The organism is Pseudonocardia sp. Cha107L01 (assembly GCF_052566575.1).
Map to the genome: position 1 here is coordinate 8,655,821 of NZ_CP199579.1, position 460,076 is coordinate 9,115,896.

Annotated in this window: 404 protein-coding genes, 5 tRNA genes, 8 pseudogenes and 3 riboswitches (1 of these 420 cut by a window edge); of the genes and pseudogenes, 179 read left to right on the forward strand and 238 right to left on the reverse strand. The window is 71.6% G+C overall.

Annotated features, from left to right (window positions below):
- From ligA to ACTXG6_RS40885, 3 genes are all read right to left on the reverse strand, one after another.
- A protein-coding gene (gene ligA / locus ACTXG6_RS40875; RefSeq protein WP_445184661.1) for an NAD-dependent DNA ligase LigA crosses the window boundary here: on the reverse strand, nt 1-1,732 show its 5' portion. The gene continues 545 nt to the left of window position 1, outside the view; only the first 1,732 of its 2,277 coding nucleotides appear in the window; the start codon lies at nt 1,730-1,732; the stop codon falls past the left edge of the window.
- Nucleotides 1,733-1,819: 87 nt separating this feature from the next.
- Nucleotides 1,820-2,233, reverse strand: a complete 414-nt coding sequence (locus ACTXG6_RS40880; protein WP_445184662.1) for a YccF domain-containing protein — start codon at nt 2,231-2,233, stop codon at nt 1,820-1,822.
- A gap of 200 nt (nt 2,234-2,433) precedes the next feature.
- Nucleotides 2,434-3,534, reverse strand: a complete 1,101-nt coding sequence (locus tag ACTXG6_RS40885; protein WP_445184663.1) for a pyridoxal-phosphate-dependent aminotransferase family protein — start codon at nt 3,532-3,534, stop codon at nt 2,434-2,436.
- 111 nt (nt 3,535-3,645) lie between these two features.
- On the opposite strand from ACTXG6_RS40885, the gene ACTXG6_RS40890 reads away from it, so the two are divergent.
- From ACTXG6_RS40890 to ACTXG6_RS40900, 3 genes are all read left to right on the forward strand, one after another.
- Nucleotides 3,646-5,331 carry a circularly permuted type 2 ATP-grasp protein gene (locus ACTXG6_RS40890; RefSeq protein WP_445184664.1) on the forward strand — a complete coding sequence of 562 codons (1,686 nt, stop codon included), beginning with the start codon at nt 3,646-3,648 and terminating at the stop codon, nt 5,329-5,331.
- The gene (locus tag ACTXG6_RS40895; RefSeq protein ID WP_445184665.1) at nt 5,331-6,275 is read left to right on the forward strand and encodes an alpha-E domain-containing protein; all 945 of its coding nucleotides are present in this window, start codon (nt 5,331-5,333) and stop codon (nt 6,273-6,275) included. Before ACTXG6_RS40890 ends, ACTXG6_RS40895 begins: the two co-directional genes overlap by 1 nt.
- A gap of 185 nt (nt 6,276-6,460) precedes the next feature.
- Nucleotides 6,461-7,285, forward strand: coding sequence for a transglutaminase family protein (locus ACTXG6_RS40900; RefSeq protein ID WP_445184666.1), 825 nt, complete (start codon nt 6,461-6,463; stop codon nt 7,283-7,285).
- A gap of 17 nt (nt 7,286-7,302) precedes the next feature.
- Here the strand turns inward: ACTXG6_RS40900 and ACTXG6_RS40905 are convergent, their stop codons facing one another.
- From ACTXG6_RS40905 to ACTXG6_RS40945, 9 genes are all read right to left on the reverse strand, one after another.
- Nucleotides 7,303-8,328, reverse strand: a complete 1,026-nt coding sequence (locus tag ACTXG6_RS40905) for a methionine synthase (RefSeq protein ID WP_445184667.1) — start codon at nt 8,326-8,328, stop codon at nt 7,303-7,305.
- 117 nt (nt 8,329-8,445) lie between these two features.
- Nucleotides 8,446-9,231: a hypothetical protein gene (locus tag ACTXG6_RS40910; RefSeq protein WP_445184668.1), complete on the reverse strand. Its 786-nt coding sequence runs from the start codon at nt 9,229-9,231 to the stop codon at nt 8,446-8,448.
- 161 nt (nt 9,232-9,392) lie between these two features.
- On the reverse strand, nt 9,393-11,132 hold the full coding sequence (locus ACTXG6_RS40915) for an AMP-binding protein (protein WP_445184669.1): 1,740 nt from the start codon (nt 11,130-11,132) through the stop codon (nt 9,393-9,395).
- A gap of 7 nt (nt 11,133-11,139) precedes the next feature.
- A complete protein-coding gene (gene mnmA, locus ACTXG6_RS40920) occupies nt 11,140-12,222 on the reverse strand; it encodes a tRNA 2-thiouridine(34) synthase MnmA (protein ID WP_445184670.1) in 1,083 nt (360 codons plus the stop codon).
- A gap of 6 nt (nt 12,223-12,228) precedes the next feature.
- Nucleotides 12,229-13,458 carry a cysteine desulfurase family protein gene (locus ACTXG6_RS40925; protein ID WP_445184671.1) on the reverse strand — a complete coding sequence of 410 codons (1,230 nt, stop codon included), beginning with the start codon at nt 13,456-13,458 and terminating at the stop codon, nt 12,229-12,231.
- An 87-nt stretch (nt 13,459-13,545) separates the two neighbouring features.
- Nucleotides 13,546-14,769 (reverse strand): lysophospholipid acyltransferase family protein, encoded by a 1,224-nt coding sequence (locus tag ACTXG6_RS40930; protein ID WP_445184672.1) that lies wholly within the window; start codon nt 14,767-14,769, stop codon nt 13,546-13,548.
- A complete protein-coding gene (locus ACTXG6_RS40935; protein WP_445184673.1) occupies nt 14,766-15,542 on the reverse strand; it encodes a GNAT family N-acetyltransferase in 777 nt (258 codons plus the stop codon). Before ACTXG6_RS40935 ends, ACTXG6_RS40930 begins: the two co-directional genes overlap by 4 nt.
- 512 nt (nt 15,543-16,054) lie before the next feature.
- Nucleotides 16,055-17,011, reverse strand: a complete 957-nt coding sequence (locus ACTXG6_RS40940; RefSeq protein ID WP_445184674.1) for an electron transfer flavoprotein subunit alpha/FixB family protein — start codon at nt 17,009-17,011, stop codon at nt 16,055-16,057.
- Nucleotides 17,012-17,039: 28 nt separating this feature from the next.
- Nucleotides 17,040-17,822 carry an electron transfer flavoprotein subunit beta/FixA family protein gene (locus ACTXG6_RS40945; RefSeq protein ID WP_445184675.1) on the reverse strand — a complete coding sequence of 261 codons (783 nt, stop codon included), beginning with the start codon at nt 17,820-17,822 and terminating at the stop codon, nt 17,040-17,042.
- A 323-nt stretch (nt 17,823-18,145) separates the two neighbouring features.
- Here ACTXG6_RS40945 and ACTXG6_RS40950 point away from each other — a divergent pair, with 323 nt between their 5' ends.
- From ACTXG6_RS40950 to ACTXG6_RS40960, 3 genes are read left to right on the forward strand one after another with little or no spacing between them, the layout of a single operon-like run.
- Nucleotides 18,146-18,922, forward strand: coding sequence for a class I SAM-dependent methyltransferase (locus tag ACTXG6_RS40950; RefSeq protein ID WP_445184676.1), 777 nt, complete (start codon nt 18,146-18,148; stop codon nt 18,920-18,922).
- A complete protein-coding gene (locus ACTXG6_RS40955; protein WP_445184677.1) occupies nt 18,919-20,469 on the forward strand; it encodes a 1,4-alpha-glucan branching protein domain-containing protein in 1,551 nt (516 codons plus the stop codon). The genes ACTXG6_RS40950 and ACTXG6_RS40955 overlap by 4 nt, the downstream gene beginning before the upstream one ends.
- Nucleotides 20,470-20,479: 10 nt before the next feature.
- Nucleotides 20,480-21,739: a glycosyltransferase family 4 protein gene (locus ACTXG6_RS40960; RefSeq protein ID WP_445184678.1), complete on the forward strand. Its 1,260-nt coding sequence runs from the start codon at nt 20,480-20,482 to the stop codon at nt 21,737-21,739.
- 17 nt (nt 21,740-21,756) lie between these two features.
- On the opposite strand, the gene ACTXG6_RS40965 is transcribed toward ACTXG6_RS40960, so the two are convergent.
- The 3 genes from ACTXG6_RS40965 to ACTXG6_RS40975 all read right to left on the reverse strand — a co-directional run bounded on the left by ACTXG6_RS40965 (nt 21,757) and on the right by ACTXG6_RS40975 (nt 23,823).
- Nucleotides 21,757-22,674 (reverse strand): IS982 family transposase, encoded by a 918-nt coding sequence (locus tag ACTXG6_RS40965; protein ID WP_445184679.1) that lies wholly within the window; start codon nt 22,672-22,674, stop codon nt 21,757-21,759.
- Nucleotides 22,675-22,805: 131 nt separating this feature from the next.
- Entirely contained in the window at nt 22,806-23,567 is a 762-nt protein-coding gene (locus tag ACTXG6_RS40970; RefSeq protein ID WP_445184680.1) for an acyltransferase, read from the reverse strand.
- A gap of 88 nt (nt 23,568-23,655) precedes the next feature.
- Nucleotides 23,656-23,823, reverse strand: coding sequence for a hypothetical protein (locus ACTXG6_RS40975; protein ID WP_445184681.1), 168 nt, complete (start codon nt 23,821-23,823; stop codon nt 23,656-23,658).
- 231 nt (nt 23,824-24,054) lie between these two features.
- Between ACTXG6_RS40975 and ACTXG6_RS40980 the strand changes: the two genes are divergently transcribed.
- The gene (locus ACTXG6_RS40980; protein WP_445184682.1) at nt 24,055-25,035 is read left to right on the forward strand and encodes a nucleoside hydrolase; all 981 of its coding nucleotides are present in this window, start codon (nt 24,055-24,057) and stop codon (nt 25,033-25,035) included.
- Nucleotides 25,036-25,066: 31 nt separating this feature from the next.
- On the opposite strand, the gene ACTXG6_RS40985 is transcribed toward ACTXG6_RS40980, so the two are convergent.
- From ACTXG6_RS40985 to ACTXG6_RS41005, 5 genes are all read right to left on the reverse strand, one after another.
- On the reverse strand, nt 25,067-25,762 hold the full coding sequence (locus tag ACTXG6_RS40985) for a response regulator (RefSeq protein ID WP_445184683.1): 696 nt from the start codon (nt 25,760-25,762) through the stop codon (nt 25,067-25,069).
- Nucleotides 25,763-25,890: 128 nt separating this feature from the next.
- Nucleotides 25,891-27,168: a MacS family sensor histidine kinase gene (gene macS / locus ACTXG6_RS40990; RefSeq protein WP_445184684.1), complete on the reverse strand. Its 1,278-nt coding sequence runs from the start codon at nt 27,166-27,168 to the stop codon at nt 25,891-25,893.
- A 6-nt stretch (nt 27,169-27,174) separates the two neighbouring features.
- Nucleotides 27,175-27,846, reverse strand: coding sequence for a response regulator (locus tag ACTXG6_RS40995; RefSeq protein ID WP_445184685.1), 672 nt, complete (start codon nt 27,844-27,846; stop codon nt 27,175-27,177).
- Nucleotides 27,847-28,106: 260 nt separating this feature from the next.
- Entirely contained in the window at nt 28,107-29,075 is a 969-nt protein-coding gene (locus ACTXG6_RS41000) for a class I SAM-dependent methyltransferase (protein ID WP_445184686.1), read from the reverse strand.
- A gap of 123 nt (nt 29,076-29,198) precedes the next feature.
- Nucleotides 29,199-29,963, reverse strand: a complete 765-nt coding sequence (locus ACTXG6_RS41005; protein WP_445190258.1) for an ABC transporter ATP-binding protein — start codon at nt 29,961-29,963, stop codon at nt 29,199-29,201.
- Nucleotides 29,964-30,076: 113 nt separating this feature from the next.
- Here ACTXG6_RS41005 and glgX point away from each other — a divergent pair, with 113 nt between their 5' ends.
- Nucleotides 30,077-32,131 carry a glycogen debranching protein GlgX gene (glgX, locus tag ACTXG6_RS41010; RefSeq protein WP_445184687.1) on the forward strand — a complete coding sequence of 685 codons (2,055 nt, stop codon included), beginning with the start codon at nt 30,077-30,079 and terminating at the stop codon, nt 32,129-32,131.
- A gap of 70 nt (nt 32,132-32,201) precedes the next feature.
- Here glgX and ACTXG6_RS41015 read toward each other — a convergent pair whose 3' ends face one another.
- Both ACTXG6_RS41015 and ACTXG6_RS41020 read right to left on the reverse strand, forming a co-directional pair.
- Nucleotides 32,202-32,705, reverse strand: coding sequence for an SRPBCC family protein (locus tag ACTXG6_RS41015; protein WP_445184688.1), 504 nt, complete (start codon nt 32,703-32,705; stop codon nt 32,202-32,204).
- Entirely contained in the window at nt 32,702-33,040 is a 339-nt protein-coding gene (locus ACTXG6_RS41020) for an ArsR/SmtB family transcription factor (RefSeq protein ID WP_445190259.1), read from the reverse strand. Before ACTXG6_RS41020 ends, ACTXG6_RS41015 begins: the two co-directional genes overlap by 4 nt.
- 303 nt (nt 33,041-33,343) lie before the next feature.
- Here ACTXG6_RS41020 and ACTXG6_RS41025 point away from each other — a divergent pair, with 303 nt between their 5' ends.
- Nucleotides 33,344-33,841 (forward strand): PH domain-containing protein, encoded by a 498-nt coding sequence (locus ACTXG6_RS41025; protein WP_445184689.1) that lies wholly within the window; start codon nt 33,344-33,346, stop codon nt 33,839-33,841.
- Nucleotides 33,841-35,442 (forward strand): PH domain-containing protein, encoded by a 1,602-nt coding sequence (locus ACTXG6_RS41030; protein WP_445184690.1) that lies wholly within the window; start codon nt 33,841-33,843, stop codon nt 35,440-35,442. The genes ACTXG6_RS41025 and ACTXG6_RS41030 overlap by 1 nt, the downstream gene beginning before the upstream one ends.
- 24 nt (nt 35,443-35,466) lie before the next feature.
- On the opposite strand, the gene ACTXG6_RS41035 is transcribed toward ACTXG6_RS41030, so the two are convergent.
- Complete coding sequence (locus ACTXG6_RS41035; protein ID WP_445184691.1) at nt 35,467-37,032, reverse strand: helicase HerA-like domain-containing protein; 1,566 nt, start codon at nt 37,030-37,032, stop codon at nt 35,467-35,469.
- A 224-nt stretch (nt 37,033-37,256) separates the two neighbouring features.
- Here ACTXG6_RS41035 and orn point away from each other — a divergent pair, with 224 nt between their 5' ends.
- Entirely contained in the window at nt 37,257-37,877 is a 621-nt protein-coding gene (gene orn / locus ACTXG6_RS41040; protein ID WP_445184692.1) for an oligoribonuclease, read from the forward strand.
- A gap of 75 nt (nt 37,878-37,952) precedes the next feature.
- Nucleotides 37,953-38,028: transfer RNA gene (locus ACTXG6_RS41045), tRNA-His, on the forward strand.
- Nucleotides 38,029-38,152: 124 nt separating this feature from the next.
- Here the strand turns inward: ACTXG6_RS41045 and ACTXG6_RS41050 are convergent.
- A complete protein-coding gene (locus tag ACTXG6_RS41050; protein WP_445184693.1) occupies nt 38,153-39,280 on the reverse strand; it encodes an Ig-like domain-containing protein in 1,128 nt (375 codons plus the stop codon).
- A gap of 226 nt (nt 39,281-39,506) precedes the next feature.
- Here ACTXG6_RS41050 and ACTXG6_RS41055 point away from each other — a divergent pair.
- Nucleotides 39,507-39,582, forward strand: a tRNA-Lys gene (locus ACTXG6_RS41055).
- A 361-nt stretch (nt 39,583-39,943) separates the two neighbouring features.
- Here the strand turns inward: ACTXG6_RS41055 and ACTXG6_RS41060 are convergent.
- Nucleotides 39,944-40,141 (reverse strand): annotated as a pseudogene (locus ACTXG6_RS41060) (VOC family protein); the annotation flags it as partial.
- Between the two features lie 172 nt (nt 40,142-40,313).
- On the reverse strand, nt 40,314-41,927 hold the full coding sequence (locus ACTXG6_RS41065) for an efflux RND transporter periplasmic adaptor subunit (RefSeq protein ID WP_445184694.1): 1,614 nt from the start codon (nt 41,925-41,927) through the stop codon (nt 40,314-40,316).
- Nucleotides 41,928-42,497: 570 nt separating this feature from the next.
- Between ACTXG6_RS41065 and ACTXG6_RS41070 the strand changes: the two genes are divergently transcribed.
- Nucleotides 42,498-42,659, forward strand: a complete 162-nt coding sequence (locus tag ACTXG6_RS41070) for a hypothetical protein (RefSeq protein WP_445184695.1) — start codon at nt 42,498-42,500, stop codon at nt 42,657-42,659.
- Nucleotides 42,660-42,689: 30 nt separating this feature from the next.
- Here the strand turns inward: ACTXG6_RS41070 and ACTXG6_RS41075 are convergent, their stop codons facing one another.
- Nucleotides 42,690-43,508 carry a helix-turn-helix transcriptional regulator gene (locus ACTXG6_RS41075; protein WP_445184696.1) on the reverse strand — a complete coding sequence of 273 codons (819 nt, stop codon included), beginning with the start codon at nt 43,506-43,508 and terminating at the stop codon, nt 42,690-42,692.
- Nucleotides 43,509-43,809: 301 nt separating this feature from the next.
- On the opposite strand from ACTXG6_RS41075, the gene ACTXG6_RS41080 reads away from it, so the two are divergent.
- Nucleotides 43,810-44,823 (forward strand): aldo/keto reductase, encoded by a 1,014-nt coding sequence (locus ACTXG6_RS41080; RefSeq protein ID WP_445184697.1) that lies wholly within the window; start codon nt 43,810-43,812, stop codon nt 44,821-44,823.
- A 62-nt stretch (nt 44,824-44,885) separates the two neighbouring features.
- Here ACTXG6_RS41080 and ACTXG6_RS41085 read toward each other — a convergent pair whose 3' ends face one another.
- Nucleotides 44,886-45,503 carry a hypothetical protein gene (locus ACTXG6_RS41085; RefSeq protein ID WP_445184698.1) on the reverse strand — a complete coding sequence of 206 codons (618 nt, stop codon included), beginning with the start codon at nt 45,501-45,503 and terminating at the stop codon, nt 44,886-44,888.
- Between the two features lie 636 nt (nt 45,504-46,139).
- Nucleotides 46,140-46,868 (reverse strand): TetR/AcrR family transcriptional regulator, encoded by a 729-nt coding sequence (locus tag ACTXG6_RS41090; RefSeq protein ID WP_445184699.1) that lies wholly within the window; start codon nt 46,866-46,868, stop codon nt 46,140-46,142.
- Nucleotides 46,869-47,074: 206 nt separating this feature from the next.
- Here ACTXG6_RS41090 and groL point away from each other — a divergent pair, with 206 nt between their 5' ends.
- Both groL and ACTXG6_RS41100 read left to right on the forward strand, forming a co-directional pair.
- Nucleotides 47,075-48,706 carry a chaperonin GroEL gene (groL, locus tag ACTXG6_RS41095; protein ID WP_445184700.1) on the forward strand — a complete coding sequence of 544 codons (1,632 nt, stop codon included), beginning with the start codon at nt 47,075-47,077 and terminating at the stop codon, nt 48,704-48,706.
- Between the two features lie 114 nt (nt 48,707-48,820).
- Entirely contained in the window at nt 48,821-49,447 is a 627-nt protein-coding gene (locus ACTXG6_RS41100) for a TetR/AcrR family transcriptional regulator (RefSeq protein ID WP_445184701.1), read from the forward strand.
- A gap of 42 nt (nt 49,448-49,489) precedes the next feature.
- On the opposite strand, the gene ACTXG6_RS41105 is transcribed toward ACTXG6_RS41100, so the two are convergent.
- The 4 genes from ACTXG6_RS41105 to ACTXG6_RS41120 all read right to left on the reverse strand — a co-directional run bounded on the left by ACTXG6_RS41105 (nt 49,490) and on the right by ACTXG6_RS41120 (nt 51,644).
- Nucleotides 49,490-50,641, reverse strand: a complete 1,152-nt coding sequence (locus tag ACTXG6_RS41105; protein WP_445184702.1) for an acetyl-CoA C-acetyltransferase — start codon at nt 50,639-50,641, stop codon at nt 49,490-49,492.
- Nucleotides 50,642-50,761: 120 nt separating this feature from the next.
- Nucleotides 50,762-51,118, reverse strand: coding sequence for a nuclear transport factor 2 family protein (locus tag ACTXG6_RS41110; RefSeq protein WP_445184703.1), 357 nt, complete (start codon nt 51,116-51,118; stop codon nt 50,762-50,764).
- A gap of 20 nt (nt 51,119-51,138) precedes the next feature.
- The gene (locus tag ACTXG6_RS41115) at nt 51,139-51,261 is read right to left on the reverse strand and encodes a hypothetical protein (RefSeq protein WP_445184704.1); all 123 of its coding nucleotides are present in this window, start codon (nt 51,259-51,261) and stop codon (nt 51,139-51,141) included.
- Nucleotides 51,262-51,308: 47 nt separating this feature from the next.
- Complete coding sequence (locus tag ACTXG6_RS41120) at nt 51,309-51,644, reverse strand: cupin domain-containing protein (RefSeq protein WP_445184705.1); 336 nt, start codon at nt 51,642-51,644, stop codon at nt 51,309-51,311.
- A gap of 148 nt (nt 51,645-51,792) precedes the next feature.
- Here ACTXG6_RS41120 and ACTXG6_RS41125 point away from each other — a divergent pair, with 148 nt between their 5' ends.
- From ACTXG6_RS41125 to ACTXG6_RS41150, 6 genes are all read left to right on the forward strand, one after another.
- Nucleotides 51,793-52,848, forward strand: a complete 1,056-nt coding sequence (locus ACTXG6_RS41125; RefSeq protein ID WP_445184706.1) for a response regulator transcription factor — start codon at nt 51,793-51,795, stop codon at nt 52,846-52,848.
- A gap of 73 nt (nt 52,849-52,921) precedes the next feature.
- A complete protein-coding gene (locus ACTXG6_RS41130; RefSeq protein WP_445184707.1) occupies nt 52,922-53,722 on the forward strand; it encodes an alpha/beta fold hydrolase in 801 nt (266 codons plus the stop codon).
- 71 nt (nt 53,723-53,793) lie between these two features.
- Nucleotides 53,794-54,963, forward strand: a complete 1,170-nt coding sequence (locus ACTXG6_RS41135) for a PP2C family protein-serine/threonine phosphatase (protein WP_445184708.1) — start codon at nt 53,794-53,796, stop codon at nt 54,961-54,963.
- 109 nt (nt 54,964-55,072) lie between these two features.
- Nucleotides 55,073-55,486 (forward strand): ATP-binding protein, encoded by a 414-nt coding sequence (locus tag ACTXG6_RS41140; protein WP_445184709.1) that lies wholly within the window; start codon nt 55,073-55,075, stop codon nt 55,484-55,486.
- A gap of 417 nt (nt 55,487-55,903) precedes the next feature.
- Nucleotides 55,904-60,490 (forward strand): glutamate synthase large subunit, encoded by a 4,587-nt coding sequence (gene gltB / locus ACTXG6_RS41145; RefSeq protein WP_445184710.1) that lies wholly within the window; start codon nt 55,904-55,906, stop codon nt 60,488-60,490.
- Nucleotides 60,483-61,934 carry a glutamate synthase subunit beta gene (locus ACTXG6_RS41150; RefSeq protein WP_445184711.1) on the forward strand — a complete coding sequence of 484 codons (1,452 nt, stop codon included), beginning with the start codon at nt 60,483-60,485 and terminating at the stop codon, nt 61,932-61,934. The genes gltB and ACTXG6_RS41150 overlap by 8 nt, the downstream gene beginning before the upstream one ends.
- 48 nt (nt 61,935-61,982) lie before the next feature.
- Here the strand turns inward: ACTXG6_RS41150 and ACTXG6_RS41155 are convergent, their stop codons facing one another.
- Entirely contained in the window at nt 61,983-63,086 is a 1,104-nt protein-coding gene (locus tag ACTXG6_RS41155; protein ID WP_445184712.1) for a ribonucleotide-diphosphate reductase subunit beta, read from the reverse strand.
- Nucleotides 63,083-66,067, reverse strand: coding sequence for a ribonucleoside-diphosphate reductase subunit alpha (locus ACTXG6_RS41160; protein WP_445184713.1), 2,985 nt, complete (start codon nt 66,065-66,067; stop codon nt 63,083-63,085). Before ACTXG6_RS41160 ends, ACTXG6_RS41155 begins: the two co-directional genes overlap by 4 nt.
- Nucleotides 66,068-66,211: 144 nt before the next feature.
- Nucleotides 66,212-66,440, reverse strand: a riboswitch (cobalamin riboswitch).
- 243 nt (nt 66,441-66,683) lie between these two features.
- Here ACTXG6_RS41160 and ACTXG6_RS41165 point away from each other — a divergent pair.
- The 3 genes from ACTXG6_RS41165 to ACTXG6_RS41175 all read left to right on the forward strand — a co-directional run bounded on the left by ACTXG6_RS41165 (nt 66,684) and on the right by ACTXG6_RS41175 (nt 69,319).
- A complete protein-coding gene (locus ACTXG6_RS41165; RefSeq protein ID WP_445184714.1) occupies nt 66,684-67,676 on the forward strand; it encodes a polysaccharide lyase family 7 protein in 993 nt (330 codons plus the stop codon).
- A 108-nt stretch (nt 67,677-67,784) separates the two neighbouring features.
- Nucleotides 67,785-68,351, forward strand: coding sequence for a FadR/GntR family transcriptional regulator (locus ACTXG6_RS41170; protein WP_445184715.1), 567 nt, complete (start codon nt 67,785-67,787; stop codon nt 68,349-68,351).
- Between the two features lie 32 nt (nt 68,352-68,383).
- Entirely contained in the window at nt 68,384-69,319 is a 936-nt protein-coding gene (locus tag ACTXG6_RS41175) for an acetamidase/formamidase family protein (RefSeq protein WP_445184716.1), read from the forward strand.
- Nucleotides 69,320-69,344: 25 nt separating this feature from the next.
- Here the strand turns inward: ACTXG6_RS41175 and ACTXG6_RS41180 are convergent, their stop codons facing one another.
- The 3 genes from ACTXG6_RS41180 to ACTXG6_RS41190 form a co-directional block, all read right to left on the reverse strand.
- Nucleotides 69,345-72,332 (reverse strand): AMP-binding protein, encoded by a 2,988-nt coding sequence (locus tag ACTXG6_RS41180; protein ID WP_445184717.1) that lies wholly within the window; start codon nt 72,330-72,332, stop codon nt 69,345-69,347.
- Between the two features lie 78 nt (nt 72,333-72,410).
- On the reverse strand, nt 72,411-73,076 hold the full coding sequence (locus ACTXG6_RS41185; protein ID WP_445184718.1) for an NAD(P)-dependent oxidoreductase: 666 nt from the start codon (nt 73,074-73,076) through the stop codon (nt 72,411-72,413).
- Nucleotides 73,077-73,126: 50 nt separating this feature from the next.
- Nucleotides 73,127-73,969, reverse strand: coding sequence for an NAD(P)H-binding protein (locus tag ACTXG6_RS41190; protein WP_445184719.1), 843 nt, complete (start codon nt 73,967-73,969; stop codon nt 73,127-73,129).
- A gap of 79 nt (nt 73,970-74,048) precedes the next feature.
- Between ACTXG6_RS41190 and ACTXG6_RS41195 the strand changes: the two genes are divergently transcribed.
- Complete coding sequence (locus tag ACTXG6_RS41195) at nt 74,049-74,540, forward strand: MarR family transcriptional regulator (RefSeq protein ID WP_445184720.1); 492 nt, start codon at nt 74,049-74,051, stop codon at nt 74,538-74,540.
- Between the two features lie 6 nt (nt 74,541-74,546).
- On the opposite strand, the gene ACTXG6_RS41200 is transcribed toward ACTXG6_RS41195, so the two are convergent.
- A complete protein-coding gene (locus ACTXG6_RS41200; RefSeq protein WP_445184721.1) occupies nt 74,547-74,750 on the reverse strand; it encodes a hypothetical protein in 204 nt (67 codons plus the stop codon).
- Between the two features lie 195 nt (nt 74,751-74,945).
- Here ACTXG6_RS41200 and ACTXG6_RS41205 point away from each other — a divergent pair, with 195 nt between their 5' ends.
- From ACTXG6_RS41205 to ACTXG6_RS41240, 8 genes and pseudogenes are all read left to right on the forward strand, one after another.
- Nucleotides 74,946-75,788: a DUF5134 domain-containing protein gene (locus ACTXG6_RS41205; protein WP_445184722.1), complete on the forward strand. Its 843-nt coding sequence runs from the start codon at nt 74,946-74,948 to the stop codon at nt 75,786-75,788.
- 221 nt (nt 75,789-76,009) lie between these two features.
- Nucleotides 76,010-77,325: pseudogene (locus ACTXG6_RS41210) on the forward strand (PepSY-associated TM helix domain-containing protein).
- A 114-nt stretch (nt 77,326-77,439) separates the two neighbouring features.
- Nucleotides 77,440-77,994, forward strand: a complete 555-nt coding sequence (locus tag ACTXG6_RS41215) for a sigma-70 family RNA polymerase sigma factor (protein ID WP_445190260.1) — start codon at nt 77,440-77,442, stop codon at nt 77,992-77,994.
- Between the two features lie 30 nt (nt 77,995-78,024).
- Nucleotides 78,025-78,885 (forward strand): zf-HC2 domain-containing protein, encoded by an 861-nt coding sequence (locus tag ACTXG6_RS41220; RefSeq protein WP_445184723.1) that lies wholly within the window; start codon nt 78,025-78,027, stop codon nt 78,883-78,885.
- A 186-nt stretch (nt 78,886-79,071) separates the two neighbouring features.
- A complete protein-coding gene (locus ACTXG6_RS41225) occupies nt 79,072-80,136 on the forward strand; it encodes a FecCD family ABC transporter permease (RefSeq protein ID WP_445184724.1) in 1,065 nt (354 codons plus the stop codon).
- Nucleotides 80,133-81,257, forward strand: coding sequence for a FecCD family ABC transporter permease (locus ACTXG6_RS41230; RefSeq protein ID WP_445184725.1), 1,125 nt, complete (start codon nt 80,133-80,135; stop codon nt 81,255-81,257). Before ACTXG6_RS41225 ends, ACTXG6_RS41230 begins: the two co-directional genes overlap by 4 nt.
- The gene (locus tag ACTXG6_RS41235) at nt 81,254-82,156 is read left to right on the forward strand and encodes an ABC transporter ATP-binding protein (protein WP_445184726.1); all 903 of its coding nucleotides are present in this window, start codon (nt 81,254-81,256) and stop codon (nt 82,154-82,156) included. The genes ACTXG6_RS41230 and ACTXG6_RS41235 overlap by 4 nt, the downstream gene beginning before the upstream one ends.
- A gap of 96 nt (nt 82,157-82,252) precedes the next feature.
- Nucleotides 82,253-82,366: riboswitch (SAM riboswitch) on the forward strand.
- 38 nt (nt 82,367-82,404) lie between these two features.
- Nucleotides 82,405-83,808 (forward strand): aminotransferase class V-fold PLP-dependent enzyme, encoded by a 1,404-nt coding sequence (locus ACTXG6_RS41240; protein WP_445184727.1) that lies wholly within the window; start codon nt 82,405-82,407, stop codon nt 83,806-83,808.
- 1,098 nt (nt 83,809-84,906) lie between these two features.
- Here the strand turns inward: ACTXG6_RS41240 and ACTXG6_RS41245 are convergent.
- Together ACTXG6_RS41245 and ACTXG6_RS41250 are read right to left on the reverse strand one after the other, a co-directional pair.
- Nucleotides 84,907-85,926, reverse strand: a complete 1,020-nt coding sequence (locus tag ACTXG6_RS41245; protein WP_445184728.1) for a patatin-like phospholipase family protein — start codon at nt 85,924-85,926, stop codon at nt 84,907-84,909.
- Between the two features lie 54 nt (nt 85,927-85,980).
- Nucleotides 85,981-88,308, reverse strand: a complete 2,328-nt coding sequence (locus ACTXG6_RS41250) for a transketolase-like TK C-terminal-containing protein (RefSeq protein ID WP_445184729.1) — start codon at nt 88,306-88,308, stop codon at nt 85,981-85,983.
- Nucleotides 88,309-88,564: 256 nt separating this feature from the next.
- On the opposite strand from ACTXG6_RS41250, the gene ACTXG6_RS41255 reads away from it, so the two are divergent.
- Nucleotides 88,565-89,041, forward strand: coding sequence for an Lrp/AsnC family transcriptional regulator (locus ACTXG6_RS41255; RefSeq protein WP_445184730.1), 477 nt, complete (start codon nt 88,565-88,567; stop codon nt 89,039-89,041).
- Here ACTXG6_RS41255 and ACTXG6_RS41260 read toward each other — a convergent pair.
- A complete protein-coding gene (locus ACTXG6_RS41260) occupies nt 89,031-90,470 on the reverse strand; it encodes a CynX/NimT family MFS transporter (protein WP_445184731.1) in 1,440 nt (479 codons plus the stop codon). The genes ACTXG6_RS41255 and ACTXG6_RS41260 overlap by 11 nt on opposite strands.
- A 182-nt stretch (nt 90,471-90,652) precedes the next feature.
- On the opposite strand from ACTXG6_RS41260, the gene ACTXG6_RS41265 reads away from it, so the two are divergent.
- The gene (locus tag ACTXG6_RS41265; RefSeq protein WP_445184732.1) at nt 90,653-91,108 is read left to right on the forward strand and encodes an RrF2 family transcriptional regulator; all 456 of its coding nucleotides are present in this window, start codon (nt 90,653-90,655) and stop codon (nt 91,106-91,108) included.
- Nucleotides 91,109-91,164: 56 nt separating this feature from the next.
- Here the strand turns inward: ACTXG6_RS41265 and ACTXG6_RS41270 are convergent, their stop codons facing one another.
- From ACTXG6_RS41270 to ACTXG6_RS41300, 7 genes are all read right to left on the reverse strand, one after another.
- Nucleotides 91,165-91,419: a hypothetical protein gene (locus ACTXG6_RS41270; protein WP_445184733.1), complete on the reverse strand. Its 255-nt coding sequence runs from the start codon at nt 91,417-91,419 to the stop codon at nt 91,165-91,167.
- A gap of 48 nt (nt 91,420-91,467) precedes the next feature.
- Entirely contained in the window at nt 91,468-92,754 is a 1,287-nt protein-coding gene (locus tag ACTXG6_RS41275; RefSeq protein ID WP_445184734.1) for a YeeE/YedE family protein, read from the reverse strand.
- Between the two features lie 21 nt (nt 92,755-92,775).
- Nucleotides 92,776-94,836: a hypothetical protein gene (locus ACTXG6_RS41280; protein WP_445184735.1), complete on the reverse strand. Its 2,061-nt coding sequence runs from the start codon at nt 94,834-94,836 to the stop codon at nt 92,776-92,778.
- 43 nt (nt 94,837-94,879) lie between these two features.
- Nucleotides 94,880-96,724 (reverse strand): hypothetical protein, encoded by a 1,845-nt coding sequence (locus ACTXG6_RS41285; protein WP_445184736.1) that lies wholly within the window; start codon nt 96,722-96,724, stop codon nt 94,880-94,882.
- The gene (locus ACTXG6_RS41290; protein WP_445184737.1) at nt 96,724-96,981 is read right to left on the reverse strand and encodes a hypothetical protein; all 258 of its coding nucleotides are present in this window, start codon (nt 96,979-96,981) and stop codon (nt 96,724-96,726) included. Before ACTXG6_RS41290 ends, ACTXG6_RS41285 begins: the two co-directional genes overlap by 1 nt.
- 315 nt (nt 96,982-97,296) lie before the next feature.
- Nucleotides 97,297-97,386: a putative leader peptide gene (locus ACTXG6_RS41295; protein WP_445184738.1), complete on the reverse strand. Its 90-nt coding sequence runs from the start codon at nt 97,384-97,386 to the stop codon at nt 97,297-97,299.
- A 555-nt stretch (nt 97,387-97,941) separates the two neighbouring features.
- A complete protein-coding gene (locus tag ACTXG6_RS41300) occupies nt 97,942-99,324 on the reverse strand; it encodes an aminotransferase class V-fold PLP-dependent enzyme (protein ID WP_445184739.1) in 1,383 nt (460 codons plus the stop codon).
- Nucleotides 99,325-99,578: 254 nt separating this feature from the next.
- Here ACTXG6_RS41300 and ACTXG6_RS41305 point away from each other — a divergent pair, with 254 nt between their 5' ends.
- Nucleotides 99,579-100,523 (forward strand): hypothetical protein, encoded by a 945-nt coding sequence (locus ACTXG6_RS41305; protein WP_445184740.1) that lies wholly within the window; start codon nt 99,579-99,581, stop codon nt 100,521-100,523.
- A gap of 12 nt (nt 100,524-100,535) precedes the next feature.
- On the opposite strand, the gene ACTXG6_RS41310 is transcribed toward ACTXG6_RS41305, so the two are convergent.
- The 8 genes from ACTXG6_RS41310 to ACTXG6_RS41345 form a co-directional block, all read right to left on the reverse strand.
- Nucleotides 100,536-101,117, reverse strand: a complete 582-nt coding sequence (locus tag ACTXG6_RS41310) for a hypothetical protein (RefSeq protein ID WP_445184741.1) — start codon at nt 101,115-101,117, stop codon at nt 100,536-100,538.
- Nucleotides 101,114-102,382 (reverse strand): DUF58 domain-containing protein, encoded by a 1,269-nt coding sequence (locus ACTXG6_RS41315; RefSeq protein WP_445184742.1) that lies wholly within the window; start codon nt 102,380-102,382, stop codon nt 101,114-101,116. Before ACTXG6_RS41315 ends, ACTXG6_RS41310 begins: the two co-directional genes overlap by 4 nt.
- Nucleotides 102,379-103,413 (reverse strand): AAA family ATPase, encoded by a 1,035-nt coding sequence (locus ACTXG6_RS41320; protein ID WP_445184743.1) that lies wholly within the window; start codon nt 103,411-103,413, stop codon nt 102,379-102,381. The genes ACTXG6_RS41315 and ACTXG6_RS41320 overlap by 4 nt, the downstream gene beginning before the upstream one ends.
- Entirely contained in the window at nt 103,410-103,880 is a 471-nt protein-coding gene (locus tag ACTXG6_RS41325; protein ID WP_445184744.1) for a hypothetical protein, read from the reverse strand. Before ACTXG6_RS41325 ends, ACTXG6_RS41320 begins: the two co-directional genes overlap by 4 nt.
- The gene (locus ACTXG6_RS41330) at nt 103,877-104,839 is read right to left on the reverse strand and encodes a DUF4129 domain-containing protein (protein ID WP_445184745.1); all 963 of its coding nucleotides are present in this window, start codon (nt 104,837-104,839) and stop codon (nt 103,877-103,879) included. The genes ACTXG6_RS41325 and ACTXG6_RS41330 overlap by 4 nt, the downstream gene beginning before the upstream one ends.
- A 177-nt stretch (nt 104,840-105,016) precedes the next feature.
- Nucleotides 105,017-105,583, reverse strand: a complete 567-nt coding sequence (locus ACTXG6_RS41335; protein WP_445184746.1) for a GNAT family N-acetyltransferase — start codon at nt 105,581-105,583, stop codon at nt 105,017-105,019.
- Nucleotides 105,584-105,621: 38 nt separating this feature from the next.
- A complete protein-coding gene (locus ACTXG6_RS41340) occupies nt 105,622-107,193 on the reverse strand; it encodes a dynamin family protein (protein WP_445184747.1) in 1,572 nt (523 codons plus the stop codon).
- A complete protein-coding gene (locus tag ACTXG6_RS41345) occupies nt 107,190-108,875 on the reverse strand; it encodes a EutP/PduV family microcompartment system protein (RefSeq protein ID WP_445190261.1) in 1,686 nt (561 codons plus the stop codon). Before ACTXG6_RS41345 ends, ACTXG6_RS41340 begins: the two co-directional genes overlap by 4 nt.
- 32 nt (nt 108,876-108,907) lie before the next feature.
- Here ACTXG6_RS41345 and ACTXG6_RS41350 point away from each other — a divergent pair, with 32 nt between their 5' ends.
- From ACTXG6_RS41350 to ACTXG6_RS41365, 4 genes are all read left to right on the forward strand, one after another.
- Complete coding sequence (locus ACTXG6_RS41350) at nt 108,908-110,227, forward strand: hypothetical protein (protein ID WP_445184748.1); 1,320 nt, start codon at nt 108,908-108,910, stop codon at nt 110,225-110,227.
- Nucleotides 110,203-111,234 carry a hypothetical protein gene (locus ACTXG6_RS41355; protein WP_445184749.1) on the forward strand — a complete coding sequence of 344 codons (1,032 nt, stop codon included), beginning with the start codon at nt 110,203-110,205 and terminating at the stop codon, nt 111,232-111,234. The genes ACTXG6_RS41350 and ACTXG6_RS41355 overlap by 25 nt, the downstream gene beginning before the upstream one ends.
- A gap of 322 nt (nt 111,235-111,556) precedes the next feature.
- Nucleotides 111,557-112,456 carry an Hsp70 family protein gene (locus ACTXG6_RS41360; RefSeq protein WP_445190262.1) on the forward strand — a complete coding sequence of 300 codons (900 nt, stop codon included), beginning with the start codon at nt 111,557-111,559 and terminating at the stop codon, nt 112,454-112,456.
- Nucleotides 112,457-112,550: 94 nt separating this feature from the next.
- Nucleotides 112,551-113,618: an NAD(P)H-dependent flavin oxidoreductase gene (locus tag ACTXG6_RS41365; protein ID WP_445184750.1), complete on the forward strand. Its 1,068-nt coding sequence runs from the start codon at nt 112,551-112,553 to the stop codon at nt 113,616-113,618.
- 62 nt (nt 113,619-113,680) lie between these two features.
- On the opposite strand, the gene ACTXG6_RS41370 is transcribed toward ACTXG6_RS41365, so the two are convergent.
- Both ACTXG6_RS41370 and ACTXG6_RS41375 read right to left on the reverse strand, forming a co-directional pair.
- Nucleotides 113,681-113,860, reverse strand: coding sequence for a hypothetical protein (locus tag ACTXG6_RS41370; protein ID WP_445184751.1), 180 nt, complete (start codon nt 113,858-113,860; stop codon nt 113,681-113,683).
- Between the two features lie 177 nt (nt 113,861-114,037).
- On the reverse strand, nt 114,038-114,397 hold the full coding sequence (locus tag ACTXG6_RS41375) for a hypothetical protein (RefSeq protein ID WP_445184752.1): 360 nt from the start codon (nt 114,395-114,397) through the stop codon (nt 114,038-114,040).
- Nucleotides 114,398-114,561: 164 nt separating this feature from the next.
- On the opposite strand from ACTXG6_RS41375, the gene ACTXG6_RS41380 reads away from it, so the two are divergent.
- The 3 genes from ACTXG6_RS41380 to ACTXG6_RS41390 are packed head-to-tail and all read left to right on the forward strand — an operon-like array spanning nt 114,562 to nt 116,662.
- The gene (locus ACTXG6_RS41380; protein ID WP_445184753.1) at nt 114,562-115,029 is read left to right on the forward strand and encodes a MarR family winged helix-turn-helix transcriptional regulator; all 468 of its coding nucleotides are present in this window, start codon (nt 114,562-114,564) and stop codon (nt 115,027-115,029) included.
- Between the two features lie 11 nt (nt 115,030-115,040).
- Nucleotides 115,041-115,844, forward strand: a complete 804-nt coding sequence (locus tag ACTXG6_RS41385; protein ID WP_445190263.1) for an ABC transporter ATP-binding protein — start codon at nt 115,041-115,043, stop codon at nt 115,842-115,844.
- Nucleotides 115,841-116,662, forward strand: coding sequence for an ABC transporter permease (locus ACTXG6_RS41390; protein ID WP_445184754.1), 822 nt, complete (start codon nt 115,841-115,843; stop codon nt 116,660-116,662). Before ACTXG6_RS41385 ends, ACTXG6_RS41390 begins: the two co-directional genes overlap by 4 nt.
- Here ACTXG6_RS41390 and ACTXG6_RS41395 read toward each other — a convergent pair.
- Complete coding sequence (locus ACTXG6_RS41395) at nt 116,636-116,965, reverse strand: helix-turn-helix domain-containing protein (RefSeq protein WP_445184755.1); 330 nt, start codon at nt 116,963-116,965, stop codon at nt 116,636-116,638. The genes ACTXG6_RS41390 and ACTXG6_RS41395 overlap by 27 nt on opposite strands.
- Here ACTXG6_RS41395 and ACTXG6_RS41400 point away from each other — a divergent pair.
- The 4 genes from ACTXG6_RS41400 to ACTXG6_RS41415 all read left to right on the forward strand — a co-directional run bounded on the left by ACTXG6_RS41400 (nt 116,964) and on the right by ACTXG6_RS41415 (nt 120,271).
- Nucleotides 116,964-117,086, forward strand: a complete 123-nt coding sequence (locus tag ACTXG6_RS41400) for a hypothetical protein (RefSeq protein WP_445190346.1) — start codon at nt 116,964-116,966, stop codon at nt 117,084-117,086. The two genes, ACTXG6_RS41395 and ACTXG6_RS41400, sit on opposite strands and share 2 nt — an antisense overlap.
- A gap of 80 nt (nt 117,087-117,166) precedes the next feature.
- Nucleotides 117,167-117,700: a DUF4345 domain-containing protein gene (locus ACTXG6_RS41405; protein ID WP_445184756.1), complete on the forward strand. Its 534-nt coding sequence runs from the start codon at nt 117,167-117,169 to the stop codon at nt 117,698-117,700.
- Between the two features lie 59 nt (nt 117,701-117,759).
- On the forward strand, nt 117,760-118,749 hold the full coding sequence (gene add, locus ACTXG6_RS41410; protein ID WP_445184757.1) for an adenosine deaminase: 990 nt from the start codon (nt 117,760-117,762) through the stop codon (nt 118,747-118,749).
- Between the two features lie 256 nt (nt 118,750-119,005).
- On the forward strand, nt 119,006-120,271 hold the full coding sequence (locus tag ACTXG6_RS41415) for an ABC transporter permease (protein ID WP_445184758.1): 1,266 nt from the start codon (nt 119,006-119,008) through the stop codon (nt 120,269-120,271).
- A 16-nt stretch (nt 120,272-120,287) separates the two neighbouring features.
- On the opposite strand, the gene ACTXG6_RS41420 is transcribed toward ACTXG6_RS41415, so the two are convergent.
- Both ACTXG6_RS41420 and ACTXG6_RS41425 read right to left on the reverse strand, forming a co-directional pair.
- Nucleotides 120,288-120,995 carry an ABC transporter ATP-binding protein gene (locus tag ACTXG6_RS41420; protein WP_445184759.1) on the reverse strand — a complete coding sequence of 236 codons (708 nt, stop codon included), beginning with the start codon at nt 120,993-120,995 and terminating at the stop codon, nt 120,288-120,290.
- Between the two features lie 56 nt (nt 120,996-121,051).
- Entirely contained in the window at nt 121,052-121,744 is a 693-nt protein-coding gene (locus ACTXG6_RS41425) for an ABC transporter ATP-binding protein (protein ID WP_445184760.1), read from the reverse strand.
- 328 nt (nt 121,745-122,072) lie between these two features.
- Here ACTXG6_RS41425 and cobM point away from each other — a divergent pair, with 328 nt between their 5' ends.
- The 7 genes from cobM (at nt 122,073) to ACTXG6_RS41460 (ending at nt 129,682) form a co-directional block, all read left to right on the forward strand.
- Nucleotides 122,073-122,819: a precorrin-4 C(11)-methyltransferase gene (gene cobM / locus ACTXG6_RS41430; RefSeq protein WP_445184761.1), complete on the forward strand. Its 747-nt coding sequence runs from the start codon at nt 122,073-122,075 to the stop codon at nt 122,817-122,819.
- Between the two features lie 98 nt (nt 122,820-122,917).
- Nucleotides 122,918-123,331, forward strand: coding sequence for a hypothetical protein (locus ACTXG6_RS41435; protein ID WP_445184762.1), 414 nt, complete (start codon nt 122,918-122,920; stop codon nt 123,329-123,331).
- A 48-nt stretch (nt 123,332-123,379) separates the two neighbouring features.
- Complete coding sequence (locus ACTXG6_RS41440; RefSeq protein WP_445184763.1) at nt 123,380-125,392, forward strand: CocE/NonD family hydrolase; 2,013 nt, start codon at nt 123,380-123,382, stop codon at nt 125,390-125,392.
- A 189-nt stretch (nt 125,393-125,581) separates the two neighbouring features.
- A complete protein-coding gene (locus ACTXG6_RS41445; protein WP_445184764.1) occupies nt 125,582-126,634 on the forward strand; it encodes an ATP-grasp domain-containing protein in 1,053 nt (350 codons plus the stop codon).
- A gap of 85 nt (nt 126,635-126,719) precedes the next feature.
- On the forward strand, nt 126,720-127,274 hold the full coding sequence (locus tag ACTXG6_RS41450; RefSeq protein ID WP_445184765.1) for an NADPH-dependent FMN reductase: 555 nt from the start codon (nt 126,720-126,722) through the stop codon (nt 127,272-127,274).
- A gap of 431 nt (nt 127,275-127,705) precedes the next feature.
- Nucleotides 127,706-129,178 carry a GDSL-type esterase/lipase family protein gene (locus ACTXG6_RS41455; RefSeq protein WP_445184766.1) on the forward strand — a complete coding sequence of 491 codons (1,473 nt, stop codon included), beginning with the start codon at nt 127,706-127,708 and terminating at the stop codon, nt 129,176-129,178.
- Between the two features lie 27 nt (nt 129,179-129,205).
- On the forward strand, nt 129,206-129,682 hold the full coding sequence (locus ACTXG6_RS41460; protein WP_445184767.1) for an NUDIX domain-containing protein: 477 nt from the start codon (nt 129,206-129,208) through the stop codon (nt 129,680-129,682).
- Nucleotides 129,683-129,689: 7 nt separating this feature from the next.
- Here ACTXG6_RS41460 and ACTXG6_RS41465 read toward each other — a convergent pair whose 3' ends face one another.
- Nucleotides 129,690-130,094, reverse strand: a complete 405-nt coding sequence (locus tag ACTXG6_RS41465; RefSeq protein WP_445184768.1) for a RidA family protein — start codon at nt 130,092-130,094, stop codon at nt 129,690-129,692.
- Between the two features lie 95 nt (nt 130,095-130,189).
- Here ACTXG6_RS41465 and ACTXG6_RS41470 point away from each other — a divergent pair, with 95 nt between their 5' ends.
- A complete protein-coding gene (locus ACTXG6_RS41470) occupies nt 130,190-130,534 on the forward strand; it encodes a winged helix-turn-helix transcriptional regulator (protein WP_445184769.1) in 345 nt (114 codons plus the stop codon).
- Here ACTXG6_RS41470 and ACTXG6_RS41475 read toward each other — a convergent pair.
- Nucleotides 130,531-132,081 carry a precorrin-2 C(20)-methyltransferase gene (locus tag ACTXG6_RS41475; RefSeq protein ID WP_445184770.1) on the reverse strand — a complete coding sequence of 517 codons (1,551 nt, stop codon included), beginning with the start codon at nt 132,079-132,081 and terminating at the stop codon, nt 130,531-130,533. The genes ACTXG6_RS41470 and ACTXG6_RS41475 overlap by 4 nt on opposite strands.
- A gap of 77 nt (nt 132,082-132,158) precedes the next feature.
- A complete protein-coding gene (gene cobG, locus ACTXG6_RS41480; RefSeq protein WP_445184771.1) occupies nt 132,159-133,457 on the reverse strand; it encodes a precorrin-3B synthase in 1,299 nt (432 codons plus the stop codon).
- A gap of 232 nt (nt 133,458-133,689) precedes the next feature.
- Here cobG and ACTXG6_RS41485 point away from each other — a divergent pair, with 232 nt between their 5' ends.
- On the forward strand, nt 133,690-137,457 hold the full coding sequence (locus ACTXG6_RS41485) for a cobaltochelatase subunit CobN (RefSeq protein ID WP_445184772.1): 3,768 nt from the start codon (nt 133,690-133,692) through the stop codon (nt 137,455-137,457).
- A gap of 104 nt (nt 137,458-137,561) precedes the next feature.
- Entirely contained in the window at nt 137,562-138,602 is a 1,041-nt protein-coding gene (tsaD, locus tag ACTXG6_RS41490; protein ID WP_445184773.1) for a tRNA (adenosine(37)-N6)-threonylcarbamoyltransferase complex transferase subunit TsaD, read from the forward strand.
- A gap of 98 nt (nt 138,603-138,700) precedes the next feature.
- On the opposite strand, the gene ACTXG6_RS41495 is transcribed toward tsaD, so the two are convergent.
- The 4 genes from ACTXG6_RS41495 to ACTXG6_RS41510 all read right to left on the reverse strand — a co-directional run bounded on the left by ACTXG6_RS41495 (nt 138,701) and on the right by ACTXG6_RS41510 (nt 143,538).
- Nucleotides 138,701-140,770, reverse strand: a complete 2,070-nt coding sequence (locus ACTXG6_RS41495) for an MDR family MFS transporter (protein WP_445184774.1) — start codon at nt 140,768-140,770, stop codon at nt 138,701-138,703.
- Nucleotides 140,771-140,934: 164 nt separating this feature from the next.
- Nucleotides 140,935-141,909 (reverse strand): aldo/keto reductase, encoded by a 975-nt coding sequence (locus ACTXG6_RS41500; protein ID WP_445184775.1) that lies wholly within the window; start codon nt 141,907-141,909, stop codon nt 140,935-140,937.
- Complete coding sequence (locus ACTXG6_RS41505; protein WP_445184776.1) at nt 141,906-142,307, reverse strand: pyridoxamine 5'-phosphate oxidase family protein; 402 nt, start codon at nt 142,305-142,307, stop codon at nt 141,906-141,908. The genes ACTXG6_RS41500 and ACTXG6_RS41505 overlap by 4 nt, the downstream gene beginning before the upstream one ends.
- Nucleotides 142,308-142,344: 37 nt before the next feature.
- A complete protein-coding gene (locus tag ACTXG6_RS41510; protein ID WP_445184777.1) occupies nt 142,345-143,538 on the reverse strand; it encodes a cytochrome P450 in 1,194 nt (397 codons plus the stop codon).
- A 138-nt stretch (nt 143,539-143,676) separates the two neighbouring features.
- On the opposite strand from ACTXG6_RS41510, the gene ACTXG6_RS41515 reads away from it, so the two are divergent.
- Nucleotides 143,677-144,789, forward strand: coding sequence for a bifunctional helix-turn-helix transcriptional regulator/GNAT family N-acetyltransferase (locus ACTXG6_RS41515; RefSeq protein WP_445184778.1), 1,113 nt, complete (start codon nt 143,677-143,679; stop codon nt 144,787-144,789).
- Here the strand turns inward: ACTXG6_RS41515 and ACTXG6_RS41520 are convergent.
- Nucleotides 144,740-146,065, reverse strand: a complete 1,326-nt coding sequence (locus ACTXG6_RS41520; RefSeq protein WP_445184779.1) for an MFS transporter — start codon at nt 146,063-146,065, stop codon at nt 144,740-144,742. The genes ACTXG6_RS41515 and ACTXG6_RS41520 overlap by 50 nt on opposite strands.
- Before the next feature lie 207 nt (nt 146,066-146,272).
- On the opposite strand from ACTXG6_RS41520, the gene fabG reads away from it, so the two are divergent.
- Both fabG and ACTXG6_RS41530 read left to right on the forward strand, forming a co-directional pair.
- On the forward strand, nt 146,273-147,013 hold the full coding sequence (gene fabG / locus ACTXG6_RS41525; protein WP_445184780.1) for a 3-oxoacyl-ACP reductase FabG: 741 nt from the start codon (nt 146,273-146,275) through the stop codon (nt 147,011-147,013).
- 34 nt (nt 147,014-147,047) lie between these two features.
- Nucleotides 147,048-147,845 carry an SDR family NAD(P)-dependent oxidoreductase gene (locus tag ACTXG6_RS41530; RefSeq protein ID WP_445184781.1) on the forward strand — a complete coding sequence of 266 codons (798 nt, stop codon included), beginning with the start codon at nt 147,048-147,050 and terminating at the stop codon, nt 147,843-147,845.
- Between the two features lie 80 nt (nt 147,846-147,925).
- On the opposite strand, the gene ACTXG6_RS41535 is transcribed toward ACTXG6_RS41530, so the two are convergent.
- The 5 genes from ACTXG6_RS41535 to ACTXG6_RS41555 form a co-directional block, all read right to left on the reverse strand.
- Entirely contained in the window at nt 147,926-149,116 is a 1,191-nt protein-coding gene (locus ACTXG6_RS41535) for a cation:proton antiporter (RefSeq protein WP_445184782.1), read from the reverse strand.
- An 8-nt stretch (nt 149,117-149,124) separates the two neighbouring features.
- Nucleotides 149,125-149,607, reverse strand: a complete 483-nt coding sequence (locus ACTXG6_RS41540) for a cation:proton antiporter regulatory subunit (protein WP_445184783.1) — start codon at nt 149,605-149,607, stop codon at nt 149,125-149,127.
- A gap of 45 nt (nt 149,608-149,652) precedes the next feature.
- Nucleotides 149,653-150,876, reverse strand: coding sequence for an ABC transporter permease (locus ACTXG6_RS41545; RefSeq protein WP_445184784.1), 1,224 nt, complete (start codon nt 150,874-150,876; stop codon nt 149,653-149,655).
- A 327-nt stretch (nt 150,877-151,203) separates the two neighbouring features.
- Complete coding sequence (locus tag ACTXG6_RS41550; RefSeq protein ID WP_445184785.1) at nt 151,204-153,906, reverse strand: Tex family protein; 2,703 nt, start codon at nt 153,904-153,906, stop codon at nt 151,204-151,206.
- Between the two features lie 167 nt (nt 153,907-154,073).
- On the reverse strand, nt 154,074-155,306 hold the full coding sequence (locus ACTXG6_RS41555; RefSeq protein ID WP_445184786.1) for a DUF222 domain-containing protein: 1,233 nt from the start codon (nt 155,304-155,306) through the stop codon (nt 154,074-154,076).
- A gap of 498 nt (nt 155,307-155,804) precedes the next feature.
- Between ACTXG6_RS41555 and ppc the strand changes: the two genes are divergently transcribed.
- From ppc to ACTXG6_RS41585, 6 genes are all read left to right on the forward strand, one after another.
- Nucleotides 155,805-158,708 (forward strand): phosphoenolpyruvate carboxylase, encoded by a 2,904-nt coding sequence (gene ppc / locus ACTXG6_RS41560; RefSeq protein WP_445184787.1) that lies wholly within the window; start codon nt 155,805-155,807, stop codon nt 158,706-158,708.
- Nucleotides 158,709-158,730: 22 nt separating this feature from the next.
- Nucleotides 158,731-160,128 (forward strand): ATP-dependent 6-phosphofructokinase, encoded by a 1,398-nt coding sequence (locus tag ACTXG6_RS41565; protein WP_445184788.1) that lies wholly within the window; start codon nt 158,731-158,733, stop codon nt 160,126-160,128.
- A gap of 5 nt (nt 160,129-160,133) precedes the next feature.
- Complete coding sequence (locus tag ACTXG6_RS41570; RefSeq protein ID WP_445184789.1) at nt 160,134-160,829, forward strand: HAD family hydrolase; 696 nt, start codon at nt 160,134-160,136, stop codon at nt 160,827-160,829.
- A gap of 167 nt (nt 160,830-160,996) precedes the next feature.
- Nucleotides 160,997-162,121 carry an acyl-CoA dehydrogenase family protein gene (locus ACTXG6_RS41575; protein WP_445184790.1) on the forward strand — a complete coding sequence of 375 codons (1,125 nt, stop codon included), beginning with the start codon at nt 160,997-160,999 and terminating at the stop codon, nt 162,119-162,121.
- Nucleotides 162,118-163,320: an acyl-CoA dehydrogenase family protein gene (locus ACTXG6_RS41580; RefSeq protein ID WP_445184791.1), complete on the forward strand. Its 1,203-nt coding sequence runs from the start codon at nt 162,118-162,120 to the stop codon at nt 163,318-163,320. Before ACTXG6_RS41575 ends, ACTXG6_RS41580 begins: the two co-directional genes overlap by 4 nt.
- 131 nt (nt 163,321-163,451) lie before the next feature.
- Complete coding sequence (locus ACTXG6_RS41585) at nt 163,452-164,648, forward strand: flavin reductase (protein WP_445184792.1); 1,197 nt, start codon at nt 163,452-163,454, stop codon at nt 164,646-164,648.
- Nucleotides 164,649-164,705: 57 nt separating this feature from the next.
- Here the strand turns inward: ACTXG6_RS41585 and ACTXG6_RS41590 are convergent, their stop codons facing one another.
- A complete protein-coding gene (locus tag ACTXG6_RS41590; protein WP_445184793.1) occupies nt 164,706-165,344 on the reverse strand; it encodes a VOC family protein in 639 nt (212 codons plus the stop codon).
- Between the two features lie 24 nt (nt 165,345-165,368).
- Between ACTXG6_RS41590 and ACTXG6_RS41595 the strand changes: the two genes are divergently transcribed.
- Nucleotides 165,369-166,181 (forward strand): alpha/beta fold hydrolase, encoded by an 813-nt coding sequence (locus ACTXG6_RS41595; RefSeq protein ID WP_445184794.1) that lies wholly within the window; start codon nt 165,369-165,371, stop codon nt 166,179-166,181.
- A 646-nt stretch (nt 166,182-166,827) separates the two neighbouring features.
- On the opposite strand, the gene ACTXG6_RS41600 is transcribed toward ACTXG6_RS41595, so the two are convergent.
- Nucleotides 166,828-167,682: an oxygenase MpaB family protein gene (locus ACTXG6_RS41600; RefSeq protein ID WP_445184795.1), complete on the reverse strand. Its 855-nt coding sequence runs from the start codon at nt 167,680-167,682 to the stop codon at nt 166,828-166,830.
- A gap of 114 nt (nt 167,683-167,796) precedes the next feature.
- Between ACTXG6_RS41600 and ACTXG6_RS41605 the strand changes: the two genes are divergently transcribed.
- Nucleotides 167,797-168,465, forward strand: a complete 669-nt coding sequence (locus ACTXG6_RS41605) for a TetR/AcrR family transcriptional regulator (RefSeq protein WP_445184796.1) — start codon at nt 167,797-167,799, stop codon at nt 168,463-168,465.
- A 381-nt stretch (nt 168,466-168,846) separates the two neighbouring features.
- Here the strand turns inward: ACTXG6_RS41605 and ACTXG6_RS41610 are convergent, their stop codons facing one another.
- Nucleotides 168,847-170,274 carry an acyl-CoA synthetase gene (locus ACTXG6_RS41610; protein ID WP_445184797.1) on the reverse strand — a complete coding sequence of 476 codons (1,428 nt, stop codon included), beginning with the start codon at nt 170,272-170,274 and terminating at the stop codon, nt 168,847-168,849.
- Between the two features lie 84 nt (nt 170,275-170,358).
- On the opposite strand from ACTXG6_RS41610, the gene ACTXG6_RS41615 reads away from it, so the two are divergent.
- Entirely contained in the window at nt 170,359-171,681 is a 1,323-nt protein-coding gene (locus tag ACTXG6_RS41615) for a phytoene desaturase family protein (protein WP_445184798.1), read from the forward strand.
- On the opposite strand, the gene ACTXG6_RS41620 is transcribed toward ACTXG6_RS41615, so the two are convergent.
- Entirely contained in the window at nt 171,657-172,934 is a 1,278-nt protein-coding gene (locus ACTXG6_RS41620; protein ID WP_445184799.1) for an amino acid permease, read from the reverse strand. The two genes, ACTXG6_RS41615 and ACTXG6_RS41620, sit on opposite strands and share 25 nt — an antisense overlap.
- A 105-nt stretch (nt 172,935-173,039) precedes the next feature.
- Here ACTXG6_RS41620 and ACTXG6_RS41625 point away from each other — a divergent pair, with 105 nt between their 5' ends.
- Both ACTXG6_RS41625 and ACTXG6_RS41630 read left to right on the forward strand, forming a co-directional pair.
- On the forward strand, nt 173,040-173,528 hold the full coding sequence (locus tag ACTXG6_RS41625; protein WP_445184800.1) for an Lrp/AsnC family transcriptional regulator: 489 nt from the start codon (nt 173,040-173,042) through the stop codon (nt 173,526-173,528).
- A gap of 459 nt (nt 173,529-173,987) precedes the next feature.
- A complete protein-coding gene (locus ACTXG6_RS41630) occupies nt 173,988-175,760 on the forward strand; it encodes a DUF6777 domain-containing protein (RefSeq protein WP_445184801.1) in 1,773 nt (590 codons plus the stop codon).
- Here ACTXG6_RS41630 and ACTXG6_RS41635 read toward each other — a convergent pair.
- Nucleotides 175,757-180,382 (reverse strand): NAD-glutamate dehydrogenase, encoded by a 4,626-nt coding sequence (locus ACTXG6_RS41635; RefSeq protein ID WP_445184802.1) that lies wholly within the window; start codon nt 180,380-180,382, stop codon nt 175,757-175,759. The genes ACTXG6_RS41630 and ACTXG6_RS41635 overlap by 4 nt on opposite strands.
- Nucleotides 180,383-180,471: 89 nt before the next feature.
- Nucleotides 180,472-181,731, reverse strand: a complete 1,260-nt coding sequence (locus tag ACTXG6_RS41640; RefSeq protein ID WP_445184803.1) for a cytochrome P450 — start codon at nt 181,729-181,731, stop codon at nt 180,472-180,474.
- Between the two features lie 107 nt (nt 181,732-181,838).
- Here ACTXG6_RS41640 and ACTXG6_RS41645 point away from each other — a divergent pair, with 107 nt between their 5' ends.
- Entirely contained in the window at nt 181,839-182,483 is a 645-nt protein-coding gene (locus ACTXG6_RS41645; RefSeq protein WP_445184804.1) for a TetR family transcriptional regulator, read from the forward strand.
- A 10-nt stretch (nt 182,484-182,493) separates the two neighbouring features.
- Here ACTXG6_RS41645 and ACTXG6_RS41650 read toward each other — a convergent pair whose 3' ends face one another.
- Together ACTXG6_RS41650 and ACTXG6_RS41655 are read right to left on the reverse strand one after the other, a co-directional pair.
- Entirely contained in the window at nt 182,494-183,390 is an 897-nt protein-coding gene (locus ACTXG6_RS41650; RefSeq protein ID WP_445184805.1) for an alpha/beta fold hydrolase, read from the reverse strand.
- A gap of 286 nt (nt 183,391-183,676) precedes the next feature.
- Complete coding sequence (locus ACTXG6_RS41655) at nt 183,677-185,230, reverse strand: acyl-CoA synthetase (RefSeq protein ID WP_445184806.1); 1,554 nt, start codon at nt 185,228-185,230, stop codon at nt 183,677-183,679.
- Between the two features lie 98 nt (nt 185,231-185,328).
- On the opposite strand from ACTXG6_RS41655, the gene ACTXG6_RS41660 reads away from it, so the two are divergent.
- Nucleotides 185,329-186,099 (forward strand): SDR family NAD(P)-dependent oxidoreductase, encoded by a 771-nt coding sequence (locus tag ACTXG6_RS41660; protein WP_445184807.1) that lies wholly within the window; start codon nt 185,329-185,331, stop codon nt 186,097-186,099.
- 127 nt (nt 186,100-186,226) lie between these two features.
- Nucleotides 186,227-187,666, forward strand: a complete 1,440-nt coding sequence (locus tag ACTXG6_RS41665; protein WP_445184808.1) for an aldehyde dehydrogenase family protein — start codon at nt 186,227-186,229, stop codon at nt 187,664-187,666.
- 45 nt (nt 187,667-187,711) lie between these two features.
- On the opposite strand, the gene ACTXG6_RS41670 is transcribed toward ACTXG6_RS41665, so the two are convergent.
- Nucleotides 187,712-188,551, reverse strand: coding sequence for a DUF1932 domain-containing protein (locus ACTXG6_RS41670; protein ID WP_445184809.1), 840 nt, complete (start codon nt 188,549-188,551; stop codon nt 187,712-187,714).
- Between the two features lie 202 nt (nt 188,552-188,753).
- On the opposite strand from ACTXG6_RS41670, the gene ACTXG6_RS41675 reads away from it, so the two are divergent.
- On the forward strand, nt 188,754-190,079 hold the full coding sequence (locus tag ACTXG6_RS41675) for an MFS transporter (protein ID WP_445184810.1): 1,326 nt from the start codon (nt 188,754-188,756) through the stop codon (nt 190,077-190,079).
- On the opposite strand, the gene ACTXG6_RS41680 is transcribed toward ACTXG6_RS41675, so the two are convergent.
- Nucleotides 190,069-191,847 carry a chloride channel protein gene (locus ACTXG6_RS41680; RefSeq protein WP_445184811.1) on the reverse strand — a complete coding sequence of 593 codons (1,779 nt, stop codon included), beginning with the start codon at nt 191,845-191,847 and terminating at the stop codon, nt 190,069-190,071. The genes ACTXG6_RS41675 and ACTXG6_RS41680 overlap by 11 nt on opposite strands.
- A gap of 80 nt (nt 191,848-191,927) precedes the next feature.
- Here ACTXG6_RS41680 and ACTXG6_RS41685 point away from each other — a divergent pair, with 80 nt between their 5' ends.
- Nucleotides 191,928-192,440, forward strand: a complete 513-nt coding sequence (locus ACTXG6_RS41685; RefSeq protein WP_445184812.1) for a MarR family winged helix-turn-helix transcriptional regulator — start codon at nt 191,928-191,930, stop codon at nt 192,438-192,440.
- A gap of 15 nt (nt 192,441-192,455) precedes the next feature.
- Here ACTXG6_RS41685 and ACTXG6_RS41690 read toward each other — a convergent pair whose 3' ends face one another.
- Nucleotides 192,456-193,454: an LLM class F420-dependent oxidoreductase gene (locus tag ACTXG6_RS41690; RefSeq protein ID WP_445184813.1), complete on the reverse strand. Its 999-nt coding sequence runs from the start codon at nt 193,452-193,454 to the stop codon at nt 192,456-192,458.
- A gap of 132 nt (nt 193,455-193,586) precedes the next feature.
- On the opposite strand from ACTXG6_RS41690, the gene ACTXG6_RS41695 reads away from it, so the two are divergent.
- The 8 genes from ACTXG6_RS41695 (at nt 193,587) to ACTXG6_RS41730 (ending at nt 202,234) form a co-directional block, all read left to right on the forward strand.
- Entirely contained in the window at nt 193,587-194,966 is a 1,380-nt protein-coding gene (locus tag ACTXG6_RS41695) for a phosphotransferase family protein (RefSeq protein WP_445184814.1), read from the forward strand.
- Between the two features lie 6 nt (nt 194,967-194,972).
- A complete protein-coding gene (locus tag ACTXG6_RS41700; RefSeq protein WP_445184815.1) occupies nt 194,973-196,253 on the forward strand; it encodes a DUF3141 domain-containing protein in 1,281 nt (426 codons plus the stop codon).
- A 146-nt stretch (nt 196,254-196,399) separates the two neighbouring features.
- Complete coding sequence (locus ACTXG6_RS41705; RefSeq protein ID WP_445184816.1) at nt 196,400-197,098, forward strand: GntR family transcriptional regulator; 699 nt, start codon at nt 196,400-196,402, stop codon at nt 197,096-197,098.
- Nucleotides 197,095-197,979, forward strand: coding sequence for a crotonase/enoyl-CoA hydratase family protein (locus ACTXG6_RS41710; RefSeq protein ID WP_445184817.1), 885 nt, complete (start codon nt 197,095-197,097; stop codon nt 197,977-197,979). Before ACTXG6_RS41705 ends, ACTXG6_RS41710 begins: the two co-directional genes overlap by 4 nt.
- 52 nt (nt 197,980-198,031) lie before the next feature.
- Complete coding sequence (locus ACTXG6_RS41715; protein WP_445184818.1) at nt 198,032-199,177, forward strand: thiolase family protein; 1,146 nt, start codon at nt 198,032-198,034, stop codon at nt 199,175-199,177.
- Between the two features lie 79 nt (nt 199,178-199,256).
- Nucleotides 199,257-199,721, forward strand: coding sequence for a hypothetical protein (locus ACTXG6_RS41720; RefSeq protein ID WP_445184819.1), 465 nt, complete (start codon nt 199,257-199,259; stop codon nt 199,719-199,721).
- Between the two features lie 229 nt (nt 199,722-199,950).
- Nucleotides 199,951-201,195: a hypothetical protein gene (locus tag ACTXG6_RS41725; RefSeq protein ID WP_445184820.1), complete on the forward strand. Its 1,245-nt coding sequence runs from the start codon at nt 199,951-199,953 to the stop codon at nt 201,193-201,195.
- A 1-nt stretch (nt 201,196) separates the two neighbouring features.
- A complete protein-coding gene (locus ACTXG6_RS41730; protein ID WP_445184821.1) occupies nt 201,197-202,234 on the forward strand; it encodes an Abi-alpha family protein in 1,038 nt (345 codons plus the stop codon).
- 89 nt (nt 202,235-202,323) lie between these two features.
- On the opposite strand, the gene ACTXG6_RS41735 is transcribed toward ACTXG6_RS41730, so the two are convergent.
- The 5 genes from ACTXG6_RS41735 to ACTXG6_RS41755 all read right to left on the reverse strand — a co-directional run bounded on the left by ACTXG6_RS41735 (nt 202,324) and on the right by ACTXG6_RS41755 (nt 207,115).
- Entirely contained in the window at nt 202,324-203,103 is a 780-nt protein-coding gene (locus tag ACTXG6_RS41735) for an SDR family NAD(P)-dependent oxidoreductase (protein WP_445184822.1), read from the reverse strand.
- A 15-nt stretch (nt 203,104-203,118) separates the two neighbouring features.
- Nucleotides 203,119-204,267, reverse strand: a complete 1,149-nt coding sequence (locus ACTXG6_RS41740; protein ID WP_445184823.1) for an acyl-CoA dehydrogenase family protein — start codon at nt 204,265-204,267, stop codon at nt 203,119-203,121.
- 516 nt (nt 204,268-204,783) lie between these two features.
- Entirely contained in the window at nt 204,784-205,233 is a 450-nt protein-coding gene (locus ACTXG6_RS41745) for a hypothetical protein (RefSeq protein WP_445184824.1), read from the reverse strand.
- A gap of 225 nt (nt 205,234-205,458) precedes the next feature.
- The gene (locus ACTXG6_RS41750; RefSeq protein WP_445184825.1) at nt 205,459-205,857 is read right to left on the reverse strand and encodes a hypothetical protein; all 399 of its coding nucleotides are present in this window, start codon (nt 205,855-205,857) and stop codon (nt 205,459-205,461) included.
- A gap of 343 nt (nt 205,858-206,200) precedes the next feature.
- A complete protein-coding gene (locus ACTXG6_RS41755; protein WP_445184826.1) occupies nt 206,201-207,115 on the reverse strand; it encodes a PaaI family thioesterase in 915 nt (304 codons plus the stop codon).
- Nucleotides 207,116-207,325: 210 nt separating this feature from the next.
- Between ACTXG6_RS41755 and ACTXG6_RS41760 the strand changes: the two genes are divergently transcribed.
- Nucleotides 207,326-208,465 carry an MBL fold metallo-hydrolase gene (locus ACTXG6_RS41760; protein WP_445184827.1) on the forward strand — a complete coding sequence of 380 codons (1,140 nt, stop codon included), beginning with the start codon at nt 207,326-207,328 and terminating at the stop codon, nt 208,463-208,465.
- A 4-nt stretch (nt 208,466-208,469) separates the two neighbouring features.
- Here ACTXG6_RS41760 and ACTXG6_RS41765 read toward each other — a convergent pair whose 3' ends face one another.
- The gene (locus ACTXG6_RS41765) at nt 208,470-210,086 is read right to left on the reverse strand and encodes an AMP-binding protein (RefSeq protein WP_445184828.1); all 1,617 of its coding nucleotides are present in this window, start codon (nt 210,084-210,086) and stop codon (nt 208,470-208,472) included.
- A 156-nt stretch (nt 210,087-210,242) separates the two neighbouring features.
- On the opposite strand from ACTXG6_RS41765, the gene ACTXG6_RS41770 reads away from it, so the two are divergent.
- On the forward strand, nt 210,243-211,850 hold the full coding sequence (locus ACTXG6_RS41770; RefSeq protein ID WP_445184829.1) for a S1C family serine protease: 1,608 nt from the start codon (nt 210,243-210,245) through the stop codon (nt 211,848-211,850).
- A 124-nt stretch (nt 211,851-211,974) separates the two neighbouring features.
- Nucleotides 211,975-212,898, forward strand: coding sequence for a TIGR03854 family LLM class F420-dependent oxidoreductase (locus tag ACTXG6_RS41775; protein ID WP_445184830.1), 924 nt, complete (start codon nt 211,975-211,977; stop codon nt 212,896-212,898).
- 125 nt (nt 212,899-213,023) lie between these two features.
- On the opposite strand, the gene ACTXG6_RS41780 is transcribed toward ACTXG6_RS41775, so the two are convergent.
- Together ACTXG6_RS41780 and ACTXG6_RS41785 are read right to left on the reverse strand one after the other, a co-directional pair.
- Complete coding sequence (locus ACTXG6_RS41780) at nt 213,024-214,460, reverse strand: ATP-binding protein (RefSeq protein ID WP_445184831.1); 1,437 nt, start codon at nt 214,458-214,460, stop codon at nt 213,024-213,026.
- A 2-nt stretch (nt 214,461-214,462) separates the two neighbouring features.
- Nucleotides 214,463-216,121 carry an FAD-dependent oxidoreductase gene (locus ACTXG6_RS41785; RefSeq protein WP_445184832.1) on the reverse strand — a complete coding sequence of 553 codons (1,659 nt, stop codon included), beginning with the start codon at nt 216,119-216,121 and terminating at the stop codon, nt 214,463-214,465.
- Nucleotides 216,122-216,294: 173 nt separating this feature from the next.
- On the opposite strand from ACTXG6_RS41785, the gene tatA reads away from it, so the two are divergent.
- Nucleotides 216,295-216,483 (forward strand): Sec-independent protein translocase subunit TatA, encoded by a 189-nt coding sequence (tatA, locus tag ACTXG6_RS41790; RefSeq protein WP_445184833.1) that lies wholly within the window; start codon nt 216,295-216,297, stop codon nt 216,481-216,483.
- Nucleotides 216,484-216,546: 63 nt separating this feature from the next.
- On the opposite strand, the gene ACTXG6_RS41795 is transcribed toward tatA, so the two are convergent.
- Nucleotides 216,547-216,846: a hypothetical protein gene (locus ACTXG6_RS41795; protein WP_445184834.1), complete on the reverse strand. Its 300-nt coding sequence runs from the start codon at nt 216,844-216,846 to the stop codon at nt 216,547-216,549.
- Between the two features lie 30 nt (nt 216,847-216,876).
- On the opposite strand from ACTXG6_RS41795, the gene ACTXG6_RS41800 reads away from it, so the two are divergent.
- From ACTXG6_RS41800 to ACTXG6_RS41810, 3 genes are read left to right on the forward strand one after another with little or no spacing between them, the layout of a single operon-like run.
- A complete protein-coding gene (locus ACTXG6_RS41800) occupies nt 216,877-217,305 on the forward strand; it encodes an ATP-binding protein (protein ID WP_445184835.1) in 429 nt (142 codons plus the stop codon).
- Between the two features lies 1 nt (nt 217,306).
- Entirely contained in the window at nt 217,307-218,338 is a 1,032-nt protein-coding gene (locus ACTXG6_RS41805; protein WP_445184836.1) for an FAD-dependent monooxygenase, read from the forward strand.
- Nucleotides 218,329-218,679 carry a VOC family protein gene (locus tag ACTXG6_RS41810; RefSeq protein WP_445184837.1) on the forward strand — a complete coding sequence of 117 codons (351 nt, stop codon included), beginning with the start codon at nt 218,329-218,331 and terminating at the stop codon, nt 218,677-218,679. Before ACTXG6_RS41805 ends, ACTXG6_RS41810 begins: the two co-directional genes overlap by 10 nt.
- A 27-nt stretch (nt 218,680-218,706) precedes the next feature.
- Here ACTXG6_RS41810 and ACTXG6_RS41815 read toward each other — a convergent pair whose 3' ends face one another.
- From ACTXG6_RS41815 to ACTXG6_RS41835, 5 genes are all read right to left on the reverse strand, one after another.
- Nucleotides 218,707-219,045 (reverse strand): DUF202 domain-containing protein, encoded by a 339-nt coding sequence (locus ACTXG6_RS41815; RefSeq protein ID WP_445184838.1) that lies wholly within the window; start codon nt 219,043-219,045, stop codon nt 218,707-218,709.
- Nucleotide 219,046: 1 nt separating this feature from the next.
- On the reverse strand, nt 219,047-219,433 hold the full coding sequence (locus ACTXG6_RS41820; RefSeq protein WP_445184839.1) for a YidH family protein: 387 nt from the start codon (nt 219,431-219,433) through the stop codon (nt 219,047-219,049).
- Nucleotides 219,430-220,617 (reverse strand): sulfite oxidase, encoded by a 1,188-nt coding sequence (locus ACTXG6_RS41825; protein ID WP_445184840.1) that lies wholly within the window; start codon nt 220,615-220,617, stop codon nt 219,430-219,432. The genes ACTXG6_RS41820 and ACTXG6_RS41825 overlap by 4 nt, the downstream gene beginning before the upstream one ends.
- A 177-nt stretch (nt 220,618-220,794) precedes the next feature.
- The gene (locus tag ACTXG6_RS41830) at nt 220,795-221,709 is read right to left on the reverse strand and encodes a LysR family transcriptional regulator (RefSeq protein WP_445184841.1); all 915 of its coding nucleotides are present in this window, start codon (nt 221,707-221,709) and stop codon (nt 220,795-220,797) included.
- Between the two features lie 167 nt (nt 221,710-221,876).
- Nucleotides 221,877-221,952, reverse strand: a tRNA-Asn gene (locus tag ACTXG6_RS41835).
- 154 nt (nt 221,953-222,106) lie between these two features.
- Here ACTXG6_RS41835 and ACTXG6_RS41840 point away from each other — a divergent pair.
- Nucleotides 222,107-222,337 (forward strand): hypothetical protein, encoded by a 231-nt coding sequence (locus tag ACTXG6_RS41840; RefSeq protein ID WP_445184842.1) that lies wholly within the window; start codon nt 222,107-222,109, stop codon nt 222,335-222,337.
- Nucleotides 222,338-222,365: 28 nt separating this feature from the next.
- Here the strand turns inward: ACTXG6_RS41840 and ACTXG6_RS41845 are convergent, their stop codons facing one another.
- Genes ACTXG6_RS41845 through ACTXG6_RS41860 form a run of 4 tightly spaced genes read right to left on the reverse strand, consistent with a single transcriptional unit; the run spans nt 222,366 to nt 226,023 of the window.
- Nucleotides 222,366-223,127, reverse strand: coding sequence for a trans-aconitate 2-methyltransferase (locus tag ACTXG6_RS41845; RefSeq protein ID WP_445184843.1), 762 nt, complete (start codon nt 223,125-223,127; stop codon nt 222,366-222,368).
- 39 nt (nt 223,128-223,166) lie between these two features.
- Nucleotides 223,167-223,691 carry a hypothetical protein gene (locus ACTXG6_RS41850; RefSeq protein WP_445184844.1) on the reverse strand — a complete coding sequence of 175 codons (525 nt, stop codon included), beginning with the start codon at nt 223,689-223,691 and terminating at the stop codon, nt 223,167-223,169.
- The gene (gene dnaG, locus ACTXG6_RS41855) at nt 223,688-225,604 is read right to left on the reverse strand and encodes a DNA primase (protein WP_445184845.1); all 1,917 of its coding nucleotides are present in this window, start codon (nt 225,602-225,604) and stop codon (nt 223,688-223,690) included. The genes ACTXG6_RS41850 and dnaG overlap by 4 nt, the downstream gene beginning before the upstream one ends.
- Nucleotides 225,605-225,648: 44 nt before the next feature.
- The gene (locus ACTXG6_RS41860) at nt 225,649-226,023 is read right to left on the reverse strand and encodes a VOC family protein (RefSeq protein ID WP_445184846.1); all 375 of its coding nucleotides are present in this window, start codon (nt 226,021-226,023) and stop codon (nt 225,649-225,651) included.
- Between the two features lie 193 nt (nt 226,024-226,216).
- Here ACTXG6_RS41860 and sigJ point away from each other — a divergent pair, with 193 nt between their 5' ends.
- A complete protein-coding gene (gene sigJ / locus ACTXG6_RS41865) occupies nt 226,217-227,116 on the forward strand; it encodes an RNA polymerase sigma factor SigJ (protein WP_445184847.1) in 900 nt (299 codons plus the stop codon).
- Nucleotides 227,117-227,708: 592 nt separating this feature from the next.
- Here sigJ and ACTXG6_RS41870 read toward each other — a convergent pair.
- Complete coding sequence (locus ACTXG6_RS41870; RefSeq protein ID WP_445184848.1) at nt 227,709-228,314, reverse strand: carboxymuconolactone decarboxylase family protein; 606 nt, start codon at nt 228,312-228,314, stop codon at nt 227,709-227,711.
- A gap of 340 nt (nt 228,315-228,654) precedes the next feature.
- Here ACTXG6_RS41870 and ACTXG6_RS41875 point away from each other — a divergent pair, with 340 nt between their 5' ends.
- Nucleotides 228,655-229,506, forward strand: coding sequence for an arylamine N-acetyltransferase family protein (locus ACTXG6_RS41875; RefSeq protein ID WP_445184849.1), 852 nt, complete (start codon nt 228,655-228,657; stop codon nt 229,504-229,506).
- A 39-nt stretch (nt 229,507-229,545) separates the two neighbouring features.
- On the opposite strand, the gene ACTXG6_RS41880 is transcribed toward ACTXG6_RS41875, so the two are convergent.
- The 6 genes from ACTXG6_RS41880 to ACTXG6_RS41905 form a co-directional block, all read right to left on the reverse strand.
- Entirely contained in the window at nt 229,546-230,556 is a 1,011-nt protein-coding gene (locus ACTXG6_RS41880) for an amidohydrolase family protein (RefSeq protein WP_445184850.1), read from the reverse strand.
- Nucleotides 230,557-230,576: 20 nt separating this feature from the next.
- Nucleotides 230,577-231,101: a 3-hydroxyanthranilate 3,4-dioxygenase gene (locus ACTXG6_RS41885; RefSeq protein ID WP_445184851.1), complete on the reverse strand. Its 525-nt coding sequence runs from the start codon at nt 231,099-231,101 to the stop codon at nt 230,577-230,579.
- Nucleotides 231,098-231,553 (reverse strand): RidA family protein, encoded by a 456-nt coding sequence (locus tag ACTXG6_RS41890; protein WP_445184852.1) that lies wholly within the window; start codon nt 231,551-231,553, stop codon nt 231,098-231,100. Before ACTXG6_RS41890 ends, ACTXG6_RS41885 begins: the two co-directional genes overlap by 4 nt.
- 86 nt (nt 231,554-231,639) lie before the next feature.
- Nucleotides 231,640-232,596, reverse strand: coding sequence for a LysR substrate-binding domain-containing protein (locus tag ACTXG6_RS41895; RefSeq protein ID WP_445184853.1), 957 nt, complete (start codon nt 232,594-232,596; stop codon nt 231,640-231,642).
- 99 nt (nt 232,597-232,695) lie between these two features.
- A complete protein-coding gene (locus tag ACTXG6_RS41900) occupies nt 232,696-233,361 on the reverse strand; it encodes a type 1 glutamine amidotransferase (protein WP_445184854.1) in 666 nt (221 codons plus the stop codon).
- A gap of 54 nt (nt 233,362-233,415) precedes the next feature.
- Nucleotides 233,416-234,831, reverse strand: coding sequence for an NAD(P)/FAD-dependent oxidoreductase (locus tag ACTXG6_RS41905; protein ID WP_445184855.1), 1,416 nt, complete (start codon nt 234,829-234,831; stop codon nt 233,416-233,418).
- 39 nt (nt 234,832-234,870) lie between these two features.
- Between ACTXG6_RS41905 and ACTXG6_RS41910 the strand changes: the two genes are divergently transcribed.
- The gene (locus ACTXG6_RS41910; protein ID WP_445184856.1) at nt 234,871-235,623 is read left to right on the forward strand and encodes an IclR family transcriptional regulator; all 753 of its coding nucleotides are present in this window, start codon (nt 234,871-234,873) and stop codon (nt 235,621-235,623) included.
- Nucleotides 235,624-235,736: 113 nt separating this feature from the next.
- Here ACTXG6_RS41910 and ACTXG6_RS41915 read toward each other — a convergent pair whose 3' ends face one another.
- From ACTXG6_RS41915 to ACTXG6_RS41965, 11 genes are all read right to left on the reverse strand, one after another.
- Nucleotides 235,737-237,071 (reverse strand): NAD(P)-binding domain-containing protein, encoded by a 1,335-nt coding sequence (locus ACTXG6_RS41915; RefSeq protein WP_445184857.1) that lies wholly within the window; start codon nt 237,069-237,071, stop codon nt 235,737-235,739.
- Between the two features lie 30 nt (nt 237,072-237,101).
- Nucleotides 237,102-239,426, reverse strand: a complete 2,325-nt coding sequence (locus ACTXG6_RS41920; RefSeq protein ID WP_445184858.1) for a DUF1989 domain-containing protein — start codon at nt 239,424-239,426, stop codon at nt 237,102-237,104.
- Nucleotides 239,423-240,850, reverse strand: a complete 1,428-nt coding sequence (locus tag ACTXG6_RS41925; RefSeq protein WP_445184859.1) for an acyl-CoA dehydrogenase family protein — start codon at nt 240,848-240,850, stop codon at nt 239,423-239,425. Before ACTXG6_RS41925 ends, ACTXG6_RS41920 begins: the two co-directional genes overlap by 4 nt.
- A 10-nt stretch (nt 240,851-240,860) precedes the next feature.
- On the reverse strand, nt 240,861-241,349 hold the full coding sequence (locus tag ACTXG6_RS41930; protein ID WP_445184860.1) for a hypothetical protein: 489 nt from the start codon (nt 241,347-241,349) through the stop codon (nt 240,861-240,863).
- Between the two features lie 3 nt (nt 241,350-241,352).
- Nucleotides 241,353-242,846, reverse strand: coding sequence for an APC family permease (locus ACTXG6_RS41935; RefSeq protein WP_445184861.1), 1,494 nt, complete (start codon nt 242,844-242,846; stop codon nt 241,353-241,355).
- 288 nt (nt 242,847-243,134) lie between these two features.
- Nucleotides 243,135-243,923, reverse strand: coding sequence for a cyclodeaminase/cyclohydrolase family protein (locus tag ACTXG6_RS41940; protein WP_445184862.1), 789 nt, complete (start codon nt 243,921-243,923; stop codon nt 243,135-243,137).
- Between the two features lie 196 nt (nt 243,924-244,119).
- Nucleotides 244,120-245,817 carry a formate--tetrahydrofolate ligase gene (locus ACTXG6_RS41945; RefSeq protein WP_445184863.1) on the reverse strand — a complete coding sequence of 566 codons (1,698 nt, stop codon included), beginning with the start codon at nt 245,815-245,817 and terminating at the stop codon, nt 244,120-244,122.
- Between the two features lie 12 nt (nt 245,818-245,829).
- Nucleotides 245,830-249,384 carry a 2Fe-2S iron-sulfur cluster-binding protein gene (locus tag ACTXG6_RS41950; protein WP_445184864.1) on the reverse strand — a complete coding sequence of 1,185 codons (3,555 nt, stop codon included), beginning with the start codon at nt 249,382-249,384 and terminating at the stop codon, nt 245,830-245,832.
- Complete coding sequence (locus tag ACTXG6_RS41955; protein WP_445184865.1) at nt 249,377-249,634, reverse strand: sarcosine oxidase subunit delta; 258 nt, start codon at nt 249,632-249,634, stop codon at nt 249,377-249,379. The genes ACTXG6_RS41950 and ACTXG6_RS41955 overlap by 8 nt, the downstream gene beginning before the upstream one ends.
- Before the next feature lie 67 nt (nt 249,635-249,701).
- A complete protein-coding gene (locus tag ACTXG6_RS41960) occupies nt 249,702-251,093 on the reverse strand; it encodes an FAD-dependent oxidoreductase (RefSeq protein ID WP_445184866.1) in 1,392 nt (463 codons plus the stop codon).
- A gap of 318 nt (nt 251,094-251,411) precedes the next feature.
- Complete coding sequence (locus tag ACTXG6_RS41965) at nt 251,412-252,062, reverse strand: helix-turn-helix domain-containing protein (RefSeq protein WP_445184867.1); 651 nt, start codon at nt 252,060-252,062, stop codon at nt 251,412-251,414.
- 116 nt (nt 252,063-252,178) lie between these two features.
- Here ACTXG6_RS41965 and ACTXG6_RS41970 point away from each other — a divergent pair, with 116 nt between their 5' ends.
- Genes ACTXG6_RS41970 through ACTXG6_RS41995 form a run of 6 tightly spaced genes read left to right on the forward strand, consistent with a single transcriptional unit; the run spans nt 252,179 to nt 259,147 of the window.
- Nucleotides 252,179-253,588: a glutamine synthetase family protein gene (locus tag ACTXG6_RS41970; RefSeq protein WP_445184868.1), complete on the forward strand. Its 1,410-nt coding sequence runs from the start codon at nt 252,179-252,181 to the stop codon at nt 253,586-253,588.
- A gap of 57 nt (nt 253,589-253,645) precedes the next feature.
- Nucleotides 253,646-254,575: a class II glutamine amidotransferase gene (locus tag ACTXG6_RS41975; RefSeq protein ID WP_445184869.1), complete on the forward strand. Its 930-nt coding sequence runs from the start codon at nt 253,646-253,648 to the stop codon at nt 254,573-254,575.
- Entirely contained in the window at nt 254,572-255,384 is an 813-nt protein-coding gene (locus ACTXG6_RS41980; protein WP_445184870.1) for a hypothetical protein, read from the forward strand. Before ACTXG6_RS41975 ends, ACTXG6_RS41980 begins: the two co-directional genes overlap by 4 nt.
- 38 nt (nt 255,385-255,422) lie before the next feature.
- The gene (locus tag ACTXG6_RS41985) at nt 255,423-256,841 is read left to right on the forward strand and encodes an FMN-binding glutamate synthase family protein (protein WP_445184871.1); all 1,419 of its coding nucleotides are present in this window, start codon (nt 255,423-255,425) and stop codon (nt 256,839-256,841) included.
- A complete protein-coding gene (locus ACTXG6_RS41990) occupies nt 256,834-257,427 on the forward strand; it encodes a hypothetical protein (protein WP_445184872.1) in 594 nt (197 codons plus the stop codon). Before ACTXG6_RS41985 ends, ACTXG6_RS41990 begins: the two co-directional genes overlap by 8 nt.
- A gap of 34 nt (nt 257,428-257,461) precedes the next feature.
- The gene (locus tag ACTXG6_RS41995; protein ID WP_445184873.1) at nt 257,462-259,147 is read left to right on the forward strand and encodes an APC family permease; all 1,686 of its coding nucleotides are present in this window, start codon (nt 257,462-257,464) and stop codon (nt 259,145-259,147) included.
- Nucleotides 259,148-259,187: 40 nt separating this feature from the next.
- Here the strand turns inward: ACTXG6_RS41995 and ACTXG6_RS42000 are convergent, their stop codons facing one another.
- The 3 genes from ACTXG6_RS42000 to ACTXG6_RS42010 are packed head-to-tail and all read right to left on the reverse strand — an operon-like array spanning nt 259,188 to nt 262,343.
- Nucleotides 259,188-260,579: a deoxyguanosinetriphosphate triphosphohydrolase gene (locus ACTXG6_RS42000; RefSeq protein ID WP_445184874.1), complete on the reverse strand. Its 1,392-nt coding sequence runs from the start codon at nt 260,577-260,579 to the stop codon at nt 259,188-259,190.
- On the reverse strand, nt 260,576-261,313 hold the full coding sequence (locus ACTXG6_RS42005) for a YdcF family protein (RefSeq protein WP_445184875.1): 738 nt from the start codon (nt 261,311-261,313) through the stop codon (nt 260,576-260,578). The genes ACTXG6_RS42000 and ACTXG6_RS42005 overlap by 4 nt, the downstream gene beginning before the upstream one ends.
- Before the next feature lie 13 nt (nt 261,314-261,326).
- On the reverse strand, nt 261,327-262,343 hold the full coding sequence (locus ACTXG6_RS42010; protein ID WP_445184876.1) for an XdhC family protein: 1,017 nt from the start codon (nt 262,341-262,343) through the stop codon (nt 261,327-261,329).
- Nucleotides 262,344-262,445: 102 nt separating this feature from the next.
- On the opposite strand from ACTXG6_RS42010, the gene ACTXG6_RS42015 reads away from it, so the two are divergent.
- Nucleotides 262,446-263,873, forward strand: coding sequence for an MFS transporter (locus tag ACTXG6_RS42015; protein WP_445184877.1), 1,428 nt, complete (start codon nt 262,446-262,448; stop codon nt 263,871-263,873).
- 102 nt (nt 263,874-263,975) lie between these two features.
- Here ACTXG6_RS42015 and ACTXG6_RS42020 read toward each other — a convergent pair whose 3' ends face one another.
- Nucleotides 263,976-265,373 carry a glycine--tRNA ligase gene (locus tag ACTXG6_RS42020; protein ID WP_445184878.1) on the reverse strand — a complete coding sequence of 466 codons (1,398 nt, stop codon included), beginning with the start codon at nt 265,371-265,373 and terminating at the stop codon, nt 263,976-263,978.
- Nucleotides 265,374-265,699: 326 nt separating this feature from the next.
- Between ACTXG6_RS42020 and ACTXG6_RS42025 the strand changes: the two genes are divergently transcribed.
- Entirely contained in the window at nt 265,700-266,443 is a 744-nt protein-coding gene (locus ACTXG6_RS42025; RefSeq protein WP_445190264.1) for a HugZ family pyridoxamine 5'-phosphate oxidase, read from the forward strand.
- Here the strand turns inward: ACTXG6_RS42025 and ACTXG6_RS42030 are convergent.
- Nucleotides 266,440-266,793, reverse strand: coding sequence for an antibiotic biosynthesis monooxygenase family protein (locus ACTXG6_RS42030; RefSeq protein WP_445184879.1), 354 nt, complete (start codon nt 266,791-266,793; stop codon nt 266,440-266,442). The two genes, ACTXG6_RS42025 and ACTXG6_RS42030, sit on opposite strands and share 4 nt — an antisense overlap.
- Nucleotides 266,794-266,885: 92 nt before the next feature.
- On the opposite strand from ACTXG6_RS42030, the gene ACTXG6_RS42035 reads away from it, so the two are divergent.
- The 3 genes from ACTXG6_RS42035 to ACTXG6_RS42045 are packed head-to-tail and all read left to right on the forward strand — an operon-like array spanning nt 266,886 to nt 268,386.
- Nucleotides 266,886-267,314 carry an ArsR/SmtB family transcription factor gene (locus ACTXG6_RS42035; protein WP_445184880.1) on the forward strand — a complete coding sequence of 143 codons (429 nt, stop codon included), beginning with the start codon at nt 266,886-266,888 and terminating at the stop codon, nt 267,312-267,314.
- Complete coding sequence (locus ACTXG6_RS42040) at nt 267,311-267,739, forward strand: Fur family transcriptional regulator (protein ID WP_445184881.1); 429 nt, start codon at nt 267,311-267,313, stop codon at nt 267,737-267,739. Before ACTXG6_RS42035 ends, ACTXG6_RS42040 begins: the two co-directional genes overlap by 4 nt.
- Nucleotides 267,740-267,789: 50 nt before the next feature.
- Nucleotides 267,790-268,386: a hypothetical protein gene (locus ACTXG6_RS42045; protein ID WP_445184882.1), complete on the forward strand. Its 597-nt coding sequence runs from the start codon at nt 267,790-267,792 to the stop codon at nt 268,384-268,386.
- Between the two features lie 2 nt (nt 268,387-268,388).
- Here the strand turns inward: ACTXG6_RS42045 and ACTXG6_RS42050 are convergent, their stop codons facing one another.
- Complete coding sequence (locus ACTXG6_RS42050) at nt 268,389-268,814, reverse strand: hypothetical protein (RefSeq protein WP_445184883.1); 426 nt, start codon at nt 268,812-268,814, stop codon at nt 268,389-268,391.
- Nucleotides 268,811-269,608 (reverse strand): isoprenyl transferase, encoded by a 798-nt coding sequence (locus ACTXG6_RS42055; RefSeq protein WP_445184884.1) that lies wholly within the window; start codon nt 269,606-269,608, stop codon nt 268,811-268,813. Before ACTXG6_RS42055 ends, ACTXG6_RS42050 begins: the two co-directional genes overlap by 4 nt.
- 242 nt (nt 269,609-269,850) lie before the next feature.
- On the opposite strand from ACTXG6_RS42055, the gene ACTXG6_RS42060 reads away from it, so the two are divergent.
- On the forward strand, nt 269,851-270,780 hold the full coding sequence (locus ACTXG6_RS42060; protein ID WP_445184885.1) for an EamA family transporter: 930 nt from the start codon (nt 269,851-269,853) through the stop codon (nt 270,778-270,780).
- A 92-nt stretch (nt 270,781-270,872) separates the two neighbouring features.
- Here the strand turns inward: ACTXG6_RS42060 and ACTXG6_RS42065 are convergent, their stop codons facing one another.
- The gene (locus ACTXG6_RS42065; RefSeq protein ID WP_445184886.1) at nt 270,873-271,154 is read right to left on the reverse strand and encodes a SelT/SelW/SelH family protein; all 282 of its coding nucleotides are present in this window, start codon (nt 271,152-271,154) and stop codon (nt 270,873-270,875) included.
- Between the two features lie 24 nt (nt 271,155-271,178).
- Nucleotides 271,179-271,910: a DNA repair protein RecO gene (recO, locus tag ACTXG6_RS42070; protein WP_445184887.1), complete on the reverse strand. Its 732-nt coding sequence runs from the start codon at nt 271,908-271,910 to the stop codon at nt 271,179-271,181.
- Nucleotides 271,911-272,163: 253 nt separating this feature from the next.
- Between recO and ACTXG6_RS42075 the strand changes: the two genes are divergently transcribed.
- Nucleotides 272,164-272,775, forward strand: coding sequence for an antibiotic biosynthesis monooxygenase (locus tag ACTXG6_RS42075; protein WP_445184888.1), 612 nt, complete (start codon nt 272,164-272,166; stop codon nt 272,773-272,775).
- A gap of 106 nt (nt 272,776-272,881) precedes the next feature.
- Here the strand turns inward: ACTXG6_RS42075 and era are convergent, their stop codons facing one another.
- The 9 genes from era to hrcA form a co-directional block, all read right to left on the reverse strand.
- Nucleotides 272,882-273,871, reverse strand: a complete 990-nt coding sequence (era, locus tag ACTXG6_RS42080) for a GTPase Era (RefSeq protein ID WP_445184889.1) — start codon at nt 273,869-273,871, stop codon at nt 272,882-272,884.
- Entirely contained in the window at nt 273,868-275,142 is a 1,275-nt protein-coding gene (lhgO, locus tag ACTXG6_RS42085; RefSeq protein ID WP_445184890.1) for an L-2-hydroxyglutarate oxidase, read from the reverse strand. Before lhgO ends, era begins: the two co-directional genes overlap by 4 nt.
- Nucleotides 275,139-275,522 (reverse strand): cytidine deaminase, encoded by a 384-nt coding sequence (locus ACTXG6_RS42090; RefSeq protein WP_445184891.1) that lies wholly within the window; start codon nt 275,520-275,522, stop codon nt 275,139-275,141. Before ACTXG6_RS42090 ends, lhgO begins: the two co-directional genes overlap by 4 nt.
- The gene (locus tag ACTXG6_RS42095) at nt 275,509-276,858 is read right to left on the reverse strand and encodes a hemolysin family protein (RefSeq protein ID WP_445184892.1); all 1,350 of its coding nucleotides are present in this window, start codon (nt 276,856-276,858) and stop codon (nt 275,509-275,511) included. The genes ACTXG6_RS42090 and ACTXG6_RS42095 overlap by 14 nt, the downstream gene beginning before the upstream one ends.
- 24 nt (nt 276,859-276,882) lie before the next feature.
- Nucleotides 276,883-277,431 (reverse strand): rRNA maturation RNase YbeY, encoded by a 549-nt coding sequence (gene ybeY / locus ACTXG6_RS42100; protein WP_445184893.1) that lies wholly within the window; start codon nt 277,429-277,431, stop codon nt 276,883-276,885.
- Nucleotides 277,432-277,478: 47 nt separating this feature from the next.
- Entirely contained in the window at nt 277,479-278,543 is a 1,065-nt protein-coding gene (locus ACTXG6_RS42105) for a PhoH family protein (protein ID WP_445184894.1), read from the reverse strand.
- A 387-nt stretch (nt 278,544-278,930) separates the two neighbouring features.
- Nucleotides 278,931-279,725 (reverse strand): 16S rRNA (uracil(1498)-N(3))-methyltransferase, encoded by a 795-nt coding sequence (locus ACTXG6_RS42110; RefSeq protein ID WP_445190265.1) that lies wholly within the window; start codon nt 279,723-279,725, stop codon nt 278,931-278,933.
- A complete protein-coding gene (gene dnaJ / locus ACTXG6_RS42115) occupies nt 279,722-280,897 on the reverse strand; it encodes a molecular chaperone DnaJ (RefSeq protein WP_445190266.1) in 1,176 nt (391 codons plus the stop codon). Before dnaJ ends, ACTXG6_RS42110 begins: the two co-directional genes overlap by 4 nt.
- Before the next feature lie 78 nt (nt 280,898-280,975).
- Entirely contained in the window at nt 280,976-281,998 is a 1,023-nt protein-coding gene (gene hrcA / locus ACTXG6_RS42120) for a heat-inducible transcriptional repressor HrcA (protein ID WP_445184895.1), read from the reverse strand.
- Nucleotides 281,999-282,217: 219 nt separating this feature from the next.
- Between hrcA and ACTXG6_RS42125 the strand changes: the two genes are divergently transcribed.
- On the forward strand, nt 282,218-283,063 hold the full coding sequence (locus ACTXG6_RS42125) for an NAD-dependent protein deacetylase (RefSeq protein WP_445190267.1): 846 nt from the start codon (nt 282,218-282,220) through the stop codon (nt 283,061-283,063).
- 43 nt (nt 283,064-283,106) lie between these two features.
- Here the strand turns inward: ACTXG6_RS42125 and ACTXG6_RS42130 are convergent, their stop codons facing one another.
- Nucleotides 283,107-284,309, reverse strand: a complete 1,203-nt coding sequence (locus ACTXG6_RS42130; protein ID WP_445184896.1) for a JmjC domain-containing protein — start codon at nt 284,307-284,309, stop codon at nt 283,107-283,109.
- Nucleotides 284,310-284,681: 372 nt separating this feature from the next.
- Here ACTXG6_RS42130 and ACTXG6_RS42135 point away from each other — a divergent pair, with 372 nt between their 5' ends.
- Nucleotides 284,682-285,596, forward strand: a complete 915-nt coding sequence (locus ACTXG6_RS42135) for a sucrase ferredoxin (protein WP_445184897.1) — start codon at nt 284,682-284,684, stop codon at nt 285,594-285,596.
- An 86-nt stretch (nt 285,597-285,682) separates the two neighbouring features.
- The gene (locus ACTXG6_RS42140) at nt 285,683-287,185 is read left to right on the forward strand and encodes a hypothetical protein (RefSeq protein ID WP_445184898.1); all 1,503 of its coding nucleotides are present in this window, start codon (nt 285,683-285,685) and stop codon (nt 287,183-287,185) included.
- A gap of 64 nt (nt 287,186-287,249) precedes the next feature.
- Here the strand turns inward: ACTXG6_RS42140 and ACTXG6_RS42145 are convergent, their stop codons facing one another.
- The 3 genes from ACTXG6_RS42145 to hemW form a co-directional block, all read right to left on the reverse strand.
- Nucleotides 287,250-288,086: an alpha/beta fold hydrolase gene (locus ACTXG6_RS42145; protein ID WP_445184899.1), complete on the reverse strand. Its 837-nt coding sequence runs from the start codon at nt 288,084-288,086 to the stop codon at nt 287,250-287,252.
- Nucleotides 288,087-288,188: 102 nt separating this feature from the next.
- Nucleotides 288,189-289,139, reverse strand: coding sequence for an aldose 1-epimerase family protein (locus ACTXG6_RS42150; protein WP_445184900.1), 951 nt, complete (start codon nt 289,137-289,139; stop codon nt 288,189-288,191).
- Between the two features lie 421 nt (nt 289,140-289,560).
- Nucleotides 289,561-290,778 carry a radical SAM family heme chaperone HemW gene (gene hemW / locus ACTXG6_RS42155; protein ID WP_445184901.1) on the reverse strand — a complete coding sequence of 406 codons (1,218 nt, stop codon included), beginning with the start codon at nt 290,776-290,778 and terminating at the stop codon, nt 289,561-289,563.
- A 142-nt stretch (nt 290,779-290,920) separates the two neighbouring features.
- Here hemW and ACTXG6_RS42160 point away from each other — a divergent pair, with 142 nt between their 5' ends.
- The 6 genes from ACTXG6_RS42160 (at nt 290,921) to ACTXG6_RS42185 (ending at nt 296,991) form a co-directional block, all read left to right on the forward strand.
- Nucleotides 290,921-290,992 (forward strand): putative leader peptide, encoded by a 72-nt coding sequence (locus tag ACTXG6_RS42160; RefSeq protein WP_445190268.1) that lies wholly within the window; start codon nt 290,921-290,923, stop codon nt 290,990-290,992.
- A gap of 110 nt (nt 290,993-291,102) precedes the next feature.
- Nucleotides 291,103-292,824: a nitrite/sulfite reductase gene (locus ACTXG6_RS42165; RefSeq protein ID WP_445184902.1), complete on the forward strand. Its 1,722-nt coding sequence runs from the start codon at nt 291,103-291,105 to the stop codon at nt 292,822-292,824.
- Nucleotides 292,825-293,064: 240 nt separating this feature from the next.
- Entirely contained in the window at nt 293,065-293,832 is a 768-nt protein-coding gene (locus tag ACTXG6_RS42170) for a phosphoadenylyl-sulfate reductase (protein ID WP_445184903.1), read from the forward strand.
- An 11-nt stretch (nt 293,833-293,843) separates the two neighbouring features.
- On the forward strand, nt 293,844-294,752 hold the full coding sequence (gene cysD, locus ACTXG6_RS42175; RefSeq protein ID WP_445190269.1) for a sulfate adenylyltransferase subunit CysD: 909 nt from the start codon (nt 293,844-293,846) through the stop codon (nt 294,750-294,752).
- Entirely contained in the window at nt 294,752-296,038 is a 1,287-nt protein-coding gene (locus ACTXG6_RS42180; RefSeq protein ID WP_445184904.1) for a sulfate adenylyltransferase subunit 1, read from the forward strand. Before cysD ends, ACTXG6_RS42180 begins: the two co-directional genes overlap by 1 nt.
- Entirely contained in the window at nt 296,038-296,991 is a 954-nt protein-coding gene (locus ACTXG6_RS42185) for a sirohydrochlorin chelatase (protein ID WP_445184905.1), read from the forward strand. The genes ACTXG6_RS42180 and ACTXG6_RS42185 overlap by 1 nt, the downstream gene beginning before the upstream one ends.
- Here ACTXG6_RS42185 and ACTXG6_RS42190 read toward each other — a convergent pair.
- Nucleotides 296,970-297,305: pseudogene (locus ACTXG6_RS42190) on the reverse strand (RrF2 family transcriptional regulator); the annotation flags it as partial. The gene ACTXG6_RS42185 and the pseudogene ACTXG6_RS42190 sit on opposite strands and share 22 nt — an antisense overlap.
- 268 nt (nt 297,306-297,573) lie before the next feature.
- Here ACTXG6_RS42190 and ACTXG6_RS42195 point away from each other — a divergent pair.
- The 4 genes from ACTXG6_RS42195 to ACTXG6_RS42210 all read left to right on the forward strand — a co-directional run bounded on the left by ACTXG6_RS42195 (nt 297,574) and on the right by ACTXG6_RS42210 (nt 301,375).
- Nucleotides 297,574-298,506 (forward strand): sulfite exporter TauE/SafE family protein, encoded by a 933-nt coding sequence (locus tag ACTXG6_RS42195; protein ID WP_445184906.1) that lies wholly within the window; start codon nt 297,574-297,576, stop codon nt 298,504-298,506.
- A 68-nt stretch (nt 298,507-298,574) separates the two neighbouring features.
- The gene (locus ACTXG6_RS42200) at nt 298,575-299,654 is read left to right on the forward strand and encodes an ABC transporter substrate-binding protein (RefSeq protein ID WP_445184907.1); all 1,080 of its coding nucleotides are present in this window, start codon (nt 298,575-298,577) and stop codon (nt 299,652-299,654) included.
- Between the two features lie 7 nt (nt 299,655-299,661).
- The gene (locus ACTXG6_RS42205) at nt 299,662-300,468 is read left to right on the forward strand and encodes an ABC transporter ATP-binding protein (protein ID WP_445184908.1); all 807 of its coding nucleotides are present in this window, start codon (nt 299,662-299,664) and stop codon (nt 300,466-300,468) included.
- Nucleotides 300,458-301,375 carry an ABC transporter permease gene (locus ACTXG6_RS42210; RefSeq protein WP_445184909.1) on the forward strand — a complete coding sequence of 306 codons (918 nt, stop codon included), beginning with the start codon at nt 300,458-300,460 and terminating at the stop codon, nt 301,373-301,375. The genes ACTXG6_RS42205 and ACTXG6_RS42210 overlap by 11 nt, the downstream gene beginning before the upstream one ends.
- A 97-nt stretch (nt 301,376-301,472) precedes the next feature.
- Here the strand turns inward: ACTXG6_RS42210 and ACTXG6_RS42215 are convergent, their stop codons facing one another.
- On the reverse strand, nt 301,473-302,681 hold the full coding sequence (locus ACTXG6_RS42215; RefSeq protein ID WP_445184910.1) for an MFS transporter: 1,209 nt from the start codon (nt 302,679-302,681) through the stop codon (nt 301,473-301,475).
- Between the two features lie 144 nt (nt 302,682-302,825).
- Here ACTXG6_RS42215 and ACTXG6_RS42220 point away from each other — a divergent pair, with 144 nt between their 5' ends.
- A complete protein-coding gene (locus ACTXG6_RS42220; RefSeq protein ID WP_445184911.1) occupies nt 302,826-303,896 on the forward strand; it encodes a LacI family DNA-binding transcriptional regulator in 1,071 nt (356 codons plus the stop codon).
- Nucleotides 303,893-304,660: an enoyl-CoA hydratase-related protein gene (locus ACTXG6_RS42225; protein ID WP_445184912.1), complete on the forward strand. Its 768-nt coding sequence runs from the start codon at nt 303,893-303,895 to the stop codon at nt 304,658-304,660. The genes ACTXG6_RS42220 and ACTXG6_RS42225 overlap by 4 nt, the downstream gene beginning before the upstream one ends.
- An 8-nt stretch (nt 304,661-304,668) precedes the next feature.
- Here ACTXG6_RS42225 and ACTXG6_RS42230 read toward each other — a convergent pair whose 3' ends face one another.
- The 10 genes from ACTXG6_RS42230 to ACTXG6_RS42275 form a co-directional block, all read right to left on the reverse strand.
- The gene (locus tag ACTXG6_RS42230; protein ID WP_445184913.1) at nt 304,669-304,977 is read right to left on the reverse strand and encodes an ArsR/SmtB family transcription factor; all 309 of its coding nucleotides are present in this window, start codon (nt 304,975-304,977) and stop codon (nt 304,669-304,671) included.
- A 48-nt stretch (nt 304,978-305,025) separates the two neighbouring features.
- Nucleotides 305,026-307,233: a thiamine pyrophosphate-dependent enzyme gene (locus ACTXG6_RS42235; protein WP_445184914.1), complete on the reverse strand. Its 2,208-nt coding sequence runs from the start codon at nt 307,231-307,233 to the stop codon at nt 305,026-305,028.
- A gap of 164 nt (nt 307,234-307,397) precedes the next feature.
- Nucleotides 307,398-308,300, reverse strand: a complete 903-nt coding sequence (locus ACTXG6_RS42240; protein ID WP_445184915.1) for a LysR family transcriptional regulator — start codon at nt 308,298-308,300, stop codon at nt 307,398-307,400.
- A gap of 72 nt (nt 308,301-308,372) precedes the next feature.
- A complete protein-coding gene (locus ACTXG6_RS42245) occupies nt 308,373-309,746 on the reverse strand; it encodes a permease prefix domain 1-containing protein (RefSeq protein ID WP_445184916.1) in 1,374 nt (457 codons plus the stop codon).
- The gene (locus ACTXG6_RS42250; RefSeq protein WP_445184917.1) at nt 309,743-310,117 is read right to left on the reverse strand and encodes a PadR family transcriptional regulator; all 375 of its coding nucleotides are present in this window, start codon (nt 310,115-310,117) and stop codon (nt 309,743-309,745) included. The genes ACTXG6_RS42245 and ACTXG6_RS42250 overlap by 4 nt, the downstream gene beginning before the upstream one ends.
- Before the next feature lie 82 nt (nt 310,118-310,199).
- Nucleotides 310,200-311,357, reverse strand: coding sequence for a Glu/Leu/Phe/Val family dehydrogenase (locus ACTXG6_RS42255; protein ID WP_445184918.1), 1,158 nt, complete (start codon nt 311,355-311,357; stop codon nt 310,200-310,202).
- A gap of 38 nt (nt 311,358-311,395) precedes the next feature.
- A complete protein-coding gene (locus ACTXG6_RS42260; RefSeq protein ID WP_445184919.1) occupies nt 311,396-312,550 on the reverse strand; it encodes an NAD(P)/FAD-dependent oxidoreductase in 1,155 nt (384 codons plus the stop codon).
- Between the two features lie 2 nt (nt 312,551-312,552).
- Nucleotides 312,553-314,124, reverse strand: a complete 1,572-nt coding sequence (locus tag ACTXG6_RS42265; RefSeq protein ID WP_445184920.1) for an aldehyde dehydrogenase family protein — start codon at nt 314,122-314,124, stop codon at nt 312,553-312,555.
- Nucleotides 314,125-314,352: 228 nt separating this feature from the next.
- A complete protein-coding gene (locus ACTXG6_RS42270; protein WP_445184921.1) occupies nt 314,353-314,862 on the reverse strand; it encodes a ribonuclease domain-containing protein in 510 nt (169 codons plus the stop codon).
- A 5-nt stretch (nt 314,863-314,867) separates the two neighbouring features.
- On the reverse strand, nt 314,868-315,071 hold the full coding sequence (locus tag ACTXG6_RS42275; RefSeq protein WP_445184922.1) for a hypothetical protein: 204 nt from the start codon (nt 315,069-315,071) through the stop codon (nt 314,868-314,870).
- Nucleotides 315,072-315,115: 44 nt separating this feature from the next.
- On the opposite strand from ACTXG6_RS42275, the gene ACTXG6_RS42280 reads away from it, so the two are divergent.
- Together ACTXG6_RS42280 and ACTXG6_RS42285 are read left to right on the forward strand one after the other, a co-directional pair.
- Nucleotides 315,116-316,093 carry a zinc-binding dehydrogenase gene (locus tag ACTXG6_RS42280; RefSeq protein WP_445184923.1) on the forward strand — a complete coding sequence of 326 codons (978 nt, stop codon included), beginning with the start codon at nt 315,116-315,118 and terminating at the stop codon, nt 316,091-316,093.
- A 141-nt stretch (nt 316,094-316,234) separates the two neighbouring features.
- Complete coding sequence (locus ACTXG6_RS42285) at nt 316,235-316,642, forward strand: MarR family winged helix-turn-helix transcriptional regulator (RefSeq protein WP_445184924.1); 408 nt, start codon at nt 316,235-316,237, stop codon at nt 316,640-316,642.
- Between the two features lie 106 nt (nt 316,643-316,748).
- Here ACTXG6_RS42285 and lepA read toward each other — a convergent pair whose 3' ends face one another.
- Together lepA and ACTXG6_RS42295 are read right to left on the reverse strand one after the other, a co-directional pair.
- Nucleotides 316,749-318,596, reverse strand: coding sequence for a translation elongation factor 4 (gene lepA, locus ACTXG6_RS42290; RefSeq protein WP_445184925.1), 1,848 nt, complete (start codon nt 318,594-318,596; stop codon nt 316,749-316,751).
- A 173-nt stretch (nt 318,597-318,769) separates the two neighbouring features.
- Entirely contained in the window at nt 318,770-320,368 is a 1,599-nt protein-coding gene (locus ACTXG6_RS42295; RefSeq protein ID WP_445184926.1) for an MFS transporter, read from the reverse strand.
- Nucleotides 320,369-320,587: 219 nt separating this feature from the next.
- On the opposite strand from ACTXG6_RS42295, the gene cynS reads away from it, so the two are divergent.
- Nucleotides 320,588-321,052 carry a cyanase gene (cynS, locus tag ACTXG6_RS42300; RefSeq protein WP_445184927.1) on the forward strand — a complete coding sequence of 155 codons (465 nt, stop codon included), beginning with the start codon at nt 320,588-320,590 and terminating at the stop codon, nt 321,050-321,052.
- Here cynS and ACTXG6_RS42305 read toward each other — a convergent pair.
- Nucleotides 321,006-321,359, reverse strand: a complete 354-nt coding sequence (locus tag ACTXG6_RS42305; RefSeq protein WP_445184928.1) for a WhiB family transcriptional regulator — start codon at nt 321,357-321,359, stop codon at nt 321,006-321,008. The genes cynS and ACTXG6_RS42305 overlap by 47 nt on opposite strands.
- Nucleotides 321,360-321,558: 199 nt before the next feature.
- Here ACTXG6_RS42305 and rpsT point away from each other — a divergent pair, with 199 nt between their 5' ends.
- On the forward strand, nt 321,559-321,819 hold the full coding sequence (gene rpsT, locus ACTXG6_RS42310) for a 30S ribosomal protein S20 (RefSeq protein ID WP_445184929.1): 261 nt from the start codon (nt 321,559-321,561) through the stop codon (nt 321,817-321,819).
- Nucleotides 321,820-322,080: 261 nt separating this feature from the next.
- On the opposite strand, the gene holA is transcribed toward rpsT, so the two are convergent.
- Nucleotides 322,081-323,085 (reverse strand): DNA polymerase III subunit delta, encoded by a 1,005-nt coding sequence (gene holA, locus ACTXG6_RS42315; protein WP_445184930.1) that lies wholly within the window; start codon nt 323,083-323,085, stop codon nt 322,081-322,083.
- 247 nt (nt 323,086-323,332) lie between these two features.
- Nucleotides 323,333-323,490, forward strand: a riboswitch (SAM riboswitch).
- Nucleotides 323,491-323,499: 9 nt separating this feature from the next.
- On the opposite strand from holA, the gene thrC reads away from it, so the two are divergent.
- Nucleotides 323,500-324,762 carry a threonine synthase gene (gene thrC / locus ACTXG6_RS42320; RefSeq protein WP_445184931.1) on the forward strand — a complete coding sequence of 421 codons (1,263 nt, stop codon included), beginning with the start codon at nt 323,500-323,502 and terminating at the stop codon, nt 324,760-324,762.
- Nucleotides 324,763-324,907: 145 nt separating this feature from the next.
- Here thrC and ACTXG6_RS42325 read toward each other — a convergent pair whose 3' ends face one another.
- From ACTXG6_RS42325 to nadD, 9 genes are all read right to left on the reverse strand, one after another.
- The gene (locus ACTXG6_RS42325; RefSeq protein ID WP_445184932.1) at nt 324,908-327,349 is read right to left on the reverse strand and encodes a DNA internalization-related competence protein ComEC/Rec2; all 2,442 of its coding nucleotides are present in this window, start codon (nt 327,347-327,349) and stop codon (nt 324,908-324,910) included.
- Nucleotides 327,346-328,194, reverse strand: coding sequence for a helix-hairpin-helix domain-containing protein (locus ACTXG6_RS42330; protein WP_445184933.1), 849 nt, complete (start codon nt 328,192-328,194; stop codon nt 327,346-327,348). Before ACTXG6_RS42330 ends, ACTXG6_RS42325 begins: the two co-directional genes overlap by 4 nt.
- Nucleotides 328,195-329,246: 1,052 nt before the next feature.
- Entirely contained in the window at nt 329,247-330,095 is an 849-nt protein-coding gene (locus ACTXG6_RS42335) for a DegV family protein (RefSeq protein ID WP_445184934.1), read from the reverse strand.
- Between the two features lie 16 nt (nt 330,096-330,111).
- Nucleotides 330,112-330,738: a DedA family protein gene (locus ACTXG6_RS42340; RefSeq protein ID WP_445184935.1), complete on the reverse strand. Its 627-nt coding sequence runs from the start codon at nt 330,736-330,738 to the stop codon at nt 330,112-330,114.
- Nucleotides 330,739-330,745: 7 nt separating this feature from the next.
- The gene (gene octT / locus ACTXG6_RS42345) at nt 330,746-331,498 is read right to left on the reverse strand and encodes a diglucosylglycerate octanoyltransferase (RefSeq protein ID WP_445190270.1); all 753 of its coding nucleotides are present in this window, start codon (nt 331,496-331,498) and stop codon (nt 330,746-330,748) included.
- 132 nt (nt 331,499-331,630) lie between these two features.
- A complete protein-coding gene (locus ACTXG6_RS42350; protein ID WP_445184936.1) occupies nt 331,631-332,257 on the reverse strand; it encodes a histidine phosphatase family protein in 627 nt (208 codons plus the stop codon).
- Nucleotides 332,254-332,667, reverse strand: a complete 414-nt coding sequence (gene rsfS / locus ACTXG6_RS42355) for a ribosome silencing factor (protein WP_445184937.1) — start codon at nt 332,665-332,667, stop codon at nt 332,254-332,256. The genes ACTXG6_RS42350 and rsfS overlap by 4 nt, the downstream gene beginning before the upstream one ends.
- A 196-nt stretch (nt 332,668-332,863) precedes the next feature.
- Nucleotides 332,864-333,073 (reverse strand): hypothetical protein, encoded by a 210-nt coding sequence (locus ACTXG6_RS42360; RefSeq protein WP_445184938.1) that lies wholly within the window; start codon nt 333,071-333,073, stop codon nt 332,864-332,866.
- A gap of 349 nt (nt 333,074-333,422) precedes the next feature.
- Entirely contained in the window at nt 333,423-334,025 is a 603-nt protein-coding gene (gene nadD / locus ACTXG6_RS42365; protein ID WP_445184939.1) for a nicotinate-nucleotide adenylyltransferase, read from the reverse strand.
- A gap of 248 nt (nt 334,026-334,273) precedes the next feature.
- Here nadD and ACTXG6_RS42370 point away from each other — a divergent pair, with 248 nt between their 5' ends.
- Nucleotides 334,274-335,671, forward strand: a complete 1,398-nt coding sequence (locus ACTXG6_RS42370; RefSeq protein ID WP_445184940.1) for an FAD-binding oxidoreductase — start codon at nt 334,274-334,276, stop codon at nt 335,669-335,671.
- Between the two features lie 16 nt (nt 335,672-335,687).
- Here the strand turns inward: ACTXG6_RS42370 and ACTXG6_RS42375 are convergent, their stop codons facing one another.
- From ACTXG6_RS42375 to ACTXG6_RS42400, 6 genes are all read right to left on the reverse strand, one after another.
- Entirely contained in the window at nt 335,688-337,112 is a 1,425-nt protein-coding gene (locus ACTXG6_RS42375; protein WP_445184941.1) for a vWA domain-containing protein, read from the reverse strand.
- A gap of 17 nt (nt 337,113-337,129) precedes the next feature.
- The gene (locus ACTXG6_RS42380) at nt 337,130-337,960 is read right to left on the reverse strand and encodes an AAA family ATPase (protein ID WP_445190271.1); all 831 of its coding nucleotides are present in this window, start codon (nt 337,958-337,960) and stop codon (nt 337,130-337,132) included.
- 95 nt (nt 337,961-338,055) lie between these two features.
- Nucleotides 338,056-338,973 (reverse strand): hypothetical protein, encoded by a 918-nt coding sequence (locus ACTXG6_RS42385; protein WP_445184942.1) that lies wholly within the window; start codon nt 338,971-338,973, stop codon nt 338,056-338,058.
- 147 nt (nt 338,974-339,120) lie between these two features.
- A complete protein-coding gene (locus ACTXG6_RS42390) occupies nt 339,121-340,449 on the reverse strand; it encodes a glutamate-5-semialdehyde dehydrogenase (RefSeq protein ID WP_445184943.1) in 1,329 nt (442 codons plus the stop codon).
- 56 nt (nt 340,450-340,505) lie between these two features.
- Nucleotides 340,506-341,741 (reverse strand): methyltransferase, FxLD system, encoded by a 1,236-nt coding sequence (fxlM, locus tag ACTXG6_RS42395; RefSeq protein ID WP_445184944.1) that lies wholly within the window; start codon nt 341,739-341,741, stop codon nt 340,506-340,508.
- Between the two features lie 84 nt (nt 341,742-341,825).
- A complete protein-coding gene (locus ACTXG6_RS42400; protein ID WP_445184945.1) occupies nt 341,826-342,506 on the reverse strand; it encodes a class I SAM-dependent methyltransferase in 681 nt (226 codons plus the stop codon).
- A gap of 125 nt (nt 342,507-342,631) precedes the next feature.
- Between ACTXG6_RS42400 and ACTXG6_RS42405 the strand changes: the two genes are divergently transcribed.
- Complete coding sequence (locus tag ACTXG6_RS42405; protein WP_445184946.1) at nt 342,632-343,597, forward strand: helix-turn-helix transcriptional regulator; 966 nt, start codon at nt 342,632-342,634, stop codon at nt 343,595-343,597.
- Nucleotides 343,598-343,809: 212 nt separating this feature from the next.
- Nucleotides 343,810-346,686 carry a glycoside hydrolase family 2 TIM barrel-domain containing protein gene (locus tag ACTXG6_RS42410; protein ID WP_445184947.1) on the forward strand — a complete coding sequence of 959 codons (2,877 nt, stop codon included), beginning with the start codon at nt 343,810-343,812 and terminating at the stop codon, nt 346,684-346,686.
- Between the two features lie 67 nt (nt 346,687-346,753).
- On the opposite strand, the gene ACTXG6_RS42415 is transcribed toward ACTXG6_RS42410, so the two are convergent.
- The 5 genes from ACTXG6_RS42415 to ACTXG6_RS42435 all read right to left on the reverse strand — a co-directional run bounded on the left by ACTXG6_RS42415 (nt 346,754) and on the right by ACTXG6_RS42435 (nt 352,675).
- Nucleotides 346,754-347,758: a sugar phosphate isomerase/epimerase family protein gene (locus ACTXG6_RS42415; protein WP_445184948.1), complete on the reverse strand. Its 1,005-nt coding sequence runs from the start codon at nt 347,756-347,758 to the stop codon at nt 346,754-346,756.
- A gap of 15 nt (nt 347,759-347,773) precedes the next feature.
- On the reverse strand, nt 347,774-348,961 hold the full coding sequence (locus tag ACTXG6_RS42420) for a Gfo/Idh/MocA family protein (RefSeq protein WP_445184949.1): 1,188 nt from the start codon (nt 348,959-348,961) through the stop codon (nt 347,774-347,776).
- Nucleotides 348,961-350,016, reverse strand: coding sequence for a substrate-binding domain-containing protein (locus ACTXG6_RS42425; protein ID WP_445190272.1), 1,056 nt, complete (start codon nt 350,014-350,016; stop codon nt 348,961-348,963). The genes ACTXG6_RS42420 and ACTXG6_RS42425 overlap by 1 nt, the downstream gene beginning before the upstream one ends.
- Nucleotides 350,017-350,076: 60 nt before the next feature.
- On the reverse strand, nt 350,077-351,009 hold the full coding sequence (locus ACTXG6_RS42430; protein WP_445190273.1) for an ABC transporter permease: 933 nt from the start codon (nt 351,007-351,009) through the stop codon (nt 350,077-350,079).
- A gap of 139 nt (nt 351,010-351,148) precedes the next feature.
- The gene (locus ACTXG6_RS42435) at nt 351,149-352,675 is read right to left on the reverse strand and encodes a sugar ABC transporter ATP-binding protein (protein ID WP_445184950.1); all 1,527 of its coding nucleotides are present in this window, start codon (nt 352,673-352,675) and stop codon (nt 351,149-351,151) included.
- Nucleotides 352,676-352,825: 150 nt separating this feature from the next.
- Between ACTXG6_RS42435 and ACTXG6_RS42440 the strand changes: the two genes are divergently transcribed.
- Entirely contained in the window at nt 352,826-354,088 is a 1,263-nt protein-coding gene (locus tag ACTXG6_RS42440) for an ROK family protein (RefSeq protein ID WP_445184951.1), read from the forward strand.
- A gap of 42 nt (nt 354,089-354,130) precedes the next feature.
- On the opposite strand, the gene proB is transcribed toward ACTXG6_RS42440, so the two are convergent.
- The 8 genes from proB to ACTXG6_RS42480 form a co-directional block, all read right to left on the reverse strand.
- Nucleotides 354,131-355,249 (reverse strand): glutamate 5-kinase, encoded by a 1,119-nt coding sequence (proB, locus tag ACTXG6_RS42445; RefSeq protein ID WP_445184952.1) that lies wholly within the window; start codon nt 355,247-355,249, stop codon nt 354,131-354,133.
- A complete protein-coding gene (gene obgE, locus ACTXG6_RS42450; protein ID WP_445184953.1) occupies nt 355,246-356,742 on the reverse strand; it encodes a GTPase ObgE in 1,497 nt (498 codons plus the stop codon). The genes proB and obgE overlap by 4 nt, the downstream gene beginning before the upstream one ends.
- Nucleotides 356,743-356,838: 96 nt before the next feature.
- Nucleotides 356,839-357,096, reverse strand: coding sequence for a 50S ribosomal protein L27 (rpmA, locus tag ACTXG6_RS42455; RefSeq protein WP_445184954.1), 258 nt, complete (start codon nt 357,094-357,096; stop codon nt 356,839-356,841).
- Nucleotides 357,097-357,115: 19 nt separating this feature from the next.
- Nucleotides 357,116-357,424: a 50S ribosomal protein L21 gene (gene rplU, locus ACTXG6_RS42460; RefSeq protein ID WP_445184955.1), complete on the reverse strand. Its 309-nt coding sequence runs from the start codon at nt 357,422-357,424 to the stop codon at nt 357,116-357,118.
- A gap of 143 nt (nt 357,425-357,567) precedes the next feature.
- On the reverse strand, nt 357,568-360,795 hold the full coding sequence (locus ACTXG6_RS42465) for an Rne/Rng family ribonuclease (protein ID WP_445184956.1): 3,228 nt from the start codon (nt 360,793-360,795) through the stop codon (nt 357,568-357,570).
- A gap of 225 nt (nt 360,796-361,020) precedes the next feature.
- Nucleotides 361,021-361,815, reverse strand: coding sequence for a TIGR03936 family radical SAM-associated protein (locus ACTXG6_RS42470; protein ID WP_445184957.1), 795 nt, complete (start codon nt 361,813-361,815; stop codon nt 361,021-361,023).
- Entirely contained in the window at nt 361,815-362,309 is a 495-nt protein-coding gene (locus tag ACTXG6_RS42475; RefSeq protein ID WP_445184958.1) for a GNAT family N-acetyltransferase, read from the reverse strand. The genes ACTXG6_RS42470 and ACTXG6_RS42475 overlap by 1 nt, the downstream gene beginning before the upstream one ends.
- Before the next feature lie 25 nt (nt 362,310-362,334).
- Nucleotides 362,335-364,269 carry a TIGR03960 family B12-binding radical SAM protein gene (locus tag ACTXG6_RS42480; RefSeq protein ID WP_445184959.1) on the reverse strand — a complete coding sequence of 645 codons (1,935 nt, stop codon included), beginning with the start codon at nt 364,267-364,269 and terminating at the stop codon, nt 362,335-362,337.
- Nucleotides 364,270-364,307: 38 nt separating this feature from the next.
- On the opposite strand from ACTXG6_RS42480, the gene ACTXG6_RS42485 reads away from it, so the two are divergent.
- The gene (locus ACTXG6_RS42485) at nt 364,308-364,805 is read left to right on the forward strand and encodes a hypothetical protein (RefSeq protein WP_445184960.1); all 498 of its coding nucleotides are present in this window, start codon (nt 364,308-364,310) and stop codon (nt 364,803-364,805) included.
- 366 nt (nt 364,806-365,171) lie between these two features.
- Here the strand turns inward: ACTXG6_RS42485 and ACTXG6_RS42490 are convergent, their stop codons facing one another.
- Genes ACTXG6_RS42490 through ACTXG6_RS42500 form a run of 3 tightly spaced genes read right to left on the reverse strand, consistent with a single transcriptional unit; the run spans nt 365,172 to nt 367,746 of the window.
- On the reverse strand, nt 365,172-365,999 hold the full coding sequence (locus ACTXG6_RS42490; RefSeq protein WP_445184961.1) for an ABC transporter permease: 828 nt from the start codon (nt 365,997-365,999) through the stop codon (nt 365,172-365,174).
- Nucleotides 365,996-366,823: an ABC transporter permease gene (locus ACTXG6_RS42495; RefSeq protein ID WP_445184962.1), complete on the reverse strand. Its 828-nt coding sequence runs from the start codon at nt 366,821-366,823 to the stop codon at nt 365,996-365,998. The genes ACTXG6_RS42490 and ACTXG6_RS42495 overlap by 4 nt, the downstream gene beginning before the upstream one ends.
- Nucleotides 366,820-367,746 (reverse strand): ABC transporter ATP-binding protein, encoded by a 927-nt coding sequence (locus tag ACTXG6_RS42500; protein ID WP_445184963.1) that lies wholly within the window; start codon nt 367,744-367,746, stop codon nt 366,820-366,822. The genes ACTXG6_RS42495 and ACTXG6_RS42500 overlap by 4 nt, the downstream gene beginning before the upstream one ends.
- A 137-nt stretch (nt 367,747-367,883) precedes the next feature.
- Here ACTXG6_RS42500 and ACTXG6_RS42505 point away from each other — a divergent pair, with 137 nt between their 5' ends.
- The 3 genes from ACTXG6_RS42505 to ACTXG6_RS42515 are packed head-to-tail and all read left to right on the forward strand — an operon-like array spanning nt 367,884 to nt 371,330.
- Entirely contained in the window at nt 367,884-368,570 is a 687-nt protein-coding gene (locus ACTXG6_RS42505; RefSeq protein ID WP_445184964.1) for an LppX_LprAFG lipoprotein, read from the forward strand.
- A gap of 8 nt (nt 368,571-368,578) precedes the next feature.
- Nucleotides 368,579-370,207, forward strand: a complete 1,629-nt coding sequence (locus tag ACTXG6_RS42510) for an MFS transporter (protein ID WP_445184965.1) — start codon at nt 368,579-368,581, stop codon at nt 370,205-370,207.
- Nucleotides 370,208-370,262: 55 nt separating this feature from the next.
- Nucleotides 370,263-371,330, forward strand: coding sequence for an MBL fold metallo-hydrolase (locus ACTXG6_RS42515; RefSeq protein WP_445184966.1), 1,068 nt, complete (start codon nt 370,263-370,265; stop codon nt 371,328-371,330).
- Here ACTXG6_RS42515 and ndk read toward each other — a convergent pair.
- A complete protein-coding gene (gene ndk, locus ACTXG6_RS42520; protein WP_445184967.1) occupies nt 371,305-371,715 on the reverse strand; it encodes a nucleoside-diphosphate kinase in 411 nt (136 codons plus the stop codon). The two genes, ACTXG6_RS42515 and ndk, sit on opposite strands and share 26 nt — an antisense overlap.
- Before the next feature lie 213 nt (nt 371,716-371,928).
- On the opposite strand from ndk, the pseudogene ACTXG6_RS42525 reads away from it, so the two are divergent.
- Nucleotides 371,929-372,242, forward strand: a pseudogene (locus ACTXG6_RS42525) (alcohol dehydrogenase catalytic domain-containing protein); the annotation flags it as partial.
- A 78-nt stretch (nt 372,243-372,320) separates the two neighbouring features.
- On the opposite strand, the gene ACTXG6_RS42530 reads toward ACTXG6_RS42525, so the two are convergent.
- The 7 genes from ACTXG6_RS42530 to ACTXG6_RS42560 all read right to left on the reverse strand — a co-directional run bounded on the left by ACTXG6_RS42530 (nt 372,321) and on the right by ACTXG6_RS42560 (nt 379,741).
- Nucleotides 372,321-372,695, reverse strand: a complete 375-nt coding sequence (locus ACTXG6_RS42530) for a DUF4233 domain-containing protein (protein WP_445184968.1) — start codon at nt 372,693-372,695, stop codon at nt 372,321-372,323.
- A 176-nt stretch (nt 372,696-372,871) separates the two neighbouring features.
- Nucleotides 372,872-374,293 carry a bifunctional tetrahydrofolate synthase/dihydrofolate synthase gene (gene folC, locus ACTXG6_RS42535; protein WP_445184969.1) on the reverse strand — a complete coding sequence of 474 codons (1,422 nt, stop codon included), beginning with the start codon at nt 374,291-374,293 and terminating at the stop codon, nt 372,872-372,874.
- Between the two features lie 6 nt (nt 374,294-374,299).
- Nucleotides 374,300-376,954 (reverse strand): valine--tRNA ligase, encoded by a 2,655-nt coding sequence (locus ACTXG6_RS42540; protein WP_445184970.1) that lies wholly within the window; start codon nt 376,952-376,954, stop codon nt 374,300-374,302.
- Nucleotides 376,955-377,040: 86 nt separating this feature from the next.
- Nucleotides 377,041-377,898 (reverse strand): hypothetical protein, encoded by an 858-nt coding sequence (locus ACTXG6_RS42545; protein ID WP_445184971.1) that lies wholly within the window; start codon nt 377,896-377,898, stop codon nt 377,041-377,043.
- A complete protein-coding gene (locus ACTXG6_RS42550) occupies nt 377,895-378,167 on the reverse strand; it encodes a DUF6457 domain-containing protein (protein ID WP_445184972.1) in 273 nt (90 codons plus the stop codon). The genes ACTXG6_RS42545 and ACTXG6_RS42550 overlap by 4 nt, the downstream gene beginning before the upstream one ends.
- 32 nt (nt 378,168-378,199) lie before the next feature.
- On the reverse strand, nt 378,200-378,346 hold the full coding sequence (locus ACTXG6_RS42555; protein WP_445184973.1) for an MFS transporter small subunit: 147 nt from the start codon (nt 378,344-378,346) through the stop codon (nt 378,200-378,202).
- 3 nt (nt 378,347-378,349) lie between these two features.
- Nucleotides 378,350-379,741 (reverse strand): OFA family MFS transporter, encoded by a 1,392-nt coding sequence (locus tag ACTXG6_RS42560; protein WP_445184974.1) that lies wholly within the window; start codon nt 379,739-379,741, stop codon nt 378,350-378,352.
- A gap of 154 nt (nt 379,742-379,895) precedes the next feature.
- Here ACTXG6_RS42560 and fdhD point away from each other — a divergent pair, with 154 nt between their 5' ends.
- Nucleotides 379,896-380,783 carry a formate dehydrogenase accessory sulfurtransferase FdhD gene (fdhD, locus tag ACTXG6_RS42565; RefSeq protein ID WP_445184975.1) on the forward strand — a complete coding sequence of 296 codons (888 nt, stop codon included), beginning with the start codon at nt 379,896-379,898 and terminating at the stop codon, nt 380,781-380,783.
- A gap of 54 nt (nt 380,784-380,837) precedes the next feature.
- Here fdhD and argJ read toward each other — a convergent pair whose 3' ends face one another.
- From argJ to ACTXG6_RS42600, 7 genes are all read right to left on the reverse strand, one after another.
- Nucleotides 380,838-381,998 carry a bifunctional glutamate N-acetyltransferase/amino-acid acetyltransferase ArgJ gene (gene argJ, locus ACTXG6_RS42570; RefSeq protein WP_445184976.1) on the reverse strand — a complete coding sequence of 387 codons (1,161 nt, stop codon included), beginning with the start codon at nt 381,996-381,998 and terminating at the stop codon, nt 380,838-380,840.
- Between the two features lie 128 nt (nt 381,999-382,126).
- Entirely contained in the window at nt 382,127-383,407 is a 1,281-nt protein-coding gene (gene clpX / locus ACTXG6_RS42575) for an ATP-dependent Clp protease ATP-binding subunit ClpX (RefSeq protein WP_445184977.1), read from the reverse strand.
- A 179-nt stretch (nt 383,408-383,586) separates the two neighbouring features.
- A complete protein-coding gene (locus ACTXG6_RS42580) occupies nt 383,587-384,243 on the reverse strand; it encodes an ATP-dependent Clp protease proteolytic subunit (RefSeq protein ID WP_445184978.1) in 657 nt (218 codons plus the stop codon).
- Between the two features lie 11 nt (nt 384,244-384,254).
- A complete protein-coding gene (locus tag ACTXG6_RS42585) occupies nt 384,255-384,839 on the reverse strand; it encodes an ATP-dependent Clp protease proteolytic subunit (RefSeq protein ID WP_445184979.1) in 585 nt (194 codons plus the stop codon).
- A gap of 167 nt (nt 384,840-385,006) precedes the next feature.
- Entirely contained in the window at nt 385,007-386,485 is a 1,479-nt protein-coding gene (gene tig / locus ACTXG6_RS42590; RefSeq protein ID WP_445184980.1) for a trigger factor, read from the reverse strand.
- Between the two features lie 196 nt (nt 386,486-386,681).
- Entirely contained in the window at nt 386,682-387,410 is a 729-nt protein-coding gene (locus tag ACTXG6_RS42595) for a (2Fe-2S)-binding protein (RefSeq protein ID WP_445184981.1), read from the reverse strand.
- 80 nt (nt 387,411-387,490) lie between these two features.
- Complete coding sequence (locus ACTXG6_RS42600) at nt 387,491-388,603, reverse strand: copper resistance D family protein (protein WP_445184982.1); 1,113 nt, start codon at nt 388,601-388,603, stop codon at nt 387,491-387,493.
- Nucleotides 388,604-388,898: 295 nt separating this feature from the next.
- On the opposite strand from ACTXG6_RS42600, the gene ACTXG6_RS42605 reads away from it, so the two are divergent.
- The gene (locus ACTXG6_RS42605) at nt 388,899-389,117 is read left to right on the forward strand and encodes a hypothetical protein (RefSeq protein WP_445184983.1); all 219 of its coding nucleotides are present in this window, start codon (nt 388,899-388,901) and stop codon (nt 389,115-389,117) included.
- A gap of 294 nt (nt 389,118-389,411) precedes the next feature.
- Nucleotides 389,412-390,092 (forward strand): GntR family transcriptional regulator, encoded by a 681-nt coding sequence (locus ACTXG6_RS42610; RefSeq protein ID WP_445184984.1) that lies wholly within the window; start codon nt 389,412-389,414, stop codon nt 390,090-390,092.
- A gap of 16 nt (nt 390,093-390,108) precedes the next feature.
- Here the strand turns inward: ACTXG6_RS42610 and ACTXG6_RS42615 are convergent, their stop codons facing one another.
- Nucleotides 390,109-390,687, reverse strand: a complete 579-nt coding sequence (locus ACTXG6_RS42615; RefSeq protein ID WP_445184985.1) for a GNAT family N-acetyltransferase — start codon at nt 390,685-390,687, stop codon at nt 390,109-390,111.
- Nucleotides 390,688-390,891: 204 nt separating this feature from the next.
- Here ACTXG6_RS42615 and ACTXG6_RS42620 point away from each other — a divergent pair, with 204 nt between their 5' ends.
- Together ACTXG6_RS42620 and tnpB are read left to right on the forward strand one after the other, a co-directional pair.
- The gene (locus tag ACTXG6_RS42620) at nt 390,892-391,473 is read left to right on the forward strand and encodes an IS607 family transposase (protein ID WP_445184986.1); all 582 of its coding nucleotides are present in this window, start codon (nt 390,892-390,894) and stop codon (nt 391,471-391,473) included.
- Complete coding sequence (tnpB, locus tag ACTXG6_RS42625; RefSeq protein ID WP_445184987.1) at nt 391,470-392,786, forward strand: IS607 family element RNA-guided endonuclease TnpB; 1,317 nt, start codon at nt 391,470-391,472, stop codon at nt 392,784-392,786. Before ACTXG6_RS42620 ends, tnpB begins: the two co-directional genes overlap by 4 nt.
- 85 nt (nt 392,787-392,871) lie before the next feature.
- Here tnpB and ACTXG6_RS42630 read toward each other — a convergent pair whose 3' ends face one another.
- From ACTXG6_RS42630 to ACTXG6_RS42655, 6 genes and pseudogenes are all read right to left on the reverse strand, one after another.
- Nucleotides 392,872-393,510: an MFS transporter gene (locus ACTXG6_RS42630; protein WP_445184988.1), complete on the reverse strand. Its 639-nt coding sequence runs from the start codon at nt 393,508-393,510 to the stop codon at nt 392,872-392,874.
- Nucleotides 393,510-393,692 carry a hypothetical protein gene (locus tag ACTXG6_RS42635; RefSeq protein ID WP_445184989.1) on the reverse strand — a complete coding sequence of 61 codons (183 nt, stop codon included), beginning with the start codon at nt 393,690-393,692 and terminating at the stop codon, nt 393,510-393,512. Before ACTXG6_RS42635 ends, ACTXG6_RS42630 begins: the two co-directional genes overlap by 1 nt.
- A 180-nt stretch (nt 393,693-393,872) precedes the next feature.
- Nucleotides 393,873-394,370 (reverse strand): GNAT family N-acetyltransferase, encoded by a 498-nt coding sequence (locus ACTXG6_RS42640; RefSeq protein ID WP_445184990.1) that lies wholly within the window; start codon nt 394,368-394,370, stop codon nt 393,873-393,875.
- 381 nt (nt 394,371-394,751) lie between these two features.
- Nucleotides 394,752-394,946: pseudogene (locus tag ACTXG6_RS42645) on the reverse strand (short-chain dehydrogenase); the annotation flags it as partial.
- Nucleotides 394,947-395,033: 87 nt separating this feature from the next.
- Nucleotides 395,034-396,755, reverse strand: coding sequence for a PEP-utilizing enzyme (locus ACTXG6_RS42650; protein WP_445190274.1), 1,722 nt, complete (start codon nt 396,753-396,755; stop codon nt 395,034-395,036).
- A 12-nt stretch (nt 396,756-396,767) separates the two neighbouring features.
- Nucleotides 396,768-398,579: a DUF3556 domain-containing protein gene (locus ACTXG6_RS42655; protein WP_445184991.1), complete on the reverse strand. Its 1,812-nt coding sequence runs from the start codon at nt 398,577-398,579 to the stop codon at nt 396,768-396,770.
- Between the two features lie 405 nt (nt 398,580-398,984).
- Between ACTXG6_RS42655 and ACTXG6_RS42660 the strand changes: the two genes are divergently transcribed.
- Together ACTXG6_RS42660 and ACTXG6_RS42665 are read left to right on the forward strand one after the other, a co-directional pair.
- Nucleotides 398,985-400,214: a PucR family transcriptional regulator gene (locus ACTXG6_RS42660; RefSeq protein WP_445184992.1), complete on the forward strand. Its 1,230-nt coding sequence runs from the start codon at nt 398,985-398,987 to the stop codon at nt 400,212-400,214.
- 46 nt (nt 400,215-400,260) lie between these two features.
- Entirely contained in the window at nt 400,261-401,097 is an 837-nt protein-coding gene (locus ACTXG6_RS42665) for a nuclear transport factor 2 family protein (RefSeq protein ID WP_445184993.1), read from the forward strand.
- Between the two features lie 29 nt (nt 401,098-401,126).
- Here the strand turns inward: ACTXG6_RS42665 and ACTXG6_RS42670 are convergent, their stop codons facing one another.
- The 6 genes from ACTXG6_RS42670 to ACTXG6_RS42695 all read right to left on the reverse strand — a co-directional run bounded on the left by ACTXG6_RS42670 (nt 401,127) and on the right by ACTXG6_RS42695 (nt 406,718).
- Entirely contained in the window at nt 401,127-401,360 is a 234-nt protein-coding gene (locus ACTXG6_RS42670) for a hypothetical protein (protein WP_445184994.1), read from the reverse strand.
- A gap of 211 nt (nt 401,361-401,571) precedes the next feature.
- On the reverse strand, nt 401,572-402,300 hold the full coding sequence (locus ACTXG6_RS42675) for a hypothetical protein (protein WP_445184995.1): 729 nt from the start codon (nt 402,298-402,300) through the stop codon (nt 401,572-401,574).
- Between the two features lie 131 nt (nt 402,301-402,431).
- Nucleotides 402,432-403,931 carry an acyl-CoA synthetase gene (locus ACTXG6_RS42680; protein WP_445184996.1) on the reverse strand — a complete coding sequence of 500 codons (1,500 nt, stop codon included), beginning with the start codon at nt 403,929-403,931 and terminating at the stop codon, nt 402,432-402,434.
- A gap of 2 nt (nt 403,932-403,933) precedes the next feature.
- The gene (locus tag ACTXG6_RS42685) at nt 403,934-405,295 is read right to left on the reverse strand and encodes an MFS transporter (RefSeq protein WP_445184997.1); all 1,362 of its coding nucleotides are present in this window, start codon (nt 405,293-405,295) and stop codon (nt 403,934-403,936) included.
- A 35-nt stretch (nt 405,296-405,330) separates the two neighbouring features.
- The gene (locus tag ACTXG6_RS42690) at nt 405,331-405,801 is read right to left on the reverse strand and encodes a MaoC family dehydratase (protein ID WP_445184998.1); all 471 of its coding nucleotides are present in this window, start codon (nt 405,799-405,801) and stop codon (nt 405,331-405,333) included.
- Nucleotides 405,798-406,718: an SDR family NAD(P)-dependent oxidoreductase gene (locus ACTXG6_RS42695; RefSeq protein ID WP_445184999.1), complete on the reverse strand. Its 921-nt coding sequence runs from the start codon at nt 406,716-406,718 to the stop codon at nt 405,798-405,800. Before ACTXG6_RS42695 ends, ACTXG6_RS42690 begins: the two co-directional genes overlap by 4 nt.
- Nucleotides 406,719-406,814: 96 nt before the next feature.
- Here ACTXG6_RS42695 and ACTXG6_RS42700 point away from each other — a divergent pair, with 96 nt between their 5' ends.
- On the forward strand, nt 406,815-407,696 hold the full coding sequence (locus ACTXG6_RS42700; RefSeq protein WP_445185000.1) for a PaaX family transcriptional regulator: 882 nt from the start codon (nt 406,815-406,817) through the stop codon (nt 407,694-407,696).
- Nucleotides 407,697-407,722: 26 nt separating this feature from the next.
- On the opposite strand, the gene ACTXG6_RS42705 is transcribed toward ACTXG6_RS42700, so the two are convergent.
- Both ACTXG6_RS42705 and fucP read right to left on the reverse strand, forming a co-directional pair.
- Nucleotides 407,723-409,009 carry an ABC transporter substrate-binding protein gene (locus ACTXG6_RS42705; protein WP_445185001.1) on the reverse strand — a complete coding sequence of 429 codons (1,287 nt, stop codon included), beginning with the start codon at nt 409,007-409,009 and terminating at the stop codon, nt 407,723-407,725.
- Nucleotides 409,006-410,343 (reverse strand): L-fucose:H+ symporter permease, encoded by a 1,338-nt coding sequence (fucP, locus tag ACTXG6_RS42710; protein WP_445185002.1) that lies wholly within the window; start codon nt 410,341-410,343, stop codon nt 409,006-409,008. Before fucP ends, ACTXG6_RS42705 begins: the two co-directional genes overlap by 4 nt.
- 153 nt (nt 410,344-410,496) lie before the next feature.
- Here fucP and ACTXG6_RS42715 point away from each other — a divergent pair, with 153 nt between their 5' ends.
- Nucleotides 410,497-411,039, forward strand: coding sequence for an FKBP-type peptidyl-prolyl cis-trans isomerase (locus tag ACTXG6_RS42715; protein ID WP_445185003.1), 543 nt, complete (start codon nt 410,497-410,499; stop codon nt 411,037-411,039).
- A 137-nt stretch (nt 411,040-411,176) separates the two neighbouring features.
- Nucleotides 411,177-411,719 carry a dihydrofolate reductase family protein gene (locus tag ACTXG6_RS42720; protein WP_445185004.1) on the forward strand — a complete coding sequence of 181 codons (543 nt, stop codon included), beginning with the start codon at nt 411,177-411,179 and terminating at the stop codon, nt 411,717-411,719.
- 70 nt (nt 411,720-411,789) lie between these two features.
- Here the strand turns inward: ACTXG6_RS42720 and ACTXG6_RS42725 are convergent.
- Nucleotides 411,790-411,863, reverse strand: a tRNA-Gly gene (locus tag ACTXG6_RS42725).
- A 59-nt stretch (nt 411,864-411,922) separates the two neighbouring features.
- Between ACTXG6_RS42725 and ACTXG6_RS42730 the strand changes: the two genes are divergently transcribed.
- Nucleotides 411,923-412,453: a carboxymuconolactone decarboxylase family protein gene (locus ACTXG6_RS42730; protein ID WP_445185005.1), complete on the forward strand. Its 531-nt coding sequence runs from the start codon at nt 411,923-411,925 to the stop codon at nt 412,451-412,453.
- 44 nt (nt 412,454-412,497) lie between these two features.
- Nucleotides 412,498-412,574 (forward strand) — tRNA-Pro (locus ACTXG6_RS42735).
- Nucleotides 412,575-412,612: 38 nt separating this feature from the next.
- Here the strand turns inward: ACTXG6_RS42735 and ACTXG6_RS42740 are convergent.
- The 3 genes from ACTXG6_RS42740 to ACTXG6_RS42750 all read right to left on the reverse strand — a co-directional run bounded on the left by ACTXG6_RS42740 (nt 412,613) and on the right by ACTXG6_RS42750 (nt 414,738).
- Entirely contained in the window at nt 412,613-413,470 is an 858-nt protein-coding gene (locus tag ACTXG6_RS42740) for a metallophosphoesterase family protein (RefSeq protein ID WP_445185006.1), read from the reverse strand.
- A gap of 77 nt (nt 413,471-413,547) precedes the next feature.
- Nucleotides 413,548-413,781 carry a three-helix bundle dimerization domain-containing protein gene (locus tag ACTXG6_RS42745; RefSeq protein ID WP_445185007.1) on the reverse strand — a complete coding sequence of 78 codons (234 nt, stop codon included), beginning with the start codon at nt 413,779-413,781 and terminating at the stop codon, nt 413,548-413,550.
- 210 nt (nt 413,782-413,991) lie between these two features.
- Nucleotides 413,992-414,738, reverse strand: coding sequence for a DUF899 domain-containing protein (locus ACTXG6_RS42750; RefSeq protein WP_445185008.1), 747 nt, complete (start codon nt 414,736-414,738; stop codon nt 413,992-413,994).
- Between the two features lie 82 nt (nt 414,739-414,820).
- Between ACTXG6_RS42750 and ACTXG6_RS42755 the strand changes: the two genes are divergently transcribed.
- Nucleotides 414,821-415,489, forward strand: coding sequence for a TetR/AcrR family transcriptional regulator (locus tag ACTXG6_RS42755; protein ID WP_445185009.1), 669 nt, complete (start codon nt 414,821-414,823; stop codon nt 415,487-415,489).
- On the opposite strand, the gene ACTXG6_RS42760 is transcribed toward ACTXG6_RS42755, so the two are convergent.
- Complete coding sequence (locus ACTXG6_RS42760) at nt 415,486-415,746, reverse strand: MarR family winged helix-turn-helix transcriptional regulator (RefSeq protein WP_445185010.1); 261 nt, start codon at nt 415,744-415,746, stop codon at nt 415,486-415,488. The genes ACTXG6_RS42755 and ACTXG6_RS42760 overlap by 4 nt on opposite strands.
- Before the next feature lie 135 nt (nt 415,747-415,881).
- Here ACTXG6_RS42760 and ACTXG6_RS42765 point away from each other — a divergent pair, with 135 nt between their 5' ends.
- A complete protein-coding gene (locus ACTXG6_RS42765) occupies nt 415,882-416,721 on the forward strand; it encodes a hypothetical protein (protein ID WP_445185011.1) in 840 nt (279 codons plus the stop codon).
- 5 nt (nt 416,722-416,726) lie between these two features.
- On the opposite strand, the gene ACTXG6_RS42770 is transcribed toward ACTXG6_RS42765, so the two are convergent.
- Nucleotides 416,727-417,542: an Fpg/Nei family DNA glycosylase gene (locus ACTXG6_RS42770; protein ID WP_445185012.1), complete on the reverse strand. Its 816-nt coding sequence runs from the start codon at nt 417,540-417,542 to the stop codon at nt 416,727-416,729.
- A gap of 13 nt (nt 417,543-417,555) precedes the next feature.
- Complete coding sequence (locus tag ACTXG6_RS42775) at nt 417,556-418,029, reverse strand: ribose-5-phosphate isomerase (RefSeq protein WP_445185013.1); 474 nt, start codon at nt 418,027-418,029, stop codon at nt 417,556-417,558.
- 645 nt (nt 418,030-418,674) lie between these two features.
- Between ACTXG6_RS42775 and ACTXG6_RS42780 the strand changes: the two genes are divergently transcribed.
- Both ACTXG6_RS42780 and ACTXG6_RS42785 read left to right on the forward strand, forming a co-directional pair.
- Nucleotides 418,675-421,236 carry a glutamate--cysteine ligase gene (locus ACTXG6_RS42780; RefSeq protein WP_445185014.1) on the forward strand — a complete coding sequence of 854 codons (2,562 nt, stop codon included), beginning with the start codon at nt 418,675-418,677 and terminating at the stop codon, nt 421,234-421,236.
- A 291-nt stretch (nt 421,237-421,527) separates the two neighbouring features.
- Nucleotides 421,528-422,514 (forward strand): hypothetical protein, encoded by a 987-nt coding sequence (locus tag ACTXG6_RS42785; RefSeq protein WP_445185015.1) that lies wholly within the window; start codon nt 421,528-421,530, stop codon nt 422,512-422,514.
- On the opposite strand, the gene ACTXG6_RS42790 is transcribed toward ACTXG6_RS42785, so the two are convergent.
- On the reverse strand, nt 422,504-423,697 hold the full coding sequence (locus tag ACTXG6_RS42790) for a carboxylesterase/lipase family protein (protein WP_445185016.1): 1,194 nt from the start codon (nt 423,695-423,697) through the stop codon (nt 422,504-422,506). The genes ACTXG6_RS42785 and ACTXG6_RS42790 overlap by 11 nt on opposite strands.
- On the reverse strand, nt 423,694-424,587 hold the full coding sequence (locus tag ACTXG6_RS42795) for an MBL fold metallo-hydrolase (RefSeq protein ID WP_445185017.1): 894 nt from the start codon (nt 424,585-424,587) through the stop codon (nt 423,694-423,696). Before ACTXG6_RS42795 ends, ACTXG6_RS42790 begins: the two co-directional genes overlap by 4 nt.
- A gap of 138 nt (nt 424,588-424,725) precedes the next feature.
- Between ACTXG6_RS42795 and ACTXG6_RS42800 the strand changes: the two genes are divergently transcribed.
- Nucleotides 424,726-426,510 carry an N-acetylglutaminylglutamine amidotransferase gene (locus ACTXG6_RS42800; RefSeq protein ID WP_445185018.1) on the forward strand — a complete coding sequence of 595 codons (1,785 nt, stop codon included), beginning with the start codon at nt 424,726-424,728 and terminating at the stop codon, nt 426,508-426,510.
- On the forward strand, nt 426,507-428,510 hold the full coding sequence (locus tag ACTXG6_RS42805) for a S9 family peptidase (protein ID WP_445185019.1): 2,004 nt from the start codon (nt 426,507-426,509) through the stop codon (nt 428,508-428,510). Before ACTXG6_RS42800 ends, ACTXG6_RS42805 begins: the two co-directional genes overlap by 4 nt.
- 22 nt (nt 428,511-428,532) lie before the next feature.
- Here the strand turns inward: ACTXG6_RS42805 and ACTXG6_RS42810 are convergent, their stop codons facing one another.
- Nucleotides 428,533-430,251: a serine/threonine-protein kinase gene (locus ACTXG6_RS42810; RefSeq protein ID WP_445185020.1), complete on the reverse strand. Its 1,719-nt coding sequence runs from the start codon at nt 430,249-430,251 to the stop codon at nt 428,533-428,535.
- Nucleotides 430,252-430,401: 150 nt separating this feature from the next.
- Nucleotides 430,402-431,031 carry a mycothiol-dependent nitroreductase Rv2466c family protein gene (locus ACTXG6_RS42815; RefSeq protein ID WP_445185021.1) on the reverse strand — a complete coding sequence of 210 codons (630 nt, stop codon included), beginning with the start codon at nt 431,029-431,031 and terminating at the stop codon, nt 430,402-430,404.
- Nucleotides 431,032-431,214: 183 nt separating this feature from the next.
- Between ACTXG6_RS42815 and pepN the strand changes: the two genes are divergently transcribed.
- Complete coding sequence (gene pepN / locus ACTXG6_RS42820) at nt 431,215-433,812, forward strand: aminopeptidase N (RefSeq protein WP_445185022.1); 2,598 nt, start codon at nt 431,215-431,217, stop codon at nt 433,810-433,812.
- 73 nt (nt 433,813-433,885) lie between these two features.
- Here the strand turns inward: pepN and ACTXG6_RS42825 are convergent, their stop codons facing one another.
- Both ACTXG6_RS42825 and ACTXG6_RS42830 read right to left on the reverse strand, forming a co-directional pair.
- Nucleotides 433,886-434,071 (reverse strand): hypothetical protein, encoded by a 186-nt coding sequence (locus tag ACTXG6_RS42825; RefSeq protein ID WP_445185023.1) that lies wholly within the window; start codon nt 434,069-434,071, stop codon nt 433,886-433,888.
- A gap of 106 nt (nt 434,072-434,177) precedes the next feature.
- Nucleotides 434,178-434,279, reverse strand: a pseudogene (locus ACTXG6_RS42830) (DUF5130 family protein); the annotation flags it as partial.
- Nucleotides 434,280-434,446: 167 nt separating this feature from the next.
- Here ACTXG6_RS42830 and ACTXG6_RS42835 point away from each other — a divergent pair.
- The 6 genes from ACTXG6_RS42835 (at nt 434,447) to ACTXG6_RS42860 (ending at nt 438,634) form a co-directional block, all read left to right on the forward strand.
- Complete coding sequence (locus ACTXG6_RS42835) at nt 434,447-435,298, forward strand: hypothetical protein (RefSeq protein WP_445185024.1); 852 nt, start codon at nt 434,447-434,449, stop codon at nt 435,296-435,298.
- A complete protein-coding gene (locus ACTXG6_RS42840; RefSeq protein ID WP_445190275.1) occupies nt 435,180-435,470 on the forward strand; it encodes an endonuclease/exonuclease/phosphatase family protein in 291 nt (96 codons plus the stop codon). Before ACTXG6_RS42835 ends, ACTXG6_RS42840 begins: the two co-directional genes overlap by 119 nt.
- A gap of 258 nt (nt 435,471-435,728) precedes the next feature.
- A complete protein-coding gene (locus ACTXG6_RS42845; protein ID WP_445185025.1) occupies nt 435,729-435,980 on the forward strand; it encodes a PqqD family protein in 252 nt (83 codons plus the stop codon).
- A gap of 170 nt (nt 435,981-436,150) precedes the next feature.
- Nucleotides 436,151-437,194 (forward strand): asparagine synthase-related protein, encoded by a 1,044-nt coding sequence (locus ACTXG6_RS42850; RefSeq protein WP_445185026.1) that lies wholly within the window; start codon nt 436,151-436,153, stop codon nt 437,192-437,194.
- Entirely contained in the window at nt 437,191-437,616 is a 426-nt protein-coding gene (locus tag ACTXG6_RS42855) for a lasso peptide biosynthesis B2 protein (RefSeq protein WP_445185027.1), read from the forward strand. The genes ACTXG6_RS42850 and ACTXG6_RS42855 overlap by 4 nt, the downstream gene beginning before the upstream one ends.
- 130 nt (nt 437,617-437,746) lie before the next feature.
- On the forward strand, nt 437,747-438,634 hold the full coding sequence (locus ACTXG6_RS42860; protein ID WP_445185028.1) for a hypothetical protein: 888 nt from the start codon (nt 437,747-437,749) through the stop codon (nt 438,632-438,634).
- Here the strand turns inward: ACTXG6_RS42860 and ACTXG6_RS42865 are convergent.
- A complete protein-coding gene (locus tag ACTXG6_RS42865; protein ID WP_445185029.1) occupies nt 438,625-440,397 on the reverse strand; it encodes an ABC transporter ATP-binding protein in 1,773 nt (590 codons plus the stop codon). The two genes, ACTXG6_RS42860 and ACTXG6_RS42865, sit on opposite strands and share 10 nt — an antisense overlap.
- 163 nt (nt 440,398-440,560) lie before the next feature.
- Here ACTXG6_RS42865 and ACTXG6_RS42870 point away from each other — a divergent pair, with 163 nt between their 5' ends.
- Nucleotides 440,561-440,692: a lasso RiPP family leader peptide-containing protein gene (locus ACTXG6_RS42870; RefSeq protein WP_445185030.1), complete on the forward strand. Its 132-nt coding sequence runs from the start codon at nt 440,561-440,563 to the stop codon at nt 440,690-440,692.
- Between the two features lie 101 nt (nt 440,693-440,793).
- Here the strand turns inward: ACTXG6_RS42870 and ACTXG6_RS42875 are convergent, their stop codons facing one another.
- Entirely contained in the window at nt 440,794-441,861 is a 1,068-nt protein-coding gene (locus tag ACTXG6_RS42875; protein ID WP_445185031.1) for a nucleotidyltransferase family protein, read from the reverse strand.
- Between the two features lie 465 nt (nt 441,862-442,326).
- Between ACTXG6_RS42875 and ACTXG6_RS42880 the strand changes: the two genes are divergently transcribed.
- The 9 genes and pseudogenes from ACTXG6_RS42880 to ACTXG6_RS42920 all read left to right on the forward strand — a co-directional run bounded on the left by ACTXG6_RS42880 (nt 442,327) and on the right by ACTXG6_RS42920 (nt 452,235).
- Complete coding sequence (locus ACTXG6_RS42880) at nt 442,327-443,379, forward strand: endonuclease/exonuclease/phosphatase family protein (protein ID WP_445185032.1); 1,053 nt, start codon at nt 442,327-442,329, stop codon at nt 443,377-443,379.
- Between the two features lie 249 nt (nt 443,380-443,628).
- Entirely contained in the window at nt 443,629-444,504 is an 876-nt protein-coding gene (locus tag ACTXG6_RS42885; RefSeq protein WP_445185033.1) for a class I SAM-dependent methyltransferase, read from the forward strand.
- A gap of 313 nt (nt 444,505-444,817) precedes the next feature.
- Nucleotides 444,818-446,245, forward strand: coding sequence for an exopolysaccharide biosynthesis polyprenyl glycosylphosphotransferase (locus ACTXG6_RS42890; protein ID WP_445185034.1), 1,428 nt, complete (start codon nt 444,818-444,820; stop codon nt 446,243-446,245).
- A 171-nt stretch (nt 446,246-446,416) separates the two neighbouring features.
- Complete coding sequence (locus ACTXG6_RS42895) at nt 446,417-447,679, forward strand: glycosyltransferase family 87 protein (RefSeq protein WP_445185035.1); 1,263 nt, start codon at nt 446,417-446,419, stop codon at nt 447,677-447,679.
- A gap of 633 nt (nt 447,680-448,312) precedes the next feature.
- Entirely contained in the window at nt 448,313-449,125 is an 813-nt protein-coding gene (locus tag ACTXG6_RS42900; protein ID WP_445185036.1) for a transposase, read from the forward strand.
- 21 nt (nt 449,126-449,146) lie between these two features.
- Nucleotides 449,147-449,269: pseudogene (locus ACTXG6_RS42905) on the forward strand (integrase core domain-containing protein); the annotation flags it as partial.
- A gap of 140 nt (nt 449,270-449,409) precedes the next feature.
- Nucleotides 449,410-450,705: an IS256 family transposase gene (locus tag ACTXG6_RS42910; RefSeq protein ID WP_445185037.1), complete on the forward strand. Its 1,296-nt coding sequence runs from the start codon at nt 449,410-449,412 to the stop codon at nt 450,703-450,705.
- A gap of 361 nt (nt 450,706-451,066) precedes the next feature.
- On the forward strand, nt 451,067-451,354 hold the full coding sequence (locus ACTXG6_RS42915; protein ID WP_445183284.1) for a transposase: 288 nt from the start codon (nt 451,067-451,069) through the stop codon (nt 451,352-451,354).
- Nucleotides 451,351-452,235, forward strand: coding sequence for an IS3 family transposase (locus ACTXG6_RS42920; RefSeq protein WP_445183283.1), 885 nt, complete (start codon nt 451,351-451,353; stop codon nt 452,233-452,235). The genes ACTXG6_RS42915 and ACTXG6_RS42920 overlap by 4 nt, the downstream gene beginning before the upstream one ends.
- On the opposite strand, the gene ACTXG6_RS42925 is transcribed toward ACTXG6_RS42920, so the two are convergent.
- Nucleotides 452,232-453,848: a transposase domain-containing protein gene (locus tag ACTXG6_RS42925; RefSeq protein ID WP_445185038.1), complete on the reverse strand. Its 1,617-nt coding sequence runs from the start codon at nt 453,846-453,848 to the stop codon at nt 452,232-452,234. The two genes, ACTXG6_RS42920 and ACTXG6_RS42925, sit on opposite strands and share 4 nt — an antisense overlap.
- Nucleotides 453,849-454,070: 222 nt before the next feature.
- Here ACTXG6_RS42925 and ACTXG6_RS42930 point away from each other — a divergent pair, with 222 nt between their 5' ends.
- From ACTXG6_RS42930 to ACTXG6_RS42940, 3 genes are all read left to right on the forward strand, one after another.
- Complete coding sequence (locus ACTXG6_RS42930) at nt 454,071-455,240, forward strand: IS110 family transposase (protein ID WP_445183996.1); 1,170 nt, start codon at nt 454,071-454,073, stop codon at nt 455,238-455,240.
- A gap of 72 nt (nt 455,241-455,312) precedes the next feature.
- Entirely contained in the window at nt 455,313-455,603 is a 291-nt protein-coding gene (locus ACTXG6_RS42935) for a transposase (protein WP_445185039.1), read from the forward strand.
- A 47-nt stretch (nt 455,604-455,650) separates the two neighbouring features.
- Nucleotides 455,651-456,496: an IS3 family transposase gene (locus ACTXG6_RS42940; RefSeq protein ID WP_445185040.1), complete on the forward strand. Its 846-nt coding sequence runs from the start codon at nt 455,651-455,653 to the stop codon at nt 456,494-456,496.
- Nucleotides 456,497-456,541: 45 nt separating this feature from the next.
- On the opposite strand, the gene ACTXG6_RS42945 is transcribed toward ACTXG6_RS42940, so the two are convergent.
- Entirely contained in the window at nt 456,542-457,711 is a 1,170-nt protein-coding gene (locus ACTXG6_RS42945) for an IS110 family transposase (RefSeq protein WP_445183996.1), read from the reverse strand.
- Between the two features lie 326 nt (nt 457,712-458,037).
- Here ACTXG6_RS42945 and ACTXG6_RS42950 point away from each other — a divergent pair, with 326 nt between their 5' ends.
- Together ACTXG6_RS42950 and ACTXG6_RS42955 are read left to right on the forward strand one after the other, a co-directional pair.
- Nucleotides 458,038-459,183: an IS701 family transposase gene (locus ACTXG6_RS42950; RefSeq protein WP_445183585.1), complete on the forward strand. Its 1,146-nt coding sequence runs from the start codon at nt 458,038-458,040 to the stop codon at nt 459,181-459,183.
- Nucleotides 459,184-459,406: 223 nt separating this feature from the next.
- Nucleotides 459,407-459,846, forward strand: a pseudogene (locus ACTXG6_RS42955) (IS5 family transposase); the annotation flags it as partial.
- Nucleotides 459,847-460,076: the final 230 nt, after the last annotated feature.

Consider the following 460,076-nt stretch of genomic DNA (forward strand, 5'->3'; position numbering starts at 1 on the left):
ACGTGTCCACGGTGGTGGGCTGGCCGGCGGCGGCCGCCTCGATCGCGTCCAGCGAGCCGAACTCCCTGGCCAGCGCCTGTGCGGCGGTCGGCCCGACGTGCCGGATGGACAGCCCGACCAGCACCCGCCACAGCGGTGTGTCCTTCGCGGCCTCCAGGTTGACCAGGAGCTTGCGCGCGTTGGCGGACAGCTCGCCGGCCTTGGTCCGGAACAGCTCGACGCGCTGCAGGTCGTCCTCGGTGAGTGAGAAGACGTCGCCCTCGTCGGTCACCACCCCGGAGGTGAGCAGCGCGGCCGCCGCCTCGTAACCGAGCACCTCGATGTCGAACGCACCCCGGCCGGCCAGGTGGAACAGCCGCTCGCGCAGCTGCGCGGGACAGGACCGCGCGTTCGGGCAGCGCTGGTCGATGTCGGCTTCCTTCTGGCGCACCAGCTCGGTCCCGCACTCCGGGCAGTGCGTGGGCATGACGAACTCGCGCTCGTTGCCGGTACGCACGTCGACCACCGGGCCGAGCACCTCGGGGATCACATCGCCTGCCTTGCGGATGACCACCCGGTCGCCGATCAGCACGCCCTTGCGGCGCACCTCGTCAGCGTTGTGCAGCGTGGCCATGCCCACCGTGGACCCGGCCACCACCACCGGCTCCAGCACCGCGAACGGGGTGACCCGGCCGGTGCGGCCCACGTTGACCTGGATGTCGTTCAGCGTGGTCGTGACCTCCTCGGGCGGGTACTTGAAGGCGATCGCCCAGCGGGGGGCCCGGGAGGTGGAGCCGAGCCGGCGCTGCAGGGCCACCTCGTCGACCTTGATCACGATGCCGTCGATCTCGTGCTCGATGTCGTGGCGGTGCTCGCCCCAGTACGCGACGTGCTCGACGATCTCCTCGACGCCCCGCTTGATCACGGTGTGCTCGGAGACGGGCAGGCCCCAGGCCCGCAGCGCGTCGTAGGCCTCGGACTGGCGAGCCGGCGCGAAACCCTCGCGCTTGCCGAGGCCGTGGCAGATCAGCCGCAGGTTCCGGCTGGCGGTGATCCGGGGGTCCTTCTGCCGCAGCGAACCGGCGGCGGTGTTGCGCGGGTTGGCATACACCGGCTTGCCCGCCTCGACCATCAGCGCGTTGAGCGCCTGGAAGTCCTCCAGCCGGAAGTAGACCTCGCCGCGCACCTCGACCAGCTCCGGCACCGGGAACTGCTCGGTACCGGTGAGCTGCTCGGGCACCTCGTGCAGGGTGCGCATGTTGAGCGTGACGTCCTCACCGGTGCGCCCGTCCCCCCGGGTGAGCGCACGGGTCAACTTGCCGTTCTCGTAGAGCAGGTTGACCGCGAGACCGTCGATCTTGAGCTCGGCCAGGTAGTGCAGCTCGTGACCGACCTCCTTCTCCACTCGCTCCACCCAGCTGCGCAGCTCGTCGGCGGAGAACGCATTGTCCAGGCTGAGCATCCGCTCGAGGTGGTCGTGCGCGATGAACTCGGTGGCGAAGCGGCCGACCACCCGCTGCGTCGGCGACTCCGGCGTGATCAGCTCGGGGTACTGCTCCTCGAGCGCCACGAGCTCGCGCCACAGCGTGTCGAACTGCCCGTCCGACACGACCGGCGAATCCAGCACGTAGTAGCGGAACTGGTGGTCGGCGATCTCGGTGGCCAACCGGGCGTGCCGCTCCCTGGCCGGCCCGGGTGCCGGCTCAACCGAGGGCACGGTCGCGGTGCCCTCGGGACCGGGGTCGGCTGCCATCACGGGGCCAGGTTAGCGGGGTACCCCGACAGTCGGCCGGCACCACGCGTGGTGATCAATCCCATGCGCCGGACGGCAGGTCGTGGCTCAGGCGGCCGGGACCACGTAGCCGCGCGGTGCGGAGACCGCGTCCAGCGGCACGATCTCCTTGCCCAGCGGAACCAGGGAGACCGGGATCAACTTGAGGTTCGCCCAGGCCAGCGGGATGCCGATGATGGTCACCGCCAGGCAGATCGCGGTCACCAGGTGCCCCAGAGCCAGCCACCAGCCGGCGACCACGAGCCAGATCACGTTGCCGATGGTGGACGCGGCGCCGGAGTGCGGGTGGTGCACCAGGGTGCGCCCGAACGGCCACAGCGCGAAGTTGGCGATCCGGAACGAGGCCAGCCCGAACGGGATGGTCACGATCAGCAGGCAGCACAGCACCCCGGCCAGCACGTACCCGGCCGCCGTCCAGAACCCACACAGCACCAGCCAAATCACATTCAGCAGGGTCCGCATGGCTCCATGGTGCCACCGTCGGGCGCGCGGTGTCGGGTCTGGCGCCGGGGGCGCGGCCGTGGTCGCCGGATCGGCCGGGTCGTGGGTCTGTTCCGCATATATATGCGCAGAGCAAAGGAGCGCGCGCGCTCCTTCTGGCGCCCCGCGCCCCGCGCCCGGCGCCACGCCCCGCGCCCGGCGCCACGCTCCGCGCCGAGAGCTCAGCCGAGCAGCTCGTCCACCGCGCCGAGCAGGGTGAGCACCGAGCGCTCCTTGGCCGCGTGCCCCATCAGACCGATCCGCCAGGCCCGGCCGGCGAACTCGCCGAGGCCACCGCCGACCTCGATGCCGTGGCGGTCCAACAGCGCGCGGCGCAGCGGTGCCTCGTCCAGCCCGTCCGGCAGCGTCGTGGCCGTCAGCTGCGGCAGCCGGTTGGCCGCGTCCGCGATCAGCCCGAAGCCGCGCTTGGCCAACCCGTCCTGCAGCTTGCCGCCCACCGAGGCGTGCCGCGCCCAGACCGCCTCGCGGCCCTCGCCCAGCAGCCGGCCCAACCCGGCGTGCAGCGAGTACGCCATGGTCGAGGACGCGGTGTGGTGGTAGCGGTGCGACGACCCCAGGTAGTACTCGTGCAGCAGCCCGAGGTCGAGGTAGAACGAGCGGATCGGCTCGGTGCGGGCCCGCAGCACGTCCACCGCGCGCGGTGACAGGGTCACCGGGGCCAGGCCGGGCGGCGCGCCGAGGCACTTCTGGCTGGCCGAGTAGCAGGCGTCGATCTTCCAGTCGTCCACCCGCAGCTCGGTGCCGCCCAGCGCGGTCACCGCGTCCACCAGCAGCAAGGTGTCCGTGTCGGCCAGCGCGGCCAGCGGCGCGATGTCGTTGCGCACGCCGGTGGAGGTCTCCGCCGCGACCGTCGCGAGCAGCCGGGCGCCCGGGTTGGCGCGCTGCGCGGCGAGCAGGTCGGCCGGGTCCAGGGCCGTGCCCCAGGGTGCCTCCACCCGGACCACCTGGGCGCCGCCCCGGCTTGCCACCTCGCAGAGCCGCTCACCGAAGTACCCGTTGACGCCGATGATGGCCGTCTCGCCGGTCTGCAGCAGGCTGGCCAGGCACGCCTCCATGCCGGCCGAACCGGTGCCGCTCACCGGCAGGGTCAGCTCGTTGGCGGTGCCGAACACGGCGCGCAGCCGCTCGGAGATCTCCGCCATCAGGGCGAGGTAGTCCGGATCCAGGTGCCCGAGCACCGGGCGCCCGAGCGCCTCGATCGCCTCCGGGTACGGGTTGGACGGGCCGGGTCCGAGCAGCAGGCGATCGGCGTGCGCAGTCACGGGAATGGAGCCTACGACGGGCGGCGGCGCGGCACCCGTCGGGAGGGCGTTACCCAGACGTAGCGACTTCACGTGCGCAATTGATGGCTCGACAGCTCTCGCTGGGTAAAGATGACCACCGTGAGTCGTTCAGTGAAACGTTCCGCCAAGCCGCGCACCGGAGGCAACGGGTCGAAGTCGAGGCCGCCCGCCGTGACACCGAACGGTGACCCGGCCCTCTTCGACGGCTACTTCCAACCGGACCGTGCCCACCCGGACGCGTTCGACGAGATGTTCGACTCGGACGGGACGGTACGGACCCCGTACCGCGCTCTGCACGAGGCGATCGCGCCGACCGCCGCCGCCGACCTGACCGCCCGGTCGGAGGCCCTGGACCGCGCCTACGCCGACCAGGGCATCACGTTCTCGCTGTCCGGGCAGGAGCGGACCTTCCCGCTGGACATCGTTCCCCGGGTGATCGCGGCATCGGAGTGGACCCGGCTGCAGCGCGGCATCGTGCAGCGGGTCAAGGCGTTGGAGGCGTTCCTGGCCGACGTCTACGCGGACGCGCAGATCGTGCGCGACGGGGTGATCCCGCGCCGGCTGGTCACCAGCTGCCAGCACTTCCACCGCGCGGCGGCTGGCATCGTGCCGCCGAACGGGGTGCGCATCCACGTCGCCGGCATCGACCTGGTGCGCGACGAGGAAGGCACCTTCCGGGTGCTGGAGGACAACCTGCGCTGCCCGTCCGGGGTGTCCTACGTGATGGAGAACCGGCGCACCATGGCCAGGGTGTTCCCCGACCTGTTCACCCGCCAGCGGGTGCGCGCGGTCGGCGACTACGCCAGCCACCTGCTGCGCGCGCTGCGGGCGGCGGCGGCGCCGAACGCGGCCGACCCGGTCGTCGTGGTGCTCACTCCAGGTGTGTTCAACTCCGCCTACTTCGAGCACTCGCTGCTGGCCCGGCAGATGGGCGTCGAGCTGGTCGAGGGCCGCGACCTGTTCTGCCGGGACAACATCGTCTACATGCGCACCACCGAGGGCGAGCAGCAGGTGGACGTGATCTACCGGCGCCTTGACGACGAGTTCCTGGACCCGATGCAGTTCAAGCCGGACTCGGTGCTCGGGGTGGCCGGGGTGCTCAACGCCGCCCGGGCCGGCCACGTGGTGATCGCCAACGCGGTCGGCAACGGCGTCGGCGACGACAAGCTGGTCTACACCTACGTACCCACGATGATCCAGTACTACCTCAACGAGCGGCCGTTGCTGCCCAACGTCACGACGTACCGCTGCTGGCTGACCGACGAGCGCACCTACGTGCTCGACCACCTGGACGAGCTGGTGGTGAAGCCGGTGGAGGGGTCCGGTGGCTACGGCATCCTGTTCGGCCCGATCGCCACCTCCCGCGAGCTCACCCACGCCCGCCGGGAGATCCAGTCCGACCCGCGCGGCTGGATCGCCCAGCCGGTGGTGCAGCTGTCCACGGTGCCGACCAAGGTGGCCGACCAGCTCTCGCCCCGCCACGTCGACCTGCGCCCGTTCGCGGTGAACGACGGCGACGGGGTGTTCGTGCTGCCCGGCGGGCTGACCAGGGTGGCACTGCCCAAGAACAGTCTGGTGGTCAACTCCAGCCAGGGCGGCGGCAGCAAGGACACCTGGGTGCTGGCCGGCAAGTCCTCCGGCGGGGACCGGGAGCTCGGCGGGGCGGGGCTGTCCAAGTCCCCGCCGCCGTCCTCGCCGGCCGCCGAACACGGACCCGAGCTCACCGCCGGCCAACAACAGCAACAACAGCAGCAACAACAGCAAAGGACTCGCTGATGTTGGCCCGGAACGCCGAGTCGCTGTACTGGATCGGCCGCTATGTGGAGCGGGCCGACGACACCGCACGCATCCTCGACGTGTCGGTGCACCAGCTGCTCGAGGACGCCACGGTGGATGCGGACACCGCCGCCCGCGTCCTGCTCAGCGTGCTGGGCGTCGAGCCGGAGAGCGACGAGCCGCTGGACGCCTGGTCGCTGACCGAGCTGGCCGGCTACTCGACCGAGCACGCCGGCTCGATCGTGGCATCGGTCGCCAGCGCGCGGGAGAACGCCCGCGGCGCCCGCGAGGTCGTCTCCACGGAGATGTGGGAGTGCCTGAACGCGACGTTCAACGCGCTGCCGGAGCGACAGAGCTACGCCCGTTGGGGTGGCCCGCACGCGTTCTTCGCCTACGTCGAGGAGCGGGCCGCGATGTTCCACGGGTTGGCCGCCTCGACCATGAGCCGTGACGACAGCTGGCGGTTCCTGCTGCTCGGCCAGTCGGTGGAGCGGGTGGACATGGTGGTGCGGCTGCTGCTGTCCCGGGTGTCGGACCGGATGTCCTCGCCCGGCTGGCTGACCGTGCTGCGCTCGGCCGGCGCGCACGACACCTACCTGCGCACCTACCGGGGCGTGCTGGATGCGGGGCGGGTGGTGCAGTTCCTGCTGCTGGACCGGCTGTTCCCGCGCTCGGTGTTCCACGCGATACACGAGGCGGAGAGCTGCCTGCAACAGCTCGACCGGCGGCCGACGGTCCGGATCGGCGCCAAGCACGAGGCCCTGCGGCTGCTCGGCCGGGCGCGCAGCGAGCTGGAGTTCCTGCGCCCGCAGGACCTGCTCGACGACCTGCCGGCGCAGCTCGGCGGGCTGCAGGAGTGCATCCGGGAGGTCGGCGAAGCGGTGTCCCTGCAGTATTTCCACTCCGCGCCCTGGGTGGCCTGGACCGCACCGGAGGTGTCGTAGTGCCCGCCGAACGAGGTTCCTTGCCCGGATCCGGTGATCCAGCTGGATGCAGCGCAAGGCGGAGGCGGGGGCCGATACCGCTGTTGTATCGGGCCGCGGCTCCAACGCGGCGGGGCGCCAGCTGGGCGCCGGAGACGGGTAAGACGACCTCGTTCGGGGGGCACTAAGTGGGTTGGCGGATCAGAGTGGTGCACTCGACGGGTTACCGGTACTCGGGGACGGTCACCCAGTCCTACAACGAGGTGCGGCTGACCCCGCGCGGCGACAGCCGGCAGAACGTGATCGTGACCAGGGTGGAGACCGTGCCGGCCACCCGCGCGTACCGGTTCACCGACTACTGGGGCACCGTCGTCACCGCCTTCGACCTGCACGCCCCGCACACCGAGCTGGAGGTGGTGGCCACCTCCGTGGTGGAGACCGGTGACGCCGCCCCGGTCAACCGCAACGCCAGCTGGGAGGAGGTCACCAGCGAGAAGGTCTCCGACCGGCACACCGAGATGCTGGAGTTCTCCAACTACGTGTCCGCCGACCGCGGGCTGGGCAAGGTGGTGGCCCCGATGCGGCGCAGCCACAAGCCGTCCGATGCGGCGCTCGCCGCCTGCAAGTGGGTGCACGAGAACCTGCGGTACGTGCCGGGCAGCACCGGGGTGCACACCTCCGCGGTGGAGGCCTGGCAGGCCGGCGAGGGGGTCTGCCAGGACTACGTGCATCTGACGCTGGCGCTGCTGCGCCAGATGGGGATCCCGGCCCGGTACGTGTCGGGCTACCTGATCCCCAAGGAGGACACCGAGGTCAAGCAGACCGTGCGCGGTGAGAGCCACGCCTGGATCGAGGCCTGGACCGGTGGTTGGTGGGGCTACGACCCGACCAACGACGTGCCGATCGGCAACCGCCACGTCCTGGTCGCGATGGGCCGGGACTACGCCGACGTCTCGCCGATGAAGGGCATCTACACCGGCGGCGAGGCGGAGGCCCTCGACGTCACCGTGGACATGACCCGGCTGGCCTGAGGTCACCGCGGAATGCGCTAGGAAGCGGACCAGCTCTCCGGCGGCTCGACGAAGGCGCGACCCAGCTCGCGGCACTGGGTCATGGCTTTGACGGCCCACTCCGGGCTCGCCCCGGCCAGCCCGCAGGCAGGGGTGGGAACCACCAGCTCGGCCAGCCGGGTACGGGTGAACCCGACCCGGTCGGCCAGCAGGAGCGCCGGGCGGGCCAGCTCACGCAGCGTGCGCTCCGGCTCCGGCCGGGTGGTGGGGACCAGCCCGAGCAGCAGTGGGATGCCTTCGTCCCAGGCCTCACCGATCGCGTCCAACGCGGCGGTGTGCGTGCCCATCAGGCTCGCGTCGAACGCGAGCGCGCCGGCCCCGGCGCCGCGCAGCAGGGCGATCGGGGCCTTGGGTGCGCAGCAGTGCACGATCACCGGCTCGGGCAGGGCGTCGATGAGATCGCGCAGCACCTGCTGCGCCTCGGCCTCGGGCACCGCCGCGACGGTGCCGAACCCGGACGGGGTGGGCAGCGACCCGGCCAGCACCGCCGGCAGGCTCGGCTCGTCCAGCTGCACGGTGACCTGGGCACCGGTGCGCTTGGCGACCTCGGCGACGTGCCTGGACAGTCCTTCGGCCAGGCTCGCCGCGAACTCACGGCGGGCGCCCCGGTCGGTGAGCACCCGGTGCCCGTTGCGCAGCTCGATCCCCGCGGTCAGCGTCCACGGCCCGGCGGCCTGCACCTTCACCCAGGCCGGCGCGGCGGCATCGAGCACCTCCTCGAGCGCGTCCAGGTCGGTGCGCAGCAGGTCGACGCCGCGCCGGTGCTCACGACCGGCGCGCGAGGCGACCCGATAGCCGGACGGCACCAGCTCAGTGGCCAGGTCGACCAGCATGGCGGCGGTGCGGCCGATGATGTCGGCGCCCACCCCGCGCGCCGGCAGCTCCGGCAGGTAGGGCAGGTCCGGCAGCTCGCCGGCGACGGTGCGTGCTGCCTCCAGCGGGTCGGTGCCGGGTAGGGATCCGATTCCGGTGGCGGTACCGGGCGACCAATGCGGCGTACTCACAGCCGGGTGTCTACCAGGCTTGGCCGCGACACCCAACCGCCGCGGGGCGGTCGGGTGTCGCGGTCGGTCTCGCGCTCGGGTGTCGCGGTCAGGCTCGCGGTCAGGTCTCGCGCTCGCTCAGCCGAGCCGGCCGAGCGCCACGTCCGTCCGCTTGGCGACCTTGGACAGGCCACCCCGCCAGTAGAAGCCGACCGGGTGGCCCGAGGCGTCGGCGACCAGGCCCACGGCGCCGGTGCCCAGTCCCTCGTCGTCGGCGCCGCGGGAGTCCTGGGCGTGCGGCGAGACGGTCGAGTCGACGACCTTGACCAGCCACTCGTCGGCGCGTTGCGGGTTGTGCACCGGCGCGCCCAGCACGATCATCACGTGCCCGGTGTCGCGGGTCTTCGAATCCGGGGTGGCCAGCCAGGCGATCACGTCGCCGGGCAGCAGCGCGGAGACGGTGGACACGGAACGCCACGGGTCGCCGCCACCGGCCTGGCGCAGGTGGTGCTCGAAGTCCTGGGCGAGCGGGCGGCCGGAGGAGGCGGTGACCGGCAGTGCGCGGAACGCGGCCGGCGCGGCGCGCTTCAGCGCGTAGTCCAGGAAGCCGGAGCAGTCGTAGTAGAACTCGCCCTTGGCGGCGTTGACCTCGGTCTCGTGCTGGTACTGGGTATCGCGCATCGCCGCGAGCTCGCGGCGGGCCTCGGCGAGCAGTGCCGCCCGGCCACCGCCGGACGCGGCGGCCAGCGCGCTCTGCTGTGCCATCGGTACCCCTCCCTGCGCGTGCGCGCGCCTCGGTTCGGCGCGGCCGGCGGCCAGGCCCAGTGCGAGGACCGCCACCACCAACCACACCAGCACCGTGACCAGCCGGGCGGCCGGTCGCGGCAGCCGCCGTGTCGTGCTCCGGAACGACCAGCCCGCCATTGGATTCCCCTCTCGCCACAGACACGTTGATCGTGACGCGGCACGGGGCAACAGACGATCGTGCTGACCCCCCGGACCTCGGGAGCCAGCCCAGCGGCCCGGGTAGGGATCTCCCCCTCGGGAGGCCGAGGGGATCACGCGCCGGTCGCCCGGCGGGCAGCTCAGGAGCGCTCGTGCGCCCAGTCCCGCAGCGTGGTGTTGAGGATCTTCGTCCCGTTCGGGCCCGACGTGGTCGGCATCTCGTCGATCACGTGCACCAGGTCGGGCACCTTGAACTTCGCCAGCGTCGCGGCGCACCAGTCGCGCAGCTCACCCGGGGTGGGCGGGGTACCCACCGCGCCGGGGTCGGGCACCACGAAGCCGATCGCCCGGGTGCCGCCGTCCGACCCGGCGATGCCCACCACCTTGGCGATGTCCACCCCCGGGTGCTCGGCCAACCGGGTCTCGATCTCCGACGGGTCCACCAGGAACCCGCGCAGCCGCAGCGCGTCACCCATCCGGCAGGTGTAGACGAACACCCCGTCCTCGACCAGGTAGCCCAGGTCGCCGCTGCGGAACCAGCCGTCCTCGGTGAACGAGCGCGCGGCCGCCGACGGGTTACCGAGGTAGCCCTCGACGACGTTCGGCCCGAGGAACTGCAGCTCGCCCTCCCGCTCGGCGGGCAGCACCGCACCGGTCTCCGGGTCGGCGGCGCGCACCTGGATCTCCGGGGTGACCACCCGGCCGCCGCCCTCCCAGCGGCGCGGCGCCGGCTCGTCGGCCGGCCACATCGAGGTGAGCGCGAAGACCTCGGAGGAGCCGTACACGCCGGCGGTCGAGGTGCCGAACGAGTCCGCCGCCCACCGGGCGAGCTCGGGGACCCGCCCCTGGAAGCTCGCCGCGCCCCACCACCGCCAGCTGGACAGGTCCCTGGGGCGCGCCCGCCAGGCCCGTTCGAGGCGCAGCCCGAGGTCGTCCCCGCCGACGACGTGGCTGACCCGGTGCAGGGCCATGTCGTCCAGTACCGCGTCCGCGTCGAAGACCGGCTCGAGCAGCACGGTCGCACCGCCGGCCAGCGCGGCCATCGCGGCGCTGAACCCGTAGGTGCCGGCCAGTGGCACCCCGCAGAGCAGCACGTCGCCGGTGGCCAACCCGATCGCTGCGGCGCCGGCCAGCGCGTGCCGCAGTACCCCGGTGCCCGAGTGCGCGGCGAGCTTGGGCCGGCCGGTGGAGCCGCTGGTGGTGAACGCCACCGCCAGCGCGGCCGGGTCGGACGGGGCGGGTTCCGGTGGCCGCCCGGACGGCCGGCTCGGGGTCCACGCGCCGGCTCCCAGGTCGTAGTCGGCCAGCTCGGTGCCGGCCAGCTCGGTGCCGGTCAGCTCGGCGTCGGTCGACTCGGTGCCGGCCAGCTCGGTGCCGGTGTCCGCCGGGGCCGGGCCGAGGACGACGGCCACCGCGGGGGTGGGTGCCGCGCTGCGCCGGGCCGCCGTGACGAGTCGTTCCCGCAGGTCCAGCCCGTGGAACCCGTGCGCCACCGCGACCAGCCGGGGCCGCGCGCTGTCCAGCAGGTGGGTGACCTCGTCGACGTTGTACCGGGTGTTGACCCCGATCACGTGCGCACCGAGGGCAGCGGCGGCGAACTGCCAGCACAGCGCATCCGACCAGTTCGGCAGCCACACCGCGACGCAGTCACCGCGACCGACGCCGGCCCGGGCGAGCTCGTCGGCCAGCGCGAGGGTGCGCCGCCACAGCTCGGCCCGCGACACCACGATGGCCCGCCGGTCGGCCGCGACGTCGATCACCGCGGCGGCGAGGGCGTCGCGGCGGACCAGGCGGCCGAGCAGGTCGGGCAGATCGCGGGGCGGGTCGTCCTGGCCGGCGGTGCTCACCCCGAACCCGGATACCCCGAACCCCGACACCACCGACGGCTCAGCGGATCGTGGCCGAGCCGAGCACGATGTCACCGGCCGGGTCGGAGCGGTACAGCGCGACCGCCTGACCGGGCGCCACGCCGCGCAGGGGCTCGCGCAGGTGTACCCGGAGCAGTTCGCCGTCCAGCTCGGCCACCGCGTCAGCCAGTCCGCCGTGTGCCCGTACCTGCGCCACGCACTCCACCGCGCCCACCGGCGCCCGCCCGGCCGCCCAGACCGGCCGCTCGCCGACGATCTCGTGCACGTCCAGCGCCTCGGAGGGGCCGACCCGCACGGTGCCGCTGACCGGCTCGATGCCCAGCACGTAGCGGGGCCGGCCATCCGCTGCCGGCTGGTCCACCCCGATGCCCTTGCGCTGGCCGACGGTGAACCCGTGCACCCCGGTGTGCTGGGCGAGCACGGCGCCGCTCAGCGCGTCCACCACCGGACCGGGGCGGGCGCCGAGCCGCTCGGTGAGCCAACCGGCGGTGTCGCCGGTGGGGATGAAGCAGATGTCGTGGCTGTCCGGCTTGGCCGCGACGGCCAGGTCCCGCTCGGCCGCCTCCGCCCGGATCCGGGCCTTCGGGGTGTCCCCGACCGGGAACATCGCGTGCGCCAGCTGCTCGGCGGACAGCACCGCGAGCACGTAGGACTGGTCCTTGCCGGCGTCCACGGCGCGGCGCAGCACGGCCGTCCCGTCCGCCTGGTGGCTCAGCCGGGCGTAGTGCCCGGTGCACACCGCGTCGAAGCCCAGTGCCAGCGCCTTGTCCAGCAGCGCGGCGAACTTGATCTTCTCGTTGCACCGCAGGCAGGGGTTCGGCGTCCGGCCCGCCGCATAGTCCGCGACGAACTGGTCGACGACCTCCTCGGCGAAACGGCCGGCGAAGTCCCACACGTAGAACGGGATGCCGAGCACGTCGGCGGCCCGGCGGGCATCGCCGGCATCTTCCTTCGAGCAGCACCCCCGGGAACCGGTGCGCAGCGCGGCGGGTGTCTCGGCCAGTGCCAGGTGCACACCGACCACGTCGTGCCCGGCCCGCACCGCGCGCGCTGCCGCGACCGCCGAATCCACCCCGCCGCTCATCGCGGCCAGTACTCGCATGATCGGTTACCGCCCGGTGGCCGCTGTGTTCGCCAGTGTCTGCCGGCTGCCCGCGTGGCCGGCGCGGCGGGCCCGTTCCACCACCGGGCCGATCGCGCGGGCCACCGCGGCGACGTCGGCGTCGGTCGAGGTGTGTCCCAGCGAGAACCGCAGCGAACCGCGCGCGGTCGCCTCGTCGGCACCCATCGCCAGCAGTACGTGACTCGGCCGGGCCACCCCGGCGGTGCAGGCCGAGCCGGTCGAGCACTCGATGCCCTGCGCGTCCATCAGCATGATCAGGCTGTCGCCCTCGCAGCCCGGGAAGGACATGTGCGCGATACCGGGCAGCCGACACGGGCCGCCACCGACCAGCTCGTGGCCCCAGTCGCCGTTCAGCGTCGCCTCCGGCACCGCCTCGAGCACCTTGCGGACCAGCTCGTCGCGCAGCCCGGCCAGCTCCGCGGCGCGGTGTGGACCGTCGGCGCCCGCGTGCCGGACGGCCACCGCGAGACCGACCACCGCCGGCACGTTGAGCGTGCCCGACCGCACGTCGCGCTCCTGGCCGCCGCCGTGCAGCAGCGGCGTGCACTCCGCGTCGCGACGCAGCAGCAGCGCACCCTGGCCGTAGGGGCCGCCGAGCTTGTGCCCGGTCAGGGTCAGTGCGTCCGCGCCGCAGGCGGCGAAATCGACCGGCAGCACGCCGACCGCCTGCACCGCGTCGGTGTGCAGCGGTACGTCGAACTCGTGCGCGATCTCACTCAGCGCCTCGATGTCGTTGACCGTGCCGACCTCGTTGTTCGCCCACATCACGCTGACCAGCGCGGTCCGGCCGGCGCCGGCGGCGAGCGCGGCGCGCAGCGTCTCCGGGCGGACCCGGCCGACCTGGTCGACCGGCAGTAGCTCCAGCTCGGCGCCCTCGTGGGTGACCAACCACTCGGCGGCCTCGAGCACCGCGTGGTGCTCGATGGCGGACACCAGCAGCCGGGTGCGGCGCGGGTCGTCGCCCCGGCGAGCCCAGTAGATGCCCTTCACCGCGAGGTTGTCGCCCTCGGTGCCGCCGGCGGTGAACACCACCTCGGACGGCCGGGCGCCGACCGACGCGGCGATCGACTCCCGCGCCTCCTCCACCGCACGGCGGGCCAGCCTGCCGGCGGAATGCAGCGAAGAGGCGTTGCCGGTACGTGACAACGCCTCGCTCATCGCGGCTGCCGCCTGTCGCAGCATCGGCGTGGTGGCGGCGTGATCCAGGTACGTCATGTCGACAGTCAGGTTAGCTCCCCGGCGGCCCGGCGTCTTGTGGGGCGCACTCCCCCTCAGCTCGACCGGCCCGCTCGCGGCGGGGGCTCAGGCGGCCGAGGGCAGCGCGGCCGGCCGCCGCACCGACGCCGGGGCCGGTACTCCGGTGGCCGCCGCGATGGCCAGCTCGGCCCGCCGCGCCAGCTCGCGCCGGTCCAGTCCCGGCACCGGCAGCAGCGGTGGCAGCACCGCCACCTCGAGCACCAGCTCGGGCAACCGGGCCACCCGCAGCAGCGAGTCGACCAGCGTGTCCTCGCCGATGAACGCGCCGACACCGGTGCGGGAGCCGTCGGCCAGCCGCATCCCCAGCGCCACCGGCCGGACCGGTACACCGGCGTCCAGCGCGGCCTGGAACCCGGCCCGGCGGAACACCCCGGTGGCGGCGCCGCACCACGTGGTGCCCTCGGGGAACAGCCCGACCGCGGCGCCGGCCCGCAGCGCGGTGGCCGCCTCCGCCACCACCGACGGCAGCGCCCGCAGGCCGGCCCGGTCCACGAACAGCGTGCCGGCCCTGGCCGCGACCGTGCCGACCAGCGGCCAGTCCCGGATCTCCCGCTTGGCCACCATGCGCATCGGCTGCACCGCGCCGAGCGCGAGGATGTCCAGCCAGGACAGGTGGTTGGCCACCACGAGCACGCCGCCGCCGAAGTCCGGGACGCCGCCGGGTTCCCGGGCACCTGGCTGATCAGCGCCCAGCTGATCGGCGCCCAGCTCGTCGGGGGTGAGGTCGAACCGGTCCGCGCCGGTGTGCACCAGTCGCACCCCGATCACCGCCAGTACGGCCCCGAACATTCCGCGCAGCACCCGCAGTCGCCGCCGGGTACCCACGACCGGGAGCACCGCGGCCAGCACGGCGGTGGTCAGTACGAGCACGACCAGCCCGGTCAGCCGCGCCGCCACCCGCAGCGGGCCCACCTCGGCCAGCTCGCCGGCGGCGGGCAGGCAGTCCGGGGTGCACGGGGAGGCCGGTGCCCAGGAGTGCCCGGGACGCGCGCCGACCGGCAGCAGCACCGGGTGCACCGGCGCGGGCGACGCCGGCGTCAGTGCCGCGGCGGGCGGTGCCGGCTGGACCACCGCGGCGGGCGATGCCGGCTGGACCGCCGCGGCGGGCGATGCCGGCATCACCGCCGGAGCGGGCGAGGCCGGCTGGACCGCCGGAGCGGGGGGCGCCGGCGTCACCGCCGGAGCGAGCGAGGCCGGCTGGACCGCCGGAGCGGGGGGCGCCGGCGTCACCGCCGGAGCGAGCGAGGCCGGCGCGGGCGGGGCGGTCATGCCCCGCCGCCCAGGAAGAAGCGCAGGTAGCGGGGGTCGATCCGGTCCAGTGGGAGCAGGATCAGCAGGTCCGCCACGCCGAACTCCGGATCATGCGCGGGCGGCCCGCACACCCAGGCACCGAGGCGCAGGTAACCGCGCAGCAGCGGCGGGATCACGGTGCGCGCCGGGCTCGGCACCGCCGCCCAGTCCCACGGGTGCAGCGGCGTGACCCGCAGGTCGGGCGGCGACAGATACCTGGCCTGTGCCGCGTCCCACACGCCGCGGGCGAGCCCGCCGCCGTCGGCCAGCGGGATGCTGGCGCAGCCGGTGAGGTGCGAATGCCCGGTCAGCAGGAGGTACCGCGCGATGCCGGCCCACACCAGGCTGACCACCGCGCCGCTGCGGTGGTCGGGGTGCACGCAGGAGCGGCCGGCCTCGACCAGGGAGGGACGCAGGCCGGCGAACGCGGTCAGGTCGAACTCCGTGTCGGAGTAGAGCCCGCCGGCGGCCCCGGCGCGCTCCGGGGGCAACATCCGGTAGGTGCCGACGATCTCCCCGGTGCGGTCGGCCCGCACCACGAGGTGGTCGCAGTGCTCGTCGAAGCTGTCGATGTCGCGCCCGTTCTCAGGGTCGCTCAGGGTGGCGCCCAACTCCCCGGCGAAGACTTGGTAGCGGAGCCGCTGCGCGGCTTCGACGTCGGCATCGTTCCTGGTCAACAGCAGCGAGTAACGCGAGGTAGGCCCGGTCTGCTCGGTCGCTGGGGTGCTCACCAGCAGCTGCGACTGCGTCATGCCCCACGGTTTACCCGCCGTGTGGAACGGGAGCCCGGACCCGCACTGGCCGCGCGATGGCAAGCGAGTGAACGCTCAGCCGGGGCACGACCACCGCGCCCGAACGGACCAGCCCGTCACCCCGCGTCACCGACCCCACCGGCGGCCCCCGCACCGGGCCCCCGCACCGCCGGCCCCCGCACCGCCGGCCCCCGCACCGCCGGCCCCCGCACCGCCGGCACACGGCGCACACGGCGCACACGGCGCACACGGCGCACACGGCGCACACGGCGCACGGCACACGAGCCTGTTGTTACCGAGCTGCACAGCAGACCGGTTTGATCATGGTCCAACCTGCCTCGTGTGCAGCTCGGTAACAACCGCCGCACGGCGCGCCGCGGCGCGCCACGGCACCGCACGGCACGGCACGGCACGGGCCTTGCGCGCTGGTCCGGTACACGTCACGGGGCGAGCCGGGTCGCGAAAGGGGCCGGCACCCGAAGGCACCGGCCCCTGTGGTGTCGTGCTCTCGCTCAGCTCTTGCGCTTGGTGATCGCCTCGGTGAGCTGCGGGGCGACCTTGAACAGGTCGCCCACCACGCCGAAGTCGGCGATCTCGAAGATCGGCGCCTCGGCGTCCTTGTTCACCGCGATGATCGTCTTCGACGTCTGCATGCCGGCCCGGTGCTGGATCGCGCCGGAGATGCCCAGCGCGATGTACAGCTGCGGCGACACCGTCTTGCCGGTCTGCCCGACCTGGAACTGGTTCGGGTAGTAGCCGGAGTCGACAGCCGCACGGGACGCGCCCACCGCCGCGCCGAGCGAGTCGGCCAGCGCCTCGATCACCGAGAAGTTGTCCGCCGAGCCGACGCCACGGCCACCGGAGACCACGATGGAGGCCTCGGTGAGCTCCGGGCGGTCGCCACCGACGATCGGCTCCCGGCTGGTCACCGAGGCATGGCGACCGGACAGCTCCGGGATGTCGACGGTCTCCTCGGTGCCCGCGCCGTCGGCCTGCTCGGACTCCACCGCGCCCGGCCGGACGGTGATCACCGGGTGCTCGGTGTTCGCCTTGGCGGTCACCACGAACGCCCCACCGAAGATGGAGTGCTGCGCGGTGCCGTCAGCACCGACCCCGACCACGTCGGTGAGCAGCGCGGAGTTGGTGCGGACCGCGAGCCGGCCGGCGATCTCCTTGCCGTCCGCGCTGGCCGCGATGAGCACGGCCGCCGGGGACGCCGAGGAGACCAGCGACTCCAGCACCGCGACCTCGACGCCGCCCAGGTACTTCTCGACCTCGTCGGACTCGGCCACGTAGATCTTGGCCGCGCCGTAGGACTTCAGACTGTCGGCCAGCTTGCTGGCGGTACCGGGTGCACCGGCCACCACCGCTGACGGCTCACCCAGCTCACGGGCCGCGGTGAGCAGCTCGTAGGTCACTTTCTTGATCTCGCCGTCCGCATGGTCGACGAGGACCAGAACCTCACTCATGTTCGTTCTCCTCCTTCGGCGATGCGGGTCAGATGATCTTCTGGCTGACCAGGTACGCGGCGACCTTGTCGCCACCGTCGCCCTCGTCCTCGACCTTCTCGCCACCCGACTTCGGCGGCTTCGGCGCGGCCTCGGTGACCGAGGTCAGGGCGTTCGCCAGGCCGACCTCGCTCGCGTCGATACCGGCGTCGGCCAGGGTCAGCGAGGTCACCGGCTTCTTCTTCGCCGCCATGATCCCCTTGAACGACGGGTAGCGCGGCTCGTTGATCTTCTCGCCGACGCTGACCAGTGCGGGCAGCTCGGCGGTCAGCTTGGTGACGCCGTCGTCGGTGCCCCGGGTCACGGTCACCGTGGTGCCCTCGACGGCGAGCGCCTGCGCGTGGGTCAGCGCGGGGAGGCCGAGCACCTCGGCGACCATCGCCGGCACCGCGCCGGTGCGTCCGTCGCTCGCCTCGTTGCCGGCGATGACCAGGTCGTAGCCCTCGACGGTGCCGATCACCTTGGCCAGTGCCTTGGCGGTCTGGACGGCGTCCGAGCCGTGCAGCGCCTCGTCGGAGAGGTGTACGGCCTTGTCCGCGCCCATGCTCAGCGCCTTGCGTATCGCCTCGGTGGCGCGGGCGGGCCCGACGCACACCACGGTGACCTCACCGTCGTGCGCCTCCTTCAGCAGTAGAGCGGCCTCCACCGAGCGCTCGTTGATCTCATCGATCACCGCGTCGGAGGCTTCTCGATCAAGCGTGTGGTCTGAGTCGGTCAGCGTTCGCTCGGAATAGGTGTCCGGCACCTGCTTGACCAGTACGACAATGTTCATCGGTCCGCTTCGACCTCCTGCCTGTTGAGTGGACCGGAGCGGCCCACCGCCCTCGGGCGAGAGCCACTTATATCGCTAACGGTTCGCCGACCTTACGCGGGACTGCGCAGGTCGACGGTGTAACGGCTGACTCTTGCACTCCCGCGCGCAGTCGTTACGTCGGGGTAACTTGTGCCCATCGTCGCGGAGAACACCGGTCGGCTGACATACCTCGACCGGTGATCCTTGCCACGGAACCCCGTGACGCTGCTCACCAGGCGCGCGGGAGACGGGGAGCTAGGGTCTCCGCACGGTTCGCCGAGTGAAAGGTCACCCAGGTACTGATGAGCGCCGCCGAACAGAGCGCCGCCGACGCCGTGCTGGCGCTCACCGGCGAGCGCACCGTGCCCGGCATCCCGGAGGAGAACTACTGGTTCCGCCGCCACGAGGCCGCCTACCTGACGCTGCTGCACCACTGCGCGGACGCCCGGGTGCTGGAGGCCGGCTGTGGCGAAGGTTACGGCGCCGCTCTGCTCGCCGAGTCGGCCCGGCTGGTCGTCGGCCTGGACTACGACGCGGTCACCGCGGCGCACGTGGCGGCCCGCTACCCCCGGGTGCACGTCGTGCGGGGCAATCTTGCTCACCTTCCGCTGCCCGGCGGCGCCATGGATGTGGTAGCGAACCTGCAGGTGATCGAGCACCTGTGGGACCAGGCAGGCTTCCTCGCCGAGTGCGCGAGGGTGCTGCGCCCCGGCGGGGTGTTGCTGGTCACGACGCCCAACAGGATCACCTTCTCTCCGGGCCGGGATACCCCACTGAACCCATTTCACACCCGTGAACTGTCGGGCGTCGAACTATCGGAGCTCCTCGTCGACGCCGGGTTCGTGGTCCGCGAGCTGCTCGGGCTGCACCACGGGCCGGCGCTGCGCGCGCTGGACGGGGCGCACGGCGGTTCACTGATCGACGCCCAGGTGGCGGTCGCGCTGGGCGACGGGGACTGGCCGGAGCGGCTGCGCGCGGACGTGGCACGGGTCGCGGCGGCGGACTTCGAGATCCACGGCGACCGGATCGACGACAGCCTGGACCTGATCGCGGTGGCCCAGCGCCCGGGGGCTTCGTGAGTTCGCGCCCGGTCGGGACGTTCTGCCTGGTCCTGCACAGCCACCTGCCGTGGCTGCCCCGGCACGGCGCGTGGCCGGTCGGCGAGGAGTGGCTCTACCAGGCCTGGGCAGGCTCCTACCTGCCGGTGCTGGACATGCTGCGCCGGCTGGGCGCCGAAGGGCACCGGGACGTACTCACCCTCGGGGTGACGCCGGTGCTCGCCGCCCAGCTGGACGACCCGTACAGCCTGCGCGGCATGCACGACTGGCTGGGCGGCTGGCTGCTCCGCGCCCACGGCGCCGCCGGCCGCCGCGGCAACGCGCCGCTGGCCGCGCTGGCCGCCGACGAGCACCGCGCGGCCACCGCCGCACTGGCCGACTTCGAGACCCGGTGGCGACACGGCGGGTCGGCGGTACTGCGCCCGCTGGTGGACGACGGCGTCATCGAGCTGCTCGGCGGGCCGGCCACCCACCCGTTCCAGCCGCTGCTCGAGCCGGCGGTGCGGGACTTCGCGCTGCGCGCCGGACTGGCCGACACCGCGCGCCGGCTGGGCTCCCGACCGGCCGGGATCTGGGCGCCGGAGTGCGGTTACGCGCCGGGGATGGAGTACGGCTACGCCGAGGCCGGGGTGCGGCGGTTCCTGGTCGACGGCCCGGCGCTGCGCGGTGACACCGCGTTCGGCCGCCCGGTCGGCGACACCGACGTGGTGTGCTTCGGGCGCGACCTGCCGGTCACCTACCGGGTGTGGTCGCCGAAGGCCGGCTACCCCGGGCATCGGGACTACCGCGACTTCCACACCTACGACCACCCGTCCGGGCTCAAGCCGTCGCGGGTGACCGGGCGCGGGGTCGCCCCGGCGGACAAGAAGCCGTACGACCCGGAGCTGGCCGCCGCCGCGGTCCGCCAGCACGCCGCCGACTTCGTCTCGGTGGTCCGCGAACGGCTCACCGAGCTGGCCGCGCGACACGGCCGCCCGGCGCTGGTGGTGGCCGCCTACGACACCGAGCTGTTCGGGCACTGGTGGCACGAGGGGCCGGCGTGGCTGGCCGAGGTGCTGCGTGGGCTGCCCGAGGCCGGCGTGCGGGTGAGCACCCTGCGCGGGGCGCTGGACGAGGGCCTGGTGGCCGGGCCGGTCGAGCTGCCGGCGTCGTCCTGGGGATCGGGCAAGGACTGGCGCAACTGGGACGGCGAGCGGGTGGCCGACCTGGTGGAGCTGGGCCGGGAGGTGCAGCGCCGGCTGCTGGCCAAGACCGGCACCGAGCCGGTCGGGCTGGGCCGCGACCGGGCGCGGGACGGGCTGGCCCGCCAGGCGCTGCTCGCGCTCGCCAGCGACTGGGCGTTCATGGTCACCAAGGAGTCGGCGGCCGACTACGCCCGGTCCAGGGCGTGGCAGCACGCCGACCGGGTCACCGAGATCTCGGACCTGCTCGCCGCCGGGAGAGTGACGGAGGCCACAGCGGTGGTCGACCGCTACGACCGGCAGGACACCCTGTTCCGCCAGCTGGACGCACGGTCGTTAGCCGACTCGACGGCCCGAACCGAGTATTCGATTCTTACCGGCCGGTAGGTTGCCACCCATGCGTGTACTGCTCGTGTCCTGGGAATACCCGCCGGTGGTCGTGGGCGGCCTCGGCCGGCACGTGCACGCACTGGCGCGGCGCCTCGCCGCCGCCGGGCACGAGGTGCGGGTGCTGTCCCGCCAGCCGGCCGGTACCGACGCCAGTACCCACCCGACGGCGGACGAGCTGGTCGACGGGGTGCGGGTGCTGCGGACCGCCGAGGATCCCGCGCACCTGGAGTTCGAGCGCGACCTGATCGCCTGGACGCTGGGCATGAACCACGGCATGTTGCGGGCCGCGCCGCGCTGGCTCGGTGACTGGCGCCCGGACGTGGTGCACGCGCACGACTGGCTGGTGGCGCACGCGGCGATCGGCCTCGCCGACCTGCTCGAGGTGCCACTGGTGGTCACCCTGCACGCCACCGAGGCCGGCCGGCACGCCGGCTGGCTGACCAGTGTGGTGAGCCAGCAGGTGCACTCCGTGGAGTGGTGGCTGGCCCAGCGCGCCGACGCCCTGATCACCTGCTCCGAAGCGATGCGCACCGAGGCGGCCGGCCTGTTCGACCGCGAGCCCGACTCGATCTCGGTGCTGCACAACGGCATCGAGCCTCGGCGCTGGCGGGTGCGCCGCGCCGAGGTCGACGCGGAGCGCGAGCTGCACGCACCGGACGGCGCCCCGCTGCTGCTCTACTTCGGCCGGTTGGAGTACGAGAAGGGCGTGCACGACCTGATCGCCGCGCTGCCCCGGATCCGGCGCGCGCACCCGGGTACCCGGCTGGTGGTCGCCGGGCACGGCACGCACGCCGACTTCCTGCTCGAGCAGGCCAGGTCGCACCGGGTCCGGCGGGCGGTGAAGCTGGTCGGCCACCTGTCCGACCGTGAGCTGGCCGCGCTGGTCGCGGGTGTCGACGCGGTGGTGCTGCCGAGCCGCTACGAGCCGTTCGGCATGGTCGCGCTGGAGACGGCGGCCGCCGGTGCCCCGCTGGTCGCCTCCACGGCCGGCGGCCTCGGCGAGGTGGTGCGCGACGGTGTCACCGGCCTGTCCTTCGAACCGGGCGACGTGGCCGGCATCGCGAGAGCGGTGCGGGCGGTGCTGGACGACCCGGCGGCCGCCGCCACCCGGGCCAGGGCGGCGCGCGCCCGGCTGCGCACCGAGTTCGACTGGGACCAGATCACCGCGGCCACCGCGCGGGTCTACGCCGGCGCCCGCCGCCACCGGCTCGAGCCGATCGGCCGCCCCAAGATCCCGACCGGCAACGCCTTCGGCCCCGACCGCTAGATGATCGATTCCAAGGTTTAGTGGTCGTAGGCCAGTAGTGATCGTTTGATGGTTTGGCCGGTGTGGTCGTTGTGCCAGATCGCTGCTGTCAGTGCGAGGACTCGTTGGACGATGCGGACCCAGACTCCGGCGGGGGTGTGGCCGCCGTGTTGTTCGAGGTTGAGTTGGCCTTTGAAGGTGTCGTTGATGGACTCGATGACCTGGCGTAACGGCTTGAACAGCGCTGTTCCGGGGCGGGGTTGTTCACCTTTGCGAGCGGGTCGCAGGAGGCGCAGGCCGGTGTTGGCGAGTTCAGCTTCGAATTGGCGGCCGTAGTAGTTGCGGTCGGCGATCACGGTCTGTCCGGCCCGTGCGGGTGCGGTCAGTTCGGGGTCGGTGTCGAGGATTGCGAGCAGGGTGTGGCGTTCGTCGGCCTTCGCGCCAGTCAGGGCGAACCCGACGGGCAGCCCGTGCAGCGTGCACAACAGGTGCAACCGCAGCCCCCAGAAGAACCGTGAGTGCGAGGCGCAGTACCCGTATTCGGCCCACCCGGCCAGGTCGGAGCGGCGGACCGCGTCGCGGGATCGGGCGCACTCGACCGGGGTGGAATCGACGACCCACACGTCGTCGGTCCACAACGTGGTGTCGCGGGCCAGCACGCCTACCAGCCATCCGATCGTGGCTCCCAGGCCGCGCAGGCGCTTGTTGTAACCGGGCTGCTGGGGCAGGTAGCGGAACAGATGTCCCAGGTGGGCCCGGGTATAGCGCAACCAACGGGCCTCGCTGGTATGTCCGAGCAGGGCCTGCATCACCGCCAAGGTGATCAGCTCAGAGTCGGTGATCTTCGGTGCGATCCCGACCTTCGGGCGCCACGGGGCCCGTTCCGGCGTGGCCTTCAGCAGATCATCGGTTCGCACGTAGAGTGCCGTCGCGAGGGTGTCCAGGTCAGCGTCCACGAGAGCCTCCTGCTCATCTGGGTAAGCACGCTGATCCTGGGCACCCTCCACCACAGCTCACCGAACGCCGCGCCGGACCGACCCCTTGGAATTGGTCATCTAGTCCCGCGAGCTCCGGTCCGGCGCGTGTCCTAGTCCGGCAGGGACTTCAGGGACTCCTGGACGGCGCGGGCGTGTTTGCGGGCGATGTCGGCCAGCGCGGCGCGGCGGTCGGCGTCGGCGGCGTAGTCGTCCTTGCGGTTGCGTACCACCCGGGCCGGCGAGCCGACCGCGATGGCGTAGTCCGGGATGGTCCCGCGCACCACCGCGTGCGCGCCGAGCACGCAGCCCCGGCCGACCCGGGTCCCCCGCAGCACCGACACCTTGGTGCCGACCCAGCAGTCCGGCCCGATCCGCACCGGCGTCTTCACGATGCCCTGGTCCTTGATCGGCACGTGGATGTCGGTGATCACGTGGTCGAAGTCGCAGATGTAGACCCAGTCCGCGACCAGCGTCGCCGCACCCAGCTCGATGTCCAGGTAGCAGTTGATCGTGTTGTCCTTGCCCATCACGACCTTGTCGCCGATGCGCAGTGAGCCCTCGTGGCAGCGCAGCGAGTTCCCGTCCCCGATGTGCACCCAGCGGCCGATCTCGAGCCGCCCGTAGCCGGGCCGGGCGTGCAGCTCCACGTTCTTGCCGAGGAAGACCATGCCGCGCAGCAGGACGTGCGGGTTGGCGATCCGGAACTTCAGCAGCCGCGCGTAGCGGACCAGGTACCACGGCGTCCAGGCCCGGTTCCGGATCATCCAGCGCAGCGAGTCGAGCGTGAGGAACTTCGCCTGGCGCGGGTCCCGCCGGTTGCGCCGCCAGTCCGCCCAACGGGTCCGTACCGGAGCCCCCCACATGCTGGTCACGGCGGAACAGCCTAGTGCTCTGGTCCGCAGCGCCAGGAAGCCCGTGTCGGGCCGCGGCCGGGGTTGGCCCGGTCGCGGCCGGACGTGGTCAGGCCGCGTGGGCCTGGGACTCTTCGATCAGCAGCGCGGCTTCCTCGGGGTACCGGGCCACCAGGCCGTCGATCACGTGCTCGCGGCCCTCTTCGATCGCCACGTTGACCTGGAACGCGTAGTAGTCGTGCAGCTCCCGCAGTCGCTGCTCGATGTCGGTGTTCATTCGTCCTCTCCCTGATGTGTGGTTCGGGGGCTCGCCGGCGGCCGGTTTCCGGGTCGCCGGGTCCTGGGGAGGACCCAGACGCTCTGTCCGACGGGCTCCATCCCATTATCGGCCGGCTTTGTCGAATCGTTTCGATGCTGCTAGCCAGCTCACAGGAGGTCCCGGTCACAACCCGCCCCGCGCACCGAGGACACCGCGCGCGGTCCCGTCAGTTGTGCCAGGCTGGGCCCGGTGTCCACCGCCCCACCCGCCCGGATCCCGCTGCTGATCGACACCGATCCGGGTATCGACGACGCGGTCGCGCTCCTGCTCGCCGTGAGCAGCCCGGACGCTCGGCTACTCGGGGTGAGCGCGGTGTTCGGCAACGTCGGGCTGGAGACCACCTCGGCCAACGCGCGCCGGCTGCTGGCCCTGGCCGGCCGCGCCGACGTGCCGGTGGCCGCCGGTGCCGAGCGCCCACTGGTGTTCCCCCAGGCGCAGCGGGCCGGTGAGTGGCACCACGAGGACGGTCTCGGCGGTCGCGCCGACACCCTGCCCGCACCCGGCCCACTGGATCCGCGCGGTGCCGTCGAACTGCTCGCCGACCTGCTGCGCGGCGCCGAGGAGCCGGTCACGCTGGTCCCGATCGGCCCGCTGACCAACATCGCGCTGCTGCTGGCCAGCCATCCCGAGCTGACTCCGAAGATCGGCCGGATCGTCGCGATGGGCGGCGCGCTGAGTGGCGGCAACACCACGGCGACCGCCGAGTTCAACGTCAACTCCGATCCGGAGGCCGCGCACCGGGTACTCGCCGAGGAGTCGGTGCCGGTCACCCTGGTGCCGCTGGAGCTGACCCGGCGCTGCGCCGTCCCCGGCGACTGGCTGGCCGAGCTGGCCGCGAGCGGCCCCAGGTGCGCCCTGCTGGCCAGCCTGACCGAGTACTACCGGACCCGGATCCGGGCCAGAACCGGGGTGGACGCCGTGCCGCTGCACGACGCGGTCGCGGTGCTCGAGGCGGTGCTGCCGGGCACCCTGCGCACCGAGGCGAAACCGCTGGCGGTGGCCTGTGCGCCGGCCGGGCAGCGCGGCACCGTACGGATCGAGGCCGCCGGCAGGTCGCGCCCGGTGGACGTCGCGGTGGACGTCGCGGTGGACACCGACATCCCCCGGCTGCACGCCGAGATCCTGCGCCGGCTGCGCACCCTGGACGACAGCTCCCCCGACCCAGCCTGAACCGAGCGCGCCTGTATCCGACCGGGCGGGGTCAGCTGTCGTCGGTCAGGCCGCGCTCGATGGCGTAGCGGGTCAGCTCGACCCGGTTGCGCAGGTGCAGCTTGCGCAGCGTGTTCTGCACGTGGCTCTCCACGGTGCGGTGCGAGAGCACCAGGCGGGTGGCGATCTGCCGTGCGGTCATCCCCTTCGCCACCAGGCGCAGCACGTCGGTCTCCCGCTCGGTGAGCCGCAGCGTCGGGTCCTCGGCGTCGGACCCGCCGCCCCGGCCGGTCCGCCCGTCGGCGGTGTCCATCCGCCGGAACTCCCCCAGCACCAACCCGGCCAGCCCGGGGGTGAACACCGCCGCGCCGTCCGCCGTACGGCGCACCGCGGCCTCCAGCTCGGTGATGCTGGCCGACTTCACCAGGTAGCCGCTCGCCCCGGCCTTCACCGCGTCCAGCACGTCCTGGTGCTCGCCGCTCGCGGACAGCACCAGGATCCGCGTTCCCGGTAGCCGCTCGAGAATGCCGGCGATCGCCGCGACGCCCTGGGTCTCGCCCAGGTTGAGGTCCATCAGCACCACCCTGGGTCGGGTCGCGGTGGCGATGCGGACGGCGGCCGGCGCGTCCGGTGCGGTGGCCACCACCCGCAGACCGCGCTCGGCGAGATCCCTGGCGACCCCGTCCCGCCACATCGGGTGGTCGTCGACGACCATCACGGTGATCTCATCGGGCGGTTCGGAGCGCATCCGGTGATCCTGCCCTGTCCCGCGCCGGCGCGGCGGCCCGGTTCGGCCGGCGCCGTCAGGCGACGGCGGCGTCAGGCGCCGCCACCGTCACGCGACGGCGCCGTCTGGGTCTCCGGACCGGTGCCCGGTCATCGTCTTCGCCCGGCCGGTGCCCGACGCACCGGGATCTCGAAGGTCCACTCGCAGCCGAGGCCGGGCCCGCTCTCGCAGCGCGCCGTGCCGCCGACCGACTCGATGCGGCCCTGGATGCTGCGCGACACGCCCAGCCGGCCCTCGGCCTCGGCGGCGGCCAACCGCCCGGCGGGGATGCCCGGCCCGTCGTCCCGCACGCTCACCACGACCTGCTCACCGAGGTCCTCCAGCAGCACCCAGGCCGGCGCGTCCGGCCCCACGTGCACCCGCACGTTGGCCAGCGCCGCCTCGACCGCGGCCACCAGCTCGGTCGCGGTGTGCGTGGACAGCAGCACCGGGGTCGCCGGCGTGGAGACCGTCACCCGGGGAGTGGCCAGCGCGGCGAGCCGGGCGGTCACCTCCTCCTGGCCGAGCGGACGCTGCTCCGGCGGGCCGGTGACGATCAGCGTGCGCAGCGCGACCTCCTGCTCGCCGGCCAGTGAGCCGAGCTCGGCGGCCGGTCCGCCCAGCTCGGCGCCGCGCCGGCGGACCTGGGCGAGCACCTGCAGCACGCCGTCGTGGATCGAGCGGGCCAGCCGCTCCCGCTCGGCAAGCGCGGCGCGCAGCTCGATCGCCTGGCGCAGCCGGTCCGAGGAGCGGCGCAGCACCGTCGCCGCGTAGCCGACAGCGAGCGCGGTGGCCACCATCAGCAGCAGGTCGGTGGCCTCGGCGGAACCGAGCCGGCCGCGCACCACCAGCACGGCCCCCTGCACCAGCAGCGCACCGGCCAGCCCGGACAGCACCCCGTAGGCCAGCGCGACGGCGATCACCGGCCCTGCCGACCACACCGTGGTCAGCACCGGGGCGCCGTGCGCGATCCGGTCCGGGGTGTCGACCAGGCGGGTGGCGGCGACCGCGACCAGCGTGACGACGACGTCGAGCAGCGCCAGCCGACCCTGGGGCAGTACCCACAGCCCCCACAGCGCCCACTTCGGCCTGAGGTAGCCCACCGAGGTCACCACGGTCCAGACCGCCATCAGCACCAACGCCAGCACCGCGCCACCGGGCGAGCGGTAGTAGGGGTGGTTGAGGATCACCAGCACCGCCGCGTAACCCCAGGCCAGAACCCGGTACCCGACCAGGCCGCGCCAGAACGGGTCGAGCACCCGGGTCGCCAGGTCGGCCTCGAGAGCCCCGGGCGGCGGCGCGCCGGCCGCGCCGGAACCCGACGCGACAGCCCCGGGCGGTCGAGGACCGGGGGGCGGGGAGCCGGGCGGGTGGGGCGAGGCGGCCACCGCCGACTACTCGGCGAGACCCTGGGTGATCGCGTAGCGGGTCAGCTCCACGCGGTTGTGCAGGTGCAGCTTGCGTGCGGTGTTCTGGACGTGGTTCTCCACGGTCCGCCGCGACAGGCCGAGCTCCTTGGCGACCTGCTGGGAGGTGAGGCCGGTGGCGACCAGCTTCAGCACCTCGGTCTCCCTCGCGGTGAGCCGGGGTACCGGGGCCTGCCCGGGCTCGGGCCCGACGGTCAGCCGCTGGTACTCGCCGAGCACCAGGTCGGCCAGCCCCGGGGTGAACACCGCGTCGCCGTTGGCGGTCCGCCGCACCGCGTCCATGAGTTCGGCGGCGCTGGCCGACTTGACCAGGTAGCCGGCCGCACCGGCCTTGACGGCTTCCAGCACGTCGCTGTGCCCGGCGCGCTCGGAGAGCACCAGCACCCGGGTGTCCGGCATCGTGTTGGCGATCGTGCGCACCGCTTCCACGGCGGACAGCTCGTCCAGGTCCAGATCGATCACCACGACTCTCGGCTGGGTGGCCGCCGCGATCCGCAGGGTGAACGACGAGTCCGCCACGGTCGCCACCACCGCGAAGCCCTGCGCCGCCAGGTCGCGGGCGACCCCCTCCCGCCAGATCGGGTGATCATCGACAACGACGACCGTCACCGAAGCCGGGTCGTCGTACGTCTCACTCATCGGAGTGGGTCCCTTCCGAGATCTTCTTCACCCGCATGGAGGCAGCCGATGACCGCCAACCGTGCGCAATCGTTCCATCACGGTGGTGGCCGCGGCGCTGAACCGGTGCACTACACCCGACCGGACCTCATCGTCCCGCCACCGGATCGTCACACTGGATCCTCAACTGGTTGAACGCTCTCACATCCAGTGATCGGGCATACCCGACCCACCAAGTGTGCGCCCGATGAGCTGAATCTAACCGAGAACGGGTCCCCCCGTTAGAGTGGCCTCATCCCCGGTTTTGTACCGGTGACCAGCGCGTTGTAGAAGTACCGGCGCGGCACCACCCGATCCAGCACCCGAGTGTCCAACACCGACAAACGCTCCCAGGTGCGCCAGGCGAACATTGCCCAGCGCATCCCCAGCTTGCCCGACGGCACCGCCGCCTCGAAGGTGCGCACCGGCCAGCCGAACAGGGCGGCGGCCAGCTCCTCGGTCACCACCCGGGCCCCCATGGCGCCGGCGCCGCGCGCGGTCGCCTCGAGCTCATCGGGGTCGAAGGTGTGGATGTCCACCACGGCTTCCAGTGCGGCGGCCCGGGACGACTCGTCCAGCTCGGCCTGCGGGCGGCGCCAACCACGCAGCGGGCCGAGCCTGGTCAGCCGGGTGGTGGCCCACCACGTCGCCTGGCCGAGCCGGCGGGCGTACCGGTCACCGATCTTCGTCGGCTCGCCGGCGAACACGAACCTTCCGCCGGGCTTGAGCACCCGCAGCACCTCACGCAGCGCGGCCGCCACGTCCGGGATGTGGTGCAGCACGGCGTGCCCGACGACCAGGTCGAAGGTGTTGTCCTCGTACGGGATGCGCTCGGCATCGGCCACCTTGCCGTCCACGTCCAGACCGAGGCCGGCGGCGTTGCGCAGCGCCACCTGGACCATGCCCGGCGACAGGTCGGTCACCGACCCGCGCTTGGCCACCCCGCCCTGCATCAGGTTGAGCAGGAAGAACCCGGTACCGCTGCCCAGCTCCAGCGCCCGCTCGTACGGCCAACCCGCTTCCCCGGCGACCAGGCGGAACCGGCCGGTGGCGTAGTCGATGCAGCGCTCGTCGTAGGAGATCGACCACTTCTCGTCGTAGGAGCCAGCCTCCCAGTCGTGGTACAGCACGTTGGCGAGCTTGGGGTCCCGCCGCGCGGCCTCCACCTGCTCGGCCGTGGCGTGCGGGTTCGGCGCCGGATCGCTACTCATGAGTAAGAGCCTAGTGGCCCGTTATCGAGGTTCCGCACCGAACTCGCCCCTCCGGTTCAACAATCGGTAAAGCTAGCCTTGCTTGAGCTGCCGACCGGGAACGACGTCACGCCACGCCGGAAATCACGCCCGCCGCGCACTGAACCGCCCGCCCTCGTAGCGCACCAGCAGCGGCAGCCCGAACGCGCGGGACAGGTTCGGCTCGGTGATCACGTCCGGCAGCAGCCCCTGGGCGACCACGCCGCCGCCGCGCAGCAGCAGACCGTGGGTGTACCCCGGTGGGATCTCCTCGACATGGTGGGTGACCAGCACACTGGCCGGCGCCTCCGCGTCCTCGGCCAGCCGCGACAGCCGGGACACCAGGTCCTCCCGGCCACCCAGATCGAGCCCGGCAGCGGGCTCGTCGAGCAGCAGCAGCTCGGGGTCGGCCATCAGGGCACGGGCGATCATCACCCGCTTGCGCTCACCCTCGGACAGGGTACGGAACTGCCGCGCCGCGAACCCCCACATGCCCAGGGCGTCGAGCAGCCGGTCGGCCCGGTCGAGGTCGAAGCTGTCGTAGTGCTCGCGCCACCGCCCCAGCAGTGCATACCCGGCACTGACCACGATGTCGCGGACGATCTCGTCCCCGGGCACCCGCTGCGCCAGCGCGGCCGAGCAGAACCCGAGCCGCGGCCGCAGCTCGAACAGGTCCACCCGGCCGAGCTGCTCGCCGAGCACGTGCACGGTCCCGCTGCTCGGGTGCAGCTCGGCGGCCGCCATCCGCAGCAGCGTGGTCTTGCCGGCGCCGTTGGGCCCGAGTACCACCCACCGCTCGTCCAGCTCGACCGACCAGTTCACGTCGCGCAGCAGTGTGGTCTCGCCGCGGCGCACCGACACGTCGTCCATCCGGATGACGAGGTCGGTCAGATCCGGGTGACCGCCCACCTCACGGGCCACGGCGGCCGATGTCCCATTGGTTAGCTCGCTAGCCTCGCCCACGGGCCCTATCCTTACCGATGATGCCGTCCAACGAGCGCACCGCACGCCCCGCCGCGCCGCCGGCCGACACAGTCTTCCCGCTGGGTGCCCACCTCACCGAGGATGGTGCCCGCTTCTCCGTCGCCTCCGCCAGCGCCGATGCCGTGGAGCTCTGCCTGCTGGAGCCCGACCCGGCCGGCGGGCCGCCGAGCGAGCGGCGGGTGGAGCTGACCGAGCGCACGTTCGGGATCTGGCACGGCTTGGTGACCGGGATCACGCCCGGCCAGCGGTACGGGTACCGGGTGCACGGTCGCTACGAGCCGACCGAGGGGATCCGGGCGAACCCGGCCAAGCTGCTGGTCGACCCGTACGCCCGCCAGATCACCGGCCAGCTCACCGATCTGGAGGCCGCCCTCGGTTACCAGGGCGACCCGATGTCCGGCCCGCCGAGCGCGGTGGACTCGCTGGGCTCGGTGCCGGTCTCGGTGCTCACCGCCCCGGCCGCGCCGGCCCCAGGTCCGGGTCCGAACGTGCCGTGGGCCGACACGGTGATCTACGAGATGCACGTCAAGGGCTTCACCCAGGTCCACCCCGAGGTGCCGACCGAGCAGCGGGGCAGCTACCTCGGGCTCGCCCACCCGGCGGTGCTCGAACACCTGCGCTCGCTCGGTGTCACCGCGGTCGAACTGCTGCCGGTGCACTCGTTCGTCGACGAGTCGAGCCTGCTGCGCCGCGGCGCGCGGAACTACTGGGGCTACTCGACGCTGGGCTTCCTCGCGCCGCACGCCGGCTACGCCTCGGTGCCGGGCCAGGAGCTCGCGGAGTTCCGGACCATGGTCGCCGCGCTGCACTCGGCCGGTATCGAGGTCATCCTGGACGTGGTCTACAACCACACCTGCGAGGGCGGCGTCAGCGGCCCCACGCTGAGCTTCCGGGGGCTGGACGCGCCGGCCTACTACGTGCACCGCGGCCGCGGCGAGATGGTCGACATCACCGGCTGCGGCAACACCGTGGACGCGGCCTCGCCGACGGTGGCCAGGCTGGTCTGCGACTCACTGCGCTACTGGGCCGAGCTCGGCGTGGACGGCTTCCGGTTCGACCTGGCCAGCGTGCTCGGCCGGCCCCGCGCGGGCAGCTTCGACCCGGATGCCGGGCTGCTCACCATGATCGCTGCCGACCCGGTGCTGGCGAACCGCAAACTGATCGCCGAGCCGTGGGACGCCACCGGCGAGGGCTACCGGGTGGGTGGCTTCGGCGTGCAGTGGGCGGAGTGGAACGGCCAGTACCGGGACGCGGTGCGGGACTTCTGGCGCGGCGCCGGCGGCATCAGCGACCTCGCCCGGCGGCTCAGCGGCTCGGAGGACCTGTACGCGATGTCGGGGCGGCGGCCCTGGGCGTCGGTCAATCTGGTCACCGCGCACGACGGCTTCACTCTGCGCGACCTGGTGTCCTACGAGACCAAGCACAACTCCGACAATGGCGAGAACAACCGGGACGGCACCGACGACAACCGGTCGCAGAACTTCGGGGTGGAGGGCGAGACCGACCGGCCCGAGGTCCGCGCCGACCGGTTGCGCACGGCCAGGGCGCTGCTGAGCACGCTGCTGCTGTCCGCCGGCACCCCGATGTTGACCGCCGGCGACGAGCGCTGGCGCACCCAGCGGGGCAACAACAACGCCTACTGCCAGGACAACGTGATCTCCTGGCTGGACTGGACACCGGACCCGGACGCCGAGGAGCTCACCGCTTTCACCGCCCGGCTGCTGGAGCTGCGCCGGGACGGCCGGGCACCGTCCTGGGAGCGGTTCTACCGCCCGGCGGACGTGACCTGGTGGCGCGCCGACGGGGGTCGGATCACCGAGGAGAACTGGCACGACTCCGACATCCGCACTGTCGGCCTGCTGGCCGGCAAGGAGTGGATGCTGCTGCTGCACAGCGGCACCGAGACGCTCGAGTACGTGCTGCCGGACGTCGCGCTCACCCCGCTGCTGGACAGCGGTCAGCCGGACGGCCGCCCGGCCGACCCGGCACCGCTGACCCCGGGCGCCACCATCACGGTGCCCGGCCTCACCGCGCTGCTGCTGGCCGGGGACTAGAGCCGGCGTCCGGACTACCGCCGTCGCACTACCGCCGTCGCACTACCGCCGTCGCACTACCGCCGTCGCACTACCGCCAGGCCGGATAGTCTGGCGCGACCAGTTGGTAGCGCTCACTCCACCCGGGCAGCGGCTCGCCGCCAAGGTGCGCCTCCAGCCGGTCCAGGTAGGCGTGCGTGCCGGGCAGGAAACCGCGGGCATTGCGCACGCCGAGGCCCCGGTGGGTGAAGGTCAGCACGGTGCCCGTCCCCTCCTCGGCGAGCTCGTAGCGCACCACGCCGGCTTCCACGATGTTCTGGTTCCACTCGTGCTCCAGCACCTTGGGCGGGTCCCAGACCAGGATGCGCCCGGTCATCCTCTTGTGCTCGGGCGGCGCCGGCGGGTCGGCCGGCATCATGTCGATCCGACCGCCGACCCGGGGGTCGAGCGCGGTCACCCCGAACCAGTCCGCCCGCGCGGCCGGGTCGGTGATCGCCGCCCAGACCGCGTCGATCGGGTACGGCAGGTGCCGGACGAAGGTCATCGTCGCCCGGTCGCCGTCGACGCTCAGTTCGCCGGTGCGCCTGGTACTCATGCGTGCTCCCCCGGTGTGTCGGACTGCTGGCCACGGGTCCGGGCCAGGTGCTGCTCCAGCGAGTCGAGGTGTGCCGCCCAGTAGCGGCGGTACGCGCCGAGCCACCGGTCGATCTCCACCAGCCCGTCGGCGCGCAACGCGTAGATCCGCCGCTGGGCGTCCGGGCGGACCTCGACCAGTCCGACCTCGCGCAGCACCCGCAGGTGACGGGACACGGCCGGCTGGGTCAGGTTCGGCAGCGTGGCGACCAGCTCCCCGGCGGTCCGCTCCCCCTCGGCCAGGACGTCCAGCAGCGCGCGGCGACTGGGCTCGGCGACGGCCTCGAACACATCCATGGGCACCAAAATCGCACCAAGCGTATATAAAAGCAAGCACATATAAGTTGATCGCCCGGGAGCGCGGCGGGTGACCTGTGGAGGTGTCACGTGTGGACGCCCGGCCTGGGCACGTGTCACGTGTGGACGCCCAATCCGTGGACGCTGCCTACGCCGGACGTGGCGGGATGCTGCGGGACTCGCAAGGACAGGAACAGAGCGGGGTTCCACGCGGGGCCCGACAGCTCGGTCCGGACTGTTCGGGCGGCGGCCCTGCGGCGCGTCGAGCCGGCCGGCCGACGCCGCATTGGGCAGAGTGGCCCGGTGGACGTCACGCCGTCAGCCCCGCCGCTCCGCCCGCCGGCGCACCGCGTGGACCCGCGCGCCCTGCGCTGGTGGACCGCGCGCGCGCTGCTCGCGGTCGGCGCGGCGCTGCTGGTGCAGGTCGTCGCGCTGGTCACCACCGAGGCCAGCTGGCTGATCGGGACGCTGGTGGCCACCGTCCTGGTGGGCGGCGGCTATACGGTCGTGATGCCGAGGTGGCGCTACCGGGTGCACCGCTGGGAGGCCGACGAGGAGGCGGTGTACACCCTCGCCGGCTGGCTGCGACTGGAGTGGCGGGTGGCGCCGATCTCCCGGATCCAGACCATCGACACCGCGCGCGACCCGCTGCAGCGGCTGTTCGGACTGGCCACCGTCACGGTGACCACCGCCTCGTCGGCGGGCCCGGTCAAGATCGAGGGCCTGGACGCGGACGCCGCCGCCCAGCTGACCCGCCGGCTCACCGAGATCACCCAGAGACACCCCGGGGACGCCACCTGATGTCGGAGCCGGACGACGCCGAGGCCGGGTGGCAGCGGCTGGACCCCCGGGTGCTGGCGGTGTTCCCGCTGCGGCAGGCCGGTGCGCTGATCCCGGTGGTCGGCGTGTTGCTGATCACCGGCCGGGGCCAGGGCGGCTGGCATCTGGTGGCCGCGCTCGCCCCGGTGCTCGTCGTGCTGGCGATGGCCGTGAGCAAGTGGGCGACGGTCCGGTACCGGGTCGGCGGTGAGCGGGTGGAGCTGCGGAGCGGCCTCATCCACCGCGAGCAGCGCTCGCTGCGCCGGGACCGGGTCCGCACCGTGGACCTGCGGGCGAACCCGGCCCACCGGCTCTTCCGACTCACCGTGGTGGAGATCGGCACCGGCTCGAGCACCACTAAGGAGGGCCGGCTGAGTCTGGACGCGGTCACCGTCGCGGAGGGCGAACGGCTGCGCCGGGACCTGCTGGACCGCTCCCCGATCCGTGTCGCCACCAGCCCGGCCGCCGGCCCGCCGGGCACGAGCCCGCCGAGCGCGAGCCCGCTGGGCGCGAGCCCGCCGGGCGCCGGCCCGGCGGACCCGGCCACCCCCCTACCGGACCACACCACCCCGCCGGAGCCCGCCACGCGGCGGGTCGGGAGCGGGGTCGAGGTGGCCCGGCTGCGGCCGTCCTGGCTGCGCTTCGCGCCACTGACGGCCTCCGGGCTGGTCGCCGTGGCCGCGATCGCCGGCACGGTGTTCCGGGTGGCCAGCGACGCCGGGGTGGACGTGACCAGCTCGGCCACCCTGCACGCGGCCGGCGACGAGTTCAGCGCGGTGCCACTGTGGGTGGCCGTCGTGGCGCTGGTTGCCGCGGTGCTGGTGCTGGCCGGGTTGGGCTCGCTCGCGGTCTATCTGGAGGGTTGGTGGGGCTACCGGCTCACCAGGGAGCCGGACGACACACTGCGGCTGCGCCGGGGGCTGCTCACCACCCGGTCGCTGTCGGTCGAGCAGAGCCGGATGCGCGGCGCGGAGGTGGCCGAGCCGCTGCTGCTGCGTCTGGTCCGGGGCGCCCGCTGCGCCGCGATCACCACCGGGCTGGACGCGAAGACGAGCAACCGCGGCGCGCTCCTGCCGCCGGCGCCGAGGGCCGAGGCACACCGCGTCGCCGCCGCCGCGCTGCTGCTGGACGACCCGGCCGCCGGGACCGCCGCCGTGCTGGTCCGCCATCCCCCGGCCGCGCTGCGCCGCAGGCTGACCAGGGCGCTGCTGCCCTCGGTCGCACTCGTCGCGGTGGTCTGGGCGCTGCCCGAGCTGGGCTGGCTCTGGCCGGCGGCGCTGCTCCTGCTGCCACTGGCGGCCCTGCTCGCCGCCGACCGCTACCGCAACCTCGGCCACGCGCTGCTTCCGGACTACCTGGTGATCAGCCAGGGCTCGCTGGTCCGGCGCCGGGTGGCACTGCAGCGCCGGGGCATCATCGGTTGGCGGCTGCGGCAGAGCCCGTCCCAGCGTTGGGCCGGCGTGGCCACCCTGGATGCGGTGACCGCCGCCGGCGCCGGGCGGTACTCGGTGGTGGACCTGCCGGTGGCCACGGCGGTCGAGCTGGTCGACCTGGTCAACCCCGGCCTGCTGCCCACCCGATAACCAGCCCCCGCCGCGGGCCCCAGCTCACCGCCGCCGGGTACCGAACAGCCCCCGGGTGATCTCCCGGCCCAGTGAGCTGGCCGCCGAGCGCATGAACGACTTCACCGCCGGGTTGGACATGATCTGCTCCAGCGCACCCGGTTCCTCCCGCTCCGCGCGGGGGCGCTCGGCCGGGCGCGCCTCGGGGGCCTGCTCCGGGGCGGGGGCCTGGGCCATCTTCGCGGTGAGCTTCTCGTACGCCGACTCCCGGTCGACCGTCTGGCCGTACTTGGCGTACAGCTGGGAGCCGTGCGCGGCCGAGGCCACTCCGTCGGCGCCGATCGCGCCCATCAGCGACCGGGGCGCGCGCAGCCGGCACCACGCCACCGGGGTCGGCGCGCCCCGCTCGGAGAGCACGGTCACGATGGCCTCGCCGATGCCCAGCGAGGTCAGCACCTCGCCGAGCTTGTAGTTCGGCGTTGTCGGGTACGTCTTCACGGTCCGGGCCAGCGCCTTCTGGTCGTCCGGGGTGAACGCGCGCAGGGCGTGCTGGATCCGGGCGCCGAGCTGGGAGAGCACGTCGTTCGGGATGTCGGTGGGCAGCTGGGTGCAGAAGAACACCCCGACGCCCTTGGACCGGATCAGCTTGACGGTCTGCTCGATGCGGTCCAGGAACGCCTTGGACGCGTCGGAGAACAGCAGGTGCGCCTCGTCGAAGAAGAACACCACCTTGGGCTTGTCCAGGTCACCGGCCTCCGGCAGGTGCTCGAACAGCTCGGCCAGCAGCCACATCAGGAACGTGGAGAACAGCATCGGGTTGGTCTGCTGCTCGGACAGCTCCAGCAGCGAGATCACGCCGCGTGGACCAGCAGGGCCGTCCACCACCCGCATCAGGTCGGACGGGTCCAGCTCGGGCTCACCGAAGAACTTCTCGCCGCCCTGGGCCTCCAGGTTGACCATCGCGCGCAGGATCACCCCGGCGGTGGCCGGGGAGACCCCGCCGATGCCTTTCAGGTCGCCCTTGCCCTCGTCGCTGGTCAGGTGCTGGATGACCGAACGCAGGTCCTTGGTGTCCAGCAGCGGCAGGTTCTGCTGGTCGGCCCAGTGGAAGATCAGGCCGAGGGTGGACTCCTGGGTGTCGTTGAGCCCGAGCACCTTGCTCAGCAGGATCGGCCCGAACTGGGTGAGAGTGGCCCGGATCGGGATCGCGGCGCTGTCCGCCCCGAGGGAGAGGAACTCCACCGGGAACGCGGTCGGCGCCCAGTCGTCGCCGGTCTCGGCGGCCCTCGCCTTGGTCCGGTCGCTGCTCTCCCCCGGCCGGGACAGGCCCGACAGGTCCCCCTTGATGTCGGCCATCACCACCGGCACCCCGGCCGAGGAGAGCTGCTCGGCGAGGTTCTGCAGGGTCTTGGTCTTGCCGGTACCGGTCGCGCCGGCCACCAGTCCGTGCCGGTTCAGCATCGCCAGCGAGATCCGCACCCGCGCGGAGGACTCGATCTGACCGTCCACGAAGACGGTCCCGAGCTCCAGTGCGGCGCCGGTCGTCTCGTAACCAGCCGCGATTTCCTGAGCCGCGGCGCTCGCGCCACCGGTTGTCACCTTGTCCGCCACGATCGGTTCGACCTCCAGTGCCGCCTCGGGGCCGATTGCCCTCAGGACTGTGCCGCTAGTGATCGGGAAGCCTAGCCAACGGGGCCGGGAGCGCCGAACATGCCGCGCGAGGGTGATCCAGGTGGATGAACCGGCACCGCCGGCGAGGTCCCGGTACCGCTCAAGGTGGGTGTGCGCCGCGCAGCCGGCTGAATGCTGTGGGAGCTACGGCCTAGGCTGGCAGGGTGAACGACCGCTTGGTGTGGATTGACTGCGAGATGACCGGCCTGGACATCGGCTCCGACGCGCTGATCGAGATCGCCGCTCTGGTGACCGACAGCGAGCTTCGGGTCCTCGGCGAAGGCGTCGACGTGGTGATCCACGCCGACGACGCGAAGCTGGCCGGCATGGTTGAGCTGGTGCGCGACATGCACGAGCACTCGGGACTGACCGAGTTGGTGCGGGCCTCCACCGTGACCATGGCGGAGGCCGAGCAGATCGTGCTGGACCACGTGCGCCAGTTCGTGCCCGATCCCCGTTCGGCGCCACTGGCCGGGAACTCGATCGCCACCGACCGGATGTTCCTGGCCAGGGACATGCCCGAGCTGGACAGCCACCTGCACTACCGGATGGTGGACGTCAGCTCGATCAAGGAGCTGTGCCGCCGGTGGTACCCGAAGATCTACTACGCCAAGCCGGAGAAGGGCCTGGCACACCGGGCGCTCGCGGACATCGAGGAATCGCTGCGCGAGCTGCGCTACTACCGGTCGACCGCGTTCGTCCCCGCGCCCGGCCCGACCACCGATCAGGCCAGGTCAGCGGCCGCCGCGATCCTCGCCGAACCGGTCCGGACCAGCCCGAGCTGAACCGGGTGGAGCGGCCCGGAACGGGCGCGCTACGATATCCGGGTCGTTGTGCGGTGACACTTCACGACGTCGATGGTGGGTGTAGCTCAGTCGGTAGAGCACTGGGTTGTGATCCCAGGTGTCGCGGGTTCGAATCCCGTCACTCACCCCAGCCACCAACAGGGCCCGCACTCGGAGAAATCCGAGTGCGGGCTCTTGTTTTGTCCCGACCGGGCGGCCTCATGAGTGGCTAGCGTTGCTCTGACAAGCGCTAACCACTCACGAGGCGTTGGGGCTCAGAGCACCGGCAGCCGGGGTGCGGTCGGCCGCTTGGTCGGCGTCGTGTGGTGCTTGGGCGTGGTCGGCGGCGGGTCGTCGGTCCTCGCACTGCCGGCGTCGGGTCCGAGGCCGCCGTCCGGCGTGGTATCCGGCACGGTGGCGTCCGGGCTGCCGGCGTCCGAACTGGCGGGATCCGGGCCGAGACCGCCCGGGCTGGCGGCCGGCGCCGCGCCGGGCGGCGTCGCGGCGGGCGGCGTCGCCGCACCGGGCGGCGGGGGCACGCCGGGCGAGGCGGCGAGATCGGGGTCGCCCCCCGGCGCGAGCCGCGGGTCGGCCACGTAACCCGGCGTACCCGGGGCGGCGCCCGGCGTGCCCGGCGGCAGACCGGCGTCCAGGCTGTCGGAGGGCAGCGAGCTGTCCAGGTCGCCGACCTTGAAGGCGCTGCGCAGGTCGCCGCCGCCGAAGAGCCCGGGGCCGACCTGCTTGCCGAAGAAGTCCAGGGTGGCGGTCACCTGACTGCCCGGCTGCCACGCGCCGATCGGCTGCCACACCACCTCGCGGTCGCTGCGCCAGTACGGGCTCCCCTGGGTGGGCGGGCTCGAGGTGACCACCAGTGCCCGCTCCACGGCGGACCGGTCGGTGACCGGCTTGTCGAACAGGATGTCCACCGGGGTGGGCCCATTGATCGTCCCGCCGTCGGCCGGCGTGATCTTGCCCGTGACCTGCTGGCCGGGCGACAGGGTGGTGAACTTCGTCGCCGTGGTGGTCTCCTGGCCGGACGTGGCCCGGACCACCGTGGTGAGCACGTAGGAGGTGTTCGGCTTGAGCGGCGCGCTCGAGGTCCACCGCGCGCCGTCCGGGGAGAGCACCCCGTCGAGCTTGCCCCCGTCCTGCGTCCTCAGGTCGGCCTGGCTGAACTGGCCGCTGGCCACGAACGCGGTCACCGTCTCCGAGGGCGACACCCCGGCCGCGCCGTTCGGCGGGTTGACCGTGAGGTCCGGGTGGAAGGCGTCCGCCATGCCCTGGGCGAGGCCCTGCTGGGCGGCGACGTCCTTGATCCCCCCGATCTGGTCTCCGGACCCGAACTGAGCACAACCACTGAGCAGGCAGACCAGCACCGCGGCCGTTCCCACCAGGGTCGCCACTCGCGGATCAACTCGACCTGCCACGACCTCACCACCTCCGAGGGTATCCAGCCGGTGTCAGCTGACTGAGTGGTCAACGATCGACACTCCCAGTCAGTTACTTGACCGGGCACCTAACCTCGGCTATTAGGCCGGATCGCGGCCACAGCGACGCCAGCCCCCGCTGAAATGCGGGTCTGCCGGGCTGTGCTAACGTCTGCACGCGCTCAAACGGAGCGATTAACTTGCGCCGCTAGCTCAAGTGGTAGAGCAGCTGACTCTTAATCAGCGGGTTCGGGGTTCGAGTCCCTGGCGGCGCACCATCAACAAACGCAGGTCGGCAAGCCGCTGACCTGCGTTTTTGGTTTGGCTGTGTTGCCCGTCTGCCAGATCAACGCTTCGTAGTGCGCAGCAGTCTCGAGACTCCAGCTGGCGCGGACGGTGCCGCGACCGTGCCAGTGGTGGCCTTCATCGACCGTTACCCGGATGCGGCGATGATCACCTCTCGTGCGGATGGCACTGCCATATGGCACGCATCGACCGCACTGGCTGGGCCTTGAGACACGGGCGAGCATTTGGTGCGCACCGCTGGTCAGCTGATGATCGAGAGGCCGTCGTGTAGGTCGTTCGGGATTGGACCTCGGTGATCAAGCCGCTGCGCACCGGAAGGCACACCACAGCCCGTCAGTTGATATCGAACTCGTTGCCCTCGGGGTCCTTCATGCCCACCGCGTAGTGGTCGAGGATGCCGTCCTCCATCAGGGCGCCAACGGTGGTGGCGCCCAGGTCAACCAGCCGGCGAGCTTCGGCTTCGACTCGTTGTCTGCGGGTCTCGATCGGGTCGGCCCGGCCGCCGCTGGCGTGGATGTCGAGGTGCACTCTAGTTCTTGACGATCTTGGTCTCGGGGACTACCTGGAACCAGATGCTCGGCCCGTGGAATCTGACGGCCACGGTGCCTCCAATCATTGCCTTCCCACGAGCTTGCCCGGGCCATCCGACAGTCCTCACCCGATCAACGCGAGTGCGACGAAACCGACAGGCGACGGACGCTGATCAGCGGCCTCCACCGCTGGGGCTGACCTGTGCCCGGGGGATCTGGATCTGCTGTCCCTCGGTCAGTCCGGACAGCACCTGGGTGTTGTCGTCGCCCACCAGACCCGGCTGGAACGGGGTCTGGACCGGCTTGCCGTCCGGGCCGGAAGTGTTGACGAACGACCGGTCGCCCTGCCTGATGACCGCCGAGTTCGGCACCACCAGCACGTTCTCGAGGTCTGCCACCAGGACGCCGGCCTCGGCGGTCTGACCGGAACGCGGCCGGGGGTCGGTGTCGGTGAGCAGGATCGTGGCGTAGTAGTTCGTCACCCCGGAGATGTCCACGCCGCCCGGCGCGACCGAAAGCACGGTGCCGTCGCGGGTCAGGTCCGGCAGGGCATCGAAGGTGAGCTGCACCTTCTGGTTCGGGGCGACCTTCGCCGCGTCCGACTCCTCGAACGGGACGACGACCTGGAAGGTGCTGATGTTGTTGAGCACGATGAAGGCCGAGCCACCCGGTCGGGTCGCCGACGGTGCACCGGTACTCGAGGCCGAGGACTGGTCGCTGGTCGCCGCCGCACCGACCCCGGGGATCGCAGCGTCGGTGCCTGGTGCCAGGGCGCTCGTCCCGCCGCCGGCGCTCACGTACTCACCCACAGCACCGGTGATGGCCGACACCGTGCCGGCCACCGGCGCATAGAGGACGGTGTTGTCCAGGTCCCGCTGGGCGTTGGCAACCAGGGCTCGACCGTTGGCCACCAGCGCGGCCTGGGCGGCGATGTTCGGGCCGCGGTCGGAGCTGTCCGAGTCCAGCGCGTTCTGCGCGGAGACCACGCTCTGCCGGGCGTTCTCCTCGCTGATCCGCGCCTGGGAGTCGTCCACGTCCAGGGTGTGCTTCGCGGTGTCGTAGCTCGTCTCGGCCGTCAACAGGCTGCTCTTCGCCGTGGTCAGGTTCGTCTTGACGCTGTCCGGGCAGGACGTCGTGCCGGTCAACGCACCGAACAGGCCCGAGCTCTCCGCGGAGTCCGAGGAGTCCGAGGAGTCGCCGTCGGTGGCGCCGGTGTCGCTGATCGAGGGGGTACACCCGTCGGCCCGGTACGTCCGCACGGCCTGATCGAACTGCCGCTGGGCGAAGTCGCGTGCCTGCCGCGCCCGGAAGACCGCGTTCTGATCCCTGTCGTGGATCGCGTCGCCGTTGTCCTTGGTGGCATCAAGGATCTTCTTCGCCTGATCGAGCGTGTTGTGGTCGCCGCCGACCGTGGTGCCGCGGGTGATCCGGTCCAGGATGGCCTGCTGGTTGTTCAGCTGCGCCTGCTGCTGGTTCAGCAACTGCTGGAGGGAGAACGGGTCCTCCCGGGCCAGGACCTGACCAGCGCGGACCGTGTCGCCGACCTTGACATCCACCTCGGTCAACTGAGCCGCCTTGGCGAACCCCAAGGCCTGCGTCGTGACCGCCGCCAGCGCTCCGGAGGCCGACACCTTCGTCGAGACCATCCCCCGCTCCACCCGCGAGGACGGCTGCGCCGGAGCGCTCTCCCCGCAGGCCGCTGTCCCCACTGTCACCACCAGAACCAAGAACACCGCGGCCGCCGCGCGAGCCCCCCAGACGCTGTCGCGACCCGTCGTGTGCGTCATCACTCCCCTTGCCCCTCAGCCTGCATTCGAACATTCCCCCCGGGGCGGCACGCCATCCGTCAGGCGAACGCTCGCCACCGCGGCACGCCAATCACGGCCAGATCACCGCGAGTTGTGGACTACTTCGACAACGACATTGTCGGGAGTCCGGATACGAACTATGGCGGCCGTCACGAAGAATGGGGGACAAAACCGCAACACCAGTCACCACGATCACACTGAAAAGATAAGTAACTCAGGTGCGGCCTTCAGGTATGCCGGCGGACGGCCTGCGCTCGATATCAGCGGAAACGAAATTCGGCGTAAATTAATGGGTCCACTCACACCGGTCAATCCGCCATACGGGGCGCGGTGTCCCAGAGGCGAAACCGGTGCTGCCGGCGGTGAGCCGGAGCGCGCTCCGGTCGGACAGCACGTCATCGCCCTGCTCGACACCGCGCCTGACCTCGGCGAGTGTGCCGGGCAACCCCACACGCCCGGCTCCCAGGTGCTACCGCGACGGCGAAGAAGACGAGTGATCGACCAGCCGACCGGCCATTACCGCGGTGAGCCCAGAAGTGACAATCCCGCATGAGTCCCCGCGCGCGACTCGCCGAGAGGAAAGAGTTCGGCGTCGACGTGTTGAGCCTTGTCGCATTGCTGGCGGAAATCCATTCCGCGCTCTCCGACTACTCCATCAAGGCGATCGGCGCAGCACAGGCCGGACACGGACTGCTCCCTGTGGGGGAATAGAGACGGTCGCCGCCGACGGCCGACCGGTATTCAACTCTCATCCCTCATCGTCGACCGGGTGGAACACGGTGACCCGATACCGGCGGAGTTCTCCCGGGGCCGGCCGGCGGCCTCCGAGCGCGGTGCGGCGGTGGCCTCGGCGGTCCAGCTGGCCAGCAGACGCAGTGCGTGTTCGGACGGCGAGCCGGCCTCGGCGGTGTGCAGCCCGAGCGTCTGGTCGGGATCGCCGCTCGGGTTGAAGGCCTCGTAGCTCAGCGTGAGATCACCGACGAGCGGGTGGTGATACCGCTTGGTGCCGTTCTCCCGGCGGTACACGTCGTGGTCGGCCCACCACCGTCGGAAGTCCGCGTCGCGCAGGGACAGCTCGCCGACGAGCTCGGCGAGCTGGGGGTCGTGCGGGTGGGCTCCCGCGTAGAGGTGCAAGGTCGCCACGATGCCGCGGCCGGCCGCCGGCCAGTCGACGTACAACTCGCGGGCGGCGTCGTCGAGGAAGACGAACCGGGCCATGTTGCGCTCGCGGTGCGGCAGCGCCTCGAAGTCGGTGTAGAAGGCACGGGCCAGTCGGTTGCTGGCCAGCAGGTCCAGCCGGTGGCCGAGGGCGACGGCCGGGATGTCGGTCACAGCTTCCAACACCCGGTACAGCCCGGGCCGCACCCGCTGCGGCCCCGGCCGGCGCTGCCGGGTGCGCGAGCGGGAGGGCCTGGCCAGGGTGAACAGGTGGCCCCGCTCGGTGTCGGTCAGCCGCAGCGCGCGGGCGACGGCGTCCAGGACGGACTCGGAGACGTTGAGATTGCGGCCGCGCTCCAACCGCACGTAGTAGTCCATGCTCATCCCGGCGAGCCGCGCCACCTCCTCCCCGGCGCAGCCCCGGCACCCGGCGGACGCCCGGCTGCGGGGGGAGGCCGGCCTCCTCGGGAGTGATCCGGGCCCGGCGCGAGCGCAGGAACTCCCGGAGCTCGCTGTTGCCCCCCGCGCCGGCGGACTGGTCGGTCATGGTGCCCAGGGTAGATCCGCCGGCGCGACCCGTGAGGGGTTCTGCTGGACCCCCGGTACAGGCATGCCTCCCTCGTCCCGCCGCGGTGCCCCGAGCCGGTGCTTAGCTGGTCGGGAAGGCAAGGAGAGGGCAGGAAGAGGGCAAGGAGAGGGACAGATGAAGCGCAGGACTCTCGGCGGGACGGGCATGTCGGTGAGCGAGTTCGCGCTCGGCACGATGATGCTCGGGGCGATGGGCAACACCGACCACGACGAGTCGGTCCGGATGATCCACACGGCGTTGGACGCCGGCATCAACTTCGTCGACACGGCGGACGTCTACTCGCGGGGCGAGTCGGAGGAGATCGTCGGCAAGGCGCTCAAGGGCCGCCGCGACGACGTCGTACTGGCGACCAAGTTCGCCCTGCCGATGGGGCCGGACGCCAACGACCGGGGCGGCTCGCCGCGCTGGGTCGTCCGGGCGGTGGAGGACAGCCTGCGCCGCCTCGGCACCGACCACATCGATCTCTACCAGATGCACCGGCCGGACCCCGACACCGACATCGACGAGACGCTGTCGGCGCTGTCGGACCTGGTCCGCTCGGGCAAGGTCCGCGCGATCGGCTCCTCGCTGTTCCCGCCGGCGCAGATCGTCGAGGCGCAGGGGACCGCCGAGCGGCGCGGCCACCACCGGTTCCGCACGGAGCAGCCGCCGTACTCGATCCTGCTGCGCGGCATCGAGTCCGGGACGCTGCCGACCGCACAGCGCTACGGCATGGGCGTCCTCACCTTCGGGCCGCTGAGCTCCGGCTGGCTCTCCGGGCGGGCCGACCCGACCGCCGGCACCCGCGGCGCCGGGCTGGGGGCGAAGCTGTTCGACCTCAGCAAGCCGGGCAACCGGGCCAAGCTGGACGTCGTGGAGCAGCTGACGAAGCTCGCCGCCGAGGCGGGACTGCCGCTGACCCACCTGGCCACCGCGTTCGTCCGGGCGCACCCGGCCGTCACCTCGGTGTTGATCGGCCCGCGCAGGCCCGAGCAGTTGGCGGACCTGCTGGCCGGCGCGGACGTCGAGCTGACCGACGACGTACTGGACCGGATCGACGAGATCGTGCCGCCGGGCACCGACATCAACCCCGACGACATCTACTTCACCTGGCCGGCACTGGCGGACAAGCGCCTGCGCCGACGCTAGCCCGCGCACGCGGCGCGGCCCCGGAGCACCGATGCTCCGGGGCCGCGCCGCCCACAGCGTGGCTACTTCGGCGCGCGGGCGTTGGGGGCGCCGTTGGCCGGTTTGGCCGGAGCGGTCCGGTTCGCGGCCTTGCGGGTTGCGCTACGGGTGTCGTGCGCCGCCTCGTCGCCGGCCTCCTGGATCGACTCGGCGAGCTCGTCGCCGGCCTCGCTGACGGTGGCGGCCGTCTCGCCGGCCACCCGCTGCGCCCGGCGGGCGGTCTTCTCCCCGACCGAGCGGGTCTCGACGCTCATCGCCTGGAGTGTGTCCGCACCGGCGTCGTGCAGCTCGTCGACGACCTTCTCCAGCACCGAGTTGGAGCGCTGGTTGGCGTTCTCGACGGTGCGCAGTGCACGCGCGACCTGAGGTTGGGTGCGGATGCGCTCGAGGGTGACCTCGCCGCGCTCGGTCAGCTCCTCGTAGGTCTCGCGCGCCTGCTCACCGGCCTTGTTGGCGCGCTCGCGCAGCTTGTCGCGGCTCAGCCGCTCCGGCAGCTCGCGAAGCGTGTGCACCGCGAGGTCGCCGGCGCCGAGCCAGGCGAGCACCGGGGTGCGGACCACGTCGAACTGTTCACTGACGAACTTGTTGGCCCGCGAACGAACCTTGCGGACGTCCGCGGAGGTCGGCAATGAGATAGCCATCCTGATCGCCTCTCTGAGATGTGGGGTGGTGTCGCGACGGCGGTTTCGGCGTACACCGCGTCGGAGGTCGGACGTGCGAAGGGCCAAACGCCGGTGCCGAGCGTGGTGGTTCCGAGCGTGTCCGGTGCGTGCGCTGTCGGTCGGCTGTCGGTCGGCGACAGCGGCCGAACACCAACAGGGCCGGAACCCGCCCCGATGCGGCAGATCCCGGCCCGGTAGCCACCGCTCCGCTCCCAGCCACCAGCGGCAGGCCCACAACGGACTTCCCGCTCACCCGGTACCCAATCACCGGTTGCCCTCTACCACTCGAACGGACCAAATCCGCGGTCGGTCCGGCCGGATTTTTGCGGCGGCGGGCGGACACTCACGGCGGGGCTCACGGTCGTGATCAACAGACCGCCGCCCGCCGCTACGCCACCTCAGTCACAGTCGGTGATCGGTCGATAGACTCAGGCCGCTAACCTGGGGCGGGGGATGCGTCGAGGTCAACGTGGGTCTGGATCTGGGCAAAAAATACCGGACTGGCGTTGGTCTCGGTGACCCATGACGCGCCAGAGCCGACATCAGGCCGCGCTGTCGGTGACGCGGCGTCACCCCCAGCCCCCGAGGATCTCTGGGAGTCGTCGCTAGCCGGCGTTACCGCGGGGCAGCGGCGCGCAACGCCGGGGTGATCCAGGTGAGCGCGTCGAGCAGCATCGCCGAGAACGGGGTCTCCGGGTCCGGCCGCAGCCAGCGTTCGGCGGCAACCCTGGCGGCGGCGGACACCGCGGCGGCCAGCACCTCGGGCCCGAGCTCGCACCGGGCCCCGGAGACACCGCCGGCCCCGGAGCCACCGCCGGCCCCGGAGCCACCGCCGGCCCCGGAGACACCGCCGGCCCCGGAGACACCGGCGGCCTCGGAGTCACCGGCGTCAGCGGGCCCCGCGTCCGTGCCGGTGCGCGCCGCGATGGCCTCGGCCAGTGGGCGCTCGATCGCCGCGATGGTGTCCAGGAACTCCGCCTGCAGGGCCGGCGCGGAGGTGATCAGCGCGAGCGTCTCGCGGTCGGGCTCGCCGTCCCCGGTGTACTGCTCGACGACCGCCCCGACGACGGCCTCGTCGAGCGGCTCGCCGGCCGGCCGGGCGCGCAGCGCGACCCCGATGCGCAGACCGCGCTCAGCGGCGAGCGCGACCATGATCGCCTGCTCCCGGCTGGAGAAGTAGTTGTTGTAGGTGCGGGGTGAGACGTTGGCGGCCTCGGCGATGTCGTCGACCCGCACGTTCTCCGGTCCACGCTCGCGGGCCAGGCGCAGCGCGGCGGCGCTGATTGCCTTCCGGGTGGCGACCTTCTTCCGCTCCCGCACTCCCCCGCTCTCGTTCGTGGCCATCCCTGGAGCATATGGAAAAAATTGCGTGCACGCATAAATGCGTGGACGCACTTTCTGTGTAGGCTACGAGTTAGCACTCGGGGCATGGGAGTGCTAAACCCGGTGATCGGCGCCGGTGAGGGCCTGAGCTCCCCGGCCAGGGTCCGTCCGTCGCGGGCGCGGGCGCCGATTACTCCCTGCACGAGTTGCTGGAGAGGACACATCGCATGGCCAAGATGATCGCGTTCGACGAGGAGGCACGCCGCGGGCTCGAGCGCGGCATGAACATCCTCGCCGACGTCGTCAAGGTGACGCTCGGCCCGCGCGGCCGTAACGTCGTGCTCGAGAAGAAGTGGGGCGCGCCCACCATCACCAACGATGGTGTGTCGATCGCCAAGGAGATCGAGCTCGAGGACCCCTGGGAGAAGATCGGGGCCGAGCTGGTCAAGGAAGTTGCCAAGAAGACCGACGACATCGCCGGTGATGGCACCACCACGGCCACTGTGCTGGCTCAGGCGCTGGTGCGCGAGGGTCTGCGCAACGTGGCCGCGGGTGCCAACCCGATGGCGCTCAAGCGGGGCATCGAGAAGGCTGTCGAGGCCGTCGCGCAGGAGCTGCTCAAGACCGCCAAGGAGGTCGAGACCAAGGAGCAGATCGCCGCTACCGCCTCGATTTCCGCGGCCGACAACTCCATCGGCGAGCTGATCGCCGAGGCGATGGACAAGGTCGGCAAGGAAGGCGTCATCACCGTCGAGGAGAGCCAGACCTTCGGGCTCGAGCTTGAGCTCACCGAGGGCATGCGCTTCGACAAGGGCTACATCTCGCCCTACTTCGTGACCGACGCCGAGCGGATGGAGGTCGAGCTGGAGGACCCCTACATCCTGTTGATCTCCTCGAAGGTCTCCACCGTGAAGGACCTGCTGCCGCTGCTGGAGAAGGTCATGCAGGGTGGCAAGCCGCTCGCGATCATCGCTGAGGACGTCGAGGGCGAGGCCCTGGCGACCCTGGTGGTGAACAAGATCCGCGGCACGTTCAAGTCCGTCGCGGTGAAGGCCCCCGGTTTCGGTGACCGTCGTGAGGCGATGCTGACCGACATGGCCATCCTGACCGGTGGTGAGGTCATCTCGGAGAAGGTCGGCCTGAAGCTGGAGAACACCGACCTGGCGCTGCTGGGTCGGGCCCGCAAGGTGGTGGTCACCAAGGACGAGACCACCATCGTCGACGGTGCCGGTGACGCTGACCAGATCGCCGGGCGGGTCCAGCAGATCCGCAACGAGATCGACAAGAGCGACTCCGACTACGACCGGGAGAAGCTGCAGGAGCGTCTGGCCAAGCTGGCCGGCGGTGTTGCGGTGATCAAGGCCGGGGCGGCCACCGAGGTGGAGCTCAAGGAGCGCAAGCACCGCATCGAGGACGCGGTGCGCAACGCCAAGGCCGCCGTGGAGGAGGGCATCGTCGCCGGTGGCGGGGTTGCCCTGCTGCAGGCCGGCGCCGGGTCGCTGTTCGATGGCCTCGGCCTCGACGGTGACGAGGCAACCGGGGCGAACATCGTCCGCGTTGCCCTGGAGGCTCCGCTCAAGCAGATCGCGATCAACGCCGGCCTCGAAGGCGGCGTCGTGGCGGACAAGGTGCGGCACCTCGAGTCCGGGTGGGGCCTCAACGCCGCCACCGGCGAGTACGTCGACCTGATCAAGGCCGGCATCATCGACCCGGCCAAGGTCACCCGGTCCGCACTGCAGAACGCGGCCTCGATCGCGGCACTGTTCCTCACCACCGAGGCAGTGATCGCGGACAAGCCCGAGCGCAACCCGGCTCCGGCCGGCGGCCCGCCCGGCGGCATGGGCGGCATGGACTTCTAGTCCAGCTGTTCCTCCGGCGGGTAGGTCCGAGGTCAACCTCGGGCCTACCCGCCGGCGTGTTCGGAGTGGATCTCCGTTGAGAGCGCCCTGCTCCGACGCCATACGATCTCCGGCGTGACCCGTGCGATCCCAGGAACTGCGCAGTCCGACGGCTCGGGCGTGAAGGCGGCCCGGACGCGGGAGCGGCTGCTCGACGCCACCGCCACGGTGCTGAGCCGCAAGGGCTTCGCCGGCACCCGGATGGCCGACATCGCCGAGCTGGCCGAGATACAGGCCCCGGCGATCTACTACTACTACGCGTCGCGCGAGGACCTCATCGAAGAGGTGATGTTCACCGGCGCCTCGGCCATGCGCGAGCACCTGGCGCGGGTACTCCAGGCCCTGCCCGAGGGCACCTCGCCGGCGGACCGGATCTCGGCCGCCGTGGACGCGCACCTGCGGCACGAGCTGGAGCTCTCCGACTACTCCACCGCGATCATCCGCAACGCCAACCAGCTGCCCCCGCAGGTGAGCCGCCGTGCCCTCGCGGAGATCGCGGCGTACAACGACGTCTGGCGGGGCCTGGTCGCCGACCTCGCGGCGGTCGGCCAGCTGCGCGCCGACGTCGAGCCGGCCACCGGGCGCATGCTCGTGCTCGGGGCGCTGAACTGGACAGCGGAGTGGTGGGACCCCAGCCGAGGACCGCTGAGCGAGCTGATCCGCACCGCACAGTCGATGGTGCTGCACGCCCTGCGCCCCTGACCGGGGTCCCACGAGCCCGGGAGCGGACGTCAGAGGTGAACCTCAGAGGCGCTCGATGATGGTGACGTTCGCCTGGCCGCCGCCCTCGCACATCGTCTGCAGCCCGTAACGGCCGCCGGTGCGCTCCAGCTCGTGCAGCATGGTGATCATCAGCCGGGCACCGGACGCGCCCAGCGGGTGCCCCAGCGCGATGGCCCCGCCGTTGGGGTTGACCTTCTCCGGGTCCGCGCCGGTCTCCTTCAGCCAGGCCTGCACCACGGACGCGAACGCCTCGTTGACCTCCATCACGTCCATGTCACCGATGGACAGCCCGGTCCGCTTCAGCGCGTACTCCGTCGCCGGGATCGGCGCGGTGAGCACCCAGGTCGGGTCGGCCCCGCGCGCCGACACGTGGTGGATCCGCGCCCTCGGCGTCAGCCCGTGCGTCCGCACCGCCCGCTCCGAGGCGATCAGCAGGGCCGCCGCGCCGTCCGAGATCTGGCTCGACACCGCGGCGGTCAGCCGACCGCCCTCGGTGAGCGGCTTCAGCCCGGCCATCCTCTCCAACGTGGTGTCGGCGCGCGGCCCCTCGTCGGTGGTGACGTCGCCGTAGGGCGCGATCTCCCGGTCGAAACGGCCGTCGGAGATCGCCCGCAGCGCGCGCTGGTGGCTCTCGTAGCCGAACCGCTCCATGTCCTCGCGGCTGATGTCCCACTTCTCCGCGATCATCTCGGCGGCCTTGAACTGGGAGATCTCCGCGTTGCCGTAGCGGGCCACCCAGCCCTCGCTGGTGCTCCACGGGTCCGGGTCGCCGAAGGCCTGCCCGGCCAGGAAGCCGGACATGATCGGGTACCGGCTCATGTTCTGCACGCCGCCGGCGATGACCAGGTCGTTGGTGCCGGCCAGCACCGCCTGCGCCGCGAAGCTGACCGCCTGCTGGCTCGAACCGCACTGGCGGTCCACCGTCACCCCGGGCACGTGCTCGGGCAGCCCGGCGATCAGCGCACAGGTCCGGGCGATGTCCCCGGCCTGCGCGCCGATGGTGTCCAGGCAGCCGTAGACGACGTCCTCGACCGCATCCGGGTCGACCCCGGTGCGCTGCATCAGGTGCCGGATCGGGTGCGCACCGAGGTCGCCGGGGTGCACCCCCGACAGTCCGCCCTTGCGGCGGCCGACCGGGGCGCGGACCGCCTCGACGATGTACGCCTCTGCCATGACCGGCTCTCTTCCTCGCCCACCCGGTCGCCCGGGCCCGTCAGATTCGGATCCGCGCGCGAGCACGGAATATAATCTAACGTAAAGAAAATTACGAGGCAGCGCCAGTCAACACACTCCCTACGCCGCGTGGACCGGGGCGAGGTCGACGAACACCCGGTAGTCGACGATCAGCCCGTCCTCCCGTGTCGACCAGATCGACACCGCGGGGAGGGTGACCTCCTTGCCGTCGACCCGGCTGTAGGTCACCTCGGTCTCGGCGATCGTGGTCGCCCCGACCCGCCACTCGTTCAGCAGCCGGTGGCGCAGGGCCTTGATCGTCGCCATGAACGCGGTGTTGCCGGCGACCACCGCCTCCCGGCCCACCATCGGCTCGCCGTTGGCGAACACCATCGTGGCGTCCTCGGCGAACAGCGCAGCGACGGCGTTCAGGTCCATCGCGTCGACCACGTCGAAGACACTCCGTGCACTGACCATCTCGATCCCCCCAGGTTGGTTCATGTCGTGGCGGCGCCGGTCGGCGCGAAGATCTGGCCGCCGTAGCGGCGGTTGACCTCGGCGAGGTGCTCGCCGTCGGCCGGGTCGAAGGGCGGCGCGGACTCACCCGGGCGGGCCGGCACGCCGATCTCGGTGAAGAAACGCTCGAACCCGCCCGGCGTGACCAGGATCAGAGCCTTCGCGGGACCACCCCCGGGTTCCGGAACCAGTGCACGAAGTTCCTCGGCAGGTAGGCGAAATCGCCGGCCCGCACGAGCGTTGTCTGCTGACCGACCGATATCTCGAGCTCGCCGTCGAGCAGGTAGAACGCTTCGTCCTCCCTGGTGTGCAGGTGCGGCGGCGGGCCATTGCCCGGCGGGATGGACGCCTCGATCAGCGCGAACGCGCCACCGGTCGACGCCGCGGTCGCCTTGAACGTGTAGGTGTCCCCGACCACCCAGGTCGCCGGTCCCTCGCCGGCCCGGACGTAGCTGGCGCCCGGTGCCGACCCCTCGGCGAAGGTCATGGTGTCCCCTCTCGTAAGCCCGCCGGAGACGCTACGGACCTGCGGAAACACCGCCTATGCCACATTTGTGGTGTTTCTGTGCCCAGACGATCGTGTGACCGGCTTAATCACGTTCCGGCGATCAGGTGAGTCGTGTGACCATCCGTGGGTGAACCACGGCGCGCGTGCGCGCGCTCATGAGCGGGTGGCGCGCCTCGGCGGCGCGAACCTGGACATCGCCGAGCTGTTCGACGAGTCGGCCCGGCTGCTCGCCGCCGCCCTGCCGCACGAGTCCAGCTGCTGGCACACGATGGACCCCTCGACGCTCATCGAGACCGGCGTGCACGTCGTGGGCATGCCGAGGCCCAACGCACACGTCGCCAGGTACGCCTACCTGAGCGAGGACTACAACACCTTCTCCGGGCTCATCGGGGCCAACCGGCACAGCGGCGTGCTCAGCCAGGAGACCGGGGGCCAGCTCGACCGCAGCCCGCGCTACCGCGAACTGCTCAAGCCGCAGAACCTCCACGGTGAGCTGCGCACCGTCTTCGTCGCCGACGGCGCGTGCTGGGGTTGCTTCGCCTTCTTCCGCGAGGACCCACGCGACTTCACCGACGACGAGCGGGACTTCGCACACGAGCTGGCCTCGCTGCTGGGCCGGGGCTTCCGCGCCGCGGGGATGCGCGCGAGGTCCGTCGACAACGGGACGAACCTGTGGCCGGGCCTGCTCGTGCTCGATGCCGGGTGGCGGGTCGAGTCGGCCAGCGGCCCGGCGCGGGCCTGGCTCGAGGAGCTCGGCTTCTCGGGCGAGCCGGACACCGACCCGCTCCCCTTTGCGCTGCTCACCCTCGCCGAGCGGGTCCGGGGCTCGGCAACCGAGGCGAACTCCCGCGTGCTCGGTGTGACGGGCCGGTGGATCCAGCTGCACGCCTCACCGGTGTCCGGTGGTGAGGAGGGACGGGTGGCGGTCATCCTGCAGGCTGCGACACTGCCGTCGATCGAGCCGCTGATCTCCGCCGCCTACGGGTTCACCACCCGCGAACGCGAGCTGATCGAGCTCGTCCTGCAGGGCTGCGGGACCGCTGAGATCGCGGCACGGCTGTTCATCTCGCCACACACCGTCCAGGGACATCTCAAGTCGATCTTCACGAAGGCGGGTGTGCGCAGCCGCCGCGAGCTGGTGACCCGGGTGTTCGTCCGCCACGACCGGGCGGCCCAGCTCTGACCGGGATTCCGGCCACCGCGAAATCCTGACCCGAACGGGCTCAGCCGCGGTCGCTGACTGACAGGATGCGGAGGTGGGTGTCCAGGTCAGGAACAACGTGTCGATCATCGGTCGTGACAGCGGCCCGGTGGTAGTGCTCGCGCACGGTTTCGGGTGCGACCAGAACCTGTGGCGGCTGGTGGCGCCCGCATTGGCCGAGGACTTCCGGGTGGTGCTGTTCGACCACGTCGGAGCGGGCCACTCGGACCTCGCGGCGTGGCAACCGCGGCGGTACGCCACGCTGAGCGGCTACGCGGAGGACGTGCTCGCGATCCTGCGCGAGCTGGACCTGCGCGAGGTCGTGTTCGTCGGGCACTCGGTCAGCGCCATGATCGGGGTGCTCGCCGCGATCGAGGAACCCGAGCGGTTCGCGAAGTTGGTCCTGCTCACCCCGTCGCCGCGCTACATCGACGAGGGCGACTACCGCGGCGGGTTCAGCGAGGCCGACATCGAGGAGCTGCTGGACTCGCTGGACAGCAACTACCTGGGCTGGTCCGCCGCCATGGCCCCGGTGATCATGGGTAACCCGGAGCGCCCCGAGCTGGGCCAGGAACTGGCCAACAGCTTCTGCCGGACCGACCCGGCGATCGCCCGGGTGTTCGCCCGCACCACGTTCCTCTCCGACAACCGTGCCGACCTGGCGAAGGTCACCGTACCCACCCTGGTCATCGAGTGCACCGACGACGCGATCGCCCCGCGCGAGGTGGGTGCCTACGTGCACGCGGCGATCCGGGACAGCCGACTGGTCACCCTCGACGCCGTCGGGCACTGCCCGCAGTTGAGTGCACCGCAAGCCACCACCGAGGCGATCGCTGCCTTCGCAACCCGCTCCTGATGGTCGATTGTCCCGGTCGGCGTCCTGCCCGGCACGCCGCCGAAGTGGTCGATCACCGAGCGTTCTCCGCCTTGTTGGAGGACAGCGCCGAGGATCTCTACGAGCACGCGCCGTGCGGGTACCTGTCCACCCTGTTGGACGGCCGGATCGCCAAGATCAACGCGACCCTGCTGGGCTGGTTGGGCTACTCCCGCGAGACGCTGGTGGGCCACCGCCGGTTCTCCGACCTGCTCACCGTGGGCGGGCGGCTCTACCACGAGACGCACTTCGCGCCGCTGCTGCGCATGCAGGGCGAGGTCAGCGGGGTGGCACTGGAGCTGCGCACCGCCGACGGCGGCCGCCTCCCGGTACTGGTCACCTCGACCGTCAAGACGGGTACCGACGGGCAACCGCTGCTCATCCGCACCACGGTGTTCGATGCGAGGGACCGGCGGGCCTACGAGCGCGAGCTGTTGCGCGCCCGCCAGGAGGCCGACCGGGAGCGCGACCGGGTGCAGCACCTGGCCACGACCCTGCAGCGAACACTGCTGCCGCCGACCCTGGCCGAGGTACCCGGGATGCAGGTCGCGGCGCACTACCACCACGCCTCACCGGACCAGGTCGGCGGCGACTTCTACGACCTGTTCCCGCTCGCCGGGGACCGGTGGGGGTTCTTCGTCGGCGATGTGTGCGGCAAGGGCGCCGCCGCGGCGGCGGTGACCTCGCTGACCCGGTACACGCTGCGCGCCGCGGCCGTCTACGACTCCGATCCGGTCGCGGTGCTGCGCAACCTCAACACCGTGCTGCACCAGGAGTTTCAGGGCGACGACCCACGCTTCTGCACGGTGATCTTCGGGACACTGACCCCCGGCGCGGACGGTTGCGGCGTCCACCTGGCCAGCGGCGGGCATCCACCGGCCCTGCTGCTCCGCGCGGACGGCACCGCCGACTACCGGCACACGCCCGGCGGGCAGCTGGTCGGCGCGCTGCCCCAGGCCCGCTTCGTGGCGGCGACGCTGCGACTGGGGCCCGGCGACACCCTGCTGGTCTACACCGACGGGCTCACCGAGGCACGCACCGGCACCGGCCGCGAGCGATACGGCGAGGACGCCCTGCTCAGCTTCGCCACCGGGTTGGCGGCGAGCACCGCACCGGAGGTGGTCACGTCGGTGCGCGGGCTCCTGGCCGAGTTCGGTGACCGGGTGGACGACGACGTCGCGGTACTGGCCCTCGGCGTCGCCCCGGTCCGGCTCGAGGGTTGAAGGCCGCGCGAATCGGGCACCCTGGTCGAGCGAGCACACCTGGCGCCGACGAGCTCCGAATACTCCGATGCTCCACCCGAACGCCGTCCAGCAAAGAGGGTCGATACAGATGTCCGGTGCGTTCCAGAACGTGCTGCCAGCCGACGTGCGGGCGCCGACTCTGATTCGCGGGCGGCTGCGGGGTTGGCTGAGCAGGTTGAACTGGCCGACCGAGGAGGCGCAGGATCTGTTGCTGGCCGTCAGCGAGGCGGTCTCCAACGCCGCTGAGCACGCCTACCGGCCCGGCGAGCCGGGGCCCATCGAGGTGGTGGTCACACCGTCGGCCCCGACCGATGGCAGCCGGACGCTCACCGTCACGGTCACCGACCACGGACGTTGGCGCCCGCCGCCGGTCCACCACGAGGGCCGGCGCCGGGGCATCCCGCTCATGCGCCTCATGACCCAGCTGCTGCGCATCGACGGCGGCGTCTCCGGCACCCGGGTCACCATGTCCAGCCGACCGGTGCCCGTCCGCGCCCGGTAACGCTCTGACCCCGACGCCGTCCTGGTTACTCCATCGCGGCCAGACCCACGCGGAACGTCTGCCGTGTCATGATGGAAGCGCCGGTCACGCGTCCAACGCAGCACGCAACGCCGGGATCATTGCACTGCCGCTGAGGGGCGGGCGGTTCTCAGTAGTGCCGGGATACGCTCCAAGTTGCTCGAACGGCGTATCGCGGTCATCCTCATGCCGCACTGGCGAGACCTTGCTCTCGTCGCGAGACCCCGCAAACTGAGACAACAGCAGTTAATCTGTTCAGCGCTGCATGGTCTGGGAGCGCCGGCCAACCGCTCGCCCACAAGGCCGATGCGTACCACCGCCGACTTACGACGCCATGGCGGCTGACCTGGCCGCCTCGGGAACGAACAGCGCCCCGGAATGGATCGGAGACGACGAGAGGTGCTCGTGACTGCTAATCGCCTGCCCGCGGGTATTGCCCTGCCCTCAGGGCCGACCCCTCGCCGCGGCGGACGCCCGGCGGAAGGTCTCTACGACCCCGCCTTCGAGCACGACGCCTGCGGTGTGGCCTTCGTCGCCGACCTCGCCGGGCGGCGTGACCACAGCATCGTGCGGAAGGCACTCACCGCGCTGCTCAACCTGGAGCACCGCGGCGCCCGGGGTGCGGAGCCGGACGCCGGCGACGGCGCCGGGATCCTCATCCAGGTACCCGACGGCTTCTTTCGCGCGGTCGTCGACTTCGCGCTGCCGGAGCCCGGGCACTACGCCGTCGGCACCGCGTTCCTGCCGGCCGAGCACGAGGCCGAGGCCGCTGTGATGGCGGCCATCGAGGAGATCGCGGCACAGGAGAACCTGCGCGTGCTGGGCTGGCGTGAGCTGCCGGTCAACCCCGACGGGGTCGGCAAGAGTGCCCGCGCGGTGATGCCCAGCTTCCGGCAGCTGTTCCTGGCCGGCAGCGGCAACGAGTCCGGCCTGGACCTGGAGCGGTTGGTCTACTGCCTGCGCCGGCGCGCCGAGCGCGACCACGAGGTCTACTTCCCGAGCCTGTCCGGGCGGACCATCGTCTACAAGGGGATGTTGACCGAGGAGCAGCTGGTCAGCTTCTACCCGGAGCTGTCCGACGAGCGGGTCACCAGCTCCCTGGGCCTGGTCCACTCCCGGTTCTCCACCAACACCTTCCCGTCCTGGCCGCTGGCCCACCCGTACCGGCTGGTCGCACACAACGGTGAGATCAACACCGTGCGCGGCAACCGCAACTGGATGCGCGCGCGGGAGAGCCAGCTCGCCACCGACCTCATCCCCGGCGACCTCGACCGGCTCTACCCGATCATCACCGAGGACGCCAGCGACTCGGCCTCCTTCGACGAGGTCCTCGAGCTGCTGCACCTGGGCGGGCGCTCGATGCCGCACGCGGTGCTCATGATGATTCCGGAGGCGTGGGAGAACCACGCCGAGATGGACCCGGCCCGCCGGGCCTTCTACGAGTTCCACTCCACGCTGATGGAGCCGTGGGACGGCCCCGCGCTGGTGGCCTTCACCGACGGCAAGCTGATCGGCGCCGTGCTGGACCGCAACGGCCTGCGCCCGGCCCGCTACTGGGTCACCGAGGACGGCCTGGTGGTGCTGGCCAGCGAGGTCGGGGTGCTGGACATCGACCCCGCCACGGTGATCCGCAAGGGCCGCCTCGAGCCCGGTCGGATGTTCCTCGCCGACCTCGAGGCCGGCCGGATCGTGAGCGACGACGAGATCAAGAGCCAGCTCGCGGCCGAGTACCCGTACGCGGACTGGGTCCGGGAGGGGCTGACCCAGCTGGGCGACCTGCCCGAGCGCGAGCGGGAGGCGTTCACCCACTCCACGCTGGTGCGCCGCCAGCAGGCGAACGGCTACACCCAGGAAGAGCTCGAGGTGCTGCTGGCGCCGATGGCGATGAGCGGCGCGGAGCCGATCGGATCGATGGGCAACGATGCCCCGCTGGCGCCGTTCTCGCAGCACTCCCGGCCGCTGTTCGACTACTTCACCCAGCTGTTCGCCCAGGTCACCAACCCCCCGCTGGACGCGATCCGCGAGGAGCTGGTCACCTCACTGCAGGCCCAGATCGGCGCCGAGCCCAACCTGCTGCTCGGTGCGGCCGACTCCTGCCACCGGATCGTGCTGCCGTTCCCGGTGCTGGACAACGACGAGCTCGCCAAGATCGTGCACATCGACGACGACGGCTCCCAGCCGAACTACCAGTCCGTCACGGTGCGCGGCGTCTACAAGGTGCACGGCGGCGGCGAGGCGCTGCGGCACCGCCTGGACGAGATCTGCGTCGAGGTGGCCGAGGCCGTCGAGGACGGCGCCCGGCTGATCGTGCTGTCCAACCGCGGTGTGGACTCCGAGCACGCGGCCATCCCGTCGCTGCTGCTCACCGGCGCGGTCCACCACCGGCTGGTCCGGGAGAAGACCCGCACCCAGGTCGGCATGATCGTCGAGGCCGCCGACGCGCGCGAGGTACACCACATCGCGCTGCTGATCGGCTACGGCGCCGCGGCGGTGAACCCGTACCTGGCGATGGCCACCGTCGAGGACATGGCCGAGCGCGGCCTGCTCAACGGGGTCGACGCGAAGACCGCGACCCGCAACCTGATCAAGGCGCTGGGCAAGGGCGTCCGCAAGACGATGTCCAAGATGGGCGTGTCCACGGTGGCGTCCTACACCGGCGCGCAGATCTTCGAGGCGATCGGCCTCGGCGCCGAGGTCATCGACTCCTGCTTCACCGGCACCACCTCCCGGCTCGGCGGGGTCGGCTTCGACACCCTCGCCGACGAGGTCGCCAAGTGGCACCGCAACGCGTTCCCGGCCGACGGGGTCCACCCGGCCCACCGGGACCTGCCGACCGGCGGCGACTACCAGTGGCGCCGCGAGGGCGAGGCCCACGTGTTCTCCCCCGCCACGGTGTTCAAGCTGCAGCACTCCACCCGGGCCGGCCGCTACGACATCTTCAAGGAGTACACCCGGCTGATCGACGACCAGTCGGAGCGGCTGATGACGCTGCGCGGGCTGTTCGCCTTCCGCGCGGGTGTCCGCGAGCCGGTGCCGATCGAGGAGGTCGAGCCGGTCAGCTCCATCGTCAAGCGGTTCGCCACCGGCGCCATCTCCTACGGCTCCATCTCCAAGGAGATGCACGAGACGCTGGCGATCGCGATGAACCGCCTCGGCGGCAGGTCGAACACCGGCGAGGGCGGCGAGGACGCGGACCGCTACACCCCCGACGAGAACGGCGACCTGCGCCGCTCGGCGGTCAAGCAGGTGGCCTCCGGCCGGTTCGGGGTGACCAGCGAGTACCTGGTCAACTCCGACGACATCCAGATCAAGATCTCGCAGGGTGCCAAGCCCGGCGAGGGTGGCCAGCTGCCCGGCACGAAGGTGTACCCGTGGATCGCCAAGACCCGGTACTCCACGCCCGGGGTGGGCCTCATCTCGCCTCCGCCGCACCACGACATCTACTCCATCGAGGACATCAAGCAGCTGATCCACGACCTCAAGAACGCCAACCCGAGGGCCCGGATCCACGTCAAGCTGGTGTCCGAGGTCGGCGTCGGCACCGTCGCGGCGGGGGTGGCCAAGGCCTACTCCGACGTGGTGCTCATCTCCGGCTACGACGGCGGCACCGGCGCCTCGCCGCTGTCCTCGATCAAGCACGCCGGCACGCCGTGGGAGCTTGGCCTGGCCGAGACGCAGCAGACGCTGATCGCCAACAAGCTGCGGGACCGGATCGTCGTGCAGGCCGACGGCCAGCTCAAGACCGGCCGTGACGTCGTCATCGCCGCGCTGCTGGGCGCGGAGGAGTTCGGCTTCGCCACCGCGCCGCTGGTCGTCTCCGGCTGCATCATGATGCGGGTCTGTCACCTGGACACCTGCCCGGTGGGTGTCGCCACCCAGAACCCGGTGCTGCGCGCGAAGTTCAGCGGCAAGGCCGACTACGTGGTCAACTTCATGGAGTTCGTCGCGGAGGAGGTCCGCGAGCACCTGGCGGCGCTGGGCTTCCGGACCCTCGAAGAGGCGATCGGGCGCACCGAGATGCTGGACACCCAGCACGCGGTGCAGCACTGGAAGGCCTCCGGGATGGACCTGTCGCCGATCCTGCACCTGCCTGAGGACATGGATCCCGACGCGCCCCGGCACCAGACCAGGGAGCAGGACCACGGGCTGGACAAGGCGCTGGACAACACCCTGATCCAGCTGGCCGAGGGTGCACTGGACGGCGGTGAGCCGGTGCGGCTGGAGCTGCCGGTGCGCAACGTGAACCGCACGGTCGGCACCATGCTGGGGTACGAGCTGACCCGCCGCTGGGGTGCCGAGGCCCTGCCGGACGACACGATCGACATCACCCTGACCGGGACGGCCGGGCAGTCCTTCGGCGCGTTCGTGCCGCGCGGGATCACCCTGCGGCTGGTCGGCGACGCGAACGACTACGTCGGCAAGGGTCTGTCCGGCGGGCGCATCACGGTCCGTCCGGACCCGAGGGCGCAGTTCACCGCGGAGCACAACATCATCGCCGGCAACGTGATCCTCTACGGCGCGACCTCCGGCGAGGTGTTCCTGCGCGGCGTGGTCGGCGAGCGGTTCTGCGTACGCAACTCCGGGGCGCTGGCCGTCGTGGAGGGCATCGGCGACCACGGCTGCGAGTACATGACCGGTGGCCGGGTGGTGGTGCTCGGGCCGACCGGGCGCAACTTCGCGGCCGGCATGTCCGGCGGTATCGCCTACCTGCTCGACCTGTCGATCGGGCGGGTCAACCAGGAGATGGTCGACCTGGATCCGCTGGACGCCGAGGACCGTGCTTTCCTGGCGGACGCGGTGGCTCGACACTACGCCGAGACCGGGTCCGCGGTGGCGCACGCGCTGCTGGCCGACTGGGACAAGGCACTGGACCGGTTCGGCAAGGTCATGCCCAAGGACTTCAAGCGGGTGCTGGCCGCCCAGGCCGAGGCGGAGCGCGACGGCCGGGATGTCAACGAGGCGATCATGGAGGCCGCACATGGCTGACCCCAGGGGTTTTCTCAAGAACGGGCGGGAAACCCCGGTGCGCCGGCCGGTCGACCTGCGGCTGCGGGACTGGAATGAGGTCTACGAGGACTTCAGCCGCGACACGCTGAAGACCCAGGCCGGCCGATGTATGAACTGCGGGATCCCGTTCTGCCACCAGGGCTGCCCGCTGGGCAACCTCATCCCGGAGTGGAACAACCTGGTCTGGCGCAACGACTGGGCCGACGCCGCCGAGCGCCTGCACGCCACGAACAACTTCCCGGAGTTCACCGGGACGCTGTGCCCGGCACCGTGCGAGGCGGCCTGCGTGCTGGCCATCAACGACGACGCGGTGACCATCAAGCAGGTCGAGATCGAGATCATCGACCGGGCCTGGGACGAGGGCTGGGTCACCCCGAAGCCGCCGACCATGCACACCGGCAAGCGGATCGCCGTGATCGGCTCCGGCCCGGCCGGGCTGGCCGCCGCCCAGCAGCTCACCCGGGTCGGGCACGACGTGGTGGTCTACGAGCGCGCGGACCGGATCGGCGGACTGCTGCGCTACGGCATCCCCGAGTTCAAGATGGCCAAGCACCGGCTCGACCGGCGGCTGGAGCAGATGCGTGCCGAGGGCACCGAGTTCCAGGCCGGCGTCGAGGTCGGCGTCGACATCCCGGTCGAGGACCTGCGCGCGGAGTTCGACGCGGTCATCCTGGCCGGCGGCGCCACCGCCTGGCGGGACCTGCCGGTACCCGGCCGTGAGCTGGCCGGCATCTACCAGGCGATGGAGTACCTGCCGCCGTCGAACCGGGTGCAGGAGGGCGACCTGGACCGCTCGCCCATCCACGCCGAGGGCAAGAACGTGGTGATCATCGGCGGCGGTGACACCGGCGCCGACTGCCTGGGCACCGCGCACCGCCAGGGCGCCGCCTCGGTGACCCAGCTGGAGATCATGCCGACGCCGCCGGACCGCCGCGCCGACGCCCAGCCGTGGCCGACCTACCCGACGATCTACCGGGTGACCTCGGCGCACGAGGAGGGTGGCGACCGGATGTTCGCGGTCAACACCCAGGAGTTCCTCGGCGACGACGACGGCCAGGTCCGCGCCCTGCGGCTGTCCGAGGTCGTCTTCGAGAAGGGCAAGTTCGTCCCGGTGCCGGACAGCGAGCTGGACCTGCCCTGCGAGCTGGTGCTGTTGGCAATGGGCTTCGTGGGGCCGGAGAAGGGCAAGCTGCTCGACGGCCTCGGCGTCGAGTACGACGAGCGCGGCAACGTGGCCAGGGACGCCACCTTCAAAACCAGCGTGCCGGGCATCTACGTCGCCGGGGACATGGGGCGGGGCCAGTCACTGATCGTGTGGGCGATCGCCGAGGGCCGCTCCGCGGCCGCCGAGGTCGACCGCTACCTGACCGGCCGCGAGGTGCTGCCCTCCCCCATCGGCCCCAAGGACCGGCCGCTGACGTAGCGGTCACCGCATGGGGCCCGGCGGTGAGCCGGGCCCCATGCGGTGGTCTCACCAGACGAGCGTGCCGCCGGTCTGGTACTCGGTGACCCGGGTCTCGAAGAAGTTCTTCTCCTTGCTCAGGTCCATCGTCTCGGACATCCAGCCGAACGGGTTTTCGCTGGCCCCGAACAGCGGCGCGAGCCCGAGCTGGGCGCACCGCCGGTCGGCGATGAACCGCATGTACTGCTGGCAGGAGTCGGCGGACAGCCCGAGCATGCCCCTGGGCAGCGTGTCCCGGCCGTAGGCGATCTCCAGCTCACAGCCCTCGGCGAGCATCGCCCGCACCTGGCCGGCGAAGCTGTCGGTCCACAGCCCCGGGTTCTCGGCCGCGATCTGGTTGATCACGTCGACGCCGAAGTTCAGGTGGATCGACTCGTCGCGCAGGATGTACTGGTACTGCTCGGCGATCCCGACCATCTTGCCCCGCCGGCCGAGCGCCAGGATCTGGGCGAACCCGGTGTAGAACCACATGCCCTCGAACACCACGTAGAACGCCACCAGATCGCGCAGGAAGGCCTGGTCGGCGCCCGGGGTACCGGTGGCGAAGTCGGGGTCCTCCAGGCTCCTGGTGTGCTGCAGGGCCCACGCCGCCTTGTCGGTGATCGAGGGCACCTCGCGGTAGGCGTTGAACAGCTCACCCTCGTCCAGCCCGAGGCTCTCGCAGATGTACTGGAAGGTGTGCGTGTGCACCGCCTCCTCGAACGCCTGGCGCAGCAGGTACTGGCGGCACTCCGGGTTGGTGAGGTGCCGGTAGACGGCGAGCACGATGTTGTTGGCCACCAGCGACTCGGACGTGGCGAAGAAGCCCAGGTTGCGCTTCACCATGTGCCGCTCGTCGGCGGTCAGGCCGTCGGGCGAGCGCCACAGCGCGATGTCCGCCTGCATGGACACCTCGGAGGGCATCCAGTGGTTCGCGCAGCCGGACAGGTACTTCTCCCACGCCCACCGGTACTTCAGCGGTAACAGCTGGTTGACGTCCGCCCGCGCGTTGATCATTCGCTTGTCCGAGACGTCGACCCGGGAGGCGCCGCGCTCGATGGTGCCGAGCCCGGTCGGGTCGGCGGTGGTCGTCGCGGTCGGGGTGTCGGTCGGGGTGTCGAAGTTCAGGCTCACTGGCAGGCCTCGCAGTCCGGGTCGTCGATCGAACAGGCCGCACCAGCCACCAGCTCGGGGGCGGCGGAAGCCGCGGCAGGCTCGGGAGCGGGCGGCCCCCCGTTACCGAGCTGCACACCAGGCAGGTTTTCGGGGCCCGAAAGCTGCCCCGTGTGGAGTTCGGTAACAACAGGCACCCCGTTTGTGCCGGCGGTGGGGGCTACCGCGTTGAGGCGGCCGTCGGTGCCGGTCAGGGTGGACTTCTCCACCCTGGTGGCCGCCTGCGAACGCAGGTAGTACGTGGTCTTCAGGCCGCGCACCCAGGCCAGCTGGTAGAGCTCGTCCAGCTCGCGGCCGCTGGGCTTGGCCAGGTACAGGTTCAGCGACTGTGCCTGGTCCAGCCACTTCTGCCGCCGCGACGCCGCCTCGATCAGCCAGCGGCTGTCGATCTCGAACGCGGTGGCGTAGAGCTCCTTGAGCTCCGCCGGCACCCGCTCGATCTCACCCAGCGCGCCGTCGAAGTACTTCAGGTCGCCGACCATCACCGGGTCCCACAGCCCGCGCTCGGCCAGGTCTCGCACCAGGTGCTCGTTGACGACCGTGAAGTCGCCGGACATGTTGGCCTTGACGTAGAGGTTGCGGTAGAGCGGCTCGATCGACTGGTTGACGCCGGTGATGTTGGCGATCGTGGCGGTCGGCGCGATGGCCATCACGTTGGAGTTGCGCATGCCCTGGGCGACCACGCGGGCCCGCAGCGCGTCCCAGTCCAGCCGCTTCGTCCGGTCCAGCTCGAGCTCGCCGTCGCCCCGGGTCGCCGCGAGCAGCTCCACCGAGTCGATCGGCAGCACGCCCTGGCTCCACAGCGAGCCCTCGAAGGAGGCGTACCGGCCCCGCTCGGCGGCCAGGTCGGAGGACGCCGCGATCGCGTGGTAGCTGATCTGCTCCATCGACTCGTCGGCGAACTCCACGGCCGCGTCCGAGGCCAGCGGGATGCGCAGGGTGAACAGCGCGTCCTGGTGCCCCATCAGGCCGAGGCCGACCGGGCGGTGCCGCAGGTTGGACCGCCGCGCCGCCGGGATCGTGTAGAAGTTGATGTCGATCACGTTGTCCAACATCCGGACGGCGGTGCGCACCGTGCGGGCCAGCCGCTCGGTGTCGATCCCGACGGTGCCGTCCGGGCGCGGGCCGACGTGGCGGGCCAGGTTCACCGAGGCCAGGTTGCACACCGCCACCTCGTCGGCGCTGTTGAGCCCGCCGCCGCCGCCGTGGGTGTTCAGGGTGATCTCGGTGCACAGGTTCGACGAGTGCACCACGCCGGCGTGCCGCTGCGGCGAGCGCACGTTGCACGGGTCCTTGAACGTGATCCACGGGTGCCCGGTCTCGAACAGCATGGTCAGCATCCGCCGCCACAGCTCCACCGCGCGGACCGTGCGGAAGACCTTGCGCTCGCCCCGGGCGGCCGCCTCCTCGTGCGCCTGGTACGCCGCCGCGAACTCGTCGCCGTACAGGTCGTGCAGGTCGGAGGCCTCGTCCGGGGAGAACAGGGTCCAGTCGGCGTCGGCCCGCACCCGGCGCAGGAACTCGTCGGGCACCCAGTTCGCGGTGTTCATGTCGTGGGTGCGCCGCCGGTCGTCGCCGGTGTTCTTGCGCAGGTCCAGGAACTCCTCGACGTCGATGTGCCAGGTCTCGAGGTAGGCGCAGACGGCGCCCTTGCGCTTGCCGCCCTGGTTGACCGCGACCGCCGTGTCGTTGGCGATCTTCATGAACGGCACGACGCCCTGGGACACGCCGTTGGTGCCCCGGATGTGCGCGCCGATGCCGCGCACCGGCGTCCAGTCGTTGCCCAGCCCGCCCGCGTACTTGCTCAGCAGCGCGTTGTCGCTGATCGCGCCGAAGATGCCGGGCAGGTCGTCCGGGATGGAGGTGAGGAAGCAGGAGGACAGCTGCGCGCGGGTGGTGCCGGCGTTGAACAGGGTCGGCGTCGAGCACATCACGTCGAACACCGACAGCAGCGAGTAGAACTCCTCGACCCGGGCCTCCCGGTCGATCTCCCGGATCGACAGACCCATCGCCACCCGCAGGAAGAACGCCTGCGGCAGCTCGTAGTGCTTGCCGCCGGAGTGCAGCAGGTAGCGGTCGTAGAGCGTCTGCAGGCCGAGGAACCCGAAGTCCAGGTCCCGTTCCGGCGCCACCGCCGCGGTGAGGCGGCCCAGGTCGAACTCGCCGAGCGCCGGGTCGAGCTGACCCAGTTCGATGCCGCGGCGCAGGTACGCGGCCAGGTACTCGGGGTAGCGGCGCGCGGTCTCGGCCTGGTCGGCCGGCGGGGTCAGCCCGAGCGCGCTGAACGCCTCCCGGCGGAGCAGGTCCAGGAGCAGCCGGGAGCTCACGAAGGAGTGATCCGGGTCGGTCTCGACCAGGGCGCGGGCGGCCAGCACCGGGGCCTGGTCCAGCTCCTCGACGCCGATGCCGTCGTAGAGCAGCTTCCGGGTCTCGCTGAGCACCCGGTCGGCGTCCGCACCGGGCAGCCCGGCACACGCCTCGGCGATGATCCGCTCCAGCCGGGCGAGGTCGATCGGCGCGGTGCTGCCGTCGGCGAGGCGCACCCGGGGCTGCGCCGGGTCCGGGGTCTCCGGGTCCGCCGCCCTGGCCCGGGCGTGCTCCTCCCGGTACAGCACGTAGGAACGGGCCACCTGGTGGTGCCCGCCGCGCATCAGCGCCAGCTCCACCTGGTCCTGGATCTGCTCGATGTGCAGCGCCCGGTCCGGCCGGGCATGGCGCAGCAGGGCGAGCTCGACGGCCTCGGTCAGCCCAGCAACCACGGCCCGCACCCGGCTGGAGGCGCCGGCGTCGGTGCCTTCCACGTCGAGGAATGCCCTGGTCAGCGCCGAGGAGATCTTGTGCGAGTCGAACGGGGTGGTCTCTCCGTTGCGGCGGACCACCGGAACTTCGGTCGTGAGTGGTGTGGGCGGACGTGGGGGCGCCTGCTCTTCGGTGACGGTCATGTTCAGCGCTACTCCTCGCGAGTTCGCGGCCTGATGGCGGTCAGCGACTCTTGCGACGTGGCAGCCCGGGGACGCACGACCGATCGACCGGTCGCCCCCCGTGCACTGCGGCCCTCCCACGAAGCCACGGACCCGAGCGCGCCGGCGGCGCACCCATCGAGGGCAGGTCTTCGGACTCACGGGCTCGGCGTGCCTCAGTGCGCACACGCCACCTACCGGCCGTCGCTTCCCAGGTGCGCGCGCACCCAGTGCTCCATGACGACTGTCGTTCCCGTTCACCGCTGCGGGGCAGTCCCGGACTTGCACCGGGTTCCCTGTTGCCACGTGGCCCACCCAGGTGCGCGGACCACGAACCACCGACGACACAGACCCTACATGTTGGGCCTGTTCCACCTTCGGACCACTACATGAGGGCGTGTCGCGGTCCGTGACCATGGCCGCGCACCGTCCGGTATCTGTGATCAACACAATCGACAGTTGGCAAGTGGGGCCACACACACGAATGAGTCAGCCTCCCCCGATTTGGTCATTCAGCCCCGTTTGAGAGGTCGGTAGCTCACCATGTGTAGATCCATCGCCCCACTAGGGGTAATCGCTGGCGAATCGGAGGTGACTCGTGTCGGGGATAGTCGCTGGCGCGCTCGCCGTGATCGTCATCGTGCTGCCGGGGCAGCCCGGCGGGGGTGACGGCCAGCAGCCGCCCAGCCCGCATACCTCGTCCCCGCAGTCCTCGTCACCTCAGCCCTCGTCGCCACAGGTCGCGTCACCTCAGGCCGCGTACCCGCAGGCCGCGTCACCTCAGGCCTCGTCACCCTGGTTCTCCCCGTCGACCACCCCCTCCCCACCCATCGCCGGCTCCCCGCTGCCGGATCTCGGTCAGGCGGTCGGCGGCGTGACGAGCGGTGTCGAGAACGGCGTCAACGGAGTGGCCAGCGCGGTGAACCTCTCCGGCTGGAAGCTGACCCTGCCGAAGGCGTCGGAGAAGGGCACCGCGGCCAGCATCAACCCGGCCGACAGCGCCCCGCCGTACCTGACCCGCGATGGCAACGGCTGCCTCAAGTTCTGGGCACCGGTCAACGGCGCGACCACCCCGAACTCCCAGCACCCGCGCACCGAGCTGGTCAGCCTGAACAACTTCAAGGCCGGCACCGGCCAGCACACGCTGCGCGCGTCGGTCTCGGTGGCGCAGGCACCGAGCGGCAACCAGGACATCATCATCGGCCAGATCCACGGCGCCGACGACATCAGCTCGGTGCCGTTCGTGATGCTGCACTACGACGCCGGCACGATCAAAGTCGTCATGAAACAGGCCCAGAGCGGATCCACCTCCGACAAGTACCCGCTGATCACCGGCGTGCCGCTCGGCGCCCGGTTCGACTACACGATCAGCGACCCCGGCAACGGCAAGCTCATCTTCACCGCGACCTACGGCTCCAACAGCCGCCAGGCCAGCGCCGCGATCCCGGCACCGTTCAAGGGCGCCACCGTCCGCTTCCAGGCCGGCGCCTACCAGCAGGGCGAGGGCGGCAACGGCAGCGCCGCCGACGGCGCCCGGCTGACCTTCTTCACCCTCGACGAGGGAGCCGGCGCGGGATCGTCCGCACCCTGAGCCTCAGGACTCGGTCACCACGATGCTGGTCCGCCCGGCACGTTGCCGCAGCTGCGCTCCGCCCGCGTCCAGGACCGTGCCGCCTGATCTCTCCCGTAGCCTGACCCCATGCTCGAGTACTGGCGGCCGGCGACGATGCCCGTGCGGCGCCCGCTCGTCGAACAGGTCATCGCCAGCCTCTGCGAGCTCATTGAGCACGAGGATCTGCACCCCGGCGACCGGCTGCCCAGTGAGTCGCGGCTGGCGCCCCAGCTGGGTGTCGGCCGGTCCACCCTGCGCGAGGCCATCCGGGTGCTCTCCCACGAGGGCCGGCTGGAGACCAGGCAGGGCAGCGGCACGTTCGTCGGCTCGGCGCCGCCGAAGGAGAGCCTCGAGGAGCGCCTGACCAAGGCACACGTCGCCGAGGTCTTCGAGGTGCGGCGCGCGCTCGAGGTGCTGATCGCGCAGATCGCGCCCGAGCGGCGCAGCGACACCCACGTCGAGCAACTCCGCGACGCGTTGCGGCAGTGCCGGGAGTACGCCGCCGCCGGCGATGTCGCCGCGTTCGTCGCGGCCGACTCACGGTTCCACCAGGTCACCGCCGAGGCCACCGGCAACGTCGTACTCGTCGAGCTCTACGCCGTACTGCGCAGATACCTGGAGAACGCCAGCGTGGCGAACTGCGCCGCACCCTGACCGACAGCCGGCCTTCCGGAGGACGCCCCGACATGGTTGCTCACGAGCTCACCGGCCCGGACCACCGCCTGTGGACCACCACCCACCCGCCCGCCCTCACGGTGTCCGACGGGGACACCATCACGTTCTCCGTGCAGGAGGCCCTGGCCGGACAGTTCGACGCGCTGCGCACCGGCGACCCACTGCCCGACCTGGACTGGGACCGGGTGTACCCGCTCGCCGGCCCGATCATCGTCGACGGCGCCGAACCCGGGGACGTGCTGGAGATCGAGGTCCTCGAGGTCTCCCCCACCGACTGGGGCTGGACCGCCGTGGTGCCCGGCCTCGGCCTGCTCAGCGACGACTTCCCGGACGCCCACTTCCACCGCTGGGACCTGAGCGGGGGGCCGGCGGCCGGCGCTGATTTCAAGGGGCTCGCCACCGTCCCGGTGCGGCCGTTCCTCGGTGTCATGGGTGTCTGCCCGGACACCGTCGAGCCGCTGCCGGTGCTCCCGCCCGGCCACTTCGGCGGCAACCTGGACTGCCGCGACCTGGTCGCCGGCGCGCGGCTCTACCTGCCGGTCCAGGTGCCCGGGGCGCGGCTCGCCCTCGGCGACCCGCACGCGGCGCAGGGCGACGGCGAGGTGTGCGTCAGTGCCATCGAGGCGTCGGCCAGCGGGGCCGTCCGGGTCTGGCTGCACCGCGACCGCCGGATCCCCGGGCCGCAGCTGCAGACCCCGGGGCCGCTGCGCGGGGGCATCGACGACGCCGGCTACTACGCCACCATGGGGGTCGGCCCGGACCTGATGGCGGCGGCCCGGGACGCCCTGCGCGCCATGATCGACCATCTCGGCAGCCAGTACGGGGTCGAGCCCATCGATGCCTACATCCTCAGCAGCACCTGCGTGGACCTCAAGATCACCGAGGTGGTCGACGCGCCGAACTGGGTGGTCAGTGCGTACCTGCCGGTGGGCATCATGCGCGGCTAGGTGTCAGTACGACTAGGAGCGCCCGCTACGCCATCGGCTGGTAGTGCTGCCGGTCGTCGCCGAGCCGGAAGACGTCCCGGGACCTGGTCGGCTTGGGTATGCCGGCCTTGCGCAGCGAGCTCCACAGCGGGCGGCACCAGGCCGTGACCGGCATGCTCGGCACCACCTGCACGTAGCTCGGGCGGTGCGCCGGCAGCAGTGCGTCGCAGGCCCGGTCCAGCTCGGCGGCGGTCAGCTCGGTGCCGGGGCGCAGGGTGACGGCGGTAACCAGGACCTGCGAGTCGCCCTCGGGCACCCCGTACGCGACGGCGATGTCGACCGCCGGGATGGCCTCCATGGCGCGCCGCGCGGTAGCCGGTACCGCAATCCCGTACGCGGTGCGGACCAGTGAGGTGACCTGGTCGACCAGCCACATCTCACCGTGCTCGTCGCGCCGGAACAGGTCGCCGGTGGACTGCCAGGCATCGTCCGGCTCGAATACGCCACGCAGCGGGTTACCGGTCATCGAGTCGGCCGGGTCGACCCGCGCCAGCAGCAGGCCCACCTCGCCGAAGCCGCACTCGCGGACCAACCCGTCCGGGCCCAGTTCGAGGCCGCCGGCCTCCTGGTCGAACGCCGCGACCCGGACCTCCGGGGTGCCCGGCAGCGACCGTCCCAGCGAGCCGATCGGGTTGCCGGTGAGGTTGGCCAGGATCGCCGCGCCCTCGGCCGAGGCGTAGAACTCCAGCACCCGCGCGGGGGGGAAGCGCTGGACCACCCGGCGCCACAGGTTGCTCGGCATGCCGGAGCCCAGGAACATCTTGATCGGGTGGTAGTGCTCGTTCGGGTTCGGCTCCGCGATCGTGATCTGGCGCAGCGAGGTCCAGGTGTAGGAGACGTGGGTGGCCCCGTAGCGGCGCACCTCGGCCCAGAAGGTGTCCGCGTCGGTCGCGCTGGCCACCGCGAACCGGGCACCCCCGGCGATCGCGCCGCCGACGCTCATCAACAGCGCCGACGAGTGGTAGTACGGCGCCACGCTGTAGACCGTGTCACCGGGTCGCAGCGCGGCCGCCGTCGCGGTGCCCAGCGCCGACATCGCCCACCGCCGGTTGGTGATCCGCACCGCCCGGGTCGTCGCGCCCTCCCCCACGAACAGCACGAACGCGACGTCGCCGGCCCGCTGCGGGTTCGGCCGGTACCAGCCGGGCAGCTCGACGGCGTCCGGGTCGATCCGCTCCATGTCGATCACATCGGGGCGCATCTCGCGGTCGTTCGCCCCGCCGCCGAGCACGGCCCAGCGCGCCCCGTCCAGTTGCTCCACCGCGTCGGCGTGCTCCGGGTCGGAGACCACCCAGGTGATCCCGCCCAGCCGTGCCTCGCGGCGCAGGTCGCCGTCCGGGCGCAACAACACCGCCGTCGCGCCGACCCGGCTCAGCGCGGCGACCGTGGTGAACGCGCTCGGCCTGGTGTCCATCAGCACGCCGACCCGGTCGCCGTGCCGGACCCCGGTGCTGATCAGGCCCTTCACCACGCTGTCCACCCGGTGCTTGACCTCGCGCTGCCGGTAGCCGCGGTCGCCGAACAGGAACAGCACGTCCTGCGGGGTCTTGCCGACCTGCTCGTCGAGCAGCAGGCCGAGTGAGATCCGGGTCGATGCGTCGAGGTGCCCGAGCCGGGACAGTTTCGGCAGCAGCGTGGGCGCCTCGGAGACCACCCCGGTAGCCGCCCGGGCCAACCGCCGCGCGGCACCGAGCGCGAACCGGGTGGCGTCCAGCCCGAACTCGACGGCCTGCCCGACGGCGGCCGCCGCCGCGCCCGGTCGCATCGCGGCCGACTCGACCAGCTCGGCCGGGCCGATGTTCGACGGCAGCTCACCGCGCCCGTCCCGCCAGCGCACCCAGTCGACCACGGCCGGCCAGGTGTCCTTGCTCGCCCGCGAGCCCACCACCAGCCCGAAGTGCCCTACCGGCAGCGCCAGCTCGTAGACCTCCGCGCGGGGTGCTGCCCTGCGGATCGCCCGCACCCCGTCCGGGTGGCCGATCGCGTCGGTGGTGCCGACCACGGACAACACCGGCACCTCGATGTCGGCGAGGGTGACCAGCCGGTCGTCGATCACAAAACCGCCCTCGAGCATCCGGTTGTGCGCGACGAACTGCTCCAGCAGCTCCGCGATCGCCGGGCCGGCGTAGGCGGTGAAGCCGTCGGACTCGAGGAAGCGACGCTGCCGCTCCCGGGGCAGCAGCGCGTCCCGGTCGTGCAGGGCCAGCAGGAACTGCACCCGGCCCTGCACGGTCTTCACCGGGCTGAGCAGGTTGAAGCCCAACCGGACGGCCCAGCTGGGCAGCGCGACCTTACGCAGCAGCCCGCTGTCCACCAGCCCGGTGGCCAGCCTGGCCAGCATCTCGGGCGAGAGCGGGATCGGCAGCGGGGCCGTGGTGTCGGCCGGCGAGCCGAAGGTGACCACCGAGTCCACGTGCTTGCCCCGCCGCAGCGCGGTGACCTGGTAGGCGAACATGCCGCCCTGGGAGTAGCCGGCGAGCACCACGTCCCGCCCGGTCGCCTCGGCCACCCGGTCGACGGCGTCGCTCACCGCGAGCACGTGATCGGTCAGCGTCCGGGCCAGGCCGCCCGGCTCCCGGCTCGGGTCGCCGAAGTCGACCACCCACGGGTCGATGCCCTCGGCACGCAGCTTCGCCACCGCGGAGGTGCCGGGCGAGACGTCCCAGACCTCGGCGGTGAGCATCAGCGGCGGGATCAGCAGCACCGGCCGGCCGCCGACCGGCGGGTCGTCGTCGAAGTAGTGCCGCAGCCGGTAGTTGACCTGCTCGGCGACCACGGCGAACGGGGAGGCCAGCTCACCGGTCTCCAACCCGCCGAACCGCACCACCTCGGCCACGTTGCGCGCGGTCGCGCCGACCTGGCGCAGATAGCGCAGTGCCGACCACGGGCCGGTTACCGAGCTCGCCCCGTTGGTGCGCGGCCCCGCCACCGGATCGTATGAGGTAACGGGGGAACGCTTGCTTTCGGTCGCCACGCGTGCACTCTCCTGCGTGCACCGAGCTGCCGCAAGCACCCTGGCCGGGAGCGACCGCCCGATCCGCCGACGGGGGTCTCAGTTGGCGATCCCGACGGCCTGCTTGATCGTCTCGGGCTGGTCGAGCACCCGTAGCATGAGGTGGGCGACGTCGGCCCGGGAGATGCGCACGCCGCCGGGCAGGTTCTGACCGGGCGCGGTGCGGTAGCTGCCGGTGAGCGCCTTGTCGGTCAGCCGGGGCGGGCGCACCGCGGTCCAGTCCAGCTCGCCGTCCCTGAGCACGTCCTCCATCCGCGCGAGGTCGGCGTAGTGCCCGCGCAGCGCGGCCTTGACCAGCGGACCGAGCAGGTACCGCATGGCGAAACCGTCACCGGGGTCGTGCTTGGGCGGGTGCGGGCGGCCGGGGGACGCCACGGTGCCGATCGGCGCGGCGCTGACCACGACGATCCGCCGCACGCCCGTCGCCCGCATCGCCTCCGTGACGGCCCTGGTGCCCCGCTCGGCCACCCCGGTGTCGGCGGTGGAGCGCGCGCCGAGGCCGGAGAGCACCGCATCGGCGCCGGCCACGGCGGTCTCCAGCGCCGCCGAACCGGAGACCGCCAGGTCGGCGGTGACCACCCGGGCCGGCGTGCTCAGCCCGCTCGGGTTGCGCACCACAGCGGTGACCTCGTGGCCGGCCGCGAGGGCCTGTTCGAGCAGGTGCCGCCCGATGCCGCCGGTGGCGGCGACGATGGTGAGTTTCATACTTCGCTCCTGAAGGTTGGGGCAGGGTCGGTTGGCCGGAGTCGGCCGAGTCAGTGACGGAATGCGGCGGCGTGCTCCGCCGCCCAGCCGGCGAAGGTGCGTGCGGGGCGGCCGAGCAGCCGTGCCACGGCGGTCGACGACGGTCCGGGCCGGGTGACATGGTCGGCCAGGTAGCCGAGCAGCCGGTCCGGCACGTCCGGTGGGACACCCTGGGCGAGCATCGCCCGCCGCAGCCGCTCGGGCTCGGTCTCCACCCAGTCGACGTCGACGCCGATCGCGTCGCCGATGAGCCGGACCTTCGCGCGCTGGGTGAGCGACTCCGGGCCGGTGAGCTCGTAGCAGCACCCGCCGTGCCCGGGCTCCAGCAGCGCGCGGACGCCGACCTCGGCAACGTCGCGCTCGTGGACCGTCGAGGTCGCGGCGGCCCCGTAGGCACCCCGCACCTGCCCGGTCGAGCGGACCTGGGGCGCCCAGGCCAGCGCGTTCGCGGCGAAGTCGGCACACCGCAGGAAGGTCCACGCCAGGCCGGAAGCGCGTGCCGCGTCCTCCACCGCCCGGAAGCCGTCGGCGAAGCGCCGGTCACCGCCGCCGTGCTCCACGGTCAGCGCGGACAGCACGACCACCTGGGTGACGCCGCGCTCGGCGGCCAGCGCGAGCAGCTCGGCGGTGCCCTCCCCGACCGCGCGCGGACTCAGCAGGATCGCCCGCACCCCGGCCAACGCGGGGGCCAACGTGCCGGGCCGGGACGGGTCACCGGCGATCACCTCGGCATCGGCGGGAAGCGCGGCGGCGGCCGGGTCACGGCTGACCGCCAGCACCTTGTGCCCCCGCGCCAGCAACAGCTCGACGGCCGCCCGCCCGACGTTGCCGGTCGCGCCGGTAATCAAGATCATGATCGGCCCTTCGTCGGTACCGCCGCTCGATCCGGGTACCTTGTTCTACGCAAGTCATTCAATACGGAGAACATATCATATGAGTTTCATATCTTCTGCGGATACCGACGACCCTCGGCACCGGCGGCGGCTGACCACGTCGGTGAAGGACTCGCTGCGCGCACTGAGCCTCCAGCTGACCCTGCTCAACCATCAGGTCAGCACGCATCTGGAGATCAAGGACGTTGACCTCGACTGCCTCGACCTGATCGGCCGGTTCGGGCCGCTCAGCCCGACCGCCCTGGCCCGGCACGCCGGGCTGCACCCGGCCACCGTGACCGGGGTGCTCGACCGGCTCGAGCGCGGCGGCTGGGCGGTCCGGGAGCGCGACACCACGGACCGCCGCGCGGTGCTCGTCAGGGCGCTGCCCGGCCGCGCCGCCGAGGTGTTCGGGCTCTACTCCGGGATGGCCACCTCGATGGACCAGATCTGCGCCGGGTACACCGGCGAGCAGCTCGAGCTGCTCGCCGGCTTCCTGCGGGACGTCACCGAGGCCGGCCAGACCGCGACCGACCAGCTGGCCGAGAGCTAGCGCCCCCTAGCGCCCCGGACCGGCAACCGCGAGGCGGAGCCCCAGCTCGACCAGCGCCCAGCCGATTCGGGCCCGCACCCGCGCGGCAGCGGGATACCGAGGACCGGCGGACCGCCGCCAGGCGCGGGCCAGCCGATCGAGCTCGGCCTCCCGCAGCAGTTCATCCTGTCGCGCCCGGGCGAGCGCATCGAGCTGGACATGAAGTGACATCAGACGAACCGTCCCCCCGTAGCTTCCCCACGGTCGTACCGGACACCCCCGACAGAACCGGGCGGCGACCGCCGGGGCCCGGCGAGTCGGCGCGCCGCGAGTGTGAGCACCGTCACCCAATCGAGTGATCGGGAACTCGCGAGAACTTCCAGCTGACTGGACAGGCGACCTGGGCCGGCAACGAGGGAGACCCGCGTGATCTCATCGGTACCGCTGAGTGTGGCGCTGACCATCCTGTTCGCCCTCTCCGGTGGCTATTCGCTGTTGCGCTGGGCTTCGCTGCGCGCCGGCGTCGCCGGTCACCACGGCGACCAGGTGGCCGAGTTGTCCCACGTGCTGATGAGCCTCGGGATGATCGCGATGGTGTGGGCCTACGGCGGCGGCGCCGGCGACGCGGTGCAGCTCATCGCCTACCTCGCACTGAGCGGCTACTTCCTCACCCGACTCGTGCGCGGCCGCGCGACCGGGCACCCGGGCTGCCCGGCGCCCGGCTTCCATCTGCTGATGTCGGGCTCGATGGTCTGGATGGTCGCGGCGATGCCGTTGCTGATGGCCGGTTCGGTGGCGGGTCCGAGCGGCGGCATGCAGATGGACGGCACGACGATGGGTGGCATGGCGATGGGTGGCATGACGATGGGTGGCACGGACACCGGCCTCGACGCCCGGCCGGTCACCGCCACCCCGGGCTGGGCGATCGCACTGACCTGGATCTTCATCGCCGGCCTGGTCCTGGGGGCCGGCTTCTGGTTGCGCCGGGCGCTGCCGGCGCCGTCGGGCACGCCCGCGGCTGCCACGTCAGCAACGGCGACGTCCGCCGCCCCGACGTCCGCCGCCCCGACGGTCGCGGCCACCTCGACCGCGGCAACCTCGACCGCTGTCGTGTCAACAACGGTCACGTCAACAGTCACGTCAACAACCGTCGCGTCACACGCGGCCCCGGCCAACCCCCTGCTCGCGGCGCTGACCCCGCGCGCCGACGCGGTCTGTCACCTGGCGATGAGCCTCGGGATGGCCGCGATGTTCCTGGCCATGCTCTGAGCCCACTGCCGATCCCGACCGCATCGACAGCGAAGGACCGCATGTCCGAGACCACGGTGTCCGTGCCCGACCGCGAAGCCTTCGACGGCGGCGACGTCCGTGACGACCGCGACGGCCGCGACGGCCGCGACGGCGGCGACGTCCTCGACGGCCGCGACGAACTGGATCCCACCAGGAGGACGGCGCGGGCCTGGTGGTGGCGGGAGCTGCGCCCGCTGCTGATGCGGGTGCACTTCTACGCCGGGCTGTTCGTCGGCCCGTTCCTGCTGGTCGCCGCCGTGACCGGGCTGCTGTACACGCTCAGCCCGCAGCTCGAGCAGCTCGTGCACCACGACCAGCTGCACGTGCCGGTGCCGCCCGGCGCGACCCCGGTGCCGCTGTCGCGGCAGGTCAGCGCCGCCATCGCCGCCCTGCCGGAGGGCACGGTGAGCGCCATCCGGCCGGCGGGCACCGCCGACGGCACCACCCGGGTGATCTTCGACGCCCCCGGGGTGCCCGAGGACTACTCGCGCACGGTGTTCCTGGACCCGTACAACGCCCAGGTGCGCGGCATCCTGACCACCTACGGCGAGTGGCTGCCGGTGCGGGCCTGGTTCGACGAGCTGCACCGCACCCTGCACCTCGGCGCCGTCGGCCGGGTCTATACGGAGCTGGCCGCCAGCTGGCTCTGGGTGCTCACGCTCAGCGGCCTCACGCTCTGGGTCGCCAGGGTGCGGCGTGGCCGGCGGGCCCGCCGGCTCCGCCTGGCCGTGACACCCCGCCTGCGCGGCGCCGGCCGAGCCCGGGTGCGGTCCTGGCACGGCGCCGTGGGGCTGTGGGCCGCGGTCGGCCTGCTGTTCCTGTCCGCGACCGGGCTGACCTGGTCGCAGTTCGCCGGGACCAACGTGGACTCGGTGCGCGCCGCGCTGCACTGGAGCTCCCCCTCGGTGCACACCGCCCTGCCGGCCGACCAGCTCGCCCCCACCAACCCCGCCCCAGCGGCACCGCCGACCTGGCAGCCACCGCGGGGCAGGTGCTGGCCGTCGCCCGCGAGCACGGCCTGAGCGACCCCGTCGAGATCACCCCGGCGACCAAGCCGGGCCGCGCGTGGGTGATCACCCAGACGAAGCGGTCCTGGCCGGAGAAGCACGACTCGCTCGCCATCGACCCGGCCACCGGCACCGTCGTGGACCAGATCCGGTTCGCGGACTGGCCACTCGCGGCGAAGCTGGCCCGCTGGGGCGTCGACGCCCACATGGGGCTGCTGTTCGGGCTGGCCAGCCAGCTGGCCCTGGCCGCGCTCGCGCTCGGACTGATCTCCATGATCGTCTGGGGTTACCGGATGTGGTGGCTGCGCCGACCCGCCCGGCCGGCGCCGGTGCCGGCGCCGACCGGCCCGCCCGGCGGCACGCGGCGGGCCGGCTTCGGTGCCATCGCACTGGTCGGTGCCGTCGCGATCGCGGTCGGTATCTTCCTGCCCGTTTTCGGCCTCTCGCTGCTGCTGTTCCTGCTGGTCGACGCGGTGCGCGCGCAGCGGACCCCGGCGGGCGCCGGCTAAGCCGGGCGCCACGCCGACACCGCGTCGGGGCGCGCCCGCCCTCGGTGGTGTGGTGAGATTCGGGTCGGTGCCGCCGAGTGACGGCCGGCGCCGACGAGGAGGACCCGCCCGATGATGGACGACGCCGCGCTCACCGAGTTGGCGCTGCGCGCCCGCGCCGGGGACGAGCGGGCGGCCACCCAGTTCGTCCAGCACACCCAGCAGCAGGTCTGGCGGATGCTGGTGGCGCTCAGCGACCGCGGGGTCGCCGAGGACCTGACCCAGGAGACCTACGCCCGGGCATTCCGCTCGCTGCCCGGCTTCCGGGCCGAGTCCTCGGTGCGGGCCTGGCTGCTGTCCATCGCCCGCCGGGTCGCCGCCGACCACGTGCGCGGCATCCGCGCCCGGCCCAGGATCGACCCCGAGGTCACCCTCGACGACGCGCCCCTCGCGGCCTCGGGCGGCGACCTCAGCGAGGCGGTGGTCCTGCACGCGGTCCTCGACACGCTGGACCCGGACCGGCGCCTGGCATTCCTGCTCACCCAGCTGCTCGGGCTCAGCTACCACGAGGCCGCCGAGGTGTGCGGCTGCCCGGTGGGCACCATCCGCTCTCGGGTCGCCCGGGCCCGCGACGACCTCATCGGACACCTGGCCGACCGGGACCACCGGGAGACCCGGGACAGCGGGTGACCACTTTTTCAGCGAGCCGGGAACCACTCCATGATCACTTCCGACCTCAGCAACATGGGCTGTAGCACCTGCCGCGAGCACCTGTCGGCCGACCTGGACGGCGAGGCCGATCCCGCCGAGCTGCCCGCTGCCAGGGCGCACCTTGCCGAGTGCCCGGAGTGCACCCGCTGGTTCTCCGACGCGGCACTGGTCAACCGCCTGATCCGGACCGCGCCGGCCGACCCCGCGCCCGGCCTGACCGACGCCGCGCTGGCCGAGGCCCTGTCCCACCTGCCCCGGCCACGCTCGCCGAGGCGCCGGCTCTGGCACCGGGCGGCCCGGCTCGCGCTGGGCGGCGTCGGCGTCGTGCAGGCCTTCGTCGGTGGCGTCGGACTGGTGCTGGCCAGTTCCGGCGGCGACCCGGACGCGGCCATGGCGGGCTCCGGAGCGATGGGCCACGCGATGGGTCAGGCGATGATGGGTCACGCGATGATGGGGTCGGGCATGATGGGCGCCGACTTGGCCCACATGTCGCACGAGTCCTCGGCCTGGAACCTGGCCCTCGGGGTCGCCTTCCTGGCCGGCGCGGTCTGGACCCGGCACCTGGCCGGCACGATCCCGGTACTGGGCAGCTTCGTCGTGGTGCTGGCCCTCGTCAGCACGTTGGACCTGGTCAGCGGCAACGTGGACCCGGCAAGGGTGGGCTCCCACGCCCTGGTGCTCGTGGGCCTCGGCCTGATCATGCTCATCATGGCCACCCGGCCGACCGAATTCCAGCCACAGCCGGTGCGCGCGCCGTCGTCGCCCCCGTGGACCACGCACGTCCCGGGCGCCGGCGCGGCGGACCTCTCGCCGCCCCGGGCCAGCGCGCCGACCCGCCCGGACCCGGCCGCCCGGCACCGGGCCGCCTGAACCGCACGCGGCGCCCGGTGAGATCGGACTCAGCGCCGGTTCAACCGGGCGCCGAACATTGTTAGCCTCACTTAAGGTGTGACCACGCCCAAGTTGTGGCCGGACAGTGCCGGCAACGACAGCTGGCAACGACCGCCGGCGACGACCGGGCGGCGAGTGGCGAGGACTGCAAGGAGAAGACACGCGGTGACGACGGCGATCACCGGGTCAGGTACTCCCCCGACCCGGCGCCCGAGGCGCACCGGTACCGGTGCCCGACGGTCCCGCCGGATCGGCTTCCTGCTGCTACTGCTGTTACTGCTGGTACTGGCTGTGCTGGCGAGCATCGCGGTCGGCGCCAAGGCCATTCCGCTCGGTCACGTGTGGGACGCACTCTGGTCGCCGGCCGCCGCCGAGGACGACCTGGTGGTGCGGACCCTGCGGCTGCCGCGCACCGTACTGGGCATCCTGGTCGGCATCGCGCTCGGCGTCGCGGGCGCGCTCATGCAGGGCCACACCCGCAACCCGCTGGCCGAGCCCGGCCTGCTCGGGGTGAGCGCCGGCTCCGCGTTCTTCGTGGTGCTGGGGATCTTCGCGTTCGGGGTGACCAGCCTCTACGGCTACGTGTGGTTCGCCTTCGCCGGGGCGTTCGCCGCCAGTGTGGCGGTCTTCCTACTCGGCTCGGCCGGCCGGGGCGGCCCGACGCCGGTCACCCTGGCGCTGGCCGGGGTCGCGGTCAGCTACCTGCTCCGGGCACTGAGCTCGGCGATCGTGCTCTCGGACAGCGCCACGCTGGACTCGTACCGGTTCTGGGACGTCGGCGCGCTGGCCGGCCGGGACGTCGCCATCGTCGGCCAGATCACCCCGTTCCTGCTGGTCGGCCTCCTGCTGGCGTTCGCGAACGCGCCGGGACTGAACCTGCTCGCGCTCGGCGAGGACGTCGCGCGGGGCCTCGGTCAGAACGTCACGGTGACCCGGTGGACCGGGCTCGTCGCGATCACCCTGCTGACCGGTGCGGCGGTGGCGGCCTGCGGCCCGATCGCGTTCCTCGGGCTGGTGGTGGCGCACCTGGCCCGGTTCTGCACCGGCCCGGACTACCGCTGGCTGCTGCCGGCCGCCGGGTTGGCCGGCGCGGTCCTGCTGCTGGTCGCCGACGTGGTCGGCCGGGTGGTGGCACGCCCCGGCGAGCTGCAGGTCGGGATCGTGCTGGCGTTCATCGGGGCACCGTTCTTCGTCTTCCTGGTCCGCCGGCGCAAGCTGGTCCGGTTGTGACCGGGCGCTCCGGTCGCGCAGCCGAGCCCGGTACCCGAGCCGGTGTCGATGCCGCCACCGCGGCGGTGTTGGGGCGCCCGGCGATCCGGGTGGGCGGGTTCTCCGGGGTCTGGCGGCCCAGGCTGGTCACCGTGACGCTGGTCGGCGCGGCCCTCGTGGTGCTGGCGGCCGCGGTGAACATCGGCCGGGGCGACTTCCCGATCTCGATCGGCGACGTGCTCGCCGCACTGGCCGGCGGCGGTGACCGGGCGCAGCGCTTCATCGTGCTGCAGCTGCGGTTGCCGAGGACGTTGACCGGGGTGCTGGTCGGCGCCGCGCTCGGCCTGTCCGGGGCGCTCACCCAGTCCGTCACACGCAACCCGCTGGCCAGCCCGGACCTGCTCGGGGTGCTGGCCGGGGCGAGCACCACCGCGGTCGCGGTGATCGCGCTGGGCGGCGGCGGTGGCGTCGCGGTCGGGCTGATGGCCTCGCTCGGCGTCCCGCTCGCCGCGCTGCTCGGCGGGGTGCTCGCGGCCGTGGTGGTGTACGGCCTTGCCTACCGGCGCGGCGTGCAGAGCGACCGGTTGGTGCTGGTCGGGGTCGGGGTGAACGCGGTCGCGGTCGGCATCACCTCCTGGCTGCTGGTCGTGGCGAACATCAACCAGGCCACCCAGGCGACGGTGTGGCTGACCGGCTCGCTCAACTCCAGCGGCTGGGCCCAGGTGCTCCCGGTCGGCACGGCCCTCGTGGTGCTGGTGCCGACCGCGCTGCTGCTGGCGTTCGGGCTCGGTGCGCTGCAACTGGGCGACGACACCGCCAGCGGCCTCGGCGTGCGGGTGAACCGGTCCCGGGTGGCGCTCGGGCTGGTCGGACTGGTGCTGGCCGCGGTGGCCACGGCGAGCGCGGGGCCGATCGGGTTCGTCGCGCTGGTCGTGCCGCAGGTCTGCCAGCGCCTGGTCCGCACCGCCACCCCGCCGCTGCTGGCCTCCGCCGTCTACGGCGCGCTGCTCACCGTGGCCGCCGACCTGATCGCCCGTACCGCGCTGCCCCGGGAGCTGCCGGTCGGCATCGTCACGGCCGTGCTGGGCACCCCGTACCTGCTGTACCTGCTCGGCCGCCGCAACCGTGGAGTGTCGCTATGACCGAGAACTCCACCGCCTCCAGCACCGCCTCCAGCACCGCCTCCAGCACCGCCGCGAGCACCGCCTCCAGCACCACCTCCAACGCCCCCTCCAACGCCGCCACCCAGCCGGTCCGGCTGCGGGCCCGCGAGCTGCGACTGGGGTACGGCGACGCGGTGGTGATCGACGACCTGGACCTGGACGTGCTCGACGGCACGGTCACGGCGGTGATCGGGCCCAACGGCTGCGGCAAGTCGACACTGCTGCGCGCGCTGGCCAGGCTGCTGCCGGCCCGGCACGGGCACGTGCTGCTGGACGGGCTGCGGATCGACCGGTACCCGACCCGCGAGGTCGCCAAGGTGCTCGGGGTGCTGCCGCAGACCCCGGTCGCACCGGACGGGCTCACCGTCGCCGACCTGGTCGCCCGGGGCCGGCACCCGCACCAGGCGTGGTACCGGCAGTGGTCCGGCGACGACGAGGCGGCGGTGGCGGAGGCGCTGGACTGGACCGGGATGAGCGAGTTCGCCGAGCGCACGGTGGACACCCTGTCCGGCGGCCAGCGGCAGCGGGTGTGGATCTCCATGGCGCTGGCCCAGGGCACCGAGATCCTGCTGCTGGACGAGCCGACCACGTTCCTCGACCTGGCCCACCAGGTGGACGTGCTGGACCTGGTCGAACGGCTGCACCGGGAGATGCACCGCACCGTCGTGATGGTGCTGCACGACCTGAACCTGGCCGCCCGCTACGCCGGGCGGCTGATCGCGATGCGGGACGGCCGGATCGTGGCCGACGGGCCACCCGAGGAGGTCCTCACCGCCGAACTGCTGCGCGCGGTGTTCGACCTGGACGCCCAGGTGATCACCGACCCGGTCGCGGGCACCCCACTCGTAGTGCCGGTGGGCCGGCGCCACCGGGGCTGACCCCGCGCACCACCCGTCTCCCCCGGTGTGGCCCGGCTCTCGGTTCCGCGATACGGCGTTGACGAGCCGGGGCCGAGGCCCGTACCTTGCCAACCAGGTCAAGAGTGCCAGCTTCAAGCCCCGGCTCGCTGGCCGGCAACCCTCCTCCGCGGCGGGGTGCTCCGGGTGACGACCAGGCCGTCGTGACAGTCACGTCGGCAAGCGCGGACCCGCGGCGTACCCGGGGTCCCAGACACGGAGGACCCGTGATGACGCTCGCCCTCGATCGCCCGTGCCCGGTCACCAGCTCCGAGCAGACCCACACCGAGCAGACCGGCACCGAGCAGACCGGCACCGACCAGACCCACACCGGGCTCCCCGCCGTCACCGGCACCGAACTGCGGGTCCCGCTGGTCACCGGCGGCTGGACCCGGTACGCCAACCTGGACTACGCCGCGAGCGCGCCGGCGCTCGCCACGGTGGCCGACCACGTCGAGCAGGTGCTGCCCTACTACGCCAGCGTGCACCGCGGCGCCGGTTACGCCTCGCAGGTGTGCACCGGGCTGCTGGAGCGGGCCAGGGACACCGTCGGCGAGTTCGTCGACGCGCGGCCGGACGACGTGGTGATCTTCACCCGCAACACCACCGACGCGCTCAACCTGCTCGCCGGCTGTGTGCCCGGCGCGGTGCTCTGCCTGGACGTCGAGCACCACGCCAACCTGCTGCCCTGGCGCGCCGGGCCGCACCGCGCACTGCGGGCCGCGGCGACCGTCGCGCAGACCCTCGACGACCTGGCCGACGCCCTCGCCGCGACGCCGACCGCGCTGCTGGCCATCACCGGCGCGTCCAACGTGACCGGCGAGGTGCTGCCGATCGACCGGGTGGTGCGGATCGCACACGAGGTGGGGGCCCGGGTGGTGCTGGACGCCGCCCAGCTCGCGCCGCACCGGCGGATCAGCCTGGCCGAGACCGGCGTGGACTACCTGGCGCTGTCCGGGCACAAGCTGTACGCGCCGTACGGCGCCGGCGTGCTGGTCGGTCGCCGCGACTGGCTGGACGCCGCACCCCCGCACCTGGCCGGCGGCGGCGCGGTGCGCCGGGTGACCGACACCGCCACCGAGTGGGCGGCCGCGCCCCACCGGCACGAGGGCGGCACCCCGAACGTGCTCGGCGCCGCGGCGCTCGCCCAGGCCTGCCGGACGCTGGCCCCGGTACTCGGGGACGCCGCGGCCGCGCACGAGCGGAACCTGCTGAACCGGTTGGAGACGGGACTGGCCGGCATCCCCGGCGTCGAGGTCCTGCGGATCTGGCCGGACAGCCCGGACCGGATCGCGGTGGTGAGCTTCGTGGTGGCCGACCGCCCGGCCGGGTACGTCGCCGCCTACCTCTCCGCCGAGCACGGCATCGGACTGCGGGACGGCAAGTTCTGCGCGCACCCCCTGCTGGAGCGGCTCTGCCCCGGCGGCGAGGCGCTGCGCGCGAGCATCGGACTCGGCAGCACCGCCGAGGACATCGACCGGCTGCTGGCGGCGCTGCGCACCCTGGTCAGCTCCGGCGCGAGCTGGACCTACGCCCCGGTGGACGGCCGCTGGGCGCCGACCCCGGACCCGCGCGACCTCGACCCGTTCGGGATCGGCCGGGCGAGCGGAGCCGGCGCCCGTTGCCAGCCCTGAGTCAGCGGCCATGCTGCCGGGGATGACTTCAGATCGATGTGAGCCATCGCGCACATTGTGAGCCCAGATGTGCGCGATGGCTCACACCACCGCACCACGTCCCGCCCCGGGGCAGGCCCGACGCACGCAACGCTATTCACCCCGAAAATGCGCACTAATGGAATTGAATAGCTCGGACAAGGCTTTCCCCGCTGACCAGTCCGCGTGAGACGAAAGCAATTGTGTGCCGCTCGGCGAGGCCGCGATGTCCGCCGTCTCGGCGGTCGACGCGGCGGGTGCCCGGTCGATCCGTACGGCCGCCGACCGCGACCGGGCAACCGTCCGTACCAGCCAGGTCCAGCCACCCTCCGTAGCCCATCGAACGCCGTGAGTGATCATCTCGACGGGTCGCTCAACGGGCCGCCCCAGTGGTCCCGGACACCCCACTGCTGTCCCTTCCGCCCGCAGGGTCCGGGACACAACCCGTCGGGGCCTATCATCACGCCACTCCGAAGACCCGCGCGGCGCGCTGAAAGTCCCCCTGTCGGACGTCAAACTCACCTCAAGAGCCGCTCGAGTTCAGCTGTAAGTAAGCTGCCGTTGTCCGGCGTGGCTTCTTGACACGCCCGTTCGAGTGATTGATTGAGCGAACTGGTCTATTCAGGCCGATCGCGGAGCAGAATTAGGGCCTAGAGACCTACCACATGTCGCTGGGGAGCGGACAGGTGGTTGCGCGCCGGAGTCGCCGTCTCGGGGGATGGTGGCTCCGGCCTTTACTTGGCTCGCTAGGTCGAGTCGAAGCGCTCCCCATCTCGCCGGCGGGGGGATCGGGCGCACCGCCACCCGATCCTCCCCCGCCGTACGCCTGGACGGTCCCGCCTGGTACCTGTGGCGTCCAGCTGCTGGGGAGCAGTTCGGATTAGATTCCATCGGCCCGGCGCGATGATCGCCATTCGATGCGCGGGGGAATTCTGCCGAACGAGCGACCGGACGCGCCGGGCGGCGACACGGTTCCTCTCGCCAGTTCTGTCGACCGCTCACCGAATAAAGCCCATGAGTGGTTGCACTCCGACGATTCTCCGCGCTCGCCGCGCGAGCACGGGCCCGGCCGGTGCTCGCTCAGCTCGGGTGGCGGCGGAACCGGCGCAGGTAGTCCTGCCAGTTCCACGTCGTCAGGAACTGCTCGGCGGCGGAGTACCCATCGTCGTGCAGCTCACGGATCTGCGCGTCGGTCAGCGAGAACTGGGTGAAGCCCACCGAGTCCGAGGTCACCTCGATCGTTCGCGCCTGCACCCACGGCTTGTGCTGGTTGGCCTGGTCCCGCCCGACCAGTGCGGTGGTGATGACCCCCTCCAGCACGTGCACCGGCGCCGGCAGGATCTGGTTCAGCCAGCGCGGCAGCAGCGTGCCGTCCGGGCCGGGGATGTCCGGCAGGAGCGTGACGCCGAACGTCGGCCAGCGCGGTAGCTTGCCGTCGGTGCGGTCCAGCGAGTCGATCGGGAAGTTGGACACCACGCCGCCGTCGACGAGCGTCGACTCGACCCCGGTCATCGGGTTGGTCAGCTTCATCGGGCGGAACAGCAGCGGGATGGACATCGAGGCGCGGACCGCGTCGGCAACCGACTGCTCGTTCGGGTCCAGCCCGTAGACCGGCTCGAAGTCCCAGGGCAACTGGATCAACCGGCCTAGGGTGATGTCGGCGCAGGTCACCACCAGCTTGTACCGCCGGGACGGCGGCAGCTGCGGGTCATCGAGCGCCAGGTCGCCGAAGGTGCGCACACCCAGCCCGGCCAGCTCGTCGGCCACCCACTCGCGGGCGTAGTCGCCTCGGTACAGGCCGTCGTCGCCGAACAGCGCCAGCCCCGCGCCGATCAGCGGTACCCGGTCCAGCGGCACCGAGTCGGCGAACTTCTCATAGTCCAGTCGCATCGCCGCCTCGGTCAGCGCATCGCCGGCCAGCCCGGCAGCGACCAGCGCGCCGACGATCGCGCCGGCTGAGGTGCCCGAGACCCGCCAGGGTCGGTAGCCGGCGTCGTTCAGTGCCGCGACCGCGCCGGCCAGCGCGATACCTTTCACCCCTCCCCCGGAGAGGACCAGGTCGGCGATGAGCTGTTGATCGTTTCCGGCACCGCGCGTCACAGAAACATCAGATCACATCAGCTCACCTCGCGCTGAAACCCCAGCTCAGCGCCGTTACTCGGCCAGGTCGAGCGCGGCCCGCACCACCGCGTCCGAGTCGATGCCGTGGTAGCGGTACACCTCGGCCAGCGACCCGGACTGGCCGTACCCGGACACCCCGAGCAACGCGCTCGGCACCCCGTGCACGGCGGCCAGGAAGGCCAACGTGTGCGGGTGCCCGTCCAGGAGGGTGACCAGCGGCGTCGCGCGGCGGGCCGGGAACACCTGCTCCAGGATCCAGCTCGCCCCCTCCTGCCGCCCCTGCCTGGCGCGCAGTGCCCGGAACAGCAGGTCCGGACTGGTCACGCAGACCACGTCGGCCACCACGCCGACCTGCTCGAGCCGGTCGGCGGCCTCCAGTGCCTCGGTGACCATCGCCCCCATCGCCGCGATGGTGACCACCGCGCCGTCCCGCAGCCGCAGCGGGTAGGCCCCGGCCACCACCTGCCGCCGCCGGCGCTCCCTGGCCGCCGGGTCGGTGGGCACGGCGGCCAGCGACTGGTCGACCGGGCGGGTGGACAGCCGCAGGTACGCCGAGGTGCCGTCCGGGCGACCCAGCTTGGCCAGCGAGTCCAGCAGCGTCCACTCCACGTCGATGGCGAACGCCGGCTCGTAGCTCACGCAGCCGGGCTGTTCGAGGCCGATGGACGGCGTGGTGATCGACTGGTGCGCACCGCCCTCCGGCGCCAGGGTCACCCCGGACGGCGTGCCCACCAGGATCGACTGGCCACCGGCGTAGATGCCGAACGACCACGGTTCCAGCGCACGCTCGACGAACGGGTCGTACATCACCCCGATCGGCAGCAGCGGCTGTCCCCACCGGCTCCAGGTCGCGCCGAGCTCACCGAGCAGCCCGACCAGGTTCGTCTCCGCGATACCCAGCTCGATGTGCTGCCCGGCCGGCGCCTCCCGCCAGTGCAGGATCGTCTCGGCGTCGTCGGCGAACCAGTCCCGCCGCTCGGTTGCCGACCACACCCCGACCTTGTTCACCCAGCCGCCCAGGTTGGTCGTGGAGCTGACGTCCGGGCTGACCGTGACCACCCGTCGGGCGGCGTCGGGCGCGGAGCGGGTGAGGTCCAGCAGCACCCGACCGAGCGCGGCCTGCGTGGTGGCCACCCCGTGCGGCGCCGGGCGGCCGATGTCGGTGGGCAGCTCCGGCGGCGGGAGTTCCTCGGCCGGGTCCCTGCGCAGCCGTTGGGCCACCTCGGCGCAGGTCTGTCCGGCCGGCGTATCGGCGCCGAACCGCTGCCACGGCCGCGCCGGGTCGATGCCGACCTCGCCGGCCAGGGTGTGCATCTGGGCGTCGGTGAGCAGCGACGAGTGGTTCTGCGGGTGCCCCTGGACGGGCAGCCGGTAGCCCTTGACGGTGTAGGCGAACATCACCGTGGGGCGGCTGTCGTCGATCTGCCCGAACGCGTGGTCCAGGGCGTCGAGGTCGTGCCCGCCCAGGTTGCGGACGGCTTCCAGCAGGGTGGCGTCGTCCAGGTCGGCGATCAGCGCGGCGACCGCGGCCCGCTCGTCGCCCTCCCCCGGTAGCCGGCGACGCAGCTCCGCGGCGGTGCAGCGCAGCAGCCGCTGGTACTCCGGGTTGCTCATCCGGTCGATCCGGGCGCGCAGCTCCGCCCCGCCCGGCCGGGCGAACAGCTTCTCCAGCAGGCCGCCGTACTTCAGCGGGATAACCTGCCAGCCGGCCGCCGCGAACATGCCCTGCAGCCGCTCGGCGGCGATGTTGGGCACCACCCGGTCCAGCGACTGGCGGTTCAGGTCGACGATCCAGACGATCTCGCCGAGCTCCGCGACGGCCGGGTCCAGGATCGCCTCCCAGATCGCGCCCTCATCCAGCTCCGCGTCCCCGACCAGCGAGAACTGCCGGCCGCCGCCGATCGAGGCGTCCAGGGTGGAGCGCAGGTACCGCCGGGACAGCGCACCCCAGATCGGGGCGGTCGCGCCGATGCCGACCGAACCCGTCGAGTAGTCCACCGGGTCGGGGTCCTTGGACCGGCTGGGGTAGCTCTGCAGCCCGCCGAACTCGCGCAGCGTGGTCAGGTACGACTCGTCCAGCTCGCCGAGCAGGTAGTTGATCGCGTGCAGTACCGGCGAGGCGTGCGGCTTGACCGACACTCGGTCCCCCGGCGCCAGGTGCCGGAACCACAGCGAGGTCATGATCGACACCATCGAGGCGCAGGAGGCCTGGTGGCCGCCGACCTTCAGCCCGGACGGGTTGGGCCGGACCCGGTTGGCGTGGTGCACGATCGTGCTCGACAGCCACAGCACCCGCCGCTCGATCTCGTCCAGAACGCCAGGCGGGCTTGCGTTGGTGGCAGCCGGGACAGTGCTGGTCATGGGTCCTTCTCGGGTGCGGCCGTGCGCGCCTCTGGGGCGGCGGGTGGTGCGCCGGGGTGGCGGGGGTGCCCGCACGGGCCGGCGCGCTGCCGCACGGTAGTCGTGGCCAGGTTCGGGCCGGTCGACCGCCTCACGCGCGGAGCGTGCAGAACGTACCGCCATTGCAGCACTACACTCATAATTGCTCAACCTATCAAGATCATAATGAGCAGAATGCGCGTTGGTGCCCATTGGCGCCGGATCGGAAGTGAGCACCGTGCCCAGCACACACCGCGCCGACGCCGTGGACGCCCGGCTTCTGCTCGCACTGACCGAGGAACCCCGGGCGACCACGGTCGCACTGGCCGAGCGGCTCGGGTTGTCCCGCAACACCGTGCAGGCCCGGCTGGCCCGCCTCGACGAGCGCGGCGCGCTGGACTCGTTCGAGCGGCGGATCGACCCCGCCGCGCTGGGCTACCCGCTCACCGCGTACGTGACGACCCGGGTCACCCAGCGCGGGCTGGACGACGCCGGTGCCGCGCTGGCCGACATCCCCGAGGTGCTCCAGGTGCAGGGCGTGACCGGGCAGACCGACCTGCTGGTGCACGTGGTGGCGCGCGACGCCGACGACCTGTACCGGATCGCCGGGCAGATCCTGGCCATCCCGTGGGTGGAGCGCACCGACACCGCCCTGGTGATGCGGGAGCTGGTCGACTACCGGATCGAACCGCTGCTGCGCCGCCTCACCGACTGAGCAGCTCGGCCTCGACGGTGCCGGGCCGGGCCGCGCGAAGGCCGCTCAACAGCTGCGGCACCAGCGTGCCCAGCACCACCAGCAACGGCACCCGCCACCCACCACTGACCTGGTGCAGGACGCCCACCAGGAGCGGCCCGACCACCGCCAGCAGGTAGCCGCCGCTCTGCACCAGCCCGGACAGCGCCGTGGTCATCTCCGGGCGTCGGGTGCGCAGCCCGATCAGGGTGACCGCCAGCGGGAACGCACCGTTGCCGGCACCGAGCAGCGCGGCGCTGAGCCAGCCGAGAGCGGCCGGCGCGAAGAGCAGGCCGAGGTATCCGCCGGCGTAACAGACCGTGGTCAGCACCACGAGGTCACGCTGGTCGACACGGCGCCCGGCGATCGCCGGCAGTGCGATCGACATGGGTACCGACATCGCGCTGACCAGTGCCAACGACAGGCTCGCCGAGCGGGTATCGCGGCCGGCATCGATCAGTACGGACGGCAGCCAGCCGAGCACCACGTACGCATTGAGTGACTGGCAGCCGAAGAACAACGTCAGGGCACGCGCCAAGCTGGCGCGGTGCAGCGCGGGCTTCGGTTCGCCCCCGCGGGCACCCCCCGGGCCAACGCCAATCCCGACTCCGCCAATCCCGACTCCGCCCGTGGACCCAGCCCCCCGCCCGGCGAACCCGGCCAGGGCCAGCCACGGTGGCGCGGCCACCAGCGCCAGCCCGGCCCAGACGCCCAACCCGACCCGCCAGTCCCCGCCGAACGCCCGCTCGGCCGGCCCGGTGAGCGCGGCACCGCCGGTCATGCCGACGGCGAGCGCGGTGGTGTACAGCGCGGTCATCGCACCGATGCGCTCCGGGAAGTACCGCTTGACCAGCGTCGGCATCAGCACGTTGCCGATCGCCGAGCCGGCCAGCGCCAGCGCGCTGCCGGCCAGGAACAGCGCGGCCGACCCGGTCAGGGCGCGCAGCGTCAACCCCGCGGCGGCGGCGAGCATCGCGGCGGCGACCAGTCGCTCCGGCCCCCATCGCCGGGACAGCGCGGGCGCCGCGGCACCGACCACGGCGAAGGTCGCGACGGGCAGCGCGGTGAGCATCCCGGCGAGCAGCCCGGAAAAGCCCCAGGCCCGGGTCACCTCGCCGAGCACCGCACCCAGGCTGGTCACCGCGCAGCGCAGGTTCACCGCCACCGCGACGATCCCGACGACGAGCAGGATCCGCCGGCCGAGCGGCCGCTCGGGCACGACCGGTGTGCGCCGGTGCCGGCCGCCGGTCCGCACCGGAGTCGGCCGGACCGTACGGAACTCGCCGATGCTCCTGCTCGCGCCGCCGGGCGATCGGGCAACGGGTACCCGGACCGGTAGGGCGGGCGGCGCGGACTCCCGGTCGGCAGGCCCGCGCGGGTGCCCGGGAGCTGCCGTCACCGGATTGGCCATCCGCTGCTCGACTCCTCTCGGTGCCTGGCAATCCACGCGCTGCGTTGGGGTCAACCCACCACTGTTCTGGTGTTCGTCTTGATCAGACCAGTACACAGTTGGGTGGATATTGGGGTGCGGCCGCGACGGACAAACGGCGCTCCGGCATCCCGTTCTCGACCGGAGTAGTCCACTATGCGGGGGTGCGGGTTTCAGCAAGAGCCGACTACGCGGTGCGTGCGGCGGTCGAATTGGCCATGGTCCCGGATGCCCATCGCAACGCGGAGTCGATCGCGCAGGCCCAGGACATCCCCCAGAAGTTCCTCCAGACGATCCTCTGTGACCTGCGGCGGGCGGGCATCGTGGCCAGCCGGCGTGGCGTGGACGGCGGGTACCGCCTCGGTATGCCCGCCAAGGACATCAGCGTGGCCGACGTGGTGCGCGCCGTGGACGGTCCACTGGCCACGGTGCGCGGCGAGCGACCGCAGGACCTCAGCTACACGGGAGCGGCTGAGGCCCTGCGGCCGCTGTGGGTGGCCATGCGAGCCAGCGTGCGCGGGGTGCTGGAGAACGTCACCCTCGCCGATCTCGCGGCTCGCAAACTACCCGCGCGGGTACGCCGCATCGCGGAGAGCGACGACGCTTGGCGCAACCACTGACCGTGTCCACCGGGTGAGGGCTCCGGTCACACCGGGCGGACACGGGCAAGACCAGCTCAGCCGATGGCGTTGTAGACCGGCGGGAGCAGGGTGCTCTCGCCCAGCGTCGGGTCGCTCAGCGGGACCGACGGGGCACCCTTGAGCACTTGGGTGTGGGTCGGGCCGCCGGACAGGCCGCTGCCGCCGCCGGGGCCGGCGGACTGTGACGGCGAGTCGTCGTCGCTGTCCGCGTAGGCCAGACCGGCGCCGGCGGCGACCAGTGCACCGACCGCGACGGTCACCGCGACTGCGCGTCGGATGGTGTGTTGCATGGGAACTCCCTTGTCGATACGTCGGATGAACTTGGTTGTCGGGCCCGGTCAGCAGATCGAGTCGACCGGTTTGGGGTTGGTCAGGCCGAACAGCGGCCGCAGCCGCAGCCCGAAGAAGGTGCCGCCCAGTGCCATCACGCCCCACACCCAGCCGTGCAGGCTGAACGAGGCGATACCGGAGAAGTAGGCGCCGATGTTGCAGCCGCCGGCCAGCCGGGCGCCGTAGCCCATCGCGATGCCGCCGAGCACCGAGCCCAGCGCCAGCCGCCAGGGCACCCTGCGGTGCAGCATGAACGCGCCGCCGGCCGCCGAGGCGATCAGCGCACCGATCATGATGCCGAAGTCGAGCACCGAGATCCGGTCCGCGAACACCGACCGGGACAGCGACTTCGCGTTCGCCGGCACCTGCCAGAACGCCCAGTGCGAGACGTCGACGCCCAGCCCGCCGAGGATCTTCGACCCCCACAGGCCGAACGCCGAGGTGACACCCCACGGCTGGCCGGACACGTACAGCACGGCGGCGTTCAGCCCGCCGAGCACGATCGCCCCGACCCACATCGGCCAGGACCCGCGCAGCACTCGGGCCAGCCCGCGCGCGGTGGGCGGGTCCTCGACCGGCGGCGGGTTGCGGCGCTTGGCCACCGCGTACGAGATGGCCACGATCAGCGCCATCACTGCCAGGGACAGGACCAGCGCACCGGGGTAGCCGAACGTCTTGGACAGCGAGATGGTCGGCCCGCTCGGCAGGGTGACGAACCAGAACGTGTAGCTCAGTGCGGCGAGCACCGAGCCGACGATGAAGCCGAACAGGGTGAGCACGATCGCGCTCTGCCCGCTGCCTACCGCGAACAGGGTGCCGGACGCGCACGAGCCGCCGACCTGCATACCCATCCCGAACAGGAACGCCCCGACCACCAGCGCGATGCCGATCGGGTTGGTGAAGCCCTTGGGTGCGCCGCTCAGGCCCACTCCGGTGGACAGCACCACGGAGAACAGCACGCAGGCCACCGCGAGCATCAGCATGTGTGCCCGCAGCGCCACGCCCTGCCCGACCGCGACCACCTGCCGCCACGCCGAGGTGAAGCCGAACCGGGAGTGGAACAGGGTGAAGCCGAGGGCCAGCCCGAGCACCGAGCAGCCGACCATGATGCCGTTGGCGTACCGGGACACCGCCCACGCCAGCAGCACGGCCAGCACCAGGCCGATCGTGACCACCGTCCAGTCGGTCGGCGGTGCCGGTTTGGCGGCCGGCTGGTGCGCGGAGCGCTCGACCGCCGGCAGCCGCCGCAACGTCCGGCCGAACCCGCTCTCCGCGGGATCACTGAGTACGGACACTAGAACTCCTCTGGTGGGTGTTCACTGCTTCGCCCCGGCCGGGCCCACGGGTGGGTTGATCGGGACGATCGTGCCGGTCGGGTACCAGTCCCCCGGGTTCCCGCCCATGTCCATGTCGTCCATCCCCATCGGGACGTCGACCGGGGCGGCCCCGTAGAAGGTGGCGCGCCCGTCGAGCGGACCACCCGCGCCCCCCGCACGCAACCAGGCCAGGTAGCCGGCCGTGGAGGGCCCCTCCCCGGGGAACACGGCGGCCACGGTGGCGCCGTACTGGCGGGCCGGGGACTCCCCCGGGTTGAACAGCAGCGGCAGCACCTCCGACGGTGCGGCCGAGATCACTGCGCCGGTGGCCAGCCACGGCGCCAGCACGATTCCGCCGGCGGGTTCGTCCGCGGAGCGCGCCACCGCCTGCCGCAGCGCCGGCACAGCCGCCGACCAGCCGGACACCACGAGCAGCGTGTCGGTCGGAACCCCGACATCGCGGACCGGCAGGTTCAGGCTGGCGGCCTGGGCCCGGACCAGCTCGGCGGCGGCCGTCGCGCGTGCCGAGTCGTCGCTGACCAGGTTCAGCCCGGTGACCCTGCGTCCGGCCAGGAAGGTGACGGAGTCACGCAGCGCGTCGCCGTCGGCGGCGGCGAGCCGCTGGGACGGGCACTCGGCCGTGTTCGCCGTGGGACCCGCCCCGTCCCTGCCCGCCGTCGAACCGGCGACCAGCCCACCCAGCAGGGCACTGGCGCACTCCGGCCCGTCCGGCCCGGTCAGCGCCTGTTGCAGCGCCGGCTCGGCCGGGTCGTCCCCGACGTCCACCGGGACGGTCGCCGGGGAGCCGTCGTCAGTGACGGTGATCCGGTCGACCCCGGCGGGAATGTCCAGCACGGCCCATCCGCCGGGCGCTCCGGGACGGGCGACGACCGGCACAGCGGCGCCGCCGGCACTGACCGTGATGGTGCCGGCCGGGCCAGTCGGCGCCGGGACACCGTGGTGGTGTCCGGCGGCCTGGCTGCCCGCCACCGCCGGGGTGGCGGCGATGTGCACCAGGTTCGGTCCCGGTCGCATCGGTGCGACCAGTACGGCCAGGTGTTGGAAGGGCAGCTCGACCGGCCGGGCCAGCGGTCGGCCCGGTACCGGTGCGGCCGCCGGGTGCGGCAGGGTGGCCAGTACCGCCGCGGCGGCGACCGCGACCACCACCCCGCCGGCGCACAGCCGGCTGAGCTCGCCCACCCGGACCCGGCCGGCCGGCCGGCCGATCACCAGACACGTCGCGGTGACCAGCAACGGCACGATCGCCTGGGTGAGCGCGGCGAGGCCGTACCCGGTGTGCAGCATGTCGTACCCGGCGGGCGGTCCGGTCAGCGCGAGCTGGCCGACGCCCGCGATCGTGGTGACCAGCCCGGCCGGCACCGCGACCGACACCGCGCGAACCAGGCGCTCACCCGGGTCGCCGGTGTCCGTGCCCGGGTCCGAGTCCGTACCCGAGCCCGAGTCCGTACCCGAGTCCGAGTCCGTACCCGAGTCCGAGCCCGGCGCCGTGCCGGCACCGATCCCGTGCACGCAGGACCCGAACAGCACCGCGCCGGCGACCGCGAACACCACGTCCACCACGAGGGGGAGCCCGGTGCGCATGGTGCCCAGCTCGACGCCGAGCAGGCCGGCGAGCACCAGAGCCGCCGGCGCCGCCGTGACCGGCCGACCGGTGCCCAGCAGCAACGGCACCAGCAGCGAGACCACGACCTGCGCCACCGCCAGCGGCCGGGACGCCCCACCGGTGAGCACCTCGACCGCGCAGGCGCCGGAGGCGACCAGGCCACCGACCCAGGCCACCACCCGCATGCCACGCGCCGCCGGCCGGCCCCGACCGCCGGTACCTCCGGCGACCAGGGACGCGACCAGACCGGTGCCGGCGGTGGCGGCGGTGGCCGCCAACAGCACCGCCCGCAGGGCGGCCGCCGACCCGCTGGGACTGGGATCAACCAGCGCCAGGACCGGGTCGGCGGCCCGCCCCAGGCCGCCCGCCCTGGCCAGCGCGACCGTGGTCAGCGCGGCCAGGGCGAGCAGCCCGGCGGGGAACAGGGGGGCGGACACCGCGGCCGAAGCCGCGGCGCCAGCCACCGCCGTGAAGCGGTTCCTACTTGGTGTCTGCATCAGCCGTGACGAACAACATGGAGTGTGGCTTGGCGAAGCCGAAGGCTCCGTGTGGCCAGTTCTTCCGGTTGAAGTTGATGCACGGCTGACCGGTGATCTCGTCCTTGAAATCGGTGTCCAGGCTCAGCGAGCCGTCGCGGTCGATGTCGGTCATGCAGACCCGGTGGTCACCGTCGAGGCCGGTACGGGCGACGAAGTAGTTGGCCGTGGCCAGCCGCTCCGGCTTGTCGGTCTCGTGGTAGTAGCCGTCGTCACCCTGCAGCAGGTTGTCCAGCGCGCCCCAGTGCGGGCCGCCGGCCGGGGTGTTGCCGATGGTGACCTGGCCCCGCACGTCCGGGCAGTCGCTGCCCGAGCCACCGTTGATTGCGTCATCGCGGGTCTTGATGTCGCAGTCGTAGTCGTCACCGGCGTCGACCAGCTTGGAGATGTCCAGGGAGAACACCCCACCGGTGGTACCCGGGTCGTTCGGGCCCAGCGTGCCCTTCTGCCGCCCGACAATGGCGTGGTACAGCGTCTTGTCGTCCGGGCTGGTCTGGATCCAACCGGCGTTGTCGCCGGGCCCGGAGCCGCCACCCTTGAAGTCCTTGTCCGCCGTCCAGTCGTCGAACACCTCGCGCCACACCGGGTGCGACGCGGTCATGTCCGAGGTGTAGAAGATCGCGCCACCCTGCATGGTCTGGGCGAACGCGCCCTTGTGCCCCGGCCGGTTGGTCACAGTGGTCTCCATGACCGCCCGGTCCTCCCAGTGCAGCGGGTCCTTGGGATCCGCCCTCGGCCCGATCGGCAGATACGACACCGACTTGACCTTCGGGTGATTGCGGTCGCTGATGTCCCAGGTCCTGATCGTGGGCCGGCGCAGGTACGGCGACGGGTTCTTCAGCGGATCCAGGATGATGTTGCGCGGTTCGGCGTAGTCACTGGTGACCATCGCGTCCAGGTCCTCCCGGACCTGGATACCGTGCGGGTTCGCGCAGCTGGGCACCTGAAGTGAGGGGGTGTTCAGGCACAGCTTCGGATCCTCCGGGGTAGCCACCGCCGCGGGCGACTCCGACAGGTTCTGCCCCTTCGGGCCGAACCGCACGACCTCACCGGGAGTACCGGCGAACCCGTTGCCGCTGCGGATCTCACCGTGGGTGTAGCGGCACGGTCCGGGTGCGACCGGGCCACCCATGTACGTGCCGTACGCGGTGCCGTCCTTGAGCACCCAGTACGCATCGGGCACCGAACCACACAGCGTCTGGGACGGCAGGCTGATCCCGGACAGGCTCAACGCCGGCAGCTTCGACACGTCGAACACGTACGTCGCCGCGGAGAACAACCCACCCGCGTAGATCTTCTCGCCCTTGTGCCACACGTACTGCATGTGGTGCGGCTCGTTCTCCACCAGCGGGCCGACAGTGCCGGTGTTGAGCACCTTGCCGTAGGTCGGGGATCCGTTGGTCGCATCGATCACGGCCAGGAAGTCCGGGCCCGGCAGTGCGTTCTTCACCGTCTGGATCGGGTCCGCCAGCGAACCCGGCAGGTGCTTGATCTGCGACACCGCCGTATCGGCGATGTTGGAGTCACCCGCCCACACGATCAGGTACTCAGGCCGCTTCGCCTTGGACTGCAGGGCCTTGTGCTGGGTGGCGATGGCGCCGGACACCAGGTGGTTCTCCACCCAGTAGTCCTTGCCGTCCGCGCCGGTGATCGACGACCGCGACGGGTGCACATCGGCGTACGCATCACCCGGGTGCGGAAGCACAGTCAAACCGCCGGCCACCGCCAGCACGGCCAGGCCGGCAAGCGCCGTCTTGCGGCGCCGGAATCGGGACAATAGGCCGGTCATCAGTAACCCGACCCTCCGCTTCCGGACCCGCCGCCGTCCGGCACGACCTTCGCCGGCGCACTCTTGACGGAGTCGATGACCCCGAAGACCGGCACCCCGCCCGGGGTCACGTCATTCGACGGCGACGGCCCGCCCTTGGCGAAACCCGAACCCGAACCGCCGGCGCCCTTCGCGCCATCGGAACTGTCGTTGGCCATCGCCGGGCCGGCAGTGAGCAGCAACCCGCCAGCGGCGAGCACCACCCCCGCCACAACCACACGCGTTATTTTCTTTCCAGACACAGTCCTGCACCTCATATGAGTTCGTTGGGGAGCGAACACAAAACCTCGACTAACCAGACTCAGCACTCGGGGACATTTCCGACAACGAGCGGAAATGCAGTGCTGACCTGACCGAGGTCGTGGTGAGACCGGGCGTCCCAGTCGGGACAGCGCCTGGAAGAGACAGCTTCCGCAGCGTGTGGCTTGTCGGTTCGCCCGGTATCTCGATACGCGGGAGCCGTTCCGGGTTCGGATTGGGCCGTGGTCCTCGACGCCTCTGTCATGGGTCGAGCGGCTATCCGAGAAAGCGGATCAGCTCACCGACGACATACAGAGCGCGCTGGCTTGCCGACGCAGATCCACGTGGATCCGGTAGGCGGCGAATAGCTTCCAACTGCGCACGGACAGATCGTTTCATCGCTGTGAGGAAACGGTCAAACCACCCCGTGGGTGGTCAGCGCCGAGCGGTCCGGCAGCCGCCCCTCATCGCCACCGACCGGGTGAACTGAATCGATCGAGCCGGTGATGGGCGCCACACAAACACCACTAAATCAGTAGATTTAAGCGAGGTTCGGCCGGTTCCCCGGACCGACGCGGTCCACCACATCGTGTGACCGGGGGCGCAACCTGGCACCAGAGGTATCGGTCCCGGATCATCAACCGCGCACCCGTCACCCGTTCGTGTCGATCGCGGTATGTGCACCGGCAACCTGGCCGCCGGTGACGACGCTCCGCAACCCCCGATGACTCTCCGCAACCACTTCTAACCCTTGAAGCGCTCCCTGCACGGCCGTTTGCCCGCCCCGCGCACCCTTCGGCACACCGCACCCGCCCCGCGCACACGCCGTACCCGCCACCAGAGCCAGGGGCGCGCCACTCCTGGAGCGCGCATGACGAAGCCCGCACCGGGTGGGGTCGTCACCCGGTGCGGGCTTCGGGGGTCGGAATGTACGGCAGCTAGGCCGGTTCGTAGGTTTCGTGCTCCGGGGCGGGTCGGTACCGACCGGCCGGCCCGTCGGCCGCCAGCGTGCGCAGTGCGCCGGCCAGCAGGTCGATGTCGGCTTCGGTGCTGTGGCTTGCCAGGCTCGCCCGCACGATGCCGTAGCTGGCCAGCCGGTCGCCGGCGCCGATCGCCACCTCGACGCGCGCCTGCTCCGCGTCGGAGACACCGATCCAGCGCCGCACCAGCCGGTGGTTGCAGATCGTGCCGGCCCGCACCTCGATGCCGTGCTCGTGCTCCAGCGCGGCCGCCACGAGCGCGTGGTGCAGGCCGTCGACGACGAACGGGAAGGTGCCGATCCGGTCGTCGCTCCGGTAGTTCGACGCGGGCACGGTCAGCCGCACCCCGGGGATGTTCGACAGCGCCGCCGCCGCATGTTCGACCAGTGCACGCTCGTGACCTTCGATCAGGTCCCACCCGGCGTCCAGGATGGTCGCGCAGGAGGCGCCGAGGCCGACGATGCCGGTGGCGTTCCAGGTACCGGTCTGGTGCCGCTCGGCCGGCGGCGCCCACACCACCGCCCGTGCGTCGGAGAGCATGTCGATGGATCCGCCGCCCGGGTCGACCGGCTGGCGGTCCACGACTGCCCGGGGCAGCGAGAGCACGCCGAGGCCGAACGGGGCGTAGACCTTGTGCGCGGAGAACGCCAACGCGTCCACCCCGGCGGCAGCCATGTCGATCCGCCGGTGTGGAGCCAGTTGGGCGGCGTCGACGAACAGTTGCGCGCCGGCCGCGTGACAGCGGTCGGCCAGCCCGGCCAGGTCGGGGCAGAATCCGGTCAGGTTCGACGCCCCGGTGACCGCAAGCAATTTGACCCGGCCCGCGTGCTCGGCGAACAGTTGCTCGAGATGCTCCAGATCCAGCGCACCGGCGTCGTTCGCGCGCACGTCCAACACCCGGGCGGGCGTGTTGTAGCGCCACGGCAGGTTGTTCGACGTGTGCTCGATCTCCGAGGTGAGCACCACGTCGTCGGCGGTCAGCGGGAGCAGCCTGGCGAGCACGTTGATCGCGGCACTGGTGTTCGAGGTGAACAGCAGGGCGTTGTCGTCGGGTTGGCCGATGAACGTGCTGATCCGCTGGACCGCCCGCTCCACCGCCTCCACGGTGGCCCGCGCCCTCGGCCCGGCACCTCGGTGCAGCGCGCCGTAACAGCCGAGGAACTCCTGAACCTCCCGCGCCGTGCGCTCGAACGGCGGCGTGGTCGCCGCATTGTTGAGCTGGACAACCCGGACGTCCCGGCCATCGGCCAGCGTGGTCCGGGAGTCGGCGCCGAGCACCCGGGGCAGGCCGGGCCGGTGTGGGTCCGTCGGGCTAGTTGGTTGGTTCAACAGATCGGTCACCGCGACATCTTGGCTGAATCAACCGGTTTGGTAGTAATTTCACCCTTCCGAGCAGCACCGTTCGTCCCCGATGCGGCCCGTCGGCACCTGACATGACATCGCATGGAGTGACGAAACCCGCGGCATCGGCCACATCGGATCACCCATTTGAGCGACCGTCGCGCGCGCCTGCCCGACACCGCAAGCCCAAAAAGCTACGTTCCGTGATCATGGGTCGTTGGGATGGGTGGCTGCTGCGGACGGCTGCGACGATCTTGGCCGTATCGACCGCAACCTCGTCCGGTCCGGGCGATACCGAGAACGGCGCCGAGCAGGAAGCCCAGCCCACCGCCAGTCACTACGTCGTGTCCACCGGAGACAGCGAGCAGCCGGACGCGCAGGGCTACCGGACTGGCTGTGCGGACGGCCGGGCCGGCCGATCCGGGCTGCGGATGCTGCTGTTCGGCACCCAGGAGAAGGACGGCCGGATCCGCCCGCCCGGGACCACCGTGTCCTCCCCCGCCGCCCGGGTGACCCAGGACTGGGTGATCGGTTCCTCCGTCGGTTGGATGCGGGGTTTCGCCGAGTGCGGCAAGGCCAGCGCGGTGCTGGCGATCGGGGTCAACAACAAGTCCGACGGCGGCGCCGACCCCGCGCAGGCCGGTGCGGACTGGGCGCGCCTGGTCCAGCGGGTGGCCGCGGTCGCACCGCCGGGGCGGGTGGTGGTCAGCGGCGCGATGGACGGCGAGCCGGCGTGGTCGAAGGCGGGCTGGGCGCGCGCCTGGGTCGACGCCTTCGTGCACGGGACGCCCCGGGTGCTCTACGCGGCGGGGTCGGCGGACGGCTGCCCGAGCGACGCGAGCAGCCAGGTCTGTTCGCGCGGCTGGACGGTGGGCGACGTCTTCCACATCTCCACCGGAGCGGCGAAGACGGTCGTGGCGCTGCCGCAGATCTATCGCACCGACGGCATCCAGGCCCGGCAGTGGGCGGCGATCAGTGGCTGGGGCGTGCGCTCCGGGGCCGGGCCGCTGCGGGTGGTCGGCGTGCTCAGCCAGCGGGCCGCGTGCCGCCAGCAGTCCGGTTGCACGAACACCGACAACTCCGCCGCCGATGCCCGCGACCAGCTCGCCAAGGCGCTGGCCGCCGACCCCGCCACCCGCACCTCGGTGCCCCTGGTGACCACCGACATGGACTGGCCGACCCCACCCCCGAGCCCCTGATCCCCTCCGGCGTCAGGTCACGAATACGACGGTGCAGATCACCGCGCTGAGCAGCCCCACCAGTGCCGCGACCAGCAGCGACCAACCTGCCGGCACCGAGGCGGCGACGATCGCGGCGGGCGTGGTGACCGCCGCGCCGATCGCCATCGGGCGGTGCGCGGTCAGCCATGCGCCGAGGTCGACCGGTCCGTTGCGGGCCTGCCGGTGCAGCCGGACCGCCAGCAGGAACGCGAGGCAGGCCAGCCCGCAGAGGCCGTCACCCAGTGCCTCCGGCGGCTCCAGCACCAGCGCCAGCGTCACGCACAGCACGGCCAGCGCGGCCATCACCCCGGCACGCGGGCGGGCGGTGGCCAGCACCACCCCGAGCGCGCCGACAGCCAGCACCACAGCGAGCAGCAGTCCGGTGCCCTGGCCGCCGCCGGACTCCGGGCCGGGCAGCGCGGTGAACGCGATCGCGGTCGGCACCGCCAGCATCACCGCGCCGGCCACCAGGCACGGGCCGGGCCGCCCACCCTCAAGCGCCCCAGCCGAGCCGGAAGCCTCGGACGGGCCGGAAGCCCCGCCGGAACCGGCGCCCGAGGACGGGCCGCTCATTTCCGACTCCCGAGCAGCGGGCGGCGGGACATCGGGCGCAGCACCTCGTCCAGCTCGGCGCCGTCGGACCAGGCACCGACCGGGATGCCCAGTTCGGCCAGCCGGTGCCGGATGCCCTGGCGGCCGATCCGCCACATCCGGATCGCGATCGGGTCGTAGTCCGCGCCGGGGCGGGGCTGTGGCTCGACCCGCAGCACGTCGACGACGGCCAGCCCGAACCCCCGGCGGCGCAGGTCGGCCACCGCGCTGATCACCCGCTCGTCCAGCAGCGGGGAGAACACCACCACGGCGGCACCCCGGGGCAGCACCGTCGGAGGGAACCCGCTGAGGTCCGAGGGCGCCGAACCGGTACCCGGCTGCACGTCCAGCAGTGCCTCCACCACCCGGTAGTAGTGCCGCCGCCCGAGGTCCGGGGCCAGCCACCGGACCACGCCGCCGAGCGACACCACACCGGCCCGGTCGCCCCGGCGCAGCGCGGCCTGCACCACCGCCAGCGCACCGTGCACGGACAGCTCCAGGGTGGACGAGCCGGGCTGGTGCAGATCACCGGTGGCATCGATCATCGCGACCACCTTGGCGGACTGCTCGGCGAGCCGCTCGGTCACGTGCAGGGTGCCTCGCCGGGCGCTGACCTGCCAGTTCACCGAGCGCAGCGGGTCGCCGGGCTGGTACTCGCGGATCCCGGCGAACTCCACGCCCTCACCCTTGCGCCGCCCCAGGTGCACGCCGAGCAGGTCGGGCAGGTCCATCGGGCGGGGTACCGCGCTGATCCGGTCCGCGTTCGGGAAGATCGCCACCTCGGCCACCGCGCAGTGTGCATCGCCGATCAGCAACCCGCCGGCGCCCCGGGTGGTCACCCGCAGCCGGATCGCGCACCGGCCCCAGCGCAGCGCGTGCAGCTCCCACTCGCCGCGCAGCGAACCCGGCGTGGACCGGTACAGCCCGCGCTGCTCGGCTCCCAGCTCGGCGCCGGTACTCAGCTCGACGTCCAGCAGCTCGGCGCCGGGCGGCGCGGTGAGCTCGACGGTGAGGGTCAGCGACTCGCCCTCGAACACCCGCTGGGCCGAGGTGACGGCGCGCAGGCGCACCAGCCGGTCCGGCCGCACGCTCCACCAGGCGCCGGCCAGCGCCCCGAGCAGCGGTGCGCCGAACACCACCAGGTCGAACCGGCCGGCGGCGACCACCGCCAGCGCGGCCAGCACGCTCAGCGAGACGACCGTGATCAGCCAGCCGGCGGGCTCCCAGTCGATCTTGCTGTCGGTCACCGCACCTGCTCCACGCCCCGGCTCGAGGCGGTCCGGGGCGCGGGGACGTGGCTCAGCAGCCGGGCGACGATGTCCTCGGCCTGGATCCGGCGGACCCACATCTCCGGGCGCAGGCTCAGCCGGTGGGCCAGCACCGGCACGGCGAGCGTCTTGACGTCCTCCGGGACCACGTAGTCCCTGCGGTCCAGCATGGCGCGCGCCCTGGCCAGCTGCAGCAGCGCGAGCGAGGCCCTCGGACTGCCGCCGACCAGCACGTCCTTGTCGTTGCGGGTGGCCGCGACGATGCGCACCACGTAGTCGAGCACGTCCGGTTCCACCGACACCGACTCCACCGCCGCGCGCATCCGCAGCAGCGTCTCCGCGTCCAGCACCTGGCGCACGGTCGGCTCGGTGGCGCCGCGGCTGACCCGCCTGCTGAGCATCTCGACCTCGTCGGCCGCCGGCAGGTAACCGATCCGCACCCGCATGCCGAAGCGGTCCAGCTGCGCCTCCGGCAGCGGGTAGGTGCCCTCGTACTCGATGGGGTTGTCGGTCGCGAGCACGACGAACGGCTGGGGCAGCGGGTGCGAGTACCCGTCGACGCTGACCTGTTCCTCGGCCATCGCCTCCAGCAGCGCGGCCTGGGTCTTCGGCGGCGTCCGGTTGATCTCGTCCGCGAGCAGCAGGTTGGCGAACACCGGGCCGGGGCGGAACTTGAACTCACCGGAGGCCTGGTCCAGCACGGTGGTGCCGGTCAGGTCGGCGGGCAGCAGGTCGGGGGTGAACTGGACCCGGCGGAACTCCAGCCCGAGCGCGGCGGCGAAGGACCGGGCGATCAGCGTCTTACCCAGCCCGGGCAGGTCCTCGATCAGCACGTGCGCCCTGGCCAGCACCGCGGACATGATCAGCTCCAGCGCGGGGCGCTTCCCGACGACCACGCGTTCGATCTCGTCCAGCACGGTCGCCGTCCGGTCCGCGACCTCGTTCGCTACAGCCGCAACAACACTGTCGGCTGTGCTGTCCGTCGTGCCGGCGGCCCCATGAGTACTCACTGTCGCTCCACTCTCTCCAGAATTCGCAGCAGCGCCTCCCGGCCGGCCCCGGGCGTCGACCGGTCCTCCGAGCGCTGCACGTCACGGTCGATCAGGGCCCACAGCTCCGGCCCGAGCAGCTCCTTGGCGCTCGCCCTGGGATCTCCCCCGGCCGGCAGCCGCTCGGCCAGCGCGAGCTCGACCAGCTCGGCGAGCACCGGCCGCACACTGTGGTCCCAGTTCCGGGTGGAACCGCCGGCCCATGCGGCGGCCACCAGGTAGCGCCGGTAGGCGGGCGTCGCCTCGACGGTGTTCGGCTCGAACCGGGGCCGGGACGCCTTGATCCGCTGCCAGCGCATCCACAGGTTCGCGACGAGCACGACGGCGACGACGAGCAGCGCGCCGACACCCATCACCACCAGGCCGCCCACCGAGCCGACCAGCGAGCTCGCCGCTTCCGGCGGCATCGTCGGCACCGCTCCGGTCATCGGGCACGCTCCCCGACCGCCGGCAGGCTGGCCAGGATCGCGCTCAGCGCCTCGTCGGCGGCCGCCCGGTCCGGCTCGCCCATCGGGTGCTCGCTGAACCGGGCCTCCCGGAACAGCCGCAGCAGGGTGCCGGCCGGCCGCTCCGGGATCGACGCACCGCGCACCCCTCGGCCCAGCACCTCGGACGGCGTGTCGGCGGCCTTGGGCGCGATGTCGCCACCGAGGCCGGCCAGTGCACCCTCCATCGCGGCGAAACAGGCGACGATGGCCTCCCTCGGATCGGTGATCGCGCGGTCGAGCACCGCCGCCCGGCCGGCCGCGACGGCCTTGGCCACCGCCTCGGCCGGGGTCGGCTCCTCCTCGACCTCCGCATCGATCACCTGGGTCCGCCGCATCAGCACGATGATCAGCGCGGCCAGGGCGGCGAGCGCGGCGAAGGCGGTGAGGTAGGTGCCGATGCCGGCCTGCGTCACCTCGTGCGACTGGGCGTTGTGCAGCCCGAGACCGGAGGAGTCCGGCGGGCCGACCGGCTGGTCGGGGGCCGGCGGGGGTTGCTCCTTGACCGGGCTGAACGTCTGCATCAGCAGTTGGTACCCCAGCGCGACCAGGATCCCGACCAGCGTGGCCACCGCGACCCGTTTGCGCTGCCCGGCGCTGAGCCGCGGTTTCGGCCCCGCCGCACCGGCGGCGGCCTGCACCCGGCGGACCCGCCGACCCCAGACCAGCAGGATCAGCCCGGCGGTGACCACCGCGATGCCGATCGAGCGGATCACCCCGAGGACCACGCCGCCGGCGGGACCCGGGACGTGGGGCAGCGTCCCCTCGGCGCGGGCCCTCGCTGCCACCACCGCGAGCACCAGCAGCACGGCCACCGTGCCGATCCGGGCCGACGCCGAGCCGAACCGGGTCGTCGAGCCCGGCCCGGAGGACCCGTGCTGCCCGTCGTACCGCTGCGCCATCGCCCCTCCCGCCCGAGCTGTCGGCTACTTCGCCGGTCGCGCCGGTCAGCCCGGCGCACGGTGGTGGGTGTCACCGCCGCCACATTGTGGCTGTTGATCGCGCTTCCGGCACATCCGGCACGGATCCGGGCCTCGACAGACGTCCCGGACAGCGGATCCGGGCGGGCGGTCCGGACCTCAGACGCCTCGGAGTGGGCGGGACATCGCGACCCTCGGCCAGCGGTCCAGACCGGCTTTGCGTTCCAGGTCCCGGATCAGCCGCAGGCGCGGGCCGAGCTCCGGTTCGGGGATCTCACCGAAGCCGAGGGTGCGGTAGTACGGCGCGTTCCAGGGCACCTCCCGGTACGTGGTGAGGGTCAGCCGGGGGGCGCGGTCCGCGGCGGCCAGCCGGGCGAGGTGCTCGATCAGCGCCGCACCGAGCCGGCGACCGGCCGCGGCCGGGTGCACCGCGACCTGGGCGATGTGCAGGTTGCCGTCCACCGGCTCGGCCAGCAGGAAGGCCAGCAGCTTGCCACCCGCCCCGCCACCCTCAGCGCTACCTTCAGTGGTCACCCACGCGCGCCCGGCCCGCTGGTAGTGCCCGAGTTCGGTCAGCGACAGCGGTTCGTCGTCGGCGATCTCGGCCAGCCCGATGTCCCGGAAGATCTCGCCGGAGGCCCGTTCGACCTCCCGCAGCAGCGGCAGCTCGTCCTCTCGCGCCAACCGGATGCGGGTGGCGGTCTGGGCGGCGTCTGACGTGGTCACGGGGGCGAACCTACCGAAGGACCCGGCGCGGTCGGGTCTCAGTGCGCGACGATGGCCTCGCAGCTGCGGACCGCGGCCCGGTAGGCCCGCTCGGTCGGCCGGTCCAGCAGCGGGTGGTCCAACTGGTTGCGCCAGTGCCCGATCGCGTGGAGCGCCGCGGTGTGCAGCTGCTGGCGGTCCGCGTGGGCCGGCAGTCCCAGCCGGGCCGCCGCCGAGGTGCCCCGGCCGCCGAGCACCCGCTCCAACGCATCCCGGGTCGGCTCCGCCACCGGCAGGGCCGCGACGCCGGCGAGCACCCGCACCTCGGTACCGGCGTGCGAGTCGGCGAGCAGCCGCTCCACCGCTCGGAGGAGCCGCGCGGACCGGGTGGCCGGCTGGCGCAGCAGGACCCGGTGCACGGTGCGCAGCGCGGCGTGCGCCTTCAGTTGGCCGTGCCGGCTGGCGAACCGGGCGTCGAGTACCCGGTGCAGCTCGTCCAGCCCGCTGTGCCGCACCAGCGCGGCGGCGAGTGCCGGTGCGTCCCGGGCACCGCCGCGAACCAGGTCGACCGCGATCCGGACGCCGACCAGGCCGAACGCCTCGAGCAACCACTCCCGCTCCTCCGCCGACACGCCCAGCTCCGCGCCGGCGAACCGGCCGGCGGAGACCAACGCCGCCCCGAGCACGTCGTCCGGCAGGCCGGCCAGCGCGGCCAGCGCCGCGAACTCCCGCTGCCGCAAGGTCTGGCCACGCAGCGCGAGCAGCCCGGACACCGCAACGAAGTCCCGGTGCAACCCGCCGAGCTCCGGGTCGGTGCGCAGCTCGGCGCTGCGTTGCCGGGCCGCGCCGAGCGCACCCGCCGAGCCGACCGCACCCGAGCCGACCGCACCCGAGCCGACCGCACCGCCGCCCAGCTCGTCGGCCCGGGACAGCACCCCGACGATGCCCAGTGGCCCGCCTGCGCCGGTCTGCTCCTGGAGCTGGCGCAGCAGCGCGACGTCCGAGTCGTGCCGCGACCGCATCAGGAAGATGACCGCCTCGGCTTCGCAGGCGCCGTCCTCGGGCGCCAGGAAGGCCATCGTGCGGGCGGAGACGTCGGCCGAGTTCGACGACGTGCCCGGGGTGTCGATCACCGTGTAGCTGTCGAGCAGCGCGGACGGCCAGCCCACCACAAGGCGCTCCACCCGGTCGGCCGGCACCGGCCCCAGGTCGAGGCGCAGCCGGCCGTCGGTGCGGCGCACCGGCAGCGGGGTGCGCCGGCCGCCGTCGTGGGTGAGCTCGATCCGGGGTCCGGCGCAGCGGTGGAACCAGGTGACCACCCGGGTGCACTCGGTGGCGTCGGTCGGGGCGATCTCCTCCCCCACCAGCGCATTGAGCAGCGTCGACTTGCCCGACTTCAGCTTGCCGACCAGCGCCACCCGCAGCGGCTCGTCCAGCCGCCGCTCGCACTCCGCCAGTTCGGCCGCCACCGAAGGATCGTCGGCGAAATCGGCGCGGGCATCCCGGATGATCAGCCGAGCGCGGTCCACCTCGGTGCCCGTCGAAACTCCCGCCCCCAGCCCGAACCCGGTACCCGTCGAAACTCCGGCGCCCATCCAGAACCGGGTACCTATCGAGGATCCGGTGTTCATCGCAGCGCCCCGGTCCGGTCCAGCAGCCCAGCGGCCCGCACCCGCAGCTGGCGCAGCTCGCTCAGCCCCTCCGAGACCACCGCCGCCCGCGCATCCCGGCGGTCCCCGTGCGACTGGTTGGCCAGCTGCGCGGCATGCACCGCGTCGTCCGCCGACCGCAACATCTCCGCCGCGACGGCGCTGAAGTGGTCCCGCAGGTACCGCTGCACCTCACGGAGCCGGAACTTCGACTCCCGGCCGACCTGGAAGATCACGTCGTCCATCAGCCTGGCGACCGCCACCTTCGCCTCGGACTGGCGGCGCGCGGTGCGTGCCTTGCGGTCCTCCCAGAACGTGTTGGCGCCCAGCAGCACGCCGGCGCCGATCGACCAGGGGTTGAGCAGCGCGACGCCCGCGACGCTGGACACCACGCCGACCATCAGGACACCCCCGTAGGAGCCGCGCAGGCTGTTGATCACCCGTTGCACGATGCCCGCCTTGCGGCTCTCCAACGCCTCCAGCGAGTTCACCGAGTCCAGGGCGTAGCTGGGGTCGCCCCTGCGCAGCTCCGGCACCACCCGGCCGCTCTCCTCGGCGAACCGGGCGCCCACCTGCTGGGCCAGCTCCGCCGAACGACTGTGCGCGAGCAGGGAGTTGGCCTGGACCGCGTCGGCGACCCGGCTGTTGAGCCACTCGCTGAACTGCTCCCAGCGCGGCGCGGGGTCCGACGCCGTGATGTCCGCCTCGGCCTCGCGGACCAGGGTGCGCAGCCGGTGCCGCAGGTCGTGCTCCACGTCGACCATCAGCTCGGTGGCGCCGTCGCCCAGCACCAGCTGCCAGTTCGCGGTCTGCGCCCGGAGGCGGTCGGCCGCCAGGCGCGCCTGCTGCATGCGGGTGACCAGCTCAGCGCCCCGGCCCGGGTCGTTCAGTACGTCGAGCTCGGCGTTGAGCGCCATGGCCAGCTGGTCGGACACGATCCGCACGTCGTTGATCACGCTGGTGCGCAGCACGGTGTCCGCGCCGCCGATGACCCGGTCGGCGAGGAAGTCGGCGAGCTGCGGGATGCCCGACTCGACGGCCAGGGCGCCGTCACCGAGTCGCCGGGCGGTGTCGTGCAGCGCCGAGGACACCGGCAGCAGTGGGATGTCCAGGCCGGCGTTGTTCAGGTGGGCGCGGTCGGCCCGCTGGATGTCCGGCCAGCGCTGGTAGAGGTCGATCTTGGTGATGACGCCGATGACGGACGGACACAGCTCGCGGATCCGGGCCAGGTAGGCCAGCTCCGGCTCGGTGTACTCCTGGCTCGCGTCCGACACGAACAGCACCGCGTCGGCGCCGGCCAGCAGGGACAGCACCGCGGCCCCGCCGGCCGAGTCGATGCCGGCGGCCCCCGGCGCGTCCACGAACAGCACACCCGCCGCGGTCTGGGTAGTCGTGCCGGGTGCCAGGTGCTCGGCCGGTACCGTGCCGGCGCCCGGGATCTCGCCGACGATCGTGTCGACCAGCGCACTCATCCCCTGGCCGGTCTCACCGGTCACCACGATGCGCAGGCTCGGGTCGGTCACCCTGGCGCGGGCCTGCGCCAGCCGGCTGCCGAGGTCGGCTCGACCGGCGGCGTCGGTGAGCCCGCGCAGCCGGTCGAGCAGGTCGGTCATCGTTACGGTGGAGGTCATTGCCTTGCCGCCACGAGCGGCGCCATCCGTCATGACGGACACGGGTTCTCCTTCGGAGTTTGCGGATGCGGCCGGGCGGCCCACCCGCCCGATGCGGCGGGCGGGCCGGGACCGGTCAGTGGTGGACGGTGGTCGCGCTGTGGTCGGTGGTGCTGTGCGATGTCGTGCTCTGGTCGGCGGACAGGCTGTGGTCACTGCTCGAGGTGAGCCCGCTGGACAGGCCGTCCGAGGTGGCCGCGAGCCCGCTGTGCGAGCTGTCCGAACTGGACCCGGTGGACGCGGCGGTGGTGTCCGTCGGGGCGGTGGTGTCCGTCGGCGCGCTGGTTGTGACCGGGGCGGTGGTGTGCGAGCTGCTGGTGGACGTGTCGGCGGTCGTGCCGGCGGCGTGCGAGCTGCTGGTCGACGTACCGGACGACGTACCGGCGGACGACGTGCCGGTCGTCGGTGCTCCGGTGGACGACGTGCCCGTGTGCGTGTCGGCGGACGACGTGCCCGTGGACGACGTGCCGGTGGACGACGTGCCGGTGGTCGACGTGCCGGTGGTCGACGTGCCGGTGGTCGACGTGCCGGTGGTCGGGTCCGCGGGGTGCGAGCCCGCCGTCGAGGTGGAACCCGAGGTGGCGCCGGTGTCTGTCGGCGTTGAGCTCGAGGTGCCGTCGTGCCCGGTGGCAGGCGGCGCTCCGGTCGCGCCGGTGGTCGTACCGGCTCCGGTGATCGTGCCGGCTCCGGTGGGCGTGCCCGCCGTGAGAGGTGTGTCGGAGCTGGTGCCGGTGTGGGTGGTGCCGGTGCTCGGTGTGGTGGTCTGGCTGCTGCTCCCCGTGCTCGGGCTGGCCGTGCTCGGGCTCCCGGTGGGCATCGAACCCAGCAGTGCGCCGACATTCCCGGCGGTGTGCGAGTCGTTGCCGTTGGTCGGGGAGCTGCCCAGGTCGGCAGTCGGCGCGGCGGTGGTATGTCCGGTGTCGCTCTGGCCGGCCGTCGTCGCGGTGGTCGCGGTGGTCGCGGTGGCCGCGGCGAGGTGGTTGCTGGTTGCGGCGTTCTGGACACCACTGTTGAGCGACTCGGTGCCGAAGTCGGTGTGCGTGCCGGCGTTCACCGGGGTGGCGCTGACCGGCTGGGCGGTGGCTACCGCACCGGCCGTGAAAACCACCGGCTGGCTCGGTGCGCTGGGCAGCCCGACCGATCCGGCCGAGGCCGGTGACCCGTTGGCCGACAGCCCGGACCCGAATGATGCGGCCGGAGCGACCCCGGCCGACGGGGCCAGCGAGCCGCCCGAGTGCGCCTCTCCGCCGGACAGACCGCTGTTCAGATTGGCGTTCCCGGCACCGACCCGCAGCTGGGATCCACCGTCCTGGTGCAGGTCGTGCTGCCCACCGGGCTGGGTGTAACCGGGCTGGGTGTGACCGGACTCGTGCGGATCCTGCGCCGCGTGCCCCGTCTCCCCCGAACCCTGCGCGGGCTGCCCGTGACCCGACTGCCCCGGGTTGCCCTGCCCGTGACCGTGATCGCCCTGCCCGTGACCCGACTGACCACCGCGGCCCGGCTCTCCGCCTCGGCTCGGCTGACCACCGTGGTTGCCCTGCCCGTGATCGGGTTGACCGCCCTGGTTGCCCTGCCCGTGACCCGACTGACCGTTCTGGTCGGCCCCGCGTCCGTCGTGGTTGCCCTGCCCGGCCTCGTGCCCACGCCCGTCGTGCTGGTCCTGCCCACGCCCGTCGTGCTGGTCCTGCCCACGCCCGCCGTGCTGGTCCTGCCCACGCCCGTCGTGCCGACCGTCCTGCTGGTCCCCACCCCGACCGTCGTACCGGCCGTCGTGGCGATCGCCGTCCTGGCGGTCGGCCCGGTGGGTCGGCTGGTGGTGACCGTCGCGGTAGTCCGGCCGCGGCGGGTTGGCCGCCGGCCCCGGGCCACTCCACGGGCTGTGCTCGCCGTGTTCGGGATCGGCCCGGTAATCCGAGCGGTGGTCCCCTTCGCGGAACTGGTCGCGGACTGTCTCGCGGATGATGGCGTCCAGTTCCCTTTCGGGAATGAATATGTTGGCCATGCTGACCTCTCCAATTTCTCGATCGACGCCACCCGAACCGGAGTGGGACACCATCGAAAGCTAGGCGGGATTTCTGGCATGCCGCTGTGGATTTGCTGGGGACTCGACCTGTGCCGCGGCGCCCACCGAGCGACCCGTACCGCACACAAGAAACGCACAGCCGGCGCCAATCCGAACTGCTGGTTCGGCTGGCTACAGTTCTGCCATGACTCTTTCTGTGGGCATCGCGCTGGCCTCGGATCTGGTCCGCGCCGTCACGCCGGGTGGCGCGCCGGATCGGTTCGCGGTGCCACCGGTGGTGCGGGTCCCTCGGTCGGGCCGACCGGTGGTCGGCGCCGGCGAACCGGCTGACGGGGTCGGTGCGGTGTACCGGGACTTCACCGGGCGTGTCGGCGATCCGGTACCGGTGATCGGCAGCGACGGTACGGCCCGGCTCGGCGCCGACCTGGTGGCCCTGACCGTCGCGGGTCTGCTCGCCCACGTCGCCCACGGCTCGGCCCCGGCTCACCTGGCGATCGCCCACCCGGCGGCCTGGGGGCGCTACGAGTTGTCGGTGCTGCACTCGGCGCTGACCACGACCGCGGCAGGCGACGTGCCAATTTCCCTGGTCAGCGCTCCGGTCGCCGCAGTGGCCTCGGCTGAGTCGGCTGGCGCGGTGCATCCCGGCGAGGCCGTGCTGGTCGCGGACATCGGTAGCGGCGACACCGAGCTGGCAGTGCTGACCGACGGCGCGGACCGGTCAAGGCTCCTCGTCGCGACATCGCGCGTCGAGGACCTCGGTGGCGCCGTGCTGGACCGCGCGCTCGCCGCATACGTTCTGGAGCAGCTGCGCGGGCGGTTCGCGGGGCTGGATCAGGCCGACCCCGCGAACCACGCCGCACTGCGTGAACTGGTGGCGCGTTGCCGGCTCGCCAGGGCCGATCTGGCGCGCCGGCCGGCCACCGTGGTCGACGTCCGACTGCCCGGCGGCGAGGAGCGGGTGCGGGTGATTCGCACCGAGCTCGAGTCGCTCATCGCCGGGCCGATTTCCGCCGCCGTCTCGGCGATTGCGCGCATGTCGGGTGAATCCGAGGCAAAAGGAATTCCCATCGCCGCCCTTCTACTCACCGGCGAATCGGCGCGGACACCATTGCTCACCGAACAGCTCTCCGCGCGCATTCGGGCGCGGGTGCTCGTGTCGCCGGACGCGGAATGGACGGCGGCGGTCGGCGCGGCGGGAATAGCTGCCGCCAGGGCCCGGCGGGCTCAATCGGGGCCGCCTACCGTCACGCGGCACCGCAACGCCGTACCGAAAACCCCACCCCACCCGGCGCCGCGGCGCCCACAGCCCCAAACCGCACAGCCCCAAAAGGCACAGCCGCAAAACGCACAAGCCCAGACGCCGCGGCCCCGGACACCGGCGCCGCCGCCGAACTATCCGTCCGCGAGTCGCGGCACCTCCCGGATCCGGACCGCGGTGGCCAGCGCGGTCGCCGGCTTCGCGGTACTCATCGCCGGCGGCGTCGCCGTCTCCGGGGCCGGCGGCGGCTCGGGCGCTCACCTGGCCAGCGGGACGCACGACGGCCACCGATAGCAACAGCGCGCCCGGGTGCATGCCGGGCCGAGGCCACCGAGTGGGCGTAGCGTCCCGGGCGGCACATGTCGGCGGCTCGGGGAGGCGACACCTGATGGGCGTTCGGGACCGGGTCACAGCGTTCTGCGATCGGTACCAGCTGCGGCTGCCTGTGGTCCAGGCACCGATGGCCGGCGCCTGCCCACCCGAGTTGGCCATCGCGGTGGCCGAGGCCGGCGGGATGGGTGCCGCGGGGGTGGTGCTGGACAGCCCGGCGGCCATCGCCGACTGGGTGGCGCGGTTCCGGGCCGGCTCGTCGGGCCCGTTCCAGCTGAACGTCTGGGTCCCCGACGAGGCGGGCGCCGACCCCGCCGAACTCGAACGCGGCACCGCGGCCGCCCGGGAGTTCCTGGACCGGTTCGGCGCACCGGGCGAACCCGGTCCGCCACCCCCTGACTTCGACCGACAGTGCGCGGCGATGCTCGACGCCGCACCGACCGTCGCCTCCTCGATCATGGGCCTGTTCCCGCCGGAGTACGTCAAGCAGCTGGCCGATGCGGGAATCGCGTGGTTCGCCTGCGCCACCACGCTCGACGAGGCCCTCGCCGCCCAGCGGGCCGGCGCGGATGCGATCGTCGCGCAGGGTCTGGAGGCCGGTGGGCACCGCGGCACCTTCGATCCGGACGCCGCCGAAGGCACCTCGGTCGGTCTCTTCGCGCTGCTCCCCCGGTTGGCCGACCACATCCAGGTACCGATCATCGCCGCGGGTGGGATCGCCGACGGGCGGGGCGTTGCGGCCGCGCTGGCACTGGGTGCGAGCGCGGTGCAGGTGGGTACCGCACTGCTGCGCGCCCCGGAGGCGGGGATCAGCAAGGACTGGTCGGCGTCGCTGGACGGGCTGGCACCGGAGGCCACTCGCACCACCCGCGCCTACTCCGGACGGCTCGGCCGCGCGGCGCCCACGCCGTACGTGACGGCCTGGTCCGAGCCCGGGGCACCGACACCGGCCCGCTACCCGGTGCAGCGGCAGTTGGTCGGACAGTGGCGGCGTGGCGCTCGGGACGGGCTGGACCGGGTCAACCATTGGGCCGGGCAGAGCGCGGCGCTGGCCCGCGAGGAGCCGGCCGGTGAGATCGTCGCCCGGATGTGGCGCGACGCCTCCGCCCTGCTCGCTGCCGGGTGACCGGCACCGCGCCCGCCGGCTGACCGCGCCCGCCGGCTGACCGGATCAGCCGACTGACGGGGTCAGCGGGTTGCCTGGGTCCGTGGTCCCAGCGGTTCGTCCAGGTCGAGAACGTCCAGGACGCGGTTGCCGAGTTGCCGCGACACCCGCAGCCGGCTCGCCGCGTAGGTGCCCAGGGTGACCCCGACGAGGGCCGCGCAGACGCCGCGCCCCACCATCCGGGAACGTGAAACTACTGCCATTGTGCTCAACCTCAGCTTTGTCATGGATCAGACGAGCTCACACGAGCCCACACGAGCTCGGGGATAGCCAGCAGATCGCCAGCTCCGGGTACCCCGATAGCGGCGTCCTGATCAGCGGAAACGCCAGCGGGGGGCACCGGCGGGCGACATCGGCCTAGGCAGCCGGCGCCGGGCCGCTCAGCTCCGGGCCACGCCTATCGACAGCAGTATCGCCCTACCCGAGGGGGCCGGCCCGAGTGTGTGGGACGCGGCGAGATAGCCCGGCGTCGGCTGCCCGGTCGGCGCCGGGACGACGGCGTCCGGCTCGGAGGTTCCCTTGGCCGACGGGGCGAAGGCGGGACGGCTCTGCGTCCACAGCAGGTCGCCCGCCGTGGACTCGTGGCAGATCGGGCCGTGGTCGGGACCGGCGGATACCGGCGCGGTCGCCGAGCTGCCGGTCCACTGGTGGTGGCTCGGCGTACAGTCGGCCGGCTGGGTCATCAGCACGACGAGCAACAGCAGAGCGGGCGCACACCACCGCCACGTCCACCGGGGCATGAGGGCTCGCAGCGTTCTGCCGTTCACAACCATTTCACGGTAGCAGCAGCCGGACCGCGCACGCTCCCTCGTTCCTCGCCGCTACCGCGAGCCGCATGACGAGCCGCACGCCGAGCCGCACGCCGAGACTGTGATTACCTCTTTTTCAGAGGTAATATGAAACGGTGACCTCGACCGACCTGCCCGCGACATCGGCCCGCACCGCCAAGGAGGTGGTCGCGGTCACCGCCGCGCTGCGCCGGGTCTACCGGCGGCGGCTGCGCGACATGATTCCGGGGCCCCGGCTGCGCGGCGCCCAGCTGGAGTTGTTGCAACATGTCGAGGCCGAACCGGGCATCGGAGTGGCCGCCGCCGCGCGCGCCCTGCACCTGGCCGGCAACTCGGTGAGCACGCTGGTCAACCAGCTCGTCGAGGAGGGACTGCTGCGCCGGGAGATCGACCCGGCCGACCGCAGAGCCGCCCGGCTGTTGCTCACCGAGCGCGCCCAGGCCCGACTGACCGAATGGCGCGGCGCCCGGGGCCGCCTGATCGCCTCCGCGCTCGAACGAATGCCGAGCGTGGACCAGGAAGCCCTGGCCGCCGCGCTGCCCGCCTTCCGGCGTCTCATCCAGGAACTCGAGGAGACCCTGTGACCAGCAATGCGATCATCACCCCAGCCGTTCGGTGCACCGGGTTGCGACAGCAGTTCGGTGACACCGTCGCGGTGGACGGCATCGACCTCGAGGTCAACCCCGGTGAGGTCTTCGGCCTGCTCGGCCCGAACGGCGCCGGCAAGACCACCACCATCCGCATGATCACCACGCTGCTGAAGGCACCGCCCGGCAGCATCACCGTGTTCGGCGTCGACGTGGCGCGCCGGCGCACCGCGGTCCGCCGGTTGATCGGCTACGTCCCACAGCAGCTGTCCGCCGACTCGACGCTCACCGGCCGGGAGAACGTCTCGCTGTTCGCCCGGCTCTACGACGTGCCGCGCCGCGACCGCCCCCGGCGGGTCGAGGAGGTGCTCGAGGAGGTCGACCTTGCCGACGTGGCCGACCGGTCGGCCAAAACCTACTCCGGCGGCATGGTGCGCCGCCTGGAGCTGGCGCAGGCGCTGGTCAGCGCGCCCCGGCTGCTGATCCTGGACGAGCCGACGGTCGGGCTGGACCCGGTCGCCCGGGACGGCGTGTGGGCCCGGATCGAGGAGATCAAGGAGGCCACCGGGATGACCGTGCTGGTCACCACGCACCTGATGCAGGAGGCCGACCAGCGCTGCGACCGGATCGCGCTGATGCACCGCGGCCAGATCCGGGCTCTGGGCACACCCGCCGAGCTGCGCGACTCGATCGGCCCGGACGCCACCCTGGACGACGTGTTCCGGGCCTACACCGGCGACCGGCTGGCGGAGAACGCCGGCACCATGCGCGACGTTCGCGCCGCTCGACGCACCGCCAGGAGGGTGTCATGACTACCCAGACCTTCACCGTGGACATCCCGGCCGACCCGGGCCCGCTCAAGCAACTGGGCACCGCGTTCTCCCGGATCAATGCCATGTGCCTGGTCGAGCTGCAGAAACTGCGACACGACCGCACCGAGCTGATCACCCGCGCGGTGCAGCCGACGCTCTGGCTGCTGGTGTTCGGCCAGGTGTTCACCCGGATCCACGCCATCCCGACCGGCAACACCCCGTACCTGGATTTCCTGGCACCCGGGATCCTGGCCCAGTCGGCGCTGTTCATCGCGATCTTCTACGGCATCCAGATCATCTGGGAGCGCGACTCCGGCGTGCTCTCCAAGCTCATGGTCACCCCGACCCCCCGGGTGGCGCTGGTGGCCGCCAAGGCGTTCGCGTCCGGGATCCGCGCGGTGGTCCAGGCGCTCGCCGTGATGATCGTCGCGGCGCTGCTCGGGGTGCACCTGAACATCGAGCCGCTGCACTTCCTCGGGGTGGTGGCGGCGCTGGTGCTCGGCTCGGCGTGCTTCTGCTGCCTGTCGATCACGATCGCCGGCCTGGTGCTGTCGCGGGACCGGTTGATGGGCATCGGCCAGGCCATCACGATGCCGCTGTTCTTCGCCTCGAACGCGCTCTACCCGGTGCAGCTGATGCCCGCCTGGCTGCAGGTGATCAACCACATCAACCCGCTGAGCTACGAGGTGGAAGCGCTGCGCGGGCTGCTGGTGGGTACGCCGGCGCGGCTCGGGCTCGACTTCGGCGTCCTGACTGTGGCGGCCGGGGTGATGATCAGCATCGCGGCGGCGCTACTCCCCCGGTTGGCCAGGGGCTGAGCTCGGGCCCAGCGCCCGGATGGCGACCCCGGTCTCCAGCAGTCGGCTCGGCGTCAACCCGAACATGGCATGGAAGGCGCTGCTCAGGTGGGACGGGGTGGCGAACCCGGCCTCGGCGGCGGCCAGCGTGAGGTTGCCGCCGTCGCCCAGCACCTGACCGACCCGCAGCATCCGGGCCCACAGCCGGTAGCGCCGGAAACTGGTCCCGGTCTCGGCCCGGAACGCGCGCAGGAACGCCGACACCGACCAGCCGGTCAGCGCCGCCAGCTCGCCGGCCCGCCAGTCCCGGGCCGGATCGTTCATGATCGAGTCGGTGGCCCGGCGAATCCCGGGGTCGCGCCGCGACGGCGGGCTCGTCGCCGCACACCTGCAGTGGCACCTGGAGCGCGAACTCCGCTCGCTGCCGCTGGTCGAGCGCCGCTAGTCCGGCAAGTCCTGAGGAGCTGCCTTGTCACCCCGGTTGGACTGCGCGCGGTCACCATCGGTGCCGCGTCGAGGCGAACGGTGAAGGGCTGCTCCATCCCGACGGCGAAGCAGGCCACCGCCCCGGAGTGCCGGTCGAGGTCGAGCGACGGGCCGACGAACAGCGCCCGGCCGGCCCACAACCACAGCGTGGGCGAGCAGGTTTCTGACAGCGCGGGCGACACCATTCGGGAGATCCTTCCGCTCATGGCAACCGTACTGATCGCGCTGGTCGCGGTGTTCTTCGTCGGCATGGGACTCTTCGGCCTGCTGGCCCCGGCCGCGCTGATCCAACCGTTCGGCATCTCACTGACCGGGCCGGAGGCCCGCACCGAGGTACGGGCGGTGTACGGCGGCTTCGGCATCGCCACCGGCGCGCTGCTCGCGTTCGCCGCCGCCGGGGTGCAGGGGCTGCGGCCGGGCGCGATCCTGGCGGTGGCCGCCGCGCTCGGTGGCATGGCGTTCGGCCGTCTGGTGGCCCGCACGGTGGACCGGCCGGCACGGTTCTACCCGAGCTGGTTCTACTTCTGGGTCGAGGCGCTGGCCGCCGGGCTGCTCGTCTTCGCGGCGCGCTGACCGACCGGCGCCGCCGAAAATGGGCCGCCTGACGAAGCCGGCTCGGCGAGGATGTCCGGGTGACCCGTGATCTTCGGAGCCTGCCCAAGGCCCACCTGCACGTGCACGTGGAGAGCACCGTGCGGCCGGCCACACTGCGTGAGCTGGCCGGGGAGAACGGGGTGCCGGTGCCCGGGCCGGCCGGCGGTTTCGCCGACTTCCGGGCATTCGCCGACCACAACTCCCTGATCAGGGCCTGTCTGCGGCGACCGGCCGATTTCGAGCGGCTCGGCCGGGAGTACTGCGAGGACGAGGTGGCCGAGGGCGCCGGGTACGCCGAGGTCACCTTCACCGCCGCCTCGCACGGTGAGCGGCTCGGCGATCTGGACATGCCGCTCGAGGCGCTGCTGCGTGGGCTGGCCGCCGGTCGCGCGGCCACCGGGCTGGAGTACCGGGTGCTGCTCGACCACTCCCGGCGCCAGTCGGTGGAGCGGGCCTGGCGCACCCTGGACCTGGCGCTGCGGTACGCCGAACAGGGCGTGATCGGGATCGGCATGGCCGGGGACGAGAGCTACCCGCTGGCCCCGTTCGCCGAGGTCTGCGAGGCCGCCGAGAAGGAGGGGCTGCACCGGGTGCACCACGCCGGCGAGGCGGCCGGGCCGGACAGCATCCGCGAGGCGCTCGGTGTCGGGCGCGGCGAGCGGATCGGGCACGGCATCCGGATCCTGGAGGACCCGGCACTGACCGCCGAGGTGGCGGCGCTCGGGGTGCCGCTGGAGGTCTGCCCGTCGTCCAACGTGGCACTCGGTCTGGCCCCGTCCTTGGCGGAGCACCCGTTGCCGAAGCTGCGCGCCGCCGGGCTGTGCGTCACCCTGAACACCGACATCCCGGCGAGCACCGGCGTCACGCTCAGCCAGGAGTACGCCGGCGCCCGGGAGTCGTTCGGCTACTCCGACGAGGTGCTCGCCGAGCTGGCACAGGCCTCGGTGGCGGCGTCGTTCGCCCCGGCCGCGACCAAGTCGCGGCTCAGCGCCCGAATCTCCCGTTGGCTGACGACTCCGGCCGACTGACGGCGCGTGGGACCGCGGCGGATTCCGTAGGGCCCGAATCCGGCGGAATCATACGACAAAGAAACACCCAAGAAAATACTGAGAAATAACTGAAGGGGGCTGTTCGAGGAGTGTCAAGATGTGAGTTTCCTACGTTTAGGTGCACTACGTTGGCCTGGGCAAGGCAGAAAATGCTACCAATGAGTTAATCCGGGAGCCGACGTCACCGAGGACACCACTTGGCTTCGCCGCCACGCCAGGGAAAGATCAACCAGTGATGCTCCGTGAGACGCTCGTTATCGCCCTTCGAGGGTTGCGCTCGCACAAGATGCGCTCGGCCTTGACGATGCTGGGACTGATCATCGGTGTCGCCGCGGTGATCCTGCTGACCGCCTTCGGACAGGGTGTGGCCGGCTCGGTCAACTCGGCCGTCTCGACGGTCGCGAACAGCATCACCGTCGTGCCCAAGCTGTCCCCTATCCCCGGCGGTCCGGCGGCCAAGCCGCTCACCGACGCCGACTCCCAGGCGATCTCCAAGCTCTCCAACGTGGCCATGCTCGTGCCGTCGGTGACCGGCGCCACGACGGGGGCCGCCGGCCAGCAGAACGTGGCGGTGGTCGCGTCGTACAAGGGCAACCAGTACCTGTCCGCATCGGTCACCGGCACCACCTCCAACTACCCAGCGGTTCGGCAGATCACCCTCGCCGGGGGGAAGTTCTTCGACCCCGAGCAGAGCCGCACCGGCGCCAAGGTCGCGGTGCTGGGCCCGCTGGTTGCCAAGGCGCTCTACGGGCCGGATCCGAACGCGGCGATCGGCAAGCCGCTGCGGCTGGTGCACGCGAACTTCACCGTCATCGGCGTGCTGCAGTCCTACGGGGCTTCCAGTGACAACATCATCGTGATGCCCATTGGCGCCGCCCGGTCGTCCGTGTTCGGCTACGGCTATGGAGGCAACGAGCTCAGCTCGATTGTCGTGCAGGCCACGTCCACGCAGACGGTGAAGGCCGCCGAGGCTCAGATCACTCAGGTGCTGAGCACCAACCACCACATCGCCGACCCGCAGTACAACGACTTCCAGGTGCAGGACCTCGGGAGCCGGGTCGCCACATTCACCTCGCTGATCACGTTGATTACCAACTTCGTGCCGGTGATCGCGGCGATCTCGCTGTTGGTGGGCGGGATCGGGGTGCTCAACATCATGTTGGTCTCGGTGACCGACCGGACCAGGGAGATCGGCACCCGCAAGGCGATCGGCGCCAGCGACTCGGCGATCCTGTCCCAGTTCGTGCTGGAGGCGATCACCCTGGCCGGCCTCGGTGGGCTGATCGGCGTGGTGATCGGCGTCGGCCTGATCCTGCTCACCAAGCTGGTCCTCCCGCTGCTCGGGACCAGCGGGTTCCTGAGCTCGTTCAGCCCGGTGCTCTCCACCTCGCCGATCGCGGTGGCCTTCTTCATCAGCCTTGCCATCGGGCTGGTCGCCGGCGGCTACCCGGCCTGGCGGGCCGCCCAGCTCAACCCCATCGAGGCGCTGCGCTACGAGTGACGCGCCGCCCGCCCGCTCACACCGCGCGCAGTGTGGGCGGCGGGCGTCGCCGGCCGGTCTTGCGGTCACTCACCACGCGACCGTCGCTCAGCTCGACGATCCGGCTGGCGTAGGCGGCGGTCTCCTCCCGGTGGGTGGCGAACACGACGGTGCGCCCCGCGCCGTTGAGCTCGGTGAACAGCTCCATGATCTCCAGGCTCGAGTCGGCGTCCAGGTCGCCGGTGGGTTCGTCGTCGAGCAGGACCGACGGGTCGTTGATCAGCGCCCTGGCGATCAGCACCTTCTGCCGCTGGGCCTCGAACAGCTCGATCGGCATGTCCTTCTCGTGCCCGGCAAGCCCGACGCGCTCCAGTGCCCGGCGCGCTCTCGCCCGGCGCACCCGGGCCCGGGTGTAGATCATCGGAAGCTCCACGTTGCGCAGCACCGTGACGTCCGGGATCAGGTCGAACGACTGGAACACGAACCCGACGGTGCGGCCGCGCAGCTTGGTCAGCCGACGCTTGGAGAGCCGGCCTACGTCGGTGCCGTCGAGCCGGTAGTGCCCCGCGGTCGGCATGTCCAGGCAGCTCAGGATGTTCATCAACGTGCTGGTCCCGGAGCCGGACTCGCCCATCAGCGCAACCATCTCGCCGTCGGCGATGCTCAGGTTCACCTCGTGCAACGCGGGCACGGTGACCCGACCGCCGGTCCGGTACGCCTTGCTGACTTCCTCGAGTTCGATCACCGCGTACTACTCCTCCGGCCGCCGTGGCCGCTGTGTCCTGGCGGGCCGGAGCCCGTTCACGCGCTGAGCCGGGTCCGTTCGCGCACCGGCTCATCGGCGCCGATCACCCCGTCGCGCAACCGGACGACCCGCTTCGCGAACTCGGCGATCTCCTCCTCGTGCGTGATCACCACAATCGTCGCGCCCGCGTCGTTCAGCTCGACGAGCAACTCCATGATCTCCACACTGGACTTGCTGTCAAGGGCACCGGTCGGTTCGTCCGCCAGCAGGATCGACGGCTCGTTGATCAGTGCCCTGGCGATCGCGACCCGCTGCTTCTGGCCGCCGGAGAGCTCGCTGGGCATGTGCCGCAGGCGTTCGCCGAGGCCGACCCGCTCCAGTGCGGCGCGGGCCTTGCGCTGCCGGCCCCGGGTACCGGTGTAGATCAGCGGCAGCTCCACGTTGCGCATCGCGTCGGTGCGCGGGATGAGGTTGAACGACTGGAACACGAACCCGATCTTGGTGCCGCGGATCCTGGACAGCTGGCGCTTGGTCAGCCCGCTGACATCGATGCCGTCGAGTCGGTAGCGGCCGGCGCTGGGCACGTCCAGGCAGCCGAGGATATTCATCAACGTGCTCTTGCCGGAGCCGGACGGGCCCATGATCGCGACCATGTCGCCGTCCTCGATGGTGAGGTCGATCCCGTGCAGGACCGGCATCTCGACGTCGCCCATCTGGTACGACTTCCTGATGCCCTCGAGCTCGATCATCCCACTCCTCGGCCGGTAACCAGCTGCCTTCGGCACGGGACCGCGTGGCGCCAGCGCGCACCGGCCCGGCGACAGAACCGATGGCACACCCCCGACGTATCACTACCGGACACCGACTCTCCGGCACAACAGAAAGCCCCGCAGCTCACAGTCCGTGGCGCATTTCATTGAGCCAGTTCTCAGTTTCTTTGGCGCGCTCTCAGGATTGTGGCGACCGCGCGGGCAAACGACGGATCCCGGCTGAATGCGTCGCACCGGAAAGACACTTCGGGGTACCGCTCGCCGAGGCGGGGATGGTCGAAAACAGGGTTCGGGGGAGGATGGGCCGGTGACCGTGCACTTCATCGGCGCCGGCCCCGGCGCGGCCGACCTGATCACCGTCCGAGGCCGCGACCTGATCGGGCGCTGCACGGTCTGCCTGTACGCGGGCAGCCTGGTGCCGGCCGAGCTGCTGGCGGCCTGCCCGCCCGGCGCCCGGCTGGTCGACACCCGCGACCTGACGCTGGAGGAGATCGTGGCCGAGCTGGTGACCGGGCACCGGGCCGGCCACGAGATCGCCCGGCTGTGCTCCGGCGACCCTTCGGTGTACAGCGCGGTGGCCGAGCAGACCCGCCGCCTGGACGCGGCCGGGGTGCCCTACGACATCACCCCCGGCGTGCCCGCGTTCGCGGCCGCCGCCGCCACCCTGCGCCAGGAGCTCACCGTGCCCGGCGTCGGGCAGAGCGTCGTGCTGACCCGCACCGCCGCCAGGGCCACCCCGATGCCGCCGGGTGAGGACCTGGCCACCCTGGGCGCGTCCCGGGCCACGCTGGTGCTGCACCTGGCCGTGCAGCGGATCGAGGAGCTGGTCGGCGAGCTGGTCGGAAACTACGGCGCGGACTGCCCGGTCGCGGTCGTCGCGCGAGCCAGCCGGGAGGACGAACAGGTGCTGCGCGGCACCCTCGCCGACATCGCCGAGCAGGTGCGCGCGGCAGATATCCGGCGTACCGCGGTGATCATCGTCGGGCAGGTGCTCGGTCGGTCGGGCCGGGACAGCCATCTGTACTCGGCCGCCCGGGAGCGCGGCGGGCACTGAGCGCAACGGGCACGGGTTCCCGTCCTGCCCGCGTCGCCCTGCCTGTGGTTACCGAGCTGCACACCAGGCTGGTTTCTCGCGGCCAACACCTGCCTACTGTGCAGCTCGGTAACACTGTGCAGCTCGGCAACACTGTGCAGCTCGGCAACACTGTGCAGCTCGGCAACACTGTGCAGCTCGGCAACACTGTGCAGCTCGGCAACACTGTGCAGCTCGGCAACACTGTGCAGCTCGGCAACACTGTGCAGCTCGGCAACACTGTGCAGCTCGGCAACACTGTGCAGCTCGGCAACACTGTGCAGCTCGGCAACACTGTGCAGCTCGGCAACACTGTGCAGCTCGGCAACACTGTGCAGCTCGGCAACACTGTGCAGCTCGGTAACACTGTGCAGCTCGGTAACACTGTGCAGCTCGGTAACACTGTGCAGCTCGGTAACAGCAGGCGCTGTACACGGTGCGTGCCGCGTCGCCGTGGTCACTGTCCGCGCACGGCAGATCACTGCGCGCAGTGACCTTCCCCCCCGCTGATCGTTCTCCTTGTCAAACCCCGAGGAGTTCCGTTGAGGCTGCCCGCCGCGTCCCGTCGGTCACTGTCCGTGCTGGCCGTCGCACTCACGGTGAGCGGTCTGGTCGGCGTGCAGATGGCCACCGGGCCGGACATCGCGCGGGCGGCCACCGTGCCGGACCCGGTCGAGGACGCGATCGCGGCGAGCGCGGCGCCCGGCAACGACTGGTCGCCGGGACCGGAGCGCTACGGGGTCAAGGAGGTCAACGGCGTCGGGGTCCGGATGGCCGACGGGACCGTGCTGCGGGCCACCATCGACTACCCCACCGACCTGGCGACCGGCGAGATCGCGGCCGGCAGGTTCCCGACCCTGCTGACCATCACCCCCTACGGCACGGCCTTCGCGGTGGGCGGTGCCACCGGCGTCAACCCGTACCTCGTCAAGCGCGGCTACCTCGACATCTCGGTGGACGCCCGCGGCACCGGCGCCTCCGGCGGCACCTTCGACCTGTTCGAGCCGAAGCAGACCGCCGACAGCGTGGCACTGGTGCACTGGGCGGCCGAGCTGCCCCGCTCCGACGGCAAGGTCGGCATGCACGGTGCCTCGTACCTGGGTATCAACCAACTGTTCGCGGCCGGCGCCGTAGGCAAGGACTCGCCGCTGAAGGCGATCTTCCCGATCGTCGCGGCGAACGACATCTACCGGGACGCCGCGTTCATGGGCGGCATCCCCGACCTGGAGTTCGACTCCGCGTACTTCGCCGGCGTGCTGCCGGCCACCAACCTCGTCAACCCGCTGCTCAGCGCGATGAAGGACCCCGCGCACCTGGTCAACGGGGTGACCGGCACGCTGAACCACGCACTGCAGGTGCCGCAGTACAACGTGCAGTTCCTCGCCAAGGCCTACCTGGGCGGGCCGAACGCCTACGACAACCGGTACTGGGCCGACCGCCGGCCCGCCTCGGTGCTGCGCAGGGTCGTGGACAACGACATCCCGGCCTACCTGGTCGGCGGCGAGTACGACCTGTTCCAGCGCGGCGCGCCGATGAACTACGCGGGGCTGCAGAACGCGTACGCGGACCGCCCGGTCAGCGAGCCGATGGATCCCGACGAGCCGGTCACCGGCCGCTACCAGCTGCTGCAGGGCCCGTACACGCATCTCGGCGGCGCGGCGAACCCGAAGTTCAATGCGCTGCAGCTGCGCTGGTTCGACCAGTGGCTCAAGGGCGACGACACCGGGATGGACCGCACGCCGACGCCGCTGCACTCCTACGACCTGGGCACCGGGCACTATGCGGAGGCCACCAGCTTCCCGTTCAAGGGCGCGGAGCCGACCACGTACTACCTCGGCGGCGGCCGCTCCGGCAGCGCGGTCTCGACCAACGACGGCACCCTGAGCACAGCGGCACCGGCTGGGCGCGGCGGCGCGGACACCGTGCTCTGGTCACCGGTCGCGGGCACGATCTGCTCACGCTCGCAGGACCAGTGGGCCGCCGGTGGCCTGTCGCTGGTCACCAACCAGATCCCGGCGCCGGTGCCGTGCGTCGACGACGACCGGCTCGCCCAGATCGGGCCGTCCTCGCTCACCTACAGCACCGCGCCGATGGACGAGGCGAAGACCATCGCGGGGCCGATCACCGCCACCGTGTACGCGACGGCGAACACCGTGGAGACCGAGTGGGTGGCCGACATCGCCGACGTCGGGCCGGACGGGGTGTCCAAGCCGCTCACCCAGGGCGCGCTGCTCGGCTCGTTCCGGGAGCTGAACCGGGACCGCTCCTGGACCGTGGACGACAAGATGATCATGCCGTACCACGACTACACGAAGCAGTCCGCGACGCCGGTGGTGCCCGGCAAGGTGACCCGCTACGACATCGAGGTGTTCCCCACCTACTCCACGATCGCCCCGGGCCACCGGATCCGGCTCACCCTGGCGACCACGGACCTGCCGCACCTGCTGCCGACCGCGCCCGCACTGGCCAAGCTGGTCGGCGGGGTCTACCAGGTACACCACAGCGAGACGGCGGCATCCTCGCTGACCATCCCGCTCCGCTCGCCGGAGGACTGACCCGGCCGGGGTGCGTACCCCCTCGCCGGTACGGGGGCCTACCCACCCGACCCGGGGGACAGCCCCCTCGTTCCGCCGGCCCGGCCGCGGCACCGTTGCCGGCAGGGCGGTGGCCGGGATGACAACCACGGGCCGCCCGTTCGGACAGGGCTCGCACCCGGCGGGCCACCGGTCGGCGGGAGGACCGTTATGGCGTCACAGCCGCTCCTGCTCGGTGCGCCCGGTCGCGCCAGGTGTGCGTCGAGCCAGTCGTTCGACTTCCAGGCCCGGCTGGGCCGCCCGCCCGTCGGAGACCCGGGCGGGCCGACGCCGGGGGTACTGGTGCTGACCAGGGCGGTCGACCGCGAGGTGGACGAGCTGTCCCTGCGGCTGGCTGTGCGCGGGGTGCCGATGCTGCGCCTGGACAGCGACCGCGCCGCCGGGCTGGAGCTGACCTGGGACGTCACCGACAGCGTGCTGGAGACCCCGGACGGGCGGTTCGCGCCGAGGGCGGTCTGGCTGCGGCACTTCTCCGGCGCCTCGGTGCCCTCGCACGGGGCCGGCGGACTGGACGACTACGTGCGCGAGCAGTGGGTCGCGTGGTCCCGGATGCTGCTGGCGGAGGAGCGGTTCGAGGTGGTCAACGGCACGGTCGAGCGCGCCGCGCCGGACCCGGTGGCCCAGCTCGCGGCGGCCCGCCAGGTCGGGCTGCGGGTACCTGCCACCGTGGTGACCAGCCGCCCCGGCACCGCCGCCGACCGCATCCCAGGTGACGGCGACCTGCTGGTGAAGACCCTCGGCGGCCAGTTCGTCGAACCGGTGCCCGGCCGCCTGCGGGCACTGCTGCCCCGCCGGCTGAGCCGGGCGCACCTCAGGTCGGTGCGGGCGGTCGAGCCGGCGCCGGTGATGGTGCAGGAGTTCGTGCCGTCCGCGCGCCAGCTGCGGGTGTACAGCGTCGGCGGCGAGCTGATCGGGTTCGAGCAGAGCGCACACCGCCCGGACGGCCCGTTCGCCGAGACCGTCCAGCGCAGCGTCGCCGCGACCTCGGTACCCGACGGACTGCGCGAGCCGCTGGAGATCCTGACCCGTCGCTGGGGGCTGGACGTGGCCGCCTTCGACCTGCTCGACACCCCGGCCGGCCCGGTCTTCCTACAGGTCGACACGGCCTGCGACTGGCTTGCGCTGGAACGCCGCGCCGGGGTCACCAGCGTGACCGACGCGGTGGCCGGGCTGCTGGAGCGGAACTTCCACGCCATGCCGTGAGCTGCCCTGGATCGGCCCGTGCGCCGGCGGGACCGACTACGGTCGCGGCGGACGGGTGAGCGGACCGAGCAGGGGGCAGGCGAGCATGAGTGACCCGGTGAGCATCCTGCTCGTGTCCGGCAGCACGCGCGCGGCGTCGGGCAACACCGCCGTGCTGCGCACCGCGGCGGCGGTGGCCCCGGCCGGCGTCCGCACCGAGCTGCACCTGGGGCTCGCCGAACTGCCGGCGTTCAACCCCGAGCTCGACGTCGAGCCGCTGCCGCCCCCGGTCGCGCGGCTACGGGCGCGGATCGCGGCCGCCGACGCGGTGCTCTTCTGTACCCCGGAGTACGCCGGCGCGCTGCCCGGCAGCTTCAAGAACCTGCTCGACTGGACGGTCGGTGGCGGCGAGATGTACCGCAAACCGGTCGCCTGGCTCAACGTGGCACCGGAGGGCCGGGGCGACGGCGCCTCGGCCGAGCTGGCCGTCGTGCTGGGCTACCTGGGCACCGAGGTCATCGAGGCGGCCTGCGTGCGGTTGACGCTGGCGCCCGGCGCGGTCGGCGGCGACGGTACCGCCACCGACCCGACCTACCGCGACGCCCTCGCCGCCGTCCTGCGCACCGTCCAGCACCACGTAGCCGGCGCCGCGCGGACCTAATCGCTGCTCACACAGCTCCAGCGGCTCGACACAGCGGCCCGAGCCGCTGTGTCGGCGTAAGTCGGGCTGTGTGAGCTGGGCTGTGAGCGCGAGCGTGCCGGCTCGGGCGTGCGGCCGAACGGTGGCGGTTGTCACCCGTTCGTGGCGATCACAGCGTGACGCCGTGTATGCAACAGGTAGTGGTCCGTGTTCGCCGAGGGGGGAGTCCACCGATCCGCGCCTCTGATCCCGACACGTCAGCGGTACCGGAGCAGCGCCGCGCCCCGGGCCGCCGCGCGCCCGACCAGAACGAGCCCGACCACGGCGAGACCGACCACGCGGGGCCAGACCACGGCGAGGCCGACCACGGCGGGTCAGACCACGCGGGGCCAGACCAGAACGAGGCCGGTCGGGGCGAGGCCGGGCGACCGCACTCGCGGGGCTTTCGGCCGATGCGCGAGCTGCGCGCGCTCGCCAGGGAGGCCCGCCGGGGCGCGACGCTGCTCACCCTCGCGGTCTGCCTGTGCCTCGGCGTGCCGGTGGCCATCGCGCTGACGCCCGCCCAGGACCTGGTCAGCTTCGGCCAGCCGGTATCGGTCGGGGCCCGCACGCCGAGCCTGACCGTGTCCGGGCCGGCCCAGTTGGTGCAGATCGGTAACACCGAGCTCGATATCCCCCGGCTCTGGGTGTACGGCCCGCTGCGACCCAAGCTGGTGATGGGCCCGGTCCAGCGCAACGCCGCCGCCGCCAAGGCACTGCGCCCGGACACCGCCGGCCAGGCCGGCGCCGACGCGAAGAACGCGCTGCTGCGCGGCTTCCTGCACTGGTACGGCTGGGCCAGTCTCGGCCTGCTCCTGCTGACGCTGGCGATCTGTTCGGTGTCGCTGTACGGCCAGACCCTGCTGTTGTTGCGCCGGCAGACCCGGGCCGGCTCGGCGCCGGTCAGCAGCGCGGAGGTCTGGCACCGGAGCGTGGGCTCCCTGGCCCGGCTGGCGGCGCTCGCGGTCGCCGTGGTGGCGGTGGGCTGGGTGGGCTGCGGCGGCCTGGCCTACGCCGGGGCGATGCGCGGGCTCCGCTCGGTCAGCTCGCTGTCCGAGCTGGTGGGCACGTACCACGTCTCGCCGTCCCCGGTCGGGCCCGAGCGGTACGGCTTCACCGGCGCGGTGCTCGGCGACTCCCGGGCGGCGCGCCTCGGTGGGCCGCCGGTCGCGGACCCCACCGCCGACGACCGGTCCTGCGGACGCAGCAGCGACTCGATGGCCGCCGAGCTGGGCCAGCTCAGCGGTGAGCCGGTGCTCAACCTGGCCTGCCCCGGCGCCACCGTCGCCGCCGGTCTGCGCGGGCCGCAACAGCGCGGCGCCGAACTGGTGCCGCCCCAGCTGGGCCTGCTCAAACAGGTGCAGGGCCTGCGGTTCGTGGCGGTCGTGGTCGGCCCCAACGACATCGGCTGGACCGACTTCCTGAGCTACTGCTACGGCGCGGCCAACTGCTCGGACAACCTCAGCCAGGGCGAGTTCGACTACCGGCTGGCCGCGTTCGACCGCGACTACGGCAACCTGCTGCAGGACCTCGACGCGCTGCCCGGGCATCCCTCGGTGATCATCGTGTCGTCCTACCGGGTGCTGAACGCGGACGCCCGGTGCCCGGACTCCAGGGGCCCGCCCGCCGCGATCGGACTGGACCCGGCCAAGATCGAACTGCTGAACCGGCGCAACGACCAGCTCAACACGATCCTGTCCGACGGTGCCCGCAAGTACGGCTTCGCGGTCGCCGACCCGGTACTCACCACGCTCTGCGACCGCGCCGCCGACGGTCTGGGGCCTGATCTGCAGGGCTTCACCGACCCGGACCCGTTCCACCCGACCGGCGTCGGTTCGCTGCGGATGGCCGCCGCCGTCCTCCCGCTCATCGGCGCCGGTCGGTGAGCCGAGCGCGCGCATTAGGCTGACCGGGTGGCAGTGAGGACGAGCGCCGGGGCACTGCTGTGCCGGACCGGGGCGGCGGGCGAGCTCGAGGTACTGCTGGGCCACCCGGGCGGGCCGTTCTTCGCCAAGCGCGACGACGGCGCCTGGTCCATCCCGAAGGGCGAGTACGACCCGGACGAGGACCCGAGGGCGGCCGCCGCCAGGGAGTTCGCCGAGGAGCTGGGCGCGCCGCTGCCGACCGGCCCGGAGTGGGACCTCGGCGAGGTGCGGCTGCCCAGTGGCAAACGGCTCACCGTCTACGCCGTGCGGGCCGACTTCGACGCGTCCCGGGCCCGGAGCAACACCTTTGAGCTGGAGTGGCCACCCAGGTCGGGCCGGCTGCGCAGCTTCCCCGAGATCGACCGGGCCGAGTGGTTCGACACCGGGACCGCGCGGCGCAAGCTGGCCAAGGGCCAGGCCGAGTTCCTGGACCGGCTGCTCGTCGCGCTGGACTCGACCGGCTGAGCGCCGGTCAGGCCGCGGTGGCGTCCGGTGCGACCGCCACCGCGTCGATCTCGACCAGCCAGTCCCGCTGGGCCAGACCCGCCACCCGCAGCAGCGTGTCGGCCGGATACGGCTCGGTGAAGTACTCCCCACGCAGCTTGATGATCACGCCCAGATAGCTCATGTCAGTCACCATGACCGTCACCTTGACCACGTCGGCAAGGCTCGCGCCGGCCTCCCCCAGCACCGTCGCCAGGTTGACGAACGCCTGCCGGGCCTGTGCCTCGAAATCGTCGCCGCCGACCGTCGCGCCGGACTCGTCGATCCCGGCCTGACCGGACACGAAGATCAACCCGTTCGCCCGGACCGCCAGCGAGATGCGGTACGGCTCGTACCAGTCCGGGTCATGGGTGATGCGTTCCAGGGATGTCATGCCCAGAGTCTGCGACGGCGCTATACGGTGAACAAGTACGGTCTTTTTTGTGTCGTACTATCAGTTTGTATAGCGTGCAGTTCGGAGGTGCGGACATGCAGGCGAGGGTCGACGGGGTGGCCGACGAGTGCACCGTCGAGGTCGCGATGGCGGTACTCGGCGGCAAGTGGAAGCTGGTGATCCTGCGCCACCTGCTCAGCGGCACCCAGCGGTTCGGTGAGCTGCACCGCGCCATGTCCGGGGTCACCCCTCGGATGCTGACCAGGCAGCTGCGCGAGCTGGAGGCGGACGGCCTGCTCCGGCGCAGGGTCTACGCGCAGGTGCCGCCCAAGGTGGAGTACTCGGTCACCGAGCTCGGCGAGAGCCTGCGCGACATCGCGGACCGGCTCGAACAGTGGGGCCAGTGGTACCGCGAGCAGTTTCCCGGACTGCCTGGCTAGCCGGGGTAGCGGCGCGGGGTGAAGACGACCTGCTTGCCGTCGCCCCGCTCGGCGATCCGGGTCTGCGAGGAGCCGATCAGCAGCAGCGTCCGCATGTCCACGTCGGCGGGCTCGAGGTCGGCCAGCCGGACCACGGTGATTCGCTCCCCGTCGCCGCCGACGTCGCGGCCGAGCACCACCGGGGTGTCCGGGGACCGGTGCTCCAGCAGCAGGTCACGCGCGGCGGCCAGCTGCCAGGTGCGGCTGCGCGAGGCCGGGTTGTAGATCGCCAGCACCAGGTCGGCGGCGGCCGCCGCGGCGAGCCGGGAGGCGATCACGTCCCACGGCTTGAGCCGGTCGGACAGCGACAGCACGCAGTAGTCGTGCCCGAGCGGCGCGCCGACCCTGCTGGCCACCGCCTGCGCCGCCGTCAGCCCGGGCAGCACCCGCACCGGGACGTCCTTCCACTCCGGCTCGCAGGCGACCTCGAGCACCGCGCTGGCCATCGCGAACACGCCGGGGTCACCGGAGGACACCACAGCCACCTGGGCACCCTCGCGGGCCAGCTCCAGCGCGTACGCGGCCCGCTCCGCCTCCACCCGGTTGTCCGACGGGTGCCGGCGCTGGCGGGCGTTCGGCGCCACCCGGTCCAGGTAGGGGCCGTAGCCCACCAGGTCGCTGGCCTCGGACAACGCCGCCTGTACCTCGGGGGTGAGCCAGGGGCGACCGGCCGGGCCGAGCCCCACCACGACCACCTCACCGACGCCCGAGCCGACGCCCGAGCCGGTGCGTTCGGTGGCCGCCGCGCCCACCGCCTCACGCACCGCCGACTCCCGCGCCATGGTGGACGCCGCCAGTGGGCTGGGCCGCAGCGCCAGCGCGAAGTACGGCACGCTCTCCGGCTCCACGTCGGCCAGCGGCGCGACCCGCTGCACGTCGCTGCTGGCCCGCTCCACGTAGTAGCTGTCGCCCAGCACGCCGGCCTGCTCGGCGGCCGCCCGCACCGCCGGGAACGTCCGACCCAGTTTGAGCACGGCGGCCGCGTCGGTGTCGGCCAGCCGGCGGGCGAGCTGCTCGACGGGCAACGTGCCGGGCAGCACGGTGAGCACCTCGTCGCGCTCCACCAGCGGCCGGCCCAGCGCCGCGGCGGCGGCCGCCATCGAGGTCACCCCGGCCACCACCTCGGTCGGGAACCGGTGCGCCAGCCGCTCGTGCAGGTGCATGTAGGAGCCGTAGAAGAACGGGTCGCCCTCGGCGAGCACCACCACGTCCCGGCCGGCGTCCAGGTGCTCGGCCAGGCGGGCGGCCGCGGCGGCGTAGAAGTCGTCCAGCGCGCCCCGGTAGCCGCCGGGGTGGTCGGTGGTCTCCACGGTGATCGGGTAGACCAGCGGCTCCTCGATCTGTTCGGCGCGCAGGTACGGCTCCGCACAGCGGCGGGCGTTGCTGCGGCCGTGCCGGGCGGAGTGGTACGCGATCACGTCCGCCGCGCCGATCAGCCGAGCGGCCTTGACGGTCACCAGCTCTGGGTCGCCCGGCCCGACGCCGACACCCCACAGCCGCCCGGTCACCGGTCGCTCCGGTGCTGAGTGTGCTGAGAGGCCCGACTCAGTGTGCTGAGAGCCCCGACTCGCGGGGATGGGGGCGGTCACCGCGAGCTCCTGGCCTGTGCGGCGGCGGCCCGCACCGCGCCCAGGTCGGCGCCGGCGTAGACCGCCTCGCCGTCGCGCAGCACCTGGTAGCCGCCCACCTCGGCTACCACGTCCACCGCAGGCCCCGCCGGGCGGCCACAGCGGCGCGCGCAGCCGGACCAGTGCACCGGCAGCCGGACGCCGTCCACGTCCTCCGCCGGCGGCACCGCGGTACCCGCCGCGCGCCCGGCGGCCCCGGAGGCGTCGGCCCGGACGTCGGCCAGCGCCTTCGCGCAACCGGGCCGGCCGGTGCAGGCGGACACCCCCAGCGACGGTGAGGCGGGGTCGAGCAGCAGGCCGGCACCGGTGAGCCGGCGCGCGGCCAGCTCGGTCGCCGGCGGGGCCACGTCGGGCAGCACCACACCGCGCCACGGGGTCAGCAGCACCTCGCGCTCGGCCACCGCCGCGAGCACCTGGCAGCGGGACTGGGTGAGCTCTCCGAGCGGGACCGAGGCGGCCAGTGCCACCCGCCCGTCGGTCTGCTCGATGCGCCCCACCGGACCGCGCGGATCCCGGTCGGGCACGCTGACCGCCGGTCCGCCACCGAGCCAGCCGGCCGGGTCGCCACCGAGGGGGCCGGCCGCGTCACCACCGAGCCCCGCGACCAGCGCGGCCCGTACGTCGGGGACCAGCTCCAACGGGCCGTCCGGCAGCTCGGCCACCCGCCACATCCGCTCGTCCGCGCGGCGCCGCAGGAATGCGGTGGCGCTGGCCAGCAGCCCGGTCACCGCGGCGCGGACCGGCAGCCGCAGCCCGCTGTCCCGACCGCCGAGCAGCAACGCGACCCGTTGGTCGGGCAGCGCCAGCACGGCCACGTCGGCCCGCTGACCGGCCACGTCGCCCCGGCCGTCGTCCAGCGCGAACAGGAACCGCCCCGGCAGCGCGGCCAGCTCGGGGTCGGCGCACAGTCGGCGGTCCAGCTCGGCCACCAGCGGGCGGACGTCCAGCACACCCACGCCGTCCCGCCCGGACAACGGCGAGGCCAGCACGTTGCGCGCCCGGTCGTGCGGCACCGACGGCAGCAGCCCGTGCGCCGCCAGTCGGGCGGACAGCTCCACCTCGGCGCCGGGGGCCAGGCCGCGCAGCTGCAGGTTGCCCCGGGCGGTCAGCTCGATCCGCCCGTTGCCCAGCTCAGCGGCCAGTCCGGTGAGCGCGACCAGTGAGTCCCTGGTCAGGACCCCGCCGGGCACCCGGATGCGGGCCAGCCCGCCGTCCTCGGCACGGTGCACCTCGACCGAACCCGGACAGCGGTCCACCCCGCCGCGGCTCTCCCTCGAGTGACCCGAGGATGCATCGTTGCGGTCGGTGCGCGTTGTGACGAGGGACAGGGCCACAGATCGATCGTAGACGGCGGGTCGCCGGGGACTCGGTGCCATGTCGCCGTGCCCTGTCGCCGCGGATCGGGTGCCATACAGTGACGGGTGCCCGCGGGCACCTGCCGGTGCACACCCAGGGCCGTCGTGCATCCGCCGCCCGGAGGGCTCACCTGTGATCCTGCTGCTGTCCACGTCCGACACCGACCTGCTCAGTGCCCGTGCCAGCGACGGCGACTACCGGCTGGGCAACCCGGCCCGGCTGACCACCGAAGACCTTCCGTCGCTGGTCGAGGGTGTGGACCTGGTCGTGGTGCGGCTGCTCGGCGGACGTCGGGCGTGGGAGGACGGGCTGGACGCGCTGCTGGCCGGGCCGCGCCCGGTGGTTGTGGTCGGCGGCGAGCAGGCGCCGGACGCGGAGCTGATGGAGTGCTCCACGGTTCCCGGTGGGGTCTGTGCGCAAGCCCACAGCTACCTGGCCCAGGGCGGCCCGGCCAACCTCGGCGAGCTCGCCCGGTTCCTGTCCGACACCGTGCTGCTGACCGGGTTCGGCTTCTCGGCCCCGACCCCGACGCCGGTGTGGGGCACGCTGGCCCGCGACGCGCGCGAGCTGCCCGAGGGTGCCCCGGTCGTCGGCGTCCTCTACTACCGGGCGCACCACCTGGCCGGCAACACCGCGTTCGTCGACTCCCTGTGCACCGCGATCGAGAACGCCGGCGCGCGCCCGCTACCGGTGTTCTGCGCCTCGCTGCGCACCGCTCCGGCGGAGCTGCTGGCCGAGCTCGAGCAGGTGGACGCCCTGGTGGTGACGGTGCTGGCGGCCGGTGGCGCGACGCCCGCCACGTCCGGGGCCGGCGGCGACGACGGTGCGTGGGACGTCGGCGCACTGGCCGCGCTGGACGTGCCGATCTTGCAGGGCCTGTGCCTGACCAGCGGAAGAGCCGCCTGGGAGGCCTCCGACGAGGGACTGTCCCCGCTGGACGCCGCCACCCAGGTGGCCATCCCCGAGTTCGACGGCCGGCTGATCACCGTGCCGTTCTCCTTCAAGGAGTTCGACCCGGACGGGCTGACCGTCTACGTGGCGGACCCGGAGCGGGCCGCCAGGGTGGCCGGCATCGCGGTCCGCCACGCGAAGCTGGGCCACATCCCGCCGGCCGAGCGGCGGATCGTGCTGATGTTGTCCGCGTACCCGACGAAGCACTCCCGGATCGGCAACGCGGTCGGGCTGGACACCCCGGCCAGTGTGGTGCGGCTGCTCGCGGCGATGCGTGAGGCCGGCTACGACGTAGGCCCGGAGAGCGGCCCGGACGCGCTGCCCGGGTTGGCCGCGCTGGACGGCGACGCGCTGGTGCACGCGCTGATCGCGGCCGGCGGGCAGGACCAGGACTGGCTGACCGAGGAGCAGATCACCGGCAACCCGGTGCGCATCTCCGCCGGGCGCTACCGGGCGTTCTACGACACCCTGCCGGCCGAGCTGCGCGAAGCCGTCGAACGGCACTGGGGGCCGGCGCCGGGCGAGCTGTTCGTGGACCGCTCCCGGGACGCCGGCGGTGAGATCGTGCTGGCCGCGCTGCGCGCCGGCAACGTGGTGGTGATGGTGCAGCCGCCGCGCGGCTTCGGGGAGAACCCGATCGCGATCTACCACGACCCCGACCTGCCGCCGACCCACCACTACCTGGCCGCCTACCGGTGGCTGGCCGAACCCGCCGACCCCACCGACCCCACCGCCGCCGACCCCACCGCCGCCGACCCCACCGCCGCCGACAACGGGGGGTTCGGCGCGGACGCGATGGTGCACGTCGGCAAGCACGGCAACCTGGAGTGGCTACCCGGTAAGAACGCCGGTCTGTCCGCGGCGTGCGGCCCGGACGCGGCGCTCGGCGACCTCCCGCTGGTCTACCCGTTCCTGGTCAACGACCCCGGCGAGGGCACCCAGGCCAAGCGCCGGGTGCACGCCACCCTGGTCGACCACCTGATCCCGCCGATGGCCCGCGCGGAGAGCTACGGCGACATCGCCCGGCTGGAGCAGCTGCTCGACGAGCACGCCAACATCGCCGCGCTGGACCCGGCCAAGCTGCCCGCGATCCGCCAGCAGATCTGGACGCTGATGCAGGCCGCCAAACTGGACCACGACCTCGGCGTCACCGACCGGCCGCACGACGCCGAGTTCGACGAGTTCATCCTGCACGTGGACGGCTGGCTGTGTGAGATCAAGGACGCGCAGATCCGGGACGGGCTGCACATCCTCGGCGCCGCGCCGACCGGCGAGGCCAGGGTGAACCTGGTGCTGGCGATGCTGCGGGCCCGCCAGCTGTGGGGCGGCGAGCGGGCGCTGCCCGGGCTGCGCGAGGCACTCGGCCTGCGCGAGGACGACACCGAAGGCCTGACCCGCACCGACGCCATCGAACAGATCGCGCGCACCCTGGTCGAAGCCATGGAGTCACACCACTGGTCCCCCGCCGCCGTCCCCGAGGTCACCGCCCGCACCCTTTCCGCGAGTCGGGGCGCACAGCACACCGAGTCGGGGCTCTCAGCACACTCGGGCCAACCTGTCCCTCGGGATTCCGCCGGCCCGGCAGGCGCGGACGCCGACCAGGTCGAGGCCGTACTGCGGTTCGCCGCCACCGAGGTGGTGCCCCGGCTGGCCCGGACCACCGACGAGCTCACCAACGTGCTGCACGCGCTGGACGGCGGTTACGTGCCGGCCGGCCCGTCCGGGTCGCCGCTGCGCGGGCTGCTCAACGTGCTGCCGACCGGGCGCAACTTCTACTCGGTCGACCCGAAGGCGGTGCCCAGCCGGCTGGCCTGGGAGACCGGTTCGGCGATGGCCGAGTCGCTGCTGGCCCGGTACCGCACCGACCACGGCGACTGGCCGCGCTCGGTGGGCCTGTCCGCGTGGGGTACCAGCGCGATGCGCACCTCCGGCGACGACATCGCGGAGATCCTGGCGCTGCTCGGGGTGCGGCCCCGGTGGGACGAGGCGTCGCGGCGGGTCAGCGGGATCGAGCCGGTCGCGCTGGACGAGCTGGGCCGGCCCCGCATCGACGTCACCGTGCGCATCTCCGGGTTCTTCCGGGACGCGTTCCCGCACGTGGTGGCGCTGCTGGACGACGCGGTGCGCCTGGTCGCGTCCCTCGACGAGCCGCACGAGCTGAACTTCGTCCGGGCCCACGCGGCCGCCGACCTCGCCGAGCACGGTGACGAACGCCGCGCCACCACGCGGATCTTCGGCTCCAAGCCCGGCGCGTACGGGGCCGGCATCCTGCCGCTGCTGGAGAGCCGCAACTGGCGCGACGACGCCGACCTCGCCGAGGTCTACGCCACCTGGGGCGGCTTCGCCTACGGCCGGGGGCTGGACGGGCGCGCGGCGCGGCCGGACATGGAGTCGGCGTACCGGCGGATCGCGGTGGCGGCGAAGAACGTGGACACCCGCGAGCACGACATCGCCGACTCCGACGACTACTTCCAGTACCACGGCGGCATGGTCGCCACCGTGCGCGCACTGACCGGCAAGGCACCCGAGGCCTACATCGGTGACAGCACCCGGCCGGACGCGGTGCGCACCCGCACGCTGTCCGAGGAGACCGCCCGGGTGTTCCGGGCCAGAGTGGTCAACCCGCGCTGGATCGCCGCGATGCGCCGGCACGGCTACAAGGGCGCGTTCGAGCTGGCCGCCACCGTGGACTACCTGTACGGCTACGACGCCACCACCGGCGTCGTCGCGGACTGGATGTACGAGAAGCTGGCCGAGTCCTACGTGTTCGACCCGGAGACCACGAAGTTCCTGCGGGAGTCCAACCCGTGGGCCCGGCACGGCATCACCGAGCGCCTGCTGGAAGCCGTGGACCGGGGCCTGTGGGAACATCCGGAGCCGGAGACGCTGGCCGGCCTGCGCCAGGCGTACCTGGACACCGAGGCAGACTTGGAAGAGAACACCGAGTAAAACCCGCCCGCGAGTCGGGGCTCTCAGCACACTGAGTCGCGGATTTCAGCACACCCTTGTACGGCACGACTCAGACGGCACAACGGCTTGGAGACCGACGCACCATGACGGGCAAGATCGTCCTTGGCATCGAGACCTCGTGCGACGAGACCGGCGTCGGCCTGGTCCGCAACGGCGAGCTGCTCGGTGACGCGCTGGCCTCGTCGATGGACGAGCACGTCCGGTTCGGCGGCGTCGTGCCCGAGATCGCCGCGCGGGCGCACGTGTCCGCGCTGGTCCCGTGCGTGCGTGAGGCGATGGGCAAGGCCGGGGCGAAGCCCAGGGACATCGGCGCGATCGCGGTCACCGTCGGCCCCGGTCTGGCCACCGCGCTGCACGTCGGGGTGGCGGCGGCCAAGGCGTACTCGGCGGCCTGGGGCGTGCCGCTGTACGGGGTGCACCACCTGGCCGGGCACGCGGCCGCCGACCTGCTGGAGCACGGCGACCTGCCGGCGCGCAGCGTGGTACTGATCGTCTCCGGCGGGCACACCTCGCTGCTCGCGGTGCGCGACCTGGCCCGCGACGAGGTGGTGCACCTGAGCGACACGATCGACGACGCGGCCGGCGAGGCGTTCGACAAGGTGGCCCGGATCCTCGGGTTGCCCTATCCCGGCGGTCCGTCGATCGACCGGGCGGCCCGCGACGGCGACCCGGCCGCGATCGCCTTCCCCCGGCCGCTGACCAGGTCGGGCGACCCCGCGCTCGGGTTCTCCTTCTCCGGGCTGAAGACGGCGGTGGCCCGCTGGGTGGAGCGCTGCGAGGCGGACGGGCGGCCGGTGCCGGTGCCGGACGTGGCGGCGTCGTTCCAGGAGGCCGTGGCCGACGTGCTGACCTCCAAGGCGTTGCTGGCGTGCCGGCAGCAGGACGTCACGGAGCTGGTGGTGGTCGGCGGCGTCGCGGCGAACAGCAGGGTGCGCTCGCTGGCCGAGCAGCGCTGCGCCGAGGCCGGCATCACGCTGCGGGTACCGCCGATGCGGCTGTGCACCGACAACGGCGCGATGATCGCCGCCGTCGGCGACCTGCTCGTCCGGGCCGGCGCCGAACCCACCGACCTGAGCATCTCCGCCCGCCCCAGCGTCCTGCTCGAGCGCGCCCAGCTCACCTAGCCCGCGGTGCGCGGACGGACTGCCGGACGGAAATCCCGACTCGCGCTGACAAAATCCCCGACTCGCGCTGACAGAAATCCCGACTCGCGGGGACGCCGTCAGCGCGACGCGCCGGAGCTGGACAGCGCGGCCGGCTCGGGCAGCCGGTGGTGACCGTCGTAGGTGTCCTCGACCAGGAACCGCCTGGCCAACCGGTGCAGCGCGGCGGTCAACTCGCCCTGGCTGGGTGAGCCGTCCGCCGCGAACCCGGACAGCTGGGCGGTCAGCCACCCGAGCAGGCTCTCGGTGACCTTCTGGACCTCCCGCTCACCGGCCGGCGTGAGCCACATCCGCTCGCCGTCGGAGCCGAGGAAGCCGGCAGAGATGGTCCGGGCGAACGCCGGCCACAGCACCGGCGCCGGCACATGGACCTGCTCGGCGATCGTGGTCAGCCGTGCCTCCCCGGTGACCTGGATCCGCACGTGCACCTGGTTCACACACCACATCTCGGCCAGCTCCAACGTGCTGCGCGCGGTGGCCAGGATGCCAGGTGCGGAGGCGAAGCCGTCCCGGCGGAACACCCGCGCGATGGCCAACTCGAGCTGCTCGCGCGACGACTGGCCGTCCGGCATCGCGAACCCGCCGCCCACGTCGCCTGCGCTGGCCCGGGTGACCCCACGCAACGGCACCTGCTTGAGGAACAGCCCGAGGACCAGTGCCACCAGCGCGACCGGGATCCCGGCCCGGAACAGCGTCTGCACGGTCTCGGCGTAGGCGTCGATGATCGGGGCGGCCTGGGCGGCGGGCAGGGCGCGCACCCCGGCCGGGCTGTTCAACGCGTTCGCGTCGACACCGGGCGTCGTGGCCAGGACCGCCGACAGGTTGGCGGCGAGCCGGTTGGCGTAGATGGTGCCGAACACCGACGCCCCGAACGAGCTGCCCATGGTGCGGAAGAACGTGACGGCGGAGGTGGCCACGCCGAGGTCGCGGTAGTCGGCGGTGTTCTGCACGATCAGCGTGAGCACCTGCATGCACAGCCCGATCCCCGCGCCCAGCACCAGCAGGTACAGCGAGGTGAGCAGCGTCGAGGTGCGCGCGTCCATCAGCGAGAGCAGGAACATGCCGAGCGCCATCACCGCGCCGCCGATGATCGGGAACGGCTTGTACACCCCGGTGCGGCTCACCGTGTTGCCGGCGAGGATCGAGGTGACGAGCAGCCCGACCACCATGGGCAGCGTGCGGATCCCGGACGTGGTCGCGTCGACGCCCTGGACGTACTGCAGGAACGTGGGCAGGAAGGTCATCGCGCCGAGCATCGCGAAGCCGACCACGAAGCTGATCACCGTGGTCAGCGCGAACACCGGGTTGCGGAACAGCCGCATCGGCATCATCGGATCACCGGCCCGGCGCTCCACCACCACGAACAGCCCGACGGCGGCCACCGAGGCGGTGAACAGCCCGATGATGACCGGCGAACCCCAGGCGTACGTGGTACCGCCCCAGCTGGTGGCCAGGGTCAGCCCGGTGGCGCCGAGCGCGATCACCAGGATGCCGAGGTAGTCGATCACCGGCTTGGCGCCGGACCGGACCGAGGGCAGGGTGCGGAACGCGATCGCGATGACCACCACCGCGATCGGCACGTTGACGTAGAACGCCCACCGCCAGGACAGGTGATCGGTGAACAGGCCACCGAGCAGCGGCCCGATCACGGTGGTCACCCCGAAGACCGCGCCGATCATGCCCTGGTAACGGCCGCGTTCGCGCAGCGGGATGATGTCCGCGATCAGCGCGGTGGCGGTCACCGTCAGACCGCCGGCGCCGACGCCCTGCACCGCGCGCATGGCGATCAGCCAGCCCATGCTGTCCGCGAAGCCGCAGAAGAACGAGCCGATCACGAACACCGCGCAGCTGACCTGGAAGATCAGCTTCCGGCCGAACAGGTCGCCGAACTTGCCCGCCAGCACCGTGGCGATGGTCTCGGTGAGCAGGTACGCGGTGACCACCCAGGACATGTGGCCGCCGCCGCCGAGGTCGGCGACGATCGTCGGCAGCGCGGTCGCCACGATGGTCTGGTCCAGCGCCGCGAGCAGCATGCCGAGCGCGATCGTGGCGAACGCGACGTTGCGCTGGGCCGACCCGCCGACGCCGCCGACGCCGCCGGTCCCGGAACTCTCGATCGCCACAGTCACCGCAACGCCCCCGCATCCCTCGGCCCGTGCGGATCTCGGCCGATGCTCACCACCGCGAGCCGGCCCGGCTCGATGTACCCCGAGAACCGCGCGAACCACATCGTCCGAGGGACGACCCTAGCCCGGTTGTCATGTCAAGATCCGACCGGGGCCGCGAACGCTCCCTACCGCCAGGAGCGGGCGGAGCGGGTCGCCCAGTACCGGTCGGCGGGCTCGGCGAGCTCGGTCAGCTCGGCCGCGATGTCCGGGGGCAGCTCGACCGAGGCGGCGGCGACGTTGCTGGCCACCTGCAGCGGGTTGACCGCGCCGGACAGCACCCGCCACACCCACGGCTGGGCCAGTGCGGCGGCGATCGCCAGCTGGTCGACCGGTACCCCGAGCCGGTCGGCGAGCTCGACGGCGCGCGCCGAGCCCACGCTGGAGTCCCGCCCGCCGGGAGCCAGTCGGCCGTTCGCCACCGGCTCCTTGACGATCACCCGGGCACCGGCGGCGGCAGCCTCGGCCAGCGCCGGCGCCACCGAGGTCTCGAGCACGTTCCAGGTGGACTGGAACGAGGTGAACAGCGGCGCGCCGCCCACCGAGACCTCCAGCGCCCGGCGCACCGCCTCGGCCTGTGCCGGCCCGGAGGTGGAGATGCCGACCCGCACCCCGCCGTCGCGCAGCTCGGCGAGCGCGCGGTGCAGCTCCGGGTTGTCCAGCGCGCCGCTGTCCAGCGTCGCGGAGTGCACGTGGTAGACGTCGAGCCGGTCGCCGAGCAGCGCCCGCGTCTCGGCCAGCTGCTCCCGGTAGGCCGCCAGCGAGTGGTCCTTGATCTCGTGCACCTCGGCGTCCAGCCGCCACCCGCCGACGTAGCGGTAGCCCCACTTCGAGCCGATCTCGACGTCGTCGACCTCGGGGTGCACGGCCAGCCAGCCGGCCAGGAAGTCCTCCGCGCGGCCGTAGGACCGGGCCACGTCGAGGTAGCGCACGCCGGCGGAGTAGGCGCCGTCCAGGGTGGCCCAGGTGTGCGAGCGCAGCGCCGCGACGCCCCGGTCCGCGCCCAGGTCGGCGGTCCGCCCTGAGGTGATGTACGCCGGGCGCGCGACGGCGGCCAGCCCCAGCCCGAGCTGGCGCGGTCCGGTCGCGCCGTCCGTGCTCACAGCCGGCCCAGCACCGAGCGCACGGAGATCTCGATGGCCACCCGCTCCGGGTTGGGGCGCGGCTCCCGGTAGCGCAGCGCATACCGCCGTACCGCCTCGGCCACCCGCTCCGGCTCCTCGCGGACCCGCGCGATGCCCTCGACGGTGGACCACCGGCCGCCCTCGACCTGTGACACCGTCACCGGCGCCCCCTGGGGTCCGGCGGCCCGCACGTTCGCCACCTTGACCGACGTCCGGTAGGTGATCACCCTGACCACCCCGGCCTCCGGATCCAGGGTGGCACCGACGGCCACCGTGTGTGGTCGGCCGTCCGGGCGCACCGTGGTCAACGCACAGACCCGCCGCTGCGCCCAGAACTCCCGCAGCGCCTGGTCCTCAACCGCCTCATCCCATTGCACCGGGGCATCCTGCCAGTCCGGCCGCCCGGGACGCGGCCTACCAGGCCACCGGCAGCGAACCGACCCCGTAGACGATCGAGAACGGCCGGTAGGCCAGCTCCTCGGCGGGCACCGCGAGGCGCAGGGTCGGGAACCGGCGCAGCAGCGCGGGGTAGGCGATCGCCATCTCCCGCCGGGCGAGCTGGGCGCCCACGCAGTGGTGGATGCCGAAGCCGAACGCAAGGTGCGGCTTGATGGTGCGGTCCGGGTCCACCCGCTCCATGTCGGGACCCAGTTCGACGTCCCGGTTCGCGCCGGACAGCGAGCAGACCACCATGTCCCCGGCGCCGATCCGCTGGCCGGCGATCTCGGTGTCCCGGCGCGCCCAGCGCGGGAAGGCCACCTGGACCACCGAGATGTAGCGCAGCAGCTCGTCGACGAGGCCACCGATCCGGGCCGGGTCTAGAGCGGCCGCCCGGTAGTCTGGGTTGCCCAGGATCAGCACGGTGCCCAGCGCCAGCATGCTCGCCGTGGTGTCGTGCCCGCCGGTGAGCAGCCCGTCCGCCAGGCCGGCCAGCTCACGGTCGGTGAGGCTGTCGCCGTGCTCCCGGACCAGCCGGCCGAGCAGCCCGTCGCCCGGTTCGGCCCGCTGCCGGGACACCAGGCCGCCGAGATAGTTCAGCGACTCGCCGATCGCATCCAGCCCGCCGCCCGGCGCGCCGGAGACGTCGAACCGGTTGTTGCTGATCCGTTGGAAGTTGGCGCGCTCGTCGGCCGGCACACCGAGCAGCTCGCAGATCACCAGCGCCGGGATCGGGTGGGCGAAGGTGCGCACCAGGTCGACCGGGTCACCATCCGCGCCGGCGGTGGCGGTGTCGTCCAGGCACTCGTCGACCACAGCGGTGATCCGCGGCTCCAGCTCGCGCAGCCGCTTCGCGGTGAACTCCGCGGTCAGCATCTTGCGCAGCCGGGTGTGTTTGGGCGGGTCGGCCATCCCGAGCCCGCCGGGGTCCTGATCCTCGGTCGGGCCGCCGGCGCCGCCGCCCATCAGGTTGGCGAAGTCGTTGCTGAACGTGTCGGCATCGCCCAGCACAGCGCGCGCGTCGCGGTAGCTGGTGACCAGCCACGCCGTCGGTCCGTTGGGGATGAGCAGCGGGCTGACCGGCTGTTCGGCACGCAGCCGGGCCAGCTCGGGCACTGGGTCCAGACCGTCGCGGAGGAACTGCACCAGCGTCAAAGTTGTCTCGGACATCAACGGCATAGTCGTCGACGGGACCGGCCCGGTTCCCGGAGCGACGCGAATCACTCTGGCGATAATTCGTTGACTATGTCAGAGAACTCTCTGTAACAGTCATAGAAGCAGTCATAGAAATCGTCCGGAGGAGGTCCCGTGCCGCGGCTTCGCTCTCACTCAGAACACGACCAGCACTCGGAACACGACCGGTCGGAACAGGACGAGGTCGCCCGGGTCCGGGCGTTCAACCGCTTCTACACCAGGTCGATCGGCGTGCTGCGGGACAGCCTGGTGGGCTCGCCGTTCTCCCTCGTCGAGGCCCGGCTGCTCTACGAGCTCGCCCATCGGCCCGCCGAGCCGGTCAGCGGTGCGGCGGGCTCCGGGGCGGCGGGCTCCGGGGCGGCGGGCTCCGGTGCGGCGGGCTCCGGGGCGGCGGCCGGTGTGGAGGGAGCCGAGCTGCGCCGGCTGCTCGACCTGGACGCCGGCTACTTCAGCCGGGTGGTGGCCCGCTTCGACACCGCCGGGTTGGTCTCCCGGCAGGCCCACCCCGGCGATGCGCGGCGACAGCTGCTCCGGCTGACCGAGGCCGGCCGCCGCGCGTTCGACGACCTGGACGAGCGCCAGGCCAAGGCGGTCCGGGAGCTGCTGGAGCCGCTCTCGGCCGACCGGCGGGCCACCCTCACCGAGGCGATGGGCACCATCGAGCGCACCCTCAGCGCCCCGGCCCGGCCGCGCGCTGTCGTGCTGCGCCCGCCCGAGCCGGGCGACCTCGGCTGGATCGTGGCCCGCCACGGCGCCCTCTACGTGCGGCAGTACGGCGGGGATCCGCGCTTCGAGGCAATGGTGGCGCGGATCGTGGCCGACTACGCCGAGCGGCCGGATCCGGCCCGGGAGGCGGTGTGGATCGCCGAGGTGGACGGCCGGCCGGCGGGTTCGATCGCGTGCATGACTGCCACCCAGAACGACACCCAGAACGACACCCAGGACGGCACCCAGAACGGCACCGCCAAGCTCCGGCTGCTGCTCGTCGAGCCCTCCGCCCGGGGTTTGGGCGTCGGCGAGCGGCTGGTGGCCGAGTGCCTGCGGTTCGCCGAGCGCGTCGGCTACCGGCGGATCACGCTGTGGACCACCTCCGAGCTGGCCGCCGCGCGGCGGATCTACCAGCGCGCCGGCTTCACCCTGGACGCCGAAGCCCCGTTCGACGGTTTCGGCCGGGGCGTCATCGGGCAGAACTGGTCCCGCCGTCTCGGGGCGGCGGACCCAGGCTGATCGGCTCCGCCGGTGCGCGCAGCCCGACGGACAGCAGCGCGGCGAGCAGGCACAGCCCGCCGCCGAGGTACCACGCCGAGTCGTAGCTGCCCAGGTGGTCGCGCAGCAGCCCGGCGGCGAACGCCATCAGCGCGGCACCGACCTGGTGCGAGGCGTACACCCAGCCGAACACCACCGGTGCCGCCGTCCCGAAGTACCGCCGGCACAGCGCCATCGTCGGCGGCACCGTGGCCACCCAGTCCAGCCCGTAGAACACGATGAAGCTCAGCATGCTGGCGGTCGGCGTCGAACCCCACACCAACGGCAGCAGCATCAGCGAGACGCCCCGGCCGACGTAGTAGACGCAGAGCAGCAGCCGGGGGTCGAACCGGTCCGTCAGCCACCCCGATGCCACCGTCCCGACCAGGTCGAACAGGCCGACCACGGCGAGCAGCCCCGCCGCGGTCGTGGTCGGCATGCCGTGGTCGTGCGCGGCCGGCACGAAGTGCGGCTGGAGCAGCCCCATGGTGGTCGCGCCGCAGATCATGAACCCGCCCACCAGCAGCCAGAACGGGCCGACCCGGGCCGCCGAGCCGAGGGTGCGCAGTGCCAGCCGCGCCACCCCGATGCGCGCTCCGGTCGGCTCGTCGGCCGCGGTGCCGCCGTACGGCGCGACGCCGAGGTCGCTCGGCCGGTCCCGCAGCAGCCAGAGCACCAGCGGCACGACGGCCAGCGCGGCGGCCGCCACCCCGAGCGAGGCCGGCCGCCAGCCCCACCGCTCCGAGATCACCGCGACCACCGGCAGGAAGACCAGCTGACCGGTCGCCGAACCGGCGGTGAGGATGCCGGACACCAGGCCGCGCCGGGTCACGAACCAGCGGCCGGTGACCGTGGCGACCAGCGACAGCGCCATCGAACCGGTGCCGAGGCCGACCAGGACACCCCAGCAGACCACCAGCTGCCAGGAGGCGGTCATGAACACGGTGAGCCCACTGCCCGCCGCGACCACCACCAGCGCGACGGCGACCACCTGCCGAACCCCGAAGCGCTCCATCAGCGCCGCCGCGAACGGCGCGGTCAGGCCGAAGAGCGCCATGTTGATGGCGATCGCCGACGAGATCGTGCCCACCGACCAGCCGAACTCCGCGTGCAACGGATCGATCAGCACACCCGGCACAGCCCGGAACGCCGCCGCACCGACCAGGGCGAGAAAGGTGACGGCGGCGACCGACCAGGCGGGGTGCAGCCGGCGCCTACCCGCGCCGGGCGTCACCCGGCGCGCTTCGAGTTCGGTCACCCCACCAGCCTCGTTGAAGGAGGGCTCACGGAAAAGTGGCCATAGCGACACACAACGCAGGATTTGGGCCACCTGGTCGCGGACAACCGCCTGAGGCTCGACGGCGCGCGCGGCGCAACCCTGGTGAGCGAGCTAGTCGGCGAGGGGTCAAGATGGCCTGAACTGACTGGGACGACAACAGGAGGCTCGGTGGGCACGGAGAGCAGAGTGGCAATCGTGACCGGGGCGGCACGCGGCATCGGCGCGGCCACCGCGGAGCGACTGGCCAGGGATGGCCACGCGGTCGCGGTCGTCGATCTGGACGAGTCCAGCTGTGCGGACACAGTCACCCGGATCACCAAGGACGGTGGGCATGCGCTCGCGGTCGGCGCCGATGTAAGCAACGCCGCCGCGGTGAAGGACGCCGTGGCGCGGATCGCCGACACACTGGGGGCGCCCACGATTCTGGTCAACAACGCCGGCGTGACCAGGGACAACCTGCTGTTCAAGATGACCGAGGTGGACTGGGACACGGTGATGGGCGTGCACCTGCGCGGCTCGTTCCTGATGTCCCAGGCAGCCCAGGCGCACATGGCCCAGGCGCAGTGGGGCCGGATCGTGAACCTGTCCAGCACCTCCGCGCTGGGCAACCGCGGCCAGGCGAACTACTCCGCCGCCAAGGCCGGCCTGCAGGGTTTCACCAAGACGCTGGCCATCGAGCTGGGCCGCTTCAACATCACCGTGAACGCGATCGCGCCCGGCTTCATCGCCACCGAGATGACCAAGGCCACAGCCGAGCGGATCGGGGTTTCCTGGGAGGACTTCCAGAAGGGCGCGGCCAGCCAGATCCCGGTCGGCCGGGTCGGCAAGCCGGACGACATCGCCAACACCGTGTCGTTCCTCACCAGTGAGGGCGCCGGATTCGTGTCCGGTCAGGTGATCTACGTGGCGGGCGGCCCGAAGGACTGATGCACCGCGCGCTTCCCGAGGGAGAACTGTTCTAGTGGACCTGCAACTGGCCGGCAGGCGTGCGGTGGTCACCGGCGGCAGCCGCGGCATCGGGCTGGCAGTGGCCGAGTCGCTGCTCGACGAGGGCACCGACGTGGCACTGGTCGCCCGGGACGTCGCCGTACTGGACGCCGCGGTGGCGTCGTTGCGGGGGCGTGCCGGCCGCGCGGTGGCCATCCCGGCGGACACCACCGACGACGGGTCGGTGCGGGCCATGGCGCAGCAGGCCACCGAGCTGCTCGGCGGGGTGGACATCCTGGTCAACACCGCCGCGCGGCCGGCAACGCCGGGACCGAGACCGCCGCTCACCGAGATCACCGACGACGCGCTGCGCGCCGAGCTGGAGACGAAGGTCCTCGGTTACCTGCGCTGTGCGCGGGCGCTCGCGCCGGGCATGGTTGAGCGCGGCTGGGGGCGCATCGTCAACATCAGTGGCCTGAACGCCCGCTCAGCGAGCTCGCTGGTCGGCTCGGTGCGCAACGTGGCGGTCGCCGCGATGACCAAGAACCTGGCCGACGAGCTCGGGCCGGCCGGGGTCAACGTCACCGTGGTGCACCCGGGCTTCACCGTCACCGAGCGCACCCCGGACACGCTGGCCGCGGTGGCCGCCGACCGGGGGGTGACCGCCGAGCAGGTGGCCGCCGACATCGCCAGGGGGCTCAGCATCGGACGACTGGTCACCGCCGCCGAGGTCGCCTCGGTGGTGACCTTCCTGGCGTCCCCGCTCAGCGTGGCGATCACCGGCGACGCGGTGGCGGCCGGCGGCGGCCAGGTCGGCCCGATCTACTACTAGCCCGGTCTACTACTAGCCCGGTCTACTACTAGTGGTCGTGCCCGGGCAGGTCCCGCCCCTCGATGCGGATGTCCATCAGGTCATGATCCCCCGGTGCGGGCGAGCCGGTTCAACACGCCGCGGTCGGCCCGGCCGATCGGGTCGATGACGCGCGCCAGTACCGGGCCCAGCACGGCCATCAGCAGCACGTAGGCGGTGGCGAGCGGCGCCAGCCCGGGGTTCAGCGCGCCCGAGGTCAGCGCCAACCCTGCGATCACGATGGAGAACTCGCCCCTGGCCACCAGCGCGGCACCGGCGCGCAGCCGACCCGCCGAGCTCACCGTACTGCCGCGGGCGGCGAACCAGCCGGTGGCGATCTTGGTCAACGTGGTGACCACGGCCAGCCCGAGCGCGGCCGGCAGCACGGCCGGGATGGCGCCGGGGTGGGTGTTGAAGCCGAACACCACGAAGAACATCGCGGCGAACAGGTCACGCAGCGGGGCGAGCACCCGGGTGGCGTTCTCGGCGGTCTCGTCGCTGATCGCGATGCCCAGCAGGAACGCGCCGACGCCGGCGGACACCTGCAGCTCCGAGGCCAGCCCGGCGACCAGCAGCGCCACCCCGAGCAGCCGCAGCAGGAACACCTCGGAGCTGGGCGACTCGACGATCAGGGAGACGAACCGGCCGTAGCGAAGCGCCACCACCAGTACCACCGCGAGCAGCGCCATCGCCACGCCGACGGTCCGCAGGCCGGCGGCCAGGCCCAGACCGGCCAGTGCCGCCGTGGTGATCGGCAGGTACAGCGCCATCGCCAGGTCTTCCAGCACCAGCACGGACAGCACCGCCGGGGTCTCCCGGTTGCCGAGCCGGCCGAGGTCGCCGAGCACCTTGGCGATGATCCCCGAGGAGGACACCCAGGTCACCCCGGCCATGGCCAGCGCACCCAGCGGCCCCCACCCCAGCAACAGCGCCACAGCGGCGCCCGGCAGCGCGTTGAGCAGCATGTCGACCACGCCGGCCAGCCAGGACTTGCGCAGGCCGGACACCAGGTCGGCGGCGGTGTACTCGAGCCCGAGCAGCAACAGCAGCAGCACGACCCCGACCTCGGAGGCCAGCTCGGCGAACGAGGTGATGCCACTGAGCGGGAGCAGCCCGCCGGAGCCGAACGCCAGGCCGCCCAGCAGGTACAGCGGCACCGGCGAGACGCCGATCCGGGTTGCCAACCGCCCGAGCACACCCAGCCCGAAGAACAGAGCTCCGAGCTCGATGAGCGCTGTCGCGGTGTGCGGCACGAAGGCGGTCAGCCCTGCTCGAGGATCGAGACAGCCTGCCGCAGCCCGTCCGGCGTACCCACCACGACCACCAGGTCACCGGCCTCGAAGCGGAAGTCGGGCCTCGGCGAGGCGTGCACCGTGCTGTCCCGGACCACCGCCACCACGGAGGCGCCGGTACGGGTGCGCATCGCGGTATCGCCCAGGGTGCGGCCGGCATACGGGGAGCCAGGGACGACCGGCAGCTGCGAGGTGCCGACCCCGGGCACCTCGGAGTGTTCCTCGCGCAGTTGGGCCACCAGGTTCGGCGCACCGAGCAGGGTGCCCAGCGCGACGCACTCCGGCTCGGTCATGGGCACCGTCGCGCTGCACGCGTCCGGGTCGTTCAGGTCGGAGACCAGCAGCTCCCGATGTCCGTCCCGGTAGGTGAGCACCCCGAGCCGCCGGCCGGTGACCGTGTTGAACTCCTGCTTGACTCCGACCCCGGGCAGCCGGGTGACCTCGACGTCCACCCGATCAACAGTAGCCGAGGCCGCCCGCCGGCCGGCCGAGCCGGGCTACTCGAAACGCAGCGCCTCGATGGGCCGCAGCCGGGCCGCCCGGTTGGCCGGGTAGCCGCCCGCGAGGAGGCCGATGACCAGGCTCACCCCGAAGGCGATCAGCACCGGCGCCAGGGTGAGCACCGGCACCGGGAAGGACGGCACCAGCTTGGGTACGACGATCCCACCGCCGAACGTGACGCTCACGCCGATGATCACGCCGATCACGCCACCGAGGCCGGTGAGCACCACCGCCTCGATCAGGAACTGTTTCATGATGGCGCTGCGCTGGGCCCCGATCGCCTTGCGAATTCCGATCTCCCTGGTTCGCTCGGTGACCGAGACCAGCATGATGTTGGCCACCCCGATTCCGCCGACGATCAACGAGATCGCGGCGACCGCCGCCGTGAACAAGGTCAGGAACGTAATGAACTGGCCCCGTTGCTGGATCAAGTTCTGGAACGCGCGGACCCGGTAGTCCCGGTCGGTCGGGGTCTTGATGTAGTGCCGGACGTCCAGAATCTTGGTCATCTGGTCCTCGGCGAGATTCACCGTGGATGCAGTGGTGGATTTCACGATGATCTGGCTGACCTTGTTCGCATTGCCGACCAGGTATGCCCGGGCCGCACCGAACGGCACAATCGCGATGTTGTCGTTCTGCCCGTCGGTGTCGAGAACCCCGATCACCCGGAACGTGGTGTGGTTGAGGCGGATCTCCTTGCCCAACACGTCGCCAAGGTTCGCCTTGGGGCCGTACAGGTAGCTGACGGCCTCCTGGCCGATCACCAGATACTTGGCATTGCTCTGGACCTGTGCCGGGGTGAACCAGTTTCCGACCGCCATCGTCCGGGCGACGATGTCGAGGTAGTTGTACGTGGCACCGACCAGGTCGGACTTCTCGGTGGCCTGGCCGGCGGTCAGCGAGACGCTGCCGGTCATGCTCGGCGTCACCGAGGCGACGTCCGGCGCCTTCACCGGGTCCTGCAGTGCTTCGACGTCGCCGTCGGTCAGGTTGCGAGCCTCGCCGCCGCCGGGCACCACGCCGGTCGCCTGGGTGATGGTGATCTGGTTGGCGAGCTTGCTGAACTGTGCGTCGAAGCCGGCTTTCACGCCATTTCCGAGCGCAACCAGAATGATCACAGCCGCGACGCCGATGATGATGCCCAGGGTGGTCAGCAGGGAGCGCAGCCTGTTACCGCGCAGACTACGCAGCGCGATCACGAGTGTTTCCCGCATGTTCATGCCGAGCGCTCCATCTGCCGCCTCCGACCGAAATTCATCCGACGGCGCCGAAGCTAAGCAAAGCCGGCGACCCAGAGACAACGATTCCGCTCGCACTCTCAGTAACCCGATAGGTCCCGGCCATGAGTAGCAACGGAACCTATGAGTTAGCTGTGCGCGAAAGATGAGAACTCTGTGCCAACTCTAGTCAACACGCAACACAGTGCGTAGTCGATTCAGTACGCAGTTGGAAACAACATGCGGCCCTCATCGAGTTTACTACGCCGAACGGCTCAGCGCTCGTGACGGCCCCGACCGGCGTGGCCGCCGGCCGGGGAGTTGCCGTCCCTACTTGGGCTTGGTGTCGAAGCCGGCGCGGCGCAACGCGTCGGCCATCGCGCCGCCGCCAAGACCACCACCACCCTGCCGATCCCCGCCCGGCCGGCCGCCACCCTGCCGATCGCGACCGCCGCCCTGCCGATCGCGACCGGTGCCCTGCTTGTCGCCACCCGGCCGGCCGCCGCTCTGCTTGTCGCCGCCCTGCTTGTCGCCGCCCTGCTTGTCGCCGCCCGGCCGGCCGCCGCTCTGCTTGTCGCCGCCCTGCTTGTCCGCACCCGGCCGGTCGGCAGCCTGCTTGTCCGCGCCCGGCCGGGCACCGCCCTGGCGGTCCCCCGAGCCGCGCCGATCACCGGAGCCACGCCGATCCTGGCTGTTCCCGCCGCGCTGGCCACCTCGGCCACCAGGGCCACCAGTTCCGCCCGGGCCTCCGGGGCCGCCCGGACCGCCCCGGCCGCGTCCGCCCTGGTCCGCACCGCCGTGGTCGATGCCGTCCCGGCCGCGACCGCCGCCACGCCGCTCGGCGGCCGGGTCGTCGTCCAGCCGCAGCGTCAGCGAGATGCGCTTGCGGTTGATGTCCACCTCGCGCACCTTGACCCGCACGATGTCGCCGGGCTTGACGATCTCGCGGGGGTCGGAGACGAACCGGTTGGACATCGCCGAGACGTGCACCAATCCGTCCTGGTGCACTCCCACGTCGACGAATGCGCCGAACGCGGCGACGTTGGTGACCACACCCTCCAGCACCATGCCGACGGTCAGGTCGGACAGCTTCTCCACCCCGTCGGCAAAGGTCGCCGTCTTGAAGGCGGGCCGGGGGTCACGGCCGGGCTTCTCCAGCTCGGCGAGGATGTCGCTGACCGTGGGCAGGCCGAATGTGTCGTCGATGAAGTCGGCCGGTCGCAGGGCGCGCAGGGTGGTGGAGTCGCCGATCAGCGCGGGCAGCTCAGTGCCCACCGACGCCAGGATCCGCCGCACCACCGGGTAGGCCTCGGGGTGCACGCTGGAGGCGTCCAGCGGGTCGTCGCCGCCGGGGATGCGCAGGAAGCCGGCGCACTGTTCGAACGCCTTGGGCCCGAGCCTGGGCACCTTGGACAGCGCCTTGCGGTTGCGGAACGGCCCGTTCTCGTCCCGGTGGTTGACGATGCTGGTGGCCAGGCCCTCGGTGATGCCGGAGACCCTGCGCAGCAGCGGGGCCGACGCGGTGTTCACGTCGACCCCGACCGCGTTCACGCAGTCCTCGACGACGGCATCCAGCGAGCGGGACAGCTTCAGCTCGGACAGGTCGTGCTGGTACTGGCCGACGCCGATGGACTTCGGGTCGATCTTGACCAGTTCGGCGAGCGGGTCCTGCAGCCGGCGCGCGATGGACACCGCGCCGCGCAGCGACACGTCCATCCCGGGCAGCTCGGCGGAGGCGTACGCGGATGCGGAGTACACCGAGGCGCCGGCCTCGGAGACCATCACCTTGGTCAGCTTCAGGTCGGGCATCTTGGCGACCAGCTCGGCGGCCAGCTTGTCGGTCTCCCGGGACGCGGTGCCGTTGCCGATGGCGATCAGGTCGACCTTGTATGCGGCGGCGAGCTTGGCCAGCGACGCGAGGCTGGCGTCCCACTGCCGGCGGGGCTCGTGCGGGTAGATCGTGTCGGTGGCGACGGCCTTGCCGGTGTCGTCCACGATGGCGACCTTGACGCCGGTGCGCAGGCCGGGGTCGAGGCCCATCGTTGCGCGGGTGCCCGCGGGCGCGGCGAGCAGCAGGTCACGGAGGTTTGCGGCGAACACGTCGACGGCGCTGTCCTCGGCGGCCTGCCACAGCCGGGCGCGCACGTCGATGCCCAGGTGCACCTGGATCCGGGTCCGCCAGGCCCAGCGCACCGTGTCGGTCAGCCACTTGTCCCCCGGCCGGCCCCGGTCGGAGACCCCGAACCGGGCGGCGATGCTCTGTTCGAAGCTGGACGGGCCCTCGGCCGGCGGCTCCTCAGGTTCCAGGACGAGGTCGAGCACCTCTTCCTTCTCGCCGCGGAACAGCGCCAGGATCCGGTGCGACGGGAGCTTGGTGAACGGCTCGCTGAACTCGAAGTAGTCGGAGAACTTGGCCCCGGACTCCTCCTTGCCCTCGCGCACCTTGGACGCCGCGCGGCCCCGGGTCCACATACGTTCCCGCAGGTCGCCGATCAGGTCGGCGTCCTCGGCGAACTGTTCGACCAGGATCGAGCGCGCGCCGTCCAGCGCGGCGGCCGCGTCTGCCACGCCCTCGGTGAGGTAGCCCTCGGCGAGCGCGGTCGGATCCTGGTTCGGGTCGGCCAGCAGGGTGTCGGCCAGCGGTTGGAGGCCGGCTTCCCTGGCGATCTGCGCCTTTGTGCGCCGCTTCGGCTTGTACGGGAGATAGATGTCCTCGAGGCGGGCCTTGGAGTCGGCCTCCAGGATGCGCTGCTTGAGCTCGTCGTCCAGCTTGCCCTGCGAGTCGATGGACTCCAGCACGGCAGCTCGGCGCTCCTCCAGCTCGCGCAGGTAGCGCAGCCGCTCCTCGAGCGTGCGCAGCTGGGTGTCGTCCAGGGCGCCGGTGACTTCCTTGCGGTACCGGGCGACGAACGGCACCGTCGAGCCGCCGTCCAGCAGCCCGACCGCCGCGTCCACCTGGTTCGACCGCACGCCGAGCTCGTCGGCAATACGCTGATGAATCTTCCGTGCCACACCGGGGGTCGCCTCACTCACCCGTCCATGGTGGCGCGCGCGGGCACCAGCACAACCCCGGGGCGGCCAACTGCGACAGTCCGACCTCTGCTAGGGCGAAGTCTGGTAGATCCATGTTGGCCGGGCAGTGACGTGGGCACACGGAGTCGAATCGCCGGGGACGTCCTCAGCCAAGCGCGGGTCCGGCCTCAATTCCGAATGCGAACCGGCCGCGGTTTGCGGCGGGGTGTCTGTGAGTAGTCAATCCATTTTGGCGGAATGAACTCGGGGAGCCCGTCGCGCATTCGGACTTCCCAGTCGGACTGGTGCACCATCCGATGATGGGTCCAACACAACATCACCAAATTGTCGAGTTTTGTCTCACCGTGATGGACCCAGTGCACAATATGGTGCACCTCGCAGGAACTCGGCGGCCGGTCACACCCCGGATGCGCACAACCACCATCCCGAACCGCGACCGCTTTACGTTGTGCCAACGTGGCACACCGTTTCTCCCGGCCCACATCCAGCGGTTCACTGTTCGCGCCGAGCACGATCGGGGTGATCTGGGCGTCGCAGCTGAGCCGGCGTACCTCACCCGGCCCGATATGTCCGCCGAGTTCGAGGTTCGCCCCGCGCAACCCGGCCTTCAGCGCTTCCAGGCCCATGGTGATCGCGACATGTGGGCGCTCGCCGCCCTGTGCGGGTAGCCGGCCTTCGTCGAGGGTGTGCGCGCAGATCTCCCCGAGCGCATCCGCCTGACGTTGCCCGAGGGACTTGTTCTCGTCGGCGGCGGGTTTGAGGATCGCCCCGATCGCCCGGGCCACCGTTTCGTACGTCGCCGAGTCCAACTGGCCCTTGATCTTCCCGCCGACACCGTGGCGGGACTTGGCCAGGTGCAGCTCGTTGACCTGCGGATCGTCCTCACCGGGCGGCGCACCATCCTGATCGAGCAGGTCCAGTTCCTCGCGGGCTTTGCGGGCCAACAACTCCGGGCTGTACTGCCGCGCCCAGTCGGCGAACAACACCTCCGCTGCCACCCACTGCTCCACCGTGATCCGCCGGGCGGCATCCGTAGCCAGCACCGACTCGATCACCTCAGCATGCGCCAGATCAATCTCCAGCGCACCCAACGCCATCGCCGTCGCCGGCAGTTTCGGCTCCAACACCTCACCCACCAACGACCGGGTGGGGAACACACTGACGGCCACCGCCACCATCCGCCGCGCGTCCCGCTGGCTCAGGCCGAGCAGATCCGCCACGGCATTCGCCGAATGCATCCCCCGCTCGAGAAACTCCCCGTCCCGATCCAACCCGGCAACCAGCATCAACGAGTCGTACTCACACTGGCGCCGTAAAACCTGGTAACTCTTCAACCCATCAATCCGACACTCCGCATCACCGGAGCGCTCGAGTGCGCGCAGCGCGGCCATGGAATCCATGACCACCCGCCGCGCCGCAACAATCGAACCCTCCGACATACCCAGAATTATGGCAAAGAGCCCCGACAATTCCCGGACCGATACCGCCGCCCCCGAAAAAAGATTTCATGATTTTCCCGCGAACCCCGCCGGACGTCCCCGACAAGCGTCCCCGACCCAAACAAAAAGGGCAGACACCAGACCGACCTAACTGACCCCTGTCCCGTCCAAAGCGTCGGTAAAACGCGCCCAGCCACCGAACCGGAACCAAGTCACGGAGCACGGACGACACGCACCCAACAGTGACCGCCGCCACACCGACCAAGCTCCCACCGAGCCCACCAGCCCAGCAGGCGGCCACCTGAGGACCGGAAACAAGGTTTGCGCGCCACCCACTCGCATTGAGGCCGGAGGGGCGGGATACTCAATCCATTCAGGGATTGATTCAGAAGCGGTGCCAGTGACGCCCTCGCCGAAGCGGGCGCAGCAGTCCGACCGCAGCCAGTGGGGAGCACGCCCGTGACCGTCGAGCCCACCGACCAGGAACGTGACGAGCTACAACGCTACGAACTGCAACGCGACGACGACGACCGGCGCAACAGCCAGCGCCACAACGTCCAGAGCCGGGACACGCAGGCCCGACACGCCGGTGTGGTGTCCGAACCGGCGCACAACGCGCTGCGCGCCGACATCCGCCGGCTGGGCAGCCTCCTCGGTCAGACCCTCACGCAACACGGGGGTGCACAGCTGCTGGAGCTGGTGGAACGGGTGCGCACGCTGTCCAGGGAAGTGGCCGGCGGCGACCGGATCGCGGGCCGCGACCGGGGATCGGGCGCACCGGCGGCGGCCGCCGAGCTGGACCGGTTGCTCGCCGGCGTCGACCCGGGCACCGCGACCCAGCTGGCCAGGGCCTTCACCACATTCTTCCTGCTGGCCAACGTGGCCGAACAGCTGCACAGGGCACGCGAGATCGCCGACGAGACCGGCGCGGACCCGCTCGGCGAGCTGATCCGCCGGCTGACCAAGGAGGTCGGCGGTGAGGCGCTCACCGAGGTGCTGGGCCGCACCGAGCTGCGCCCGGTATTCACCGCGCACCCGACCGAGGCCTCCCGCCAGTCGGTGCTGAGCACGCTGCGCCAGGTGGCCGACGTCCTGGACCGGGGACCCGGCTCCACCGCCGCCGATCCCCACACCGAGCGCCGGCTCGCTCAGCTGATCGACCTGCTCTGGCAGACTGACGAGATCCGGCCGGGCAAGCCGACCGTCGCGGACGAGACCAGGGCGATCGCCTACTACCTGGAGCGGCTCGGCGAATCCACCGTGCCCGACGTGCTCGAGCAGCTGGACCTCGCGCTGGAGGCCGCCGAGCTGCAGCTGCCCGAGCAGGCCCGGCCGATCCAGCTGGGCTGCTGGGTGGGCGGCGACCGGGACGGCAACCCGAACGTCTCCCCCGCGGTCACCATGGACGCGCTGCGGCTCTACGCCGACCGGGCCCTGCGGATCCAGACCACGCTTCTCGACGAACTGGTCCAGGAGCTCGGCGTGTCCACCCGGATCGTCGGCATGTCGGAGGGGCTGCGCCAGTCGCTGGCCCAGGACCGCCGGCTGCTGCCCGAGGTCTACGACCGCTACATCCGGCTCAACGCCGAAGAGCCCTACCGGCTCAAGTGCTCCTACATCCTGGCGCGGCTGGCCAACACCCGCGACCGGATCGCCGCCGACCAGCCGCACCGGCCCGGCATCGACTACCTGGGCTCCGACGAGTTCATCGCCGACCTCGAGGTGATGGACCGCTCACTGCGCGGGCACCTCGGCGGCCGGATCGCGGACGGCACGGTGGCCAGGGTGCTGCGGGTGGCCAAGGCCATCGGGCTGCACCTGGCCGCGTTGGACATCCGGGAGCACGCCGAACGCCACCACGCGGCGCTGGCCGCGCTCTACCGCCAGGTCGGCGAGAACGGCTACGCCCAGCTGGACCGTGCCGGCCGCACCCGCCGACTGTCCGTCGAGCTGCTCAGCCACCGCCCGCTGACCGGCCGGTTCGACGTGCCCGACCCGGAGGCGGCCGAGGTGCTCGCGGTGTTCGACACGCTGCGCGAGGCGCACCGGACCTTCGGCGAGGCGGCCGCGCACACCTACATCGTGTCCATGGCACAGGGCGCCGACGACGTGCTCGCGGTAGCGGTACTGGCCCGGGAGGCGGGCCTGCTCGGGGTCGGCAGCACGGACGACCCCGAGAACAGCTGGTCGAAGCTGGACCTGGTGCCGCTGTTCGAGACCGCCACCGAGCTGCGCAAGGCCGGTGAGCTGCTGGACGAGCTGCTCTCCGACCCGGGCTACCGCGAGCTGGTGCGGGCCCGGGGCGACCTGCAGGAGGTCATGCTCGGCTACTCCGACTCCAACAAGGACGCCGGCATCACCACCTCGCAGTGGGAGATCCACAAGGCCCAGCGCCAGCTGCGGGACGTGGCAGCGGCACACCAGGTGCGGGTCCGGCTGTTCCACGGCCGGGGCGGCTCGGTCGGCCGAGGCGGCGGACCGGCCGCCGAAGCGGTGGCCGCCTCCCCCTACGGCGCGGTGGACGCCCGGATGAAGGTCACCGAACAGGGCGAGGTCATCTCGGACAAGTACTCGCTGCCGGAGCTCGCCGAGCACAACCTGACCATCATGCTGGCCGCCACCCTGGAGGCGACCCTGCTGCACCAGACCTCCCGGGTGCCGGCGTCCACGCTGGACCGCTGGAACGAGGCGATGCAGGTGGTCAGCGAGGCCGCTCAGACCGCCTACCGGGAGTTCGTCGGGCATCCCCGGCTACCCGAGTTCTTCACCTCGGCCACCCCGGTCGACGAGCTGGGCTCGCTGAACGTCGGATCCCGCCCGTCCAAGCGACCCGGTAGCGGCAAGGCCAGCCTGGACGGGCTGCGGGCCATCCCGTGGGTGTTCGGCTGGACCCAGACCCGGATGGTGGTGCCCGGTTGGTACGGGCTGGGCACCGGCCTGCAGGTGGCGCGGGAGGCCGGCCTCGGGTCCACGCTGGACGAGATGCGGGACTGGGCGTTCTTCCGCAACCTGCTGGGCAACGTGGAGATGACCCTGGCCAAGACCGACCTGCGGATCGCCCGCTCGTACGTCTCCGCGCTGGTCGACCCGGCCCTGCAGCCACTGTTCGAGATGATCACCGCTGAGCACGACCGGACACTGTCCCAGGTCCTGGCCCTCACCGGGCAGAACATCCCGCTGGCCGGCTACCCGCAGCTTCGCCGCACCCTGCAGGTACGGGCGGCCTACCTGGAACCGCTGCACCACCTGCAGGTCGCCCTGCTGGCCCGGCGGCGCGACGCGGCGGAGACCGACCCGGACCTGCGCCGGGCCCTGCTGCTGACCGTGAACGGCATCGTCGCCGGCTTGCGCAACACTGGATGAGGGCCCAGAGAAAGGGAAACACATGACCGCCGCGGTACCCGACCTGTCGATCGCGACGCTCGGGCCGGCCCGGATCGAGTCCCCGCTGGCCGGGATGCTCGACGCCTGGCGCACCACCGAGCACTACGTCAGCGAGCATGACCGGGTACTGCTGGACGACACCCTCTCGATGGCCGTGTCGCGCGGCACGTCGGTGGCCGAGCTGCCCAGCCTGGAACCGTGCGGGCCACGCCGGAAGCTGTTCTTCGACCCGTCCAAGACCAGGGCCGGGATCGTCACCTGCGGCGGGCTCTGCCCCGGGTTGAACGACGTGATCCGCGGTCTGGTGCGCAGCCTGACCAACCACTACGGCGTCCGCCGGGTCACCGGGTTCCGCAACGGCTACCAGGGGTTCATCGCCTCCTACGGGCACGGCATCGTGGACCTGACCCCGGAGTACGTCGACAACATCAGCGGCGAGGGCGGCACCGTGCTGGGCACCTCGCGCGGCCACCAGGACCCGGAGGAGATCGTCGACTGCCTGGAGCGGCTGAACATCAACGTGCTGTTCGTGATCGGCGGCGACGGGTCGATGCGCGGGGCCATGCAGATCGCCAAGGAGGCCGCCGACCGCGAGCTGCGGATCAGCGTGGTCGGCATCCCCAAGACGATCGACAACGACATCCCCTACATCGACCAGAGCTTCGGCTTCCAGACCGCGTTCTCCCGGGCGGCCGAGTCGATCCGGGCGGTGAACGTGGAGGCCACGTCCACTCCGCACGGGGTCGGGCTGGTCAAGCTGATGGGGCGGCACTCTGGGTTCATTGCGAGCTACGCGGCGCTGGCCAACCACGACGCCGACGTGGTGCTGATCCCCGAGGTGCCGTTCGGCCTGGACGGCGACGACGGACTGCTGGAGTACGTCCGGCGCCGGGTGCGCGAGCGCGGCCACGTGGTGCTGGTGGTCGCCGAGGGCGCCGGCCAGGAGATGCTGGTGCCGACCGCCGCCAACGGCAAGGCCGGTCCAGCCACGACCGACGCCTCCGGCAACACCACGCTCCGCGACATCGGCCCGTACCTGCGGGAACGCATCATCGAGCGGCTGGTCGCGGACGGCGTCACCCCGAGCGTGCGCTACATCGACCCCAGCTACGCGATCCGCAGCGTGCCGGCGAACGCCTACGACAAGGCGTACTGCCTGCGCCTGTCCAACCACGCGGTGCACGCGGCGATGTCCGGGCGCACCGCGATGGTGGTGGGCCGGCTGCGCCGGCGGTTCGTGCACATCCCGATGTCGCTCGCGGTGAGCCGGCGCAACCAGGTCGACCCGCACGGCGACCTGTGGATGTCGGTACTGGAGGCGACCGGGCAGCCGATGCGGTTCGGCCCGGAGTCCGAACCGCCCAGGCCTCGCAAGAAGCGGGTCGCCGCGGCAGGCTGAACCCCATGTCCGCCAACGAGCCAGTGTCGACTCCACCACCCGCGCTGCTGTTCGACCTGGACGGCACCCTGATCGACAGCGTCTACCAGCACGTACTCGCCTGGCGGGAGGCACTGAGCCAGTTCGGCCTGGACGTGGCGATCTGGACGATCCACCGCCGGATCGGGATGAGCGGCGGCCTGTTCGTCACCGCGCTGCGCCGCGAGATCGGCGGCAAGCTGACCGACGAGCAGCTACGCCAGCTCACCGCCGCGCATGCCGAGGCCTACGCCAGGCTGCGCGAGTCGGTACGCCCGCTGCCCGGCGCCCGTGAGCTGCTCACCACCCTCACCGAACAGGGGGTGACCTGGGCGATCGCCACCAGCGGCCAGGCCGTCTCGGCGCGGCCGGCGCTGGAGCTGCTCGGCCTTCCCGAGGACACCCCGATGATCACCAGGGACCAGGTCCGGCACGCCAAGCCCGACCCCGACCTGTTCCTGGCCGCCGCGGCCAAGGTCGGGGTGGACGTCCGGCACGCGATCGTGGTCGGCGACAGCGTCTGGGACCTGCTCGCGGCCCGACGGGCCGGAGCGCTGGGCGTCGGGCTGCTCTCCGGCGGTTACGGCAGTGACGAGCTGGAACGGGCCGGCGCGTACCGGGTGTACAACGACCCGGCGGACCTGCTCGCGCACCTCGACGAGATCGGCATCCGGCAACCCTGACCTGGCACCGGCGCCCAGTGCCCGGCTTCCGCGGCACGGCGGGCCCTGACCACGGCCTTCGGCGACGCGCGGATGATCAGGGGGCCACGTCGTCACTTTCGGCTTAAGCTGCCGGAAAGTGCTGGGTTCATCGGCCGTGTGACCGGTCGCAAGGAGGCGAGGAGTCTGTGGAGTTCATCCCCGGGCCCGATGCGGAGGAGCTGCGCGGCGTAGTACGCGGCTTCCTGGAGAAACGTTCCAGCGAGGCGGAGGTCCGCCGGCTGATGGAGACCGAGACCGGCTACGACCCGGCCGTCTGGCGCCAGGCCGCCGAGGAGCTGGGCCTGCAGGGTCTGATCATCCCGGAGCGCTGGGGTGGCTCGGAAGCCTCCCTGGTCGAGCTCGGCGTCGTGTTGGAGGAGATGGGGCGCGCGCTGTTCTGCGCCCCCTTCTTCGGCACCGTCGTACTGGCCGCGAACACGCTGCTCTGCCTCGGCGACGAAGCGGCGAACGAGGCGTACCTGCCCGGGATCGCGGCCGGCACCACCGTGGCCACCCTGGCGTGGGGTGGCGCCAACCCGCTGGCCAGCACGATCACCGCGAGCCGCGACGGCGGGACCTGGCAGCTGACCGGCAGTGCCGAGCTGGTGCTGGACGCCGCCGGCGCGAGCCTGATCCTGGTGCTCGCCGCCACGCCGGACGGGCTGGGCGTGTTCGCGGTCGCTGACGCCGCTTCGGCGGCCGGCCTGACCCGTTCCCCGCTGACCCCGCTGGACTCCACCCGCAAGCTGGCCGCCCTCGAGTTCGACGGCACCCCGGCCACCGCCGTGGGCACCCCCGGCGCGGTGCTCGATCAGCTGCGGGTGGCACTGGACCAGGCCGTGGTCGCGCTGGGTTGTGAACAGCTCGGCGGCGCCGCCCGGGTGCTGGAGATGTCGGTGGAGTACGCGAACACCCGGGTGCAGTTCGGGCGCAAGATCGGCTCGTTCCAGGCCATCAAGCACCGCTGCGCGGACATGCTGGTCGAGGTCGAGTCGGCCCGCTCGGCCGCGTACTACGGCGCCTGGGCCGCCGTGCACGAACCGGACGACCTGGCACTGGCCGCGAGCCTCGCCGGCTCGGTCTGCTCGGAGGCCTACACCAAGGTCACCCTGGACAACATCCAGAACCACGGCGGCATCGGGTTCACCTGGGAGCACCCGGCCCACCTGTACCTGAAGCGGGCGAAGAGCACCCAGCTGTTCCTCGGCACCCCGTCCACGCACCGGACCCGCCTGGCGACACTGCTCGACATCCCGGAGGTGCTGGCATGAGCGAGATCGCGAGCGACGAGGCAGCCGTCGAGCGGCTGGTCAAGGACTTCCTCACCGAACACCCGCCGGAGACCACCGACGACCGCGAGCTGCGGGCCGCCCGGTTCGACGCCGGGCTGGCCTACGTGCACTTCGACAAGGGCTTCGGCGGGCTCGGCCTGGACTCCTCACTGGCCCCGATGGTCGAGCAGCTGTTCCTGGACGCGGGCTGCGAGGACTGGCTGCCGCGCAACGTGATCGGGCTCGGCATGGCCGCGCAGACCGTGCACACGCACGGCACCGACGAGCAGCGCGCCCAGTACCTCAAACCACTGTTCACCGGCGAGGAGATCTGGTGCCAGCTGTTCTCCGAGCCGGGCGCGGGCTCCGACCTGGCCGCGCTGGGCGCCCGGGCGATCCCGGACGGCGACGGCTACGTGGTCAACGGGCAGAAGATCTGGACGTCGTTCGCGCACGTTGCCCGGCGCGGTCTCCTGGTCGCCCGTACCGATCCTGACCTGCCCAAACACCGGGGTCTGAGCTACTTCGTGCTGGACATGACGACGCCGGGGGTGGAGGTTCGGCCGCTGCGCCAGCTCACCGGGCAGGCCGAGTTCAACGAGGTGTACCTGACCGATGCGGTGGTACCGGCGGCGGACCGGCTGGGTGCGGTCGGCGAGGGTTGGCGGGTCGCCATGACCACGCTGATGAACGAGCGGGTGGCGATCGGCCGGCGCGGCTCCCGGCGGGGTGCCGGCGCGATCGGGGCGGCGGTCGCGGAGTTCCGCGAGGCGGCGGCGGCCGGCCGCGCGGACGCGTCCGCCAGGGACCGGCTGGTGCGGCTGTGGACCAGGGCGGAGGCCGCCCGGCTGACCAACGTCCGGGCCGCCGCCCAGCGCGGCGCCAAGGTGCCCGGTCCGGAGGGCTCGATCGCGAAGTTGCAGATGGCCGAGCTGAACAAGGCGATCTTCGAGCTCTGCGTGGACCTGCGTGGCAACGACGGCATGCAGATCGAGGGCTACGAGATGTCCCGGCCGGACCGGTCCTCCGGCGCCGGCGGCTCGACCGACATCCGCCGGGCGTGGCTGCGCTCGCTGGCAAACTCCATCGAGGGCGGCACCTCCGAGGTGATGCGCAACATCCTCGGCGAACGGGTACTCGGCCTCCCCGGCGAGCCGAGGGTGGACCGCGACGTTGCCTGGAAAGACGTCCCCCGCTGACGTCGTGAGTGGCTGGCGTTGCCAGAGCAACGCCAGCCACTCACGACCGCGGGTGAGCCCGGCCACTCCCCAGCTGGATCCGGGACCGATGGTCCATGCTGGGGAAGGCGGACGCTTCGACTGGAGGCGGCATGACAGCGCGGTCCACCGACGGGCAGATCGACGGGCAGCGATTCCGGCAGGTGCTGGGTAGCTATCCGACCGGGGTCACGGTCATCACCGCGATCGACGAGGACGGTCAGCCGGCCGGCATGGCGGTGGGCACGTTCACCTCGGTGTCACTGGACCCGCCGCTGGTGGCGTTCCTGCCGGACCGCTCGTCCACCAGCTTCCCGAAGATCCGCACCGCGAGCAGCTTCTGCGTCAACGTGCTCGCCGACGAACAGGAAGACGTCTGCCGGGCCTTCGCCACCCGGGGCGGCGACAAGTTCGCCGGAGTGGCCTGGTCCCCGGCCGGGTCCGGCGCACCGCGCATCGACGGCGTGGCGGCCTGGATCGACTGCGACTTCGAGTCGATCACGGACGCCGGCGACCACTACCTGGTGATGGGCCGGGTCCGCGAGCTGGACGCGCACGGCGAGCGGCTGCCGCTGGTCTTCTTCCAGGGCGGCTACGGCCGGTTCTCACCCTCGTCGCTGGTCGCGCTGCCGGAGGCGGACTTCATCAGCCACCTGCGCCTGGCCGACCTCTCCCGCCCCGAGATGGAGCGGGTGGCCACCGAGGTCGGCACCGAGTGCGTGGCGATCGCCCCGGTGGGCGAGCAGCTGGTGGTACTGGCCAGCGCCGGTACCCCGTCCGGCGGTGCCGAGTTCACCCGGGTCGGGCAGCGGATGCCGTTCGTACCACCGATCGGCACGCCGTTCCTGGCCTGGGCCGACGACGCCGAGGTGGAGGCCTGGCTGGCCCGCGCCGGCCGCCCGCTCACCGACGAGGAGCGGGCCCAGCACCTCCAGCTGCTGGCCAGGGTCCGGGAACGGGGCTGGTCGCTGAGCCTCGGTGACGACACGCACACCGAGCTGCTGGACGCGCTGCAGCGCTACTCCGAGGGCGACCCGGACAGCCGGGCGCACGTCCAACGCCTCGGCACCGAGCTGGTCTACCGGTTCGAGCCGGAGCACGACCTCGACGACGCCACCGACTACGACGTCCGGCTGCTCAGCGTGCCGGTCTTCGCACCGGACGGCACCGCGGTGCTGTCGCTGACGCTCTGGGGGCTGCCGAACCCGTGCACCGGCGCCGACGTGCACCGGTACCTGGAGATCGTGCGCGCCGCCGCCCAGGCGATCACCAAGTCACTCGGCGAGCGGGCCGGCGTCACCGCGGACTGACCGCGCGGCCGCGCCGGCCCTGCGCGCGGCCGCGGCGGTCCGCACACGGCCCTGGGCTCAGGTGAGCACGACCGGGCCGTGCCGGCCGGCCAGCACGGCGGTCAGCGCGACCCGGTTGCCCGCGCGCACCGGGAGCGTCGCGGCCAGCGCATCGAGCGCCGGGCGGACCCGCTCCGGGTGGGGGTGGGTCGCCTCGAAGCTCACCAGACCGACCTGCGGCAGCCCGCGGCTGGGCGGCGCCGGGGTGGCCCCCCAGTCGATCAGGAACGGCACCAGGCCGGCGCCCGCCTCGAGGTCCGCCCAGGTCAGCCGCCATTGCAGCAGCTCGCCGTCCGGGGCGGCCCGGGACATCGCCCGTACCGGCCCCGGGTCGTAGCCGTGCGAGCGGGCGGCCGCGACGTGGCCGTCGAGGTCAGCGGGGTGGATCGCCCAGCTGGCCAGCCGGGGTGCGGTGAGCTCGTCGATCCCGAACGGGCGAGGGGCGGCCGGCTCCGGCTGTTCCGGGTCCGGCCCGATGATCTCCAGGTACGCGCTGTCCGCCCCGTTGACACCCGCCGGGGAAAGGCCGACGAGGTAGTTGGCGGTGCCCACCCCGACGTGTCGCCCGCCCGCGATGGGCCGTACCCCGGTGAGCTCGGCGAACTGGGCGACCGCGGCGGCCAGGTCGGGAGCGGCGAAGACGAGATGATCCAGCACGGTCAAGACACTAGTGTCGATCTCGTGGCGGATGCGCGAGTCAACGGGCGGCGAGTCAGTTACCTCCGGCGCGGGGCGGGCGAGCCGCTGCTGCTGCTGCAGGGGATGGGCGGCCACCACCAGTTCTGGACGGAGCCGTTCCTGGAGCTGCTGGAACCGCACTTCGACGTGGTCGCGCCCGATCACCGCGGCATCGGAGCCAGCGACCGCGCCGACGAGCCGTTCAGCATCGCCGACCTGGCCGACGACGCCGCCGGGCTGATCGGCGAGCTCGGCTGGTCCGACGCGCACGTCTTCGGCATCTCGCTGGGCGGCATGGTCGCCCAGGAGCTGGTGCTGCGCCACCCGGGCGCGGTGCGCACGCTGGCCATCGGCTGCAGTACCGCCGGCGGGTCGGCCGGCATCGACCCCGAGGTGCCAAGGCGCGTCGTGGCGGCAATGGCCACCCGCAACGCGGAGCTCGCGCTGCGGGTGTCGTTCGAGGCCAACCTGTCGCCCGCCTACGCCGCCGCCCCGGGCCACTTCGACATATTCAAGGCCACCAGCCTCGCGGTGAAGGTGCCGTCGGTGGTGGCCGGCATGCAGTTCCAGGCGGCGCTGGCGCACGACACCCGGGACCAGCTGCCCACCGTCTCCACGCCCACCCTGGTGCTGCACGGCACCGCCGACGAGATGCTGGGTTCCGCGCAGGGCGAGCTGATCGCCGGGCTGGTCCCGGGCGCCCGGTTGGAGCTGTTCGACGGCGTCGGCCACCTGTTCTGGTGGGAGCAGCCGGAGCGGGCCGCCGCGCTGCTGCGCGAACACGCCACGGCGGGCTCCGCCGCGGCCGGACGCTAAGCGGCGGCCAGCACCGGACGGTCGGCGCCGGTCCCTAGTGTCCCGCGCCGGAAGAATGCATGCTCTGCCGCGCAGCGCCCAGTCGGCGCCTCGCGGCGTCGTCGTCGTGGCCGAATACAACAGCGGTATCGGCCACTCCGAAGACGACACACGCCTTGCGGGGCATCAAACTGGATCACCGCTCGCGACGAGCGGCATCGTCCTGGGCCCTCCCGGTGAGGCTGCGCCTCGGACCGCCGAGGTGGAGGCTGAGCTGGGCGATCCGCGGAGCGACCTGATTCGACCGAGCTCACGCCGGGGACTCGCGGTCATGATCGACAGACCGCCGCCCGCCGCTACGCCACGGCAGTCACAGTCGATGACCGGTCGATCGACCTCAGGTCGCTGCCCCAGGAGTGAGCTGCGTCGAAGTCAACCTGAGTCTGGATCCAAGCGAAAAATAGCGGACTGACGTTGGTCTCGGTGGCAATGGACGCGCCAGCGTCTGCGCCAGGCCGGCCTGTCGGTGACGGGGCGTCACCGCGGTGGTTGTGTCCTGTTCGGAGGGTGTGGCGTGCCCTCGCGACCACCTGTCTCCATGATCGACCACCGCCGCCACCACCAGAAAACTTCGCCTTAGCGCCATAGTTCCCACGACCAAGGAGCCTTAGGCCGCGGCCGGCACCGGACGGTCGGCACGCATCAGCCGCAGCGCCCGGTTCGTGTAGCGACGCTGGATCGGCGACCCGGCCCGCAACCGCTCCGGAGTGGCCAGCATGGCCAGCCGCAGTGCGCGCAGGGCGGCCGTGGCGGGCGCGTCCAACAGCGGGTACTCCCACGGCGGCAACCCGTACAGGCCGCGCGCCCAGCCCGGCAGCAGTGCGAACGCCAGCGCGGCCAGTGTCGGGTAGACGACCTTGAGCGGGGCCAGCCAGAGCGGCACCGGGGCGTTCGCCCAGATCCGGAAGCCGGCGCGGGCCTCCTCGGTCAGCCGCAGCAGAGGCAGCATCCGCTGGAAGTAGGCATCCAGCTCGGCCACCGAGCCCGGCACCCCGGCCGGGTCGAGCCCGACTACCGCGGCGGCCCGGCGCTGCTCGTCGACGTAGGCATCGGCCTCGGCATCGGTCACCAGGATGCCGGCCCGCTGGGCGACCCGCAGGTAGGCGATGATCTCGCCGCAGTGCACCCAGAGCAGGTTCTCCGGTTCGTCCACCCGGAACTCCTCGCCGGTATCCGGGTTGTGCCCGCGCAGCCGGGTGTGGATCTTCCGGACCCGGCGGCCGATCTGGTCCACCTCGGCGGTGCTGCCGAAGGTCCGGACGGCCACGAAGTCGCCGGTGCGCATGAGCCGGGCGAACGCCTGCTGCCGGTCGAAAAGGCTGGAGTTCTGGTACGTGCCCCACATGGCGGGCGGCTGCAGCGACTGGACGGCGAGCGCGTAGAAACCGGCCACCGCGAGGACCGGATCGGTGTGCACCCGCCAGGTCACCGAGTCGGGACCGAACAGCCCGAAGTCCGCCATCGCCGACCTCCTTGTCGACCCACGGTTGCCGTGCCCGAGATACAGAAATAGTAATGTTGTATCCCTGGTGCTGTACAGCCCGTCCCCGGTGGTGACTATCCGTACAGTGAGCGGGTGTCCGCCGGCTCCGCGCAACCAGCCCCACTGGGCCTCGCCGACCCGCCACCGGTCGTCGCGCGACTGGCCAGGGCGCTCGCCGCGGCCCCGGACGTCGACCCGATCGCGGAACGGATCCTGGACGGCGCACTGGCCCAGTTCTGCGACACCGGACTGACCGGTTCCACGATGGACGACGTGGCACGCCGTGCCGGGCTGGCCAGGGTCACCATCTACCGGCGCTTCGAGAACAAGAACTCGCTGATCGAGGCGGTTCTGCTGCGCGAGTGCCGGCGCTGCCTCGCCGCGCTGGAGCTGGCGGTCAGCGGGGTGCCCGGGATCGAGCAGCGCATCGTCGAGGGTTTCGCCTTCGCGCTGCGCTTCGCGAGGGAGCACCCGTTGCTCGGCGGGCTGCTGCGGGTGGAGCCGCAGGTCATCCTGCCGTTCATGACGGTGCGCGCCGAGCTGGGCCACGCCGTCGTCCGGAGCTTCCTGGCCTACCACCTCGGCCGGGCCAGGGATGCCGGCCAGCTGGCGGCTCTCGACGTCGAACCGATTGCCGAGCTGATGACCCGGATCACCACGTCGTTCCTGCTCAGCCCGGCCAGCTGCATCCCGTGCGAGTCCGACGAGGACATGCGGGCGTTCGCCCGCCGTTACCTGGTGCCGTTGGTCAACCAGCCATAGCGCCCCTTCGTCGTGGAAACTTTGACACTTGGCAGAGTGATAATCGGGCTTCGGCGAAGCGGGGGCGGGGTGACGCCGCGTCACCGAGCGGGCGGCCAGGTGTCGATCCCGGTGCGTCCGTCGTCACCGAGACCAACGCCAGTCCGGTAATTTTCGCTGAGAACCAGACTCACGTCGACCTCGGTGCAGCCCCGTCCTCAGGTCCGCGGCCTGATTCAACCCGCCTGGTCACCGACTGTGACCCCGGCAGCTCCATCCCGAGCACAGACCCAGCCCGACCCCGGCGTCCCCGTGCGAGCCTGCGCAAAATCAAGCCGATCAACGAAATGCCCAGCTCAACCACCCACCTCGGCGGTCCGAGGCGGAACCTCACTGGGAAGGTCAGTCGAGCAGCCGGGCCTTCTGCACCTTGCCCATCGCGTTGCGCGGCAGGCTGTCCACCAGCCGGACCTCGCGCGGGCGCTTGTGCACCGACAGCTGCCCGGCGACGTGCTCGATCAGCTGCTCGGCCCTGGCCCCCGCACCGTCCGCCTCGACGACGACGAACGCCACGATGCGCTGCCCCAGGTCCGGATCGGGCAGGCCGACGACCGCGGCCTCGGCCACCCCCGGGTGGTCCAGCAGTGCGGCCTCTACCTCGCCGGCCCCGACCCGGTAACCACCGGTCTTGATCAGGTCTGAGGACCGCCGACCGACGATCCGGTGGTAGCCGGCGGCGTCCAGCACCGCGGCGTCACCGGTGCGGAACCAGCCGTCCTCGGTCCAGCTCTTCGCGGTCTCCTCCGGGCGGCGGAGGTAGCCGTCGAACACGCAGTCGCCCTGTACCTGCAGGTCACCGATGGTCTCGCCGTCCGTCGCGACAGCCACGCCCGCGTCGTCCACGATCCTGGTGCGCACCCCGTCGATCGGCACCCCGACCCAGCCGGGGCGGCGCTCACCGTCGGCCCGCACCGCGATCGTGATCATGGTCTCGGTCATCCCGTAGCGCTCGACCGGGGCGTGCCCGGTCAGCTCCCGGACGTCGCGGAACACCGACGGCGGCAGCGCCGCGCTGCCGGAGACCAGCAGCCGCGCCGAGCTCAGCGCCCGGGCGCTGGCCGGCTCGGCGGCGATCCGGGACCACACTGTGGGCACCCCGAAGAACATGGTGCCGCCGTGCTCGGTGGCGGCCGCCGCATAGCCGGCCGGGCGGGGCCGCTCGGTGTGCACCAGCGGGCTGCCCACCCGCACCGCGCCCAGCACGCCGAGGATCAACCCGTGCACATGGAACAGCGGCAGACCGTGCACCAGCACGTCGTCGGCGGTCCAGGCCCACGCCTCGGCCAGCCCGTCCAGGCCGGCGGCCAACGCGCGGTGCGAGATCAGCGCGCCCTTCGGGCTGCCGGTGGTGCCTGAGGTGTACATGATCATCGCGGTGCTGTCGGTCGCCGGCACCGGCCAGGTGCTGCTCGAACGGGCGGCCGGGTCGACCGGCACCACCTCCGGGCGCTCGTCGCCGTCCGGCGGCGGGTTGCCCAGCCACAGCGCGGCGCCGGAGTCGCGCAGTACGTGCGCCCGCTCCTTCGGCCCCGAGTCCGGCGGTACCGGCACCAGCGGGACGCCGGCCAGCAGACAACCCAGCACCGCGACCACGGTGGACAGGGTGGCCTCGGCGTGCACCGCCACGACCGGGGCGCCGTGGACCCGGTCGGCCACCGCGGCCGCCGCGGCGAACAGCTCCCCCCGACGCAGGCCGGCCCCGCCGACGCTGACCGAGACCCGGTCGTCGGACCGATCGATTGCCCCGAACAGGGATGAAGGCGCCGCCACCCAGCCACCCTACGTCGCACGGCCGGTCCGCACCCGGGGAGCGCGCCTTGACCCGGGACCAGTTTTTTATCTAGATTAGAATCTATGACCGGAACCGAGCACGCCGTTGACGCCCTGGTGATCGGAGCCGGCGCCGGCGGGCTTTGCGCGGCGGCCCGCCTGGCCCATCAGGGGTACCGCACGCTGGTGGTGGAGCGGCTGGACCAGGTGGGCGGCCGGGCATCCACCCACGACATCGACGGCTTCAAGGTCAACAACGGCGCCATCGTGCTGGAGCTCGGCGGCATCATGGAGCAGACCTTCGCCGAGGTCGGTGCCACCTACGACGTCCGGATGCCGTCGCCGCCGCTGATGTACCGCATCGGCGGCAAGACGTTGGACATCACCGGCGGCGGCTGGGGTTTCCTGCTCAGCAAGCTGACCCGCCAGGGCGCCAAGCTGCTCAGCGGCCTCGGCGCGGCCCGGGAGGACAGCGGGCTGCCCGAGGCCCAGCTGAGCACCGCCGACTGGGTCGGTCGGTACACCCGGAACGAGAACGTGCAGGCGGTCTTCCGCAACATGTGCGCCTCGGTGTTCGCGGTCGGCTCGGAGGAGCTGCCGGCGCGGGTGTTCCTCACCTACTTCACCCGCAAGAGCGCGTTCAAGAAGTTCGGTTTCGCACCCGAGGGCACGGTCGGCGCGATGAGCGCGCTGGCCGACGTGGTCCCGCTGCACGGCGGCGAGGTGTGGCTGTCGTCCACGGTGCGGTCGCTGCGGGTGTCCGACGGTCTGGTGACCGGCGCGGTGATCGACCGGGTCCGGGGTGAGCAGACCGAGACCGTCGAGGTGGACTGCCGGTTCGTGGTCAGCGATATCGGTCCGGTGGCCACCGCCGAGCTGACCCCCGACCTGCCCGCCGAGTACGTCTCCGACATGCGCGCCCGGTCCCGGCCGTGCGGGATGATCACAGTGAACTTCGCCAGCGAGCGCCCCCTGCTGGAGGCGCCCGGGCTGACCAGCTTCGGCAAGACCCGCCGGCTCTGCTACATCGCCAACTTCACCGCGACCTGCCCGGAGATGGCGCCGCCCGGCTGGCACCTCTACGCCGGCGCCGGCGTCCCCAAGCCCTCCGTCGGGGACTTCGACGCCGACGCGGAGACCGAGCTGATCATGGCCGACCTGCGGGACGAGGTGCCCGGCTTCGACGAGGCCCGGGTGCTCTCGGTCGCGGTGATGCGCGACGGCTGGCCGCCGCAACGCGCGGTCTCCGGCTTCGACCTGCCCAGTGAGACGCCGATCCCGAACCTGTGGAACGTGGGCGACGCGGTCAAGGAGTACGGCAACGGCGGTACCACCGCCTGCGCCGAGATCGCCAAGATCGTGGTGGACAAGGTCACCGAGCACTACCCCGCGGCCGCCCGCACCTGAGTCGCGTGCACCCGGGGCCGGCGCCGGAGCTGAGGCCGGCGTCGGAGCTGAGGGCCGGCCGCCCCGGCGATGGCGACCAGCAACGCGGCGACCAGGGTCCAACCGGTGAACACCAGCACGACTCCGACGGTGCCGCAGGCCAACACGGCGACCACCCGCAGCCGGCCGGCGAACAGGCGGGCGGCGGAGGCGGTGCAGCCCCGGTACACGGTCAGGAACAGGGTCGTCGGCAGCGCCACCAGCTGCGCGGTGCTGACCAGACCGGTGGCCGCGCCGCCGAGCAGCAGCACGCCGGTAGCGGCGATGCCCAGTTGCAGGCGGCGACCGCGCGGGCCGGGACGGCCGGCGGGCTCGGTGGCCCGGCGGGCGCGCAGCTCGGCGGCCAGCGCGGCGGCACCGGTCAGGTACGCGTTCGTGGCCGCCAGCGTCAGCGCGACGGCGGCCACCGCCGCGATGGCCGGCCCGACCGAACCCACCGCCACCCGCAGCAGGCCGGCCAGTGGCACCGGCGTGCCGGCGTCCGTGCCGAGCACCCCGATCGTGGCGCCGGCCAGGGCGAGGTAGATGGCCGCGGTCAGCACGAACGCGATGGTCATGATGCGCGGCAGCTGGCGGGCCGGCTCGCGCAGTCGCGCGGTCAGCGGCGCGACGGCCTCCCAACCGACGAAGGACAGCATCAGCACCGAGGCGGCGCCGCCGACCGACGCCCAACCGTGCGGCGCGAACGGCGTCCAGTTGGTGGCCCTGGCCGCCGACACCGACCCGAGCACCGCGACCAGCACCAGGCCGATCAGCACCGCGACCAGCACCAACTGCGCCGTCGTGGTGGTCCGCGCGCCGCCGAAGGTCAGCGCCAGCACAACACCGAGCAGCAGTGCCGCCGCAGCAACACTGACCGTCCGCCCGCCGCCGAGCAGCACGCCGCCGTAGCTGCCGCCGATCAGGCAGACGACCGGCGCACCGCACACCACGGCGGCCAGGAAGCACCAACCGACCGCGCGCCCGACCGGGGCACCGAGGCCGGCCGCCGCGTAGCCGGCCACTCCGGCCCCACTCGGCAGCCGGGTGCCCAGCGCGGTGAACACCACGGCGAGCAGCCCGGACAATGCCAACAGGCCGAGCCAGGCCACGATCGACGCCGGGCCGGCCAGCGCGGCGGCCAGGCCCGGGAGCAGCAGGAGACTGGGCCCGAGCAGCGCTCCGACGTAGAGCGCGGCGCCGTGCGATGTCGACAGGGTCGGTGCTGAGGTCATGCGCACAGCGTGCTCCGAAAGGCCCGGCACGCGATGGCAAATATGCGCATTCAGCACCCACATCACGCACGATTATGCGAGGTATCGTCCGATAGGCTGCATGCTATGCCGGAACAGAGCTTGGACAAGACAGATCGCGCCATCCTGGATCGCCTGCAGCGGGACGGTCGGATCGCCAACGTCGACCTGGCGGACGCGGTAGCGCTCTCCCCGTCCTCCTGCCTGCGGCGGACCAAGGCCCTGGAGTCCGCCGGCATCATCGCCGGCTACCGTGCCGAGCTCGACCGGGACCGCGCCGGCCTCGGCCTGACCGTGTTCATCGCGCTCAAGGTCGAGCAGCACTCCCGGGAGACCTCGCGGCACATCGAGGCCTCGCTGTGCGAGATCCCGGCCGTGGTCGCGTGCCACGTCGTCTCCGGCGAGGCCGACTTCCTGGTCGAGGCCGTGGTGCCGAGCCTGGCGGCCTACGAGGAACTGTTGCTCGACAAGGTGCTCGCGATCGGCCCGGTCGTCGATGCGCGCAGCACGTTCGCCATCCGCACCGTGCTGAGCCGGGGCGCCCTCCCCCTCGACCAACTGGCCCAACGGTCGTAGCGCGACCCGTACCCGAGCCCTCTTCAGCGGGAGCGCCGCGTCCTTCGGGGGGCAGCTACCGGTCAGCGACATCAACAGAATGCAGCATGCAGGCCTTGCACCATTTCTGAGAGCCTCTTCGCACGTCCTCCGGGACGGATGCCGTCGGCGATCGCCGAGCCGGCTCGGAGGAGGCACTCAGCCATGAATGACAACGGCTACCCACCCCGCCGGCCACACCAGCAACACCCACCCCACCGGCCATCCCAGAATCCCCCTCCTCCCGGCTATCCGGCACAGCAGCAACCTCAGCAACCCCCACCGCCTGGCGGCCCTCCGAGCCCGCCCCTCGGCTACCCGCGGCAGCCGGGCCACGGCGGCTACCCGCCGCGGACCGGCTTCCCGGCACCGGGCGGATACCAACCGGGCCCATGGCAGCAACCCCCTCCACCCGGGCCTGCTCCACCCGGGCCTCCTCCGGTGGGCGGAATCTCGGGGCGGGCCAAGGTCCTCCTCGCCGTCGGGGTGCTCGTGGTCGGCATCGGCGGCGGCATGTGGTGGACCGGCGGCACCTCCCACCCCACCGATCGCGCCACTACCCGTGCGGCCTCAGAGGTGCAGCTCGAGCCCACCTCGTCCGCCGGTGCCAACCCGTTCATGCCCCCGGTCGGCCAGGACCAGACCGGGGTCACCCCGCCTTCCGGCGCCACCGGCACGTTCTCCGGCGACACCGCCGGGCTGTTCGCCGAGTCCGGTGACCGGTCCAGCTGCGACGCGCAGACGTTGCGCGGGAACCTGGAGGCGGAGCCGGCCAAGGCGACCGCGTGGGCCGAGGCGCTCGGCATCACCAGCACCGACATCCCCGGCTACGTGGCCAGCCTGAACCCGGTGGTGCTCCGTGCGGACACCGCGGTCACCAGCTACGGCTACGCGGACAACACATTCTCGGCCTATCCGGCGGTGCTGCAGGCCGGCACCTCGGTGTTCGTGAACGACCTGGGCGAGCCCCGGGTGAAGTGCTTCAGCGGCAACCCGCTGACCGCGGCGCCGAGCTACCAGCAGCCCATCTACGCCGGCCCGGCCTGGCCACACTTCGCGCCCACCACGGTCACCTACGTCCGAGCGGCGCCGACCATCATCACCATCTACACGGTGGTCGACATCCACGACGACACGCCCCGCCACCGGCGCGGCAACCCGCACTGGACCGGGGAGGACGGCGGCTTCTGCACGCACCACCCGGACTCATCCAAGTGCCCGGGCACCGAGGGCACGAAGACCGATCCCGCCCAAGCCGTGCGGGACAAGGCGGCCGTCGACGCCAAGGCCAACGCGGCCGCGGCGGCCCAGCAGGCGGACGCCGCGAGGACCACGGCAGACACCAAGACCGCTGATGCGCTGACCGCCCGGAAGGCCGCCGACCAGGCCACCGCCGCCGCGAACGCCAAGGCCGCCGAGATCGCGGTCGCCGCCGGGACGCTCACCTCTCTCCAGAAGGAGGTCGAGGCCGCACGGGCCCGCGCCGACGCCAACCCGACGCCGGAGAACCTCCGGGCGATCGACCTGGCGCAGGGGCGCGTGAACGACGCGCGCGCCAACAACGCGAAGCTGGCCGGCGAGAAGGTACAGGCCGACCAGGCCGCCGCGACCGCGAACGAGGAGGCCGGGGCGAAGGAAGTCCAGGCGAAGAACGCGGAGGCCGCGGCCCGCGGCGCGGAAGGGAGCCAGACCGTGGCCGACGAGCAGGCCGCGAAGACAGCGGGCGCGCCGGCGGGCCACGGCGGCGGCAAGGACGCGGCACCGGCGCCGCCCGGGGACCCCGCGAAGGACGGGACGAAGGACCCGGCGAAGAAGGTGGTGGCTCCGGTACAGAACGGCGCACAGCCGGGTCAGCCCGCGCCCGACGGCACTCCCGGCCAGCAGAACCTGTTCGCGCCGACCAAGCTCGGGGAGACCGGGCCTGCCGCCGGCGCCGGCGGCGGGGTCGCCCAGGGCCCGACGCGGCCGTCGACCGGGAAGGGCGGCCCACCGGCGCGGTGCCGGGGTGTCGCCGCTCCCGCGTCCGGCTGTGCCCTGCCGGGGACGCCGCCCGCCGGCGGTGCCCCCACCCCGACCGCGGCCGACGTCCCGACCGGCGCCCCCGGCCACGGCGCCGCGGGCCGACCCGCGATCCCGACGACCCAACGGACGGTCCCGGGCAAGGTGAGCCCGGCACCGACGCCGACGGCTACCGCCGACCAGGGCGGCAACTAGAGCGCCGCGGTCGGCGGGGCCGGAGCGGACCACCGCCGCTCGGACAGCGCGTAGTACAGCTCGGCAACCTGCTCGACCGGCAGCCGGGCACGCCCGCCACCGGCCAGCCCACCGCCAGCCAGCCCACCACCGGCCAGCCCGACGTCAGTCAGCTCACCGACCTCGACCACGTCGAGCAGCCCCACCGCGGCCGGCAGCAGTGCCGACCGGTTCGCCAGTGCCTCCGGCACACCGGCCGAGACCAGGGCGGCGGCGCGGACCCGCACCTCGTCGGCCTCCCGCCCTCGCAGCAGGACGGGTAGCCGGGGCGCCAGCCGCCGGATCGCCGGGCCGAAGCGGGCCACCTCCTCGGTCACCGGCAGCGGCGCCGGGCGGTGGGTGAGGAACCAGCGGGACCCGGCATCCAGCAGCTGACGGGTGGTCAGCGCCAACGCGTCGGTCGCCGTGCTCGGCACCGACGCCGGCAGAGCGCCGATCTCCGCCCACAGCGCGGGCAGCTCGAACAGCTCAGCCACCACCCGGAACGCCCGCAACGCGTCGCCCGGCGAGGCGGCCAGCTCCTCGGCCAGCCGGAACGCGAACGTGCTGCCGGCGGCATCGACCATCTCGTTGACCAGCAGTGTCGCCACGATCTCCCGGCGCAGCGGGTGGGCGGCGACCGCGGCCGGATAGCGCTCCCTCGGCGGTGCCGGGAAGTACTCGCGCACCCGGTCGGCGAAGACCGCCGTGTCCGGCAGGTCGCTGTCCAGGATGGACGCCTTGAGGTCCAGCTTGACGTGCGCCAGCAGGGTGGCCAGCTCGGGTGAGGTCAGGCCCTGCCCGGCGCGCTCGAGCGCGGTGAAGCCCGCTGGGTCGGGCAGGACGTCCAGCACCCGGTCCAGGCCGGTCCGGGACTCCAGGTCGGCGACCAGTCGGGCGTGCACCGCGACCAGCTCAGCGGCGCGAGCCCGCGCAATGCCGAGCACGGCGTTCTGCGCCCGGTTGTCCGCGAGCACCAGCTCGGCGACGTCGGCGGTCATACTTCGCAACAGCCGGTCGCGGTCCGGCCGGTCGAGGGCACCGGAGCCGACCAACCGGTCCAGCAGGATCTTGATGTTGACCTCGTGGTCGGAGCAGTCCACCCCGGCGGAGTTGTCCAGCGCATCGGTGTTGACCTTGCCACCGGCCCGGGCGAACTCGATCCGGCCCAGCTGGGTCAGCCCCAGGTTGCCGCCCTCACCGACCACCCGCACCCGCAGCGCGCCGCCGTCGACCCGCACGCCGTCGTTGGCCTTGTCCCCTGCATCGGCGTGCGTCTCGGTGGACGCCTTGACATAGGTGCCGATGCCGCCGTTCCAGAGCAGGTCGGCCGGTGCCAGCAGGATCGCCCGGACCAGCTCCGGCGGGGTGAGCCGGGTGACCGAGGCGGCCAGCCCGAGCGCGGCGCGCACCGGCTCCGAGATCGGCACCGACTTCACCGTCCGGGGCCACACGCCGCCACCGTCGCTGATCAGCGACCGGTCGTAGTCCTCCCAGGACGAACGCGGCAGCGCGAACATCCGGGACCGCTCCGCGAACGAGACCGCCGCGTCCGGGTCCGGATCCACGAAGATGTGCCGGTGGTCGAACGCCGCCACCAACCGGATGTGCTCCGACAACAACATCCCGTTACCGAACACATCACCGGACATGTCGCCGATACCCACCACCGAGAACTCCTGGCTCTGGGTATCCACACCCAGCTCCCGGAAATGCCGCTTGACGCTCTCCCACGCACCCTTCGCGGTGATCCCCATCGCCTTGTGGTCATAACCCACCGAACCACCCGAAGCGAACGCATCACCCAGCCAGAACCCACGCTCGGTCGCCAACGCATTCGCGATGTCGGAGAACGTCGCCGTGCCCTTGTCCGCCGCCACCACCAGATAGCTGTCGTCGCCGTCGTGGCGCACCACCCCCGGCGAGGGCACCACCGCACCGTCGACGAGGTTGTCGGTCAGGTCCAGCAACCCGGAGATGAAGGTCCGGTAGCACTCTCTGACCTCGGCCGGCCCCGGGTCGGCCAGCTTCACCACGAAGCCGCCCTTGGCGCCGACCGGCACGATCACCGCGTTCTTCACCGCCTGCGCCTTGACCAGCCCGAGGATCTCGGTGCGGTAGTCGGTCGGGCGGTCCGACCAGCGCAGCCCGCCCCGGGCGACCGGCCCGAACCGCAGGTGCACCCCCTCCACCGCCGGCGAGTACACGAAGATCTCGAACCGGGGCCTCGGCGCCGGCATCTCCGCGATGGCGGCCGGGTCGATCTTCAACGACACGTAGCGCCGGTCCTGGAAGTAGTTGGTGCGCAGGGTGGCCAGCATCGCGGTGAGGTAGCCGCGCAGGATGCGGTCCGCGTCCAGCCCGATCACCTCGTCGAGCAGGGCCGTGGCCTCGGCGAGCGCGGCGCTGTGTGCCCGGTCCCGCTCGGCGGCGTCCGGGGCCGGGCCGAGCGCGGGGTCGAACCGGGCCCGGAACAGCCGCACCAGGGCGCGGGTCAACCCGGGATGCGCGAGCAGCGTGTCCGCCACGTACCGGGTGCCGAACGGGCTGCCCAGCTGGTGCGCGTAACCGGCGTAGCAGCGCAGCAACGCCGCCTCCCGCCAGTCGAGGCCGACCCGCACCACCAGCGCGTTGAACCGGTCCACCTCCGCGTCGCCCCGCCAGATCGCCAGGAACGCGGCGCAGAACTCCCGCCGGGTCCGCTCCCAGCCGCGCCCGGACACGGCCAGCCAGGTCGCCACGTCGATGCGCAGGCCGAACTGGTAGATCCAGCAGCGGGCACCGTCCGGGCGGTCGATCCGGTACGGCCGTTCGTCGACCACCTCGACGCCGAGACTCTGCAGCGCGGGCAGCACCGAGGACAGGGTGATCCCGGCGCCCAGCACGAACAGCCGCAACCGCAGCTCACCCGGTTCGGCGCCGAGCTCCACGGACAGCTCCGGCACACCGTCCTCGTCCTCGTCCCCCGGGGCGTCGAGGCCGTCGAGGCGGTGCAGGTCGGCCAGTGCCTGCACCGGGTCGACGTCGTCCTTGTACCCCTCGGGCAACCCGGGCAGGTAGTCCGCGACCTGTTCGCCGGCCGGTCCGGCCACGTCGAGCAGCCAGTCGTCCCAGCTCAGGATCGCGGCCGCGAGCTGGCCCTGCAGGCGGGCCTGATCGGGCTCCGGAGCGGCCGGGTCCGCCTGCACGGTGAAGTGCACGAGCGCCAGGTTGGACTCGCCGACCCGGGCGGTGTGGTCGACGCGCCAGCCGTCCAGCTCGCGCAGCAGCACCTGTTGCAGAGCCAACCGGGTCCGCGTGGAGTACCGGTCCCTGGGCAGGTAGACCAGGCAGGAGAAGTACCGGCGGTAGGGCTCGCGGTGCAGGAACAGCCGCAGCCGCCGAGGCTGAGTCAGCGACAGCACACCGGCGGCGGTGTCGCGCAGGCTCTGCTCGCTTGCCCAGAACAGCTCCTCCCGGGGGTACTCCGAGATCACCTCGAGCATCCGTTGCCCGGCGTGGGACTCCAGCGGGACCCCGGCACGGTGGATGGCGGCCCGCACCCGGCGTTCGATCGCCGGGATGGCCAGCACATCGGCCTGCCGGGCGGCCGCCGTGAGCAGGCCGAGGAACCGGTGCTCGCCGACGATCACCCCGTGCTCGTCGTAGTGGGAGATGCCCAGGTGGTACGGGTAGCTCGACTGGATCACCCGGCTCGGCGAGCTGGCCCTGGTGAGCACCAGCAGCCGCCCGGTACCGCCGTCGAGCCCGTCCGGAGCGGCGACGAACGCCCTGCTGCCCAGGCTGTCCCGGCGCAGCACACCGAGGCCGGAGGCGAGCGTGGTGCGCAGGTTCTCCGCGCCGTTGCTCCGGTCGACCCGGTAGTGCCGGTAGCCGAGGAAGGTGAAGTGCCCGTCCGCCAGCCACTCGAGCAGCCGTGCGGTGTCCCGCACCTCGGTGTCCCACGGTTCGGTGCTCGGCGGTGCTGTGCCCGGCGGTGCTGTGCCCGGCGGCCGGGTGCCCAGCTCGGCCGCCACCCGCAGTGCGGTCGCCGCCATCCGGTCCCGGTCCTCGGTCACCTCGCGGAGATCGCCGAGCACCCGCCGCAGCTCGGCGACCAGATCATCGAGCTCGTCCGCCGGGAACGGCTCCAGCTCCAGGTGCATCCAGGTCTCGGCCAGCACGCCCGGCCCGGCCGGGCCGACCCCGTCCACCGGGCCCGTCTGGACCGTCCGCGGGGCCGCGGCGAACACCTCGAGCAGCTCACCGTCCAGCGCCCTGCGGACCAGCACCGTCGGATGGATCACCCGGCGCACCCGGCCACCGACCCGACCGACACCGGCCAGCACCGACTCGACCAGGTACGCCATGTCGTCGGTGACGATCTCGACCAGCGGCGCGGCGCCGTCGGAGGTGCGGGCCGCGACGGCGGGCGCGCCGGGCACCCGGTTTGCGGCGAGTGCCCGGGCCGCCCTGGCCGCATCCAGCAACGCGGCCTCGCCCTGGGCCGGGCTGTCCGCGCCGAGCCCATCGGGTGGCGCGTGCTCGGCGTAGCGCCGGGCGAGTTCGGCCAGCTCAGCGCCGACCGCACCCGGGGCGGCCGTGCTGAGCTGGCGGGCCTGCATCGCGCTGGTTATACCCCCGCCAGGTGGGCGACGCCATGCGCTACTCAGGCATTACCCGCCCAACGGTTCACGGTTCAGCGTGCCGGCGGTCAGCGGTTCAGCGTGCAGGGCAGCTTCTTCACCGCCGACATGAAGTTCCCGACCAGGTAGGTCGGCTCCCCCACCTCGAGGTTCGGCACCCGGTGCAGGAGCTCGTCCCAGACCGCGCGCAGCTGGGTCCTGGCCAGCATGTTGCCCAGGCAGAAGTGCGGGCCGCCGCCGCCGAAGCCGACGTGGTTGTTCGGGGTGCGCAGCACGTCGAACCGGTCGGGGTCGCTGAACACCGACTCGTCCCGGTTGCCCGACGAGTAGAACATCACCACCCAGTCGCCCTCGCGGATGTCCTGCCCGTGTAGCTCGACGTCACGGGCCGCGGTGCGGCGGAAGGTCATCACCGGGGTGGCCCACCTGATGAACTCCTCCACGGCGGTGCCGATCCGGCCGGGGAAGTCCGCGAGCAGCCGGGCCCGCTCGCCCGGGAACTCGGTGAAGGCCATCGCGGTGTGGCTGATCGTGTTGCGGGTGGTGTCGTTGCCGGCCACCGAGAGCAGCACGAAGAACGCGCCGATCTCCTCGTCGGTGAGCCGCTCGCCGTCCACCTCGGCCTGCACCAGGTTGGTCATCAGGTCGTCCTGGGGGGAGGCCCGGCGGCTGGCCGCGAGCTCCTTGCTGATCCCGTGCAGCGTCATCAGCGACTGGAACAGCAGCTGCGCGGGCTCCAGGTCCCCCCGGACGTCGTCGTCGGCCCAGGAGACCATGCCGTCGGCCGCGTGGGTCGCCGCGTCCCGGCTCTCCGGGGACAGCCCCACCATCTCGAAGATGGTCCACATCGGCAGTCGGCGGGCCAACTGATCCACCAGGTCGCAGTCACCGGCCTCGATCAGCTCGCCGACCAGCCGGTTGGCCTGGCCGCGGATCTGCTCCTCGATGACCTTCACCCGGCGTGGCGTGAACGCCGAGCTGACCAGCCTGCGCAGCTGGGTGTGCCTCGGCGCGTCCATCGCCAGGAACGACTGGGCGCTGTCCAACAGCTCCTGCGGGACCGCCTCCAGGATCACGCCGCGGCCGGAGACGAACGTGTCGGTGTCCTTGCTGATCGAGACGATGTCGGCGTGCCGGGTGACCGCCCAGAAGCCGCCACCCTCGGTCTGGGGCAACATCGAGCCCTCGGCCGGCGGGTGCCAGCTGATCGGTCGCCGCGCGCGCAGCTCCCGGAAGCTCGCCTCACGCTCCTGGGGAGTCTGTCGCCAGAACGACAGCGGGGCGAGCGACACCGGGTCGTAGTCCGGGCGAGTGGCCGTCACGGGCATCCTTGACCTCCGGCACTTTTTAATCTGTGTTAACCAGCAGAGCGCAGCTCACCACGTGCCCATCGAGGTGTCAAGACGGAGCGCGGTCACCGCATAGGATGGATGCCGTGCCGAAACAGCGTTCCGTACGCACCGACGAGCGCACCCGTGCCCTGCCGTCCAAGTCGGAACGCACCCGGGAGCGGATCCTCGACGCCGCGGCCAAGGTGCTCAACCGCAACGGCTACGCCGGCACCCGGCTCTCCGACATCGCCGAGCTCGCCCAGGTGCAGGCCCCGGCGCTGTACTACTACTTCTCCTCCCGCGAGGAACTGATCGAAGAGGTCGTCACGCTGGGCATGGCGCGGGCGCTCGAGCACGTCACCGAGGCGCTGGCCGCGCTGCCGGCGAACGCCAGCCGGCTGGACCGGATCTGCGCGGCGGTCGGCGCCCACCTCGAGGTGGTGCTGCGGCTGTCCGACTACGCCTCGGCGGCGATCCGCAACGGCCCGCAGCTGCCCTCGGACCTTCGCGAGCGGCAGCTCGTGGAGCAGCGCACCTACGGCGATGTCTGGCGGCGGCTCATCGACGAGGCGCGAGCCGCCGGCGAGATCCACCCCGACCTGGACCCCCGGGCGGCCCGGATGCTGATCATCGGCGGGCTGAACTGGGCCACCGAGTGGTGGAACCCGAACCGGGGCTCCCTGCGCACCGTGATCAACACCGCCCAGCTGCTCACCAGGCAGGGCCTCGCCGCGCCGGTGACGGACTAGCGGCGGGGTCTTACGCCGAGCGGCGGCGCGAGCGGCGGGCCGGCCGCAGCGGGGGCTCGACCTGGTTCGCGGCGTCCACCGAGCTGGTCAGCTCGAGGATCGTGCGGGCGACCAGCCTGGGGTCGTCGTACATCGGCAGGTGCCCCACCCCCGGCAGCATGCTGAACTGCGCGCCGGGGATCAGCTCCCGCATCGGGCGGCCGAAACGGCGGTAGGAGATCACCCGGTCCCGCAGCGCCCAGGCGATGTGCACCGGGCAGTGCGCCACGTCGAACGGCGCGAGTCCGCGCCCGTCGTGCTCACCGCCGAACATCCTCTCGAAGACGTCACAGCCGACCATGTCGGCGATCATCTCGCGCACGTCCTCGGCGGGGATGCGACCGGGATGCGACGCCACCCGGGTCAGCCCGAGCCGCTGCAGGGCACCGTTGCGCACCAGTGGGCCGAGCCGAGGGTTGCCCAGCCCGGCGCGGGCAGTGCGGAACAGCCACACCAGCCGCTCCAGGTCGCGGCGGGTCCGCCAGGCACCCGCCGGCGAGAACCCGATCACCGAGCGCGCCCGGCCCCGGCGGGCCAGCTCCAGGGCCACCCAGCCGCCCAGGGAGTTGCCGGCCAGGTGGGCGGTCTCGATGCCGGCCTCGTCGAGCTGTTCGCAGAGCACGTCCACGATGGCGTCCACGCCGGGCCTGGCGTCAGGTGCGAGGCTCGGGCCGCCGCGGTGACCGACCAGGGTCGGCACGAACACGTCGTGCCTGCCGACCAGGAACGGCAGTACCGGGCGCCAGGCCCGCCAGGACATGGTCGCGCCGTGCAGCAGGACCAGCGGGGTGCCTCGGCCGGCGCGGTAGCTCGGCGTGAACGAGTCGGGCAGCTCCGGGACTCGCCCGGTCAAGGACAGTGTCGTCATGGCGCCGTCGCCTCCGCCCTGTCACACCGGCCGTGCGGGTCGGGTCGATCCCAGTTGACCGGGTAGCTGATGTTTCATGGACGTTAAGTGAATGGATAGTAACTAAGCAAGTCGTGGCGGCACGGTAGTTGCGCTCTCAGCCGGTTGGCTGACCAGGCATCACGGAACGTCACCAGAAACCGACTGTGACCGCGTCGGGGCACCTCCGAACGCCGCATCGACGACACGTCGCACACCCGCTGTGACGGGTGTGCGACGTGTCGGACCGGTGTGGGACCCGGTGTCGTTACGAGGCGGTGTCGGCCAGGTAGCGCTGCTTGAGCTCGTGCTTGACGAGCTTGCCGGTGGGCGTGCGCGGCAGGCTGTCCACGAACGCCACGCTGCGGGGCGCCTTGAAGCGGGCGATCTTGGAGCGGACGAACTCGATGATCTCGCGCTCCAGCTCCGGGCCCGCTACCGCGCCGGGGGCCGGCTGTACGAAGGCCTTGACCGCCTCGCCCATCTCCTCGTCCGGCACCCCGATCACGGCGACGTCGGTGACCGCCTCGTGCAGCGCCAGGACGTTCTCGATCTCCTGCGGGTAGATGTTGACGCCGCCGGAGATGATGGTGAACGCCTTGCGGTCGGTGAGGAACAGGAAGCCGTCCGCGTCGACCCGGCCGATGTCCCCGACGGTGGTCCAGGTCGGGTGCTGGGGGTGCTGCGCCTGCCGGGTCTTCTCCGGGTCGTTGTGGTAGGTGAACGGCATCAGGTCGCGCTCGAAGTAGACCGTGCCGACCTCGCCGGTCGGCACCTCCGCGCCTGTGTTGTCTGCGTCGTCGCAGATCCGCAGCGTGCCGACCACCGCCTTGCCCACCGAGCCGGGCTTCTCCAGCCACTGCTGACTGTTGATCATCGTCATGCCGTGGCCCTCGGTACCGGCGTAGTACTCCACCAGCACCGGCCCCCACCAGTCGATCATCTTCTGCTTGACGTCGACCGGGCACGGTGCCGCGGCGTGGATGGCCAGCTTCAAGGTGGACACGTCGAACCCGGCGCGCACCTGCTCGTCCAGCTTGAGCATCCGCACGAACATGGTCGGCACGAACTGCCCGGCGGTGACCCCGTTCTCCGCGATGGCCGCGAGGGTGCCCTCCGGGGTGAACCGCTCGGTCATCACCACGGTGCCGCCGATGCCCTGGATCGCCCCGCACCAGCGCAGCGGCGCGGCGTGGTAGATCGGCGCCGGCGACAGGTACACGGTGTCGGCGTCGAGGCCGAAGACCGAGCTGGCCAGTCCGGTGACCATCTCGCCCGGCTCGTGCACCTGCCGGTCCGGCAGCAGCGGGCGCACGCCCTTCGGCCGCCCGGTGGTGCCCGAGGAGTAGAGCATCGGAGCGCCGCTGGGCTCGTCGGCCAGTGTCTCGGCGGACGCCGCGGCCAACACCGCCGCATAGTCGCCGTGCCCGGGTACCGGCCCGCCGAAGGCCAGCCGCAGCGCGACCCGGGGGGTCAGCTCGACGATGGCGTCGGCCAGCTCGCCCTTCGCGACGGAGGCCACCAGCGCGCGGGCCCCGGAGTCGTTCACGATGTAGGCGACCTCGTCCGCCGCCAGGTGGTGGTTCACCGCGGTGATGTACAGCCCGGAGCGCATCGCCGCCCAGTAGACCTCGAAGCAGCGCAGGTCGTTGTTGCTCAGCAGAGCCACCACGTCGCCGCGGCGCAGGCCGGCGTCGTGCAGCGCGTGCGCCAGCCGGGTGGAGCGCTCGTCCAGCTCCGCGTAGGTGATCTCCTCGCCGGTGTCGACCAGACGGGCCGCGACCTTGTCCGGGGTCTTCAGTGCGTGCGTGCGGGGGTACATCCACGGACCTCCTGGGCTTCTCGGACGTCGGACGTCGGACACGGCGCCGGCAGTCTATATTTTATTTGAGATTAAGCACTTCGAACCGTAGGAGCCAGGTGAACGTACCCACAGTTTCGCCGGGCTGGGCGCTGGTCGCCGGTGGCTCCGGGGGCATCGGCGGGGCCACCGCCCGGCTGCTCGCAGAGGACGGCTGGGACGTCGTGCTCAGCTACCACCGCAATGCCGACCGCGCCGAGAAGGCCGCCGACGCGGTCCGCGAGCTCGGCCGGCGCGCCCGCGTCCTGCGCCTCGACCTGACCGACCCGGAGCACACCGCCGAGACGGTGCGCACCGCGGCCGCCCCGGAGCCGCTGGCCGGCGTGGTCTGCGCGGCCGGCCCGCACATCACCATGGGCTACGTCTCGGAGCTGCCCGCCACGGCGTTCCGCGACCAACTGCTCGCCGACGCCGCCGCCACGCTCAACCTGCTACAACCCGCACTGCCACAGCTGCGGCGGACCGGCGGCGCCATCGTCGCGGTGACCACCGTCGCGCTGGACCGCTACCCGAAGCGCGATGTGCTCTCGGTCGCGCCGAAGGCCGCCGTGCAGGCCACCGTGCGCGCCATCGCGGCCGAGGAGGGCCGCTACGGGGTGCGGGCGAACTGCGTCTCGGTCGGCGTGGTCGAGGGCGAGGGCATGTGGACCGAGCTGGTCGAACGCGGCGACTACACCGACGAGGTGCTCGCCGTCGCCAAGGCCAACCTGGCACTGCCGCGGTTCGGCACCGTCACCGATGTGGCCGAGGCGATCCGCTTCCTGCTCTCCGCCAGGGCGGGCTGGATCACCGGCCAGACCCTCAATGTGGACGGCGGCTACACGATCTGACGGAGATGATCACGCCTCGTTGTGGCGGCCGTCATACCGACCTACCGTCGGAACAGGCCAAGCTCGGCCCCAAGCATTGCGCAACAACAGATATCAGCCAATCCGAACCCGAAGAGGGAGCTGAGGCATGAGCACCGTCGCAGACCGTCCACAACCGTCGACGCAGGCGCCGCCGGCCACCTCCCACGGCGCCGAGGCCACCGAGGAGCAGGTCCTGGCCGCGGTGGCCAAGCTGCGCGCGACCTTCGCCGGCCGCCGCACCCGGCAGCTGCAGTGGCGGCTGGACCAGCTGGCCGCGATGGAGAAGATGCTCGACGAGTCCGAGCCCCAGATCGCCGAGGCGTTGGCCACCGATCTCGGCCGGCCGGCGCACGACGCCTGGCTGGGTGACATCGCGAGCACCCGCGCCGAGGCCACCTTCGCGCGCAAGCACCTGCGCCGCTGGATGCGCCGCCGGCGCACCGGGCTGCCACTGGCGATGCGCCCGGGCAAGGCGTTCTACCAGTACGAGCCGCTGGGCGTCGCGCTGGTGATCGGCGCCTGGAACTACCCGGTCTACCTCACCCTCGGTCCGGTGATCGGGGCGATCGCGGCGGGCAACTGCGTGGTCCTCAAGCCGTCCGAGCACGCACCCGCGACCTCGGCCCTGCTGGCCCGGCTGATCCCCCAGTACCTCGACCCGGACGCGTTCGCGGTCCTCGAGGGTGAGGCGGCGACCACCCAGCTGCTGCTCGCCCAGGGCCTGGACCACGCGTTCTTCACCGGCGGCACGGAGATCGGCAAGCGGGTCATGGAGAGCGCCGCCCGCCACCTCACCCCGGTCACCCTGGAGCTGGGCGGCAAGAGCCCGGTGATCGTCACCAGGGACGCCGACCTGGAGGTTGCCGCCCGGCGGATCGCCTGGACCAAGCTGCTCAACTCCGGCCAGACCTGCATCGCGCCGGACTACGTGCTGGTCGAGGAGCCGGTGCGGGACGAGCTGGTCGACCTGATCACCGCCACGGTGCACAAGTTCCGGGTCGGCGAGCACGGTGGCCTGCGAGTGGTCAACGAGCGCCAGTTCGACCGCCTCGCCGGCCTCCTGGCCGAACCGAGCGGCACGGTGGCGTTGGGCGGCCGCAGCGACCGCGCCACGCTGACCGTGGACCCCACGCTGCTCATCGACCCGGACCCCGCCTCGCCGGTGATGACCGACGAGATCTTCGGGCCGATCCTGCCGGTGATCACCGTGGGATCGCTCACCGAGGCGATCACGTTCATCAACGCCCGGCCGAAGCCGTTGGCCGCGTACCTGTTCACCTCCTCGACAGAGTCCAAGGAACGGTTGGTCGACGAGGTCAGCTCCGGCGGCGCGGTGATCAACCACCTGTCCATGCACTGCCTGGTGCCGCAGCTGCCCTTCGGTGGCGTCGGCAACAGCGGCATGGGCGCGTACCACGGTGAGTGGGGCTTCCAGACGTTCAGCCACCGCAAGGCCGTGCTGAGCAAGCCGGCCCGGCCCGACCTACGGCTGATGTACCCGCCCTACACGGAGCGCGCCAAGAAGATCATCCGCAAGCTCTTCTGAGCTCCGGCTCGGCTCGGCTCGGGTCCAGCTCGAGCCGAGCCGCGGTCAGCTGGTGCTGCCGGACCAGCGGCGGTAGATCTCCGCGGCGGCCCGGGAGAAGCCGTCCGGCAGCCCCAGCTCGGCCATCGTGTCGGCCGCCTCGTCCATCTCGCCGGCCCAGCGCCAGGCCTTGGTGCTCGCCCGCGAGGACAGCTTGGCCAGCTGCTCGGGCAGGTCGATGCCGCCGCGGGTCAGCTCGCCGTGCAGCGCCTCGGAGACGCCCGCCTTCTCGGCGGCCTCGGCGATCTCCAGCCAGATCGCCGGCAGTGCCTTGCTCTGCAGCGCGTAGCAGGCCTTCAGAGCGCTCGCCGCGCCGAGCTCGGTGCCGAGTACCCGGGTGTCGAACGGCGAGTCCGCGAACAGCCCGGCCACCTCGGCAGCGGGCTCACCGGCCAGCCACAGCACGCTGTGCCCGCGTTCCCAGGCAGGTGGGCCGATCACCGCGCCGTCCACCACGCGCCGGGTGCCGAGCAGCTCGGCGACCCCGCGCACCGTGGCGGGGGCCACCGCGTTGGCGTCCACGTAGAGCGGCCATTCGTCCGGGTCCCGGTCGGTCAGCGCGGCGGCGACCTCCTCGGCGACACCCAGCGCGGCGTGCGGCGGGCAGATCGAGATGATCAGATCACAGCGCCGCGCCAGCGCCGCCACGTCCGGCACCGCGATCAGGTCGGCCAGCTCGGCCCGCTTCGCGGTGGCGTGCGACCGGCCACCGTCGGCCCAGATCACCACGCCGGCCCTGGCCTTCAGCGCCGAGCCGAGCGCCGCGCCCATCGCCCCGGGGTGCAGCACGCCAACCACCGGTCGGCGGCCCAGCCGGCCGCCGCTCCGCTCGGTCATCTCGGTCATCCCGGCCATCATTGCGCAGCCGGCGAGCCGGGTCGACAGCGCGGCCCATGATCACTGAGAGTGTCCTGGCGATCTTTTCACTCATTCGGACCAATGCACGGTCGGGTGACAAGAGGCAGGATTCGGCGATCGGGCCGCATTGTGGCGGGCCTCACCTGGCTCACCGACTCTGGGCGCGGCCGCGACAGCTCGGAGGTGCAGCGTGACCACATCACCCGCGACCGACAACCGGACCGCCCGCCGGCGGGCGGTGTTCGCCAGCACCATCGGCACCACCATCGAGTGGTACGACTTCTTCCTCTACGGCACGGCCGCCGCGTTGGTCTTCCCGAAGCTGTACTTCCCCGGCCAGTCCGAGTTCGTCGGCGTGCTCGCCGCGTTCACCACCCTGTTCGTCGGGTTCGCCGCCCGGCCGATCGGGGCGGCGATCTTCGGGCACTACGGCGACCGGATCGGCCGCAAGACCACCCTCATCGCGACATTGCTCCTGATGGGGATCAGCACCTTCCTGATCGGGCTGGTACCCAGCTACGCGTCGATCGGGGTGCTGGCACCGATCCTGCTGGTGCTGATGCGGATCGGCCAGGGTCTCGGGGTGGGTGGCGAGTGGGGCGGCTCGGTGCTGATGGCCATGGAGTGGGGGCACGGCAACCGGCGCGGCTTCTTCACCAGCTGGCCGCAGCTCGGCGTGCCGTTCGGCCTGCTCCTGTCCACCGGCATCGTCGGGCTGATGAGCGCGTGGACCGGCCCGGGCTTCCTGACCTGGGGTTGGCGGGTGCCGTTCCTGCTCTCCGCGATCCTGATCGGGGTCGGGCTGTACGTCCGGCTGCGGGTGCTGGAGAGCCCGGAGTTCGAGCGGGCCAAGGCCGCCGGGACCGTGGTCAAGCAGCCGGTCTGGGACGTCATCCGGCAGCAGTGGCGCGACATCCTGGTCGCGGCGTTCGTGCGGCTCTCCGAGCAGGCGCCGTTCTACATCTTCATCACCTTCGTGCTGAGCTACTGCACCCAGCAGCTCAAGCTCTCCCGAGGCGACGTGCTCAACTACACGATGGCCGCCGCGGCGGTGGGGCTGGTCAGCATCCCGCTGTTCGGCTACCTGTCCGACCGGATCGGCCGGCGCCTGATGTACGGCATCGGCATCGTCTGCACCGGGCTGTTCGCATTCCCCTACTTCGCGCTGCTGAACACCAAGATGGGCGGCCTGGTGCTGGTGGCCATCGTGGTGTCGCTGATCTTCCACGACATGCAGTACGGGCCGCAGGCCGCGCTGATCGCGGAGACGTTCGGCACCAACGTCCGGTACAGCGGCGCGGGGCTCGGCTACCAGCTGGCCTCGGTGATCGCCGGCGGGCCCGCGCCCCTGATCGCGGCCTGGATTCTCAAGGAGACCGGGTCCAGCACCGGCATCAGCTGGTACATCGTGATCTGTTGCGTGATCGCTATGCTCGCCCTGCTGCTGATGCCCAACCGGGCCAAGGTGGCGGAGCGGATGGCGATCCCGGGCGACCGGGCGAACGTCACGCCCTAGACCCCTCCGAGACCCGCAGCGGCGTCAGCACCGCCTGGTAGGTCAGCCAGCCGACCGGTGCACCACCGTCCACCATGAGTACCGGCAGGCCGGCGCCGTGCGCCCCGATCAGCGCGTCCAGGGCGGCCGGCAGCTCGGTGTCCGGGTGCAGCGGCCGGGTGCGGTGGGTGATCTCGCCGACGGTTGCCGGCTGGTGCTCGGCCAGCGCCTCGGCCACCGAGCGGGCCCGGACCGTGCCCAGGTACTCGCCGTCGTCGCCGAGCACCGGCAGCACGCCGTGCGCCGAACCGGCCAGCCGGGCGGCGGCGTGGGCGACCCGGTCGGCGGCGTGGAGGGGTTCGGGCGGCGCCTCCATGGCCTCGCCGACCGTGTGACCGGCCAGCGCACCGCGTTCCTGACCGTGGTCCAGGTCGATGCCCCGGCGGCGCAGCTTGAGCGTGTAGATGGTGTCCCTGCTCAACGCCCGGCTGGTCAGCGTGGCCAGCACGATCGCCGCCATCAGCGGCAGGATGAGCGAGTACTCGCCGGTCAGCTCGAAGATGATGATCACAGCGGTGATCGGGGCTCGCGCCGCGCCGGCGAACACCGCGCCCATGCCGATCAGCCCGTAGGCGCCGAGCACGCCGACCTGCCCGGGCGCCAGCAGCGCCACCACGTCGCCGTAGGCCACTCCGAACACCGCACCCAGGAACAGGCTCGGCGCGAACACCCCGCCGGAGCCGCCGATGCCGATGGTCAGCGAGGTGGCGATGATCTTCCCGACCAGCAGTACCAGCAACATGCCGACCAGGTAACCGCCGCCCACCGCACGCTCCAGCACCGGATACCCCACGCCGTACATCTGTGGCAGCGCCAGGAGCAACCCACCGAGCAACACCCCGCCGACCGCCGGACGCAGCCACTCCGGCCCGCGCCATGCCCAGCTGCAGGCGTCCTCGACCAGGTACAACACCCGGGTGAACGCCACCCCGACCGCCCCGGCCAGCACGCCGAGCAGGGCGAACAGCAGGTACTGCGAGCCGTGCTGCACCGCGAATGCCGGCAGCCGCAGGAACGGCACGTCACCGAACGCGGCCCGGCCGACCACACTCGCGGTCACCGAGGACAGCACCACCATGCCGAACGCCTCGGCGGTGAAGTCGCGCAGGATCAGCTCCATGGCGAAGAACACCCCGGCCAGCGGGGCGTTGAAGGTCGCCGCGATGCCGCCCGCCGCGCCGCACGCCACCAGCACGCGCAGCCGGTCCTCGGGCAGCCGGACCAGGGTGCCGAGCGCCGAGCCCAGCGCCGAGCCGATCTGCACGATCGGCCCTTCCCGGCCGACCGACCCACCACCACCGATGCACAGCGCCGAGGCGACCGACTTCACCGCCGCCACCCGCCAGCTGATCCGGCCACCCCGCCGGGCCACCGCGAGCATCACCTCGGGCACCCCGTGGCCTCTGGCCTCCTTCGCGTACCGCTGCACCAGCGGCCCGTAGACCAGCCCGGCGACCACCGGCGCCAGCACCACGAACCACGGCCCGAGCCAGGGCACGTGCGGGTTCGGCACACGCCCCGCCTCGGAGTAGTCGAGGTGCCCGGACAGCACCTGGGTACACACCCCGATCAGCCAGCGGAACGCGATCGCGCCACCACCCACTCCGACGCCGACCAGCAGCGCCAACGGGAGCAACCCCGCCGGCCCGGTCCGGGTCAGCTCCAGCGGTCGCAGCCACATGGGCCGGCCGGCGGCGGCGAGCGGTGCGGGGGTGGCTCGGACGCGCACAGCGGCTCCTCGGCTCGTTCCACGCGGCGGCACCGCGATACTCTTTGCAGTATGCAAGATGCTTTGCAGTGTGCAAGAGAATGCTGAACCCGTCACAGCCCGGTGGGCACCCTCGGCTGCCGTCCGACCTCGAGTCGACCGACGTCGACCAGGTGGTGACCGCCGTGCTGACCGCCTCGCGGCTGCTGGTCGCGGTGTCCGCCCGCTCGCTCGCCTCGGTCGAGGACACCTTGACGCTGCCGCAGTTCCGGATGCTCGTGGTGCTCGACTCCCGGGGTGCGATGAGCCTGTCCCGGCTGGCCGAGCACCTCGCGGTCAACCCGTCCACGGCGATGCGGATGGCGGACCGGCTCACCGCGATCGGCATGGTGAGCCGCCGGGAGAGCGAGGCCGACCGCCGCTCCGTCCGACTCGCGCTGACCGAGGCCGGCCAACACACGGTGGCGCACGCGACCGCCCGGCGCCGGGCCGAGATCGCCGGCATCGTCGCCGCGATCCCCCCGGGTCAGCGTGCCGACCTGGTCCGGGCGCTGCACACGTTCGCGGTGGCCGGCGGCGAACCACCCGCCACCCCACCCGATCAGACCTGGTGAGCCACTCACGGGGGGTCAGACCTTGGCGACCAGCTCGCTGAGGAAGTCGACCTGGTCGGACGGGGTGAATGTGGCGCCGTAGGGCGGCATCAGGGCCAGTGTGGCGATCTCCACGCCGGCGTCCAGGTACGCCCGCACCCGCTTCGCGCTGTCGCCGGGCGAGCCGATCAGGAACAGGTCGTGCACCACCTCGTCCGGGATCAGCTCCACCGCCTTGGCCCGGTCACCGGCGTCCCAGGCGGCCTGCATGTCGACGAGCTGATCACCCCGGCCGAGCCAGCGCTGGAACTCGGCGTACACCCCCACCGTGAGGTAGGCGGCGATCATCCGTCGCGCGGACAGCTCGGCGGCGTCCCCCTCGCCGGGCACCACGAACACCCTGGCCTGCACCGACAGCGGATCCGGCAGCGACCGCTCGACCCCGTCGGCGGCGGCCCGCACGGTAGCCACGTCGGACGCGGACAGGAAGTTCAGCGCCACCGCGTCCGCCTCGGCGGCGGCCAACCGCTGCATCCGGGGGCCGAGCGCGGCCACCACGAGCTTCGGCGGTACGGCCGGCGGGCGGCCCAGCTTGAAGTCCTTGATGCCCAGCGCGGCCGCCGACTCGCCGGCCGCCGAGGCCCGCTCCCCGGCGAGCGCGACCCGCAGCACCCGCAGCGTGTGCGCCACCCGTGAGTACGGCTTGGTGAACGGGATCCCGTTCCAGTCCCGCACGATCCGGTCCGAGCCGGCGCCGATGCCGAAGCGAGCACGACCGGGCGCCGCCTCGGCCAGCGCGGCGGCGGTGCTGGCCAGGATGGACGGACCCCGGGTGAACGCCGAGACGACCAGCGCGGACAGGATCAGCTCGGGGCGCCACGCCGAGGCCAGTACCAGCGGGGTGAGTCCGTCCAGGCCGTTGGCCTCGCCGGTGGACACCTCGCCGATGCCCGCGTCCGCCAGCCGTTCCACCGCCTCCCGGTGCTGGTGCAGCGGCAGACCGTCGAAGGGCAGCATGACCCCGACCTGGCTCATCGGCATTCCTTCCCTGGGCGGCTCCCGCACTCTATTGCGCTCGGGTCGAGCCAGCTCGATCACCGAGCGCGGCCGACCGGGTTGGCTACGATCGGCTCCGAGACTTGACCGCCGATTAAAAACGGGAGCGACGTGACCGATCAGCTGGGCCCGGATCTCAGCACCGCGCTGACCACCGTGCTCACCGAGCGGTGGGGCGAGCCGGTCAAGGTCACCGACCTGCACCAGCTCGCCGGCGGCGCCAGCCGGGAGATCTGGTCGCTGCGCGCCGAGACGGCGGAGCGGCAGCGGCGCCTGGTACTGCGCCGGGACCCGCCCACCGCGCCGCGCGACCGGAGCATGACGCTGGAGGCCGCACTGCTCACCGCCGCGGCCGACGCCGGCGTACCGGTGCCCGCGCTGCGCGGCGGCGGCGACGGCTCGGACGGCGTGGGCAGCCCGTACCTGCTGATGGACCACGTCGACGGCGAGACCATCCCGCGCCGGCTGCTGCGCGAGGCGCACTGGGAACGGGCCCGCACCGGGCTGGCCGCCGAGCTGGGCCGGGTGCTGGCCCGGATCCACGCCATCCCGCTCACCGAGCTGCCCGAGCTCGACGGCGGCGACCCGCTCGCCCGGTTGCGCGAGGCGCACGAGGCCTTCGACGAACCGAGGCCGGCCCTGGATGTCGTGTTCCGCTGGTTGGCGGAGCACCGCCCGGCGCCCCGTCCGGAGGGGCTGGTGCACGGCGACTTCCGCATGGGCAACCTGATGCTCGGCGCGGACGGGCTGAGCGCGGTGCTGGACTGGGAGCTGGCGCACCGCGGCGACCCGCTGGAGGACCTTGGCTGGCTGTGCGTCAAGGCATGGCGGTTCGGCGCGGCGGCCCCGGTCGGCGGTTTCGGCGACCGGGACGAGCTGCTGGACGGCTACGCCGAGGTCGCCGGGTGGCGGCCGAGCGCGGACGAGCTGCGCTGGTGGGAGGTGTACGGCACGGCGCACTGGGCGGTGATCTGCCGCCAGCAGGCGGAGCGGCACCTGGGCGGCACCGAGCCGTCGGTGGAGATGGCCGTGCTCGGGCGGCGGATCTGCGAGTCGGAGCACGACGCGCTGCTCGCGCTCGGGCTCACCACGCCGGTCCGGGTGACCGACCCGCTGGACGTGACACCGCCGGCCAGCACCGGGCCGCACGACCGGCCCAGCGTGGACGAGCTGCTGGCCGCCGCCGGCGGGTTCCTCACCGCCGAGGTGGTGAACGGCGACGCGGACCCCCGGCTGCGGTTCCACGCCAGGGTGGCCGCGAACGCGCTGGCCATCGCCCGCCGCGAGCTGCGGGTCGGCCCGGCGCAGGCGGCCGCGCACGCCGAGCGGCTGGCCGGGCTGCGCTGCGCCGACGACCGGGCGCTGGTCGCGGCGATCCGGGACGGCTCGCTGGACGCGCGCTGGGACGACGTGCTGGACACCGTCCGCGCGCTCAGCACCGCCAAACTGACCGTCGCCAACCCCCGCTACCTGTCCCAACCGGCGAGCTGAGGCAGCATGACCAGTGCACCCACCCATACCCCGGGCGACACCGCGTACAGCTCGGCCGCCCGGGTGTTGACCGAGTTGGCGGTGGCCCCGCTGCGGGTCGCCACCGCCGCCGTCACCGGCTGGACGGACTACGTCTCGGCCTACCTGTCCATCGGGCCGGACGGGGTGCCCGACCCGGCCACCCCGCTGCGGATGACCGAGGACATGCTGGCCTGGTGGCAGGCCCGGACCACCCGCGAGCGGCCGCGGTGGGCGCACCCGTCACCGGTGATCCGGGACTGGCCGCTGGCGCGTCTGCGTGACTACTCGGTCAGCACCCACTCGACCAGCGACGGTGTCGGCGACGGGGCCGGCGGCGCACCCGAGGACGGCGGCGTGCTGCCCACCCTGGTGCTGCCCCCGCAGGCCGGGCACGACTCCTGCATCGTGGACTTCTCCCCCGGCCAGAGCCAGCTGCGGACGCTGCGCGAGGCCGGGCTGCACCGGCTGTACTGCCTGGACTGGGTCGGTGCCACCGAGCAGACCGCCGACAGCTCCATCGAGGAGTACCTGGACCTGCTGTCGGACACGGTCGAGCTGCTGGGCGGCCGGGTGAACCTGGTCGGCGACTGCCAGGGCGGCTGGCTCGCGGTGATCTTCGCGGCGCTGCACCCCGAGCAGGTGAACACGCTGACCGTCGCCGGTGCCCCGATCGACTGCCACGCCGGCACCTCCCCGATCCGGGACTGGACCGGTCTCCTCGCCCGGGCCGGCGGTTGGGGCGGCCCCGGCCCGCTCGCCCCGTACCAGGCCATGGTGGCGCTCGGCGGCGGCGTGCAGCGCGGCGCCATCCAGCTGCTCGGCTTCAAGCTGCTGGAGCCGGCCGCCGAGTGGCAGCGCGAACTGGCGCTGCTCGGCCACATCCGCGACCCGGAGTACGTGGCGCGGCACCTCGAGTTCACCAACTGGTTCGAGTGGGTGCAGGACGTGCCGGGCGCGTTCTACCTGTGGATCATCGAGCACCTGTTCCAGAACAACGAGCTGGCCGCCGGCACCCTGACGGTGTCCGGGCAACTGGTGGACCTGGGCCGGATCGACTGCCCGCTGTTCCTGATCGCCGGCAGCACCGACCACATCACCCCGCCGGAACAGGTCTGGGCGCTGGCCGAGCGGGTCACCACGCCGGCCGGGTCGGTGCACCGGGAGCTGGTGGACGCCGGGCACCTCGGGCTCTTCATGGGCCGGCGGCCGCTGCGCGAGCACTGGGCGCCGATCATGCGCCGGGTCCGCGAGCTCTCCGGCACCTGACTCCCCGGCACGGTGCCCGAGTGGCCCCGTGCCGCGTGAGATACCGCTCACCCTCGCGGTCGCGGCCATCGACGTGGCAGCATGGGGAGCCGACTTGAATTCAAAGTTGGCCCGGCGGCGGCCGCCGGATCGAGGCGGAGGAATCTATGCCCAAGCGCTACGGCGTGAAGGACAAGGATGTCGCGGTCGCGCACATCGTGTCCGGGCTGCTGGACGGCAGCCTGCGCCCTGGCGACCGGATCGACCGCACCGAGATCGCCGGCAAGCTCGGGATGAGCCGGGTCCCGGTGCAGGAGGCGGTCAACCAGCTCGAACGCGACGGCATCGTCGCGATCCCCTATCACCGGGGGGTGTTCCTGGAGCGGTTCGACGCCGAGGTCGTCCAGGAGCACTACGAGATCTACGGTTTGCTCAGCTCGATCGCGTCCGGCCGGGCCGCCGTCCGCCGGCCACCCGAGCTGCTGGGCCGGCTGCGCGAGCTGGTGGTCGGGATGGCCGACGTGGACGACCCGGAGACATTCGAGAACCAGGTCTGGGAGTTCCGCCGCGCGATCAACCAGGCGGTCGCCGGGCCCCGGCTGCGGGCGGCGATCGGCACCTTCCAGGGCTTCATGCCGACCGCGTTCTGGCTGGCCTGCGCGGGGCGGCGGGACTACATGCTGCCGATGTACGTCGACGAGCTCGACGCGATCGAGCAGGGTGACCCCGAGCGCGCCCGCGCGGTGGTGACCCGGCGGACCGCCCGGATGGCCGAGACGGTCATCGACGAGCTGCACCGGCGCGGCGTCTTCGCCCCGGACCAGGCCAGCAGCCCCAACGGGCAGTACCGGGAGCCGAACCGATGACGAGCACTCTGTCCGACACCATCACCGGAACCGGTGGCACGGTGCGCGCCGAGATCACCGACGGGGTGGCGGACGTCCGGCTGAACCGGCCGGAGAAGCTCAACGCGCTCAACGCGGCCATGTTCGGCGACCTCGTGGAGGTCGGCCTCGTCATCCGCCGCCGCCCCGACGTGCGCGCCGTGGTGCTCTCCGGGGAGGGCCGGGCGTTCTGTGCCGGGCTGGACTTCTCGGTCTTCTCCGCGATGACGGACCGGACCGACTGGCGCGACCGCGACGTCGAGCGCGTCGACCAGCTCGACCCGGACGACGAGCTGCGGGAACTGAGCCGTGGCCAGCGCGCGGCCCGGGTCTGGGCCGGCCTGGCCGCGCCGGTGATCGCGGCCGTGTCCGGCCCGGCGTTCGGCGGCGGGTTGCAGCTGGCGCTCAGCGCGGACATCCGGATCGTCGCGCCCGATGCCTCGCTGAGCGTCGCCGAGGTGCGCTGGGGACTCATCCCGGACATGGCCGGCACCCAGATCCTGCCCCGCCTGCTCGGGATGGACGTGGCCATGGAGCTGACCCTGACCGGTCGGGTGGTCACCGGTGCGGAGGCTGCCCGGATCGGCCTGGCCACCCGCACCGCCGACGACCCCCGGGCCGCCGCGCTGGAGCTCGCGAGGCAGATCGCCGGGCACAACCCGGAGGCGGTGCGCACCGCGAAGGCACTGGTGGCCAGCGCCTGGCGGGTGCCCTTCGGTGACGGGCTGGCGGCCGAGCGAGCGGCCATGACGCGGATCGCCACCAGCCCGAACCAGCGTGAGGCGGTACGGGCCCGGCTGGAGAAGCGCGACCCGGTCTTCACCGACCCGCCGCTCGAAACGCCACCGGAGAACCAACCGTAGCCAGATCCACCGAGGCACCCGAGCCGTCGATCGCACTGAGAGAGGAACCGTCATGCCCGAGGCCGTCATCGTCGAGGCCGTACGCACCCCGATCGGCAAGCGCAACGGTTCACTGGCCGGGATACACCCGCAGGATCTGTCCGCGCTGGTGCTGACCGCACTGGTCGAGCGCACCGGGATCGACCCGGTCATCATCGACGACGTCGTATGGGGCTGCGTCAGCCAGATCGGGGACCAGTCCAGCAACATCGGGCGGTACGCCGCACTCGCCGCCGGCTTCCCGGAGACGGTGCCCGGGATCACCGTGAACCGGGCCTGCGGGTCCAGCCAGGCGGCACTGGAGCAGGCCGCGCACGGTGTCATCGCCGGGCAGTACGACATCGTGGTGGCCGGCGGCGTGGAGTCGATGAGCCGGGTCCCGCTGGGCGCCGCGCGGACCATCGGTCAGCCGTACGGACCCAAGGTGCAGGAACGCTACGACCACTTCGAGTTCAACCAGGGCACCGGCGCCGAGCTGATCTCGCAGAAGTGGGGACTGTCCCGCAACGACCTGGACTCGTACAGCTCGCGCTCGCACGCCCGAGCGGCGGCGGCCATCGACGCCGGTGTGTTCACCGACCAGATCGTCCCGGTGACGCTGGCGGACGGCCGGGTGTTCGACACCGACGAGGGGCTTCGCCGGGGCACCACCCCGGAGACCCTCGCCAAGCTCAAGCCGTCCTTCAACGCCGACGGCGTCATCCACGCCGGCAACGCCTCGCAGATCTCCGACGGGGCGGCGGCGCTGCTGGTCACCACCCCGGAGAAGGCCCGGGAGCTCGGCCTCACCCCCATCGCCAGGTACAAGGCCGGCGCGGTCAGCGGGGCCGACCCGATCATGATGCTGACCGGGCCGATCCCGGCCACCGAGAAGCTGCTCGCCCGCACCGGGGTCGGCATCGGTGACATCGGCGTCTACGAGGTGAACGAGGCGTTCGCACCGGTGCCCATGGCCTGGGCGATCGAGCTGGGCGCGGACCACGAGCGGCTCAACCCGGTGGGCGGGGCGATCGCGGTCGGCCACCCGCTGGGCGCCTCCGGCGCGATCCTGATGACCCGGATGGTGCACCACATGCGGGCCAACGGGATCCGGTACGGCCTGCAGACCATGTGCGAGGGCGGCGGCACGGCCAACGCCACCCTGGTCGAGCTCGCCTAGCCGGGCCCTGAAACGCCCTAGGGGATCTCGGTAGTTGTACGGAGGTGGCGCCCGCCCGGCGGGCGCTACCGTCTCCGCCATGGAGACAAGATCCTCAACCGAGTCGCCGGCCGCGCGGCGACCCTGGGTCGCTCTGTTGTACTTCTACCTGGCCGCGTTCGTCGGTTTCGGCTTCCTCATCGCCGGCACGACGACGGCCCTGTTCGGCGCCAAGGACCTGGCGTTCCCCGAGCTGGGCGTGCAGTCGTACTCCTACGAGTCCTCGTTGCACCGCGACGCCCAGGGCACGGTCGTGGCGACCGACAGCGAGCGGGCGCAGGCCCGGCAGCGGGCGCTCGAGGACCGCCGCCGGGACGGCGCCGACAGCCTGGTCGACGGCATCATCCTGGTGGCGGTCGGGCTGCCCACGCTGCTGTGGCACCTGCGGCGGGCCCGGCGGATCGGCGCCACGACCCCCGGCCCCAGGCCCGACACCGCCGGTCCCGACTCCCCCGGTCCCGCCGCGCCGGACGCCGCCACACCGCCGACCGATGGGCGGAATTGATCATCCGCTCGCTGGCCCGTTCGGTCCCCTGGCTATAGTGCGTCCGGAGCCATCGGTCGTTGCTTGTGATCAGCCACACAGCTAGAGTCTGGGCAAATCATTCCGGGCTTGCCGACTCTGCTCCCTTTGACGCCCCAGCAGCGTCGACGCGGACGAGAGCGGGGGATCAGTGGACCTTTCAACAATTTTCCCGCTCGTGCACGTCGAGGGATTCATCAAGCATCTCTCGGTGCCGTTGTTCACCGGTGTCATCGGCTGGATCACCAACTGGACCGGCGTCCTGATGCTGTTCTACCCGATCAAATTCATAGGCATCCGGATCCCTGGGCTGAAGACGCTGGCCCAGTTCCTCCCCCGCAAGGTGCTCGAGGTCCCGCTCGGACTGACCAGCGGACGGTTCGGCTGGCAGGGAATCATCCCGTCGCGCGCCGCCAAAATGGGCAGCATTGCCGTCGACAAGGGCCTGACCAAGCTCGGAACGCCAACCGAGTTCTACCAACAGCTCGACCCGAACGCGATTGCCGAACACATTCTCAGCACCTCTCGCCACGAGATCGACCACATCATCGACCGGCTCATGAAGCAGCATTACCCGCTGCTCTGGTCGAACGTCCCGCCAAGTTTCCGGCAGGCGATCCATGCCCGGGTGGACAGCGAACTGCCCGGCATCGTGCACGAGCTGACGAAGGAGATCGGCCTCAACATCGATCAGCTGCTCGACATCAAACTGATGGTCATCGGGTACATGGAGGAGGATCCGACCCTGGCCAACATGATCTTCCAGGAGATGGGCAAGCGCGAACTGCGCCTGATCGTCCACATGGGGTTCGTGTTCGGTTTCATCCTCGGCATCCCACTGTTGTTCCTCACCCTCACCTTCCCGGTCTGGTGGCTGGTCCCGATCTGTGGCGCGATCATCGGCTGGGTCACGAACTGGCTGGCGATCGCCGTCATCTTCGAACCGGTGAAACCGGTCAAAATCGGCCCGATCGCGCTGCAGGGCCTGTTCATCCGGCGCCAGCGGCAGGTGGCTGACGTGTGGGCGAGAATCATCTCCGAGCGAATCGTCTCACTGACGAACATCGGCTACGAGTTGTTCAACGGCCCCCGCGGCGACCGCACCCGAAAGCTGATCGAGAATCTGCTCCGGCCCGCGGTGGATCGCGCAGTCGGGGTGGCCAGGGTGCCGATGCGCGCCGCGATCGGCAGTCGGAACTACGACACGATGTCCCGTTTCGCGGTGGCCGAGGCAACCGATCTGGCGAGCGCCTCCCTGTTGGACGCGGGATTCAACCGCACCCAGAGCGCACGGATCCGCAACCTTGTCGCGGAGAAGACCCGCACCATGAATCCGAACGACTTCGCCGACATGCTCCGCTCCGCCATCAAGGCCGACGAGTGGTTGCTGATCCTGCACGGCGCCGTACTCGGTATCGCCGCCGGGCTCGCCCATCTGATGGTATTCGGGGCCTGAGATGACAGTGGAACGCCGCCCGGTCAATCGCCCGGCCACCCGACCCCGCGCGGTCGACCCGGACCCGAACCTCTCGCCGACCGTGGCGCCGACCCGCCGGCCGGCTGTTGCCCAGCCCAGGCGGCCCGACGTGGTGCCGGCCACGAACGGCGAGGCCCCGCACGGGCTGCGCGCCACCCTGGCGGACGCCGCCAATGGACTGCTGGCCGGGGTGTCGCCGACGGCGGCGGTCCAGGCGCTGCCGGACATGGCCAAGATCGCCGGCTCGGTCCTGTGGCGGACCAACCGATGGACCCTCAACGCGTCACTGCACATCGGCAACATCGTGATCCGAGGGGCGGTCTCCGGGCAGTCCGCGCAGAGCCTGATCGAGGAGATCAGCACCGAGGCCAAGCACTCGGTGCGGGAGATCCTCGGCGTCTCCGACCCGGACCCGATGCCGAAGGCGCTGCGCGCGCGGATCATCCCGAACGGTTCCTCCACGGCCACCCCGGAGATCACCCTGCCGGACCGGATGGCCGCGCTGCTGGATGCCTCGGCCGACCTCGACTACTCCGACGCCGGCCACCCGGCGTACGTGCGGCTGCTGTCCGAGCTCGCCCCCGACGAGGCCCGCATCCTGCGGCTGTTCGCGCAGCGCGGCGCCCAGGCGGCGGTGGACGTGCGCACCAGGCGGCCCTTCGGGGTGGGCAGCGAGCTGATCGCCCCGGGCATCACCATGATCGGGCGGTACGCCGGCTGCCGGCACGTGGACCGGGTGCCCGCCTACCTCAACAACCTGTTCCGGCTCGGACTGGTCTGGTTCTCCCGGGAGGCGATCCCGGAGCAGAGCGTCTACGACGTGCTCGAGGCGCAGGACGAGGTCGCCGAGGCGATGGCGCGCGCCGGCCGGGGCGTCACCGTGCGCCGCAGCATCGAGCTGACCGCGTTCGGCCGCAACCTGTGCGCGCGGACCGGTCTGCTGCCCCCCGCCGATGAGGTCGCCACCGCGAGCAACAACGAGTCGACGCGGCAGCTGCCGCCGCCGGACGCCCGCTGAGCCCAGACCTCAGCGCTACGCGCCCTGGGTCAGCTACGCGCCCCGGGTCAGCGCGGCGCGCCCCGGCGCTGCGCGGTGCAACCCTCGGCTCACCGCGGCGCCATCCGGATCGAGCCGTCCAGCCGGATCGTCTGCCCGTTGAGGTAGGAGTTCTCCAGCATGTCCGCCGCGAGCTTGCCGAAGTCCGCCGGGTCGCCGAGGCGCTTGGGGTGTGGCACCGAGGCGGCCAGCCCCTCCCGGATGTCTTCGCGCAGCCGGCCCAGCATCGGGGTCTCGAAGACGCCGGGCGCGATGGTGTTGACCCGGATCTGCCAGCTGGCCAGGTCGCGCGCCGCCACCAGCGTGATGCCGTGCACGCCCGCCTTGGACGCGGTGTAGCTGGTCTGCCCGATCTGGCCGTCGAAGGCGGCGACGGAGGCGGTGAGCACGCAGGCGCCTCGGTCACCGTCCAGCAGCTCGTTGCCGGACATCCGGGCGGCGGTCAGCCGCAGCGCGTTGTAGGTGCCGATCAGGTTGATCCTCAGCACCTCGGCGAAGGAGTCCAGGTCACCGGGGGTGCGGTCGCGGTTGATGATCCGCAGCCGGTCGCCGCCCCGGCCGGCACAGTGCACCAGCGCCCGCAGCGGGCCGCGTTGCTCGGCGGCGTCCAGTGCCTCGTTGAACGCCTCCGGGTCGGTGACGTCGGCCGGCACGAACCAGGCCGCCCCGTCTCGAATCTGGCCGAGCTCCTTGGCCGCCTCGGCCCCGGGCGAGGTGGGCAGGTCGACCAGCACGACCGTCGCGCCGCGGGCCACCAACTGCCGTGCCGAGGCCAGCCCGAGCCCGGAGGCCCCGCCGGTGACCAACGCCGAAATGCCTTCGATCCGCACCCTGTCCCCTTGTCTCTACAGACCCAGCGACTTGCTGATGATGGACTTCATGACCTCACTGGTGCCGCCGTAGATCCGGGTCACCCTGGCGTCCGCGTACAGCCGCGCGATCGGGTACTCCAGGATGTAGCCGTAACCGCCGAACAACTGTAGGCAGCGGTCCACCGCCCGGCCCTGCAGCTCGGTGCAGAACAACTTCACCTTCGCCGCGTCCACGCCCGACAGCTCCCCGACCAGGTGCTCGGCCAGCGCCCGGTCCAGCATGGCCTGACCGGCCTCCACGTCGGTGGCCACCGCCGCCAGCTCGAACTTGGTGTTCTGGAACTGGCTGACCGGCTTACCGAACACGTGCCGTTCCTTGACGTAGGCCACGGTCGTGTCCAGCGCCGCGCGGGCCGCGGCCAGCGCACCGACCGCGATGGTCAGCCGCTCCTGCGGCAGGTTGTGCCCGAGGTAGCTGAACCCCTTGCCCTCTTCCCCGAGCAGGTTCGCCTTCGGCACCCGGACGTCGGTGAAGGACAGCTCGACGGTGTCCTGCACCTTGAGCCCGATCTTCGCCAGGTTGCGGCCCTTCTCGAAGCCGGGCATACCGTCCTCGACGACGAGCAGGCTGAGCCCGTTGCGCCGGTTCGACTCGTCGCGCGAGGTGCGGGCGACCACCACGATCAGCTCGGCCTGCGCTCCGCCGGTGATGAAGGTCTTGGCGCCGTTGAGAATGTAGTGGTCACCGTCCTCGACCGCGGTCGTGCTCATTCCGGCGAGGTCGGAACCGGTTCCCGGCTCGGTCATCGCGATCGAGGTGATCAGATCGCCGGAGGCGAGGCCGGGGAACCAGCGGTCCCGCTGCTCCGCCCCGGCGTACTCCAGGAAGTAGGGCAGCACCACGTCCAGGTGCACCCGCAGCGAGCCGAGCGACACCAGCGCGCGGGCGGCTTCCTCGTTCAGGATCGCGTTGTAGGTGAAGTCGACCTGGCCACCGCCGCCGTACTCCTCCGGCACCGCCATCCCGAGCACGCCGAGCTTGCCGAGATCACGGAAGAACTGCCGGGGCACGATGCCGGCGGCCAGCCAGTCGTCGAACGCCGGCACCACCTCGCGGGCCAGGTAGTCCCGGATCATCCGGCGGAAGTCCTCGTGTTCGGCGGTGAATCCAGTGCGCCGCATCCGCCATCTCCTCGTGCCGCCGTAGTTGGGTTGCCGCCGTCGTCAGGTTGCCGCCGTAGTCGGGTTGCCGCCGTCGTTGGGGCCCAGCCATACCATCAGTTGAATTCAAATCTGTAAACCAGCCCACCCCGGAGGCGACACAGCTCACCTACCCGTGGACAGCGGCCGGCCGCCTCGGGCAAGCCGAGCACACCGAAAGTAAGCCGACCGCACCGGGAGCAAGCCGAGCGCTCCGGGAGCCGCCCAACTCAGGATCGCGCTTGTTACCAGCACAGGAGCCTGTTGTTGCCGAGCTGCACAGCAGGCAGGATTTCCGCGTCCGCGGGCTGCTTGTCGTGCAGCTCGGTAACAACAGGCCGACCATGTGCGGCCCGGTACCGGGGCGGCGCCGGCGGAACGTGCACGCCCCGTGACAGCGTCCGCGGCCTGCCTGTCGTGCAGTTCGGTAACCACAGGCCGACCAGGTGCGGCTCGGTACCGGGGCGGCGCCGGTGGGCCGCTGGCACCTGGCCACCGTCAGTTCGGCATCCCGTGGCACAGCCAGGGCTCGATCTCCCCGTCCCTGCAGCGCTCCTCGAACGGCGACCGGGTCCGGTGGGTGCTGCTCGGTCGGGGTCGGCGCGGGGTGGTCGAGGCCGGCGGGGCCGGTGCGGGGGCGTGAGCGGTCCGGTTCGGCGCCGGGGTCGGCCGTACCGACTCGGTCGGCACCGGGGAAACCGACGCCGGCGGCGCCGCGGCCGCCGACCCTTGCACCGAGGGATCCGCAGTGGGTTGCACCGACTGGTCGAACGAGGGAGCCACCGACTCCCCGGGTGTCGACGCGACCGGGGCCGGCCGCTCCGACACCGCCGCCGTGTCCCCGACCAGCACGATCAGGTCAGCCAGCACCACGATCGAGACGATGGCCGCCAGGCCCAGGCGCGCTGTCGCGTACTTACCGAGAAACCGGTCGACGGCGGTGTCCATATCTGAATTGTGCTGATCTTGACGCTGTTCGATGCGTCACTATCGGGTGGCATCGGCGTATTGCCGTATTAGGCAGCCAATTCCGCGCATTTACGCAACGTGCGTGTGTGCCAGGACACAGGAGGGTCGGAACCCTCCCGTCCAAAAAGCAAAAAGAGCGGGCACCGGGCCGTGGCCCGGCGCCCGCTCCTCAGCGGCGCGACCCCCGGAGGAGTCAGCTCATGGTCAGTCGTTCTTGTTGCTCTGGCCGCACTTGCCGTCGTGGCTGTCGCTGGAGTGCTGACCGAAGGACAGGATGCCCAGCGCGCCCGAGAGGATCGAGTTGTTGCACGCCTGCACGGGCACCTGGACGCCGACGTCCTGCAGGTTCACCAGCCCGCTCTGCACGTGGGTGCTGCGACCACCGTCGTAGTCGCTGTCGTCGTTGTGACCCCGGCCGTGACCGTTGTGGTCGCCGTCGTTGTCGTCGTTGTCATCGCCGTCGTGGTTGCCCCCGTCGTGGCCCTTGTGGCTGTGGTGGCCATGACCCCCGTCACCGCTGTAGTCACCGGCGAAAGCAAGTGGGCTGACCGCCAGCAGGCCAGCGGCGCTCACCGCGAGGACGATTGCAGCCTTCTTAAACACGGGATATCTCCTTGATCAGGTCGCGGAGGGGGAGCCTCCGCTGCGGGGATGTCGGAGTTCTGGGGGGAGCCCACCGACTCGGCAAAAGCTAGCGGAGATCGCGACATACGCAAACTCGATACCCACAAATAAGGGTAGCGCGGTGATCTTGGAGAACGTTGTACGTACATTCCAGTGAATTACAGATGGTGCGGACGTGCGCTGTACGCCCCACACCAACGGGTGACTCGGAGGTTACGCGTATCTTCCGGTGATTTTTTTGACTGCGCCGAACGGACGAGCGGTCTCACGCAGCGCCTTGAGCCGTTCGCCGCGAGATCATGACCGTTCGCCGCGGCGTTCGCTAATGATCACTCAAATCGCCGTTCACGGCCGACCAGAGGCCCGAAACGACGGTCGCAACCCGCCCGTCCGGGCGCACCACCTCGCTCCGCACAGTCCGGAAGGCCCGGCCGCGCCGGACGTACTCGGTACGGCAGCGCAGCTCGCTGCCGTCCGCCGGGACCGGCAGCAGGTACTGCGCCTGGATGCTGAGCGGGGTCATCGACTCACCGGCCGCCGTGTCGGCGTGCACGAACCGTTGCTGTGCCAGGTGCCCGATGGTCAGCAGCGCGCCGCCATGGACGTCCTGGCGCATGTTCGCCAACTCGGCGGCGGCCGGCAGGACCCAGAGCGCCGGATCGTCCCCGGCCGGCGCCAGTGCGCGGAGCAGCGCGTCCGGCTTGCCCACCTCGTCGGCCGGGCAGCCGAGCTCGGCGCCGGCGCCCTCCGTCGCCGCGGCAGGGCCGGGGGGCGACGGCCGGGCGGTGCGCCGCCGCGACAGGTAGTGGCCGACCGCGCGGACCAACACCCGGCCGGTGTCGTCGCTCACCGAGATGGACAGGTAGCCGGCACCACCCGCCTCGTGCTGGCGCGCGCCCTCACCGATCAGCCAGCTGGCCCCGTCGGCCGGCGCCGCCACGTGGTCCAGCCGCAGTTCGATGGTCGGGCCGCCCTCCCCGACCCCCTGGCACGCGGAGAGCGCGATGCCGCCGGCGGTGTCCGCCAGCACGTTGAGGGCCAGTGTCAGCCCGGGAGAGCTCGGGCCCTCGCTCACCGGGCTGTCGGGCGGGATCGGGAGCCGGAGCCGGGAGCCGTCCGGCGACAGCGCGGTCACCCGCATGCCGAGGCGCCCCTCCACCGGTCCGGAGAGCAACCAGCCGGTCTCCTGCCATGCGGCGGTCCGCACCGTCGTCCCGGTCTCGAGCCCGCTGGCCATGCACTCACTCCCTCGATCGCTACCCCGGCCAGCTTGCTTGATCAACCGGCTGGCTCGCGCGCACCGGGGTCAATCTCACATCCGATCTGCCCAGCTCAGCGTTACCGAACACCTCACTGATACGGCTCTGACCAGGAAAAACAGCGATCGCGCCGCCGCGGTTGCGGTCCGCCGGGGCGGCGTTGTCCCGGGTTTCTCTACCCTTGACTTGTGTTGTTACTGCATCAGGCCCGCGCCGTCCGCTCGCTGACCGCCTCCGTGCTGCGTGCCACGGTGGTCGGTGCGACCACCGCGGGGATGGGTCTGCTGGCCCGTGCGGCGTGGGGGATCCCGACCGCGCTCGGTGCCTCGCGGGCCGAGATCGCCGAGGCGGCCGGTGACTCACCGCGGTTCGCCGACGGCACGTTCCACAACACCCAGTCCGGCGGGCTGCTGCGTCCCGTCAACCCGGCGGCGCTGATCGTGGCGATGCTCAGCCGCGGCCAGAGCGGCGCGCCGACCGGGCCGGTGCCGCTGGCCGTGCCCCGCTTCCCCACGGTCGCCGACCAGCTCGCGGTCACCTGGTACGGGCACTCCAGCGCGCTGATCGAGATCGACGGACGCCGGGTACTGGTGGACCCGGTGTGGAGTGACCGGGTGTCCCCGTCGCCGCTGATCGGGCCGAAGCGGATGCACCCGGTGCCGACCGGCCTGGACGCGCTGCCCGAGGTCGACGCGGTGCTGATCTCGCACGACCACTACGACCACCTCGACCTGCCGACGGTCCGCGAGCTGGTCCGGCGCGGGTCGGCGCCGTTCGTGGTGCCGCTCGGGGTCGGTGCGCACCTGCGTTCCTGGGGGGTGCCCGCCGAGCGGGTGGTCGAGCTGGACTGGGGCGGTCAGGCGCGGGTCCGCGAACTCACCCTGACCTGCACGGAGGCCCGGCACTTCTCCGGCCGTTCGCTGGCCCGCAACACCACGCTGTGGTCCTCGTGGGTGATCGCGGGGCCGCAGCACGGGGTGTTCTTCGGCGGCGACACCGGCTACACGCCCAGCTTCGCCGAGATCGGCGCCCGGTTCGGCCCGTTCAACCTCACCCTGCTGCCCATCGGGGCCTACAACGAGCAGTGGCCGGAGGTGCACATGACGCCGGAGGAAGCGGTCCGGGCGCACGGCGACCTCGGCGGCGGGCTGCTGGTGCCGGTGCACTGGGCGACGTTCAACCTGGCGTTCCACGAGTGGTCGGAGCCGGTGCGCCGGCTGCTGGCCGAGGCGAAGCGCGCGGACACCCGGGTCGCGGTGCCGATGCCCGGCGAGCGGTTCATCGTGAACACGCCGCCCGAGAACGACTGGTGGAGCGCGATCTCCTAGCCGCTTACAGGCTCTCGTAGTGATCGGTGTAGCGCTGGCGGACGACGTTCTTCTGCACCTTGCCGGTCGAGGTTCGGGGCAGCTCGTCGGCGACGATCACCGACTTCGGCACCTTGTACCCGTCCAGCCGCTGCTTGACCGCGTCGATCACCGTGGCCGGGTCGACCGTGCGGCCCGGCTTGGCGAGCACCACCGCGGTGATCGCCTCACTCCACCGGGGATGCGGCAGCCCCACCACGACGACCTCGGCGACCCCGTCGTCGGCGGCGAACACGGCCAGCTCCACCTCGATCGACGCCACGTTCTCCCCACCGGTCTTGATCACGTCCTTGAACCGGTCGGCGAACCAGAGCACACCGTCGTCGTCGAACCGGCCCACATCGCCGGAGTGGAACCAGCCGTGCGCGAACGCCTCACCGGTGGCCTCGGGGTTGCGCAGGTAGCCGGTCATCGTGGACGGGCCGCGGTAGACGATCTCGCCCTGCTCACCGCTCGGCAGCAGCTCGCCGGCGGGGCCCATGATGCCGACCTGAACGTTCGTCACCGGGGTGCCCACCGCGCCCAGGTGCGAGAGCTGGTGCTCGGGGCGGAACAGCGTGGTCACCGGGCTCATCTCGGTCTGCCCGAAGAGCAGCGCGAAGTCGCAGCCGAAGGAGTCCAGGCACCGCCGGATCAGCGCCTCGGGCATCGCGGCCATCGCGTACGTGCACCGGCGCAGGCTGGACAGCTCGCGGCCGGCGAACGACGGGTGGTCCAGCATGGCCCGGTACATCATCGGCAGACCGAAGACCTGGGTGATCCGCTCGCGCTCGATGGTGTCCAGCAGCACCTCCGGGTCGAAGCCACGCAGCACGTGGATGCTCGCCCCGACGAGCACCGCCGGCGTGCAGAACGCGTTGAGCTGGGCGGTGTGGAACATCGGCATCATCGCCACGAACCGGTCCGCCCGGCTCCAGCCGCACTCCAGCGCGGAGGACATCGACTCCAGGTAGATGGCGAGCTGGCCGGCCACCACGCCCTTGGGGAACGAGGTGGTGCCGCTGGTGTAGAGGTAGCTGAGCGGGTCGCGGTCCTCGACGTAGTGCGCCGGCTCGGCCGCGTCGCCGTGCTCGAGCAGCTCGTCGAAGGTGCTCCAGCGCCGGTCGGCCGGCTCCTTGGACACTGCCGCACCCGCCCCGAGCGTGCCCGGGGTGACCACGATGTCGGCCACCTCCGCCACTTTCGCGATCGCCTCGGCCATGGTCCCGACCAGCTGGGACTCGACCGCGATCCCGCGCGAGCGGGAGTGGTCGAGCACGTAGGCCACCTCGTCCGGCCGCCAGCCGAGGTTGATCGGGACGCAGACCACACCGAGCTTGGCCGCCGCGAAGTAGATGGCCAGGAACTCCGCGCTGTTGCCGGAGGCGATGGCCAGCGCGTCCCCGCGCCGGTAACCCAGGCCGGCCAGCCCGCCGGTGACCCGGTTGACCAGCGCATTGAACTCGGCATACGTCCATCGCCGGTCGCCGTCCACGACGGCGGTCCGAGTCGGGTGCGCAGCCGAGGAGCGGGCCAGCGAGTCACCCACGTTGACCCGCTGGATGAGGTTCTCCGCCAGGGAGCCGTCCTGGTCAGCGGCCATGCCGACCTCCTCGCTCTAGTGACTGGCAATTCACTACCCGAAAGCTAGCGCAGCCCACCCGGCGCGGAAAGGGCACTCAGCACCGGATCAGAACCATCAGAGACTTCTCCGCTCCCTCACAGCATTGCCACAGGTTGCCGGCCGACAGTGGAACCCATGAGCGACACACCGGCAGGGACTCCAGCTCCGGCCGGCCCGACAGGCCCCGGTCCCCTACCGGGTGCGCTCGACGGCCGCGCCGAACAACCGGACGCCACCCCTGAGACCAACCAGCAGCAGAGCACTCCCGCGCAGCCGGACCCGGCACGGCGCGCCGATCAGTACGGCGTCGCACCGAACGGCTGGGCCCGCCACGGCCAGCCCTACGCCGGGCAGAACGGCACCCTGACGTACCCGGTCCAGAACGGCACCGCTACACAGCACGGCGCCGAGCAGAGCCCGTACGCCCCCATCCCGCACCAGGCCAACCCGTACGGCGTCGGCCCGTACCCCACACCCGGCTACGGCCAGCAACCCGGCCAGCCGCCCGCCGGGCAGGTACCTCCGCCCGGGCAGGTGCCACCGCCGGACGTCCCCCCGACCGCGGCGCTGCCGAGCGAACCGGCACCCAAACCGAAGCGCGGCCGCCGGGTGGCCAGCATGGTCGCGGTGGCGGTGCTCGCCGCGGCGGTCGGCGGCGGGGTCGGCGGCATCGTCGGTCACCAGACCTCGACCGTCGGCGTCAGCTCGCTCGGCACCCTCAACCAGCCGGTCCCGGCCGGCAGCGACCTGCCGCTCAGCCCCGTCACCCAGGTCGCCCAGAAGGTGCTCCCGAGCGTGGTGCAGCTGGAGGGCAACTCCGGTGAGGGATCCGGAGTGGTCCTGTCCGCCGACGGGCTGATCCTGACCAACGCGCACGTGCTCGCCGCCGCCCAGGGCGGACAGCTCACCGCGACGTTCCAGAACGGCTCCAGCGCTCCGGTGCAGGAGGTGGGCCAGGACACCCAGTCCGACATCGCGGTGGTCCGCGCCCAGGGAGTGTCCGGGCTGACCCCCATCCAGCTCGGCAACTCCGACACCCTGCAGGTCGGGCAACCGGTCGTGGCCGTCGGTACCCCGCTCGGCCTGGCCGGCACCGTGACCAGCGGCATCGTCAGCGCGCTGAACCGGCCGGTGGAGACCCAGGGCGAGCCCAGCCCGAGTCAGCAGCAGGGCCAGGGCGGACTCAGCGGGCTCGGTGGCCTCGGCGGGCTGAGCGGCCTGAGTGCCGCCCCGCAGCAGCAGACGCCCACCTCGGTGCTGGACGCGATCCAGACCGATGCCGCGATCAACCCGGGCAACTCGGGTGGTCCGCTGGTGGACATGCAGGGTCGCATCGTCGGGCTCAACTCCGCGATCGCCTCGCTCGGCTCCGGCGGGGGTGGGCAGAGCGGCTCGATCGGGCTCGGCTTCTCCATCCCGATCAACCAGGCCAAGCGCATCGCCGACGAGCTGATCGCCAGCGGGCACGCCACCCAGGCCCAACTCGGTGTCTCGGTGCGCGACTCGCAGCCGAACGGCGCCCAGCTGGTCAGCGTGGCACCCGGCTTGGCGGCCGCCAAGGCGGGTCTGCAGGCCGGTGACGTGGTGACCAAGGTCGGCAGCCAGCTGGTCGAGAACTCCGACGGGCTGGTCGCCGCGATCAACTCGGCCGACCCGGGCAGCAACGTGACCCTCACCGTCACGAGCGGCGCCGGCGCGCCGCACACCGTGCCGGTCACCCTGGGCAGCGTGCCCGCAAGCTAACGGACTATCTCCTGGCCAGACCCGGAGGGGAGCCCGGGTTCGGCAGCCGGGGTGGGGACCACGAGCCGTGGTCCCCACCCCGGTTTTTCTTACCCGCTCGATTTTTTGGCCGTAAGGTCGAGGCATGGGTATGAAGGTTCGGATCGGAATTGGCCCCATCCCCATCGACGGTCCGGAGGCTGATGTCGGCCCCGGGCTCGCGGAGCTCGTCGACGAGCTGGAGGCGCACCGGGTCGACTCGGTGTGGCTGTCCGACCTGGTCTCCTCCCGGCACAGCGTCGACCCCATGATCGGGCTGGCCTACGCGGCCGGCCGGACCGAGCGACTCAAGCTGGGCACCGGCGTGCTGGTGCTGCCCGGGCGCAACCCCGCCCTGGTTGCCGCGCAGCTGGCCGGGATGGCCGCGCTGGCCCCTGGGCGGGTGCTGCCGGCGTTCGGGGTCCGCCCGGCGCTGGAGTCCGACCGCACGATGTTCCCGGTGCCCGACGGCCGGCGTGCCGAGGTGTTCGAGGAGGCGCTGGCGGTGGTGCGGGCGCTGCTCACCGACCCGGTGGTCACCCACCACGGCGAGTTCTTCCAGCTCGACGAGGCTTCGGTGGGCCCGCTGCCCGCCAAGCCGCTGGACCTGTGGCTGGGCGGGCGGCTGCCGGTCGGGATGAGCCGGATCGGGCGGCTCGGGGACGGCTGGTTGGCCAGCTTCGTCACCCCGGACGAGGCGTTGCGGTGCCGGGCCCAGATCGAACAGGCGGCCACGGACGCCGGCAGGGAGATCGAGCAGGACCACTACGGCACGAACCTGCTGGTGGTTCCGGACGATCAGCTCGAGACCGCGGCACTGGACACCGCGCTGGTCCGGGCCAGGGCGCGGCGCAAGGATCTGGACCCGGAGCGGCTGATCTGCCGGGGTTGGGCCGCCGCCCGCGATGAGCTGCGCCGGTTCGTGGACGCCGGGCTGACCAAGTTCGTGGTCCGCCCGGCCACCGCCGTGGCCTCCCGCCGCACCTTCCTCGACCAGTTCACCACGGAGCTGATCCCCCTCCAGACCTGACCGCACCCCGCCGCCGGGCGAAACCCGAACCCGCGCCGAGATCGACACCGCGGTCGCGATCGGCCGCTTGAATTCACCCCGTCGCACACAGCCCTCCGGTCGATCTCGGCGACGGTTGGAGGCAGTCAGACCGCCTCGGTGAGGGGAAGGCGGACCTGAAACCTGGTGTTGCCGGGTTCGGACTCGACGGTCAGGTCGCCGTGGTGCCGAGTCACCACGACCCGCCAGCTCACGTCCAGCCCGAGCCCGGTGCCCTCGCCGACGCCCTTGGTGGTGAAGAACGGCTCGAACACCCGTTTGCGGATGTCCGGCGGGATGCCCGGGCCGGTGTCGCCGATCTCCACCAGCAGCCAGTCCTTGTCCCGCGCGGTCCGCACGGTCAACGTGCCGGCGCCGTCCATGGCCTGGAGGGCGTTGTCGATCACGTTCGTCCAGACCTGGTTCAGCTCCGCCGGGTAGGCCGGGATCTTGGGCAGCGACTTGTCGAACTCCTTGACCACGGACACGCCGCTCTTGGTCAGCTTGCCGCTGAACATGACCAGGGTGGCCTTCAGACCATCGTGTATGTCGATCATCTGGTAGGGCGCGCGGTCCATCTGGGAGTACTGCTTGGCCGCACCGACCAGCGCGGTGATCCGCGATGTCGAGTCGGTGATCTCGCGCAGCAGGCTCTCGGTCTCCACCGTGTAGGCCAGCCAGCGCAGCGCGCCGTCCAGCGGGGAGTCCCCAGCGATGGCAGAGGTCGCCGCACGGACCCGCTCCAGGTCGGCCACCCCCAGGCCGCCGGCGACGAACACCGGCGCAAGGTCCCAGCTGCCGGCCACCTCGTGATCGTCCAGCCAGTCGGACAGCTCGTCCTCCAGGTCACTGGCCGCCACCGCGGACAGCTCCGGAGCCGCCTCGTGCACCCGGTCGGCGAACTCCTCCTGCAGCCCGGTGAGCGCGAGCAACGCGTCCTTGTCCAGCTTGCCCTCGGCCAGCATGCCCAGTTTGTGCCGCATCCCGGTCACCCGGTCGCGCAGCGTGGCGGTGGCCCTGGCCGCCGCGGCCGCAGGGTTGTTCAGCTCGTGGGTGAGCCCGGCGGAGAGCTTGCCCAGCGCCAGCAGCCGCTCCCGCTGCCCGGTGATCGCCTGGCCCCGTCGGGTACCCAGCACCATGCCCTGCAGCAGGTGCACCGCCATCGGGAACCACTCGCGGAACGCCAGCGCCAGCTTGCCGGCCGGCAACGCCAACAGGCGCACGTCGGTGATGGCCCGCGCGCCGCCGGCGTAGCCGTTCTCCAGCGACTCCTCCAGGTAGAAGGTGATCGCGCCGAGGTACACGCCGATCTGATCGGTGCGCCCCGTCTCCACCCGGTCGCCGCCGATCGTCCGGCTCATCGCGATGGTTCCGGACAGCAGCACCCAGAAGCAGCGGGCCGGCTCACCCTCGGCGAACACCTCGGTGTCGGCACCGAACTCGACCACATCGCCGTTCTCGTCGACCCAGTCCAACTGCTCGTCGGTCAGGTCGGTGAACAGAAACAGCTCGCGGAGCTGCTCTTTCGTCAAATTCGCGCTCATGTCTACTGCTCTCCCAAGTACCGATGTACCAGGGTGACGGCCATGGCGCCCTCACCGACCGCGGACGCCACCCGTTTCACTGACGCGGCACGCACATCGCCGGCCACGAAAACGCCCGGCACGCTGGACTCCATGAAGTAGGGATCCCGTTCCAGCGCCCAGCCGGGTGGACGTTGGTCCTCCCGGATCAGGTCGGGCCCGGTCTGCAGGAATCCGTACGAGTCACGCATCAGTACGCCCTCCAGCCACTCGGTGCGCGGCGCGGCGCCGATGAAGACGAACAGGTAGGGGCTGTCCACCGACTCGGTGCCACCGTCGCGCGTGTTGCGCAGGGTCAGCCGCTCCAGGTGATCATCACCGTGCACCTCGGCGACCTCCGTGTGGGTGCGCACAATGATGTTGTCGATCTGGTCGAGCTGCTGGATCAGGTAGTGCGACATGGACGACTGCAGCGACTCGCCGCGGATGAGGATCACCACCCGCTTGGCGTGGCGGGAGAAGAACACCGCGGCCTGCCCGGCGGAGTTCGCCCCACCGACGATGTAGACGTCCTGCCCGGCACAGGCCGGCGCCTCGGTGACCGCCGAGCCGTAGTACACCCCGCGGCCGGTCAACTCGGTCACCCCGGGCGCCTCGAGCTGGCGGTAGGCGACGCCGGTGGCCAGCACGACGGAGTGCGCCACGATCTCGGTGCCGTCGCCGAAGTGCACCACCCGGGCCGACCCGCGCGCCTCCAACTTGGTCACCTCGCGGGCGGACAGCGTCTCGGCGCCGAACTTCCGGGCCTGGCGCCGCGCCCGCTCGGTGAGCTGAGCGCCGGACACCCCGTCCGGGAAGCCCAGGTAGTTCTCGATCCGCGAGCTCTGCCCGGCCTGCCCGCCGGTGGCCTGGCGCTCCACCAGCACGGTGCGCAGTCCCTCGGAAGCGCCGTAGACCGCCGCGCCCAGCCCGGCCGGACCGGCGCCGACGACAACCAGGTCGTAGAACTCGGAAGCCGGCTCGGTGGACAGGCCGACCGCGCCGGCGATCTCGGTGTCGGACGGCTTGCACAGCGTCACACCGTCCGGGGTGATCACCACCGGCACGTCGTCCGCGCAGGCGCCGGCCGCCTCGAGCAGCCGAAGCCCCTCCGCGTCCTCGACGCTGAAGTACCGGTAGGGCACGGCGTTGCGGGCGAGGAAGTCCCTCGCCAGGAAGGACGGCGCGGACCAGCGGTGCCCGATCACCTTGGTCTCCTGCACGGCGCTGTCGCCGGTGGCCCGCCAGGTCTCGATCAGGGCGTCCACGACCGGGTAGAGCTTCTCCTCCGGCGGGTCCCACGGCTTGAGCAGGTAGTGGTCGACGTCGACCACGTTGATCGCCTGGATCGCCGCGTCGGTGTCGGCGTACGCGGTGAGCAGCGCGCGGCGGGCCCTGGGGAACAGGTCCATCGCCTGTTCCAGGAACTCGATGCCGTTCATCTGCGGCATCCGGTAGTCGGCGAGCATCGCGGCGACCACGTCCCCACGCAGCTTGAGCTCGCGCAACGCGTCCAACGCATCCATCGCGGAGTCCGCCCGCAGAATGCGGAACTCCTCGCCGTAGCGCCGCCTAAGGTCGCGCGCAACCGCCCGGGACACCCCCGGGTCGTCGTCCACGGTCAGCAGAACCGGCTTCCCCATGCATACATCCTCGCCCGAGAAGGCCGCGATGGCGAACCCCCGTTTCGGACGTCGCCAATCTGGTACCTCACCGGGCCTGATAGCCCTGGTCAGCGCGTCGGGGCAGGCCACCGACGGCGCCGCCGGCGACCCGTCGTACCCGTTGGTCGACTTTTACGCCTACGATGGTCCGCATGGGTGCCATGAGTCCGACCCACTGGCTCGTCCTGGTCGTGGTGGTCGTGATCCTGTTCGGGGCGAAGAAGCTGCCCGAGGCCGCCCGCGGTCTGGGCCGCTCGGCTCGAATCCTCAAGTCCGAGGTCAGTGGACTGCATGAGGACGAGGCGAAGAAGGCCGAGCCGAAGCCGACTCCGGACGCATAGCCGACCGGCCACTTCCGGTCACCCGGCGCGCGGTTCGACGACGGCCGCGCGGCGGCTCGCGGTCTAAGCGGGGTCGGCTGCCGACCGGTCGGAGAGTTCGGCCAGGTCACCGGTGTGGTTGGCGCCTTCGCGGTGACCTTCGCCCCAGGCCCGGTTCGCCACGAACCGCAGCGCGGTCTCTACATCCAGATGACCGTATTCAAGGTCATCGAGCGCCAGTCCGACGAGTGCTTGGACGATCCGATCCTGTCGATCGGAACCCGGGAGCGACTGTGTTTCGAGCATGCCGGATTGACTACCCGAAAACGCCGCGCCAGAAACGCAGTGCGTAGCCGCGCCCGAATCTGGGTAAAGGAAAGCCATCCCCGGCTCCTGGTCGATGAGGAGCCCGAGGTGGCCGCACTACCCAACCGCGGTGAGGACTCCCCAATGCACGAGGTGCTCATCGCCGACCTGAACGCGCCGTCGTTGGCCCGCCGGGCGCTCGACTCATGGCTGCGTGCGCTCCCGTTGACCAGGGCCGAGCGACACGACCTGCTCCTGGCCACCAGCGAGGCCGTCGCGAACGTGGTGGACCACGCCTACCCGGCGGACCACGACGGGGCCGAGGTCACCGTGCTCGCCGAACTCAAACACCGGTCCGAGGACGACACCAGCCGCGTGGTCATCACGGTGACCGACGCCGGTTGCTGGCGCCCGATCCCCGCCGAGCGCGACGGCCGGGGGCGGGGCCTCCAGATGATGCGCGCCTGCACCGACTCCCTCCGCATCGAGACGACGACGGCCGGCACCCAGGTCACGATGGTCAGCCGACCGATCTGACATGCCCGTGGCAAACGCCGAGGTCGACGTATTGATCGTCGGTGGTGGGCCGGTCGGACTCACCGCCCGAGCGCTACTGGATCGCTGGGGCGTGTCCACACTGCTGGTCGAGAAACACCGCGAGCTGTCACCGTTTCCCCGGTCCCGGCTGGTCAACGTGCGCTCGATGGAGATCTTTCGCCAGCTCGGGCTCGCCGCCACGATCGCGGCCCGCGCATTCGCACCGGAATTTGGCCGCATCCGCTTCCGCCGCCACGGCCGGGTCCTGCTGGCCGGCGATGCCGCGCACGCGATCCCGCCCTCCGGCGGTCTGGGCATGAACGTCGGCCTCGCCGATGTGCACAACCTGTGCTGGAAACTAGCGGGCGTCCTGCACGGGTGGGCCGGACCAGGCCTGTTGGAGACCTACGATGCGGAACGACAGCCCGTCGCCCAGCGGAATCTCCGCCAAGCGGTGGCCAACAGCCAACTGATGCACCAAGCGCAGAATCGGCGCCACGAACAGCTCCAAGCCGGCGAAACAGCCCCGGCCCAGATCGAACTGCCCTGGTCGGACCGGTACTTCGCCCAACTCGGGCTCGTGCTCGGCGTCGCCTACCACTCAGACGCCCTGCTCACCAACGGCAGCACCCCACCCGAGCTGTCCGACCCAGGCACGGACTATGTCCCCACCGCGCAGCCGAACCACCGCATGCCACACCTCTGGCTCAAGGACAACCACTCCACGCTCGACACCCACGGCGAATGGTTCACCCTGCTCACGCCGGACCCCACCCAATGGGAGCGACAGTCCGCCGCACCATGGCCGCTACACATCGAGGCCCTGCCCAGCGAGCACACCGACCTGTGCTGCCTCGGCCCACACGGAGCGCTACTCATCCGACCGGACGGCCACATCAGCGCCCGCTGGACCGACCGCCCACCCAGCGACTCCGTCCTCCACCACGCCCTCACCACAATCACCCGCCGCCCGCCCAGCGAGCGATGGCCAGCTAGTTCACCTTCCGGGCTACGGTGCCTCAAATGCGGGTAACACGGATCACAGCGAATCTCCCGGTGGACGATGTGGACGCCGCGCGTTCCTTCTACACGGACTTTCTCGGCCTCGACGTTGGCTTCGACCTGGGCTGGGTGGCCAGGTTTCAGGTGCCAGACAACGACGCGGTCGGTGTGCAGCTCGTGGTGAAAGATGCGACAGCGTCGACCGACTCTCACATCTCGGTTGGAGTGTCCGACGTCCACGAGGCTTACGAGCTGGCGGTACAGCGGGGGTACGAGATCGTTCATCCGCTGACCACGGAGTCTTGGGGGGTGACGCGCTTCTTCGTCCGAACGCCACAAGGTGCGGTAGTCAATGTTGCCGGGCACGACTAGATCATCGAGCGGCTACCTGGTCCTCGGTCACCTCGACGACATGAGGAGGACGACGATGGCCGTTGCCAAGCTGGCTGTGGCCCAGCCGATCAGGAGCACCTCGGTCCGGCCGTTGGGCACGATGTCCTTTCCCCCGATGCGACGGATTGCTTTGATCTGTTGTCCCCGCCTGCGACCGAGCTGAAGGACGAGTAACGCCAGCAGCACCGCCGTGACGGCCAGGAGGGTTCCTCCGACCGCGAGGGGTCCGCCCTGCCGGAGCAGCGGGATCGCGCCGCTGGCAAGGCAGCCGATTGCGCTGCGCTGCCAGGACAATTGGGTTCGTTCGGCTTGCAGTCCGGGCTTGCCCGGGAGTTGACCAGGCACGTCATGGCCCCATCGGCGCCGGGACGAGGAGCACGACGAGCACCAGGATCGTCACGGCCAGCAGGGCGCCGCCGAGCAGTACCGGAAGCCGGGTTGATGGCAGCTCGGCATCGCGGCGCATCGCGGCCTGTACTCGTTGCCAGCGCCGGACTGCCAGTGCCGCCAGAAGACCGCCTCCCGCGGTGAGCAACACGCCGAGGGCGTGTCGCCCTCCCGGGATTCCGAACGCCGGAACGAGCTGGACGACGGCGACACCACCGGCGATCAGCGCGAGCGCGGTGCGGATCCAGGCTAGGAAGGTCCGCTCGTTGGCCAGCGTGAAGCGGTAGTCCGGCTCCTGCTCTTCGCCGCTCGGCTCGGGTTGTCGTTTCAGATCGGCCGGGTTCATGAGCGCACAGAGCCTCGAGCGCGCCGGATGCGCCGGCGGGTCTCGCTTACTCGACCACGACGCGCCGGGGATTCGACGTGCACGGGATGCGCCAGTACCGATTGGTGCAGATAACCCAGCTCATTCCAGGTCGAGGAGTCTGGTTGAGTGTTGCCCTGGTCATCGGTGGCGCGAACCCGGAGCGTGTGTTCGCCGGGTTCTGGATTCCAGCGAAACTGCCAGCGCACCCAGATCCCCGGCGTGACCGGCGAAGTGATCAGCGCGTCCTGCCAGAGACCGTCGTCGACCCGGTACTGGACCGCAGCGACCCGGTTCTCTCCGGCGAACGCTCGTCCTCGGATCATCCGCGGTTCCGGCCGTAGCCGCGCCGGCCAGGGCAGCTCCACCAGACTGGTCACCGGGAGCGCGGTGATTGCCGGGCCACGTGCGGGCTTGTGCGCGGGAAAGTCCGGGCCGATCAGCACGTAGTCCTCGGTGTTCCAGGGCACGTAGAGGGGATCTTCAGACACTTCGATCCGACCCAGCCACTTGATGCTGGCCGCGCCGAGCCACCCGGACACGACAAGGCGAGCCGGGAATCCATGATCAGCCGGGAGCACTTCGCCATTCATGGCCAATGCGACCAGGGTGTCGTCGGCACACGCCTTGGCCAGCGGCACCGGCAGGCGGGCACGGATCTCGTCGAGCCCTTCTGACATGACCTCGCATGCACCGGGTGTGATTCCGGCCGGTTCGAGCAGGTCGCGCAGCCGCACGCCGGTCCACTCAGCGGTACCGATCGCACCGCGCCCCCATTGAGTGCCCTGGAACGTGCGCCCGACTTCCTCACCTAACAACACCCGCCGGTTACCCGCACACTCAATCGTGCGAACCACGGAAACCAGCGGAAAGCGATTCCATAGATCGTCGTAGGTGTAGGCGATCGGTTCGTGTACCCCATTGCCCTCGACGTGGAGTGTCCACGTCGCCGCATCCAAGTGCGGAGTGGGCGCGTGGCTGCGGGTGTAGAAGCGATCGGTCGGGGTGAGATGGCCCGGCATGCGGTCTGGCCGGGTGCCGTAGTCCAGGCCCGTACCGGCGTCCTCCATCAGCTCCGCGGGAGTGGCTTTGACGAGTTTGCGGCCGGTGCGGTCGGTTGCGGATGTAGCCGCCGCCGTGGTCTGGGCGCTCACCGATGTGGTCATAAGACCACTGTGTGCGTCGTTACCGAGATCGAGTAGACGCCATTGCCGATGGATGCATAACCTGGGCTTATGGCTCGGCCCTGTCGGGTCGGCGAGCTGGTGCGCCGGGCCGCGACTCTTCGTCGCGGGGTCGGGCTTCGGGACCCATCCCCCGAGGATGGCGGCCGACGATGAGGATCAGCCGTCGGCGCTGCGCAGTGTGATGGTCAACAAGTCGCGGGCCGGGCCCTGCAGATCGTGCCCGGCCGGCCAGATCGCGCGCAGCCGCCGGGTGAGATCCAGACCGGGCACGGCCAGTCGCACCAGGGTTCCGGCGGTCAGTTCCGCCGTGACCGCGCGCACGCTGAGCACCGCGGGGCCGATCCCTCCCATCACGGCCGCCTTGATCGCCGTGGTCGAGGACACCTCGAGGATCGGCTCGGCCAGGTCGACGCCGAGCAGTTCGCGCATCGCCTGTTCCCATGCCAGCCGGGTGCCGGAGCCCGGTTCCCGGCTGATCAGCGGTGTCGTGGCCAACTGCGCGGCACGCACACGCCGCCGCCGCGCCCACGCGTGGGATGGCGCGACGACGACCGCCAACTCGTCGCGCGCAACTTCACGAGCCTGCACTCCCCCAGGCACCTTCGGTCCCTCGATGAACCCGATCTCGGCCTCCCCGGCGAGCACCTGTCTGGCGACCTCGGCGGAGTTCCCGCAACTGAGCGCGGTCACCGTGTCCGGATCGGCCGCTCGCAACGCGATCAACCACCGGGGCAACAGGTACTCGGCCACGGTAAGGCTGGCGGCGATCCGCAGATGTGTGTGCCGGTCCACCCGCACAGCCGCGATCCCGGCTTCGAGATCGGCGGCCCGGTCCACCACCGGCTGAGCCCAACCCGCCACCAACTCACCGACGGTCGTCAGCCGCGCACCTCGGGCCTCCCGCTCCAGCAGGCGAACGCCGAGGTGGTGCTCCAGCTGCCGCAACCGCGCGCTCGCGGCAGGCTGGGACATCTGGTGCGCGGCTGCCGCGCGCCCGATGCTGCCCAGCTTGGCCACGCTCAACAGCAGATCAAAGCTGGTCAGATCGCTGACCCGAGACGGCAGCGGCATAGCCACAGCTTATGTGTCCACGGACAGCCGCACAGGACTCCACAGGGCTCTGCGCTTGTGAGCTCTGACTTACGCGGCCAGAGATCGAGGACCCCGTCAAAAGTGGCGGGTCAAGTGGGGTGTGGATCTTGGCGGTCGGCCAGCTAACCGGCCCTGACCTGGACTTTTGGCTCCTCCGACTGGACTCGAACCAGTAACCCTGCGATTAACAGTCGCATGCTCTGCCAATTGAGCTACGGAGGATCGCTCGTGGCCGGCCGGGTCTCCCGTCCAGCGGTGACAACCTTAGCGCACGCCCAGAACGCCGCCGCGGGCACTCCCGCGGTGGACCGGGACTGCGCAACGGCGGCCGGCCGCGGCAGGATGGGCGGAACCCAACCCCTTGGAGGAAGCCTCGATGATCCCGTTCATGCTTGGCGCGGCGGTCGGATACGTACTGGGTACGCGCGCCGGCCGAGAGCGCTACGAGCAACTGGCTCGTACCTACCGGCGGGTCGCCGACCACCCCGCTGTGCAAGGAGCCGCGGGCATCGCGAAGGCAAAGGTCGTGGACACGGTGAGCGCGGCCAGCGGGGGCCGCAGGGAGCCGTTCAACAGCGCCAACGGGCACGGGGACTCCACGCGCTGACCCCGGCACCGGCCGGGCGGCCGCTCGGTCAGCCGCCGGCGCGGGCCACCACGAAGATCCGCCGGAACGGGAACCAGGTGGTGCCGTCCGACCGGGCCGGGTAGGCGGTCCGCAGCCGGGGGGCCAGCTCGGCCCGGAACCGGTCCCACTCCGTGTCGTCCAGCGCGGCCCGCACCGGGCGCAGCGCCGTGCCGGTCATCCAGGTCAGCACCGGGTCGGTACCGGTCAACCGGTGCAGGTACGTGGTCTCCCAGGCGTCCACCTCGGCGCCGAGGTCGGCCACCGAGTCGGCGTACTCGGTCGGCGTTGACACCGCCAGTTCGTCGCGGACGGTCACCCTGCCGCGCCACGCCGGCTCCGCCAGCAACTCACGCAGCAGCGCGTGCGAGGGCGCGTTGAAGTTGCCGGGTACCTGCATCGCGAACCAGCCGTTCTTGGGCATCCCGGCCACCCAGCTCACCAACAGCTCGGCGTGCTCCGGCACCCACTGCAGGACCGCGTTGGTCACCACCACGTCGTCGGTCTCGCCGGGGTGCCAGTCCCGCACGTCGGCCACCCGCGCCGCCACCCCACGCGCCTGGGCGTCGGCCACCATCTCCGGTGAGGAATCCAGCGCGTCCAGCTCTGCGTCCGGCCAGCGGGCCGCCAGCAGTCCGGTGAGGTGGCCGGGCCCGCAGCCCAGGTCCACCACCCGGCGCGGTTCGGTGGCACCGATGCGTGCCACCAGGTCGTGGAACGGCCGTGACCGGTCGTCGTCGAAGGTCAGGTACACCGTGGGATCCCAGGCCATTGACTGATCGTATTCAGCCCCCGGCAGCGGCGCAGCGCCCTAGTCCCGCGCCTGTCTCAGCTTGCCGGCCACCTCGGTGGCGACCCGCCGGACCGCGGCGAGATCGGTGCCCGGATCGGCCCGGACCTGCAGCAGCAGCCCGTCCCGACCGGGCACGCTGCGCTGCACGAACCAGGCGCCGCCGCCGGGCAGCTCACGGTGGTGCCGGTACCTGATCGAGGACTCCACCCGCTTGTACACCGCTTCCGGCACGCCGCCGGGCTCGGCCAGCCGCAGCCGCCGGGGCGGCAGGTCACGCAGCAGCACCACCTCGCCGGTGCTGTCGAACTCCTCGGCCTCGACCACGGTCAGCGTGCCGTCGGACCAGGTGGCCTTGCTGACCAGCTGCCAGCCGATCCGCCGCCCGTCCGGCAGCCACACCCCGTACGAGGTGACCACCAGGTGGCCACCGCCGACCATCTCCGCGACGGCCAGCACGCGCTCCTCGGCGTCCAGCCGACCAGCGAACCCGTCCGGCAGCTGCTCGCCGCCGAGCAGTCGTCGCCAACGCGGCAACCGACTCACAGCGAGCCCAGCGAGCGCACCCGCAATGCCTGGCGGTACTGCTCCAGAGCCACCAGGTCGCCGAACAGCGCGTGGTACTCCTCCGCGTCGCTGACCGGCGAGGTGCGTTGCAGCCGGGACTTCAGCTCGGCGACCTGCCGTTCCACCATGGCGCCCTGCAGCCCGGCCAGCACGCTGCCGACGTAGCGGGGGGCGCCGTCGTGCTTAGTGGCCATCCGCAGCGGCTCCACGGCCAGCTCGGTGAGCAGCGAGCGCAGCGTGGCCTGGCACTGTGCGCCGATGGCCTCGAGCCACGTGGTGCCCTCCAGGCCGGCCGCGGTGCCACCGGCAGCCCGGATGCCCTGGTGCACGGCCACGTACGCGGGGTGGGTGAAGCTCTCCTCGGGGAGCTCGTCGTAGGCCGGGCCGGCCACCCCGGGCACCTGCAGCGCCGCCTTGAGTGCCTCGCGCTGCAGCCGCAGCTTCGGGTCGTCCGGGGCCGGGCGCACCACCCCGTTCGCCGCGCCGTTCGGTGATCCGGTGACCGAGCCGGTCTCGCTCGCCGCGCCGGTGCGCAGGACCACCTTCGGCCGCTCGGTCGGCACGCCGGCGGTCTCCCGGACCCGCTGCACCACCGTCGCCTCTTCGGACCAGCCCACCCAGCCGGCCAGCCGGCGGGCGTACCCGTCCCGCAGCGACCGGTCCTTGATCTGGGCCACCAGCGGAACGGTCCGGCGCAGCGCGCTGACCTGCCCCTCCGTGGTGTCCAGGTCGTAGTCGCGGAGCAGGCTGCGGATGGCGAACTCGAACAGCGGCTCCCGCCGGGCCACCAGGTCCCGGACGGCGGTGTCACCGGAGCGCTGCCGCAGCTCGCACGGGTCGAGCCGGTCCGGGGCGATCGCCACGAAGGTCTGCCCGACGAACTGCTGCTCCCCTTCGAACGCCTTCAGCGCGGCGGCCTGACCGGCGTCGTCACCGTCGAACAGGTAGATCATCTCGCCGAGGTCGAACGAGTCGTCGCCGATGAGCCGGCGCAGCACCGACACGTGCTCGCTGCCGAACGCGGTGCCGCAGGAGGCCACCGCGGTGGTCACTCCGGCCTGGTGCATGGCCATCACGTCGGTGTAGCCCTCGACCACCACGACCTGGCGGCGCCGGGCGATCTCCCGCTTGGCCAGGTCGAGCCCGAACAGCACGTGTGTCTTGCGGTAGACCGGCGAGTCGGCGGTGTTGAGGTACTTCGCCTCGATCGGGTCGTCGTCGAAGAGCCGGCGCGCGCCGAAGCCGACCACTTCGCCGCCGAGGTCGCGGATCGGCCAGAGCAGCCGGCGGCGGAACCGGTCGATCGGGCCCCGGCGACCCTCTTTGGACAGCCCGGCCTTGTACAGCTCCTCGAGGTTGAAGCCGGCGGCCAGCAGGTGTTTGGTCAGCCCGTCCCACTCCGAGGGGGCGAAGCCGCAACCGAAGTACTGGGCCGACGCCGCGTCGAACCCCCGGCCGGTCAGGAACTGGATCGCCGGCGCCGCCTCCGGGGTGTGCAGCCGCTCGACGTAGAACTCGGCGGCCCGCCGGTTCGCCTCCAGCAACCGGGTGCGGGTGCCCTTCTCCCGCTGGACCGAGGCGCCGCCGCCCTCGTAGGTCAGCCGCACGCCGACCTGGTCGGCCAGCCGCTCGACGGCCTCGACAAAACCAAGGTGCTCGATCTTCATCACGAAGTCGATCACGCTGCCGCCCTCGCCACAGCCGAAGCAGTGGAAGGTGCCGTGCGTCGGGCGGACGTTGAACGAGGGCGACTTCTCGTCGTGGAACGGGCACAGGCCCTTCAGTGAGCCGGCGCCCGCGCGGCGCAGCGCCACGTACTCGCCGACGACCTCATCGATCCGAGCGCGCTCGCGGACCTGGGCGATGTCCGCGTCCCTGATCCGACCAGCCACGGCCCGAGTCTATGCCGGTGCCCTGACGGCTCCGCCGCGACCGGTCAGGCCCCGAGGACCAGGCAGAACGGGTGGCCGGCGGGATCGAGGTACACCCGCCACGTCTTACCCGGCTGCATCTCGGCCTTGCGGGCGCCGATCTCGAGCACCCGCCGCTCGCCCTCGTCCAGGTCGGGCACCTCGAAGTCCAGGTGCAGTTGCTGCGCGCGCTCGTCACCCGGCCAGGTCGGCGGCCGATGGCCCGGCACGCGCTGGAACGCGATCGCCGTCGCGCCGGCGCCGGGGCGCAGCTGCACCCAGTCATCGTCCTGCTCGCCGGGGTCCACCGGCCAACCGGTGAGGTCGGTGTAGAACCGGGCCAGGGCAGTTGGGTCCGGACAGTCGAGCGCGACCACGCTCAGCCGGGCGATCGGGGTCATGACAGCACCGTAGCGACGGCCACCCACTATTCCGAGCCAGTTCCGAGCCAGTTCCGAGCGAAGAGACCGCTCGCCGTACGACCCCGGCAGACAGTCCGTACGTACGATCCGTCCACCGCGCCGACCGGCGAGCTCGGCGCGACGCCCTCGACCGTTTGCCGGTACGACATCACGGGGCGGTAACGTCAGCGGCGTGTCGATAGCGTCCGACATCGAGGAACACCGCGCTCATCTGGTCAGCGTGGGCTACCGGATGACCGGCAGCCTCGCCGACGCCGAGGACGCGGTGCAGGACGCGTGGCTGCGGTTGAACCGGCTCAGCGACGCCGAGCGCGCCGAGATCAGGGATCCGCGTGGCTGGCTGACCACCGTGGTCGGCCGGCTCTGCCTGGACCGGCTGCGCTCGGCCAGCGCGCGCCGGGAGAGCTACGTCGGCCCGTGGCTGCCCGAGCCGGTGGTCTCCACCGCCGCCGAGGACGACCCGCTCGCGGTACTGGTCCGCGACGAGGAGGTCCGGATGGCCGCCATGGTCGTGCTGGACCAGCTCACCCCGCCGCAGCGGGTGGCGTTCGTGCTGCACGACGCGCTGGCACTGCCCTTCGAGGAGATCGCCCAGGTACTCGACTGCTCGACGGCGACGGCCCGCCAGCACGCCTCGCGGGCCCGCCGAGCCGTCGCCGCGACGCAGCCGCCGCCCCGGGCCGCCGCCGCCGAGCAGATGCGGCTGCTCGGTGCGGTCGCCGAGGCGTTGGCCCGCGGCGACATCCAGGGGCTGGTCGCACTGCTGCACCCGGACGCGGTGCTGATCAACGACAGCGGCGGCATGACGCCGGCGGCCCGGCGCGTCATCCACGGTGCGGAGAAGGTGGCCCGGCTGCTGCTCGGCCTCACCAACCGCTACGGCGGCGACCTGCTCGCCGGCTGGTCACCGGTGCTCGTCAACGGCGAGCAGGGCTACCGCTCCGGCGGCGGGCGGGGCGGCGCTCCCGAGTCGGTGTCCGTCTTCAGCGTCCAGGACGGCCGGATCGCGGCGATCTACACGGTGCTCAACCCCGCGAAGCTGGCCGCCGCGCTGGACCGGCCCCGGCGCTAGGTCTGTACCGGCGGTGTCGGCCGCGACGCCAACGTCGGGAAGCGCGACTGGGCGCCGCGCAGCAGAGCATGCATTGTTCAGGACCCTCCCGGTGAGGCTGCGCCTCGGACCGCCGAGGTGGTGGCTGAGCTGGGCATTCCGCTGAGCGACTTGATTTGTTGGTATCGGGCTGGGGCTCGGTCTGTGGTCGGGGTGGGGCTGCGGCAGTCACTGTCGGTGACGGGCCGATGACTCGGGCCGCAGACTCGGAGGGGGACTGCATCGAGGTCGACGTGAGTCTGGTTCTCTGCGAAAATTTCCGGACTGGCGTTGGTCTCGGTGACAAGGGACGCGCCAGTCGCACCAGGGTCGGGGCACCGGGCTGCCCGGTCGGTGACGCGGCGTCACCCCCCCAACACCCACCACCCGCTGCGCCGAAGTCCGAGGATCCCTAGTGTCCCGCGCCGGAAATTCGTGTGATAAGTCCGGTGATTCAGATGGTGGCTGGCAAGGCGCCGCCCGCAGCTCATACCGGGCGTATCCGCCAGGGCGGCAACGCCGCCAGGCGCCGTCTGGGCGACGGAATTATTGCGCAGATTTCCGGCGCGGGGCACTAGGTCGGCGACCCCGTCTGTGCCGGCGGTGTCGGTCGCAGCGGTATGGGCACCCGGCAGGCCTCGCCCGAGGTGAAGCCCTGGTCGGTAAGGCCGAGTGCGTGGTTGAACCGGGCGCGTTGGTCCTCCAGCGCGATCACCTGGGTCAACTCGATCGTCCCGGCCCGGCCGAACCGCTCGACGAGTTGCTCGACCAGCTCGTCGGTCACCGCCATCGGCTGGGCGCACATCGCATCGGCATAGCCCAGCGCCAGCCGCTCGTCCCCGGTGAACAGCGGGCTGCGCCGGTACCGGTCGATGTCGGTGAGCCGGTCGATGTCCAAGCCCTGGTGGCGTTGCAGCATGGTGCCGAAGTCCACGCACCAGGAGCAGCCCACGTTGGTCGCCACCCGGTAGACCGCCAGGTCACGCACGCTCGCCGGCAGGACGCGCGCGGCCCGCTCGTACGCCACCTCCGCGACGAGGGTGGCCCAGAACAGCTTGCGGTGCCGGCGCACCACGGCGAACGGCTCGGGCACCGCACCGAAGCGGCGCTTGGCGTACCGGTACACCAGGCGGCCGAGCAGGCCGGCCTCCCCGGCCGGCACGGCGGGAACACGGGTCATCGTGTCCTCCTCGACTCGACTATCACGCCTCGGACGGAACGGGCCCGCCGGATGTGACAGCCCGGGAACAACTCCCGTCAGCCGGGCGGGGCCAACGCCCGCGTACAACTCGCCGGTCCGCACCCCGGGCCGCCCGTCCCGGGCCTCGTTCCGGACCGCACCCACCGCGCAGAACGCGCCAAGCACCGAGTCGGCGGGGTGCACAGCCGGGCGTCCACCGACCTCACCCCGTCCGCCGGCCGCACCTCCGCCGCGCCTCGGGACCGGGGCCGCCCGATCGGGGAAAACCGATGGCGTCAACTCTTGACCTCAAGTGCGGTTCAGGGAGCAACCTTTACCCATGAGCAGCCGCATCGAGCGCACAGTGCCCACCGGGACGGGTTGGGACGTCGAGCTCGTCGACGTGGGCGAGTACCTGGCGCGCGTCGAGCACCCCCGGCTGCCACCCACCGCCGACGCACTGCGGTCGCTGCACGAGGCGCACGTGCGCACCATCCCGTTCGAGAACGTCGACGTCGTGCTCGGCGCCCATCGGGGCATCGGGCTGCAGGCGGTCACCGACAAGCTCGTCCGCCGCCGGCGGGGTGGCTACTGCTTCGAGCACGCGCTGCTGTTCGCCGCGGTCGCGGAGCAGCTCGGCTACGGGGTGTCCCGGCTGATCTCCCGGGTGCAGCCGCACCGCGTCGGCCCGCGCACGCACATGTCGCTGAAGGTGCGCGCGGACGGCAGTGACTACCTGGTTGACGTCGGCTTCGGCTCCGGCCTGCTCAGCACGATGCCGCTGCGCGACGGGACCGTCGCCGACCAGGCCGGCTGGAAGCACCGGCTGACCCGCCACGACCGGACCTGGACGCTGGCCAAGCAGACCGCGCAGGGCTGGGAACCCCAGCACGCGTTCGACGAGAACGACGAACAGCGCCCGATCGACTACGAGGTGGCCCACCACTACGTGTGCACCCACCCCAGCTCGCCGTTCACCCACCAGCTCATCGTGATGCGCCTCGAGCCGGGTCTGGGCCGCCGGCTGATCGGCAACACACTCACGGTCGAGCACGCGGACGGCCGCCTCGAGCAGACACCGGTGCCACTGGAGCAGCTGGAGGACACCCTGCGCTCACTGGACGTGGTGCTGGACCGGGGCGAGATGGCCGAGCTGCGGGCCCGGCTCAGCCAGCACCCGGAGCACGCCTGAGCGGCTCCCCCCAGCTCAGCCCGCCGCTCAGCCCCCAGCTCAGCCCACTGTGACGGGGCGCCCGAGGAACCGGGCCGCGTTGCCGCCGAGCAGCTGGGCCCGGGCCGGCTCGGTGAGGAAGGGCGCGCCGCGGACCAGCTGGCCGACCGGCCGCTCCCCGAGCGGGTACGGGTAGTCGCTGCCGAGCATCACCCGGTCCACACCGACGGTGTCGACCAGCAGCCGCAGCGCCGGCTCGGCGAAGACCACGGTGTCCACGCTGAACCGGTCGAGGTAGTGCGACGGCGGGTACTCCGAGGTGCCGACCAGGTCCGGGCGGCGGTGCCAGGCGTTGTCCATCCGGCCCACCCAGAACGGGAACGAGCCGCCGCCGTGCGCGAAGCAGATCCGCAGTGACTCCGGCACCTGGTCGAACACCCCGCCGAGCACCAGCGCCAGGATGGACAGGTGCGACTCGGCGGGCATGCCGGTGAGCCACTGCGCCATCCACCGGTTCAGCCGGGGCGAGCTCGGCATGTCCCACGGGTGCACCAGCACCGGCGCGCCGACCCGGGCGCAGTGCTGCAGGAACGTCACGATGCCGGCGTCGTCCAGGTCGCGGTCCCCGACGTGGTTGCCGATCTCCACCCCGAGGTGGCCGGCGGCGAGGCAGCGGTCCAGCTCGGCGCAGGCCAGGTCGGGGTCCTGCAGCGGCACCTGGCACAGCGGCCAGAACCGGTCCGGCGCCGGGGCGCAGATCTCCAGCGCCAGGTCGTTGAAGATCCGGGCCACCTTGAGCGCCTGATCGCCGGGGCGGGTGTAGCTGAAGAACACCGGCGTCGGGGACACCACCTGCACGTCCACCCCGTCGGCGTCCATGTCGGCCAGCCGGGTCTCGGCGTCCCAGCAGTTGGCCTCGATCCGGCGGAACTCCGTCGACCGGATCATGATGGTGACGTCGCGCTCGGACTCCAGCCGGGGCCACGGCCAGTCCTCGCCGGGCCCGGCGGCCGCCGACAGGTCCGGCCAGCTCCTCGGCACGTAGTGGGTGTGCACATCGATCGTGCTCATCGGCGGCGCGGCCCGGCCGGTCAGCCGCGGCCCGGGTGCAGAGCGCCGCACCGGTCGCAGGTCCGGGCCTGTTCGTCGGCGTAGAACTCCTGGAACACCGGGGGCAGGTCGGCCACGATGTCGCGGACCTGCAGCTCGACCTCGTGCAGCAGCTCGTGGCAGCTCAGGCAGTACCACTGGAACTTCTCCAGGGTGCCCTCCTCGCGGATGCGCTCGATCACCAGCCCGATGGAGCCGGGTTCGGGGCGCTGCGGCGAGTGCGGGGTGTTGGCCGGCAGCAGCCACATGTCACCCTCCTCGATGTCCACCCGCTGTGGCCCGTCCGGCGTCACGATGTCCACGTGCATGTTGCCCCTGACCTGGTAGAACCACTCCTCGTAGGGGTCGACGTGAAAGTCGGTGCGCTGGTTGGGGCCGCCCACGACCTGGACGATGAAGTCGCCGGTGCGCTCCCACATCTGCTTGTTGTTGACCGGCGGCTTGAGCAGGTGCTCGTGCTCGGCGACCCACTTGGTGAAGTTGACCACGGCGGGTATCCCGGTCATGGCTGGGTCTCCTCTCGGCCGGTGCCGCCCGCCAGGTCGGCGCGCGGCAGGTGGGCGATCGCCTGGATCTCGATGAGCAGGTGCGGGTGCGGCAGCTGGTGCACCGCCACGGTGGTTCGGGCCGGTCCGGTCTCGTCGAAGTACTCGCCGTAGACCTCGTTGTAGCCGGCGAAGTCGTTCATGTTGACCAGGTAGCTGGTGAGCTGGGCCAGGTCGGTCAGCTCGGCGCCGACCGCGCGCAGGATGTCGCGGATGTTCTCGATCACCGCCCTGGTCTGCTCGCGGATGTCGAGACGGGTGGTGCCCAGCTCGTCGACCTGGGCGCCGGCGATGGTGTTGTCCGGGCGCCGGCTGCTGGTGCCCGACACGTAGACCACCTCACCGACCACCTTGACGTGCGGGAACCGGCCCCGCGGCGTGGCCTTCCCGGCGACCACCTGAGCACTGGTCATGCGGCCCTCCGTCGACGACGAGCAGGTCCCCATGCTCCTGCCGATCGACGGTGCCCGTCCAATGCCGAGCCGGTTTGTCGATATGCCTATTCGAGCATGTCCGCACCGGTACCCAGCCGGACCCGGATCTCCGCCGCCACCTCGCGCAGCTGCTCGAGCAGCAGGGCGGCGCCCGGACTCGGCGCCCGGTTGCGCGCGACGGTCACCCCGACCAGGCGCGACACCGACCGCAGCGGGGTGTCCAGCATGGCCAGCCGGTCGTCCTCGTCCGCGATGAGCATCGGCAGCGCGGCGATCGCGTCGCTGTCCAGGAGCAGGCTCCGCAGGGTCGGCATCGAGGTGCACTCCACCCGGTCCGGCGGCAGTGGCAGCCCCTGCGCCGAGAACACCTCCTCCAGCTCACCGCGCAGCGCGGTCTGGTCCACCGGCAGCACCCACGGGTAGGCCAACAACGCGGGCAGCGCCGGGCACGGGCCGGACAGCGCCGGGTGGCCGGCGCGGGTGACCAGCCGGACCGGCTCGTGGTACAGCCGGATCCGCTCGGTGCGGTCGCCGTCGTCGCGCGAGGTCAGCCGCCCCACCGTGAGGTCGATCCGGCCCACCAGCAGGTCCGCGACCAGTACGTCGGGGGTGGCCTCCCGGACGATCACCCGCAGCCCCGGGCGGGCCCGCTTGAGCCGCGAGATCGCCCGGGGCAGCAGCACGTTCGAGCCGGCCAGGTGCGTTCCGACGGTGACCGAACCGGCCTGGCCCTCGCGCAGCTCGGCGATGTGCTGGCCGGCCTGGCGGACCTGGGTCAGCACCGCCTGCGCGTGCGCCAGGAACGCCGTGCCGTAGACCGTCGGGCTGACCCCCCTGGGCCCCCGGTCGAACAGCTCGACGCCCAGGATCGCCTCCAGCTCGCGCAGTCCCCTGGTGACCACGGGCTGGGTGACCCGCAGCGACTCGGCGGCCCGCACCACGCTGCCCTGCTCGGCGATGGTCGCGACCAGCACGAGGTGCCGCAGTTTGAGACGCCCGTCGAGCAGCCGGTCCGCTTCCATCCGGCCACGTTATGCCCAGATGGCTATACCGGCATCCGGTCCGACCGGCGGCGCGAACCAGCCGTGAGTGGCGAGTGGTCCCAGCGGACCACTCGCCACTCACGAGGTGCGCTCGGCCAGTCCGGTGCGGGCGAGCACCCAGTCGACCAGCGCGGCGACCCGCGCCCGCGCCGGCTCCCCGTCCTCGACCCGCCCCACCAGCTCGGCCGGGTCGATGCCGAGCTGCTTGAGCGTCGCCGCGTCGCCCACCGCCCAGGCCTTCGCGGCCACCGAGGTGGCCTCCGGGTGGAACTGCACGCCGACATTGCGCCCCACCACGTACGCCTGGTTGCCGGCGGCGCTGTGGGCGAGAGCGGAGCCCGGGGGCGGGACCAGCGCGTCGTGGTGCCAGCTCAGCCACGGCCCCGCCAGCACCTCGTCCGGCCCGTCCACCTCCACCGACATCCAGTCGACCTCCGGGCCACCGGGCGCCGGGCCGACCGTGCCGCCGAGCACCCGGCAGAGCAGCTGTGCACCGAAGCAGATGCCGAATACCGGGATGCCGGCCGCGATGGCGGCGTCCAGCAACGCCCACTCCGCGCGCAGGTACGGCACCGACTCGTCGGCCGCCGAATCCTCCGAGCCCAGCGGCACCACCAGCTGGTAGCCCGTCGGGTCCGGCAGGGGCGACCTCGCATCCACCACGTCGAGCTGGCAGCCCAGCTCGATCAGCCGATCCCCCACCAGACCCGGTGGGCAGTCCGCCTGATGTTGCACGAACAGCACCCGCACTCCACGACCTCCCGCTGTAGTACCGGTCCGACCAGTGTCAGCGCCGGGCTAGCTCCAGGGAAATGGTGAGTTGCTCACAGGGTGCAGCCGCCCGCTGGCGTACCGGTCGAACCGGAACGGCTCGAGCAGCGGCTGCGGCTCTCCGAGCAGCTCACGTGCCACCAGCTCGCCGACGCCGATCATCTTGTAGCCGTGGTTGGAGTCGGCGATGACGTAGGCGTTGCCCCGGAACCGGTCGAACACCGGGAAGCTGTCCGGGGTGAAGGCGCCGATCCCGCCGGAGGGCTCCCGCTTGTACCGCGCCAGGCAGCCGGCGAACCGCTCGTGGCAGTGCGCCAGCGCGGCGGTCCACATCCGGACGAACTCGTCGCCGACCACGAACTCCGGACTCTGCGTGCCGTACGGGTCGACGTCGACCTCCGGCGCCGGGCGTGGCACGAGCACCGGCGCGGCACCGCCCTGCACGCCGCCGAAGTTGAAGTCCGGCTTGTAGTAGATGCCCCACATCGCCTCGGTGACCAGGCTGCCGTCGGTGTCGTCGTAGAGCGGCTGGTCGGAGTCGATGTGCACCACGGGCGGCAGCCCGCCGTCGCGCGCGGTGAACTCGCCGGGGTCTACGCCCAGGGTGCCCTCCTGCAGCGCCCAGTAGGTCCACATCGGCTGGTCCGGGTGCACCGTACCGTCCGGGCCGGTGACCGGGATCCGGTCCGGCAGTTCCAGCATCGCCCACAGGTCGCGGATCCACGGGCCGGCGGCGAGCACCAGCTGCTCACAGCGGATCTCCCCGCTGTCGGTGCGCACCGCCTCGACCGCGCCGTCGCGCATGCTCAGGCCGGTGACCCGCACGCCGGACCGGATCCGCACCCCGGCCGCCTCCGCCTTGGCCGCCAGCCCCTTGAGCGAGGCGACGTTGTTCGCGTAGCCGCCGCGCTTCTCGTGCAGCACCGAGGTGATGCCGGGCGCCCGCCAGTCCGGGAAGAGGCCGACCAGGTAGTCCCGGCACTCCCGCTCGCCGAGGACCAGCTCGGAGTCGTAGCCGATCGCCTTCTGTTCCGCGTAGATCTGCTCGACGTCGGCACGCATCGCCTCCGGCGCGGCCTGCAGGTAGCCGACCGGGTGGTAGGAGAACGCCTCCGGGTCGGACTCCCAGACGCCGACCGAGTGCGCCATCAGCTCCCGCATGGCCGGCTGGAAGTAGTTGTTGCGGATCACCCCGCAGGCCACGCCGGAAGCGCCGGCGCCGACCCCGGTCTTGTCGATCACCAGCACGTCCGAACCGTCGCCCCGGCCGCTGGCCCGCAGCTGGGTAGCCAGCTGCCAAGCCGTGGACAACCCGTGGATGCCCGCTCCGACCACCAGGAACCGGACCTGTTCCGAAGCCATCGACTCCTCGCCTCCCCAAGAACCGCCGATGGTCGCCGCAAGGCGGACGTTGCGCAGCACGCCCACTAGGCTAATATCCATTGCGGCAACACCATGTCCAGATACTCAAGGGACTTTACTATGGCGCGCACCGGTCGACCAGCCACTCGTCAGGTCGGTGCGGTCCAGCGGGCGGTCGACGTGCTGGACGCGCTGGCCGAGGCCCGCACCGAGCTGGGCACCAACGAGATCGCCCGGCGCACCGGGATCAACGTCAGCAGCATCTCCCGGCTGCTGTCCACGCTCGCCTCGGCGGGCCTGGTGCAGCACGTGCCGTCCAGCGGGCGCTACCGACTGGGGGTCCGCATCCTGCAGTTGGCCGGAGCGGCCCGGGACAGCCTGGACATCCGGACCGTGTCCCGGCCGTACCTGGAGGAGCTGACCGAGCTCACCGGCGAGACCAGCACGCTGTCGCTGCCCGGCGAGCACGACCTGCTCACCATCGACTTCGTGCAGAGCCCCCGCTCGGTGCGCAGCGTCGCCGAGATCGGGCGCAACAGCGTCGCGCACGCGACCGCCGCCGGCAAGGTGTTCCTGGCCTGGGGCGGCACCCTGCCCGACGGCGACCTCGCGGTCTACACCGAGCAGACCATCGTGGACCGCTCCGCGCTGGCGGCCGAGATCGCCAAGGTCCTCGAGCGCGGCTGGGCGCAGGCGCTCGGCGAGCGCGAGGAGGACCTGAACGCGGTTGCCGCCCCGGTGTGCGACGCCGCCGGCCGGCTGCGCGCGGTGCTCGGTGTCCAGGGCCCGGCACTGCGCTTCCGGCCCCGCGCCATGCTCGCGGCGGTCGACCCCCTGATCGAACGCGCCGCCCTGCTGGCCACCACGGTCTGACCCGCCGCCCCGCCCGGGCCGCACACCCTCTCACGTTGCGGCACACCCGCTGCGGGGGGTGCGTGGCACCCGGAGAGGGTGTGCGGCGGCTACTCGGTGCGGTGGGGCGGCGGCTAGTCGGTGCGGAGGAAGGTGGCCAGGGTGTCGTCCGGCTCGGACCACCACGGGGTGTGGTGCAGCGGGCCGGTGGAGCCGGTGCACGGCGAGGAGAACGAGCGGTCCCGGTAACCCAGGATGCTCTCCACCTTGTGGTGCTCCCAGGTCTTGAAGTGTTCCCTGGTGAGGTCGAGGTCGAAGGCCGGGTAGTCGGTGTCCTTGATCAGGTCGCGCAGGTAGTCGGCCTGGTAGTCGATCTCCTGCTCCGGGTCGGCCAGCGTGTGCAGCCGGGCCGTCCAGCCGTCGATGTGCTCGGCCATCTCCGACCTCGGCGGCACCGGCAGCCGACCCAGGATCACGTCGCGGGCGTACCAGGCCTGCAGGTCGAACATCGAGAACGTGTAGTACTGGTCCTGCATGCCGAGGTACATCAGGCGCGGGTTGTCGATCCACAGCACGCCGTTGTAAAGGTTCGGTGTGCACAGCAGGTTCGCGGTGCGCAGCCGCAGCTCCTCGGCCAGGAACGGGAAGTTGTGCTGGTAGCCGGTGCACAGCACGATCGCGTCCACCTCGCGGCTGGAGCCGTCCACGAAGTGCGCGGTCCTGCCCTCCAGCCGGACCAGCCCGGGTACCTCGCTGATCGTGTCCGGCCAGCCGAAGCCCATCGGCGCGGACCGGTAGCTGATCGTCACCGACTTCGCCCCGTACTTGGCCGACTGCAGTGCGATGTCCTCCGCCGAGTAGCTGCTGCCCAGCACCAGCAGGTCCTTGCCGGCGAACTCGCTCGCGTCCCGGAAGTCGTGCGAGTGCAGCACCCGCCCCGGGAACGTCTTGAACCCCGGGTAGTCCGGCACGTTCGGTGTGGAGAAGTGCCCGGTGGCGACGATGACGTGGTCGAACGCCTCGGTGCGGAATGAGCGGTCCGCTCTGTCTTCTACACTCACCGAGAACGCCGAGCCGTCCCACGAGACCCAGCGCACCGCGGTGTTGAACCGGATGAAGTCCCGCACGCCGCTGCGCACGGCCCGCCCGGTGATGTAGTCGTAGAGCACCTCGCGCGGCGGGAACGACGGGATCGGCTTGCCGAAGTGCTCGTCGAACGGGTAGTCGGCGAACTCCAGGCACTCCTTCGGCCCGTTCGACCACAGGTAGCGGTACATGCTGCCGTGCACCGGGTCACCGTGCTCGTCCAGCCCGGTGCGCCAGGTGTAGTTCCACAGCCCGCCCCAGTCGCTCTGCTTCTCGAAGCAGACCACCTCGGGGATCTCGGTGCCGGCCGCACGGGCGGCGGCGAACGCCTGCAGCTGGGCCAGCCCACTGGGCCCCGACCCGATGATGGCAACGCGTGTCATGGTCTTCCTCCGCTGGTCAGGGCTTGTGGGTCAGGAACGGGGCTTGGTCTTGTCCGGGTCGTAGAACGGGAACCGCACGACGGTGGCCGGGATGCGCTTCTGGTGGCCGTCCAACTTGCCCACCTCGACCTCGGTACCGAGCGCGGCGTACTGCACGGCGAGGCGGCACAGCGCGATGTTCTTGCGCAGCACCGGTGACCGGGTGGCGCTGGTGACCACGCCGACCTGGGAGCGCCCCACATGGACGCAGTCGCCGTGCGCGGCGGGCTCGTTGCCGGCCAGCTCCAGGCCGACCAGGGTGCGCTGCGGGTGCGCCTTGCGGGCCAGCAGCGCCTCGCGGCCGACGAAGTCGTCCTCCTTCGTCTTCAGCGGCACGGTGAAGCCGATGCCGGCCTCGAACGGGTCGGTCTGGTCGTCGAAGTCGTAACCGGCGAACACCAGCCCGGCCTCGATCCGCAGCATGTCCAGCGCCTCCAGCCCGAGCGGGACCAGGCCGTGCGGCTCGCCGGCCGCCAGTACCGCGTCCCACAGCGCCGGAGCGTCGGACGGGTGCACCCACAGCTCGTAGCCCAGCTCGCCGGAGTAGCCGGTGCGGGAGATCAGCAGCGGGATGCCGTTGTGGTCGCCGATCCGGCCGATCGCGAACCGGAACCAGGTCAGGTCGGTGAACGCCGTCTGGGTGCCCGGCGTCCAGATGATCGACGACAGCAGCTCCCGGCTGGCCGGCCCCTGCACGGCGATGTTGTGCAGCTGGTCGGTGGAGTTCTTCACCCACACCCGGTCCAGCCCGAGCCGCGCCGCCTGCTCCCGCAGCCACACCCCGTCGTACTCGTCGCCCCCGACGAACCGGAAGTTCGTGTCGCCCAGCCGGAACACCGTGCAGTCGTCGATCATGCCGCCGGTCTCGTTGCACATCGCCGAGTAGACGACCTGACCGTGCGAGAGCTTGCGGATGTTGCGGGTCAGCGTGGCCTGCAGCAGCGCCTCCGCGTCCGGTCCGAGCACCTCGAACTTGCGCAGCGGGGACAGGTCCATCACCGCCGCGCGCTCCCGGCAGGCCCAGTACTCCTCGGTCGGTCCGCGGTTGTCGAAACTGGACGGCAGCCAGTAGCCCCGGTACTCGGTGAGCTGGCGGGTCAGCGCCTTGATCTTGGGCGCGAAACCGGTGTCCCTGGTCAGCGTCGCCTCCGACTCCGGGGTCACGCGGTGCGCGATGGCCATGGAGAACGTCCTCCTCGCGTCATAGACCCGCACGTGCACGTCGGTGGGCACCCAGGCGTTCGCCGGGTCGATGTCGTCCGGGCAGGCCGACGAGGCGCAGACCAGGTCGGTGGCCGCGCGCATCAGGACGTAGTCGCCCGGGCGCGACCACGGCTCGTCGAAGACCAGCTGGTGGTCGGCGTCGAAGTCGGTGTTGTAGAACAGGTTCAGCGCCGGCCAGCCGGCCCGGGGCGCGATGCCGTAGCCGCCCAGCTGGGCGTTGAAGTTGTCCGTGCAGTTGACGTGCCCCGGGTAGCCCATGTCCTCGTAGTACTTCGCGTTGCAGGCCAGCCCGAAGGTGTCGTGGCGGCCCACGGTGTCCCGGACGATGTCCACCAGCGGCTGGGCGTCGGGATCGTAGAACTTCCCGTACAGCCCGGGTTGTGGGTAGGCGTTGCCCATGAAGTACCGGGTGGTGGTGGCGTCCAGGCCGCTCTCGACGCCGTCGTCCAGCCGGCGCTCGGCGAAGGCCAGGAAGTCCGAGCACTGCCGGCCCTCGACGTCGATCACCTGGATGTACTGGCCGGCCTTGACCTGGTAGCTGGTCGCGGTGGCGGCGTCGATACGCAGGTCCAGCACCGGTTCGGCCAGCGGCGGCGGCAGCACCGGTTCGCCGAGCGGGCGGGGCGCGGCGCGGCGCAGTTCCAGCAGCAGCTCGGTCGGCGGGTTGGCCGCATCGTCGGACACCCGCATCGGCCGGGCCGGCGCGGCGACGAGCGCGACGGTGTCCCGGTCCGCGGTGAGTACCTCGGTGGCGCCGGCCGGGGACCACTCGCCGAACAGCCGGGCGGCCCTGGCCTGTGCCGGGTCCAGCCCGAACCCGGCGAGCAGGCCGAGTACCGGGTCGGCCGTGCCGGCGGCGGCCAGCTCGCGCAGCACGGTCGCCGGCGCGTCCTGGGTCAGGCCGGCCCCGTCGGCGAGCAAGGTGAGTTCGGCGCTCTGGCGGCCCTGCGGGTCGAGCACGGTGAGCTGGTCGCCGGCGGCCATCGGCACCGCGGTCAACCCGCCGGGGCGCACCCGGTAGCGCTCAAGACCCGGGTCGCGGGGCAGCAGCCCGGGCAGCAACAGCCGGGGTCGGTTCGGCGCGAGCGTCATGGCTTCGCCTCCTCCGCTCGGGCCGCCTTCGCGGCCGCCGCCTCGCTGGCCGCCGCGTCCGCGAGCAGCTGCTCGGCCAGCGCCCGCTTGCCGGCGGCGTCCAGCTTCTTCGTCTCGTTGGCCAGTGCGCGCCGGTCCACGGCCTGGTTCCAGTAGTCGACCGAGTCGAACCCCAGCAGCACGGAGCGGCCGACGAACTGGCGCAGCACCTCGTTCGACGGCCCCATCACCCAGCCCGCCTTGCCGTCGCGGAGGTAGCGCTCCAGCTCCAGGTCGCGCCGGTAGCCGGAGCCGCCGCAGGCGTGCAGCATCCGGTCCACCACCCCGGTGACGTTCTTCGCGGCGGTGAACTTGAGCTGCCAGCACCAGTGCAGGTAGTCGGCGCGCGCGGTGTCCCCCGGTTGCAGCACCCTGGTGTTGCCGTCGGTGACCCGGTCCAGGGCGGCGGCCACCGAGAACGCCGCCAGCCGGGCCGTGTTGGTGTCGATCACCGCCTCGCCGACGTAGTCCTGGATGGTCGGGTAGTCGCACACCCGCAGTCCGGTGTCGTCGTGCACCCGGCCGGTGGTGTGCCGCTTGGCGATGTCCACCGCGCCCATCGCGATGCCGTTCCACACCGACGACGAGCCGAGCAGGAACCAGGGGTCGACCACCTCGTCGTTCGACTCCGCGCCGTCGCCGACCGGGCCGATCAGCTGGTCCTCCGGTACCAGCGCGGCGACCACCTCGACCGCGCCGGACTGGTTGCCGCGCAGCCCCAGGGCGTCCCAGGTGGACGGCTTGGCCGCCACCACGTCGGCGTCGACCACGAACACCGACAGGTCGTGGTAGCCGGTGAAGTCGGGGCTGGTGGTCTGGATGACGTAGAAGTCGGCGAAACCGCCGGAGGTGGTCCACGACGAGCTCTTGCGGACCCGGTAAGAGCCGTTCTCCCGTTCCGCTGCCGACGACATCGGGAACCAGAAATGGCCGCCGGTGCGCGGGTCGGAGTAGGACAGGGTGCCGATCCGCCCGGTGTTCAGCGGCCGGATGTAGCGGTCCAGCAGCTCCGGCGTGGGCCGCAGCATGATCGCCTGGACGGCGGCGGTGTGCATCACGAAGCACATCGCGGTGGACGCGCAGCCGTAGCGCGCGATCGCCTCGGCGACCAGCGCGAACGCCAGGTGGTCCGCACCCAGCCCGCCGTACTCCTCGGGCACCGTGAGGCCCAGGAAGCCGTGCTCGCCGAGCAGCTCCAGGTTGCGCCGGGGGAAGCGCAGCTCGTCGTCGGAGCGCTCCGCGTTGGCCCGCATCTCGCTGGCGCACAGCTCGATCACCGTGTCCCGCAGCTCGCGGTGCCGGTCGGTGAGCAGCCAGTCCGGGTCCCATTCCGAACCGAGCCCCCAGAACGGTCCCCCGGCCCAGCTCTTCGTCTGCGTGTTCATGGCTGGACTCTCACCCGGAGCGGAGCTCCCAGCGCGGCAGCTCGCCGAGCGCGGCCGCGTAACGCCGTCGGTGGATCGGCCGCAGCACCATGCCCCACAGCACCAGCACCGCTGGCAGCAGCACGAACAGCGAGAAGGTGTTGTGTGTGAGCAGGAAGAACAAGCCGGCCAGCGAGGTCGCCAGCCCCAGGCAGACCGGCAGGATGCGGAACCGCAGCTGCACCCGGCGCAGCCTGGCGTACTGCGCGGCGTCGACCTGGGCGGTGTCCCAGCGGCGGCCGCAGGCGCACCGCCACACCTCCCCGTAGCCCAGCTCGCGGCGCTCCCCGCAGGGGCACCGCACGGTGATCGGCGGGCCCTTCAGCATCGTCCCGGGGCGTTCGTGGCTGGCCAGCCGCTCGTGCGCGGAGGCTCGGGCGGCGGCGGGGCGACTGGACAGCCGCTCGCGCGCCGAGGCGCGGGTGGCGGCGGGGCGATCGGCCCTGGCCTGCTCGCGCACCCCTCAGCCCGCCTCGACGGCGGCGTGGCCGGCGGGCACCGACGGCGTCGGCTCCCGCCATTGGATGTGCGTCCGGTCCTCCACGATGCGCCGGTAGAAGTACAGCACCAGCGCGAGCACCAGGACGCTGGCGCCGATCATCGTCTTGCTCAGCCCGTAACCGTAGGTGTCCGCGAAGATGAAGCCGCCGCAGATGATGAACAGCAGGTTCGCCGCCGCGAGAAAACCCGCGATCGGCAGCCAGGCCTTCGACAGTTTGATCGGGCGCGGCCAGAGCGGGCGGTCCCGGCGCAACAGCAGGAATCCGGTCAGCGCGAAGAAATGCGCCGCCATGTAACCGAGGTTGCCGGCCGCGAGGATCTCGATGGCCGAACCGAAGAACACCACCAGGAATATGTTCATGACGGCGTCGACCGCCATGCCCCGGCCCGGGACGTTGTGTTTGTTCAGATAGGCGAACCATTTGATCGTCATGCCGTCCAATGCGATGCCGTACAGCGCGCGGGAGCCATCCAGCGTCGCGGTACTCATCGTCAGCACGATGCCGGCGACCATGCACACCACGAGCACGCCGCCGAACACGTTCCCGGCCAGCGCGTCGAGCGCGTCCTTGTAGAAGACGATGAACGTCTTGTCGGCGGCCACCTTCTCGGTGCCCAGCGTGCCGCCGAGCCCGAGCGGCAGCAGCGCGTAGACGAACACCGAGAACGCCGCCGACGCGCGCAGTGCCTTGGGCGTCTCGGTGGCGGTGTCGCGGTACTCCGGCGCGACGGTGGCGCAGGCCTCGAAGCCGTAGGCGGACCAGCCCATGAAGTACAGCCAGGTCAGGGCGAGGCCGACGCCGCCGTTCGCGCCGATGTCCCAGGTCATGTTCGACGCGTGCCAGGCCCCGGTGAGGTACGGCAGCAGCATCATGACCAGCAGCGGGATCATCAGCAGAATGCCGGTGATGTAGGAGAACCACACGGTGGACCGGATGCCTCTGGCGTTGAACACCCAGACCAGCAGCAGCATGACGATGGCGATGGTCACCGGCAGGTCGATGTGGAAATGCCCGCCGCTGGCCGACCAGGTCGCGTTCGGGAAGAACTCCGCGGCGATCAGCGTGCCGCAGACCAGGCCGCTGATGGACAGCACGGTGGACCACGCGAACCAGTAGCCGAAGGTGGCCAGCGGGCCGATCGGCGAGAAGTACTTGCGCCAGGCCTCGTGGGCGTACACCGCGATGCCGCCGGACTTCTCCGGGAACATCGTGGCCAGCTCGGCATAGATGTTGTTCTGGAAGCTGCCCAACAGCACCGACACCAGCCACAGCACCAGTGCGCCGGTGGTACCGAGGCCGGCGATCGAGCCGCCGAGCGCGGCCACCAGGAAGCCCGGGTTGGCCAGGGCGATCATGAAACCGTCCCACCAGGACATGGCCTTCAGGAGGTGGCGCTCCTCGACCTCGGCGGTGGCCCGCCCGCCGATGGGGGCGTCCGGCTCAACAGGTTCCATCGGGTTCTCCTCGTCCGGTCGTCTCGAATCCGGTCGACTTGTCCGGTCGACTTATCCGGTTGCCCAGTGAGATGCGACCGACCCGGGTCGGCGTGGTCCACGTGTGCTGATCAGGCCCCCACCCCGGCTGATTCAGCGGGTCCCCGGGCCATCCTGTTGTGATGTACATCATGCTGCACCGCACGAAGGCTGTAAACCCTCAGTGGACACACCGTTGCCAAAATGTCGGTGCATTGAAGGCAATGGCCAGTTTCCCGGGCTAGATCGCCTTTCGGCAGAGCGAGCCGGTTACATTTCTGGGTCGATTATTGCCTTATCGGCAATTAGCGCCAGTGCACGACCGGATCGCGCGGCGGACTCCGTGAGCTCCCGGGCCCGCGCGGCCAGCGCCGGGTCCAGCCCGCCGAGCTCGACGTTGATCAGTACCAGCTGACCGGCCGCCCGGGTGGCGGCCTCGGCCAGCAGTACGGCGGTCACCGCGTCACCGGCCAGGTTCGGGTTGCCGCCCTCGGCGACCCCGACACCGGCCGCTGCCACCCTGGCGCCCGCCGCCGCGATCTCCAACGGGACCTCGGCCGTCCGGGTCAGCGCGGCGCGGATCCGGTCGGCGCGGGAGTCGTCGGCGCGCGGGATCCGGTGGGCCGCGAGGACGTCGCCGTAGGCGGCCGGGTCCGCGTCGGCGAGTGCCAACACCGCCACCCGCAGCTCGTCAGCCTCGGCCGCGACCGCGTCGGCACCGGCGAGCCCGGCGGAGAACCGGGCCGCCATCGCAACCAGGCCGGCCGCCGACGCCACCGTCACCGCCGCGACCGCACCGCCGCTCGGCGCCGGCCGCCGCGCCGCCACAGCGGCCAGGTACTCCTCGAGCGTGTGGTCCCCCAGGGAGCGCGGCGCGCCGGCCGCCGGCGGATCGGCCGCCGGCGGGTCGGCCGCGAGCGGGTCGGCCGCGAGCGGGTCGGCCGCCGGCGGGTCAGCCGCCGGCGGGTCAGCCGCCGGCGGGCCGGCCGCCGCCCGGGTGCCGGCCGCCGGCGGGTCGGCCGCCGCCCGGGTGCCGGCCGCCGCCCGGGGGCCGGTCACGATGCGCACGCCCCGCCGAGCCCGCCGAGCCCGCCGAGCCCGCCGAGCCCGCCGAGTCCGCCGAGCCGGTTACCCAGCTGCACAGGAGGCAGGTTTTCGAGCGCTCGAACCTGCCTGCTGTGCAGCTCGGTAACAACAGTGCGCGTCGCGCGGGGTGCACGCGTCGCGCGGGCCACACCGTCCCCGGGGCGGCCGGTCACGACAGGCCGACGATCTCGCCGTTCTCGTCGATGTCGATGTGGTGCGCGGCCGGGTCGGTACCCAGGCCGGGCATGGTCCGCATGTCGCCGCAGATCGGGTAGATGAACCCGGCACCCACCGAGGCGCGCACCTCCCGTACCGGCAGTCGCCAGCCGGTCGGCGCGCCCTTCAGCGATGCGTCCGAGGAGATGGACAGGTGCGTCTTGGCGATGCACACCGGCAGCGCGCCCCACCCGTTGCGCTCGAAGCTGTCCAGCTGGCGGGCGGCGGTCAGGTCGTAGTCCACCCCGGCCGCGCCGTACACCTTGCTGGCCACCGTCTCGATCTTCTCCCGGAGCGACGCGGAGTCCGGGTAGAGGAAGTGGAAGTCCGACGGCTCGTTCGCCGCCTCGGTGACCGCCTCGGCCAGTTCGGTCGCGCCGGCACCGCCGTCGGCGAAGTGGGTGCAGACCGCCGACCGGGCCCCCATGGAGGACGCGATCTCCGCGATCGCCGCATGCTCGGACGGGTGGTCGCCGGGGAAGGCGTTGATGGCCACCACCGGCGAGACGCCGTGCAGCCGGATGTTCTCGATCTGTTTGCGCAGGTTGGCGCCGCCGATGTGGACCTCTTCGGGGTTCTCCTCGAGCAGCGCCTCGGGCAACGGCCTACCGGCCACGATCTTGTGCCTGCCGGAATGCGCCTTGAGCGCCCGCACGGTGGCCACCACGACGGCGGCATCGGGTGTCAGACCGGACGCCCGGCACTTGATGTTGAAGAACCGCTCGGCGCCCATGTCCGCGCCGAAGCCCGCCTCGGTGATCAGGAACTCCCCGGAGTGGATACCGATCAGGTCAGCCACCACCGAGGAGTTGCCGTGCGCGATGTTGCCGAACGGCCCGGCGTGCACCAGCACCGGCGTGTTCTCCAGCGTCTGCATCAGGTTCGGCTTGAGCGCGTCCCGCATGATGACCGCCATCGCGCCGGCGCCGCCGATGTCGTCCGCGGTCACCGGTTTCCCGGCCTGGGTGTAGCCGACGACGATGCGCCCCATCCGCTCGCGCATCTCCACCAGCGACCGGGTGAGCGCGAAGATCGCCATCACCTCGGAGGCGGCGGTGATGTCGAAGCCGGTCTGCCGGGGTATCCCGTCGAACCGGGTGCCCAGCCCGACGATCACGTTGCGCAGCACCCGGTCGTTCACGTCCAGCACCCGCCGCCAGCTGATCCGGTGCTGGTCGATGCCGCACTCGTTGCCCTGGAAGAGGTGGTTGTCCAGCACCGCGGAGAGCATGTTGTGCGCCGAGGTGACCGCGTGGAAGTCGCCGGTGAGGTGCAGGTTGAGGATCTCCATCGGCACCACCTGGCTGTAGCCGCCACCGGCGGCGCCGCCCTTGATGCCGAAGGTCGGGCCCATCGACGGCTGGCGGATCGCCACGGTGGCCCGCCGGCCGATGTGCCGCATGGCCTGGCCGAGACCGACCGTGGTGGTGGTCTTGCCCTCGCCGAGCGGGGTCGGCGTGATCGCCGAGACCACCACGTACTTCGCCTTCGGCCGGTCGGCGAGCTCCTCGATCGCCTCCAGCCGGATCTTCAGCACGTCCCGGCCGTAGGCCTCCAGCAGGTGACCGCCGAGCCCCATCTCCCCCGCGACGTCCTCGATCGGCTTGAGCTGCGCCTGCCGGGCAATCGCCAGGTCACTCGGAAAACCCATCGGACGAATCTCCTAACCAGCTGTGTTGATACCGAACTCGGCGCCGGCATCCAACAGGGCGTCGCACAGGTACTGACCGGACGAGCGTTCGCAGTGCACCAGGTAGCTGGGCGTGCCGTCCATATCGTCGCGCACCAAACTGGTGACCAGTTTGGCTGTGGAAGTGCACAGTGCGGCCCCGTCCGGGGTGGCGTCGTCGGCAAGGTCGATCGCGCAGACCTTGGCCAGCAGGTCGGCGGCGCGCGGCCCGGTCAGCCGCAGCAACGCCCGCCCGTGGGTCACGTCCACCACGCTGACCAGCTCCTCCAACCCGGTCAACCGGGCCGCCAGCGCGGCCGGCCGACCGACCCGCTCGCCGAGGACCAGCCACTCCCCCGGTGCGGAGCCGACCACCAGTGACCCGTCGGGGCCCCGGGCGGCGCGACCGAACCGGGTGCCCAGCGCGGTGCCCACCGGCCCGTCGACGGCCGCCCGCACCAGCACCTTGGCCAGCGCGGACTCGTCGGTGAGGGTGACCGGCGCGGTCGCTCTCGGCGGCGCGACCACGACCGGGCTGGCTGGCGCCGGCGCGGTGAACTCCCGGCACGGTCCCACCGGGCCGGCCGACTCGACGCGCTGCCGGGCACCCGCCGGGTCGACGGCGGCCAACTGCTCGGTGACCCGCGCCGCCACGGTCCGCCCGTCCGGCAGCCGCACGGTGACCTCGGTGCCCGGGGCGGCCAGCGAGACGTCCAACTGGGCCAGGCAGACCGCGCGGCCCAACGTCGGGGACAGCCGGCTGGAGGTGATCCGCCCGACGATGCGGGTGCCGCTCGGTCCGGCCACCAGCTGGCTCGCCTCCGGCGGCACCACCGACGGGTCCACCGGGGCCAACCCGACCAGCCGAGGCCCGGACGGCTGGGCCAGGTCCCGCTCGTGCTGCCAGGCCAGTTCGGTGCGGCCGACGAAGTCCGGCTTGTCCAGCTTCACCGCCCAGTCGAGGCCCGCACTGTATGCCCTGGTCAGGCCGTCGGTGTCCTGCCCGACGATCAGGTGCCCCTTCTCCAGCCGCAGGATGCGCTGCGCCTCCACGCCGAACGGCGCCACGCCGAGGTCCGCGCCGTGGGTCAGCAGCGCCTCCCACACGTGCGGGCCGTAGCCGGCCGGCACGTGCAGCTCGTAGGACAGCTCACCGGTGAACCCGATCCGCCACAGCACACAGTCGTCCACCCCGGCCACCCGACCGGTCCGCACGTGCATGTACTCGAACGCCTCGGGGCTCAGATCGACCTCGGTGAGCCGGCCGAGCAGCTCGCGGGACCTCGGCCCGGCCACGTTGATGCTGGCGTAGCCGGTGGTCACCGGGGTGACGTGCACCCGCCATTCGGGGTGCTCGGTCTGCAGCCAGTTCTCCACCCACTCCCAGACCGCGCCGGCGCCGGAGGACGTCGTGGACATCAGGTAGTGGTCCTCGCCGAGGCGGCCGGTGACGCCGTCGTCGAACACCACGCCGTCCTCGGCGCACATCACGCCGTAGCGCACCCGGCCGATACCGAGCTTGGACCACTTGTTGACGTAGAGCAGGTTGAGCAGCGCGGGCACGTCCGGGCCGCGCAGGTCCAGCTTGCCGATCGGGGTGACGTCGATGATGCCGACCCGCTCGCGCACCGCGCGCACCTCCGCGGCCGGGTCGCCGTAGTGCTCCGGGCGGATCCACTGCCCCGCCACCAGCGGCTTCGCACCGTGGCCGGCGTGCCACGGCTGCATCGGCGAGTACCGCACCGGCTCGAAGATCCGCCCGGCCAGCGCGCCCAGGGTGACCGGCACGTGCACCGGCCGCCAGGTGGTGGTGCCGGTCTCGGCGATGGTGCGCCCGGTGGCCTCGGCCAGCACGGCCACCGTGTTGACCGTCTCCAGCTTTCCCTGCGCCGGGCCCATGGTCGCCGTGGTGTACCGCTTGACCAGCTCGACCGAGTCGTAGCCCTCGGCGGCCGCCAGCGCGATGTCCTTCGACGACACGTCCTCGGAGAAGTCGACCATGCCGTGGGCGCGGCCGCGGAACAGCGCCGGGTGCTCGTCGACCGCCAGCTCGGGGACGGGTACCGGTGACCGGTCGGGCCCGGGTGACCAGTCGGACCCGGGTGCCGGCGGTTCGGGTGCCGGTGGTTCGGGTGCCGGCGGTTCCACCCGGGTGGGCAGCTGGTTGAGCCGGGCGGCGCGGCTGGCCAGGGCACGGCGGGCCGCCTCGGTGCCGACCGCGCGGGCGTGCCCGACCAGCTCGTCGCGACCGCCGTCACCGGCCAGGCCGCCGGCCACCAGAACGTCCGCGCCGTACCCGCCGCCGGGCAGGAAGCGGGCCGCCCTCGGCGAGTACACCGGCCGGTCGCCGGCCATGTTGAGCAGCGCGGTCGGCGCCGTCCACCCGGTGGCGGTGACCAGCAGGTCGGCCTCGATCCGCCGCCCGTCGGCCAGCTCGACGGCGCGCACCCCGGCCCGGCCGTGCACCCGCGCCACGTCCTGCCCGCGTCGGGCGTCCACCACCTCGGCCACGTCCACGCCGACCCGGCGCAGGTCCTCGGCGGCGGCGTCGCCCTCGGGGTTCGCGGTGAGCACCACCGCCCGCTCGCCGGGGCGCACCGCGTACAGGTTCACCAGCCGGCGCACCGCGGTGGACAGCATCACGCCGGGCACGTCGTTGCCGGCGAACACGTACGGGCGCTCGATCAACCCGGGCGCCACCACCAGCACGCCGGCCCGCGCCTTGATCAGCCGTTCCGGCACCCCGGGCAGCCCGCGCTGCACCACGGCCACCCAGTTCTCGTCGTAGCGGCCGAGCACCGCGGCGTCGGTCAGCACCTCGATCCGGCCGGCCGCGGCCACCGCGGCGCGCAGCTCGGCCAGCGCGGCCAGGTCGGCGGCGTCGCCCCAGCGCAGGTGGCCGCCCAGCTGGTGTTCCTCGTCGGCCAGAAGCACCCGGGCGCCGGCGTCGGCGGCGGCCAGTGCGGCGGCCATGCCGGCCGGGCCACCCCCGGCGACCAGCACGTCCGGGTGTGCGTAGCGCTTGTCGAAGTACTCGTGCGGGGTGGCCGGGCCGGCGCCGCCGATCCTGCCGCCGTGCGCGAACCGGGCCAGCACCTGCTCGTAGGCCGGCCACAGCCAGCTCGGTGACATGAACGTCTTGTAGTAGAAGCCGGCGGAGAGGAACCGGCCGGCGAGCTGGTTGGCCGACTTGACGTCGAAGCGCAGCGAGGGCCAGGTGTTCTGCGAGCTGACCCGGATGCCGTCGGTGAGCAGCCGGTGCCCGGCCCGCACGTTCGGCTCGTCGTCGACCTGCAGGGTGGTACCCGGATCGTGGTAGCCGGCGGTGAGCAGCCCCCTGGGCCGGTGGTACTTGAAACTGCGGGAGAACACCCGCACCCCGCCCGCGGCCAGCGCCGAGACGATGGTGTCGCCGGAGTAGCCGGTGCAGTCGCGGCCGTTCCAGGTGAACCTGATCTGTCTGCTCCGGTCGATCACCTCGCCGGCCTGCACCGGCAACCGATGACCGGTCACCGGGGCCGGTGTCGCGCGCACACTCTGGTCAGTCATGTCGGCGGGCTCCCGGCGGCTGGGTCTGGTTGCTGACGGTGTCGCGGACCAGCCGGAAGTACCTGCGGCAGCCGGCCGAGTGGTACCAGGTCTCCTCGGTCGACCCCCGGATGTTGCGCCGCAGGTAGAGGTAGCCGCGCCACTGCTCCGGGCTGGCGCTCGCCGGGTCCGGCCGCGCCACCGCCTCGCCGACGTGCCGGAACTCCGAGACGTTGCGCGACCCGCACCACGGGCAGGGCAACTGGATCACTGGGTCCTCCCTCGTCGGACCTCGTGAGTGGCGAGTGGTCTCATCGGACCACTCGCCACTCACGGGGTCAGTGGCCTACCGCTGCCGCGCCCTTTTCGCCGACCAGCTCGCCGCGCGCGAAGCGGTCCAGCCCGAACGACGTGATCAGCTCCGCCGGGCGGCCGGTGGCGATCGTCTCGGCCATCGTCTCGCCGGACACCGGCCCGGCCTTGAAGCCGTAGGTGCCCCAGCCGACGTCCACGTAGAAGCCGTCCACCGGCGTCTTCCCCATGATCGGCGAGTAGTCCGGCGTCATGTCGCACAGCCCGGCCCACTGCCGCAGCAGCCGCATCTTCGACAGCGCCGGCATCAGTTCCAGCACGTGGCCGGCGAGCCCCTCGATGAAGTCCAGCGAGCCGCGCATCGAGTACGAGGTGAACGGGTCCACGCTGGCGCCGAAGACCAGCTCGCCGCGGTCGGTCTGGCTGACGTAGACGTGCAGCGTGCCGGACACCACCACCGCGTCCAGGAACGGCCGGACCGGTTCGGTGACGGCGGCCTGCAGCGGTGAGGTCTGCACCGGCATCCGGACGCCGGCCATGTCGGAGATCAGCGAGGACCAGCCGGCGGTGGCGTTGAGCACCGTGCCGGTGGCGATCCGCCGGCCGCCGGCCAGCTGTACACCGGTGACCTGGCCCTTCGCGGTATCGATGCCGATGACCTCGGTCTGCTGGTGCAGGTGCACCCCGTGCGCGTCGGCCGCCCGCGCGTATCCCCAGACCACCGCGTCGTGCCGGATGATCCCGCCCGGCGGGTGGTAGAGCGCGCCCAGGATCGGGTACCGGGTCGCCGCCGAGGTGTCCAGGTACGGCACCAGCTTCTTGATCTCGCCCGGGTCGATCACGCTCGAGTCGACGCCCTCCAGCTTGTTGACCTCAGCGCGCCAGTGCATGGTGCGCAGCGAGCTGTCGTTGTGCGCGAGCGTCAGGTGGCCCTTGCGGGAGAACATGACGTTGAAGTTCAGCTCGGTGGCCAGGTTCCGGTACAGCTCCAGCGAGCGGTCGTAGAACCGGACACCCTCCGGGGTCAGGTAGTTGGAGCGCAGGATGGCCGTGTTGCGCCCGGAGCCGCCGCCGCCCAGGTAGCCCTTGTCCAGCACCGCGACGTTGGTGATGCCGTGGTTGGCCGCCAGGTAGTAGGCGCACGCCAGCCCGTGCACACCGCCGCCGATGATCACGACGTCGTAGCTGTCCCGAAGTTCGTGCGTGTGCCAGGCCCTGGGCCAGTCCGGTGAGCTGCGCAGGCCGCGGCGCAGCAGGGAGATCGCCGAGTACCGGGCCGAGCGCGGCAGCCCGTTCCCGCGCGAGCCGTTCCCGCGCGCGCCGTTGCGGGGCGAACCGCTGTGGGCCGAACCGTTGTGGGCGGCAGTGTTGGGTGTGCCGTTTGCTGATCCGCTTCGCCCGGGTTCCGACGCCGACACCGCACCCGCCTCCCGACCGATCGCCCGCCGGTACTCGGCCCCTCGGCCGTCGCCAGGCTCTCGACGGTTCACGACGGTACGACATGCAGTCAACTTTTTCTACTGTCAGTTGACAGGAGCCTGGGGCGTGACTTGCCTCGGGCGCGCGGGACGGATCTTCGGCGAGTTTCACCTGAGGGTTGCCCGGGTCATGATCGAACAACCCTGGTGGTCAGCTCGGCAGAACCGGGCTGCGCCTGTTGCGTGTCCCTACGCAGAGCTGCTCTGCGTAGGCATACGCAACAACGTCCGCGACAACGCGCGCAACACGACGGGGCCTCAGCGGCCAGGGGTGATCGACTTGACCGCGAGGAACTGGATCGGCAATGTGATCAACTCGCCGGGGCCGTGGGTGACCTCGCCGGTGAACTGCAGCGCGTCGCCGGGTTCGAGCAGGTAGCGGGCACTGCCGCAGCAGTACTCCATCTTGCCGGTGATCATGAAGATCAGCTCGGTGCCGGCGTGCTGGTACAGCGGGAACGCGTCGGCGTCCCGGCTGGTCAGCGTGACCAGCATCGGCTCAAGGCTGTCGTGCGGCGCCCGCATGGTGCCGAGCGTCTGGTAGCGGTGCCCCTGCGCGGACGTCCGATGCTGGATGTCCAACCCCGCGCCGGCCTTCACCAGGATGACGTCGTTCTCCTCCGACAGCCCCCGGAAGAACGCCGTGACCGGCACCGAAAGCGCCTCAGACAGCCTCGCGAGGGTGGCCAGACTGGGCGAGGTCTGAGCGTTCTCGATCTTGTACAGCATGCCTTTGGACAGTCCGCACGCCTCGGCGAGCGTGCCGACCGTCCAGCCGTGCCGCAGCCGGAACTCGCGCACCCGGTCCGCGATGACCGCGCCGAGCGCCTGCTCGACTCCGGACTCCGGGGAACCCGGGACTCCGTCCGGAGCGTCGTCCGGCTGTCCTGAAACCGCCTCGATACGCACAGGTCCCACATCCGACATCTAACCCGAACAGACTGTTGTCACCTCTTACGGCACAGAGTTTACTGCCCGTAGAGTACGTGACCCACCACACACGCGCGACCAGCCGGGGAGACCTCATGACCACCGCGCTCGAAGAGTTCCTCGCCCAGGATGGAAGGGACGACGCTGTCGAGCGGGTCCGCCGCCAGATCGACGAGTCGGGCGTGACGTACATCTACTACCAGTTCGTCTCGGTGACCGGCCGGATCATGGGCAAGGGCGCGCCCGCCGCGCACTGGGAGCGGTTCGCCGCGAAGGGCTTCCAGCTGGTCTACGGCTCGACCGCGAACCTGTTCATCGACCGGCACGGCGACTACATCGGCTACGGGCCGGAGTCGCGCGAGCTGGTCGGGCTGCCGGACGTGGACACCTTCTGCGTGCTGCCCTGGGACCCGAAGACCGCGCGGGTGTTCTGCACGCTGTTCCGCGGCCGCGAGGAGGAGACCGACCCGGGCGGTTACCTCAGCTCGGACTGCCGGGGCAACCTGAAGCGGATCCACGCCGAGTTCGAGGCCGAGACCGGGCTGCACCTGCGGGTGGGCACCGAGCCGGAGATGATGTGGCTCAAGCTCAACCCGGACGGCACCCCGTCGGTGGAGGGCAAGACCAAGCCGTACTGCTACCACATCGACCAGTTCTCCGAGCTGCAGCCGGTGATCCACAAGGTCATCGAGTACGCGACCGCGATGGACCTGGACATGATCCAGGGCGACCACGAGGACGCCCCCGGCCAGCTGGAGCTGAACTGGCAGTTCGACCGCGCCGAGGCCACCGCCGACCGGCTCACCACCTACCGGCAGATCTGCAAGCAGGTCGGCCGCGAGATGGGCCTGTTCCCGTGCTTCATGCCGAAGCCGTTCATGGGCGTCTCGGCCAACGGCTGCCACCACAACATCTCGCTGTGGCAGGGCCAGGGGGACAGCGCCGAGAACGCCTTCCTGCCCGAGGGCGACAACCCCCGGATGCCGAGCAAGCTCGGCCTGGCCGCGATCGGCGGCGTGCTGACCCACCTGGACGCGCTGACCTGCCTGACGTCGCCGACGGTGAACTCCTACCGCCGCATGTGGGACACCGGCTTCTGGGCCCCGCTGTACGCCGACTGGGGCTACCAGAACCGGACCACCGCGCTGCGGGTGAGCTCGCCGGACCGGTTCGAGTACCGCTCGGTGGACTCCTCGGTGAACCCGTACCTGTCGATGGCCGGGCTGCTCAAGGCCATGGCCGACGGCATCCAGCGCAACCTGGACCCCGGGCCGCCCGAGGAGCGCAACATCTACGAGGCGATGGCCAGCGGCAAGGAGGTCCGCAAGATCCCGATGACGCTCGGCGAGGCGCTGACCGCGCTGGAGGCCGACGACGTCATCAGGGAGGCCCTGCCCGGCGAGATGTACACCGTGTTCAGCCACTACAAGCGGGACGAGTGGGAGCGCTTCTGCGCCACGGTCACCGACTGGGACGTCAAGGAGTACCTGGACATCCTGCCCTAGCGCCCCTCAACCAGCCCGAACGCGACGCGCGGACCACCACTGAAGGGAGCACCGCCGATGTGCGGTATCGCCGGCATCATCTACCGAGGACGGGACGGCGACCTCGGTAGCGACATGACCCGCATGCTGCACGCGATGCGCCACCGCGGCCCGGACTCCACCGGCTTCGCGCTCTACGGCCCGCCCGGCGACCTGACCGTCATGCGGTTCACCCTCGCGGACCCGACCGACCACCGCGACTTCGACTTCAGCGAGCGGCTGGAACGCAGCCGCCGCGAGGTGGAGTCCCGGCTGGCCAAGCTGGGCGCCACGATCGACCGCGTACAGGGCGAGTCGGAGTACGCCTACCGCGCCACCTTCAGCTACGACGGCCAGCTCAAGCCCCTTGCCGACTTCGTGGAGGACGTACCGGGCGCCGAGGTGCTCTCCCTCGGGCACTCGCTGGAGATCGTCAAGGACCTGGGCGACGCCGAGACGGTGGCCGCGCAGTACCGGTTGGACTCGTTCCGGGGCACCCACGCCATCGGGCACGTCCGGATGGCCACCGAGTCCGATGTGGACATCGCCGGCGCACACCCGTACTGGGCCTACCCGTTCTCCGACGTCGCCGTGGTGCACAACGGCCAGCTCACCAACTACCACCAGTGGCGGCGGCGGCTGGAGCGGCTCGGGCACCGGTTCCAGTCCGAGTGCGACTCGGAGATCATCGCGGTGTACATCGCGCAGCGGATGTCCGACGGGCTCTCCCTGGAGACCGCGATGAAGCAGAGCCTGGACGACCTGGACGGGGTGTTCACCTACCTCGTGGTCACCGAGAACCAGCTCGGCGTGGCCAAGGACGAGATGGCCGCGAAACCACTGGTGCTCTACGAGGCCGACGACATGGTCGCGATGGCTTCCGAGGAGGTGGCGATCCGGGCGATCGTCAACCGGGAGATCGACACCTACGACCCCTACGAGCGTGAAGTGCTGGTGTGGAGCCGATGACCGAGACGACCAGCCGTGCCGTTGACCGCCGTGCCGTTGAAAACCGTGCCGTTGACCATCGGGGCCTCGCCGAGCCGGACGCGACCGCACCCAAGACCGCCGTCGTCACCGGTACCAGCGCGGAGTTCGACGCCGCCGAGCTGACCCCGAGGCAGATCAACCTGGAGCTGCGCCGGCTGCTCTACACCGAGGGGATCACCGATGTCATCGTGCGCAACCCGGGGGCGAAGCACTCGATCGCCGTCGGGCTGCTCACCCGCTGCCGGCTGACCATCGACGGCAGCCTCGGCTACTTCGGTGTCGGGCTGATCGACGGCCCGGAGATCCGGATCACCGGCCGGGTCGGCTGGTCGGTCGCGGAGAACATGATGTCCGGCGTCGTCGTGATCGACAAGAACGCCGGCTCGCTCACCGGGGCGGCGCTGCGCGGCGGTGACCTGGTCGTCCGGGGCCACGTCGGCGCCCGCACCGGCATCGACCAGAAGGGCGGCACGATCATCGTCGGCGGCAACGCCGGTTCGATGACCGGGTTCATGATGCAGCGCGGTCGGCAGATCATCTGCGGCAACGTGGGCCAGGGACTCGGCGACTCGATGTACGACGGCGCCATCTACGTGGGCGGCGAGGTCGCCTCGCTCGGGGTGGACTGCGTCGAGGTGGAGTTCGGCGAGGCCGACCAGGAGCTGATCGACCGCAAGTTCGGCATCTACGGCCTGCCCCGCCCGGACCGCTTCCGCAAGTTCACCTGCGGCCGCAAGTTGTGGAACTACGACAACCTCGAACCGAGCGAACGCAAGCTCGTGCTCTAGACGCGCGCCACTCACCACCACCGAGCGAGGAGTATCAGATGAGCGGCCAGAACGGCGCGCAGGGCAAGGACGTGCTGGGACACAGCCGTATCTTCACGCCCGAGGTGATCAACGACATCCACACCAAGGCCGAGCTCGGCCGGTACCGGATGCGCGGCTTCTCCATGTTCAAGCCGATCCCGCACTGGGACGAGCTGATGTTCCTGCCCGGCACGCTGACCCGGTTCGTGATCGAGGGCTACCGGGAGAAGTGCGTGACCAAGACCGTGCTCGGCGCCCGGTTCGCCAAGAACCCGCTGGAGCTGGACATCCCGATCTACATCACCGGGATGAGCTTCGGGGCACTGTCCCTGGAGGCCAAGATGGCGCTGGCCAAGGGCGCCTCGATGGCCGGCACCGCGACCTGCTCCGGGGAGGGCGGCATGATCCCGCCGGAGCGGGACCTGTCCACCAAGTGGTACTACCAGGTGATCCAGAGCCGGTACGGCTTCAACCCGCACCACCTGATGCTGGCCGACGGCGTCGAGTTCTTCATCGGCCAGGGCTGCAAGGTGGGCCTGGGTGGGCACCTGATGGGCCAGAAAGTCACCGAGCAGGTCGCCGAGATGCGTTCCCTGCCGGCCGGTATCGACCAGCGCAGCCCGGCCCGTCACCCAGACTGGCTCGGCCCCGATGACCTGTCGCTGAAAATCCAGGAGATCCGCGAGGCCACCGACTACCAGGTGCCGATCCAGCTCAAGCTGGGTGCCGCGCGGGTCTACGACGACGTCCGGATGGCCGCCAAGTGCGGGCCGGACATCATCTACCTGGACGGCGCCGAAGGGGGCACCGGGGCCGGGCCGCACATCGCCGCCGAGGAGACCGGCATCCCGCTGATGGCCGCGATCCCGGAGGCCCGCCGCGCGCTGGAGGACGTGGGGCTGGCCGACGAGATCGACCTGGTGGTCGCCGGCGGCATCCGCAACGGCGGCGACGTGGCCAAGTGCCTGGCGCTGGGAGCCACCGCGATCGCCATCGGGCACTCGTCGCTGATGGCGCTCAACTGCAACAAGGAGCTGCCCGGGATCACCGACTACGAGGGCACCGTGGGCGTGCCGGCCGGCAAGTGCTACCACTGCCACACCGGCCGCTGCCCGGTTGGCGTGGCCACCCAGGACCCGGAGCTGCGCAAACGCCTCGAGGTCGACTCCGCCGCCGAGCGGGTCTACAACTTCCTGCACACCCTCACCCTCGAGGTGCAGATGCTGGCCAGGGCGTGCGGCAAGACGAACGTGCACAGCCTCGAGCCGGAGGACCTGTGCGCGCTGACCACCGAGGCCGCCGCGATGGCCAAGGTCCCGCTCGCCGGCACCAGCTACATCCCCGGGGTCACCGAGGAACGGACCCTGGCCGAGATCAAGGGCCTGCTGACCAAGGAACTGGCCAACGGGTTCGGACAGGGGCGCCGCGATGTCTGAGAGCAGCGCCAGCGGAACGAACATCGGCACTGAGCCGACCCCCGCCCAGCCGACCCCCGCCCAGCCGACCCCCGCCCAGCCGACCCCCGCCCAGCCGACCCCCGCCCAGCCGACCCCCGCCCAGCCGACCGCTCTGCCGACGCCGTCGTTCGACCCGGCCGCGCGGCACCTGAGCAACCGCACCGGCATCGACACCGAGGAGCTGACCGGCCGCACCTTCCCCTACCAGTTCGACCGGTCGCTGGTGGAGGACGTCGACCTGCTGGCCGCCACCCCCGGCGAGGACCTGAACTGGCTGGAGGACGTCTACCTGATGACCGAGGACGGCCAGACCGCCGTCTTCGACCGGTACACCAACGCGTTCCTGAAGATCTACTTCGAGATCCCGGCCGGCCGGGAGGACGAGTACGCCCGCAAGGTGCTGATCACGCACCTGCAGGCCGGCAACTCGTACGGGATCTGGCTCAAGCACAGCCATGCCAAGTTCGCCCAGCCCGAGCTCGGCTCCTGGCTGGCCGGCTCGGCGACCGTCGGCGAGCACTGGAGCCCGCCACAGCTCACCGGCTGGGAAGCACCCATCCACTGACCCGGCACTGCTCCCACCACACCCAGGAGCCGTCATGACCGACACCTCCAACACACCCGCCGCCCGCCACCCGGCGGCACCCGCCGACCACGGGACCGGGGAGCTGACCCGCTCGATCACCTGGACCGGCGCGTTCTGGGTGGCCAGCGGGGTGCCCGCGCTGGTCCTGTTCTCGGTCGGCTCGATCGCGTCCACGGTGGGCACGGTGTCGGTGCTGGTCTGGACGGTCTCGGTGCTGCTCGGGCTGATCCAGAGCTTCACCTACGCCGAGATCGCCGGCATGTACCCGAACAAGTCCGGCGGGGCCTCGGTGTACGGCGCGATGGCCTGGGTGCCGTACTCCAAGTTCGTCGCGCCGGTGTCGGTGTGGTGCAACTGGCTGGCCTGGTCACCGGTGCTGGCGATCGGCTCCGGGTTGGGCGCCGGTTACCTGCTGACCGCGCTGTTCCCGGCCGACGCGGCGATCAACACCTGGTCGGTGCAGCTCGTCGACCTCGGTGCGCTGAAGGAGGGACTGGCGCTGCGGTTCAACGCCCAGTTCCTGATCGCCGCCGCGCTGCTGCTGCTGGTCTTCGCGCTGCAGCACCACGGCATCCTGCGGGCGGCCCGGGTGCAGACCGTGGTCGGGCTGGCCGTGCTGATCCCGCTGTTGGTGGTCGGTGTGGTGCCGCTGCTGACCGGCGACGTGGCGACCCGCAACTTCCTGCCGTTCGAGCCGATCAACGCCGGCTGGCACCTGCCGGGCTGGACGCTGTTCGCCGGCGGGCTGTTCCTGGCGGCCTGGTCGGCGTACGCGTTCGAGACGTCGGTCTGCTACACGAGCGAGCTGAAGGACCCCGGCCGCGACACCGTGAAGGCGATCTTCTCCTCCGGCCTGGTCTGCCTGGTGATCTTCGTGCTGGTGCCGTTCACCTTCCAGGGCGCGCTCGGCCTGGACCGGCTGGCCAGCGCGCCGATCGTGGACGGCACCGGGGTGGCCGCCGCGATGGTGGAGATGGTCGGCGGCGGCGCGCTGATCGGCAACCTGCTCGTCGTGATGCTGGTACTGGCCCTGCTGCTGTCCATCATGACGACGATGGCCGGCTCGTCGCGGACCCTCTACCAGGGCTCGGTGGACGGCTGGCTGCCCCGCTACCTGGGACGGGCCAACCGACACGGTGCGCCGGCCAGGGCGATGTGGACCGACCTGAGCTTCAACCTGCTGCTGTTGCTGATGAGCGACTACGTGTTCGTGCTGGCCGCGTCCACGGTGTGCTACATGATCTTCAACTTCCTGAACCTGAACGCCGGCTGGCTGCACCGGGTGGACAACGCGCACCTGCACCGGCCGTGGCGGGCGCCGACCGCGCTGATCGCCATCGGTGGGGTGCTGGCGTTCTTCAACGCCCTGCTGCTGGGCTGGGGCGCGAACGTGTGGGGCGGCGGCGCGCTGCTGACCGGGCTGGTGTTCGCCGCACTGGTCATCCCGGTGTTCGCGTTCCGGCACTACGTGCGGGACGGCGGCAAGTTCCCCGACTCGCTGTACGCCACCGGTGACCCAGGCTCTGGCGCTGGTTCTGGCTCTGACTCTGGCGCTGGCTCTGGCTCTGACTCCGGCGCTGGCCCGGTCTCTGGTTCTGGTGCTGTCGCCTCGCCGGTCCGCCGCGCGGGCGCCCGCCCCTACCTGGTGCTGGCCGGCGGCGTCCTGATGGTGATCATCGGCCAGCTGCTCGCCCACTGACCTCGTGAGTGGCGAGTGGTCCCATGGGACCACTCGCCACTCACGGGCTTAATGAGGGGCGGACGAGGCGGGCGTGCCAGGCGTAGGCCTGCTGGTCGGTGAGCGCGGCGACCTGGTCGATCACCACGCGCCAGCGGGCCACGTCGTCCGGCGCATCCCGCCAGGCCTCGCGCAGCCCACCGGAGAGGGTGTCCGGGGCGCCGGCCGCGATCGCGTCGACCAGCTCGGCGAGCAGCCCGCGCTGCTCGGCCTGCAGCCGCAACCGGACCGGGTCGGCCATCACGTAGCGCACCGCGACAGCCTTGAGCAGCGCGACCTCGGCGGCCACCGGCGCGGGGATGACCAGATCCGCCAGGTAACGGCCCAGCGGCCCCTCGCCGTAACGCGCCCGGGTGGCGTCCACGGCGGCCGCCGCGAACCGGTTCACCAGCTCGCTGGTCATCCGCTTGAGCAGCACCTGGCCGCCGGAGCCGATACCGGTCGGGTCGAGCTCGAGCTCCCGCGCCGCGGCCACCACCGGCAGTCCGAGCAGCCGCACACCGGCCGCCTCGCAGCCAGCCCGGTCCGCCCCGAAGCTCTCGGCCGCCAGGGTGACCAGCGCGGACCGTTCGGTCGGGTCGGCCAGCGCGGCCAGGCTGATCCGGCCGGCCAGGATGCCGTCCTCGACGTCGTGCACCGAGTACGCCACGTCGTCGGACCAGTCCATCACCTGCGCCTCCAGGCACTGCCGGCGCGGCGGGGCGTCGGCGCGGAGCCAGTCGAAGGCCGCCATGTCGTCCGCGTACACGCCGTACTTGCGCCGACTGGGACGGCCGCCGGCACGCCCGGCCGGCCCGGGTACCCCGCCGGCGGGCTCCGCCCCGACCGCGAGCTCGGCCAGCCCCGGTGACCCGGCCACCCGGACCGATACCGCCTGCTCCGCCGGCCACGGGTACTTGCAGGCCGCGTCCAGCGACGCCCTGGTCAGGTTCAGCCCGCCGCCGACGATCTTCGGCTCGAGCCGGACCAGGGTGCGCAGGGTCTGCGCGTTGCCCTCGAAGCCACCACACCGGGCGGCGGCCTGATCCAGCGCCCACTCCCCGTTGTGCCCGAACGGCGGGTGGCCGATGTCGTGCGCCAGACCGGCGGTGTCCACCACGTCCGGGTCGCAGCCCAGCTCCTCCGCGATCGACCGGCCGATCTGGGCGACCTCGAGCGAGTGGGTCAACCGGGTACGGGGCATCCCGGTGATCTCGGCGCCCTCCCCCGGGCCGACCACCTGGGTCTTGCCGGCCAGGCGGCGCAGCGCCGCCGAGTGCAGCACGCGGGCCCGGTCCCTGACGAACGGGCCGCGGTGCTCCTCCCGGGCCGCCGCACCCAGCGCCGAGCGCTTCGGCCGTTCCGGCAACATCCGAGCGCGCTCATGCTCGCCGTAGGCGAAGGTGCGGCTCACCCGAGCCCGGACCCCTCGGTCTCCACGGAAGCGTGGGTGAGCCGGTAGAACAGCAGTGCGGCGGTCTCCCGGACGATGTAGCGCACCTGGGTCTCCCGGGTCCGCACCACCGGTCCGCTGTGCGTCGGCGAGGTCCAGGACTCCAGCCCCGAGTCCCGGGCCATCGTGCGCGCGCGCAGCGAGTGCCACGGATCGCTGACCAGCAGAGCGGTGTGCCAGCCGCGCTGGTCCGCCGTGGCGGCCACCGAGCGCAGGCTCTCCAGGGTGTCCGATCCCTCGCCGATCGCCACCACCGCGTCGCTGCGCACACCGCGGTCCACCAGGTACCGCCGGCCGGCGTCCGCCTCGGTGAAACCGTCCCCGGCGCGCCGGCCGCCGACGGTGACGATGCGGGCCGCGACGCCCTGGTCGTACAGCTCCCTGGCGTGCCGCAGCCGGGCGGCGAAGATCGGGCTGGGCGAGCCGTCGTACTGCGCCGCGCCGAGCACCACCACCACGTCCACCGGCCGCCGGTCGTCCACCCGGGCCACCTGCCAGACCCGGAACGCGGTGCCGCCGACGACCAGCCCGGCGACCAGCACCGAACCCACCAGCGCGCGTACCAGCCAGCGCGGCCGGGGTGGCCGCACCGGGGTGAGCTCGACGGTCCTGGCCAGCCCGGTGGGGTCGAGCCCGGCGGGGCCGTCAGCGACGTCGGGGCGGGAGCGGGTGGCGCGCGGGGACGGCGCCCTCATCGGGTGTCCGCGTTCATGCGCCGATCCGGCCGTCGTTGCCGGCCAGTGCGGTGCCGCCGCGGCCGCCGCGGGCCGCGATCACCTCGGCGACGATCGAGACGGCGGTCTCCGCCGGGGTGCGGGCGCCGAGGTCGAGACCCACCGGGGCGTGCAGCCGGGCCAACTCGTCCTCGGAGAGGCCGGCGGCGGTGAGCCGGGAGCGGCGGGCGGCCTGGGTACGCCGCGACCCCAGCGCGCCGAGGAAACCGCGGCCGCGCGCGATGCCGTCGACGAGCACCGCGTCGAACGTGCCCGCGTGGTCCAGCAGCACCAGGACGTCGGCCTCGGTGAAGGTGGCGACCGCGGCGCGCGCGGCGTCCAGCTCGGTGATCTGTGCGCCGGCCCAGCCGAGCAGCGCGGCCTGGGCGAGCAGCGCGTCGCCGATCGCACCACGGCCGACCACCAGCACGGTGGGCACCGGCACCCAGAGGTCGAGCAGCACGTCCAGCTCGCCCTCGGTGATCCGCTCGGTGACGGTGGCGCCGTGGCGGAGCAGCCGTACGGCCACCTCGGCCACCGCCCGGTCGGCGTCGGCGCCGAGGCTGCCGTGCCCCTCGGCCAGCTCCGGACCGGTCAGCACCAGTTGGCGGGCGCCGTCGGCGGTGCTGGCCAGCATGGCGGGTTGCCCGTCGGCCAGCGCGGCGCCGAGCGCCTCGGCCAGCGCGGACGGCAGCGGGTGGCCGAGCAGCGTGGCCCCGCCGGCGCAGGCCAACCCGGCGGCCACCGCGGGGGCCTCGGCGACGTCCGCGCGGCGCGCGCCGGGGCCGGCCAGCGCGGCGTGCGCCAGCGGCACCGCCACGGTGTCCAGCGCGCCGAGGTACACCCCGCCGGCGGTCTCCCCCGCCGAGCTCGCGGCCAGCAGCTGACCCGACTCGACGGTGCCGAAACCATGGCGCTCCAGCACCCGGACCACTCCGACGCCGTGCCGAGCCCACCGGCGCAGCGCAACCCCGAGCTCGCGGTTGACCGACGGTGCCGAGGTGTCGCTCACACGCTCAGCGTACGGCTCCGGCCGACGGGATTTCCCGGACCCTCCGGGCTCGATCCGGCCGCGACTTGACCTCAACAGTGGTTCATGTCGCAGGCTGTGCCCATGACCATCGCCGAACAGCCCAGTGGGGACACCGCACGCGCCGGGACCTGGGGCGAGCTGCTGGGCCGCCGGCACCTGGGAGCGGTCGTGGTCCTCGCCGGCGGGGTCGCCCTCTACGCCGTCAACGTGTACGTCACGATCAGCCTGCTCCCCACCGCGGTCGCCGAGATCGGCGGCGAACGGCTCTACGCGTGGAACACCACCGTCTTCCTGTTGGCCTCGGTGGTCTCCGCCGTGCTGGTCGGCAAGATCCTCGCCGCGGCGGGCAGCCGCAAGGCGTACCTGTTGGCGCTGGGGGTGTTCCTGGCCGGCACCCTGATCTGCGCGGTCGCGCCTTCGATGGCGGTACTGCTGGCCGGGCGGGCCGTGCAGGGCGCGGGCGGCGGGCTGCTGGCCGGCCTCGGCTACGCACTGATCCGGGCCGCGCTGCCGGCGCCGCTGTGGACGAAGGCCAGCGCGCTGGTCTCCGCGATGTGGGGCGTCGGCACGTTCGTCGGGCCGGCACTCGGTGGTGCGTTCGCCGAGTTCGGCAGCTGGCGCGGGGCGTTCGCCGCCCTGGCCGTGGCCGCCGTGCTGGTCGCGGTCGTCGTGCCGCGTGCGCTGGCCGGGGCCGAGGCGGAGGCGGAGGCGCAACCGGAGCCGTTCCCGGTGGTCGCGCTGTTACTGCTGGCCTCGGCGGCCCTGGTGGTGAGCGTGGCCAGCGTGATCGCCACTCCGGTGGTCAGCGTGGTCGGGGTGCTGCTCGGGTTGGCCCTGATCGCCGCCTTCATCGGCTACGAACGGCACGCGAAGGTGCGGGTGCTGCCGGCCGCCACCTTCCGGGGCCGGTCCCGGCTGCGTTGGGTCTACGCCACCATCGCACTGCTCGCGATGAGCTCGATGGTGGAGGCGTTCATCCCGCTGTTCGGGCAGCGCCTCGCCGGGCTCGCACCGCTGGCCGCCGGCTTCCTCGGCGCCGCGCTGGCACTGGGCTGGACGGCCGGCGAGCTGCCCAGCGCCAGCGCGCACCGGGCGGTGACCATCCGGCGCACGATCATCGCCGGCCCGGTCGTGGTCGGCCTCGGCCTGCTGTTGGCGGCGCTCGCACAGGGCGTCGACCCGAGCGGCTGGCTGCTGGCGCTGTGGGTGCTCGCCTTCCTGATCACCGGCAGCGGGACCGGGATCGCCTGGCCGCACCTGAGCACGGTGGCGATGAGCAGCGTGTCCGACCCGTTGGAGGGGCACAAGGCGTCGGCCGCGATCAACACCGTGCAGCTGGTCGCGAACGCCTTCGGCGCCGCGCTGACCGGCCTCGCGGTCAACCTCGGCGAGCCGGATCCGGTGCGCGCCGCGCGTTACCTGTTCGGCTCGTTCGCCGTCCTGGGCCTGCTCGGCGTGGTCACGGCGGTACTCAGCCAGCGCCGGCCGGCCGCCCCGGAACCGGCCTGACAGAAACCCCGACTCACCCTGACGAGAACCCCGACTCGCGGAAGTCTGGCGGGCCCCACCTCGGCGAGTCGGGGATTTTGTCAGGGCGAGTCGGGGATTTTGTCAGGCGCCGATGAGGCGGGCGGCCAGGTAGGACTCGACCTGGTCCAGCGACACCCGCTCCTGGGACATGGTGTCCCGCTCGCGGATGGTCACGGCCTGATCGGTCAGCGAGTCGAAGTCGACGGTCACGCAGAACGGCGTGCCCACCTCGTCCTGGCGGCGGTAGCGGCGGCCGATCGCGCCGGCGTCGTCGAAGTCGACGTTCCAGTTCCTGCGCAGCGCGGCGGCCAGGTCACGGGCCTTCGGTGACAGGTCCGCGTGCCGGGACAGCGGCAGCACCGCGGCCTTGACCGGGGCGAGGCGGCGGTCCAGCTTCAGCACGACGCGCTTGTCCACACCGCCCTTGGCGTTGGGCGCCTCGTCCTCGGTGTAGGCGTCCACCAGGAACGCCATCATCGAGCGGCCCACACCCGCCGCCGGCTCGATCACGTACGGGCGGTACCGGGACCCGGTGGCCTGGTCGTAGTACGACAGGTCCACGCCGGAGTGGTTGGAGTGCGTGGTCAGGTCGAAGTCCGTGCGGTTGGCGATGCCCTCGAGCTCGCCCCACTCCGAGCCGGCGAAGTTGAAGCGGTACTCGATGTCGACGGTGCGCTTCGAGTAGTGCGACAGCTTCTCCTTCGGGTGCTCGAGGTGCCGCAGGTTGTCCGGGTTCATGCCCAGGTCGGTGTACCAGGCGGTCCGGGTGTCGATCCAGTACTGGTGCAGCTCCTCGTCGGTACCCGGCTCGACGAAGTACTCCATCTCCATCTGCTCGAACTCACGGGTCCGGAAGATGAAGTTGCCGGGGGTGATCTCGTTGCGGAAGCTCTTGCCCATCTGGCCGATGCCGAACGGGGGCTTGCGCCGCGACGAGGTCAGCACGTTCAGGAAGTTGATGAAAATGCCCTGCGCGGTCTCCGGGCGCAGGTAGGCAAGGCCCTCCTCGGACTCCACCGGGCCGAGGTAGGTCTTGAGCATCATGTTGAAGTCACGCGGCTCGGTGTACTGGCCGCGGGTGCCGCAGTTCGGGCAGGGCACGTCGGACAGGTTGTCCTCGGCGGCCACCTTGCCGGTGCGCTCGACGTACTCCTCGGCCAGTTGGTCGGCCCGGAACCGCTTGTGGCAGCTGGTGCACTCCACCAGCGGGTCGTTGAACACCCCGACGTGGCCGGAGGCGACCCAGACCTGGCGCGGCAGGATCACCGAGGAGTCCAGGCCCACGATGTCGTCACGGCCGGTCACCATCGAACGCCACCACTGGCGCTTGATGTTCTCCTTGAGCTCGACGCCGAGCGGCCCGTAGTCCCACGCCGACCGGGTGCCGCCGTAAATCTCCCCGCACGGGAAGACGAAACCCCGGCGCTTACAGAGGGCGACAACGGTATCGATCGTGCTGGACGACGGTTTGCTGGGCACGAGGAGAGCTCCTGGAGCGAAAGATCGGGAAGAATGCGTAACACCGCAAGCGTACCGAGACCGCCTCGTCGTCCCGCCGACTACCTGCCGAGGTGGGCCGGGCCGAGCGCGCTTGACAGCAACCGTTCCCGCAAGTAAGGCTCGCCTTACCCCTGACCCAGGAGGCTCGGTGCCCGATCCGTCCGTCAGCGCCACCACCGCCGACCGGCCCGGCGACCGACTCAGCGACCGACTCAGCGACCGGGCCGAGGACCGGCGGCGATCACGCGGCCCCGGCCCCGGCGATCGCCGAGACGAAGCGAACCCTGGACGCGACACCGGGCCTGATCGGCGAGCCCACCGACGCCGAGCGGGCCCGCACCATCGTCACCGCGGGCCGCACCGCCGCACTGTCCACGGTCGCGGTCGACTCCGGTGGCGTCCCGTTCGGCTCGCTGGTCGCGCACGCCGTCGACGAGCTCGGCCGCCCCCTGCTCTGCCTGTCCGACCTCGCCGAGCACAGCCGCAACCTCACCGCCGACCCACGCGCGTCGGTGCTGGTGACCGAGGCCGGCGACGGCGACCCGCTCGCCTCGGGCCGGGTCACCCTGCTCGGCGAGGTCTCGGTGCTGGCCGGCGACGAGCGCGCCACCGCCCTGGCCAGCTACAAAGCGGTGCACCCGGACGCGTTCTACGTCGAGTTCAGCGACTTCCGGATCTACCGCCTCGAGGTCACCTCGGCGCGCTTCGTGGGCGGATTCGGCCGGATGAGCTGGGTCGACGCCGCCGGTTACGCCTCGGCCGAGCCCGACCCGCTGCGACCACACCGCGCCGGCATCGTCGAGCACATGAACAACGACCACGCCGACTCGCTGATCGGGTTCTGCCGGGTGCTGGCCGGCCGCCCGGACACCGCGACCGCGCGGATGCTCGACGTCGACCGCTACGGCTTCTCGGTACTGGCCACCGACGGCCCGGCGGGCACCCCCGGCAACCCGCGCGCGGTGCGGTTCGGGTTCGACGCGGTGACCGACACCCCGCTCGGCGTGCGCACCGCGATGATCGAGCTGGTGCGCCGGGTCCGGGGCTAGAGCGGTGAGGCCCTGCCGTCGTCGCCGGTGAGCAGGCTGACGTGGTCGGTGACCTCGCCGGCGTCGGCCTCCGCGAGCACCTCGTAGGTGGCCGGCTCGTCGGCCAGCGCCTCGGAGAGCAGCGGCACCACGTGCTCGCGGACGTCGAACGGCGACATCGCCCTGCGGTAGGCGACCACCGAGGCGAACCGCACCGAGAGCACCCAGCGGTCCGGCTCTTCGAAAGCGCGCCCCAGACTGCCGCCGAGGCACCCGTCCGCCCTGGTGAGCAGAGTGAGCGCACGGCGGGCGCGCTCGACGAAGGAGGCCTCCCGCTCGGGTGACACGAGGTACCGGCAGATCAGCAGCACAGCAAGGCAGGTTACCGGCGCCCTACCATGGCGATCGAGCACATCCACAGCTGGCAACACCGGGCGACTGCGCCCGGGCGGGGAGCGATCTGATGACCACGCTGCGTTCGGACACCGACCAGGTCGACGCGAGCATCCGGGTCACCGCGGCTGAGGTGTCGGGTCAGGTGTCGGGACCGGTACCGAGCGAGGTGCACTCGGCCGAACGGCCGGCCGCACCGCCGGCGCCGCCGAGGACACCGGCCACCCTGGCGGCGGCCGGCGAGTTGCTGCGCGCACTGGCCGCGCCGGTGCGGATCGCGATCGTCCTGCAGCTGCAGGAGTCGGAGCGGTGTGTGCACGAGCTCGTCGAGGCGCTGGAGGTGACCCAGCCGTTGATCAGCCAGCATCTGCGGGTACTCAAGGCGGCGGGTGTGGTCGCCGGTGAGCGGCACGGGCGTGAAGTGGTCTACCGGCTGGTGGACGAGCACCTGGCGCATATCGTGATGGACGCGGTGGCACACGCGGAGGAGGGCACGTGACGGCACTGGGGGCGAGCGGCCAGGCCGCCAAAGGAACCCTGAGGTCCACCCGGCAACGGACGGCGGTGTCCGCGCTGCTGGACCGCCTCGACGACTTCCGGTCCGCGCAGGAGATCCACGAGGAGCTCCGCCGCGACGGCGAGGGCATCGGCCTGACGACCGTCTACCGGACGCTGCAGAACCTGTTCGAGTCCGGCGAGGTGGACGTGCTGCGCACCGGCTCCGGCGAGGCGGTCTACCGGCGCTGCTCCACGCACCATCACCACCACCTGGTGTGCCGCCGCTGCGGGCGCACCGTGGAGGTCGAGGGTCCGGCGGTGGAGAGCTGGGCGCAGCGGGTCGCCGAGGAGAACGGGTTCTCCGACGTCAGCCACACCGTCGAGGTCTTCGGCGTGTGCGCGAAGTGCGCCGCGCTCGTGTCCTGAGTCTCAACAAGACACACTCGGGCCGACCGGACCGGTCTAGCGTCCGGGCGGTGACCGAGACCCAGACACCCACCGTGGTGCGGCAGTTGAGCACGCCGGAATCGACCGAGCTCGCCAGCTTGGCGTCCATCTTCGAAGACCTGCAGTTCGTGCTCAAGTGCTGTGAGGAGCTGGTCGCCCGGCTGGCCAGGCCGACCGAGGACGACGTGGTCAGCCACGCGCTCTGGTCCGCCGCGCTGATCGCGTACGTGCGCTGCTTCTCCCTGGACAAGAAGCGCTACGGGCTGACCGAGAAGGACCTCGCGGAGACCGGGCTCAAGGGCGAGGTCGTGCAGTGGCACTCGATGCTGCGCGAGCTGCGGGACCACCTCACCTCGACCACCACCAACCCGCGTGAGCGGTTCGTGATCGGGGCCGCGCAGGACGCCGAGGGCCGGGCCGAGGGGATCGCGATCGTGTCCTCGCCGCTGCCGCCGGTGGAGGAGCTCGCGGTCCGCCAGACCGGGCGGCTCGCCCTGGAGCTGAGCAAGGTGGTCGACGCGCGGATGGGCGAGGCGCAGCGGGCCGTGTTCCAGTCCGCCAGGGGCATGAGTGTGCAGCTGCTCAACGCGCTGCCCGAGGTTCGCCTGGACGGCACGACGGACTGACGCTACGAGCCGGCCGGGGTGAGCAGCTCGGTACGCAGCTGCGAGGCGTTGGACACCACCAGCATGAGCAGGGTGCCCATCGCCTCGACGCTCAGCCCGGCGCCCGGGAAGACGTAGCGCAGGGTGACGTCCCAGCCGCGGTCGGTCCGGATCGCGCCGAGCGTGCCGAACAGGCCCTGACCGGCGCGTTCGGCCAGCCGGAGCGGGATGTCCGAGTCGGTGGGCAGGTCCCAGGCGACCACGCAGGTCAGGCTGAGCACCTGCAGCCCCTCGGACAGCTCGAGGCCCTGCAGCGCGCTGGGTACCTCGCCGTGCCGGAAGGACAGTGCGCCGTCGTCGTCCACCCGGACCTCGTGGAAGCGCTCCAGCGCCCGCTTCGCGGTGTCCAGCATCCCGCCGGTGTCGGAACCGGTGTCAGAAGTGGTCATGCCTGTGCTCCCGCCGCGCCGTCGGACGCCTTGTCGACCGCGCCGCCGAAGCGCCGATTGCGCCCGGCGTAGATCTCGCAGGCCTCCCAGAGGTGCCTGCGGTCGAAGTCCGGGAACAGCGTGTCCAGGAAGACCATCTCGGCGTAGGCCGACTGCCAGAGCAGGAAGTTGGACGTCCGCTGCTCGCCGGAGGAGCGCACAAAAAGATCGACGTCCGGCATGTCCGGCTCGTCCAGGTACCGGGCGATCATCCGCTCATCGATCTTGTCCGGCTTGATCTTCCCGTCCGCGACCAGCCGGGCGATCTGCTTCACCGCGTCCGCGATCTCGGCGCGACCGCCGTAGTTGACGCACATGGTGAGCGTCAGGACGTCGTTGTGCCGGGTCTTCTCCTCCGCCACCTCGAGCTCCCTGATCACGCTGCGCCACAGCCTCGGCCGGCGCCCGGCCCACCGCACCCGCACGCCCATCGCGTGCATCTCGTCGACCCTGCGCCGGATGACGTCGCGGTTGAAGCCCATCAGGAAACGCACCTCGTCGGGGCTGCGCTTCCAGTTCTCGGTGGAGAAGGCGTAGGCCGACAGCCAGCGGACGCCGACGTCGATGCAGCCCCGGGCCACGTCCATCAGCGACGCCTCGCCGCGCCGGTGCCCCTCGACCCTGGGCAGGCCGCGGGCGTTGGCCCACCGCCCGTTCCCGTCCATCACCAGTGCCACGTGGTTGGGCACCAGGTCGGCGGGAAGCTTCGGCGCCACGGCGCCGGAGGGGTGCGGGGGAGGTGGTTCGAACGGCACCGCCCAAGCCTACGACGCACCCGGGCCGTCCCGCCGCACGGTGTAACGTCGCCACCAGCACGTGGTTGCGCCTAGGGTTCCGCCGGTTGCCCGCCGGGTTAGACGATCGACAATCAGGGTGGCCGGGGCTGGACCGAGCGGCGCCAGGGCGGTTGGACACCGTCCACACCTGACGGGACAAAAGCCCTGAGGGCTCTATTTGACGTGCCCGCTTCCGGCGGGCCGGCCAAAGGAGCCCTTCCTTGACAGTCCTGTCCGTGCCCGCCGCTCTCCTCGCCTCCCCAGCCGCCGCGTCGGCGGCTCCGGCGGCGTCGGCGGCCGGCCCGTCGGTGACGCCGGCGATCGTCATCGCGGTGCTCGGCGCGGCGCTGCTGCACGCGATCTGGAACTCACTCGCGCACGGGGTGTCCGACCGGTTGGTCGGGTTCGGCGTGATCGGCGTCGCCAACCTGGCCGGCGGCGCCCTGCTGGTCGCCCTGAGCGGGCCGCTCCCGCCGGCCGCCTGGGTGTACGTGATCGCCTCGGCGGTGCTGCACGTGCTCTACGAGCTGCTGTTGCTGGCCAGCTACCAGCTCGGCGAGTTCAGTCAGATGTATCCGCTGGCCAGGGGCACCGCGCCGTGGGTGGTCGCGCTGGTCTCGGTGGTCGTGCTGGGCCGGGCGCTGCCGATCACCGAGCTGCTCGGGGTGCTCGCCGTGTCGGCCGGACTGCTCGCACTGGTCCTTGTCGGCGGCCGGCCGGGGCGCAAACAGCTGCCCGCCCTGGGCTCGGCGGTACTGACCGGGCTGATGATCGCCGCCTACACCGTGGTCGACGGGCTGGGCGTGGCCGTGGCACCGCTGACCGCCTACATCGGCTGGCTGTTCCTGCTGCAGAGCGCGCCGCTGCCACTGCTCGCCGTGATCCGCCGAGGCCGACAGCTGCCCGCCGCCGTGCGCCGGTGCGCTCTGCCCGGGCTCGCCGGCGGGGTCATCTCGCTCGCGGCGTACTCGATCGTGCTCTGGGCCCAGACCAGCGGCGCACTGGCACCGATCGCCGCGCTGCGCGAGACCAGCATCATCTTCGGCGCACTGATCGGCACCGTGTTCCTCGGCGAGCGGCTCGGCCGGCGCCGCATAATGGCCGCCGCCGTGGTACTAGCCGGCGTCCTCCTGATCAGCCTGACCCACTAACCCCGAGCCGACGCTTTCGGCCACACAGACCGGGCGCAAGCCGCACAGACTGTGCACGGTCTGTGCCGCCGGCACCAGGTGTGTGCGAGCCGCTAGGAACCGGCGGCGCGGTCGGTGTGGCCGAGGCTGCGGTCGGGGGCGATCCGGTCCCGGACGAGGCGCTTGAGCACCGGGAGCTCGGGGAAACCGCGCTCCTTGCGATCCCAGAGCAGCTCGCCGTCCAGCACGATCCGGAACACCCCGCCGGTTCCCGGTACCAGCGCCACCTCGCCGAGCTCTGCCTCGAACGTGGTCAGCAGTTCCTGGGCCAGCCAGGCGGCCCGCAGCAGCCAGCGGCACTGCGTGCAGTAGTTGATCTCCAACCGGGGTGACAAGGCAGCTCCTCAGGACTTACCGGACTAGCGGCGCTCGACCAGCGGCAGCGAGCGGAGTTGGCGCTCCAGGTGCCACTGCAGGTGTGCGGCGACGAGCCCGCTGGTGTCCCGGCGGACCGGCGCGGTGGCCGCGTCCGCAATCGGCCAGTCACCGTGCAGCAGTGCGTCGAGCAGCTCGAACGTCTCCGGCGACGGGGCCACCGAGCCGGCCGGGCGGCACCGTCCGCAGACCGCTCCGCCGGCCGCCACGTTGAACGCCCGGTGCGGCCCCGGCTCGGCGCAGCGGGCACACTCGGTGATCGCCGGCGCCCAACCCGCGTAGCCCATCGCGCGCAGCAGGAACGCGTCCAGCACCAGGTGCGGGTCCCGCTCCCGCCCGGCCAGCGCGCGTAGCGCCCCGACCACCAGCAGGTACAGCCGCAGCCCCGGCTCGCCCTCCTCGGCGGCCAGCCGGTCGGTGGTCTCCAGTACGGCGCAGCCGGTGGTGTACCGGGTGTAGTCGCCGACCAGCCCGGCGCCGAACGCGTCCACGGTCTGCGCCTGGGTCACCACGTCCAGGGTGCGGCCGGTGTAGCACTGCAGGTCGACGTGGTTGAACGGCTCCAGCCGGGCACCCCAGCGGGACCGGGTGCGGCGCACTCCCTTGGCCACCGCGCGCACCTTGCCGCGCCGGCGGGTGAGCAGCGTGGCGATCCGGTCGGCCTCACCGAGCTTCTGCACCCGCAGCACCACGCCGGTGTCACGCCACAGGGTCACCGGCCAAGCCTACGGCGCGTGAGCCGCGACGACCCTCGCCGGACCGCGACGGCGCGCGGCGAGCCGCGGCGGCCAGCTCACCCGAGCGGACCCCCGGATGCCGGCGCGCGCCATCCGAACGCCTCCTTGCGGGCCGCACCCACCCTGAGCACCCTGGACCGACGCCATCTCCGGCGCGCCGTCCGGCCGCGATTCCGAGCCGGTCGATCATCCGAGCCGGCGGTGCCGGCCGAGCCGACGAAGGGAACCCGACATGTTTGCGCGCTACACCACCGTCAGCGGTGACCCGAGCAAGATGGAGTCCGCGATCGACTACGTGGACGGGCAGGCCCGTGCCGCGGTGGAGGGAACAGACGGCAACCGCGGCTTCGCGGTGATCGCCGATGCCGAGGGTGGCCGGATCATCGGCGCGTCCTACTGGGACAGCGCCGAGTCGATGCGGGCGTCCGAAGCCGGCCTGGCCGGGACCCGCGACGATGCCGCGGCGGCGCTGGCCGGCGAGGTGAGCATGGAGAGCTTCGAGATGACGCACGGTTTCCGGCACTCGATCCCGGCTCGAGGGGCGATAGTGCGACTGTCGCGGCTCGAGGTGGACCCGGCCCGGGTGGACGAGGCGATCTCGTTGATGCGCGAGGAGACCGCACCCCGGGTGAAGGGCGCCGAAGGCCTGCTGAGTTTCCAGCAGCTGCTCGACCGCAACACCGGTTCCGGCATGATCGTCACGACCTGGGAGAGCCAGGCGGCGGCCGAGGCGTTCTGGCCCACCGCGGAACAGCTGCGGGCGCGCGCGAGCGACCGGGTCGGCGTCAGGTTCGGCGCGATGGAGACCTACACGATGATCCGCAGCACGGTGCAGCTCGACTGAGCTGAAGCACCCTCGGGGCGGCCGGACACCGCCCGGGGACGCCGGTCCGTGCCGAGCCGCACCCTCGGGCCCGGCACGGACCCGGCACCCGGCCGGGCCTGGGCCGTCAGAACCCGAGCTTGCGCAGCTGGCGCGGGTCGCGCTGCCAGTCCTTGGCCACCTTGACGTGCAGCTCGAGATAGATCTTGGTGCCGAGCAGCGCCTCGATCTGGCGGCGGGCGGCGGTGCCGACCTCCTTGAGCCGGGCACCGCCCTTGCCGATGATGATGCCCTTCTGGCTGGACCGCTCCACGTAGAGGATCGCGTGCACGTCGAACATGTCGGTGCGACCCTCGTTCGGGATCATCTCCTCGACCAGCACCGCCAGTGAGTGCGGCAGCTCGTCGCGGACGCCCTCCAGCGCGGCCTCCCGGATCAGCTCGGCGATCAGCGTGGTCTCCGGCTCGTCGGTCAGCTCGCCGTCCGGGTACAGCTGCGGGCCCTCCGGCAGCCGGTTCACGAACAGGTCGGCGACGGTGTCGACCTGGAACCCGTCCACCGCCGAGCACGGCACGATCTCCGCGAACTCCATGAGCCTGGACAGTTGGGTCAGGCGCTGGGCCACCATCTCCGGCCCGGCCAGGTCGGTCTTGGTCACCACCCCGATGATCGGGGTGCGTTGGGCCACCGAGCGCAGCTCGTTCACGATGAACTCGTCGCCACGGCCCACCGGCACGTCCGCCGGCACACAGAAGCCGATCACGTCGACCTCGGCCCAGGTCTCCCGGACGATGTCGTTGAGCCGGCTGCCCAGCAGGGTGCGCGGCTTGTGCAGCCCCGGCGTGTCCACCACGATCAGCTGGGCGTCCGGGCGGTTCAGGATGCCCCGGATGGCGTGCCGGGTAGTCTGCGGGCGGCTCGAGGTGATCGCCACCTTGCCGCCGATCAGCGCATTCGTCAGGGTGGACTTGCCCGCGTTGGGGCGCCCGACGAAGCAGGCGAACCCGGATCGGTACACCGACCGGGTCGCGGGCGGCTCGGTTGCCGGGGACTGGGTTGGGGACTGGGTCAGGTCAGATTTCGTCAATTCGGGCTTGCTCACTTCAGGCTCGGTCATCGTGGTGCCACCTCACTCGGCGCGGCCGGCCGATCGCCGGTCAGCCGCGCAACGATCTCCCTGGCGATCGGCAGCGCCGAGGTAGCCGCCGGGGACGGCGCATTGAGCACGTGCAGTATCCGGGCGTCGGCGCCGCCGTCAGTTCCGCCGTCAGCGACGAACAGGAAGTCGTCCACCAGGGTGCCGTCCCGGCGCACCGCCTGCGCGCGCACCCCGGCGCCGCCCGGTTCCAGGTCCTCGGCGCGCACGTCGGGCAACATCCGGCGCACCCGGGCGGCCATCACCTCCCGGGACAGCGAGCCGCGCACCTCGTCCAGCCCGTAGCGCCAGTACCGCCGCGCCAGCCGGCGCAACCCCGGGTAGGCCAGCGTGCCGGCCAGCTCCCGGGGGCGCACCGTGCGCCAGTCGTAGCCCTCCCTGGCCAGCGCGAGCACCGCGTTCGGGCCGACGTGCACGTGCCCGTCGACGCCGCGGGTGGCGTGCACGCCGAGGAACGGCAGGTCCGGGTCCGGCACCGGGTAGATCAGCTCGCGGACCAGCCCGGCGGCCGGCTCGCGCAGACCGGCGTACTCCCCCCGGAACGGCAGGATCCGCACCCCGGGGCCGTGGCCGCTCCGCCGGGCCAGCTCGTCGCTGCGCAACCCGGCGCAGGCCACCACCTGGCCGGCCAGCACATCACCGGCGTCGGTCCGCACCACCACGTCGGCGCGGCGGCGCACCAACTGCCGCACCCGGCGCCCCAGCAGCAGCTCGCCGCCGGCCGCGACGAACAGCTCGGCCAGTTTCTCGGTGATCAGCCGGAAGTCGCACACCCCGGTGCCGGGCACCCGCAGCGCGGCCAGGGCGCGCACCGCCGGTTCGTGCCGGCGGGCCTCGCGGTCGGTCAGCTCGTAGCACTCCACACCGTTGGCCAGCCCTCGCCGGGCCAGCTCGGCCAGCCGGGGCAGCTCCTCCGGCTCGGTGGCCACCACCAGCTTGCCCCCGACCCGGTGCGGCAGGTCGTGGGCGCGGCAGAACGCCACGGTCTCGTCCCGGCCGGCCACCGCGAGGCGCGCCTTGTGGCTGCCCGGCCGGTAGTACAGCCCGGAGTGGATCACGTTCGAGTTGTGCCCGGTCTGGTGCGCGGCCACCTGGTCCTCCGCCTCCAGCACGGCCACCGAGCGGCCCGCGCCGCGCAGTTCGCGCGCGGTGGCGAGCCCGACGATCCCGGCGCCGATCACCACCGCGTCATAGCGCGGGGTGGCCGGCGATGCGCCCGCGGCGGCCGTCACGTGGTGAGCACCGCGCGCACCGCGCCGGAGGCGTCGGCCAGCAGGACCGGGGCGTTGGGGCCGAGGTCGCGCACGGCGGCCACCGCCTCGGCGTCCGGCTCGCTGCCGTCCGCGTTCACCACCGCCGCCGCCTCCAGGCCCGGGGCTCCACTGGACACCGCGGCGGCCACGGCGGCCTGCAGCGCGGACAGTCGCAGTGAGGGCAGCGCGACGGTCGCGGCGGCGTAGGTGCGCCCGTCGGTGTCCCGCACGGCGGCCCCCTCGGCGGCACCGATCCGGGCCCGGGTGGACCGGGCGAGCACCACGATCTTGGTGTCCTCGGGGTCCAGCTCGTTCGCCGAGACTCCGGATCCAGCCGCTGACGACTCAGCCTGTGACATCGCTTCCCTCCCGCCGCTGCGCGGCCCTGTCCTCGGTGCCGCCGGCGGACCGCTCCGTGCGCTCCTGCTCCCCCTCGACCGGGGTGACCAGGACTGTGGTGATTCGGATCCTGCCCCGAGCATCCTTCCCGCCCTCGGCGAGCAGCCGCAGACCGGCCAGCTCGGCCTGGGCGCCGGGCAGCGGTACCCGACCCAACCGCTGGGCCAGCAGACCGCCCACGGTGTCCACGTCGGCCTCGGTCAGCTCCGGCTCCAGCTCGAGGCCGAACAGCTCGCCGAGGTCGGCGACCGGCAGCCGGGCGGCCACCCGCATGGTGTGCTCGTCGACCACCTGGACCGGCGGGATCTCCTCGGTGTCGTACTCGTCGGTGATCTCGCCGACGATCTCCTCCAGGATGTCCTCGATGGTGACCACGCCGGCGGTGCCACCGTACTCGTCGACGACGATCGCCATGTGGTAGCGGCTGCGTTGCATCTCCTTGAGCAGGTCCGCCACCGGCTTGGAGTCCGGCACGAAGGTGGCTGGGCGCATCACATCGGACACCAACTGGTCCGGCTCGGCCGCCGCGAGGTCCTTCAGGTACGCCACCCCGATCACGTCGTCCACGCCCTCACCCAGCACCGGGATCCGGGAGTAGCCGCTGCGCAGCGCCAGTGTCAGCCCGTCCCGCACGGTGCGGTCGCGCTCGATCCAGATCAGGTCGGTTCGCGGCACCATCACATCCCTGGTCGGCGTGTCACCCAGCTCGAACACCGAGTGGATCATCTGCCGCTCGTCCTCGGCGACCACTCCCCTGGCGCCGGCCAGATCCACCGCCTCACGCAGCTCGACCTCGGAGGAGAACGGGCCCTCCCGGAAGCCGGGACCCGGGGTGATCGCGTTGCCGACCACGATCAGCAGCCGGGTCAGCGGGCCGAGCAACGCGGCCAGTGCGCGCACCGGCGCGGCCAGCGCCAACCCGATGCCGTACGGGTGCTGGCGGCCGATGGTGCGCGGGCCGACCCCGATCAGCACGTAGCTGACCACCACCATGATCGCGCCGGCCACCACCGCGCCGAGCCAGACCGGGGTGATCAGCTGGACGGCGACGATGGTGGCCAGCACGGTGGCCACCGTCTCGCAGGCCAGCCGCAGCAACAACAGCAGGTTCACGTACCGGGGCCGGTCCGCGACCACCGCGGCGAGCTGGCGGGCACCGGTCTTGCCGGCCCGCACCAGCGCCTCCACCCGGGCCCGGGAGACCGTGCCCAGCGACGAGTCGGCGGCGGCGAACAGCCCGGCCAGCGGGACCAGCAGCACGGCCAGCACGATCTGCCAGACCACCGCCGTGGTCATCGGAGCCCGGTCCGGATCAGCTGGTCATTGATCACGGCCGCCGTGTTCCTCGAGCCCGACGGTGCCCAGCACGTGCGAGTCGGCGGCCCGCTGCCGCTCCCGCGCCAGCGCATGGTCGCGGTCCTGCCGCCACCGCGCCAGCAGCTGGTTCTGCAGCGCGAACATCTCCCGCTCCTGGTCGGGCTCCGCATGGTCGTAGCCAAGCAGATGCAGCACGCCGTGCACGGTCAGCAGGTGCAGTTCGTCGGCCAGCGGGTGTCCGGCGGCTTTGGCCTGCTCCCGGGCGAACTCGGGGCAGAGCACCACGTCACCCAGGATCGACTCCGGGTCGTCCAGCGAGTCCGGCCGGCGGGTGGCGTCCAGCTCGTCCATCGGGAAGGACATCACGTCGGTCGCGCCGGGCAGCTCCATCCAGCGCTGGTGCAGCTCGGCCATCACGTCCAGCTCGACGAGCAGCACGCTCAGCTCGGCCAGCGGGTTGACCCGCATCGCGTCCAGCGCGAACCGGGCCACCGAGACGATCGCCGTCTCGTCGACGGAGACACCGGACTCGTTGCAGATCTCAATACTCATGACAGCTCGTTCGGGTTCAGGGGTTCGGCTCGCCCGGGTCCAGGGTTTCAGCGGCGCCGGCGGCGGTCCGCCCGGTTGGGCACCTGCCGATCGTCCGACGGCTGGGTGGTGTCCCAGCGGGCGTAGGCGTCCACGATGTCCGACACGAGCCGGTGCCGCACCACGTCGGTGCTGGTCAGCTGCGCGAAGTGCACGTCGTCGACGCCGTCCAGGATGTCCCGGACCACCAGCAGCCCCGAGCGCGAGCCACCGGGCAGGTCGATCTGGGTGGTGTCGCCGGTGACCACGATCTGGGAGCCGAAGCCGAGCCGGGTGAGGAACATCTTCATCTGCTCGGGCGTGGTGTTCTGCGCCTCGTCGAGGATGATGAACGCGTCGTTCAGGGTGCGCCCGCGCATGTACGCCAGCGGGGCGACCTCGATGGTGCCCGCGGCCATCAGCTTCGGGATCGACTCCGGGTCGATCATGTCGTGCAGCGCGTCGTAGAGCGGCCGCAGGTACGGGTCGATCTTCTCGTAGAGCGTGCCGGGCAGGAAGCCGAGCCGCTCACCGGCCTCGACGGCCGGCCGGGTCAGGATGATCCGGTTGGCCTGCTTGCTCTGCAGCGCCTGGACCGCCTTGGCCATCGCCAGGTACGTCTTGCCGGTGCCGGCCGGCCCGATGCCGAAGACGATGGTGTTCTTGTCGATGGCGTCGACGTAGCGCTTCTGGTTCAGCGTCTTGGGCCGGATGGTGCGCCCGCGCCGGGACAGGATGTCCAGGCTGAGCACCTCCGCCGGGGACTCGCCGGCGCGGGCGCCGGCGCCGCCGGTGCGCTCGTCGGACAGCATCGCGACGGTGCGCCGCACGGTGTCCGGGCCGAGCTGTTGCCCACGGCTGGCCAGGGTGATCAGTTCGGCGAACACCCGCTCGGCGAAGGCAACATCGGCCGACGCGCCGGTCAGGGTGAGTTCGTTGCCGCGGACGTGCACGTCGGCGGTGAGCAGATCCTCGGCGGTGCGAAGGTTCTCGTCCCGCGAGCCGAGCAACGCGAGCAGCGCCGAGTCCGGGACGGCCATGCGGGACTGCGCGGAGGCTTGGGGGACGGACTGCTCCGGTTCAGTACCGGTCACGTGGTGTACTGCCTGCTTTCCCGCTCGCTCGACCCAGCTGGTTGTCAGTTCGATGGTAGCGGGACCCTGAACCGTGTGCAGGCGGGTAACCCCCATCGGGCTGCTGCCCGCGCCCAGTGACTCCGCTGCCCGCCCCCGGTGACGTTGCGCTGACGTTCCGCCGACCGCGTATGGGACCGCGCCGCGGCGAGCGTGGGGGGACGCCCGCCGCGACACGGCGGCCGCCGGCAAAGGGGGACTTAACCGGCGGCCCCACCGGGTGTGAACACCCGATGTCGCTCCGAGGTCCGGTCCGAAGAGCCGGCAACATCGGTACACGGATCGTAACGCGCGCGGCCCTGCCGGCAATTTTTGATCACTCTAACGGACCATTTGAGCGATCAAATATTACTCAGTGTATGCATTCCAGCGTTCCGTCAGCACACCGAGCGCCCCGAGGGCCACCGCGGCCGCGGTGGATGCCCGCAACACCTGCGGCCCCAGCCGCACCGCGCGCGCCCCGGCCGCGCAGAGCTGCTCGAGCTCCTCGTCGGTGATGCCGCCCTCGGGGCCGACCACCAGAACGAGCTCGGCAGCCCTCGGCGCGGTCGTCGGCGCGGTGAGCGGCGCGGCCAGCTCACGGACCGCGGCGGCGATCGGGACGGTCGCGGCCTCGTGCAGCACCAGGGCGCCCCCGCCCGCGGCACCGGCGGCGGCGCACCGCGCGGCCAGCGCCTGGGTACCGACCTGCTCGGACACCTCCGGCAGCCAGGCCCGCCGGGACTGCTTGGCGGCGGCCAGCACGGTCGATCTCCAGCGGGCCAGCGCCTTGTCGCCGCGCGGGCCGTCGTCCCAGCGCGCCACGCAGCGCGCGGCCCGCCAGGGCAGCACCGCGTCCACCCCGGCCTCGGTGGCAAGCTCCACCGCGAGCTCCCCGCGCTCGCCCTTCACCAGTGCCTGCGCCAGGGTTACCGTCGGGCACGGCGCGGCCACCCGCCGGCGGTCCACGATCGACAGCCGCAGCGCGTCCCGGCCGACCCCGGTCACCTCGGCGGTGGCCAGGCCGCCCCGGCCGTCGCCGAGCAGCAGTCGCTCGCCCACCCTGGTCCGCCGCACGGTGACCGCGTGCCTGCCCTCCGGCCCGGCGAGCTCACCGGACCCGCCGGCCGGCAGCTCGTCGACCAGGTAGAGCGGCGGGGTCAGCGGGGACTCCGGCCGCCCCGCAGCCGGGAGAACAGGCCACCGCCGTTGCGTCCGTTCATCGCCAGGTCCGGTTGCTCGTCGCCGCGGACCGCGGCCAGCTCGCGGAGCAGCTCGATCTGCCTGCTGTCCAGCTTGGTCGGCGTGAGCACCTCGATGTGGACCATCAGGTCACCCCGCCCGTCCACCCGGCCGGTGGAGCGCAGCCGGGGCATGCCCTTGCCGCGCAGCGTGCGCACCATGCCGGTCTGGGTCCCGGGCTCGATGTCCAGGTCCAGCTCGTCGCCGTCGGCCAGCAGCGGCAACCGCACGGTGGTGCCCAGCGCGGCGGCGGTCATCGGCAGCGGCAGCACGCAGTGCAGATCGACACCCTCGCGGGTGAACACGTCGTGCGGCGCCTCCTCGACCTCCACGTACAGGTCGCCGGCCGGTCCGCCGCCGGAGCCGACCTCACCCTGCCCGGCCAGCCGCACCCGCATCCCGTCGGCCACCCCGGCCGGCATCTTGACGGTCACCGAGCGCCGCGCGCGCACCCGCCCGTCGCCGGCACACTGCCGGCACGGGTCCGGGATGACGTGGCCGAGCCCGTGGCAGTTCGGGCAGGGGCGGCTGGTGACCACCTGGCCGAGGAACGAGCGCTGCACGCTCTGCACCTCGCCCCGGCCGTTGCAGATGTCACAGATCTCCGGCGACGTGCCCGGCGCGCAGCCCGAGCCGGTGCACTCCGAGCACAGCACCGCGGTGTCCACGGTGAGCTCCTTGGTCAGCCCGACCGCGCACTCCTCCAGGGTCAACCGCATCCGGATCAGCGCGTCGGCGCCGGGCTGCACCCGGCTGCGCGGGCCCCGACCGCCGGCACCGCCGCCGGCGGAGCTGCCGAAGAAGGCGTCCACGATGTCGCCGAGGCCACCGAACCCGGCGAACGGGTCGCCGGCGCCGCCACCGCGGCCGGCACCGTTGTCCAGCGGGTCGCCGCCCAGGTCCACGATGCGCCGCTTCGCCGGGTCGGACAGGACCTCGTAGGCCGCCTTGACCTCGGCGAACCGCTGCTGTGCCGCCGCGTCGGGGTTGACGTCGGGGTGCAGCTCGCGAGCGAGCCTGCGATAGGCCCGCTTGATCTCTTCCGGCCCGGCGTCATGGCTGACACCCAGCGCCCCGTAGTAGTCCCTGGCCACCCTTGCGTTCCTCATGTCCCTCGTACAGCTCGCTCGTACCCGGGCGCGACAACGCCGGGTGCTCCGTCCCGCCCAGGCTCAGCGCCCAGCCAGGATCTCACCTACATATCTAGCAACCGCGTGCACCGCCGCGATCGTGCCGGGGTAGTCCATTCTGGTCGGCCCGACCACGCCCATCCCGCCGAGGAGCGTCTCCCCCGGCCCGTAACCGATGGAGACCACCGACGTGGAGCGCATCTCCTCGGCCTCGTTCTCCTCGCCGATACTGATCCGCACGGTGCCCGGACTGCGCGCCGAGGCGAGCAGCTTGAGCACCACGACCTGTTCCTCCAGGGCTTCCAGCACCGTGCGCAGCGAGCCGGGGAAGTCGGCCACGTTGCGGGTCAGGTTGCCGGTGCCGCCGAGCACCAGTCGCTCCTCGGGATGTTCGACGAGCGCGTCGATCAGCACCATGGCCAGTGTGGTGACCGGCTCACGCAGGTCGCCGGGCGCATCCCCGGGCAGCTCCGCGACCAGCACCGAGGCCTCCGTGAGGCGCCGGCCCACCATCGCCGCGTTCAGCATCGTGCGGATCCGGGCGACCGACTCCTCGGTGACCACGTCGCCGAGGTCGACCATGCGCTGGTCCACCCGGCCGCTGTCGGTGATCAGCACCAGCATCAGCCTGGCCGGTGTGAGCGGCACCAGCTCGACATGGCGCACCGTGGACCGGGTGAGCGTGGGGTACTGCACCACCGCGACCTGCCGGGTGAGCTGGGCGAGCAGCCGGACGCTGCGCCGCAGCACGTCGTCGAGGTCCAGCGCGCCGCCGAGGAAGGACTGGATCGCGCGCCGCTCGGCACCGGAGAGCGGCTTGACGTCGCTGATCCGGTCCACGAAGCGGCGGTAGCCCTTGTCGGTGGGGATGCGACCGGCGCTGGTGTGCGGCTGCGCGATGTAGCCGTCCTCCTCCAGCACCGCCATGTCGTTGCGCACGGTCGCGCTGGAAACGCCGAGATTGTGCCGCTCCACCAGCGTCTTGGACCCGACCGGCTCCTGCGTAGACACGTAGTCGGCGACGATCGCGCGCAGCACCTCGAACCGGCGTTCCTCGGCATTCACCCCGCGTGCACCTCCCCGGTCTCCGCAATCCAGTCTACGGCCCGCGCGGACCGGGGCGGTTCCCCGCGACCTCGCCGGATGCGCGCGTCGCGGTACTCCGCCGAGCTCACCCCAAGCTACAAGGTGCCCACCGCGGCGAAGTTCTAGTCTTGTCAGGTGCGGGTTGATTCGGGTGTTGACAGCGCGGCGACGGCGGCCGGGCCGGCACCGGGCGAGGAGCTGAGCGAGGCAGTAGGCGAGGCAGTGGGCGAGGCGATCGAGCTGCTGGCCGGGCGACCGTTGGTCGGGCTGACCGGCGCCGGCCTCTCCACCGACTCCGGCATCCCGGACTACCGGGGGCCCGGCTCACCGAGGGCCACCCCGATGACGTTCGACCAGTTCCGCTCCGGGGAGCAGGCGCGGCGCCGCTACTGGGCGCGCAGTCACGTGGGCTGGGCCCGGATGCGGCACGCCGAGCCCAACGCCGGCCACCGCGCACTCGCCGAGCTGGAGCGGGCCGGCCGGCTGCGCGGGCTGATCACCCAGAACGTGGACGGACTGCACCGGGCCGCCGGCCACCGGGCCGTGGTCGAGCTGCACGGGCGGCTGGCCGACGTGATCTGTCTCGACTGCCGCCGCCGGGGCGACCGGGGCGAGCTGCAGCGGCGCCTCGCCGAGCTGAACCCCGGCTTCGCCGAGGCGCACGGGGACGAGGTGGCCAGCGCCCCGGACGGCGACGCCCGGCTCGAGTCGGTGGACGGGTTCCGGCTGGCGGACTGCCCGGTGTGCGGCGGGGTACTCAAGCCGCACGTGGTGTTCTTCGGCGAGAACGTGCCGCCGGAGCGGGTGGCGCTGTGTTACGCGATGGTCGACGGGCTCGTGCCGGAGACCGCGCGCCCCGGTGCGCTGCTGGTCGCCGGCAGCTCGCTGACCGTGCAGTCCGGGCTGCGCTTCGTCCGGCGCGCGCACCGGCTCGGCGTCCCGGTGGTGATCGTGAACCGGGGCTGGACCAGGGGCGACGAGTTCGCCACCGTCAAGGTCGACGGCGGCTGCTCGGAAGTACTCACCGCGCTGGCCCGGACCTAGCGCGGGCACTGACCTAGCGCGGGCACTGACCTAGCGCGGGCACTCAGTCCCGCAGGACGACCAGGTGTTGTTGCAGCAACAGCTCCAGGGCGGCGGCGAAGCGGTCCGGGTCCAGCTCGCCGGCCCCGGCGCGCAGCCGCGCCACGGTCACCACCCGCTCCTGGGCCAGCAGCCGCAGCATCGGGGCCATCACGGCGGCGAACCGGAACGTCTTGCCGGAGACGGTGACGCTCACCGCGCCGGCATCGGACGGTTCGGCGGACTCGACGGTGAGCTCGAGCAGCGCGGTGACCTCGATACCGGCCTCGTCGGGCGGCATCTCGAAGCGCACCGGGAAGGGCAGGTTGATCTCCGGGCGGCGCGGGAAGCGCCGGTCCCTGGTGGCCAGGAAGTCGGCCGGCCGGTGCGCGGTGATGACCTTCACCAGGGTGCGCACCAGCTCGTCCTCGTGCTCCCGGCGCTGCTCCGCGCCGCCGAACCGGGGCAGGTCCTGGCGGAACAGCTCCTCGCTGTAGAGCTGCTCGACGACCCAGCGCGCCCAGTCGATCCCGGTGCGCCGGGTGAACCCGAAGGTCAGGTGCATGCTCATCTCGCCGGTGCCCCGGACGGCGTGCCACCAGCCGCGCGGCACGTGGATGATGTCGCCGGGCGCCAGGTTGCCCTGCCAGACGACGGATTCGGGCGGGCCGTGGTCGTGGCCGGTGTCCACCTTCATCGGGTAGCGCCGCCCCGGGCCGTGCACCGTCCAGTGCTTGCTGCCGGCCAGCTGCACGATGACCGTGTCGTGGTCGTCCCAGTGGGTGTCGAAGCCCTGGTGGTCGCCCCACACCAGGTAGAGGTTCACCTGCACCAGCTCGCGGACCAGGCGCATGAGGTCGTCGGCGGCGGCGGTGATCGGCGGGTGGAGCTGGTCGATGGAGTCGAGCACCAAACTGGCGCCGGCCCGCAGCTCCCGGTACAGCGCGTCAGGCAGCAGCACCTGGCGGCCGTCGGCGCTGTTGTCCGAGCCATCCGATCGGGTATATCTGGCCACCGGGACCTGCGCACCGTCACGGAACAACCGCAGCTGCGGCGCGACCAGCTGGTGGGTGCTCAGGATCCCGTTGAGCGCGCTCCAGGTCAGCAGATCGCCCACCCGGTCGGCGCCGGCCTCGGCCCGGACGAAATCCTGCCCGAGGCTCGCGCTGGCGAAATCGGCGCCGGCCAGTTCCACAAAACGCCCGGTGAACAAGGGTGCGGTCGACATCAAGCTACTTTCTGGCCGTCCCAACGTGCCGAACGAAACGTTTCGGGTCGCCGGGGGGTCGGCGTGAGGCCGGCCCCCCGGCGAGTCCGATCAGGCGGTCGCTCAGACAAAGTCCGAGCTGCGGTCCCCGCCGTCGTTGTCACCATTCGTCTCGCGGCGCGCGACGACGGTGTCCTCCTCGATCCCGAGCAAGAGAACGTCCTGTTCAGCCATGGTTGCCTCCATTTTTTGAACCCGACATACCCGTTCGGTTGATCACCTGGAGCCGCAGCAACAGGCCACCAGTAACCTACGCGGGTGACCGGCTCGGCCGTCAAGAAAAACAACCACCCTGATCGACCTGTCCGCATGAGTTAGGCTAGCCTTAATTCTGTGAGCGCGACCAAGCTGCCCCACTGCGCGGCGCTCGCCCGGCAACTGGGCGAGCGGCCGACCGGGACCGCGTCCAGGATCAAGTCGGTGCTACTCATCGAGCACACCGGCCCGTGGCCTGTCGACGTGCGAGAACGGCTGCTCACCGACGCCTTCGGGCCGGGGGCTCCGGAGCGGATGGACGAGCTGCACGTCGAGCTCGGGCTGCGTTCGCTGGTGATCCGCAAGCCCGGCCGCAACGCGGCGCCGAGTCGGCCCACTGTGTTCGCCGGCGGCTGCCGCCCCGGTCGGCGCTGGCTGGAGCGCCTGGACATCAACGACTACTCCGACCTGGCCGCGCTCGACCTGCCCGCGATCGCCGAGGGCACCGGCGGGTTCGGCGAGCCGGTCGACGGCCCGCTGCTGCTCGTCTGCGTGCACGGCCGCAAGGACGCCTGCTGCGCGATGCTGGGCCGCCCGGTGGCGGACGCACTGGCCGTCCAGTACCCCGAACGCACCTGGCAGTGCACTCATTTCGGCGGCGACCGCTGGGCCGGCAACCTGCTGGTGGCCCCGCACGGGTTCATGTACGGGCAGCTCGACCCGTCCTCGGCGGAGCCGGTGGCGCGTGCCGCACTGCGCGGCGAGGTGGCGCTGGACAACCTGCGGGGCCGGGTCGGCACCGACCCGTTCGCCCAGGTCGCCGAGATCGCGGTGCGGGAACGGACCGGGTTGCTCGGGCTGGACGAGGTGATGGCCGGACCGGTGCACGCCGACGGCAACCAGGCCACGATCGAGGTGCGGGCGGGTGACACCGTGTTCCAGGTCGTGGTCCGCCGCCGCCCGATGGGCGTGCACGGTCACTCGCTCTGCTCCGGCGAGGCCCACCCGCACCGGTTCGACGTGCTGGACCTGCGCACCGCCGTGCCAGCCTGAACGGTGTCCCGGTCCGGCCCGGACCGGAATGTCACCCTCGGTAACGCTGGATGCGCTCTTCGTCTACCCGTATCGTCAAGCCCGCGATGACCAGCCCGAGTAGTGCCGGCCAACGGCTCACCAGAGAGGCGCCCAGGGTCGGCGACTACCGCCGGGGCGCCCGGTTGCGCACCACCACCGCCGGTACCTGGTTCCCCGCCGTCGGCCCGGACCAGCAGCCGGCCGGCCTGCTGCTGGTGCACCCCGGTGTCGATCTCCGGACACTGGTCCCGACCATCGAACGGCTCGCCGAGCTCAACCTGCCCGGTGTGCTGACCCCGAACCCCGCACTGCTCGAACAGGCCGGCCGTAACTGGCTGGTGACCCGGGCGGCCGCGGTCCCGACGCTCGCCGACGTGCTCGAGGACGGCGCACACCGCGAACCGGGCAACGCCGCCGCGCTGCTGTCCGACGTGGCCGCCACGCTGCTCACGACCCACCGGGCCGGCCTGCCGCACGGCGCGCTGGACGCCCGCTCGATCCTGATCGGGCAGGACGGCGCGGCACTGCTCACCGACTGGGGCACCAACAAGAACGCCACCGCCGCCGGCGACGTGAGCTCCTGGGCGCTGCTCGCCGAGCTGCTCGCCCAGCGCTGGTGCGGCGACGACCTGGTGTCCGCCGCCGCGCTCGCCAGAGCGGTGTACGCGGCCAACGGCCCCACCGGACTGGCCGGCGGCTTCGACCAACTCCGCGGGCTGGCCCACGCCGCCCGGCGGGACACCCTCGCCCAGGCGGCCAAGGACGAGCTCGACGCGGTGGGCCGGGGTGAGGTCCGCCCGCCCAGACGGCCGCAGTCGCGCCGTGCCCAGCCGGCGCCGCCCGCACCCACCGAGCCTCCCGCGGCGGCCGCCGTGCCGCCGATGCCGGCCGAGCCGGTGGAGCCGCCGGTGCCGCAGGTGCCAGCCGAGGCGGCGGTGCCCCCACCGGTCGAGGCGGCCGAGCCGGTGGTGGCCGCACCGGCCGAAGCGGTCGAGCCGGCGGTGGCCGAGCCGGTCGAGCCGCGCTATGACACGCACGCCGACTTCGGCGCCCCACCCTCGGCCGGACACCGCACCCGGCCGGCGCCCGATGCGGACGCTCCCTGGGCCATTCCGGCCGCCGCGCGGGAACCCGACCCGAAGGCACGGGGCGCGAAGCGGGACCAGGTCCCGCGCTGGCGGCTGGTCCTGCTCGTCAGCCTGGTGGTGATAACCCTGGTGGCGGCCGCCGCCGACCTGGTGCTGCTGGTGACCCGGAACACCGAGGCGAGCGCACTGAAGATCCAGTCGGTGGTGCTGTGGGCGCAGCGCAGCGGCACCGGCTGCAGCCTGCTCGGCGTGATCACCACGAACGGCGAGGCGGGCACCGTGACCTACGGCTGGACCGGCGACACCGCGACCGGGCCGGCGATCAGCACGCAGGTCCAGGGCGGCCACACCCAGATCGAGGTCAGCCGGCAGTGGAACCCCGACACCGCCAGCACGCTGGACCCGCTGGTCACCCTCCAGGTGCTGCGGCCGGCGCTGCGCCAGGCCTCGGTGCAACCCGAGCTGGACTGCTCCCACTGAGCAGCCACTGACCGCCGACCAGACCGCCGGCCAGGACGCTGGCACTGGCCAGCACGGCGGAGGGCTACCGGTCGAGCAGCTCGCGGATCGCGGTCGCCGCGCCGTCGTCGGTCATGATCCCGAAGTGGTTGCGGTCCACCTCGATCACCCGCAGCCCGGGGGCCGCCCGCTGGAAGGCGACCGCGTCGGCCTCGGAGACGATCAGCCCGCCGCCGAAGGGGACGGTCGCGCGCAGCAGCAGCGCCGGCATGGTCACCTTCGCCCAGCCGCCGGTCACCTCGCCGGTGGAGGCGAACTCGAGATCCTCCTGACAGGCCGCCTTGCTCGTGACCGGGGAGAACCGCTGGTCCCGCTCACCGAGCTCGTAGGTGTAGACCCGCTCCCAGTACTCGTTCCACGGTGTGACGACCCCGCCGCCACGGACCGCGGCCAGATAGTCCGCCGGGTCGTCCACCACCGCGTCGAGCCGGTTCAGCCCGGCGCGGACCGCCCCATACGCGGCGGTGTCGACCGTCCCACAGTGGTCGATCATGGTCAGGCTGCGCAGTCGTTCGGCGGCGATTCCGGCGGCGGTGATCCCGACCAGCGCGCCCAGCGACCAGCCGACGTAGTCGAACCGCTCGGCCCCGAGCTGCTCCGCCACCTCGAGCGCGTCCCTGGCGTGCGCGGTCAGCCCGTAGCTGCCCGGCGGGGTGATCTCGCTGCGGCCGCGCCCGCGCAGGTCGATGGCGACCACCTGCCGGTCCGACCCGGCGAACCGTTCGATCAGGTAGTCGAACGCGTGCATGTTGGCCGACAGCCCGTGCACGCACAGCACCAGCGGGGCGCCGACCGGGCCGGACCGCTGCGCGTGCACGGTCCCCGAGCTCAGCGTCAGATCCAGTTCAGTGACCTCCGGCATGCCGCCCCCCTCAGGACCCCACGATGGGTGCACGCTACCGAGTCGCCGGCCGGGGTCGCCCGCTATTTTCCGGCCGGCCCGGCACCACCGGCCCGGGACCACTCAGCCGGGTTGGACCCCCCACGCGGTGCGCAGTGACTCACCGGGCCCCAGCACGACCAGCCCGTCGCCGGACCGGAACGTGTTGGGCGCGCCGGTCATCGGCTCGACGGCCAGGCCACGCCGGCGCCGGTCCGGGCCGAGGGTGTCGCCGGTGAACAACTGGATGTACGGGTAGTGCCGATCCGCCCAGAGTCGGGTCCGCCAGCCGTCCGTGCTGCTCAGCTCCACCCAGGCCAGGCCGTCGGCGTCCCGCGCCAACCCGGTGAAGGCGTGGTCGATCGCGGTGTCGCCGATGGGGCGCGGGGTGGCGAAGTCGAGCGCCGAGCCGGCCACCGGCTCGACCCCGGCGGGCAGGCCCCGCTCGTCGGTGGGGACCCAGCGCTCCGCGACCAGGTGCAGGGTGGCCCCGTCGACCGTCGGGACGCCCGGGGCCAGGTACGGGTGCTGGCCGCTGGCGAACGGGCAGGGTCTGTCACCGAGGTTGGTGGCGGTGGTCGTGACGGTGAGCCCGGGCCGGCGCCCGGAACCAGCGGCATCGGCATCGGCATCGGCATCGAGAAGCGAGTACTCGATCTCGACGTCCAGCGGGAACGGGTAACCCGGCTGCGCGTGCAGCACGGTGCCGAGCACCACGCTGGCCTCGTCGCCCGCCCGCCGGGTCCAGTTGCGCCAGCGCAGCAGGCCGTGGATGGCGTTGTGCCGGCCCGGTTCGGAGAGCGGTACCTGGTAGCTGGCGCCGCCGAAGGTGTAGGCGCCGTCGGCGAGACGGTTCGGCCACGGCATCAGCGGGGTGCCGCGGCCGCCGGAGCACATCTCGTCCTCGGCGTAGCCGTCGAGCACGTGCCGGCCCCGGTGGGTGTACTCCCGGACACCGCCGCCTACCTCGACGACGGTGGCCCGGTGCGGGCCGTCGGCGATGCTGAACTGTTCCCCGGACGGTGCGATCTTCACGCACCACTTTCCCACACCCGGCCACCGCCGACCTCGCCAATCACGGGACAGGACACAAACACCGCCGTAATGCCGGAGGTTAACGCCGAGTTACCGACAAGGCGGGCCCAGTGTCGATCCTGGTGCGTCCATCGTTACCGAGACCTACCTCAGTCCGGTAATTTTCGCCGAGAACCAGACTCACGTTGCTCTCGACGCAGCCCACTCCCGGGTCAGCAGCCGGATTCGATCGGCCGGTCACCGACTGTGACCCCGGCGGTTCCAGCCCGACCACAGACTGAGCCCCACCCGGCGGCGGTCTGCCGATCATGACCGCGAGCCTCGCGTGCGCCTGCGCAAATCAAGCCGATCGACGACACCGCCTTGCGAGCCATCCCACTGGATCACCGCTCGCGACGAGCGGCACCATTCAGGACCCCGGCTAGCCGCCGAGCAGGGCGCGCACCACCGCGTCGGCGAGCAGCCGGCCGCGCCGGGTGAGCACCGCGCGCCCGGCGGCCAGGTCGGCGGGCACCAGCAGGCCGTCGCCGGCGGCACGGGCGGCCGCCGCCCGACCGGCCTCGTCGAGATCCCGCACCGGCAGCCCCTCGGCCAGCCGCACCCCGAGCATCACCCGCTCCTCATGGCGCTCGGCCACGGACAGCTCCTCCCGCCCGGCGGCCGGCGACTCCCCCGCGCCGAGCAGGGTGGCGTAGCGCGCCGGGTGCTTGACGTTCCACCAGCGCACCCCGCCGACGTGGCTGTGCGCCCCCGGCCCGGCGCCCCACCAGTCACCGTCGCGCCAGTAGCCCAGGTTGTGCCGGCACCGGGTGTCGTCCGAGGTCGCCCAGTTGGACACCTCGTACCAGCGCAGTCCGGCGGCGGACAGCACGTCGTCGACCAGCTCGTAGCGGTCCGCCGCCACGTCGTCGTCCGGGGCGGCCAGCTCACCGCGGCGGATCCGGCGGGCCAGTGCGGTGCCGTCCTCGACGATCAGCGCGTACGCCGAGACGTGGTCCACCCCGGCGGCCAGCACCGCCTCCAGCGAGTGCCGCAGGTCGTCGTCGGACTCCCCCGGCGTGCCGTAGATCAGGTCCATGCTGACCTGCCCGATACCGCCGTCCCTGGCCTCCCGCGCGGCGGCGGCCGGCCGGCCGGGGGTGTGCCGGCGGTCCAGCACGGCGAGCACCCCGGGCGCGGTGGACTGCATGCCCAGCGACACCCGGGTGTAGCCGGCGTCGGCGATCCCGGCGAAGAACTCCGCCGAGGTGGACTCCGGGTTGGCCTCGGTGGTCACCTCGGCGCCGGGCGCCAGCCCGAACGAGCTCCGCACGGCGGCCAGCACGTCGGCCAGCCCCCGCGCACCGAGCAACGACGGGGTGCCGCCACCGACGAACACCGTCTCGGCCGGCGGCGGGGAGCCCAGCACCCGTGCGGCCAGGTCCAGCTCGGCGCGCACCGCGTCCAGCCAGCCGGCCGGCGAGGCGCCCGAGCCGTCCAGCTCGGACGGTGTGTAGGTGTTGAAGTCGCAGTAGCCGCATCGGGTGGCGCAGAACGGTACGTGGACGTATACCCCGAACGGCCGAGTGCCGAGCCCGCCCCGGGCCTCGCCCGGTAACCCGAACGACTCGGGCGGCGTGGTCACCGTTGCCAAATCCATACAATACCCATCAAGTATCCGCCGAATTGCCGGTCGATTTGACTGATCAATTCCATTGTGACTGCTCTCCCAACATCGTGGTGCGGGTAGTCAGCAGGCCCACTCTGATGGCACTCTGGACATTGTGACGTGCGCCCTGGACATGCGACTGGTGGCCCGCCGCCATGTCGACTTCCAGCGCGTCTCCAGCGCGTTGTGCCGGCTTACCGTCTAACCCGCGCCGAATCCCACCACGAGTGACAACGGCCGGGAAGCCGGTCGGCTGGTGCTTCTTTGCCCAGGTCTGCCGCGTGTTCCCTGCCGCGACCTGGAGGTCTGAGCCAGATGGTTCCACCACAACCAGCCGGCGCGACCGAGCGCGCCGCCGCGCCGGCCCGCCGGGCGGCGCCAGTGAAGCGCCGTCGCGGTGAGGGCCAGTGGGCGCTCGGCTACCGGGAGCCGCTGAACCCGAACGAGCGGGCGAAGCGCGACGACGACGCCCTCAACGTCCGGGCCCGGATCGAGAACATCTACTCCAAGCGTGGCTTCGACTCGATCGACCCCGGCGACCTCCGCGGCCGGTTCCGCTGGATGGGGCTCTACACGCAGCGCAAGCCGGGCATCGACGGCGGCCGCACCGGCGCGCTGGAGCCCGAGGAGCTCGACGACAGCTACTTCATGATGCGGGTCCGCATCGACTCCGGGGCGCTCACCTCCGAGCAGCTGCGGGTGGTCGGAGAGATCGCCCGGGACTACGCGCGGGACACCGCCGACATCACCGACCGGCAGAACGTCCAGCTGCACTGGATCCAGATCGAGGACGTGCCGGCGATCTGGGAGAAGCTGGAGGCGGTCGGCCTCTACACCACCGAGGCCTGCGGTGACTGCCCCCGGGTGATCCTCGGCTCACCGGTGGCCGGCATCGCGGCCGACGAGATCATCGACGGCACCCCGGCGATCAGGGAGATCGTCGAGAAGTACATCGGCAGCAAGGAGTTCTCCAACCTGCCGCGCAAGTTCAAGTCGGCGATCTCCGGTTCACCCCGCCACGACGTGGTGCACGAGATCAACGACATCGCGTTCGTGGGCGTGCGGCACCCCGAGCACGGCCCGGGGTTCGACCTGTGGGTCGGCGGCGGGCTGTCGACCAACCCGAAGCTCGGCGTCCGCCTGGGTGCCTGGGTTCCGTTGGACGAGGTCGCGGACGTGTGGGCCGGCGTTGTCGGGCTGTTCCGGGACTACGGCTACCGGCGGCTGCGGCACCGCGCCCGGATCAAGTTCCTGATCGCGGACTGGGGTGCTGAACGATTCCGCGAGGTTCTCGAGACCGAGTACCTGAAGCGGCCGCTGGTCGACGGGCCGGCCCCGGAGCACTGGCTCGGCCCGCGCGACCACATCGGCGTGCACAAGCAGGTGGACGGGCTGAACTACGTCGGCGCCGCCGCGATCGCCGGCCGGGTCTCCGGCACCACGCTGATCAAGGTCGCCGAGGCCGCCGAGCGGGTCGGTTCCGGCCGGCTGCGCACCACCGTGCAGCAGCAGTTGCTGGTGCTGGACGTGGCCGACTCTCAAGTCGACCCGTTGATCGACGAGCTGACCGGGCTGGGGCTGCACGCCAAGCCGTCGTCGTGGCGGCGCAACACGATGGCCTGCACCGGCATCGAGTTCTGCAAGCTGGCCATCGTGGAGACCAAGGGCCGGGCCGCCACGCTGGTCACCGAGCTGGAGAGCCGGCTGGCCGACATCGCGGACCTGGACCAGCCGATCTCCATCCACCTCAACGGCTGCCCGAACGCGTGCGCCCGCACCCAGACGGCCGACATCGGTCTCAAGGGTCAGATCATGACCGACTCGGACGGCAACCAGGTGCCCGGTTTCCAGGTGCACCTGGGCGGCGGGCTCGGGCTGGACGCCGGTTTCGGCCGCAAGCTGCGGGGGCTGAAGGTGAGCTCCAGCGGGCTGGGCGACTACGTGGACCGGCTGGTCCGCCAGTACGTCAAGGAGCGCGACAGCGGCGAGCGGTTCGCCCAGTGGGTGGCCCGCGCGGACGAATCGGACTTGCAGTGAGCGAGCTTGCGAGCGAGCCAGCGTCACAGCGAGCGCCCTCATCGCCGACCGAGCGCAGCGAGGGAGATCGGTGAGCGAGCGTGCTGTTCCGTTCTACTGCCCGTACTGCGGTGAGGAAGATCTGCGGCCGGTGGAAGAACCACACGGCGCATGGCGTTGCGCGGGATGCCTGCGGACGTTCGCGGTGAAGTTGGTCGGGATCGGTGTGCCTTCTCTAGACAACACAGGGGCGGTCAAGAAATGAGTGTGTCGAGCACCGAGGTGGAGACACCCGGTCGGACTCGGAGCGCTGAGGAGCTGCGGTCCATCGCGGAGCAGGGCGCGCGGGAGCTCGGCCCGGACGCGACGGCCGAGCAGGTGCTGGACTGGGCCGCGGCCACGTTCGGCCGGGGCCTCATCGTGGCGTCGAACATGCAGGACGCCGCGCTGGTGGACCTGGCGGCCAAGGCTGTATCGAGGGTTCGGCCCTGCGAGCAGGCCTCACGCCCCGGCGTGGACGTGCTGTTCCTGGAGACGGGCTACCACTTCGCGGAGACGATCGGTACCCGCGACGCCGTGGAGACCGTCTACGACGTGCGGATCGTGAACGCGCGGGCCGAGCACACCGTCGCCGAGCAGGACAGCCTGCTGGGGAAGGACCTGTTCGCCCGGGAGCCGGACCAGTGCTGTGCACTGCGCAAGGTGGCACCGCTGCAGAACACGCTCGCCCGCTACGACGCCTGGGTCACCGGGGTCCGCCGGGTGGAGGCACCGACCCGGGCGAACACCACGCTGGTCACCTACGACGAGAAGTTCGGCCTTGTCAAGATCAACCCGATCGCGGCCTGGTCCGACGAGGAGATGGACACCTACATCGCCGACCACGGAGTACTGGTGAACCCCCTGGTGGACGACGGCTACCCGTCGATCGGCTGTGCGCCGTGCACCCGCAAGCCGCTGCCCGGCGAGGACAAACGCGCCGGCCGCTGGGCCGGGCGGGCCAAGACCGAGTGCGGGTTGCACGCGTGAGCGCGCCGGCTGTGACGCAGGCCGAGAGCAGGTTCGACGCACTGGACGCGCTGGAGTCCGAGGCGATCCACATCTTCCGGGAGGTGGCCGGCGAGTTCGACCGCCCGGTGATCCTGTTCTCCGGCGGCAAGGACTCCACGCTGCTGGTGCACCTGGCGGTGAAAGCGTTCGCGCCCGCCGCGGTGCCGTTCTCGCTGCTGCACGTGGACACCGGGCACAACTACCAGGAGGTCATCGACTTCCGGGACGGCCTGGTGGAGAAGCTCGGGCTGCGCCTGGTGGTCGCGCACGTGCAGGACTGGATCGACGACGGCCGGCTCGTGGAGCGCCCGGACGGCACCCGCAACCCGCTGCAGACCGTCCCGCTGCTGGACTCGATCAACGCCAACCGGTTCGACGCGGTCTTCGGCGGCGGCCGCCGGGACGAAGAACGGGCGCGGGCCAAGGAACGGATCATCAGCCTGCGCGACGGTTTCGGCCGGTGGGACCCGCGCAAGCAGCGCCCGGAGCTGTGGAACCTCTACAACGGCCGGCACGCCCCCGGTGAGCACGTCCGGGTGTTCCCCATCTCCAACTGGACCGAGCTGGACGTCTGGCGCTACATCCAGCGGGAGAACATCGAGCTGCCCTCCATCTACTACAGCCACCAGCGCGAGGTGTTCCGCCGCGACGGGATGTGGCTGGCCGAGGGCCCGTGGGGCGGCCCGCGCGCCGGCGAAGCGCTCGAGCTGAAAACGGTCCGCTACCGCACGGTCGGGGACGGCTCCTGCACCGGCGCGGTGGAGTCCACCGCGACGACGCTGGACGAGGTGATCGCCGAGGTCACCGCCTCCCGGCTGACCGAGCGGGGAGCCACCCGCGCGGACGACCGGATGTCCGAGGCCGCCATGGAAGACCGCAAGCGGGAGGGCTACTTCTAATGCCGGACACCCCCAAGGACCTGCTGCGGTTCGCCACGGCGGGCAGTGTGGACGACGGCAAGTCGACCCTGGTCGGGCGGCTGCTCTACGACACCAAGTCGGTGCTCGCCGACCAGATCGAGGCCGTCCAGCGCGCCTCGGTGGACAAGGGGCTGTCCACCCCCGACCTGTCGCTGCTGGTGGACGGGCTGCGCGCGGAGCGTGAGCAGGGCATCACCATCGACGTGGCGTACCGCTACTTCGGCACCCCGAAGCGCGAGTTCGTACTGGCCGACACCCCCGGGCACGTGCAGTACACCCGCAACACGGTGACCGGCGCCTCCACCGCCGAGCTCGCGGTGCTGCTGGTGGACGCGCGGTACGGCGTGGTCGAGCAGACCCGGCGGCACGCCGCCGTGATCGCGCTGCTGCGGGTGCCCCAGCTGGTGCTCGCGGTGAACAAGATCGACCTGGTCGGCTACGACGAGGCCGTGTTCACCGCGATCGCCAAGGACTTCAACGGCCTGACCACGGCGCTGGGCTACCCGGCCGACCGGGTGGTGACCATCCCGGTGTCCGCGCTGGTCGGCGACAACGTGGTGGAGGCCTCGGCGAACACCCCGTGGTACTCCGGGCCGACGCTGCTCGAGCACCTGGAGTCGGTGCCGGTGGTCAGCCCCGACCTGGACGCCCCGCTGCGTATCCCGGTGCAGTACGTGATCCGCCCGCGCACCGCCGAGCACCCGGACTACCGCGGCTACGCGGGCCAGGTCGCGGCCGGCGTGGTGCGGCCCGGCCAGGAGGTGCTGGTGCTGCCGGAAGGGCTGCGCAGCACCGTCACGGCGGTGGAGACCGCGGACGGCCAGCTCACCGAGGCCGGCGCCGGGCGCAGCGTCACGGTGCTGCTCGCCGACGACCTGGACGTGGCGCGGGGCAGTGTCATCGTGGACGCGGCCCAGCCGCCGCGCGTCACGGACCAGTTGGAGACCACCGTGTGCTGGCTCTCCGAGCAGCCGCTGCGCCCCGGTGCGCGACTGCTGCTCAAGCACGGCACCCGGGTCACCCAGGCGATCATCGGGACGCTGCACGACCGGCTGGACACCGACACGCTCACGCTCAGCGTCCCGGAGCGGCTGGAGATCAACGACATCGGCCGGGTCAGCATCCGCACCGCCGACCCGCTGCCGGTGGACGACTACGCGGTGAGCAGGGCCACCGGCGCGTTCCTGCTGATCGACCCGGCGACCGGCAACACGCTGGCCGCCGGGCTGGTGGGCAGCCCACTCGTGCCGCTGCCGAACAGCTGATGCCGCTCCTGTCGTCGCCTTCGTCGCTCGCACCGCCGGGCACGTCGCCGGGCGCGGAGCCTGACCCGGATCGGCCGGCGCTGGTCGCGGTTGCCCACGGCAGCCGCGACCCCCGGTCGGCCGCCACGATCGCCGCGCTCGTCGAGCAGGTGAGGGTGCAACGGCCCGACCTCGACGTCCGGCTCAGCTTCCTCGACCTGAGCACCCCGAGGCTGCCCGACGTGCTGGCCGCCGTCGCCGCCGACGGGTACCGGCAGGCGGTGGTGGTCCCGCTGCTGCTGGGCAATGCCTTCCACGCCAGGGTCGACCTGCCGGGCGCGGTGGCCGGTGCGGCCGCCCGGTACCCCGGATTGCGGCTCACCGTCGCCGACGTGCTCGGCGGTGACCCCCGCCTGGCGGCCGCCGCGCTGCGCCGCCTCGCCGAGGTCGCGGGTCCGCTGGACGCCCCCGACCTGGGTGTGGTGCTCGCGGCCACCGGTTCTTCGCACGCGAGCGCCAACGCCGCCGTCGACCGGCTCGCCTCCTCGTGGGCGGCCCGGCACCGCTGGAGCGGCTGTGTGGCCGCATTCGCCACCGCGCTGTCCCCCACCGTCCCCGAGGCGATCGAGCAGCTACGGGCGGCGGGTGCCGGGCGCATCGCGGTCGCCGGCTGGTTCCTCGCCCCCGGGTTGCTCCCCCGCCGGGTCGGCCGCGCCGCGCTGGCGGTCGACCCCCGGGCCCACGTCGCCGCGCCGCTCGGCCCGGACGCCGACGTCGCCGCCGTGGTCATCGACCGCTACCTCGCCGCCGCTCAGCGGGATTCGGGCGGCCAGACCGACCGCCAGGACCGGTCCAGGCTGGTCAGGGCGACGACGTTGTCCGGCAGCGTGCCGTCGACCACCTGCGCCACCGTGGTCAGCTCGAGGATCGACCGCAGGCTGGCCCGGACCGCCACCCAGACGTCCTGCAGGTGACGGGCCGGCCCGTCGTAGGTGTGGCTCTCCGGGCGCTGGCCCCGGACGAGGGCGAGCGGACCGTCGGTCACCCGGATGACGTCGGCCAGGGAGATCGCGTAGGGCGGACGGGCGAGGCGGTGGCCACCGTCGGGGCCCCGGCGGCTCTCGATCATGCCGGCCCGGCGCAGCTCGACCAGGATCCCGTCCAGGAACGTGCGCGGGATTCCCTGCGCGGCGGCGATCTCGTCGGCCTTCACCGCGCAGAGCTCCGGCGCGCTCGCCAGCACGCACAATGCCCGCAGCGCGTAGTCCGCCCTCGCCGAGATCTGCACACCGCCATCTTGACCTATCCGCCCTGATCAACGGCATGCCGGCTGCTTCACACTTTGTTGACTAAGCGGCTCAGGAATGTCAGCATCGGGGTGTGCTGACCCGCTTCGAGGCCGACCGGACGATCCGTCCGTTCCTGGTCCGGCGGCTGCACGTCGACCTGATGCGCATCCTCGCCGCATGTTGTCGGACGAGCGGCTGACCCCGGTTCGCCCCGCGCCGGCCCCTCCCGGCCGCTCGCAGTCGTCGTCGTAAGGCAGGCACCCGATCGTGCACGTCAACCTCTCGCTGTCCGTCGCCGGACTACTGGTGGGCTTCCTGGTGGGCCTCACCGGCATGGGCGGCGGTGCGCTGTTGACGCCGCTGCTGGTGCTGTTCTTCCGGGTCGAGCCGCTGGCCGCGATCTCCAGTGACCTGCTCACCTCGCTCGTGATGAAGCCCGTCGGCGGCGCCGTGCACCTGCGCCAGCGCACCGTGGACTGGCGGCTCGTCGGCTGGCTCACCGCGGGTTCGGTGCCCTCGGCGTTCGCCGGTGCCGTGCTCATCGGCGTGATCGGCCACCGCGCCGGCGTCCAGGACAACCTCAAACTGGTCATCGGCGTCGCGCTGTGCGCCTCGGTGGCGATGATGGTGGTGCGGCAGCTGCTCGACCGCCGCAACCGCCGCCGTGATGCCGCCGCCGGTCGCCCGGTCGACGTCGAGCAGCCGATAGTCGTCCGGCCGCTGCGCACGGTGGCGATCGGCGTGGTCGGTGGCTTCGCGGTCGGCATGACCTCGGTCGGCGCCGGCTCGGTGATCATCGCGCTGCTGCTGGTGGCCTACCCGACCCTGCGGCCGGCCAAGCTGGTCGGCACCGACATCGTGCAGGCGATCCCGCTGGTGGCCGCCGCGACACTCGGCCACCTGATCTTCGGTGACGTCCAGTTCGCCCTGACCGCCGCTCTGCTGCTCGGCGCGCTGCCCGGGGTCTACCTGGGCGCCCGGCTGTCCGCGCGGGGCCCGGCGGCCCTGATCCGGCCGGTGGTCGCGGGGGTGCTGCTCGCCTCCGCACTCGCGCTGCTGAAGGTGGGCACGCCGGTGATCATCGCCGGGGCCGCGGTCGGCTTCGTCGTGCTGGTCCTGCTCGCACCCCGGCGCCGCGCCGCCGAGCCCCCGAATCCGACCGCGACCCCGACCACGCCCGAGCTCGACCCCGTCCACTGACCGCCCCCGGAACCCCACCACGAGCTCGGCAGGCGTTCGTTCCTGCCCCAGCGATAGAGATTGAGTAGATGAAGCGCAGCCTCCGTCCCCTGGCCCTCGTACTGATCGCGGCGGCCGCACTCACCGCCTGCTCCCGCGCCGACAGCGGGGGCTCCTCGGCGCCGGCCGCCGCCAACCAGGGCGCGGCCGCCGAACTGCGGCTGGGTTACTTCCCCAACATCACCCACGCCCCGGCGCTGATCGGGCTGGACAAGGGCTTCTTCGCCAAGGAGCTGGGCAGCACCAAGCTGGTCACCCAGCAGTTCAACGCCGGCCCACCCGAGGTCAGCGCACTGCTCGGCGGCTCACTGGACGCCGCGTTCATCGGCTCCAGCCCGGCGATCAACGCGTTCGACCAGTCCAAGGGCGCCACCGTCCGGCTGATCGCCGGCTCCACCTCGGGCGGCGCCCAGCTGGTGGTCAAGCCGGGGATCACCACGCCGGAGCAGCTCAAGGGCCAGACCATCGCCACCCCGCAGCTGGCCAACACCCAGGACGTCTCGCTGAAGAAGTGGCTCAAGGGCAAGAACCTGGCGATCGGCGCCGGCCCGGACGCGGTGACCGTGCAGAACCTGGCCAACCCCCGCACGCTGGACCTGTTCAAGTCCGGTCAGGTGGCCGGCGGCTGGCTGCCCGAGCCGTGGAGCTCCCAGCTGGTGGTCCAGGCCGGTGCGACCGTGCTGGTCGACGAGAAGACGCTGTGGCCGAACGGCCAGTTCCCCACCACCGTGCTGATCGTGCGGACCGAGTTCCTGGAACAGCACCCGGACACGGTGGACGCACTGCTGCGCGGCGAGCAGCAGGCCATCGACTTCGCCGCCAGCAACCCGGCCGACGCGAAGACCGTCACCAACGCCGCGATCAAGCGACTGACCGGCTCCACGCTCAACCAGGCCGTGCTGGACCGGGCGTTCTCCGAGCTCTCCTTCGGACTCGACCCACTGGCCTCGACGTTCCCCCAGCTGGCCAAGGACAGCGTGACCGCGGGCGTAGCGCCCGCCGCGACCGATCTGAACGGCTTCCTGGACCTGACCGAGCTCAACAAGATCCTGCAGGCCAGCGGCAAGCCGACGGTGGACGCCGCCGGCCTCGACAAGGCTCAGAGGTGATCCGGGTATGACGGTGACCATCGGCCAGGCGGCCGGCCAGGTGTCGGCACAGCGCCACCCGTCCGGGACGGACGAGCTCGCGGTGCGACTCGCGGGTGTCGGCAAGACGTTCGGCACCGGCGCGGCGGCGGTCACCGCGCTGCGCGACGTCTCCCTGGACGTGCGGCCGGGCGAGTTCGTCTGCCTGCTCGGTGCCTCCGGCTGTGGCAAGTCCACCCTGCTCAACCTGGTGGCCGGACTGGACCGGCCGACCACCGGCGAACTGACCCTGAACACCACCCGGGCGTCGTTCATGTTCCAGGAGCCGGCGCTGCTGCCCTGGCTGGATGCCGGGCGCAACGTCGAGCTGCCGCTGCAGCTCAGCGGCGTGCCCCGCGGCGCCCGGCGGGAGCGGGCCCAGGAGCTGCTCGAGCTGGTCCGCCTCGGCGGGCAGGCCCGCAAGCGTCCGCACGAGCTGTCCGGTGGGATGCGCCAGCGGGTCGCGCTGGCCCGGGCGCTCGCCGCCACCACCAGCCCCGACGACGAAAGGGCCGGCGGCCTGCTGCTGATGGACGAGCCGTTCGCCGCACTGGACGCGATCACCAGGGACGTGCTGCAGGGCGAGCTGCTGCGGGTCTGGCAGGCCACCGGTACGACCGTGCTGTTCGTCACCCACGACGTGCGGGAGGCGCTGCGGCTCGCCCAGCGGGTGGTGCTGCTGTCGTCCCGGCCGGGCACCGTGGCCGGCGAGTGGGACGTGGCGAACGCCGGCGGCGACCTGCACGAAGAGATCACCACGAGCCTGCGAGAGGTCATCACCCGCCATGCCGCCTGACCTGACCGAGGTCGGCACAGCGCACCGCGAACCGCCCCGCCCGAACCCGGTGGACGACTCGGCCGCCGCCCTCGCCGGGCTGGATGCGCTCGACACCCCGACGGTGCAGCGGACAGCGTGGTGGCGCCGTGCGCTGGCCGCCTGGTTGCCCCCGCTGGTCGCGCTGGTGCTGTTCCTGGCCATCTGGCAGGGCCTGTGGGCGGCGGCGTTCTGGCCGGAGTTCAAGCTGCCCGCACCCATCGCGGTGTGGGACGAGTTCATGCTGGTGGTGCGCGACGGGTCGGTGTGGTCGATCCTGTGGACCTCGGTCAGCCGGGCGTTCCTCGGCTTCCTCATCGCCCTGGTCATCGCCACCCCACTGGGGCTGCTGGTGGCCAAGGTCAACGTGGTGCGCGCCGCGATCGGGCCGCTGCTGTCCGGGCTGCAGAGCCTGCCGTCGGTGGCCTGGGTGCCGGCGGCCGTGCTCTGGTTCGGTCTCACCAACTCCACGATCTACTTCGTCGTGCTGCTCGGTTCCATCCCGTCCATCGCGAACGGCCTCGTCGCCGGTATCGACCAGATCCCGCCGATCCTGCCCCGGGTCGGCCAGGTACTCGGCGCCCGGGGCCTGAGCAGCGCCCGGCACATCCTGCTGCCGGCCGCGCTGCCCGGTTACCTGGCCGGCTGCAAGCAGGGGTGGGCGTTCTCCTGGCGCTCCCTGATGGCGGCCGAGATCATCGCGGCCGGCCCGCTGCTGGGTATCGGGCTGGGTGCGTACCTCGAAGAGGGCAGCAACTTCAACAACATCTCGAAGGTGATCGCCGCGATCTTCCTGATCCTGATCGTGGGCGTCGGCATCGAGCTGCTGGTCTTCCGCCCGGTGGAGCGCCGCGTGCTGCGCGCCCGCGGCCTGGCGATCGGCAAGTAGCCGCACTCACGACGGCCGGCACAGACCCCGTGCCGCGGGCGCAGACCTTGCAACCGCTGTGCCGGCGGCGGCAGGTCTGTGCGAGCCCCGTCGAGGGCTACCGGCGGTCGCCGTCGGCGGCCGGCAGTGGGCGTACCGCGCCGGTGACCAGCAGGCCGATGATCAGTGCGCCGAGTACGACGAACAGGGCGTGCAGGATGCCGGTGTGCTGGGCCAGGATGCCGATCAGCGGCGGGCCGGCGAGGAACGCGGTGTAGGCGATCGAGCTGACCACGCCGACCCGGGCCGCCGCCCGCGCCGGGTCGTCGGCCGCCGCGCTCATGCCGACCGGGAAGCCCAGCGAGGCACCGAGACCCCAGAGCAGCGCGCCGACGAGGACCCAGACGACCGAGCCGGTGAGGGTGACCAGGGACAGCCCGGCAAGCGCGAGCACCGCGGTGGCGCGCAGTGCATTGACCCGGCCGATGCGTTCCAGCAGGGCACCGCCACTGAGCCGGCCGATGGTCATCGCGGTGACGAAGGCACCGAAACCGAGGGCGCCGAGTACCTCGCTGGTGTGGTGGCCGTCGACCAGCGCGAGAGCGAGCCAGTCGTTGGCGCTGCCCTCGGTGAACGCGAAGGTGAGGGTGAGCACCCCGATCAGCAGCGTGCGGGGTTCCAGCCAGGTCCGCAGCCCGCCCGAGGAGGTCCGCCCGCCGCCGGGCCGGGAAACCTCGGCGACCGGCAGGAAGGACCGCACGGCGAAGGACATGGTCAGCGGGGCCAGCAGTGCGGCGACGATCACCTGCACGGTCAGCGGCACGCCGAGGGCGGCCGAGGCGGCCCCGGCGGCACCACCGATCACGGTGCCGACGCTGAACGCCGCGTGCAGCCTCGGCAACAGGGTCTTCCCCCGGCGCCGCTCGACGTCCGCGCCCGCCACGTTCATCGCGACGTCCCAGTTGCTCATGCACATGCCGGTGACCACCAGGCCCACGGCGGCCGGCCACACCGTGCGGGTGGCCAGCCCGGCGGCCAGTGCGAGCAGCCCGAGCCCGACGCCGAACGACCCGAACAGCACCACCCGCCCGGGGCCCAGCCGGTGCACCACCGGCCCGGACACGGGCAGTGCGAGGCACGCTCCCCCGGACAGGCAGAGGAGCAGCAACCCGAGCTGCGCGGTGGTCAGCGACAGGGTGTCCCGCGCGGACGGCGTCCGGGACAGCCAGGAGGCGAAGCACAGCCCGTTCAGCGCGAACGCGGCGGCCGTGGCGTTCCTGGCGCGGGCCAACGCATCGGTGCGTGGGCCGTCCATCAGCTCCGTCACTGACTCCCTCTCGATCGTCGGATCAATGTCGAATCGATTCGATAGCTCGACCATACGTCCCCATCGACGGCGCCACAATGCTGTTTACCGCACTCCGCCGGACGTCGATCACCGACCCTGGCCCCGCCGGGCTACCGTCTGGACGTGCCCGCCAACACCCGACCGACGCTCGCCCTGGTGGCCGCGCGGGCCGGCGTGTCGCCGTCCACCGCGTCGCTCGCGTTCGCCGGCAGCCCCCGGGTGACCCCGGGGACCCGCCAGCGGGTGCTCACCGCGGCGGGAGAGCTCGGCTACGCCGGACCGGACCCGCTGGCCGCGTCCCTGCGCCGGGGCCGCAGCGGCGTGGTGGGCACCTTCGTCGGCGAGCGGCTGCTCTACGCCTTCCGTGACCCGGTCGCGATCCAGCTGCTGGACGGCATCACCGAGGTGCTCGGTCCGCGGGGCGTCGGGCTGCTGCTGCTCGCCGGCGACACCAGCCGGCCGGGCCTGGACAAGCTCGCCCGGATCCCGCTGGACGCCGCGATCTTCGCCACCTGCGGGCTCGAGGACGACCCGGCACTGCACCTGCTGCTGCAGCGCGGCGTGCCACTGGTCGGGGTGGAGGGTCCGGTGGCGGACGGCGTGGTGCTGATCGACATCGACGACCGGGGCGGCATCGCGGAACTGGGCCGCCACCTGTACGAGCTCGGCCACCGCCGGGTCGCCACGGTCGCCATGCCGCTGCGCCTGGACGGCACCCGGGGCCTGGTCGACGACGTGCGGCGGTCGGTCGGGCACTACCGGGACGTGCGGCACCGGCTGGAGGGTGTGTTCGACGTGTTCGGGCCGGTCCCGGCGATGGAGACAGCCAGCAACGCGGTGGACGAGGGCGAGCGGGCCGGCCGCGCGCTGCTGGACGTACCGGCACAGCGGCGCCCCACCGCCGTGCTGGCACAGAGCGACGTACTCGCCGCCGGCGTACTGCGCGCGGCCGCCGCGCTGGGCCTGCGGGTACCGGAGGACGTCAGCGTGGCCGGCTTCGACGGGGCCGACCTGCCCTGGCTGCTCCCGACCGTGCTCAGCACCGTGGTGCAGCCCACCGACGAGAAGGGCCGGATGGCGGCGCGCGCGGTGGTCGAACTGCTCGACGGCAACCTCCCCCCGGACGTGGACCTGCCGGTATCGGTGCGTCTCGGCACGACCACCGGGCCGCCACCGGATACGGTCCGGAGATGACCGACGAACTCGTCCACCTGGAGATCGACGCGGGGATCGCCACGATCACCCTGGACTCGCCAGCCAACCGCAACGCGCTGTCCACCCAGCTGCGCCGCGAGCTTCGGGCGCACCTGGGCAGCGCGATCGAATCGGACCTGGCCAGGGTCATCGTGCTCACCCACACCGGCACGGTGTTCTGCGCCGGCATGGACCTCAAGGAGTCGCGCGGCGCCAGCGCCTCGGAGCAGGGCGTCACCGACTTCCCGGACATGCTGCAACGGATCTGGGACTCACCGACCCCGGTGATCGCCAAGCTGGCCGGCCCCGCGCGGGCCGGCGGGGTGGGCCTGGTGGCCGCGTGCGATCTCGCGGTGGCCGCCGAACCGGTCACGTTCGCGTTCTCCGAGGTGCGCATCGGGGTGGTGCCGGCGGTGATCTCGGTGCCGCTGATCCCCCGGGTCCAAGCCGCCGCGCTGTACCAGCTGTTCCTCACCGGCGAGTCGTTCGACGCCCGCCGGGCCGCCGAGATCGGCCTGATCACCAGCGCGGTGCCGGCCGACGCGGTGGACGCCGAGGTACAGCGCTTCGCCGACATGCTGCGCCTCGGCGCACCCGGGGCACTGGCGGCTACCAAGGAACTGCTGCGCGGCCCGGCGAGCGCCACCATGGCGGACGACCTGGCCACCATGACAACGCTGTCCGCCGCCCGGTTCGCCTCCGAGGAGGGCCAGGAGGGCATCCGCGCCTTCCTCGAGAAGCGCAAGCCGTCCTGGGCGGTCTGAGGGCGGCTCTAGTCCGGCATCGCGTCCAGGTGGCGTTCCAGGGCGTCCAGGTGGGTGGCCCAGAGCCGGCGGTACGGCGCGAGCCACTCGTCGATCTCCGCGAGCGGCTCGGGTCGCAGCTCGTACCAGCGCCGCTGCGCCTCCGGGCGGACCTGGACCAGGCCGGCCTCGCGCAGCACGCGCAGGTGCTTGGAGGTGCCCGGTTGGGTCAGCCCGAGCTCCTCGGTGAGCTCGCCGACCAGCCGGGGCCGGCCGCGCAGCAGGTCGAGGATCCGCCGCCGGGTGGGTTCGGCGAGCACTTCGAACGTGGTGGACACGCCCAGAACATACCTGAAGACGCATATAGCCGCCGCAGAATGTACCCCTCAGCGGTGCAGCAGCTCCCGGGCCGCCTTCTCGATGTCCCGCTCGGACAGCAGCACGTGCTCCGCCGCCGGGCCGAGCGGGATGAAGCTGTCCGCGCTGCTCACCCTGGCCAGCTCACCGGCGAACCGGGCGTCGACGAGACCGGCCAGCACCGGCTCGGCCACCCCGCCGGACTCCCTGGTCTCGTCCACGACCAGCACCCGCCCGGTCGCGTTGGCCTCGCGGAGCACGTCGGCCATCGGCAGCGGGGCCAGCCAGCGCAGGTCCAGCACCCGGGCGCCGATGCCCCGCGCGGCCAGCCGACGCGCCACCCGCAGGCTCATCCGCAGCCCGTTGGCGAAGCTCACCAGGGTCAGGTCGGTGCCGTCGCCGTAGGTCCGCCCACTACCCAGCGGGACGTGTGCACCGCCGGGCGCCGGGTAGTCGGCGAGCCAGCCGCCGTCGTCGGGTTCGTGCAGGTCACGGGTGTGGTACAGCGCGATCGGCTCGAGGAACACGCAGACCCGGCCGTCCGTGCGCGCCGCCGAGGCACAGCTGGCCAGCATCGCGGCGGCGTCGTCCGGGCGCCCCGGCACGGCCACCACCAACCCGGGGATGTCCCGCAGCGCGGCCACCCCGTTGTCGTTGTGGAAGTGCCCGCCGAAGCCCTTCTGGTAGGCCAGGCCGGCGATCCGCACGATCATCGGGTTGCGGTACTGCCCCTGGGAGAAGAACCGCAGCGTGGCGGCCTCGCCGCGCAGCTGGTCCATCGCGTTGTGCAGGTACGCCAGGTACTGGATCTCCACGATGGGCAGGAACCCGGCCAGCGACATGCCCAGCCCGGTACCCAGGATGCTCTGCTCGTCGAGCAGCGAGTCGAACACCCGGGCGCCGCCGAACCGCTTGCGCAGCCCCCTGGTGACCCCGTAGACGCCGCCCTTGACCGCGACGTCCTCCCCGAACACGACCGCCGCGCCGTCCCGGGCGAGCACCTCGGCCAGCCCGTGGTTGATCGCCTGCGCCAGGGTCAGCCGGCCGGCCCGCTCCGGTAGCTGGCCGCCCCGGTCGACGCCGAACGCCCGCCGCCGGGTCTCCGGGTCGGCGATCCCGGCGGCGTCGGCGGCCACCCGGGCCGGGCTCGACGGCGCCAACGGGGCGATCACCTCACCGGCCGAGCCCAGCCGCCGCCGCCCGACCGCGTCCTCGGCGATCCGCGCCACCTCGTCCCGCGTGCGCTCGTAGCGCCGCAGCGCCTCCTCGGGGCTCAGCACCCCGGCGTCCACCAGCAGCCGCGCCGTCCGCACCACCGGGTCGCGGGCATAGTCGGCGGTGATCTCGCCGGCGCCCCGGTAGGCCAGCTCCACGTCGGACCCGGCATGGCCCATCAGCCGCACCGTGCGCAGCCGCAGGAACACCGGCGCGCGCCGGGTCCGCACCCAGCTCACCGCCTCCCGCGCCGCCGCCAGGGACGCGGCCAGGTCCGAGCCGTCCGCCTCGAGGTAGCGCAGCCCGGGCCGGTCCCGGTAGGCCGCCTCGATCCAGCCGTCCGGGGTGCGCACGCTGATCCCGATGCCGTTGTCCTCGCAGACCAGCAACAGCGGCAGCGGCAGACCCCGGTGGCGCAGCTGCAGCGCGGTGTTGACCGCGCCGACCGCCGTGGAGTGGTTCGCCGAGGCGTCACCGAAGCTGCACACCACCACCGAGTCGGCGGGCCATCCGGTCTGCAGCGCGCCGCCCACGCCCAGCTTGGCGGCGCGCTCCAGACCGAACGCGAGACCGACGGCGCGGGGCAGGTGCGAGGCGATCGTGGAGGTCTGCGGGATGATCGCCAGCGCCTTGTTGCCGAACACCTTGTGCCGGCCGCCGGAGATCGGCTCGTCGACAGCGCCGGTGATGCCGTACAGCACGTCCCGCAGTGGCGACTGGCCCGGCACCTGGCTGGCCCGCCGCAGGTAGAACGCGCCGGAGCGGTAGTGCAACAGCGCCGGGTCGGTGGGCCGCAGTGCGTCCGCCACCGCCGCGTTGCCCTCGTGCCCGGACGAGCCGATGCTGTAGAAACCGTCGCCGCGCGAGCCCAGCGCGCGGGCGGCCAGGTCGAGGTGCCGGCTGCCCATCTGGGCGTCGAACAGGCCAAGGGCGCGTTCCGCGGTGAGCCCGGCGGGCAACGATCCGGCGGCCGCCGGTGCCAGGACGGTGGCGGCGAAGTACTCGTCAATCGGCTCGCTCATCAGTACGCAGCTTTGTCGACGCGGCCGCCCGCGCCAAGAGCCGCCACCCCCTCGGTCCGTCCCCCTGAGCCCCAGCGCACCTTCGCCTCTTCCTCACACAGCTCGCGTCACGCTCACACAGCTGCTCGAGCCGCTGTGTGGAGCCGGGCGAGCTGTGTGAGCTCTCAGTCCCAGCGGAACTCGGCGCAGGCCTGTTCCAGGCAGTCCAGTGCCAGCGGCAGCATCGGGTTGGTGTTGTTCGGCCGGTACAGCACCAGCACCTGCCGGAAGGGGCGGCTGCCGGCCAGGGCAACAGTCCGCACGCCGCCGTCCGGCCAGGCCAGCGCGGGCAGCATGGCGACCCCGAGCTCCCTGGCCACCAGCTCGCGGATCACCCCGTAGTCGTTGCTGCGGAACACGATGCGCGGCACGAACCCGGCGTCGGCGGCCAGCCTGGCCAGCGAGCGGGCGCCGGCGGTGTCCGCCCTGGTACAGATCCAGGTCTCGGTCGCGGCCTCGGCGAGATCGACCTCGGCCTGCCCGGCGAACCGGTGCCCGGGTGGCACGGCCAGCGCGAACGGCTCGGTGAGCAGTTCGGCCCGGTGCAGCTCGACCGGCCAGTCGCGGCGGTCCCGGTCGTAGTCGAACACCACGGCGGCGTCCAGCGTGCCCTCCAGCACGCCGTCGAGCACCTCGTCCGGCTCGCCCTCGTCCAGCTGCACCTCGGCGTTCGGGCGCCGGGCCACCACGGCGGCGAGCGCGGCCGGCACGATCCGGGCGTTCGCGGTGGCGAAGCTGGCCAGCCGCAGGCTGCCCGCCTCACCCCGGACCATGGCCGCCGCCTCGCGTTCCAGGGTACTCAGCGCACCGAGTGCCGCCCCGCTGCGCTCAGCGAGCTGCTCGGCCACCGCGGTGGGGCGCACGCTGCGCGCGGACCGCTCGAACAGCGCCGCGCCGACCGAGCGCTCCAGCTGGAACATCTGCTGCGACACCGCCGACGAGGTGTACCCGAGCTCCCGGGCCGCCTCGGCGAACGACCGGGTGCGCACGCAGGCCCGCAGCGTGTGCAGGTGGATCGGGTTGAGCACCCGGTGATCGTATGACCCTGTGAGTGGCGAGTGGCCCTGTAGGACCACTCGCCACTCACGGGGCTGGAGCGGTCAGACGTAGTGGAACAGGGGCGGGAAGGCCAGGACCACGATCCAGGCCCACGCCGCGTACACGGGCAGGTAGCCGGTCTGCCAGCGCTCGAGCGCCGCGAACGGCGTGCGCCGACGGAGGAACCCCAGCAGCAGCCACGCCGAGCAGGCGAGGTTGGCCAGCAGGATGACGTTCTCGCCGAGCGCCGCGGTCCGGTTGGGCGTGGTGCCGCCCTCGGTGATGCGCCCGGCGATCTCCACCAGCACCAGCACGTCGATGGCCAGCGCGCTGACCACGAGGGCGAGCTGCAGTTTGTCGAACAGCCCGGGCGGGGCCAGCGGATCACGGGCCGAGGTCGAGTAGAGCAGCAGCCCCAGCACCACGACCAGCAGGAGGTCGAACAGGATCAGCGCCTGGCGCTCGACGTCGATGCCGGCGCTGGTCCAGACGATCGCCACGAGGAAGGCGAGCAGCACCGCCGTGAACAGCGGCGTGAACAGCCGCGTCAGCACCGGGGCGATGTTCTCGACCACGCTCTGCTTCGCCTCGACGAGCCACCCGGCCACGACGGTCGCGGCCATGCCGCCGCAGGGCAGGAGCCAGAGCGAGACGAACTTCTCCGGGTCGATCCCGATCGCCTGGAAGGTGCCGAAGACGAATGCGGTGAGGACACCGCCGCCGAGCGCGATGAGGACGAAGTAGACGAACCACTCACCGGTAAAGCGGATGAAGTCCATGCGTCGGCGGGACGAGCGCCACTCGTCGGCCACATAGGCCAAGCCCACCACGAGCCACAGGGCGATGGGCAGGTGGATGCTGGTGATGACCATCGACTGCGACGCCTCGGGCAGCGGATAGGCGTTGGCCGCCGCGGCACCGAGCGCGAACAGCCCCACCAGTATCCCGATCAGCGGGCGGCGGGCCTGCCTGCGCCAGGCCAGGAAGCCGGCCAGCCACGGCAGCGCCAACACGCTGAGGTTCGGCCCGTAGAACGTGCCGTCCGAGGCCAACCTCAGCCCGAACAGCTCCGGAACCTTGATCGACGCCGCCGCGCCGGCCGCGCAGACGACCATCGCGAGCAGGACCCGCCGCGACCGGGTCCGCGCCGCCGGGCTGTCGGAATCATCGGTGAGCACGAGCTGCTTCCACAGCCGTTCCGAGTGCTCCCGGGCGAACTCGCGCGACAGCTCGTCCAGGCTGCCCATGCGCTTCACCGCGACCAGGAATGCCTCGTCGGCGCGCAGGCCGCTCCCGACAAGCTCGTCGACGGAGCCGCGCAGATGGTCCTCGAGCTCGTCGACGTCGGGCTGTCGCAGCTCCCGGCGGCGCTGTACGTAGTCACGCCACTGCGCGAACTGCGCCTCCAACTCGTCCTGGCCACCCACCGCCGTCATGCGTGCCCCTCCAGCGGGCGCACTGTCAACGACCTGACATCACCGGGGCCCTGCCAGATCGCCTTGAGCGCGTCCACGACCGTGTCCCACTGGCGACGCTGCTCGGCGAGCTCGGCCAGGCCCTGGTCGGTGATGCGGTAGTACTTGCGCCGCCGCTCCCCCGCGACCGACTGCCAGCTCGACTCCACGTGACCGACGCGCTCCAGCCGGTGCAGCAACGGGTAGAGCAGCCCCTCGGTCCAGTCCAGCTCGCCCCCGGAGAGCTCGTTGATCCGCCGGAGGATGGCGTAGCCGTAGCTCGCCTCCTCGGCCAGGATGCCGAGCACCATCGGAGTCGCCGAGGCGGCCACCAGATCCTTGGCGACCTTCACCGGTCCTCACCCCGCAGCAACCCTAGAAGCACGATGCATAGTACTACGATGCATAGTACTACTAGGTATCAAGTGGTCTGTGTCAGCGGGGTAGGCGGCCGCGCAGGCGCATCGCGGTGCGGACCCGTTCGGTGGCGATGTCCAGTGCGGCCTCGTGCGTCGTCACCCCGGTCGACTCGGCGTGTGCCAGCACGGTGTCGGTGTTCTGCCGCAGCCGGCTGGAGACCGCCTCGAAGATCGCCGCCGGGTCGGGGCGGAACGCCGAGTACCGGGCGTCCATCGCGAACGCGGCGGCAACCACCCCACCCGCGTTTGCGATGAAGTCCGGCACCACGGTCACGCCGCGCCGGGCCAGTACCGTGCGCGCCTCCGGACTGGTCGGCAGGTTCGCGCCCTCCACCACGAGCGACGCCCGGATCCGGGCCGCCACCGCCGCGTCGATCACGTCCTGGATGGCGGCCGGGATCAGCACGTCGCAGTCGAGCACCAGCTCCTCCCCCGCCGCCAGCCGCTCGCCGGGCGCCACGCCGAGTACGCAGTCGTCACCGCGCTCGGCCCGCAACGCCAGCCAGTGCGCGACGTCCAGCCCTCCCGGGTCGTGCACGCCGCCCCGGGACGTGGACAGCGCCACCACCGTCGCGCCCATCTCGTCGAGGCGGCGCGCGGCGGCCACCCCGACCGCGCCGAACCCCTGGAACGCCACCCGCGCACCCTTCACCGACCGGCCGGCCCTGCGCAGCGCCGCGTCCACCGACTCGGCGACCCCGTAGCCGGTCACCCCGAGCTCGTCGTAGGGCACCCCGCCGAGCTGCTCGGGCACCCCGACCGCCGCGCCGCGGTCACCGAGCTCGTCCTGGATGATCGCCGCGTCGTTCTCGGTCATGCCCATGTCCAGCCCGGCCACGTAGGACGACGGGATCTGGTCGGCGAGGCGGCGCACGTACGCCCGCAGCACCCGCTCCTTGTCCGGGCTGGCCGGGTCGAACCGGATGCCGGCCTTCGCGCCGCCGTGGAACAGGTCGACCGCCGCCCACTTCCAGGTCATCACCCTGGCCAGCCGGGCGATCTCCGCCACGGTCACCGACGGGCTCATCCGGGTGCCGCCCTTGCCCATGCCGCGCGCGGTGTTGTCGATCACCAGCACGCCGCGCATCCCGGTCCGGGGGTCGGACACGCAGACGATCTTCTCCGGGCCCCACTCGTCGATGCTCTCCAGCAGGTCGGCTGTCATAGTGCCCATCCAGGATTCGGTTGTGATCGGTAGGGAGACACCAGAGGTCAGACGAAGTTCAGCTCTGGCCGCGACGCCAGGCCGGCGAACCGCCGCACGTCCAGCGCGGACACGTCCACCACGGGGGTGTGCCCGAGTACCAGGTCACGCAGCACCTCGCCGATCGCCGGGCCCTGCAGGAAGCCGTGCCCGGAGAACCCGGTGGCGTAGAGGAACCGGCTGACCGCCGCCGCCTCGCCGACCACCGCGTTGTGGTCCGGGGTCATCTCGTAGAGCCCGGCCCAGCCGTGCGCGATGCCCACCTCGGACAGTGCCGGCGCCCGCCGCGCCACGACCTCGGCGAACCGGCCGAGCCATTCCGCGCTGCGCGAGGTGTCGAAGCCGAAGCCCTGTTCGGAGTCGGACATCCCCATCAGCAGTCCGGGGCCCTCGTCGTGGAAGTAGAAGGAGGTGCCGAAGTCGATGGTGAACGGCAGCTCCGGGGGCAGGTCGGCGACGGGTTCGCTGACCACCACCTGGCGGCGCAGCGGCCGCACCGGCAGTGCCACCCCGGCCAGCTCGCCCACGCGGGCCGACCAGGCACCCGCCGCGCAGATCACCGTGCCGGTACCGACGGTGCCCGAGTCGGTGCGCACGCCGGTGACCGCGCCGTCCACCACGTCGATCCCGGTGACCGTGCAGTGCCGCCGGATGGTCGCCCCGTGCGCCCGGGCACCGGCGGCGTAACCTGCCACCACCGCCTCCGGCGTGCAGTGCCCGTCGCGGGCCGAGAACGTCGCGGCGAGCAGTCCCTCGGGGTTGACGTAGGGCGACATCGCGCACGCCTCGGCGACGTCCAACATCCGGCTCGGCACCCCGAGCTCGTTCTGCACCGCCACGTTGCGCTGGAACGCGGCCACGTCGTCGGTGTTGTCCAGCAGGAACAGGTAGCCGTGCTGCACCAGGTCGATCTCGCCACCCGGGCGGTCGGCGAACCGCTCGAACGCCTCGAGGCTACGCAGGCCGAGCTGGATGTTCACCGGGTCGGAGAACTGCGCGCGCACCCCGCCGGCCGCCCGCGAGGTGCTGCCGGAGGCCAGCTCGTCGCGCTCCAGCAGCAGGACGTCCACCCCAGCCTCGGCCAGGTGGAACGCCGCGCTGGTCCCCACCACACCGCCGCCGATCACCACCACCTCGGCGCGCCCGGGCAGTTCGGCGGCCATGCTCAGCGCTCCGGCTGGTCGAGGCTGGACAGCCGGTAGTCCAGGTCCGGCTCCACCGTTGCGACGTCCATCTGCGCCTTCTGCAGCTTGCCGGAGAAGTCCCAGTTCATCGACTGCCAGCGGGTGAACTGGTCGAGCACCCAGATGCCGGACTGCCGGCTGCCGTTGCCCGACTTCCCGTTGCCGCCGAACGGCAGGTGCGCCTCCGCGCCGGAGGTCGAGTTGTTCACGCTCACCATGCCGGCGCCGACCTTGGCGCGGAACCGGAACGCGGTGGCCGGGTCGGTGGTGTAGATCGCGGCGGACAGCCCGTAGCCGGGCGCGTTGGCCAGCTCGATGGCCTCGTCCAGGTCGCGGTAGGTGGTTACCCCGACCAGCGGGCCGAACGTCTCCTGCTGGAACACCTCGTCCTCGGCGCGCACCCCGTCCAGCACCACCGGGTGGTAGAACAGCCCGGCGGCCGGGTCGCCGACGAAGCCGTCCCTCGGGGCACTGGAGGTGATCCGGCCGACCGAGCTGGAGCCGAGCACGCGGTGGTGCGCGGCGACCCAGCCGAGCACCTTCTCGAACCCGTCCGCGAACTTCTCGTCCAACAGCGGCCCGTACAGCACGTCCCGGGTGGGGTCACCGATCCTCGCGGACCGCACCGCGGCGTCGAACCGGCGGATGAACTCGTCGTGCAGGTCGGCGTGCACGATCACCGAACCGAGCGAGGTGCAGCGCTGCCCGGCCGTGCCGTACCCGGAGAACAGCGCGCCCTCCACCGCCAGGTCCAGCTCGGCGTCCGGGGCGATCACCATCGGGTTCTTGCCGCCCAGCTCCAGGCACGGCGACTGCAGGTGCCGGCCGCACAGCTCACCGATGCGCACCCCGACCGCGCTGGACCCGGTGAACCCGACCTTGTCCACCACCCCGGCGGCGAGTGCCTGCTCCAGGCCGTTGTAGGTGCTCGCACCGTCGGCGAACACCAGGTTCAGCACCCCGGCCGGCACCCCGGCCCGCCAGGCCAGCTCGGCGAGCGCCCGCGCGCTGGCCGCCGCGTACTCGGCCGGCTTCCACACCACGGCGTTGCCGCACAGCAGCGCCGGCACCAGGTACCAGGACGGCACCGCGACCGGGAAGTTGCCGGCGGTGATCACAGCGGCGACCCCGACCGGCACCCGGAAGGTGAACAGCTGCTTGTCCGGCATCTCGGAGGGGACCGTCTGGCCGTAGAGCCGCCGGCCCTCGCCGAGGAAGAAGTCGCAGGTGTCAATGATCTCCTGCACCTCGCCGAGCGCCTCGGCGGACGGCTTGCCGATCTCTCTGACGACCAGTGCCGCTAGTGATTCTTTATTGGCCTCCACCAGGCGGCCCAGGTTGGCGATCACCCGGCCGCGGACCGGCGCCGGCACCTCGGACCAGGCGACCTGGGCCCGCTTGGCCGACTCGGCGGCGCGGCGGAAGTCCTCGGCGGCGGCCAGTCGGACGTCGGCCACCACCTCGTCACACCGGCTCGGATTGCGGGACGTGTACTCCGCTCCACCCGCGACCTCGACACCGTCGACGATCGAGGCCAGCTGCATCGGCACCATGGGAGAGAACCCTAGGCGGCCGTGGCGGCGCTGCCGAGGCCCGCCGGCCGAAGTCTTACCGGCGCTGAACCCCAGCAGCGCTTGCGCTCGCGGCGCCGATCATGCGCGAAGACGCCAGGGCGGGCGAAGTGCCGGCCGCCGGGCGCACCGAATGAGAACTGGGAATACCTGCCACTCTATTGGTGGCGGTCAGTACCCCCGCTACGCAAGATTCAGCAGGTAATGCCCTCAATTGCCGGCAACAGCGGTCGGGTCGACCACCACAAAAGACACGTAGTGATCGCCCGTGTAGTACACCTCATGGGTCTGGCCGGTAATCAACCGCCGAGTGCCGCGATCCCGTGAACCCGGCGTCGGCACGGTGTACTCGTGGTAGTAGCCGCGGGTGTGCGCCGGCAGCAGGTGCTCGGCGTTGTTGAACACGATGCCGTCTCGCGAGTAGGTCAACTTCCCGCCGGTCTGGATGGTCCGCCACACCTGGGCGACCTGCACGGGCAGCGCACACAGCGAGCGCACCGGCAGGTGTGACTCCTTCGCCCCCGGGGCGCTCGCCGACGGCGCGGGACAGCCGGCCGGCGCGGCCGAGGCCGCACTCGACCCGGCGAGCGACTGGGCGGTGGAGGTGGCGGTACCGGCCGAGCACCCGAGCAGCAGCGCGCCCAGCAACCCGACCAGGCCGACCAGGCCGACCAGCCAGGTCAGCCGCCGGCCCAGGGGTCGGCTATCGGCACGGGACACCCCGGTCAGCTCCCCGGGCGATCGCTCCGGGCGCCGCGGTAGCGGGCCCACCAGCCGTCCACCTTGTCCGAGGCCAGGTCGGCGAGCACGGCGACCCCACCGCACAGCGGCAGCAACACCACGATGGCCAGCACGACCTGGAACGGGAACGCCAACTGCGTGATCCAGAGTTCGACCGAATCCCACCAGTCGGCCAGCGAACGCAACACGCCCCACAGGGTAGACCGACGCCCCGCGGACTACCGTCGAGGCCATGTTCGCCGTTTACGCAGCCGAGCCCAACCGCGACGACCCGATCGCCTCCCTCACCGTCGGGGACCGCCCGGAACCCGAGGTACCGGACGGTTGGGTGGCCGTCGACATCACCGCCGCCAGCCTGAACATGCACGACATCTGGACCCTGCGCGGCGTCGGCATCAAGCCGGAGCAGTTCCCGATGATCCTGGGCTGCGACGGTGCCGGCACGCTCGCCGACGGCACCGAGGTCGTGCTGCACTCGGTGATCGGCGACCCGAGCTGGACCGGCGACGAGACGCTCGACCCGCGCCGCAGCCTGCTCACCGAGCGACACCAGGGCAGCTTCGCCGACACCGTGGTGGTGCCCGCGCGCAATGCGGTACCCAAGCCGGCCGGGCTGTCCGCGGTGCGCGCCGCCGGCATGGGCACCGCGTGGCTGACCGCCTACCGGATGCTGTTCACCAAGTCCGGGCTGCGGCCGGGGCAGACCATGCTCGTGCAGGGCGCCTCGGGCGGGGTGTCCACCGCGTTGATCCAACTGGGGCGCGCGGCCGGGCTGCGGGTCTGGGTGACCGGCCGCGGCGACGACAAGCGGGCGCTCGCTGAGAAGCTGGGCGCGCACGCCACCTTCGCCTCCGGCGAGCGGCTGCCGGAGAAGGTCGACGGGGTCTTCGAGACCGTCGGCGAGGCGACCTGGAGCCACTCCCTGCGCGCCCTGAAGCCGGGTGGCGTGATCGTCTGCTCCGGCTCGACCAGCGGCCCGAACCCGCCCGCTGACCTGCAGCGGCTGTTCTTCCTGCAGCTTCGTGTGATCGGTTCCACAATGGGAACTCTCGACGAGCTGCGCGACCTGCTGGCGTTCGTGGACACCGCCGGAATCGTCCCCGAGGTGGGGCTGGAACTGCCGCTGGAGCAGGCGGAAGAAGGGTTCCGGGCCATGCTGGAAGGCAGGACCGCGGGTAAGATCATCTTCACGCGTGCGCAAAACAAATGACCGCAATCACCCATCGGTGCCAGGTCATATACCACTTTCGAGCGATGACACGTACACTCTTTTGTCGTGATTAGTCCATCCGTGCCTTCACCGCGCACCCCTCCGGATTGCGTCACGCGTACCCCTCCGGATTGCGTCAGTGTGGTCGAACTTCTCGATCATGCCGACCGGGCTGTCGACGCGGTTCTGACTCCCGTCACCGCGCAAGAAGGGCTGAGCCGGGAAGGCTGGCGGGTCCTGCTCCTACTCTCCCGAGGAGGGGGCCGGAGCATGGGTGAGATCGCCGAGCACGCGGCGGTGCCCAACCCGACCGCCACCCGGGTGGTCGACCGCCTGGTCGCCCACTCGCTGGCGTTCCGCCGCAACGACCCCAACGACCGCCGGCGGGTGCTGGTACACCTGGCACCGAACGGCCGGCAGGTCGTGGAGCGGATCAGCCGTCAGCTGGAGCAGCGGGTGGACGGCGCGCTCGGCAAGATCGCCACTGGCGGCCAGGCACTGAGCAGCCTGCTGAACCGCGTCGCCGAGTCCATTCCGGTCGCCAAGTAACCTCGCACCACCGGATGGGGCGGCCGGCCAGCCGCCCGCCGCGGGCCCCATCGGGGCGGCCGGGCAGCACCAACGACGGTGCGCCGCGGCCGCGCACCGCCCGCTACTACTTCTTCGACTTCGCCTTGTCGCCGGACTCGTCGGTCGACAGCGCCGCCACGAAGGCCTCCTGCGGAACCTCGACCCGCCCGATCGTCTTCATCCGCTTCTTGCCCTCTTTCTGCTTCTCCAGCAGCTTGCGCTTACGGGTGATGTCGCCCCCGTAGCACTTGGCCAGCACGTCCTTGCGGATCGCCCGGATGTTCTCCCGCGCGATGATGCGCGAACCGATCGCGGCCTGGATCGGCACCTCGAACTGCTGGCGCGGGATCAGCTCGCGCAGCTTCGCCGCCATCGTCGTGCCGTAGCCGTAGGCGGAGTCCCGGTGGCGGATCGCGGAGAACGCGTCCACCGGCTCGCCCTGCAGCAGGATGTCGATCTTCACGAGGTCGGCGGCCTGCTCGCCGGCCTCCTCGTAGTCCAGGCTCGCGTAGCCCCGGGTCCGGGACTTCAGCGCGTCGAAGAAGTCGAAGATGATCTCGGCCAGCGGCATCGTGTACCGCAGCTCGACCCGGGTCTCGGACAGGTAGTCCATGCCGCCCAGCTGGCCGCGCCGGGCCTGGCACAGCTCCATGATCGAGCCGATGAACTCCGACGGCGCCAGGATGGTGACCTTGACGATCGGCTCGTGGATCTCCGCCACCTTGCCGGTCGGCCAGTCCGACGGGTTGGTCACGGTCATCTCGGACCCGTCGTCGAGCACCACCCGGTAGACCACGTTCGGCGCGGTGGAGATCAGGTCGAGGCCGGCCTCGCGCTCCAGCCGGTCCCGGGTGATCTCCAGGTGCAGCAGGCCGAGGAACCCGCACCGGAAGCCGAAGCCCAGCGCGGTGGAGGTCTCCGGCTCGTAGGTCAGCGCGGCGTCGTTGAGCTGCAGCTTGTCCAGCGCCTCGCGAAGCTCCGGATAGTCCGAGCCGTCCACCGGGTAGAGCCCGGAGTAGACCATCGGGCGCGGCTCGCGGTAGCCGGTCAGCGCCTCGGTGGCGCCGTGGTGCTGGGAGGTGACGGTGTCGCCGACCTTGGACTGCCGGACGTCCTTCACCCCGGTGATCAGGTAGCCCACCTCGCCGACGCCGAGGCCCTCGGAGGGCTTCGGGTCGGGCGAGACGATGCCGACCTCGAGCAGCTCGTGCACGGCGCCGGTGGACATCATCTTGATTCGCTCGCGCGGCGTGATCCGGCCGTCCACCACCCGGATGTAGGTGATGACGCCCCGGTAGGTGTCGTAGACCGAGTCGAAGATCATCGCCCGCGCCGGTGCCTCCGGGTCGCCGACCGGTGCCGGCACCAGCCGGACCACCTCGTTGAGCAGCTCACGCACCCCGGACCCGGTCTTCGCGCTGACCCGCAGCACGTCCTCGGGCTCACACCCGACGATGTGCGCGAGCTCGGCGGCGTAGCGGTCCGGGTCGGCCGCCGGCAGGTCGATCTTGTTGAGCACCGGGATGACGGTGAGGTCCTTCTCCAGCGCCAGGTACAGGTTGGCCAGGGTCTGCGCCTCGATGCCCTGCGCGGCGTCGACCAGCAGGATCGCGCCCTCGCAGGCCTCCAGCGCCCGGCTGACCTCGTAGGTGAAGTCGACGTGCCCCGGGGTGTCGATCAGGTGCAGGACGTGCTCGGTGTCCCCCACCTTCCAGGGCAACCGGACGTTCTGCGCCTTGATGGTGATGCCACGCTCGCGCTCGATGTCCATCCGGTCCAGGTACTGGGCCCGGTAGTTGCGCTCGTCGACCACGCCGGTGTACTGCAGCATGCGGTCGGCCAGGGTGGACTTGCCGTGGTCGATGTGCGCGATGATGCAGAAGTTGCGGATGCGCTCCGGCGCGGTGAACGTGCGGTCGGCGAACGTGCTCACTCGGTTCCTTTACTGGCGGGGGCCCTGACGGGGCTCCTTCCATGGTCGCACGTCCGCTGACCTGCCCCCGCGCGTACGCCCGCCGAGGTGGCCGATCTCTCCACCCCGGCGGCCATCTCGGCGGCCATCTCGGCGGGCACGGACCGGCCTGCGATCGCCGGGCGCGGGTGCGATCAGACCGAGAACAGGTGGCTGACCTTGGGCGGCGGGTCGGACAGCTCGCGGACCCGGTCCAGGCTCAACTGGTCCGCGCCGGTCAGCCGCCCGCTGTGCTGGCGCAGGTGCTCCTCCCAGGACGGCACGACGAACTGCTCGACGACCAGCTCCGGGCGTTCGCCGTCCCGGTAGGCGCGCCAGCTGACCGCGCCGGTGCGCAACCGGGTGCGGCGCACCGCCACCAGTCCGGCCAGCAGCTCGTCGAGCTGGCCGCCGGGCACCACGTACTCGACGGTGACCAGCACCGGACCCGGGTTCTCCTCGGGGTCGAGCACCAGCTGCGGGTCGAGCCAGGCGGGCGCCTCCCCCCGGTCCACCCCCGCCACGTCGAGCAGCGGCAGCAGTCGCGCCGACGCGGCGCCGGCCAGCAGCAGCGCCGCGCTGACCACGAAGGTGAGCGGCAGGTCGAGCGGCACCGCGACCAGCCCCCACAGCGCCGAACCGCCGGCCGTGGCACCGAACAGCACCACCTGGTAGAACGACAACCCCCGGGCCCGTACCCAGCGCGGCAGGAAGCCCTGCACCGTCGCGTTCAGGCTGGACAGCACCATGATCCAGGCCACCCCGGCGGGCAGCAGCACGAGCACGACCAGCCACGGGATCCGCACCAGCCCGACCACCAGCAGCGCGGCCGCGTAGCTCACGCTGGCCAGCGTGAGCAGCATCGTCGGGCTCCACCGGCGGCGCAGCCGGGGCAGCAGCACCGCGCCGACCAACGATCCGATGCCCAGCGCGGCCAACAGCAGCCCGTAGCCGCCGGAGCCGATACCCAGGCGCCGGTCCGCGATCAGCGGCAACAGCGCCCAGAGCGCCGAGGCGGGCACGATGAACAGCACCAGCCGCAGCATCACCCGCCGGACCACCGGGGCATGCCGGACGTAGCGCCCGCCGGCCCGCAGCGCGGACAGGAACGCCTCGGGGTGCGGCCGGTCCACCGGCTCCGGCCGCCACCACACCAGCACCGCCGCGAACACCAGGAAGGTCACGGCGTTGATCGCGAAGACCGCCGCGACGCCGATCCAGGAGATCACCAGCCCGGCGATGGCCGGGCCCACCGCCCTGGCCAGGTTGACGCTGATCGAGCCGAGCGCGGCGGCGCCGGGCAGCTCGGCTCGCGGCACCAGCTCGGGGATCACCGCCTGATACGCCGGCAGCTGCACCGCCGCGCCCGCGCCGAGCAGGAAGGTGAGCACCAGCAGCAGCGAGGGGCCCATCGCACCGGTCGCGGTGAGCACCGCGAGCACGGCCCCGACCACGGTCTGGAACAGCTGGGTGACCAGCAGCAGCCGGCGCTTGTCCAGGAACTCGGCCAGCACCCCGGACGGCAGCGCGAACAGCAGCACCGGCAGGCTGCTCGCGGTCTGCACCAGGGCGACCAGTACCGACGCACCGGGCCCGGAGACCAGCAGCCACTGCGCGCCGACGGTCTGCATCCAGGTGCCGATGTTGCTCAGCAGTACCGCGATCCACAGCGCCCGGAACACCGCCGACCGCAGCGGCGCCCACGGCGAGGGAGCCCTGTCCGCTGCCTTGTCCGCTGCCCTGTCCGCGGCCATCGCCCACCCCTGTGCACCAGCCGGCGCCCCGTCCCCGGCCGCGGCGGCCCTCCGATGTGTCCGGAGCGAGTATCCGGTGTGCCGGATCCGGGAGTGTGACCGCGCTGGTCGACCGGAGCGGCGGCGCGGTGAGCAACACCATGTTCACTGTGGGCTGCTTGCCGACGGCCGGAGGACAGGCAACGATCAAGCTGGACCGACCATCACCGGGAGCGTGAGATGACCTTTACCCCACTGCCCAGCCTGAGCCGCCGCGACGCCGCGACCGCCGTGCTCGCCGCGAAGAAGCGCCTGGGGCTGTCCTGGGCGACCATCGCCGAATCCGTCGGGCAGTCCACCGAGTGGAGCACCTCGGCGCTGCTGGGCCAGCAGCCGCTCAGCGAGAAGCAGGCCGCCGCCGCCGGCAACGTGCTCGAGCTCGACGAGGCGGTCGTCGAGGCACTGCAGCTGCCGCCGGTGCGCGGTGTCGACGCGGTGGACACCAGCGAACCGATCGTCTACCGGCTGCAGGAAGCCATCCAGGTCTACGGCAGCACGATCAGCGAGCTGATCCGCGAGGAGTTCGGCGACGGCATCATGAGCGCGATCGACTTCGAACTCGACTTCGAGCGGGTGCCCGACCCGAAGGGCGACCGGGTCAAGCTGACCTTGAGTGGAAAGTTCCTGTCGTACCGGGTCTGGTGAGCTCGGGTCCGTGGTCGCTGGCGACCTTGGTCACCAGGCCGAGCCGCCGGTCGGCGTTGCTCGGCCGACCCCGGCCCCGCTTGTAGGCGAGCACGACGCCCTGCTGGATGATCTCGCCGCCCCAGACGCCCCAGGGCTCCTCCCGGTCCAGCGCGCCCGCCAAGCAGGCCGCCTTGATCGGGCAGTGCCCGCACAGCGCCTTGGCGAGGTGCAGGTCGGCCGGGCGCTCGGCGAACCACAGCTCGGGGTCGGCCTTCGAGCAGGGCGGGTGGGACGTCGTGGCCGTCAGGTTTGTTGTTCCCCTCATGACCACGATGGTTGTCGGGCGGCGGCGCCCGGACATCAGGGAAGATACGGAGATTCGCCCCGGGAACCCTGAGACTTCGGGGCGCTGTTACCCTGGTAAGTCGAATGCCCGCGTGATCCTCCCGCCGGGCTGCAGCGGCCCGTCGCCAGTCAGCGGCGCGCGGCGAACAACGACGAACAGGAAGACCAGAGGCAGTCGCGTGGCCAACATCAAGTCGCAGATTAAGCGGGTCAAGACCAACGAGAAGCGCCGCCAGCGCAACAAGTCGGTCAAGTCAGCCCTCCGGACCTCGATCCGCCGCTTCCGCGAAGCCCTCGAAGCCGGGGACAACGACAAGATCGTCGAGCGTCAGCGCTCCGCCAGCCGCGCGCTGGACAAGGCGGCCAGCAAGGGTGTCATCCACCAGAACCAGGCCGCGAACAAGAAGGCCGCGATGGCCCGCAAGGTCAACGCGAGCTGATCGCTCACCGACGTACATCGCCTCAGAACTTTCTTTCGCCCCAGCTGTAATACCCGCTGGGTCGGCGGCGATGAACTGAGTAGAACTCCCGCTGCGGCCATCGGCGGCGCTGTCCACTCCCGTGGGGTAGCGCCGCCGATTTGCTGTGCCCTACCGCCGGCGCGCCCGCCCACTCGCGCCTCGCACAGACCCGCTGTGGCCCGCACAGCCCGTGCACGGGCTGTGCGGGCAGCACCCGGTCTGTGCCAGCCACAACAGCAGCTAGCTGACCTCGCGGGCTTCCACGATCCGCAGCACGGCGCGCTCGAGCGCATAGTTCGGGTCGGGCGCCGCGCCCTTGACGTCGGCGTTGACCACGGCCACCGCCGCCATCGCGAGCGCGATCCCGGCCGGCCGCCAACCGCGGGCCTGCGCCTGCGCCTTGCGGATCTTCCACGGCGGCATGCCCAGTGCCCCGGCCATCTTGAACGGGTCGCCCCGGCCGGCCGCACCGACCTTGGCCACCGTACGGACCGCGTCGGCAAGCGCGTCGGCCACCAGCACCGCCGGCACCCCCAGCACGATCGCCCAGCGCAGTGCCTCGAGTGCACCGGAGCGGTCCCCGGTGATCGCCTTCTCGGCCACCGCGAACCCGGTGACCTCGGCGCGGCCCCGGTGGTACCGGCGCACCGCGTTCTCGTCGACACCGCCGTCGGTGTCCGCGACCAGCTGCGCCGACGCGGCCGCCAGCTCGCGCAGGTCGTTGCCCACCGCGTCGAGCAGCACCCGGATGGCCTCCTGGGTGATACGCCCACCGGCCCGGCGGATCTCGGCGCGGACGAAGTCCACCCGCTCGTCGTACTTCGTCACCCGCGGGCACTCAGTGATCTCGGCACCCGCGCCGCGCAACACGTCGGCCAGCGCCTTGCCACGCGCGCCCCCCGCGTGCAGTACCACCAGGCTCACCCCGTCGGCCGGGTCGGCGACGTAGTCGGTGATCATCGAGGCGACGTCCTTGCTCGCTTCATGGGCCGCGTCCAGCACCACCACCCGCCCCTCGGCGAACAGCGACGGACTGATCAGCTCGGCGAGCTCGGCCCTGGTCAGCGAAGCGGCGGCGACCCTGCGCAGCTCGGCGCTCGGGTCGGCCGCCCGCGCCGAGGCCAGCGCGTTCTCCACCGCCCGCTCGACCAGCAGCTCCTCGTCGCCGACGATCAACCGGAGCGGCGGAGTGGTCACGCTGATCGCGGCGCCGTGGTCGGCCTGGCTCGCGGGCGGGCTGCTCATGCCGCCATCGTCCCAGCCCCGCCGGACACCCCCGGACGTGCCACCCCGAGGGCACCGGAGGGAGCCCTGGCCCGCATCCCCCGGGCGGGCGGCCCGGAGCGCACAGGCAACAGGGCGGCCCGCGCCGGGCGAGTGAGCCGGCTCCCAGATCGCGGAACAGACTGGGCGGAATGGGCAACCTTGACGTAACGTGGCCTTAGCTCACCTCCGATGGCGAGCGGTCCGAGCGCGGGCCACAACTGAATAAGGCTCATCCAGAGGGGCAGAGGGAACGGCCCTGCGAAGCCCCGGCAACCGGCATTGACCGATCTGCGCATAGCCGTTGCGCAGCACGCCCGTCATGGGCGAGGTCGCTCAGTGATCACGGTGCCAATTCCGACCCGCATGTTGCGGGACAGATGAGGAGACCTCGCGATGTCCGTGAGCACCACGCTATCCGCTTCCACCTCGCTCGACCTCGGGCCGGCCCGTGCCCTGTCCTGTCGCGAGTGTGGCCATGAGATCCCGCTCGCCCCGGAGTTCGCCTGTCCGGAGTGTTTCGGCCCGCTCGAGGTCGCCTACGACTTCGTCGGCGTCACCCGGGAGCGCATCGAGGCCGGTCCCAAGTCGATCTGGCGGTACGCCTCGCTGCTGCCGGTGCCGACCGACGTGACCCGCCACCCCAACACCGAGCCCGGGATGACCCGCCTGGTGCGCGCGGAGCGGCTCGGCAAGGAAATCGGCCTCAAGAACCTGTGGCTGAAGGACGACACCGGCAACCCCACCCACTCGTTCAAGGACCGCGTGGTCGCGGTGGCCCTGGCCGCCGCCCGTGAGCTCGGCTTCAGCGTGCTGGCCTGCCCGTCCACCGGCAACCTGGCGAACGCCGTCGCGGCCGCCGCGGCCCGTGCCGGCTGGCGCTCGGTGGTGCTCGTCCCGAAGTCGCTCGAGCAGGCCAAGATCCAGATGACCGCCGTGTACGGCGGCACCCTGATCGCGGTGGACGGCAACTACGACGACGTGAACCGCCTCGCCACCGAGCTGGCCGCCGAAGAAGAGGACTGGGCGTTCGTCAACGTGAACGTCCGCCCGTACTACGCCGAGGGCTCCAAGACGCTGGGTTACGAGGTGGCCGAGCAGCTGGGGTGGCGGCTCCCGGAGCAGATCGTGGTGCCGGTGGCCTCCGGCTCCCAGCTGACCAAGGTCGACAAGGCGTTCCGCGAGCTCGGCACGCTGGGCCTGGTGGAGCCGACGCCGTACAAGGTGTTCGGCGCACAGGCCACCGGCTGCTCGCCGGTCTCGGCGGCATTCGCGGAGGGCCACGACGTGATCCGTCCGGTCCGGCCGGACACCATCGCGCGCTCGCTGGCCATCGGCAACCCGGCGGACGGCCCCTACGTGCTCGACACCGTGCGGCGTACCGGGGGCGCGGTGGCGGACGTGTCGGATGCCGAGGTGGTGGACGCGATCCGGCTGCTCGCCCGGACCGAGGGGATCTTCGCGGAGACCGCCGGCGGGGTCACCCTCGCCTGCACCCGCAAGTTGATCGAGTCCGGTCAGCTGGACCCGGAGGCCGACACCGTGCTGCTGATCACCGGCGACGGGCTGAAGACGCTCGACGCGGTCGCCGGTCACGTGGGCCCGACCGCCACCGTGTCGTCCTCCACCGCCGAGGTCCGGCGCGTGCTGCAGGGCTGAGCCGACCCACCCCTGCCGACCCACCGCTGAGCCGACCCACCGCTGAGCCAACCGACCGCTGAGCCGACCCACCGCTGAGCCAACTGACCGGGGTACCCGACCACTGAGCCCGGCCGCACCGACAGATCACGTCGAGCGGCCGGGCTCAGCCGCGTCCACGCTGGCGGGGCGCCGGCCGGGGATGACCTCGGGCCACCGCCACCGGGCCCTCCCTGGAGGCCACCACGGCCACGTCGCCGGACTCGTCGGTACGCCGCACCAGCGTGCCGGCCCGGCGGAGCGCGTCCAGCACCGTCGAGTTCGGGTGCCCGTAGGTGTTGCCGGCGCCGACACTGACCAGGGCGAGCCGGGGATGCACCGCCGCCAGGAAGCCGGGCGAGGTGTACCGGCTCCCGTGGTGCGGGACCTTGAGCACGTCTGCCCGCAGGTCGACACCGGAGGTCAACAGGCTCGCCTGGGCCAGTAGTTCGACGTCACCGGTGAGCAGCAGGGTGCCGGTCGGCGCGGTCGCCCGCAGCACGAGGGAGGTGTTGTTCACGTCGGTGCCGTCGGTCGGGTCGACCGGGTCCGCCGGGTCGACTGGACCGAGGACCCGCAGGCTCAGCGCCGGCCAGTCCAGCTGTTGGCCCGCGCGCAGCTCCAGCACCGGGATGTTCCGCTCGGCGGCGGCCCGGTGGACCCGTTCGTCGGCCCAGGCCGGCTGATGCGCCGGGCCGAGCGCGACCGCGCCCACCGCCCTGCCGCCCAGCGCCGCGGCCAACCCGCCCAGGTGGTCGGCGTGCAGGTGGGTGATCACCACGAGGGACAGGACGCTGATCCCGAGTCGGCTCAGGCAGCCGTCCACCGCGCCGTCCTCGGTGCCGGTGTCCACCAGCACGCCGCGCCCGGCCTGGCCGGTGGCCAGCACGACCGCGTCACCCTGGCCGACGTCGCAGGCCACCGCCGACCACCCGGTGGCCGGCCAACCCGGCGTCACGAACCGGGTCGGGATCACGATCAGCAGCACCCCGATCACCGCCGCCACCAGCAGCGCGCGCAGCCGTCGGTGGCGCAGCAGGAGCACGCCGACGATCACCGCGACGGTGAGCAGCGCGGCGCCCCGGATTCCGGCCGGCCAGGTCAACGCGGCACCCGGGACGGTGGCACCCCAGTGCGCCACCCAGACCAGCCAGCCGACGGCGGGCTTGGCCAGCCAGGCGCACAGCTGTGCGAGCACCGAACTGGCCGGCGACACGACGGCGGCGAGCACACCGAGCACGGTGACCGGGGCGACCGCCGGCGCGGCCAGCAGGTTCGCCACCACCGCGACGAGGCTGACCTGCCCGGACAGCCCCGCCACGAGAGGCGCGGTGACCAGGTGGGCGGCCGCCGGCACCGCGAGCGCCTCGGCCACCCCCGGCGGCACGCCGAGCTGACGCAACCACGCCGACCATGGGGGAGCCAGCAGCACCAGGGCACCGGTGGCGAGCACGGACAGCGCGAACCCGGGATCGGTGCCCAGCGCGGGGTCGACCAGCAACAGCCCGAGCACGGCCGCCGCCAGCGCCGGGAGCACCGAGCGGCGCCGGCCCACCAACACCGCGAGCAGCGCCACCGCTCCCATCACCGCCGCGCGCAGCACACTGGGCGACGGCCGGGCCAGGATCACGAACCCGACCAGCGCCAACAGCGCGAGCAGCACCCGGGCACGCGGCCCGGCCCGCAACAGCGCGAGCAACCCGAACACCGCGGCACAGACCATCGCCACATTCGCACCGCTGACTGCGGTCAGGTGCAGCAACCCGGTGGTCCGGAACTCCTCGCGCAACGTCCATGGCATCGCGCTGGTGTCACCGATGGCGAGGCTGGGCAGTAGCGCGGCGGACTGCTCCGGCAGCACCGCGGCCGCCGCGCCGCGCAGCCCGTCGCGCAGAGCGTCCGCGCCGCGCTGCCACCACGGTGGCGGTGTGACCTCCGAGGGCGGCCCTCGGACCCGCAGCACCGCCACGGTGAGATCCGCCCTGGTCGCCGGGGCGAGCAGTCCGGAAGCGGTCAGCTCGACCCCGGGCAGCAGCTCCGCCCAGCCGTCCCGGGGCGCGATCAGCAGCAACCGACCGCCGACCGTCCAGTGCTCCCCGTCCGCGCTGGCGTTGACCAGCTCCGCCGGGATGGCGAACTGGCTGGCCCCGCCCTGGCGACCGCCGTAACCGGCGGCCGCCCCGTCGAACACCGGCGCCGGGTCACCGCTGAGCACGACCCGGGCGGTGGCCGCACTCGCTCGCTCGGCGGACGGCCGCAGCGGGTGATGCGCAAGCTGGTAGCCGGTCAGGGTGATCACCAGGCCCGCGGCGGTGACGCAGCCGGCCGCGGCGAGCACCCCGGGGGCCGACCGAGAATCGGGTCGCCGGCGCAGGCGCACCCAGGCCTGCGGGACCGCGAGCGCCGCGAGCGCGGTCACCGCCGCGGCGGCCGCCCAGCCCGCGGTGAGCCCGAGGATGACTGTCAACCAACTCAGCAGAGCGGCTGGCAACAGGCGTAGATCGAGCGCGGGCTGGCCGTCGGTCGGGCCGGACCGGGTCGCGGTCGATCCGGACCGGCTGCCGTTCATATCGTCACCTGGTCCCGGAGCTGGCTGAACCGCCGCTCGCCGATTCCCTCGATCTCACGCAGTTGGTCGATCGAGCTGAACCGGCCGTGCCGCGTCCGCCAGTCGAGAATGCGCTGGGCGGTGACCGGCCCCACCCCGGGCAGCGTGTCCAGTTGCTCGGCGGTGGCCCGGTTCAGGTCGACCTTGCCTCCCGAAGCCGGCGCCCCGGCGGCCGGGCCACCGACGGCGCCGCCAGGTGCGAGGGCGTCCGGCGAACCGGCCGGCGGTGCCACCCCCACCAGGATCTGCTCGCCGTCGGCCACCCGCCTCGCCAGGTTCAGCGAGGTCAGGTCGGTCCCGCGCACCGGTCCGCCGGCCTTGGCCAGCGCATCGGCCACCCTGGCCCCCTCGGGCAGCTGGACCAGCCCCGGCCGCCGGACCTTGCCCGCCACACTGACCACCAGCGGCTGCCCCGCGCCCGGCAGCCGGCCGACCGCCCCGGACACCGCCGAGGTCGGGGCCAGCTCGGCCGCACCGGCCACGGTGAGCGACGGCGGCTGCTCGGCGACCGGCCGGTCCCGCCACACCCCGACGGCCGCGAGCACCGCCGCCACGGCGGCCACCAGAGCCAGCGCGACCGCACCCGGGCGACCCGGATCGAGCCGGAGCCCACGCCAGTTCGGCGGGATCCAGCGCTCGCCCAGCCGGGCCAGCCGATCCGACGCGCCGGCCAGCAGGGGCAGCGGCGCGGTTGTCTCCGCGGGGGAGGTCCACGGCTCCCCCGTACCGGTACCCGACCCGACGGGAGCCGCCGCCGGGCCGCCGGGCTCCGGGCCGCCGCGTCCCGCCGACCGAGGCCTGGGCACCTCAGGACCCAGCGGCCACGGCGGCGCCGAACCGGCACCCGCTGACCGCGGCCGCGCCTCCGGGCCACTCAGGCCACTCGGGCCGCTCGGGCCGCTCGGGCCGGAAGTCTCCGCACCGATCAAACGGAACGCCCGACCACCCACCTCCGGACCGGCCGGACCGGACTCCTCCGCACCGATCAAACGGAACGCCCGTCCACCCACCTCCGGACCAGGCGGACCGGGGTCCTGCGCACCGATTAAACGGAACGCCCGACTGGACGCCTCGGTACCGGGCGCACCGATCAGACGGAATGCCCGAGCGGAGGCCTCGGTACCGACCCGGTGCGATCCCGTGACACCAACGGGACCGGGAGCCTCGCCGCCGACCAGGGCAGACTCCTCGTCACCGCCCAGCGCGGCCCCGGTCCCCGCGCCGGCCAGGCCGGAGGCACCAGCGAGCCCGGCCGCCCTGGCTCCAACCGTGTCCTCTCCAACCGTCTCCTCTCCAACCGTCTGTCCTCCGGCCGGACCGGACGCCTCGGCGCCGATCGGGCGGGACGGCCCGGCACCGGCGGCGCGCGGCGGAGCCGGTCCGACGGCACGCCGGGGCACTCTCAGTGCGGTCAGCCGATCGCTCGCCGAGCGCTCTCCGGGCCCGGGGAGCCCCACCTGTGCCGTTGCCACGTGCCCAAAACTAGGAGCAATCCCGATGTCGCGGGGTGCGCGGACGGCCAGCTGTGGACAACTGACCTCGCTGTGCACAACCCGCCCGACCACGCCGAACGAGCTCACCCAGTGTCGGCCCGCTGTGCCACACTGCCCGGCCCGGTCAGCTCAGCCCAGTCAGCCCGGTCCGGTCAGCCCAGCCCGACGCGCACGCCGTGCACCACCGCCGCACACGCCGACGGCCGCCGCACCGTCACCGCACACCCACTTCGCGCGCCACACATCCACTGCAGCGGGTGTGCGGCACACCTAACGGGTGTGCTGACCGAGCCGACCGCTGACCGAGCCGACCACCACCGAGCCGACCACTGACCGAACCGACCACCGCCACCCAGCGCCGACGATCACGCCGGCGGCACCACGACCACGCCGAGCAGTCCCGGCCCGGCGTGCGCCCCGAGCACCGCGCCGACCTCGGACAGCAGGCACGGCTCGGCCGCCGGCAACTGAGCGGCCAGCCGGTGCACCAGTTCCTCAGCCCGGTCGGCGGCGCCGAGGTGGTGCACGGCCAGCTCAGCGGGACCGGACCCGGCCGCCTGCGCCGCCAGCTCGACCAGCCGGGTCATCGCCCGCGCGGCGGTGCGCACCTTCTCCAGCGGCTCGATCAGCCCGTCCGTCACGTGCAGCACCGGCTTGACCGCCAGCGCGCTGCCCAGCCAGGCTGTCGCGGCCCCGATCCGACCACCTCTGCGCAGGTGTTCCAGCGAGTCGACGCAGAAGAACACCCTGCTCCGGGCCGCCACCTTCGCGGCCGCATCCTCCACCTGGGCGCCGAGGCACCCGGCCGCCGCCGCGCGGGCCGCCGCCAGGACCGCAAATCCCAACCCCATCCCGGTCGAGCGGGAGTCGACCACCCGCACCAGACCCGGGTCGAAGTCGTCGGCGGCGATGCGGGCCGCCTCCCAGGTGCCGGACAGCCGCCGGGACAGATGTATCGAGACCACCTCGCTCGCCCCGCCGTCGAGCAGTTCGCGGTAGCGCGCGGTGAACTCCGCCGGTGCCGGCCGGGAGGTGCCGACCGCGGTCGACGGATCGGCCAGCGCCGCGGTGACGTCGGCGGGCCCGACGTCGACGGTGTCCCGGCCCAGCCGCTGACCCAGGCTGACCCGCAGCGCCACCACGTGGATGCCGTGCCGGGCCGCCAGTCCGGTGGGCAGGTAGGAGGTGGAGTCGGTCAGTACCGCGACCGTCATCGAGTGGCCACCACGGTCAGGACGGCTCGGCGGAGCGTTCCCGGCGGCGGCGCAGCAGCCGGTACACCAGGTAGGCCGCGAGCAGTACGGCGATCACGGCGATCGGTCCCCAGGTGAGGTACCGCGAGATCGTCTCGAGCGAGGCGGAGAAGCCGTATCCGAGGAGCACACAGCCGCCGCCCCAGAGCACTCCGCCGGCCATGTTCCAGGGCAGGAAGGTCCGCAGGTAGGGCAGTCGGGCCATGCCGGCCATGCCGGGGATCAACGCCCGCAGCAGAGCCGTGCAGCGGCCCAGGAACACCGCCTTGCCACCGTGGCGGTGCAGGAAGGCATCGGCGGTCGCCCAGTGCTTGACGCCCACCCTGCGGCCGAACCGGGACTCGCGCAGCGCGGGTCCATAGTGTCTGCCCACCTCATAGCCGACGCTGTCGCCCACGACCGCGCACACCGCCGCGACCGCCACCATCGGCCACAGGCTGATCCAACCCTGGTGCGCGCCGAACCCGGCGACCAGCAGCGACGCCTCGCCCGGGAACACCACGCCGACCATGATCGCGGCCTCGGCGAAGGCGAAGAACCCGGCGATCAGGTAGAGCCACCCGCCGACGTGCTCGCCGATCCGATGGAGCAGGTCCAGCACCACGGTCCGACTACCTCCCCGATGTTCCGGACGACGATCCCAAGTGTGCGTCGGACACCAGTGTCGCGAGCAGCTCGGCCAGCCCCGCGCCCACCCGCTGGTGTCCGTACCAGCCGTAGTGCATGCCGTCGGGGTTGCCGTCGCCGGCCCGGATGTGGTCGCCGATCAACGCCGAGACGTCCAGCACCGCCGCGCCGACCTCCGCCGCCCAGGCCCGGGTGGCCCGCTCGGCGGCCGCCCGCCCGGCGTGTACGTAGCCGTAGGCCGCGGCCCGGTGCACGCCGGGCAGCAGGGCCACGACCGGGATGCCGGGACGGATGAAGGTGACCGCGCGCCGACAGGACTCCAGGTACTGCACGGTCAGCTTGGGCGGCAGCGCCACCGGGCCGCCGCCGGGCAGCACGGACAGTGCCCTGGCCAGCGCCGGCTGGGCGCCCAGGTAGCCGTCCCGGACCACCCGCCGCAGCCCGGGCGGGCGCAGCGACGGGAGCAGCTCGCGGAGCGCGGTGGGCAGCGGTGACGGCAACGTGTCCATCCCGCCGACGCCGAGCACCAGTGCGTCCACGGTGGGCATCACCGGCCAGATCCTCGGGTCGCGGGTCAGCCCACGCCACGCGTGCCGGGCCGTCCAGCCGTAGCCCGCGAGCAGCTCGGCGCGTCCGCCGAGCGCGGTGGCGGCCTGGTTGTGCCACAGCCGGGGGTCGTCGGCCGGCTCGGCGCGCTCGGGCCCGTAGAAGGCCAGCGAGTCGGCCAGCACCAGCAGGACCGGGCCACCCGGCCGCGCGGCACCGACCGCGCCGGCACCGGCACCGACCGCACCGGCACCGGCACCGGCCGCACCCGAGCCGTTCGTGTCAGCACCCGACGGACCAACCTCGGTCACTCCGACACCGCGCTAATCGAGGACACCGGCGTTGTACCCGGTCATCCGCCACCGTGAGCCCGGTGGGCTCCGGCGTTGCAGGGTCACCCAGTTGGCGTTGCCCATCCCGCCCAGCGAAGTCCAGCTGGCCAGCTCCAGGCCGAGCAGCTCGCAGCTCAGCGCCGTGATCAGACCGCCGTGCGCGCACAGCAGCACAGTGCTGGGCGGGTCCGACGCGAACTCCGCGTCGAGCTCGTCGACCAGCGGCCGGGCTCGGGCTGCCACCGCCACCCGGGACTCCCCGCCGGGCGGTGACCAGGTCGGGTCGGACCGCCAGGTGGCCAGTGCGCCGGGCCAGTCGAGATCCACCTGCTCGGGGGTCAGCCCCTGCCAGTCACCGAGATGGGTCTCCCGCAGCCGCGCATCCAGCTTGACCGGCAGACCGCAGACCAGGCCGATCTCCTCGGCGGAGCGGGCCGCCCTGGACAGGTCCGAGCTGATCAGCCGCACCGGGTCGAAGCGCGCGAGGGCCGGGGCCGCTCGGCGCACCTGGCTGACTCCGAGCTCGGTGAGCTCGGAGTCCAGGTGGCCCTGCATGCGCCCCTCGGCGTTGAAGTCGGTCTCCCCGTGGCGTACGAGCACCAACCGGCGCAGCGTCACCCCGCGTACCCGTCCACTGAATCGTCCGACTCGTCGGCCAGCGGGTCCACCCTGGCCTCCGGGATGTCGATCCGGGGACAGTCCTTCCACAGCCGGTCCAGCCCGTAGAAGCCGCGCTCCTCCGAGTGCTGGATGTGCACCACGATATCCACGAAGTCGAGCAGCACCCACCGCCCCTCGCGGGCGCCCTCCCGCCGGATCGGCTTGCTGCCGGCCAGCCGCAGCCGCTCCTCGACCTCGTCCACAATGGCCTGGACCTGGCGCTCGTTGGGCGCCGAGGCGATCACGAAGCAGTCCGTGATGACCAGTTGCTCAGAGACGTCGAGCACGACGATCTCGCGGGCCTTCTTGTTTGCCGCGGCGCCGGCCGCGACCTTCGCCAGTTCCAGTGCCTGCGCGGATGCGCTCACCGCACTCCCTCCGCCAGGACGGCCGGCCAACCCGGTCCGTCCCGTCTCGTCGGTCTCCAAGGGTACTGAGCCGCTCCGGCACTGGTCCGGGCGCGGTTCGCCACGGCGCGGTCGGGTCCATTCGCGAACCCGCCCCGACCCTCGCGCGGTGAGGCGCAAGGTCCGGGGCGTGGGGTATCGACTTGGGGGGCGGCTCCTAGAGGCCGAGCCCGAGGCCGCCGAGCAGTCCGGTGACGGTGCCGAGGCCCAGGCCGTCGACGAGACCGCCGCCGCCGCCCGAGCTCGAGCCCTGGCTGTAGTCCTGGCCGCCGTCGTCGTCCGAGTCGGCGAATGCGGCGCCGGCGCCCGCAACGAGGATGCCAGCAGAGACAACTCCAGCGATGACAACGCGAACAGTGCGCGACATAGGAAGTTCCTTCCAATTGGGGAGCGGACGTGCAGACCATAGTGACGCCGAGATCTGCGAGTAAAATTGAGAGTGCCGCATTCCCTCTTTCCGGTGACACCCGATCTAGCACACAGTGAACGGTGGGGAGCTGTTTCCGCAGGAGAGACCCCGTTCGATGACCGGGCGACAACACTCTGGGCACGGTGTCGCTCACCCAGCGAAACCGCCGTCAACCTGCGAAATAACATCGTGATTCTCGCGTCCGGGCAGCCGAGATACGGCCGTGATACCCGCGTGATTGGGGTCGACCCTGCTTACACCGGTGTCATTAGGTGTCACGCGAGGCGAATTCGGCCCGGTTTTCGGATCAGCCCTGATACAGGCAGCGTTTCGAGATGTACTGGACGACCCCGTCCGGCACCAGGTACCAGACCGGCCGTCCTTCACTGACCCGGCGCCGGCACTCGGTCGACGAGATCGCCAGCGCGGGCACCTCGACCAACGTCACCGAGCCCTCCGGCAGGTGCTCGTCGCCCAGCTCGTAGCCGGGCCGGGTCACGCCGACGAAGTGCGCCAGCTCGAACAGCTCCTCGACCTTGTGCCAGGACAGGATCTGCGCCAGCGCGTCCGCGCCGGTGATGAAGAACAGCTCCGCGTTCGGGTACCGGTCCCGCAGCTCGCGCAGGGTGTCCACGGTGTAGGTGGCGCCGGGGCGCTCGATGTCCGCCCGGTCCACCGAGAACTGGGGGTTCGAGGCGGTGGCGACCACCGTCATCAGGTACCGGTCCTCGGCGGAGCTGACCGTGCGCCCGGTCTTCTGCCAGGGCTCCCCGGTCGGCACGAAGATCACCTCGTCCAGCCCGAACCGGGCACTCACCTCGCTGGCGGCAACGAGGTGTCCGTGGTGGATGGGATCGAAGGTGCCACCCATTACCCCGATGCGCTTGGGCTCGCCGCACTCCCCACTCATCGGCGCAGCGTATAGCTTCCCCGCGGGCGCGCGCCGCAGCGGGCGGCGCGGCTCACACCGCCGACACCCGACCCCCGGTAGGGGGCGACCGAGCCGCCGCTACGATCACCTGCAGCTACCTTCCCCGCTTGTCTCACCCCGTCAGTGGAACGGAGCCCGGTAAAACCTGGCCCTGATTTCGGGCACCCGCACTTAGAGTCAGCAGGCTTCGGCGGCGGCCGCTGCCGTACACCACCTGGGGGCTGGTCGTGTCACAAGTGCTGGATTCGCCGCTGCATGATTTCCGGAACTCGTTCGGTGGCCAGGTGATCACCGCCGGGGACGCCGACTACGACACCGCCCGCGCGGTGTGGAACGGAGACATCGACCGGCACCCAGCCGTGATCGCACGGTGCGCCGACACCGCCGACGTGAGCTCGGCGATCGCCTTCGCCAGGGCGCAGGGCCTGGAGATCTCGGTGCGCGGCGGCGGGCACAACTTCTCCGGCGCCGCGGTCGCGGACGGCGCCCTGATGATCGACCTCAGCCTGCTCCGCCAGGTGAGGGTCGACCCGGAGACACGGCGGGTCCGCTGCGGCGGCGGGACGACCGGCGCCGACCTGGACAGCGCGACCCAGGACCACGGGCTGGCGGTGACCATGGGGACGATCAGCCACACCGGGGTCGCCGGCCTCTCGCTCGGTGGCGGGTTCGGCTGGCTCACCAACAAGATGGGCCTGAGCTGCGACAACCTGATCTCCGCCGAGGTCGCCCTCGCCGATGGGCGGGTGGTCAGGGCGTCGGAGTCCGAGCATGCGGACCTGCTGTGGGCGCTGAAGGGCGGCGGCGGCAACTTCGGCGTGGTCACCGAGTTCGAGTTCCGGGTGGAACCGGTCGGACCGATGATCAACTTCGCCCTGCTGTTCTGGGAGACGGACCGGCGCGCCGACGCGCTGCGGGTGGCCCGCGACGCGCTGGAGAAGCTGCCGAAGAACGCCGGCGGCCTGCTCGCGGCCGGGCTGAACGCCCCGCCGGAGCCGTTCGTGCCCGAGCAGTACCACTTCGCGCCGGGCTGCGCGGTCATCATCGCCGGCTTCGGCACCGCCGAGGAGCACGCCCGCCTGGTCGACCCGCTCCGCGCGGCGCTGCCGCCGCTGTTCGAGCTGGTCTCACTCATTCCCTACGTCGGGCTGCAGCAGATGCTCGACGCGAGCGCGATCTGGGGCAGCCATGCCTACGAGAAGGCGCTGCATCTGGACGGGATGCCGGACGAGGTGATCACCACGCTGGCCGAGTACCTGCCGCGCAAGAAGTCGCCACTGTCCTTCCTGCCGATCTTCCCGCTGGGCGGCGCGTACTCCGAGGTGGACGAGGACGCCACCGCGTTCGGCGGCAGCCGCGGCGCGCGCTGGGTGCTGAACATCGGTGCGTTCTCGCCCGATCCGGCCGTGCTCGCCGAGGACCGGATCTGGGTCCGCGAGCTGTGGGAGGCGCTGCGCCCGTACGCCAGCAACTCCGGCGGCTACGTCAACTTCATGGCCGAGTACGAGGCCGACCGGGTGCGCACCGCCTACGGCCCGGCCAAGTACGAGCGACTGGCCCAGATCAAGACCTGCTACGACCCGGAGAACGTCTTCCACCTCAACGCCAACATCCAGCCCGGCTGAAGACCCGGCGCCGCGCTCACACCGGCAGCAGCGTCTCCACCACATCGGCCAGCTGGGCGACCGTGCGGCACTCGTGCATGGGCAGCAGGTCCGCGTAGCGCAGTGCGGCCGAGTCGCCGCTGCCCCACTGCTTGCGCGGCTCCGGGTTCAGCCAGTGGCTGTGCCGGGCCTGCCCGATCAGCCGCCGCAGCACGGCGAGGTTGGGATCGCGGTAGTTGGTCCTCGCGTCGCCGAGGATCAGCAGCGAGCTGCGCGGGCCGACCGCGTCCGGCCAGTGCTCCACCAGACTGGCCAGCGAGCCGCCGTAGTCGCTGTGCCCGTCGAAGGTCACGAGCTCGGCCTCCCGCAGCACCCGGCTCATCACGCTGGCCAGGTCGTTGCCCGGCGCGAACAGGTGGGTCACCTCGTCGGCGCGCTCCACGAACGCGAACACCCGCACCTTGCTGAACTGTTCGCGCAACGCCTGCACCAGCAACAGCGTGAAGTGGCTGAACCCGGCCACCGAGCCGGACACGTCGCAGAACACCACCAGCTCCGGGCGGCCGGGGCGCTTGGTGCGGTACGCCGGGCGCATCGGCACGCCGCCGGTGGACATCGACCGGCGCAGGGTGCGGCGCAGGTCCATCTGGCCGCGCTTGGCGTGCTTGCGGCGCACCGCGAGCCGGCTGGCGAGGCGGCGGGCCAGCGGGTGCACGGTGCGGCGCAGCATGGCCAGCTGATCGGCGTAGGCGGACAGGAACTCCACCTGCTCGGCCTGCTTGGGCACCGCGGTCTTCGCCACCTGGTCGCGGCCCCGGGTCTCCGCCGTGCGCCGCCGCACCTCCTCGGTGATCATCTTGCGGAACTCGGCGATGCGCTGCCGGATCTCCCGGCGCGCCACCTCCTCCGCGAAGGCCTGGTTCTGGTCGGTGTTGCCGGCCATCAGGTCGGACAGGATGCGGGCCAGCAGCGTCTCCGGGCTGAGCTGGCGCAACACCTGGTAGGCCGACCAGTTCTTCGGGCCCTGACCGCCCTGGCCCGGTCCCCCCTGCCCGGGACCGCCGCCGGCCTGACCGAGCGCGTCCACGATGGCCCTGGCCAGCTCACGCAGCGCGGCGTCGTCGCCGTCGCGCAGCAGGTCGGCGAGGATGTCGCGCAGCGCGTCCAGGTCGACCTCGCCGTCCGACGTCCACGGCACCTCCACCTCGCTCTGGCCCCGGCCCAGCGCGATCGGGAAGTACAGGTCGAACAGGGTGTCGAAGACCGCCCGCTGACCGGACCGGCGCAGCAGCGCGGCGGCCAGCCCCTCGCGCAGCTCCTCGCGCCGCAACAGGTTCAGCGCGGTGAGCACAGCGGCCGCGTCGACGGTCTCCCCGGGGCCGACCGGTACCTGGTGCGTGCGCAGCGCGCCGACGAAGTCGACCAGGTGCCCGGGCAGACCGTGCGGCGGTGGCGAGACCATGGCGCTCCTCCGTTGGCTCAGTTCAGCCGTAGCTCGGCGGCGGCCTTCTGCGCATCCGAGTGGTGCTTGAGCACGACGCCGAGGGTGGCTCGGGCGGCTTCGTCGTCCAGCGTGTCCAGGCCGAGCGCGAGCAGGGTGCGCGCCCAGTCGATCGTCTCGGCCACCGACGGCGCCTTGCGCAGCTCCAGCCCGCGCAGCACCCGGACGGTGCGCACCAGCGAGTCGGCCAGTGACTCGGGCAGCTCCGGCACCCTGGACAGCACGATCCGCCGCTCCAGGTCGGCGTCCGGGAAGTCGAGGTGCAGGAACAGGCAGCGCCGCTTCAGCGCCTCGGAGAGCTCCCGGGTGGAGTTGGAGGTGAGCAGCACGAACGGGCGCCGCTTGGCCGAGATGGTGCCCATCTCCGGGACGGTCACCTGGAAGTCGGACAGCACCTCCAGCAGCAGGCCCTCGACCTCCACGTCCGCCTTGTCCATCTCGTCGATCAGCAGCACCGTCGGCTCGTCGCGGCGGATCGCGGTGAGCAGCGGCCGGGGCAGCAGGAACTCCTCGGAGAACACGTCGTCGCGGGTCTGGTCCCAGGACTCGCGGCCCTGGCCCGAGGTGATCCGCAACAGCTGCTTGGCGTGGTTCCACTCGTACAGCGCGCGGGCCTCGTCGATGCCCTCGTAACACTGCAGCCGGACCAGGCCGGACTTGGTGCAGGCCGCGACCGCCTTGGCCAGCTCGGTCTTGCCGACACCGGCCGGTCCCTCGACGAGCAGCGGCTTGCCGAGCCGGTCAGCCAGGTACACCGTGGTCGCCGCCGCGATCGAGGCGAGGTAGCCGACCGCGGCCAGCCGCTCCATGACGTCGTCCACGGAGCCGAACAGAGGTGACTGTGGCTTGTTGGCCGGCTGATCTGCACTCACCTGTTCATCCTGCACTGTGCGCGCCGGATCGACTACCTGACAGTGTCGCCGGATACCACTCGTTTGCCTCTCAGCACCGCCGCCAGCACCCGGTACAGGGCGCTGAGCAGCACAGACCCGGTCAGCGCGATACCTAACACAGTTAGTGCATCGAGCCGGCCCTGTGCCCCGGCGACCAGTGCGCAGGCGAGCAGACCGAGGTAGCCGGCGGTCGCGAGGCGCAGCTCCGGGCTCATCGCTCCGGCGCTGCCCGCCTGGTGCTCCCGGTCGCGGGAGCGCAGCCCGGACAGCCAGGCCACCCCGGGCAGCACCGCGATGCCGTGCAACCCCACCGCATGCGCCAGCTTGAACACCCCGGCACCGTGGTACGCGGCCTGAGGGTCACCGCCGCGGACCAGCACCGTGCCGATGCCGATCATGATCGCGCCGGTCACCAGGCCGGCCAGCAGCGCGCCGAACCCCAGCCGGATACCCAGCCGCAGCTCGGGGGCCAGCAGCGGCTGCGCCCGCAGGGACTGGGCGAACAGGGCACCGAGCACCACGAACAGCACTCCCCCGCCGGCCGCCAACACCATCGTGACCCCGGTGTCGAACGGTGTCTCGAAGTTGAAGTGCGACGGCACCCGCCGCCAGGCCTGCACCGTGATCAGCGCGACCTCGGCGGTGCTGGCCACCAGGAACCCGCCGAGCAGTCCGGCCCGGAGCCGTTCGCCGATGCGCAGGAAGGAGGCCACCCAGGTCGCGCTGAGCACGGTCAGGCCGAAGGAGAGGCCGAACGTGGTCGGCTTGCGCCAGGACACCGGACCGTCCCAGGGACCCCCGACGGCCGCCTGGATGCCCAGGTGGGCCAGTCCGGAGAGCAGGAACAGCGCGGCGATGGCGTAGGCGACGCGCTCGACCGGGCGGCCCTCGGTCCAGAAAGTCCGCAGCTCACGGGCGATTTCGGTCATGCCGGGGACGTTAGGCGGGCGGCGGCTTCCGGTCGTCCTCCGTGGGGAGACACCCCGGGACCGCCCCCGGGAGTAGGTCGGTGTGCCGAGAGCCGCGACTCAGTGTGCTGAGAGCCCCGACTCGCGGACAGCTGGGGCGGGGGCCAGCTAGCCGGGGCGTACCTGGCCGTCGCCCCAGACGACCCACTTCGTGGTGGTCAGTTCGGCCAGCCCCATCGGGCCCCTGGCGTGCAGCTTCTGCGTCGAGATGCCGATCTCGGCGCCCATCCCGAACTCCTCGCCGTCGGTGAACCCGGTGGAGGCGTTCACGATGACCGCGGCGGCGTCCACCCGGGCGGTGAAGGCGTTGGCGGCGGCCAGGTCGGTGGTCACGATCGCCTCGGTGTGCTGCGAGCCGTGCTCGGCGATGTGCGCGATCGCGTCGTCGAGCGAGTCCACCACGGCGGCCGCGATGTCCAGCGAGAGGTACTCGGTGTCGAAGTCCTCGTCGGTGGCCGGCAGGCACCCCGGGGCCAGCGCGAGGAAACGCTCGTCAGCGTGCACCGTCACGCCGGCAAGGTGCAGCGAGGCCGCGATCGCCGGTACGAACTGTTCGGCCACGTCGGCGTGTACCAGCACGGTCTCGGCGGAGTTGCACACCGACGGCCGGCGGACCTTCGAGTTGAGCACGATCCGCTCGGCGACGTCCAGGTCGGCGGCGGCGTCGACGTAGACGTGGCAGTTGCCGATGCCGGTCTCGACGGTGGGCACGGTCGCGCCGAGCACCACCGACGAGATCAGCCCGGACCCGCCGCGCGGGATCACCAGGTCCACCAGGCCCCTTGCGGTGATCAGGTGGTGCACGCTCGCCCGGTCGGTGCACGGCAGCAGCTGCACCGCGTCGGCCGGCAGCCCCTCCTCGGTCAGCGCCGCGCGCAGCACCTCGACCAGCACCGTGTTGGTGTGCACCGCCGAGGACGAGCCGCGCAGCAGGGCCGCGTTGCCCGACTTGAGCGCCAGGCCGGCGGCGTCCACCGTGACGTTCGGGCGGGCCTCGTAGACCATGCCGACCACGCCCATCGGCACCCGCAGCTGGCGCAGGGACAGCCCGTTGGCGAGCGTGCTGCCCCGGACCACCTCGCCGACCGGGTCGGGCAGCGCGGCGACCTTGACCAGCCCGCCGGCGATGCCCTCGATGCGCTGCTCGTCCAGCGCCAACCGGTCGACCAGCGCGCTGGCCATGCCACTGTCGCGGGCGGCCCGGATGTCCTCCGCGTTGGCCGCCAGGATCGGCTCCGCGTTCGCCCGCAGCGCGTCGGCCAGCGCCAGCAGCGCATGGTCCTTCTCGGCGCGGCGCAGCAACGCGAGGTGGCCGGCCGCCACCCGGGCGCGGCGCGCGGCCGCGTGCACCTCCTCGCGCAGCGAGTCGACCGGCTGCGGCTCGGTGCGGGCGGACGGGGTACGAACGGCGGGGTCGGTGTCGGCGACAGTGCTCACGCTCCCACCATAAGGCCGTACCGGCGCCGCCGTCGCCCGTGTTACCGGCGGCACCACTACTGGGTGGGCGCCCGCACCCCCGGCCAGTCCAGCACCAACTGGCTGTGCGCCTTGTTCACCACCGCGCCGGGGCCCGACGGCGGCACCACCCCGGCCGGGTAGGCCCGCATCCGCAGCTCACTCGCCGTCGGCCGCCCCGCCGCCACCCACGCCCCGAGCAGCGCGGCCAGCCGCTCAGCCAGTGGCCCGCCGCCCGGCCCGTGCGGCCGCACCGCGATCGGGAACCGCCTTTCGAAGTTGATACCCGCGCCGTCCCTCGGCACCACCACCGCCATCCCGTACCGCCCGAGCAGCGCGACCGTGCCGCCGTCCATCCCGACTGGCAGTAGCGACAGCGTGCGGTCCGAGGCCGAGGCACTGACCAGCAGCCGGCACACGTCGGGCTCGTGCACGGCGAGCCAGAGGCCCAGCCCGTCCCACAGGTCGACGGCGGCCAGCCGCACCGGGCAGGGCAGCTCCGGGCCCGGATCGGCCAGCAGCGCGAGCAGCGCCCGGGTGTCCAGCTCGCGCTCGTCCCCGGTCTGCACGGCGAGCCCCTCGGCGCCGAGCGGGCGGCTGCTCTCCGGCCCGGCGCCGCTGCCGCGCAGCCGGACGAAGGCGCAGCTGCGCACCGAGACGCTGCTCAGGTACGGCGGCGGCCCCGGCAGCAGGTCCAGCGCCACCGACAGCTGGCTGCCGCGCACCGAGAGCGGCAACAGCAACCGCCCGCCCGGCGCGAGCTGTCGCCACCAGGCGGGCTGGATGTCCCAGCTGCCCACGGTGAGCACGATCCGGTCGAACGGCGCAGCCTCCGGATAACCGAGGGCGCCGTCCGTGGTGGCCAGCCCGACGCCGGTGCTGCCCGCGGCGGAGAGGTGGGCCGCCGCGCCGCGCACCAGGTCCTCGTCGATGTCCACCGCGACCACCGAACCGGTCGGGCCGACCAGCTCGGCCATCAGCGCGGCGTTGTAGCCGGTACCGGCGCCGATCTCCAGGACCCGGTCACCCGGCCGCAGCTCGAGCTGCTCGAGCATGATCGCCATCATGGACGGCTGGGACGCCGAGCTGACCGCGACGCCGTCCAGCCACTTCGTCGCGACCGCCTCGTCCTGGTAGGCCTGGGCGGGCGGCAGGTCGGGTAGGAACAGGTGCCGGGGCACCACCCGGAAGGCCCGCTGCACGGCCGGCGAGACGATCCGGCCGCCGGCCACCAGTTCAGCCACCATGGCAGCCCGCAGCTCATCCGCCCGCATCCTGATCAGTGTCAACCTTCGAGGCACCGCGGTCCAGCGCTGGACGGGGTCGACGGGCGAGGGAAACCAGCGGCGCGGACACCCTCAGGCGGCGCGGGTGGCCCGGTAGAACGTCGACCTTCCCAGCAGGCGGCCGACCAGGTTGGTCAGCTCCACGCACTCGGCGAACCCGGCGCCGAGCAGGAGCTGGGGGACGGCGTCACCGAGGTTGGGCCGCAGCCGTTCGGAGCGCAGCTGACGTCGGGCCGCGAAGCCGTCGGACGGGCTCACCCGGCCGCCGATGTCCACCAGGTACAGCGCACCGCCCGGACGCAGGACGCGCAGCGCCTCCCGAGCGGTGCGGATACGCGCCTCGCCCTCGAGGTGGTGGAGCATCAGTGCGGACAGCACGCGGTCGAAGGAGCCGTCCGGGTAGGGCAGCGCCTGGCTGTATCCCCGATCGAACCGGATGCCCAGCCCGGCGGCCTTGCCAGTGGCCCGGGCCAGCGCCCTCGGGTCCGGGTCCAGCCCGACCACCTCGGCGTCCGGCTGGCGCCGCTTGGCGAGCACCGTGAGATTGCCGGTGCCGCAGCCGATCTCCAGCACCCGCTGCTCGGCTCGCAGGTCGGCCAGCTCGACGAGCCGGCGGTGCAGCCTGGGCGAGCCCACCACCCGGCTGATCAGATCGTAGGCCGGCAGCAGTGCGTCGAGGCCCGCCGCAGGGATGTAGTCCCGCCGGTCGTCCCGGTGGCCGAGCACACCATGGCCGTGCCGCCGCTCGTTCATCTGTTTCCTCCACGTCCCGCCCCACCCAAAGGTGGACGATCTTTAGCTGTCACTGACCCATGGTTGTCCAGTAACAGCGCGCAGATGCGGTCGATCTTCGCCCATTTCCGGACTATCTTCCGCTCATGCCCGTGCGCGCCCGACTGGACCGCTACCGGGGCGGCGTCCCGGTGTACCGCTACGTCCCGGAACCCCAGACACCGCCGGTCCAGGTGCTGCGCTTCGAGCACGAGGACCCGCACCCGGGGGACCGCCCGCACATTCACGACTTCCCCGCGCTGGTCTACGTGGCGCGGGACTCGGAGCCGCCGCCGACCGTCCGCGCCGAGGCCGGCCGCAGCACAGAGCAGCCCGGCACAGCGCAGCCCGGCACAGCGCAGCCCGGCACAGAGCAGTGGTGGCCGCGAGCCGGCGATCTGTACCTGGTGGCGCCGGGAAACGTCGTCCGGCGGCCGGTGACGGCATTTCGCAGGACCGGGGCCACCGCGGTCTTCTTCGCGCCGGAGGCAGTCAGTCACGAAGGCACCCGGGTGGCGTCCTGGCGGTCGCACCCACTGCTCTTCCCGTTCCTGCACGGCACCCCCACGGGGCTGCTCCGGCTGCGGGTGCCGGCCGCTGAGCGGGCGGACTGGTCCCGGACGATCGGCGCCCTCGAGACCGAGCTCGCCGAGCACCGCGACGGCTACCGCCAGGCCGCCCTCGCGCACCTCACCCTGCTGCTGGTGAGCGTGGCGCGGCTGGCCGGGGACGTGCTCGGTGACCTGCGACGCAGCGACGAGCCGCTGCTCGCCGAGGTGTTCGGGGTGATCGAGCGACGTTACGGCGGCCCGCTCTCGCTGCGCGACGTGGCCGCCGAGGTGCGCCTCAGCGCGGGCCACCTGACCACCTCGGTGCGCCGCAAGACCGGGCGCACCGTGCAGGACTGGATCACCGAGCGGCGGATGTCCGAGGCCCGGCGGCTGCTGGTGGAGACCGACCTGCCGCTCGCTGAGGTCGGCCGCCGGGTCGGCTACCCGGACGGCGGCTACTTCGCCAGGGTGTTCCGCCGCGAGCACGGCGTAGCACCCCGTGCCTGGCGCGCGGCCCGCTGACCGGCACGCACGGGTCCTGAGCCACGGGCATACTCGTGTCCCGACACGTCAGGGAGGTGCGGGTGGCCGCGTCGGGCACCGGGTCGGGCACGGAGCGCAGGCGGGCGATGGTGTTCCTGTTCGGCGCCCGGCACTTCGTGCGCAACATCGCCGCCGGCGCACTCAAGGGCTGAGCGCTGTGTCATACCGATGAGTCACACCGAAGGGACTCCATGACGCCGCCGTACCTCGAGGACCGCTCACCCGGCTACGGCGCACTGCCGCCCCGCGCCGCGGTCAGCTCGGACGCGCGGTCGCTGTGCCTGAACGGGGACTGGCGGTTCCGACTCTCGCCGGACGCCGCCTCGGCGCCGGACGGGATCTCGGACGACGGGTTCGACGACGCGGACTGGTCGGAGTTGGCGGTCCCGTCGAACTGGCAGCTGCACGGGTACGGCGCCCCCGCCTACACCAACGTGCGCTACCCGTTCCCGGTCGAGCCGCCGTTCGTGCCGAGCGAGAACCCCACCGGGGACTACCGGCTGCGCTTCGAACTGGGGCCGCAGTGGCTGGCCGAGCCGGCGGTGCTGCGCTTCGACGGCGTCGACTCGTGCGCCCGGGTGTGGCTGAACGGCCGGGAGCTGGGCGTCACCCGGGGCAGCCGGCTGCCGGTGGAGTTCGACGTGACCTCGGTGCTGCGCGCGGGTGCGAACCTGCTGGCCGTGCGGGTCCACCAGTGGTCCTCGGGCAGCTACCTGGAGGACCAGGACATGTGGTGGCTGTCCGGGATCTTCCGAGACGTCACGCTGCTGGCCCGCCCGGCCGGCGGCATCACGGACTACTTCCTGCGCGCCGACTACGACCACTGGTCCGGCGCGGGCACGCTGCGGGTCGAGACACCGGCGGCGGCCCGGATCTCGGTGCCCGAGCTGGGCATCCGGGGCTACCCGGTCGACGCGCCGATCGAGGTCGGGGCGGTCGAGCCGTGGAGCGCGGAGGTGCCCCGGCTCTACGACGGCGAGCTGTACACCGACACCGAGCGGGTGCCGCTGCGGATCGGGTTCCGCACGGTGGCCATCGAGGGCGGCCAGCTGCGGGTGAACGGGCGGCGCATCCTGTTCAAGGGCGTCAACCGGCACGAGCACCACCCCGAGCACGGCCGGGCGGTACCCCGCGAGGTTGCCCTCCAGGACGTGCTGATGATGAAGCGGCACAACATCAACGCGGTGCGGACCAGCCACTACCCGCCGCACCCCGAGTTCCTGGAGCTGTGCGACCGGTACGGGCTGTGGGTCGTCGACGAGTGCGACCTGGAGACCCACGGCTTCGAGCTGCTCGACTGGGCCGGCAACCCCACCGACGACCCCGCGTGGGCGGACGCCTGCCTGGACCGGATGCGGCGCACCGTGGAGCGGGACAAGAACCGGCCCAGCGTGATCCTCTGGTCGCTGGGCAACGAATGCCACACCGGCGCCAACCTGGCCGCGATGGCCGAGTGGACCCGAGGGCGGGACGACACCCGGCCGGTGCACTACGAGGGCGATGCCGACTGCGCCTACGTCGACGTGCACAGCCGGATGTACGCCGACCACAACGAGGTCGACCGGATCGGGCGCCGCGACGACGAGAACACCCGCCGCCGCGAGCTGCCGTTCATCCTGTGCGAGTACGCGCACGCCATGGGCACCGGTCCCGGCGGGCTGCTGGAGTACCGCGAGCTGTTCGAGCGCTACCCGAACTGCCAGGGCGGCTTCGTCTGGGAGTGGATCGACCACGGCATCGCCCGCCGGGACGCCGCCGGGCGGGCCTACTTCGGCTACGGCGGTGACTTCGGCGAACCGCTGCACGACGGCAACTTCTGCGCCGACGGGCTGGTCTTCCCGGACCGCACCCCGTCGCCGGGGCTGCTCGAGCTGGCCAAGGTGCACGAGCCGGTGCGGATCACCGCCTCCCCCGAGGGGATCCGGCTGGCGAACCACTACGACTTCGCCACGCTCGCGCACCTGGCCTTCCACTGGACGCTGGAGGAGCAGGGCGTCGAGGTGACCAAGGGCACGCTGGACGTCCCGGACGTGCCCCCTGGGGCGGCGGTCGAACTGGCGTTGCCCGAGCTGGCGACGACCCACGGGGAGACCTGGCTGACCGTGTGGGCGGTGCTGGCCGAGGACACCCCGTGGGCCGCCGCCGGGCATGCCGTGGCGTGGGGCCAGGTCCCGATCGTGCCGGGGGCCGAGGTGCCCCCGGCGATCGTGCCGGGGGCCGAGGTGCCCCCGCCGACCGGGACGGCGGTCACCCGCTCCCCCGGCGGACTGGAGCTCGGCATCGCCGGGTTCGACCCGCGCACCGGGCTCCTCACCGACCTGGCCGGCCACCGGGTGCGCGGGCCCCGCCTTGAGCTGTGGCGGGCGCCCACCGACAACGACCGGGGCGGGCCGCACCCGGAGGACGCGGCGTGGCGGGCGGTCGGGCTGCACCGCGCGCAACACCGGGTGATCAGCGTGCACGCCGACCGGACCGAGCTGGTGGTGCGCACCCGGGTAGCCCCGGCGGCGGTGGGCTTCGGCTTGCTGGCCAACTACCGGTGGACCGCGAGCGGGGACGCGGTGCGGCTGCGCCTCGACGTCGAGCCGGACGGGGAATGGCCGGTCACCCTGCCCCGACTGGGGCTCGGTATGGCGGTCCCCGGGGAGTTCGACCGTGTCGCGTGGTTCGGCGGCGGGCCCGGCGAGGCGTACCCGGACAGCCGGCAGGCCGCCCGCATCAGCCGGTTCAGCAGCCGGGTCGACGACCTGCAGACGCCGCAGGTGTTCCCGCAGGAGAACGGCACCCGCATCGACGTCCGCTGGGCCCGGCTGACCTCGGCCACCGGGGCCGGCCTGCGCATCGACGGCTCGCCGCCGTTCGGGCTGGCCGCCCGGCGGTGGACCGCGGCCGACCTGGACGCCGCCACCCACACCGTCGACCTGCGCCCCGGCGAACCGGTCGAGCTGAGCCTGGACCTGGCCCAGCACGGGCTGGGCACCGCCTCCTGCGGCCCCGGCGTGCTCCCCCACTATGAACTGCGCGCCCACCCGGCCAGCCTCACACTGGTCTTCTCAGTGCTGGCCTGACCCGGCGGCACGGCGATCTACGCCGACCCCGCCGACCACCCGTTCTGCACCTTCGTGGTCAACAGGGTTACTGACTGCTGAACGCGGCGTCGAAGGCGGCCGAGGGTGGGTCGAAGGCCAGCCGGCGGACGAACTCCAACGCCTCCGGGGCGCCGACCAGCCGATCCATGCCGGCGTCCTCCCACTCCACCGAGATCGGCCCGTCGTAGCCGATGGTGTTGAGCATCCGGAAGCAGGCCTCCCACGGCACGTCGCCGTGTCCGGTGGACACGAAGTCCCAGCCCCGCCGGGGGTCCGCCCAGGGCAGGTGCGAGCCCATCCGGCCGTTGCGCCCGTTGCCGGTCTGCCGCTTCGCGTCCTTGCAGTCCACGTGGTAGATCCGGTCCCGGAAGTCCCACAGGAACCCCACCGGGTCCAGGTCCTGCCAGACGAAGTGGCTGGGATCCCAGTTCAGCCCGAACGCCGGGCGGTGTTCGACGGCGGCCAGCGCGGCGGTTGTCGTCCAGTAGTCGTAGGCGATCTCGGAGGGGTGCACCTCGTGCGCGAACCGCACCCCGACCTCGTCGAACACGTCCAGGATCGGGTTCCACCGGTCGGCGAAGTCACGGTAGCCGTCCGCGATCATCGACTCCGGCACCGGCGGGAACATCGCCACCGTCTTCCAGATCTTCGAGCCGGTGAAGCCGACGACGGTGCGCACGCCCAGTGCGGCGGCCGCCCTCGCGGTCACCTTCATCGCCTCGGCGGCCCGCTGCCGCACGCCCTCCGGCTCGCCGTCGCCCCAGACCCGCGCCGGCAGGATGCCCCGGTGCCGCTCGTCGATCAGGTCGTCACACACCGCCTGGCCGGTCAGGTGGTTGGAGATGGCGTGGACCTGCAGCCCGTACTTGTCCAGCACGTCGAGCCGCCCGCGCAGGTAGCCGTCGTCCTCCAGCGCCGCCCACGGGTCGAAGTGGTCGCCCCAGCAAGCGATCTCCAGGCCGTCGTAGCCCCAGCCGGCGGCCAGCCGGGCCACCTCCTCGAACGGCAGGTCGGCCCACTGGCCGGTGAACAGGGTGATCGGTCGGGCCATGCTCGGTGTTCCCCCTCAGTCGGTGATGGGCTGCCAGGACCCGGAGTTGGCGGCGGAACGCTGCACCGCGTCCAGCACGAGCTGCACCCGTAGACCGTCGGCGAAGGACGGGACCGGGTCGCGGTCGGCGGCGATGTCGTTCACCAGATCGACGGCCTGGTGGGTGAAGGTGTGCTCGTAGCCCAACAGGTGCCCGGGCGGCCACCAGGCGCCGATGTACGGGTGGCTCGGCTCGGTGACCAGGATGCGCCGGAACCCCGCGGTGTCGGCGTCCTCGGTGCCGTCGTAGAACTGCAGCTCGTTGAGCGACTCCAGGTCGAAGGCGAGCGAGCCACGGCTGCCGTTGAGCTCGATGCGCAGTGCGTTCTTCCGGCCGGTGGCGAACCGGGTGGCCTCGAAGGTGGCCAGCGCGCCGCCGGCGAACCGGCCGAGCCACAGCGCCGCGTCGTCCACCGTCACCGTCCCCCGGCCGGCACCCGGCGCGGAACCGGACAGCCCGCCGGCAGCCACCGAGGCCGGCAGCGGGCGTTCCCGGACGAAGGTCTCGGTGAGTGCGCTGACCCCGGTCAGCAGGTCGCCGGTGAGGTACTGGGCCAGGTCCACGATGTGCGCGCCGATGTCGCCGAGCGCACCGGACCCGGCCGCCTCCCGGCGCAGCCGCCAGACCAGCGGGAACTCCGGGTCGACGATCCAGTCCTGCAGGTAGGCGGCACGGACGTGGCGCACCTCGCCGATGCGGCCGTGCTGCACCAGCCGCCGGGCCAGTGCCAGCGCCGGCACCCGCCGGTAGCTGAACCCGACCATGCTGCGCACCCCGCGGTCAGCGGCCCGCGCCGCGGCGGCCACCATCGCCCGCGCCTCGTCGACCGTGTTGGCCAGCGGTTTCTCACACAGCACGTGCTTGCCGGCGTCCAGCGCGGCGATCGCGATGTCGGCGTGCGTGTCGCCCGGCGAGCAGATGTCCACCAGGCCGACGTCGTCGCGGGCGAGCAGCGCCTTCCAGTCGGTCTCCACCGAGCGCCAGCCCATCCGGTCGGCGGCGGCCGCCGCCTCGGCAGCGGACCGCCCGCACAACGCGGCCAGCTCCGGGGCCAGCGGGAGCTCGAAGAACCGGCCGGCGGTGCGCCAGGCATGCGAGTGCGCGGCGCCCATGAAGGCGTAGCCGACCATGCCGATACCGAGCGTTCCCCCCACCACCGGCATCAGGAGTCGAACCCGAGCGGCAGGTAGTCGGCGACGTTCTCCTTGGTCACCGTGGCCGAGGCCAGCGTGATCGAGGCCGGCACCTCCTTCTCCACCAGGTCGCCCATCCCCCGGCGCTGCGCCACCAGCCGGGCCAGCGCGATCGCCGAGGAGGCCATCGTCGGGCTGTAGGTGACCGTCGCCTTGAGCACCGAGTTGTCCGCCTGGATCGCCCGCATCGCGTTGTTCGACCCGGCACCGCCGACCATGAAGAACTCGCCCCGGCCGGACTGCTGGATCGCGGCGAGCACCCCGATGCCCTGGTCGTCGTCCTGGTTCCACAGCGCGTCCAGCCGGGGCGCCGCCTGCAGCAGGTTCGCCGCCACCCGCTGCCCGCCCGCCGCGGTGAAGTCGGCGGCCTGCCGGGGGCCGACCTTGAAACCGAAGCTGGCCAGCGCGTCCCTGAAGCCCTTGCTGCGGGCCTGCGTCAGCGGCAGGCTGTCGATGCCGGCGAGCTCACCGATCACCGGGTTGGCCACCCCGGCCGCCTTGAGCCGGGTGCCGATGTAGTTGCCGGCGCTGACCCCCATGCCGTAGTTGTCCCCGCCGATCCAGGTCCGGTAGGCCAGCGGCGAGTCGAAAACCCGGTCCAGGTTGATCACCGGGATGCCGGCTGCCATCGCCCGGCGGCCCAGCGCGGTGAGCTGACTGCCGTCGTTGGGCAGGATCACCAGCGCGTCGACCTTCTTGTTGATCAAGGTCTCGACGGCGCCGATCTGCTGGGTGATGTCGTTGGTCGGGTTCACCGCCTCGAACGTGACGTCGGTGTACCGGCCGGCCTGGGCCTGCGCGTTCTTCGCGATGGCGGCGATCCAGCCATGGTCGGCGGCCGGCGCGGAGAACCCGATGGTCACCGCGCGGCCGGGCGCCGCGTTGGCCCCGGCCGGGGGTGCCGAGCCCGCTCCCGGGCCGGCGGCCGGCGCCGCGTTGCTGGTGCACGCGGTCAGCGCCGCCCCGGCGCCGACCCCGAGCGCGCCGGTCAGGAACCCCCGCCGCCGCATTCCGCTAGTGGTAATCACGGATCCTCCTTCGTCAGACCCGTGAGTGGCGAGTGGTCCTACCGGACCACTCGCCACTCACGGGGTGGTGCGTTGCGCGCGGGACTGGAAGAGCACGGCGGCGACGATGATCGCGCCCTTGGCGATGTTCTGGACCTCGCTCGCCAGGTTGTTCAGGACGAACAGGTTGGTGATCGTGGTGAACACCAGCACCCCGAGGATCGAGCCGATGAGGGTGCCCCGCCCGCCGGACAGCAGGGTGCCGCCGATGATCACCGCGGCGATCGCATCCAGCTCGTAGAGGGTGCCGTGGGTGCTGGACCCGGTGGTGGTCAACGACGTGATCATGATCGCCGCGATGCCGCAGCACAGCCCGGAGACCACGTAGAGCAGCACCGTGTGCCGCCGCACGTCGAGCCCGGCCAGCCGGGCGGCCTCCGGGTTGCCGCCGATGGCGAAGGTGCGGCGGCCGAACGTGGTGCGGTTGAGCAGTACCCAGCCGAGGGCGACGACCAGCGCGAACAGGTAGACCAGCAGCGGGATGCCCAGCCACCTGGTGCTGGCGATGGCGGCGATGCCGGGGTCGGTGACGATCTGGCTGCGCTTGCCGGAGATCTGCTCGGCCAACCCCTGCGCGGAGATCAGCATCGCCAGCGTGACGATGAACGGGACGATCCGGCCGTAGGCGATGAGCACCCCGTTGACCAGCCCGGCGCCGGCGCCGACGGCCAGCGCGCAGATCACCATCACCACCGGCCCGTAGGACTGGGTGGCCACCGTGGTGGACCACACCGAGGCGAGCGCCATCACCTTGCCGACGGACAGGTCGATGCCGCCGCCGATGATCACCATGGTGACCCCGACGGTGAGTACCCCGATGATGGACGCCGAGGTCATGATGATCAGCAAGTTGGCCGTGGTCGCGAAGGTGTCGGCGGTGGCGACGCCGATCACGCAGAGCACGGCCAGCACGGCGACCAGGCCGAGGTTGCGCCCCACCCCGGAGTCCATGAGCCGGGCCAGGTCCGGGCGCCGCCGGCCGGGTGCGGCTCCCGAGGGCCCGGCTCCCGTCGGCCCGGCTCCTGGGGGCCCGGCTCCTGGGGGCCCGGCGGCCGTGCTCCCGTCGGCGGCGGCAAGTTGGCGTTCGGGGTCAGTCACGCTCATCCCGGGTCCCTTCCATCACCAGGTCCAGCACCCGGGCCTCGTCCAGCTCGCCGCCCGGTGCCCGATGCACCACCCGCCCGTCCCGCAGCACCAGCACCCGGTCGGCCAGCCCGAGGACCTCGGGCACGTCGCTGGACACGAGTACGACGGCCACCCCCTGCGCGGCCAGCCGCCGGATCAGGGCGTAGATCTCGCCGCGGGCGCCGACGTCCACGCCCCGGGTCGGCTCGTCGAGCAGCAGCACCGAGCAGCCGGTGAGCAGCCAGCGGGCCAGTACGACCTTCTGCTGGTTGCCGCCGGAGAGGGTGCGCACCGGGCGCGACGGGTCGGCCGGGCGAACGTCGAGCTGGGCCGTGGCGACGCGTACCGAGGCGTGCTCGGCGTCCGCCGCCATGAAGCCGCCGCGCCCGAACCGGCTCAGCACCGGCAAGGACACGTTCCGGTACACCGGCTCGTCCAGCAGCAGCGCTTGGCTCTTGCGCTCCTCGGGGCAGAGCCCGAGCCCGGCGCGCACCGCGGCGGGCACCGAACCGGGGCGCAGCGTGGCGCCGCGTATCCGCACCGAGCCGGCGCTGGCCCGGCGCGCGCCGTAGACGGTCTCCAGGATCTCCGAGCGCCCGGACCCGACCAACCCGGCCAGGCCGACGATCTCGCCGGCCCGCACGGTGAACGAGACGTCGGTGAACTCGCCGCGCCGGCCCAGCCCGGACACCTCGAGCACCACCTCACCGGTGGGCTCGGGCCCGCGCGGCGGCAGCGCGTACTCGACGGCCCGGCCGGTCATCAGGCGGATGACCTCGGTGGTCGGCGTGTCCCGGGCGGGCAGGTTGCGCGCCACGGTCCGGCCGTCCTTGAGCACGGTGACCCGGTCGCCGATCCGGCGGATCTCCTCCAGCCGGTGCGAGATGTACACCACCGCGACGCCCGACCGGGTCAGCTCGCGGACCACCCGGAACAGGTTGTCCACCTCCTCGCTGTCCAGCACGGCGGACGGCTCGTCCATCACGATGAGCCGGGCGTCGCGGGACAGCGCGCGGGCCAGGCTGACCACCTGTTGGCCGGCCGCCGGCAGCCGGCCGACCTCCCGGCGCGGCGGGATCTCCGGGTGTCCGAGCCGGCGCAGCAGCGCCCGCGCGATGTGCTCGGCGCCGACCGGGCGAGTGAAGCCGAGGCGGGCCGGCTCGTGGCCGAGCACCACGTTCTCCGCGACGCTGAGACCGGGCACCAGGTCGAGCTCCTGGTGGATGGTGGCGATGCCGGCCCGGTCGGCGGCGTGCGGGGAGCCGAACGACACCCGCGCCCCGTCCCAGTCCAGCTCACCGGCGTCCGGTTTGTGCGCCCCGGCCAGCACCTTGATCAGGGTGGACTTACCGGCACCGTTCTGGCCGAGCAGGCAGTGCACCTCGCCGGCCGCGACATCCAGGTCGACCCCGTCCAGCGCGCGCACGCCGGGGAACTCCTTGACGATGCCGCGCATCCGCAGCAGTGGCTCGGCGGAACTCGCTCTCGTCATGGCCCCACTCCGTTGTGCGCGCGCGACGCCGTGCGCAGGACACAGCGTTGAGTCTCAGATCCCTGACCAGTGCCGTACAACGCCTGAATAACGTTGATTTCGGTCATTTTTCAGGCAAAACTCGACTCGCGCGCTCAGAGAGGAGCCCCGGTGATCGAACCGTCCCCGCTGCCGCCGCTGCGGCTGAGCGCCCCGGCTCCGCCGGACAACACCACCCGGGTCGACGCCGCGGTGAGATGGACGCTCACGCTCAGCGCGCTGGCCAGGCTGGTCGCCTCCGGCGAAGCGGTGAGCAAGGCCGACCTGGTCGCCGCCGCCGGACTGGCCCGCACCACGGTGAGCACCGGGGTGGACGAGCTGCTGGCGCACGGCGTCCTGGAGCTGGACGGGCTCCGGCCCACCGCGGGGCGCGGCCGCCCCGCCGAGCGGCTCGCCCTCTGTCCGCGCGGCGGCTTCGTGCTGGTCGCCGACCTCGGCGCGCACGGCGCCCACCTCGCGGCCCTCGACCTCAGCCAGCGGCTGCACGCGCACACCCACGTGGACATCGACGTCGCCGACGGGCCGGACGCGGTACTCGACGCGATCGAGTCACACCTGCTCACGCTGCGGGCCGGGCTGCCGGGCGGTGCTCCGGTGCGGGCGGCGGTGATCGGGGTGCCCGGTCCGGTGGACGGGCGGCGCGGCGTGCCGGTCCGGCCACCGATCATGCCCGGCTGGCACGGTTACCCGGTCACCGCCCGGCTGCGCCGCCGCCTCGGCTGTCCGGTACTGCTGGAGAACGACGTCAACCTGCGTGCCCTCGGCGAGGCCCGTGCGCTACCGGCCGACCAGGCGCCGCTGCTGTTCGTCAAGGTCGGCACCGGGATCGGCGGCGGGTTGATCACCCAGGCCGGCGAGCTGCACCACGGGGCGGACGGCGCGGCCGGCGACATCGGCCACATCCGGGTGCGCGGTGCACCGGACATCGCCTGCGTGTGCGGCAACGTGGGGTGCATCGAAGCGGTGGCGTCGGCGGCGGCGATCGCCGTGCGGCTCGGGTCCCTGGTACCCGGCGGCGGAATCGCCACGATCAACGACGTCCGGGCCATGGTGTCCCGGGGTGACGCGACCGCTGTCGGGCTGGTGCGGGAGGCGGCCGCGCTGATCGGCGAGGTGGTGGCCACCCTGGTGCACTTCTACAACCCGGCCAGGGTGACCATCGGCGGCTCGGTCGCCGCCGCCAGTGACGAGCTGTTGGCCGGCATCCGCGCGGTCGTCTACCAGCGGGCACTGCCGCTGGCCACCCGGAACCTGGTGCTGGCCAACAGCGTGCTCGGCGAGTACGCCGGGGTGGCCGGCGCCACCGTGCTGGGTATCGAGCAGGTGCTCTCCGCCGACGGCATCGGCGTGCTGATGGGTGCCCGGAGGTCGTGAGTGGCGAGTGGTCCGACAGGACCACTCGCCACTCACGGGCAACTACCTCAGCGGGACGAGGTCGTCGGCGTGCACCAGCTCGCGGCGGAACTCCGGCGGCAGGTCGCGGGTGCGGCGACCGATCAGGCCGGGCAGCTCGGCGGCGTCGAAGGCAACCACGCCCCGGGCCACGACCGCGCCGTGGGGGCCGACCAGGTCGACCACGTCGCCGGCCACGAAGTCGCCGCGCACCCCGTGCACCCCGGCGGCCAGCAGCGAACGGCGGCGCTTCAGCACGGCGGCCACCGCGCCGTCGTCGAGGTCCAGCTGGCCCCGCACGTCGGCGGCGTGGCGCAGCCAGAACCGGCGGGCGGACAGCCGCTGGCCACCGGCCCGGAACGCGGTGCCCAGCTTGGGCCCGTCCGCCGAGGTGTCCAGGGCGAGCGCCGCGTCGTCGGCGGCGGCCAGCAGCACCGGGATACCGGCACTGGCCGCCATGGTGGCCGCCTCGATCTTGGTGGCCATGCCGCCCCGGCCGAGTCCGGACGCCCCAGGCTTCTCCACATTCACGGCGGCCAGCTCGGCCAGGTCGTGGATCTCAGGCAGCAGCGTCGCACCGGGCTTGCGGGGGTCGCCGTCGTAGAGCCCGTCCACATCGGAGAGCAGCACCAGCGCCTCCGCGCCGACCAGGTGCGCGACCAGCGCGGCGAGCCGGTCGTTGTCGCCCACCCGGATCTCGTCGGTGGCCACCGTGTCGTTCTCGTTCACCACCGGCAGGGTGCGCAGCGAGAGCAGCCGGATCAGGGTGCGCTGGGCGTTGCGGTAGTGCGCCCGCCGGATCACGTCGTCGGCGGTGAGCAGCACCTGCCCGACGGTGACCCCGTGCCGGGCGAAGGAGGCCGCGTAGGCGTGCGCGAGCAGCAGCTGCCCGACGCTGGCCGCCGCCTGCTGACTGGCCAGGTCACGCGGCCGCCGGGACAGCCCGAGCGGGGCCAACCCGGCCGCGATCGCCCCGGAGGAGACCAGGATGACCTGGGCCCCGGTCGCGCGGCGGGCCGCCAGCGCATCGACCAGCGCATCCAGCCGGCCGTGGTCCAGGCCGCCATCCAGGCTGGTCAGCGCCGACGAGCCGACCTTGACCACAAGCCGGGCGGCCGCCGCGACCTGGGCCCGGGTGCTCACCGGTCCCGCTCCGCGCCCGAGCCCTCCAGCGAGTCCGCGAACTCGTCGTCCGCCACGTCGTCGAAGTCGTCGAGGTGGGCGCGGCGGGCCAGCTTGGCCGACTTGCGCTCCGACGCCCTGGGTCGGGTGGAGCGCGCCAGCCGTGGGTCGGTGCCCCGGTTGCCCATCGCCACGATCGCGCCGGACGGGGTGGACGGCTCCCAGTCGAAGGTCATCCCGCCGATGGTCACCTCGGCGCCGGACACCGCGCCGGCCTTGGCCAGCGCATCCTCCACCCCGAGCTTGGCCAGCCGGTCGGCCAGGTAGCCGACCGCCTCGTCGTTGTCGAACTGGGTCTGCCGGACCCACCGCTCGGGCCGCTCGCCACGCACCACGAAGGCGCCGTCGTACTCCGGGTCGGCCTCCACGGTGAAGCCGATCTCACCGACGGCGTGCGGGCGCAGCACCAGCCGGGTCGGCTCGGGCGGCGGCAGCGCGGCCCGGTACCGGGCCACCTCGCGCGCCATCAGGAAGGTCAGCTCACGCAGCCCGGCGTGGGTCGCGGTGGAGATCGAGACCACCGGCCAGCCCTGCTCGGCGAGCTCCTCGGTGACGAACTCGGCCAGCTCGGCGGCCTCCGGCACGTCGATCTTGTTCAGCGCGATGATCCGGGGTCGTCCGGCCAGCTCACCACCGAGGCCGGGGATGTAGCGGGCCAGCTCGGACTCCAGGGCGGCCAGATCGGAGACCGGGTCGCGGCCCGGCTCGATGGTCGCGCAGTCGATCACGTGCACGAGTACCGCGCAGCGCTCGATGTGCCGCAGGAACTCCAACCCGAGCCCGCGTCCCTCGGCCGCGCCGGGGATCAGCCCGGGCACGTCGGCCACGGCGAAGGTGCTCTCCCCCGCGCTGACCACGCCGAGCTGCGGCACGAGCGTGGTGAACGGGTAGTCGGCGATCTTCGGCCGGGCCTCGGACATCGCCGCGACCAGGGACGACTTACCGGCGGACGGGAAGCCGATCAGCCCGACGTCGGCGAGAGAGCGCAGCTCGAGCACCACGTCGCGCTCCTCGCCCGGCTCGCCGTTGAGCGCGAAGCCGGGCGCGCGGCGCGCGGTCGAGGACAGCGCGGCGTTGCCCAGCCCGCCTCGGCCGCCGGCGGCCACCACGAAGCGGGTGCCGGCGCCGACCAGGTCGGCCAGCTGCTCGCCCTTGTCGTCGAGCACCACGGTGCCGTCCGGGACGGAGAGCACCAGGTCCTCGCCGACCGCGCCGTTGCGCATGTCGCCCTGGCCCTGCTTGCCGTTGCGGGCCTTGGCCTGGCGGCGGTGGTGGAAGTCGAGCAGGGTGTGCATGCCGGGGTCGACGACCAGCACGATGTCGCCGCCGCGGCCACCGTTGCCGCCGTCCGGGCCACCGAGCGGCTTGAACTTCTCCCGGTGCACGGAAGCACAACCGTTGCCGCCGTTGCCGGCGATCACCCGCAGATCGCTGCGATCGACAAACCGGGACATCGGGCTAGCAACTCCTCAGAAACAGGTGACACAGCAAGAGGGGCGGGCCGGAGATCCCCGGACCCGCCCCTCGAGCAGACGTTGTGCGGTGCGGGCCTATTCCCCGACCGGCACGATGTTCACGGTTTTGCGACCGCGCTTGCTGCCGAATGCGACCGCGCCGGCAATCAGGGCGAACAGCGTGTCGTCGCCACCGCGACCGACACCCTCGCCCGGGTGGAACTTGGTGCCACGCTGGCGGATCAGGATCTCGCCGGCGCTGACGTTCTGTCCGCCGAAGCGCTTGACTCCCAGCCGCTGAGCGTTTGAATCACGCCCGTTGCGGGAGCTGGAGGCGCCCTTCTTGTGTGCCATATCTGCTCGCCTCCTTCAGCTACTTCGAGATTCCGGTGACCTCGACGCGGGTCAGCTTCTGACGGTGACCCTGCCGCTTGTGGTACCCGGTCTTGTTCTTGAACTTGTGGATCCGAATCTTCGGACCCTTGGTCTGCTCGACTACCTTGCCGGTGACCGAGTAAGCGGCCAGTGCGGTGGCGTCGGTGGTCAGCTCAGCGCCGTCGACTACCAGCAACGCGGGCAGGCTGACTTCAGCGCCCAGGTCTGCTTTGAGCTTCTCTACGGTGAGCACGTCACCGACCGCGACCTTGTACTGCTTGCCGCCGGTTTTTACGATCGCGTACATCGTTGACGCACGACTCCTATGACAATTCGTGGGGCTCACGGTGACACGTACTCAGGGCTTGACCCTGGGCGGTCTACCGCCTGCGTCAGCACCCGCTGACGCGGCTGTCGATAACCCAGAGTACGGGCCGCTGTTGGAGAGGGTCAAACCGGGTCCGGGCTGCCCTGCTCCCCGGCTGGTGGGCCGGCCGGCCGGGAGGCCACCCGGCGACGACGGCGGGCCGGCCTCGCGGGCCGGTCAGACGTCGCGCCGACCGAGACCGGCTCCCAGTCGTCCGAGAGAACGTGCTGGTCAGCACGCTCGGCATCGGTCGAGATCGAGTTCGGGTCCATCGCCGACGAGGCGTTGTCCGGCACCAGCGACGGCTCCGTCGGCAGTTCGATCTCACCGGACGGTCGCCGGGTGGCGTCGGACGGCCGCTCGGTGATCTCCGACACGGTCTCGGCCGGTGCTCCGGCGGTCTGCCGACCTGCCGCCGGCTCCTCGGTCTGCTGGACCGTCCCCGGTGCCTGCTCGGTGACCTCGGCGGCCGGCTCGGCCTCGTGCTTCGGTGCGCTCGGCACCGGTCGGCCGTTGGGCACCACCGGCCCCGAAGAGGACTCTGCGGACGCCGCCCGGCGGTCGTGGCCGTTGGGCACCTCGGACGGGGCGTTCCCACCCTGGCCACCGGTCTGGGCGCCGGACTGGGCACCTCCGCCGCGGTTGCGCCGGCCACCCTGGCCGTTGTTGCCGCCGTTGTTGCCGCCGTTGTTGCCGCCGTTGTTGCCGTTGCCGCCGTCGCCCTGGTCGCTGGACCGGCTGTCGCCACCCCGGTTGTCGCCAGAGCGGTTGTCGCCAGAGCGGCTGTCGCCACCCCGGTTGTCGCCAGAGCGGTTGTCGCCAGACCGGTTGTCGCCAGACCGGTTGTCGCCAGAGCGGCCGCGCCGGCGCCCGGCGGTGCCGGAGCTCGGCTGGCCCTGGTCGCCCTTGGGTTCGACCGGGTCGGTGGAGACCACCACACCCCGCCCCCGGCAGTGCTCGCACGGCGCGGAGAACGCCTCGAGCAGGCCGACTCCGACCCGCTTGCGCGTCATCTGCACCAGGCCGAGCGAGGTGACCTCGGCGACCTGGTGGCGGGTGCGGTCCCGACCCAGGCACTCGGTCAGCCTGCGCAGCACCAGGTCCCGGTTCGACTCGAGCACCATGTCGATGAAGTCGATCACGATGATGCCGCCGATGTCGCGCAACCGCAGCTGCCGCACGATCTCCTCGGCGGCCTCCAGGTTGTTGCGGGTGACGGTCTCCTCGAGGTTGCCCCCGGAGCCGGTGAACTTGCCGGTGTTCACGTCGACGACGGTCATCGCCTCGGTGCGGTCGATCACCAGGGTGCCGCCGGAGGGCAGCCAGACCTTGCGGTCCAGCGCCTTCATCAGCTGCTCGTCGATCCGGTACTCCACAAAGGCGTCGGAGTTCCCGACGTGCCGGTACAGGCGCTCGGTGAGCTCGGGAGCCACGTGGCTGACGTAGGCGTGCAGCGTGTCCCAGGCGTCGTCGCCCTGCACGACCAGCTTGGCGAAGTCCTCGTTGAACTGGTCCCGGACGACCTTGATCATCAGGTCCGGCTCTTCGTAGAGCAGCTCCGGCGGCTTCGACTTGCCGGCGCCCTTGATGGCGGCGTCTGACCTGGTCTTCACCACGTCCCACTGGGCCTGCAGGCGGCGCACGTCCCGCTCCAGCGCCTCCTGGCTGACGCCCTCGGACGCGGTGCGGATGATCACTCCGGCGTCGTCGGGGACGATCTCCTTGAGCAGGTCCTTGAGCCGGCGGCGCTCGGTGTCGGGCAGCTTGCGGCTGATCCCGTGGGTGCCACCGGACGGCACGTAGACCACGAACCGGCCGGGCAGGCTGATCTGGGTGGTCAGCCGGGCGCCCTTGTGACCGATCGGGTCCTTCGTGACCTGCACCAGCAGGCTGTCACCGCTGGACAGCGCCTGCTCGATGCGGCGCGCCTTGCCCGCGAGACCGGCCGCGTCCCAGTCCACCTCGCCGGCGTAGAGCACCGCGTTGCGGCCGCGCCCGATGTCGACGAAGGCGGCCTCCATGCTGGGCAGCACGTTCTGCACCCGGCCGAGGTACACGTTGCCGACCAGGGAGGACCCGCCGGAACTGGTGACGAAGTGCTCGACGAGCACGCCGTCCTCCAGCACCCCGATCTCGGAGCGCTCGCCGTGCTGGCGAACCACCATGGTCCGGTCCACGGACTCCCGGCGAGCCAGGAACTCGGACTCGGAGAGCACCGGGGCGCGGCGCCGACCGGCGTCGCGGCCATCCCGGCGGCGCTGCCGCTTGGCCTCCAGCCGGGTGGAACCCCGGACTCCCTGGATGTGCTCGTCGCCGCTCTCGGAGCGGGGCGGCCTGGTCTCCCGGATCCGGGTGACCGTGTTGGGCGGGTCCTCTGCGTCGGTGTCGCCGCCGCTGTCCGCCGACGGGTCCCTGCGGCGCCGCCGGCGACGGCGCCGCCGCGAGCTGCCACCGGGCTCGTCCGAGGAATCCTCGTCGTCCCCGTCATCGCTGTTGTCGCCGTCGTCGCCCCGGTCCTGCTCGGCTTCCCCGTCGGACCCGTCGGACCCGTCGGCGTCGGCCCGATCGGCATCCGCCCGGTCCTGCCCGGACCGGCGGTCGGACCGGCCATCGCCGTCCGCGCGCTGCTCGTCGTCCTCGGAGTCGGAATCGGAGTCGGAATCGGAGTCGGCGGCGTCATCCTCGGAACCCTTGCCACGGCCACGGCCACGACGGCCACGGCGGCGGCGGCGCTTCGTGTCGGCGGACTCGTCGACCGACTCACCCTCGTCGGTGTCGTCGGTGTCGTCGGTGTCGTCGGCGTCCTCGGTGTCGTCCTGGACGCTGGGCCGGCTCACCGGCGCCGGCGCGGGGGTGGGAGCGACCCGGGAGCGGCTGGGCGGCTCCGGCGGCAGGAACATCGGGCTCGGCGCGGCGAACAGCGGCAGCGCGCCACCCGGCCCGTCCGGACCGGCGCCGCCGCCCTCGGGCTCGGGGTTGCTCCAGGAGAGCACGGCCGCCACCGGGCTCGGCGACCCGGCCCGCTCCGGCTCGGCGGACAGCTCAGCCGCCGGCGCGGCGTCGGCCGAGCTGTCTGCGCCGTCCGTCGACGCCAGTGACTCGATCACCCGCAGCGCGGTCGCCCGGTCGATGCTGGACTGCGCGCCCTTGGCGGGCGCGCCCAGGTCGTCCAGGGCATCGAGCACCTGGCGGCTGGTCACCTCTATCAGCTTGGCCAACGCGTGCACCCTGAGTCGCTCGGGCAACTCCGGTGATGCGGATACGTTGCTGAGCCCGCCGGCCTGGCCGGCGGGCACGTCGGTATCTGACATGCAGCTCCTTCGCCCCCGGGCGCCCTCAACAGAAGGCGGCCGCTCAGGGGCCTAGCTTTGTCTGCCTCCCCCGACGTTCGAGGGGACAGCAATCCTGTGACCACGAAACAACTCAGGCGTCGAGAGCGTCACCCGCACCTGCGTCGGTCTCACCAGCAACGACGAGCTGATCGCCCACCGCCGGCACGCGTCGCGTACCGGACCCGGCCGGCTCCGTCGGGGTGGTCACCCCACGGCGTCGAACGGATCGGCCAGGCGGCCTCGGTCGTCGAGCAGACCTTGAGCCAGCCGGATCGCCATTGCAGGAACCGGCGGCCGTAAGCCCGCGACGACCAGAAGAGCGCCCAACACGTCGTCGGGTCGGACGGCAGGTGTCGTCTGCCGTACGACCGACGTCATTATCGCACAGGCCGGGCCAGTCGTATGCGTCGAAGGACCGGTAGCTTGATCATCACCCTCTGGTGGCGGCGTCGGAGCCCCGGTGACCACCTGGATGTTCGCCACCGCCGCGCGCACGTCAACCGGCTTCGGGCCGTTCTTCGTGGACCGCTCGACGATGACCGATTCCTCCGCCAGGAACGCGGTCACGGCGGCCTCCAGGGCCTCGGTGCGCACCTGGGGCAGTTCGATCCGCCACTGGCTGGCGTTGATCAGCTCGGCCAGCGCGGGTCCGCCCGGGACGGTCCGCACGGCGGCCAGGATGTCCAGGCCGACCGGCAGTGCCTCGTCCAGGTCCGCGGCCATCCGCTCGGGCGGCGCCGACGTGGTCAGCCCGATCTCCAGGTACTCCGCCTCACTGGCCGTGCCGGTGGGCGCCGCGCCGACCCAGGACAGCCGGGGGTGCGGGCTGAAGCCGTGCGAGCGCGCCACCGGCAGGCCGGCCCGGCGGACCGCCCGCTCGAAGGCCCGCGCCACGTCCCGGTGCGAGCTGAAGCGCAGCCGGCCGCGCTTGGCGAACCGCACCCGGACCTTGCACAGGGTCGGTGGGGCCGGGTTCGGCGCCACCCCCTTGCCGGCCATCAGACCGACCCCTCCGGCAGTGCGGCCTCGGCCGGCACGGCGTTCGGCAACAACATCAGCATCCCTTCACCGGTCGGGGCGAACCCGTACCGCAGGTAGAACGGCGCGCTGCTGGGCGTCGGGCGCAGCACGAGCCGTTGGTATCGGCGCGCCCTGGCATGCTCCACGGCGGCGGTGAGCAGCGCACCGGCCACCCCCCGGTCGGAGTAGGACGCCACCACGAACGCGTTGCCCACGTATCCCCACCGCCCGGGGCGGGCGCCGGGGCGGGGCATGTTGCCGATCTCGACCACGTTGAGCGAGCCCACCGCGGTGTAGCCGCTGCGGTCGGTGCCGGCCTCGGCCAGCCAGAACGTCCGGCGCGGCAGCTCGGAGCGCCACCACGCGGCGAAGGACCGGTCGAAGTTGTCGTCCTCCACCGGCCCGCCGGTGCGCTCGGCGGTCCACGCCCGGCGCAACCGGGTCAGCGCGGGCAGGTCACGGTCATCGGCCACCCGCACGCTCACCGGTGGTACGTGATCAACCACCGGTGACCGTGACGGGCGTGATCGGGATCAACACCGTCCCGCTGGGCCCGACCTGGATGTCGGTACCGGTGGCCGGGCACACCCCGCAGTCGAAGCACGGCGTCCAGCGGCAGTCGTCCTGCTCCCGGGAGTCCAGCGCGTCCTGCCAGTCGTCCCAGAGCCAGTCCGGGTCCAGTCCGGAGTCCAGGTGTGTCCAGGGCAGCACCTCGTCCTGGAGGCGCTCGCGGGTGGTGAACCAGGCCAGGTCGACGCCGAGTGGCTCCAGTTCCGCGGCGGCGGAGTCGACCCAGCGCCGGTAGTCGAAGTGCTCGGTCCAGCCATCGAACCGGCCGCCGTCCCGCCAGACCCGCTCGATCACCCGGCCGACCCGGCGGTCGCCCCGGGACAGCAGTCCCTCGATCAGCGAGGGCTTGCCGTCGTGGTAGCGCATGCCGATGTTGCGGGCACTGCGCCCGGCGACCCGGTTCACCTCGGCACGCAGCTTGCGCAGCCGGTCGTCGATGGTGTCCGGGTCGCACTGCGCGGCCCACTGGAACGGGGTGTGCGGCTTGGGCACGAAACCGCCGATCGAGATGGTGCAGCGCACGTCGTTGTGTCCGCTGGCCTCCCGGCCGGCCTTGATCACCCGGTGCGCCATGCCGGCGATCTCCAGCACGTCCTCGTCGGTCTCGGTGGGCAGCCCGCACATGAAGTACAGCTTCACCTGCCGCCAGCCCTGCGCGAACGCGGCACTCACGGTGCGGATCAGGTCTTCCTCCGAGACCATCTTGTTGATGACTCGGCGGATCCGCTCGGAACCGCCCTCCGGTGCGAAGGTCAGCCCGGAGCGGCGCCCGTTGCGGGAGATCTCGTTGGCCAGATCGATGTTGAACGCGTCCACCCGGGTGGACGGCAGGCTCAGCGTGGTGTTGGTGCCCTCGTAGCGGTCGGCCAGACCCTTGGTGATCTCGGCGATCTCGGAGTGGTCGGCGCTGGACAGCGACAGCAGGCCGACCTCGTTGAAGCCGCTGGCATTGAGGCCGCGCTCGACCATCTCGCCGATGCCCGCCAGGGACCGCTCCCGGACCGGGCGGGTGATCATGCCTGCCTGGCAGAACCGGCAACCCCGGGTGCAGCCCCGGAAGATCTCCACGCTCATCCGCTCGTGCACCGTCTCGGCCAGCGGCACCAGCGGCTGCTTGGGGTAGGGCCACTCGTCGAGGTCGGTGGTGGTGCGCTTGGTGACCCGCTTCGGGGCCCTCGGGTCGTTCGGGGTGATCGCCTCGATGCCCCCGTCGGCACGGTAGGTGACGTCGTAGAGGCTCGGGACGTACACGCCTTCGGTCTCGGCCAGCCGCCGCAACACCTCCGCGCGGCCGATCCGGCTCTGCGTACCCCGGCGCATCACCTCGGTGATGTCCAGCACGACCTGTTCGCCGTCGCCGAGCGCCGCGGCGTCGATGAAGTCGGCGATGGGCTCCGGGTTGAACGCGGCGTGCCCGCCGGCGAGCACGATGGGGTGCTCGTCGGTCCGGTCGGCGGCGAGCAGCGGGATGCCGGCAAGGTCGAGCGCGGTGAGCAGGTTGGTGTAGCCCAGCTCGGTGGAGAAGCTCACGCCCAGCACGTCGAAGGCGCCGAGCGGCCGGTGGCTGTCCACGCTGAAGTGCGGCACGCCGTGCTCGCGCATCAACGCCTCGAGGTCCGGCCACACCGCGTAGGCCCGCTCGGCGAGCACGTCCGGCTGCTCGTTGAGGAGCTCGTAGAGGATCATGACGCCCTGGTTGGGCAGGCCCACCTCGTACGCATCCGGGTACATCAGCGCCCAGTGCACGGCGGCACCGTCCCAGTCCTTGACGGTGCTGTTGAGCTCGCCGCCGATGTACTGGACGGGTTTGGACACCCGCGGCAGGAGCAACTCCAGCGCCGGAAAGACCGATTCCACACTCACGCCGCACCAGGGTAGACCGGTCCGCCAGGATGGCGTGCGTGGAGTTAGTTGTGGACGCGGCGAACGTGATCGGCTCACGGCCGGACGGCTGGTGGCGCGACCGGCCCGGAGCAGCCGCGCGACTCGTCTCCGCGCTGGCGGCGGCGCTGCGCTCCGGGGCGCTGACCGGCCCCGTCGTCGTCATCCTGGAGGGTGCGGCCCGGGCCGGCGCCCCCGCCGGCGAGTTCCCGGTGGCGGTCGATGGAGCGGGGCCGGCGGCCGGCGGGCCGGCGGATTCGGCAGCCGGCGGGACACCGGCAGACCCAGCGGGCACCGCGGCGGCCGGCGGGCCGGCGGATTCGGCAGCCGGCGGGCCGGCACTGCGCGTGGTGCACGCCAGCCGGGACGGCGACTCGGCGATCGTCGACGAGGTGTCCGCTCTGGTCGCGGCCGGCGGCTCGCCCACGGTGGTCACCGCCGACCGAGGGCTGCGCGACCGGGTACTGGCTGCCGGCGGCGCCGTGGTGGGCCCCTCCTGGCTCCTCGACCGCCTCTGACCGCACCCGCCCACACGGCCCCCACAACCCCTGCCCGCACAGAGCGGGTGCGCGCCGCACAGACCCTGGAGCCTCTGTGCGCCGTATACCCGCTGTGTGCCGTCCTCGGGGACCGGCCCGCCGGCGCCCACCGACCGCACCCAGCCCCCACCCCGGCCCGCACAGAGCCACTGCGCCCCGCACAGACCCTGGAGCCTCTGTGCGGCGTACACCCGCTGTGTGCCGTCCTCGGAGACCGGCCCGCCGGCGCCCACCGACCGCCCCCAGCCCCCACCCCGGCCCGCACAGAGCCACTGCGCCCCGCACAGACCCTGGAACCTCTGTGCGGCCGGTACCAGCTGTGTGCCGGCCCGGAGAACAGCGGGATTAGCGCAGGAGGAGCGTGTTGAGGCGGCGGGCGGCGACTACCCCGCCGACCGCCGCCATGACCACGAAGTACGCCACGTGCCCGAGCAGACCGGGGCCGACGATGCCGGTGGTGAACCCGCGCATCAGTTCGACGGCGTGGAACAGCGGCAGGCACTCCACCACCAGCTGCAGACCGCGCGGGTAGACCGACAGCGGAAAGAACGTGGTGGCGAACAGGAACATCGGCATGACCGCGAGCTGGATCAGGTCGAAGTCCTGCCAGGAGCGCATGTACGAGGTGGCCGCCATCCCGACCGCCGCGAACGCGAAGGCCACGAGCAGCGCGGCGGGCAGCGCGAGCAGCACCCATGGCGAGGTGAGCAGGCCGAACCCGGCCATCACAACCAAAAAACCGAGCGCGTACAGCCCACCGCGCAGCAGCGCCCAGCCGATCTCACCCAGCGCGATGTCCACCGGCCCGAGCGGGGTGGCCAGCATGGCGTCGTACAGCCTGGCGTAGCGCAGCTTGAAGAACACGTTGAACGTCGAGTCGAAGACCGCGCCGTTCATCGCCGACGCGGCCAGCAGGCCCGGGGCGATGAACGCCGCATAGCTGATCGGGGAGCCGTCCGGCCCGGGCAGCGCGCCGACCAGTGACCCGAGGCCCTGGCCGAGCGCCAGCAGGTAGAAGACCGGCTCGAAGAAGCCCGACACGAACGCCAGCCAGGCCCGGCGGTAGGCCAGCGCGGAGCGCACCAGCAGCACCCGCGACCGCCCCGCGTACCCGCCAACCGGCAGGATCCGCAGCAGCGGCGCCGACGGGGCCGCGACCGCATCCCCGCTCACCGGGACAACCGCACGGTGAACCGCCAACGGACGAGCGCGACGCCGATGGCCAGCAGCGCGAGCAGGTAGGCCAGGTGACCGAGCGCCGGCCACCAGCGCAGCGTGTTCAGCGCCGCCCCCCTGGCCAGCTCGGTGCCGTGCCAGAGCGGGGTGGCCCAGGCGAGGGGCCGCAACCACGCCGGCAGCTGGGACACCGGGAAGAAGGTGCCGGCGAACAGCGTCATCGGGATCAGCACGAACCGGAAGTACGAGGCGAACGCGGAGCCCTCGTTCATGATGGTGGCCGCGAACGCCATCGTGATGGCCGAGAACGCGCAGCCGCACAGCACGGCGACCAGCAGCGAGACCACGATGCCGATCCCGGCCGCCCCGCCGACCAGCACGATGGCCAGCAGGTACACCGCGCCCGAGGACAACAGCCGGGCCGCCACCCAGCAGAGGTGCCCGACCGCGATCTGCCCCGGGGTGATCGGGGAAGCGGACATCCCCCAGTAGACCTGCTGCCACTTGAACCCGGACAGCACCGGGTAGGTCGACTCGAAGGCCGCCGTCTGCACCGCCGTCATCGCCAACAGCCCGGGCGCCAGGTACACCAGGTACGGCGCGCCTCCGGTGGCCGCGCCGGTGCGCACCAGGCTGCCGAAGCCGACCCCGAAGGCCAGCAGGAACAGCACCGGCTGCAGCACGCTGGACACCACGGTGGCCCGCCAGCCGCGCCGGTACCAGATCCAGAAGCTCTCCATGACCGCCAGCACCGCCCGCCAGCCGGGCATGACCCGACCCGCGGACCGGGGCACCGCGGTCGTCACCGACTCGGCCGTCATTCGACCAGGCTCCGGCCGGTCAGCCGAAGGAACACGTCCTCCAGCGAGGACCGGCGGACCAGGCTCGTCGTCGGGCGTGCCCCGGCCCGCAGCGCCGCGCCGAGCGCGACCTCGCCGTCGGCGGTGTAGAGCAACAGCCGGTCCGGCAGCTCCTCGACGCGGTCGGCCAGCTTGGCGAGCTCGGCCAGCTCCGGGCGGGGTGCGTCCGGGGCGAACCGGAGCTCCACGACCTCCCGGGTGGCGTACCGCTCGATCAGGTCGGTCGGCGAGCCCTCGGCGGTGATCAGGCCGTTGTCCATCACCACCAGCCGGTCACACAGCTGCTCCGCCTCGTCCATGTAGTGCGTGGTGATCAGTTGGGTGACGCCGCGCTGCTTGAGCCGGTAGAGCCGGTCCCAGACCAGGTGGCGAGCCTGCGGGTCGAGCCCGGTCGTCGGCTCGTCGAGCAGCAGCAGCTCCGGGTCGTTGACCAGCGAGCGGGCGATGGTGAGGCGCCGCTTCATGCCGCCGGAGAGCGGGTCGACCGCCGACTCGGCACGGTCGGTGAGCTGGGCGAACTCCAGCAGCTCGATCGCCTTGGCCCGCACCGAGGCCCGGGACAGCCCGAAGTAGCGGCCGTACACCTGGAGGTTCTGCCGGACGGTGAGCTCGACATCCAGGTTGTCCTGCTGCGGCACCACGCCGATCCTCGCCCGGATCGCCGGGCCGTCGACGTCCGGATCCATCCCCAGCACCTGCAGTGACCCGGCGGAGCGGGGCGAGACGCAGGCGATCATCCGCATCGCGGAGGACTTGCCGGCGCCGTTCGGGCCGAGGAAACCGAACACCTCGCCCCGGGTCACGTCGAGATCGATGCCACGCACCGCGTCCACCGCGCCGAAGCGCTTGGCAAGCCCTCTGGCTTGGATCAGTGCATCGGACACGAGGGGACGCTAACCGGGCGCCCCGACAGAACGGAAGTGACTTGGCCCCGGACGGGCCCGGAGACCCGCCCGGAACGGTATTCCGGCCGCACTAGACTGCGTCGGTGGTTCACCGCTCCCCCCGATCCGCGACGCCGATGTCGCTGCTCGCACCGCTGCTGGCCCTCTTCGCGCTGTTCCTGGGGGTGACCGGCTGCTCGAGCGGCCCCACCGCCCCGCCGCTGCCCGCCGCGCCCGACCTGTTGGCGAAGTCGGCCAGCGCGATGGCGGCGGTCCGGACCGTGGCGATCGACGTGCAGGTGGACCCCGCGCTCAACACGATCCCGGTGCGCGCGGCCAACGGCAAGCTCACCGCCACCGGGGACGCCATCGGCACCGCCACCCTCAACCAGGGCACCTCGACGGTCGAGTTCAACTTCGTGATCACCCAGGGCACCCTCTACCTCAAGGGGGCCACCGGCCGGTACCAGCGGCTGCCGCTCGCACTCGCCGCCGCGATCTACGACCCGACCGCCCTGCTCAGCCCCGACCGCGGCATCTCGGCCCTGCTGCGCTCCGCCAACAACGGCACCACCGAGGCCAGTGAGGACGTGAACGGGGTGCCGGCATACCGGGTCAAGGCCGCCCTCGACCCGAACCTGGTCTCTTCCGTGGTGCCCGGGCTGAGCGGGGCGAGCACCGGCACGGTGTGGATCGAGCAGGCCACCTCGCGGCTGCTCAAGGCGCAGATCGAGGTGCCGAACCCGGCTGGCGGTGCGCCGGCGCCGGTGACCGTCACACTGTCCGACTTCAACGCGCCGGTGACGGTCACCCCGCCGTCCTGACCGAAGCGATGACTAACTCGACGACCAGCTCGACGACCGCCTCGACGCCGCGCCGGTCCCGGGTGGGACTGGCGATCGGGGTCGGCGCTCTGGCCGTGCTGCTCGCCGCGCTGGACGGCTACGTCGTGGTCACGGTGCTGATCGACATCGTGCGCGACCTCGGCATCCCGCTGAACCGGTTGGAGCGGGCCACCCCACTGGTCACCGGCTACCTGCTCGGCTACGTCGCGGCCATGCCGCTGCTCGGCCAGCTGTCCGACCGGTTCGGCCGCCGTCGGGTGATCCAGCTGTGCCTGGTCGGGTTCGCGGCCGGTTCGGCGCTGACCGCGAGCGGCGGCACGCTGACCGCCGTGGTGCTCGGCCGCGCGGTGCAGGGCGTCTGCGGTGGCGCGCTGCTGCCGGTGACGATGGCGCTGGTCAGCGACCTGGTCGGGGAACGGCGGCGGGCCACCGCGCTCGGTGCGGTGAGCGCCGCGGAGCAGTTGGGCAGTGTGCTCGGGCCGCTGTACGGCGCCGGTGTGGCCGCGCTGCTCGGCTGGCGGGGGGTGTTCTGGATCAACCTGCCGCTCGCCGCCGTCGCGGTGCTCGCGGTCGGGCTCGCGGTGCCCGGCCGCCCGCGAACCAAACAGACCACACAGACCAGGCACGACGGCACACCCGGCGGCACGGACGAGCCCGCGGCCGCCGGCACGGACGGTCCGGGGCCGAGGGCCCGGGTCGACCTGCTCGGCGGCGCGCTGCTCGCCGTGGCGCTCGCCCTCGGCGTGGTCGGGCTGTACAACCCGGATCCCCGGCGCGCGGTGCTGCCGCCGTGGGGCCCGGTCACCCTGGCGGCGGCCGGCGTGGCGCTGTTGGCGTTCCTCGGTTGGGAGGCGCGCGCCCGCACCCGGCTGCTCGACCCGCGCGGCGTGCGCGGGCGCCCGGTGGTGGCCGGCCTGCTGACCAGCACGGTGGTCGGGGCCGCGCTGATGGTCACCCTGGTCGACGTGCAGCTGTTCGCCGAGTCGGTGCTGCGGCTGGACGCCACCGGCGGGGCGCTGGTGCTGGTGCGGTTCCTGGTGGCACTGCCGGTGGGCGCGCTGCTCGGCGGGCTGGCCGCGCCCCGGATCGGGGACGGCGTGGTCGGCGTGGTCGGGATGCTGGCCGCCGCCGCCGGGTTCGCGCTGATGTCACGCTGGCCGGCCGACCTGCTCAGCGCCGTACACACGGTCGGCTCGGTGACGCTGCCGGCGGCCACGACCGACCTGGCGTTGACCGGGCTCGGGCTGGGCCTGGTGGTGGCGCCGGTCGCGGCGGCGGTACTGCGCGCGGTGCCGGCGGACCGGCACGGGGTGGCCTCGGCGGCGACCGTGGTGGCCCGCACCTCCGGCATGCTGATCGGCATCGCCGCGCTGTCCGCCTGGGGCCTGCACCGGTTCACCGAGCTCACCGCCACCCTGGACACCCCGCTGCCGTTCGGGGTGGACGCGGTGACCTACGCCCAGCAGCTCGCCGCGTACACCCGCGCGGTGGACGCCGCCCTGCTCACCCAGTACCGGGAGATCTTCCGGCTCACCGCGCTGCTGTGCCTGGCCGGCGCACTGGCCGCTGGTTTCCTCGGCGGCCGCCCCGGCAAAAGCCCAGGTCAGACGTCGTGAGTGGTGAGTCGTCCGATAGGACACTCGCCACTCACGGGGGACTAGGGTCGGCGGTATGTGTACCGAACCGGGCAGCGCCGCCGACGTACTCACGGCCGCCCCTCGCCCGGCCCCCGGCGCGGCGGTGGACCCGATCGCGCTCGAGCCGGTGGACGAGGTGCGGATCACCACGCTGGTGGACAACAGCTTCGACGCACTGCTGACCGGCGACGAGCGGGTCACCAGGCCCGGTACCGGAGCCGCCCGGGTCGATGCGCCGCAGTTCGAGAACGGCACGACGACGGTCGGCCTGGTCGCCGAGCACGGCTTCGCGGCGTTGGTCACGGTCCGCCGGGGCGAGCGCGAGACGACGCTGCTGTTCGACACCGGGCTGTCGCCGACCGCGATGGTCACCAACGCCGACCGGCTCGGGGTCGACCTGTCCGGCGTACAGGGTGTGGTGCTCAGCCACGGGCACTTCGACCACGCCGGTGGGCTCGCCGGGCTGGCCGGGCGGCGGGGTACCCGGGCGCTGCCGATGGTCGTGCACCCGCTGGTCTGGACGCGGCGCCGGCTGCGGATACCGGGTCGGGACGATGCCGAGCTGCCCACGCTGAGCAAGCGGGCGCTGACCGGCGAGGGCTTCGAGGTGATCGAGCGCCGGGAACCGTCACTGCTGGTGGACGGCTGTGTCCTGATCACCGGCGAGGTGGACCGGACCACCGAGTTCGAGCGCGGCATGCCGCCGGCGCACCAGGCCTGGTCCGGCTCCGAGTGGCGCCACGACCCACTGGTGAAAGACGACCAGGCACTGGTCGTGCACGTCCGGGGTCGCGGCCTGGTGGTGCTCACCGGTTGCGGGCACGCCGGCGTGGTGAACATCGTCCGGCACGCGCAGCGGTTGACCGGGGTCGGGCGACTGCACGCGCTGCTGGGTGGCCTGCACCTGAGCGGGCCGGCCTTCGAGCCGGTCATCGCGCCGACCGTCGCCGCGATGACCGAACTCGGGCCCGAACTGGTGGTATCTGGGCACTGCACCGGATGGCGGGCGCAGCACGCGTTGGCCGCCGCGCTGCCCGACGCCTGGGTGCCGAGCAGCAGCGGCAGCGGCTATCGGCTCACAGGTCTGGGAACCACAGCTTGATCTCGCGGGCGGCCGACTCCGGCGAGTCCGAGCCGTGCACCAGGTTGAACTGGGTCTCCAGGCCGAAGTCGCCCCGGATGCTGCCCGGCGCGGCCTTCTCCACCGGGTCGGTGCCACCGGCGAGCTGGCGGAACGCGGCGATCGCGCGCGGGCCCTCGACGACGGCCGCGACCAGCGGGCCGGACGTGATGAACTCCAGCAGGTCGTTGAAGAACACCTTGCCGTCGTGCTCCGCGTAGTGCTGGCTCGCCAGCTCACGGTCCACCGTGCGCAGCCGCAAGGCGACCAGTTCGAGCCCCTTGCGCTCGATCCGGGAGATCACTTCACCGACCAGCCGACGGGACACGCCGTCGGGCTTTACCAGAACCAAAGTCCGCTCACTCACGGTCGCGCAGCCTAGCCGCGACGGTCCGGCCCGGGCCGCGTGGGTTCGAAAACTTCCTCGCCACACCGAACGGCGTCGCAGTAGCTTCCGACGCGGCATCGCCGCTCGACTCCTCCCCACCAACGACCGCACACAGAACCGAGGAAGACCATGAAGGCAGTACGGGCGCACCGCCGGGGCGACCACACCGTCCTCGTCCATGAGGACGCACCGATGCCGGGCACCGACGTCGGTGACGGATCGTGCGGGTGCACGCGGCGTCGTTCACGCCGGACGAACTGAGCTGGCCGGTGACCTGGACGGACCGGGCCGGCCGCGACCGCACCCCGTCGATCCCCGGCCACGAGGTGTCCGGCGTGGTCGCCGAACTCGGCTACGGCACCACCGGCCTCGCGGTCGGCGACCGGGTCTTCGGGCTCACCGACCGGCACCGGGACGGCGCCGCCGCCGAGTACCTCGCGGCGGAGGCCCGCGACCTGGCACTACTGCCCGACGGTGTCGACCACACGGTGGGCGCCGCGCTGCCGAAGCGGGACGGCGGCGCGGGTAAGGTCGTGTTGCAGGTGTGAGCCGGAGTGGCGGTGGCTGGCGGGCGCCACCCGCCGCTACTGGCGCTGGCTGGGCAGCTCACCCCTGGCCATCTTGGCGGCGACGTCCCGGCGCATCGCCAGCAGCCCACCCCAGACCAGCGCGAACACCACACCCAGGGCCCCCAGCGCACCGACCAGGAACCCGCAGGCGATCATCACGACCTGCAGCGCGGCTCCCAGCCAAGGCCCCCAGGGGCGGCTGAGGTACCGGGTCGTCATGATCATCGCAACGGCCAGTGCGAGCACCACGACGACGCCGAGCGCGCCGCCGTTGTCGCCGATCTTGGTGACCACCAACAGGGTCAGCAGGACGACGATCGCCTCCAGGATCAGCGTCGCGGCCAGCACGCCTCGGAAGCCCTTCCAGGGATCCGGCGCCGGCCGGGTCACGCCGGCCGACCCCGACTCGGACGACGCTGCCGCTGCCGCAGGCGACGCCGACGCTGCCGACTCCGACGCTGCCGACTCCGACACTGCCGACTCCGACACTGCCGACTCCGACACTGCCGGATCCGATGCTGCCGGCACCGCGGGCTCGTCCCGTTCCGGAGATCCTGCCGGCTCGGTCACGGCGTGACCTTGCCGAACAGCACCCGTGCCTCGCCGGCGGTGACCACCGAGCCGGTCACCACGACGCCACCGCCGGCCAGCGAGGCGCCTTCCTCGTCGACCTCCTCGGCCATCTGCACGGCCTGCTCGATCGCGTCGTCCAGCCGGGTCTCCACGGTGACCCGCTCGCCGCCGAACACGCCGACCGCGACGGCCGCCAGCTCGTCGACGTCCAGCGCCCGGGGCGAGCCGTTCTGGGTGACCACGACCTCGTCGAGCACCGGTTCGAGCTCCTCGAGCATCCCGGTCACGTCCTTGTCCCGCAGTACCGCGACCACCCCGATGAGGCGCCGGAAGCCGAACTCGTCGGTCAGCGCCGCCGCCAGCGCCCGGGCCCCGTGCGGGTTGTGCGCGGCGTCCACCAGCACGGCCGGCGCGGTGCGCACCCGCTCCAGCCGCCCCGGCGCGGTCACCCCGGCGAACGCGGCGCGCACGCCGTCCACGTCCAGCTGCCGGTCCGCGCCGGCACCCAGCAGCGCCTCGGCCGCGGCCAGCGCCACCGCAGCGTTGCCGGCCTGGTGCTCGCCGTGCAGCGGCAGGAACACGTCGGTGTAGGCGCCGCCCAGCCCCTGCAGCTTGAGCAGCTGCCCGCCCACCGCCTTGTCCCGGCGCAGCACGCCGAACTCGAGACCCTGCCTGGCCACCGTGGCGCCCAGCTCGACGCAGCGCTCCAACAGCACCGCGGCGGCCTCGGCCTGCTGGGTGGACAGCACCGCGATGGAGCCGGGTTTGATGATGCCGGCCTTCTCGGCGGCGATGCCGGCCAGGTCGGAGCCGAGGTACTCCTCGTGGTCGATCCCGATCGGCGTGATCACCGAGACCGCGCCGTCCGCCACGTTGGTGGCGTCCCAGCGACCGCCGAGGCCGGTCTCCACCACGGCGACCTCGACCGGGGCGTCCGCGAACGCGGCGAACGCCATCGCGGTGAGCACCTCGAACTTGCTCAACGCCGGCTGCCCGGGTTCGCGCCCGGCGTCCACCAGCTCGATGTAGGGCTTGATCTCCCGGTACACCTCGACGTAGCGCTCCCGGGAGATCGGGGCGCCGTCGAGGGTGATCCGCTCGGTGGCCCGCTGCAGGTGCGGGCTGGTGTAGCGGCCGGTGCGCAGGCCGGCCTCGGAGAGCAGCGCGTCGATCATGCGGGCGGTGGACGTCTTGCCGTTGGTGCCGGCCACGTGCACCACCGGGTACGCCCGCTGCGGGTCGCCCAGCAGGTCGGTCAGCGCCCGGATCCGGTCCAGGGACGGCTCGATGTCCGTCTCGGGCCAGCGCTTGTCCAGCTCTGCCTCGACCGCGGCGAACTCGGCGGCGGCCCGTTCCTCGGCCTCCCGAAGTCGTTCCTGCTCCGCTTCGGCGGCCCCTCGGTTAGTAGTCGGCACCGTCGATCAGCCCTCCGGGATCGCGGTCAGCGCCGCGCGGATCCGCTCGATGTCGGCCACCGCGGCCTCCCGCCTGGCCGCGATGCCGGCCACCACGTCGGCCGGGGCGCGCTCGGTGAACTTGGGGTTGCCCAGCTTGGCCTCGGTACCGGACAGCTCCTTCTCCGCAACCGCCAGGTCCTTGGTCAGCCGGGCCCGCTCGGCGGCCAGGTCGATGGTCCCCGAGGTGTCGAGCTCGACCCGGACCGGTCCCGCCGCGAGGCCGACCTCGACGGTGGCGGTCGGGGTGAAGCCGTCCTCGACCGCACCCAACCGGGCCAGCGCGCGCACCGCGTCCAGCTGGTCCCCGAGACCGGCCGAGTCGGCGCCGGCCAGCCGGGCGGGCACCCACTGCCCCGGCCGCAGCCCCTGGTCGGCACGGAACCGGCGCACCTCGGTGACCAGCTTCTGGACCGCCGCTATCCGCTCGGCGACGGCTGTGTCCGGGCCCGACCCGGCCTGCTCGGTCAGCCGAGGCCAGGACGCCACCACCAGCGACTCCTCGCCGGTCAGCGCGGTCCACAGCGTCTCGGTGAGGAACGGCATGATCGGGTGCAGCAGGCGCAGCAGCACGTCCAGGGTGTTGCCGAGCACGGCCCGGGTGGTCTCCGCCCGTGCCGTGTTGCCGTCAGCACTCTGGCCGATCTGGACCTTGGCAAGCTCGAGGTACCAGTCGCAGAACTCGTCCCAGGTGAAGTGGTAGAGCAGCTCGGTGGCCTTGGCGAACTGGAAGTCCTCCAGCAGCGCGTCCACCTCGGCGGTCACCGCGCCGACCCGGTCGAGGATCCAGCGGTCGGCGTCGGTCAGCTGCGCCGGGTCGATCTCGCCGTCCACATCGGCGCCGTTGGCGAGCGCGAACCGGGCCGCGTTCCACAGCTTGGTGCCGAAGTTGCGCGAGCCGGCCACCCATTCCTCGGACAGCGACATGTCCGAGCCCGGGTTGGAGCCCCTGGCCAGGGTGAACCGCAGCGCGTCGGCGCCGTAGGTGTCCATCAGGGCCAGCGGGTCGATGGTGTTGCCCCGTGACTTGGACATCTTCTTGCCGAACTGGTCGCGGATCAGCCCGTGCAGGAAGACGTGCTCGAACGGCGGCGTTCCGTCCATCGCGTACAGCCCGAGCATCATCATCCGGGCGACCCAGAAGAACAGGATGTCGTAGCCGGTGACCAGCACCGATGTCGGGTAGTAGTGCCGCAGGTCGGCGGTGTCGTCGGGCCAGCCGAGGGTCGAGAACGGCCACAGCCCGGAGGAGAACCAGGTGTCCAGCACGTCCGGGTCCTGGGTCCAGCCCTCGCCCGGCGGCTGCTCGTCCGGCCCGACGCAGCGCACCGCACCGTCGGGGCCGTACCAGACCGGGATCCGGTGCCCCCACCACAGCTGCCGCGAGATGGTCCAGTCGTGCATGTTGTCGACCCAGTCGAAGTAGCGCTTCTCCAGCTCCTTCGGGTGGACCTGGGTGCGACCGTCGCGCACCGCGTCGCCGGCCGCGCGGGCCAGCGGCTCGACCTTGACGAACCACTGCTTGCTCAGCCGGGGCTCGACGACGGTGTCGCAGCGGCTGCAGTGCCCGACGCTGTGGCTGTAGGGCCGCTTCTCCGCCACGATCCGGCCCTGAGCGCGCAGCTCCTCGCGGACGGCCTCGCGTGCGGCGAACCGGTCGAGACCGTCGAACCGGGTACCGGAGTTCGCGATCACCGCGCCCTCGTCCATGATCGACGGCATGGCCAGGTCGTGCCGGCGGCCGATCTCGAAGTCGTTCGGGTCGTGCGCCGGGGTGACCTTCACCGCGCCGGTACCGAAGGCCGGGTCGACGTGCTCGTCGGCCACCACCGGGATGCGCCGCCCGACGATCGGCAGCTCGATCTCGGTGCCGACCAGGTGCGCGTACCGCTCGTCGTCCGGGTGCACCGCGACGCCGGTGTCACCCAACATCGTCTCCACCCGGGTGGTGGCGACGACGATCGAGCGGTCCCCGTCGCCGTACCGGATGGAGACCAGCTCGCCGTCGTCGTCGTGGTGGTCCACCTCGATGTCGGACAGCGCGGTCCGGCAGCGCGGACACCAGTTGATGATCCGCTCGGCCCGGTAGATCAGCTCGTCGTCGAAGAGCCGCTTGAAGATCGTCTGCACGGACCGGGACAGGCCCTCGTCCAGGGTGAACCGCTCGCGGGACCAGTCGACCCCGTCGCCGAGGCGGCGCATCTGGCCGAGGATGGTGCCGCCGGACTCGGCCTTCCACTCCCAGACCTTCTCCACGAACTGCTCGCGTCCAAGATCATGACGAGTCGTGGAGTCAGAAGCGGCGAGCTGGCGCTCCACCACGTTCTGGGTGGCGATGCCGGCGTGGTCCATGCCGGGCAGCCACAGCGCGTCGTAACCCTGCATCCGACGCCGCCGGGTCAGGATGTCGATCAGCGTGTGGTCCATCGCGTGGCCGAGGTGCAGGCTGCCGGTCACGTTGGGCGGCGGGATCACGATGCAGAACGGGGGCTTGCCGCTGTCCGGGTCGCCGGTGAAGTAGCCGGCATCCACCCAGCGCTGGTAAAGCCGCGCCTCCACCGACGCCGGCTCCCACCGGGACGGGAGTTCGGCGCGCTGCTGGGGTGGAAGTGTCTCGGTCACCACTCGAGTCTACGAGCCCCGTCGGCGGCGCCTCGACCGTGTCGAACCTGGCCGGGATACAGCTCCGCCAACGCTCTGCTAGCGAGTCAGGCGGCCGGCAGCAGCGCGGCGTACATCCGGTCGAACCCGAGCCACCGGGCCAGCCGCCGCTCCCGTACCGCGGCCACCGGCACCACCCGGACCTCGCCGCTGCTGGGCTCGTACACCCACCAGCCCGCCTCGCCGGCCGTGTCGTCCCGGCCCAGTGCCAGCACGTAGTGCCGGGGCAGCCTCGCGCCGACCAGCAGCGGGACCCGCTCGCCCAGTGCCAGCGCCCGGTCCACCTCGCTGACCAGGCGGGCGGACCGTCGACCGGCCGCCCAGCGGACCCGGTACGGCCCGACGCCGGTCGCCCGTCGGGCCAGCCACCGGGTCATCCCCCACGGCGTGGTGCCCAGCGCCCTGGGCCAGCACAGGTTGCTCTGCCGGTGCACCAGCAGCTGACGCCGGTCGAAGCGGGTGCCGAACCCCGGGTCGTCAGGCTGGCCGTCGGGCATGACGTCCGGCGCGGTGAGGCTCAGCGCGAGCACCGGGTCCGCGCCGGTGGCCAGCACGAGCAGGACCGCGGTGCCGCAGGTGGTGGCGTCCACCTGGTCGATCCGTGCGCCGAGGCGGTACTGCCCGCCGGGTACCCCGTCGACAAGGCGCAGCCGGGTGGCCACCCAGTCCGGCGGTTTCCCGGCGATCCGCTCGGCGAGGGTCAGCACGTCCCGCGCGGGGTGGCCGGCCGCCAGCGCCGCCCGCAGGTACGCGCGGTCCGCGGCTCGGGCGTCGCCCAACGCGGCACGGACCCGTTCGCCGATCTCCGGGTGGAACACGGCCAGCCGGCGCTCGACTCGGGCCGCCTGCCACCGGGTCAGCCCGTCCGGGTCCCGGCCCGGTGGGGCTGACCCGAGAGGGCTCACCGCGGCCGCGCGGACTCCCACCCCTTCGCCCGCTGACTCAGCTGTTGGGCGAGCCTCGCCACCTCGGCGTCCGGCGCGGTGCCCGGGTCCATCCCTCGGCCGGCGGCCAGCCCGAGCAGGAACGCGGTGACGGGGGCAGCCGGGCGAGCCACGCAGTGCGCAACGTCGGCGGTCAGGTCCAGCACGGCGGTTGTGGTCGCCGCCTGATCGGACAGGTCCAGTTCAAGGTCGGCGCATACGGCCGCGATCCAATCCGACATCGTGCTCATGACCGGTCAACCTACCGTGGCCGCCTCGGCGCTCAGCGGGCGAACAGCGGGACGACCTTGATCAGAAGCTGCCAGACCCCGTAGAGGAACGGCACCAGCACCCACAACCAGGCCACCGCGGTGATCACCAGCCGCGTGGCCGAACGGGCCGGCGCCGCACCGGAGGCTGTGTCCGACATGAGCTACGCCGCCTCTCTGGCCACCGCACGGCCCCCGGCGGGCTCGTGGAACTTCGGGTCGACCGGTTTGATCAGCTCGTTGCACACGAAGCCGACGACGAGCAGGCCGATCATGATCCGGAACGACAGCGTGTACAGGTCGGTACCGGACAGCCCGGCGGCCTTCTGCTTGTCGGCGATGGCGTCGACGATGATCGGGCCGAGGACGCCGGCGACCGACCACGCGGTGAGCAGCCGGCCGTGGATCGCGCCGACCTCGAAGGTGCCGAACAGGTCCCGCAGGTACGCCGGCACGGTGGCGAACCCGGCGCCGTAGAACGACAGGATCAGCATCGCGGCGATCAGGAACACGGCCTTGTTGGCGTTGCCGACCAGCAGCAGCACCAGGTAGAGCACCGCGCCGACACCCAGGTAGAAGCGGTAGATGTTCTTGCGGCCGATCAGGTCGGACGTACTCGACCAGATGAACCGGCCCAGCATGTTGGCCAGCGACAGGATCGCCACGAACCCGGCGGCCACCGCGGTGAGCGTCTTCGCCGGCGCCTCGCCGCGGAAGAAGTCCTGGTAGATCGGCGCGGCGCGCTCCAGGATGCCGATGCCGGCGGTCACGTTGAAGCACAGCACCACCCACAGCAGCCAGAACTGCGGCGTCTTGATCGCGTTGCGGGCGGACACGTTCCCCGCCGTGACCAGCGGCCGCTCGCGCACCGAGGCCGCGTCCCAGCCGGCCGGCGCCCAGTCGTCGGCCGGTACCCGGATCAGCAGCCAGCCCATCGACATGAAGATCGCGTAGCCGATCCCCATCACCAGGAAGGTCTTGGCGATCCCACCCGGGTGCGCACCGGCGCCGCTGCCGCCGAACGAGGTCAGCAGCGAGGTGGACCACGGCGAGGCGATCAGCGCGCCGCCGCCGAAGCCCATGATCGCGATGCCGGTGGCCATCCCGGGCCGGTCCGGGAACCACTTGATCAACGTGGACACCGGCGAGATGTACCCGATGCCCAGCCCGATCCCGCCGATGAACCCGTAACCCACCACAACCAGCCAGTACTGACCCAGCGCCATGCCCGCCGCCGAGACCAGGAATCCGGTCGAGAAGCACGCGGTGGCCACCACCATCGCCCAGCGCGGACCCCGGTGGTCGACGGCGGTGCCGAACAGGGCCGCGGACACCCCCAGCATCACGATGCCCAGCGTGAACGGCAGCGCGCTCAGCGTGCCCGCCCAACTGCTGCCCTTCAGCAGCGTCGCACTGAGCGGGTCCTTGAACACACTCCACGCGTAGGCCTGGCCGATCGCCAGGTGGATCGACAGCGCGGCCGGCGGGATCAGCCACCGGCTCCAACCCGGCGGAGCGACGATCCGCTCGCGATCGAGGAACCCAGTCGAAGCCATCACACTGCTCCCGTCCCGGCACGCCGTTTGCATACAGTCGTAGTTGGGAAGCTATGACCGGGCCCGAGTTGTTGCAATAGTAAGAATCAGATCGGATACAAAATGCAAGGCTTCGCCGGCGGCCCGTCCCGGGCGGCCGGCCTGAGGAGGTTTCGTGGGACGGCTGATCGCCAGGACCTCGGTGCAGCGACTGACCCCGAACGGGTCCCGGCGCGCGCCCGACCGACTGGCAGTCGAGGAACCGCTCGAGATCCGGGTGGACGGCAAGGCGTTGGCCGTGACCATGCGGACCCCCGGGCACGACGTCGAGCTGGCGCACGGGTTCCTGCTCACCGAGGGCGTCATCGGCGCGGTGCCGGACGTGTCCAGCGCGCGGTACTGCGACTCGGTCGATGACGAGGGCCGCAACACCTACAACGTGCTCGACGTGGCGCTCGGCCCCGGGGTGCCGCCGCCGGACCCCGGCGTGGAGCGGAACTTCTACACCACCTCGTCCTGCGGGGTGTGCGGCAAGGCATCGCTGGACGCGGTGCGACTGAAGACCCGGTTCTCACCGGCCGCCGACCCGGTGGTGGTGCCGTTCTCGGTGCTGACCACCCTGCCGGACCGGTTGCGTGCCGCGCAGCGGGTGTTCGAGAGCACCGGCGGGCTGCACGCGGCCGGGCTGTTCGAGGCGGACGGCACGCTGCTGGTGGTCCGGGAGGACGTCGGGCGGCACAACGCGGTGGACAAGGTGCTGGGCTGGGCGCTGCTACAGGGCCGGATCCCGGCGGCCGGCTGCGTGCTGATGGTGTCCGGCCGGGCGTCCTTCGAGCTGACCCAGAAGGCGGTGATGGCCGGCGTGCCGATGCTGTCCGCCGTCTCGGCGCCGTCCTCGCTGGCGGTGGACCTGGCCGCCGAGGCGGGGGTCACCCTGGTCGGCTTCCTGCGCGGCGAGTCCGCCAACGTCTACACCGGCGCCGAACGGATCAGCCTGCCCGCCCCGACCCCCACCGAGACCGAACCCGAACAGCACCCCGTTTCCGCTGCTCAGACCCCGTGAGTGGCGAGTGGTCCCGGGGGCCCACTCGCCACTCACGAGGTTCCAGCTGGGGATTTACGTGGTGTAGTCGGCGTTGATGCGGATGTAGCCGTCGGTCAGGTCGCAGCCGTAGACCGTGAACGCCCCGTCGGCGATGCCCAGCTCGACGGTGATGACGACCTCGGCCCCCCGCAGGTGCTCGGACGCCGCCGCCAGCACCTCGTCGGTCGAGGCCGCCGGGTAGGTCTCCACGTCGCCGAACCGGATGACCACCTCGGCCGGGTCGATGTCCAGCTCGTCCTCGCACTTGCCGACCGCCATCGCCACCCGCCCCCAGTTCGGGTCGGCGCCGTGCACCGCCGTCTTGACCAGTGGCGAGTTCACGATGGTCTTGGCGACCCGCTTGGCCTGCGCGTCGTCGCGGGCTCCGAGCACCCGCACCTCGATCAGCTTGCTGGCGCCCTCACCGTCCGAGGCGACGGCACGGACCAGGGTGAGCGCGGCCGTGTAGAGCACCTCCTCGAACTCCCGCTCGTCCACCGGGCCGGCCTGGCCGTTGGCGAAGATGGCCGCCGTGTCGCTGGTGGACGTGTCGGTGTCGATGCTCAGCGCATTGAAGGTCCGGTCGACCACCCGCCGGAAGATCCGGTCCAGGGTCGGCTGCTCCAGTTCGGCGTCGGTGAAGAAGAACGTGAGCAGGGTGGCCATGTTCGGCTCGATCATGCCGACGCCCTTGGCGATCCCGACGACCGTCGCCGCGCCGCAGCGCAGCGAGACATGCTTGGCCACCGTGTCGGTGGTCATGATCGCGGCGGCGGCGGCCGGGAAGTCGGCCGGCCCCATCGGTTGGGGCGCCTCGGCGAGCCCGGCACGCACCCGGTCCATCGGGTACTGGCGCCCGATCACCCCGGTCGAGGCGATCAGCACCTCCTCAGCGGCCACCCCGGCCCGGTCCGCGACGAGCTCGCGCACCTCGCGGGCGTTCGCCAGCCCCTCCGCCCCGGTGGCCACGTTGGCGTTGCGGGAGATCACCGCGATGCCCCGCGCGGTGCCCTTCGCCGCCGAGTCCCGGCTGAGCAGGATGCTGGGCCCGGCGAACCGGGAGCGGGTGAACACGGCCGAGACGGCGGCCGGCACGGTGGACAGCACGGCGGTGAAGTCCGGCGCCTCGTCCTTGATACCCAGGGCCGTGGTCCAACCGACGTACCCCAACGGGCCCTGTGCTGGCGCCGACATGCGTCCCCCTCAGCTCGCCATCTGCATACTGATTCGCATCTAAGCATAATCATGCTTGGCCGGCCAGTGCGTCCGGAAACGCCAACGGGGGCGTCCGGATGGACGCCCCCGTCGGTCTCACGAAGCTGTCAGGCGGAACGATCCCGGCGTTCGCGGCGGGCCGGCTGGCGCGGCACGATCGTCGGGTTCACGTTCTCCTTGACGGTCTTCTCGCTGACCAGCACCTTGGCCACGTCGTCCCGGCTCGGGATGTCATACATGACCGGGAGCAGGACCTCTTCCATGATGGCGCGCAGGCCGCGGGCGCCAGTACCCCGCAGGATGGCCTGGTCGGCCACCGCCTCCAGCGCGTCCTCGGAGAACTCCAGCTCGACGCCGTCCATCTCGAAGAGCTTGCGGTACTGCTTGACCAGCGCGTTGCGCGGCTCGGTGAGGATCCGGACCAGGGCTTCCTTGTCCAGGCTGGTCACCGAGGCGACCATCGGCAGCCGGCCGATGAACTCCGGGATCAGCCCGAACTTGATCAGGTCCTCGGGCATCACGTCGCTGAAGTTCTCGCTGGAGTCCAGGTCCTTCTTGGAGCGGATCTCGGAGCCGAAGCCGATGCCGCGCTTGCCGGACCGGTCACCGATGATCTTCTCCAGCCCGGCGAACGCGCCGGCCACGATGAACAGCACGTTCGTCGTGTCGATCTGGATGAACTCCTGGTGCGGGTGCTTGCGCCCACCCTGCGGCGGCACCGATGCGGTGGTGCCCTCCAGGATCTTCAGCAGCGCCTGCTGCACGCCCTCGCCGGAGACGTCCCTGGTGATCGAGGGGTTCTCCGACTTGCGGGCGATCTTGTCGACCTCGTCGATGTAGATGATCCCGGTCTCGGCCCGCTTGACGTCGTAGTCGGCCGCCTGGATGAGCTTGAGCAGGATGTTCTCGACATCCTCCCCGACGTAGCCGGCTTCGGTGAGCGCGGTGGCGTCGGCGATGGCGAACGGCACGTTGAGCATCTTGGCGAGCGTCTGCGCCAGGTAGGTCTTCCCGCAGCCGGTCGGCCCGAGCATCAGGATGTTCGACTTGGCCAGCTCGACCCCGTCGTTCGCGTCACCCCGGCCCTTGTCGCCGGCCTGGATGCGCTTGTAGTGGTTGTAGACCGCCACCGACAGGGTGCGCTTGGTCGCGCTCTGGCCGATTACATACTGGTCGAGGAAGTCGTGGATCTCGGCGGGCTTGGGCAGCTCGTCGAGCTTGACCTCACCGGCCTCGGCCAACTCCTCTTCGATGATCTCGTTGCAGAGATCGATGCACTCGTCGCAGATGTACACGCCGGGTCCAGCGATCAGTTTCTTAACCTGCTTCTGGCTCTTCCCGCAGAAGGAGCACTTGAGCAGGTCACCGCCGTCACCGATGCGAGCCATGTGTGCGTACCTAACATCCCATCCGACGTGCCCGAGTGGCGCGCCTCTAGTGACCGTACTCGTCAAACCCGCTCTGAGGGGAGCACAAGAGTGCCCCCAATCGGCGAGGGGAGGCGGCAGGCCGCCATGACTGGCGTGTCGCGCACCTGACCGCCCACCGCCCCACCCATCCGGTCTAGCTAGTTGCCTACCACCGAGAGCTTCCGGCTCTGGATGATTTCGTCCACAATGCCGTACTCCTTGGCCTCATCGGCGGTCAAAATCTTGTCCCGCTCGATATCGGCCCGGACGAGTGCATCGTCGCGGCCGGTGTGCCGGGCCAGCGTGGTCTCCAGCAGCCGGCGCATCCGGGAGATCTCAGCCGCCTGGATCTCCAGGTCGGAGACCTGACCGTAGACGCCCTCGAAGGCCGGCTGGTGGATCAGGATCCGCGCGTTGGTGACGGCGAGGCGCTTGCCGGGGGTACCGGCGGCGAGCAGCACCGCGGCCGCCGAGGCCGCCTGTCCGAGGCACACCGTCTGGATGTCCGGACGGATGTACTGCATCGTGTCGTAGATCGCCATCAGCGAGGTGAACGACCCGCCGGGCGAGTTGATGTAAATCGTGATGTCCCGGTCCGGGTCGGTGGACTCCAGCACGAGCAGCTGGGCCATCACATCGTTCGCCGAGGCGTCGTCGATCTGCACCCCGAGGAAGATGATGCGCTCCTCGAAGAGCTTGTTGTAGGGGTTGGACTCCTTGACCCCGTAGCTGGTGCGCTCGATGAACGAGGGCAGCACGTAGCGGGACTGGGGCTGGAGCCGGTCTGGGATCTGGGAACTGGGTTCGTGGCGCACGGCTTCTCCTCTTACTTCCCGCTCGGCTCTTGGGCTACGCGGGACACGACGTAGTCGATGAAGCCGTACTCCAAGGCTTCCTGGGCGGTGAACCACCGGTCCCGGTCCGAGTCAGCGGTGATCTTCTCGACGCTCTGCCCGGTCTGCTCGGCGATCAGCTCGGCCATGACCCGCTTGTGCCGGCGGAACTGCTCGGCCTGGATGGCGATGTCCGACTCGGTGCCACCGACGCCGGCGGACGGCTGGTGCATCAGGATCTGGGCGTGCGGCAGCGAGAAGCGCTTGCCCTTGGTGCCGGCCGACAGCAGGAACTGGCCCATCGAGGCAGCCAGGCCCATCGCGTAGGTGGCCACGTCGCACTCGATGAACTGCATCGTGTCGTAGATGGCCATCCCGGCGTTGACCGAACCACCGGGCGAGTTGATGTACAGCCGGATGTCCGCCTCGGAGTCCTCGGCGGAGAGCAGCAGCAGCTGCGCCACGATGCGATTGGCGATCTCGTCGTCGACCTGCTGTCCGAGCACGATGATGCGCTGCTGCAACAGCCGCTCGTAGACCGAGTCCCCCAGCGTCATCGACGCCGCCGCGGCCCGCATCTGCGGCTCCCGCGGAGTAGATGGGTACTGCGTCACGTCTGCCTGCTTTCTGTTCGGTGTCCGCTGTCGACGCGGTCGTGGTACCGACCCTAGCCAAGCTCGACGTCGATCAGGCCGTGAACACTCGCGCGTTCGCTCAGAGCACAGGACCGAACCGACGTACCGCCTCAGGCCTTCGCCGGGGCGGACTCCTGCTCGACCTGGTCGCCGGCGTCGTCGCTCGCCTCGCCGGCCTCGACCTGGTCGCCGGCCTCGGTCCCCTCGACCTGGTCGCCGGCCTCCGCGTCGATCACCTCCGCGTCGATCACCTCCGCGTCGGCGGAGCCGTCGTCGCCGAGGAACTCGGAGAGATCCACCTCGGTGCCGGCCTCGTCGGTCACGGTTGCCTGGCGGACCACGCTGGCCAGCGCCTTGCCCCGGCGCACGTCGGCGTAGACCGCGCCGAGCTGGCCGGCCTGCTGGGTGCGCTGCAGGAACTCCTCCGGGGCGATCCCGAAGCGCTGCGCCTGCGAGACGATCTGCTGGGTCAGCTCCATGTCGCTGACGCCGACCTCCTCGGCGTCCGCGACGGCGTCCAGCACCAGCTGCGTCTTGACCGACCGCTCAGCGTCCTTCTTGGCCTCCGCGTCGAACTCCTCGCGGGTCTGGCCCTGCTCGGTCAGCCATTCCGCGAAGCGCGCCTCGTCGTGGTCGAAGGCGTGGATGGCGTCGTGCGTGCGGACCTCGAGCTCGGCCTCGAGCACGCTGCCCGGCAGCGGAACCTCGGTGGCGTCGAGCAGCGCCTCCAGCACCTTGTCCCTGGCCTGCGCGGCCTGCTGCATGCGCTTGGCCTTGCCGAGCCGGTCGCGCAGGTCGGCGCGCAGCTCGTCCAGGGTGTCGAACTCGCTGGCCAGCTGGGCGAACTCGTCGTCCGCCTCGGGCAGCTCGCGCTCCTTGACCGCGGTGACCTTCGCGGTCACAGCGGCCTCGCTGTTGGCGTGCTCGCCGGCCACCAGGGTGGTGGTGAAGGTCGTGGACTCGTCGGCGGACAGCCCGGTCAGCGCCTCGTCGATGCCTTCGATCAGGCCACCGGAGCCGATCTGGTAGGAGAGCCCGCTGGTGGCGGCCTCCTCGACCTCCTTGCCGTCCACCGTGGCGGACAGGTCGACCACCACGAAGTCGTCCTTCGCGGCCGGCCGCTCCACCCCGGTGAGGGTGCCGAACCGGCCACGCAGCGCGTCCAGCTGCTCGGCGACCTCGTCGTCGGAGACCTCGACGTCGTCGACGGTGACCGCGAACCCGGAGGCGTCCGGCAGGTCGAACTCGGGACGGATGTCGACCTCGGCGGTGAACGCGAGCTGTTCGCCGTCCTTGATCTCGGTGACCTCGATGTCCGGGCGGCCCAGCGGGCGGACCTCCTCAGCGGTCACCGCCTCGCTGTACTTCGCGGGGATCGCCTCGTTCACGACCTCGTCAAGCACCACTCCGCGGCCAAGCCGGCTCTCCAGAATGCGCGCCGGCGCCTTGCCCGGCCGGAAGCCCGGGATGCGGACCTGCTGAGCGAGCTTGCGGTAGGCGCGGTCGAAGTTCGGCTTAAGCTCGTCGAAGGGCACCTCGACGTTGATCTTCACCCGCGTCGGGCTCAGCTGCTCGACGGTGCTCTTCACGTAATCTCCTCGTGCGGATCGCATGCGTATGGAGCCGGCGCCATAGCCTCAACCGACCACGACGCGCGGCTTACACGGGTGCGGCGGCCGCCGAGGCACAGGTACCGATACTCGACCCACTCGGGGGTCTCCGGGCGAGTCTAGGCGACTCCCGTCAACATGCCGTCGCTGGCTGGTGCTGACGCGGCCGACTCTGTCACCTCATGGTGGAACGCGCGGGCCGTCCGGTGAGCACGCAGTCACCACAGAACCCGCCCTGGACCACCCGGTAGTACAGGCAGCAGGACCGTCGGCGGAACGCCCAGGGGCCCTCCAGGGTGCCCGATCCGGCCAGTGCACCGGTGTCCAGCAGCCCGGCCACCAGCTGCCGGGCCCGGGTCGCCGCGGCCGGCCTCGCGCGCGCCACCATCCCGCCGGCGGCGACCACGGCGGACGCCGCGTTGCCGCGCAAGGTGCGCCTGGACACCGACACCGCGGCCCGGACGGCGTCGGCAAGAGCCTCCAGGTGGGGCTCGACCAACACCTCGGCGAGGATCGCGGCCAGTTCGCCCGGTTCGGGCCGCCGCGCCGGGTCCGTGCCGGACTCCCACAGCGGCAGCGGGCCGGTCACCGCCGGGCGCCAGTGCAGCGTGTCCGGCGACCAGGGCGGCACCAGCTGGTGCACCGACGCGGCCGCGAGGACCGGCGACACCAGCCGGGCGGCGAGCCCCTGGTAGGTGATCGAGGCGGCCACCCGGGGTTCCGCGCCGCCCAGCGCCTCGGCCACCACCCGGATGCGGGCGGCCAGCGGCTCCGGGTCGGTGTAGAGCTCGCGCAGCGGACGCCAGCTGTCGTCCACCACCTCGGCGGGGTTGGCGGACGCGGCGAAGAACGGCCCGATGGCGGCCACGTCGTCCAACGCGGCCCGGATGTCCCCGGTGGTCACGGCATCTCCCCGTTCGGCACGGCACCAGCACGAAATCGGCACGGCACCGGCCGGCATCAGCACGGCGCCCGTCCAGTCCATCACGGCGCCGCACCGGCGAGCGCGGCCGCCAGGCCGAAGACCACGGCCATCACCACCAGCTCCAGGCCGAGCCAGCGGGCCAGCGGCGCCGGCGACCCGGACCGCCCGCCCGCCAGGCCGGCCATCCTGCCCAGCAGCCGCCGCCGGGCCCGCCAGCCCAGCCCGAGCAGCACCACCAGGCAGGCCGCCTTGGCCAGTACCAGCAGCCCGTAGCCGGTGTTCACCAGCGCAACCGGGGTGGGCAGCCGGAACACCGCGCTGAGCACGCCGGTGACCGCGACCGTGCCGGCGCAGTAGCCGGCGACGGTGGAGAACCGGGGCAGCGCGACGGCCACCAGGCGCGGCTGCCCCGCGAGCACCAGCACGACCGCGAGCAGCCCGCCGACCCACCCGCTGGCGGCGACCACGTGCAGCGCGATGGCCAGCACCGCCGGGTCGTGGCTGTCGTGGCCAGCGGCGTGCCCGGTCACCGGTCCGGCCAGCATGCCGAGCAGGCCGGCGCCGACGGCCAGCTCCGGGTATCGGGGCCGGTCGACCTGGCCGGCGCGCGAGCCGCCGCCCGGGTGGGCCGAAGCCGCCCTCGCCCACCGGACGAGCGCGGAGAGCTGTAGGCACATCAGCAGCACCGCACAGCCCAGGGTCAGCAGCAGACCTCGACCGGCCGCGATCTCACCCGCGTAGTCGCCGAGCACAGCCGGCGACACATCGAAGGGGCCGGTACCCGCCGCATCGGCCGCCTGCAACCACAGCGCCAGCAGCGCGGCGATCGCCCAGCCGGCCCCGAGTTGCACACCCAGCCGGGCGGCGCTGCGCAACGCGGCGCTCCGGGCCCGCGCGCCGGCGTCCGCCCCGGCACGCTCCCGGCCGGTGGCGCGCCCGTCGACCAGCAGCGGCAGCAGCGCGAGCCCGATCCCGGCCGCACCCAGCCCGTCGGTGGCCAACCGGGCCACCGCGACCGCCAGGCCGACCCCGGACCGGACCGCGCCGACCCCGGCACCGCCCTGGTCGAGCCCGCCCACCCAGGTGCCGACCAGCACGGCGACCAGCGCGCCGAGGCCTAGCCCGGCGGGCAGCGCCCAGCCGACCCGCACCGTGCGCGCTCCCGACCGCATCGCCGACCTCTCCGCCCGCACTACCGCGGGCCTGTCCGCCGAGGGCACCGGCGGTTCGCCAGCCCCGACGGTCCGGCCGAGGGTCCGTTCCCCGGTGTGGCCGCGGGACGGTCCGCGCCGGTCGCGGGCCACTGTGGGCCACCTCCACCGGGCCGGTGCGAGCGCGGCGGCCGGTATCCGACCCACGATCCAGCGGCTGTGTCGATCACACACATCGGTTGATCTCTCCGCCCATTCGGGTGCCTCGCGGGCGCATCAGGCGGTCGGACGGCCCCGGTGGTGGTAATGATCTCGGATGCTCGACAAGACGCAAACCCGGGAGGAGTGGTCGACGAGCTTCTGCTCGCTCGTGGCCAGCGAACTCCAACAAGGGACACATCGCGGTCTGCTGACGTCCGCCGAAGCGCATCAGCTGACCACCAGGTTTCTCATTCTGCTCGAACAGGCCCTCGACCTCCCGTCGCTGCGGCCAGGCACCGCCACTCCCAATCCCTGGCAGTGGGCGGCCTCCTGACCGCACGAACGGGTCTCTTCCGCTCGACACCGACACACGCCATTCGTATCCGGCACACCCGCGAACAACGGGTGTGCCGGGTGCAAGCGGCGGGTGCCCCCCAGTGCGGCTGGACCTCGGCGGTCGCCGACCAGGCGTCGCCCCTCGCCCCGCACCGTCACGGCTCCACCCACCCGGCCCCGACGGCCGCCCGCTCCGGCGGGATGGCGTCACCGGGCACGCTCTGGACGCGACGGAGTCGCCCTCTGCTATAACAAGTGATTGAACTGTGGTCGACCCTAGCTGGGAGCCCCGATGAGTGAATCCCCGTTCGTTCGCCCGGTCGATGCGGTCTCGGTCGCCGACCGGGTGACGTCGGAGATTCGCCGCGCGATCCTGGCCGGCCGGCTGCGCCCCGGGCAGGAGTTCTCGCTGCGCCACATCGCCGGCCAGCTGGGGGTCAGCTTCATCCCGGTGCGCGAGGCGCTGCGCAGTCTGGAGGCGGAGGGGCTGCTCATCACCCGCCGCGGCCGCAGCGCCACCGTTGCCCCGCTGGACCCCGACGAGCTGCACGGGATCTGCCAGCTCCGCCGCCGCATCGAACCGGATCTGGCCGCCAGGGCGTGCGTGCTGACCACGGCGGCCGACCTCGATGTGCTCGAGGCGCACATCGCGCTCGCGCAGGACTCGCAGGGCCACTCCGACGAGCGCTACGACGCGCACCGGGGTGTGCTGCGCGACCTGCTCCAGCCCGCGGCCACCAGCTGGGACCTGCGCATGCTGCAGATGCTGTGGCGCGCGACCGAGCGCTACCTGCGGGTCGGCTTCGACCTGCTGGACCGCACCGCGGGCGACGCCACCCGCCTGGCCTCGGCCCAGTACGCGCTGGTCGCCGCGTACCGCGCCAAGGACCCCCAGACGGCCCACACGGCGATGCTGCGCCACGTGGACTGGAGCGAGAACATCGCCGACCGGGGCCTGGCCGCCGCGAGCTGACCGCGGCGGGCGCGCGCTAGCCGTGCGCACCCGGCCACGGGCCCGGCGGGACGGGCGCCACCTGCTCCTCCTCGGTCGATTCCCGGTAGACCTGGAATCCGCGCGCGGTGTAGTTCCGCAGCGCGTTCGGCCCGTCCAGCGTGCAGGTGTGTACCCACACCAACTCGACCGGCGCGAGCTCGGCGAACCGCTCGTGCAGCGTCCAGGCACGGCGGATGCCCTCGGTCAGCAGCTGCCCGCCGAGGCCGCGACCGATGAACCGAGGCAACAGGCCGAAGTAGGCGATCTCGGCATGTGTCCCGATCGCCTTCGCCGGACTCGAGGCGGCGAGCTCGACGTAGCCGGCCGGTGCGCCGTTGCGCCAGGCCACCCAGATCTCGGACCCGGGCCGCCGCAGCCGGTCGGTCCACTGGGTGAGGGTCCACGCCAGCCGGTCCGTCCAGTGCCAGTCGCCGCCGACGGCGGTGTACAGGAACCGGGCGAACTCCGGTGCCGGCTCGCCGACCCGGACGATCGACGCCGGTTCGGGCGGCGGCTTCGCGGGCCGCAGGTCGGACGGATCGAGCTGCCGCAGCGACGTGGTCGTGATGAGCACCCGACCATTCAACGGCCCGCGATCCGGTTTCGGCCCACCCGATCCCAGCGAGTGGTTCACCCACTCGCGGCGCGTCGCAGCAGCTCGCGGTCTTGATCAGCTATCTTGCGCCGTATCGGAGCAGGTCTCGAGGGATCGCTAGGGGTTTTCAGCTGTCGGTAGGGATGTGTGTAAAAACGTGTATTTCTGTGTGACATTAGAGGCGTGAAGCTCAGTGTATGGGCCAAGGAGAACGGCGTTTCGTACCGTGCCGCGCTCAGCTGGTTCCACGCCGGGACGTTGCCGGTGCCCGCACGGCAGCTCGCGACCGGCACGATTCTCGTCGACCCGCCGGGCCGCGATACCGGCGTGACCGTCGCGTACTGCCGTGTGTCGTCGCACGAGCAGAAGGCAGACCTTGAACGGCAGGCCGGGCGGGTCCTGGTCGAGTCCTCGAAGCGCGGTCTGTCGATCGACCGCACCGTCACCGAGATCGGTTCCGGGCTCAACGGGCGCCGCGCGAAGCTGCGCAAGCTGCTCGCCGACCCGACCGTTTCGGTGATCGTGGTCGAGCACCGGGACCGGCTCGCCCGCTTCGGTGTGGAGTACCTCGAAGCGGCCTTGGCCGCGCACGGTCGCTGTATCGTCGTCCTCGACGATAACGAGCTGGAAGACGACCTGGTCCGCGACTTGACCGAGGTTCTGACCGCAATGTGCGCCCCCTTGTACGGGCGCCGCTCCGCCGCCCGCCGGGCCGCTGCCGCCGTGCACGCAGCAGCCAACCAGCCAGGCGAGGACGAGTCATGATCCGCGCCTACCTGTTCGCGCTCGACCCGACCGACCAGCAGGTTGAGGCGATGCGGTCGCATTGCGGCGCGCAGCGCGTCGCCTACAACTGGTGTCTTGCCCAGGTACGGGCGAACTGGGCGCAGCGCGCCGCTGAGCAGACCTACGGGCTCGCGGGCGACCAGCTCACCCCGTGGATCAACACATCGGCCTACAGCCTGCGCAAGGCGTGGAACGCCGCCAAGGACGAGGTGGCCCCGTGGTGGGCGGAGAACAGCAAAGAGGCGTACGCCTCCGGGTGCGCGAACCTCTCGACCGCCCTGGGCAACCGGCGCGACGGCCGTGCCCGGATGCCCCGGTTCAAATCGAAGCACCGTGCCCGCCTGACGTGTCGGTTCACCACCGGCGCGTTCGGTCTCAGCGCGGACCGCCGTCACATCCGGCTGCCTGTCATCGGCCCCGTGCGTACCTGCGAGTCCACTCGCAAGCTCGCCCGCAAGGTCGAGGCCGAGACCGCCCGTATCCGGTCGCTGACCCTGTCCTACCAGCGTGGCCGCTGGCACGTCGCGTTCTCCGTCGAGGTCGACGAACCCGCACCGCCGCCACGGGACGACGGCCGGATAGTCGGCGTGGACCTGGGTATCAAGGAGTTGGCGACGCTGTCGACCGGCGAACACGTGCCCAACACACGGCGTCTGGACCGAGAGCTGCGCAACTTGCGTCGCGTCCAGCGGACGTGCGCTCGACGTCGCGGCCCGGACCGACGCACCCGACAGGAGTCATCGAACCGGTGGCGCAAGGCCCGCGCCCGCGCCGAGCAGATCCACACGCGGGTGGCCAACCTCCGCCGCAACGACACTCACCAGCTCACCACTCGCCTGGTGCGGGACTTCGACACCATCGAGATCGAGGACCTGCACGTCGCCGGGATGCTGCGCAACCACCGGCTGGCCCGCCACATTGCTGGGGCGAACTGGGCGGAGACCCGCCGCCAGCTCACCTACAAGGCCGAGCGCGCCGGTGCGCGCCTGGTCGTGGCCCACCGATGGTTCGCCAGCTCCAAGACCTGCTCGGAATGCGGCACAGCGAAAGCCAAGCTGAGCCTGTCCGAGCGGACGTACATCTGCCTGGCCTGCGGGATCGTCCTGGACCGGGATGAGAACGCAGCCCGCAACCTGGCCGCCCTCGCAGCGACCGACACCCGCGAGTTGCGCGGGGAGCAGCCCGAAGGAACTGGTGTCAGACGAGACCGGCTTGCCGGGAACGCAACCAGACTGCCTCGGGAAGACCGTGCGAACGGTCAAAGTCATCACCGCAAGGCGATGGCTCGATGATCGGGACAGAGCGTCACGCTTCATCGAACGGTGCGAGTCCGTCCAGAATCCGGCGGTGGGCCAAGCGTCGTCGAGGTCGAGTAGGTCACCTACCCGGCCGTATGCACACACGGAAACGGCCGCCACTCCCGCGGGGGCGGAGCAGGTGGCGCGACACCGTCGACCCCGCGACGAAGTTGCCCAGAACCCCGGCAGCGCCGTATGTCAGCAGAAACATGCAGAGCAGAGCCGGGCTCACCTTGGTGATCTCTTGCAGGAATGGCGTCACATAAGTGTAGGCCCTGAAATGGGCGAGTACCACAAGAAAAGTGGCGACCAGCCCCAACCGAATGGAGCGCCTACGAAGCAGGTCGCGCAGCACGCCCCACTGGGTAACGCGCACCGGCGGCAACGGCGGCAGCAGCATGACCAGCGTGGCCAGCACCCCCAGGGTCAGCCCGCCCATCACTCCGAACGCCGCCCGCCAACCGACGAGATGCCCGATCAAGGTGGCCGCCGGGACGCCGAGCACTGACCCCAGCGGCACTGCGGAGAAGATCATCGCCGTGGCTCTGGCCACCGATTTCTCCGGCACCAGGCGTACCGCGAGGCCGGCACCGATAGACCAGAACCCGCCGATCACCAGCCCGACCAGCACTCGGCCGAGCAACATGACCCAGTAGGCCGGAGCGGCCGCCGCCAGCAGGTCCGCCAGTGCCAGCAGGACCATCAGCGCGCAGAGCATCACCCGTCGGTCGAGTCGGCCGGTGGCCACGGTGACCAGTGGACGATCGCGGCGACGGTTCCGGGCATTATCATCATCGTGCCGGCGGTACCGTCCGAAATGCGGAAACTCGACCCCACCGACGTCAGCAAGCCGATCGGCAGTATCTCGGTGGTGACGATCGAGAAGATGCCCATCGTCACCGCGAGAACGGCGAGCCACCTTGTCCTTGGAGCACTAATCGAGGGGTCAGAAATTGCGGACACGGGCATGGCTCCCATCCTGAATTGGTCGGCCCAGTGGCCGGATGACCAATTACAGCGGGCGCCGCGGGTACCGGTCTGGCGGTTTTGCGACGACGTGGTCCGGTATGCACACCCGACTCAGGTCAGCAGCAGCTTCATCCCCTCGTGGGAGGAGACGAAGCCGAGCCGTTCGTAGAACCGGTGCGCATCGGTGCGGGACCTGTCGGTGGTGAGCTGCACGATGGGGCAGTCCCGCCGGCCGGCCTCCTGGATGGCCCACCGGATCATGAACTCACCCAGCCGCCGGCCGCGGAGCTCCCGGTGCACGCGTACCGACTCGATCTGCGCCCGCCGGGCACCGCGCCGGGAGAGCCCCGGGATGAATGAGAGCTGCATGGTTCCGACCAGCCGCTGCTCGGCACACGCGGCCACCAGAAGGTGCGCTCGGTCGGCGTCGATCTCCCGGAACGCCCGCCGATAGGGCTCCAGGGCGGCCACATCCTGCTCGGCGGTCTCGCGCGCCGACCCGAGGTGGTCGTCGGCGAGGAGCGCGACCAGGCCCGGTACATCGTCGAGCACCGCGCGCCGCAGCACCACCGGCGGGCTCGCTCCGTCCATGACCGCCAGTACGTCCATCAGGCCAACCTAGTGTCGCGGACCTCAGGCGGCCTGTCCTCTAGAGATCATCGAGCGTGGGAACTGGCTGGTCCGTTGTTTCGTCTGCCCGCTCCAGCTACTACCCGAGAGGGGTAACGTCGCGTCACCGACAGGGCTGTCTGGTGTCGACCCTGGCGCGTCCATTGTTCACCGAGACCAACGTCAGTCCGGTATTTTTCGCCGAGATCCAGACTCAGGTTTCTTTCGACGCAGCTCACCCCTGGAGCCAGCGGCCTGAGTCAATCGACCGGTCACCGAATGTGACTGTCGCGGCGTAGCGGCGGACGGCGGTCTGTCGATCATGACCGCGATTCCCCGGCGTGAGCGTCGGTCACATCAACTCGCTAACACTTGGGATCGCTAGCGGTAACCGGTGACGTCGGCCGGCTTGCCCGCGTCCTGCACCTCGACGACGTACCGCCAGCAGTCCGGGCGGCTGCCGTCGAGGTCGGTGAAGCCGTAGACCTTGGCCAGGTCGCCGCTGGTCAGTGACTGCCCGTTCCAGCGCGACAGGTCGGGATCCTGGGCGAGCGCCGCGACGGCACGGCCGACGAACGCCACCCTGCCTGCCAGCGGTGCCTGCATGCGGCCGAAACTAACAGGACGGTCCAAGCGCATTCGGCGACGTCGCGCCCGGTGGTCTCACAGCCCGACCACGTGGTCCGGTCTGCTGGTGTAGACCGCGCCGGCGCCACCGTCCACGGTGATCTCCGCCCCGCCGACGATCCGGCTGGTCGCGTCGACGGTGCCCACCACGCAGGGAATGCCCAGGTCACGGCAGGCGATGGACACATCGGAGAGCGCGCCGCCGGAATCCGTCACCACCCCGACCGCCGTGGTCAGCAGCGGCACCCAGGACGGCCCGGCGGAGGGCAGCACCAGCACATCCCCGGGCCGCAGGCCGTGCCCGCGCGCCGGATCGGCCAGCACCCGCGCTCGGCCCGTCGCGGTGCCGGCGCTGGTGGCGGTACCGGGCAGCGTGCTCCGCTGGCGCCCCCGCAACGGCAGGGCATCGCGGCGCCGCGACCAGCCCACCACCGGGCCCGGCGGACCGACGGTGACGAACGGTGGCTGGTACCTGGCCAGGGCGTGGAAGTCGTACTCCCGCATCCGCAGCGTCTCGCCGAACGCGGCCGGCTCGGCCACGAACGCGGGGAGCTCGGCGCCCAGCAACATGAACACCTGGCCGATGTTGTCGAGCACCCCGGTGCCGACCTGCCGACGACCGAGCTCGCGGACCGCGAGGCGCTGCTCGTGATGCACCTGCGCCACGACCTGCCGGAACCGCTCACGGTGCCGCAGCCAGTGCCGTGTCGCATGCAGCGCGAGCTCAAAATCAGCGGTGGCCCGCGCCGAGCCGCCGATCGATGCCCGCACCGCCGAAGCGGTCGCCACACTGCGCTCGGCGCTGCGCCGGGCGCGGGACAGCGGGTCGGCGTGATCCGCGGCGAGCCGCATGTCGTTCAGAATCCGCAGCACGAGCCGGGGGTCGGTCTCCCAGGTGTCGGCGTTGAGCTCCCACTCCGCCGGTCCGAGGTGGCCGTACCGGGCCAGCAGCGCGTTGAGTCCCGAGCGGAACAGGGCCATCTCGCCGCCGCGGGCGTGCTCCACCTGATCGGCGACGGCGGTAATGCCCTGTTCGAACAGCCGGGGCAGCCTGACCGACCGGGCGACCTGCCGCCCGAGCGCCCACAGTTGAACCACCGGTTCGGCGAGCATCCCCCCGTACCCGGCCACCAGCGCGCCGTTCAGCGCCGGATGTCCCGCCCCTTCGGTCGAGGAGGCCAACAGGTCGCTGCTCACCGCGGTGCCCAGCTCGGCCCGGGCGAGCAGCAGCAGCGCGTCCTGGAGCTCGCCGCGCAGTCCGGTGAACCGGGCCACCAGCGCGGCATCGGAGCTGGCCGCCAGATCCGGTCGGGCCCCGCGCCGCTCCGCCGGCCCCGCGGCGGCGTCCTCCGGGCACATCCCCTCGGGGGACAGCGTCGACTCGGTCCAGGCGTCCAGCCGATCCTCGGCAACGCCCGGCACCGGCTGCTCGTCGCGGCGCCGGGGCACGTCGGGCCGCTCGGCCAGGTACTGGCGGGCGAACGCCATCGGGTCGCCACCCGCCGCGTACTCGCCCAGCTGCCGCAGCAGGGAGGTGTCCAGGTAGAGATGGGAACCGAACCGGAGTACCGGATGATGCCCCTCGGCACCGGTTCCCAGCCCACAGTCCCGGTAGGCCCGCAGCCACGCGGGACCGAGCTCCGCGCCGATCCCCCCGGTGGCGGTCAGCGGACTCAGCGCACCCGGGCACATCTCCCCCACCACCGCGCGCGAGTACAGCGTCCCGGCCGCGGCGGGGTCGTCGAGTTCCCAATGCATGTCGGCCACGTGCTAGTCCTCGGCGAGCGCTCGGGCGGTCGCCGGGTCCTCCACCGGGGCGGTCTGCGTGGGGCGGGTCCAGCTCACCCGCAGCGGGATGGGGCCGTTGGGCAGCCACGGCTGTTCCCTGACGGCCTCGGCGACGTTCCAGGTGCCCCGCTCGACGACACCGAGCGCGGCATCGATCACCTTGTAGTGCTGGACCTTGCTGTGGATGGCCTGCGACTCCACCCAGGCGACGGTGAACTCCCCCGGCTCGAAGCCGCAGCGCGCCTGGAGCGCGGCGATCATCTGCTCGTCGTGCAGGTGCCCGTCGCCGAAGTTGAAGCCGATCAGCGAGTTGCACGCGAACTCGGCCTCGCGGACGGTGTAGCGGTCCAGCTCGGGCAGGTGGTTGATCAGCACCGAGAACAGCCCGCGCCCCTGGCTGTGCATCGAACGCCAGGCGATGGTCTGCTGCATGGTGATCTCGGCGACCGCCGCGGGGTACCCCATGGCCTGCAGCTGGTCGACCTGGTTCCCGCTCGCCCGGACGACGCCGTTGAGCTTCGACTCCGCGCCCGGGGTGAACGCCCACAGCGCCGAGGCCCAGTTGCCGGCGTACTGCCGCATCGACGGCAGGAAGGAGACCAGGTCGGGCCGCAGGTTGCCCAGTACCGGGAACACCAGCAGCGCGGCGGCGATGCCCACGGCCAGCCACGGCGAGGACATGTCGCCCACCCCGTACCCGGCCCACGCCGGGTGGCCCCAGAACAGGAACACCGCGGCGAACCCGAACAGCACGTTCCACTCCAGCGGGACCGCGAGCGGGAACGTCGAGATGATGAAGGCGTGGAACACCACCATGAGCGCCACGGCGAGCAACGTGACGGTCGGGCTGGTGGAGAACAGCAGGACCACCGGGGTGACGATCTCCACGACGGTTCCGCCGATGTGCGCGAGCAGACCCGCGGCCGGCGACGGGCGGATGTCGTCCGGGAAGTTGCGGTAGTGCGCGCGCTTGAGTGCCTTCGACGGGAGCCACGGGGTGTTGCTGATCATCGGTGACACCACGTTGGTGAAGTGGTGGCCGAACTTCGAGACGCCGGCCCCGATCCACACCACGCAGATCAGCAGCTTCAACGCGACCATCATGTCGACGTAGTCCAGCGTGGCGAAGAAGATCATCGCCGGCAGGTACTGCTCGCTGCGGGCCGCCAGGAAGATCGTCTTGTCGCGCAGCCCGACGAGCACGATCAGCACGATCGGCGCGACCAACAGGGCCGGGTCGATCAGGCCGCCTGCGCTGCCCGGCACCGTCGCCGACAGTGCCGCGCTCGGGTTACCGGCCAGCAGGATCGCGGCCAACATGGTGGCCAGGAACGCGACGTAGAGCACCGCGTCGAGGACGGTGCGGCGGTCGCCCCTGGTGAACGGGACACGCCCGGGCCAGGGTGGCAGCCGGATGGTCCCCGGACGTGCCCAGTACACGACTCCGCCGGTCATCGGCTTGAACTTGCCGGCTAGCGGACCCCAGGACCCGGCGACGCCCAGCCCCTCCAGCAGCATGGTCCACAGCACCATCTTCTGGTAGAAGATCGGCTGGCTCCACCAGCTGCCGAAGTCCCACAACGGGCCCAGCCCGGAGGTCCAGGACGCCAGGAACGAACCGATCAGCACATAGAGGACGAGCACCTTGGCGACGTAGATCGTGTGGATCATCCGGGGCGAGCCGAAGCCGTACTCCACCCAGTGCAGCGCCAGTGCCTTGGTGCGTTCCAGCAAGGGCTTGTCGAGGAACGTCTCGAGGTCCACTGGGGGGAAATCACCGGTCTTGAAACCCATGCTTCCGTCCGTTCTCTCTGCTTCATGGTGGGGAGCGGTGACTCACCTCCCCGACGCCGGAGGGTGCGGTGAAATGCGGCTTTCCTAGCTGTGGCCGGCGGCCGGGAGGACCCCGGATCGCACGCGGGCGAATACCGAGGGGCCGGCGGCCGGCGAATCGTCAGCGACAGGTGCAGCGGGGACACGTGCGGCGGGCAGACGTGCGGCGGGCAGGGCGGAACCCCGGGCGTGCCCATCCGAAAGCACAGCACTGTGCACGGCCGCTCCACTCATCTGTGGCTGGTTTTGAGGGAACCTATGAGTGGGCCGGCGGCGCGACCATGGTGTCCGGCAACGGAGTATCCGGCGGTCTATGTGCCCTCGACACAAATCCGTCCAGTGCAGGCCCGACTTGTACAGTGCGCCATGCCCAGCGATGCGCAGCTGATCGTGAGCGAGGTGGCCCGCCGGATCGAGGCCGACCTCCCGGAGCTGACCACCGAGATGACGAACCACTTCATCGAGGTGATCCCGGAGTTCAGCCACGACGAGGCGATTCGCCAGCTCATGTTGGCCAGCACCTCGTCGAACCTGGTCACGATCGTCGACATGCTGGCGCACGGAATCGCGCTGGACCGGATCACCGTGCCGGCGGCCGCCGCCGAGTACGCCCGCAGGTTCGCCCAGCGCGACCTCTCGCTGGAGGCGTTGCTGCGCGCCTACCGGCTCGGCGAACACCGGGTCGTGCAGTGGGCGCTGCGCTACCTCGGGCCGCTCGAGCTCCCCTCGGCCGAGGTCATCGCGACGACGCAGCTCGTCGCACTCATGCTCAACAGGTACATAGACCAGGTCATCGAGGGGCTCATCGACATCTACGAGCTGGAACGGCAACGCTGGGACCGGCGATCGGACACGGCCAGGGCCGCCCAGCTGCGTGCCGTACTCCAGACCGACAACCTCGATGGCGCCGCGGCCGAGGAGATGCTCGGTATCTCGCTGCGCGGCTGGCACCGCGCCGCGATCGCCTGGGTCGACGCCGGCGTGCCGGACCCGGAGCGGCACCTGCGGACGGCTGTCCAGCTGCTCCGCGACACCGCGGGGCGCGAGCCGCTGACCATGTTCGCCGACGACCACACCCTGTGGGCCTGGCTGACCTCGACCGGGCGACCCGCGGCGGACGACGACACCCTGCGCAAGAAGCTCGCCGAGAACCCGGTGGTGCATCTGGCGTTCGGTGAAGCCGCCGCCGGACTGAACGGCTTCCGCTCCTCGCACCGCGAGGCCGTCCGCGCGCGGACCGTGGCCGAGACCGCGCTGGGCGCACCGTCACACCTCGTCGAGTTCAGCGAGGTGGCGATCGCCGCCCTGCTCTCGGACAACCTCGACGACCTGCACGTCTGGGTGACCCGGACGCTCGGCGACCTGGCCCGCAACGACGAGGCGATGGGGCGCCTGCGCGAGACGATACGGGTGTTTCTGCAGTGCGGGAGCAGCTACACCGACGCCGCCGCACGGCTGCACCTGCACAAGAACACGGTGCACTACCGGGCCCGCAAGGCGGAGGAGATACTCGGCCACCCGCTGTGCGAGGGCCGGCTGGAGATCGAGGTCGCACTGCTGGCATGCGACCTGTTGGGCCACCGGATCCTGGACTGACGGCCATTCTTGACTCACCGGTCCATAAAGGGGGTAACGTGGTGCCATGACATCGAACCCGCTCGATCTGACCGAGCCGAGCACGTCCGGGAGCGCACCGGAGGTGGTATCCGAGCTGTTGCTGCGCAACCTCACGCAGGTCTTCGACGAACGCGATGGCGACCGACGGCGGACCGCGATCGCGGAACTGTGGGCGCCCGACGCCGTGTTCGTGGACCCGATGGGCCGCTTCACCGGCCACGCGGCGCTCGACGCCGCCATCGCGGAGCTCCACAGCCACACCCCGGCGCACCGGTTCGCCGCGGTCGGCGTCCCCTCGGTGCACGTGGGCGGCGGCCTGCTGAACTGGAGCTACGGTCCGGACGGCGACCTCGCCAGGGTCACCGGCCAGGACGTGGCCGTGGTCGCCGGCGGCAAGATCGTGGCGCTGTACACCTACCTCGACACCCCTGCCCCGTCGGAGACAGCCAACGACGGAGCCGGGGTCCGCGAGACGGTCGAGAGCTTCTTCCGCCTGCTCGGCGAGGGCGATGCCGACCGCGTCGCGGAGCTGTTCGCCGAGGAGGTCGACTGGTTGATCCCCGGCAACGAGAACCTGCCCTGGATCGGTCGTCGCTCGGACCGGCGGCAGATCCCCGAGGTCATCAAGATCATCGGCAGCCTGCACGTCCCTGGCAAGAGCGAGGCGTCGATGGAGAAGGTCCTCGTCGACGGCTCCGACGCGGTCGCCCTGGGCCGCTTCGCGCACACCGTGACGGCGACCGGCCGCCCGTACAGCATGCTCGTGGCCTTCCATTTCACCGTCGAGAACGGCCAGATCGTGCGGATGAACATGTACGAGGACACCTACCTCGTCTCGACGGCCTTCGAGGCTTCCGACTGACCGCCGCCGGCCAGGGCGTGACCCCGCGGTCAGTAGTTGCAGGCGCTGAGCGTCCGGTACCCCTTGGGCATGATCTCCGCGACGTGCACCAGCTCCGGGGAGGTCACCTCCAACCGCAGGTGGCCGTTGCTCTGCAACGTGCGCAGGGTGTTCGTGATGGCGTCCGTCGCCCTGGTCCCCAAGCAGTGGGCGATCTGCTCGTTGGTCGCCCCGTCGCCGATGTCGCGGGCTACGCGCAGCACGCGAAGCTCGAGTTCCGTCACTGGAATGGATACAGCTCAGGAATGGCGGGTTGGCGCTCGGTGGACCCCATCCGCTTAGCGAACACCCCGCGAGCCGGATAAGCCATCGCCCGCTTGCCACACTTGGTTGAACGCGCTGGTCAGACCGATCGCACACGTGCGCAAAACCCCACTGCCGTGATCAACACGCAGTGCCGGAGCCGCGGCGGAGTTGCTGCGAGCTATCCTGCGCTCAGACCAGGACCGCGGCGTTCTCCTCGGCCGCCACCGCATCCTGGCGCTGCAGCTTGAGCGACTTCAGCAGCAGGTAGGCCATCACGCCGATCCAGAGCCCGAAGAGGGACAGCGGCGACCAGAAGACCAGCAGACCGTTCCAGGAGAACGGCCCGGTGCGGAAGTTGAAGGCCATGGCGCCGGCTTCGAACATCATGCCGATCCAGGCGCTGAAGTAGCCGAACCAGCGGGGGAACGGCGAGTGCGGCGCGATCTGTGGCCGCAGGCAGATGACGACGACCGCCACCCAGTTGAAGATGTAGTACTGGTCCGTGGTGGTCAGGGTCAGCACCCCGAGCTCGTGCATCATCGCGGTGGTGTCCGGCGAGCGACCGGGGGTGAACGCGGCGACGCCCCAGAACAGCGGCGGCAGCACCAGGAAGATGGACATCATCGCGCCGCCGGCGACAGCCATGACGGCCCAGATCGGCCGGCCTTTCTCCTGCCGCGCGATCTGGATGCCGATGACCGCCCAGAGCGGCAGCATGAAGGCGCTGGTCCAGGAGGCGATGGTGGCCCCGACCTTGATCGAGAAGGCGTGGTCGGCGTACCAGCGCGCAATCTCGACCGCGGACATGGTCGCGTCGGGCGGCGGGATCATGTGCAGGAGGAACCCCAGCACGAGCCCGTAGCTGGCGGTGAGGGCGAGTGCCCACCAGACGATCCCGATCTGAGCGCGCTCGGACATGCTTTCCCCGTTTCGCGGTTGGTGCCGTCAAATCGGCTAGGCCAGCGGTCCTCCGCGCAACGTAGTCGCAATGGTCGGTTGAAGTAAGTCCTTGCCACACTATTGGGCGGCACACAGCGGCGGCGGTCGCGTTACCCTCCGGCGCGCAGCCTGGCCTTGAGCACCTTGCCGGAGCCGGTCCTCGGCAACGCGTCGACCAGCTCGAACTCGAGGGGGACCTTGTACTTCGCGAGCCGTTCGCCGAGGTGCTGTTGCAGCTGCGGGACGCCCGCGGTGGCGCCGGGGCGCAGCACGACGAACGCCTTCCCGACCTCGCCCCACCTCGCGTGCGGGACGCCGATGATCGCGCACTCGGCGACCGCGGCGTGCTCGAACAGCACGCCCTCCACCTCGGCGGGGTACACGTTCTCCCCGCCGGAGATGTACATGTCCTTCAGCCGGTCGACGATGTAGAGGTGCCCGTCCGGGTCCACGGTCGCGATGTCCCCGGAGTGGAACCAGCCGTCGGTGAAGGCCGCGGCGGTGGCCGCCGGGTCGCCCCAGTAGCCGGGGGTGACGTTCGGCCCCCGCACGAGCACCTCACCCGGTTCGCCGACCTCGACGTCGGTGAGGTCGGGGCGGACCACCCGCACGTCGGCGAAGAACACCGGCACGCCGGCCGAACCGGCCTTGGTGACGCTCTCCCGAGCCTCCAGGAAGGTGGCACCCGGCGCGGTCTCGGTGAGTCCGTACCCTTGGCAGAACACCAGCCCGCGGTCCTGGAAGGTCCTGATCAGCGCCGGTGGCACGGGCGCACCACCGCACATGAGGTTGCGCAGCGACGACAGGTCGGCGGTGTCCCACCTCGGTGACCTGGCGAACTCGCCGAACATCGTGGTGACCCCGAACATCCAGGTGATCCGGTGCTTCGCCATCAGGTCGTAGCAGGAGTCCACGTCCCAGCGAGGCATGATCACCGAGCAGCCGCCCTTCAGGTAGGTGGGCAGCAGGGTCTGGTTCAACGCGGCGACGTGGAACAGCGGGGCGCTGATCAGCGTGACGTCGTCGGAGGCGACGTCGACACCGATCATGATGTTGACGCAGTTCCACACGATGTTCGCGTGGGTGAGGATCGCCCCCTTCGGGCGCCCGGTCGTCCCGGAGGTGTAGAGGATCAGCGCCGGCTCGTCCTCCTCCACCGGTTCGTCGATCGGGGTCGGGTCACCGGAGCGCACCCACGGCTCGTAGTCGATCTCGCCGGGCGCGGGGTCGCTGAGCGCGACGACCGCGCGCAACGACGCGGGGTCCGAGGGTGCGGCGCAGTTCGGTGCGCGGACCAGCACCGAGGCCCCGGAGTGCTCGACCAGGTAGCTGATCTCGGGGTCGGCCAGCCGCCAGTTCAGCGGCACGAAGACACCGCCGAGCAGATGCGTGGCGAACAGCGTCTCCGCGAACGCCGGGTGGTTCGGCCCGAGGTAGGCGACCCGGTCGCCGTGGCGCACCCCTGCCGAACGCAGCCGCTCGGCCAGCCGCGTCGCCCGGTCGTGCACGTCGGCGAACGTGGTCGTCGCGTCGCCGTACACGAATGCGGGGCGCCCCGGCGACATCTGGGCCCTCCGGGCCGGCCAGCCCCCGACGCCGCGGTTGCGCATGCTCACCTGGTCCGGGCCGCGGTGGCCGTTGCCGCGGCGTCGGCCGGGGCGGTCTCGGTGAGGCTGTTCCCGCTCGTCTCCGCGAGCAGCACCACACACACCACGGTCAGCAGGCAGAACCCGGAGATGATCAGTGAGATCGTCATCGTCGAGCCACCGCCGGCGAGGATGGAGGCGAACAGTACGGGTGCGAGCCCGGCACCCAGCCCGGACAGCTGATAGCCCAGCGATGCGCCGGTGTATCGGCTGCGGGTGCTGAACAGCTCCGTGCACAGTGCGGCGAGTGGCCCGTACATCGCCGGCTGGATCACCGCCTGACCGAGCACCAGCGTGACCACGAGCAGCACGACGTTCCCGCTGTCGACCAGCGGGAACAGCAGGAAGCTGAACGCCGCCATCGCCACCGCCCCGGCGAGGAGGACGGGCCGGCGCCCCAGCCGGTCCGACAGCGCGGAGTAGCCGATGATGCCGGCCACGGCGAGCACCGAGGACAGCGTGAGGCCGCTCAGCACGGTCTGGCGGCTGTAGCCGACCTCCACCCCGTAGGCGATGAGGAACGTGGTCAGCGTGCCCTGCGCGACGAACGCGGCCAGGCCGACACCCACGGCGAGCAGCAGGTTCCTCGGGTGGTTGCGCAGCACGTCGAACAGCGGGACGCGCGCGGACCGCTCGGCCGCCGCGAAGACCGGCGTCTCCTCGACCTTGAGCCGGATGAACAGGCCGATCCCGAGCAGCAGGATGCTGAGCAGGAAGGGCACCCGCCACCCCCAGGCGAGGAACGCCCGCTCCCCCGAGGCCGCCGCGGTCACGGTGAGCACCACGGTGGAGAGCACCATCCCGCAGGGCGCGCCGGCGTTGGTGAAGCTCGCCCACAGCCCGCGCCGGGAGGTCGCGTGCTCGGCCGACATCAGGACCGCGCCACCCCACTCGCCACCGACGGCCACCCCCTGCAGTACGCGCAGCGTGACGAGGGCGACCGGCGCCCAGATACCGATCTGCCCGTAGGTCGGGAGCGCACCGATCAGGAAGCTCGCGACGCCCATCAGGGTCATCGTCGTGACGAGCATCTTCTTCCGCCCGATGCGGTCACCGAAGTGGCCGAACAGGATCCCGCCGAGCGGCCGGGCGAGATAGCCCGCCGCGAACGTGCCGAAGCTCGCCACGGTGGCGGTGAGGGGGTCGAGCGCGGCGAAGAACACCTTTCCGAACACCACCGCGGCGGCGGTGGCGTAGAGCAGGAAGTCGTAGTACTCGATCACGCTCCCGATGAAGCTGGAGGCGACCGCGCGTCGGAGCTGGACGGTGGACTGGGTGGTGACTGCCGGGTTCGTGACTGCCGGGTTCGTGACTGCCGGGTTCGCCATGGTCGGGCATCCCTACGTTGGGCGCGGGCGAGGGGTTATGCGTAGTGCCGGAACAGCGCCTGCGCGACACAGGCCGGTTTGGCCGAGCCCTCGACCTCGATCTGGAAGGTCAGGGCCATCTGCACGCCGTTGCCGCCGACCTCGTCGACGGAGTCGACCGCGCCGCGCAGCCGGATCCGGCCGCCGACCGGGACAGGGCTGGGGAAGCGCACCTTGTCCAGCCCGTAGTTGACGCTCATCGAGGTGCCGCGGATCTCCAGCAGCTCACCGAAGAGCGGGATGATCAAGGACAGCGTCAGGTAGCCGTGGACGATCGTCGTGCCGAACGGGCCGGTGCGGGCCCGCTCGGCGTCGACGTGGATCCACTGGTGGTCGTCGGTCGCGTCGGCGAAGGTGTCGACGCGGCCCTGGGTGATCTCGCGCCACGCGGTGGCGCCGAGGTCGCTGCCGGCCAGCGCCTTGAGCTCCTCGATGCCGGTGGCGACGGTGGTTACCGAGCGGGTCATGACCCCGCTCCAGCGGGGACGGTCGGCAGCGCGATGCCGTAGGGCTCCGGCGTCGCGCCGATCCCGGTCGGCCACGCGGCCGCGATGGCGTCGGCGGTCCAGCCGCCCTCGGCGTACGCCGCAACGCGCTCGTGGGGGTGGGCCCACAACGCGAGCTTGTCGCCGCCGATGCCGATGGCCTGCCCGGTCACCTCGGCCGCCGCGGCCGAGGCCAGGAAGACCACCAGCCCGGCGACATCCTGAGCCGTCCCGAATCCCTCGTCGTGGCGCAGCCACCCGGGCAGCGGCTCGCCCCGTTCCTCCAGGGCCTCGACGTGCGCGGCGAACGCCGGGATCGTGCGGGTCATGTCCGTCGCCGCCACCGGGACGATCGCGTTCGCCGTGATCCCCGACCTGGCCAGCTCCAGTGCCCAGGTCCGCGCCATCGCGGCGATCCCGGCCTTGGCCGCCGCGTAGTTCGTCTGGCCGAAGTTGCCGCGCTGCCCGGCGGGCGACGCGGCGAGGATCAGCCGGCCACCGGTGCCCTGGGCGCGCATCTGGACCGCGGCCGCGCGGGCACAGGTGAACGTCCCCCGCTGGTGCACCTCGATGACGGCGTCGAAGTCCTCGTCGGTCATCTTCCACAGGACCCTGTCGCGCAGGATGCCCGCGTTGGTGACCATCACGTCCAGGCGCCCGAAGGCGGACACCGCGCGGTCGACGAGCCGGTCGGCGGCCGCTGCTGACCCCACCGCGACAACCTCGGCGACGGCCGAGCCGCCGCGCTCGCCGATCCGCCGCACGGCCCGCTCGGCCGTGTCGGCGTCGACGTCGTTGACCACGACCGCCGCCCCCGCGGCGGCCAGCGCCTCGGCGTAGGCCAGCCCCAGGCCGCGACCGCTGCCGGTCACCACCGCCACCCGTCCTGTCAGGTCCATCGTGGTATCCCTCGCTCGACTGCGGCAGAACGTTAGGCTGAATTCTAACGACCGTCAAGCTTGTGCCCAACATCGAGCGCGGGCTATCGTCGCCGGGTGACCATCCGCGACGAGGAACCGGGCGTGGCGACGGCCCGCCCGCAGTCGCTCATGCTCGGCTTCCTCGGCATCTACGCGCTCGGCCGCGCCACCGCGGTGTACTCGGGCAGCGTCATCGAGGTCTTCGAGCGCATCGGCGTCTCCGAGGAGGCCGTGCGCTCGACGCTGACGCGCATGGTCAAGCGCGAGCTCCTCGCCCGGCACCGGCGTGGCCGGAAGGTGTACCTCGCGCTCACCCCGCGCGCGGCGGCCGTCCTCGAGGACGGGCACCGGCGCATCTGGGAGACCGGCGCGGTCAACCGGGACTGGAACGGCAGCTGGACGCTCGTCGGCTTCTCACTGCCGGACTCGCGCCGCAACGAGCGGCACGACCTGCGCTCGCAGCTGGTGTGGGCCGGCTTCGGGCCGCTGCAGAACGGCCTGTGGATCGCGGCGGGCACGGTCGACGTCGTCCGGATCGTCGAGGATCTCGGGCTCGCGGACGCCGTCACGGTGCTCACCGCGCAGGCTATGAAACCGACCGAGTCGGCTGACCTGGTGGGCAAGGCGTTCGACGTGGCTGCGATCGCCGGCCGCTACCGGGCGTTCCTGAGCCGCTGGGACGTGCCCCGTCCGGCCGAGGAGGCCCGCGACGACCTGGCCCGGCAGCTGCTGCTGCACACCGACTGGCTCCAGCTCGTGCGCCAGGACCCGCACCTGCCGGCCGAGCATCTCGCGGACGGCTGGCCCGCTGTCCGCGCCGAGACGGTGTTCCGCATGCTGGCCGCCCGGTACGAGCCGGCGGCGGCCCGGATCGCGGCGGCGTTGCTCGACGAGATCGCCCTCCCGCCGGGCAACGCGGTCACCGCGACGGGAGCGGAGCCGACCGAGGGCGCCTGAGCGCCCCCGCGCAGGCCCACGGCTGCCTACTTGGCCGGGGCCTGGCGCCCCATGGCGTCGGTGAGCGTCGTGCGGAACGCCTTGGCGTTGCGGCTGCGGACGTAGGTCCCGACCGCGTCGTAGAAGCCTTGCTGGAACTGGGGGCGCATCGCCTCACCGTGCACGATCGACCACAGCACCGTGCCGTTGCGCAGCGCGGCCGCTGCCGAACGCTGGTAGGGCGTCAGCGACGAGACGTCGACGTCGGTCCGGATCGGCACCGAGCCCTTGGCTCTACTGAAGGCGAGTTGGGTTTCCGGCGCACCGAGGACGGCGAGGAAGTCGGCCGCGTTGCGCCCGTTCTGGGACTGGCGGGCTCGGACGAACGTGTCGACCACGGCGACGTAGGTCCCGTCGGTGCCGGGATAGGGCACCTCGCCGAAGGTCTGGCCGTCGACCGCCCCCGCGCTGACCAGCTCCCCGAAGGCCGAGTCGTTGAGGGTCTCGAAGGCGCACCCGCCGGCCGCGAGCTTCTTGGTGGCCGCGTCCCACGTCAACGCGGCCGCCTGGGGGTCTGCGTAGTCGAGGATCTGCCCGAACTGATGCAGCGCGTCGTTCACCGCGCCGGAGTTCCAGTCGAACCGATCCTCGGCTATCCGCCGCCAACCGTCCGCGCCGACCACGCTGAGCAGGGTGTTCTCGAACAGCGCGGTGGTGGTGAACGGGTCCTTGGCTCCCAGGCACAGGGGCGTCACGCCGGCCTTGTCCAGCTTCGCCAGGTCGCCGAGGAAGGTCGGGGGCGGGTAGTTGGCCCCCGGCACGGTCACGCCGGCCTTGGCCAGCAGGGCGATGTTGTAGAACAGCATGTTGCCGCGGTGGGCGCTGGTCGGCACCCCGTACTGCTTGCCGTCGACGGTGAGCCCGTCCCGGATAACCGCCGGCAGGGCCGCCGCCAGCCCGCCCTGGCCGTACAGGTCGCTGACGTCGGCGACCTGGCCCTGATCGACGTACGCCCGCAGCGCTCCGCCGGGGAAGGTCTGCCACACATCGGGCGGGTTGCCTGACAGCAGGCGCTGGGCGAGCACAACCTGGGCGTTGCTGCCGCCGCCCCCCGCGACGGCGCCGTTGGTCACCGTCATCCCGGGATGTGCCGTCCGGTAGGCGTCGAGAAGCGCGGTGAGGGCCTGCTGCTCCGACCCTGACGTCCACCACGAGACCACCTCGAGACTGTGGGTGGGCTCCTGGCTCGAGCCCCGGTCGGCACCGCAGGCGGCCGACGCACACACGCACACAACCGCCAGCCCGAGCGCGGCGAGACGGCCTCGGAGCCTCATGCCGCACCCACCTTGCTGGTCGCCATCGCGGGTTGCGCCTTCGCCCGCAGGTCGTAGAACGCGAACGCCGCGACCACCGCGAAGCAGACGGCCGGAACGATGAAGGAGACGGCCGGGCTGGTGGCGTCCAGCGTCGCGCCCTGGACGAGGGGCATGATCGCGCCGCCGACGATGGCCATCACGAGTCCGGCGGCGCCGAGCTTGGTGGCCGGGCCGAGGCCGTGCAGGGCCACCCCGTAGATGGTGGGGAACATCAGCGACAGACAGAACGAGACCGCGACCAGCGCGATGACCCCGGTGATGTTGGGTACCGCCATGGCGTAGAGACACAGCAGCACCGCGAGGACGGCGAGCACGGCCAGCACCTTGGTGGCGCGGATCTTTCCGATCACCCAGGTCATCAGGAACCGGGACAGCAGGAAAATGATCAGGCTGACCTGCAACAGGTAGCCGCCGAGCTCCAGACTGCCGTTGATGGCCTGCTGGACGTACTGCAGGATGAACGTCCACGTGCATACCTGCGCGGCGACGTTGAAGAACTGGGCCACCACACCGAACCGGTACCGCTTGTTGTTCCAGAGCATCCGGGCCAGCGCACCCTTGCTGGTGTCGCCGACGTCGGGAAACTCCTCGATGATCTTCGGGGCCTTCTGGGTGGCAATCACGACCCAGATGGCCAGCAGCAGCAGGCCGAGCCCGAGGTAGGGACCCATCACGGCGCCGAGCTGTCCCGCACGGATGACCTGGACCTGCTCCGGCGTGGCCGAGGTCAGGTCCACCGGGGACTCCAGTTTCGGCAGGATCAGGGTCGCGGCGATCAGCACCCCGATGTTGGTGCCCAGCGGGTTGAACGCCTGCGCGAGGTTCAGCCGCCGGGTCGCCGTGTCCTGCGGTCCCATGGAGATCACGTACGGGTTGGCCGAGGTCTCCAGGATGGAGCACCCGGCGGCCAAGGCGAACAGCGCGACCAGGAATGCCTCGTAGGTCAGGATCTTGGCCGCGGGATAGAACAGGAACGCCCCGGCGGCGGCCAGGCCGAGACCGGTGAGCAGCCCGGCCTTGTAGCCGAACCGCTCGTTGATCAAGGCCGCCGGCAGCGCGAGGAGGAAGTAGGCGCCGAAGTAGGCCAACTGGACCAGGCTGGCCTGGAACGTACTCATCTCGAAGATGTGCTTGAAGCCGGCGACCATCGGCGTGGTCAGGTCGGCCGCGATTCCCCACGCCGTGAAACAGCCGATGACGACAACGAAGAGCAGCCCCATCTTGGGATAGACCAGGCGCTGGCTCGCCGCCCCCGCTTCCTCGGCGTCGTGGTTCGAGACTGCTTGCGCCATGGCGGTCACGTCCCTAGCCCTCAAGACAACGCCGATGTGGCCTCGTGGGACCTGAGACCGTACGTCCACCCGCGAGTCGGGCGCAATGGGGTTCGTGAACCACAGCTGAGGCCGCCTGACCGGGCCGCCGGCCGGCATGGTCGACTGACTCGCATGAGACGTTCCCTCGTTGTAGCGGTCGCCGCTGCTCTCTGCACTCTCGCCGGCTGTGGATCCAGCACGCCACCCGCCGCCACCCCACCCCCCGCGGCCCCCTCGGCGGCGGTCAGCCCGGCCCCGGCCCCCAGCCCCGTACCGGGCGTCCCCGCGCTCTCCGGCAACCCGACCGACATCACCAAGCAGAGCCAAGCCCAGGCCGGCGCCGGCCAACCGCCCACCAAGCTGGTCACCCAGGACATCGTGGTCGGCAAGGGCGCGGCGGCGACGCTCGCGAACACCGTCGATGTCCGCTACACCGGCACCCTCTACACCGACGGCACGCTGTTCGACAGTTCGTGGTCCCGCGGTGACGCGCCGACGAGCTTCCCGCTCAGCGGAGTGGTGCCCGGTTTCGCCCAAGGGATCGCGGGCATGCAGCCCGGTGGTCGCCGGGTGATCGTCATCCCGCCGGCCCTCGGCTACGGTGACCAGGCCACCGGCCCGATCCCGGCCGGCTCGACGCTGGTCTTCGTGGTGGACCTGGTCGGCGCCACCTGAGGTGAAAGCATGGCCGTCCCGCACCCTCACGCGGGACCGCGTGCCGACCTGCCGAGCAGCGTGTCCCTCGTCGTCGCCGGGACAGATATTTCCGCCGACGCCGATGAGTTCGTGACTTGCGCCGGGTCGGCACCGGCATGAGCGATACGGATGCTGGCCTGGGCAAGGTCGTTGTGAACAGGGCGATGTCGCTGGACGGCTTCATCGCCGGCCCCGACAACGCGATGGACTGGATCCTCGAGTACCGGATGGAGACCGCATTTCCTGAGGTCATGCAGGCCACCGGCGCCATGCTGGTCGGCCGGGGCACCTACGAGGTCGGCAAGCGGATGTCCGTCGAGGACACCGACTACGACGGGGGGCCGGTGTTCGTCCTGACGCACCAGCCGCCGGACGAGCCGGAGCAAGGGGTCACATTCCTCACCTGCGATCTCGGGGAGGCCGTCGCCACGGCGCGCGCCGCCGCGCGCGGGAAGAACCTGGAAATCCTCGGAGCCGACGTGGCCAGTCAGTGCCTGAAGCGAGGTCTCGTCGACGAGGTTCTGGTGTATGTCCTGCCAGTGCTGCTCGGCGACGGCGTGCGTTTCTCGACCTCCGGGCTCGGCAGGATCGACCTTGAACCGTTCAGCAACAGGCAGTCGGGTCCCGTTACGGTGCTCCGCTTCCGCGTGCGGAGGTAGGTATGTGAAACAGGTTCGGCCACCTCTTCCATGATCGGGAGAGGTGGCCGTTTCCGCTGGTCAAACTATGTGGAGCGGGCGACGGGAATCGAACCCGCGTAGCCAGTTTGGAAGACTGGGACTCTACCATTGAGCTACGCCCGCGTACCGCCTCGCGGCGACGTGGACAGCTTAGCTCAGCGCCACACAGTAGCGTTCGGGGTATGGCTCGCGTCCCGTACCTGACTCCGTCCAACGCCCCCGAGAGCGTCGCCGGCACGTTGGGCAAACTCGCCCCGCTGCACGTCTTCGGCCTGATGGCGCACGCGGAGACGGCGTTCCGTCCGTGGCTGCGCTTCGGCGGTGCGCTGCTCAACGACCTCGCGCTGGACCCGGCCCTGCGCGAGCTGGCCATCCTGCGCGTCGGTCAGCTCACCGCGCGCTACGAGTGGGACCAGCACGTACCGATCGCGCTCGCGGTCGGCGTCACCCAGGATCAGATCGATGCACTGGACAGCGGCGAGCTGGACCGCCTCGACCCGCTCCCCCGGGCTGTTCTGGACTTCGTCACCGGCCTGGTCAACGACGAGGTGGACGACGCGCTCTACGAGACGGTCGCCAGCCAGCTCAGCCAGCGCGAGGTCGTCGAGCTGTCCCTGGTCGCGGCGCACTACCTCATGCTGGCCCGGATGATGACCACGCTTCGGATCGATCCGGACCCCGCCGCCGGCCCCGGAGCGCTGCTGCGCGGATAGCGAGCGACTCCCCAGGGAGGGACACGCTAGGCTCCAGGGGTACACGGGGTGTGGCGCAGCTTGGTAGCGCACTCGCTTTGGGAGCGAGGGGCCGTGGGTTCAAATCCCGCCACCCCGACCAGTCAGTACCGCTACGGCCGGCACATCGGCCGGAGCGGATCACCGTGCGGGTAGCTGCGCCCGTAGCTCGGCGACTGTGGCCTGCATCACGGCGCCGGGCACGTTCGTCAGCGTTGGCACGTCGAACGGGACGTTTGTGCTGATCACGGCGTCGGCGAACAGGTCTATTCGGCTCACACTGGGACTGCCGAGCCCGCGCAGCGCGCCGCCGGGGACCATCGGGTCGAGCGTCGTGGCGACCGCGCCGCCGGTCCACACCGGTATCCCGGCCAGCACCCCCGCACTGACCACGTGGGTGTGCCCGGCGAGGATCACCCGGACATCGCTGCCGGCGATCGCGGCGGCCAACTCCGCACGGTTCTGCAGCTCGATCGCCGCGGTGAACGGGGACAGCGAGGGCAACGGCGGGTGATGCACGGCGAGCACCGTGCCGCCCGGCGCCGGTTGCGCCAGCTCGCCGCGCAGCCAGCTGAGCTGCCCGGGGCGCAGCTCGCCGTACCCGAAGCCGGGAACCGTGCTGTCGAGCACCACGATCCGGAGCTCGCCGAACCAGTGGACTCCGTCCAACGGACCCGCGTCCGGCGCCACACCGAGCAGGTGCTCCCGCAGGGGGCCCCGGTCGTCGTGGTTGCCGGCGACGTAGACGGCCGGGCTGCCGATCCGGGCGAGCGCGGGCTCAACCAGGGCACGCAGCCGCCGATACTCCTCGGGGAGGCCGTTCTCGACGAGGTCACCGGTGAACAACACCGCCGTCGGCCTCAGCGCGGCCTGCTCGACGGCGGCGAGCGCGCGGTCCAGGACGTCGAAGGTGTCCACCGGATTGCGCACGGTCCCGGACGGAGGCCCGATGTGCAGATCGGAAATCTGGATCAGGGTGTGCGCGGGTCCGGTAGACACAACCTCGATTCTGCCCCCTGAGCTACACCAAGGGCCCGCGTAACGAGCTCGATCACATTCCACCGGCCGGGAGCGGCTCAGGAGGTGAGCTCCCGGCGCGCCGCGCGCTCGACCAGGATCGGCAGGAAGGTCCGCACCCGGGCGCCGGCAAAGCGTGCGAGCACCCGCTCGAGGGTGGTCCGAACCCGGTTCTCGCTGACGCCCTGGTCCACATACTGCGCGAGCAGCCGGGACTCGAGCTCGGCGAGCTGCTGCTGAAGCTGACGCTCTTCGGGCAACTCGATGTTCGGTCGCTCCAGCCGCGTGGTCATCGGGCCTCCCGGTATTAAGGAAAACGGTTCCCCAATAAGACGCCGTCAAGGTGAACAGAAGATGAACCAACGGGGTGGGCGCACTGCGGTGAGCGTCACACGCCAGATCCGCGCGCCTCGCGGCCGGCAACCGAGAAGCGGTGTCGCGGACCACGGCGCGGCCGGCCGGACCCCGCTCCGGCCGGTCGCGCCAGCAGGTCCCCCTGGGTTCTAGGCGGAGAAGTCGGGGCTCGCGGTGCGCGGATCCACCGCACGGCCCTTCGGCTCCTCCCACTCCTCCTGCCGCCCGAGCGCGGTGAGGTCGAGGTAGTAGTACGAGCCACCGAGCGTCTCGCAGCCCCTGGCGTACATCGAGTACGTGTGGAACACGGTGTCGCCGTCGCGCAGGAAGCAGCTGTGCCCGTGCTCCTCGATGGGCTGGCGCCCCATGAGGTAGTACGCCGAACCGGCGACCTCGTGCTCGACGGGCGTCCGGTAGTTGTACTCGATCGGAGCCACCGCGTCGTCGAGCGTGACGTGGAAGTCGTAGTTGAACGTGGTCCCGTACGACGAGTACCACGGCATCGACCAGCCCTTGCGGCGCTGGAACCGCTCGAGCTTCGACTGGGGCGCGCGCGAGACGAAGGCCAGCGTGGTGCCGCGGCTGTTCAGGTGGTCGAGCAGCCCCTCGGAGACCTCGTCGGCGGTCGCGGTGCAGCTCGGGCAGCCTTCATCCCACTCGGGGGCGAACATGAAGTGGTAGACGATGAGCTGGCGACGTCCCTCGAACAGGTCGACCAGATCGACCTTCCCGTCCGACCCCTGGAAGACGTAGTCCTGCTCGACCCTGACCATGGGCAGCCGCCGCCGGTCCGCGTTGAGCTGGTCACGCTGTCTGGTCAGGTCTTTCTCCCTGACCAGGAATTTCTTGCGGGCCGTCAACCACTCGTCCCTGGACACCACCTCAGGAAGGCTCATGGCGTTTCCCCCTCGCCATCGACTTGTATACGGTGTGCACTATGCCATAGGTTGTGGACGCCGTCCACAACGAGGAGCATAAATGGCGACCGTCGGCGCCGACCGTCCGAAGCGTGAAACATATCGGCACGGTGATCTACGGCGCGCACTGGTCGAGGCGGGCATCGAACTGGCCAGGGAGGGCGGGCCCGACGCGGTCGTTCTGCGGGCCGCGACACGACAGGTCGGCGTCGCTCCCAACGCCGCCTACCGGCACTTCGCCGACCGCCGGGCGCTGCAGCGGGCGGTCTGCGCGGCGGCTCAGTCCGAGCTGGCCCGGGCCATGGAGGCCGAGCTGGACGCGCTGACGCCGGTGGGCGACGCGGCGACCGCCGCGCGAGACCGATTACGGGCGTTCGGCGCCGCCTACCTCCGCTTCGCCCGGACCGAGCAAGGCCTGTTCCGCACCGCGTTCTCGGTACCTACCGACATGGCCGGCTCGACCAACCCGCAGCTCGCGGGCAACACCGGCAACCCCCCGTTCCAACTGCTGGGGAGGGCTCTCGACGAGCTCGTGTCCGTCGGCGTACTGCCCGCCGACCGGCGACCGGGCGCCGAGTTCGTGACCTGGTCCGCCGTACACGGGCTGGCCGTACTCCTGATCGACGGCCCGCTGCGCGGCGTCGACCGGGCCGTGACCGACGACATCGAAGAGCGACTGATGGAAATGGTCGAACACGGGCTCCGTAACCCGATCGCGCGCCAGGACTAGTCGCCGTCGCGTGCCGAGGGCGCCCAGTCAGCGCTCGCCGTCGATCCGGCACTGGCGTTCTGCCCGAGCTGGTCCAGCACCCGACGAAACCGGTCCAGCTCCGCACTGTCCAGCTCACCGCGCAGCTTGGGGTCGTAGGCCACCGCCACGGACCGCAGCCTCTCGAACAGCTCCTCGCCGGACTCCGTCAACTCGACGATGTGCACCCGTCGGTTCTCCGGGTCGCGGCGGCGGGTGACGAGACCGCACTCCTCCATGCCGTTCAGGTGATGGGTCAGCGTCGCGCCCCGGACCTCACCGACCCCGTTCCCCGGGAACCAGCCGGATACCCGATCCGTTGACCTGAGAGCGGTGACAGTCGACCGCCGCCCAATGCCGAGTGAGGTGCTCCGGTGACCGGCACGATCGTGGTACTGCTGCTCGTCGTTGCCCTGGTGGCCGGCGGGACGTTCCTGGCCCGGCAGCGCGCGCAGGTCCGGCAGCGTGAGCTGGACGACGCCAAGTCCGAGGCCCGCCGCTGGGTGGAGCGCCTGGGTGGTTCAGTGCTCAACCTGCAGGGCACCGACGAGGCGTCCAAGCAGGCCATGGCGGACGCCTCCGAGCGCTACACCGCCGCCGGTTCGCAGCTGGACCAGGCCCGCACCGTGGCCCAGGCCCGGCAGGTGACCGACACCGCCTACGAGGGGCTCTACTACGTGCGCGCCGCGCGCACCGCGATGGGCCTGGACCCCGGCCCGGAGCTGCCGGCACTCCCAGGCCAGGGCCGCGCCGGCGAGGTCACCGAGGCCAGGGACGTCGACGTGGAGGGGCACCGCTACAGCGCCTCCCCCGACCCGTCGGACCGCAACTCGCACTACTACCCCGGTGGAATGGTGTCCGGCCGCCCGGTCCCGTCGGGCTGGTACTCCGAGCCGTGGTGGAAGACCGCGCTGGTCGCCGGCGCCTGGGGGGTCGGCTCGTTCCTGCTGTTCGACGCCCTGTTCAACGGCATGGACGGGTCCGGTTACGCGGACGGCTTCCAGGACGCGCAGGCCATGGGCGCGGGCGACTTCGGCGGCGGCGACATGAACCAGGGCGATATGAACCAGGCTGCTGACTTCGGCGACTTCGGTGGTGGCGACTTCGGTGGTGGCGACTTCGGAGGCGGCGGCGACTTCGGTGGTGGCGACTTCGGAGGCGGCGGCGACTGGGGCGGCGGCGACTGGGGCGGCGGTGGCGGCGGGGACTGGTAGCCCGCTCAGGCGGCGGCCGGCTGGCAGGTCGGACACCAGAACAGGTTGCGGCCCGCCAGCTCGGTGAGCTGGACCGGTGTGCCGCAGACCAGGCACGGCTGGCCGTGGCGGCGGTACACGTAGACCTCGCCGCCGTGCCGGTCCACCCTGGGCGCCCGGCCGGTGGCCCTCGGCGTGTGCTCCTTGCGGACCGTGTCGATCCGGCCCTTGCGCACCCCATCCCGCATCAGCGCGACCAGGTCGACCCACATCTCGTCCCACCGCTCACGGCCCAGCGCGGTGCCCGGCAGCATCGGGTCGAGGCCGTGCCGGAACAGCAGCTCCGCCCGGTACACGTTGCCCACGCCGGCGAAGATGCGCTGATCCATCAACTGCACGGCCAGCGGCGCGCGGGACCGGGACAGCCGCGCCCAGGACTTCTCCGGGTCGGCGTCGCGGCGCAGCGGGTCGGCCCCGAGCCGGGCGCGCACGACAGCCACCTCGTGGTCGGTGAGCAGCTCGCAGGCGGTCGGCCCGCGCAGGTCGGCGAAGTGCGTGGCGCCGACCAGCCGCATCCGCACCTGGCCCCTCGGCGGCTCGGCCGGCACCGGTCCCTCGCTGAACGTGCCGTACAGCCCGAGGTGCACATGCACCACCAGGTCGCGGCCGTAGCGGTGGAACAGGTGCTTGCCGTGCGCCTCGGCGCGGACCAGCGGCAGCCCGTCCAGCAGCTTCGCGGACGCCTCGAAGCGCCCCTGTGGGCTGGACACCTCCACCGGCGCCTTGCCGAACATCTTCTGGTGCGACCGGGCCAGCCGGTGCAGCGTGTGTCCCTCGGGCATTCGCTGGCCGCGCTCAGCCGGTGGGCAGGCCGGTGATCTTCCCGGTCGCCTCGTAGTCGGCCAGCAGCGCGATCCGCCGCTTGTGCCGATCGCCCTCGGAGAACGGCGTGCTCAGGAACGCCTCGGCGATCTCGATGGCCTGCTCCGGCGTGTGCATCCGAGCGCCGATGCCGGCCACCTGGGCGTTGTTGTGCTGCCGGGCCAGGGTCGCGGTCTCGGTGCTCCAGGCCAGCGCCGCACGGCAGCCGGGCACCTTGTTCGCCGCGATCTGCTCACCGTTGCCCGACCCGCCCAGCACGATGCCGAGGCTGCCCGGGTCCGCCACCGTCCGGCGCGCCGTCTCCAGGCAGTACGGGGGGTAGTCGTCGTCGGGGTCGTAGGTGGCGGCACCGACGTCGACGGTCTCGTACCCGGCTCCGCCCAAGTGCTCCAGCAACCGGGCCTTCAACTCAAAGCCGGCATGATCCGAACCGAGGTAGACGCGCACAAGACCACATCCTGCCAAACCGCTGCCCGGCGCAGTGAACCGGCGCACAGAGTTCGGCAGTTGCGCGGTCAGCCGCGCACAGATGGGCGTACCGCCCGCGCTTCCGGTCGAGCGACCTGGCCCAGGTAACACGCCCGTAACCACAGGAGAACCTCACCCTCCTACGTTTCACCCTTGGCGTCCTCCCGGCAGCAGGCCGGGATTCCAACTACGCGACCGGAGGCGGCGTCACGTGTTGAGGTTCGCGGTTCACTGTCACCGGCACCCCGGTGGCTCCCCGCGCCGTCACGGCCCGTCTGGCCGCAATATTTCTCGCCGCGATACGGGTGGCGAACAGAGACCATCCGCCGTTGCGCCACCCCGGCCGACGGTGCGTTCCCCCACGCCAGTTCGCCACGGCTTGGTCGAAGTCCCGCAGAGCCTGTTGCTGCACCGTCTGGCTGCCGGCCGCCAACCAGCCGAACGCGGCACGTGCCTCGGTCAGCTGCTTGCTTTGTTCAACGTAACCCGGTACCCGTTGGCTGTGAGCTCGATAACTGAGCTGCTCGACTGCCAGGTTCCACACAAACCGAGCATGCCCACACTGCGTCTCGAGCGCGCCCACTCGCGCGCTCCGCGGGACAGGGCTTCCGCCTGTGATCGCCCATGAGTGGGACGGCGCGGATCGGGATCGAGGAGGAGTTCCACGTCGTGGACCTCGCCACGCGGCGGGCGGCACCTGAGGTGGACGCGCTGCTCGGGCGGCTCAGCGGGGAACACTTCTCCCCCGAGTTGCAGCGATCGCTGGTGGAGACCAACACGCTGCCCTGCTGGACCCTGGACGAGCTGCGCGTCGAGATCGTCCGGCTGCGCGCCGAGCTGGCCGGCGCCGCCCACCCGCTGGGGCTGGGAGTGGTGGCGGCGGGCAGCGTCCCGCTGACCAACCCCTCCGACAACGACGTCTCGCACGGCGACCGCTACGCCCTGATGCAGCGCGAGTACCAGATGCTGGCCCGCGAGCAGCACATCTGCGGGGTGCAGTTCCACGTGGACGTACCGGACCGGGACCTGGCGATCCGCGTGGTGCAGTGGGTGGCGCCCTGGCTGCCGGTACTGCTCGCGCTGTCCGCCAGCTCGCCCTACTGGCAGGGCGCCGACTCGGGCTACGCCAGCTCGCGGACCCTGGTCTGGCAGCGCTGGCCGACCGCGGGGCCGCCGGGGCCGATGGCCGACGCCGCCGAGTACGACGCACTGATCGCCGCCCTGGTCGCCTCCGGCACCATCAGCGACCCCGGCATGGTCTATTTCGACGTCCGCCCGTCGGCGCACCTGCCGACCGTGGAGCTGCGGATCTGCGATGCCTGCCCGCTGGTGGACGACGTGGTGCTGCTCGCCGGCATGTTCCGCGCGCTGGTCAGCGCGGCCCGCACGGAGATCGACGCCGGCGCACCGCCGCCGACGATCCGGCACGAGCTGCTGCGCGCGGCGACCTGGCGCGCCGCCAGGGCCGGACTGGAGAGCGAACTGGTCGACCTGTACAGCGACAGCGGGCCCCGGCTGGCCTCTCCGCAGAGCATGGTGCGCACGCTGCTGGACCGGATCCGCGACCCGCTGGAGGAGGCCGGCGACTGGGCGCAGGTGCACGCACTGGCCGAGGTGGCACTGGCCAGGGGCAGCGCGGCGGCCCGGCAGCGCAGGGCGTTCGGGCTGCGCGGCGAGTACCAGGACGTGGTGGACACGCTGCTGGCGGCGACCCAGGGCGAGCCGCTGCCGCGTACCCCGCCGCAGTCCGCACCGTCCCGGTTGCCCTCGGTGCTGGCCGGCTACGAGGTCTCCGGTTACGACGAGGTGGTCGCCGCGGGCGGTCGGGTGCAGCCGCACTACGGCTGGCTGTTCCGTGCGCTGGACCGGCTCGGGCTGGACGGCATCCGGATGCGCGAGGCCGAGCGGGACTCCGAGCAGCGTGCCAGGGGCGTCACGTTCCGCGTCAGCGACGACGCCGAGGACCGGCTCTTCCCGCTGGACCTGGTGCCCCGGATCGTCACCGCCGACGACTGGACCAACCTGCAGGCCGGCCTCACCCAGCGGGTCCGCGCGCTGGAGATGTTCCTGGCCGACGTGTACGGCGAGCGGGCCGCGATCGCCGACGGGGTGCTGCCGGCGTCGCTGGCCAGCCCGGCCCACGGCTGGAGCGAGCACGGCGGCCTGGCCAGGGCCGGCATGGCGCGAGCCGCGGTCAGCGGCATCGACCTGGTGCGCGACCGCGCCGACGAGTGGTTGGTGCTGGAGGACAACCTGCGGGTGCCGTCCGGCATCGGGTACGCGATCACCAGCCGCCGCCTGGTGCGCAGCGTGCTGCCCGAGCTGGAGCCACCGGCCGGGGTGGTCCCGGTGGAGGGTGTGCCGGAGCTGCTGTACAAGACGCTGCTGGCCGCCATGCCGCCGAAGGCCGGGCCGGACGGGACCGTCGCGGTGCTCTCCGTCGGCGAGTTCGACTCGGCCTGGTTCGAGCACCAGCTACTGGCCGAGAGCATGGGCGCGCCGGTGATCAGGCCGGCCGAACTGGCGGTGCTCGACGGCGTCGTCCACCACTGCCTGCCCGGTGAGCAGCCACGCCGGCTGGACGTGCTCTACCGGCGGTTGGACGAAGAGACGCTGCTCGCCTCCGACGGGGCCGACGGCCGGCCGCTGTTCCCGGCGTTGCGCGCGGCCATGCTGGACGGCACGGTCAGCGTGGTGAACGCGCTGGGCAACGGGGTCGGCGACGACAAGGCGGTGTACGCCTACCTGCCGGCGATGATCAAGTACTACCTGGGCGAGCGGCCGCTGCTGGCCAACGTACCGACCTACCACTGCGCCGACGCCGAACAGCGCTCCGAGGTGCTGAACCGGCTCGACGAGCTGGTGCTCAAGCCGGTGGACGGCTACGGCGGCGTCGGCATCGTGATCGGCCCGCATGCGGAGGCGGACGAGCTCGCGGCGGTCGGCGAACACATCCGGGCGGAACCGGACCGCTGGGTGGCCCAGGAGCTCGTGCAGCTGTCCACCCATCCCACCTTCGCCGGTGACCGGCTCGAACCCAGAGCGGTGGACCTGCGCGCGTTCGTCTTCAACGGCGAGCGCCCGGAGGTGGCGCCGGCCGCGCTGACCCGGGTGGCCCCGGCCGGCAGCATGATCGTCAACTCGTCGCGCGGCGGCGGCGCGAAAGACACCTGGATCCTGCGCTGACCTCCCCGCGAGTGGTCCGGCTACGCGATAAGTACAGGATCCTCAGTGAGACCCCTCCTGCTCCGCCGAACGGGTATCACGCCACTCCTTAGCACCCGAGTCGGCCTGCATGTGCCACGATTTCGGGTGGTCGGTTGAGAGCTATCGACACTGGAGCGCCGCCCTCACGGAGTCGGGTTCGGGAGTGTGGACTTGGCCTCGAAGGGTGGATTGCGCATGCGTGAGCTGTTGCCCGTGACACCTGATCGCGCGGCTCCGGTTGGTCGAGTGCGTCGTGGGTTGGTCAGGGACGTGGTCGCTACCGCCGCAGTGACCGGGCTGGCGCTGGCGATCAATCACCTCACGCGGGTGGGTCAGATCCTCCCGCAGGTCTCGGTGATGCTGGCGCTGGTGACCGCCGCGGTCGCGGGGTCAGCAGTGGTCACCGCGGCCGCGGTGACGCGGTTGTCGGCTGATCGGCGCGTCGCGTGGGTCGGTGCGGCCATGCTGTTGTACGGGCTGGTCGCGGTTCCGACCACCGCGATCGGCTCCGCGTTCGAATCCATTCGGGCCAGCATCGGCCTCGCCCGGCTCACCTCGCACGCCCTGGTGGTGATCGTGCTCCTGCTCGCCTGCCGCCCACCGCAACGTCTGCGGGGTGCAAGCGTTCTCGTCCTGTTCGGGAGCACCATGCTGGTCATCGCGGCCGCGGTGGGGGTGGCGGCCGTGGCTCCGGGGTGGGCACTGGCATTCAGCGGCAACGCCGCACCCCGCTACACGGTGGTAGTGGGCTGGGTGCTCGCTGGTGCGGTTCTCACCACCCAGGCGTTCTGGGCGCCGGGACGGGCTCCGTCGGTGCGGGCGGCCGCGCTGCCGTCGGCCCGGGTGGGTCTGGGTGTGACGGTGATGGCTCTGGCCCACCTCTACCGGGTCGTGAGCGAACCCGCGCAACCTCTCACCATGCCGGGACTGGTGTTTTCCACCGGTCGTCTGATCGGCGTGTGCCTGGTGTTGTTCGGGCTCGTGTCCTGGGCTCTTCACTCACTGGGTACGGCCCACGAGGACCTGACCCAGCGCGAGGAACAGCTACGGGACGCTTCGACCGAGCTGGACCGCGTCGCCCACCGCGACCACGAGCTACGCAACCGTCTGGACAGACTGGTCGGCATGGCGAGTGGCTGGAACGCCGTGGCCCCGGAAGAGAAACCACAGGTTGCCGCGACGGCGAAAGCCGAGCTCGAATGCTTGCAGACATTGCTCGATGCCCCACCGACCCAGCCGGATCCGATCAGCCGGTGAAGCGGTGCTCGCCCTGCCAGCCGGGTTCGCCGGTGGTGGCGAAGCGGACCCAGGCGCCGTGCAGCTCCCCGGCCAGGCCGGCGGGTACCTCCGGTCCGAGCAGGCCGTCCGGGCCGCGGAACGCCGGCAGCTCGGTCTGCTCGAAGACGAAGGGCAGCTCGGTGGTGTGGCAGGCGCCGTAGGGACCGCCGCGCCAGTCGAACAGGTACCGGCGCGCGCCGCCGTGCGCGGTGGCCAGCCGATCGCTCGCGGTGCGGAACATGTCGTCGATCGCGCGCTCCCGCTCCGGGTTCTGGTACAGCCGCGCCTCCTGTGCGGTGTTGCCGACGATCAGGTCGACGTCAGGGCGCACCGAGGTCCGGTCCAGCACCACCGCGAACGGGGCCAGCCCGGCGAGTCCGCCCGGCGCCAGCTTGGGTAGCGCCGCGATGAGCTGCTCGTCGGGTATCGCGGCGAAGGCCTCCACCGAGTGCTCGGTCCCCAGCAGCTCGGCCAGCTGGCTGCCGACGCCGTCGGCGCGCTCCGCGCTGAGCCCGTGCAGCCCGCCGCTCTGGCTGATCGCCCGCCGGAACAGCCCGTCGGACTCCGGGTGGGTCAGCAGCGCGCCGACGATCATGCCGCCGGCCGACTGCCCGAACAGCGTGACCTGGCCCGGGTCGCCGCCGAAGCCGGCGATGTTCTCCCGCACCCAGCGCAACGCGGCGATCACGTCGAGCAGCCCCCGGTTCTCCGGCGCACCCGGCAGCGACAGCCAGCCCGGTACGCCGAGCCGGTAGTTCAGCGTGACCAGCACGACGCCGTCCCGGGCGAACGCGGCTCCGTTGTAGGTGGGCGCCGCCCCGCTGCCGGCGAGGAACGCGCCCCCGTGCACGAACACCATCACCGGCGCTCGCCCCTCGGTCGAGGGCGTCCACACGTTGACGGTCAGGTAGTCCTCGCCGGGCACCCAGCCGCGGATGACCGGGCCCATGTCGAGGCGGCCGAACCACCGCCGGTCCGGCATCGGAGCGCTCGGGCCCGGCCGGGTCGCCTCCCGTACCCCGGACCACCCGGGAGCCGGCGCCGGCGCGGCGAACCGGCCGGCCCCCAGCGGCGGCGCGGCGTACGGAATGTCCCAGAACACGCCGGCACAGCCGCGCACGGTCCCGGAGGCGGTCTGGACCAGGTCCGACGGTTCGCTCACCGGAACGCCGCCCAGCCCTTGATCGCGTACCCGTCGCCGTCCCGGCTCACCTCGACCGCGCCGGCGGCCGGGAAATGCGCCGGCAGCATCAGCGCGTTGTCGGCCACGATCGAGTCGAGAACCCGCCGCCGCGTCACCCGGGACAGCGCCTCGTCCTCGTCGAAGCACGGGCTCACCGCCGGCTCGACGATCTGCAGCGGAGTGTGCAGCAGGTCGCCGACGAACACCGCGCGGTCGGCCCCGGAGCGCAGGGTGAGCACCGCGGCGCCCGGGGTATGCCCCGGCGCCGGATCCAGCCGCAGGTTGGCGTCGATGTCGTGGTGGTCCTCCCAGAGCACCGTCTGCCCGGACCGGTGCACCGGCGCGACGCTGTCCTCGAAGACGTTCGCCATCCTCGGCCCGGACCGGGTCGAGTGCCCGTTCGCCGGGTTCCAGTAGTCGAAGTCGGCGCGGGAGATGACGTAGCGGGCGTTGCGGAACGTCGGCAGCCACTCGTCACCGGACCGGTAGGTGTTCCAGCCGACGTGGTCGCCGTGCACGTGGGTGCACACCACCAGGTCGACATCGTCCGGCCGCACTCCCGCGGCGGCCAGGCTGTCCAGGAAGTCGGTGTCCAGCCGATGGAAGGCCGGCATGGCGGGCCGCTCCTTGCCGTTGCCGACCCCGGTGTCGACCAGGATCGTCCGGCCCTCGCTGCGCAGCACCCAGGTCTGCATGCTGAACACCACATCATCGGCGCCGGCGTCGAAGAAGTCCGGCTCGAGCCAGCCCGCGTTGCGCCGCCACAGCTCCGGATCGGTGTCCGGGAAGACAACCACCCGGGGCATCCGGGCGACCCGCCGCTCGAACACCCTGGTGATCTCCACGTCGCCCAATGTGATCGTGTCCATGGCGCCAGTCTGGTAGGTCCGGCCCGCACGCGCAGGACCGGTCGAACAAACGCTAAACGCGGCGAAACACACACTTCGGTGAGGTCTCGATTTCCGCCATGTCACACAGCGGAAACATGGAGCGACGAAGCTGTATTGATGTGCGGCATCGCGGGCGAAATCAGGTTCGACAGCGCCTCAGCTGACGCCGCCGCCGTGGCGCGGATGTGCGACACCATGGTGCCGCGCGGCCCGGACGGCAACGGCCTGTTCTCGTCCGGCCGGATCGCTCTCGGGCACCGCCGACTGAAGATCATCGATCTCTCGGAGAAGGCCGCGCAGCCCATGGTCGACCCGGAGCTCGGGCTCACCGTGGTGTTCAACGGCTGCATCTACAACTACCGCGAGCTGCGCGAGGAGCTCACCAAGGCCGGCTACCGGTTCTTCTCGAGCTCCGACACCGAGGTGATCGGCAAGGCCTACCACCGCTGGGGCACGGCCTGCGTCGAGCGCTTCTTCGGCATGTTCGCCTTCGCGGTCGCCGAGCGGGACACCGGCACCGTGGTGCTGGCCAGGGACCGGCTCGGCATCAAACCGCTGTACCTGTCCGAGACACCGGGCCGGCTGCGGTTCGCCTCCACCCTGCCCGCGCTGCTCGCGGCCGGAGAGGTAGACACCTCCATCGACCCGGTGGCGCTGCACCACTACCTGAGCTTCCACTCCGTGGTGCCCGCGCCGCGCACCATCCTGGCCGGGGTGCGCAAGCTGCCGCCGGCCACCGTGCGCGTGCTCAAGGCCGACGGCACCGGCACCGAGCACCGGTACTGGGCGCCGAGCCACGAACGCCGCGCCGGCGACGCCGACATGACCGCCCAGGACTGGTCCGACGAGGTGCTGAGCACGCTGCGCCGGGCGGTGCAGCGGCGGATGGTGGCCGACGTGCCGGTGGGTGTGCTGCTCTCCGGCGGCATCGACTCCAGCGTGATCGTCGCGCTGCTCGCGGAGAGCGGCCAGCACGGGCTGCGCACCTTCAGCGTCGGCTTCGAGGCGACCGGCGGGGAGTCCGGCGACGAGTTCCAGTACTCCGACATCGTGGCCGAGCACTTCGACACCGACCACCAGAAGATCATGGTGCCGTCGGAGAAGCTGCTGCCCGGGGTGGACCGGGCGATCGCGGCGATGAGCGAGCCGATGGTCAGCCACGACTGCGTGGCGTTCTACCTGCTCTCCGGCGAGGTGGCGAAGTCGGTCACCGTGGTGCAGTCCGGCCAGGGCGCGGACGAGGTGTTCGCCGGCTACGACTGGTACCCGCCGCTGGCCGAGGTGCCCAGGGACCAGGCGGTGGACGCCTACAGCCGGGTGTTCGTGGACCGCCCGCACGCCGACCTTGCCGCTATCGTGGAGCCGGACCGGCTGCTGGCCCGCGATGCCAGCCGGCAGTACGTCGCCGATCACTTCGCCGCGCCGGGCGCGACCCGCACCCTGGACGCCGCGCTGCGCCTGGACAGCTCGGTGATGCTGGTCGACGACCCGGTCAAGCGGGTGGACAACATGACGATGGCCTGGGGACTCGAGGCCCGGGTGCCGTTCCTGGACCACGAGCTGGTCGAGCTGGCCGCGGCCTGCCCGCCAGAGCTCAAGCTCGCCGCCGGTGGGAAGGGCGTGCTCAAGCAGGCCTGCCGGGGTGTGGTGCCAGACACGATTATCGACCGGCCCAAGGGGTACTTCCCAGTGCCGGCGATCAGGCACCTGTCCGGGGGGTTCCTGGAACGGGTCCGCGACGCGGTGACCGACCCCGCCGCCAAGGCCCGAGGGTTGATCCGCACGGACTACCTGCAGCGTTTGCTGGCCGCCCCGAATGAGAACCGCACCACGTTGGGCTCCAACGCGTTGTGGCAGGTAGCACTGTTGGAAATGTGGCTTCAGGAGAGGGGGATCGGGTGACCGACAACCGCGCAACCGGCAACACCTTTGCGACCGGCGACAGGGTGGCCGGCGACAACACCGTCAGCACCTTCACCGACCGGCGCCGGCTTCAGCTGCTCGCCGAACCGGACTCCGGTGGCCCGATCCACCCGCTGCACTCGATCCGCCCGCTGCCGGACTGCCTCGCCGCGCAGAGCGCTACCAGCGGGGCGCTGTCCCCGGACGGGCAATCGTTGGCCTTCGTCTCCGACCGGGACGGCCTGCCGGCGCTCTGGGTCCTCTCGCTCGCCGGCCCCGGTGAGCCCCGCGAGCCTGTCCGGCTGGACACCGGACCCGATCAGGTCCGCCAGGTGAGCTGGTCGCCGGACGGACGCTGGTTGACGTGTCTGCTGGCCCCGTTCGGCGGTGAGCAGACCCGGGTGCTGGCGCTGCGCCCGGACGGTGCCGAGCAACGCACCCTGGCCGGCGGACCCGGCGGTGCCGGCACGCTCGGCGCGTGGCGGCCGGACGGTGCTCTGGTCGGCATCACGGAGGCCAGCCGCCGGGGTGGCGGGGCCAGCACCGCCTACGCGGTCGACCCGGCGACGGGCCGGCGCACCGAGCTGGCCACCGGGCCGGCCGCCGTGGTCTGCTCGTTCAGCCCGAACGGCCGGCACGCGGTGGTCCGGGTGGGCCGCCGGGGTACCCGCCAACTGCTCTGGGTGGACGTCTGGTCCGGCCGCCGGGTACCGCTGCTGGCCGAGGCCGACGCGACGGTGGCCGACGCCCGGTTCGCCGCCGGCGGCACCCGGCTGTACCTGCACACCGACTCCGGGCGGGACCGGGCGGCGCTGCTGGAGCTGGCGGTGACCCGCACCGGTCCGCGACGCTCGGCCACGCCGAAGGTGGTGGCCGCCCGTCTGGACGCCGACCTGGACCTGTTCGCCCGGCACGGCGACCGGCTCGCACTGGTCTGGAACGAGTACGGCCGCAGCGAGGTGGAGCTGCTCGAACCGGACGCCGGTCTGACGTGTGCACTCCGGGCACCGGCGGAGGTCGTCACCAGCTGTGCGTTCTCCGCCGACGGGAACTGGCTGCTGCTCGGCGCCGAGGGGCCGACCACCCCGCCGCACCTGGTGCGCTGCCGGCCCGGCGCCGACGAGTTCGAGCGGCTCGCGCCGACCGAGCCGCCGAGCTGGTCACCGGACGAGCTGGTCAACCCGGTACCGCTGCGCTTCACCACCGAGGACGGCCTGGAGCTGTCCGGCTGGTGGTACGCGCCGCACGGCGGCCTGGGCAGCGGTCCGACCGCCTCCCCCGCCGCCCAGCAGACCGACCAGCCGACGGTGCTGTGGCTGCACGGCGGGCCGGAGGCACAGGAACGCCCCACCTTCGCGCCGCTGCTGCAGTCATTGGCCGCCGCCGGAGTGGCCGTGTTCGCGCCCAACGTCCGGGGCTCGTCCGGCTACGGGCGCGGCTTCGTGAACGCGGACAATGGCGAGCTGCGCTTCGCGGCGATCACCGACGTGGCCGAGGCGGCCAGGTTCCTGATCACCGCCGGGCTCGCCGACCCGAACCGGATCGGCATCGCCGGCCGGTCCTACGGCGGCTACCTCACCCTCGCCGCGCTGGTGCACTTCCCGGAGCTGTTCCGGGTCGGCGTGGACATCTGCGGCATGGCCGACCTCGAGACCTTCTTCGCCTACACCGAGCCGTGGATCGCCACCGCCGCCACCAGCAAGTACGGCGACCCCGACCAGGACCGCGAGCTGTTGCGCGAGCTGTCCCCGCTGCACCGCATCGAGCGGCTGGTGGCCCCGCTGCTGGTGGTGCATGGCGAGCACGACACCAACGTGCCGCTGGTGGAGGCCGAGCAGGTGGTGCAGGCGCTGCGGGAGCGCGGCGCGGCCCCCGGATTCCTGCTGTTCCCGGACGAGGGGCACGAGATCCACGGCACCGCGAACCGCGCCACCTTCGTCCGCGAGGTGGTCCACTGGCTGACCAACCACCTGCTCGAGGCCGACTCGCAGACCGCGTAACCGACCGACGGGCCCGGCCAGGTCAGCCGCGCTCGAACGAGCTCATGATCAGCGTGCCGTCCGGCCCGGGCACCACGGTGAACTGGTAGCGCTCGACGCTTTCGCCGCCGCTCTTCGGCACGAACCGCAGGGTGGCGCGCACCGTCTTGCCGTCGACCGCTGTCGGCTGCTCGGCGAAGCCGACCGAGTCCAGTCCGGCGTAGAAGCTCTGGTAGCTCTGGTACCCGTTCGACGCCGACTGGGCAGCGGGGCCGAGCTCGGCCCAGGCCGCGGCAGGGTCGCCCGGCAGCAGCGCGTAGTAGCCCCGGATGAAGCTCTCCAGGTCCGCCGCGGTGGGCTGGCCGTCCGGACGGATCTTCACCGGGGGCGCGGCGGACGGCTTCGCGGACGCCGGCGGTGACCCCGCCGCGATGCTGCCCAGCCCGGGCAGTGCGTCGCGGCGCAGGACCGCCAGCGTGGCCACCGCCGCCACCGCCACCACAACCAGCGCGATCAGCGCCCAGATCGGCGGGGTGGGCTTCCTGAGCCGGAACGGTCCGAACGCCCGGCGCGGCCTGTCTTGCCGGTCACGGGGCGGCTCGACCGGATCCGGGCGGCTCCTCGCCGGCGGCGCCGCGACCGGTTCGGCCGCCGCGGCCGGTGCCCCGGCATCCGTGGGGTCGGGTGACCCGCTCAGCGATACCGCGGCGATCGGCCAGGTCGGCGAGGGCAGGGCCGGGTCCGAGCGCGCGGGCGGCGGGGACGCCGCGGTCGGCGGCAGCGAGTCGAGGTCCACCCGGGTGGCCGAGAGGTTGTTACGCCGGCCCTTGCGGGCGCCGGTGCCCTTCGCCGGGGTTGGCCGGCGGGGCGCGGCGGACGGCCGGGACGGCGGGGCGGCCGGCCCCGGCGGTTGCTGGCCGGCGGCCACGGCGGCGAGCTCGGCCTTGGCCTCGGTCGCGGTCGGCCGGTCGGCGGGGTCGGCGCGCAGCATTCGCAGCAGCGCGTCGGTGAGCGGCCCGGCGTGCTCGGGCGGCCGGATGGTGCCCGCGCCCACCTTGTAGAGCAGCGCGTAGGCGTTGTCGTCCAGCCCGAACGGCGGTTCGCCCTCCACCGCCGTGTACAGCGTGGAGCCCAGCGCGAACACGTCGGACGCGGTGGTCGGGTTCTGCCCCCTCGCGGTCTCCGGGGCCAGGTAGGCCGGCGTACCGGCGATCAGCCCGGTACGGGTCAGCTGGACGTCGTCGGCGGCCCGGGACACTCCGAAGTCGGTGATCTTCACGATGCCGTCGGCGCCGATCAGGACGTTGCCCGGCTTGATGTCGCGGTGCACGATGCCGGCCGCGTGCGCGGCGGCGAGACCGTCCGCGATCTGGCGGCCGATGTCGGCGGCATGGCGCGGGTCCAGCGGCCCCTCGGTGTTCAGCAGCGCGCCGAGGGTGCGCGACGGCAGGTACTCCATGACCAGCCACGGGGCGTCGTCGTGCAGCACGACGTCGAAGACCGCGATGGCGTGCGGGTGCTGCAGCCGCGCGGCGAGGCGACCTTCGCGCAGGATCCGCTGGCGGGCCTCGTCGTAGGCCTGGCCCTGCGCGTCGAAGCCCGGCGCACCCGGTTGCAGCAGCAGTTGTTTGACCGCGACGGTGCGCCCGAGCAGCTCGTCGGTGGCGCGCCATACCGCGCCCATGGAGCCAGCACCGACCCGCTCGTCCAGGCGGTAGCGCTGGGCGAGCACCAATGTGCTGGCATCACCGATCGAAGACATCTCGGACAGCGTATTCCGATCGAGGGCGACCCTCGGTGAGTACCGGCGTTATCCGCGCGCCGCCGGGGCCGCCATGCTCACCCGGCCAGGCAATGTTTGATCCTGACCGGGTGAGCTGTGACAGACCCCACAGACCGGGCGGACGCTAGATCAGTTGAAGTCCGGGGACTCCGTCCGGGTCCGCTTCAGCTCGAAGAAGTGCGGGAACCCGGCCAGCGTGCGGGCCGCGTCGAAGACCTGGCCGGCCTGCTCCCCCTTGGGCGCCTTGGAGATCACCGGACCGAAGAAGGCCACTCCGTCGACGTGGATGGTCGGGGTGCCGACGTCCAGCCCGACCGGGTCCATCCCGGCGTGGTGGCTGGCCTTGAGCTCCTCGTCGAAATCGGTGCTGTCGGCGGCCTCGGCCAGCGACGCCGGCAGGTCCAGCTCGGCCAGCGCCTCCTTGATGACGACGTCGAATTCCTTGTTGCCACCGTTGTGGATCCGGGTGCCCATCGCGGTGTAGAGCGGCTCCAGGATCTCCGGGCCACGCTCCTTGGCCGCGGCGATGCACACCCGCACCGGGCCCCAGCCCTTGGAAAGCAGCTCCTTGTACTGCTCCGGCAGGCCCTCCCGGTCGGAGTTCAGCACGGACAGGCTCATCACGTGGAACTGCAGGTCGATATCACGAACTTCGCGGACCTCGAGCATCCAGCGCGAGGTCAACCACGCCCACGGACAGAGTGGGTCGAACCAGAAATCGACCTTGGCGGTGGTGGTGCTGTCGGCACTGGTGGTCATCTGACGCGGCCTCCCGATGGTCGGATCTCCCTGTGACAACGCTCAACAACCCGGCGCGGTGAGATGTTCCGCCGCTGGGCGCCGCGGCCGGGAGGGACAACTCGGTCCACCCCACACCGCCGCACGTGGTTTGATCGCGCCTAAGAGCACCAGTCCAGACCCACAGGGAGATTCAGGCACAACATGGCCGCCCCCAACCTGACCCGCACCGCGGCCGAGCAGCGCGCCGCGCTGATTACCGGCACCGACTCGGCAGCAGCCCTCTGCGCGATCGAGTACGCCATCGAGCTGGACCTCACCGACGGCGCCGGCCACCCAGGCGCCACCACGTTCACCAGCACCACGACGGTGCGCTTCGACTGCACCCGCCCCGGCGCCAGCAGCTGGATCGACATCGTGGCCGCCGGCGTGCGGTCCGCCGTGCTGAACGGCACCGAACTGGACGTGTCCGGCTACCTCGAAGAGGACGGCATCGCGCTGCCCGAGCTGGCGGCGAGCAACGAGCTCACCGTCACCGCGGACTGCCGCTACATGAACACCGGCGAAGGGCTGCACCGGTTCGTCGACCCGGTCGATTCGGCGGTGTACCTCTACTCCCAGTTCGAGACGGCCGACGCGAAGCGGATGTTCACCTGCTTCGACCAGCCCGACCTCAAGGGCCGCTACCAGCTGACGGTCACCGCCGCGCCGGACTGGAAGGTCATCTCCAATGCGGTCATCGAATCGAGCACAGCCAGCGGCTCCAGTGGCGCCGTCACCCACCGCTTCGCCACCAGCGAGATCATCAGCACCTACCTCGTCGCGCTGATCGCCGGCCCGTACCAGAGCTGGCACGACGAGTACCGCGACGCTGACGGAGTCATCCCGCTCGGCATCTACTGCCGGTCCTCGCTCGGCGGGCACATGGACGCCGAGCGGCTGTTCACCGAGACCAAGCAGGGCTTCGACTTCTACCACGCCAACTTCGGCGTCCGGTACCCGTTCGGCAAGTACGACCAGCTGTTCGTACCGGAGTTCAACGCCGGCGCGATGGAGAACGCCGGCGCGGTGACGTTCCTGGAGGACTACGTCTTCCGGTCCCGGGTCACCAAGTACCTCTACGAGCGGCGCGCGGAGACCGTGCTGCACGAGATGGCGCACATGTGGTTCGGCGACCTGGTGACCATGCGCTGGTGGGACGACCTGTGGCTGAACGAGTCGTTCGCCACCTGGGCCTCAGTGATCTGCCAGGCCACCGCCACCGAGTACACCGGTTCCTGGGTCACCTTCGCCAACGTGGAGAAGTCCTGGGCGTACCGGCAGGACCAGCTGCCCTCGACCCACCCGGTGGCCGCCGACATCCCCGACCTGGCCGCCGTCGAGGTCAACTTCGACGGCATCACCTACGCCAAGGGCGCCTCGGTCCTCAAGCAGCTGGTGGCCTACGTCGGCCTGGAGCCCTTCCTGGCCGGCCTGCGCAGCTACTTCGAGGCGCACAAGTGGGGCAACGCCACCTTCGACGACCTGCTCGGCGCACTGGAGCGCTCCTCCGGCCGCGACCTGTCCGACTGGGGCCGGCAATGGCTGCGCACCACCGGGCTGAACCTGCTGCGACCCGACTTCACGGTCGGCGACGACGGCACGTTCACCGCCTTCGCGGTGCGCCAGGGCGGCGCCCGCCCCGGCGCCGGCGAGCTGCGCACGCACCGGCTGGCGGTCGGCATCTACGACGACGACGCGGACGGCAACCTGGTCCGCACCCACCGGGTCGAGGTCGACGTGTCCGGCGAGCGCACCGAGGTGCCCGAGCTGCTCGGCATCCCGCGTGGGCAGCTGGTGCTGGTCAACGACGACGACCTGACCTACGGCGCGCTGCGGCTGGACCCCGGTTCGTTGGCCGTGCTGATTGACCGCATCGCGGACATCACCGAGCCGCTGCCACGCACCCTGTGCTGGTCGGCCGCCTGGGAGATGACCCGCGACGCCGAGCTCAAGGCACGCGACTTCGCCACCCTGGTGGCCGGCGGCGCCGGGCGCGACAGCGAGTCCGGCGTGGTGCAGCGACTGCTGCTGCAGGCCCAGACCGCAGTGGCCTCCTACGCCGAACCCGGCTGGGCCGCCGACACCGGCTGGCCACTGCTCGCCGACGCGCTGCTGCAGATGGCCCGCGACGCCGAACCGGGCTCGGACCGCCAACTGGTCGCGGTGAACTCACTGACCGGTGGCGTCCTGGACCAGCCCAAGCTCGACGTGCTGGCCGGCTGGCTCTCCGGCGAACAGGTACTCGACGGGCTGACCGTAGACACCGACCTGCGCTGGCGACTGCTGCAGGCCCTGGTGGCACACGGCGCGGCCGGCGAGGCCGAGATCGTCGCCGAGCACCAGCGCGACGCCACCTCCGCCGGCGAACGACAGGCCGAGCGGGCCCGCGCCCTGATCCCCACACCCGAGGCCAAGGAACGAGCCTGGCAGCGCGCGGTACACGACGACGACCTGCCCAACGCGGTCAACGACGCGATCATCTCCGGCTTCTCGCATCCGGCGCAGCGCGGCCTACTCACCGAGTACGTGGACCGCTACTTCGCCGAGGTCTCCGACGTATGGCAACGCCGGACCAGCGAACGGGCCCAGTCGGTGGTGCTAGGCCTGTTCCCGTCCTGGGCAGTGGACAAGCACACGGTCGACGCCGCCGACACCTGGCTCAACGGCGCGGAACACCCGCCGGCGCTGCACCGGTTGGTGAGTGAGGGGCGCGCCGGCGTGATCCGCGCACTGGCCGCCCGGGAGTTCGACCAGAGCTGAGCCGAGGTCCGGCGCCGCGCACCCGCGCGTCATCGGGTGCCGCGGCGCCGGATCGCTCCCGAGGGAGCAGACGCTAGTCGTAGCCGAGCACGACGTTGTCCGCGAGCTGTCGCGGACCGCCGTCCACCCGGTCCGCGGGTTCGTCGAACCGGCGTCCGCGCGGTCGCAACACCCAGGGCGAGGCTGGCGACTGCCTGCCGAACTGCCTCGGCGGCAGTACCCGAACCTCGGACACGGCGACAGTCTCGTCGAAGTCCATGGGACCCAACCTCCCGCACCCTCGTGACCGATCTGGCGGCTGAAGTATGGGCCGACCGGGCACCGGGCAACTCGCCAAAGCTGAGTATCCCGCGACACGGTGAGGGTCAGTGGCTGTGGGGCGGGGCGCAGGCCTGGTCGGAGAGCATCTGCAGGCCGGATAGCAGACCGGCGATCAGGTCGCCCTCGTTGAACGAGGCGACCAACGACGGGTAGCGCCACGGCTAACCGGGCCGTCAGCGGGGGCGCCGGACCAGAACTCGACCCGCGGCCAGCAGGGCGATCAGCCGGTACAGCGCCATCAGGACCGCCCTTAAACCAGCACAGCCTGCATGGTTGTAGTTGACCGAGTGGTCTCGGCCGCACCAGGTGGGACGTGACGATCACCCCAGGGCCGGGCGGCCTCGGGGCAGGCTCCTTAGGCTGTGAAGGTGCCGCGACCCGCTCCCCCGCTATCCCGAGGCGTGCCCGGCCACTGCGGACGCTGCTGGTCGGGGTGCCGCTGGCCGGTGCATCGCTGCTGTGGCTGGCCCCGGAGCTGCTCGGCCAAGGCTCGGTCAGCCCGTTCGCCCAGCTGGTGGCGTTCCGCCCGGTCGGCGCGGCCGGGCAGCTACTGCTGGCCGCCCTGGCCGGGCTGTTTCGGCGGCGCTACTGGCCGGCCGCGCTGGCCGTGGGCGGAGTGGCGGCGGTCGGCACGGTCCTGCCCCGGACGGTGACCGGGCCGACCCCGCCGCCCGGCCGGGAGCTGAGCGTGCTGTCGTTCAACCTGCTGCACGGGCGGGCCGACGTAGCCGCATTGGCCGAGAGGCCGGACGTCGTGGTGATGCCCGAAGCCGGCGAGGGGTTCCGGTCCCGGTTGGACCCACTTCTGGACGGGCTGGGCTACCGGTCGTGGGCGACCACTGGGCCCGGCGAGCGGGACGGCATGGGCATTGTGATGCTGGCGGGCGCTCGGCTGGGCGCCGTCACTACCACTCCGCTGGACGTCGGCGGCCGGTTCCGGTGGATGCGGCTCAGCGGCGGGGTGCTGGGCGAGGTAGGCGTGGTCGCGGTGCACACCGCTACCCCGGTCCGGATGGATGCACGTCTGGGCCGAGGACCTGGGGCTGCTGCGCACCTTGCTCGGCCCGGACGCCGGCCCGCACGTGGTGGCGGGCGACGTGAACGCCACCCTGGACCACGCGGCGCTGCGGGCGGCGACCGACGGCGCCCAGGACGTCGCCGCTGAGCGCGGCCTCGGCCTTGTGTCCACCTGGCCGACGGCCTGGCCGCGCTGGTTCGGCGTGCAGATCGACCACGTGTTCACCGCCGGCGGCGTGCACCCGGCGGACGCGCGGGTGCTCCAACTCCCGGGCAGCGACCACCGCGCCCTGCTCGCCCGCCTGGTGCTGCCGGGCTGACCGATCCTGCGCTCACCACACCGGCGGCCGGCCCACGGTGCGACGGTCGCGCCCCCCTCCGTCGCGGCACCATACGCATTTTTGGTGAGGCCGGGCCCGCGGCCTGATCCTTACGATCTCTCAGCAGCTCGGTGAGCGCTTCCCACCACTGTCAACTGGCGGTCGCCGAAGCCAGAGACGTCGGCTCATGGACGGCGCTTTCGCGAGTGGCCATGCGCGGATGTCCATGGCGATGACGACATCGAGTATGGAGGCATCATGCGCCTGCGAGCGACAGACATCTCCACGCGCAGGTTGGGTGACGAGACGATCGTGCTCAGTCTGCCCACATCGCGCTACTACACGATCACTGGTGTCGGCACCAGAATACTCGAGCTTCTCGGCGAGGAGACCTCGTTCGACGACCTCGTGCACGCCGTCGTCACCGAGTACGAGGTGGACCCGACCGACGCCCGCCGGGACATTGCGGCATTCATCGAGCGACTGCGAACCTCCGAGCTGCTCACGTGAGCGAGCGCTCCAGCTCGCCTTCCACACGCGTCCGGCACGCGAGTTCATTGCCGTTGGGCCCGACCGGACTGCCAATAATCTCGGCGCACGAGGTCGCCGTCGGGTGGCCGCTGGGAACGCAGTCGCCAATACCGCCACCCGCGTGGGTGGATCCGGACCCGGTACGTGTCTTGCGGGACGAGCTGCGACCGGCTCTGCTGCACACACCGTGCGTGCTGGCGTTCTCCGGAGGCCGCGACTCCTCATTGCTGCTAGCCGTCGCGGCGGACCTGGCCGCGCGGGAGGGCCTGGAACCACCGATTGCCCTGACGTTCCGATATCCCGGCGATCCGGCCGCCGAAGAGTCCTCCTGGCAGGAACTGGTTGTCGATCACCTCCGTCGTACGGGCTTGCGCATGGAGTGGATCCGCCGAGACATCACCACCGAGCTGGACATCGTCGGGCCACTCGCGGCCCCGCGGGTGCGGGCGCACGGACGGCCGACCTTTCCGGCTGGGCTCGGCAACACAGTACTGCTCGCCCACCACGCGGCCGGCGGTTCACTGGTCACCGGCAACGGCGGCGATGAGGTGCTCGGCGACCATCGGACAGCTGTGCTCCGCGCAGTGCTGCGTCGGCGGGCCCGGGGGATGAGCCGCGACGACTGGCGGTTGGTCCTTGCCTCGGCGGCGCCGCGGTGGAATCAGCTACTGGGGGGCACCGAGCGGCGCCATGCCCCCTGGCTGAGGCCGGGCGTGCGTGACGCGGTGCGGGAGGCGAAACGGATGGGGTGGCAACCATTGCGGTGGGACCGCAGTGTGTGGGCGGCCGTCGCGCCCCGGGCGGTGGCAATCAGCAACCTGACCAGGGCGCGGATCAGCGCCGACCACGATTGCCGGTTGGTGGAGCCGTTGGGCTCGGGCCCCTTCGTCGAATGCTGGGCCGCGTTCGGGGACCGTTGGGGAGGCGTGACCCGCACCGGAGCAATCCGGCTGCTCGCCGACGGCTTGCTTCCGGACGCCGTCATTCGTCGAGGGCAAAAAGCCTGGTTCAACGCGTCCCGTTTCGGTCCGATATCCCGCGAGTTCGCCCGTACCTGGGATGGGAGCGGTGTGGATGACAACCTGGTCGACGCCGACCGGCTGCGCGCCGCCTGGCTGTCCCAGGTGCCGCCGGGAACAACCGCCATGCTCCTGCAACAAGCCTGGTTGGCGAGCGGCGCGGGTGCACCATGAGCCCGCTCGTCCGGCGCGCCCAGGTGGCCTGGGAGATGGCCCGGGCACTCCTTCCGATGGCATTCATCGAGCTCAGCTTGCGCGCAAGCAACCTCCCAAGGATGTGCCACAGGCTGGGGTTGGCCCTCGACCTCGACAGCGGCGCGCCGCCGGCAACCGAACCGGTCGTCCTCGCGGGACGGACCCGGCAAGCGGTTCGCGGCGTGCTCATCGTCGCGTCGCACTGGCCCGCCGGCGACACCTGCCTGCGGCGGTGCCTGCTGCTGGGTCATCGACTGCGCCGGTTGGGACCCGTCCTGCGGATCGGGGTGGAGCGTGCTTCCGATGGAGCGTTCGTCGCCCATTCCTGGCTCGAGCTCAACGGAACCACGTTCGACCCCTCGGCGGCGGACTTCGCGGTCCTCGGCTCGGTCGGGCGGTGAGTTGACGGTGTGGCACCAGTACCGTGCGCACGGCCTCGTGGTTTCCAGCGAGGTCGAGCTCGCATTGCCCCCCACCGGCTCGCCGGGCGGGCGTCCTGACCTCACTCTTCGGTTGGGAAGCGATGAGCCGGTGCCGAACGAGCCGGCCCCTGGGTGTCGGCTCGCCGATCTCGACCGCGACGGCGCCCCCGTCTACAGCTTCGGGCGAACCGGCGACCGGATTGTCCTGCGCTATCCGGGCCTGTGCGAGCTGGTGGGCGATCGAACCCTCAGCCAGGTGACCGCGAGGCTCCATCCGGGCGTCGACCCGAACCTGCTCGGTGTGCTGGCCAGTGGCAACCTGCTGGCCGCGCATCTCACCCTGCGTCATCACCTCGTGCTGCACGCGAGCGCGGTGCGCGGTGGCGACGGTGTGGTGGCCTTCATCGGCGCCTCGGGCATGGGCAAATCGACGCTGGCGGCCGCCTATTGCGGCGCGGGCGCCGAGCTGGTGACCGACGACGTCATGCGCGTCGAGGTCGAGCCGGACGGCCAGGTGATCGTGTACCCCGGCGCGGTGGAGAGCCGGTTGCGTCTCGGCGCCCGAGCGCTGGCCGAAACGGGTCCGGCCTCAGCGGTCCGGCACACCGCGGACGGCCGCCTGGCCGTGAGGTCAGCCCGCCGAGTCAGCGGACCGGTGCCGCTCGCCGCTTGCGTGATTCCGTGGGTCTGCCCCGACGCCAGCCGGGCGTCGGTGCGCCGGTTGAACCCGCTGACCGCGCTGCGGCAACTGATCCGGTTCCCGAAGATCGTGGGCTGGCGCGAACCCGAGTCGATGAGTCACACGTTCCAGGCTCTCGGCGATCTCGTCGATCGGGTGCCGGTCTTCGAGGCGACCCTGCCCCTGGGGCTGCCATTCCGGCCGGACACGCTCGCCTCCGTCATGGACGGTGTGCTGGCCACGGGTCGGGGCGTAACCGACCTTCGGCAGGGCGTGCGGACCCCCGACGCGGTCGGTGGTGCGGCGCTTCAGCGGTAGGCGGAGGACTGCAACCGGTACAGGTCGGCATATTGTCCGCCGCGAGCGATCAGTTCGTCGTGCGTGCCGCATTCGACGACCCGGCCACCATCCATCACGTAGATCCGGTCAGCCGTGCGGGTACTGGAGAACCGATGCGAGATGAGCAACGCCGCGCGCCCGCCCAACACCGCACGCACATCGGTGAACAGCTCGTGCTCGGCCCGGGGATCAAGTGCCGCGGTGGGCTCATCGAGGACGATCAGCGGCGTGTCCCGGAGCAGGGCCCTGGCGAGCGCCACCCGCTGCCATTGTCCGCCCGAGAGGTCCACCCCTTCGTCGAGATCGCGGCCCAGCATGGTGTCGATGCCGTCGGGCGCGTCCCGCACCGCCGCGAGGGCGCCAGCTCGGCGGGCGGCCGCAATTACGTTCTCCTCGCTCACCATCCGATCCCCGTCGCTGATGGCGATGTTGTCGCGAAACGTCATCTGGTACCGAACGAAGTCCTGGAGTATCACGCTCACGGACGCCCTGATGTCGGACGCGGCCAGGGCCTCACCGTCCCAACGACGGGACCCGCTCTCCGGGTCGTAGAGCCCAGCTACGATCTTCGCAAGCGTCGTCTTCCCTGAACCGTTCTCGCCGACCAAGGCCACGACCTCGCCGGCCCCTATCTCGATGTCCACTCGATCGACCGCCGGACGGCTCTCTTCGGGATAACGGAAGGTGATCCCGTCGAGACGCAGACCGAGTGTCAGCGGGCGCTTTCGTCCTTTCGGCGATAGCGTCGGCGGACACATTGCGAAACGATCGAGGTCGGCAAGGAACGGGGCGGCCTCGACTAGTCCGGATACCCCCGCAAATATCGTGCTCAGCTGCCCGCTGAGCAGCCGTACTGCTATTGCCGCGGCACCGGCCTGGGCCGGATCAATTCGGCCTCGGTGTACCAGTTCGACAATCGCCAGAAGGGCGACGGTGAGCGCCGCAGCCACTCCGAGGACGGTGAGCGTCGCAATCACCTGGCGGCGGCGGACCTGAGTGCGCAGCTGCGCGACATACTCGTCGTTGAGCTCCTGGTGGCGCGCCCGGAGTGCGCCGGTCGAGCCGAACGCACGCAACTCCGCCGCGTAGGGACGGAGGCTCAGCAGCTGGCGGAGGTAGCCCCGGCGGCGATGGGCGGCAGTCATTCGGTGCGCGAAGTCGAACTCGGTGCGGCTCGCCCTCCTGGACAGCAACACTGCCGGAAGTCCGGCCGAGAGCAGGATCGGTACCAGCAGCGGCTCGATTCCGATCAGCATGGCGGACAGCGCGATCACTCCGAGCATCCCGCCGACCAGCCCGACCAGGCCAGCCGTCGCAAGGAACGGGCTGGTCACCGCGTGACTCTGGACCCGCTCCAGCGCGGTGGCGAATCCGGAGGACTCGTACGTGATCAGGTCGGCGCGCGCCGTTGTGTCGAGGACTAAATCCCATACCCGCTGGGACACCCTCTCACCGAGCAGGCGGAGCTGCTGCGCCTGCAGCGAGGTGACCGAGCCGGCAAGACCGGTCGCCAGGGCCAGCACGATCAGTGCGGGGCCGAACCCGAGCGCGGCCCGGTCGGGTTGCAGGAGCGCATCAAGGGTGAGTTTCGCCGTGGCGACCACGCCGAGCGCGGCGGCGGCGCCAACTAGCTGAAGCGCCGCGGCGACCATGGTGCCGCGCCGATCGGCAACGAGGACTTCTCTCGCGGCGGAGGCGACCAGGCCGAGCGTCGTCGCGCGGGTAACTCGGGGCAGACGCACCAATTGATGGTAGGAAATCAGAAATAGGAGCGCATCATCATAATTGAGAATAAAACGACGGTCCGACCGAACTTGACGGAGAGATTATCGGGCTCCAGTCTATCCCTCTCAGCAGAATATGGGTAAGATTGTGAACTCACCAGAGTCCGAGAGGAGGTGAAAGATGAAGAAGGAATATGTTTCTCCCGAAGTGGAGGATCTCGGATCACTCCACGAGCTGACGCAGGGTCTCTCCATTTTGGTACTTAATCTCGACGGAGAAGGTGGCGGCAGCGGGGGCCATTCGTTCTCGTAGTCGTCAACTGCCCCCACTTATACCGCTGGGGTCCCGGAAGGGACCCCAGCGGCCTTCGTCGGTGTCTGCGGGCGCCTCGCACCCGGCCGACCGACGCACGGTTACATCGGTACGCCCCGTCCTCGGCGCACCTCCCCCGCCGCGAACGCGAATCGAGCCAGCACCGAGGAGTGCCGCCCCGCCGTATACCGAGTGTCCGGCAGAGCGAGCGCGCGGGCGTACGCCGCCTTGTCCCGCAACCGGGGCAGTGCCATCAGCGTCGCCACCGCCTGGGCCGCAAAAGTCTTGCCGGCGTGTGTGTGCAGCCCGAGCCGGGAGACTTCCTTGCCACTCGGCACGTAATTCACCGCCCATTCGGACAACTCACCGCCGGGAGCGAACCCGAGCAGCCGTTCGGCGTCGACCACGGCGGCCGCCACCACCGCTTCGGCCCCCCAGGACGCGGCGAGCCGGCGAACCGCCGCTCCCTCCGAACCGAGGTGCACCAGCATCTCGGCAACGTCTCGGAGCGTGCCCAGCCGCAGTGGCCAATCCCCGAGCGAGGCGTGGTAGCAGGCGTGCATGAAACGATTCGCACCGGACAGCGCATGCAGCGCGCGCCCGGCGACGCGGAACTCCGCGCCCTCGTCCCACAGGGCGCCCAGGTCCACCCCTAGGCCCCACGGCCCCTGGATCAGGTTGCGGTGGAGGTCAAGTTCGAATCTCGAAGGGGCCACCAACGGCACGGACTTCTCGAAGCGCCGATCGAAACCCGGGCGCGGCTCGGCAACCATGCGAGCAAAACCGGCCGCCGACATCGCCGCGACCGCACGATCGACGTCTCGTGCGCGGACCAGAACGTCCAGGTCGATGAACGAGCGAAGCGCCGGATCGGGATAGTCGAGGTGGGCGACGGCGGTCCCTTTGAGCACTCGGGAATCGATGCCACGGTTGGCGAGCAGCTCCACAATCGCGAACAGTTCTCGTTCCAGGTCCATGACCCGCAGCTGCTTGATCCGATGCACGGCCCTGATCTGCCGCGCCTGCTCGGGCGTTGTCGGCTGCGCACCCTCGGTCACAGCCCGCAGGAGGAGCCCCGTAAGCCGGTGATGCTCGGCACCGGCCAGGAGCTCGACCCAGGCCGGTCGAGCGAGCGGCTCGCGTGGGAACCTGCGCCAGGCGCCCGGCAACCGGTAGCCGCCGACCGCGAGCAGCCCAGCCGCGTACTCACTCTCTGGACAGAGTCTGCGACCGCGCGACCACCCGTGCCGCCCGCCGAATGCGGCTGCGACCGCCTGGATCCGTTGTTCGCCGGTCAACAAGGCTCAGCCCCCATCACACATCGTCGGTGCAGGACTGTGTGCCGGTCTGCGCACCCACCATCCGGTCTCCAACACCCACGAGTCGACGCCGGTGATCATCTGCTGGCCGATGGCCGGCGTGATCCGTGCGGATTCACCGGCTCGTCGACGCGCCGGACATGGCGTACCCAGCGCTTGGACACCGATCGGCCCTCCCGACACAGCTGACAGCGACGGCGTAGTCGGGGTCAGTATGGACAGGCGGGGCGGCACTCGACTCGACAGTATTGACGATCTAGGCGACCAACCGGCGTCAGGGTGACTCTCTCGGGTCCCACCTAGGCTCGAGGGGTGATGATTCCCAACTTCCGGGGTGGCCGGTCCGCTGACCGCCGGACCGGCCATCGGCCAGTACAGATCCTGCTGGTCGGGATCCCGTTCGCCGGGATGTCACTGTTGTGGCTGGCCCCGGAGCTGTTCGGCCTTGGCACGGCATCACCCTTCGCACAGGCGGTCGCCATGCGGCCGATGACCGCCACCGGCCAGCTCGCCCTCGCCGCGCTGATCGGGCTGATCCGGCGGAGGTGGTGGCCAGCGGCGCTCGCGGTAGGCTGGATGGCGGCAGTGGCGCTGGGCGCTGTGGTCCCCCGGGCGGTGGCCGGGCCGCCACCGCCACTCGGCGCCCAGCTGAGCATCCTGTCATTCAACGTCCTTCACGGACGGGCCGACGTGGCCGCGGTACGCGAACACCGGCCCGACCTTGTGGTTCTGCCGGAGGCCGGGCAACGCTTCCGCGATCGGCTCGACCCGCTGGTGGGCGATCTCGGGTACAGCGGCTGGGTGACCACATCTCCGGGCGAGCCTGACGGGCTCGGGATCCTGATGCTCGCCGCGCCCGGCCTCGGTGCCCTGACGGCCACCCCGCTCGCGCTGGGCACACGACTCTGCTGGTTGCGGGTGAGCGGCGGCACGCTCGGCACGGTCAGCGTGATCGCCGTGCACACCGCTGGCCCGATCCGCGGCTGGATGCCCGAGTGGGCCCCGGAACTCGGCCTGCTGAGCACCTGGCTCACCAAGGGACGCGGCCCACACATCGTGGTCGGCGATGTCAACGCCACCCTCGACCACGCGTCACCGCGCGCGGCGGTCGCCGGGGCATTTGACGTGGCCGCCGACCGGGGACAGGGCCTGAAATCCACCTGGCCGGCGGCCTGGCCACGCTGGTTCGGCGTGCAGATCGACCACGTATTCACCAGTGGCGGGGTGCACCCGGCGGGGGCTCGCGTCCTGGACCTGCCCGGCAGCGACCTTCGCGCGCTACTGGCCCGCGTCGTGCTGCCACCCGGCTCAGCGCACACCGGCGGGCCGCCGGTCCGACAGTCGCGCGTCCAGCGAGGCCGGGAGTAGCGACCTGGCGGCCCCGGGGTAGCCCGCCAGCGGTAGCGTCGGCCACTCAGGCGTGGACTCGGTCCAGCCCGGCGGCAGGTGAGTGCCGAACCCGCGACCGTCAGAGACGGCAACCGTCCGAGCGAGCTTGGCCAGAATCCGCGCAGCCCACTCGATCTTCGACTTTAGCGAGTTCTGACGATGCTCTGGGCGGCGCTCGGCCGCGACGATGCAGTTTCCACCGACCTGCATACGGGGTGAATTCGGCGAATGAGCACCGACGCTGATGCCACTATTCTGTGCATGGCATGTGGTGCGGCTGAGTGGGATCCCGCGCTTCGCCACGGCGCGTACCGCTACGTGGCGTGCCGGCGCTGCCGAACCGGCAGGATCGACCCCATACCGGATGCCGGCGTGCTGAGCAAGATTTTCGGCGACAGTTATTTCCGAGGTGGTGGAGCGGTAGGCGGGTACGCCGACTATGTAGCCGACAAGACCAATCACGCTCGTAACGCTCGTGGCCGCGTGTCCCGCATGGCCCGTCTGGGGCTCGACCGCGGCCCGGTCGTCGACGTCGGGACGGCTACCGGGGAGACGCTGGTGGCACTGCGCGACGACGGATGGACCCCTCAGGGGGTCGAGATCTCCCAGGGTGTCGCCGAGATAGCCCGAGCGCGCGGATTCGATGTTCGTCCGAAGCTCGAGGACTATCTCGATGCTCTGACCGGGGCGTGCGCAGCGGTCACGTTCTTCCAGTCGCTCGAACACCTGCCCGATCCTGCCGAGGCCCTGCGGACGGCGGCCCTCCTGCTGCGGCCGGGGGGTTACGTGGTCCTCGAGACCTGGGACCGGGGCAGCCTTATCGCGCGGTTGATGGGGCCGGGGTGGCAGCAGGTCTCACCTCCGTCTGTCATCTGGATGTTCCACCACCGAGCCGCAGCCCAGATGGCGCGGCGAGCCGGGCTACGTCTGCGCACCTGGCGGGCTTCGATGAAGTGGATCAGCGTCCGATGGGGGGCTTCGATGATCGGGGACCGATACCCGTTCGTGCAGCCCGTGACGGACGTCCTAGCGCGTTCCCGGGCTGGCGACATACCGATCCCCTATCGGCTCGGCGACCTGGTGACTTGTGTCCTCGTTCGATGAACCGTGAATGGAATGGGACCTCTCGGGTCGGTGATTGAGGGCACTCGTCGGCTACTCGCTTCGGGTGGCGGGGCGGCGCTCTCTCCTTGGTTAGTCGCCGACGCCCGCGCGATCTCGACCTTTAGCGAGTTCTGACGATGCTCGGGGCGTCGCTCCGGCGCGACGATAGGGCATCCACCGGCCTGACAGCGGTGTCGACGGACGGATGGCCACAGGATTCGTCAGCCGGCAAGTTCCGAAGGGATGCTCGGTGTCACTTCTACCGCACGACTCGATCTCTGCTCCCGTCTCGTCACGACCTCGGGAGCCCGAGGTGCTGCTCCGCAGGCCTCGGGGCGAACCGCCTGAGGCGGCACTCGACAACAACGATCTGGGCCAGCCGGACCGCCGTGCACTTGCTCTCGTCAGACGCCTTGACGAGCGCTACAGCGGTTTGCGAGTGATGCTCGTGGCGGTCGACCTGGTTGCCCTGGTCACAATCTTCGCCTCAGGGCTTCCCTTCAAGTACGCGGCCACACTCGCCGTACTGGTCATGATCTGTCGGGCCAGCGTCCGCATCCATCGGCCGCGGCTCCGTCTGTCCTACTTCGACGACATCCCCCAGGTCCTCGGTTCGATGTTGCTGGCGTTCGGCCTGGCCGTGATCCTGGCGGTTGTCTTCCATTCCGGCGCCCCGCTCGAACGGAAAAGTGTCCTATCGCTCTTGATCTACCTACTCGTCGCCGAAGTACTGCGGTCGTGCGTGTTCGTGCTTGCTCGATCGGCGCGTCGCAAATTCGATCGCGGTGACCGGACGCTCGTCTTCGGAGCGGGCGGGATTGGTGTCGACCTGTTCTCGACGATGTGTACGCATCCAGAATTCGGCCTACGCCCGGTCGGTTTCGTCGACCCGCGAGTCCTGGCTGAAGTCGACACACTGCCAGCGCCCGTATTAGGGTCGGACCTTGCCACGGCCATCGTCGCTCACCGAATCGGCACTGTCGTCTTGGCTTTCGGCGGGTTGTCCGAGACCGCGACGGTGGACGCCGCGATCACCGCGCACCAACTGGGGTGCACAGTGCTGGTGGTGCCCAGGATGTTCGAGCTGTACCGGGACGGCCCGGACGTCGAGCGGCTCCGGATGTATCCCCTTCTACGGTTGGCGAACGACCCGACCCAGCGTTCCGCGTGGATTGTCAAGCGACTCCTCGATATCTTGCTCGCCCTGGCAGGGCTGCTGATCCTTGCACCTGCGCTCGCCGCAGTGGCCCTGGCCATCGTGATCGAGAGCGGGCGACCCGTCCTGTTCGTCCAGGAACGGGTTGGGTTCCAGGGACGACCTTTTCGTTTGTACAAATTCCGAAGCCTGACGCCCAGAAGTCCCGAAGAACAGGCGACCACGTGGAGCATCGCCGGCGACGCACGGGTCGGCCCGGTTGGCAGGTTGATAAGGCGGACGTCGATCGACGAGCTTCCGCAGCTATGGAACATCGTGCGCGGCACAATGAGTCTGGTCGGCCCGCGACCCGAGCGACCCACCTTCGTCCGCCAGTTCTCGGCCGAGTACGAGCGGTACTCGGCCCGCCATCGGGTGCCGGTCGGACTGACCGGGCTTGCCCAAGTGAATGGCCTCCGGGGCGACACGTCCATCGCTGAGCGGGCACGTTACGACAACTACTACATCGCCAACTGGTCCCTCTGGCTGGATCTCAAGATCATCCTACAAACAATCCGTGCACTTCTCCGACGAGGCGACCATTGATGGAGCGAACTCTATGACGCAGAATTGCGTGCCGTTATTCCCTCGCCCCCTCCGCGTCGGTAGTCCATGTCGGACGACGTAGGTGGCATTGTCATTCTTCCGAGCAAGCGGCGTGACCTCGTGAGGCTGGCGACGCTCAGATCGAGGTGGACCACGTTTCTCCTTCCCTCAGTGGCGTGGATCGTCGCGTTGCCGCTCGCCTCCAGATACCTCGCGCACATTGGGACAGATCGAGTTCTCGAGACGACACCGCCGCCGTTCTCGGGGAGAACCTTGCTCGATTTTCGAGATGCCGTGTGGTTTCCTGCTCGGTCTTTCCTGGCTGGCAGCAATCCCTATGACACAGTCAAATATCTCGAGAATCATCCTCACGCCCAAGAGTTCGACCCGTACACGCCAGGTCACCTCACGTTGTGGTCACCGATCGGCACACTGCCCTGGGGTGTTGCGGTCGTGGTTTACCTGGTGCTCAGCGGGCTGGTGGTGTGCGCGGTCGGCGCCTGGGGCGGCGTGCGGGTCCTGCGTCAGCTTCGCGACCATCCGAGCACCAGCGCACTTGTCACAGCGGCGGCGGCCGGCGTCATCACACTCTGGTTGACCAGACCGCTCCTTGCGGCCGTGAGCCCGGGACAGCCATCCACGTTCTACGCGCTCCTCGCGGTGCCGGCGATCGTCGGCGTCAGATCGAGATTGAGCACCGCTCTGCTCGTGGGAGTGGCCTGTCTGAAGCCGCAGATCGGGCTCCCGGTGCTCGTTGTGCTGCTCGCGCAGAGACGGACATCCGCGATCGTCGCCGGTCTCGGGGTGGCCGCAGCGCTGTCGGCGCCGGCGGTACTGATTCTGGCCCACGGACCAGCTGGCATACCCGAGTGGCTCGGCACCTACCTCAGGAACGCGGAGGTCACGCGCGCCTCTCCCTTCACCGGAGGTGCGGCGGCGGCGCTCTACCGGATCGATCTGGAGGCCCTGGGCCTATCTGTCGGATGGTCGATCAGCACCCTGACATTCGCGTTTGTCACTGCGTTCACCCTGGTACTCGTGTACGGCGCGCAACAACTCGGTGACAGGCTGGCTATTGAGTACGTCGGTACTACCCTGGCCCTCGCCATCGGTTTGATGTCCCTTTCGCACGGCTACTACGACGCCTGTTGGCTGGTGGTCCCAACGGCGATGGCGGTGGCACAGGTCGTCAAGTCGGGTCCTGCAATCCGGTTGGCCTGCGCGCCCGGCCTGATAGTGCTGATACTTAGCCAGTTCACCGCATCGCTAAAAGTCGACGCTGCACTGGGACAAGGGACAGGCGTGGCGATCGAGCGGGCATTGCTGGTGGGCGGGATCCTTGCGCTCTGCCTCGGTCTTGGCCGGCTGGCCGTGGCCGGCGATCCTCGGCACGGTCTTACACCGATAACTCCCGGAGCCAGTCGGCGATCGTGATCGCTACTCAGGGTCGCGTTGGCGTTGCCGCAGAGGTTGTCGCGGCTCATACCGCCGCTGGATATCTCCGCCGCGCCGCCTGTTTCCTCGCGGACTGTCGACGGCACGTGAAAACTGACTGTGAGACTGCTGGGGCCGGTCCACAGCGGCCGTGATGGGCTGGCGGCGAGACGGCGGGTGTGACCCGAATTCTGACTGGCCCTGGTGCCTTTGGTGGGACTTGTCCATCCGCCGTTCTCGACGCCGGCCCGGCGGGGAGCAGTTGGCCTGATCAGGAGCTTGACCGCCAGCCAGAACCGGGCTTGGCGTGTCCCGTCACAGTCCTGCCGTGTCTCCCGAACCGGACCGGACCAGCGTCCGCCACGGATGGAGGAGAACAGGTGCCCATGCTTGCAGAGCTTGTCGATGTCGTCATCGGCGTCGACACCCACAAACACACTCACACCGCCGCGATCCTCGCCACGGCTACTGGCGCTGTGCTAGCGCAGGCCACCGTGTCCGCGGACCCGCAGGGCTACGCCGAGTTGGTTCAGCTCGCCGATGCCCACGGTGAGCTGCGGACATGGGCGTTGGAGGGCTCCGGGTGGCTACGGCGCGGGGCTTGCGGTACATCTCGCTGACCGCTCGGAGTTGGTGATCGAGCTTGACCGGCCCGCTCGTCCAGCGCGGAAGGCCGGGGCGAAGTCCGACCCGATCGACGCGGTACGAGCTGCTCGTGACGCCTTGGCACGTACCCGTCTCGCCCAGCCCCGCAGCGGGTCTGAGCGCGCCGCGTTGCAGGTGCTACTCGCCGCACGGCAAGCCGCGGTCCGGGCTTCCGCCGACGGGCAGCGTCAGCTGCACGCACTGGTCGTCACCGCGCCAGAACAAGTACGGACTCGGTTTCGTGGCCTATCAACCCGCGCCATGCTCGCGGCCGCGTTGCGGCTGCGGCCCGCGCACTACGCCGTCGACGTGCACGTCTTCACGGCCATGAGCGCACTCAAGGCGATCGCTCGACGGGTCCGGTTCCTCGAGGACGAGGCCACCGAGCACGAGAAAGCGATCCGAGGGATCGTCGTGTCTTGGCGGCCGGACCTGCTCACCCTGACCGGTGTCGGACCGATCGTCGCCGCCACCCTGCTTGCCGCTTGGTCACATGCCGGACGCTGCCGCGACGACGCCGCGTTTGCCATGCTCGCCGGTACCGCCCCGATCCCCGCCTCATCGGGCAAGACCGTGCGTTACCGGCTCAACCGCTCCGGCGACCGCCAACTCAACCGGGCCATCTACACCGTTGTAATCACCCGACTACGACTGGACCCCGACACCCGCGCCTACGCAGAACGCCGACGAACCCAAGGAAGAACCGACCGCGAGATCCGACGATGCCTCGCCCGATACATCAGCCGACAGCTCTACCGCCAGCTCGAAAATTGCCCCTCACCAACCCTTGACGCGTCATAGGAGCGTCCCCCGCGCGCTCGGCGGCGGGTCGCGGCCTGGGTCGATGAGTACAACCGCGCTCGCCGGCATTCCTCCATCGGGATGATCTCTCCGATCGACTACGAGCTGGCCCAACCCGACGACCCTGACACCGATGTGGCGTGAGCGAGATGCTCACCCACAAGCACAACCACAACCGAGGCGGCTACGCCGCCGCTGATCTCTTCGCGCGGGGACTGTTCGATCTTCGGTGTTTTCGGCCTGACGCGCCGGGCTGAGGTCCGGCGGGATGGGCACGGAGTGTGATGACAGTTGACGCTGTGACAACGCGGACGTCGAAGACGAAGGCCAGCAAGCCGGCGAGTGCTCAGGAGCAGCTGGTTGCGGCGATGGTGGCGCAAGCGCAGGAACAGGGGCTGGCGTTGACCGGCCCGGACGGGCTGCTCAAGCAGCTGACTAAGACGGTCCTGGAGACCGCATTGACCGCGGAGATCACTGAGCACCTCGGCCACTCGAAACACGGTGATCAGCCGGGTCGTGAGGGCACGAACGTGCGCAACGGCAGCCGCACCAAAACGGTGATCTCGGATGCGGTCGGTCCGGTCGAGGTGGCGGTGCCACGGGATCGTGAGGGCACGTTTGAGCCGGTGATCGTGAAAAAGCGGCAGCGGCGACTCGGCAGTGTTGATGAGATCGTGTTGTCGTTGTACGCGAAAGGTTTGACGACGGGCGAGATTTCCGCGCATTTCGCCGAGATTTATGGTGCTTCGGTGTCGAGGGAGACGGTTTCTCGGATCACTGACAGTGTGGTCGCGGAGATGCAGGAATGGCAGTCGCGTCCGCTCGATGAATGCTACGCGGCCGTGTTTATTGATGCCGTGGTTGTGAAGGTGCGGGACGGCCAGGTCTCGAACCGAGTGTTCTACGCGGCGATCGGGGTGACGCTGGAGGGTCGCAAGGACGTGCTCGGTATCTGGGCTGGTCCGGGCGGTGAGGGGGCGAAGTTTTGGCTGCAAGTGTTGCAGGACCTGAAAAATCGTGGCATGAAGGATGTGTTCTTCGTGGTTTGCGATGGGTTGAAGGGGCTGCCGGACGTGGTGGCCGATGTGTGGCCGCTGGCTCGAGTGCAGACATGCGTGATCCACTTGATTAGGAATTCGTTCCGGATTGCGTCGAAGCGTGATTGGGACGCGCTGAAGAAGGATCTGAAGCCGATTTACATGGCGGCGACCGCAGCGGCCGCTGCGGTCGCGTTGGATGAGTTGGAGGAGACGTGGGGTGGCCAGTATTCCGCGATGATCCGACTGTGGCGCAACGCGTGGGAGGAATTCACGCCGTTCCTGGACTACGATCCAGAAATTAGGACCGTGTTGTGCTCTACTAACGCCATCGAGTCGTTGAATGCGCGGTATCGTAAGGCTGTGCGGGCACGAGGTCACTTCCCCACAGAGCAAGCCGCGCTCAAGTGTCTCTACCTGGTCACCCGGTCGCTGGACCCGACCGGTAAGGGCCAGACGCGGTGGACGATGCGGTGGAAACCTGCCCTGAACGCGTTTGCGAACACGTTCGGTGACCGCTGGCCGAGCGCCGAGAAGTACTAACCAGAACAGCCGAAAACACCGATCTTGTTACAGACCCTTCGCGCGCCGCGCAGGGTACGGGGGCCGCACCTCCAGCCTCAAGGGTCGCTGACGCGATCGCTGCCGCGACCAATGCCGCGGAGTTAGCGATCTGACGATCGTGTCCAGGAGGCGGTGGGTGCGGTGTGTCGTCTTCGGGGGTGTTGGGAGTGTGGACGGCGCTCGTCGCGGCGCAAGGTCGTTCGTCCTCGCTGCGCTGCGGGCGCTGCACCTGGCGTCGCTCCTCGTCGCAGTCCTGAGCGGCCACTACCCCGGGTGGACCGTTCCCGATCTTGTAGACAGCCGGTCGTAGACTGCCGCTGATCGCAGCGGAGGTACTCGCGTGGCGACACGCCGACACTTCACCCAGGAGTACAAGGACCAGGCCGTTAGCCTCGTGCTCAATTCCGGCCGCACTATCGCTGAGGTAGCGAAAAGTATCGGCGTCCACGAGATGACGTTGGGTAAATGGGTGAAGTCAGCAAGAGAGTCCGGTCGCACTCCTGACAAGGACTTGTCCGAGTCTGAACGTGCCGAACTGATACGGCTACGTAAAGAGATCGCCATTGTGAAGATGGAGCGGGACTTCGCAAAAAAAGTTGCCACCTGGTTCGCGAAGGAACAGCCGTGAAATACGCGGCGATCGCGGACTGGGCAACCGATGAGCAGTTTTCGGTTACGTTCATGTGCGACCAGCTCGGAGTGATCCGGCAGGGCTACTACCGATGGCTGACCTCAGGGCCGTGCCAGCGCGAACGCACCGACGCCGAGCTCACCGAGACCATCCGCGAGATCCACCAAGACCTGCACGGCCACCCCGGGGTGCGCCGGGTCTGGGCTGAGCTGGTCGTGCGCGGCGTGCGGACCGCTCCCAAGCGGGTCTGGCGCCTGATGCGTGCCGCCGGCCTGCAAGGACGCCACCCCCGAGCCTGGAAGAAGACCACCGTCGCAGGTCTACGCCCTATCGACGCCCCAGACCTGATCGGCCAGGACTTCACTGCCGACGCACCCGACACCCGCTGGTGTGGCGACATTACCTACGTCCAGACAGTCGACGGCTGGGTCTACACCGCGACTGTGATCGACCTGCACTCCCGCAAAGTGGTGGGCTACGCCGTCGCCGATCACCTGCGCACCAGCCTCATCGTCGAGGCCCTCGCCGCGGCACTGGTCACCCGTAAACCCCTGGCCGGGGTCATATTCCACAGCGACCGAGGCTGTCAATATACGTCCCGAGAATTCGCTAACTTCTGCACCGAGAACGGCGTACAGCGCTCAATGGGTCGGCGCGCTACTTGTTTCGACAACGCGGTCGCCGAATCATTCTTCGCAACCTACAAGAAAGAACTCATCCACACCCGGCCATGGAGCGGTGCGACCGAAGTACAACAACAGACATTCCTCTGGATCGAAAGCTACTACAACCGCCGCAGGCGACACTCCACACTCGCCTACTTGACACCCATCGAATACGAGCTAGGGTTCAGAAAACTTACCGAACTGGCAGCCTAAACCAGTGTCAATGAAATCGGGAACAGTCCAGGGAGAGCCGGCGGGGAGCTGGCTAGCGAGGTGATTAGGGGGTGGGGTCTCGAGGCGTAGGTGCCGGCGCCGGTGCGGCGGATGAAGCCCAGGCGTGCCCATTCAGCGAGCTGGGTCAGCATGTTGTGCTTGTTGACCTGCAGTTTCTCGGCGAGTTCGAAGCCGCGCCAGTCACGGCAGGGCTCGCTGAGCAGGATCGCGGTGACCAGCTGCCGTCGTGTCGGCGCGGGCGGAGTAGTCGGCTTGCTCGCCGCCCGGGGTGGGCGGTGTCGGAAGGGGTGTTGCGGCGAGGGTGTGGGCTGTGGTGGTGGGGTGTGCACGGCGATCTCCATGGCGACGATGTCGGTCGAGAGCGTGGGGCGACCGTCGTTGCGGGCGTGGTAGCGCGAGGTGGTGCATTTGACGTTGCGGTTGCTGTAGCGCGCCCGTCGCGCCGGCAGGAGGGTGGCCAGCACCGCTTGACCGATCACCCCGAGCCGGTCAGCGACGCCGCTGGTGGGGTCCGGGTCGATGCCCCCTGCGGTGATGAGCTGGTCGCGGGCGGCTTGCAGGGCGCTGGTGAAGCTGGCCCGGTCCGGGTCGAGGCCGGGGCGGGTCTCGATCGCCTCGACCATGGCGGTGCGCAGCAGTTGGTAGAGCGTCAGCAGCGCCCAGACCTCTTGCTCGACTCCGGCCCGGTCCTGCGAGCGCAGGACGTGTCCGGCGAGCATGGTGTGGCGCAGCGCGAGGTAGGCGGTCTCGATCTCCCAGCGTTCGTGGTAGAGCTGGATGAGTGCTTCGGCGGGGAACTGGCGATCGTCGAGCAGAGTGGTGATAAGCCGGTAGTGGTCGTGCAGGGCGTTGCCGTCGCGCCGCGCACCGTCAGCTCGGCCTCGATGATCCGCACGGGAAGCCCTCCCAGCTGGGACAGGTAGGAGCCATCGCGCAGCGGGCGCAGGACCGCGGGTTTGCGGCTGGTGCCGCCTCGGATCAGCAGCTTGGCCCCGGTCCGGTTGACCTCGGTGAGGAACTCGGTGGAGTCGAACGCCCGGTCGGCCAGCAGCAGTATGCCCGGACGCAGCAGATGCCAGGAGCCGGCGGGCCAGGTGGGATTCATCGCGGTCACCGGGCGTGCCGATCGCCCCGCCGAGCAGGCCTCGGGTGCCGGTCTCGACCAGGCACATCAACCGCAGCGTGGGGTAGCCGGCGAAGGCCAACCGGTACCAGATCCGGCCGATCCAGCGACGGTTGCGGTCGGTGTCGGGGATCTTCAACGAGTTGATGCCATCGAAGGCGACCGTGCGCATCCCCGCGAAGCACACGCCCGGGGTCCGGGGCTGCGCCAGCGGGCCGGCGACCACCTCGAACAACGCCTTGAACGGGGCCGGGCCAAGCCGACGGCGCAGCTCACGCAGCGCCTTCTCCGACACTGCGGGCACCACCAGACCGCCACCAGCTAGGGCGACCAAGCCGGCGCACAGCTTGGCCCAGACCCGGGCGTAGCCGATCCGGGGGAACAACGCGAGCGCGAGCACGAAGTACACCCCGGTCCGCGACGGCAGCGAGCGCAGCCGCTGCTGAGCTTCCGACTTGTATGTAGTCACCGGTTGGTTGGCGGGATGATCACTGGCCATAGCCTTCCGGAGGTGCCGGGTCGGGATCGCTCGTGAGCTTCCTGCCGCCCTTGAGGGGCTGGCTCCCCGGGGGTTTGTGGCCTGACCCGGCACCGGCCGCGGTCTGGCTCAACAGAGGTATGGGTTTCACAGGCTGAAAGTCGGAGTGCCGGCCGCGGCTTCCTTGTCGGTGATGGAGAGGAACGCGGTCTGATGGTCGTGATCGGAGTCGACCCGCACAAGTCCAGCCACACGGCGACAGCCCTGGATGCGGGCACCCATAAGACGCTGGAGACAGTGCGCGTCGAGGCGACGCTGGCGGAGTATCGGCGTTTGTTGAGCTGGGCGAAGCGGTTCACAGAACGCCGGTGGGCGGTGGAGAATGCCCGTGGGCTGGGCCGCCATCTTGCGCAGTGGCTGGTGGCGCGGGGCGAGACCGTGGCGGACGTACCGGCCACGGCAACCGCTCGGGTTCGGGAGCTGTCTCGGGGTGGCCGCCGCAAGAACGACACCCTCGACGCCGCGGCGGCGGCCTGTGTCGCCGCCCTGCACGGCGACGCGGCCCCGGTCGTGGCCGAGGACGCATCGACGGTGCTGGCAATGCTCGACGAGCGTCGCACCAACCTGACCCAGCAGCGCACCCGCACGGTCAACCAGCTGCATGCGGTGCTGCGTGAACTACTGCCCGGCGGGGCGTCCACCGACCTATCCGCGGATCAGGCGGCCGCGGCGCTCAGCCGGATCAGACCGGCATCGCGCGTGGAGCACGCTCGGAAAGACCTGGCCCGTGACCTGGTGGCCGACATCCGAGCTCTCGACGCCCGCCTCAAAGCCAACAAACAACACATGCAAACGTCGGTCGCGGAGTCCGAAACCAGCCTGACCGCGATCATCGGCGTCGGCCCCGTCGTGGCGACACGGCTGCTCGGCCGCACCGCACGCGCATCGCGGTTCCCCACCGCCAGTACCTTCGCCGCATATACAGGCGTCGCGCCGATCGAGATCGCCAGCGGCGACAAGGCACGGCATCGGTTGTCACGCCAAGGCGACCGCAAGCTCAACAACGCGCTCCACACGATCGCCCTGACCCAGGTGCGCATGCCCGGCACCCGCGGACGTCTCTACTACGACCGCAAGATCGCCGAAGGCAAGACCCACAACGAGGCCATGCGCGCCCTGAAACGGCGCCTGGCCGACCACGTCTGGCATGTCATGCTCGCCGACGAACGCCGACAAACACAAGCGGCAGGCCCGGGAGGACACCCGGGGGCGACTCTGACATCCAGCGCGGCTGACTCGACCCCTACCGCCAGCTCTTCGGAAAAGTCACTTCCCGGACCCACCGAGGACGACCTTACCCACCCCGACGAATCCGGAAGTTGACAAACACAGAGGAACCCCCTGAGTACGGACACCCGACCTGAGGTGGCTACGGCCACCAGGAAGGATGTTGTCGTGCCGCCTTCTCACCCTCCCGAGTTCCGTCGTCGTGCCATCGAGTTGGCCCGTGAGCGGTCCAAGTCATTCGCTGAGTTGGCGAAGGATCTGCGTATTTCCGAGTCGTGCCTGCGGAACTGGGTGACCCAAGCCGAGATCGACGAATCAGGTAGCGCGACACAGCTGACGAGCGCCGAGAAGAAGGAGCTCGCCGAGCTTCGCCGGGATAAGCGCCGTCTGGAAGTCGAGGTTGAGATCCTCAAGCGTGCGGCCGCGTACTTTGCCCGGGAGAATGTTCTCCCAAAGTAGTATTCCCGCTGGTCCGTGAACTCGCCGACGACAACATTGATGTCGCGGTGACCTGCAGGGTGCTCAATGTGTCGAGATGCGGCTACTACGACTGGCTCGGTCGTCTCGATTCGCCTCGTGTCCAGGAGAACGAGTTGCTGCTCAAACAGATCCGCCAGATTCACCACGAGTCCCGCGGAACCTACGGATCACCGCGCGTGCACGCCGAGTTGCCGATCGGTCTCGGACTGCCGGTGAACCTCAAGCGGGTCGCCCGACTGATGCGCGAGGCCGGCATCCAGGGCCTCTACCGGCGACGACGCCACGGCTGCACCGTCCGCGACCCCGACGCCCAGGCCAGCACCGACCTAGTCAACCGCCAGTTCATCGCCGACGAACCGAACTGCCTATGGGTAACCGACATTACCGAACACCACACCGAAGAAGGGAAAATCTACTGCGCCGCGGTACTCGACGCCTACTCCAGAGTGATCGTCGGCTGGTCCATCGCCGACCACATGCGCACCGAACTCGTCACCGACGCGCTCGGCATGGCCATCATCCGCCGACGACCCAAGAAAGAACGCGCCGATGGTCGGACTGTGCTGCACTCCGACCACGGCTCTCAATTCACCTCATGGGCCTTCGGGAAACGGCTCCGCGAGGCCGGACTGCTCGCCTCAATGGGCACGATCGGCGATTGTTACGATAATGCGATGATGGAATCGTTCTGGGGAACGATGCAACTGGAACTACTCGACTCGAAACAGTGGCAGACACGCGACGAGCTTGCCAACGCGGTATTCGAATGGATAGAGTGCTGGTACAATCCCAACAGGCGCCATTCCAGCATCGGAATGCACAGCCCGATCACCTTCGAGACCCTCCGCACCCGGTCAGACCAGGAACGCTGACCCCACACCGGAGGTGTCCGTGCCTCGGGGGTTCCTCTGTGTTTGTCAACTTCCGGATTCGTCGGGGTGGGTAAGGTCGTCCTCGGTGGGTCCGGGAAGTGACTTTTCCGAAGAGCTGGCGGTAGGGGTCGAGTCAGCCGCGCTGGATGTCAGAGTCGCCCCCGGGTGTCCTCCCGGGCCTGCCGCTTGTGTTTGTCGGCGTTCGTCGGCGAGCATGACATGCCAGACGTGGTCGGCCAGGCGCCGTTTCAGGGCGCGCATGGCCTCGTTGTGGGTCTTGCCTTCGGCGATCTTGCGGTCGTAGTAGAGACGTCCGCGGGTGCCGGGCATGCGCACCTGGGTCAGGGCGATCGTGTGGAGCGCGTTGTTGAGCTTGCGGTCGCCTTGGCGTGACAACCGATGCCGTGCCTTGTCGCCGCTGGCGATCTCGATCGGCGCGACGCCTGTATATGCGGCGAAGGTACTGGCGGTGGGGAACCGCGATGCGCGTGCGGTGCGGCCGAGCAGCCGTGTCGCCACGACGGGGCCGACGCCGATGATCGCGGTCAGGCTGGTTTCGGACTCCGCGACCGACGTTTGCATGTGTTGTTTGTTGGCTTTGAGGCGGGCGTCGAGAGCTCGGATGTCGGCCACCAGGTCACGGGCCAGGTCTTTCCGAGCGTGCTCCACGCGCGATGCCGGTCTGATCCGGCTGAGCGCCGCGGCCGCCTGATCCGCGGATAGGTCGGTGGACGCCCCGCCGGGCAGTAGTTCACGCAGCACCGCATGCAGCTGGTTGACCGTGCGGGTGCGCTGCTGGGTCAGGTTGGTGCGACGCTCGTCGAGCATTGCCAGCACCGTCGATGCGTCCTCGGCCACGACCGGGGCCGCGTCGCCGTGCAGGGCGGCGACACAGGCCGCCGCCGCGGCGTCGAGGGTGTCGTTCTTGCGGCGGCCACCCCGAGACAGCTCCCGAACCCGAGCGGTTGCCGTGGCCGGTACGTCCGCCACGGTCTCGCCCCGCGCCACCAGCCACTGCGCAAGATGGCGGCCCAGCCCACGGGCATTCTCCACCGCCCACCGGCGTTCTGTGAACCGCTTCGCCCAGCTCAACAAACGCCGATACTCCGCCAGCGTCGCCTCGACGCGCACTGTCTCCAGCGTCTTATGGGTGCCCGCATCCAGGGCTGTCGCCGTGTGGCTGGACTTGTGCGGGTCGACTCCGATCACGACCATCAGACCGCGTTCCTCTCCATCACCGACAAGGAAGCCGCGGCCGGCACTCCGACTTTCAGCCTGTGAAACCCATACCTCTGTTGAGCCAGACCGCGGCCGGTGCCGGGTCAGGCCACAAACCCCCGGGGAGCCAGCCCCTCAAGGGCGGCAGGAAGCTCACGAGCGATCCCGACCCGGCACCTCCGGAAGGCTATGGCCAGTGATCATCCCGCCAACCAACCGGTGACTACATACAAGTCGGGAAGCTCAATGCCTTGTCGGGCTGGCGCGCAGCCCCGTTAGTACTGCAACGGCAGTTGCTTGACATGTGGTAGATCATTGCTGGTGTGGTGGTTGATGTTGCGGCGGTGGAGTTGGATCGGTTGCATGCGCGGGTAGCGGGCCGGTTCGCGCGGGCCGAGCCGAGGGCTCGGATGCGGGAGTATGTGGCCGGGCTCGTTGCCGGTTTGGAGCGTAAAAACGGGTGGACGCTGGCCGAACGCGCTGGTGAGGCGTCTCCGGATGGGATGCAGCGGCTGCTGCGGTGGGCCGACTGGGACATCGATGGGGTCCGTGATGATGTGCGTGAGTACGTGGTCGAGTGCCTCGGGGATCCGGGTGGGGTGTTGATCCTGGATGACACCGGGTTCCTCAAGAAGGGCACGCGGTCGGCCGGGGTCCAGCGGCAGTATTCCGGGACCGCGGGGCGGGTGGAGAACTGTCAGATCGGCACCTTCTTGGCCTATGCCTCGCCTCGAGGGCATGCGTTGATTGACCGCGAGTTGTATGTGCCTGAGTCGTGGACCGCCGATCGGGCACGCTGCCAGGGCGCGGGCATACCCGACGAGGTGGAGTTCGCCACCAAACCCCGCCACGCGATGGCGATGCTGGGGCGTGCCATCGACGCCGGCGTGGCGTTCTCATGGGTCACCGCCGACGAAGCCTATGGCCAGGTCAAGTACCTGCGGGTGTGGCTAGAACAGCATGATGCGCCCTACGTGCTGGCCACCAAGTGCAACGACACCCTGATCACCACCGACGCTGCGCAGCGCCGCGCGGACGAGTTGATCGCCGCCCTGCCGGCGCGGGCGTGGCGGCGACTGTCGGTCGGCGCCGGCGCGCACGGGCCCCGCGACTATGATTGGGCACGGGTCCCGATCCGCATCAGTTGGGCGCCCGGGCGCGGGCACTGGCTGCTGGCCCGCCGCAAGATCACTGAGCCCGGCCAGGCGCCCGGTGAGATCGCCTACTACGTCTGTTTCGGGCCCCGCCGATCAACCTTGGTCGATCTGGCCTGGACCGCCGGGTCACGCTGGCGGATCGAAGAATGCTTCCAACAGGCCAAGAACGAGGCCGGACTTGATCACTACCAAGTGCGCAGCTGGCGAGCGTGGTATGCCCACATCACCTTGTCCATGCTCGCCCTGGCCTGGCTGGTCGCGGTGAAAAGCCAGCTCACAAAGGGGGAACCAACACCAGCGAACAACACATGATCAGCTTCACGCTACCGGAAATCCGCCGCCTGCTCGTCCACCTCGCGCTCCAACACGCACACGCCGTCGACCACATCTGGCACTGGTCCCACTGGCGGCGACAACGCCAATACCAAGCCCGCGTCAGCCACTACCGAAAACGAGGCTACGCACTCACCTAACTGCCGTTGCAGTATTAGGGCGTGTCCTGCGAATCGTTTGACCAACGTTCGTTGATCATGCGCTGGTGGTGGGACGTGGTGAGCTGACCGATGTGGCGTGGGCTCGGATCGGGCCGTTGTTGCCGGTGGGTGGTCGGGGTGGGCAGTGGCGTGACCACCGGCAGGTGATCACCGCGATCTTGTGGAAGCTACGGACCTGCGCCCCATGGCGAGACCTGCCCGAGCGATACGGGCCCTGGAAGACCGCCCACGAGCGGAAGTGGGCCGCAGACGGTCACCTGGGAACGGATCCTTGATTAGGTCATCGTCAAGGACGACGCCGTCGGGAACGTGGAATGGACTTTCAGCGTCGACTCCACCTCCGTGCGGGCCCACCAGCACTCCGCCGGGGCCCGGAAAAAAGGGGGGTGCACGACCGAGTGGGTCCAACAACCTCGCCGTCGACGGCGAGCACCTCGGACGCTCCCGCGGCGGACTGACCAGCAAGATTCATCTCCCGTGTTGAGCGTCGTTCTGGATGAGGACATCCGGGCCGGTGGGCGCCATTCCCCGTGAGGATGATCGTTCGGGGGGTTGGGGGGTTCGTGTGCGCCGACAGCGTGAGGATGAGCTGGTTGTCCTTCAGCCTGAGCTGCGGGCCTTCCCCGTTGATACCGCGGGGGTCGTGCTCACGGTGCCCGCAGTGAGCCACGGCGACAACCCGGCAGGCGAGCTTGAGGTTGAGTCCTCCCG

Bases quoted from the DNA above. Each gene is read 5' to 3' on its own strand.
- ACTXG6_RS40880 (WP_445184662.1), bottom strand. From the start codon at position 2,233: ATGCGGACCCTGCTGAATGTGATTTGGCTGGTGCTGTGTGGGTTCTGG.
- ACTXG6_RS40890 (WP_445184664.1), top strand. From the start codon at position 3,646: ATGACCACCGTGAGTCGTTCAGTGAAACGTTCCGCCAAGCCGCGCACC.
- ACTXG6_RS40895 (WP_445184665.1), top strand. From the start codon at position 5,331: ATGTTGGCCCGGAACGCCGAGTCGCTGTACTGGATCGGCCGCTATGTG.
- ACTXG6_RS40910 (WP_445184668.1), bottom strand. From the start codon at position 9,231: ATGGCGGGCTGGTCGTTCCGGAGCACGACACGGCGGCTGCCGCGACCG.
- mnmA (WP_445184670.1), bottom strand. From the start codon at position 12,222: ATGCGAGTACTGGCCGCGATGAGCGGCGGGGTGGATTCGGCGGTCGCG.
- ACTXG6_RS40925 (WP_445184671.1), bottom strand. From the start codon at position 13,458: ATGACGTACCTGGATCACGCCGCCACCACGCCGATGCTGCGACAGGCG.
- ACTXG6_RS40930 (WP_445184672.1), bottom strand. From the start codon at position 14,769: ATGACCGCCCCGCCCGCGCCGGCCTCGCTCGCTCCGGCGGTGACGCCG.
- ACTXG6_RS40935 (WP_445184673.1), bottom strand. From the start codon at position 15,542: ATGACGCAGTCGCAGCTGCTGGTGAGCACCCCAGCGACCGAGCAGACC.
- ACTXG6_RS40940 (WP_445184674.1), bottom strand. From the start codon at position 17,011: ATGAGTGAGGTTCTGGTCCTCGTCGACCATGCGGACGGCGAGATCAAG.
- ACTXG6_RS40945 (WP_445184675.1), bottom strand. From the start codon at position 17,822: ATGAACATTGTCGTACTGGTCAAGCAGGTGCCGGACACCTATTCCGAG.
- ACTXG6_RS40950 (WP_445184676.1), top strand. From the start codon at position 18,146: ATGAGCGCCGCCGAACAGAGCGCCGCCGACGCCGTGCTGGCGCTCACC.
- ACTXG6_RS40960 (WP_445184678.1), top strand. From the start codon at position 20,480: ATGCGTGTACTGCTCGTGTCCTGGGAATACCCGCCGGTGGTCGTGGGC.
- ACTXG6_RS40975 (WP_445184681.1), bottom strand. From the start codon at position 23,823: ATGAACACCGACATCGAGCAGCGACTGCGGGAGCTGCACGACTACTAC.
- ACTXG6_RS40985 (WP_445184683.1), bottom strand. From the start codon at position 25,762: ATGCGCTCCGAACCGCCCGATGAGATCACCGTGATGGTCGTCGACGAC.
- ACTXG6_RS40995 (WP_445184685.1), bottom strand. From the start codon at position 27,846: ATGAGTGAGACGTACGACGACCCGGCTTCGGTGACGGTCGTCGTTGTC.
- ACTXG6_RS41000 (WP_445184686.1), bottom strand. From the start codon at position 29,075: ATGAGTAGCGATCCGGCGCCGAACCCGCACGCCACGGCCGAGCAGGTG.
- ACTXG6_RS41005 (WP_445190258.1), bottom strand. From the start codon at position 29,963: ATGGACGACGTGTCGGTGCGCCGCGGCGAGACCACACTGCTGCGCGAC.
- glgX (WP_445184687.1), top strand. From the start codon at position 30,077: ATGCCGTCCAACGAGCGCACCGCACGCCCCGCCGCGCCGCCGGCCGAC.
- ACTXG6_RS41015 (WP_445184688.1), bottom strand. From the start codon at position 32,705: ATGAGTACCAGGCGCACCGGCGAACTGAGCGTCGACGGCGACCGGGCG.
- ACTXG6_RS41020 (WP_445190259.1), bottom strand. From the start codon at position 33,040: ATGGATGTGTTCGAGGCCGTCGCCGAGCCCAGTCGCCGCGCGCTGCTG.
- ACTXG6_RS41030 (WP_445184690.1), top strand. From the start codon at position 33,841: ATGTCGGAGCCGGACGACGCCGAGGCCGGGTGGCAGCGGCTGGACCCC.
- ACTXG6_RS41065 (WP_445184694.1), bottom strand. From the start codon at position 41,927: ATGACGCACACGACGGGTCGCGACAGCGTCTGGGGGGCTCGCGCGGCG.
- ACTXG6_RS41070 (WP_445184695.1), top strand. From the start codon at position 42,498: ATGAGTCCCCGCGCGCGACTCGCCGAGAGGAAAGAGTTCGGCGTCGAC.
- ACTXG6_RS41080 (WP_445184697.1), top strand. From the start codon at position 43,810: ATGAAGCGCAGGACTCTCGGCGGGACGGGCATGTCGGTGAGCGAGTTC.
- ACTXG6_RS41085 (WP_445184698.1), bottom strand. From the start codon at position 45,503: ATGGCTATCTCATTGCCGACCTCCGCGGACGTCCGCAAGGTTCGTTCG.
- ACTXG6_RS41090 (WP_445184699.1), bottom strand. From the start codon at position 46,868: ATGGCCACGAACGAGAGCGGGGGAGTGCGGGAGCGGAAGAAGGTCGCC.
- groL (WP_445184700.1), top strand. From the start codon at position 47,075: ATGGCCAAGATGATCGCGTTCGACGAGGAGGCACGCCGCGGGCTCGAG.
- ACTXG6_RS41105 (WP_445184702.1), bottom strand. From the start codon at position 50,641: ATGGCAGAGGCGTACATCGTCGAGGCGGTCCGCGCCCCGGTCGGCCGC.
- ACTXG6_RS41110 (WP_445184703.1), bottom strand. From the start codon at position 51,118: ATGGTCAGTGCACGGAGTGTCTTCGACGTGGTCGACGCGATGGACCTG.
- ACTXG6_RS41120 (WP_445184705.1), bottom strand. From the start codon at position 51,644: ATGACCTTCGCCGAGGGGTCGGCACCGGGCGCCAGCTACGTCCGGGCC.
- ACTXG6_RS41140 (WP_445184709.1), top strand. From the start codon at position 55,073: ATGTCCGGTGCGTTCCAGAACGTGCTGCCAGCCGACGTGCGGGCGCCG.
- ACTXG6_RS41150 (WP_445184711.1), top strand. From the start codon at position 60,483: ATGGCTGACCCCAGGGGTTTTCTCAAGAACGGGCGGGAAACCCCGGTG.
- ACTXG6_RS41160 (WP_445184713.1), bottom strand. From the start codon at position 66,067: ATGACCGTCACCGAAGAGCAGGCGCCCCCACGTCCGCCCACACCACTC.
- ACTXG6_RS41170 (WP_445184715.1), top strand. From the start codon at position 67,785: ATGCTCGAGTACTGGCGGCCGGCGACGATGCCCGTGCGGCGCCCGCTC.
- ACTXG6_RS41175 (WP_445184716.1), top strand. From the start codon at position 68,384: ATGGTTGCTCACGAGCTCACCGGCCCGGACCACCGCCTGTGGACCACC.
- ACTXG6_RS41185 (WP_445184718.1), bottom strand. From the start codon at position 73,076: ATGAAACTCACCATCGTCGCCGCCACCGGCGGCATCGGGCGGCACCTG.
- ACTXG6_RS41190 (WP_445184719.1), bottom strand. From the start codon at position 73,969: ATGATCTTGATTACCGGCGCGACCGGCAACGTCGGGCGGGCGGCCGTC.
- ACTXG6_RS41195 (WP_445184720.1), top strand. From the start codon at position 74,049: ATGAGTTTCATATCTTCTGCGGATACCGACGACCCTCGGCACCGGCGG.
- ACTXG6_RS41200 (WP_445184721.1), bottom strand. From the start codon at position 74,750: ATGTCACTTCATGTCCAGCTCGATGCGCTCGCCCGGGCGCGACAGGAT.
- ACTXG6_RS41215 (WP_445190260.1), top strand. From the start codon at position 77,440: ATGGACGACGCCGCGCTCACCGAGTTGGCGCTGCGCGCCCGCGCCGGG.
- ACTXG6_RS41220 (WP_445184723.1), top strand. From the start codon at position 78,025: ATGATCACTTCCGACCTCAGCAACATGGGCTGTAGCACCTGCCGCGAG.
- ACTXG6_RS41235 (WP_445184726.1), top strand. From the start codon at position 81,254: ATGACCGAGAACTCCACCGCCTCCAGCACCGCCTCCAGCACCGCCTCC.
- ACTXG6_RS41240 (WP_445184727.1), top strand. From the start codon at position 82,405: ATGACGCTCGCCCTCGATCGCCCGTGCCCGGTCACCAGCTCCGAGCAG.
- ACTXG6_RS41250 (WP_445184729.1), bottom strand. From the start codon at position 88,308: ATGACCAGCACTGTCCCGGCTGCCACCAACGCAAGCCCGCCTGGCGTT.
- ACTXG6_RS41260 (WP_445184731.1), bottom strand. From the start codon at position 90,470: ATGGCCAATCCGGTGACGGCAGCTCCCGGGCACCCGCGCGGGCCTGCC.
- ACTXG6_RS41270 (WP_445184733.1), bottom strand. From the start codon at position 91,419: ATGCAACACACCATCCGACGCGCAGTCGCGGTGACCGTCGCGGTCGGT.
- ACTXG6_RS41285 (WP_445184736.1), bottom strand. From the start codon at position 96,724: ATGACCGGCCTATTGTCCCGATTCCGGCGCCGCAAGACGGCGCTTGCC.
- ACTXG6_RS41310 (WP_445184741.1), bottom strand. From the start codon at position 101,117: ATGAGCGGCCCGTCCTCGGGCGCCGGTTCCGGCGGGGCTTCCGGCCCG.
- ACTXG6_RS41325 (WP_445184744.1), bottom strand. From the start codon at position 103,880: ATGACCGGAGCGGTGCCGACGATGCCGCCGGAAGCGGCGAGCTCGCTG.
- ACTXG6_RS41330 (WP_445184745.1), bottom strand. From the start codon at position 104,839: ATGGCGCAGCGGTACGACGGGCAGCACGGGTCCTCCGGGCCGGGCTCG.
- ACTXG6_RS41340 (WP_445184747.1), bottom strand. From the start codon at position 107,193: ATGAACACCGGATCCTCGATAGGTACCCGGTTCTGGATGGGCGCCGGA.
- ACTXG6_RS41345 (WP_445190261.1), bottom strand. From the start codon at position 108,875: ATGACGGATGGCGCCGCTCGTGGCGGCAAGGCAATGACCTCCACCGTA.
- ACTXG6_RS41350 (WP_445184748.1), top strand. From the start codon at position 108,908: ATGCGGCCGGGCGGCCCACCCGCCCGATGCGGCGGGCGGGCCGGGACC.
- ACTXG6_RS41365 (WP_445184750.1), top strand. From the start codon at position 112,551: ATGGGCGTTCGGGACCGGGTCACAGCGTTCTGCGATCGGTACCAGCTG.
- ACTXG6_RS41370 (WP_445184751.1), bottom strand. From the start codon at position 113,860: ATGGCAGTAGTTTCACGTTCCCGGATGGTGGGGCGCGGCGTCTGCGCG.
- ACTXG6_RS41375 (WP_445184752.1), bottom strand. From the start codon at position 114,397: ATGCCCCGGTGGACGTGGCGGTGGTGTGCGCCCGCTCTGCTGTTGCTC.
- ACTXG6_RS41390 (WP_445184754.1), top strand. From the start codon at position 115,841: ATGACTACCCAGACCTTCACCGTGGACATCCCGGCCGACCCGGGCCCG.
- ACTXG6_RS41400 (WP_445190346.1), top strand. From the start codon at position 116,964: ATGATCGAGTCGGTGGCCCGGCGAATCCCGGGGTCGCGCCGCGACGGC.
- ACTXG6_RS41395 (WP_445184755.1), bottom strand. From the start codon at position 116,965: ATGAACGATCCGGCCCGGGACTGGCGGGCCGGCGAGCTGGCGGCGCTG.
- ACTXG6_RS41415 (WP_445184758.1), top strand. From the start codon at position 119,006: ATGCTCCGTGAGACGCTCGTTATCGCCCTTCGAGGGTTGCGCTCGCAC.
- ACTXG6_RS41425 (WP_445184760.1), bottom strand. From the start codon at position 121,744: ATGATCGAGCTCGAGGGCATCAGGAAGTCGTACCAGATGGGCGACGTC.
- ACTXG6_RS41445 (WP_445184764.1), top strand. From the start codon at position 125,582: ATGGCGTCACAGCCGCTCCTGCTCGGTGCGCCCGGTCGCGCCAGGTGT.
- ACTXG6_RS41450 (WP_445184765.1), top strand. From the start codon at position 126,720: ATGAGTGACCCGGTGAGCATCCTGCTCGTGTCCGGCAGCACGCGCGCG.
- ACTXG6_RS41455 (WP_445184766.1), top strand. From the start codon at position 127,706: ATGCGCGAGCTGCGCGCGCTCGCCAGGGAGGCCCGCCGGGGCGCGACG.
- ACTXG6_RS41465 (WP_445184768.1), bottom strand. From the start codon at position 130,094: ATGACATCCCTGGAACGCATCACCCATGACCCGGACTGGTACGAGCCG.
- ACTXG6_RS41470 (WP_445184769.1), top strand. From the start codon at position 130,190: ATGCAGGCGAGGGTCGACGGGGTGGCCGACGAGTGCACCGTCGAGGTC.
- tsaD (WP_445184773.1), top strand. From the start codon at position 137,562: ATGACGGGCAAGATCGTCCTTGGCATCGAGACCTCGTGCGACGAGACC.
- ACTXG6_RS41510 (WP_445184777.1), bottom strand. From the start codon at position 143,538: ATGTCCGAGACAACTTTGACGCTGGTGCAGTTCCTCCGCGACGGTCTG.
- ACTXG6_RS41545 (WP_445184784.1), bottom strand. From the start codon at position 150,876: ATGAACATGCGGGAAACACTCGTGATCGCGCTGCGTAGTCTGCGCGGT.
- ACTXG6_RS41555 (WP_445184786.1), bottom strand. From the start codon at position 155,306: ATGGATTCCATGGCCGCGCTGCGCGCACTCGAGCGCTCCGGTGATGCG.
- ACTXG6_RS41565 (WP_445184788.1), top strand. From the start codon at position 158,731: ATGACCGCCGCGGTACCCGACCTGTCGATCGCGACGCTCGGGCCGGCC.
- ACTXG6_RS41570 (WP_445184789.1), top strand. From the start codon at position 160,134: ATGTCCGCCAACGAGCCAGTGTCGACTCCACCACCCGCGCTGCTGTTC.
- ACTXG6_RS41580 (WP_445184791.1), top strand. From the start codon at position 162,118: ATGAGCGAGATCGCGAGCGACGAGGCAGCCGTCGAGCGGCTGGTCAAG.
- ACTXG6_RS41585 (WP_445184792.1), top strand. From the start codon at position 163,452: ATGACAGCGCGGTCCACCGACGGGCAGATCGACGGGCAGCGATTCCGG.
- ACTXG6_RS41600 (WP_445184795.1), bottom strand. From the start codon at position 167,682: ATGGCGGACTTCGGGCTGTTCGGTCCCGACTCGGTGACCTGGCGGGTG.
- ACTXG6_RS41615 (WP_445184798.1), top strand. From the start codon at position 170,359: ATGACCGGAACCGAGCACGCCGTTGACGCCCTGGTGATCGGAGCCGGC.
- ACTXG6_RS41620 (WP_445184799.1), bottom strand. From the start codon at position 172,934: ATGACCTCAGCACCGACCCTGTCGACATCGCACGGCGCCGCGCTCTAC.
- ACTXG6_RS41625 (WP_445184800.1), top strand. From the start codon at position 173,040: ATGCCGGAACAGAGCTTGGACAAGACAGATCGCGCCATCCTGGATCGC.
- ACTXG6_RS41635 (WP_445184802.1), bottom strand. From the start codon at position 180,382: ATGCAGGCCCGCCAGCTCAGCACGGCCGCCCCGGGTGCGGTCGGCGCT.
- ACTXG6_RS41640 (WP_445184803.1), bottom strand. From the start codon at position 181,731: ATGCCCGTGACGGCCACTCGCCCGGACTACGACCCGGTGTCGCTCGCC.
- ACTXG6_RS41650 (WP_445184805.1), bottom strand. From the start codon at position 183,390: ATGACGACACTGTCCTTGACCGGGCGAGTCCCGGAGCTGCCCGACTCG.
- ACTXG6_RS41655 (WP_445184806.1), bottom strand. From the start codon at position 185,230: ATGTACCCCCGCACGCACGCACTGAAGACCCCGGACAAGGTCGCGGCC.
- ACTXG6_RS41665 (WP_445184808.1), top strand. From the start codon at position 186,227: ATGAGCACCGTCGCAGACCGTCCACAACCGTCGACGCAGGCGCCGCCG.
- ACTXG6_RS41670 (WP_445184809.1), bottom strand. From the start codon at position 188,551: ATGACCGAGATGACCGAGCGGAGCGGCGGCCGGCTGGGCCGCCGACCG.
- ACTXG6_RS41685 (WP_445184812.1), top strand. From the start codon at position 191,928: ATGCTGAACCCGTCACAGCCCGGTGGGCACCCTCGGCTGCCGTCCGAC.
- ACTXG6_RS41690 (WP_445184813.1), bottom strand. From the start codon at position 193,454: ATGAGCCAGGTCGGGGTCATGCTGCCCTTCGACGGTCTGCCGCTGCAC.
- ACTXG6_RS41700 (WP_445184815.1), top strand. From the start codon at position 194,973: ATGACCAGTGCACCCACCCATACCCCGGGCGACACCGCGTACAGCTCG.
- ACTXG6_RS41705 (WP_445184816.1), top strand. From the start codon at position 196,400: ATGCCCAAGCGCTACGGCGTGAAGGACAAGGATGTCGCGGTCGCGCAC.
- ACTXG6_RS41710 (WP_445184817.1), top strand. From the start codon at position 197,095: ATGACGAGCACTCTGTCCGACACCATCACCGGAACCGGTGGCACGGTG.
- ACTXG6_RS41715 (WP_445184818.1), top strand. From the start codon at position 198,032: ATGCCCGAGGCCGTCATCGTCGAGGCCGTACGCACCCCGATCGGCAAG.
- ACTXG6_RS41720 (WP_445184819.1), top strand. From the start codon at position 199,257: ATGGAGACAAGATCCTCAACCGAGTCGCCGGCCGCGCGGCGACCCTGG.
- ACTXG6_RS41730 (WP_445184821.1), top strand. From the start codon at position 201,197: ATGACAGTGGAACGCCGCCCGGTCAATCGCCCGGCCACCCGACCCCGC.
- ACTXG6_RS41740 (WP_445184823.1), bottom strand. From the start codon at position 204,267: ATGCGGCGCACTGGATTCACCGCCGAACACGAGGACTTCCGCCGGATG.
- ACTXG6_RS41745 (WP_445184824.1), bottom strand. From the start codon at position 205,233: ATGGACACCGCCGTCGACCGGTTTCTCGGTAAGTACGCGACAGCGCGC.
- ACTXG6_RS41755 (WP_445184826.1), bottom strand. From the start codon at position 207,115: ATGGCCAGCGGGCTCGAGACCGGGACGACGGTGCGGACCGCCGCATGG.
- ACTXG6_RS41765 (WP_445184828.1), bottom strand. From the start codon at position 210,086: ATGGCCGCTGACCAGGACGGCTCCCTGGCGGAGAACCTCATCCAGCGG.
- ACTXG6_RS41770 (WP_445184829.1), top strand. From the start codon at position 210,243: ATGAGCGACACACCGGCAGGGACTCCAGCTCCGGCCGGCCCGACAGGC.
- ACTXG6_RS41775 (WP_445184830.1), top strand. From the start codon at position 211,975: ATGGGTATGAAGGTTCGGATCGGAATTGGCCCCATCCCCATCGACGGT.
- ACTXG6_RS41780 (WP_445184831.1), bottom strand. From the start codon at position 214,460: ATGAGCGCGAATTTGACGAAAGAGCAGCTCCGCGAGCTGTTTCTGTTC.
- ACTXG6_RS41785 (WP_445184832.1), bottom strand. From the start codon at position 216,121: ATGGGGAAGCCGGTTCTGCTGACCGTGGACGACGACCCGGGGGTGTCC.
- tatA (WP_445184833.1), top strand. From the start codon at position 216,295: ATGGGTGCCATGAGTCCGACCCACTGGCTCGTCCTGGTCGTGGTGGTC.
- ACTXG6_RS41795 (WP_445184834.1), bottom strand. From the start codon at position 216,846: ATGGCTTTCCTTTACCCAGATTCGGGCGCGGCTACGCACTGCGTTTCT.
- ACTXG6_RS41805 (WP_445184836.1), top strand. From the start codon at position 217,307: ATGCCCGTGGCAAACGCCGAGGTCGACGTATTGATCGTCGGTGGTGGG.
- ACTXG6_RS41810 (WP_445184837.1), top strand. From the start codon at position 218,329: ATGCGGGTAACACGGATCACAGCGAATCTCCCGGTGGACGATGTGGAC.
- ACTXG6_RS41820 (WP_445184839.1), bottom strand. From the start codon at position 219,433: ATGAACCCGGCCGATCTGAAACGACAACCCGAGCCGAGCGGCGAAGAG.
- ACTXG6_RS41825 (WP_445184840.1), bottom strand. From the start codon at position 220,617: ATGACCACATCGGTGAGCGCCCAGACCACGGCGGCGGCTACATCCGCA.
- ACTXG6_RS41830 (WP_445184841.1), bottom strand. From the start codon at position 221,709: ATGCCGCTGCCGTCTCGGGTCAGCGATCTGACCAGCTTTGATCTGCTG.
- ACTXG6_RS41840 (WP_445184842.1), top strand. From the start codon at position 222,107: ATGATCCCGTTCATGCTTGGCGCGGCGGTCGGATACGTACTGGGTACG.
- ACTXG6_RS41845 (WP_445184843.1), bottom strand. From the start codon at position 223,127: ATGGCCTGGGATCCCACGGTGTACCTGACCTTCGACGACGACCGGTCA.
- ACTXG6_RS41860 (WP_445184846.1), bottom strand. From the start codon at position 226,023: ATGACCCCGATCGCCCGGCTGAGCGTGGTCGCGCTCGACTGTCCGGAC.
- ACTXG6_RS41870 (WP_445184848.1), bottom strand. From the start codon at position 228,314: ATGACCCGTGTTCCCGCCGTGCCGGCCGGGGAGGCCGGCCTGCTCGGC.
- ACTXG6_RS41875 (WP_445184849.1), top strand. From the start codon at position 228,655: ATGAGCAGCCGCATCGAGCGCACAGTGCCCACCGGGACGGGTTGGGAC.
- ACTXG6_RS41880 (WP_445184850.1), bottom strand. From the start codon at position 230,556: ATGAGCACGATCGATGTGCACACCCACTACGTGCCGAGGAGCTGGCCG.
- ACTXG6_RS41885 (WP_445184851.1), bottom strand. From the start codon at position 231,101: ATGACCGGGATACCCGCCGTGGTCAACTTCACCAAGTGGGTCGCCGAG.
- ACTXG6_RS41890 (WP_445184852.1), bottom strand. From the start codon at position 231,553: ATGACCAGTGCTCAGGTGGTCGCCGGGAAGGCCACGCCGCGGGGCCGG.
- ACTXG6_RS41895 (WP_445184853.1), bottom strand. From the start codon at position 232,596: ATGGAAGCGGACCGGCTGCTCGACGGGCGTCTCAAACTGCGGCACCTC.
- ACTXG6_RS41905 (WP_445184855.1), bottom strand. From the start codon at position 234,831: ATGGATATTAGCCTAGTGGGCGTGCTGCGCAACGTCCGCCTTGCGGCG.
- ACTXG6_RS41910 (WP_445184856.1), top strand. From the start codon at position 234,871: ATGGCGCGCACCGGTCGACCAGCCACTCGTCAGGTCGGTGCGGTCCAG.
- ACTXG6_RS41915 (WP_445184857.1), bottom strand. From the start codon at position 237,071: ATGACACGCGTTGCCATCATCGGGTCGGGGCCCAGTGGGCTGGCCCAG.
- ACTXG6_RS41920 (WP_445184858.1), bottom strand. From the start codon at position 239,426: ATGACGCTCGCGCCGAACCGACCCCGGCTGTTGCTGCCCGGGCTGCTG.
- ACTXG6_RS41925 (WP_445184859.1), bottom strand. From the start codon at position 240,850: ATGAACACGCAGACGAAGAGCTGGGCCGGGGGACCGTTCTGGGGGCTC.
- ACTXG6_RS41935 (WP_445184861.1), bottom strand. From the start codon at position 242,846: ATGGAACCTGTTGAGCCGGACGCCCCCATCGGCGGGCGGGCCACCGCC.
- ACTXG6_RS41945 (WP_445184863.1), bottom strand. From the start codon at position 245,817: ATGGGTTTTCCGAGTGACCTGGCGATTGCCCGGCAGGCGCAGCTCAAG.
- ACTXG6_RS41950 (WP_445184864.1), bottom strand. From the start codon at position 249,384: ATGACTGACCAGAGTGTGCGCGCGACACCGGCCCCGGTGACCGGTCAT.
- ACTXG6_RS41970 (WP_445184868.1), top strand. From the start codon at position 252,179: ATGACCACCGCGCTCGAAGAGTTCCTCGCCCAGGATGGAAGGGACGAC.
- ACTXG6_RS41975 (WP_445184869.1), top strand. From the start codon at position 253,646: ATGTGCGGTATCGCCGGCATCATCTACCGAGGACGGGACGGCGACCTC.
- ACTXG6_RS41980 (WP_445184870.1), top strand. From the start codon at position 254,572: ATGACCGAGACGACCAGCCGTGCCGTTGACCGCCGTGCCGTTGAAAAC.
- ACTXG6_RS41985 (WP_445184871.1), top strand. From the start codon at position 255,423: ATGAGCGGCCAGAACGGCGCGCAGGGCAAGGACGTGCTGGGACACAGC.
- ACTXG6_RS41990 (WP_445184872.1), top strand. From the start codon at position 256,834: ATGTCTGAGAGCAGCGCCAGCGGAACGAACATCGGCACTGAGCCGACC.
- ACTXG6_RS41995 (WP_445184873.1), top strand. From the start codon at position 257,462: ATGACCGACACCTCCAACACACCCGCCGCCCGCCACCCGGCGGCACCC.
- ACTXG6_RS42005 (WP_445184875.1), bottom strand. From the start codon at position 261,313: ATGAGGGCGCCGTCCCCGCGCGCCACCCGCTCCCGCCCCGACGTCGCT.
- ACTXG6_RS42015 (WP_445184877.1), top strand. From the start codon at position 262,446: ATGACCATCGCCGAACAGCCCAGTGGGGACACCGCACGCGCCGGGACC.
- ACTXG6_RS42035 (WP_445184880.1), top strand. From the start codon at position 266,886: ATGACCACGCTGCGTTCGGACACCGACCAGGTCGACGCGAGCATCCGG.
- ACTXG6_RS42050 (WP_445184883.1), bottom strand. From the start codon at position 268,814: ATGACCACTTCTGACACCGGTTCCGACACCGGCGGGATGCTGGACACC.
- ACTXG6_RS42075 (WP_445184888.1), top strand. From the start codon at position 272,164: ATGTTTGCGCGCTACACCACCGTCAGCGGTGACCCGAGCAAGATGGAG.
- era (WP_445184889.1), bottom strand. From the start codon at position 273,871: ATGACCGAGCCTGAAGTGAGCAAGCCCGAATTGACGAAATCTGACCTG.
- ACTXG6_RS42090 (WP_445184891.1), bottom strand. From the start codon at position 275,522: ATGTCACAGGCTGAGTCGTCAGCGGCTGGATCCGGAGTCTCGGCGAAC.
- ACTXG6_RS42095 (WP_445184892.1), bottom strand. From the start codon at position 276,858: ATGACCACGGCGGTGGTCTGGCAGATCGTGCTGGCCGTGCTGCTGGTC.
- ybeY (WP_445184893.1), bottom strand. From the start codon at position 277,431: ATGAGTATTGAGATCTGCAACGAGTCCGGTGTCTCCGTCGACGAGACG.
- ACTXG6_RS42130 (WP_445184896.1), bottom strand. From the start codon at position 284,309: ATGTCGACCGCACCCTTGTTCACCGGGCGTTTTGTGGAACTGGCCGGC.
- ACTXG6_RS42140 (WP_445184898.1), top strand. From the start codon at position 285,683: ATGACCAGCCCGAGTAGTGCCGGCCAACGGCTCACCAGAGAGGCGCCC.
- ACTXG6_RS42145 (WP_445184899.1), bottom strand. From the start codon at position 288,086: ATGCCGGAGGTCACTGAACTGGATCTGACGCTGAGCTCGGGGACCGTG.
- hemW (WP_445184901.1), bottom strand. From the start codon at position 290,778: ATGGATTTGGCAACGGTGACCACGCCGCCCGAGTCGTTCGGGTTACCG.
- ACTXG6_RS42165 (WP_445184902.1), top strand. From the start codon at position 291,103: ATGGTTCCACCACAACCAGCCGGCGCGACCGAGCGCGCCGCCGCGCCG.
- ACTXG6_RS42170 (WP_445184903.1), top strand. From the start codon at position 293,065: ATGAGTGTGTCGAGCACCGAGGTGGAGACACCCGGTCGGACTCGGAGC.
- ACTXG6_RS42180 (WP_445184904.1), top strand. From the start codon at position 294,752: ATGCCGGACACCCCCAAGGACCTGCTGCGGTTCGCCACGGCGGGCAGT.
- ACTXG6_RS42185 (WP_445184905.1), top strand. From the start codon at position 296,038: ATGCCGCTCCTGTCGTCGCCTTCGTCGCTCGCACCGCCGGGCACGTCG.
- ACTXG6_RS42200 (WP_445184907.1), top strand. From the start codon at position 298,575: ATGAAGCGCAGCCTCCGTCCCCTGGCCCTCGTACTGATCGCGGCGGCC.
- ACTXG6_RS42205 (WP_445184908.1), top strand. From the start codon at position 299,662: ATGACGGTGACCATCGGCCAGGCGGCCGGCCAGGTGTCGGCACAGCGC.
- ACTXG6_RS42210 (WP_445184909.1), top strand. From the start codon at position 300,458: ATGCCGCCTGACCTGACCGAGGTCGGCACAGCGCACCGCGAACCGCCC.
- ACTXG6_RS42225 (WP_445184912.1), top strand. From the start codon at position 303,893: ATGACCGACGAACTCGTCCACCTGGAGATCGACGCGGGGATCGCCACG.
- ACTXG6_RS42235 (WP_445184914.1), bottom strand. From the start codon at position 307,233: ATGAGCGAGCCGATTGACGAGTACTTCGCCGCCACCGTCCTGGCACCG.
- ACTXG6_RS42245 (WP_445184916.1), bottom strand. From the start codon at position 309,746: ATGACGGCGGTGGGTGGCCAGGACGAGTTGGAGGCGCAGTTCGCGCAG.
- ACTXG6_RS42255 (WP_445184918.1), bottom strand. From the start codon at position 311,357: ATGGGCACTATGACAGCCGACCTGCTGGAGAGCATCGACGAGTGGGGC.
- ACTXG6_RS42260 (WP_445184919.1), bottom strand. From the start codon at position 312,550: ATGGCCGCCGAACTGCCCGGGCGCGCCGAGGTGGTGGTGATCGGCGGC.
- ACTXG6_RS42265 (WP_445184920.1), bottom strand. From the start codon at position 314,124: ATGGTGCCGATGCAGCTGGCCTCGATCGTCGACGGTGTCGAGGTCGCG.
- ACTXG6_RS42280 (WP_445184923.1), top strand. From the start codon at position 315,116: ATGTTCGCCGTTTACGCAGCCGAGCCCAACCGCGACGACCCGATCGCC.
- ACTXG6_RS42295 (WP_445184926.1), bottom strand. From the start codon at position 320,368: ATGGCCGCGGACAGGGCAGCGGACAAGGCAGCGGACAGGGCTCCCTCG.
- cynS (WP_445184927.1), top strand. From the start codon at position 320,588: ATGACCTTTACCCCACTGCCCAGCCTGAGCCGCCGCGACGCCGCGACC.
- ACTXG6_RS42305 (WP_445184928.1), bottom strand. From the start codon at position 321,359: ATGAGGGGAACAACAAACCTGACGGCCACGACGTCCCACCCGCCCTGC.
- holA (WP_445184930.1), bottom strand. From the start codon at position 323,085: ATGAGCAGCCCGCCCGCGAGCCAGGCCGACCACGGCGCCGCGATCAGC.
- thrC (WP_445184931.1), top strand. From the start codon at position 323,500: ATGTCCGTGAGCACCACGCTATCCGCTTCCACCTCGCTCGACCTCGGG.
- ACTXG6_RS42325 (WP_445184932.1), bottom strand. From the start codon at position 327,349: ATGAACGGCAGCCGGTCCGGATCGACCGCGACCCGGTCCGGCCCGACC.
- ACTXG6_RS42335 (WP_445184934.1), bottom strand. From the start codon at position 330,095: ATGACGGTCGCGGTACTGACCGACTCCACCTCCTACCTGCCCACCGGA.
- ACTXG6_RS42360 (WP_445184938.1), bottom strand. From the start codon at position 333,073: ATGTCGCGCACTGTTCGCGTTGTCATCGCTGGAGTTGTCTCTGCTGGC.
- nadD (WP_445184939.1), bottom strand. From the start codon at position 334,025: ATGAGTGGGGAGTGCGGCGAGCCCAAGCGCATCGGGGTAATGGGTGGC.
- ACTXG6_RS42375 (WP_445184941.1), bottom strand. From the start codon at position 337,112: ATGGTCTCGCCACCGCCGCACGGTCTGCCCGGGCACCTGGTCGACTTC.
- ACTXG6_RS42380 (WP_445190271.1), bottom strand. From the start codon at position 337,960: ATGGAGCGGCTGGCCGCGGTCGGCTACCTCGCCTCGATCGCGGCGGCG.
- ACTXG6_RS42385 (WP_445184942.1), bottom strand. From the start codon at position 338,973: ATGACCGAAATCGCCCGTGAGCTGCGGACTTTCTGGACCGAGGGCCGC.
- fxlM (WP_445184944.1), bottom strand. From the start codon at position 341,741: ATGCGGGCGGATGAGCTGCGGGCTGCCATGGTGGCTGAACTGGTGGCC.
- ACTXG6_RS42400 (WP_445184945.1), bottom strand. From the start codon at position 342,506: ATGAACGAGCGGCGGCACGGCCATGGTGTGCTCGGCCACCGGGACGAC.
- ACTXG6_RS42405 (WP_445184946.1), top strand. From the start codon at position 342,632: ATGCCCGTGCGCGCCCGACTGGACCGCTACCGGGGCGGCGTCCCGGTG.
- ACTXG6_RS42410 (WP_445184947.1), top strand. From the start codon at position 343,810: ATGACGCCGCCGTACCTCGAGGACCGCTCACCCGGCTACGGCGCACTG.
- ACTXG6_RS42415 (WP_445184948.1), bottom strand. From the start codon at position 347,758: ATGGCCCGACCGATCACCCTGTTCACCGGCCAGTGGGCCGACCTGCCG.
- ACTXG6_RS42420 (WP_445184949.1), bottom strand. From the start codon at position 348,961: ATGCCGGTGGTGGGGGGAACGCTCGGTATCGGCATGGTCGGCTACGCC.
- ACTXG6_RS42430 (WP_445190273.1), bottom strand. From the start codon at position 351,009: ATGGACTCCGGGGTGGGGCGCAACCTCGGCCTGGTCGCCGTGCTGGCC.
- ACTXG6_RS42435 (WP_445184950.1), bottom strand. From the start codon at position 352,675: ATGACGAGAGCGAGTTCCGCCGAGCCACTGCTGCGGATGCGCGGCATC.
- obgE (WP_445184953.1), bottom strand. From the start codon at position 356,742: ATGTCCCGGTTTGTCGATCGCAGCGATCTGCGGGTGATCGCCGGCAAC.
- rpmA (WP_445184954.1), bottom strand. From the start codon at position 357,096: ATGGCACACAAGAAGGGCGCCTCCAGCTCCCGCAACGGGCGTGATTCA.
- rplU (WP_445184955.1), bottom strand. From the start codon at position 357,424: ATGTACGCGATCGTAAAAACCGGCGGCAAGCAGTACAAGGTCGCGGTC.
- ACTXG6_RS42465 (WP_445184956.1), bottom strand. From the start codon at position 360,795: ATGTCAGATACCGACGTGCCCGCCGGCCAGGCCGGCGGGCTCAGCAAC.
- ACTXG6_RS42470 (WP_445184957.1), bottom strand. From the start codon at position 361,815: ATGGCCGGCAAGGGGGTGGCGCCGAACCCGGCCCCACCGACCCTGTGC.
- ACTXG6_RS42495 (WP_445184962.1), bottom strand. From the start codon at position 366,823: ATGACGGCCGAGTCGGTGACGACCGCGGTGCCCCGGTCCGCGGGTCGG.
- ACTXG6_RS42505 (WP_445184964.1), top strand. From the start codon at position 367,884: ATGTCGCTGCTCGCACCGCTGCTGGCCCTCTTCGCGCTGTTCCTGGGG.
- ACTXG6_RS42510 (WP_445184965.1), top strand. From the start codon at position 368,579: ATGACTAACTCGACGACCAGCTCGACGACCGCCTCGACGCCGCGCCGG.
- ACTXG6_RS42515 (WP_445184966.1), top strand. From the start codon at position 370,263: ATGTGTACCGAACCGGGCAGCGCCGCCGACGTACTCACGGCCGCCCCT.
- ACTXG6_RS42550 (WP_445184972.1), bottom strand. From the start codon at position 378,167: ATGAGCACGATGTCGGATTGGATCGCGGCCGTATGCGCCGACCTTGAA.
- ACTXG6_RS42555 (WP_445184973.1), bottom strand. From the start codon at position 378,346: ATGTCGGACACAGCCTCCGGTGCGGCGCCGGCCCGTTCGGCCACGCGG.
- ACTXG6_RS42560 (WP_445184974.1), bottom strand. From the start codon at position 379,741: ATGGCTTCGACTGGGTTCCTCGATCGCGAGCGGATCGTCGCTCCGCCG.
- argJ (WP_445184976.1), bottom strand. From the start codon at position 381,998: ATGTCGGCGCCAGCACAGGGCCCGTTGGGGTACGTCGGTTGGACCACG.
- clpX (WP_445184977.1), bottom strand. From the start codon at position 383,407: ATGGCTCGCATCGGTGACGGCGGTGACCTGCTCAAGTGCTCCTTCTGC.
- ACTXG6_RS42585 (WP_445184979.1), bottom strand. From the start codon at position 384,839: ATGCGGGCCGCGGCGGCGTCGATGACGCTGGGGGACTCGGTCTACGAG.
- ACTXG6_RS42600 (WP_445184982.1), bottom strand. From the start codon at position 388,603: ATGCGGTCGGGAGCGCGCACGGTGCGGGTCGGCTGGGCGCTGCCCGCC.
- ACTXG6_RS42605 (WP_445184983.1), top strand. From the start codon at position 388,899: ATGCTCGACAAGACGCAAACCCGGGAGGAGTGGTCGACGAGCTTCTGC.
- ACTXG6_RS42610 (WP_445184984.1), top strand. From the start codon at position 389,412: ATGAGTGAATCCCCGTTCGTTCGCCCGGTCGATGCGGTCTCGGTCGCC.
- tnpB (WP_445184987.1), top strand. From the start codon at position 391,470: ATGATCCGCGCCTACCTGTTCGCGCTCGACCCGACCGACCAGCAGGTT.
- ACTXG6_RS42630 (WP_445184988.1), bottom strand. From the start codon at position 393,510: ATGCTCTGCGCGCTGATGGTCCTGCTGGCACTGGCGGACCTGCTGGCG.
- ACTXG6_RS42640 (WP_445184990.1), bottom strand. From the start codon at position 394,370: ATGGACGTACTGGCGGTCATGGACGGAGCGAGCCCGCCGGTGGTGCTG.
- ACTXG6_RS42650 (WP_445190274.1), bottom strand. From the start codon at position 396,755: ATGCATTGGGAACTCGACGACCCCGCCGCGGCCGGGACGCTGTACTCG.
- ACTXG6_RS42655 (WP_445184991.1), bottom strand. From the start codon at position 398,579: ATGGGTTTCAAGACCGGTGATTTCCCCCCAGTGGACCTCGAGACGTTC.
- ACTXG6_RS42660 (WP_445184992.1), top strand. From the start codon at position 398,985: ATGCCCAGCGATGCGCAGCTGATCGTGAGCGAGGTGGCCCGCCGGATC.
- ACTXG6_RS42665 (WP_445184993.1), top strand. From the start codon at position 400,261: ATGACATCGAACCCGCTCGATCTGACCGAGCCGAGCACGTCCGGGAGC.
- ACTXG6_RS42675 (WP_445184995.1), bottom strand. From the start codon at position 402,300: ATGTCCGAGCGCGCTCAGATCGGGATCGTCTGGTGGGCACTCGCCCTC.
- ACTXG6_RS42680 (WP_445184996.1), bottom strand. From the start codon at position 403,931: ATGCGCAACCGCGGCGTCGGGGGCTGGCCGGCCCGGAGGGCCCAGATG.
- ACTXG6_RS42685 (WP_445184997.1), bottom strand. From the start codon at position 405,295: ATGGCGAACCCGGCAGTCACGAACCCGGCAGTCACGAACCCGGCAGTC.
- ACTXG6_RS42690 (WP_445184998.1), bottom strand. From the start codon at position 405,801: ATGACCCGCTCGGTAACCACCGTCGCCACCGGCATCGAGGAGCTCAAG.
- ACTXG6_RS42695 (WP_445184999.1), bottom strand. From the start codon at position 406,718: ATGGACCTGACAGGACGGGTGGCGGTGGTGACCGGCAGCGGTCGCGGC.
- ACTXG6_RS42705 (WP_445185001.1), bottom strand. From the start codon at position 409,009: ATGAGGCTCCGAGGCCGTCTCGCCGCGCTCGGGCTGGCGGTTGTGTGC.
- fucP (WP_445185002.1), bottom strand. From the start codon at position 410,343: ATGGCGCAAGCAGTCTCGAACCACGACGCCGAGGAAGCGGGGGCGGCG.
- ACTXG6_RS42715 (WP_445185003.1), top strand. From the start codon at position 410,497: ATGAGACGTTCCCTCGTTGTAGCGGTCGCCGCTGCTCTCTGCACTCTC.
- ACTXG6_RS42720 (WP_445185004.1), top strand. From the start codon at position 411,177: ATGAGCGATACGGATGCTGGCCTGGGCAAGGTCGTTGTGAACAGGGCG.
- ACTXG6_RS42730 (WP_445185005.1), top strand. From the start codon at position 411,923: ATGGCTCGCGTCCCGTACCTGACTCCGTCCAACGCCCCCGAGAGCGTC.
- ACTXG6_RS42745 (WP_445185007.1), bottom strand. From the start codon at position 413,781: ATGACCACGCGGCTGGAGCGACCGAACATCGAGTTGCCCGAAGAGCGT.
- ACTXG6_RS42750 (WP_445185008.1), bottom strand. From the start codon at position 414,738: ATGAGCCTTCCTGAGGTGGTGTCCAGGGACGAGTGGTTGACGGCCCGC.
- ACTXG6_RS42755 (WP_445185009.1), top strand. From the start codon at position 414,821: ATGGCGACCGTCGGCGCCGACCGTCCGAAGCGTGAAACATATCGGCAC.
- ACTXG6_RS42760 (WP_445185010.1), bottom strand. From the start codon at position 415,746: ATGGAGGAGTGCGGTCTCGTCACCCGCCGCCGCGACCCGGAGAACCGA.
- ACTXG6_RS42770 (WP_445185012.1), bottom strand. From the start codon at position 417,542: ATGCCCGAGGGACACACGCTGCACCGGCTGGCCCGGTCGCACCAGAAG.
- ACTXG6_RS42780 (WP_445185014.1), top strand. From the start codon at position 418,675: ATGAGTGGGACGGCGCGGATCGGGATCGAGGAGGAGTTCCACGTCGTG.
- ACTXG6_RS42795 (WP_445185017.1), bottom strand. From the start codon at position 424,587: ATGGACACGATCACATTGGGCGACGTGGAGATCACCAGGGTGTTCGAG.
- ACTXG6_RS42800 (WP_445185018.1), top strand. From the start codon at position 424,726: ATGTGCGGCATCGCGGGCGAAATCAGGTTCGACAGCGCCTCAGCTGAC.
- ACTXG6_RS42810 (WP_445185020.1), bottom strand. From the start codon at position 430,251: ATGTCTTCGATCGGTGATGCCAGCACATTGGTGCTCGCCCAGCGCTAC.
- ACTXG6_RS42815 (WP_445185021.1), bottom strand. From the start codon at position 431,031: ATGACCACCAGTGCCGACAGCACCACCACCGCCAAGGTCGATTTCTGG.
- pepN (WP_445185022.1), top strand. From the start codon at position 431,215: ATGGCCGCCCCCAACCTGACCCGCACCGCGGCCGAGCAGCGCGCCGCG.
- ACTXG6_RS42825 (WP_445185023.1), bottom strand. From the start codon at position 434,071: ATGGACTTCGACGAGACTGTCGCCGTGTCCGAGGTTCGGGTACTGCCG.
- ACTXG6_RS42845 (WP_445185025.1), top strand. From the start codon at position 435,729: ATGCGCCTGCGAGCGACAGACATCTCCACGCGCAGGTTGGGTGACGAG.
- ACTXG6_RS42855 (WP_445185027.1), top strand. From the start codon at position 437,191: ATGAGCCCGCTCGTCCGGCGCGCCCAGGTGGCCTGGGAGATGGCCCGG.
- ACTXG6_RS42870 (WP_445185030.1), top strand. From the start codon at position 440,561: ATGAAGAAGGAATATGTTTCTCCCGAAGTGGAGGATCTCGGATCACTC.
- ACTXG6_RS42880 (WP_445185032.1), top strand. From the start codon at position 442,327: ATGATTCCCAACTTCCGGGGTGGCCGGTCCGCTGACCGCCGGACCGGC.
- ACTXG6_RS42885 (WP_445185033.1), top strand. From the start codon at position 443,629: ATGAGCACCGACGCTGATGCCACTATTCTGTGCATGGCATGTGGTGCG.
- ACTXG6_RS42910 (WP_445185037.1), top strand. From the start codon at position 449,410: ATGACAGTTGACGCTGTGACAACGCGGACGTCGAAGACGAAGGCCAGC.
- ACTXG6_RS42930 (WP_445183996.1), top strand. From the start codon at position 454,071: ATGGTCGTGATCGGAGTCGACCCGCACAAGTCCAGCCACACGGCGACA.
- ACTXG6_RS42945 (WP_445183996.1), bottom strand. From the start codon at position 457,711: ATGGTCGTGATCGGAGTCGACCCGCACAAGTCCAGCCACACGGCGACA.